Here is a 407,707-nt window from a genome sequence, read left to right on the forward strand (position 1 = left end):
ATGAATGCCGTCCTTAATATCTTCGGCAGTTTTAAACATATGCGGCTCATCCGCATCGACAATATAGATTTCATCTTCTTCAAAACTGTGGGTAAAGTTGCCGATCATAAAGGTCCCCCTACCTTTTAAAATATAGGTTAACTGGATCTCTTTATGCCGATGGTAATTGCTATAGAAGGACGGCAAGACATCCTCTTGCACACAAATAGATCCCTGATATACTACCGGAACTGTAAATTGAACAACTTTCATCGTTTTTTGAAATAACAAATATTAAACCGTTAATTCAAATATACTATTTTTTAAGACAATAATCGTTAATTTTTCACCAAAAACGCCTTGACTTTGCCAATAAACTGGGGTAAAGTAGGATCCTCACCTGTGAGCGACAAGATTTTGAAGTTCTTCGGATTGACCCATAAATAACTCGGCGAACGGTCTATACCAAAGTCATTTTCCAATGTCGCCCGATCGTTTGTATTCAAATAATAGTTATACGGTCCAAGGCTCAGCGCCTTACTGGTTTTGATCCAGGCATCCTGATCACTGTCCAGAGAAAAGTAAATCACGCGAATTCCCATTGCTTTTAACTGTGCCTCTTTTTTGTGCAATTCAGTCACATCAGATACACTGTAGGCACTTGTTGATTTCCAAAATGCAAGGATCAACATCTTAGCATCTGAAAATTCACTGAGTTTTAGGGAATCCCGCTGGATATTCATTGGTGTAATGGCAGGAAACACCGGCATGTTTTCATAAAAATCTTTCACCCGGTCTACTTTATCACGCGCAAATTTATAATAGGGATGTTTTTGCAGGGTCGCATCGAAACGTTGCAGGGCTATGTCAAATTTTTTAAAATTGTCCTGATCAACGGTAACATACTTAAAAAAATAAGGAAGCACCAAAGAGGACTGATGCGTACTGTCCAGAATAAAATCAGTATATAAATTTCGGAGGTTATACGGTTTAATGGCCGACAAACGCTGTAGCTCGTCAACAGATTTCTCATAAGACCCATCGTTACGTAAAGCCATCGCTGAAAGCTGACCGTTTAATGCCGCAATTTTTCCCAATCTCTTTTCCGCCTTCGATTTTTCTTCTTTTTCGCGCTGATGATACCGTTCCGTAAATTGGACAAAATCCCTCGCATTTGCGGAACTTGTTGTCAAAGTAAAAAGTCCTTTATTTTCTTTTAGTGCATAGTCACTTCCGCCTTCCAAAAACAAGTTATAAGGTTCTCCGCGGTTGATCTGAACCCCATAAAAGCCGGTCATTGCCAACTCACCTTCCAGGGTAAACTGACCATTGGTGACGCTTGCTTTCGTAAACTGCTGCATTTTGTTCTCTGGATCGAGCAGTGTCACCACACTTCCGTCAGCGGCACTTGTCTGTCCGGTTATTTTATAAGCGAAGGTTTTCAACAGCGCCTCTTTTTTCGCTTTGTCTGTCTTCTGGGAGCAAGCAGTTGCTCCCAAAAGAATAAACAACAAACAAAAATAACTAACGGACCTGATAGTCCTTATAAGCTCCATTTTCAAATATGCGAACATTCCCTTTTTCTCCTTTTATTTTAAGTCTGACAATTTTCCCATTCTCCCAGCTCATATCAACCGTATAATTTCCTCTGGCCTTCAAGCCTTTGACCTGCCCTTTAGACCAAGCTTTGGGCAAAGCTGGCAGTAGGTGAATATAGCCATTGTGACTTTGGATCAACATCTCCGCAATGCCAGCAGCACCGCCAAAGTTGCCATCGATCTGAAATGGTGGATGGGCACAGAATAAGTTGGGATAGGTACCAGCGCCTACGCCCTGATAGGTTGTTTCACTGGTAAAGGCTGGTTTGAGCAATTGACGAAGGATTTCCAGCGCATGATCACCATCCTGTAACCTTGCCCAGAACAATATTTTCCAGCCTCTCGACCATCCTGTCCCTTCATCTCCTCTTACAGCCAATGTCTTTCGGGCAGCGTCGGCCCAGTCCGGCGTAGTCTGTGGAGAGATAAATGCCGCAGGATATAGACCATATAAATGGGATACATGACGATGTTTAGGATCAGTCTCTTGATAATCTTCAAGCCATTCCATTACACGTCCGGATTTACTGATCACCACCGCTGGTGGAATCTCCTTTAATTTTTCTTTCAAGCTAGCCACAAAACTATCTTTGATAGCCAAAATAGAATCTGCCTGAATCAGGGCCTGATATAATTCACGTACAATCTGATTGTCAATCGTAGGGCCCATTACCACCGATGCTACCTTTCCATTGGACATCCGAAACGAATTTTCTGGTGAAACAGAGGGGGAAGTTACCCACCAGCCCGTTTTTGGATCTTGCACCAAGGTATGGTCATAAAATTCTGCAGCACCTTTAAGTATCGGGTAGATTTCTTTCAGATATCCCCGGTCAGCAGTAAAAAGATAATGCTCCCAAAGATGGTTGCATAACCAACCCGAGGCGGTACTGGATCCCCAGGAAGCCTGTTCACCCGGTGCTGAATAGCCCCAGATATTAGTCATCATATAAACAACCCATCCCGGCGCGTTGTAATACGCTTTTGCGGTTTGCTCTCCTGTTTTTGCGACCCGCTTTATCAGCTCAATAAAAGGTCGATGATACTCACTTAGGTTGTTTACCTCAACCCCCCAGTGATTCATCTGCGCATTGATATTTAGATGATAGTCCCCATTCCAAGGAGTCTGGATCTGATTGGCCCATAATCCCTGTAAGTTTGGCGGAAGCGCATTTGCATTTTTCGGCGCCGAACTTGAAATATTCAAATAACGGCCGTACTGATAATAGAGAGTTGCTAAATCTGGATCCTGTGTTGGGTTTTTATAAAAATTAGCTATCCTTTCGTTTGTCGGAATATCAGTATTTGCAGGGTTGCCGAAAAGATTAAGCTCAACCCGATTAAAAATATTTTGATAAGCTCTCACATGGTTACGGAACATTTGAGCCAAACTGGAGCCTTGTATGCCAGCAATAGCCGCTTTGGCCGTTGTCAGCGGATCGGGGCCATAATAGGATGTAGTGGCTGTCAGATAAATCGACAGATTTCCTGTGGCCGAAACTTCCAGCACCTGATCTTTGTTGTCCACGCGGAGATTTTTGCCCTGTACTTTTAACAAGGCGACAAATCTTAGATTCTTGCCTCCTTTTCCGTCCGGTAAAGACCCCTCAACCGAAATACCATCATCCAGCAGGGTGTAACGGTCTATATTTTCCTTCCGTTCGAAAGAAATACCGACCGTCTGCCTGGCATTTCCGTTTTGATTTAATTGAATAACCCCGACATTTTTGTCAAAGGAGGTATAGTAGTTACGCTGAATTTTTGTGGTTCCGGCACGAAAAGAAGTCTGAGCAGTCGCCGTAGTCAAATCCAATGACCTGGTATAGTCCTTAATGGAAGAAGACGGTAATTGATATTGCAAGAGCAGATCTCCCAGTACCTGATAACAGCCAAAAGGAACATTTGCGCCATTTCCAAAGCCAGAACCTTTGCCTTTGGTAACAAATGTTTCATTGACCAATTTTTCGGCTTCGTCATTTTTCCCTGCCTTCAATAAAGCCTGTATGGCATCAACATTTTTATGCGCCTCATAATTATTGGGATCTTCCGGACTTCCAGACCACATACTGATCTCATTCAGTACAATTTTTTCCCGTGTTGGATTGCCATCAGGCATCATACCAATTAGTCCATTGCCTAGCGGCAGGGTTTCTTCCCAGATTTGGGCAGGTTTATTATACCAAAGACTGAGCGGTTTTTGTTGTGCACACAAAAGCGTGGTCTGACAGATGCAGACCACGAAAAGGATTAAAATTTTATTTCTCATAAAGTTCAAGCTCGGCAATTGTCAGCTCATTCCCTTCAATAAATTGCTTTGGTTCAAATTTGATAAACTTGGCATTCTTATTCGTTTCAAAAAATACCTGTTGTAAAATTGGGTTTGCTTTGATATTGGAGAACTCGCCTTCTTTTGCGCTTGTCCATTTTTTACCATCTACACTGGTAGAGATCTTGTATTTCGTCGGAATACCGTCTGTCTTTTTATCTTGGCGCGGAAGAAAACCAATACCGGAGACTGTCCCATTTGTTTCAATGACCAAAACGCCTTGATCACCTACCGTTGCAAAGGTATTTGGGTTGCCATCAGTCATATGTGCTGTATTATTTGATGCTCCCGTTTTTAATTTAAAGCCAGTTTGCTTTTTAAGTTCTTTTGTATCGAAGGCAAAGGATTCATCAAATTCTTTGAATAACCCAAAGTCACTCAACGTAATTGCTACAGGAGCATAAATATGTAGGCGTAAGCCCGACGTTGTCACTGGCTGTTCTAGCTTGATCAAGCGATTGGCGCCGATACTGGTCGCTTTGGCCAATGGTTTCCAGGTATTGTCGCTCCATTGTTCCACGACAACGCTGTCAATTCGTTGTCCAAGTTTAATATTTTCACGCAATTGGATAAGATCGAATGTTGCTGTCGACTTGAGTTTAATTTCGAGTGTAGCCGAAGTTTTTGTATCATCGGTAGCCCAGTAACTGTAGCGGTCGTTATCGGTAATCAGTGCGGTTGCATATGTTTTCGAATCATTGTTACGCGTATTTGAAGCAGTAATGCGTGCACCTTTTGCCAGATTGGTACGGAAAGTTTCCTTGACCTTTTTACCAAAAGCTTGTAAAGATTTCACATCATTATCATGTAGCGTACCGGAAGGCATCGGTGCTAGACCAAGATTCATACAGGCCCCACGTCCCACAGACTTAAGATAAATTTCGAATAATTGGTTGGGTGTTTTTACACGGCTATTCTGCTCCTCGTGATAGAACCATCCCGGACGTTGAGGCACATCACATTCTGCGGGAATCCAATATTTCCCATTCCGGTCACCCGATTCGGCATTATGCGATTCGGTCGCTCCGGGGACCGCTACTTTACCATTGAGTCCTATGGGTGTAAATGTCGCCCATGAGGTTTCAGCAGCAAAACCATGTTCATTACCTACCCAGCGCATATCAGGACCAATATCGGAGAATATAACCGCGTTAGGTTGAAGCTTACGCACGATTGGCCAAGTTTTCTCATGCCACTCATAATAGGTGGTCCGGTCAATGATCCGTTTCCCTTCATGCCCGCCGTAGTAGCCATCGCCGCCATTGGCACCATCATGCCAGGAAGTGAACAAAGGACCATAATTGCTCATCAATTCGGTCAACTGTTCTCTATAAGCATTAGCATAAGCAGGTGTACCATAATGTTCATCATGACGGTCCCAAGCGGACAGGTATACTCCAAACTTCATTCCATTGCGATGTGTCGCTTCCATAAATTCCTTCACCATATCCCCTTTGCCATTCTTCCAGGGAGAGGAAGCAATGCTATAGGAGGTTGTTTTGGTTGGCCATAAACAAAATCCATCATGATGTTTGGCGACACTGATCAGACCTCTGAAACCTCCATCCGCCGCTGCTTTGGCAATCTGATTTGCATTAAATGCCGAGGGATTAAACAAAGCAGGCTGCGCATCACCATAACCCCATTCTTTATTTTGAAAAGTCGTTGGTGTATAATGGATCAAGCAGTAGGTTTCCATCTCCTGCCATTTTAATTGGCGTTCGGTAGGCAAAGCTCCATAGGGTTTTAACGTATCCGGTTTGGCTACCGTACCGCTGGAAAGTAAGATGGAAGATAACAAGATTGTGAACATATTCTTTATTAATAAGTACTAGAAAATTAGGTTGTAAAGCCCTAATATAAGAAGTTTTATAAATTTATCTATGTAACATTTGCGTACAGAAGCATGATCGAAAAACGCCAAAAATATTTTAAAAGCGGAAATTGGCCTTATTAAGCCATATCAATCGATTGATTTAAAACATTTGCTTAGAACAGCAAATGGTCTTCTGTGGTATTATGCCTGTGCATTTTTTAGTATAATCCGGCCAAAAGGAACTTATTTATTTGTTGAAGTACAAACAAAAAACACAGATCTGTTATTAATAGAGGATAAAGAAGTTAGCTGCGCTATAGCAGGTGATGTTATGCTCTTAGGACAAGATTGGCATGATAATTATAAGTTGTAGTGCAGAAAAAAGGAATGTTTATATATTATTAGAAATGATTATGAAAGTAAATTTAATGATTTTAGCAGTTGCAATGGCATTTTCAACTGTTGCATGTAACACAACAGGAAAAAAATCTGAGGCAACCGCCGCTGGTGATACCGCAACTACGGTTCAAAAGCCAAGCGTAGTGGATAACGCTTCTCTGGAAGGAACTTGGGAACTTAAATCCATTACCACACCTGAGACCGCAGGAAAAGCCCTTAAAGAATTGTATAAAGACAAAATCCCAACATTGACTTTCACAAGCAAAGATCATAAAGTAGAAGGTAACAACGGCTGTAACGGTATCGGTGGTACGTACGAAAGTGAAAAAGGCAATTCCATTAAAATCGGTGATAAATTGGTCTCTACGATGATGCACTGTGAAAACGCAGCTTACAATGAATTTATGAATGGCTTAAAATCTACAACAAACTTCGATGTTAGAGATAATGAGTTAACATTTATTTCTGGCGATATCGTCGTGATGCAGTTCGTAAAAAAATAAGGAAACACCCAATTAAATGAATAGGCCGATCTATTTATCGGCCTATTTTATTTAGGTTCGCCATTAATTGAAAAGCTTAGCATCCCATCTTCTGTCCCCAGAAGGGCTTCGAACCCCTTCCTCATCAACATATACTCTATTCATTTCCAAATAATTGTTTACCGAGAGCGCTCTTGGCAAAAATTCTTCTAACACCAAAAGGCCCATTAATTTATTTGGTTTCCGATCATAATTAGTAAATATGTCAATTATTTTAGAAGCACTATAGGGGTATTTATACACAATGCTATCTAAATTTTTGCTCGCATTAAAATAGAACGTTTTCTCAAGTGGCAATTGATCCCCTAAATAGTAATATTCTTTTTTCAAGAGGTTATTCTCATATTCATATTTATATATGCTAATTGGTTGATCTCCCCGGATGATTCTTCTTTCAGTGATCAACTTATTTTGATAGCGTAACTCATGTCTTTCATCAAATGAAACTCCCTTATCGGAGCTCTTTTTTTCCAATTTAACCCGATCCCCAGAAATACTAATAATCCAATAGATAATATCTGTAAAATCGTTACGCGTCCCATTTGCTCCGGGAATAGGCAAAAAGCCACCGGTAATTCGAGAAAGCTGGTGGTCTTTGTACGCCAGTTTTAGCGTATGATCAAGCGGATAAAAATTATAGTTAGATAGAAAATCGGGGCTCAACAAAAACACTGGTATTTCTTTGAGTCCCTGATCGGAGAGTAATTTTTCATCTTTCGAACAGGAAAAAGAAAGGAATAAAATTCCTGAGAAAAAAAATAGCCAGATTTTTTTCATAAAATGGGTCATTTCATCGGTAATTATACGAATTTAAAAATTTCATCTCGTAACTTTACACATCATGAAAAAAGATCAATCTAAAATCATACGTGAACAGGTCGATCGTTCAGCACTTCGCGAACATTCGACTCCTTTATACCTCACATCAAGTTTTATCTTCGACAGCGCTGAACAGGGTCGGGCGGTCTTTGCCGGCGAAGAAGATGCAATGATTTATTCCCGCTATGCCAATCCGAATACGTCGGAGTTCATCAACAAGGTCTGTATTATGGAGGGTGCTGAAGCCGGCTTATCTTTCGCATCGGGTATGGCTGCAGTATTCGCATCCTTTGCCGCAATTATCGAAAGTGGAGACCATATTGTTTCTTCACGTGCGATATTTGGCTCTACCCATCAGTTATTTACGGAACTTTTTCCGCGTTGGGGCGTTACCACAACCTATGTGGATGCAGCTAATCCTGAGGAGTGGGAAAAGGCCATACAACCCAATACGAAAATTATATTTTTGGAATCCCCGTCCAATCCCGGATTGGAATTGGTTGATTTAGAATGGTTGGGCAAATTCAAGGAAAAATATCCGAATATTATTCTTTCGATCGACAACTGTTTTGCAACACCATATCTTCAGAAACCGATTCAGTATGGATTTGACCTAGTCATCCATTCGGCGACCAAATATATGGATGGACAGGGACGTGTTTTGGGGGGTATTGTGGTTGGAAAACAGGAACTGATTGAAAAGTTGATGTTCTTTATCCGTCATACAGGCCCGGCATTGTCACCATTTAATGCCTGGATTATTTCCAAAAGTCTGGATACCTTGGGTATCCGTATGGATCGTCATTGTTCCAACGCATTGGCATTGGCGCAGGCATTGGAAAATCATCCGGAGATTGAAGATGTAAAATACCCTTTTCTACCGAGCCATCCACAATATGAGCTGGCTAAGAAACAGATGAAAGCAGGTGGTGGTATTGTTACATTGGTTGTCAAGGGTGGATTTGAACGGGCAAAAGCTTTTGTTGACCACTTGGAGATGATTTTATATACTTCCAACTTAGGTGACTCCAGATCTATTGCGACCCATCCAGCGTCCACGACGCACTCCAAGTTGTCCGAAGATGAGCGTCTGAACTTAGGTATACAACCGGGCAGTATCCGATTGTCGGTTGGCTTAGAGGACCAGGAAGATATTATCAACGATATCTTACAGGCTTTAGAAAAGACCAAAAACTAAAAAAGCGTGCTAAGCACGCTTTTTTAGTTTTTGGTCTTTAGCGTATTGAATATATAGATATGAGATTTTGGTTATCCCCTATTTAGTTCAATGAAGCAATAGCTGCAGCATAGTTCGGCTCATCGGCAATCTCGGCAACTTGCTCTTCGTACAAAACTTTACCATTCTCGTCCAAGGTGATCACAACACGGCTCAATAGTCCTGCTAATGGTCCATCAGCAATTGCCAATTGATAAGCATCAGAGAAATTCGAATCTTTATATTCTGATAAGGTCACCACATTGCTCAAACCTTCGGCTGCGCAAAAACGACCCTGTGCAAACGGCAAATCTTTCGATATACATAATACAACTGTATTGTCCAACTGGGACGCTTCTTTGTTAAATGCACGTACCGATGCGGCACAGGTTCCGGTGTCCACACTAGGAAAAATATTTAACACAATTTTTTTCCCTTTAAAATCCGCAAGTGACTTATCCGAAAGATCTCCTGCAGTCAATTTAAAATCAGGCGCTTGTGCACCAACTTGTGGTAAACTGCCTTTTGTATTCACTGGATTGCCCTTAAAAGTGATTGTAGCCATAATATATAATTGTTTAATTTTTAGTTTCTTTGCTTTTAAAGGTACGAGCAAAAAAAATATTACACAACATTTATTAATATTAGCCAAACATTTATTATGTTAGCATTGTATTTTAAATTAAAGAGGAACGTTAACCAACAATAAACACTAGTATGAAGAAATTATTATTCTCAATACTTTGTGCAAGTCCATCACTCCTGTTTGCACAAGGATCACAGGTGAATCTACAAAGCCCCAAAGCTGTCGGAATGGGGGGAGCAGGATCTGCTTACTTTATAGATGAATCTTCCATTTTCTACAGTCCGGGTGCTTTAGCAAAGATGGATCATAATGCGATTTCGGTTGCTGGAAATGCTGTGATGTACAAATCTGCATTTCAGGAGACTGGAAGTACGGTTGTTTACCATACCAGAAATCAGATTTCCACACCTTTTTCGTTATTTGCGGCAATTGGGCCTAAAAATTCTTGGTGGAAAGCTGGTATCGGGGTTTATACACCCTATGGTGGAGCTGTCGACTGGGGTAAAGAATGGGTCGGCAAGTTTAGTTTGGTGAGTTTAGCACTACGTGCAATCTATATTCAGCCTACTGTCAGTTTCAAACTTACCGAAAACTTTAGTGTCGGGGGTGGTTTTGTTTATAATATAGGTACAGTAGATCTGGAAAATTCCATTCCAGTCTTCTATCCAGATGGCCGCGCCGGTCTAGCAACCTTAAAAGGTACAGGTACAGGTACAGGGTATAACGTGGGTATCCACTACCACCTGGAAGACGAATTTGCGATATCCGTAAGCTATCGTTCGAAAGTAGTCACAAAACTTAAAGATGGTGATGCTATATTTGAAGTTCCAGCAGCTGTGGCCAGTAATTTCCCTGCCGGTAATACATTCAGTGCGGAGCTACCATTGCCATCTACATTCGCAGTCGGCATGGCTTTCCCACTCTCCGAGAAATTTAAAATGGCGATCGATGCAACCATGATTAACTATGACATCTATAAGGCACTGGATTTCGATTATAAAGAAAATACTCCGGTACTAAAAGATACACATTCACCTAAAAATTATGACAAAGCAGGCTCCATCAAAGCCGGTCTGGAATACATCGCTTCTGAAAAATTACAATTACGTGTAGGTGGTGGATATATCGCAACTCCGGTACAACAGAGTGCCTATGTCTATCCCGAAACTCCTGATAATACCAGATATCTTGTCTCCGGGGGTCTTACGATAAAACCTTCGCCCAAATTTGACATCACCGGTTCGTTTGCTTATCAACGTATCTTGCCGCGCAAGTCTACCAACATTGATAGCCACCTTTCAGGTACCTATTCAACAAATATTTTTGCACCCGGTATTGGCGTAAGCTATAAATGGTAATTATTAACAGCCAAATTTGATTAAGATGAAAACAAATAAATTTTATATAGGTGCGGCGTTAGTACTTCTATCTATCGCTTCCTGTAAACCAACTTTAGACGAGTATCAGGCTTCGGCAGGCTCGGTCAATTTCTCAAAATATGTTGCTATCGGTAATTCCCTGGCCGCTGGTTATGCCGATGGCGGTCTTTACCTGGAAGGACAAAAAGTAGCCTACCCCAACCTAATTGCAGAGCAATTGAAACAAGTAGGTGGCGGCGAATTTAAATCACCATTCTTTAGTGATGCGCAAGCCAATGGGTCGGGCTATATTACACTGACAGGATTAGTCAATGGGCAACCCGTAACTGCACAGGTAACGGACAAATTAGCCTATCGTTCGGCCTCGCCAAAACTATTGACAAAATATACCGATCCGATCAATAATCTAGGTGTACCTGGAATGCGGATGGATATGGCTTTTGCAGCTGGCGTGGGCTCTCAGGCAGGAAATATGTATTTTGAGCGTTTATTACCCGATGCAGACGCCATGAAGACCTATTTTGCTTATTCGACGGCACAGAGCCATACTTTCTTTAGCTTTGCGCTTGGAAATAACGATGCACTTGGTTGGGCCACAAATGGTGGAGTGGAAGACGGACCAACATCTAAGCTCACCGAAACGGCTCTCTTCAAAACTTTGTTAGGCAACTACGTAACCGCATTAACGACGGGTGACAGAAAAGGTGTTCTTGCGACTATTCCGGACGTAACAGCAACTCCATATTTTACAACGGTAACCCGTACGGCTCTACTGGCGGCAGTCAATGCGACAAAACCACCAACTCCAGTAACCAATATCTATATTGCTACAAAATCAGGCCCTCGGGCGGCAACCGATAAAGATTATTTTGTGCTTCCATTTTCTTCAACAGGATTATTAGGCAAGCCAAATGCAGCCCAAATTCCTTATGGTCTACACCCTTTGAATCCTGTGGAGGACAAATATGTACTGGATGTCAGTGAAACGGAAACAGTGGTTCAACGGATCAATGAGTATAACGAAGCGATTAAGGCAGCAGCGGCATCAAAAAACCTGGCATTAGCGGATGTGCATGCATTCTTAAATAATGTCAAAGACGGTGTCCGTATCAATGGTTTGGCGGTCAGCGCTAAATATATCACAGGAAATGCATTTTCATTGGACGGGATTCACCTCACGCCGATAGGAAATGCTTTAATGGCTAATATTTTCATCAGCGCCATTAATTCAAAATATGGTTCGAAGATTCCACAGGTAGATGTGGCCAAATATCGTGGTGTAAAAATGCCGGATACTGCTCCTGCAACAAAATAAACCAGCATCAACATACTGACAAAAGGCAGACGAATATACGTCTGCCTTTTTCGTATATTTGTACTACGTTGGCTACCGGAATAGCGCCAATGTTTAAATAAATACAAAAAGTATTATGAAAGTCAAATTAAACCGTGTCAACCAGGCTGTGCATTTCGAAGCCAGCAGCGAATTATCTTCCGTCAAAGTGAATATCGATGGTTCTGAAGCAATCGGTGGTGAAGGAAAAGGTGTTCGCCCCATGGAATTGGTATTGATGGCATTGGGTTCTTGCAGCGTTTTTGACCTGCATAGCATCTTGGTAAAACAACGTCAGCAAATTGATGATGTTCAGGTGGAAGTAGAAGGAAAGCGCCGTGAAGAAGTGCCCCAAGTGTTTACGGATATTCATATCAACTTTTTTCTCAAAGGGGAAATTGATGAAGTAAAGGCGGCAAAAGCGGCGGAGCTTGCTGTGAAAAAATATTGTTCAGTACATGACATGCTTGCAGCAGGTGGCATCAACATCACTTATTCGCTAAAAATAAACTAAGATTTTAAGCTTTCTATCGTTCAGATTTGTTTGAAATATGAACGATAGAAGGCTATATAAATAATGTGGGGCTAAAGTCTTTTTTGCTCTTCGGTTTTAGTCGGTTGATTGTTGCTCTTAACCTTCTGGTTGCCAAAATGATACCGCAACGTTACAGTTACCTTTCTTGTATCCCGATAATCGTCAAAATAATTGTTTTGATCGGCATATTTTGACGAGATTCTCATTTTTTCTGTCCTGAAAATATCCATAAATGCCAGGTTGACTTCCAGCCGTTTATTAAAAAACTTTCGATTGCTCATCACATAGGTGCTGGAATAGCCTGTAATTCGGAATGGTCCCTGAATAGTCGGTGAAGTAAACGTATTGCCGAGTTCCAGATTCCAGCCGGCGTTTTTGTCCAGGACATAGTTTGAGCTTATATTTCCATTACCGATAAAAACATCGTTCTTATGTAGCACCGCATCCGCGCCCATAAAATAATTCTCATTATACATCCCTTCCAACTGCAGATTTAATCCCCAAAGGGCGGTCAATTGAAAGTTTTTCCCAAGGTCTATCCCTGCCCCTTGTCCTTTCCGAATATTGGTATATTGAAAGATCAACTGGTGGTTGACGTTATCCTGCAAAGCAATTTCCATATTAGGCCATTTTTCAAAACGATAAAATAAATCCACATTCCAATTATCCTTTGTCCAGGTCAGGTTGAGGTTATGCACAATTGTAGCCCTCAAGCGGGGATCTCCCTGGAAATATGAAAACAGATTATAATAGGATTTCGCCGGATTAAGCCATGAATAAGCGGGGCGGCTGATGCGTTTGCCATAGGAAAGCCCGAACTGCTGCTGATCCGAGAGCGCATATTGTATATAGAAAGTGGGAAATAATACAAAATAATCCATTTTATTCATATCCTCCGGTTCGGAAACCCTCCCTTCTAAGTCGGTATACTCCCCTCTTAAGCCCGCTTTCCAGCTCCATTTTTTCCAGCTATAGTTAAACGATGTATATAAGGCGGCATTACGCTCTTTGTAATCGAATAGGCTGCTCTTGTCGGGCCGGTATTGAAGGGCACCTGATTCATCGTCCGAAAATATCAGGTCACTTGTTGTTTTTACAGTACTAAACTTGCCCCCAAACTCGAACTCTAGCCCTTTTAACTTTCCCGTCATGTCTATCTGTGTGGAAAAAAGTCGGTTTTCACTCGTGTTATTACTGATAAAACGCGTATTCGATGGCCTTTCTCCTTTAAAATTCAGTGCCGTCAAAACATCTTGATCGTTGGTCGCCTGGCTGGACGTGAAATAAGAAGCCCAATTAATACTCCATTGGGGACTGAGTTTCTTCGTCACCTGGAGATAAAGATTATTGTTTTTATTGGACCGCTCGTGATCATTTGTTGTAAAATAGCTGGATTCCTGCACACGGTCTTTGTTATAGATGGCTGTAGGTACCTCATAGACGCCGTAGGACCTCGGCCCATAATAACCGGTTAAGCCCATATTAATCAACCATGTGGTGTCCGGAGTATATTCCATCGAAAGGACATAGCTATTTTGGCTATTATTGGTATCGAAACGGTCCATTGTACCTTCCCATGAATTCTGTTCCTTTGGATAATAGACATAATTTGTTTCATACCGGGCATAGGTGCCGCGCCCAAAATTGTATGCTGCGCGTAGATTGAATTTTTCGTTTTTATAATACTGCGTCAATCCGAACATCTGTTTCCAGGTCGTGCTTTTTTCCGCCAAAGCTACTGCTGAACCCCTATACCCGTACAAGGTAGATTTGGTAAGCTTGATATTAATAACCGTACTACCTTCGGCTTCATATTTTGCAGGGGGATTGGTAATTACCTCGATGGACTGCACATCGTTGCCAGCGCTGTTCTCCAGATAGGTTTTCAGCTCTTCACCGCTGAGCAGAATCTTGCGGTCATTGATCAGCACCATAATCTTTTTGCTTCCTCTGACCATTAAGTCTGAGCCGCTTGCCATCACCAGAGGTGTGCGTTTAAGGATATCCCAGGTATTCAGTGCTGAAAGATTACTCTGCTGCACATTAAATTCAAGACGATCCAACTTGCGAATCAATCGGGGTTGTCGGCCTACAACATTCACTTCTTCAAGTTGTTTTACCTTAGGCAGCAGTGTCAGGACCAGTGGGCTATGTATGGTATCGCAATAAAAAAATAATTCCTTGGTACCAAAATTCAAATGTGATGCTTTAAGGTAGTATTTCGTATGCTCTGTTAATGCTAATGCAAACTTTCCGGAATGATCCGTCTTCATTTCGCGAATCTGTTGATAGGTACTATCCAATAACACAATAGATGCATCAGCCAGTCGCTCGTTATTTCCATTTTGAATATGTCCTCCGACCTGTTTGACCTGTGCTGTAGAAAGCAAAGGCGCTAAGAGCAAAAATAATAATCCTTTCATATTTCGGTATTTCATGTTCCAAAATTGCCCATTACCGCCGCCAAGCATGGTTAATGAAGAGTTAATGCTATGTTAAGGTGTATGATCTTTCTTGCAAGCCATTATATTTGTATATGGAATTGAAACCTAAAAATTATATTACCCTTTTCATCGTATTTTTTGCTGTCCTTATTGGCATACAAGGTTATCAATTGTACAACACTTACCAACTCAAACAACGCGAGGTCCTTGCCCTGGTCAAAAAAAAGCTAGACAACATAGATGACTCAAATCTTATTTTTGACCACAACCTATTAAGTAAGGATATCGCCAGAGATTATTACATCAAACTGGTCAAGAAAGAGATCACCGAAGATGGTCTAAAACACCTGTATCAGATACATGCACAGAAAACTTCCAACGAGCTCACTAAATATGTCGATAGTGTATTCAAACCTCTCGGTATGCATGTCATCCTTAAACAGGAAATATTGGGCATTTATTATAAAGATGCTGTAAAACCATTGGTCAGGGGACCGATCACCGTTTATACCACACAAGGAGCCTTCAACCATCCCATGGAATTATCCACAAGTAAATGGGTCACCGAAAAAACTGAAACAAATAAGATCGAAGGTCGTATTGAGAGCAAAGAAATATTATATGTATTTTCCGTTCCACGAAAAACTTCCTATGAAGTAGTCAATCTTAACTGGATTTTATTCAAGGAGCTTACCTCTTTATTTATGAGCACCATATTGATTCTGACAGCATTTATATGGCTGTTTTACCGAACCATCAAGAATCTCCGAAGGCAGGACAAACAGATCGCAGTATTACATGATGTCGTAGACAATATTTCGCATGAGCTAAAAACGCCTGTTGCGACCTTAAAAATTGCCGCTAAAACACTCCGCAAGTCTGCCGATGACAAGATCATCGCGGTTATCGAACGTCAGGTAAGCCGTCTGGAGCAAACACTAGATCCACTAAACGAGAATCAAAGCGCAATAAACTTATCCCCCATAACAGTGGATGAACTACAGACCATTTTTAGCGATTTTCAGCTATGCAATCCAACGGTCAAACTTACTGTGGAGCCAAGCTTCAACACGCAAATCTGTCTTAACCTCACTGATGCGACGACGTTATTTTACAACTTGATGAATAATGCAGTTAAATACGGCGCCAAAGCGTTGGGGCTTCGTTTTGAAGCACAGAAAAACTATTTATCCATTCAAGTTAAAGACAATGGTCAAGGCATAGCAGAGAGCGAGTTACCCTATATCTTTGAAAAATTTTACCGTATCCAAAAAGACAATATCCATGACACAAAAGGATTGGGGCTTGGTCTGTTCCTTGTTAAGAATATCATCAGGAAATACGGTGGGGAGATCAAGGTGATCAGTAAATTGCAGCAAGGGACAACTTTTATCATCCTGCTGCCCCGTTAATTTACTTCGTGATAAAATCCCCACCTTGAGGAATAAGGGTTATGTCAAAAGCGAACATTTGTGAAAGGAAAGTAAGTGCTCCACCATTAAATTTGAACAGGATCTAGAAAAGAGCAAGCTTTATGAAGATCTAGAACAAAAGCCAAATACCAGTTAGACAAAATTAAAATGAAGAATAAACTATTACTTGTAGAAGATGATCCAGATTTTGGATTTATGTTGAAGCAATACCTCGAGCTTTCAGACTTTAATGTGGATTGGATTATGCAACCGAATGACCTTACTACCGACTTTCAGAGGCTTTCAGGGTATGATTTAATTATTTTGGATGTGATGCTTCCACAGGTAAGCGGTTTTACCCTGGCAAAGGAGATCAATAGGCTTTTTCCTTTCCTTCCTTTTATCTTTTTGACGGCCAAAGAGCAGAAGATCGATAAACTAACCGGCCTGAAAATCGGTGCTGATGATTACATCACCAAACCCTGTGACCCAGAAGAATTGTTGCTTCGCATACAGAATATCTTAAAACGTCATCAAAAACATATGCTGTCAAGTTCGATTTCAATTGGCTCTTATCTGTTTTTCCCCGACCAACTGCTGTTAAGCCATGCCCAGGAAAAATATAAACTTACAGAGCGCGAAGCACACTTGCTCCTGTTCTTATGCCAGCACAATGGTCAGCTCGTGACCCGGGAAGATATTCTTGAAAAGGTCTGGGGAAATGCCGATTTTTTTACCGGCAGAAGCATGGATGTGTTTATCACACGTATACGCAAATACCTAAGCCATGATCCTGCCCTCCGTATCAGTTCGAATCGCGGTGTTGGATTTACGGTTTATTTCTGAAACTTATTATTACCTTTCAAGCTCCTCTTTTCGTCTGTTCCACAGTTTTTCTGCCCAGCGCCCAACAAACCAAAAGGAAACTGCTAGGATCAAGAAAAATACAGCTCTATTGATATTATCCCAGAGATACTCCACATAACGCGTATAGATATTCAGCACCAAAAAAACGAAGCCCACTTCGCGGGTGACATTATCTTTTGCCTTTAATCCATAAATAACAAGAAAAGCGGACACTGCCGTGGATAAAATACCCCAATAAAACATATGGTATTGACGTACCGTGGTCCATTCATAAAAATCCGAATAGTTGCCAAAAATGGACAGTGTCCATAAAGAGACCATGAGGTAAATCAATCCGATGATATAACTGACCGGCTGAAAGCTCTGCAGGCGCTGGAAACGTGGCTGCAGCCAAACAGCTGCCGCTGTGATCATTGCGCCAAAAATAGTAAAGCGCAAAGGGTAGTTCATACCCCAGAATTTAAATCCCCAATTGCTATGGTAGGCTGTCTCGGTCGCGAACCAGACGCCCAGTGCCAGTAACATAAAGGTCCAGATCAGTTTACTATCGAGCTTTACTGCAAGAATACCGTATATCGCAACGGAGAGTAAAAATAAGAGGGAATAATGCATGGTATCTTTATCCAAAACCTTGCCCATAAAACCGATACAGGCTGCTGTTCCAAACACACCGATCAACATCATGGTCTCGGTGGAAAGATTTTTATAGGGATAGCGTTTTTTGTAGCGAAAACCCAGTGTATAGAATAATACGGCGACAGCAGCAAAAAAGAAACAGAATAAAATATTGGGCGCTTCATAAAGCGTATCGACAAAGGCCAAAAAAGAGGCATCTGTAAATAGCGAAAAAACAGCAAATACCAGTGAGGCCAGGGCGATCCAAAAAGCATAACGAGCCAGTTGGCCCCAGTCAAAACTCTTCACGTCGAGACTATCCATCAGCTCAGTGGCTTTCTGTTCGTCCAATAGATTCTCCTTTTTCCAAAATTGGACAATATCTTCAATGGACTGTTTTTCCTGTTTGCTGACGTCGTATTTTCGCATTATTATTGTATTGAGTATTGGGTATTGAGTATTGGGACCTTAGTGAAACATAGCGCTGATTTACAAATTCATTTATTTTTTAAAATTAACGTTTAATTTTCGAGGCTCTTCTTGTATAAACTTACAGCTTACAAGGTTGCCCTAATCACCTTAGCCGACTACAAGATAACAATAAGCTTCGTAACTTTCCTATCTCATTGCAGCATCACAAGAGTTCCTCATCACCTGTATCTCACATTTTGTTCCAAAAGTTAGATAAGCTCGCATAATTCCTTTAAAATCTGTAATTTTGCATGTTTTGCATTTTATCCCTTTACAGGGTTTTAAGGAGTTTTCATGGCAGTAAAAAGAAGCCCAGATTTGGGCGAACAGAGTGAAGTTCAGGTATTTGGCGCACGCGCGCACAATCTTAAAAATATTGATGTTTCATTTCCAAGAAATGAATTGGTCGTTATCACTGGGTTAAGTGGCAGTGGAAAGTCTTCTTTGGCTTTTGACACCATTTATGCGGAGGGACAACGCCGGTATATGGAGACTTTTAGCGCTTATAGCCGTCAGTTTTTGGGTGGTATGGAGCGTCCGGATGTGGATAAGATATCGGGTCTGAGTCCTGTAATTTCCATTGAGCAGAAAACAACGAGCAAAAACCCAAGATCAACCGTAGGAACCATCACCGAAGTCTATGATTTTATGCGCCTTTTGTTTGCCCGTGCTGGAGAAGCGTTCTCCTATGTCACTGGCAAAAAAATGGAACGCATGTCTGACGATCAGGTGATCGACCGTATCTTGGATGAGTTTGAAGGGCAAGCCTTAAATATCCTCGCTCCTGTTGTAAAAGGACGAAAAGGACATTATCGGGAGCTATTCGAACAAATTCGTAAACAGGGTTATGTCAAAGTGCGTGTGGATGGTGAAATACTAGACCTTGTCCCCAAAATGCAAGTTGACCGCTATAAGATTCACGATATCGAGATTGTCGTGGACCGTCTGAAAATAGAACGTGAAGATAAAAAGCGACTGCAGACTTCGGTGATGCAAGCCATGAAGACAGCAAAAGGCATTATCAAAGTGTCTACCAAAGATAATCAGGAACAATTTTACAGCCGTTACCTAATGGATGCGGAATCAGGAATATCGTATGATGAACCGCAACCGAACACCTTCTCGTTCAATTCACCATATGGTGCCTGTCCGACATGTGATGGTTTAGGTTATATCTTTGAAATTGATAAAAATGCTGTCATTCCTGACAAAAAACTCAGTATTCAAAAAGGTGGCCTGGCTCCCTTGGGTCCAACACGGGAAAACTGGACTTTTGAGGTACTTAAAGCCGTAGCCAAAAAATTGGATTTTGCGGTAACAACGCCGCTGGAGAAACTAAATGACGAGCAGATCGACCAACTTTTGTTTGGTAATAAAGAAGAACCTATCGTTGTCACTGTATCGTACGGAAGCTATGGTGCCCGTGAATACCGTGTGGAATTTGAAGGTATCTTTAAAATGCTTGAGGAATTCTCCGGAAAATCTTCGGACGACGCGCCCTCATTGGATGATTTCAGAACCAAAGTGACCTGTCCTACCTGCGAAGGAGCCCGATTGAAGAAAGAATCGCTTCACTTTAAGATTGCAGACAAGAATATACACGAGCTATCGACATTAGATATTTCGGCGTTAAAAGAATGGTTCGATCAAGTGGAAAGCAAACTGGATGAACGCCAATTGGTCATTGCTACGGAAATACTCAAAGAAATAAGGGCCCGTCTGGGCTTCCTGTTGGATGTGGGTCTGAATTATCTGACACTGGATCGTACAGCCAAGACGTTATCCGGTGGGGAAGCGCAACGCATCCGTTTGGCAACCCAGATCGGTTCGCAGTTGGTCAACGTCCTTTATATTCTGGATGAACCAAGCATCGGATTACATCAGCGCGACAATGAGCGCCTCATCAATGCACTTAAAAACTTACGTGATATCGGCAATTCGGTGTTGGTTGTTGAACATGATAAGGACATGATCCTACATGCGGATTATGTGATTGATATGGGGCCAGCGGCGGGCGTTCATGGGGGGACAGTCGTTGCGGAAGGACAACCTAATGAAATCTTAAAATCGGATTCATTGACCGCAGCGTATCTTAACGGGAAAAAAGAGGTTAAGATCCCCGAGAAACGGCGTGAAGGCAATGGCAAAACGCTGACCATTCATGGTGCTACAGGCCATAATCTGAAAAACCTGACAGTAAGCTTTCCATTAGGTAAACTGATTGTTGTATCAGGTGTTTCGGGATCCGGTAAATCGAGTTTGATTACCGGCACATTGTACCCGATCTTAAATAAACATTTCTTCCGGGCAAAAGCGACTCCGCTTCCATTCAAAAAGATCGAAGGTCTGGAACATATCGATAAAGTCATTGAAATCGATCAAAGTCCTATTGGCCGTACACCACGCTCCAACCCTTCTACGTATACTGGTGTATTCTCCGATATACGTACACTTTTTGTGCAGCTTCCCGAAGCGAAAATCAGAGGCTATAAACCTGGTCGTTTTTCTTTCAATGTCAAAGGTGGCCGTTGTGAGACCTGTCAGGGTGCGGGCTTGAAGGTGATTGAAATGAACTTCCTACCTGATGTGCAGGTTCCCTGTGAAACATGCCATGGAAAACGTTATAACCGAGAAACTTTGGAAGTACGCTACAAGGGTAAATCTATCTCGGATGTACTCGACATGAGTATCAACGATGCTGTCGATTTCTTTGAAAATGTACCAAGTATTTATAGAAAAATCAAAACCTTACAGGATGTAGGTTTAGGCTATATTACCTTGGGGCAATCTTCGACAACCTTGTCGGGAGGTGAAGCTCAGCGGGTGAAACTTGCCACAGAACTTTCCAAGAAAGATACCGGAAACACATTTTACATTCTCGACGAACCGACAACAGGCCTTCATTTTGAAGACGTCAATGTGCTCATGGGTGTGATCAACCGACTGGTAGACCGTGGTAATACGGTATTAATTATCGAGCATAACCTGGATGTTGTCAAATCCGCAGATTGGGTGGTTGATATCGGTCCTGAAGGAGGGAAAGAGGGTGGTCAGGTATTATTTGAAGGCACCCCAGAAAATTTAATTAAAAACAAGAAAAGCGAAACCGCACGATTCCTAAAATTGGAGATGTAACCCGACAGATTACTGTGGGGAATGCCTGACTTTTGACCGGTTCCGGTTGAGAGCATCGGCTCGTAGGGATTTTCGTTTGTTCATCACGCTATGTTTTAAAAGCACATATCCCGCCATAGACGGTTTTAGCACCGATATGGAACATCCCGTTGATTTTCATTTGGGTTTGTGCTTTCTAAATATGGATATTTCGTAACTTTGTATTATATGTCGGATATTATTCAATTACTTCCAGATAATGTTGCTAATCAGATTGCGGCGGGAGAAGTGGTGCAGCGGCCAGCGTCTGCCATTAAAGAATTGATTGAGAATGCCATTGATGCTGGAGCTGACAAAATCAAACTTATTGTTAAGGATGCAGGTAAATCGTTGATCCAGGTCATTGACAATGGCTGTGGCATGAGTGTAACGGATGCCCGTCTTTGCTTTGAACGTCATGCGACTTCAAAAATCCGCAAAGCGGAGGATTTATTTGAGATCCGCACGATGGGTTTTCGTGGGGAAGCAATGGCCTCTATTGCTGCGATAGCGCAAGTCGAACTTAAAACACGTCGTGTCGAAGATGAACTTGGCACCGTCGTCGAAATAGAAGGATCAAAAGTTGTCAACCAATATCCAGAAGCTGTTGCTGCTGGAACCAATATTTTAGTCAAAAATCTTTTTTACAATATTCCTGCCCGCAGGAACTTTTTAAAAAGTAATTCTGTTGAAATGCGTCATATCATTGACGAATTTCAACGTATTGCCTTATCCAATCCTCAGATTTTTCTCTCCTTACATAGTGATGGGAATGAAATTTATCATCTCCCTGCTGAGACGTTGAAACAACGAATTGTCCATATTTTCGGGAACAACTATAATCAACGGTTGGTTCCTGTAGAGGAGGATACGTCCATTATTAAAGTGGATGGATTTGTCGGTAAACCTGAGTTTGCAAAGAAAACGCGTGGCGAGCAGTTTTTCTTTGTCAATAAACGATTTGTACGTGATCCTTATCTACACCATGCGGTTATGAATGCGTACGAGGATATTATGCAAGCGGAAACGTTTCCATTTTATGTCCTCTTTATTGATATCGATCCAGCCCGCATCGATATTAACGTACACCCCACCAAGACTGAAATCAAATATGAGGATGACAAAGCAATTTATGCGATCATCCGCTCGGCAGTGAAAAGGTCGTTGGGACGCTATAATATCATGCCTTCTTTGGATTTCGAACAGGAAACAAGTTTTTCCAACCTGATTACAAAGAAATCATTGGATGAAATTATAGCGCCGACGGTGACCTTTAATCCTGATTTCAACCCTTTTGACACAGACAAGTCCAAATCATCCTATTCCAGATCGGATAATTATGCCGAGGGCTTGGCGAAAAAAACGGGGGGAATACCAAGCAACTGGGATTCATTGTACGAAATCGTCGAAAAGGAGGAGTCTGTACAGCTGCCTTTGCATAGGGATTCCGAATTGGAAACGGATCGGCCCCAAGCTATGCAAGTAGAAGATAAAACTTCCGCTAAATTATTTTTTCAGCTACACAACAAGTATATCGTTTCGCAGATTCACTCTGGTTTCATTCTTATTGACCAACAAGCTGCCCACGAACGTATATTGTTTGAACAGTTTCTGACACAACTTGATCAACATAAAGGTTTAAGCCAACAGAGTTTATTCCCACAGACCATCGATCTCAACCCTGCGGATAATGAACTCATGAAGGACTTATTGGACGACATCAACGGATTGGGTTTTCAGATTCGTGAATTTGGAAAAAATTCCTATATTATTGACGGAATTCCAGCTGATTTGGGAACCGGTTTTGATGAGATCAAAATGATTGAAAAAATATTGGAAGATTATAAAAATAATCAATCCGAATACAAATTAGCTAAACGCGAGAACCTGGCGAAAAGCCTTGCCCGTAATGCTGCGATCAAACCAGGCACACAGCTTGACAATACGGCTATGGCAGAATTGGTCGACAAGCTCTTTGCCTGTCAATCACCGAATATCTCCATCTATGGCAATCCGGTTATCGTAACATTTACCCTGCAGGAATTAGCAGAAAAATTTGGCAAAAACTAGAAGATAGAACTATATGTTTCAACAATTGACACCCGTTATCAAGAATTTACTGATCGTAAATATTGTATTCTTTTTAGGATCGCAATTTGTGCCCATTGCGTATAATTATCTTCCGGTTTTCTACCCAGATTCGCCTTATTTTAAAATTTGGCAGGTTATTACACATATGTTTATGCATGCTGATCTGGGCCATATCTTCTTCAACATGTTTTCTTTGGTCATCTTTGGCCCAATGATCGAGCAAGTGCTCGGTGCAAAACGTTTTTTGAATTTCTATCTGATTTCGGGTATTGGCGCATGGCTATTGCAAATGGGTGTTCAGGGCATTGAAATATTTAATGCAACAGGAAGCTTTTTCCCATTGCACCATAGTTTGGATTTGTCTACGCTAAACACAACTAATCCAGGCTTAGTGCAAGAGGTCTATACTTCTCGTATGCTGGGTGCCTCTGGTGCCATATATGGTGTATTACTCGCTTTTGCTTACCTTTTCCCAAACATACCGCTTCAATTTTTGTTTATTCCTGTACCAATCAAAGCAAAATATATGATCGGAGGATATATTTTGATCGAGATCTATATGAGCTTATCCAGACCGGGTGATTCGGTAGCCCATCTCGCACACGTTGGTGGTGCACTGTTTGGCTATTTGCTGCTCAAACTTTGGCGGATTAGAAAGGGAATTTATTAATAGCACGCGTCATGAATAGCATTGGTTTAAAAGATTTTTGGAGACAAACGTATAAGACAGGTTCACCGATTCCGGTTGTGATCAGTATTCAGGTATGCTTATTTGTCCTCATTTATTTCTTGGACCTGCTCTTTGAGCTAAAATTCATCTCTCAAAGTTTCCTACAGCCTATTGTCAAGCATTTGAGCTTACCTAGTAATTTTTCGGCCTTCCTAGCGCAACCTTGGTCCGTGATTTCGTCCAATTTTGTCTATGTTCAGCTGTTGAATTTAATTTTTGACAGCTTATGGTTGTATTGGGTTGGCCAAATCTTCTTTACCTTCTTAAATAAAAGACAATTTTTCTTTGTCTACCTTAGCTCATGGCTCTTAGGCAGTATGCTTTATGTTGGTTTTGGCACCCTGATTCCGCCACCTACAGATCTGCACTTAATGGGTGGAGCCCACCCATTAGCCGCTGTACTTGCTGCCATTGTCGTTTTGGTCCCGAATTATGAGTTACGGCTTTTACTTTTTGGTACGGTTAAATTAAAGGTCGTAGCTATCGTGTATTTTGCGTTGGAATTCTTATTTTTTACGATTGGCAACCGACCTGCTGCAGTGTCTTACTTTGCTGTCGTTCTCTTTGGAATGGCTTTTACCTATGCCTTACGATCGGGGATAGACTGGTCTTCAGTTTTTCAGAAGAAACAAAAAAAGCCTGCAAAAATGAAAGTTGTTGTAGGCAATCATATACCGACAAATCGGAAACATCGTTATGACTTACCTAATCAGGATGAAATCGATGCCATCCTGGACAAGATTTCAGTATCTGGTTATGAAAGTCTGACACACCATGAAAAAGAGACGCTCTTTAGGGCAAGCAATAGTGGCGACAAGGTTGATGGATAGAAGGACATTTTTAAGGAGAAAACTGGGATTTATAAGCAAAACCATGTTCCTGGCAAACATGCTGGCGATCATCGCGTTGCTCATGAGTTATTCAGCGACCTTCATCAACCCGAAATCTTTTTGGCCTATTGCGTTTCTGGGCTTAGGCTACCTTCCCATTCTTTTGGTCAATATTGGTTTTATATGCTATTGGTTACTTCGTAAACGAAAGGTAGCGCTCTACTCCTTGATAGCTATTTTATTGGGCTGGCCCTTCCTAACCAAACACTGGAATATCCGAAAAGAAAACCCGCCTATTCCGCCTGAAACACGAACATTGCGTATCATGACCTTTAATGCACATCTGTTCAAAAAAGTCGATGATGAAAAAAAGAACTTTAAAGCGGACGTAGTGCGTATCATTGATAGCATCTCACCTGATGTCATCTGCTTTCAGGAGTATATCAGTAAAATCAAAGGAAAACATGTTTTTTCAGAGGAGTTTAAAGACAAATTGGGCTACGATTACTTCTTCTTTGAGCCCAGTTCCAAAAATGACTATGAGGCTTACGGTATGGCTGTTTTATCCCGTTTCCCCATTTATGATTCGGGGACTATACGAGACAATGATTACGGCATCAACAGAATATGTTATGTCGATGTCAAAAAGCAGGATACCTTGGTTCGGATCTATAATATCCACCTACGATCGTTTGCGCTACAAAATGAAGACAAAGAGTTCATTCAGAATCTGTCCAATAAGAATGAAGCTGACAACAGGGCAACCCGTCGGTTGAGCAGGAAATTAAAAAATGCCTTTGAGCTCCGTAGCGAACAGGCGCATTCGCTAAAAAAGCATATGAATGAGTGCCAATATCCTTACATTGCTGTCGGCGATTTTAATGATACACCAATGAGTTACTCGGTGAATCTAATAGGTGATGGCATGTATAATGCCTTCAAAGAAAAGGGAAATGGATGGGGCGTTACCCATCACGCACTTTTGCCGATTTTTCAGATTGACTATATCTTTGCCAGTCCAAAATTTGAGGTTATGAATTATCAGGTTGTCAAACAGAAGCTCTCAGACCATTATCCGGTATGGTCAGATCTGCGGCTTAAACCTTAGGCAGCTGATACCCTAAAGATTTGAGGCCTATTTCGATAAATTTATCTCTTCTGTTTTTTATTTTATAATAGGCTTCACGGCCAAAATAATATCTTCCGACCAGCGCTTCGATATCCGACTGAATCAGATCATGTAGATTTTTTGCCTCATTCGCAGTTACAGGAATCCGTTTTTGTGCATTCAGAAAAGAGATAAAAAGATCAAACTCTGCTGCGGGTAAATGGTATCCACTGATAAAGTTTTCAATGGAATATGCGGGGAGATGCTTGGTGAACCGATCATATACAAATTCTTCGATTGCATTTGAGTGGTAGATCTCCCGATATTTCGCACTTGTTTCGTTTGTATCAATTGGGATATTCACATCAGGCAAAATTCCGCCGCCACCAAAAACCAGTTTGCCTTTACTTGTCGTAAACATTTCCTTTTGACGAAATTCGGTATCGAGTGTCCATAGGTCAAAACCGGTCATATATTTCGCAGCATCAAAGTTTGCCCGGCTATACTTGCGTTGAATACATCTGCCAAGGGGGGTATAATAACGTGCTACGGTTAAATTCACCGCCGAACCGTCTGAGAAATCAAATTGTTCCTGAACCAAACCTTTTCCATAGGATCGTCTTCCCACGACAGTGGCCCGATCTAAGTCCTGTAAAGCGCCGCTCAAGATCTCACTTGCTGATGCTGTACTTTCGTTGATCAATACCACAACGCGGCCATCACTGAAGTCACCGGGTTTTTCGGAATAATAATCCTGACGTAATTCATTGGCTCCCTCGGTGTACATCAACAGTCTCTTTTCTTTGAAAAACTGTCCGGCCAAATCAATGGCAGTATGCACAAATCCACCACCATTATTCCGGAGGTCCAGGATAAGATCCTGGGCACCGCTTTTTCGCAAATCGATCAATGATTGTCTAAATTCATCCGCAGTCTTATGTCCAAAGCGTCGGATCTTGATATAAGCAGTTTTGGGTGCAATCATATAGGACGCATCCAGACTGCTTACATTTACCTGATCGCGGATAACTTTCAGTGGATTAACAAGTGTCTGTCCATTCCGTTGAATCGAAATAAGTACAGCAGTCCCCTTTTTTCCACGGATTAATTTTTCTATCTCTGCCTCAGGAACCTTTTTCCCTGCAAGATCTTTGTTGCCGATTTTTAGAATACGGTCACCGATTCGCATGCCGCTTTTCTCCGCTGGTCCAGCGGATACCATTCCTACCACAAGCAGCGTATCCTTCAAACGAAAATACTCTACCCCTATCCCATCAAAAGAACCTTCCAGGGTCTCCTGTTTAGCGAGCACCTGATTGGGGCGTAAAAATGTAGAGAAAGGATCGAGACGTGAAACTACGTGTTCAATGGCTTCATCCTGCACCGTGTCTACACTAATATTGTCAACATAATTTTCAGCGATCAGCTGGATGAGGTACTGCAATTTATCCGAATTACTATTGGAGCCCAAACTGGAAAAAGTTGTTTTTTGGTTGCTTCCTTGTTCTTCGGCATAATTCTGACCCAACAGCAAGCCAAGGAGCAATACCGCCGCATATGTAGCGGCTACAAAAATATTTCGTTTGATACTCTTTTGCATTGGAAAAAACCAGTGTTTATAAAATGATAAACCGAGCCTGCGCGCTCCTCAATTTACCCTTCAAAAGTAACAAGTTTATTCGGTTTAACCCGTACACAGCCGTATAATTTTACATTAAAAACAAAAAATTGTCGCTGGCTGTTTACCTGCTGAAACTCCTGTCATCGGATTTAATCAAAAATGGGAAATAGCAGCAACGAAACTTGGAAATAAGCACAAATTTATCTTAGTTTGAACTTGGAAAGGAATTTAAAATATGCACGAAATCGAACCTTACTACAATTGGCGCGACTATTACATTGCTGCCGAAGACGAACAATCACCATTTTATGGTACAGTCTACAGCGAATTCGATTTCGATAAACAGATCTATAACTTTCTGTTGCATCCGCAATGGGATGAATTTGGCTCGCTCACGCTATATTTAAAGGTATTATTTGTCGATTATGAAAAACAATACTGTATTATCGAGTTGATCGGCGAATGGAATGATGCCATATACAACGATATTATGCTGTTGAAGAGAGAGCTTATCGATGTCATGATCAGTCAGGGAATAAAATATTTTATCCTTATTGGCGAGAATGTATTGAATTTCCATACGTCAGATGATTCCTATTACGAGGAATGGTTCCAGGATATCGACGATGGCTGGATTGCGGGCGTGGGCTTCCGGGACCATGTCATTCAGGAGTTTCAACAACAGAATATTGATTATTACATCAATTTTGGCGGTGCACTCAATGAATTATCTTGGCGTGCATTAAAACCAAAGCAAGTATTTCATCATGTGAATGAATTCTTGGGTAATCGCCTTGGTTTTTGAGTAATGAGTAATGGGTATTGAGTAGTGAGTAATGGGTATATAGATTTTGGTTATACAAGTCGATGACTCATTAATTGTTTCAATTTTTGATTTTTACCTTTTAATTTTTACTTTTTACTGTATTATCCGTTAACTTTGTGATCGATGTGTTCTGTGTTATGCACAGCTACTGATTAATTTTTACGTTTTATTTATACAAAACAATATGTCATTCAGAATTGAAAAAGATACGATGGGTGAAGTTCAGGTACCTGCAGATAAATACTGGGGTGCACAAACTGAACGTTCACGCAACAACTTCAAAATCGGACCGGCAGCTTCTATGCCACATGAAATCATTGCAGGTTTTGCCTACCTAAAAAAAGCAGCAGCCTATGCAAACCACGAATTGGGTGTATTACCTGTCGAAAAACGTGATGCCATTGCAACTGTATGTGATGAGATCCTAGCGGGTAAATTGGACGATCAATTCCCATTGGTGATCTGGCAAACTGGTTCGGGAACACAGTCGAATATGAATGTGAATGAAGTGGTGGCAAACCGTGCCCACGTATTGGCTGGACATACGATTGGCGAAGGCGAACCTGTATTAAAAGCAAACGATGATGTCAACAAATCACAGTCGTCAAATGATACGTTCCCAACCGGAATGCATATTGCAGCCTATAAAGCGGTTGCCGAAGTAACTATCCCAGGTGTAGAGAAACTGCGTGATACATTGGCTAAAAAAGCGGAAGAATTCAAGAATGTTGTTAAAATCGGCCGCACACACTTGATGGATGCAACGCCGTTAACATTAGGTCAAGAAATTTCTGGCTATGTGGCACAATTAAACCATGGCCTAAAAGCATTAAGAAATACACTTTCACATCTATCTGAGGTTGCATTGGGTGGTACTGCGGTAGGAACTGGCTTAAATACACCTAAGGGTTATGATGTTGTTGTTGCCAAATACATTGCTGAATTTACAGGTCTTCCATTTGTTACTGCGGAGAACAAATTTGAAGCTTTAGCTGCGCATGATGCTATCGTCGAAACACATGGTGCGTTGAAACAATTGGCAGTTGCGTTGAATAAAATTGCGAATGACATCCGTATGTTGGCTTCGGGTCCACGCTCAGGTATTGGTGAAATCCTTATTCCAGAAAACGAACCGGGATCATCTATTATGCCGGGCAAAGTGAATCCTACACAATGTGAAGCGTTAACGATGGTAGCAGCTCAGGTGATGGGTAACGATGTTGCGATCACAATCGGTGGTACACAAGGGCATTATGAGTTGAACGTCTTCAAACCAGTGATGGCAGCGAACTTCTTGCAATCTGCACGTTTACTGGGTGACGCCTGTGTTTCTTTTGAAGAACACTGTGCTGCAGGTATCGAGCCTAACTACAAACGCATCAAAGAATTGGTTGACAACTCGTTGATGTTGGTAACTGCATTAAACACGAAAATTGGGTATTATAAAGCTGCTGAAATTGCGCAAACGGCACATAAAAACGGTACGACACTTAAAGAAGAAGCCGTGCGTCTGGGTTATGTGACTCCAGAAGATTTTGATGCTTGGGTAAAACCTGAAGAGATGGTTGGAAGTTTAAAATAAGCTGTGGCAATAATTTCAATAAAAAATATATCCTCGAAAACATACCTATTGGCTCTTGCCATAGGTATGTTTTTCTTTTTTACCGCCTGCAAATTTAATTCGGAGATGCAGGGCGAAGGTGCTCCGTTTTTACAGGGGGAGTGGGTACAGGACAGTATCCCGGGACAGCAGCAGATGATGCAATATACCTTGGCTGAATTTAAGTTTACCTGTGATTCGGTTTATGCGACAATGCATGTGAACAACAAAGTACAGACTATCCCGGATAGTTGCTATAAAAACGGTTCCTGGACAGAGCATGCCAAAGGGATTTATGTGTTACGGGGAGATTCTGTTATCGTAGACGGTATATACACCAAAGAAAATGGCAAACAGAAGATCTCAGGTTGTTACCTTTCGGGGCAATATATTCCACGTTTTAAAGTTGTTTATCGCTCCGCGGACTCCGTTGTATTGGAGAGCCGATTAGATCAACGTCCGATCATCTTGAGAAAGATCAAAGATATCACCTGCGTGCCTAAGAAAAGGTATTAGTATTGGGATGTTAGTATTTTGACTTTACCTGTTCAAGCCAGCGGCCTACGAACACGGTCCTTAATCCTTGCTCCTTAATCTTTGTTTCTAAGCCTGGGATTTAGTGGGTCTACTTCTCCCCGCTCTAGATCGATTGGCTTGACTAAAGCGATTATTACAGCGATGTAAAATCAACATGTAATAACCCAGTTTTTATTTTTACTTTTGACTATCAACTTCCAACCATCCATATGAACAAAGGAATAATTGCCTTAGCTTTTGGGGGACTTGCCATCGGGATGACTGAATTTACGATGATGGGTATTCTGCCTGATATCGCGAAGGATCTGCGTATCGAAATCCCTACCGCGGCACATCTTATTGCGCTGTATGCACTCGGTGTAGTTGTCGGCGCTCCGACATTGGTCTTATTTACGGGCAAGTATCCTCCCAAAAAGGTTTTACTCTTTTTAATGTTGCTCTTTTTTATTTTCAACGGCTTGTTCAGTATCGCACCGGGACAATTTCTGATCAGTATTTCACGTTTTATGGCCGGACTTCCACATGGCGCATTTTTTGGTGTAGGATCTGTCGTTGCAGCTAAACTTGCTCCCAAAGGAAAAGAAGCTCAGGCCATCTCGATCATGTTTACGGGCATGACCATTGCAAACCTCGCCGGAGTTCCGTTGGGAACCTATCTTGGCCATCATTATTCCTGGCGACTGACTTATGGCATTATCAGTATCCTGGGGCTAATTACCTTCGCCGCGATATATGCCTGGATGCCGAAAATCGAGGCTTCTAAAGGCAATAATATATTCAATCAGCTCAGCTTTTTCAACAAAAAGATTGCTTGGTTATTAATGGCGATTATTGCGATAGGTACAGGTGGATTGTTTGCCTGGATCAGTTATATTGCGCCCTTGGCGACTAAAGTTTCTGGCGTTCCAGCCGACCGGGTGCCCTTGATTATGATTTTAATAGGTATCGGTATGTTTTTCGGTAATCTGATCGGCGGGAAATTGGCAGACACGATATCACCCACAAAAGCAGCGATCGCTAGTTTTTCAGCGATGGCACTCTGTTTGGTTATGGTCTATTTTGTTTCGCCTCTGGGCTGGACAGCTTATCCTCTAGCGTTCATTACCGGTTTAGTATCCTTCACTATAGGTTCGCCGACTCAGTTGATGTTAATCCGGGCCTCGAAAGATGCTGCAACTTTAGCTGCGGCAGGCGGGCAGGCTGCATTTAATCTCGGTAATACACTTGGTGCATTTTTGGGAGGAATTCCCATCACCATGGGATTAGCATACAATACCCCCTCCCTGGTAGGTGTAGGTATGGCAAGTATCGGCGCTTTGTTGACCTTGTTGTATCTCAAGGTCTATGACAATAAAAGTTAACACTTAAAAAAAACGATTCTAATGGCCCGAAGTAGTTATATCAGTGTATTGCGTATCATAGCAATCTTTTTGATTATTCTAATCCACTCTTCTTCGGGCTATTTAAATAGTAACGACTTTGATTCTTTTGATTGGGATTATGCCAATTGGATCAACAGTTTTTCACGCTTTGCCGTTCCGCTCTTTGTCATCATTTCCGGTGCATTACTTTTACAACGAGACGAAGATACAGGCACATTCTACAAAAAGCGCCTGTTTAAAATTATTCCGCCATTTGTCTTCTGGACCATTGTTTACCTGATCTATTATTTTATCCGTTATATTGATTTTGAGTATGTTGGTTTTCCACAAGTTATTAACATTATGTTAATTCGCTTAAAGTCAGGAAGCAACGCCCACCTATGGTACCTCTATATGCTTATCGGACTCTATCTAGCGATACCTTTTTTGCGAAAAATGATCCGAAACTGTTCAAAAAGAGAGATTGAGATTTTCTTATGCCTGTGGTTTGCTTCACTGTTTTTCAGCAACAAATGGTTCAATGCCTATCTTCCGAATTTTGACCTAACCTTCTTTACAGGCTACATGGGTTATCTCGTCTTGGGTTACTATTTCTACAGTCATCCAATCCCCCTGTTAAGATGGTATAGCCTCCCATTCTTTATAGGCTGTTGCCTGATTACGGGTTGGGGTACTTATTATCTTAGTGTGGAAAAAGGGGAATTTGACCCTACATTGTATAATTATCTTTCACCTAATATTGCGTTAAGTGCAGGCTTACTATTTGTTTTTATCCAATGTCTAAAACTCCCAGAACGGTTGAATGCATTCTGGGAATTCATCGACATCCATAGTTTTGGCATCTATCTAAGCCATATCTTGTTTTTGAATTATATCCATCCGCTGCTACCATTAGCGACGCTTTGGAAAATACCGTTAGCAGCGATTCTCACCCTGCTCGCCAGTGCTTTACTGACGTATTGCCTGCGCAAGATCCCACTGGGGAAATACGTGAGTGGTTAATTCGATTTGATCGGCTCTTATTTTTCGCCTTCAACCTTATTGTAAATATAGCGATCCGCATTAGGCCCATCGATCTCTTTCCCTTCCTGATCCAGCCCGATCAGTCTATTTTCACCTACCTTTAATTTCATATTGGTTTCTTTGCCCGTCAGGTGCACAACAGAACCATTGTCATGCCACATGACTTTACCTGAATCTTCAACTTTGGTGTTCTTATTGATATATTCACTTACAATAGAAAAAGTATTGTCATTTTTTAAGGTAATATTTGTTTTGATACCTTCACAATCCGCACAGGGAATAGTTGCTTCATATTTACCGGGCCAGTCCAACGAATTTTGAGAAGTATGGACGGTATCTGCTGTCATCGTTGTATGATCGGAGGAATCCGCTGCTACCACATGTTGATTTTCCTTTTTTGTTTGATTACATGCACTTAAAGAAAGTGCTGTCAGGCAAATTAATAATACTGATGATTTCATAATGTGCTGTTTTAATTTAAATATACCGATACCAAGCAATTTCGACGCCAAGAAAATTATATTTATGTGATTCAAAAAATTCCCCGTCATAAAACAAGGGATGGTGCCCACAGCGTACAGCGAATTAGCTGGTTATCAAATAAGGGGAGGAAGCCAAGGCGTAATGTGTACAAAATAAAAAGGACTGCTCAAACGGGCAGTCCAGTCTATATGATATACTGTAAGGCAAAATCCGACACATACTATGCATGTTTCGGCTATGCCGACAGGATTTGAATGTCTTATTTCAGACTAGAATGGTAAGTCATCATCATCTGATGAGCCAGACAAATCCACAGGAGCAGGCATATCCGCATAACCTGGAGAAGATGGTGCCGGAGCAGCATTTCCTAATTTTGTTACACGCCATGCAACCAATGAATTGAAATATGTCGTTACGCCATCTTTATTTGTCCATGGACGACCACGAAGATTAAAAGATACCTCTACCTCTTCGCCAATCGCTAGGTTATCAAAAATTGAAGTTCTGTCTTGTGTTGACTCAAAACGGATATACTCAACAAATTGTGGGTTTTCGGCATAAGCTACAATCATATCGCGTTTTTTGAATGATTCTGTCACTTGTTGTGTCGCTCCTATCTCGTGTACTTTTCCTCTAATTTCCATAATCAAAAAAATAAATATTAAAGCGTAAAATTAAGCAATTTTTGAGGAAGAGTTTAATTAACTTTGTACAAAATATGATGGAAGTTTTCAACACCCCCAATAAAGTTATCATTACGTGCAATAAACGCTTATCGCCGTATTTGCAACAGGAAGTTAAAGAGTTAGGTTTTGACATTGTTAGAGCATTTCCTACTGGAGTCGAATTGAAAGTCAGCGTAAACGATACGATCAAGCTCAATCTGAACTTGCGTACGGCCTCGCAGATTCTATATTCTTTAAAGGAATTTTCAGCGAACAATCCTACCGAGCTGTATGAAGAGCTTAGCACGATTGCTTGGGAAGAGCTCATTCAATTCGATGGTTATTTCTCGGTGAGTTCCAATGTGGACAATGAGACAATTAGCACGCCTTTATTTGCGAATGTCAAAGTGAAAGATGCGATTGTAGATCGTATTAAAGATAAAAAAGGTATGCGTCCGAATTCAGGTCCGGAAAATAACAAAGCTGTTGTTCACCTCTACTGGAAGGATGACCGTGCTGAAATTTTCCTGGATACCTCTGGAGAAACGCTAGCGAAACATGGGTATCGTAAGATTCCGGGCAAGGCGCCCATGCTGGAGGCCTTAGCAGCCTCAACAATTATTGCGTCAAAATGGGATGGCGTATCGGCATTCATCAATCCGATGTGTGGATCAGGGACTTTAGCTATTGAAGCTGCGTTGATTGCCACCAATAGAAAACCGGGACTATTGCGCATGAATTACTCATTCATGCATTTTATAGGTTATGATGAAACTGTTTTCTTCCAGGAACGCCGCTTATTAAAGGATCAGATCAATAAGAAAGCAGCTCCCCAAATTATTGCTACGGATATATCCGAAGAAGCGATCAACGTTTCCAAGATGAATGCCCGCACTGCAGGCGTAGAACAATTAATTTCATTTGAAGTATGCGATTTTGCCGAAACTCACGTTCCTAAAGAGGGAGGAGTCATCCTATTCAATCCAGAATACGGTGAACGTTTAGGTACGCATACTAAGTTGGAAATTACCTACAAACGCATGGGTGATTTTATGAAACAGGAATGCAAAGGTTATAGAGGCTATATATTTACAGGAAATCCGGATCTCGCAAAGAAAATCGGGCTCCGTGCATCCAGACGGATAGAATTTTATAATGGCAAATTAGATTGTAGATTATTAGAATACGAATTATACGAGGGTACTCGCGAAAAAACAAAAGTATTGTATGAATAACATTATTGAACGCACAGTCGCATTTGTGCAAGATCGTTTGAAATTTGCAGAAGCAGGCCATGATTGGTCGCATATTCAACGCGTATGGAACAATACGAAGTTAATTTTAGAAGATGAAGAAGCTGATGTCATGGTCTGCGAATTAGCAGCGCTCCTGCATGACATCGCGGACAGCAAATTCCATGACGGTGACGAAACAATTGGCCCTCGCGTTGCTGGAGAGTTTTTGGCAAGTCTAGAAATTTCTCCTGAAATCATAGACCATGTTAAAAAAATCATCTTTAACATGTCTTTTAAAGCAAGTCTTGGTGAAGTTTCGTTCCATTCCAAAGAGATGGAAATTGTACAGGATGCCGACCGTTTGGATGCCATCGGTGCAATAGGAATTGCGCGGGCCTTCAGTTTTGGCGGAAATAAAGGCCGTGAAATGTACAATCCCAACGTCCCGGTACAGGAATATAAAGATAAGGAAGCCTACAAACATTCCGAAGCTCCGACCATCAACCACTTCTATGAGAAGCTGCTCCTGTTGAAAGATAAAATGAATACACAGGCCGCAAAAAAAATCGCGGAACACCGCCACCAATATATGCTTGAATTCCTGGATGAATTCATGGCAGAGTGGAATGGTAAAAAATAAATTACAGTTAACAATAACTACATATAAAAGTGGTACTTTAGATCTTGTGAATCAGGATAAAAAGTACCACTTTTTTTATGCTGCAAAATCAGCTTTCAAACTAACACATATGAAAAAACACATTTTTAGCTGTCTGACCTTGGCTATGGTCATCTCATCGGCAACAGTATTTGCTCAGACCAAAGCAATTGCACATCGTGGCGTATGGAAAAACAGTCATCTTCCTCAAAACTCCATCGCTTCTTTAAAAGCCGCACATGAACTTAAACTTTTTGGATCTGAGTTTGATGTACATCTCACCAAAGACAATATTCTTGTTGTCAACCACGACAATGATTTCTATGGAATCGACATCGCGACAGCAACATACACAGAGCTCTTAGCAAAAAAGCATCCAAACGGAGAGTCTATCCCAACATTGGAAGAGTATATCAAAGCTGGGAAAAAATTGAAAGGCCTACGCCTGATCCTGGAGTTAAAAACAAACAAACTCGGTGTAGAACGCACGCTTGAGGCTGCAACAAAAGCTGTTGAAATGGTAAAAAATCTGAAAGCAGAGAAAATAACAGATTATATCGCATTCAGTTTTGAGGCTTGTCAAAAGATTCATGAACTCGCACCTAAAGCAAATATTCAATACTTGAATGGCGATAAATCACCTGCAGATGTGAATGCTGCAGGAGTCAATGGCCTAGATTACCATTTTTCGGTCTTCAAAAAGAATGCAAGCTGGTTGCAGGAAGCGCATCAACTGAACATGAAGGTGAATGCATGGACAGTCAATACGGAAGAAGAAATGAAGAATCTAATTGGACAAAAGATCGATTTTATCACAACAGATGAACCGGAATTGTTGCTTCAGGTATTGAAAAAATAATGAACTAAATGACAAAGACGGAATACTGCGCATCTACATACTGGTGAAGTAGCTGTTCCCAAATTAGTTATTCTGATGAAACCATCATGATTTATTCGATCACACCAAAGATTGAATAATCGAGCAAAGCGAGCTCATGAACGCCGCTCAAAACATATACTCGATGACTAAATCTGATAACTTCATCACCACTGAAAAAAGAAACCGAGTGAACCAAACGATTGAGCTCACGAATACCTTAAAGTACTAATTTAATGAGTAAACGAGCTCATTTATACCGATGAGATCAACACTTATACCGCCAAAGGCAGCGTGAATGCCTTAATCTAAAAATAATTGATGAAAAATAATTAATATAGATGAAAAAATACGTTATTCTCGCAGCAGCATTATGCTTATCGTATATCTCCTATGCACAGGATTTTATTGCGGCCACATACAACATCAGACAAAGAAATACAGTAGATACAGGTAATATGTGGGTTGACCGCAAAGTGCCTTTGACCAACCTGATTAAATATCATGGTTTTGATATATTCGGTGTTCAGGAAGCGTTTCATGATCAGGTTCAGGATCTAAAAACGCTACTTCCGGGATTCGATTATGTTGGTGTGGGGCGTGATGACGGTGCACAAGAGGGGGAGCACTCAGCAATTTATTACAATGCCAATCGGTTCAAAGCCATAAAAAGTGGCACATTCTGGCTCTCTGCAACAGATACCGAACATCCGAATAAAGGTTGGGATGCGGCTTTACCACGCATCTGTACCTGGGGAATTTTCGAAGATAAAGCCAATAAAAAGCGCTTTATCTTTATGAACACACACTTTGACCATATCGGACGTACCGCAAGAACGGAAAGCGCGAAGTTGATCCTAGCCAAAGCAAAAGAATTTGCGAAGGATCTTCCGCTGATCTTAACAGGTGACTTCAATGTAGACGAAAAAGATGAGGCCTATTTTACACTTGCCAAGAGCAATGTAGTCACCGATGTACATGAAGTATCTCCGCTTAAATATGAGCCTAATTCTTCTTTTAATGGTTGGGGAAAAAGCTTAAGAGCTTCTGGGCGTATTGATCATATTTTTATTACCAAACCCTTCCAAGCGAAGAAATACGGTATTTTAACAGACACTTATATGAGTAAATTCCCTTCGGACCATTTTCCTGTTGTGACAACACTTTCATGGAAATAGTATATATCGTGTTTAAATAACAATTTCTCCATAGCGAATAAAGCTTTTTTGAACTTCACCCTAAAAGTCCTATCAACTTTTAGGGTGTTTTTATTAGCAATAATCAGGATACGAAATGAGATCAGGTTGATGTTTTTTATTTGGGATATCCTAAATAAAAAAAGCTATTGTGACAATACATCGTGCTGATCATGGTGCGGAATGTGGCGCATCTGCTACGGATTTGGACAATCTAATGGGAAGAACAGCCCACGATTTAAACTTTTAGAAAAATTAACAGTCGATATCCTTAATTTTGACAGCAAAACATATCATGATGAAATTTCCATTACTATATTGTACCGTATTTGTTTCGGGGCTTTTATGTTCCAACAAAAGTGAAGCGCAAATTTTTAAAAAGATCAACGATGCGCTGAATAAGGTAAACCAAAGTCAAACCGACAGCACAAGCAATACAAATCCGCCCGCAACCGGTACCCCAGTCTCCGGTTCAAGTTCGACCAAATCAAACGTATTGACTTCATTGTCAAGCAAGGATGCTTCATTGGGTATCAAACAGGCTTTAAGCAATGGTCTTAATATCAGTATTGAGTCGCTGGCAAAAAAAGATGGTTTCTTAGGTGATGCAGCGGTAAGGATTTTGATGCCTGCGGAGGCACAAAAAGTAGAAAAAACACTCCGCGCTGTGGGTATGGGCAAGCTTTGTGACCAATTTATTCAGAGCATGAACAGAGCCGCTGAAGGCGCTGTAAAAGAAGCCGCTCCGGTATTTGTAAACGCATTATCTAAAATGACTATCACTGATGCGACCAATATTCTATTGGGCAGTAAACAAGATGCTGCAACGACATTTTTCAAAACAAATACATCGGCCGAATTGACGAGCAAGTTCAGTCCGGTCATTCAATCTGCGATGGGTGTAAATAATGTAGACCAATATTGGACGCAATTGACTTCAGCCTATAATAATTTACCGCTAGGGAATAAGGTGGAAACAAATCTCACCGCTTATGTTACGCAAAAAGCGATCGATGGTTTGTTTATTAAGGTAGCTGATCAGGAATCAAAAATCAGAAACAATATCGGCGGAAGTAGAAATACAAATATTTTGCAAAAAGTATTTGGCTACGCAGATGAGAAAAAATAAACTAAACAAGGGTTATTAGTCCATAGAAAAGTACAGGACTTGAGCTAAACATTAGATCTTATAAACAAGACTTGTCAGTTTATTGACAAGTCTTGTTTGTTTTTGGTCGAAGCCCATTAGAATTTGTAAATTTGGTCACCCTTATCACATTAAGGCGATTAGCATGAGTACTTTTGAGATTAATAACATAAATGACTTTTCAGTTTCGGAAAGATTTCAACGTTACGTACAGATTGATACGCAATCTGATGTCAATTCACCAACATGTCCATCTACCGAAAAACAGAAAAATCTGGGCAAATTATTGGTAGAGGAACTCTTATCATTGGGCATTTCAGATGCCGCTATGGATGAAAATGGTTACATTTATGCGACCATTCCTTCAAATACTTCCAAGAAAGTTCCGGTTATCTGTTTCTGCTCGCATATGGACACGTCTCCGGATTCTTCGGGCAAAGATGTAAAACCATTGGTACACCGTAATTACCAAGGACAAGATTTGGTGCTTCCGGATGATACCAGCATAGTAATCAGGTATGCAGAACATCCTGACCTGGCCAACCAGATCGGAAATGATGTGATTACAGCCAGCGGAACAACGCTTTTAGGCGCAGATGATAAAGCTGGTATAGCTGAAATCATGGATGCAGCACGCCTATTGATGAAACATCCGGAGATTAAACATGGTGATATCAAGATTTTATTTACACCAGACGAAGAAATCGGCCGTGGTGTTGATAAAGCGGACCTAAAGCGCCTGGCAGCAGACTTTGCCTACACCATGGATGGTGAAAAAGCGGGCACAATCGAAGATGAGACATTCTCTGCAGATGGAGCAACGTTGACAATCCACGGCGTCTCAGTACATCCTGGCTTTGCGAAAGGAAAAATGCAGAGTGCGATAAAAATCGCCAGTGCGGTTATAGATGCCCTACCAAAAGACAGACTCTCTCCTGAAAGTACCAATAAAAAAGATGGATTTGTGCATCCGGTAAATATCAGTGGATCCGTGGAGAAGGCTGAAATTCAGTTCATCGTTCGCGACCACCTGACTTCTAATCTCAAAAAACACGAAGATGAACTTGAAGCGATAGCAAAATCTATCGTTGCGCGTTATCCAAATTGTAGCTATACATTCACTGTAAAAGAGCAATACCGCAACATGAAAGAAGTCCTGGATCAACATCCAGAAATTATGGAAATCGGTATGGAAGCGATTACAAGAGCAGGTATGGTCGCGGAGAGAAGAAGTATCCGAGGTGGTACCGACGGTTCACGCCTTTCATTTATGGGCCTTCCATGTCCTAATATCTTCGCAGGCGGACACGCATTTCATGGCAAACAGGAATGGGTATCTGTACAAGATATGGAAAAAGCGGTCAAAACAATTTTGCATGTTGTATCTTTATGGGAAGAAAAAGCATAAATACATTCTAAAATCAACATATTTTTAATGAAAAACGACGTTTTAAAAGCAATACACTACAGAAGATCGGTCTTTCAAGCTTCTTTTACCGAAGAAGAAGTCAGCAAAGAGGATATCCTTAGCATTTTAGAAGCAGCCAATGCTGCTCCAACACATAAACGGACACAGCCTTGGCGTTTTGTCATCTTCCGCAAAGAAGGACTTCAACGTTTGGGAGCTGAACTATCTCGCATCTATAAATCGGTTACACCTGCAGAAAAATACACGGAAGCAACTGAAATTACCATGGGCAAAAAAGCAACACAGTCAAATGTTGCGATTGCGCTGATTGTTAATTATACGGGCGAAGTACCAGAATGGGAAGAACTTGCCTGTACTGCTGCCGCTGTAGAAAATATGTGGCTTGCTGCACACTCCTTGAATTTAGGCGGTTACTGGGCTACACCGGGTCTGATCAATCATCTGGGCAGCTTCCTTAATCTGGAAGAGAATCAAAAATGTATCGGCCTATTTTACCTAGGACATCATGAGTCGGATGCGCGCGAACCGGTGCGTACCCCTATCGAAGAAAAAATCCGTTGGGAAGAGTAAATCTTCAAATGCACACAAAGCGGTTCAATATTCTCTTTGGACCGCTTTGTCTCTTTTTAACCACAGGTACTATAATCCTCGATTACACTTTAGAGAAAAAGATTAGATAGTGTGTAATCTGGTATAATATCAGGAGCCCGCAGCAGTTTTTAGGCTTCATTTATCTTAAATATAAGCACTGTTACTCCAAATGATCTTGTTATCAAAGTAATCAAGATCAGCGATGACCTAAATGAATTAATCTTTTGTCCAAACAAGTTTAGTCTTAGTTCAACAGGATACTCATTTGGACCAAACTTAAGAGCATTTGTCTTGACCTTGGTTATATTTCCCTCAAAGTAGATCTTCTTTTATAGATTTGATAGCAGCGATACTCCAACTGCATTAAGCTTTTGTCCAAACAAGTTCAGCGTTAGCTCAACAGGATACTCATTTGAACAGACAGTAAGATCATTTGGTTTATCTGTTAGGTCATTTGATGAAATGCTGAATGCGTTTGATCAAAACGTTGACCCCAACAGTAAGTGTATACTCACCTTAAAAACATAGGTTTAAAGCACTTTGAACATGATTTCATCCCATTTTCATCGAATATACATGTTAATATGCCATTAATATAAAAAGCCAAACAGCCATAACGGAACCTTATTTTGATGACCAAATTCAATATCATCTGCCGCGATATAGGCATTTTCTATCCCTTGAATTTGTTTATTGGGTTTATTCCTCCCTCCTATCTCAAATGTGTACTTTTCATCTACAATAAAATCTCCTTGATCTGTGAAGTTGACCTGGTGTTGGAATACGAGTTGATTGACAAAAAACGTTTCTCTTAGATTTCCACGGTTAACATTTTCATGTGCAAATAAAAAAGAAAGATTAGTGTTTTCAAGAAAAATCTTTGAAGGCTTTTGTAGCTGACTTATTCCTTCACCCACCTTATAAAGGTTATGTGTCAAGCCAATTTCATCCAAATAGTGTAGGTAAGACAACAAAGTCGTCCGGCTAATTCCAATTTTTTCGCTAAGCTTACTCACATTAGGAACAAAAGGGACAGATCCAGCGATGATCACGAGTAATTGCTTAATCTTCGTAACATAGGCGATATCTACATTACGTAAAAGTGGCAATTCGATCTCCAGAATCATGCTGATGACCTCCATTACGCGCATCGCATATAAATCAAGCTGCTCTTGGTAATAAGGATAATACCCATAGGTCAAATATTTTTCGAAATACTGAAAAGGTTTGACCAGATCATTGATCTCATAAGCCAGCTTATTATGTTCTTGCAGAAGTTGATCCAAACTAAACACAGGAAAAGTAGCATTTGTTTCCAATGAGAGAAATTCCCGAAAAGAAAATCCCTGCATCTTGTAAACGATTGCTCTACGACTTAGATCAGCACGTGCATTGAGTATCTCTAAAAGCGAGGACCCTGTGAAGACAATCTTCATCTCAGGGTAGTCATCATAAATATTTTTTAATAATTGTGCCCAGCCCTCATATTTATGTACTTCATCCAAAAACAGATACTTTCCTCCTTTTTGATCAAATTCATAAACTAAATCCAACAAAGATCTATTATTAAACCAAACCGCATCCAAACTGACATAAAGCACTTCGTCTAATCGATCTAACAAATTCAGCTTAATGTATTGTAGTAATAACGTTGTCTTACCGATTCCCCTCGCCCCTTTGATTCCAATTAAGCGAGCAGACCAGTTAATTTGGTACATTATATTTCGTACAAAATCCATATTAACAAACTGTATACGTCGCTGAAATTGTTGGATTAGTTCTTCCATGGCATATTGTTTATTCTTTGTTTAAAATGTTTATTTTGTTTAGTACACAATACAAAAATAGACAAAATTGTTCATCACATTAAACAAAATAAACAAATATCGTTCAGTAAAATAAACAAATTGCGATTATATTCCTTATAAAGAACTTGCTGCCGTAATACTGCTCCAATACATAAAACTGCTTTGGCGTTTCCTCACGTTACAATTGTCGCTTCTCCATTGAAGATATCTTATGATAGTATTGTTTTAACACAGCAGCTTTTTTTTAAATATTTAATAACAGGATCTTAATCATTTAACAATCTTGCAGCGATAATTTCGCAACATACTTGTGACAAACAACTGATCAACGAAAACGAAAACTTATCATGCAAAGAAACATCATTTGGTTAATGCTCTTAACCATTATTTCATTCTTTCAAATCCCAGCTAACACTTGGGCCCAAGGGACTGAAGCAACAATTACCGGCCGAATCACAGATAGCAATGGACCTGTGAAAGGTACGTCAGTGTCCGTTAAAAATGAATCGACGGGCTTTAAACAGACAACATTAACCAATCAGAATGGTGTCTACACTTTCCAACAATTACCGTTAGGCTCGCCATATACAATAGCTGTAAATCATGTTGGCTACTCGGAACAGAAAAAGACCGATTTTAAGTTGAGCTATGGCGATGAACTCAATGTAGATTTTACCTTAACTTCCGCCGAGAATAAATTGGATGAAGTAGTCGTTCAAGGGGCAGCAGGCGATTTAAAAAACAAGATCAAAACATTGGGAGCGTCTACTGCCATTACAGCCAATGATCTCAAAAAGATGCCTGTAAATGGACGAAATTTTTCCTCTTTGATTGATCTTTCTCCAGTAAGCAGTGGAACCAATCTGGCGGGACAGCGCGCCTCTTCCACAAATTTCACGGTAGACGGTATGAACTCCAGAAGTACTGTAGCTGGAGGAAACAGCGGTGGAGCCTATTCGATCTCCATGGAGGCTATTCGGGAATTCAAAGTTGTAACCAATGACTATGACGTTACTTTTGGTCGTAGCGGCGGCGGGAGTATTACCACTGTAACCAAATCAGGAACAAATACGCTAACCGGAAGTGCATTCACTTTTGCCCGTGCGGGCTGGCTTTCGAGCAAGTACAACCTGAACGGAACTCCGAGAAAACAAAAATTCTCAACTTACCAATATGGTTTCTCCCTTGGCGGGCCGATCATCAAGGATAAAGCCCATTTCTTCGTCACTTGGGACCGTCAGATGGATACCCGTCCACTTCAGATCGCTGACATTCAAACAACAGCGGATATTGCGCGTTATAAAGTAACTCAGGCTACTTTAGATGAGTTTACGCAAATTGCCGTAGGTAAATATGGTGCTAGTGCCGACCGTCTCTTTGGTTCTTTTGACAAAAAGAAAAAGACTGATGCTGCATTCGCCCGAATTGATTGGCAATTGAATGAAAAAAACTTATTGACTGTCCGTAATAACTTTGTCTACGATTCGGACAACCAACAAGAAGGGGATAATACGGGTATTAATGCTTTCGAATCGTACACCAACAGAAAGTATATAAACAATAGCCTTATGGCTTCTTTGCGTACCTCGATCAATTCTAGCGTGACCAATGATTTAAAGATCCAGCATTTTTATGAACGCTCTGAAGCACAGCATAATGTTGATGGATTTGACCAGTCACACAGTATTCCCCGTGCAATCGTCGAATCCATTCAATCAGTAGATGGCACAAATAAATACAACAATTCTATCCAACTCGGTGGTCAACGCTTTTCACCAGAATGGTTCAATGGCAATATGCTACAGTTGGTCAATAACCTATACTATAATACAGATAAGATCAAATATACTTTTGGTGCAGATATCATGTATACCAACATGGATTTTCGTTATGGAAGTGAAATGAACGGTCGCTTTTATTTTACTGGTTTACAAAACTTCAATAACCTAACTCCTTATCGTTATGCCCGTGATGTCTATATGACTGACAAGGAAAATACGTTGGTTAACAATCTGGCTATAGGAGTCTATGGGCAGATGGAGGCAAAGATTGCACGAGGTTTAGATGTTGTCGGTGGCCTACGCATGGACAACACGAAATACCTCAAGAAAGCTACATTCAATCAGACGGTCTATGACGAACTAGGTCTTTCAACCGACAATGGGATCAACACTTTTCAAATACAACCACGTGTGCAATTCAACTGGGATATCAATGAAGAGAAGAAAAATATCATCCGTTTTGGAGCTGGTATATTTGGTTCGGCACTCAACCCATATTCTATGTTAAACAATATGTTGTTTGATGGTTCTCGAATTGCAGGGGTAGACATCACGGATCCTACATTAATTCCCAAACCCAATTTCCCTGGATATCGCAAGGATCCGGATAGCGCCCCTGGGCGTGAGTTATTGGACAATCCAAAGATCGAAAAGCTTGTTACAATCAATATGAACAGTAAGGACGTTAAGGTACCGACTGTATATAAAGCCAACATTTCTGTCAATCACTTTTTCTCGCCTTCGCTACGCGTTGGTTTAAGTGCTTATGGTACTTGGGGCCGCAACAACTATATGTATGTAGATCGCAACATGGTGGAGGATCCTTATTTTAGGTTGACTGCCGAGGGCAACCGTGGGGTATATGTTCCCGCATCCAGTATCAATACAACAAACGGTGCTGCCAACTGGACCAATAGCCGTAAAACCAAACAGGTAGGCCGGGTATTGGAAATGAACAGTGATGGAAAAAATGATTCGTACACTTTTGTATTGGACGGAACCTATCGTTACTACAAGGATGGACAAATCACAATGTCCTATACCTGGAATGATACCAAAGATAACACCTCGTATAATGGTAATGTTGCCAATACCGCTACGCTCTCCCTAATGGTCAAAGACGATCCGCGCGACTTGACTACAATGGCATATTCAGATAATCAATTCCGTCATAAGGTTGTTTTCTATGGAACCATGCCTTCACTATGGGGTGTATCTATGGGATTACGCTTTAGCGGAATTGCAGGCTCCCGCTATTCCTTGGCAGTAAATGGCAATGTAAACGGTGACTTTGTAAACTCCAATGATCTTGCCTTTGTCTACGATCCTAATAGTTCGAATACACCAGAATATATCAAGAATGGTATTCAAGCAATCTTGGATGATCCAAATGCGGAACAGAGCATTAAAAACTATATCAATGGAAACCTAGGACGTATAGCTGAACGGAATGGTGGTATCAACGGTTTCTATGGTGTATTCGATCTGCATTTGGCCAAAAACGTAAAAATATACAAAAAACATGGTATTGAAGCTTCGGTGGATATCTTCAATGTAGCTAACCTGCTCAAAAAAAGCTGGGGCGTAGGGCATAACTTAGGCAAACAAAATCTATATGCTATTAAAAGCTTTGATGCTACTAATCAACAATATATTTACAACATGAGCTCAGGTGTAGGTGTATCCAATTTAAATGGTAATCCTTATCAAATACAGCTCGGCTTGCGGTACGCATTTTAAGCAATGAGAAAGTTCTTTTAAAAAAGCACGCCATTTCTATATAGAAATGGCGTACTTTTTTAAAATTATTTCTTTTCTATTCCAAAACAATGCGGTGGTTTGATAATATTCGACTGGGTGGAATTTTTCAGCTCCTTCAGAGGAAAAGAAATCTTCAGACGACCTTTTGTTCCCTGCCACTTACCGCCAGAGTGAAGAAGTCGTATAGCCTCGTCGACGAGCGCTTGCTCAGGTGTTCCTTCCGCGCGAATCTGCTCTGGCAATCCGCCTTTACCAATCTTGAAATTAACAATAATCTCCCCCCCTTTTCCAGCATCCTTTACCTGATCATTTAAATATTGCTCATAGGCTTTCCATCCACCAAGCGGTGTAGCATCTCCACCATCCAACAGTGGCTCAATAGCCACCCTATTTTCTGGTTCACTCAATGTGACATCTGTTGTCCGCTCAGCCTTACCATCAAAATGTTTAAAATATAGAAGTGCCAACAATGCAACAAACAAAACTCCGGCTGCCGCACCTACGGCCAAACGCTGCCAGGTATAATATTGCGCGTGTCTCGTCGCTATTGTATGCTCGACCCGACGGTTAAGTCTTTGTTGCAACAAACTTAACTGTCTCGCATCCACACCATTTTGCAATCGATATCCATCAATGGCATCCTGTAAAAAAGGATCTTCTAATGCTTCCTTTTCCAGTTGAAACATTTCCTCTTTACTCATCAGGCCATGGATGTAATTATGAATTCGCGATAATTGATAATTATTTTCCATTTTCTTTCCTTTCCATACAGATCTTCAAATTGCGCTTCCCATTCTGGATAGCACTCTTGACTTTATTCAGGTCATACCCCGTTAAATCTGCAATATCTTTATAGCACTTTTGTTCGAGATAAAACAAACGTACACATTCTTTCTGTTCCTGGTTTAAGGTTTCCATACAACCTTCTAATCGCTCAAAATCCCTTTCTTCCCATTTTGCCTCCTCACTGTTATTGAGCTTTTGTTCACTTTCAAACAAATTATCTTCAATATCTACTTGCGTCGTACGTTTATCTTTACGCAATTGCATCAAGCAATAATTCTTACTGTATACGTGCAACCAACTTTTAAAATTGTCAACTTCGTAATGGCGCAGCTTCTGAATGAGTTCTTCAAAAATCTGCATAACCGCATCCTGACTACGATCGGGATCTTGCAAATACTTGAAGCACACACCATAAAGCAGGGACATGTAAGGCGAATATAATTTCCCCAGCGCAGACAGGTCTCCTGTTGTTTTATAATGTTGTAATAGCTCTTTTTCGTTCATGCGCAAATCTTTCACCTTAATGATGAATTAAGATACGGTTTTCCATAAATAAAGCAAGTAGCGGGTGCAAATAATCATCAATAAAATTACCATTAACACAAATTACTTGCTTCGGGCACAAAAAAACCGTCCCTAAATAAATTAGAGACGGCCAATGAAAATATATTTATGAATTACGGATTTAATTCCCCTGTTTCCAATTGTACCGCACCGTTACGCCATAGGTTCTGGGATCAGCTACGACTCCAGCATATTGACCATAACTACCGGGGGCCGCGAGCAGCTGCTCATAATAATCTTTGTTTGTCAGATTTCTGCTCCACACAAAAACTGAAACACCATTCGATCCCCTAAAGCCCAAACGCGCATTCAGCAAAGTATAAGCATCTATATTCAGATACTTTGACGGGGATGAACTTGAAGAGAATTTGGAACGATGGAAAAGATCAGTACCTAGAAAGTAGGATCCATTGATACCAATCAATTTACCACTCTGATTGATTTCTCCGCCTAAAGACCAAGACCACTTAGAAACTCCCGGAAGAACTCCGCCTGAAATATCTTTGAAGGCCTGAGGACCACCAACTTCCTCGAGCGGAACCGGCGCATTTGTAAATTTTACGTATTTAGCATCCGTATAGGCCAGTGCACCATTCAGACGCAGAAACTGTCCAACATTAATGCTCCCATCGAGCTCCACCCCTTTGACACGTACTTTTTCAGCATTGGCCAAGTAGCCACGATTTACTCCTGGTTCAGGTGTCTGTACCTGGGTTTGATAATCTTTGATATCTGTCTGATAAACCGATAGATTCAGAATCGTGTTGCGTGTTGGGTTAGTTTTTACGCCCAATTCTTTATGGCGTACCGCCTCTGGTTTCACTTCTGCTAAATCCAGCAGCACAGCACCATTTGCCGTCGGCAATCCGCCCACATTAATTCCAATCGGCTTATAGCTGATGGAATAGGTAGCATAAGCATTGATTTTGGGATTGAAACGGTATTTCGCAGAAAGTTGTCCCGAAAAATTATCTGCATCCGCATTTACATCAAAAGTCTGATTGGTATAAACACCATTTTTGAGCGCAAGCAAAGCTGGGTCAGAGGTTTGTAACCCACCGTAGGTTTGCCGGTCATAGTTCGCTTTCTTTTTATCGTAATTATAACGTAAGCCTGGTAAGATATGAAGTTTTGACGTCACCTCCCAGTCAATCTGGGTATAGGCAGCGAGGCTCGTGCTTTTGATACCGTAAACCGTCTTAATGCCGAAATTGTCAAATAACCCTGGAGTTTCCCACAGCGCACTGGTCGAATTTTTTTGGAAACGCCAAAATGCGGAACCCGTTTCCTCAGTATGTACGGGATCAGTACCCAGATCCTGCCACAGACCAAATAAACCAACAACACCACTTACTTTTTCACTGATTTTGCCCGAATATCTAAATTCCTGAGACCATTGGTTATGGACCGAATTACCAGCAGAAAATGTGTAAACAGGAAGACCTAAATAATCCCGGTCATTGAGGGGCACCCACGTCCATTTTCGCCAGGCGGAGGTTGATGTCAATGTACCTTCACCAATCTTAATATCAGCATTCAGGGCAACACCACCTAATTTATTTTCCGCTTTGGATTGTGTATCGAGGTCGATCTTACGTTCAAAAGCACTTTTGTAAGGTAGCTCATAGCCTAAATCTTTGACAATAGCATCAAACTGCCGATAATCAGCCCGTTGGGTTTTGACAACACCGGCAACTGCCCAGCCGTAACCATCAGGCTTTTGAGAAGAGACGTCACCTGAGAGCACAAGTTTGATATTTTCCGTTGGCGTAAACAACAATTGTCCTCTGAATCCAAGATTATTGATATCATTGATTTTTCTATTGGTATGAACATTGAACAGATTGCCATCCCGCTGTGTGCCTGAAAATGAGGCACGAGCAGCAAGATTCTTGGTCAATGGCCCAGAGATGGATGTTTTTGCCTGAATAAAACCTTGGTTGCCATAACTCACTTCAACATTAGCCTCAGGTGTAAATTGGGGCAGCCGTGAAGTAATATTAAAGGCGCCGGCCGTGGTATTTTTACCAAAAAGTGTCCCTTGCGGCCCCCGCAATACTTCGATCTGATCAATATCAATAAAGTCTAACCAAGTTGCAGCGGGACGTGCAATATAAACACCATCAAGATAGAATCCGACACCTGGATCTATACCATCATTGGTAAGACCGTAAGTTGACCCGAGGCCGCGAATATTCAATGTGGTATTTCGAGCATTGGAAGAATACAATTGTACTGTGGGAACAAGCTCTTTCAACCTGTTGACGTTAAAAGCTCCGGCATCTTCCAATGCTGCTCCACGGATGATAGAAACAGGAATTGGCACATCCTGCAATTGCTCTTTGCGCCTACGGGCAGTCACTACTACCTGATCTAAGGCTTCCAAACGTGGGCTAAGTTCAATCAGGGTAGGCGATTGATCCACGACAACGCGCCGTGTTTGATAACCTACGATGGACACAATAAGTGTAAAAGGCAGTTTTTGCCCTGTAACAAACTGGAATACGCCCTTGCTATCCGTCTTCACCTGATGGGTAACCGCTTCAAGCTGCACGGTTACACCTTGTAAAGGCTCTTTTGTGACCGCATCAACGACAGTCCCTGTTAATGAAGCATTTATAATAGGTTTAGGATTTTCTACCTGTGCATAAGTCTGATAAGAAGCCGCTAAAAGCAAGCTAAAAATGACGCTAATTCGAAAAATAGCATTTTTTTTCATAAATTTATTCAGTTTAATAGTGAAAATAAACAAGTGCCAACGCCAATCGATACTTGTTTCATTGTTAAAACTTTGTTTTAAAAAGGGAAGCCTCGGCTTCCCTTTTCTAATATAAGAGAGTGTAAGAGAGAAATTTTAACAACACATTCGTTTTCCACTATTTCCGAAAGTAATAAAAGCTACTTCCAATGAAGTCTTCTGTAAGCTTGTTTTTAAAAAGTAATCTTGTTTCATTCTTTCCATAATTAAGTATATTCATTTTTCAGGTATCCCTTCATGACCCACTGTAAATCAGGATAACAGTACAAATATAGAAATATTTTTTAAAAGACTACTAATTTGATAGATTTTATAAATATTTTTTCTGTAAATCTTCTTACCAGCTAAATAACAAGCTTTTAAAGCTACTAAATAGGTTATTTACAACAAATTACTTCAACCGCCAGCCGTACATCTGACACGAAAAAGTCCGCCAAGGGTGGCAGACTTTTTCTAGAATGTTATTAGCTTCGAAAGTATTCAGCCCATATACTTACCAATTAATTATCGGAACAGCAGCAATGCGATCAACAAAGTCACTACGATATTAAAGGTCTGCGCAATTAAAAATGCATAAAGGGGTTTCTTATTATCTTGTACAAAAAGGTCTTTGAAATTTGTTTCCAGACCGATCGAAGTAAATGCTAAGGTAAACCAGAGTCCCTGCAGATTTTTCAGACTACCTTTGACAGCATCAATTTTTTCAGGAGAAATTACAAAGGAAAATAATAGTGAGGCAAATACAAATCCAAGCACAAATTTAGGGAAGCGTTCCCAGATGATCTTTAGTGTCGGTTTATCTCTTTTCGTTTCCTCATCAACGGATTTTGCATAGGTCCAATAAATGCTGATCGCAAATGCCGCTAGTCCCAGCAATACATTTTGCGAGAATTTGACAATTGTACTAATCTTGAGAGCTTCCTCCCCCACCAGAGAACCGGAAGCAACAACTGCTCCCGTTGTATCGATACTACCTCCCAACCATGCACCGGTCACCTCCTGTGATAAGCCCATCCATTCAGCCATATAGGGCATAAAAATCATCATTGGAATTGCAGTGATCAACACCAGGGAAATTACATAAGAGAGTTTTTTGCTATCACCTTTAATGGCTCCTGAAGTGGCGATAGCTGCTGAAACACCGCAAATAGAAACTGCACTGGACAACATCAGGGACATCTCCTTGTCTATCTTCAATTTTTTACAAAGCCAAAAAGCAAAATACCATACTGACAATACAACTGCCAAAGCCTGAATAAGACCCAGCGAGCCCGCTTTAAGGATATCGCCAAAGATAACGGTGGTACCTAATAGAATCAATCCAATCTTGACATACAGTTCGGTACTCAAGGCTTCCTTAAACCAGGTAGGCAGCTTAAAACAATTGCTAATGACCAAACCGATAATCAAACTAAAAATAACCGCCTCAAGATTATATTCTTTCACTGTCGAATTACCTGCTAATATCAGCGCGAATACCGTCAGAATAAACACCACCGGAAATACGATAAGCAGATGTTTAACGGATTTACCGAGCAAAAATGCACCTAGGATACCTGTCACAAAGACGAAGACAAACTGCTGAAAAATCTTGTTGAGATTGGCCGGATCAAAAATTGCGGAAACCAGTTCGGAAGAATTACCCCAGGAAAAATTAGGTACAGGCGCAAAAATACCTGAAAGTGCTAAAAAAATGGTAGCGAGCCCCAAAATGACGACTACCCAGTCTTCTGTAAATGCAAATGATCTTGACGATGTCATATAACGGTTGGTATTAAAAGGCTAAATTTAATATAATTGCAGCTACTTTTCGTTATTGTAACACAAAAATGGCCGAAGATTTCTCTTCGGCCACACAACCAAAACCAATAATCATTATCAATCAAAAACAATACTTATTTTCTTCTATTAATTTTTTTGCAATCCGCTGGCGTGCATCTTTGATATTAAATGGCTGTGCTTTGGTGAATCTGCGTAACCCAACTAGCATCATATTCAATTCATCACCTTCACCAAAGGAATACAGGGCTTCTTTACCCGCAGCATTGATTTTATCAATCGCGCCATATAAGTAGATCTTCGCCATATCGGTCGCATATGGTGCTTTTTCGGAACCGCTATGCACAAGCTTCTCTGCGCGTAACAGAACGGATTCTGCGATGTATACGTAACCGATAATATCTGCGATATTCATCAGGATCTCTTCTTCCTTTGAAAGTGACATCATCAGCTTCTGAACCGCAGCTCCGGCAATGAGTAAACCTGCTTTCTTGAGGTTGGCGATAATTTTCTTCTCAGCGGCGAATGGCACATCATCTTCTTCTCCAAAGTCAGGGATGGCCAACAGCTCGCTTGCCACCGCCTGTGCAGGTCCCATCAGATCCAGTTCACCTTTCATTGCCCGTTTTAACAGCATATCTACGACAAGCAACCTATTCACCTCATTGGTACCTTCGAAGATCCGGTTGATCCGTGAATCACGGTAAGCGCGCTCCATCGGCGCATCGGCTGAATATCCCATTCCGCCATAGATCTGCACACCTTCATCCACTACATAATCCAGCATCTCTGAACACCATACTTTGATAATAGCGCACTCGATCGCAAATTGTTCCACGGATTTCAATTTGGCCTTTGCTTCATCCATCCCGCCTGCAATCAATGCATCATACGCATCATCAATATTTTGGCCGGCACGATAGGATGCTGACTCCACAGCAAATAAACGTGTCGCCATCTCTGCCAGTTTGTATCGAATAGCACCAAACTTAGAAATCGGCAAGTTAAACTGCACACGTTCATTGGCATATTGGACGGCATGATTGATGACCATACGAGCTGAACCATTTGTCGCAGCACCTAACTTGATCCTTCCGATATTCAGGATATTTACGGCAATCTTAAATCCATTCTCACGCTCGGAAAGCATATTTTCAACCGGAACGGCACAGTCATTAAAGAAAATCTGACGTGTGGAAGATCCCTTAATCCCCAACTTGTGTTCCTCGGGGTTCATCGTGATCCCGCCGAAATCTTTTTCGACAATAAATGCGGTCAGGTTTTTGTCGTTATCGATTTTTGCAAAAACAATAAAGATATCTGCAAACCCGCCATTAGTAATCCACATTTTCTGGCCATTGATCAGATAATGGGTTCCCTCAGCATTTAGTTTTGCAGAAGTACGGCCTGAATTGGCATCTGATCCAGCATTTGGTTCTGTCAGACAATAGGAAGCCTTCCATTCGCCAGTTGCAAGCTTAGGAATATATTTTGCCTTTTGTTCCGCATTACCATAATAAAGAATAGGTAAAGTACCGATACCCGTATGTGCAGACAAAGCTACTGCAAAAGAGAATCCACCACCTACAGCATCTGCAACAAGCATCGAGGTATTGAAATTCTTGCCAAACCCACCGTATTCCTCCGGGATCGATACGCCCAGCATGCCTAATTCCCCAGCTTTATCCATCAAACTAGGCATCAATCCTTCTTCTTGTGCGTCAATACGGTCAAGCTTATTTAACACTTCCGTTTCTAGGAAATCCAAACAGGTCTGGCGAATCATTTTCGCCTCTTCATCAAATTCCTCTGGGATAAAAATAGCTGTATAGGGAGTCTCTTTGATTACGAACTCACCGCCTTTGATTGCTTTATTTTCGCTCATTGTTAATTTAGATTTGTGGTGTAATCCAACAGCTGGTTATTGACTGCTCCGATTTACACTATTTTTTAATACTTTTATTCGCTATACGACCCACGAATAATATTTTTTATCCGATTATTTTTTTAGGCCTGCTCCTTAGTCCAATAGTTCAAAAATACCAGCCGCACCCTGACCTGTCCCTACACACATCGTCACCATACCATATTTTTTACCACGACGTTTCAATTCATGCAAAACCTGCACGGTCAATTTCGCTCCTGTACAACCTAGCGGATGCCCTAAAGCAATCGCCCCGCCATTGACATTGACTTTTTCTTCGTCAAGCTCAAGTTCACGAATTACAGCCAAAGATTGGGATGCAAAAGCTTCATTCAATTCAAACAAATCAATATCTTCTTTTTTAAGTCCTGCCTGTTTCAATGCTTTAGGTATCGCATAGATTGGTCCGATTCCCATGACCCGTGGTGGCACGCCCGCAACAGCAAAACTAATCAGTTTGGCGATGGGTTTTATCCCCAGCTCCTTCACTTTAGCCTCTGACATAACCAGCACAAATGCGGCACCATCAGATGTTTGGGAGGAGTTTCCGGCTGTTACTGAACCATTAGCAGCAAAGACAGGCTTCAACTTACCCAAAGCGTCCAAGGATGTATCTGCACGAGGCCCTTCATCGGTATCCACAACATATTCACGTGTTGCGATCTTCCCATCTTTCAGATAGTTCTCCTTGACTGTGATTGGCACAATACCATCTTTTAGATGACCATTCTGAATAGCGGCTACAGCTTTTTGATTGGATTTAAGCGCAAAGGCGTCTTGATCTTCACGGGAGACATTGTAATCCTTGGCAACGGCCTCCGCAGTCAGTCCCATCCCCCAGTACCAGTCAGGATGCTCTTTGGCAACAACAGGATTCGGCACAATTTTCCAGCCGCCAAAGGGCATGCCGGACATCACTTCAACACCACCGGCAATAATAACATCTGCCATACCGGCCTTGATCTTTGCTACCGCTGTAGCAATCGTCTCCAATCCAGATGCACAATAGCGATTGACTGTAACGCCTGGCACTTTATCTGTATCTAGACCCATCAGGGAAATAAAACGTGCCATATTAAGACCCTGCTCAGCCTCAGGCATCGCATTACCCACGATGACATCATCTATATCTTCTTTATTTAAATTTGGCACAGTGGACACAAGATGTTTAATCACATCTGATGCTAAATCATCAGCCCGCATAAAGCGAAATCCTCCTCGAGGCGCTTTACCTACTGCTGTACGAAATCCTGCTACTATGTATGCTTCCATTATTTGAGATATTAGTAGTTAGATATTAGTAGTTAGATTCTTGACCTTAAGCAATAGCTTTTGTTGAAAAATATAGTTCATTTTCTGTAATTCCTCCAGCTTTTCCAAAAGACCCTCTAAATCCTCTTCTGATAAATAACCTAAATTTTTTGATATTATTAACTGTGTTTCGACTTCATATGTAGACGCATGCGCTATTGCCAAAAACTGAACAAACTCTTTATCCGAATTTCTTCCTGCTCCCTCAGCAATATTTGAAGGAATTGATACAGCAGCTCTATTTATTTGTGAAATGAGATTAAATCGTTCACGGTCTGGGAAAATAGATGTAGCTCTATATACATCAGATACCAACGTAATAGATTTTTGCCAAAGTATTAATTCCTTATAATTATGCATATCTAAATACTATGTACTAAATACTATTGTCTATCCTAATTCCGTAAAGGCTTTCCTTTTGTCAACATGTATTGAATTCTTTCAAGTGTTTTACGTTCTGCACAGAGTTCGAGGAATGTCTTGCGCTCAAGATCCAACAAGTACTGTTCGGACACTTCCGTTGGAGATGACAGATTACCACCACACATCACCCAACCCAATTTTTCCGAAATCTTCCGGTCATAGTCGGAGATATAATTTCCTTCACGCATCGAAGATGCACCTACATACACAATACCTAAACCTTGATTACCCAACACTTTGATATCGTTTCGTGGAGCTGGTTGCACATATCCTTCGTCCGCAAGTTCAAGTGCTTTCGCCTTTGCATCAGCAAGTAAACGCGCGCGGTTCATCGTAATCGCAAACTTATCTTTTTGTAGATACCCCAGTTCATAGGCCTCATAAGCAGAAGTCGAGACTTTCGCCTGGCCAATGGTCAGGAATTTGTCCTTTAAGGTATTCTGAACGATTTGGCCATCTTTAAATTCTTCTGAAGCACGCAATGCAAATTCCTTAGTTCCGCCACCACCAGGGATAACACCTACCCCCAGTTCCACTAAGCCCATATAGGTTTCGGCGTGGGCCTGCACAAAATCTGCATGCATCGAAAACTCGCAGCCTCCGCCTAAGGTCATCTGAAACGGCGCTACAACAACAGGAATGGATGAATAACGCAAGCGCATGGATGTGTTTTGAAAGGCTCGAACAGCCATATTTAACTCATCAAAATCCTGCTCCACAGCCATCATGAAAATCATTCCGATATTGGCTCCTGCAGAAAAATTCTTTCCATCATTGGAAACAACCAATCCACGGTATTCTTTTTCAGCAAGATCTATCGCTTTATTCAAGCCCTGAATTACATCACCACCGATGGTATTCATTTTGGTGTGAAACTCACAATTGATGATTCCATCACCGAGATCAATAATAGAAACTCCTGTATTTTTCCAGATGGTTTTGCTTTCACGGATATGATCCAATACGATCAAATCCTCTGTTCCAGGAATAGCTTTATACGACTTGGATGCAATATCATAATAATGGCGAACGCCATTTTCTATTTTATAGAAAGATTCATGCCCGGCATCCAACATTTCGTGTACCCAAGGCGCCACTTCACCATTCTGCCCTGGCAAACGTTTCTCTTCAGCTTTGATCCTAGCCAGGGTCTCACGCACACCTAAAGCATCCCACACTTCAAAAGGCCCTAACTCCCATCCAAATCCGGCACGCATGGCATCATCAATACGGAAGAAATCGTCTGTGATTTCAGGGACACGGCGTGAAACATATTCAAACAAGGGATAATGCATCGCACGGAACAGTTCCGCCGCTTTATCTGTTCCCTGTTCATAGACTTTCATCCGTTTACGGATATCTTCGACTGGCTTGGTCGACTCTAGCGTGGAAGATTTAACTTTTTGCTGAGAACCGAACGTTAATGTTTTAAGATTCAAGGAAAGGATTTCAGAATTACCATCGGCGGCTTTTACCTTTTCATAAAATCCTTTTTTTGTTTTTTCACCCAGCCATTTATTTTCAACCATTTTACTGATAAAGGCCGGAAGCTGGAAGACACCTTTTGCTTCATCTTCAGGCGCATTTTGAGCCAGGCCATTGGCTACATTCACCAAGGTATCGAGACCAACAACATCCGCAGTACGGAAAGTAGCCGATTTCGGATGTCCCATTGCCGGACCTGTATATTTATCCACTTCCTCCACTGTCAAACCCAAAGGTTCGACCAGATGAGTCACTGCCAACATCGAATAAACGCCAATCCGGTTACCGATAAATGCTGGGGTATCTTTACATAGCACAACTGTCTTACCCAGCATCTTATCGCCAAAATGAAGAACGAAATCGACAACCTCTGGCTTAGTATGCGGCGTCGGAATGACCTCCAATAAAGGCAGGTAGCGCGGCGGATTGAAGAAGTGTGTACCGCAGAAATGATCTTTAAAATCTTCACTACGTCCTTCTGTCATGAGATGAATAGGAATACCAGAAGTATTGGAAGTAATCAATGTCCCCGGTTTGCGGAACTGTTCAACACGGTCAAAAACAGATTTTTTAATATCCAAACGCTCTACAACGACTTCGATGATCCAGTCTACTTGCGCGATATCTTGGAGGTTATCATCAAAATTTCCTGTTTTAATACGTTTTACAAACGATTTGCTGTAAATTGGTGAAGGATTTGTCTTTAATGCAGTTTCTAACGAACTGTTAACAATCCGGTCCCGAACGGCTTTACTCTCTAACGTCAGACCCTTAGCTTCTTCTGTCGGCAACAGTTCGCGGGGAACGATATCCAACAGTAAAACCTCGACACCAATGTTAGCAAAATGACAAGCAATTCGCGAGCCCATAACACCCGAACCGAGAACTGCCACTTTTCTAATATTTCTGTTCATCATAACATATTTATCATGCACATCCGTACATTTGGTTTAATTTCTATACGATCACTTCTTCCTTATAATTGGTCGCCAGTTCATTGAGCTTAGCCAAAGAAGCTATCAATTGATCACGTTCATTTTCTGAAAAATTATCAGCGAGATACTGATTAAAATTGCGCACCACATCCTTGGCTATCCTTCTTTTCTCGCGACCCAAATCTGTCAGATACACTTTCACAGAACGTTTGTCTGTCTCACTGGTCTCCCGATAGATGAACCCCAAGGACTCTAGATTATTCAACACACGAGACAAACTCGTTGTTTTAACCCCCGTCAAATTCGCAATCTGAGAAACAGGAGTACCCTCTTTATGGATATTGATCAAAATATAACCGGCAGCTTGAGTAAAACCATACTGCGAGGCAATTTGATTATATTTATTGGCAATCGTTTGCCAACCTGTTTTTAAAAAATAGTCGATTGTCTGATTTTGGTCCATAGCGTAATCACAAGCGATTTATTATTATGCTTGCATAACAAATATAATAGATAAGAATTAGAATAGCAAGGTAGAAAATGTAATTTTTACGAATTATCGTTCACTGTGTCTTAAGAATAGTATTTCTTGCATTTTTATGACCAAAACATCAATGTGGAAAACTTTTAACAACTGAAATACAGTTAAATAAAGAAAAACACAAAGCTTTTATTAACAATCCATGTGTAATATTCAAAATTAATTGCGTTAAATTTGTCCTAAACAAACATCAACTTCGTATGGCTTTAGTAAACATACCTCGCTTGGACTTGTTGCATTATACACAAGGAACCCAAGAACAACGAAATCAATTCATTCAGGATATTGGCAAGGCTTTCAATGAAACTGGCTTTGTAACGATAGCAAACCATGGTTTATCAAAAGAATTAATTGAGGAATTATATCAGGTCGTTCCAGAATTCTTTAGTTTACCAACTGAAACAAAAGAAAAGTATGAATTTCCTGAGCTTGCGGGTCAACGTGGATATACTGCTAAGGGAAGAGAAAAAGCGAAAGATGCTAAAACACCAGATCTAAAAGAATTCTGGCAACGTGGTCAAACCATCGTTGGTGAAGAATATTCGAAAGCTGACTTCCCTGACAATCCTCAAGTGGAAGAAATACCTCGTTTTAATAGTGTGACAGCTGAAGTATATAAAAAACTAGAAGACACAGGTCGCGAATTATTAAAAGCAATTGCTACTTACTTAGATCTCGAAGAAAATTATTTTGAGCAGTTTGTTATCAATGGTAATTCTATCTTGCGTGCGATCCATTATTTTCCAATTACCGATCCGGATGCCTTGGCTCCTGATGCTGTACGCGCAGGTGCTCACGAAGACATCAATCTAATTACGTTATTAATCGGCGCTAGTGCAGATGGACTAGAAGTATTGACAAAAGATGGAGAATGGTTCCCGATCAAAGCAAAAGGAGAAGACATTGTCATCAACGTGGGAGACATGCTACAGCGTTTGACCAATAACAAACTTAAGTCAACAACTCACCGTGTAGTCAATCCTCCGCGTGAAAAAATGGGTACTTCCCGCTTTTCGATTCCTTTCTTTTTACATCCAAAATCTTCTATGAGTTTAGCTTCGTTGGACTCTTGTATCGACGCAGCTCATCCAAAGGCCTATGAAGACTATACCGCAGGTGAATATTTGGATGAAAGATTGAGAGAGATCGGATTAAAAATGTAAAAACAAAATTCATCTTAATTGCATGTTATCATAAAAAAAGCCGATCATCCGATCGGCTTTTTTTATGATAACATGCTAAATTATTTCAGTTTGTAACCAACTCCTACATTCATAAAGATATTATGCAACCCGAAACTGATACTTTCAAATCCATTCTTCATAATATTATTGAAACCATAGTCAAGTTGAGCCAATGCAAAAAATTTACGATTGACCGCATATTGAGTACCCAGACTTAGTCCAACATCAATATTCCGTACACTTTCTTTAAAATCATAATCTGCATTATCTACAATAATCTTGTCACCGGTAGGCTGCTCATGTCGTAGATATCCGTTATAAGCTTCCCCATAAAACTCTTTTTTTACTGCAAAAGAAATATATGGACCAGCTTGAACATTCCAATGGCTTGAAAACTGGTAGGTTGCCTGAATGGGTACAGAGAGATAAAGATTATGTACTTTAGTGGTTATATCTCCTGTGTAATACCCTCTCAATTCGTCTTTAGAATCATTGACGGCGTTAAAGGTTGTTTTATATCCTTTTACTGTCGCTTTAGTATCCATTCCTTTACCTTCAAAAGTAAGGCCTAGGGCAAGCCCCCATTTGGAATCAATATGATAGTTCGCTTTCGCCCCGACAAAAAACGGAACGTTCGGGCTGTAGCTTTTAATCTTCCGAATTTCTCTCGGCAAAGACAATGGAGCCGCTCCCCCTATCTTGGTCCCCAACATGACCTGAACACCTAATCTATCATCCTTACTATCTATTTCCTGTGCGTTTACAAGCGTTGAAATAGATGCCATTACGGCTAATAAAACTATATATATACTAATTTTCATTATTTCTGGGTTACAATTTTGAGATCATCTACGATCAACTTACTACCAACAGCACCGATAAAATTATCGCCATATTTACTTGACGACATCACAATAGCAATACTGTAATCCAAATTGGTAACATCAGATTCCGTCACCTTCGCCGAGTATTTAAATGGTAAAACAAACTTTACAAAGTTATTACCAGCTGTAGCTCCGCCATTTTCTAGTCGGGCAATAGCAACGATACTCGGATCTGTCAAAATATTATGTCCTGTTAAATACGATACTCTTTTTTTAGGATCCGGTTCGGAGGCCATTAATTTCTTTCGATTGTAGAATACCGCATATATATCACATGAATCTTTCATATTAACAGGTTTTAGATTTTCATCCGTTACATTCGCTCCTGCAGTATACTTATAATACCCCTCTAAAGCCAAAGGAATCTGATTGAAAGGAAGACCAAATTGCGTTGCAGACAGTGGATCCGTCAATACGGGGCCTGTATCGAAAGATCCTATAAATAGATTCCCCGCTGCGATAGGTTTTTTAAACATGGCCCCAAAAGATCCGGTGAGTTTTGTTTCTAATAAGGCCGCTTTTCCCCCAGAATGAGCATCTGCTGTGGTTTTCGTTGGATAGGATTCTGGCTCCTTTACACCTCCACCGAAACTCAAAGTAAGTGAAAAGCTTGGGTTTCCTGAGCCCCAGTTGTAAAAATCCTCACCATCTATTTTATTAAAGAAAACAGTATACTTCTCATCTTTATCAATTGAAACATCTTCAAACCCATATTCCGTAGGCACAAAACCGCCATCTGTTTTAACTAACTTAATGAGGTAATTCTTTTCAAACTGCTTATCTTGTGAAATAACTTTGTAATATACTCCGTTCTTCAATAATTGATCTATTATGACTTTATTAACATCCTGTTCACCAGCCGGCATTTGCAAAGAATCTTGTAACAGTTCAATAGAAGCACCTGGAGTTAAATCAAACTTCATATTCAACTTTGTCAAATCATGAATACTCGGTTGAAGATAAACGGTGACCTGATTATTCGTAATCACTGGGTTCAGAAGAAAAATATCTTCCTCTGCTTGAATCCCGACTATATCTGCCTCCATATTTAATGCTTCTTCCTTTATGCAACTCCCAAGACTAAAAAGTAGCATAAAACAAATTACCCAAAGGTAAATTCGTCTTTGTTTCATAAAAAATAGTATTAGTATAAATATATTCCCAATGCATTCGATTACGCATTGAAATGATCACAAAGCTACCATTCTAGCCTCCAAGAAAAGTCATTTCGATCACCTTTTCCTGCTAAGCAACTAATTCTTTACATTTCAGAAGAATATTAACTACCTTTTATTTCCTGTCTCACTTTAATCGGCAAACTTTCAACAATCAGACTATAACTGTGCAACACAAGTTCTTCTAATGCCCGATCATTCAATTCCCGATTCGCAATGACTGTATTCCAGTGTTTTTTGTTCATATGGTATCCTGGAAATACTGTCTGATCATATCTTTCCCTGAGTTCCACTGCTTTCTCTGGATCACATTTCACATTAAATTGTAGTATATCGACCTGATCTAGTCCAACCAATAAAAATATCTTGCCTCCTACTTTAAATACCAACGTATCGGGCCCAAAAGGGGTCTCTTCTGTAACGGGCCCAATGGACAGGCAATACTCTCTTAGCTCTTCAATATTCATATCTTATTAATTTAAGTACACTCACCTTCGATCATTAACAATTAGATTTATATAAATTTGACAATAATCCATATAAATCTAACAAAACAAGCGCTTAGTTTGCCCCTAAATTTGTAGTATATCAAAAGCGAATATAAAGAAACCAAAATGAACAAGAACCATCATTAAGCCATTCGTCAACATGAGAAATTTAAATATTAAGCTAATGCTACTCGTCATTATATCAACACTTTCAGTACAATGCAAAAGTATGGACAAGACAGATCAGGACAATCTCGCCCAAAACAGCATTGTTGAAGCAGTTTCCAAAGGGCAGATTAACGCGGTAAAGGAACTACTGGATAAAGGAGCTGATGCAAACCAAAAAGGTAAAGATTCAAAATCGCTGTTGTTGATCGCCACAGAAAAAAACGATCTGACTATGGCCAAATTACTTCTTCAATATGGTGCGAAGGTGAATCAGCAGAACAATATTTTAAATAGCCCCTTTCTGTACGCCGGTGCTTCAGGATTTACTGAACTAGTTAAGCTTTACCTCGACCACGGAGCCGATTTCAAAATTTTTAATCGATACAATGGCACGGCACTTATTCCTGCCTGCGAACGTGGTCATGTGGAGACGGTAAGACTATTGGCCAATACAAAAGGTTTCCCAATAGATCATATTAATAGACTGGGCTGGACCGCACTATTAGAAGCTATCATACTCGGAGACGGCAGTCAAAAATATGTGGAAATTGTCCAGATATTATTGGACGCCAACAGCGATAAAAATATAGCTGATAACGAAGGTGTAACACCCCTACAGCATGCCAGAAAAAGAGGGTTTAATAAAATTGTCACTATACTGGAAGCAAAAAGCAGCAAGTAAGCAATCTTACTTCTGCTATTGCAAGGCCAAATGTTGACGCTGTTCTTTCTATTTCTGCAAAAGCGCCTGAATCTCCTTTTGGATCTCCGCTCCCTTATCTGTGTTATACCATTTTTGAATCTCTTCTTTAATATCCGAAAAATCTTTCCCCTGCTCCTTCAAGCTCAAGAATAAGTTCTGGCAATCTTTTGGCCTTGGTCCCCAAACTGCGAGATCTACTCCATCATCATTTCGGATCACTAGAATCGGGATTGATTTCCCACCATTCGTTAAATAAGAATCTATTAAAAAAGGTGCGCTATCACGCAATTGGATATCGACAGTAATATTGGGGTTTCGGGCCGCCATCTTAGCAAGCATTGGGACAGAATGTGCCGCATCGCCACACCAAGGTTCTGTAATAATGATCCATTGTTGTCGTTCCGAAATCGTGTCAATAAACTGTTGAAAAACCTCTGTTGGTTCAAAACGTTTTAACCAACGGCCCATCCTTGTCCAGTTCATTTTAGTGTATTGATAGTACTCGTCATCCTGGTAGGTAGGGTGATTTTCAGGATGATTCAATATATCTTCGAATTGTTGCAAATAATTTTCAAACGTCATAAAATCAATTTTGTGCAAAGGTAATTTTTAGTTCCTACTTTGTCAAAATTCTATATCCCAAAGATTTTACAATCGCTGATGAGTTTTCACACTTATTAACAATTAACTCAATTATCTTTGGCACATACAACCAGTAAATGAAAAGATTAATTCAATTATTCCTAGTATTTTTTGTTATCAGCACAGCTTATTCCCAGACAATCATAAAGGGGAAAATTTTAGATAAAGCTGACAATAAGCCGTTGACAAATGCTTCTGTCATTCTACTGAACACCGATTCCGTGCTCCGCTATTTCAATAGGGCCAATGAGGAGGGAAAGTTTCAGATCAAAAATATTAAGCCTGGCAGCTATATACTTTTAGCAACTTATCCAAAGTTTGAACTCTATAGCGACACCATTGAACTCAAGGGACAAGATATCGACTTTGGCGATATCAAAATCAATTCGCAGAAAAATGTCCTTGAAGAGGTTATCATTACGCGCAGACTTCCCATTACCATCAAGGGTGATACTATCGAATATGACGCAGGAAGCTTCGAAACCGAAAAAAATGCCAAGCTCGAGGATCTTTTACGCCGATTGCCGGGCTTTACAGTGTCTGGAGATGGAAATATCACCGCTCAGGGCAAATCAGTACAGAAAGTCTTTATAGATGGCGAAGAATTTTTTGGTTATGACCCTAAAATTGCCATACGCAATGTGCGGGCCGATGCAGTCGACAAAGTGCAATTGTATGAGAAAAAATCAGAAGAGGCCGAACTTTCGGGTATAGATGACGGTGTGCGTATTCAGACCGTGAATGTAGTGTTAAAAGAAAAGGCCAGAAAGGGTATCTTCGGAAATGCAGAGCTATTAGGTGGTACCAAGGAGCTCTATGCCGGAAACTTATTTGCGGCCAAATTCAACCAGACTGAGCGCATCGGTATAACCGCCAACCACAATAATATGGGGAGCTCCAATAGCCATGAAGGATCTTTACGAATGAACAATCAGATTACCGGAGAGCCGCTAAATACATCTTTAGGGGCGAACTACGAAAACCAGTTTCTCAAAAAGGCGCTAAAAGTAAATGCCAATTATAACTATAACAGTAGCAGCAATAAAAACCGATCGGAAAATTACAACAAAAACATCCTTCCTGATAACTCGATCTTAGAACGAAATAGCAAAAATTACAACGAAAATAGTGCAAGAAGCAATGGTGTCAGATCCAATCTCTCCATGCGACTGGATTCAACGCAGCATATGGACCTACAGGCCAACGGAAATTGGTCCAATAATTTCAGTTTAAGTCAGTCGGAAAGTGCTACTAATGATGGCGCCGGTGCGGCGGTTAGCTCCTTTAATGAGAAAAATGAATCGAACACTTCGAGCCAAAGCAATAATTTTCGCCTGAATTATAGAAAAAGACTCAAAGCCGGCAGTTCATTAAATTTAATGGTCGGCAACAACTATAATGAATCAACTTCGGAAAGTAAAGTTAATTCAGAAACAATTATCCATCAGAGCAATGACACCACGCGTATTAACCAAAATAGATGGAGCAATAACAAAGGTAATACCTTTTCTACTTCATTCAATTTCAATAATAGGCTAAATGACGCCATGAATTTAGCTTTGGGCTACAGCTTCAATCAGTCAAACAACAAGAACGAACAGGTATCAACAGACATACAAACTAAAGAGAAAGATCCCTTATACTCTAAAAATCAGATCGACAATAATACCAACCAGGGAATCAATGTCCATTTGTCTTATCGGAAGGATAAATTTGAGGTCAATCTTTCCAACCGAACATTCTATAAAAATCAAAAGTTAAGCGATAGTGACCGGGATATAAACCTTTCAAGGAATTTTTGGGACAACAATTTAAACTTTGATGCCAATTACCGGATTTCAAACAGTAAGAATATCCGACTGGCCTATCAGAGTTCCAATATCATTCCTTCATTTGACCAATTACAGCCACTGCAACCGCAGACTAACCCACTGTTTCAACAGATCGGTAATCCAGACCTCAAACGGGCTGTCAACAACAACATTTCAGCTAATTATAATGCGTTCAGTTTGCTAAAGGGAACCAACATTAATATTAACGGAAATTTCTCTTTCGTCAATAACCCAATTGTCAATAAGACAACAGTCATGGAGAATTCGGCCCAGATCAGTAGCTATGAAAATTTATCGGGTAAATCAAACTGGAATGGTGGATTAAACATCAATCATATGCAACCCCTGGCCAATCGTCGCATTAACTTCAATAAAAGTGCAAATATCCGGTACAACAACAGTTACAGCTACACAAAATTTGAAAGTGGCCAATCTCAAGGGGAGTTTCTCCTGAACAATTCAAAAAACACCGCATTCGGCCTAGGATCAAGCTTAAATGAACAAGATTCAGAAGGCTTTGATTTTGATATTTCATTGAATGCCGGCATTAACGCACAGCAAAATTCGATCAACACGCAATATAACGCAACTAACTTTGAAGGTGGAGCTTCGGGATATATCAAATATTTTCTGCCGAAGAAATTCAATATCGTGACCAACGTTTACTATAGCTACACTGGCCCCACTAAACTTTACAAGAAAGCAATTAATCAATTTTATACCAATTTGGAGCTGGAAAAAAAGGTATTGAAAGATGAAAGTCTGACAGTCAGCCTTAAGGCCTTTGACCTCTTTAACACATTTAATAATACACGTCGGAATGGCAGTGATACCAATTATTCAGAATCCACCCAACAGGTATTGACACAGTATTTTTTAGTTGGTGTCAAATGGGATTTCAATAAATATTTAGGAAAAAGCAATGATTAGAACATATTTAACCATTATTATATTTTGTCTAAGCGGATTATCTCTGCAGGCACAATACGTCTATTTTGGCAATAGGGGTACCATTAGTTTTGACAAGGTGACGTATACAAAGGCCCGCATGCGACAAATGTCCAATGACATGAGCTCAAAAATGATGGGCCGGGGAATAGACTTCATGGAGCACCTGGATAAAATGCCAGACTCGCATACAGATCGATTTAACTTATATTTTGATGAGAATGCGACCGTTCTTATGCCCGAAGAAAGCCCAAATACCGAAAAGCCGAATGGAGGAGGCAAAATGCGTGCGCCAAGTATCACGGCAAGTGGCCGCGGTGGTAGAAATCAGGGTGGTTCACGAGGTGGAGGAAACCAGCGTGTTATGCTCAGAGGTGGAACCAGTAAAAATGGAAAAGTACTTTACCAAGATCTGAAAACGGGGAAGGCCGAGATTCAATTGGATATCGATGAGAAATATTTGCTTGCTGAAACATTAGATAGCATCACCTGGCGCTTTACCGAGGAATTCCGCAATATTGCTGGTATCAACTGCCGAAGGGTAAATGGTGCTACCAAAGACTCCCTTTATCTGATTGCCTATTATGCCGAAGAAATACCGGTCTCTGCAGGCCCTGCCCTGAGCCATGGTCTTCCGGGTATGATATTGGGGCTGGTCATACCAGAGATGCATATCCAATATTGGGCAACAAATATCGCCTATACCAATAATCTTGTTCCCACAGATTGGCGGGACAAAAAATCAAAACAAATGCAACTGGAAGAATTTACAGCACTCTTTGGCAGATATATGCCACGCAATCGTCAAAATGAGTCAGCTAAAAAACGGATCTTGGAGCAACTTGTCTATTGAAAATGTCAGTTTGGCAGTACCTAAGTACAAATTGATGACAAATAGTGATTTTTTTACAAAACATTCGGATTGGCATAAGGGTTGATAATAGAGTGATAGAATTTATTTAAGTAAAAAATTAAAATACAAGATATGTCTAAAATTATAGGAATTGACTTAGGTACTACAAACTCATGTGTTGCCGTAATGGAAGGTAACGAGCCTGTAGTAATTACGAATAACGAAGGTAAGCGTACCACTCCTTCCATTGTAGCTTTCGTAGAAGGTGGTGAGCGTAAAGTGGGTGATCCAGCTAAACGTCAAGCAATTACTAATCCACATAAAACTATTTATTCTATTAAACGTTTTATGGGACTTTCATATGATGAGGCCGTAAAAGAAGCTGAACACGTACCTTATAAAATCGTTAAAGGTGATAACAATACACCACGCGTGGAAATCGACGACCGTAAATATACTCCACAAGAAATCTCTGCAATGATTCTTCAAAAAATGAAGAAAACTGCTGAAGACTTCTTAGGTCAAGAAGTAACAGAAGCTGTCATCACAGTACCTGCATACTTCAACGATGCACAGCGTCAAGCAACAAAAGAAGCTGGTGAAATCGCTGGTTTATCTGTTAAACGTATCATCAACGAGCCTACTGCTGCTGCTTTAGCTTACGGTTTGGATAAAGCACACAAAGACATGAAAATTGTTGTGTTTGACTGTGGTGGTGGTACACATGACGTTTCCGTATTGGAATTAGGTGATGGCGTATTTGAAGTAAAATCTACTGACGGTGATACACACTTAGGTGGTGATGACTTCGATAATGTGATCATCAACTGGTTGAATGAAGAATTCAAAAACGAAAACAATGGCTTTGACTTGAAAAAAGACCCAATGGCCTTGCAACGTTTGAAAGAAGCTGCTGAAAAAGCGAAAATTGAATTATCAAGTGCAACTTCTACTGAAATTAACTTACCCTATATCACGGCAGATGCAACTGGTCCAAAACACTTAGTTCGTACCTTATCACGTGCTAAATTTGAGGCTTTGGCAGCTGACTTGATCAAGAGAACAATTGCTCCTTGTGAGTCTGCATTGAAAAATGCTGGTTTCAGCAAGTCAGATATCGACGAAATTATCTTAGTAGGTGGTTCTACACGTATCCCTGCAATTGTTGACGCTGTAAAAGCTTTCTTCGGAAAAGAGCCTTCTAAAGGCGTAAACCCTGACGAGGTTGTTGCTTTAGGTGCTGCAATCCAAGGTGGTGTATTGACTGGTGAAGTAAAAGACGTTTTATTATTGGATGTAACTCCACTTTCATTGGGTATCGAAACAATGGGTGGTGTAATGACTAAATTGATTGAAGCAAATACAACTATCCCGACTAAAAAATCGGAAACATTCTCAACAGCTTCAGACAATCAACCATCTGTGGAAATCCATATCTTACAAGGTGAGCGTCCAATGGCAAGCCAAAACCGTACAATCGGTCGCTTCCATTTGAACGATATCCCGCCTGCACCTCGTGGCGTGCCTCAAATTGAAGTTACTTTTGATATTGATGCCAATGGTATCATCAAAGTATCTGCAAAAGATAAAGCAACTGGTAAGGAGCAAAACATCCGTATCGAAGCATCTTCAGGTCTATCTGACGACGAAATCAAACGCATGAAAGAAGAAGCTGAAGCAAATGCTGATGCTGATAAAAAAATGAAAGAAGAAGCTGACAAAGTTAATGCAGCTGATGCCTTAATCTTCTCAACTGAAAAACAATTGAAAGAATATGGCGACAAAATTTCGGCAGATAAGAAAGCTCCTATTGAAGCTGGCTTAACGAAATTAAAAGCTGCGTACGATGCGAAAAACTTCGCAGATATTGATGCGGCTTCTGAAGAATTACAAAATGCTTGGAATGCGGCTTCTGAAGAAATGTACGCTGCTTCTCAAGGTGCTGCACAACAACCACAAGGAGATGCTGGTCAAACACAAGGTGGAAACCAAGGTGGTGATGACGTGACTGACGTAGATTACGAAGAAGTGAAATAATCACTCCTCCTGATAAATAAAAAGCTCTGGGTAGATAACCCGGAGCTTTTTTTGTTTATAAGAAACATCTCCTCTAGAAACGCGAAAGAGCTGCTTAGTATAGTGCGCAAATTGCCCAGAAGAATTTAATAAACCCAGCTATTTCCGATAATGGCTCAATATTCCTTTATCCAATGTAGCCCAGACTCCTGCTGGCATGTCTGCCTTCTTCAAAGCATTGTTTGTCCAGGTATTACAGGAATAAAACATGCTATAGGCCCCTTTGGCTTCATAAAAAGCATCAGCATCGTCGTATTGCGCATCCGTATCGACCAATATAGGTTTACCTTCACGCAAATCCAGCGAATCATAGATATACTTTACCAGTGCGCGATATTGCTCCTCATTTATTTTATATCCAAAACATAAGTCAGTCTCTCGAATGGAATTATAGTAGGTCACATGTATTGCAGACTGTCCCAACCCAAAGGCTGCCACAAAGGCCGTTGAAGCCTTAAGATCTTTCCATTCCGGTGTATCCAAATAAAAACCTTTGTCCCCCCAGCCTACACCCATATATTGATAACCGGCTTTTTTACCAACCGTGTTGGCATAAGGAAATACAGTGGACCAGTCCATATCTTTCACGATGACCGGCAAAACAATATCTGTGTGTACACCATTGGATTTAACAAATACCTGAATCGTTTGATCTGTTGTTACCAGTTTACGCGATGCTGAGAGTCTTGACAGGCTATACTCCCCAACAATATATAAGACGCAAAAACCTATAATTCCTAAAATAATATATCCTAACACCTTAAGTATCTTTTTCATTTAACCAATTCGATTTTCTATCATAATCTAACGTGTCGGTTTTTAATCTTAGCTGCCTCCAATGACTCCATCTCCGAAAACAGCACAACGCCTGTCTAGAACATCTGCATTGTTGGGCGAAAAAAAACCTGTATTGTTTGACACAATACAGGCTCAATATAAGCTATTTCTATTAGCTCTTAAAATAACTTTTCTGGATATACGCCATCAGCAACCAATTTCGAAATTGATTCTTGAACGATAGGTTTATCTTCTTTATATGTTACACCAAACCATTTCGATGATGTTGGGATGACTTTAAAATCCGCCATTTTATGTTTCACCATATAATCCGGAACTGAAGGAATAAAAAATTCAGCTTTCAAATTCTCTTTATTTTCTTCAACAAAAGCTGGGAACATCGCTTGTGCTACTTCGAAGATTTTTGGCGTGAAGCCCCAAAAGTTCATCGAAACGCGTGTTTCCGGATCCAAATCGTTTTCAACACCATTTTCCTCATAAACAATCTTGCGATCGTCCCCCTCACCTTTGTAATAGATGTTGGTACGCTCAGTAACACTTTCCATATGACCTGTAGGACTAACTTCACATACTCCACGTGATACATAGCCGTAATCAGACATTGTATTTCCGACCTGAAAACCCATCAATGACATCTGTTCGTCTGACACCTCAGTCGTTAAAAACTTCGCCATTTTGTTGAAAGAATCTGAACCATAAAAATCGTCCGCATTGATCACACAAAAAGGTTCGTTCACTTTATCCTTAGCGCTCATCACAGCGTGTGCTGTACCCCAAGGTTTCGTTCTTTCAATGACGTGATTTACGCCAAATTTAGTTAAATCAAAATTTTGAAAAGCGTAGTCTACTTCTATTTTACCTTCCAATTTTTTATCAAAAACTTCTTTCATCTTTTCTAGGAATTCTTCCCGAATAATGAATACAACTTTTCCAAATCCTGCGCGAATGGCATCATAGATTGAATAGTCAATAATTGTCTCGCCGTGTGGGCCAAAACCATCTACTTGTTTTAAAGAACCATACCGGCTAGCCATTCCTGCTGCCAAAATCAAAAGGGTTGGTTTACTCATATTTAAATTGCGTTAATAGAACTTTCTTTTCGTCCGCAAACTTAGCTAAATTTGCCCTTAAAAGCAAATGTAGCTATGTGCTGATCACTGTCTAAAAATAGTGTATCGGAACGAAAATTATCAATAAATTCGTGTTATTTCTTTTTTAAGAATGCATTCAATAGACCGGTTGCCAATTTCCCCAAGAGTTTGACCCCTTCTCTTGCGAGTGTTGTTGTCGCCGTACGCTGCGCAGCTTCTAATGGCGTCTGCCTCCTTGAAGTCGGTCGATCAGCTTTGGCAGCCTCTTTCTCCGCAGCTACACGCTGTTCTTCCTGCTGTACAACCTGCATTTTCTCATCGATCATCTCAGCGGCAGAACGATTTTCCTGTCTTTCCTGATATTTTGTCTTTAAGTCCGACTGATTAATAATCAGATTGATTGTCGCATCGTCTGCAGGGCCCATTACAGCACGGGCTGGTACTAGATGGGTTGCCACCACTTCCGTAGGAATACCCTTATCATTCAACACTGTAATTAAGGCCTGACCTGTACCCAAGGAGGTCAAAATCTGATCAATCTCATAGAAATCCGATTTGGGGTAGGTTTTCACTGTTTTTTTTAGATTTTCCGCATCATTAGGCGTAAAGGCCCGCAACGCATGTTGTACCCGGTTTCCCAGTTGTGCCAATACCGACTCCGGAACATCCGTTGGAGACTGTGTACAGAAAAACACACCAATTCCTTTGGATCGGATAAGCCGGATAATTTGATCCACCTGCGTTAGAAATGCTTTGGACGCTCCATTGAAAAGAAGATGTGCCTCATCAAAGAAAAATATCAGTTTTGGCTTGTCCAAATCTCCTACTTCAGGCATGTTTTTAAACAATTGGGCAAGCAGACTCAATAAAAATGTTGAATAAAGCACAGGTTGATCCTGCACATCGGAAATATTCAATAGGCTAATCATACCCTTTCCGTCAACTTTCTGAAATAAATCGTTGATATCAAATTCCTTTTCCCCAAAGATATGGGCTAGCCCCTGTTGTTCCAAAGCGACTATCTTACGCAAGATCGTCCCCGAACTTGCTGAACTGATCTTACCATAATCATTCTTGATCTCTTCACTTCCGGGACCGTCGGAAAGATAGGTTAATAATTTCTTTGTATCGGTAAAGTCTATCAATGGCATCTGATGATCCTGCGCATACTTAAACATGGCCGCCAAGACCCCGGTCTGTGTTTCATTCAGCTCCAGAATCCTGCCCAAAAGGACCGGTCCAAAATCATCTATTGTAATCCGCATCGGAATTCCTTTGTTGCCCGACAGTGAATACAATTCTACCGGAAAACTTGCCGGTTCAAAGGGTATTCCTACCGCATTTCCGCGATCCAGTAAAGCTTGATTAGTTACACCGGGAACGGCAAGGCCAGAAAGATCGCCTTTCACATCCAGCATAAATACAGGTACGGATGCATCTGATAATTGCTCGGCGATCAATTGTAGCGTTCTGGTTTTACCTGTCCCTGTCGCACCGGCAATCAGCCCGTGGCGATTCATCATTTTCAGTGCCAGATTGACCTTTGCATCCGCTAAAATCTCACCATTCAAAATACCCGCTCCCAAATATATAAAATCCCCCTTGGGGTTATAAGAAGCCTGAACCTTCTCGATAAATTGTTCTTTATTTGCCATAGAAAAGGCTTAATATTTATAGTTCATAAATGATATTGAAAACTCTCCAAAAAATAATCTTTTCGTCACAATTTCGTGCCAAAATTCATTTTGTATGCACTTTTAATTTGAAATTAACATAGAATTGCTATTTTTACGATGTAAAACAACACTATTAAAGGTACTAAAAAATGTTAAATAAGAGATTTAGATTTGTGGCAGCATTCCTATGTGCGATCATCTTTTTCACAAAGATGGCCATCTCTATATCGCCTATTTTTTCCAATAGTTTAGACCAGAATACCATTTTACAAATTGTTTTACAAATAGAAATCGAGAACAATAATGGCGCAAGCACGGATACGCTTGAGACAGCCTCAAAATTTTTCAATACAAAATCAGACGACCCCATTGTATTCGAGACTATCATTGTTGAGAACCAAGGAAAACAAAAGAATTACCTTAAAAACGAGAAAAGCATTTTAGCTTTCCATCCTACGGTTCCAACGCCGCCTCCTAACTGTTAATAAAGGCATCCCTATGGGATGTATCCAAATCGTCCTCATGCTGAATCCCAGTATGCGGTTTCTTATTGATTTTCTCATAAAAATGCCAATGCGCAGCAGTATTGGGTACCGTCAGTAAGTACCCATTAGCTACCGCTGTAGGCAAATTCATGAAGATTTATTATACAGTTAAACACAAATTTTATGTTTGGAACTCGTACGTCGGCTTTTCTGAAACTTTCGAAAAGAGACTTAAAATATGATTTCCCTGCTAGTGTTGTGGTGTTTTTGGTGGCACTTCCATTATGTTTGGGAATTGCAATGGCCTCAGGTGCGCCATTGTTTGCAGGATTATTGACTGGTGTTATTGGTGGAATCGTTGTTGCTTCAATCAGTAAATCACCACTCAGTGTAAGTGGGCCAGCCGCTGGCCTCACAGTTATCGTATTAGGTGCTATCCAGAGCCTAGGCGCTTATGAGACTTTTCTTCTTGCGGTAGTCATCGCAGGTGTCGTACAAGTCATTTTAGGTATTCTAAAAGCTGGTATGATTGGAAATTATTTCCCTTCAGCGGTTATTGTCGGCATGTTGGCCGCTATTGGTATTACCATTATTATGAAGCAAATTCCATTGGCATTGGGTTTGGTGGAAGCGCATGCTTTTGAACTGGACAATGGCCATGGTATCGCCGCTTATTTTGATACACTCGCTTCAGCGATCAACTTTGGTGCATTAATCATCTGTACGCTATCATTGGCGATCTTGATCTTCTGGCCAGCAATACCGAAATTGAACAAGATACCGGCACCACTGGTTGTTGTTATCCTAGGAGTAGTTTTAGCCTATCTTTTTCAAGGCTCATCCTTTCAACTGCTGGACAAACAGTTCGTCCTAGTTCCGATAGTCGGTTCATTTACTGAATTTACTGGCCTATTTACTTTTCCGGACTTTACACAGATCATTAACAAAGATGTCTGGATAGCAGCATTTACGATTGCCATTATAGCCAGTTTGGAGACCTTATTGAGCATTGAAGCCGTTGACAAGATAGATCCTTATAAACGCAATACACCGACTAACCGTGAATTAGTAGCACAAGGAATCGGGAATATGACGAGTGGTTTTTTAGGCGGCTTGCCGTTAACATCCGTCATCGTCAGATCGTCGGCGAATGTAAACGCAGGAGCGAAAACCAGACAATCAGCAATTTTGCATGGTATGTGGCTCATCGTTGCCATATTGGCCATTCCTACCTTATTAAATATGATCCCTTTGGCCTGTCTCGCTGCAATTCTACTCCACACAGGTTATAAGTTAGCCAAACCAAGCTTATTTGCCTCCATGTATCGAAAAGGATTGGACCAATTTATCCCTTTCTTTGTGACAATTGTTGCTGTAGTATTTACAGATCTATTAATGGGAGTGGGCATTGGAATCGTTGTAGCAACATTCTATATTTTAAGAGCAAATATGAAAAATGCTTTTAAGTATAATATTGAGAAGGACAACGAAGAAGATAAGGCTGTCATTGTATTAGCGGAGGAAGTTTCATTTTTGAATAAGGTTCCTATTCAGCAAAAATTGTATAGTTTACCAAAGACGGTTAGTAAGATCCGTATCGATGGGACTTTCAGCAAATTTATAGACAAGGATGTAATTGAAGTCATCAAAGATTTTGAACAGAATGCCAAAAGTAAGGGCAAGGAGATTGAGCTTTTACAGGTAGTCTATAAAAAATAAAGTTGTTTGCCGTAAACAACAAAGTTAAAAATTTGTATTATTATAAAATTGAAAAAACGCCCCCGGGCAAATAGTGAATATGGAAAATAAAGATTTAAAAGCAGGATTTGACAATATTATTAAGGGAAACCAAGAATGGATGGATTTTGTAAAAAATGATACCACAGGTCGTTTCCAACAACTTGCAAAAGGTCAGAATCCCGAAATTCTTTGGATTGGTTGTGCTGACAGCCGTGTACCTGCCAACGAATTGACCGGTACAAAACCCGGTGAGGTATTCGTGCACCGTAATATCGCTAACATGGTTATCCACTCAGACATGAGTTTATTAAGTGTACTGGATTATGCTGTCAACGTATTAAAAGTAAAACAGGTCATTGTAGCGGGGCATTATGGCTGTGGTGGTGTTGCCGCGTCTTTGAGCCGCAATCAATACGGTATCATCGATAACTGGCTAGGTCATATCAAAGATGTGTACCGTTTGCATAGCGCAGAGATTGATAATATCGAAGACAACGAAAAGAAAGTAGACCGCTTAGTTGAACTTAATGTCAAAGAACAGGTTTTTAATCTTTGTTCTACTTCGATCATCCAAAATGCCTGGAAAAATGGACAACCTCTTGCTGTACATGGTATGGTAATCAATATAGGAACAGGCCAATTGATCGATCAAAATTGTACTTTTATAAGTAACGAATCCCTTGGAAAGGTATTCGCTTTCAAATAGTAACAAATCGGTGAAAGGGACGAAGATTCGTCCCTTTTTTATTTCATGGCTTAGCCAAGCAATAATCAGGGTAACACGGGAACTTTTCACATGATTACCTGATCAAGCCAAGCCGAATATCTATCATCACCTACCTAATATCTCACTTCTAATAATTAACTTTGTATTATGAGTGAAGAAAAATCATTAAATTTTATCGAGGAAATTGTCGAAGAGGATCTTCGTACAGGAAAACATGGCGGACGTGTATTGACACGTTTTCCTCCTGAGCCAAATGGTTACCTCCACATTGGTCACGCCAAATCTATCTGCTTGAATTTTGGATTAGCACAGCAGTATAATGGCAAGACTAATCTACGTTTTGATGACACTAACCCTGTCACTGAGGATACTGAGTATGTTGAAAGTATCAAGAAAGATATTCAATGGCTTGGATTCCAGTGGGCAGAGGAATTATATACTTCGGATTACTTTGAGACTTTATATAGTTATGCAGTTGAACTCATAAAAAAAGGTTTAGCTTATGTTGACGATAGTACAGCTGAAGAAATTGCAGCAGCAAAAGGCACCCCAACAGAACCGGGAATTCCAACCGGCTATCGCGACAGGTCGATTGAAGAAAATCTAGCTCTATTCGCAGACATGCGTGCTGGTAAATACAAAGATGGCGAAAAGGTACTGCGAGCAAAAATAGATTTAGCTAGTCCGAATATGCATATGCGCGACCCTTTGTTGTACCGCATCAAACACGCTCATCATCACCGGACAGGCAATCAATGGTGCATCTACCCGATGTATGACTTTGCACATGGACAATCGGATTCTATAGAGAAGATCACACATTCGATCTGTACACTAGAATTTATTCCGCATCGTCCCCTGTATGACTGGTGTATTGAGAAATTGGAAATTTTCCCTTCCAGACAATATGAGTTTGCACGTTTAAACATGACATATACTGTCATGAGCAAGCGTAAGCTTTTACAACTAGTCAATGATAAATTTGTTGAGAACTGGGATGACCCACGGATGCCAACAATCTCGGGTTTGAGAAGAAGAGGATATACTCCGGCGAGTATTCGTAACTTCTGCGACAAGATCGGCGTTCAAAAACGGGAAAACATGATTGACGTCAGTTTACTGGAGTTTTGTATCCGTGAGGATCTGAATAAAACTGCCTGGCGCAGAATGGCTGTCCTTGATCCGATCAAATTAGTGATCACAAATTATCCAGATGGCCAAGTAGAAGATTTGGTCGGTGAAAATAACCCTGAAGTTGAAGGTGGTGAAGGCCATAGAATCATACCTTTTTCCAAAGAACTTTGGATTGAACGTGAAGATTTTATGGAAGATGCTCCAAAAAAATTCTTCCGCCTCGGTCCTGGGCTTTCGGTTCGTCTAAAACATGCCTATATCGTTACCTGTAATGATTTCGTCAAAGATGAAAATGGAAGGGTAATAGAAGTACATTGTACTTATATCCCTAATTCTAAATCAGGTGAAGATACTTCCGGACTAAAAGTTAAGGGAACGATCCATTGGATTTCTGTTCCCCATGCAAAGGAAGCTGAGGTAAGATTATATGACAGGTTGTTCAATGATGAAAATCCAGCTGCAGCCGAAAACTTCAAAGATTCTATTAATCCTGAAAGTTTACATATAATTGAACGTGCTTATATCGAACCAGATCTAGCTACTGCTACCCCAGGAAAAGGGTATCAATTCATTCGTTTAGGCTATTTTACTTTGGACACACATTCCACCCCTGAACACTTGGTCTTTAACCGTACAGTTACATTGAAAGACTCTTGGGGAAAAGAAGTAAAGAAAAATGGTTAAGTAAACCATAAAAAGTAAAAGGTCGGAATTGTTTCCGACCTTTTACTTTTCTATTCTATGCCATACCATTGCTGATACTGTTTTCTAAGCCCCTCAACACGTGCCAACCGCTTGCTATCATTGGCTGTCAATAAAATATCTCGATAACGATCCACCGAGTCTAATGCCGTCTGCATTTCGCTCCATTCAAAGCCTAGATTTTTTTGATCTAATACCAATTGGTGTAAATAGTCCATATTTTGTGAAACATAATCTAGGTTTCTGTCTACGATATTTCCGGCAAGGTGCCCTTGTCCGGAACGGTATAGGCTATCAATGATATCTACATAATTAATCGCATCCGACATCGCATATACTCGATCCGGCAATTGGTCGTAAGCTTTCTTGGCCACTTCTCCAGCTCGTTTGACCTGTCCGTTTTCCAACAGTAACCGTGCTGTCTTACCAAAAATATCCCGCGCATACATACTCGAGAAGCGAAAGGAATCGGTATCTAAATATTTTGCATTCTTGATATTCCCCCAATTGTATTTATGCATGATATTATCATATAACGCTTCCACATCGACGAAAGCTGTCATCTCGCCAGCAGACGCCTGCTGTTCATTGGTCACAGCAACGGGCATCAGCCTTGAAGCGAATCCTTCATTGACAAGATATTTATCCAGTCCCAACTTAATATCACCGGGCAGCATATTTGAAAAATAGATCGGTCGATCCCAATGATTATTTTCAAGGAGGGACAACAAAGTCAGATCCGATCGGGATAAGTGGTCAGCGGGAATTTCCCATTCCATTGTAGAAACAACTGCATGCTGTAGATAAGCCGGTACAGCGTTCTTTCTTAACACCTCAGCTTTATCGATAGCCAATCTAACCTTCTTAGTCGGGAAATAATTCTCCAAACTACCCGAATTCAGCTGAACTTTATAATCTGGATTATCGGAAGTAACAAACTGCAATAACTGTTGAATATCAACAGCAGCATTCAACTGTCGATCTATAAATGGGATATAATCGCGAATACCCTTTTTTGTTTTTTCGGCAGGGATTGCAATCGGAAGTCCATCAGCCTGATAGGTCGGTTTCTTGGCCTGCTGCATATACCAATCACCCGTTAAGTAACTCAGTACAACTATTCTGACGTCTGGACGAACACCTTCCACCTCTTGCAAATACCATAACGGAAAGGTATCATGATCGCCATAGGTAAATAAGATTGCATTTGGTGCGCAGGTTTCAAGGTAATTGCGTGCAATATCCCGTGCCAAGGATTTTTCGGAACGATTATGATCGTCCCAGTTTTGATGTAGCAGAATAATCGGCCCGCCCAAAAGTGCAAAAGATAAACCTGTAACTAACGCATAAGGGGTATGAACAAAACGCTTAAAAAAACGCACCAATGCTATTGTACCTAGCCCGATCCAAATAGCAAAAGCGTAAAAGGATCCCGCATAAGCATAATCACGTTCACGGGGTTGTAACGGAGTTTGGTTAAGATACACAACAATCGCTATACCAGTGAAAACGAATAATAAAGTCACCACCAAAGTATAGGGCTTATGGTGCGTATATAACCAAATCGCTCCTGCTATACCCAATAATAAAGGCAGGAAAAAATACGTATTTCGGCTGGGATCATTTTGCTGTGATTCTGGGAGATCATATTGTCCGCCAAGACGCCAATTGTCAAACTTTTTTAATCCTGAAAGCCAATTCCCATCGGTATATGACCCATAACCCTGCTTATCATTCTGTCTTCCCACAAAATTCCATAAGAAATAACGTGCATACATTTCCCCCAATTGAAAATGAAAGAAAAACTTAAAGTTATCAGAAAACTGCGGTCTTTCACCGTCTTTTAATTTGAGATAACTTCTATAGTAAGCTTGATGATTTGGATCCTGGCTATAGATACGCGGAAAAAATGTTTCTCGATCAAAATCATACTTATCAACCTGTGTAAATGCTGTATAATTGGACTCATCTTTCCGATAACCAGTCTTACTTTTTATGTCTATAGCTTTCGAATCGTAATATGGCCCTTTCACCAAAGGCTCCTGTGTGTACTGCTCGCGGCTCAAATAACCTAAAAACGAAAATACATTATCAGGCGCATTATTATTGAGGGATGGATTCGCTTTTCCGCGGATCAATACCATGGAATAGGAACTATAACCAAATAGAATGAAACAAAAGGCCAATAAGGCCGTATTTAACGTATACTTCCGGTTTCTATGTGAATAAAAAAGGCCATATACAATGGTACCACCGATAAGTATGCATAAGAAGAGAATTCCAGCCCCAAACCCCAGTCCGAGCGAATTCACAAACAACAGGTCTATTTTTGAAGCAAAAGCTACCAACCACTGAATGATACCCCAAAGAATTGCTGCCAGAATCAACAAACTCAATAAAAATGCAACTAAAATACCTCTCAGATTTATTTCCGAGGTCCTTTTAAAATAGACCACCATAGCTATGGCGGGAATAGCCAACAGATTTAAGAGGTGGACTCCGATCGAAAGTCCCATAACAAAAGCAATAAAAATCAACCAGCGGTCGCTTCCATACTGATCCGCCCGCACTTCCCATTTGAAAATTGCCCAGAAAACCACTGCTGTACAAAGCGAGGACATCGCGTATACTTCAGATTCCACAGCGGAATACCAAAATGTATCGCTAAAGCTGAAAGCCATTGCTCCGACTGTCCCTGCAGCGAATAGCTGTAAGTAGTAAGAGAAAGTAGGCTGCTGTGGCTTTTTCAAAATCTTCTTGACTATTGCGGTGATTGTCCAGAATAAGAATGCCACCGTCATACCACTACAAATCGCCGAACCAATATTCATCCAGTAGGCTATCTTCCCGGTGTTACCGAATGCCAGATTGGAAAAAACATTCTGAATAAGCAAAAATAGGGGTGCTCCAGGTTGATGGGCAACCTCAAGCTTGTAGGCACATGCAATAAATTCACCGCAGTCCCACCAACTCACGGTCTTTTCGACGGTAGCAATGTACACAAGCGTAGCAACGAGGCCACAGGTCAAACCGAACAGAGTATTTAATTTACTGTACGTCATAAGGTCAATTGGTCTAAATCTTTATTCCTTTTAGTACTTTAAATTAAACAGTTATCTCGATTTAAAAATGTTAATTAACACTATTTAACACCATGATCTATCTAAAAATATTTTTTCTAAAGAAACCTCTTCTATAATGAAAAGAGAAATATATTTTTTTAAAAGGGGGCTGATTTCATCTTAAGCCCCGTATATACATGAAGGCAACAATTGCATGTACAGGAATTCTTTCGCAAAGGTATAATGGTATGCCTACTATAGGTTCAATAAAAAAAGCGAGGGGCTTCCCTCGCTTTTTTTGATTTTTAGGCTAATTTTTCAACGATTTTTTTGGTTGGCCCGGGATTACTCATGGTATAAAAATGCAACACAGGCGCACCAAATTTAATCAGCTCCTGACATTGTTGCACAAGCCATTCTTCACCTACTTGCCTCACATCGGCATTGGTTTTACATGATGCAACGGCATCGCTCAATTCCTCTGGAATATCCAAGTGGAAAATTCGTGGCAATGTGACCAACTGTTTTTTTGTCGTCAAAGGTTTGAGCCCCGGAATAATAGGTACATGAATTCCGTTGTCCCGACATTTGGTAACAAATTCCTTGTATTTTTCTACATTAAAGAACATCTGTGTCACGATAAATTCGGCCCCCATGTCGACTTTTTGCTTCAGGTATTTAAAGTCTGTATTGAAATTAGGGGATTCAAAATGCTTCTCAGGATATCCGGCAACACCAATACAAAAATCAGTTTTCTCAGATGTAATAATATCTTCATGGAGATATTTCCCCTTATTCATATCTGTGACCTGCTCCAATAGATCCGTTGCAAAAGCATGGCCACCTTCAGTTGGAATAAAATCAGCATCGCCTTTGCGCGCATCACCTCGCAGCACCAACACATTGTCGATACCCAGAAAATTCAGGTCAATCAAAGCATTTTCCGTTTCCTCTTTGGTAAAGCCTCCGCATATCAGATGCGGGACTGCGTCCACCTTATATTTATTCATGATAGCAGCACATATTGCGACTGTTCCCGGTCGCTTGCGATAGGACACACGTTCCAATAACCCGCTAGCATGTTCCTTATAGATGTAATCTTCACGATGATAAGTTACATCAATAAAAGGTGGTTTAAATTCCATCAGTTCATCCATTGTTTTGAAAATACTTTGGATGCCCTGTCCTTTAGCAGGCGGCAATAGCTCAAAAGAAAACAATGTTTTTCCTTTAGCGTTCTGGATATGGTCGGTAATCTTCATTAAAAAACTGTTTTAAGTTTGGGTTGGCTTACATCGAAACGCACAAGTCGAGGATATGTCTATCTGCATGTAACTTATCTTTCCCACATGGAGCAGGGTAGAATTTAGCACCTTGAACAATACAGGTTGCTAAGGCTTCACTGGGTCTAGTCCCTCGGCCTTTCTCTATAAGCGTTGCTAATATCGTTTTAAAAAACCAAACAACAAAAATATTTTTTTGAAAATCTAAAAATTATGGCACCAAAGCTGCCTCGTGCCAATTTTTTCCCGCCCAAATTACTCCAAAGTAGAAAGAGCATTGCGTAGGTTCTTTAAATAGAATGTGATTAACAATAGACCGGAAACACTATACTTCTCCTTCTGTCCGTACTTAAACCCATCCATTAAATATTTATAGGCAACCAATGCATTTTCCTCGTTGTAAAACAGCTCCTTCCACGAGACAGGAACATCTTCCCATCTTTTTAATACTATTCCATTTCGGGCATAGGTAATCGGAGATTCGACCCCATCTATTTTATAATCATTATGAACACCGGAATTAGAGATATGCTGAAAATAGGCAATCGAATAATCCAAAAAATTCAATGCTCGGGCCTTTATCTCTCGCTCGTTCTCAGCTCTTGTTGGAATATTACGCCACAGATTGACTTCGCTATCAAATTTACTAGGCTGCTCGCGAATGGGAGTCTTGTCCAATTCGAAATTGATATATAGGCGTTCGGTATTGGGCAAATGGGCGGAATTAAATGGAGAGAAGTCACCTTTCAACTGCACAAAATCCTTGTTTATCTGGATAATATCCAAGGAAAGTTTTCCCTTGGCAGCATCTATAAGCTCAAGCTTATTTCCTTTAAATGTGTATTTACCATTCAACAGGACATCGTCTATAGCGAGGACAAAATGTGCTTTATCCCGTAGCGAGAGAAAGGAACGATGATAAAGCGGATGATCACAGGGGATATCAGGCTCAACATTTAGCGGATTATCGGCTTTAGCCTTCAAATAAGCCTCATTGGTATAGCCGCAAATAACCTGGTAATTTCCAGCGGAGAACTCCTTATCCTTTCCTAGAAAAACGCAAGAGGACAAAAATATCGTTGAAATAAGGATCAATAATGGCTTCAAAACAGATCATTTAATGTGGTCAATAAATTGATTATCTACTACCAAGATACTCAAAATCCAGCAGAGTTGAGCTACACCTGAATGTTTCAGCACATCAATACTATTAAATAAAATCGGACTTAAATTTTATGACAGAAAAAGGTCTAAATTGTTTTACGAACTTAGACCTTCTTCGTCGTATGCACGAGGATTAAAAAAACACCTTAAATTTAGATCCTTATTTTGTTATCAGAGACGAATTTCTGGGACAATCGCTCTTATTCTTTATAGAGGTCGACTAGCCCCTCAGGCAATTCTACTTCAATAATTTCCTCTTCTCCGTCTATACCCAAAATGAGATCATCGGATAACGGGAACATCAATTCTTTTCCATCCATATCAACGGTAGCAACGAACTGCTGTGGGAATTCCTGTACATCCGTAATTTCTCCTAATTCACCGTGGTTTTCATCGATCACCAAAAAGCCAATTAAATCTGTATATCTAAAATCATCCGGATCCCGTTCAGGCATTTTATCGTTGGGAAGATAAACCTTTTTTCGAACCAGCGCCTGCGCCTTGTCGATGTGATCTACGTCTTCGAATGTCACATAGGCTGTACTATTTTTCTGCAGTTTTATCGTATCGATAAAATAAGGAACAAGTTTTTTGTTGATCTCCAAAAAAACAACATCCATATCCAAGCTCTCATAGTCTTCAAATTCAAAAAACAATTGCATTTCGCCTTTAAGACCTCTCGTCTTGCTGATATAGCCTATATAAAAACTTTGATCGACAGTCATTTTGTAGTATTTTTTCTTGAGATATTTATATTGAGATGTCATCCATCAAGCTTCCGCTATATATTCCACCCCCTTTTTATTTTTTCACTTTTTGTATTGAGATGATGAGGATTTAGACTTACGGTCTATTTAAGCAGGACAGGCCTCAACAAATTTCAATACCTGCTTCTTTTATTAAAAAAGCCGGCTCAAGATTGAGCCGGCTTTCTCGAATACTTTATGAAAGAATTAACCTTCAGTTTCTTCTGATGCAGGAGCTTCAGTCTCTTCAGCAGCAGGTTCTTCCGCTACAGGAGCATTTTTAGCAGCTACAGCAGCAGCTTTTTCTTCTTTTTTCTTCGCTTCAGCAGCTAAAGCAGCTTTCTTAGCATCAGCTTTAGATTGAGCTAAACCATCTTTTTTACCAGAGATTCTAGCTTCTTGAGCTTCAGTCCAAGCAGTGAATTTAGCTTCAGCAGCAGTTTCATCAAAAGCACCTTTTTTCACACCACCTTGTAAGTGTTTTTTGTAAAGAACACCTTTGTAAGAAAGGATAGCACGAGCTGTGTCAGTAGGTTGAGCACCTTTATTCATCCAATCCAACGCTTTTTCAAAATCCAAAACGATAGTTGCAGGATTTGTGTTTGGGTTGTAAGAACCAATACGTTCGATGAATTTACCATCACGTGGAGCGCGAGAATCCGCTACGACTACGTGGTAAAAAGGACGTCCTTTTTTACCATGTCTTTGCAATCTGATTTTAGTTGCCATTTCTTAATTTTATTTTATGTATTCAACATATCCCCCGAGCTTCATACTAGAGGGGATGCAAAGATAGTTATTTTTTTTTATTCATAGACATAATTTAATAAAACTTCACTGAGAATGACATCTTTAGCATCTCCAAAATCCCCTTTAACAACATAATTGATTGCCGTAGGTTTGCCACTAGCGTCCAAGGTAATTTTTACAGCTGTTTTCTTTGTCCAATCCGGCTGCATTTCTTGATTGGTCCTTCCCGGAATCAGGGCAGAGAAAAAAGCGTTTTCTAAATTTCTGGATACCACCTGATTAATATCAATCGGATTAAACCCCATTTGTTTGTAAATAGGATAAAGTGGGTTTATTGTCGTAGAATATTGAAAAAAGGAGAATAATGTGAATTCAAGTTTAGGGTCTCCGGGATTATTGAAAAAAGGTGAGAAATATAGAAAGCTTTTCAGGTTTTGGATATTATCGCCATTATAGGCTAAAATCAACTCCTGCTCATCTCCAATTTGTTCATAAAATTTCTCCAGTTTCCGATAGACAATTTTGGAAGGTACAGACATGTTCGAAGTATAAGAATAGCTTGTTAATAATTTATCTTTAATGAGCGATTCAGCACCTACACGGTTTATTCCATCTTTAATCGTTGCGCTCTTATTATACAAACTATCAACAAATACACTCTTCAGACGATTCTGCTCGTCCCAATGATAGCTTAAACGCACGATCTTCACCTGTTCAATTCCGCCTGTTTTACCCTGTAGCGCAATACGCGAATAATTCACTCGTCCATTTGCCCCATAATGGAACTGCTGTTCATTTACTTTTGTTACCCGCCCTTGAGCATCATATTCAAGTAGATAACTAGTTTCGGCGCCATTTGAAGCTGATAAGGTTGTATTTTTAAATTCGATAAGCCTAGTATTATCCTTTTCAGATCCATCTTTTTTACACGAATAATTAAAGGCAATACATAATAATACAAGGATACCCACTGTATATTTCATAAAACAATAATTTGGTCAATAAATTAGAAGCAAATTAAGTATATTTTTCTCAGTTAAAATAATCTTCGGCATTTTTGCCAATTCACATTTTACTTTCTACCTTCATTCCATGAAATCTGTTGCGCCATTAAAAATACTTAAAGCTTCGGCCGGTTCCGGAAAAACCTTTAGTCTGACACTACATTATCTAACATTGTTGCTATCCAAGGAAAATAGCTATAAAGAGATATTGGCTGTAACATTTACCAACAAAGCCACCGCAGAGATGAAAGAACGTATTCTCTCTGTGCTCCACGGTTTAGCTATTGGAGACCTTAGTCCCAAAATTGAAGATTTCAGAAAGTTATTATTGCAGCAACAACCCGATTGGACGGCTTATTTGATCCAGGAGAAATCCTACAATGTCTATCGTCGGATCTTACACGACTACAGTCATTTTACCATCAGCACAATCGATGGTTTCTCCCAGAAAGTCATCCGTGCGTTCACCTATGAGCTCAATCTTGATGCAGCCTATAAGATTGAGATGAATGTCAACAAAGTCAAAAATGACCTGACAGTCATGCTCAATCAATTACTAGATGAGCGGCCCGACTTACTAGATTGGATTATTGCCTACGCGGAGAAGAAAATAGCCAAAAATGAGAATTGGAACTATCGCCAGCAATTAATGAATCTGGCCAACCTTATTTTTTCCGAAAATTTCCAGGAGTTTGACAGCTATATTAATTCTGCCAATCCGCGGGAAGTTTTCAACCTCCTAAATCAGGAAATCGAACAAAAAATAAATTCTTTTACAGAAGCACTTTCGCTAACGATCGAAACGTTTAGTGAGACCTTCAAGAGGTTCAATATTCCCGAAAATGAGCTTAAAGGAAAATCACGCAATAAAATTATCGCCGCGAGCAAGACCAATAAAAAAACAGACAAGTTAAGTTCCTCAGAAATTGCCAAAATATTGGACAAATATGTTCAGCTAATAGACAATGAGGAGGCATTTACAGATAGCAGCAAAAATATACGCTACGATCTCCAGTCAGCGCTTGCCCCCATCTTACAGTCTTTTCAGACACTACAAGAGAATTTAGCCGCTTACATTGCCTATCAGGCGGTACAGAACAACCTTTATTACCTACGTCTGCTCAAAGAAATGAGCGACTTATTGACCCAATGGCGAAAAGAAAACAGTGCTCAGTTAATCTCCGATTCACAGATCCTGCTAAATAAACTTGGGATCGATGAGAATAGCGATCCGACATTCATCTGGGAAAAGATCGGTAATCGCTTCAATTATTTTTTATTCGACGAATTTCAGGACACCTCGCGTATCCAATGGAAAAACTACAGCCCCCTATTGATCAATGCACTTGCAGACGCCAATGGTACATTAAGTGAACATCTCATTGTTGGGGATGTCAAACAGAGTATATATCGCTGGCGAAATGGAGATTGGCGCATATTACTCCAACAGGTCGAACAGCAAATTGGCCATGCGTTTAACCTAGATGAACGTACCAAAACCAGTTTTATTAAAAATGGTAGTCTCGACACCAATTTTCGCAGTCTTCCGAATATCATACAGCTAAACAATTATCTTTTTAGCAGTATTCCACAACATTTGCAGCGCATTCTCAATGAAAAGGTGGGTGAAAACCTGGACGAAGACGGGAAACATTGGTGGGCTGCCTCGGGGAATAATAATATGCTTATTAAAGCCTATGAAAATAGTCAACAGGAAATCCCTGTACACAAAAAGGAGAACCTCAACAAATTAGGATCCATCGAAATTTCATACATCCCTGTATCAGATGGACGCTACAGACGAAATCAGGTTATCGAGGAATCGCTTGAACTTTTATGCAAAAAGATAGGGGAATGGTTTCATACCGATCGATATCAGGCTAAACAAATAGGTATCCTCGTTAGGAGTAATGCACAAGCGAAATTGGTTATCCAAAAATTAATGGATTTCAAAAAAGAGGAGAATCTTAGTTTTGAGGTCATCTCAGGAGATGCGCTATCATTGGCTAGCAACGATGCAGTGCTCCTGCTGATAGAAACATTAAAAGCACTCGTATACAATTCGGATAAACATAGTCTACATAAAGCAAAAATGGTTTATCTCTATCAGACTATCCAGAATAATACAGTCAATCAGGCCGCCTGGCTCCTATTTGCTTCCAACGATATTCATGCACTCAAGGATTTTCTTCCCCAAGCATTGATCAGTTCCTGGGAAATTTGGCAGAAACAGCCTCTGGTTCATTTAGTAGAAAAGCTTATCGAAATCTATGGCTTCACAACAGAGCATAACATTCACCTTCCCTACCTGTTGGCGTTCAAGGATATGATTTCGGCTTTTTCAACCAATGGTGAGCGTGGAATTAATCAGTTCCTGGAATTTTGGGAAGAAGATGGCAATCGTGCAGTAATCCCCTCTAACGGAGAAATAAATGCAATCGAGGTTACAACAATACATAAATCAAAAGGACTTGCTTATGATGTTGTCATGCTTCCTTTCTGCTCTTGGGATCTGGATGGGATGATCAATAGTGATTTCTGGATCGACACTCACGATACGCCCTTTGCCCAATTAGGAAAAATCCCCATAAAATATACAACGTCAGTTGGAAAGTCTGTCTTCTTCAAACAGTATTTTGAAGAAATGCTGTTCAATTATATGGATGCACTCAACACCTTCTACGTAGCCACAACACGTGCTATTGAACACCTTTATATTACTGCTCCATCATTTAAAGAGTCTGTGGACAAAAAGACTGGCGAGATTACGGGATATGATATCAAGGATGAATATATAAGCGATATACTCTATCAAGTCTTAGATTCATCTGCTGCTCCGTTTACATTGGAAAATGCCAATATAAAGGTCGATCAAACCATACAGCGAGCTGTACATCAAATCCAACAAAACAATCTCATTTCACTCAACCACTACCCTATTTCCAAACAACTGGAGATGGCTCTGGAAAAATCCAGTACACGCACGATCAATGATATCATGATGCTGGAAAAAGCGGCTCAATATGGAATATTGGCCCATGAAATTATGTCTCAGATCTCTAGAAAAAAAGATATCTCCCGATTGGTCCATCAATTGATTCAGGAAGGTGTACTGTCTAAAGAAGATGAACCTTACTTGCTACAAGAAATCAATCAGATCTGGAACCATCCCGTCATCAATCAGTGGCTATCAGGAAAATATAAAATCTGGAATGAAGCCAGTATCATTACCGCTAAGGGTGAAACTATCCGCCCTGACAAAGTCTTTACTTCTGAAGAAGAGACAATTGTATTGGACTTTAAGTTCACGCAAACGGATTACATTGGCCACAAATATCAGGTTGACAACTATAAGAAAAATTTGGAGAACCTAGGCTACAGCAATGTCAAAGCCTACCTCTATTATGCCAAATCAAATCAATTAATTGAAGTTAAATAAACGATCACGATGCAGACAGCCTTTTTAAAATTAGTAGCAGCGGATATTCAACGGCGTTTTGGAAACGATTTGAGTGAGATTGCCATCGTGTTTAATAATAAACGCCCGATTACATACCTCAAAAAACATCTTGCCGACGTTTATGGACAGGCAATCTGGTCGCCCCAATTTTTTACCATACAGGAATTCTTCAAATTATCAACCAATCATACCGAGGCCAGCCCTTTGGGCCAGTTTTTCCTGCTTTTTAAAATACATAATGAACTTTTGGCCGCAGAGGGTAAAGAGCCTGAAACGTTAGAAGAATTTTATCCTATTGCGGAGATTGTACTGAGCGACTTTGGGCAATTGGACTATGATCTGGTTCCCATCGATCAGATCTATCTCGAACTTTATGATAACACTAAAATTGATATTGCTTTTCAACACCTTACACAAGAACAGCAGGGGTTTATCCGTCAGTTTTGGCAATCCTTTTCCATTGCCGGCCATAGCGGTGTCCAAGAGCGATTTTTACAATTATGGAAAAGACTTCCAATATTATACACGAAATTTAAAGAAACGCTTAAAGCTGGTGGACAGACCAATTACCCAACCATTTACCGTGATCTGGTCGAAGGCAGAGCTGCCCATCAGGACTTTATAGCATCCTTCCAACAGGTTTTGTTTGTTGGTTTCAATGCTTTGAATAAAGCTGAGGCCAAATTATTCCGCAAATGGCAAGAAGAAGGAAAAGCACTCTTTTACTTTGATGCAGATGCTTACTACCTGGAAGACAATATGCAAGAAGCTGGCCTGTTCATTCGTCGGAATATTTTTCAGACCGGGCTTGCTAATGCACTTGGCGACAGTCCAAATATTATCGGTAACAGAACTTCGACAGTCAACTTATATGCAAGCACAGGCAAAATAAGTCAGACAAAGTTGCTATATGACATCCTTGAAAAAAACAACAACAAGGAGCAGACCGCAGCTATTTTGCTAGCCGACGAAAACCTATTGGTTCCTTTACTCCAAAGCCTACCTGATGTTAATCCCAATATTACAACCGGCTACCCGCTAACCCAGTCCCCTATTTACGGTATATTGAACTTATGGATGGAAGTGCATTTAGAAATATCACAGTTAAAGAAAAACAAGATTTCCTATCAAACCCTTGAAACTTTTATTAATCATCCGCTAACACAGGTTTCTGTTGCAGACAAGCTCAAAATTCAGAAAGAGATTGCCGACAAGCAATTATTTGAAATTCCATTGGAACAACTCCATTTCAAAGGTGCGTTACCCCAGTTTTTTGTTCCGATCGGACACCCTTCTCAATTGATCCCGACACTTATCAAGGTTATTGAAGACCTGCTACACAGCATCTCCACACACGAACGCATCCGCCAGATTGACAATAACCTGCTGATAGAAACCAAAAAGACACTCAACCAATTGCTATTGGGTTTTGAGACAGTTTCACCTTTAACCATAAGCTTTCAGATCGGATTGATCAAAAAAGCTATATTGTCAATAAATTCGGCGATAGAAGGAAATCCACTTGAAGGTATCCAGATTATGGGACTTCTGGAAAGCCGATGTTTAAATTTTGACAACGTGTATATTTTAGGGGCAAATGAAGGCGTGCTACCCAAAACATCCAATTCTCCGACTTTTATCCCAAATAGTCTAAGAAGAGCTTACGGGCTTCCGATATTGGAAAATCAAGATGCACTATCAGCTTACTTGTTTTATAGACATTTTCAATATAGTGAAGGTATTCATATTTTCTACAACGGATTAGTAGACGAAAGTTCAACAGGAGAGGAAAGTCGGTTTATCAAACAGCTAGAGTTTGAAAGCAAGTTTAATTTTCAACGGAAAATTCAGCAGCAAACAATCCAGTTCCCCGACAAAACAACAGAGATTGTAATTCAAAAACAGGGCGAGGTTTGGTCAAAGATGTATCAGGACTTTATCCTCGATCAAAAAAGAATATCGGCAACGGCGCTAACAACATACCTACAATCGCCACTGCAATTCTTCCTTAAGCATATTGCTAATATTAAAGAACCACCTTCTATTTCACAGGAGTTTGAGATGAACAAATTGGGAACTGTGATCCACAATGTCATGGAAAAAATATTCCTACCGTTTAAGGATCAGAAAGATTTTACCCCAACGAGCGCCCTACAACAGCAATTCAATCAGATCGAATCATTTGTCATTCGGGAAATAGGCTTTCAGTATCAGGTGGAATTAAATTCTACGAGCGACCTGAATAGTCTACAGCGCATTATGTTAAAGATTGCCTGTGAATATGTCAAGATGTATCTTGAATACGATATAGCGAACTACAAGGCTTTTCGTATCATAGAACTGGAAAACGATACCGACTATACACTTCCCTTCGCGATTGAAGTCAATGGTAAAGAGGAACAGGTTACATTATACGGTATCATTGACCGTGTCGACGAAGTCATCGCACATGATGATCGTATCATCAGCCGAATTGTCGATTATAAAACTGGAGGTGATTCCGTTATATTTAGAGAGATGGATCTGGTTTTTGCCCCCAACACAGAGAACAAAGCCCTTATACAAACACTCTTCTACGCCTACGTATTTGAACAAAAGACTGGCCGGAAGCAACTGGAGCCACACCTATATGTAGCCCGAAAAATGAGAGAAGAAGGAACCCTATTCAATGGAAAAGAAGGTGTATTAACAGCAGACTTTTTGGCTTTCCAAAAAGAAAACTTCGTTAAATTTCTAAGAAGTATACTCAGTGAAATTTTTAATCCTGAAATTCCATTTAGACATAATCCGGAGGCGACAATCTACCCCAGTGACCCTTATACATTATTTTACAGAGAAGCAAGCAAATGGACCGAAGATGAAGAATCGGCTTAGCACAAGTACACCCAGTAGATCAAACAGCTATTGACGATAAAGGGGGCTAAATAGCCCCCTTTATTTTTATCGTTTATTTCTCTTTATAGCATTATTTGCGCGGCGCTTGGCTGTATTTATTTTGTAATGAAACCAATGATCCTTAAAGATCTTTCGCATCGTATTATCGAAGTGTCTTGTTATAAAAAGGTTCCGCGCGCCTTTTAATTTCTCACTGATCGAATTAGCCAATGCCCTTACTGAAATCGAATATCCTTCTGTCTCATATTGTATATAGTGCCACCATCCCGCGGGCATATATAGCGTTTCGCCCGGGTGAATCACCGCTTCATATCCATCTAAATATTCTATCCCCGGAAATTCTTCCAAATTACTATACTTCGGATTAGCGATACTATGGAAGTTATAGGGCAGCTTATACATTAGATCCGATTGATCATTCGGAAAAAGCCAGATCCTTTTAAGTCCCTGAAATTGCGAAATGAACACATGAGACATATCGATATCAAAGTGGTTTCGGGTACTAGACCCCTCACCTCCGAAAAACATAAATGGCAACCACTGCAACACTTTTCCCCCTGTCACATCATTATAAATAACATCCTGCTTCAATTCGGGACGTATCTTGAGCAGATTGAACAGAAATAATCGTAACTCGGTAGGTTCTTTCGTAATCAGATCCAAATATTCGGCAAATGTCATTTGCCCCACTGGAGCACTGGCCGCACGGTCCATTGAATCTTCTTCTTTTCCATAGACATCAATCTTAATATCCCCGGCTATTTCCTTAAAGTAATCATAACTCCATTTCTTCCATGCAGGACTATCAGCACTAATAAAATCTGTTATGACCACAGGAAACCCCGGTTTCAGATAGTTTTTTAAAAAGTCTTCTGATCGAATGCCCGAAATTTTATCAACTTGCTTTAACTTCACGACTGACTAATTTTGCTTAATTACAAACATAAAAAATATTTCTGCCAAATTTTAAAAATAACCACTATACCTTATTCTTAACTGGAGCAAATATTCCGGTACAATTTAACAGAAATATAATTAAAATCTCAATGACATCTGTCACTTTTATTACATTTCCCCTACAACAACCCAGCTCCACCTTACAAACCTGAATTTAACAAACGCAATGAATCTCCCGTTCTAACGGTTCAATTATCTACAAACTGTATGCCTTTATCAAATGCATCGCCGGTTTCTTTATCAACCGCATGGAAATGAAGTGAATATTTTTACAGCTTTGTGCTCGCAGGAATGCTCCATATTATCGTCATTCATGAAATCCTACAAGTATTGAAAGTCAATAAAAAAAGGGTTTATAAAAACCCTTTATATGCTTTAACCTTAAATAGGTTATTATTTATTCACTTTTTTGATATACTCTTCTACAGCCATAGTCATACTTGGTGCTTTTGGTGTAGGTGCAGGAATATCCAAAATCAATCCATGTTCTAAAAGAGCCTGTTGTGTCGATGCACCAAACGCAGCAATACGGGTATTGTTTTGTTTAAAGTCCGGGAAGTTGTCATATAAAGACTGAACACTAGAAGGACTAAAGAATACAATCACATCATAAAATACATCTTTAAGATCACTCAAGTCACTTACCACAGTTCTAAAAAGAACTGCTGGGGTAAACTTATAGCCATTCTGCTGTAACCAATTGCTTGTTTCTTCATTAGCAACATCCGAACAAGGGAATAAGAAGTTTTCTGCCTTATGTTTTTTCAGCACCTCTTCCAGGTCTTTAGCTGTTTGTTTACCAAAGAAAATTTTACGTTTTCTATATTGAATATATTTTTGAAGATAGAGAGCTATGGTCTCTGAGATGCAGAAATATTTCATTTCTGCAGACACTTCAAATCGCATCTCTTCACATATCCTAAAATAATGATCTACAGCATTTCTACTTGTAAATATTACGGCAGTGTGATCTGCTAAATTAACCTTATCCCTACGCACATCTTTGGCAGGAACTCCTTCTACGTGTATAAAACCTCGAAAGTCTAATTTTAACCCGTATTTCTTTGCTAAATCATAATAAGGGGACTTATCGTTTTCAGGTTTTGGTAAAGTCACCAGTACACTTTTTACCTTCTTTGCTCTTTCTACGTCTGAAGTTTGCATATTAACCAGTTTTAGCTCAATAATCTTAACAGTATTAATATTGGTGCTATTTCTAGGCAACAAAGGTACAAAATTAAATAGGAAATTGAAAATTTATACATTGACATAATATGTGCCGCCGTCTTGAGAAATCTATATAGAAAAAGTAAGATAGCCCCCGCAATAGCCATATGTAAGACTACTCCTACCGCACTTAATGGGACCAAGCTCAATATTAACAGCACGGGAAGCATCAAAAAGAGGGTATTAAAATAAATCAGATATAACACCGTCACATATTCTTTTACTAGCTTTCTAATTTCAAAAACAAAAGATAAAAATCGTATGAAACCGATTTTAAAAGCAAATAGTCCACCAACCATACCTATCGTTTTAATATAATTGGGGAAGGTTATAAAGTCGAAGCGGTTCAGTTCATAAGCATAAAATAAACTAACAAACAGCGCCATTGCTCCTGAAAACAATACAAACAGGAAAATAAATGGCCAAGAGGTCAAGATCGTATCTTCCTTACTTACTGACAATAACACGCGATCGTCAAAATAGCCCTGAAAGACCAATTTAATATCCGAAGGAAAAAACACCCGAATTAACCCAACTCCAAATATCAAAAAGAGTGCAGTAAATAATATCCAATTTTCCCGGTGTGGTTTAGGCGTCCCATATTGCCTCGTCAAGGCATTATTACGTTGTTCACCTTTAAAATACTGTTTCACATCATAGTCATACACATTATGAACAGCCAAGCCCTCAGCCCCTACAGTGACTATTCGATATTGCTGCTGAAGCGCTGGATTTAGAGATGCCAAAATTTCTTGATTAGGTGATAAAACCGAATCTTTTAGAACATCTATACTATCCGCTATGGAGAGCGTATCTGGAACAACACGTTGCAATGTCCGTCGTTGTGCACTCACCTGTACAGCCGAAAACACAAAGAGTATTACAAATACAATAAAATATTTAAAGTTATTAACTTTCATTGAAATAAACTGTTTCTTATCGGCGACGAAGAAATCACAGACTGTTTAAATTCGAAACTCTTTTATGGTCGTAAAGTTAGGATAAAAAGTTATATTGCCTTCAAAAATCTTTTATAGAACATGTCAAAAGAAATTGTACGCTGCCAATGGTGCGGATCTGATGAACAGTATGTCAACTATCACGATAAAGAATGGGGACGACAAGTCAAAGACGACAAAACATTATTTGAATTTTTAATACTGGAATCAGCCCAGGCAGGTTTAAGCTGGATTACGATCCTACGTCGGAGATCAGCCTATCAGGAGGCCTTCGCAAATTTTGATGTTGATAAAGTCGCTCTTTATACAGCTGATCATGTAGATGCACTCCTGAAAGATTCCGGTATTATTAAACATCGAAATAAGATCGAATCGACTATTACAAATGCACAGCTGTTCAAAAAAATCCAACTAGAATATGGCAGCTTTTACAATTACCTATATACATTTTTGCCCGAACAGCAACCGTTGATCAACCATTGGCCGAGTTTGCAACATGTTCCTGCAACGACCGAGATTTCTGATAAAATAGCAAAAGATATGAAAAAAAGAGGATTCAAATTTTTTGGTTCCACGATTTGTTATGCTTACATGCAAGCGGTGGGCATGGTCAATGATCACATTGAAACTTGTTCCTTTAAATATTAAACAACATTGTTATAGGATCAAGGGATAAAGATAAGAGACGAACAAGCGCGTAAGTAGATTTTATCCCAGTCCCTTGATCTATTTTTCAGCTGGCAAGTAGACCTAGTAGTACCCAAATTTCTATATCCAGTTCTACCTTTTCATATCTTAACGCAAAAATCTAAATAGGTACATTCTTATAAATATCGGGGAGATTACGGCATAGTCCGTTAAAATCCATACCATACCCCACAACAAATTCCTTACTTATCTCAAACCCAACATAAGTGAGCTCCTCAAAATGGTATTGTAGCGCTTCAGGTTTGACCAGAAGTGCGCAAGCGATAACACTTGCTGGATTTAACCGTTTCACAGCATCCAAGGTGTGCTTCAGCGAATGTCCGGAATCTACGATATCTTCCACGATAATCACATCCCTTCCTTCTAAATCAATACCCAATCCTAAAAGTTCATTCAATTCAGATTGGCCGGTACCTATATAGGAGGCTAATTTAATAAAAGACATCTCACAAGGAACTTCAATTTGTTTGAGCAGATCAGCCATAAACATAAAACAACCGTTCAACACACCTATAAAAACAGGCTGCTTGTGTTCGTATCGTAGACTGATATCTATTCCCATCAAACGAACCCTTTTCTGAATCTGTTCTTCTTCAAAAAGCGGCTCAAAAAGTAATCCGTCAATTTCTATTTTTTTCATTTATTTAAATTTGTCCTTCAATTCTGACTAAGCAATCAGGCTCATTTGCCTCATTGAATAAATCCGATACTCTCGTGCCACTAAATTATTTTCACTTCCATATACCCTGCTTCTCCGAGTTATTATTTCGTAATATCATGCCTTTGTATTTTCAGCCCAAAACATGTGCTCAATAATATGGAGGTATGATTTCTATCCGAAATCGACCGTAACCAACTATTATACTTATATACTTAGGCTACTTCTGTGTTTTTTTAGGATCTTTCGTTGCCTCGGTCTCTGTTTTTTCCTTTTCTTCTTTGTTTCTGCCCAAGATCTTATCAAAAATAGACCGTTTATGCTTCTCCGGTTCCGCGATCTCCTCAGCCTGTTTTTCAGGATGGGACATTTTTTTCATCGTTTTAGGAAGAGAAATACCTTCTAGATTGTTGTCAGCCTCTCCCCCCCCTAAATCATCAAATAGCAATGGATCATCACCCATTTCCAATGTATCTACCGAGTCTACAAAAGCAGGTCTAGCGGCACGAAGATTTGGTTGCAATACGACTTCATAAAAACCATAGGCCGCTGTGGTCGAATCGACACCTATCTGTCCCGTTTTGGTCATGATATGACCATAGATATTAAAATAGCGCAACATATTGCCTTTAAGGTGCCCCGTCCAGTCAAAAAAGTTAAGTCCTTTCTTCGGACGTGGTACGATACTGGACAGAAATATACTTTCTCCAAGACCGAGTTGCGCCGGTGTTTTCCCAAAATAGTAACGGGCGGCCTCAGTAATCCCATAGACATTATTTCCCCACTCGATCACATTGAGATAAACCTCATACATACGTTTTTTACTTACCTGTTGGGAACGCTCCATCAACCATACTAACAAGATCTCTTCCAGCTTCCGAACGACAGTCTTGTTGCGGTTAAGAAATACATTCTTAACAAGCTGCATGGATATTGTACTCGCCCCACGCTTAAACCCTTTTTCTTTGATATTTGTAACAATAGAGAGTTTGAAAGCCTTTTCTTCGAAGCCTTTATGCTTAAAGAAAAAAGGATCTTCGGTATTGATCAGACTAATCTGCATATAGCGGGAAATCTGATCCAATGGAGTAAAATTCGGGTTTTGTGGACCGACTACGATCTCACGCATAGGTTTACCATCCTCATAAGCTGTATAGGTAAAAGGTGTATTCAGCATTCCAATATTCGCTTCTCCCCATTTCACAACTTGCAGGTCCCTATCATCCATTTTAGAAGAAAAGAGAAGCTTATCAGGTCTTTTTAATTCTAAAGCGAAATTTAGATCATATTGAATGTGCCCTTCAACCTGAATACCATTCAGCCCGGGAAATAACCCGGCCGGCATGGCATCAAAAAAGTCCTGTGCTTTGATTTTATCTGTATGGACGGCAAGAAAGAGCTCTTTCTCTGGCTTATGCACATATTTTAGATAAGGAGAAAAAACAAAATCTTTTACCTGTACAGTACTCTCCTTGCCGACCTCTATAGAAGAAGCGCCAATATTCAATGCCCCCTGCATGATTGCCTCAGGAAAAATAACATCTTTACTGGAGATACGCCAATGATTTATCTTCAAGTTTTTAAAGCCCCATTGTCCATGTAATTCCAGCAACTCCTTATTGCGCCGATTGGCCTTGTCCAATCGAAAGGATATCTCATCAAAACTAACAGCGAGACCAAACTTGCGCTGCAATAGTGGAAGATTCACCTCCTTCTTATCCGAAAAAAGTCGTAGATCACATTCCTGATTATCTGAATCTATTGTCCCTGTTAAGTTCCAGGCAGCCTCATGATCATTCAGCAAAAACTTAGATTCCATATCACCGTCATCAATAACAGCAGAAGGTATGACGATACGTTGTGAAGTACTATCATCCTTATAAGAAAGCTCAAGATTTTTAAGATCTAGATCATTCGGGATTTTAAAGAATACGTTCTTTAGTAGCCGGTCCGCCAATGCTGCCAAATTCTGTTTCGGATTATCATTCTCGACTGTATCCTTCTTTTGTTTCTTAAACAGGAAATCATAATTGCTAATGGTATCTTTCTTGACCAAAGACACCGTTGCATTGTCCAGAATAACTTCTCCTAGCTTTACATCGCCAAATAAAAGCGGCCATAGTTTAACGGACACCGTCAGATCATTAATTTGTGCCAGCGGCTCCCTATTTTTAGGTAACAACTGTATATTTTTAAACTGCACCGCATTAATTCCCTGAAAAGCATAATATTGAATTTTCAAGTCCATATCATACTTTTCCAGCAGTTTAGCTTTTGCTTTATTGATGGCCCCCATGAGCATCCCGTCTCTCTTTTGGTAAGCGTAAGTGCCTACCGCGATTACTAAAATCAAGAAAACAGCAAAAGTAATGTAAAGCCATCGCCACTTGCGGGACTTCAGAGATGTTATAAATCGATTGGACATAATTACAATTTCATGCAAATCCATGCATATCAATAGTCAAACTTAGATAAATTTGCCTTTATATACAATTATAATTACCCATAAACGAACCTAAACATCCCTGATCCAAAATTCCAATTAAACTGGAGACAAAATTGTTCAGGATTTCCGAACACCAAAAAAGCAGTTATCATAAAAATGTAAGCACCTCACCTCCATTTGGCCCGTTTTAATAGGATTGACAGCGCTCATTTAACAACTTCGAAGAACTATCCTTCCTCAACACCAAGTGGATATATAACCCCGAATTCCATTAAAAACAAACAAATGACATGAAATTGGTCGGCAATGAGTAGTTTTGTATTCCATGATTTCAAATGAATAATAGATGGTTACCAAAGAACAAATATTAAATGCATTATCCTATGTTGAAGAGCCTGATCTAAAAAAGGATCTTGTAACATTGAATATGATCCAAAATATTCAGATCGAAGACCAAAAAATTGCCTTCGATGTTATATTGACTACCCCCGCTTGTCCCTTAAAGGACCATATAGAACATGCTTGCCGCAACGCCATAGCACATTTTATTGATAAGAATCTTGAAGTCCAGATCAACATGACTTCCAATGTGGTCGGTAAACAAGGGGCTCAAGTCTCAGGAATCAAAAATATCATTTTGGTTTCCTCAGGTAAGGGCGGTGTTGGAAAATCAACGGTCGCTGCAAATTTGGCCCTCGCACTCCATGCAAAAGGAGCAAAAACAGGTCTATTGGATGCCGATATCTATGGCCCATCACTACCGATGATGTTCGGATTGGAAGGAGCCAAACCCGGCTCTGTGGAGATGCCTGACGGCCAGGTTAAAATTGAACCACTTGAAAAATTTGGTTTAAAACTACTTTCAATCGGTTTCTTTACGGATCCCAATCAACCTATTCCATGGCGTGGTCCCATGACCACTTCGGCGATCAAACAACTTTTCAATGATGCCAATTGGGGTGAACTGGATTATCTAGTTGTTGATATGCCACCGGGAACCGGTGACATTCATATCACGGTATCACAGACTTTCCCAATCGCCGGAGCAGTTATTGTCACCACACCCCAGCAGGTAGCGCTGGCAGATGCTGTCAAAGGAATCGGCATGTTTTTAATGGACAGTATCAATATCCCGCTCTTGGGCGTTGTTGAAAATATGGCTTATTTTACACCGGCAGAACTGCCAGATAACAAATACTATATCTTTGGCAAGGGCGGCGGAAAACGTTTGGCTGAAGAATATAAAATACCATTCCTTGGTGAAATACCTTTGCTTAAAGGGATTTCTGATGCCGGAGACAACGGTTTCCCTGTCGCAATAGATCAAGAAGATCCAGTAACAAAATCATTTTTAACGATTGCGGAGAAGGTGGCACAACAACTCTCTATTATCCAAAGTCAGGTTTAAAGATAACAGCTATCGAAACAGACTTGGCGGATTGGTTGAACTCCATTTAAATGGATTAATCAACATGCCACTTCTATAAAAACAGGGTTATCCAAAAAAGTTCGGATAACCCTGTTTTTCTTTAATTTTATGCTCCCCTGCAGCCCTTTTTCAAATATTTGAATGCTCAGGAGTTTCCTGGTCACTTTTTAGACAGCATATTTTTTATTAGGATCATTCTTATCTACACATCCAGTTCCAGCAAAACTGGACAATGATCAGAATGGACAGCATTTGACAAAATCTGTGAAGATTTGATTTGTGCCTCTAGCGGCTTTGACACCATATTATAATCGATACGCCAGCCCAGGTTTCTGGATCGCGCACCAGCACGATAACTCCACCAAGTATAATTATGCGGTTCTGGATTCAAATGACGGAAAGAATCGATGTATCCCGAATTAATAAAATTTTCCATCCACTCCCGTTCTTCTGGCAAAAATCCCGAAGAGTTTGCATTCGATTTAGGATTATGGATATCAATCGCGCGATGACAGATATTATAGTCTCCACATACAACCAAATTAGGCCTTTCAACTAACAACTTATTGCTATATAACTGAAAATCTTCCAGAAAACGATATTTAAAATCCTGACGAATATCCCCTGTTGTCCCCGAAGGGAAATAAGTGCTCATCACCGATACTTTATCAAAATCGGCGCGAATGATCCGCCCTTCAAAATCATAGTCTTCATGACCGCATCCATATTCTACATGTGTAGGAGTAATCTTGCTGAAAATGGCCACCCCACTATAGCCCTTTTTCTGTGCTGGATACCAATAATGCTCATAACCCATTTCTTCCAACAAAACTACCTCCGGAATTTGATCAGGAGTAGCTTTAATCTCTTGAAGACATATGATATCAGCATTCACACTTTTCAGCCAACCCAACCAATCTTTCTTTAAAGCGGCCCGCAAACCGTTCACATTATAGGTTACTATTTTCATTTCTTTAGAATATGAATATTTAGATATTAGATTTTGAAATTTTGCACTTTTAATAGTCTTTGGACGAGAACAGATCACCTATTTTAGTAAAGAAACCCGTTTGGGGTTTTAAACCTTTAAGTTCGCGTTCTAGGTTGAGTGCCTCACGTCTGGTCAACACATGCATACTCATTTTTTGGTCTACTTCTGGTCGGTCGTGCTTGTCAGTCTTTACAGCTGCAATCTGGTCAATAACATCTATTCCCTGCACTAATTCACCGAATACTGTATAATTCCAGTCTAGATGTGGGGCTCCACCAACAGTTGTATACGCTTGACGTTGCCTTTCGGAAAATTTCCTCCCATTCATCCGGGTCTGTTCTAAACGGTTGAGATCTTCAGGAGTGAATACTTTACCCTGAACAAGATAAAATTGTGATCCAGAAGATGATTTCGCGGGGTTATTGTCCCTTGCGGCACCTATGGTGCCTTTCTTATGAAATAGACTGTCCTGAATTTCAGCGTGAATAGTATAACCCGGCCCTCCATTTCCTAGCTGGGCACCCCCAACCGCATTTCTTGAATCTGGGTCACCACCCTGGATCATAAAATTCTGAATAACCCGATGGAACAAGGTACCATCATAATATTTGCTTTTTGCTAATTTCACAAAGTTATCCCGGTGTTTGGGTGTCGCATTATACAAACGCAATACACAGGTTCCCTTATCCGTAATAATCTGGACATACTTATACTCCGGTTTAGCTGCAAATGCCAAGACCTGCAAAAAACAAAATATTGTTACTAAACAAATTTTTAAAAATCTCATACCTTAGATGACGTTTAACTCTTCAAAATAATCAATAATTAGGGACTTCATAATAAGTTCCTGTTCCAATAAAGTATAGTTAGGAATGGGTTTTACCAGTTCCCAGTGCGGCCAGCCCTCTTCATCCAACCCTTTTAACGTATAGAACCCCATTGCACTGAAAAGGCGGCATGTTGCGATATGCATCAGTTCTTCTTTCTGTCGCTTCGAAAAAGTCTGCGGACCTTTCCCTAACTCCTGCACACCGATAAGGAATAAACACACCTTGATGTCAGGTTTTTCCATATCAAACAAAGAAGCAATTTCCTCCTGTAAGATACTCCACTTCTTATTTACTTCTGCTACTTTCATTTTTTTCTTTTAAACGGAAAAGACAATTTACCTTTATTGACTTGTCATATCATCCCTTTATAAAATAGTATTCACCGATGCTCCTGTCGACGTTTTATACATGATGACCTTCCCAAAAGCCTTACTTTAAAGTTTTTTCACCATCGAAAATTAGGAATTAATTCACGATATTCAGATAATATCAATGTCATTTACGAGGATATCTTTTTGATCATCTCCGTACATCGCTTGTCAATCATCTGAAAGACGGGGTCAAACAAATTATCATCAAAATACGGATCAGGAACGATATCATCATCTAGAAACAATTGTACCTTATCTAAGTCATCTTTGTTCTCTGCCTGTGCACAAACATCCGTAAAATTCTGACGATCCATGACAAAAATAAGATCATATTCATTAAAAAACGTAGGCTGAAAATGTCTCGCCCGTTGTCCGGAAATATCGACCCCATACTTCTTCGCAATCGCAATTGCCCTGCGATCCGGGGCTTCACCAATATGCCAATCACCTGTCCCGGCGGACTCGACAACCCAGTTTAATTGTTTATCTTTTACTTTTTGCTTCAATACCCCATGTGCCAAAGGCGAACGACAGATATTTCCCAAACAGACCATTAAAATTTTCATCGAAATATTTTTTTTAAACCAATGTAATCAAAAGAAAAATACGATAAGTCTGCAATTTCAATTGCTATCGAAACTCCGACAGATCATACATTACTATCCTCCCAAAAGCACTTTAAGCTTCACGGATATAGTTATGCAACATTTATCTCTACATTTTTGCACAAAATAACTAAACTTAACCTATTAAAGAAAAAACCCTGATGAAATCGTACTTTCCAGTTACGATCGGAACATTCCGATGAATATTTATCACAGATATTTTTCGATTAGATTGTGCTCATTCATTCAATACAAAAGATGACAGTGCACACAATAGACGATGATAATATATAAAACAATCTCTATCACCATATCTCAGTAAGGACTATTTTTCAAAGAGAAATGCATCAAAACAATTAAAGATCTTACAATCTTCTCCAGCGAAATCCTTTAATAAAAAAGGTGGTCTAACCTTACGGTTAGAACCACCTAAACTATATTAATCAACCAATTCTTAATTCAATTTTTAATATTCAACCGGGAAGCTCAATTGAACTGCACCGCCTTGAGGAGATACACCTTTTAAGCGTACAATATTACGTTGAGTAGCACCTAATGCAGATTCTATATCATCAACACTGTTAACAGCTTTTCCATTCACCTCTGTGATTACTAAACCTCTTTCGACACCAAAGTAATCAAAGATACCGCCACGGTTTACCTGTGTTACTACAACCCCAGAGTTTACGCCCAATTCTTTTTTCTTCGCAGCAGAAGCAGGAATAAAGCTTGCTCCTAATTTGTTGTAGATTTCAGTCGCACTTTTTGATGCTTTTCCATTCGCACCAGAAGCTGATTTTAGCGATTCCTCACCTTTCAATGTCAAAGACACCTGTTTTTCCTTGCCGTCACGCTTATAGGTAATATTCACTTTATCACCTGGGCGTAGACGACCGATGGTTTCACTTAATACTGGAGAACCTGTAATCACCTTACCATTCACCTTCGTTAAGATATCTCCCTTTTTAATACCCGCAGCTTCAGCAGCACCACCAGCAACGGCCTCTTCCACATATAAACCATTGACCTCTGTAATACCTTTTTCTTTAGCCAATTCTGAGGTTATAGGCACATAACTAACACCGATATAACCACGTTTTACATTACCAAACTCAACAAAATCATCCGCAATCTTTTTCACAAGATTAACCGGAATAGCAAAACCGTAGCCAGCATATACACCCGTTGGTGACGCTATGGCTGAGTTAATGCCGATGAGTTCACCAGACGCATTGGTCAATGCACCACCACTATTCCCTTTATTGATCACCGCATCTGTTTGGATAAACGATTCAATGGCAGAGCTCGCTAATGGCTGCTCTGTACCTCCTCCAAAAGGATTACCACGTTGCTGTTGCCCCTCTCTTAAAATGCCAATATCGCGACCTGTTGCACTGACAATACCCGCAGTCACGGTAGACTGTAAGCCAAGCGGGTAACCAAACGCCAACACCCATTCGCCCACATTAACATTATCTGAATTTCCCATTTTTACAACAGGAAGTCCTTTGCCTGCGACCTTCAATAATGCGATATCAGTATTTGGATCACGACCGATCAATTTTGCCTCAAAAGTGCGTTTATCTGTCAATACCACCTCGATCTTATCCGCATCCTCTACCACGTGGTTATTGGTAACGATATATCCGTCATCCGAAATAATAACACCAGAGCCGGAAGCCTGCACCGGTTGTGCCTGCATCTGACGGCGTCCTCCACCCTGCGGCATACCAAAAAATTCTTCAAACATATCAAAAGGAGATCCCTGTGATTGTTGTGAACCTTTTCTGCTGTACGTTGTCTTAATATGCACCACCCCAGGAGCTACAGCAGCCGAGGCCTGCGTAAAATCAGGATTACCTGTTGAAGACATTACTCCTGTAGGATTATTGGCAAAATAAACTTTCTGTTTCTCTTCGAAAGACATGCCATCTAATTTCTTATTCTCAATAAGCTTGTAACCACCTAATGCTACTGCTCCACCGAAAACAGCTGTTAATAGCGTTAAACCGACTTTATTCATAAACTTATTTATATTTTATTGTCTTAATATATGCTGATAATTTTTGCTCTTAAAATTACCGATTTTATTCGGATATGTTCAAATGTAATACCATTTCAAGGCCTTCGGAAAATCCGACACGTTAAAAAATGTTAATTGCTAGACAAATGCAATAATTTTAACAAATCTTAACTTTCTACCGCTTTTTTGTAACAAAAAAACGTATTTTTGTTACTACAAATCAACATAATGGCATCGAAAGTAAGATTTTCAAAATATCAAGGAGCGGGAAATGATTTCATTTTAGTGGATAATCGCGACAATTCATTCAACCGTACCGATGAAGCACTGGTCAAAAGACTTTGTGACCGCCGATTTGGTATTGGCGCAGATGGTCTGATGCTGCTCCAGAATAAAGAAAATTACGACTTTGAGATGATCTATTATAATGCCGATGGACGTGAAGGCAGCATGTGTGGCAATGGCGGGCGTTGTATCGTAGCCTTTGCACACGATTTGGGCGTTATTACTGACAAAACTGCCTTTTTGGCAGTAGACGGCGTACATCATGCCTCTTTATCAGCTGATCTTGTCAACCTGCAGATGATTGATGTCCGCGAATTTGGACGTGATGGCGAAGCTTATATTTTACAAACGGGCTCTCCCCATTATGTTTCCTTCGTTACAAACCTGAAAGAAAAAAATGTATTTCAGGACGGCTTCGCGATCCGTAATAACGCCACATATGCCAAAGAAGGTATTAATGTTAATTTTATAGAAAAAGAAGAACAGGGCTATTTCCTACGCACATTTGAGCGTGGCGTAGAAGACGAAACGTATGCCTGTGGCACTGGGGCTACTGCCGCAGCGATGGCCGTAGCACTACAATCAGAGCTTCAAGGTGATATCAATATCCCAATTCGTGTATTAGGCGGCCAACTGTATGTCTCGTTCCATAAAGACGGCCACAATTTTACAGAAGTATTCCTAAAAGGTCCAGCTCAATTTGTTTTTGAAGGACTTTTTTAGGCTTTAATCAAGAGAATTGGATAAAAATTTAAAAATCGAACAAAAGATTTGAGCCGTTAATCTAACCTACTAGAAGATTCCTAGGAATCCTCATTTTTTACCTTTTAATTTTCACTTTTGACTATATTTTATCGTATATTAGATACCTTTATTTACAAGGTCCGCTATTTTTAATGCAACAGTCTAAGTCATTTCCAGTATATAAAATCGTTTATTCTATTTGTGAGCACCCCTATCTTGGCTATCTCATTGAGCCACACATGGTCAAACTCAATCCTAATGGGACTTACTCACTACGGTATCAACGTATATTTAGTAATACCGTAGATGCCTATGCTGCAGAGTTGGATGAGGTAGACTATAAGCTCATCCGGTTACTTGACGATATCGAACAGACAAACCTTATCAAAAAGTATTATAAAAAAGCGATCAGGCCCGTAGACTTTTTCTCCAAAGTCTTTGACAAAAAACTTTATGACTTGTTGCGCCCAAAGATTGATGAAAAGATGATTCAATTTTTTGAGGCTATCGGAGACAAACCGCTTTTTATGATGAGTAAAGACGGTTATCCAGCGGATCAGGAAATTAAACGCGCGACCTCAGCAGCCTCAATCTTATTCCATTTTCGCCGAAATGAAGAGGAAACACGCTACTTCCCAACGATAAAATACGAAAATCAGCGCTTGGAGTTTATGTTCAAAAATGCCATTGTATTGACCAATGCGCAGGCATGGCTACTTTTAAACAATACCTTATACTATTTTGATCAGGCCCTGGAAGGGAAAAAATTAAGTCCCTTTCTCAACAAACGATACATTTCTGTTGGAAGAAGCACAGAAAAGAAATATTTTGAAAGTTTTGTCTGCGGATTAATTGAACGCTACCATGTCTATGCTGAAGGTTTCGAGATACAGACACATCAGCACCAAGCCGTTCCTTTACTCCATTTGATCTACGTGGAAGATGGCACTTCAAAATTACAATTGCAATTCAAATATGGGGTCCATACCTTCACTGCTGGAGCTGAAAATAAAGTGACAGTCCGAATGGAATATAATGAGGAAAAAGACCTATATATTTTTCATCGGGTAAAACGCTCTTTACAATGGGAGGAACAACAGCAGGAGCATCTGAAAGAATTGGGCCTAGAGGAGCTAGATCGTCAGATGGGATTGCTTGCCCCGTCTATTCAATCCGGAAAAAACATCTCTGTATTTGATTGGATGAACAATCACCAGGAACAAATAAAAGCCTTGGGATTTCAGATTATACAAAACAGTGAACAAAAACGCTTTTTCATCGGGCATACCTCGTTGGACATTGCTATTGATGAGGACAATGACTGGTTCGATATCAGTGCTATCGCTAAATTCGGCCCTTATGAAATTCCCTTTATAAACTTACGAAACCATATTCTAAACAATATCAAAGAATTTACGCTTCCAAATGGTGAAATCGCTATGATTCCTGAGGAATGGTTCGCACAATACAATCATCTCTTCCAGTTTTCTACTGATAGACACGAACTTAAATTAAATAAAGTGCATATCGGTTTACTCTTTGAGATCAGCGAACACACGAAATTAGTTTTCAACCGAAAACTGCAAAACCTCGCTACTTTCGAGGAAATTGTCGATATTCCTGAACCAAAGAATTTTAAAGGAAATCTCCGACCTTATCAGAAAGCGGGCTATAACTGGTTTAACTTTCTAAAACAGTACAAGTTTGGCGGTTGCCTCGCAGATGATATGGGTTTAGGTAAAACTATACAGACTTTAGCTCTGTTACAACAACAAAAAGAGCAGCTTGCCGATCAGCAGGAAGTGCACACCTCACTTCTGGTATTGCCAACATCACTTGTTTACAATTGGCAAAAAGAAGCACAACAATTTGCTCCCCAACTCAAGATTCATCTGCATACTGGAAATAATCGTATCAAAGATGCCTCATTATTTGCAAAATATGACCTGGTCATCACTACATATGGCATAGCACGTATTGATGAAGATATATTGAGTGGCTTTTATTTCAATTACATTATCCTCGATGAAAGCCAGAACATTAAAAATCCCACATCAAAATCTTTTAAGGCTATAAAGAGTCTGAAAAGCAAAAATAAACTGGCTTTAAGCGGTACCCCTGTTGAAAACTCAGTATCCGACCTTTGGGCACAAATGCACTTTACCAACCCAGGGTTGTTGGGAAGTTACACCTACTTCCAAAAGGAATTTGTCCAACCCATTGAAAAGAAAAAGGACGAAGAAAAAGCCCAACGTCTTCAGGCGATTGTCAAACCTTTTATTTTAAGACGAACAAAAGATCAGGTCGCAACAGAACTACCGCCAAAAACTGAACAAGTGCTCTATTGTGAAATGACCGATAAACAATCAGAACTCTATGAAAAAGTTAAATCGGAATATCGCAATGCCATTCTTGATGGACAATTGGACAACAAGCCAAAATCAACGCAGATTGCACTATTACAGGGACTGACCAAACTTCGCCAGCTAGCCAATCATCCCAAAATGGTTGATGAGGACTTTTTGGGTGATTCAGGAAAATTTGATGCCGTCATTGAAACCCTTGAAATGGTAATGCAACGGGGAAATAAAGTCCTTATCTTCTCGCAGTTTGTTAAACAGCTCAATATTTTCAGGCAATATTTCGATAAGAAAGGCACTAACTATGCCTATCTGGATGGCGGCACGAAAAACCGTGATGAAGCAGTAAGCCAGTTTCGCAAAAACAACAATACCAAATTGTTCTTAATATCAATCAAAGCTGGTGGTGTAGGGCTCAACCTGATTGAAGCAGATTACGTCTTTATATTGGATCCATGGTGGAACCCTGCCGTAGAACAACAAGCCGTAGACCGCTCGCACCGTATTGGGCAGACACGGAATGTATTTATCTATAAATTCATCAGTAAAGATACGGTGGAAGAGAAAATATTGGCGTTACAAAATAAGAAGAAATCCATTGCACAGAGTCTTATCACAACAGAAGAGAGTTTTATAAAATCACTTTCTCAGGAAGATCTGCACGAGCTTTTGGCTTAATCTAAAGCTATCAATTTTTGTATTCATTAATTTTCGACATATAAACCGAAGGCCGAATACCCGTTACACGCGTAAAGATGTTACTGAAAGAAGATAATTCGCTATAGCCAATCCGCATAGCAATTTCCAGAATAGAATAGGTATTTTCAGCCATTAGCTCCAAAGCTTTTGCAATACGTATAGCTCTTAAAAACCGGATATAGCTGATACCCATGTCTTCCTTAAAAAGTCGGGAAAGGGATCTACTGCTCATTCCAAATTGCGCCGCCACTTGGTCGATAGTAAAGGTTTGATCAATATACATGTTCAAATATCGGGCAATACGTCGAAGCTTTTCGCTTTTAGGATAAGGATGTTGCATAGGGAATGCATCTATCGGCGGACTCATCTCAGGAACAATAGCCATCATCGCCCGTAGTAAACAATACTTTGAATAGCTGGTCTTTCTGCTGATTCCACCTTCCCAATCCTTCGCGAACAAGAACATCTCTCGCATCAGGTCGTTGCTCAAAAATATATTGGGATCCAAAAGAACCGGATGAACTCCCTCCAGTTCTTTGAAGTAAAAGCTATACAAGTGAATATGCGAACTGGAACTCTCCAGATGATAAGCAGTATTCGCGGGAATCCACATGTAAAACCGACCCGGCAAATACCAATGTTTGGTGACAGTAAAAACATGTATAATACCACCATCCGCATAAAGTAATCGTGCTTTCTGATGTATATATTCACGGGGATCAATCCGATCTACATGTGTATGACACACATAAAAGTCGTATTGATTGTCGTCAATAGCCCTCAATTGCTCCTGTTCCATGATTTAAAATTACATTTTTTCGCAACATGGCGCAAATGAACAAATATCCGTCCGACTATACAAAACTAAACTCCCATCGACAGCAGTATCTTTGTAAACAGTTTCACTCCTTGCTTACCGTTGTATCCTATACAGCGTATCCAGGCAATCTTGTTTTACGAACAATTTACCATCCTATTTGGAAATTGCCGATTGGAACATGGGACACAAATCATCCATACCTTACCAGGGGAATGGACGAAAAAGCATTTAAATATTCATAAAAACAATAATGGTTAAAGAAGAAAATAAAGATAAGACCAAGGGATTTAATAAAGTTTTAGTTGTATTTGCCGTGACCCTACTGCTCGTAGGGATCGGCATTTTGGGTAAACATCTGCTATTTACTAGCCAGCACGTAACGACAAACGATGCTCAGATAGAACAGTATGTTACACCAGTTGCAAGTCGGATAGCAGGCTTTGTGAAAGAAGTCAGATTTGAAGAAAATCAATATGTGCATCGCGGCGACACCTTATTACTCATCGATGCCAGCGAGTATCAAACCAAAGTAGATATGGCGAATGCCGAACTTCGAAGTAGTCAGCGGAATGCCGAAGTGATTGTCAAAAGCACAAATGTCACCGCCAATAGTATTTCTGTCCAGAAAGCAAAATTAGAAGCTGCCAAAGTGAGTGTATGGCAAACGGAACAAGATTATAGACGATTTAAAAATTTGTTTGAAGCAGATGCTGTGGCCAAACAACAATACGATAATGCCAAGGCAGCATATGAAATTTCTTTGGCGCAACTCAATGCCTTACAGGAAGAATACACCGCTGCACAATTAAATACAAGCAAAGAAAAAGCCAACGAGCTACCTGCCAAAGCAAATATCGATATTAAACAAGCAGCAAAAAACAATGCGGAGGTCTTCCTTTCCTATACGATAGTGACTGCACCATACAACGGTTTTGTTGGGAAAAGAACAATCCAACCCGGACAATTTGTTAAAGAAGGACAAACTTTGGTCAATGTTGTCAGTGAAGAAAAATGGATAAATGCGAATTTTAGAGAGACCCAACTAGCGAATCTCGCCGAAGGTACCGAAGTGAATATACAAGTAGATGCCTTTCCAAATTTACATCTCAAAGGTATCATCCACTCCTTTTCTCCAGCCTCAGGGTCTAGATTTTCGGTCATACCTCAGGATAACGCAACCGGAAACTTCGTTAAAATTGAACAGCGTATACCGATCAAAATTATCTTCTCACCAAAACAGGACTTAACAAAACTACGTGCTGGCATGAACGTCGTAGTTCATGCCGCTCATCAATCTTAATCATTCATGAGTTCAAATACATCTTTATATTATAAGTGGGTACCCGAATGGATTAAACTTCCCATGATGATTTTGGCCATGTTTCCGCATCTCATGTTGATGTCCCTTTTTCATTCCAATACAGCTTTTACAGCTTCCACATTAGCCATCGAAATGGAGGATATACAGTATTTCCTTTCATTGATGTACGGTGCTATTGTTGTAGCACTATTGATATTTAACCGGCTATTTGCATTCTTTCGGGTAAGGACATATATACTTTTGACCTGTACAGTATCCATCCTCATTCTATTAGCAATCTCCCTGACCAGAGACCCATTTGTCATTGCTGTGCTCAGAGTGATTGAAGGCATTTTCTGTGTACTTGAAGGGGCATGTTTTCTTCCCTTGCTGATGATGCAAATCAGGCATTCCAAAAGTCGAACCATTGCTTATTTCTTCTTGTACACTTTTATGCTGACAGGTGGCACCATAACAACATCCCTTCTAAAAGAAAGTATTATGGATTATGGCTGGGAAGATATGATCCATGTTGTACTCTATTGGCATTTGATGGTCATCGCGATTGCATTACTACTCTTGAATAACAACAGATTAAGCCGAAAATTCCCACTTCATCAATTGGATCTAGCCAGCTGCCTCTTCCTGTTACTTTCGTTAAGTTGTGGTGCATATGTATTAATTTATGGCCGAAAATATTATTGGTTCGAAAATGAGGCAATATCAATTAACCTCGCACTTTTCCTTATTTTTGGTGCACTGTTTATCATCAAACAACATCTCGTAAAACGACCACTATTTCATTTTGAAATTTTGAGCTATAAGAACATTATTTTTGGTGTTATCCTATTTTTCCTATTTTATTTGATCCGAAGCAGCCTCAACAATGTCTACACCGTCATGGCCAATGTATGGAAATGGCCCTGGCATTACATCGTCGATATCCAATACATTAATGTACTTGGGACCATAGTGGGAGTAGGTAGCTCAGGAGTACTCTTACTGCGTGAAGTATCACCGAAATACATTTTCGGCCTGGGGTTCCTCCTGTTGACCACATCCTGCTTTTTGTTTGTTCCCACGTTCTACCCCGATACCACAATTTGGGCCATAGGCCTGCCACTATTTATTCAGGGAATCGGACAGGGCTGGCTCTTTACACCACTTGTGATCTATATTATAACAGGGGTTGCTCCACATCATGCGGGCAATGCAGGTTTAATGGGTACGACCGTTAGATTCTGGAGTACCAATATTGGTTTTGCGCTAATTCAGAACATCAGTTACACCTTAAATCAAAAACATTTCATCCAGATCGAACAACACTTAAATATGAGCAATCCAATCACAGTCGCCTATTGGAGCGCTTTGGTCGAAAAATACTTGGGAACATCCAGCGATCAATTGGCCACTAATCTCGCCAGCAAAAGTTTACAGGCAACACTTAGTCAACAAGCATCTCTGGTCAGTAATATGGAAATATTTACTTATCTCGGGATATTGGGAGCATTCATCACACTGATCATTTTTCTATTTACCCCAGCTAAAGCAATATTCATGCGGTTGCGGATTTCATACCTATAAAAAAAGCTGTTGCAATAAGTTGCAACAGCTTTTTTTACAATATATATACTGTAGTGTTTAAGCGTCAAATTCCTGAAGTGCTTTCTTTATGCGCTCAATGACTTCACGCTGTCCAAGTAATTCAACAATCTGGAAAACATCAGGACCAAATTTTCCACCAACCAGCATAATCCGGAATGGCATCATCAACTCGCCTATCTTCATCCCCGAGTTTTGAATTGCTTCTTTAAAGAATGATTCAAGCTCCGCTGCTTTCCATTCTGTAAAGCCTTCAAATGATGTCACTATATTTTCAAAGAATGCTGTCTTTTCAGTTGACCATTTTGGTTTTACCGCATTCAGATCGTATTCGGCTGGCTGTACAAAAAAGAAAGAAGCCTGAGTCCAAAAATCCTCTACAAAAGTTAATCGCTCTTTGACGGCAGCCAAAACACGGTTCACATAAGCATCCTCTACTTTGATCTGATGTTGAGCCAATACATCATTGATCTGAGGTAATAAAGAATCACTTGAAGAACGTTTAATCCATTCGTGATTGAACCATTTTGCCTTCTCAAAATCAAACTTTGCTCCAGCTTTGCTGATACGGTCAACGCTGAATTTTTGGATCAACTCCTCCAAAGAAAATAGCTCTTGTTCTGTACCATCGTTCCAACCCAATACACCAAGCATATTGACAAAAGCTTCTGGCAGGAATCCCATTTCACGGAATCCCTTTGTTGTATCACCCGATTTTGCATCTGTCCAATTCATGGCATATACAGGAAATCCTAAACGGTCACCATCGCGTTTGCTTAATTTTCCATTTCCATCCGGCTTCAGGATTAACGGAAGATGCGCCCATTGCGGCATGCTGTCAGCCCAACCTAGGTATTCCCATAACAGCACATGAATCGGTGCTGAAGGCAACCATTCTTCGCCACGGAAAACATGTGAGATCTCCATCGCCTTATCATCCACAACCACGGCTAAGTGATAGGTTGGCATTCCATCCGCTTTAAGCAGCACCTTATCATCGACAAGATTGGTATCAAAAGCGACTTTACCACGGATCATATCGGTGAAAGACACTGTTTCATCTGTTGGGATCTTTATTCGTATAGTATGCGGTGTGCTGGAATCTAGTAATTGTTGCGTTTCGGCCTCACTCAAGCTCAAAGAATTACGCAATTGCAGCCTGTTTTCGTGGCTATAACGGAAATTAGGTTGTAGCTTACGCTGCTCTTCCAGTTCCTCCGCAGTATCAAACGCATAATAAGCATATCCGTCTGCAATCAACTGTTCAGCAAATTTGCGGTACGACGGTTTTCGTTCACTTTGACGGTAAGGGCCATATTGACCACCCTGTAATGGGCTTTCATCCGGAGACAGACCACACCACGCTAAACATTCGTTGATATATTCTTCGGCCCCAGGGACAAAACGGGTTTGGTCCGTGTCCTCGACACGTAAAATAAAATCTCCTTTATGCTGACGAGCATAGAGAAAATTAAACAATGCTGTACGTACGCCTCCAAGGTGCAAACCACCAGTAGGACTCGGTGCAAATCGCACCCTTACTCTTCTTTCTGAACTCATGCGGCAAAATTACCACAAAATTTTTGATTTGGATAACAGGATGACTCTCAAGGTCAAATAAAAGTGCAAAAAACAGACATTTATTCATTAATTTGCAATAGAGTACAACATACAGAATCATGAAATCCTCTCAGATAAGCCAACAGCGTTGGAAATTTATTTTGCTCATCTTTGCGGCAATTATTGCCATTGCATCATTGGTTTATACCAATTATCTTGTTCGTAACCTTGCCCATGCCGAACGTTCAAAGGCAGAAGTATGGGCTATGAGTACCAAAAATATCATGACTATGCCCGACGTAGACGATGAATTCATCACATTCATCTACGCGGTCAGAGATAGTTTAAATTTGCCGGCAATTATTACTGACGATAAAAACGATATTATTTTTTGGCGTAATCTGGATTCAACCAAGACTAATATTAAGCCGATTCAGAATGATAGTGTTACAAATGAACTGGATTACGACCCCGCATATTTTCAGAAACAGCTCGCCTTTATGAAAAAGAGTCATCCGCCCATTACCCTTGAATTGGAAAATGGCCAAAAATGGCATGTTTACTATAAAGATTCCTGGTTTCTGCAACAATTGCGGGTATTTCCCTATGTTCAATTGTCACTGATCGCCCTCTTCCTGATTATAGCTTATACCGTTTTCAATTCCATTAGAAAATCCGAGCAGAATCTAGTCTGGGTGGGACTGACCAAAGAGGCCGCTCACCAATTGGGGACTCCAATATCATCCTTAATGGGTTGGTTAGAGCTTATCAGGATCAAATTTGACGCGGAACAAGACGATACACTCAATGAAATGGAAAATGATATTAAAAGATTGGAAATTGTCGCTGATCGTTTTTCAAAAATAGGCTCAACACCGGTGCTGACCAATCACAATCTCTATGATGTGATCAAAAATTACATCGATTATTTCCGCATACGGACCAGTAACAAGATCATATTCGAATTATATGGCGATAAGCACGTGGAGGCCAAACTCAATATTCCGCTCTTCGATTGGATCATTGAAAATTTATTGAAAAACGGCGTAAATGCTATTGGCACAGAGGGAAAGATAACTGTTAATATTTCACAAAATATTGCGAAAGAAGAAATTTTTATAGACATTAGTGATACGGGCAAGGGAATTCCAAGATCAAATTTTGAATCTGTCTTCCAGCCAGGTTTTACAACACGCAAAAGAGGTTGGGGACTTGGTCTTAGCCTAACCAAACGAATGGTACGATATCACCAAGGACAAATCTTTGTTAAAGAATCTGAAATAGGTAAAGGAACAACATTTCGAATAATCTTAAAAAGCAACTTAAAATATGAAGCCACTCAAATCTGACGAATATCCGGCAGTCTACGCACCTTATATTGAGACTGTAGTCGATAACGTATTAGATGCATTGGAAGAACAGACGCTCTCCTTTCCTGCATTTCTGGACGCTATTCCAGAAGAAAGAGGCAATTTCAAATATGCCGAAGATAAATGGACCATCAAAGAGGTCGTCGGACATGTCATCGATAATGAACGGATCATGGCCTACCGTGCGTTACGTTTTTCGCGCAATGACCTGAAAGAGCTCGCAGGGTATGACCAAGACTACCTTATTCAATATTCCCGCTACAATGACCGGACATTGGAAAGTCTAAGTAAAGAATTTACTTATTTACGCAAGGCCAACCTGATGCTGTTCAAAAGCTTTAACGATGTAGAATTAGAACGCAAAGGCATGGCCTCAGAACGACTCACCAGTGTCAAAGCATTATTATATGTGATTGCAGGGCATCTCAATCATCACCGTATCATCATTCAGGAACGTTATTTAAATTCAGACGATGTCAAAAATTTGGTTTCAGCCTTACAGCATTGAGGAAATAAATGTCTTTTTCAATAAATACCTCTCAGGTTTATTGGAAATCAGGGCAACCGAAATAGATGATAATGGTATTACGGCAACCATGCCCGTTACAGACAATGTAAAGCAGCCGCATGGCATCCTACATGGGGGTGCATCTGTAGTACTCGCAGAATCTTTAGGGAGTATTGCTTCTAATTTGGTGGTTGACCCCGACAAATATCGTGGCGTAGGTCTCGAAGTAAACGCCAATCACATCCGACCGGTGAGCAGTGGAATCATCACCGCAAAATGTAGCCCGATACATATAGGTCGGTCAACCCATATCTGGGAGATAAAAATGTATGACCGCTTCAATAAACTGAATTGTATCTCAAGACTTACAGTAGCCATCGTGCCAAAATAAGCACCGATTTGCTAACTCGATTTATCAATCCCATGTAATTCGAAATCAACAATATTTGCAACAAAAGAAGAATAATTTTTACAATTTATTCTTCTTTTTTTTGCCAAATAATTATCAAAATACCACTTTATTTATTTCCGATATTCAAGAAAATTAAGTAGTCTTGTAAGATGGATCATTTAAAAATCATCAAAAATAGCATGCAATCGTTTGTCTAACGTTACTTTTTTGACAGATTCCAATCCATGAACGATAACTTAACTAAAATATAATTAAAAAAATGACCACTAATCCTAATTCGGGTAAAACAGCAATAGTTCCTATGCTCATTTGCTGTGCATTATTTTTTATTCTGGGGTATATCACCTGGGCTAATGGGGCGTTGATTCCATTTGTACGACTAGCATTTAATTTGGAGACAGATACACAAGCATTTTTAATCCTTTTTGCATCGTATATTGCCTATTTCTTCCTTGCATTGCCAAGTTCATGGATCCTGGGCAAAATAGGGTTTAAAAATGGTCTTGTAGCCAGCTTGGTCTTAATTATTATTGGTGCACTTATCATTATTCCGGCGGCATCCAACTTGAGCTATCAGCTCTTCCTTGTTGCGATCTTTGTTCAGGCCTCAGGTATGGCCTTATTGCAGACAGCAATTAATCCTTACCTCAGTATCATTGGGCCCATAGAAAGTGCCGCCCAACGGATTTCTATCGTAGGTATTTTCAATAAAACAGCGGGCATGATTGTACCAGTGGTTTTGGGAAGTATCCTATTAAAAGATTACGACAGTATTTCCAGCAGAATCAAAGAACTTAAAGCTGGAGCAGAGCATGATGCTTTACTCGCAGAATTATCCGAAAGGCTTCACGGTCCTTATATCGGTGTAGCTATTGGCGTAGCCATTCTTGCTATTGTCGTATTTGCGGTAAAAATGCCAGAGGTTGATGTCAATAAGGAAGAAGAAACAACAGATGAAGTGACAATTACAGGAACAAAAAAGACAAGCATCTTCCAGTTTCCGCATTTATTTTTAGGGTTTTTAGCTATTTTCTTCTGTGTAGCAGTAGAAGTGATGGCAGGTGATATCATCGGAACTTATGGCAGATTATTATCTCTTCCACCATTTTTTGTTAAGTATGGTACAACTTTCACATTGGTATGTATGTTAGTTGGTTATTTCATTGGTATTATTTCTATTCCAAAATTTGTATCGCAACAAACTGCTTTACGTATCTGTACAATTGTGGGAATTACTTTCACCGCCATTTCCGCGTTCTCTACAGGACTAACCTCTTATATCTTTGTTGCCCTATTAGGTGTAGCAAATTCATTGATGTGGCCAGCAATTTTCCCACTTGGAATAAAAGGATTAGGTCGTTTTACAAAGACAGGCTCGGGTATTATGATTATGGGTATAGCCGGGGGCGCAATCTGGCCTTTGATATATGGCTATTTAAAAGACACCTTACATGTTGATTTCCAGCATGCATTTCTCTATGCAATGGTTCCGGCATATCTATATATCCTATTCTTTGCAGCCAAAGGACATAAAATTGGCAAAGAAAACTAATATCAAAACGAATATTATTATAACAAAGGGCATCTAAAAAAATAGATGCCCTTTTGTGTGAAATTCTTCCTATTTTTAAGTGATGAATCTAGGTGCTTTTACGACAGAATTCAAGGTATGTGCCGCAATGCAAAGTGCATCATTCGAAATAAACGAGCCTTAGCCATTAATTCGCAAATTCATATTCAATTAATAATCGAGCGCTTGAGCTCACAAAGTAATTAGCTAACAAAATGAAAAAGAAATTCTTTGCCATTGCCTTTGCAGCAGCCCTAATGTTTACTGCAAATGAATCCTTTGCCCAGTTAAAACTACCGGCAGCAAGTAGTGCCCAAACAATTACCCAGGGCTTGGGAATCGAAAATGTAACTCTCAACTATAGTCGTCCGAGCATGAATGGTCGTAAGATTTTTGGTGAACTTGTCCCTTATAATGAGGTATGGCGTACCGGGGCCAATACGAACACGACTTTGACCTTCGAAGGCGATGTTAGCCTAAATGGACAGAAGCTTACTGCGGGAACCTACGCATTATTTACTATCCCTAACAAGAACGAGTGGACGGTAATTATTAGCAAAAATACCAAGCAATGGGGAGCCTATACCTATAACCAGTCCGAAGATGCGCTGCGTTTCAGCGTTAAACCACAGAATTTAAGCAATCCGGTCGAAACATTTACAATCTCTTTCGATAATGTGACAACAACAGGCGCTGTGTTAACTCTTGCATGGGATAAAACAGCCATAAAAGTTGATCTTAAAGTTAATCAACAGGCAAAAATTATTGCTTCTATTGACGAAGCTATGAAAGGGGATAAAAAACCTTATTTCGCCGCAGCACAGTACTATTTCAACAACAATCTAGACGAGAAAAAAGCGCTAGCCTGGTTTGACGAAGCAGCCAAAGCACAACCCAAGGCTGCCCATGTATTATACTGGAAAGCGAAAGCACAATTAAAAGCTGGCGATAAAAAAGGCGCGCTTGAAACAGCTACGAAAGGAGTAGAAGTCGCTACCGAAGGTAAAAATAGCGAATACATCAAATTGAATACACAAATCATCAATGCTGCAAAAAAATAAGGCATTGAAAACTGTATAACAAAAAAGAGGGATCCGCGTTTTTGGATACCCCCTTTTTTGTTCATTTCTTTCGCATGCCTCTCTCCGCTCTTATCGAATATTCAATGCGCTGGGTCTTCTGTTATTTTGAACCAACTTCATTTTTATAATTCGTCTTTCAGCAATTGTTCCAGTTCTTCAGGTGAAACATTCATATTCACATTACCGTCCTTTGCAAACGAGATTTCCCCGGTTTCTTCGGAAACAATGACCGCTATTGCATCGGAGATTTCAGTAACCCCGATTGCTGCACGGTGGCGCAGGCCAAATTGCAGTGGCAAATCCTCACTATCCGATAGCGGCAACACACAAGAAGCCGTCATAATCTTAAAATCGACAATCACTACCGCGCCATCATGTAGCGGGCTGTTTTTATGAAATATACTCTCTATTAAACGTTTTGAAATTTGTGCATCAATATATTCACCACTGCTTTGGTAATATTCCTCATCAAAATATTTTGAAAAAACCAGTAATGCTCCAGTCCGTGTACGCGACATGCTTCTGCAGGCCTCCACGACAGGTCTCAGATCCTCAGTAAGGTCTTTTTGTATGGCTTTCTTATTCCCCAAAAACGACCAGAAAACCTTCTTTCGTTTCATCGATATATTTTTACCCACATGGAGCAAAAAGCGTCTGATTTCCTGCTGGAATACCACAATCAGCGCAATGGATCCGACAGATATAAATCCGCCAAATATTTCGGTCAATAGACGCATGTGCATCTGTTTGACAACAATATAAACCCCGTAAAACAAGGCAACTCCGATCAGGATATTTACGGCGATAGTACCCCGGATCAGACTATAGATATAGTAGATAATAATCGCCACCAATATAATATCGATAACATCTAATAGGCGAAAGCCACTAAACAAACTATAATCGATTCCATCCATATATGCAAGTTAAAAAAAAATAGATATTATTTGTATTTTTACCATATAACATACAAGAAAATGACTAGACTTTCAGTAAATATCAATAAAATTGCAACGCTCAGAAACTCCAGAGGCGGTAATAATCCTAATCTTGTAGCTGCAGCATTGGCCTGTGAACGATTCGGTGCCCAGGGCATCACTGTCCACCCAAGGCCAGACGAAAGGCATATCCGTTATCAGGATGTATTTGACTTAAAAGCCGAGATCCAGACCGAGCTCAATATTGAAGGCAACTGTCAGGAACAGAAATTCATCGACCTGGTATTAGCGAACAAACCCGCCCAGGTAACCCTTGTACCTGATGCCGAAGGACAGCTCACTTCCAATCACGGCTGGGATACCATCAAAAACAAAGCGTACCTAAAAGACATGTGCCAATTGTTCAAAGATGCGGATATACGTGTATCGATCTTTGTAGATCCCCTTGAGGAGATGGTCGAAGCAGCAGCAGAAACAGGGACCGATCGCATAGAGTTATATACAGAAGGCTTTGCCAGCGCATATGGATTTGATAAAGAAAAAGCCATTCAACCCTATTTCAAAGCCGCATTAAAGGCACGCGAAGTCGGCTTAGGTTTAAATGCGGGTCATGACCTAGACCTAAATAACCTTCAGTATTTCAACCAGCATATCCCTGAGCTACTAGAAGTGAGCATCGGCCATGCCTTGATTTCAGATGCCTTGTACCTCGGGCTGGAGGAAACAATCAAACGTTATCTAGCCTGTCTAAAGTAGACAATATTGCGAAGGCTTAATGCCTGAAATAATAGATCAGTTTGGATCTATTGGCTCGCATTAGCTACTCCAAAGCCCTAAAATCCTTCTCTTTCGCGGGAAGGATTTTTTTAATAAACACCAAATCAAAAAAAATACCCAAACAAAAAATCCTTGCCAGTAAACCTGACAAGGACTCTATTTACGCTTAAATTCTGTCAACCAATTAATAGGAGCAGTTCAAAAGGTCTACAAAAGAAAATAGACGCTTCGTTATAAGTATACTTATTAATGGATTCCTTTAAATATACGGTTCCAACGGATTTTGGAAAGACCTGTACCGATTTCGTCCCAACTCATCCAGGTAAATAATGCTTTACCGACAATATGGTCTTCAGGCACAAAACCCCACCCTCTTGAATCCAGGGAATTGTGACGATTATCTCCCATCATCCAGAAATAGTCCATTTTAAAGGTATAGCTATCCGCTTTCACATCATTGATGTATATACCATCGGTGCGCTTTTCAAGTTTATTGTTTTCATAAACGCGAATAGCACGTTCATAGATAGGCAAGGTCTGCGCATTCAAAGCTACCGTCCAACCTTTTTTTGGGATCAAGATAGGGCCGAAGTTATCAAAATCCCATTTATACTGAGGGTCATACGGATAAGCTCCTTCACCCGCTGGACTTCTTCTAATTTCCTTTACATTTGACCAAGATTTCACCAGTTCGACCTCATCATCTGTCATATACAGTTCATATACGCCCGGCTGCTGATCAGATCCTCCGCCTTCGATACGTAGTTCACGTAGACGTTCCATATCCAATGGCGTGCCATCTGTCAACACATAATAATTCAACTGGCTTTCAGGTGGATCAAATCCAGGTTGATCATTGATAAAGAGCTTAGCATCTTTCATTGAAATTTTATCTCCCGGCAAGCCCACGCAACGCTTGATATAATTTTCGCGTTTATCTATCGGGCGCGCCTGAATAGTAAATTGTGAATTAACGGTCTGCCAACCGTACGCTCTGACCAGATCGTAGTAGCTCGCATTCTGATTTTCCAACGCTACTGTATCACCTGCGGGGAAATTAAAGACAACAACATCATTTCGTTCTATCTTCTGAAATCCCGGCAATCGTTTGTAAGGTAGTTCAATCAACTCAGAGTAAGCCTTTCCACCTGTTATTGGCATCGTGTGGTGCGCAAAAGGAAAAGCAATAGGCGTATTAGGTACCCGCGGGCCATAATTCAATTTACTTACAAACAAAAAATCTCCGATCAATAAAGTACGCTCCATTGATCCCGTGGGAATCATATAAGCTTCAATTAAAAATCCCCTGATCAGCGATGCTGCAACGGTTGCAAAAACGATTGCGTCAGCCCATTCACGCACCATAGACTTCTTATACGGATATTTAATTTTATATTCCTTATAGGAGGCCTGTTCTATTTCCGCAAGCTTTTCCTCGGTCAATTCCGCACCTTCCTGTGCCGCAGCCTTCAGATTCTTAGCGTATAATCCATTCAGAAAACGCACATTATTATCCTTAGCCCACATGGGCAGCACAATAAATGGCACCAAAACAGCAGCCGCATTTTCCCAAAAGCGACGTTTGCCAAAACAGTGGATGAAGTCGAGGTAAAGGTTATAGAAAACAAAAATATTGACAATAGGAATCAACAATAAGATCACCCACCATGTTGGTCTTCCTGTTAATTTCGCCTGTATATATTGACTATAAAAAGGTACGATTGCTTCCCAGCCTTTTCTGCCAGCTTTAACAAACAATTGCCACAATCCATATCCCGCTATTGCTGTTAAAACCGCAAAGATAATTAACCACATAATCTATTAATTAGTACTATTTATTAAAATCAAAAATTTCAGTAACCTGATAGAATCCTTTTTTACCATTCAACCATTCGGCGGCAACGACAGCCCCCAAAGCAAAACCATCACGGCTATGCGCAGTATGTTTAAATTCTATCTGATCCACTTCAGAACTGTACAGCACGGTATGTGTGCCAGGAACCTCTTCAATCCGATGACTCTCAATGAGAAGTTCCTGTGGCTTGGGAATAATTTCGTCCTGTTCTCCCACAACAGTATTTACCCAGTTTGTTTTCACATCACTGTGATCCAAGATACCTTCCGCAATCGTAATTGCCGTCCCACTGGGAGCATCTAATTTGTGGATATGGTGGATTTCTTCAACCTGAACATCATATTGTTTATAAGGTTGCAAAGCTTTCGCCAACATACGGTTAATATGGAAAAATACATTCACGCCGATCGAGAAATTAGAACCATATAAAATTGATCCGTTAACATCCAAGCATTTACTTTTAACACTTTCCAACTGATCGTACCAACCTGTTGTGCCCACCACAATAGGAACACCGGCTTCCAAACAGAGATTCATGTTATCCAAAGCAGCAGATGGCACACTAAAATCAATTGCCACATCAGCTCCCTTGATATCATCAGCTGTCAGGCCGGGACGATTATTTTCATCCACAATTAAAAAAATCTGATGGCCCCTTTTTAGTGCATATCGTTCGATAATCTGCCCCATTTTGCCATATCCCAAGAGAATGATGTTCATATATCTAGAAAATAAAGTATAGTTTATTTTTAAAATTAAAAAATTCCATTGAAAAACAGACACAAAACCTAGTTAAACAACGATTTTTTATTAAAGGCGTCCGTATTCAACACCGCTAAAGAATCTTGATTTGTTGACTACCGGACGCTACGTTACAGGTTTCGACATGATATTTTTAATTGAATTTCATGGACAATTTCAGCCCTACTGTAGGTTTAAAAGTAAACGAGCCTGATGCAAGACTCGCATCCATTAATGTGGGGCCGATCAAAAAAGCAGTCTTTTTGGGTTTATCATCACCGATGCTCCAGCGATATTTTAGCATAGAATCAATATAAGCTTCGGCGACGTTCAATCCATAGACCCCGAGTGTCAATAACACCATCAGGTCCCGATTTCGCCTTGCATTGTCCTTTGCCCGAATAATTGACTCATCTGGGATCCTTTCATAAAAAGGATCTACTGGCCGACCTTCAGCCCGATCCTGCAGTACCCCTAAGAGCTCCTTATAATATTTATTATTAAAGTCAAAAACAAGCACTGTGGTTGCCAGTCCACCGTAGATCACAGGCACTTTAATCCACCAAACACCACCATTGGTATACTGCCCCCAACCCGGTAAGACCAAAGAGCGCTTCCAGGCCTGTTTATTTTTTGCTTCAATAGCCAACCGGGTAGAATCTTTAAACACCACCTTTTCCTTCGCCTTGGCTTCTTCTTTTTCTCGTTTCTTACGTTCTTTCCGGGATTCCTTTTTTACAGTATCCTGTGCTGATTTAGGTTTCAAGCTGTCCGCATTGACAGTTTGAACCTGCTTTTTCGGAATAGTATCGACAGTCTGCGCCTGCACCGTCAGTACAGCAAATACGGCAATAAGCAGACTCATTAATTTGGTCATATTACCAATCTAAAAGTTCAAGAATACGGCTCAGATCATCCTCCGATTCAAAAGGAATCTCAATCGCCCCTTTACCTTTGGTACTCTTCAAATTCAATTTGACTCGGGACGAAAATTTCGACGCCAGATCATCCTCAATTTTTTGCAATTGAAACGACATCGGTGTTTTCTCTTTATTAGTTTTTTTCTTCCCGCCCTTTTGCAGTTCACGCACAAGCTCTTCGGCCTTTCGAACAGACAAGCCTTGATCGATGATCAATTTGAAAATATATAACTGTTTATCTACTTCCGAAATATTGATCAGCGCTCGGGCGTGTCCCATCGTCAAAGCGCCATCCCGTATAGCAGCCTGAATCACGGGGGGAAGTTTCAATAAACGGAGATAGTTGGTCACAGTTGAACGGTTTTTACTGACACGCTCACCCAGCTCCTCCTGCTTTAAATTACATTCCTCGATCATCCGTTGAAAGCTCAAGGCGACCTCAATAGCGTTTAAGTTCTCGCGTTGGATATTTTCGATCAATGCCATTTCCAGCATCTGCTGATCATTGGCCGTACGGATATAAGCCGGTATCTCCGTGATACCCGCCAGTCTTGAAGCACGAAGACGACGTTCCCCCGAGATCAATTGGTAGTTACCATCCGAAATCTTACGTACCGTAATCGGTTGGATTAAACCCTGTAATATAATAGATTCCGATAATTCCTGTAATGCAACCGGATCAAATTCGGTACGTGGTTGAAATGGATTTACCGATATTTCTTCTACCCGGACATGGCTGATATTGCCATTTTCTTTATTTGTATTTACTGTAGAAGAAGTCACCAAAGGCGACTCCTCAACTTGCTGATTACTTTTAGCAGGAGCTTCTACACTATCGTTTAATAGCGCACCTAAACCTCTTCCCAGTCCTGTTTTACGCTGATGTGCTGCCATATTATGCGGTTACTGTTGTATTCATTTCATTAAAATGTCCGTTTTTCTGCAATATTTCACGCGCCAAATTCAAGTAGTTGATTGCACCTTTACAGGACGCATCATGCATGATTACAGAAATACCGAAGCTAGGAGCTTCACTCAAACGGGTATTACGTTGAATAATGGTATCAAAAACTAAATCCGTAAAATGCGTCTTCACTTCTTCGACGACCTGATTGGAAAGTCTCAAACGGACATCGTACATCGTCAATAAAATACCCTCGATTTCCAAACTAGTATTTAAACGATTTTGAACGATTTTAATTGTGTTCAGCAATTTACCCAATCCTTCTAACGCAAAATACTCACACTGAACAGGGATAATGACCGAATCAGATGCAGATAACGCATTAATGGTGATCAAACCCAATGAAGGAGAACAGTCGATGATAATAAAATCATAATCATCTTTCACCTGGTCCAAGATCTTTTTCATCTTGTATTCCCTTTCGTGCATATTGATCATTTCAATCTCAGCACCCACCAAGTCGATGTGAGCAGGCAAAAGATCAAGATTTGGCGTCTCAGTTGGCTGAATAGCGTCCCTTGGATTCAAATCATTGACCAAACATTCGTATATACTTTCATTGATCGTACGGGGGTCAAAACCAATCCCAGAAGTAGAGTTTGCTTGAGGATCCGCATCTACCAACAATGTTTTATATTCTAAAACCGCCAAACTAGCCGCCAAGTTAATTGACGTTGTGGTTTTTCCGACCCCACCCTTTTGGTTTGCGATTGCGATTACTTTTCCCATCTTGAATGAAAACCTTTCTTAATTAAAATGTCATTTTACACTACATTTCACTTTTCCGAAGATCAATTTGTCCAAATAATTACGCTAAATTTAAATTAGCTTAACAAATTCAGCATATTTCGTACTTTTGATTGATCAAAAGCACATATCCTCAGGATGCTAAGATACAAAAAATCAAGATATGTATCCACTTTGAAATAGTGCTTTTTATAAGTATCAACAACACAATGATTTTAATAATATCCGGAACAAACCGTCCCAATAGTAAGACGTTAAAAATAGCAAAATGCTACCAGCAGCTTCTTAGTCGTAAATCCATTGAGAGCGAGATCTTTTCACTATCAGACCTACCATCAAACATTTTGGAAACAGATCTTTACGGAAAAAGAAGTGCAGCTTTTGAGCCGATACAGCACAAGGTCAGCCAAGCCGACATGTTTATTTTTATAGCTCCTGAATACAATGGAAGCATCCCCGGGGCGCTTAAACTTTTTATTGACTGCTGCACCTTCCCGATCAGTTTTTACCACAAAAAAGTTGCACTAGTAGGATTATCGTCGGGACGATATGGCAACCTACGCGGAATAGATCATCTTACCGGAATATGCCACTACCTCAGAATGCAGGTTCTTCCACTCAAGATATTCCTTCCTAATGTACAACAGGAACTGAATGAGAACGGGGAATTACTCAAAGAAGACACCCTTCAGTTTATCAACGAACAGATTGAGGAAATCGCAAGGTTTAGCTCTTAAGCGAGAAGACTGCCTTTAGTAAAACAACCAATGGGCCACCCACACAGATTCTACAAAAGGTTATCCTATTTTGTTGATCTGCACACAGCTACCTATTGCTAAAACAATACAGGCAAAAAAGACTGCTCAAAAAACAAGAACGCCTCGGAGAATTGAATATTTGAAAGCGAATGTCCAAGGAGGAAAAAATATAAAAAAAAGGTACTGTCCGACTGTGGACAGTACCTTTTTTATTCATGTAGTATGAGGGAATAAGATTTATAACCAAAGGCTTAAAAACTCTTCTCTGATCCCTATTTATAATACCAATATTTAAAAACTAATAGCCAAATATCTCTTTTAAGTCTAGTTTTTTGACCTCGCCCAATTTAGCAAGATCTTCTGCTTTAAGGCTATCTTCTTTCGCTACGATGCAATACACATAAGGCTTTTGACTCATCTCTTTCTTATGGAACGTATTCAAATCAGCATAAGTTAACTTAGGTGCTTGCTCATAAACTACTTTACGGATATCTGTCGTATTCCCCAAGCGTTGAGCCGCCAGATAACTGCTTAAAATAGATGCATTCAGCACACGCTCACTGGCGATGGACTTCTGCAAGCTCACTTTAGCAATATCCAGTCCTTTTGCGCTTTCTGGCAGGACATCCAATAACTCGTTCATACCTTTAATGGCCTCATTAAATTTATCAGCCTGCGTGCCGACATAAGCTCCTACTGTATAATGATTTTCTTTTTTATAAGGCTGTCCATAGAATGCATAAGTAGAGTAGGCCAATGCTTTCGATTCACGAATGGTCTGGAATACGATACTTCCCATACCGCCACCAAAATAATTATTGAACAAAGATACTGTTGGGGTTAGCGAGCTGGAGTAAGTACCTGATGATCTATACCAGAACACTTCAGCTTGTTTCATATCAAAATTGGCAAACAATACCTGATTTTTATTGGTCGGTTGCTCAGTAAATACCATACTTTTTGCCCCTTGCACATAGTCCCCCGAACCTTGTTTCAGCGGTTTTGCCTTCGCTACAAATTCACTGGCATTCAACGGTCCAAAATAAAGCAATGTATGTTTCATATTGGCCAGATTATGCAATGCTTTCACCAGATCTTCCGCTTTCAATGCATCCAGTTCCGCATCTGTAAAAACATTATTGAACGGGTTTTTAGCACCATATTTCGCATATGATTTTAAGCCCTCCATAATAGCTCCCTTATTTTCCTTTGCGTTAGCCCTTGACTTCTTAAGGCGTGCAATATACATTTTGAATGCCTCCTGGTCCGTCACACAATTACGCAACAGGTCCTGGATTAAAGACTGCGTAGCAGTAAAGTTCGAATTCAAACCCGAAATAGAAACCAACGTTTCTTCATTTCCAGCAGAAACAGAAAAATCAGATGCTAATTGATAAAAGTCTTTACTGAACTGCTCGCTGGACTTCTCTTTTGTTCCCAAAAATTCCAGGTAACCTGCAGCCAATGACAGCAACTTATTATTCCATTTACCCACATCAAAACGATAGGACAGTGAGAACAATTCATTATCATTATTCTTCACCGCAAGCACGGGCAAACCATTCGCAGTAGCTTTCTGAACGTCTTTATTGTAATCTACCCAAACCGGCTGGATCTTATCCTCCGGCATTGCTTCTACCTTTTTCAGAAAGTCAGATTGATCGTCACGGTTTACTGTGACAGGTGTAATTTCCGGTTTTACAACCTTAACAACATTATTATCAACCCCTTTACGTTTATAAACGACAACATAATTATTATCGTTCAGATATCGATTGGCGAAATCGACAATATCCTGTTTTGTAATCTTATTCAATCCATCTGAATAACTGACCACGGATGCCCAGTCCTGCCCCGAAGTGAAAGCGTCCATCAAAGCCTCAGCACGATCACCATAACTTTCATGCTGTTTGATCTCATCTTTTTTGGCATTATTAACAATTGCACCCATCAAGTCATCAGAAAATTCACCTTTGCGCAACTTATCCAGTTCTTTCAGCAGCAACTGCTGCACCTCTTCCAGGCTCTGTCCCTGACTTGGATTTCCCTGTAGAATCAATAATGAGTAATCTTTCAATACATATGGAAATGCTCCGGCACCCAATAACTTTTGGTTCTTCACTAAATCCAGATCAATCAGACCCGCCGAACCGTTCGTCAATATCTGACTCATCAGATTTAATAACTGTGCATCCTTGGTCGCTGCTCCCGGGAAACGAAATCCCATAAACATAAACTCAGCATCAGGCCCTTTTACCTCCCGAACAATTGGGCTTAAAATAGGCTTTTCCGGTTCAAAAGTATATGGCGGTATTTCTTTGGCCTGCATAAAAGCAAAACTTTGGTCCACCTTCTTCACAACCTCTGTAGGATCAAAATCACCCGACATGATTACCCCCATATTGTTGGGCACATAGTAAGTATTAAAATATTCCCTGATAGCTTTTAAGGAAGGGTTTTTCAGATGTTCTACTGTACCAATCGTAGTCTGCTTTCCGTAGTTATTATTCGGGAATGCGGCTTCGAACATCGCCTCAACAGCCTTGCGGCTATCTTTGTCCAATCCAATATTTTTTTCCTCATACACAGCCTCCAGCTCCGTATGGAAAAGACGTAGGACCGGATTCCTAAAACGCTCAGCCTGCACAGCAAGATATTTATCCATTACATTACTTGGGATCTGCTCTTGATATACCGTTTGCTCGAAAGAAGTAAACGCGTTTGTTCCCTCAGCTCCCATGGATGCCATCAGCTTGTCGTACTCATTTGCAATAGCATACTTTGCAGCCTCACCTGACACCCGGTCGATTTCCTTGTATATCGCTTTCCGTTGCACCTCATCAGTCGTAACATTATATTTTTCATAAAGTGCATCAATCTGATCCAGCAAAGGTTTTTCCTTGGCCCAGTCTTTGGATCCAAATTTATCCGTACCCTTGAAGAGCATATGCTCCAGGTAATGAGCCAAGCCTGTATGATCTTTTGGATCTGTTTTGCTTCCAGCTTTTGTAGCAATGTAAGTCTGGATACGAGGTTCTTTTTTCGTCGGGCTTAAAATAACGGTTAGACCATTTTTGAGCTTGTAAAATCTCGAATGGGTAGGGTCATTGGACACATACTTATAAGTGTACCCACCCTCAGAAGATTCTTTCCATTCAAATTTGGTGCTCTGGGCAAACAAAGTACCCCCCGCTGTTGTTAGTGCAAACGTAACAGCAGTAATTTTAAATAGGTTTTTAATCATATTTCCTTTTTCTTTTCAACTCAAACTTAGATAAATTGCTGTGGATATGCAATATAATTACACACATATAAAAAACAATTTATTTTAATCTGCTACTCATGCACTTTCTGCTTTGTAGCTGAAATACGGCAATTTGTCATCTGTATTTCCCATATGCCTAATGAATATTGTTACAATGGTTTATCATTCTTATTTTTGCAAAAATTTTAAAAAACGCTAACGTTTTATTTCATGAGATCAAGCATACTTGTTTTTGTGATCTTCGCGCTCCTTTCCTTTCGTACAAACGCGCAGGTCACCCCCAGAATAGAAAATCAGAAAGACACATTAAACAACCGCCCCCCAGCAAAAACAAGGTTAATATTTCAGCTCGAACATGAAAGTGGAGGTGAACTCAAATTTAACGATCGTACCAAGCAGACCTTAGAAGACTCCTATTACAGTGGACTTAACTTTCGGGTCGGTTTCCAGACACAATTTCAGGACTCATTAAAGAGTATCTATAATGAGCTTTACAACTACCCCATTTATGGTGTCGGCATCTACAGCAGCACTTTTGGCCAGGAACACTTGGGTCAGCCTTTTGCGCTCTATGGTTTCGTAGCCATCCCCATCAAACCCAAAGTCAACAGCAAATGGAACTTCAATTACCGGATTGCCCTGGGCCTTTCAGGCAGATTCAACCCATATAATGAAGAAGACAACCCACTTAACCTTATTATCGGAAGCAAAAACAATGTATTTATCGACTTCGGACTGCAGGCCAATTACAGATTAAGCCGGAAATTTCAGGTCGGTGCGGGAATCGCTTTTCACCATTTCAGCAATGGTGCATTGGCGCTACCAAACACTGGAATAAACCTACTTCCATTGAGCTTATCGGTTTCTTATACCCCAACAAGCAAACCATTTGATTACAGAAAACGTGCGGTTCCCGCAATGGAAGAAACAGAAGAACTACATTTTAATTATGCATTTGGATTCAAGCAGATTGACCGGGATCACGATGGCCAATATTTTAAATCGACACTGGGAGCCTACTATAGTAAGCACTTCGGATACAAATGGCGCCTAGGGGCAGGAATGGATGCTTTCTATTCGGCAAGTGGCAATGATGAGAAAATTGCAGGCAACAAAGCAGGTAGTTTTGGGGCATTGTTTTCCTACGGTCCCGCATTTTACATCGACCATGTCCTAAATTCGCGACTTTACATTAACGGAAATGTGGGGGTATACCTACACCGCAATAAATTCAATGGAGAAAGCACACCTGTATATCTAAGAGCAGGCGTACGCTATAAAGTATATAAAGATTTCTTTGCCGGCGTCTCCATTAAAGCACATGGTGGTAAAGCAGACTTTATTGAATGGACAACCGGCTATGGCTTTAAATTGGGCAAAAAACGGGCAAATCCGGCCGGCAATTAGCCCAAGCTGAGAACCCGGACTTTTTGGACAACAGAACATAAACGAAACGGACACTACACAAGTCCGTTTGTACCGCATAAAAAAAGCGTTCATTAAGAACGCTTTTTTTATTGTGGGGATTACTGGGTTCGAACCAGTGACCCCTACCTTGTCGAGGTAGTGCTCTAAACCAGCTGAGCTAAACCCCCTAACGAAAAAAAAGCACCAATTGATGATGCTTTTGTGGAGGCTACTGGATTCGAACCAGTGACCCTCTGCTTGTAAGGCAGATGCTCTGAACCAGCTGAGCTAAGCCTCCGTTTTGGATTGGTGGAGAATACTGGATTCGAACCAGTGACCCTCTGCTTGTAAGGCAGATGCTCTGAACCAGCTGAGCTAATTCTCCGACTTTGTATGGTGGAGGCTACTGGATTCGAACCAGTGACCCTCTGCTTGTAAGGCAGATGCTCTGAACCAGCTGAGCTAAGCCTCCATACTTTTTTAAAGAACGCCGTTCCCTAATTGCGTGTGCAAATATAGCTTAAAAATTCTATTCTCAAAATTATTTTCAAAGATTTTCTACATTTAAAACCGCAACAAGCTAAAAAACACCCATATAATTTTCATGACAATTAGTCGTAGAACTTCCAAGAAACACCAAATCTAAAGTTGGCCGTATTCATTGGATAACGTCGCACAGTATAATAACCTTTCGGATAAAAATTCTGATTTAGGAAATTATAACTTAAAAACATATTGACCCGCTGTATATTTGCAGTGATCCATAAATCCATAATCGGATAAGTAGAAAACTCGATCTGTTGATAGGCATTATAAAACTGCCCTGTACCTATTGAATAATTTGGATTGGCATAAGGTGTATTAAATTTAGCGTCAATACCTATACTATAATCGATAACTTTATAAAAGAGATTGCTATAGTAGAGACTGTGCCAGGTATAAACCTCAGGAATTGCCAATATATTCTGCTGGTCCGTCTTTTGATAGACCACCAGGTTGTCAAGTGTAAAATGGTTGAGTTTGAATTTCTGGCCCACGCTCACCTTCAACAAATTGGCATTATCGAGTTGTACTGGATTAATCCATCTGTCCTTCCTGCGATCGTTTTGCGGATTTGGCAGTTCTTCAAAATAGGTATAGTTGTTCAGCAAAAAATACTCAACCTTTCCATTGAACCCCAATGTAGGGTTGCGATATTGGAAAGCCAAATTTTGAATCTTGGTCTTTTTTAACCCCAAATCATTCCAATTACCATAAGTATAATTCAGGTTTTCAAAAACCATTTCAGGAGATTTGTTCTGCGAATAGGCAGAAAGAGTCACTTTTCCGATTTTATCACCCATCGAAATATCCGCTTTTGCTTCGTAGAGAAAATCGCCTATATTGTGCCCAAAGACAATCTGATTAGCTTTTAAACTGAAGTCCAAGCGATCTGAAAATTTGTAACCCAGCTCTCCTTTGACAATTCCATTTTGGTAGAAACGGTCAAATGTTGTACTATCCGGCAATTTCTTAAGTGGCTCAGGATAAGCGGCCTGATTGCTATAGTAACGTAATGACTCTACCTGACTTTGCTCCACCCAGTTCATATCATGCTGAAAAGCCAGATTCAGTTTGGCCTCGTTTTTAAAGATTGACTTGCCACGCAGAAAAAAGTTATATTCAAACTCATTGGAAACATTTGTAATACCTGTCTTATCATTATTAAGTGCAAATGTATTATTCGTGATTGGTAACGCAACAGCCCGCTCGTTCATGTTCTTGAAGAAATTGTAGGTCTGTCTTCTTATACGGGTGTTATGGGCCATACTGTTCGTTGGATAGATCTGCATGGTTGGCTTTCCCTTATCTACCGTATCAATCCGACCGACATAGAGTGACTGACGCAGGAACAACGAATTGTCCCACCATTTTGATCTGGGCACAGTCGTATTACTAGCATCCTGAAATTTCACGGGAAACCGATCCGGAGACTGTATATTTTCGGGAGCAAAAGGTCTATCCTCCACGGTAGATCCATTCTCCATTGCATCCAAGCGGTTAAAAACCGCATTGATCAATAAGTTATAACGGTTATTTTTAGATTCATACCAAGAGGCGATAGATGCTTTCAGATCAGAATAATTCTGGTTAAGATAATATCCATCAGTTTTCGTTGAATGGAAGTCAACATTCATATTCCATTGCGAATTGATATTCTGCGACACCCGGGCCCTAAAAACCTGATCATCAAAAAAGAATCCCACAGCCGATAGTTCGGAATAACGTGCACGGGCCCTAAAATATTGCACAGAGTCAGGATTCAATAAATAACGTTCCAATGCAGTGAATCCGGACTGAAATCCGATTGTCTTTTTAGGCTGAAATAATAAATCCCTTGTAGCCAAACCATATGACCCGAGGTTCACACTGGGATTCCAGGGTAGGTTTTGGGGATTATAATATTGATAATTACGATGTGAAGTATCTATCTGTCTCGTATAAGTTCCTTTTTTAAGCATATCCAATGTTGCATAACGGATATATTTTGCAGACAGGATAACTGAATCTTTTTTCCCGTCCTCTTTGGCTCTCGCCGAATCCAATGCACTGCTCCACTCTTCTTTGCTTTGCGCAATAACATTCGTGGAACAAACAAGTAAGACACACAGTGCGGCTAATACGCGTACGATCAACTTCATCTAAAAATTGTATATAGTCTAAATTTATTGCAAAGCTATCAATTCTTTCAAAATTAATGTCATCTTAGGTTCCGCTTTCTCAGCGACAGCGACGATTTCCTGCAATGACACCGGTTTTAGCTTATCGTGGAATCCCTCATCCGTAACAACAGAGATCGCGAACACCGGAAGAGCCATATGATTGGCAACAATCACCTCCGGAACTGTACTCATCCCCACCACATCCCCGCCAATAATTCGCATGAATCGGTATTCAGCTTTTGTTTCAAGATTGGGTCCAGGTGAGGAGACATACACCACTTTTCGTGCTCTAATACCATGCCTCGATGCGATTTCAAGCGCCTGCTCAATCATTGTACGATTATACGGTTCGCTCATATCCGGGAATCGGGGACCAAACTCAGCAAGGTTCTGCCCGCGCAAGGGATTATCGGGCAAAAGATTGATATGATCTTCAATAATACCTAGATCCCCATTTCGAACCTCCGGATTCAAAGATCCGGCAGCATTTGACACAAAGAGTTTTTTGACCCCCAGCACTTTCATGATCCGGATAGGAAAAGTAATCTGTTGCATATCATATCCCTCATAATAATGAAGCCTTCCTTGCATGGCAACCACATTCTTTCCATTCAATTTTCCAAAAATCAATTTACCGGAATGAAATTCAACTGTAGAGATGGGAAAATTAGGAATATTGGAATACATCAACTGATATTGGATCTCAATCTCATCTACCAGCTTACCCAGTCCAGTACCCAGGATGATACCGAATTCTGGCGTAAAATCTCCAATTTTTCTACGGATAAATTCCGTAGTCTCATTTATGCTATGATACATACGTACAAAAAAACTAAGTATCTCAAACTTAACTTAATTTTTTTGTACGTACAAATCAAATATAGCAGCTAATTATGCGAAAGCGCCTTTTCACTTGCTTTACCTGGAGAGCTGATCAAAAGCATCACAAAAGTAATAAAACCATTAATGATAATCAGGTCCAGTCCGATCACATAAGGTGTATACACCTCGATCACATAGGTCTTGAGTAAATACAATAAGGTTGGTGAAAGTACACAGATATAAGGTACGGCATTGTCCCGTACAGCAGATTTTGTAAAAATCCCAAAAACAAACAATCCCAGCAGTGGACCATAGGTATAGCTCGCCGCTGTAAATATCGCATTCACCACCGAATCATCATTGATCAGCTTAAACACGAGTATCACCAGTAACATAACGATCGAAAACCCAAAGTGTACGTAATTACGCTTTTTGACAAGAACAGGATCATTGGGATTTTCTTTTTTATTGAAATTCAGAAAATCCACACAGAATGAAGTCGTCAACGCTGTCAGTGCACTATCCGTTGTCGCAAACGTTGCTGCTGTCAGCCCCATCATAAAGATGATCGCCGGCACGATGGCAAGGTGATTCAGTGCGATCTCGGGATAGAGGTAATCGCGGGTTGCCAACTTCGATACGTCAATACCATTTTTTGCTGCATAGATATATAACAGCGCTCCTACCGCTAAAAAGAAAATATTGATCACCACAAATACACTTGTGAATGTAATCATATTCTTTTGCGCTTCTTTGATCGTCCCCATGGACAGATTCTTTTGCATCAGATCCTGATCAAGTCCTGTCATGGCAATAGTAACAAAAATCCCGCCCAGGAACTGTTTCCAAAAGTTTGCTTTACTGCCCACAAAGTCATCCCAAAAAAAGATTTTGGAATAGCTGCTTTCCTTGACTGCTTCGAATGTATCCACAATCCCGAAATCCAATCCCTTAGCCATAAAATAGATCGAAAGGATAACAGCTGTTACTAGAAAGGTGGTCTGTAGGGTATCTGTTACAATGATTGTCTTTAAGCCTCCCTTATTGGTATACATCCAGATAAGTACCAAACAGATCACAACTGTGATCGCAAAAGGCACATTCCAGGCATCAAAGATAAAGTGCTGCAGGACAATGGCGACCAGGTATAAACGAAAAGCCGAACCTATGGTACGGGAAATCAAAAAGATGGCAGCACCGGTTTTATACGTTGTATGCCCAAAACGTTCTTCCAGATAAGTGTAAATGGAAGTCAGGTTCATTCGGTAGTAAAGCGGAAGCAATACATAAGCTATAATGACGAATCCGACTGCATTTCCGAGCACAAACTGAAAATAACTGAATTCGGATGCACCCACAGCGCCTGGAACAGAGATAAAGGTCACACCAGAAAGAGCAGTACCGATCATCCCGAAGGCGACCATATACCATTTCGAATTTCGGTTAGCAACAAAGAAGGTAGAATTGTCGGAAGATCCTTTTGAGGTAAAGTGCGCCACGGCGAGCAAGACCGCAAAATAGATCACAATAAAGGATAATAATATAACTGGTGACATAGTTTGTTTTTAATAGGTGATTGTGATGCGATTGTTAATGAGTAGCCTGGTAAGCTTCGATTGCCTGCCTTACATTACCAAATTGTTCCAGCAAAGCAGCTGCGTCCTCCTCTGTCGCTCCGGTCTGGTCCATAATAATTCGTACGCCACGGCCGACCAATTTGTGATTTGACAATTGCATATCGACCATTTTGTTCCCCTTCACACGCCCCAGCTGAATCATTACTGCAGTACTGAACATATTTAATACCAGCTTCTGCGCTGTACCGGACTTCATACGGGTAGAGCCGGTCACAAATTCAGGTCCAACAATAACTTCTACAGGATATTGTGCAATTTCAGCAATCGGAGAACCGCTATTACAAACAATACAGCCGGTCACCAATCCTTTTTCGTTTGCAGTCTTCAGGCCACCAATGACATAAGGCGTTGTCCCCGAGGCAGCAATACCGATCACCACATCATTTTCATCAATATCATAAGCTTCCATATCTTTCCATGCCTGCTCCAGATCATCCTCTGCAAATTCGACTGCCTTACGGATTGCTGTATCTCCGCCGGCAATTAGACCGATAATCCACTCAAATGGCACACCGTAAGTAGGAGGCAATTCAGATGCATCTAAGACTCCAAGCCGGCCACTTGTACCGGCCCCGATATAGAAAGTCCGACCACCCGCTTTCATTCTTTCCACAGTGACCTTAACCAATGCTTCGATCTGAGGAATAGACCTTTCAACAGCTAGTGGCACAGATTTATCCTCATTATTGATATTAGTCAATAATTCATGAACAGACATCTTGTCCAAATCCTGATAATTCGAATCTTTCTCCGTTGTATTAACCATTCTTAATAATATATATTGTATTCCTTAATTCAATAAACCAGGTATATCAACGATCTGATATCCTTTCTTCTTTAATATGTTGATTATATCATCCAAATGATGATACAGCTTATCTTTTCGTCTATCATCTGTTCCCATATGGATCAATATGATGAAGCCATTTAAACCAGATTTTCTTTCATAAGACCAAAGCCCCTTTAAAATCTCTGCCGAAGATAAATAACGTTTTCCCATTTCTGGGTAAGTATAATCTGCGGCAGTCCGTATTCCCGGCGTGTAGTTGATAGAAGACAGCCCTATCTCTTCTGCCCACGCTACCGTCTCACCATTATACCATTCATAAGAAGGAATATAATAACGCAGTTGACCGATATCGACCCCCGAAAATGCCAACTCTTTCACATTAGCCTTTAAATCCAGCAGGAACGAATCCCGGCTGACCAACAGCTCATCCCTGCTGCCCCAATCACTGACCAGCAGATGTTTATCGGAATGTCCTGACACCAAATGTCCATCTTTCAACATCTGCCGGATATAAGGCTTGAAACCTCCATTCCTTAGATAATCTCCTGTTAAGAAAAAATTCCCCTTCACATGATATTGCTTCAAGCTATTCAAAACCGTAGGCGTTCCCTCCGATAAATCATGCCCCGTAAACACCAGAGCCACTTTTTTCACTGTAGAATCGCCGCGGACAATAGCCCCGAAGACATCTCGGGCTACTTTTTTCCCGCAGGCTCCTCCAAAGCCTTCCCTTCTTTAGCCGCCAGCAAGTAGATCAATGAAGCCGTTCCATCCATGGTAGGCTCATTGGTACTGTAGTCACCATAATCGTCATGATAAACGGCAAGGTCACTCTGAAAATCAGCATAGCTATCCGGATTATTCAGCTTAATACCGATCAGGTTACGATAAGTAGACGCCATGATCGGACCATCCACCAGTCCACCATCAATCGGATGTTTACCCAAATAGGTAAAAGCAGAATGTGGATCCTTAGGCGTATCACCCCAAGATGGAAGCCCATACACCATACTTGTCCCCCAGGGATTGGCACCAAAGAGCCAGTCAAAATTAGCCTGCTCCAGTTCATCAAACTGATTATCTCCTGTCAGCTCTTTATACCAAAGGCATTGTATGGCGAACGAAGCGGTCAGATTATTGCTGCACCAGATAAAAGGAACCCCTCTTAAAAATGCATTTTCGGCAGCTCGCTTATTTACCTCTTCAATACCCTGTTTATAAAATGAGACAATCTCCTCGCGATCTTGCCCTTTTAATCTTTTAGCCAATTCATAATGTCCCAAATTGATAAAGGGATACCACTGATAATGCGCAGCCGTATCGGTTATCATCCAAGGTGTTATTTTTTCCTGCCTGGCATACTGCATCGCCTCCTCGGCAAACTTATTTTTCTTTGTTACCGAAAACCCCATTGCTGCCGCCAGTTGCATATCATCCACCCAATTGTCTTCGGCATAGATATAGGGCGATTTGACCGAAACCGTCTGTGTCACCCCCGGTTTTATATTTGCAAATGCATAAGCGGTCTCAGCTTTCTGCGACAGTAATTTTGCATATTTTTTATCCTCTTTTTGAAAAAGCACAGATCCCAAACGGAAAGCACTGCTAAATTTCCCCGCTGTAGAGCTTGTCCCTGTGGTGTTATTCATAAACTTGCCCCTTTGTTGTGGCTCCCCATCTATAAAATACACCGGGCGTTCAAACCCACGGCCATAGTAAGGATCCTCCTTGGGCATGCGCATACTGGCATGATCACGATCATCCGCAATCTGATTATACATCTGATCCGCCTTTGGATGCATCTTCAACAACCAGTCGAGTCCCCATTTAGCTTCATCCAATACATCGGCACGTCCATTCTTTCCATCTAAGCCATTTGCTAGCTTTTGATCAGTAAATACCTTTGGAAAGTCCCGATAAGCAGCTAGCAGATGAAATGTCGCATTTGCCGAGGTTGTCGCATATTGCAAATAATCAGAAGCATCATGCCAGCCACCCCCCGCATCAATATGCGAACTATCCGCTATACCGACTTTACCGGCATACAATGTAAAGCCGTCGTGTGTATGACAACTGTCTTTTAAAAAAGGGTTGAATAATGTCCGTTGCTGGCGCATATACCGCAACACAAAGTCCGCTGCCCCCGCATAGACGTCCGGAGCCACCCTAAAATAAGGTGACCTAACCTCCCCCGCCTGGATAAAAAAACGGCCCGTATCCCTTAAAGCAGAAAAATCAAATCGAAAACTCTGCACAAAAGGCCCATAGCTACCATAATCTTTCCCTACGGGATGAACATACACTGTCTTACCTGTCTTTGCATCTTTAACCTCAAAAGAACGAAGCTGCCTGATTGATTTCCCGCCCCATACAGCGACCTTTTTACCTGTCGGAGTATAGCCTAATTGGTTGATTCGAATCCAAGCATTTTGCTGTGCTTCCGCAAAGTTACAAACAAAACATGCAAAAACAAGCAAAAAAGCTTGACGTAAATTTAAGAAGTTTAGACATTCTTTTATCATAATAAGGCATTTTATTTTTAATAAAATCAACTCAATCGGTTGTTTAAAATCGTAAAGAAACTATTTTCCCATCCATCGTGCTGGCAACTACCTCATTATTACCGGATACCGCTACAGGATTGACCATGCCATTTGAAATTTTATATTGCCACATAACTGCGCCTGTTTTTGCATCCACAGCAGAAAGCAAACCCGAATGACTCGGCACAAACACCAGCTTACGGTTTGTTTTTATCGCCGACGGCGTCAATTCATAGGGCAATTTTAGTTTTGCTTTCCAAATTACTTCCATTTTGTCACCTGATATAGAGATCCCCAGCAAATCGCCGTCCATTGTCTTCACATAGACCTGTTTCTTATTTACTGCCAAGCCCATCGATTCTCGCACACGTATCGTATCCTTCTTTTCCCGCCAGATTACAGCACCATTATCCGCATCCAAAGCAGTCATAAACCGATCCGGAGCAACAATAAATACACGGTTATTTACCCCCACAGGATTACAGGCGGCCGCCGAAAACATGCGATTGGCATGTCCATTGTTCCATTCCCAAGATAATTTTCCGGTTTTGGCGTCCAATGCATAAAACCCATTTCCCCAGGAGCCGAAGATGATATTGCCTAAATAATAAGTTGGCAAAGTCGACACAAATCCCCTGACCTGATCAAAACTCCATCTTAATTTACCAGTCTTTATATCCAAGGCCCTGAATTTACCATCCGAACCACCGATAAAAGCGACACCATCATGCAGCAGAGGCGAACCCAATACGGCCTTGTCCGTCTGCAGCTTCCAGAGAAGTTTCCCGTCCGCCGCATTGATAGCATATATAAAGTGATCCGAAGAACCGGCGACAACAATACCTTTCCAAACCGCTGGTGTGGAATACACCTTTCCTCCGGTCCGATAAGACCATAATTTTCTTCCCGATTTAAGATCCAGTGCAAAGATATCACCGGCCGTATTGGAGGTCACAACCTTGTCTTTATAGATTGTCAGCCCAGCGCCAATGTCACTTGCATCTTCAAAAGTCCAGTTCACGCGGACAACATTCGCATACTTCTCATTGACTGCATAACTCGGCCGCGGATAAGTTGCCGTTTCCTGTCCATAGTGGTGGTCAATCAAAGGCACCTCTAACCAAGGTTTTTCCTGTGTACCAATACCCGGATTCCGCTCCTGATAGATAGCCTTACCATCACCGATAGTAACGATATTATAGCCGCCGACAGGTTTATTTGCCCGTAGATTAGATCTTCCCATCACACCCGGAAGCCCCTCCCAGTCGTAGGCCTTATTCGCATGCCCATGGCCGCAGAGAGCCAATTGCACATTACGTGTTTTGACCCGCTTCAATGCATCAAACCAATTGTTCAGCGAGGAGTCCTGTGGATAATGGTTAATATAAATTAATGGCGTTTGTCGGTCTGGGTTCGCGGCGAAGACAGAATCCATCCATACTAGATTTTCACGCGGTATCTGCCCCGGGCTCATACGCATATTCGGTCCGGAGTTTGTCCCAACAAATTGATAACCTTTATGTCGAAAGAAAAACGTTTCGCCGCCAAAGACGGTACGAAAAGTATTCGCCCCATTTTCGGACCAATTTCCATCGTGATTGCCCGGGATTACATACCAAGGTAGCTGCAAACTATCTAAAATCTGCTTTGCCAATTTCAGCTCATGATCAGCTCCAAATTCGGTAATATCTCCCGAGAGGATAACAAAATCAATATCTTTCAAATCATTTAGATCTTTTACAGTCTGTCGCAGATCTTCCGCCCCTGTTGCACCACCGACATGTGTATCGGTGACATGGGCAAATTTAAAAGATTGCGCAACGGATAGATTGAATATGCATAATAACGCACCTAAAAAAGCAATTAACTTCGGTTTCATCGATATAGTTTTCTTAAAATTAGCGTTTTTATGCATAAATATAAAATTTAAACGCATTTTTATGCATGTTAATTCTGGCATTATAAAACACAGCTTTACTAAAAAGCCTTTCTGAAAAATCCAGAAAGGCCTTTTGGTATTTGTAATGAATGTTACCAACCTGGTGTTTGAGCCAAAATATAACCCAAATCAGCATATTGTTGGATTTGATTCAGTCCGACCGGCGACATATAGACGCGATCGGTAAAACTTACCCGGTTCGCAAATTTTGGGACCATATAGTAACCAATCATAGCATCTCCATTCGTACCATTGTAAGTAATCGTATTGCCCGCTGCATCACGGACTTTAAGAACCCCCTCATAAGCTTTTGACAGACGGTTTGGAAGTTCTTTTTTAATATTCACCCAGGGACCCAACGAATAATCTGTATTACGGGAGAAATTCATATAATCCAATTTTTTCCAGCGGCGAATATCATTCAACCTCGCATATTCATATACAAATTCCATCCTTCTTTCCCTTCTGATTTCCCACATCAATGGGGAAACATCTGCATCGCGCTGTGGATCATTTGGCAGAGCATTCAACAACAAAGGAGCTGTTTTTCTAACACCCTTTGCTATAGCGTCGGCATCCAAAGGTCTATTTCGGACCGCGTTGATTGATTTATCCAAATCAGCTTGGGTAACTGCAGCTCCACCAAAAAACTCTGCAAGAATCTGCTTCGCCTCAATCCAATTGAGCACAACCTCGCCAAGACGGGCAATAGGAGCATCATTCGTATTGGTATTGCTGCTCCATTTTGCTGGATATGTCTTGCCAATATAAGTCAGAGCTTCCCTTGCCGCAAACTTATGACCATAAGCCAAAGTTGATGAAGCTGTATTGACCACATTCATAAAAGTCGCCTCAAACCGAGGATCTCTTGTCTCAGCCAACGATTTCATGGAAAAATCAGACGCGTTTGCAATAGCCGAATTCTGCCAAACCTTACCATCATTACAGATAAAGGATTTTAGCAAGTCCAAATTAACACCTTTTTGTCCTTCAGTTCCATTACTATAAGAGCCTACCGCATGGGTTACTTTCAATGCATCATTATAGGTTCGGAAGAAGATCACTTCCGCATTGCTCGACAAGTCTTCTGATGCAAACAAGCTTTTGAAATCGCTACCAAAAGACCATTTACCACTACCCATAACTACTTCCGCTGCTTTTAGGGCAAGACCAAGGTATTTTTTTGCACGATCTTGATCCAGTCCATGGTATTTCTCCCAAGAACCTTCAAAAAGCATTAGATTAGAGATAAGTGCCGCCGCCACATATTTATTGACATACCCTTTGCCGTCATCTGCACGCATATTATCCAGCACATACTCAAAATCAAGATAAACCTTATCCATGACCTCGCCACGTTTTGTCCGCTCCTTGTACATCTCCGCCTGGTCCATCGGATCAACTTCCTTATCAAAATACGGTACATCGCCAAATACCGAAACTAACCTGGCATACTCATAACCCCTAAAAAAACGAGCCACCGCAGTCCAATGCTTATACTCTGTTTCGCTCAGGTTTGCTTTCGCCTTTGTGTCCACCCTATTGAGCATGATATTTGCCTTTCTTACCCAGTAAAAGTTCCACGTTGGGCCAGAATAAGTTGTTAATATATCCGGTGCCGGAGTTCCACCCGATGGAGTCGTTCCCCGAGTTGTTGGTACAATGGTTTCAAATCCCCCCTGGGTACCCTCTGAGGTAAAATCATCCGCATAGTTATAGCCTACCAAAGGCGCATATGCTGTACCATAAAATGTATTGTAACCAACAAAGTAGTTAAGGTAAAAATCATTCGCATATAAACGCACATCCGCTTCATTACGCCAAAAATCTTTATCAATGACCTTCGTTTTATCCGGCCTATCAAGTACATCCTTGTTACACCCAACACTCAGTAATACTGCAGTCAGGATAATAGATCCAATTTTTATTCTATTTAATTTCATCTGTCAAATTCGTTTAAAAGTTTAACTGAACACCAAATGATGCACTTTTAAAGGTTGGCGTTCCTACCCCAGTACGCCCACTGTTGTAATTCGTTTCATTAAAAATTGAATACCCTTCAACCTCCTCTGGATCGATAGGCAATCCTCTCAGCTTGTCCCAAGTAAAGAAATTCTCTAAGGAAACATACACTCTTAAATTATTTAGCTTCGCCCGTTTGATCACGTCCTGAGGGAGCGAGTACCCCAGCGTCAGGTTCTTAATTCTCAAATATGACATATCTAACAAGTAACGGGACTGCACCTGCATATTATTTACATTTGCACTTCCCCCATTATTAAACGCCGCCGGATAGAATGCGTCCTGATTATCTTTCGTCCAATAATCGTTCACGAAACTAGCTGGCATAGCACCATCTGAAATATTGAACCCTGGGATGGCAAGGAATCCTGCTCCCCAAACTTTCCGTTGTCCTACTCCTTGGAAGAAAATAGACAGATCAAAACCTTTCCAATCCGCTGCTGCCCTAAAACCATACTGATAACGCGGCGTAGAGTTACCAATGATTTTCATATCACCAGGATTATCAATCGTGCCATCACCGTTGTCAATCTCCCCGTCGCCATTTAGGTCTTTGAACTTAACATCTCCAGGACCAAAATAAAAATTCGTTGAATTTTGGAAACGCGGCTGATAGACAGGCTTTTCGCCATTCGGCCCTCCTTTTAACAGATAAGCACTCCCAGTTGCGTACTTACTCATATCCGCATTCATCTCCACCAGCTGCGGGTTACCGTTGCCGTCCAACACGAAATCATTATATTGGTACAAACGGTCTGTCTCATATCCCCAAATATCACCATACACCCTACCATCATAATTTACACCAGTGGTCCTTGAAGGCGTGTATCCACTAAATACAGATTTCGCGTCGTCAAAGTTAGCTCTAAAATTGATTCCTAAACCGTTTTCAAAACGATGGTTGAAATCTATGGCAAGCTCAAACCCCTTTGTCGTCAATGTACCAAAATTTCCAAGCGGCGCCGGCGCCCCTAAGGTATGCGTAGTGCCCTCTAACGGCGCAAACATATTTTTGGTTTTTTTCTGATACCAGTCAAACGTAAATCCTAATTTATTTTTAAAGAATCGCGCATCCGCACCAAAATCCAATGTCTCAATATTTTCCCATGAAACATCTGGCCAGTTCAATTTAGGGGAACCCACTGCATTCAATAAAGCTCCGTTCACAATATAATTGATTTGTCCCGCCGACATATTCGCAATATAGAGGTCTGAATCTACGGTTTGATTACCGATAGCTCCCCAAGATCCTCTAAATTTCAACTGGCTTAGTGCCGATCTCGACCAGTCCATAAATTTTTCTTCCGAAACTACCCAACCAGCTGAAAAAGACGGGTACCATCGCCATTTCAAATCCCCAGGGAATTTTGACGCTCCATCATACCGAAGGTTACCTTCAAACAAGTATTTATTCTTATACGCATAGTTGATCCGGCCGAAATACCCCAGCTGAGATTCCCAGTACTCACCACCACTACCTGTAATCTGTCCTACAGCCAAATCAAATTGAGGATTTTTAACATCCAATAGATCCGCACGTTGAGTCCAATGGTAAGAACCATCATTTGTCACCCGGTTCAACCCTAAAATAAATTTAAAGTTATGATCCTCGTTCAGATCAAGCTCATAAGTTGTGAATGCATTCACAGTATGCTTATGCTCGTTTTGTGACCGCATATAAATATGATCCTGCGCAGATCCATTAGCCGTATACATGTCATTAGAAAGATCATAAGCCAAACTTGCCCCTTCATCCCCTTTGTTGGCAACTGCACCTTCTCTATTTACGTAAACAGGATTTCCCTGTGCGTCAAAGCGTTGTTTGGCTGCTACCCATGAGTTTGCCGCCGTATAACGCGTTCCATTTTTGCGCCAATTATAGTCTTCATTTGTAAAGGTATAATCAATGTCTACCTTCCAATTCTTCATGATATTAACTGTAGCACCGGCATTTAGGTTAATATAATTACGCAGCATAGAAGCTTGATTTGCAGCCTCATTTTCGCTCCATGGGCTTCTTATTGGGTTGTTATTTTCATCATATCCCATTGGATAAAGCGAGCTCCATCGGTACATATACAACCAAGGATCGGCTGTGGTCGAGTTTGTCGCATAAGGATAAACCTTATTTCGTTGCGCAAACATAGCGCCCCCCCGAATAGTTACATACTTATTCAGTTCCGTATTTAAGCGTAGAGCTGCATTATATCGTTTAAATTTATCCGAATCACCCGCTTTCAACATACCGCTCTGGTTCAAAGAACCGAACGAAGCCGTATATTGCGTTTTTTTAATCGAACCATTCAAAGACAGATTATGCGTCTGAGTGGGTGCCCATTCCCGAACCATATAATCATAAGGATCGTAAGTTCTGACGCCATATTTTTTCGTTGGCGCTCCTGGGTCAACATACCAATCACGACCATATACGGTTGGATCATCTTTACCGATAGAAGAACCATATTTTTTATCCCACTCAACAGCTCTTTCGTAACTTTCTTTATTCACTTTATAGAATGCGCCAGTCTCCGTTCCTCCGATGCGATCCAACGCATCAATGGTATATTTCAACGCGTTTACGCGGCCCATCTCCAATTTTTTATATGGATTTTGAAACGAGAAATTGTTGGAGTAATTCACCGAAATTTTCTCCGAACTACCTCCTGTTTTCGTCTTGATCAATACCACACCAAATGCAGCCTTCGCACCATAAATGGACGAAGACGCCGCATCTTTCAATACGGTAATCGATTCGACATCATCAGGATTTACATACTGAATACTCGGGATTTCAACGTTATCTACTAAAATCAACGGACTACTATTTCCCTGAATAGTTGAGATCGCTCCACGGATACGCATCGTCGGGTCAGATCCCACTTCGCCACTTGGTACGGTTACACTAAAACCAGGAGTAGTACCCTGAATTGCTCTTCCGACATCAGCAATCGGACGGCTTTGCAGGTTTTCTTTTACATTAACTGTTGAAACAGCTCCGGTCAAATTCCCTTTTCGCTGGGTACCGTAACCGACGACAACAACCTCGTCCAGTGCCTGGTCATTGCTAACCAAAGTCACATTAAGCGAATTCGAGCTGACGACAATATCTTGTGAGATATAGCCCACAGATGAGAATCGCAGCTTGCTCCCCACCGCAGCTGTAATTTTGAAATGTCCCTGTGCATCTGTTTTCGTTGACACCCCTCCGCCAATAACAGATACGCTTACATCAGAGACTGGACCTTTTCCATCTGTTACAGTACCTTGTACTGTATTTTGCACCATACTTTTAGCAGAAGAGTTCAGAAGTGCACCCGTCAATTTAGTGCTATTCAAAGAACCTTCTTTCTTTGTAAAAGAATAGGATTCCGAAGGAAAACTCAATCCAAGAGCAACAGAAAATAGTACAAATTTTCTCATTGATTATAGAGTTTTAAAAATAAATGATCTAGTTAATATTGTTAGTTATTCGTTCCTACTGTTTATTATAAGCTATTCAAAATCAGCATACAGCAGATATTTTTTACGCATACTTTTATAAGCTTTTAAATCATCCGCCCAGGAAGCCCTGATTTCGGCCTCAGACATTCCGGCTATGATCTGCTTACGCAATTGATCTGTTCCGGCGAGCTTGTCAAAAAATTCCGGTCTAGCGAAAAATGTCGCCTTATCCGGCGTCTTGTTGTAAAAGTCGAGCAAATATTTTAAAGTAAATTTTTGATCATCAGGATTCAGCTCCCTTAGATCAATACCATAATTTTTAGCCCCTTTCCCCTCCACATGTTTTGACATACCATGACGTTCACCCGGCGTAAACACAAAAGAGCCATACACAGGATTTGTATACCCCAACACCTGGAAAGGCCAATCTGTACCGCGCCCTACCGAAATATCTGTTCCTTCAAACAAACATAAGGAGAGATACAAACGCACAGAAAGCTGGTTTGGCAAACTCGGCGAGGGAATGATCGGCAGGTTGTACATCTTTTTATGATCCCAATTTTGAACTTTTACGATTTGTAGATCAGCCTGACGTCCATTTTCCAGCCATTTTTCACCATTGATCATCTGTGCTAGTTCGCCAATGGTCAAACCGTGAATCATCGCGATTTTATGCCAGGAAACATCAGACTTAAATTTATCGTCATGCCGCACAGGTCCATCCACCTGATCACCATTGGGGTTGGGACGATCCAAGACAACCAGTTTTTTATTATGCTTTGCACACAATTCCATCACCCGGTGCAAAGAAGTAATATAGGTGTAGAATCGTGCTCCGACGTCCTGCAAATCAAAAATCATAACATCAATAGAATTGACAATCGAATCCTGTTTTTTATTTCCCCCGTACAGGGTAAATAAAGGCAGGCCTGTTTTTTGATCGACATCGTTACCAAATTTCTCTCCGCGCTCTACGTTACCACGAAAACCGTGCTCTGGTGCAAAGGCAAACTTCAGATCAACTTTATTTTCAAGCAAAACATCCACCAGATGCCGTTTATCACTCCCCACAATTGAAGTCTGATTGCCCATAATTCCAACTTTCTTACCTTTTAACTGTGGCAGATACAAAGACAGCTGGTCAGCCCCCGGGGCGATCGTGCTTTTCTTGCTAATTGATAGCGTATCGCTATTTTTTGTATTTAGCCGTCTTGCTTTCAGTGAATTCCCGCAAGAGAAAAAGGCGACAAGAGATAGTACACAGGCTAATTTTAGTAAGGCATATTTCATCATAAATAGACTATTTGCTCGTGCATAAATTGCATTTTTATGCATGAATAATTGAAAATCAGAATAAAAGTAAGTAGAAGTTTTCGTTTTTAAAACAAAATAACTTATAAAAACGCAAAAGAAAGTAAGTGTTTACTTACAAATAACGATAAAAACAATCACTACAACACAAACAAAATGAACAAAAAAGCGCTTGAAACCCTAATAATTACCGAAACAGCATTGAATATAGGAGAGAACCGTAAAGCCAGCAAAAAACAGAAAATAGCGATGCTATGATTTAACATCTCATTAACAATACAGCAAAACAAAGCAAACATGCAAAACGAACTTATGCCTTTTGAAGACGCAATATTGACAAGAGCATAAAGTTTTGAAAATTCAAGACAACAAAAAAGCTGGGCAGCAAGCTAATGCCACCGGTTAGCATATCAATATATACGGAACTAAGGTAGAGGTTTGAGTTTTAGTTCGACTAGATGACCTCTTAAGGAATGCATAAATTTATCTCCCGGATCATCTTTCCCTGTGATATATTTTGGATCAGTTTCCTTCCACCACGAAGTTTTTTTGAAGCGTTGATATTCATGGTGCCCGATCACATATTCAATAGCGTATTTTTTGCTAAGATAACGGATCAATTCTTCATTTGCTTTCAATTGGGCATCCGTTAAAGGGTTCTGCCGACTACCTATATTTTCAATACCGATTGCACAATAATTGAGGCCAATGGTGTGCCGTGCGAAAATTGTATCAGGCAAAAATTGATAGATCGTTCCATCACGGTCGATCACAAATTGGGACGAGACATTGAGTGCACTAGCTTTTGTTAATTCCGGCCGCCCTGGTAATTTCACTGGATTGAAAGTATTGAATGTTGCTTTTACACTATTGTTTGCGGTCCAATGCACGACAATCATCCTCGGTCGTATTGCCGGCGTAGATTGATTTAAGCCGTGCCTATTTTTCAGATAATCCAGCGATAGTTGAATACGCTCCTGATTCCAGGTGATCGGTTTTTGAACAATCTTGGGTGATTGTGCAAAAAGCGATATTGTCCAAAGGCAATTTAACAGTACAAAAAAGATAGTCTTCATACTCGAAGGTATGAAAAAAGGCCCGGTTCAAAAAAAATAAAACCGGGCCTTTAATTTATCTATATTAGAGAGCATTACTCCTTCGTATCCCACCAGACAGGGAAAGACCAAATATCATCGTTCAACGCATTTGGATGAGATGCTTTTAAGTTATCGGAATTGTAGTTGATTTCATGCGAAACCTGACGAACCCTTCTAAACTGTTTTCCTTGAGGTATTTTAGTTTGGGCCGCCGCGGTCACCGTGTATTCATAAGGGACCGACCACCCTGGATATACCGAACTGCTAAAATCATAGCGACGCATATCATTCCAGTTTTGCTGCGAGAACGAAAGTGCGATAAATTTTTGTGTCATAATTTTAGCCAATGTAATATTTCCAGCCGTACCAATGCCATTATTTAGGAAATTATCAATCTTCGCCTGCGTCATTGGCGATTTGCTCGGACTGGCATCCGCATACGAGTTTAGCTTTATATTCATTAAGTCAATATGTGCTTTGATCCCCTCTTTATAGGCATTAAAAGCGCCAGCTTTATCCCCCTTATTAAACAAAATCTCAGCTTTAATAAAGCACATCTCCGGGTAAGCAACTAGATGAGTAGGCGCATCCGGACGCGAATAAAATGTACCCGAAGCAGCAACGGTACCATCTTTCCACCTATAGGTATCTGACACATCACTGTCATAGCCCTTAGAGCTACTCTTAATGGAAACATACACCGTATCTCCCCAACGTGCCGTATTGGCGCTGTTAATATACCAGGAATGTGGGTTTACTGTACGGCCGTTACTCTGAATAGCTTCATCCTTATCGTTATAAGAGGATGCTATCGGCCCAGAGTTCATGCGGATAGTAGACTGCATATCCACCCCCTTAGACCGGATCATTTTTTTTGGATAACCATACTCTGCCCAAGGCAATAATTTATCCGCCCGCGGATCCTCTATGCCTTTATTGTCAAAATTGGTCAATAGATTTTCATACCACTTCGTAACCAATGTATTGGTATTCATACCCGCATTATTAAAAACGATGGACGTTTTTACGGGATCCGCAAATAGGATATCCCCTATATTGTCAGTCGCATCATCCATATGGGCAATTACTGTGCTTTCACCTACCGAAGTAGCCGCCTTATTTAACGCTGCCAGTACATCATCTGGCTTGTATAAAGCGCTCTTTTTCGACAGATTATTTAACCACCTCGCTTTCAATCCATAACACATTTTCAACCACTTACTTACATCCCCGCCATTCCAGCTATCACCCGCTGACAACGGCGCAGCAGTGCCAGGCTGAGTCATATTAAAATATTCAATTGCCTTATCAATATCAGCGAGACAACCTTCGAAGATTACTTTTCCACCATCAAACTTAGGTGTTATGATGGTACCCAAGGCCTCCGTATAAGGCATCTCCCCATACCAATCCGTCATTAGCATAAAACCCATGGCGCGGATAGCATGTAACGCCCCCAGATAATGGTAAGCCTTATCAGCCGTAGCCTTATCTTCCATATCTTTAAAATTGGCCCCTGCGCCAACAAAGAAAAACTGATAGGGTGTGGTAGACATACCTGCTGCGGGGTTCCAGCCAGCAATCATGCTGTTGGATGCGGTACTGTTGACAAATGTCAGTTGCTGTGTTACAAAACCCGCTCGTGTGCCCGCCGTACCTTGTGCATACATATAATAATGTTGTATCCAAGCCAGACGACTTTGAACCGAAGCAACGGTACTTGACGGCGTATTAGGATCTATATTGATATCCAACCATTTTTTACTACAGGATGAAAATAAAGTTAGAACCAACAGAAATGAGACTATTCTCTTATATTTATTCATGACTCTTCTATCTTAAAATCTAAAATTTAAACCAAACATGACACCAGCGGTACTTGGCACCCCATTGTAATCTATACCGACCGAACTAGATCCCGTGACGCCAGATCCCGCAGCGGAAGCTTCCGGATCGAGACCTTTGTAGTTGGTCAACAACCAGAGATTAGTACCAGTCAAGGTAGCTGTAAGACCTTTAACCACTTTGGAAACACCAGCGTTCTTCAGGAGACCATTCGAAAAGTTATAGGACATTGAGATATTCCTCAAGCGCAACCAGTTTGTCTTCACCATAAAGTTCGCGCTTTCCCGGGCATAGAAATCACTCCAATAATCTTGGATAATTTTCCGTCCACTTGTTGATACACCTTTAATAGTATACATCTGATCGGCCAAGAAAGTGAATGTTTTGTTTTCGTACACTGGAGCGTCATTTGTTCCGCCGTTACGGATAGCACCATCCAAAATTAACTGATCACGATCCTCGGTCCGCTTGCTCATACCATTGATTGTCATTGCGTAATCCGTACCATTATAGATATCACCACCTATACGGAAATCAAAAAGGAAAGACAGATTAAAATTTTTATAAGTCAAGCTGTTATTGAACCCACCCGTCAGCTTAGGCTCACGGTTTCCGATATTATACGTCGTCTGATTGTCACTAGTCGGCATACCTGTATTGGCATCCAAAACAACTTTTCCATCGGGCGTACGGGTCCATTGCGAACCTGAGATTCCCATAAAATTTCCTCCGTTAAAGGATGCAGCTTTCGCATTTCCCACCTGCACATCTGTGACATACAAAATGTTGACACCTGCAAGCAAGTTGTCTACTGTCCCTTTATTTCTGGACATATTTAACGTAGATTCCCAAACAAAGTCATTTTTCACGATCGGCTTACCAGTTAAGGACAACTCCATCCCTTTATTGTAGATATCTCCACCGTTGACCGAGATGAAAATATAACCTGTCGACTGTCCCAAACGCGGTGACAGGATCTGGTTATAGGAATTATTGGTGTAGTAGGCATAATCCACGCCCAATCGCCCTTTAAAGAAGCGCAGTTCAGCGCCGACTTCAAACGAACCTGTTGTTTCAGGTTTTAAGAACGGATTACCTTTCTGCCAATTATTTCCAGCACCGACAATTCCACCTAAATATTCAACAGGTTTCCAAAGGTAGGTATTGGTCACATACGGGTTTGCATCTTTACCCACTCGCGCCCAGGAAGCTCTCAACTTTCCGAAATCCAGCCAGTCTGGACGACTGTCTTTCATCAGTTCGGTAAACACAAAGCTACCGCCAACAGAAGGATAAAAATAGGACCTATTGTCTACTGGCAGAGTTGAGGTCCAATCATTTCTTCCCGTAACATTCAAAAACAACATATTTTTATAGGAAGCCCTTAACTCACCGTACAAACCAAATAGGCGTTTTTTTGTATTGTTCACTGCAAACTGTTTATTCGCCGCAGCTATATTTTCGAAACTGTAAAAATTGTCAACCTCAAAATGATAGCCCATTCGGCGGTTTGTTGTTGTCTTGGTTTGCTCAGAGAAAAATCCAACTAAAGCACCTAGATCAAAATCACCTACCTTTTTATTGAAATTGGACATGATATTGGAAGACCAATAGTTGTATTTGAAATCACTTTCCGACATCATACCTTTTTGCCAAGGTTTCTTAATTGCACCACCTTCACCGATAATCGTTGAGTTTTTAGTCAGATAGCTATCCATCCCGACACGATAGGTCAGGCTCCACCAATCAAAAATAGGCATCGTTGCATTGATACTACCCGTGATACGCTCTGTATTATCCCCTAATATATTCCGGTTAATGGTCCAATACGGATTTTCGATATCAGATTCCAGCGGCTGGCGCCCCTCAAACATCCGATATTTCGTCCCGTCATCATTGAGGTACTTTTTCATGTTATCGCTACGCGACCAGCTGTACAGGGATTCCATCGCACCCGTACCACCAGATCCCCATAGCCCAGCAGATGTCAAGGTTTTATCCGTATTTGCCAACGAATATCCGACATTGGCGCCTACCGTCAACTTACCAAATTTCTGATCGCCGTTAAAGCGGAAGGTGGTTTTGTCAAAGCTTGTATTAGGCACAATACCCTTTTGATCAAAGCGGGAACCAGACAGGTAGAATGATCCATTTTTATTTCCACCTGACAAATTAACGGTATTGTCAAATACCGTCGAATGCTGGAAGAAATCTTTCACGTTATTATAAACAACATCATTACTTCCAAACTTCTCGCCCCAGGATTGCGTAGTATAATCATCTAGTACACCAGCACTGTTGTAATAGCCGCGTTTATATTTTCCTTGTTGCTCCGGCAACCGGTTAACCCAGTTATTTGAAAACCTACTTGAAAAACCAATCTCAGTACGTCCCTCCTGTCCCTTTTTCGTCGTAATAATAATGGCTCCCGCAGCAGCTCTTGATCCGTATAAAGCAGCGGCAGCCGGGCCTTTTAATACCGATACATTATCGATATCTTCTGGGTTTATATCCATGACACGGTTGCTGTTTGAGGTTGCTGTCGCTTGTGCTCCATCGAAGGCACTATTCCCGCCTATTACCGTGGAGTTATCGTAGATCACACCATCGACAACAAATAAGGGCTGGTTATCCCGTTCAAGAGAAGTACCGCCGCGAAGAATAATCTGTGCACCGGCACCAGCCGAACCCGACGCCTGAGTCACATTAACACCGGCAATCTTACCAGCTAGAGAGTTAACCACATTAGCCGTTTTATTCTTCATCAATTCATCAGCCTTGATATCTTGAACTGCATAACCTAACGCTTTCTTCTCTTTCTTTATCCCCATCGCTGTCACAACCACCTCTTCCAACGCTTCCTCACTTCCAGAAAGTGAAATATTAACGGTAGCATCTGAACCCACAAGCTGCTGTTTTTCTTTCGATCCAACAGCCCGGAAAATTAAAATATCCCCTGGCTCGGCTTTAATCGTAAAACTTCCATCTGGATTAGTTTGCGTGCTGACAGGTTTTCCTTTGATGCTGACGGTAACATTAGCCATAGATCCACCATCCGAGGCATTCGTCACCTTACCTGTAATTGTTTTGGTCTGTGCCCATAAACTGGTAGATAGCATCACTCCTGAACAGAATAAGAGTAATTTTTTATTCATGGTATTTAGTTAGTTGTTAATAATTGATCATAACGGGAGGTTCCAGCCCGAGGTTTACATCAATTATAATACAATACTATAAAAAGGAGTTTAGTTATGCAAGTTTATGCATAAGTATTTGAAAAAGAATTAAAAATAATGGAACTACCGCATCTCCCGACAACAAAACAACCTTTGAATAAGCATCAAAAACACATAAAAACGCAAAATGTAGCAAAAAAAATACAAAACAGTATTAACAAACTGCTAAAACCCCTATATTTATATTAAACAAGGATCACAATAGTCACCCTATTGTACATAAATCTAAATTCATGACAAAACATCTACTAAACAGCAAATTACATTATCGTTGTTATGCACTTCTAGCGCTATTAAGCACAAGCTCCGTAGTGTTTGCGCAGCAAAAAAATTACACGATCAAAGGTAAAGTGACAGATTCCCGCACCGGACAATCTGTCCCCGGCACCACCATTAAGCTCAAGGGAACCAACCAATCCGTCAGCACCAATGCTAACGGTGAGTTTACCTTAACCACATCCATCAATCCCGGAAAGTACGACCTCGTATTATCCAATGTAGGTTATGCGCCGACCACCACGCCCATCGAACTCGGAAACCAGACAACGCTTACACTCACTCCAAGCCTGCAGGAAGATTTAGTGCGGATGAATGAGGTAATTGTTATCGGTAACGCGGTGGGAACAAGTCGTAAAGTCTTAGGTAATGCCGTTTCGACCGTCAATGCCAAAGATATTGCCAATAGTAACGCAACATCAATTGACCAGGCGCTAACGGGAAAAGTCGCCGGCGCCCAAATTTCCCAAAACTCCGGAAACCCTGCCGGCGGTATCAGCGTACAATTACGCGGTCCTAGTTCCATTGTTGGGAGTGGCAGTCCACTCTATATCGTGGATGGTGTTATTGTCAACAACTCTTCTGCGGAGCTATTGGACCTAGGTGGATATAGTCAGAATAGATTGGTCGATATCAACCCCGCTGACATCGAAAACTTTGAGATCATCAAAGGTGCTGCCGCGGCCGCCATCTATGGTTCCCGGGCCAGCAACGGTGTTGTGCTGATTACCACAAAAAAAGGAAAAGAGGGAAAGCCTACTTTTACCTTTAGCACAAGCTTGAAAACCTCTTCTCTACGAAAAAAACTTCCGTATAATACCTTCAACAAAACATTTGTCAATACAACGGCCACCGATCTCACGCAAACAGATGTCACAAGATACGATTACCAGGACAAAATCTTCCAGACCGGTATTGGCACTGATAATAACATTTCTATGTCGGGAGGTACGGCAGGCACAAAATACTATGTCAGCGGCAATTACCTAAACAACCAAGGTATTATCAAAAGTACCGACTTTACCCGTGCGGGACTGCGTGCACGCCTGGACCAAGATCTAAATTCCTGGCTAAAACTCGGTGCCGGAATGAATTATGTATATAGTCATTCCAACGAAATGCCCAATGGTGGCATGAATGAAGCCTATGGTGCGTTGACCGGATTTATTTTCAGCAATAATTTTATTGATCCCGAAAAAGACCAAAATGGGAAATATCCTTCCACGACACCAGTGAATGTGGTCAAAAGGACAAACCCACTTGAAGCGATCAATAATTTTAAATTCGCTCAACGCACAAGCCGCTTTATCGGAAATCTGTCCTTACAGGCCAGACCACTGGAGGGCCTAACCTTGAACTATATCTTAGGATTTGATAACAGCAATTCGCTGGGCACGGCCTATATCCCACCTGGTAATACCACCCCTTCTTATGGAACGGGTTACGCCCAACGTGCGGATATCAGCATCTTTATGCTTAATAATGATTTCAATGCCTCTTATCAGACAAAGATTGGAGATTGGCTGGAATCGACTTCCGGTGCTGGTCTAACTTTTCAAACCGAAAAAAACATGTCGACCAACATGAAAGCGACACAAATGGGATACGGCGGCGAAACAGTCAATAATGGCGTCGTTGTACCGACGGAACTCCGCTCCGATATGAATATTTTCGGTGCCTTCTTCCAACAGACATTCGGGATCAAAGAGAAATTGTATCTAACGGGTGCTATTCGCTATGATATGTCCTCTGTTTTTGGAAGCGAGAATCGTAGCCAATTCTATCCAAAGGTAAGTGGTAGCTATGTCCTATCCAATGAACAATTCTGGCAGAATTCAGCCATTAACAATGTTTTCTCTAGTTTTAAGATCCGGGCCTCGTATGGTCAGTCTGGCAACCTTACCGCGTTGAGCCCCTTCAGTAGATACACCAACTATTCGCCGCTAAACACTGGCGGCATTAATGGGATCATTCCCACAGACCTCATGGGTAATGAAGGTGTAAAACCCGAACGTCAAGAAGAGTTCGAAGTAGGTACAGACCTCAGCATGTTCCATGATCGTTTAGGACTGGAGTTTTCCTATTATCGAAAAAATGTCAAAGATCTCCTTATGAACATCAATTTGACACCTTCCACAGGTTATATGTCCCAATACGCCAACATTGGAACAATGACCAACCGAGGAATGGAATTTCTATTACGTGGGATTCCAGTATTAAAAGAAAACTTCAAATGGAATATTACGGCTGTTTACTCCCACAACAAAAACGTCGTCAATAATGTCCCAGGAGGAATATTAATGTATTCCGCTGGATTCGGCCAAGTGGCTGCAGTCAACGGATCCCCTTTAGGAGCCTTCTACGCAACTTATTTTGCACGAAACGAAGACGGATCCATTTATCACAATCCTGCTGGTCTTCCGACAACAGCCAAAGTTGGAAAAGACAACAATGGTATTCCTACTGGCGCCACACTTAAAAAAGTCATTGGCGACCCTAATCCGGATTGGACAGGGTCTTTGATTAACGAAATCAATGTCGGTTCAAAATGGACCTTCCGGGCTCAATTAGATGCCGTCGTCGGTCAGGATGTCTTTAATTTCACGAGACGTGTCGGTGACCGCGACCTATATGGCGGCCTTGCAGGATATGAGCCAGAACTGAGAGGTGAGGTTCCCAAAGGTACTTCAGCAGCATTGTTCTCCATTATGGAAAACTGGATTGAAAAGGGATCCTTCGTCAAAGTAAGAGAAGTCTCAGCATCTTACAATTGGGTACGTCCAAACGCTAAGATTAAAAATATCCGTTTTTCCCTAGCCGGCCGCAACTTATTCTCTTTCGACAATTATAGCGGCTGGGATCCTGAAGTTAATGCTGCAGGGCAGAGCAATGCCGTCCGTGGGTTTGATTTCGTCGAAGTCCCACTCCCAAGGCAGGTCATTGCAGGAGTCAATCTCACATTTTAATTTAACAATACCAGCACAACCATGATGTTTAGACAGCCACAGATCGTTAAATGGATAAAACCATTCTCCGTTGTCTGATCATCCTTAAAAAATATTCAAATGAAAAAGATTTTCAACTATAAATTCCTCCTGCTTGCGGCGATGGCATTGAGCTTCAATAGCTGTAAAATGGATGTACCCAACATAAATCAACCAAGTGGAAGTGCAGTCCCAACAACCCGGGAAGGGATCATTGCTATTAGCGCGGGTTTACAGATGTACTATTCCACCAATGGCGTAGCCGCGACCTATTTTTACCCTGCCGTAACAGCACGCGAACTTAAGGGTGTTGCTACCTTTACCAACACCTTAGAACTTGAGGCAGGGGGTACTGAATTACCGACAGCCAACGGAAACATCCTGACCCTATGGTCCAGTATGCAAAAACTTCTCGGCATGAGTGAAAGTGTGCTCAACAATGCCGCGTCCATCAGTACCTTAACCGGCGGCACACTATCCGGTACATTGGCGAATGCCCACTTATACAGGGCAATAGCGCTTGGCGCACTGGCAACAAGTTTTGAGAAAGCGAATACACATACCCAAAAAGATGGTAAAGTGACTTTCGTGGATAGACAAGCGGTTCTTGCAGAGGCTATCAAATCTTTAAACACGGCAATTGCCCTGGTTCAACAAACACCCATATCATCCGAATTTACATCAAGTGTAACTGGATCGACCATTCACCTACTGAATTGCCTACACGCCTTCAATGCTCGCTTTAACCTCATGGCCGGCAATTACCAACAGGCCTACAGCGAAGCTAACCTTGTTGATTTAACCAAAAAAAGTACATTTACCTATACAGCAATAAGTGTTAATCCCCTTTGGAATCAGACCAATATCTTGAAATATTACATCGTTAGGGAAAACCTGGGTCTCCCGACAGGCCTATTTGAAACTGGCGATAAACGTCTTGACTTCTATACCAAACTTAGCGGTACAACGCTGCAGCTTAAAGGTTTCTCCGAGACACAGACCGGAGAAGTTCCTGTTTACTTACCTGACGAAATGAAACTGATTAAAGCGGAAGCCTTATTACGCAACAACGGTTCATTGACCGAGGCGCGGGATCTGATCAATGAAGTTCGCACCCAAGCCAACGGCGATCTATTCAACGTCAATGCTAGTCTTCCCGCATATGCAGGAGCCGTCAACAAAAATGAGCTGTTGCTTGAAGTCTATAAACAGCGCTGCGCAGAGTTATTTATGTCAGGTTTACGACTGGAGGACAGCAGACGGTTCGGCCGTCCTGCCCCGCCACAAAACACAACAGAACGCAACCGGAATTTCTATCCTTATCCCGATCAGGAGCGAATAGGTAATCCGAATACACCTGCGGATCCGGCTATTTAAGAAAATAGGGGCTATCACGACAAGATAGCCCCTATTTTTTCAATGCAATCTTAACATCATAATGCGCACTGATATACGCTTGCTGCTCCATTGAGTCCCGCTCCAGGTCATGAATAGCACGGTCACGTTCTTTGTCCACCTCCATTTTTACTACACAACGGTAAAATCGAAACAGGTCTTTCTCCGTTTCCAGAATCAAGCGTGGCACACGCACCGGTTTACCGGTTTCATCCTTAGCAACCATAGTAAAATAAGAGGAGTTGCAATGTTTAGTTTCCCCTGTCTGGATGTTCATCGCTTCTACCCGGATCCCCACCTCCATCGATGAATTGCCCACATAATTAACCGAAGCAATCAATGTAACCAACTCTCCTACCTCTATAGGTTTCAAAAAATCAACCTTTCCAACAGAAGCCGTCACACAATAATGCGCCGAAAACTTAGAGGCTACCGCAAAGGCTATCTGATCCATCAGGGACAAAATATAGCCTCCATGGATCTTCCCGCCAAAATTGGCATTGGATGGTAACATCAGCTGTGAAATTCGGATCACCGAATCACTAACGGTTTTATAGATTTCTTCCATATCCCTAAATTTACCCCAGACAGATCAAAATTCAAAACAAAATCACAGTATCCCTACTCGTTTTGATCAAAAGAGACAAATAAACTCCATCAGCCGGCACACAGGCGCCTCACCTAAAAAATAGGGCAACTTAATAACAGGCAAAAAGCAAAGGGATATCCGAAATAATCAGATACCCCTTTTTCAAATAGTACAAAAGTTCTTTATTTGATTTTTTCAGCGATATAAGGGCTTTCATTGCTCAGACGGTCAACAGCCTTAACCGCAACATATTGCAGTTTTTTATTATTTAACGACGTCGGCACATCTTTCGTTGTTACACCCGGTTCCAGGATCTCATACGTCCATTGCCCACCATAGTTCAGATACAGCACCCATTTTGCAACCTGGTCTACTTGCTGATGCTGCCATTTCAAGAAAATATTATTTCCTTGTGGTGTCAGCAACAACGACGGTTTCAATAGTGGGTTCGCATTCAGCCATGGCGTTGTTGGGACCAAGGCCTTAGCTTGATAAGGTCCATCCACAAGCGCTTGGGTCATCGCTGGATTTTTTGTTAGGCCTGCCAAACTCCAATGAATAACACCCTCCCGATTATTTGGTAAAAGATCCCTTGCCGCGGCAACCTGATTGACAATTTCCTGCACATATTCTGGTCCACGTCTTCCCACCGTATTGATCCCCGGCCAAAGGTGACGGCCCATGGTATTTTCACTTTCCCACCATTTCAATAAAGCCGTATAACTTTGTCTAGCGGGTTGGATTGGCCAATAAAGCTGCGGCGCAAAATAATCAACCCAACCTTTGTTCAACCACAGCTTGGCATCAGCATATAACATATCGTATTGACTTGAACCCTGTATTCCCGCAGGATATCCCGGCTTCCAGATCCCAAAAGGACTGATCCCAAATTTCACAAAATTCTTTTCCTTTTTAATATCTTTGTAAATACGTTCAATAAAGGTATTCACACTGTTTCTCCTAAAATCACCGCGCGAAAGGGTACCACCATTACGTTTAAATTCGTTATAGCTATCCGAATCCGGGAAGTCTTGTCCGCCATTGTATTCCGCATAAGGATAGAAGTAGTCATCAAAATGTACCCCATCAATATCATAACGCTTCACAATATCCATGACCACGCGGGCTGCATGATCCTGTGTCGACTGTTTCGATGGGTCAAACCAGTAATATCCCTGCTTTAATTTCACAACAGATTCAGGCATCTTGCGTGCCATTGAAGATGATGTCACTGTTCCTCCGGCAGTATGGTGCGCACGATAAGGATTTAACCAAACATGAAGCTCGATTCCCCTTTTGTGTGCCTGCTCCACCCAAAATTCCAGTGGGTCATAATAAGGTGATGGCGCCTGACCTTCAGTTCCTGTCAAAAAATAAGACCAAGGTTCTAGATCACTCTTATAAAAAGCATCCGCCGAGGGACGGACCTGGAAGACAACCGCATTAAAATTATTGTTCTTTAAAAAATCCAAAATACCGATCGCTTCCTGCTGCTGCTCGGCAGTACTGAGGTAATTTTTGCTCGGCCAGTTGATATTGGCGACAGAGGCCACCCAGGCCGCACGGAATTCGCGTGGCACAGCCGGGAGTTCAACAACGATATCCTTCTTTTTTTCAACAGCAGGCTGTTCTTTGGTCTCTTTAGTCTCGATTGTATTTTTCATCCGCTCTCTTTTTGGAACCGAAGGCGGATCTTTTTTTACAATTTCAACATTGGTATTCGTATTTACAGGTTCTTCCTTTTTATTTTTCTTGGATGAACAAGAAGACAAAAGAAAGACTGCCGTAGCTAAAAATAATAAGGAACGTTTCATTAAGCGATAAAGTCTAGTGTTTTTTTTCAAAATAACTCCCAAAACTAAGCTAAATTTCAATAGGAAAGAAATTCAGCTTTCGTTCACCCTTCTTACAATATGTTTACATCAGATGAAAATACTCCTCATATAAGTCAATTTCTGATGATAACATAATCTTCCCAACAGGCTCATCAATAGCGCGGCTCCCCTTTAAAGAAAACCTGCTCCAAACTGAAATCATCCGTAAACACGATGACATTAGCCATGCTACCTACATTGAGATTCCCAATATCGCTTCTTTGCAACAGGTTTGCTGGATAGCTTGTGGCCATCCGGATTGCTTCGTCCAATGGGATTCCCACCTGCTCTACACAATTTCTGATTCCTTCAAACAGGGAAATGGCTGCTCCTGAAATCGTGCCATCCGGCAAAGCGTAATAACCGTCATTCAACACATGCTGATAAATCCCTTTATCACAGGCGGCAACAGCATCAGTAATCATAAATAAACGGTCGCCCATTTGCTTTTTAGCAATTTTCACGGCTTCAAAGCTGACATGATGTCCATCCACAATAATACTCGCACAGGCTTTGTGATGGTTAAAAATAGCTCCGACCAAACCCACCTCGCGATGATGCAATGGCGACATGGCGTTAAACAGATGTGTACTCGTCGGGATTCCTGCATCGTAACCATGTGTCCCTTCGACAAAAGTAGCGTCACTGTGCCCAGCACTGAGCAGCAACTGATAGGTTTGCAGATACCGCAGCAGTTGATCCGAAAAACATTCAGGAGCAATTGTCATCATCTTAACAACCTTAGTCCCTAGGAGCAGATCGTCAATCCTTTCCTTCGTCGGTTTTATAATCAGTTCTTCCGGATGAGCTCCCCGTTTTTTTGCATTCAGAAATGGACCTTCTAGGTGCAGCCCCAGAAAAGCATCATGATGGTAGCTCTCAGCGACACGGATAGCTTCTTTGAACACCGGAATAGTATTCGTTGCCAAAGTCATCATATAGGAAGTCGTCCCCTTATCAATCAATCCGTCAGAGATCCGCTCCAATGACTCCTGACTGAGCTCGGCAGAATAGAGATCCGAACCGTCACCATATAACTGCAGATCAACCAATCCGGCGCAGATATTCGCGCCTTTGACATCATGAAGATGATAATCCGCGGGGATATCTTTATCATTGACCGTACCAACAATCTTCGCTCTCTCTAAAAGCAATGTCTTTTTTTCTAAAACTTCTGTGCCGGTATAGATCTTACCGCCAGTCAATGCTATTTTCTTCATTAAAATCATTTTACATTTTTCCTTTGGGACGCTTCAACTTGCAAACATATCGGGGTCAGAATATCGACTTATTATCCGCTCGAAGAGCTTAAGACATCGCCGCAACAATTCTTCCTTAGCCCCTACCATACCTTCTTCCGGTTTCCCTGTATTTTTCAGCCGTAAAAATTTACACAGTAGGCTCCTGATCCTAAAGTTAGGATTTGTATTCGCCCTATCCCAAAGTTTTTGCGTTTTTAATTTTAACTTTTTAATTTACTGTCGTAACTTAGTTCCATGTACTTTTTCAGAAAGCGCAACGCTGACCGGCCCAGCAATGGCAGTATCAGAGCCATGCATATCATTAATGCAACGGCTATTATTGTCTTTTTATTGGGGCTGATCTATAAAATATTTTTTTCATCCTAAACAAGCATCATGTCAAAAAAAGAGATCTTAAATACAGACAAAGCTCCTGCAGCGATCGGACCCTATAATCAAGCTATCAAAGCAGGAAATACCCTTTATGTATCGGGTCAGATTCCACTTATACCAGAGACCATGGAACTGATATCTTCAGGTGTAAAAGATGAAGCACACCAAGTGTTGAAAAATGTGGAGGCCATCTTAACACATGCAGGCTATACATTTCAGGATGTTGTCAAAGCCTCAATTTTTTTAAGTGACATGGGCAATTTTAGCCTTGTTAATGATGTGTATGCCGAATATTTCAAGGAGGCACAACCGGCACGTGAGTGTGTGGCCGTGAAAACATTACCAAAAAACGTCAATGTCGAAATTTCGGTCATTGCCTGGAAAGATTAATCCGTGGAAAATAATAACGAAACTGTAAGCCGCGGAAAATATCTTTTCGCGGCTTTTTTGGCACCTTTTATCTGGGGGTTCATGTCCATTTCGGTTCGCTGGATACGGGAATATCCCGCCGAGGATATTCTATATTTCAGGATAATAACGGCTTTAGCTGTGCTCTGGCTCTACCTCTTGTTATTCCAAAGAAAGACTCTGCGTTCAGACCTCGAAAAATTCAGAAACCTCCCCCGAAACCATAAGATTCGGCAGAGCGGCCTTACTATACTCGCTTCCCTGCTGATTTTCGGCAATTGGTTTACGTATATCTATGCCGTCAATCATATCAGTATCCAATCTGCGGCACTGGCCTACCTGACCTGTCCATTGATCACTGCAGCAGCAGCCTACTTTATCTTAAAAGAAGCATTGCGCCCCATTCAGAAGGTGGCGTTACTCATCGCATTTGGCAGTGTTTGTCTATTGGCCAAGGGTTCATTGAATGATGTTTTGTGGGCCGCAACCATTGCAACCTTTTATGCCTTCTACCTTATCGTACAGCGCATCTCGACCGGCTTTAACAAACTCAACCAATTAGTTGTCCAACTGAGCATCTGCGCCCTATTTGTCATTCCCAAACTGATCTATAACCACCATGATATTCCTACCGCTCCCATCTTCTGGGGTACAATTTTACTGATCGCTGTTGTATTCACTATTATCCCGCTTTTCTTGAGCATGTATGCGCTAACCGGAATTTCCTCAACAACAGCAGGCGTATTGTTATACATCAATCCAATCATTGCCTTCACGCTGGCGGCGACCTATTTTCAGGAATCAGTCCCCTTTGTCAAGTACGTAGCTTATGGTATTATACTATTGGCGATTGTTCTATTCAACAGCAGCAATTTGCGGCAGATTAAGAAAAATTAGATTAGGATGTAGCGAAGCAGATAGGATATGCGTATTTATGGTGTAAATAACCAATAAATTAAATACAAATTATGAGACATCATGTAATATACGGCCTATTTTTTTTATGCCTAATTTTTGTTTCCTGTAAAAAAGAAAGTCTCTCATCGGATCATTGGGGGGAATTAAGGGCTAAAAAAATGGAGGAAATCCAGCTCCTAATCAATTCTAAAACAGCAACAAATATTGATGACTGGTACGTAAAAGAAGCGAACCACTACTGGTGTGGAATGAGCTATTTTCCTATGCACAAATCGATGGAACAAGATTTTAACAGGCTATGGCAAGAATACAGAGACCTCTCCAAAAATGAAATAGATGCTGGGATTAAGGAAGGTGTTATTTATGAACCTTGCGATGACAATTATTGGTATAATGATTCTCCCATTCGTATGGTTCTTGAAAACCAACACCCAAAATTGATTTACCTACAAGATATTAGTCCGACAGAGTATAAAGAAATGCTACCTGCCCTTAAAGATAAAATCGACGCTTACAAAAATAAACTGACTTGTACAGGTAATGAGCAATGGTCAGCAACCCGGATTTTCGAAGGCTGTGATGAATCCCTATTACTTTACCAAAGAGATAAAGACTATACCGAAATCAAGAAAACTGTTGGGCGCTACAATGTGTTAAAGATCGCTTTAAGCAGCTTTGAAAAACCAGATTGCAAATTCACCCCTTCTCCAGCAGTCCAATCCATTACCTGCGAGAACGGCAAACCAACGATTCATCTGAAAAAGTAAGCAGCGAAATAGTAATTTTTAAAAAACTCCTCATACTTTATTTAATACCGGAAAGCTTCAACAATAAAATGTTGAAGCTTTCCGGCATTAAATATACCCCAAAAGATACATTTTTGACATAACGCAAAAAATTACAAAACAACACACAGCTAACAATCAAGTAGTTAGCGGCACAAATCCAGCATTTGTATCAATTTTGTTTCTTAAAATTTTTGATTTTTAATCAACAGTAGTAAATTAGTATTAATTAAGGGAATTCACATGTCCCTCTCCTCCCATCATATATAGGGTATTGAATAACATCCGATAATCATTTATTTTGCTCTCCTGGCAAGTTCAATCCCATTTTCACTAACCACATGCTAAATGGAATTAGCCCATTACCAAGGCAAAAGACTGCTATTGTGAAAAGAGGTATATAAAAAACTGAATATAACTCTTATACTAGATGAATAACAAATTATACACTACATTAAGGATGTTGAGTATTGTTCCAACAATGCTTTTTTCAGCATCTTTACTCCACGCACAGAGCAACCAGGTGAAAGGAACTGTTGTTGATGCAAAAACAAAAACTCCACTCGTCGGCGCCACCATTAAAGTATTGGGTACCTCGACCGCAAGCTCCACAGACAGTAAGGGAACATTTCAGATCAATGTAGACGACAAAAATCGTGTCCTGAATATCAGTACGATTGGCTACGAAAATAAAACCGTTACACTTGGACCCGGCGAAACCACCGTGACGATAAGTCTCGATGAACAGACACAACAACTTGAGAGTGTTGTTGTCACGGCACTCGGTATCAGCCGCGCACAGAAATCGCTTACCTATTCGACACAACAGGTCAATGGAGATGAACTGAACAAGGTAAAAAGTACCAATTTGGCCAATAACCTGAACGGTAAAGTAGCCGGGGTCAATATTGCTTCCAGTTCCTCCGGTCCTGGTGGTTCCGCAAAAGTCGTTTTACGTGGTAATAAGTCCGCTTCCGGTAACAACCAGGTATTATATGTGGTCGACGGTGTCCCGATCAATAACCAAACCTTAGCCGGTCAACCAGATAATGTTTTCGGTGGCCAGCGCGATGGTGGTGACCCGATATCACTGATCAATCCGGAGGACGTAGAAAATATCTCCGTACTAAAAGGAGCTTCCGCAGCAGCATTATATGGTAGTCAGGCCGCAAACGGTGTGATTTTGATCACCACCAAATCGGGGAAGCAAGGACGTACGACCATCAACTTTTCATCCAGTGCCCAAATCGAACAAGCAGTATCGACACCGAAGTTCCAGAACCAATATGGCCAAGGCTCAAAAGGCAAAAACAGTAACACAAGCGTGTTTAGCTGGGGTGATAAAACCAATGGCGCAAACTACGACAATGTTGGCGAATTTTTCCGTACGGGAAGTAATTTTACAAATTCACTGACACTCTCCGGCGGTAATGAGAAAAATCAAACCTACTTTTCTTATGCCAATACCCTTGCAAAAGGAATACTTCCAGAAAATGACCTGATGCGGCATAACTTCAATCTCAAAGAAAGTGCAACATTCTTTGATGATAAATTAACGGTCGAAGGAAGTGCAAACTACATTACACAAAAATTGGACAATGCGCCTACATCCGGATTCTATTATAGTCCTTTAGTAGGTCTTTATCTTTTACCCCGAAGTCTGAATATTGCGGATTATAAGAACTACGAAAAATTTAATCCAAATCGCAGCCTCAACGAGCAGAATTGGTTTACGCTTTCGGATGATGAAACCACACAACAAAATCCATGGTGGATTGCAAACCGGAACTCGACACGATCAACCAGAAACCGCTTATTGTTGAACGGAAGCGCAAAATATAAAATCGCACCATGGATCAGCGTGCAGGCACGCGGTAGCGTAGACCGGACGAGTGAGGTTTGGGACCGAAAAGCTTATGCAGGTACGCAGAAAATTCTTGCCCGCGAGAATGGAGCGTACAGCTACACCAATACCACCATTACACAACAATATGGTGATGTGGTTGCCAACATGAACTTTAACGCAGGAGACAAGCTGCAGATTACAGGATTGGTCGGTACGAGTATCACAGACTGGAAAACAGAAGGTACTGATTTCACCACCGGAAAAGATGGTCTAAAGGTTCCAAATCAATTCTTTATCCAAAATACAACCACTCCTGTCACTTCCACCTTATCTGCCAACCGCAGACAATTACAATCGGTATTTGCCTCGGCCAATTTAGCATATGATAATTGGATCTATTTGGACCTGACGGCTCGTAACGACTGGTCGAGTACACTTGCATTTACAGGTACAAAATCCTTCTTCTATCCTTCTGCGGGTCTGGGAATTGTACTGAATGACAAGCTCAACCTACCTGAATTTGTCAATATGGCCAAGATTCGCGGTTCTTACGCTGTAGTGGGGAACGACCTTCCACCTTATACGAGTCTATTGACAAATACAGTGAATCCTTATGCAGTGTTAACGGTTAATGATATTGCTTTCCTGAAAACTTTAAAACCGGAAAAGACCAAATCATTGGAAATCGGTACGGAATGGCGTATGTGGGATAGTCGTTTGAATGTCGACCTGACCTACTACAAAACCAATACAACAAATCAGTTCTTTAAGGTAGCCGCTAGCCACGCTTCATTGAACAAACAATATGCGATCAACGCCGGAAATATTCAAAATCAGGGGGTCGAAGCCTTGGTTTCATTGGATGCCATCAAGAATGATAATTTTACATGGACCACAAGCGTCAACTTCACCTACAACAAAAACAAGATTATCGAACTTGCAGATGCAGTACCTGAATTTAACCTGACCGGAGAAGGTAGAAATAACTTTGCTTCTAAACTGGAAGTTGGGGGATCTTTTGGTGACATCTACGGACAGGATTTTGTCCGCGATGATCAGGGCCGTATCTTAATTTCTGAGGACGGAATTCCACAAAAAACAAACGTCTATACCAAGCTTGGAAATTCCAATCCAATTTGGCAAATGGGCTGGAACAACAGTTTTAACTACAAAAACTTCAATTTAAGTTTCCTCATCGACGGCAAGTTCAACTATGAAGTGATGTCAGTGACACAATCTTTACTCGACGGTTATGGCGTATCGAAAGTAACTGGCGATGCCCGGGCCAATGGTGGTGTGATTGTCAATGGTGTCACGCCAGATGGCAAAGCGGTCACTAAAGTGGATGCGGAGCAATGGTACACATCAACTGCTGGTATGGGACCTGTGAGCAGTCAATATATCTATGACGGAACGGTGGTGAGACTGCGTGAACTTACCTTTGGTTATGATTTTAACATTAAAGATAGCTTCTTCAAAAAACTGCGTGTCAATGCTGTGGGAAGAAACCTATTCTATATCTCGAAAAAAGCACCTTTCGATCCCGAAGTGACCATGTCTACCGGCAACGCACTAAGCGGTGTTGATATCTTTATGATGCCAGCAACACGTAATTATGGTCTAACATTAAACGCAACGTTCTAACAGAAATACAATGAAATTTACAATAAAAAATATATCCAAGTTCTCTCTTGCACTTTTGGTTGTGGGTAGCACCTTGACAAGCTGTACCAAAAACTTTGAAGAGTACAACAAAAACAACATCGGTGTTACAGATGAGGACTTAAAAGGAGACGGACAAGATCTTGTCATTTTCCTTCGCAACGCTCAAATGTCCATTTATAACTTTTCAGGTGCTGGCGATCCAAACTCATACCAGGTGCAACAGAATCTGAATGCGGATGTTTATTCAGGCTTCTTTATGTCCCCAACGCCGTTCAATAGCGGCCAGAACAACCTCAATTATGCCATGGTAAATGGTTGGAACGGCGAATCTTTCCAAGTGTTATACCTCAATGTTATCAAGGCGATAGACAAATTGAAAAAAAATGGTCTTGCAGAAACTTATCCGGCATTATGGGGATCAGCGCTGGTCATCAAAGTGGAGGCTGCAAGCCGCGTTACTGATATCTATGGCCCTATCCCTTACAGTCAGGTGGGCACATCCAATACAATTCCTTACGATAAACAGTCGGATGTGTACAACAGCTTTTTCAAAGAACTTGATGAAGCGGTAACTGTACTGAAGGCTTATAAAGCAGATAGCCCAATGGCTGCAAAAATCGACCAGATTGATTTGGTTTTCCCAAATACAGATAATCAGGTAAGATTTAAAAATTGGTTAAAAATTGCCAACTCTCTGCGTTTACGCCTGGCAATGCGCCTGGTTAAAGTTGCCCCTCAGCTCGCAAAAGCACAAGCTGAAAAGGCATTGGATCCAGCCAATGGTGGTGTTCTGGAAAGCAATTCCGATAATTTCAAAGTTACCGTACCTACCGATGGGACCTATAGCAATCCACTTTGGTTTATTGCCAAAAACTGGGCCGATACACGTATCAATGCAACACTTTCATCTTACATGGTCGGACTGAAAGATCCTCGGATCTCGAAATATATGTCTCCCGTTTCAAATGATCCGACGTTGAAAGCAGTGGCAGGTCAATACATCGGTATTCGTACCGGTGCAGAGGGTATTGAAAAAGACAAATACCAAAAACTTTCAACATTGAATACAGAAGGTACCACACCGACCTTCACCGCGAGTACAGCACCGGTCCTGATGACAGCAGCAGAAGTTTACTTTTTACGCGCCGAAGCAGCCTTAAGAGGCTGGAACAATGCCGGCGGAACAGCGCAGGCATTGTATGAGAAGGGCGTGGAGACTTCATTCGCACAGTGGGGAGTTTCCTCAGCCGCGAATACTTACTTAAACGACAATACAAGCAAAGCGGCCGACTATGTCGATCCATTCAATGCAGACAATAATGCAAAATCACCAAGTTCATTAACGATCAAGTGGAACGAAGGTGCAACCAATGAGGAAAAACTAGAACGCATCATTACACAAAAATGGCTGGCCATCTTCCCTGAAGGACAGGAGGCATGGAGTGAATTCCGCCGTACCGGATATCCACGTTTATTCCCGGTAGTTGTCAACAACAGCGGTGGGCTCATCGACACCAAAATACAGATACGTCGATTGCCGTTCCCACAAAACGAATACAATACAAACCAAGCTGAAGTACAAAACGCGATATCACTTTTAGGCGGCCCCGACAATGGCGGAACCCGTCTATGGTGGGATGTTGCTAAAGGAAATTTCTAAGTAGAATTCCCAGCTATACCACAGCGGCTTAATCATAAGGTTAAGCCGCTTTTTTTTTGCGTACCGTTCATGTTTTCACCTTCCGCCCCCTCACCATCTGTCAATAAAACCTAGTTTTAAAATATCGCAGTCCCGAGAAATTTTCAATTGTCACTGTAGCAAACAGTACAGATTGACCGTTCAATAAAACAAACCAAATGTGCAATTATGAAAAGTTTGTCAACACTAGGCTTAACAACCATGCTCGCATGCATTATGCTATTTGTTGTCTGTAAATCCGAATCCCATCTTGACAATCTCTATAAAGGAAAAACCGAAAAGGAATTGGAAGCACTTTCAGCTGAAAAGTTCAGTAAAATCGTTGCATTCGCGAGCCCAAAAAACTGTTCCGACACCTCAGAATGGGAAATGATGGATATCCAGACCGTATGTGGCACTAGTTACATTCCTTACCACCGTTCAGTAGATAAGACCAGCTTGCAGAATATGGTCCATGATTATAATAAACTGATGAAAATATACCAGCCCATGATAGCGCCAAGGATCAACTGTATGCCCTATCAGAAACCTCTTGAAGTTATCTGTAAGGAAGGGAAAGCCTCTATTCTATACCAAAACCCCTAAAATCGCAAATATCATGGCTTCAAAACTGATCCATGCATCCTCCAGAAAGCCACAAAAATTGAACCGCACCAAATTATAGACAAATGAAAAAAATAATATTTACGCTTCCTATTATAGGATTTTTATTATTCCTAGCCTGTTCAAAAGACAATTTTAAATCGTTTGAATACTGGGACGAACAAGTGATTGAAAAAACTGAGGAACTCACTACGCTGCTCCAGTCTGTTCCCTGCACAAATATTGAGGAGTTTGAAATAATACAACAGCCCTACTATACCTATTACCTAGTACATTCCTCACTGAAGAGCCAATTCGAAAAATTAAAACAGGAATTGGATCATCTTCAGGACGAGCGTTATAAAGCCGCTGAACGTGAAGGTAAGATTCCTTATGAGACACAGCTTCTGAGCATGCCGATCCCCAATCCTCCCGTAGGAAAAATCTGTGACAACGGAAAACCCAAACTCCGCTTTGCAGATAATCTTTCCCTCGAAGAAGTAAACGTGGAATTGCCCAAAAGATACAAAGAGCTTCAAGAATTCTATAAAGACATTACCTGCGATAATCCAAACGATTGGCAAAGTCATTTTTTGCGAACAGGATGTTGTATGGAAGCAATCGCAGTACACAAAACCATCCGATCAGCAGAGATGATAGAAAAAATCCAACTATACAATCGACTCACCGAAAGAAAACTCAGTTTGGAAAAAACAAGCTGTCAAGGCGACTGTCCAAATAGCGCAAGACCAGTTCAATGCAGGGATGGCAAGCCATATATAGAAGTATATAAATCGTAAAAATTAAATTTTTCGTATTTTAGCCATTCGAGAAGAATGGCTGAATTAAGTTTAATTACCCCGATAGAATACCTCAAAGGTGTAGGTCCCCAAAAGGCAGATGTACTCAAAAAAGAGTTACAGGTATTTACCATTGGAGATCTGTTGACCCAATACCCTTTCCGTTATATCGACCGTACAGAATTCCACAAGATCCGAAAGCTGCATCCCGATATGATGGCGGCGCAGGTACTGGGGCGCCTGGTTTCACTGCAACTCGTGGGTGAAAAAAGGACCAAACGCCTCGTCGGCTCATTCAAGGACGAAACAGGTTCCATGGAGCTCGTCTGGTTCCAGTCTATTCCCTGGCTCCAAAAGTCTTTGAAAGTAGGCTCGGCCTATATCATTTACGGCAAACCCAGTGAATTTAATGGACAGCTATCCATCACCCATCCTGAAATGGACCTCTACAATCCGCAGGTCAAGCAAGCGGGCAACATGAGCCTACAGCCGGTCTATTCCTCCACGGAAAAACTCAAAAAATTCAATTTGGACACCAAGGGCATCCAGCGCCTGCAGCAGACCGCATTGGAAACCGTGTTTCGGAGTATAGGTGAGACGATCCCCCAGGAAATAATCGCAAAACATCAGCTGGTTTCTCACCAGCAGGCTTTGGCCGCCATTCATTTCCCGAGCAACCAAAAGGAATTGAACCAGGCGATCAAGCGGATCAAATTTGAAGAACTGTTTTTCATCCAGCTCAAACTGCTCAACAATAAGCAGCTGAACACACAGAAATTCAGGGGGCAACGCTTCAACAAAGTAGGTGAAAAGTTCAACACTTTTTTTACCGAACGTCTTCCATTTCCATTGACCGGAGCACAGAAACGCGTTATTAAAGAAATCCGTATCGATACCAATACCGGCGCGCAGATGAACCGTCTGGTGCAGGGCGATGTAGGCTCCGGCAAAACCGTGGTTGCCCTGATGAGCATGCTGCTCGCCGTTGACAATGGTTTTCAGGCCTGTATGATGGCGCCGACAGAGATCCTGGCTACACAGCACTACCAGGGGCTCAAACAGCTCGTCGGCGATGATCTCGTCAGCATCAAGCTGCTTACCGGCTCAACCAGCACAAAAGAACGCCGGTTGATCCATCAGGCCCTCGAAGAGGGGACACTTGATATCCTGATCGGTACCCATGCACTCATTGAGGATAAGGTTCAATTTAAAAATCTCGGCTTCGCCGTGATCGATGAACAACACCGTTTTGGTGTGGAACAACGGGCCAAGCTCTGGCGCAAGAATGTTATTCCACCACATATGCTGGTGATGACAGCTACGCCCATTCCCCGAACCTTGGCGATGACCATGTATGGTGACCTCGATATTTCGGTGATCGACGAGCTTCCGGCCGGACGTAAGCCTATTAAAACCGTCCATTTCTTTGAGAGCTCCCGCCTGCGGATGTTTGGCTTCATGCGTGAAGAAATCGCCAAAGGCAGACAGGTCTATGTGGTCTATCCTTTGATCAAAGAAAGTGAAAAACTCGATCTGATCTATTTGGAGGCCGGCCTGGAGAATCTGCAGCGCGAATTCCCTCTTCCGCAGTATAAGATCAGTATTGTACACGGCAAAATGCCTGTGAAAGATAAGGATTTTGAGATGCAACGTTTTGTGAAACACGAGACGCAGATCATGGTGGCAACAACGGTAATTGAAGTTGGGGTCAATGTGCCCAATGCCTCGGTTATGGTCATTGAAAACTCCGAACGGTTTGGTCTCTCCCAGCTTCATCAATTGCGGGGACGCGTGGGCCGTGGCGCCGAACAGTCCTTTTGTATCTTGATGTCAGGAAATAAGCTCAGCAAAGAAGGGCGTCTCCGATTGGACACCATGGTGCGGACCAATGATGGTTTTGAGATTGCCGAAGTTGACTTACAGCTACGTGGCCCCGGCGACATTTCCGGTACACAACAGTCCGGCGTGCTCGACCTTAAGATGGCCAATCTGGCGACAGACCAGGCCTTATTGACCGAATGCAGAAACACCGTCATTGCCCTATTCAAAGAAGACCCTATGCTGCAAAGCGAAAAAAACTACTTGCTCCGGAGTTTTTTGGCCCGGAAATCAGATGGCATTGCCTGGGACAAAATCTCCTGATCATCGGCCAGCCGGCCATTAACAAGCTTCCCCCCCCCCTCCATCACTTGTTTTATTCAGGAGTCCATTCAATGCTGTTCGAAAACGCTTCAACAAACTAGGATAAATCAGTTCGAAGACATGCCGTTACCAGTGAAACCTGTTTATCAAAATCAAGAAAAAGATCGCCGCCGCCAGCTAATAGACTATCTATCATCAATTCGCTTGTATATAAAATCAAAATTATTTATTTTTGCATCATTATGAACATGATATAGAAAATATCCCCTTCTTTTACTAGGCAAAAGATGGCGACCGACCGCTTACTTATTTTGAGTTGCCCTGGTAAGCAAATCACAAGAGACTTATTGGTTAATGAAGAATTATGTCCTATTTAGGTGCCCATCTTGTTTGGTGTACAAACGCATAAATTCTTAAATTTACCTTTTCAAAACAATAATTAAAAGTGAACGTATAACAAGATATAGGCAATAGATCGCAGTGTGCGGCTTAGTGACCTACCTACTTCACTTAATATACTTAATAGGACAAAATGGCCAGAATTAAAATACACGATACAGCAATAAAACCCGAAACAGCCGTCTTGGTCAGTGTGATCACGCAGGGCGTGACTGAGGCAAAAGCAAAGGAATATCTGGAAGAACTTGAATTTCTTGTACAGACAGCCGGTGGCGAGACCAAAGGCATGTTTACACAGAAATTAGCTTTTCCGGATAGAGCGACATTTGTCGGCAGTGGAAAACTTGAAGAGATCAAAGCCTATGTCGAAGCTGAAGAGATTGACATTGTTGTCTTTGACGATGAGTTGTCCCCTTCCCAATTGCGCAACATCGAGAAAGAACTCAAACGCAAGATTTTGGACCGTTCCAATCTGATCCTGGATATCTTTGCCCGACATGCAAAAACTGCACAGGCAAAAACCCAGGTCGAACTGGCGCAGCTGCAATACCTGTTACCCCGATTGACCCGCCTGTGGACCCACTTGGAGCGTCAGCGTGGGGGGATCGGTATGCGTGGTCCCGGTGAATCGCAGATCGAAACCGATAGACGGATTATCCTGGACAAAATTTCATTGTTCAAGGAAAGACTGCGCGCGATCGACAAGCAGAATGAAACCCAGCGCAAAAACCGTGGCGAGATGATCCGCGTAGCGCTGGTAGGCTATACAAACGTCGGTAAATCAACGATCATGAACATGATCTCCAAATCTGACGTGTTGATCGAAAACAAGCTCTTCGCAACGCTTGACACAACAGTACGCAAGGTTGTTATCGATAATCTTCCCTTCCTGTTGTCCGACACGGTAGGATTTATCCGCAAATTACCGCATCATCTGGTGGAATGTTTCAAATCTACCTTGGATGAGGTCAGAGAGGCAGATGTGCTGATCCACGTGGTGGATATCTCACACCCTAACTTTGAAGATCACATCCAGGCCGTAAATGAGACATTGAAAGACCTGAAAGCGCTGGATAAGCCCGTGATCACCGTGTTCAACAAGATAGACTTGTACAAACCGGCAGTTGAAGAAGGACAGGACGGTGAAGAGGTGGAGGTTACATTGGACGATTTCCGCAATTCATGGATGGCGAAAAATTCCGATCCGGCGATCTTCCTATCTGCAACAAACAAGACAAATATCGAAGAGTTCAAGCAAACCCTTTACGATATCATCGTGAAGATGCATAATGAACGTTACCCGTACAACAATTTGTTGTATTAATTTGACTAACATGATGGCGGATCGTTACCGACGATCCGTCTTCTTAAAAAGATAAGCAATGAATAAAGTGGTGCAGTTCCAAGACTGGGGACTTGTAGACTATCAGGAAGCCTGGGATAGACAAGAGTCCATCTTCAAGGGCGTATTGGATATCAAACACGACAATCGGGTCAATGCGACGACGACAGACACACCAAACTACCTGATCTTCACAGCCCACCCCCATGTCTACACCTTAGGAAAAAGCGGGCACGAAGAATACCTGCTCCTGGATGAGAAAGGCCTGGAAGAAAAAGAAGCGAAGTTCTATAAGATCAACCGCGGTGGTGATATCACCTACCATGGACCGGGTCAGATTGTAGGCTATCCGATTCTGGATCTCGACAACTTCTTTACCGATATTCACCTTTATTTAAGGACATTGGAAGAAGCCATTATCCTGACCTGCGCCGATTACGGTGTTTCAGCAGGACGATATCCTGGATTTACAGGCGTCTGGATCGAACCGGACAAGCCCACGGCCCGCAAGATCTGCGCGATGGGCGTACGCGCCTCACGCTGGGTCACCATGCATGGCTTCGCCTTTAACGTCAATACAGATCTGGACTATTTCAACAATATTATCCCCTGTGGTATCGACGATAAAGACGTGACCTCATTGAAACGGGAACTTGGTCAGGAAGTCGATATGGATGACGTGAAGGAAAAACTTCGCGGACACATCGCCAGACTTTTTGAAATGGAAGTCATCTAGCAATAGAAATAATAGAAACAAACAAGGACCTGCTCAATATAGGTCCTTGTTTGTTTATGCTATCCTTAAAAATAGGAAATCCTTTAGTAATCCATTTATTTCTTTAGTCCCCTATGCTGCGATTAACAATAGTACATACAATCGTAGCTATACAGTTTACCATCTTTGAAAGTGATGATCAGTTGCCCTGCATCGCCATTCTGAAGACGGTACACATGGGGTGCCTCGATCATATTTGCGGAGACCATATCACCAAAATGATTGATAAAATCTCTTTCAGTGTAATTGGCATCCATACGTTCATGGCCTATCACCAAGATCTCACCATCCGTAAAATATAGCTTATAGACCGTTCCAACAACCTTCTTTTTGTAATTCTCTTCAAATGCCACGATCATATTCGGGGTTTTATAATAGTATCGCGGTTCCCAGCCACATTCGGGCATATTGGGTATCTCGGCAACACGTTGCATCTTTAATTGATTCATCTGCGCATCCTTGATCTCTCCGTCCATGAGCGATACCCCTTTCCAGATAAAATGCAGGTTCAACGCCCTCATCTTTTTTTCATACGCCTCAAAATCCGGCTTTTTATCCAGCTTGCTGGCCAGCAGCAATTCAAAATCAATATCGACTTTCGGATTATTCACCCCATAGGCGGCATAAGATTCCTTCCAATAGGAAAAGGCCTGTTTTAAGTTTTTCTCTTCCCGCCAGGCCAGCTCCCGCAATCTTCCCACCTGAACCAGTTCTTTTTCTTGATCCTTACCTTTTACCGCTAAATAATCCTGCAGGACTTTATCGTAAGTCAGAGCGGAACCTAAAAATTTCAATTGCACATACTCAGGGTTCTCATGAAAATGATCGCCGATATACACCCAGCCGTCGGTATATAAAGGCACATAATCAATGCACAGCAACTCATTAAGCGGTGCTCGGCGCACAGCGGCGCTAGCCGTTGTCGGCGCCTTACGGACACGCAGTTCGGATACCTGTACATAATAATGCGGACACTGATGACCTTCAACACCGCGATAAAAATACTGTGCAGGTTCGTCCGCAGATTTTTTCCCGTCCATAAATGTCTTTAGCGGCTGCCGGTCGATAAAGCCGATATCGCCATTGCTGACCTGCACCTTATACTGCCTATTGGTCGAGTCGAGCAGGTAAATCGGCGCTTCGGTGGCAAATATCCCCAAAGGATCATTGTTCTCCCCAGCCTCCCGATAGAGATAACCCCACTTGGATGTATACACCGGCCGTTCGCCCGCTGGCTGCGCCATGCTTCGGTTCACAAAACAACTGTATAGGATACAGCACAGGAATAATACTTTTCTAAACATATAGCTTCATTTCTTTTAATAGCGATCAGACATCCATCAAAGTCGGCTAAACCTATTGAAAACCATCGCAGCGAGCAGCACAGCTCAATATTTTAGCTGAATAATAGCATTTCTGATATTTAACAAAAATAGGCAAAAAGAAGGCCAAGGAAATCACTATAATCAGCTATTTCGCGAACGTAGAATTTATCCGTCCCGATTTCTATAACGAAGTGGTTTTACTAACGAAAAATAGCTTTCCTATCTTTGCATCGAAGCATAAGTTACACAATCCCAATTTTAACAAGTAAACATGATGACAACAGCAGTATTTTCATTTGAGCACGCTGCTAATTCTTCGGAAAAAAAGATAATTGTTGTTTTAAAGGCTCTTGGGGTAAAGAATATCTCCGTTGAAGAAAAAGAATGCTCATCGGAGCTAACGCAGTATCTCTCCGGTTTCTTACTTGCGATTCAGCAGTTCCACCTGTCCCTCCAACGCGGAAATGGTCTTTTCCTGCGCCTTGATTATCTGCTCCAGTGCGGAGACCAATTGTTTGGAAACTGACGAACCTTCGGAACTGCTCGCGGCCATCTGTGGTTCAGGGCTAACGGTTTCCGCAGCGCGCATCATTTTACCTTCCCCCATCAATAGCCAGGCAGGGCTAATATCCGGATGGCGGGTCAATATCGCAATCATTGCATCCGAACTGAGGGCCGTATTTTTCTGACCGCCCTTAAAATTGGCATAGGAAAGCTCCACATCTTTAAAAAATTCAGTTTTACTGATACCCTTTTTTTCAGCGATCAGCAATACACGTTCTTTTACGTTCACAATTATTCTATTTTTAAGACGCTATTATTTTAAACCAAACCGCAAACCAAACTTCCAATTTGTGAAGGGGTTTATCTCCGCAAAAGACGAGATTCACAGACGTGTATTGATCCCAAGCGATTCAACTACTTATTCCCATGAAAAACATAGCCAATGAGCTCCGCCTCCAATAAGAAAACTCAAATTTCCCGTTAGAATCTATTTATTTCCGCAGCGATTCAATCTCATGCTCCAAAGATGACAATAATCTCTCCAAAGACATAATTGTCTTCTCTTGAGATTTAATAGTGATATTTTGAGAAGCGATCAATTGTTTTAACGTATTAATCTCCCCATTCGTGATTCTCTCCAATTCAGGTGTTAGATAAGTTTCTTCATCTTCCTTCACTAAAACGGGCTTAAGCATCTCCCCCTCTCCTCTCAATAACCATTCTGATGAATATTTGGGATATTTTTCAGCAAGATTGACTAACCACTTAGCTTGAACATCAGTATTATTTGCCAGTGCGCGTGTAAAAACACCCTTACTAGCCCCGATTGATGCTTCCAAAGCGGACACACTTATCCCCTCTTTTTCTGAAACAATCTTAATTCTCTTCAAAATAGAACTCATTTCCGAAAATTTTAATATTATAAATTTGTTTTGATGAAATATAGTTCTTAAATTAGCTTAACAGATGATAATTATAAACACAATATTTAACCAAAAACATTTCCTAGCATGAAAAATACGCAAAAGAAACTAAAAGCGAAACATTTTCGCTATTTAAGCAAGGAGTATATTGCAGATCCACTGAAATATCTCAAGGAATTCTTTGAACAAGAAACATACGTTCACTATTTTGTCAAGGATATAAACCTGCTCGTCAATGCTGCTTCAAATGCAAAAATGAATAGCCCTTATTCAAATCTGGGTTACAATACAAAAAAACTGATTACGTTTGTTGAAATAGCCTATGTTATTTTTAAAAAATGCAGTTTGAAAAAGCTAAAAAATCCATTGGACTTTTTTAAATGTGATTCCGACTATTGGAATTACGTATCAGGGGAATGTCTCAGTGTAAATGACATTGAATCGCCAGAAGATGAGATCAGCCGATTTTTCTCATTCCAATCGTTAGGACAATGGTACGAAGTTTTAGACGAAATTTGGATAAATATGAGCGATAGAAATGGCGAATTTCTGGGAAATGTAGGCAAGGAAATCCTTGCGACTAGGGAATTATTACAAAGATTGGCTATATCGCTGCATAAAATATATGAGAACAAATCGCTTCCGGACAATAGTACAAACAATCAAGAAGAGATTGAAAGTGAGAAAAACCAAGACCAAACATCTTTGGAACAGACCGACAACATAAAGACAAAAGAGGGATCCTTCGATGACGCAGTAGAAAACGAAATATTTAGTCTAAAAAAGCAAGTTACCTTACCGCCCTGGTTAGCGCCTCAGCCTTTTTCAATAAAAGCAGTTCAAGACTTCTTTTCTCACGGATGCCTCGATAGATGGAAGGAACATATAAAATACTGGCATAGAGCAGCCATCACAGAAAACTGCTTTTGGTCTGTGGGCCAAGAAAGCCCTTACTACGGTGGATCAACTCTATTATTCAATTATTCCTGTATCTATTCCCTACTAGAAATGTTTCGTAATGAAGCCGATTTAAGAAAGATCGACTATGTAGCCAAAGATCCAAATCAACAAATACTCATCCGTGATACAGCGACAATTACCGTTGTAAACAACGATGATAAATTTCATCTAAGCCACACAAACACTGAACAACTCGAAGATCTATTTCTTTCCATTGCCAAGTTGATCAATCAATACACCAAAATAGAATGGGACGAAATCTTATATGACTGGTTAGAATATGGATTATCTAAAGAAGCATACGCCAATGAAGACTTTTCAAATCAAACTTTGCTTATTTACGATATTTTGATCAACATAGTTGAACTAGCTTATATACTAGCATACGAAAATGAGATTGAAATATTAGATACTGTAGCTAATTAAGAGCACTTTCACTCCGAAAGTCGACTTGCTCCTAAATTAGGACAATAGGCGATAGACTAACCAAATAACAACAATACACCAATCGATTATGAACACCGAACTCACTCCAATCATCGAAGCTATCCTTCGCGCTATTGCCGTCGATGAAATCTATCACTGGACGTATGACCACGATGGCAAGAAATATCAAATACTTCAGATTAACCGCTTGTCAAATACAGCAATTCGATGTATAGATCCTCTCGGCGCGATTAACAAGATCATCAAGAATCACCCAGACCTATACGTCAAAATACACTTCACCCATGAGATACAAAAGAAACTCGACCAAGGATTGGGCCGTACCTATCTTATTTATCAATCAGAAAATCGCATTTATCAAAATCCTGTTCAAGAAATACCACTTGTATTACCCAAATATGCTCCAGCTGAGGTTATCGAAAGAACCAGATCATATATCGATCAAGAGAAAAGTAAAATCAGATCGTTTATAGATGGACACTTTTTCTATCTGGATAGCAACAACCATGCACACGCAGCCTTTATGCTCCATCAGGCCATCGAGCTCTCTCTAAGAACCGCAGAAAAGCTTCTCTTAAACGATGAAAGGAAATCACATTCACTTAGAGGTACCATAGCCCATCTCAAAACTTTTGACTCTAAATTGGCCAAATTGATAGACAGCGAAGAGGGAAAAAAAGCACTTGAAAAGATTGATGAGGCCTATGTTGGTTATCGTTACAATCAAGATTATACGATCAACAAAAGTCTATTAGAAACAGCTTACCAAATTGCCATAAACGCTTTAAACTGGATCTACGGTTACTCCAATCTTTTATTCGAAGAAATCAGAGAAAAACTTAGCAAGAAAGAAATTCAGCACAAGGAGATTGAAAAATCCAAAAATAACATTGTTATTTACAACACAAATAAATGTAACAGTAACTACCGCGATCTAATATTAAATACGCTGGAGTTATATTGTTCCCCTTCCCTAGTTGCCTGCTTCGGTTATCATTCTGATCAACATAAGTACAATAGCCCGCTCCAAAACAATAAAGAAGACCAGATAACGCATGCTTACTACCTCTTTATTGCCTATGACAGCCTAAATACAGACCTCGCCAACCTACAACAAAAGACAATGGATCTGCTGCCGAAAAATGTGTCACTGACCTTGGTCACTGAAGAGACAGCACACTTTATCAAAAAACTTTCCAAAGGCCATCCCTTCTTCTTATCCCTCATAAAAGTCGGTGATATCTGGTTCCAAAATACAATAATCGAAAATATCAACCCTGACTCTATTGTCGCTCCTCAACTTGACCTAGATTATGCACGTCAACAATGGCGAAACCGCTACAATAACGCCCGCTGCCTTTACTATGCTTTTGAAGAGGATTGGTCTTTTGGAGTTGAAGCCGTATATCATTCGCTATCACAAGTTTTAGAACAAACCTGTCTCGGTGTTATCAATACAATCCTTCAATACAAACCTCAAACTGTTGGGCTCCCCTTTTTAATGAATCTTTGCCGATTAATTGTTCCGGAAGCACACGCGACCTTTTGCCTGAACAACAGCGACCATGTTAAACTGTTTAAAGAAATTATCAAAGCCCAACAGGAATTTAGATATAACGCGAACTATAAGGGAGATCCATTCGCCATTATAAGATTACAGGAACTTACAAAGCTGTTTATCGAAAGATGTAACGAAGAGATGGAAGATTATTTTGGGAAAATTTCAAGCGCTATTCAGGTGGAGAAAATAGAATAGATACCTATGTACGTCAAGCTACATTTAGTCAATCTCGGAATCTAAATCCTACCACCCCATTCACTGAAAGTAATGCTTTTTAGTGAATGAACTCACCAAAAAGCATTACTTTTGGTGAATAGAATGATTCTTACCAAGTTTCGCCAAGCACTAGAAGCTCGTTCAGCGAGCAATCCCAACCCAATATTATCGGTTTTCCGCTGCTGCAAAAAACAAAACATGTCAAATTATTTGCAGATAATCGGAAATATTCCGATTATCTTACCAATTTAATACATTTAAATTATGAAAGAACTTCAACTAACCCTTTCCGAGCAAGATCAACTGGATGCATTATTGTTCAGCATGTCCAAATCACCCCAAATCGTCAAAGCACGCAAAAAATCAAGATTCATGTTTATGCTGCTCATGCTGATACTATCCATTCCATTTTTCTACTATGAGCGTCCACTGGCAATTTTGATTATCATAGTTAGCGTAATCGCCTTTCTTTTCTTTCCGAAATATCTCGGGATATACTATAAGCGCTATTTCACCAAATATGTCAAAAGCCCCGAATTCCAGAATCGAATCGGTATTCTACACACAATCAGCTTTGAAGATAATTATCTCCAGATCAAAAGCAAACAAATGGAGTCCAAATATCAATACGATCAGTTTGAATATATGACCGAAACGGCTTTCGCTTTTTTTATCAAACTGAAAATGGCGGATCAACTGTTTTTCCCAAAACAGCAGATCGAAGATACCGCCGAATTTAAAGCTTTCCTGACAGCGCTCAGCCAACGCCTTCATATCGCCTATCAGGAGGAGCTGGACTGGAAATGGAAATAGGTTCGAAGATGCTGCAGCGTCCTCGCTATTGAGCCAAAGCGCTGATATCTTTGATTTCCAATATGTTTTTCACATTATCCCGCTCCACGGCATGAATCATCGCCCGTCCCACCTCATTCAGGGACAACACTGCCGAAGGGGCGAAGAATTTTGAAGGTATTCCAATAAAACACCTTCTCCGACCATCCCTGTGGCCCCTGTTATTATAACTTTCATCGTGGTTCGGCTTAAGTAACAAGCCCAAAGGGTTCCAACTATTATTATTTCCCAGACCATATTATAAATATCTTAAATGGGCCTTAAAAACCATCCATTCCCCGTCATATTTTTTTCACTTTTTCATCTGTACCCTCATTTCTATTTGATTCTGTACCTCAAATCCGACCTGTACCCTTTCTAAATTAGCAAAAAGATTTATTGCCATGTCGACTACAGCACATCAATCGTATTCCATCAGACAGGTTGCTCTCTCTGATCTCTCCCAACTGAAAAAAGCTCATCCCGAAGTGAGCAGCAAAAACCTGTTGCGCATGCCTTTTCTCTTGCTTGCACAAAACGAGGAAATAGCAGCTGTTTCTTCTGCTATAGTCTCCGAAAACAACAACCTTACTGTTGAAATTTCTTATCGAACCGAAGTTTCCGAAGACTTATCAACGGTATTTAAGCGCAAAGCGCAGGCTTATTTTGAACAGCAGCTGTTAAATATGTTTGGCGACGAAGAATCACTAAAAAGGGGAATCCGTTATTTTCACGATTGGGTAAATCCAAGCGGAAACAGTAAATTAGTGTAAACATGGAACAGCAACAATTATATAAGAAAATTGCGAACATCGTAGAGAACCAGATCAAAAATGGCTCTTTGACCTACGGAGATCGTCTACCTTCTGTCCGTAGTGCACAGAAATTGTATAATGTAAGCTTAAATACGGCAAAAAATGCCTACATGGAACTTGAGAGTAGATCCCTGATCGAGTCACGACCTAAATCGGGCTTTTTTGTCAGTCTGGCAGGACAGCGCCGGATGTCTATCCCCTCCGTTTCAACTTTTAAGACTGATGAGAAGAAACAGGATCCTGCGACATTGATTGATAAAGTTTTTCACTCCCTGGAGGATAAGGAGATCACACGATTCTCCCTCGGATTGCCCAGTTCCTCGTTACTTCCGATTCAGAAACTCAATAAATGTATTCTGGAGACGGTTCACGAGCTGCACGATTACGGCGATCAATATGGTCAGGTACAAGGGAGTCCGAATTTGCGTAAAGAGATCGCCAAATGGTCGCTCGTACTGGAAGGAAAGATCAGTGATGAAGATCTGATTATCACCTCCGGAGCCATGAATGCCATTTATAGCTGCCTGCGTGCGGTGACCAAACCGGGAGACACCATTGCCGTGGAAAGTCCCCTATATTTTGGCTTTATCCAGGCGTTCAAGTTATTGGGATTAAAAACCATTGAGATACCGACCCATCCCATTACGGGCATTGAACTCGACGCGCTGAAAAAGGTGATCCATAAAATCGATGTATGCTGCTTTGTTTCCAATTTCAGTAACCCCTTGGGTGCGCTGATGCCGGATGAACATAAAAAAGAACTTGTCAAACTGCTCGCTTTCCATCATATTCCATTGATTGAAGACGATCTCTACGGAAATATTTATTTCGGCTCTTCGCGTCCCAAACCCTGTAAATATTTTGATGAGGAAGGCCTGGTCATGTGGTGCGGATCTGTCACCAAGGTATTGGCACCAAGTTTTCGGATCGGATGGGTCGAATCCGGACAATACAAAGACAAGATTCTCAAACAACGGTTGATCCAGACCATCTCGCAACCAGCTATCTATCAGGAAGCGGTGGCCAAATTTCTAAAAATCGGTCGTTATGACCATCACCTGAATACCTTTAGAAAGAAGTTGTATAGCAATTATATCAATTTTAGAAAAAGTATCGAGGCTCATTTCCCGGAGAATACAAAAATGTCACAGCCCGAAGGCGGATTTATGCTCTGGCTGGAAATGGATCCAAAAATTGATTCTACTGTACTATATGATTACGCACTGAAACAGAAATTGAGCTTTGCGCCAGGCCGAATGTTTACACAACATGATCAGTTTAAAAACTGTATCCGGCTGAATTATGCCGTCGACTGGAACGAAAAAACCGCGCATGACCTGATGCGATTGGGTCGCTTTTTTAAAGCGGTCATCTAAACGAATCCCTGTTAGCTCGTTATCATCACTTGACAAAGATATCTATCAGACAGTCGGGAGCTATTCGGTTATGATTCGACTGTGCTTCGACGATTGGTTGATTGTTATTCGGCTACGCCTCGTATCAGCTTCGAAACAGCGAGAAGACAGAGACGGGACTGATTCGGGATTTGTCCGACAATTCTTCGACTGCTGTTCGACTGTTCTTCGACTGCGCTTCGGCAAACCTTCGACAAACCTTCGACAAAATGCCGACCAGCTGCTGAAGCTTTGCCGAATAAAGGGTTAACCTGGGGCGAATTTGTCCACTGCCTGTCTACCGCTTGTTCGGGCTAGCTCTGGCTAAACCGTCGGACCTCATTGCAACAGTGTCCGAACACATCCCAACCATTGTGCAATGCGAAAAATATATCACGGATGCCTTAGACACATCTCAGATATGCTTAGGGGCTGCTTTATTCAAGCAGCCCTAAGCATATATTTTACACGACGGAATGGATACCTTCCCAACGACAATCAATATATGACCTGAAATCAAATTTGCTCTGAGAGCTTTCGCCGCATTTACCTGCGAAAGCTTAGCGTACAAATTCGCAAAGGAGGTTAAAAAAATCGCCAAAATAATGAAGGCGTCCTAAAAGGACGCCTTCTAATTACTGAATGTTCTGAAAGAACTTTTTTGTCTTATAAAAGGCCAATAGCCCAATAATACCGATCATTAACCAAAGAAAATCGACAACAAATAGGTCGCGTTGTCCATTCACAAATGTTTTCCAAAACCAATTATGGGTGATCAGACCATTGGCTATAGGAATAATAAACGCGAGGATACTGCCGACCAATAGCGTTTCGCGGTTTGTCCTTCTTATACTCCGGCGAATGATATAGTAAAGTGACAGAACCAACCATGCATAGAAGTAGACCTTATAGATAAAATCCTGATCAACTTTGGGACTGATCTTAATGGCAATAAATGTTATCGCTGTGACCGGCAGCATCGTCAAACAGATCGCTGTAAAGACATTTGCGGCCCAAAAATTGAATTTGCGTTTCCTTGGGATGACATTGTTTTTATTCCGCGCAACCAACCAGATCAGAATTCCCGAAATTATAACCAAACAGCCCATGACGCCTAAGATAAAATAGACCATTTTGAGTGGATATCCACCAAAGTCACCATAATGCAGACGATATATAATGCTTCGCACGTAGTCACCATAGTTTGCTCCCGTCAACGGTGATTTCTCCTCAATAATTTTATTATCGGCCACCTTCACGGTCAGTATCCCGGATCCGGCAAAGCTGCTGTTATAATGCGGTTCGAGCAACATGATAACATGCATATTGGAATCCGCATAGTTTTTTACAATAATACGATGAAACTCGCTTTCCGGCCACTTGGTCTTCGCCATATCTAGAAAGGGAGCGATTTTCACATCGCCATTCAGGGGTTTATAACTATACGCATAATCCTCATTGGCGGATACACCAATATCCTGATACATTTTTTGCTGATCCCCCGCGTACAGCAATTTGCTGAAGGGGAGCGCCAGAACCGAATTGACGATCAGAAATGTTCCCGTCACAGCAAAAATAAACTGAAAGGGAAAGCCGATCACCCCCAGGGCAGTATGCATATCCGTCCAGACAGTTTTCCATTTACTGAATGGTCTAAAAACAAAAAAGTTGGATACTAATTTATCCCAATGCAATAATAGACCTGTTATCAATGCAAATAAAAAGATAAAGGCGGTAATTCCTGCGACGAGATACCCGAATGGGGCTATTCCTACGCTAATAGGTACTTGATTGAGCTGGGCCAGAAAATGTAAGCGGAATAAAAACTCGCCCATATCATAGTTCTGTGCATAGTCCCCCACTTTTTGATTGACAAAATTATAGGTAAAATTTTTCGAGTCATCATCGCCACCTCGCCGTCTCCGGCCTTTCTTTTTCTCCGCTTTCTGTTCAGGCGTTATCTTGGATAAATTTTCCTTGTTGAGTATCGTGTCGTTTGAAGCCGTGTACCCCACATAAGCAGAAGTTGCCTCCCGGTGCATATAAAAGTTAATATCACGTCCGTGTAGGTTAGTTTCTCCCTTTAGGGAATCCAAAAGCTTGTCAAAACTTTGATGATCTTCCTTGTAAGTTGCATACGAAGCATTATTTTGCCAGGCTGCAATTTCATTTCTAAAGAATGCAAAAGAGCCCGCGAAAAATATCACATACAGCAGCGCGCAGATGATAATACCGCTTATGGTATGGGTATTAAAATAGATATTGTAATTTCTGTTGTTCATGATCGATTACATCTTTAACAAATAAGGCAACGAAAACACTGCTGCGAGGAGTATATAAATTCCCCATATTTTCCATCCGCTTTTGGAAAGAAAGGCCAGGAGCATCAGCACAGCCCAAAGGAGATAACCACTGATCCCGGCGGTCATAACAACATCTTTTTTATCAAAAAAGCTGGTCAGCAATACATGAAAAGAAAGCATAACCACATAGCCACCGATAAATCCGGCGGTAATCTTCAGGAATCGTTGAAAGGGCGAACTCAGGTATTTTTTATTTGCTGGCATAAGAAATCTTTAGCATATCAAAAATTCGACACAGAGACTCAGGACGTACAATCCGAATACCCGGTAGCCTGTTAAATAACGGTAAGGGTTCAATAGAACGACCAGGCTCATCATGCACATGACGTAGGCAAAAAAAGCAAAGAATCCTGCGCCGAGCCCCTGTAGATAAAGAATAATCCCAAATGGGAGTAGCAGCAACACCATACTCAAGATGCGCACAGACTGTGTCTGCGCGCAAAGTTTTTTTAACCATTCGGGCCTATGCTGGAACTTCACTTTTTTACTGCAGTTGTAAAAAAGGTAAGCGCCAATAAGTATGATTATTAAAAGTGTGCTATACATCGTATAAATGATTTAATAAAGCCGCTCAATTAAAATTTGTAAGTTAAACCTAGACGGAAGTTGCGTCTTGCCTCGACGATGTAAGTATAGTACATAACACTGTTCTCAATTTTAGCATTTTTCGCAGTTGTTGACCCCGCAGTCATAAGCTTACGGTTGTCCAGCAGGTTGTTGACCATCAAAGAAATATTATATCGGTTTCGTTGATAGCTAATCCCCCCATCCGTACGTATGTAATTCTTAAAATTCGATTCTTTTGTTATACCAATAGCACGATCAAACATCCCCTGAACACTTCCAATAAAACCAACACCCTTTAATGGACCTTGTTGCAAACGATAGGTTACCCAGGCATTCGCGGTATGTTTTGCCGTATTAGGGGTTATATTTCCTATGTTTTCCGCTTTAGTATCTTTTGAAATTTTAGAGTCCGTCAATGCATAATTCGCATTGACATTTAATCCCTTGACTATTTCACCCGTGATATCAAACTCAATTCCTTTGGTTGTTGTCTCACCCAACTGCATCATGAAATAACCATTGCCATTGGGAAGTGGATGGTCAAAGTCTGTAGCCGTTGCGTTTTTGCGTTTGATCTGATAAGCACTTAATGTAGAGATCCATTTTCCGCCAGCCCATTCCTTCTTCACACCGGCTTCCGTGCTATTGCCACGTATTGGCTTGAAAGCATTGCCTTCCCAATCAGCTCCCGGTACAGGTACAAAGGACTGGTCAAACAGGGCATAAACACTTGTTGAAGGAGTCACCAAATAGTTTAATCCCACCCGCGGGCTCCACACCTTGTCCTTTACCGGATCTGCTCCTGTTTTTGAGACCACACTGGATGAGGTGAAACGCAGTCCCAAAGATAATTTAAGACGATCCGCAAGGAATGCCATCTCATCGTGCACATAGAAGGAAGTATATGATGAGCTTGTAATATACGTTTGGCTCTTTGCCCGTTCCTTAATGCTCAAGGTACGGTCAACCTTTGGAAAGACGGACTCAGGAATACCGTACACAGGATTATAAACATTGAGTGGAACTGAAGGAATCGAATCCGATAAGGAACTAAAATCTCCCCAAAACTTCTTGTTCCCATAGTCAACACCAGCTAAAATACGATGTCTAATATTACCTGTTCGCTCCTCACCATTAAGGGAGAGCTGTCCAAATTTATTTTCACCATGCTCATCTGCTGTACTATAGTATCGCGGCATATCCCCTGCTGCTGTCATATAGTTCAACCAGGTACTGGTTGCTTTCATGTCGAAATTAAAATAAGCGGCTTGGGCATGGAACTTCCACTTTTGACTAAGTTTTCGATCAAAATAAAGATAGGCGCTATGATCTCTAAGCTTCCCAGGCTCCATACCCGGATCCCCATAGAAAAAGTCGTTGGCAATCCCTGGGTCGGCAAAGCCCTTGGGCGAAAAGGTATAATTTCCATTGCTCAGGTAAGAAGATCCCTGAAAGGTGTATTCTGCCGTGATAGCAGTCAGCGAATCGATATTATAGGTCAATACCGGAGCGATGACAAGACGATTGCTATTATTGTATTTTGTAAAGAACTTTTTCTTCTGCCCTGCTACGTTCAGACGATAAAGCAATTTATTATTTTTGGTAATTTTTCCATCCAGATCCACAGCCCCACGGTAGAGATCAAAACTACCCGTATTAAGCGTAACAGATCCTTTGGTATGACCTGTTGGCTTTTTGGTTACGACATTGTAGAAACCTCCTGGCTCTCCGCTGGCCAGCATAAAACCAGCTGGGCCTTTAACAAACTCAATACGTTCGATCATGCTGACATCTTCAGCAGTAGGCCCCCAAGAAGCCTCGATGTTCATTCCATTACGAAAGGCAGGGATCTTGGATCCGCGCATGCGGATATTCGCATATTGATTGTCCCAGTGTCCCTGACGTGTTGCACCGCTGATATTACGCGTGATACCATCAACAATATCAAAAACCTGTTGGTCAGCCATCAAATCCGATGAGACCACCTGAATATTTTGTGGCAGTTCTAAAATCGGTGTTTTGAGACGTAACGATCCAGAGATACTGTCAAATTTATAATTTTGATAATATTTTCCATAAACGGCTACCTCATCAATAGCCTCAGACTGGTCACTGAGTTTAATTTCCCCCAGATGACTGTCTTCACCGCTGAGGACTGCTGTCATCGTCTGTTTGCTGTAACCAAAAGCTTTGATCTCGATGGTATATGTATTCGGCGCGAGTTTATAGAAAATAAAGCGCCCCTCAGCGTCTGTACTGGTTGTCACGCCTGTAGGCGATAGTTTAATTGTTGCACCCGAAATTGGTTCGGATTTTTCATTGACAAGGATACCGTCAACCTTCAATTTGCTCTGCGCCTGTGCCACAGAAAAAATTGAGCTGATCATCGGAATAGCTAGAAAGGATAAAGTTTTATTCATGTGTATTTCACTGGTAGATATGTGATAAAAATGGATTCATTTTGAATGTGAGATTTAAAATGAATCCATCTGATTTGTAGGTATCAATTTTTATTTTACTTCCAAAAAGGTTGTACTTCCCTGCCAAGATGATGCGTAGGGTTTTCCCTCATGCTCACCTGCTTTCTCAACAAATGTGCTTGCTTCGAGAACGTAAGCACCTGACCAGAGAGCATCGAAAGTAATAATACCATTAGCATCGGCTACAAATTCTTTTCCCCATCCTGTGGACGAGAAAACAGATACTTTGACATTGGGAACGACTTTCCCTTCGCTGGTTATCTTAGCTTGTAGGCTAGCTCCTTTTTTTACATTGGCTGAATTGAGCAACTCAACCTGCAAGGGATTTTTTAATGCACTATAGTCCAATTTGCTTGATTTGCCAATAACAACGGGCATTAAGGAAGAAAACTCATATTTTGTCTGGCCACCTAGATCTTTCGGTGCCTTGACGATCGATAAAAAGTAGGTTCCTTGTTCGGTCGGTTGGAATGAACCACTGAAATGGTCGCCTTTATTGGTCAATTGCACTTGAACAGGCGCTTTTCCCGGAACATATAATAACAAGGTGAAATCCTTTACGTCAGAATACCATTTTTCAATCTGATCTCTCTCATTAGTAACATATTCACCATAATAGACTTTTACCTCATGCGACTGATTTACTGTACCGCGAGGAGCGGATTCTATCCAAAGTGCGTGAGCGGAACTGCTGTTACAGTAGAACAATACTGTAAGGAACGTAAAGAGCGAAGTTAAAATTTTCATAATATGTTGATTGATGCGTCTAGTTTTTCAACTTATTATGGAGGAGCTCACAGATAAAAACAATCCGGTTAACGAATAAAACCGCAAATTTCGTTATCTTGCAAGTTCTTCCATATCCTATATCGGAAGCAACCGGAGCAGCGAGCTGCTTCAGTCGGCTAAAGGCAGTTGCCGCTGTCTTTAGCTTTTACACCATGTGATAGATTGCCGTCTATTGCATGGTGTCTGTTTTCAATCTAACCCATAAATCTCTTCTGAATAATTTAGACTGATTAAAAACAAAGCAAATATAAAAGGAATTATTTGGATATCAACTATATTTTATTTTTTTCAGTTTTGGGGTTTTCGTCGACTTTTTTGTTAAATCAAACTGTAAAACAAAAACTTACAAAATCCAAATCAACTAAATCAGTTGGGCTACATATCGGGTAGCTTCCCTAGGCTGTCCCATATCGGAGCGGTAGCAGATTGCTGAGCGTGAACAGTCTGTCATTTAGCAGCAACCATAGCAGACCGGAATCTGCAATAAAAGTGAAAATAGGGATTGTCTTTATTTAGGCTGACGGGCGCTTTAGAAACAGCGCTTAGTTTAATTATCCAGGACAGCTGTAGCTGATGAAACCACCTGTTTCTTTAAGATGTGGGTAATGTCAAACAGTTCCGTTTCCTGGTACCGCGTGGCCACATGAAGTTTGATATGCTCACAATGGGGCTCAAATGTCGCATGAACAAGATCGACCGTATTATTTTCACCGGAAAGATGCGTTAAGATCAGATGTTTGAGACGATCGGTTTTATATTGGTTGAATAGTTCAACCGCAACCCGATTCGAAAGATGCCCCCATCCGCTGCTGATCCTATTTTTCAAAAAATAGGAATATCTTCCAGTATGCAGCATATCCTCATCGTAATTGGATTCCAACAAGAGGATATCGGAATGTTGGATCACATGCTGCACATTTTCACAGGGCCGTCCGATATCGGTCAGCACACCTATATTATGAACGCCATCCGAGACAAGGAAACTACAGGGTTCTTTTGCATCATGATATTTGGGGATCCCATAAATTTTAAGTCCTCCTATTTCAACTTCCTCATTTGGGGCAATGATATTGACAAGGTGGGGCGGTAAATGTAGTCTAGATCCTTCATAACTTCCTTTCGTGATATACACGGGCAGATTGTATTTTTTGGCAAAAACGGACAATCCACGGATATGATCGGAGTGTTCGTGCGTAATAAAAATTGCTTTAATCTGGGTCGGAATGATCCCGAGATTGTACATCCTGAGATGGATATGTTTACTGTTGATGCCAGCATCAATTAAAATAGCCGAATCGTCTTTGGCGATATAATAACAGTTTCCATTACTCCCGGAGGCGATTGCACAATATTTCATTCGCGTATACTATTTATGAGTATATATTCTACTGCAGCAAAGATACAAAAAACAAGAACACTCTGTTGAACCTTAACATTCCGGCAAACTCAATGGGATATTGACCGCCAAACCTCCATCTGCTGTTTCTTTATATTTGGCATTCATATCCAAAGCGGTCTCCCACATGGTTTTGACCACGGTATCCAAACTTACTTTGGCTTTGTCGGGATTTGACTGCAAAGCTAGCTGCGCTGCCGTAATCGCTTTTATTGCTCCCATGGTATTGCGTTCGATACAAGGAATCTGTACCAGTCCTCCAATCGGATCGCAGGTCAATCCGAGGTGGTGTTCCATGGCGATCTCTGCCGCCATCAGCACCTGCCGTTGTGAGCCACCCAGTACTTCTGTCAGCGCACCGGCAGCCATTGCCGAAGAGACGCCAATTTCGGCCTGACAGCCACCCATAGCGGCTGAAATAGTTGCATTCTTTTTAAAGATGGAACCTATTTCCGAAGCGGTCAGGATAAACTGTACAATTTTATTTTCCCGCATCCCATCATGGAAAGTAATATAATATTGTAAAACTGCGGGTATAACCCCCGAAGCACCATTGGTGGGAGCGGTAACCACACGCCCGAAAGACGCATTTTCTTCGTTGACGGCAAGTGCAAAGCAGCTTACCCAGTCCAGGATATATTGAAAATTCTGTCCACCTTCACGAATGGCCATTACCCATGATTCATAATCTTGGTAGCTACGCCCCTGCATCAATTTCTTATTTAATTTTGCAGCTCTGCGTTCCACATTCAAGCCTCCTGGTAAAGTACCGCCAGTGTGACAGCCCCGATAGATACACTCATAAATCGTCTTATAGATATTCAGGACCCCAGCGACAGTCTCACTTTCCTCCCGCCATGCACATTCATTTTCAAGAACAAGTTCGGATATTTTCAAGCCGGTCTTCATGGTCCAGTGCAGCAGTTCCTGCGCGGTATCCACCGGAAAAGGGAGATCTACTTCGGACAATACGCTCTCAGTATCATTTTCCTGAACGACAAATCCACCTCCGATTGAATAATAGGTCTCCGTAATGGCTTTGCCATTTGACAGGAAAGCCTGAAAAGTGACCGCATTTGGATGGAAGGGCAAACTCTCTGTGTACAAAAACAGCAGGTCTTCCGGATAGGAAAATGGGATCGTACGCTCACCCGCAACCTCCAGTTCGCCTACCGCTTTGATATGCGCTACCTTTGGTGTCACCTGATCTACATCGAAGGTAACTGGATCATCACCGCTCAGTCCGAGCAGAACAGCGATATCTGTACCGTGTCCGGCACCGGTCTTGGCTAAAGATCCATAGAGCAAAATCTTGACCTGCTCCACCTCATGCAATACAGCTCTTGTCTTGAGAACATGGGTAAATTGCTGGGCTGCACGCCAAGGTCCTAAGGTATGCGAACTGGATGGTCCGATACCAATCTTAAACATATCAAAAACGGATATTTGTTCTTTGCTCATAATCTTTATTGTTGCGGTCAGCTCGCTTTTCCTAGCTTTTGTGAAAACCGCATCTAAATTAGCACAAATAAGTGTACAATGTTACCTGTATTTGTATTATTATCAATTTGAAAACCAAGCTGACATTCTTTTAACAAGTATCCAACAAACATCTTACATTTTTTAGGGAAAAAGTAAGAAATGCTTCCCTATCTTTGTTGGCTACTATTTATAGAATGACAGGAAAAACATATTTATATTCTTTTTTTGCCTTTTTTGTCTGTTTATTTTCGACTAGAACATATTCCCAACAAATACCCAAGCGAGAGTTTCGTGGTGTATGGGTTGCAACCATAGGTAATATAGATTGGCCTTCGGTCAGAGCGGGCAATAATGTTGCCCAGCAAAAGCAGGAATTTATAGATCTTTTGGACCAACACCGCAGTGCGGGGCTAAATGCCATTATTCTACAGGTACGCCCTGCAGCGGATGCTTTTTACGGCAAAGGCCGTGAACCCTGGAGCAGGTACCTGACTGGGAAGCAGGGACTGGCCCCGGCACCATTTTATGATCCTTTAGAATTTGCGATTGCGGAGGCGCACAAAAGAGGAATGGAATTGCACGCCTGGTTCAACCCCTATCGGGCCTCAACCACACTCAATCCCGCACATTTCTCCGATGATCATATTACCAAACGTCATCCCGAATGGTTCTTTACTTACGCCGGGAAAAAACTTTTCAATCCGGGACTGCCCGATGTCCGTAAATATATCATTGATGTCATTATGGATGTCGTCAAAAACTATGACGTAGATGGGATACACTTTGACGATTACTTTTACCCTTACCCCGATAACCGGAATACAACCGTACCGGATCAGCTGACTTTTGCCCAGTATAATAATGGCATCGAAAATATTGAAGACTGGCGACGCAATAATGTGAACATGCTTGTACGTGACCTTGGTATCGCGATCAAAAGAATAAAGCCTTATGTCAAATATGGCATCAGCCCATGTGGCGTATGGGATAATAAGGAAAACAATAGCATCGGTTCGGAAACCCGTGGACTCAGTGCTTATCGTGAACTCTATGCGGATGGTGTAAAATGGATGCAGGAGGGTTGGATTGACTATATCAATCCACAGATTTACTTCCCATTTAAAAACCGTGCAGCCGCCTATGAGGTGCTGGTATCCTGGTGGCAGCGACATACCTATGGTCGGCATTTTTATGTGGGGCATGGAGCCTACCGTGTAACCGAAAATAAAATCGGATGGACCGACAAAAGTCAGATCCCCAGACAGGTACGTCACCTCCGCGAAGAACATGATGTAGAAGGAAGTATATACTTCAGTTCCAAATCGCTCATGGACAATTTGGCCGGATTACAGGATTCCATGCGAAATGACCTGTATCGTAGCCCTGCTTTGCCCCCAACAATGCCTTGGTTGGACAGTATTCCGCCCAATGCTCCTTTCGGCTTGCTCGTCAAATCATCCGCCAACGGAAAAATGAATACACTTTTTTGGCAGAAACCGGATGTAGCCAGTGACGGTCAATCGGCCTATGGCTATGTTGTCTATCGATTTGTCGTAGGTGAGCGCGTCAATATCAAAGATCCGGGCAAAATCATCTTTATCACATACGATGCCGATAAACTCCAGTATACGGATGATGACATCAAACAGAATCAACGCTACAAATATGTAGTCACCGCAATAGACCGGATGAAAAATGAGAGTCGTCCTTCTGACAGTCGGGAGGAAGATGAGGAAAGCTAGTCTTCGTCTGAACGATTGATCGGTATTGACAAAACATAAGAAGAGTCCTCCCGGATCGCTGTGCTGATGACAGCAGCGCGATCCAGGAGGACTCTTTCTTGGTGTGATTTTAAGGCGATCTTATTTGCCCTGTCCGTATTTGAATTTTTTATTGATGGTAACAGGTAATTTTCCTTTAGGGACATTTTGTCCCAATAAGGTTTTGGCAGCAGCCTTTTGCATAAAAGCATCATTTTGATAAGCCAGCAAAATTGTCTTTGCTTTCTTGGATGCTTCTACGCCATCTAACACATATACGTTTGTAAATAGGGTCAGGATAGATTTCTTTGCAAATTTTTTCATCAGCTTCTGTACGTTTTCATTCAGCTGCATGGTCGGACGAGGACGTAATCGTGTGTCGTGGACTGCGATGATGAATTGTTTGTTTTTCTTAATTTCCTTCACCAGTCGTTTCATATCGTCCTTGCTCAAGCTGTCCGGCAAAAAATATTGTGTTTCATTGGTCAATGCAGCAGCTAGATCATTCTGGAAGGTTTGATTGGCAGAAATACCGACATTAACAATTGCTGTAGGCAGATCCTTTTTAAACGATTTCAATTTTTCCGTCGAATTAAGGGCTGTAATAGCAGCATCGGATAATTCATCAATCAGCTGAACTGCAGATGCACGATGCAAGTCAGCATACAGATTCTGCTGCGGGGTTGCTTGGTATTTGTCCAAACCTAACCATAGTTTAGCAGCCAATACTCTTTTCACACGTGCATCGATATCTGCCTGCGAGATCCGACCTGATTCAATTGCTTTCAGAATAAGGTCAATGGCGCGTTTGCTATTTTCGGATACCTCAAGCAGATCATGCCCTGCCACAATGGCCTGAACATCAGCTTCTCCATTCGGAAAGAATTTCTTGACACCCTTCATATCCATGGCATCAGTTACTGTTAAGCCCTTAAAACCAAGTTCATTCCGTAAGAGATCTGTAACGACTTTTTTAGAAATGGAAGATGGCATATTGGGTGTATCATCCAAGACAGGGATATTCATATGCGCAACCATGACTGCTGGCGCACCGGCTTTAATAAGTTCTTTGAAAGGGTACAGTTCCAACGTATCTAATCTGGTTTTATCAAACGGAAGTTTAGGTAGGTCATGGTGTGAATCGACATCTGTGTCACCGTGTCCCGGGAAGTGTTTAATGGAAGCCAAGATACCGCCATCCACCATACCGTCCATATAGGCTTTTGCTTTTTTGGTGACATTATATTTATTGTCGCCAAAAGAACGAATACCAATGACCGGATTTTTGGGGTTGTTATTGATATCCACATCTGGTGCAAAATTAAAATGCATACCGATACGGTGAAAATCCTGCGCAACCTCACGTCCCATGCGATAGATCAATTGATTGTCCTGCACAGCTCCGAGTGTCATCTGATAAGGGAAGGATAGCGTAGAATCCGGCATACGCATACCAAGTCCCCACTCGCCATCAAATGTGACCAGTAATGGCACTTTGGATGCCGACTGATACCGATTGAACATGTCCACATGGCGAACGGGACCGCCCTGAAAAACCACAAGCCCGCCCAGTTGCTCATCCTGAACAACCTGTGCAACGGAATCAATATATTTCTGACCGAGATTGGTATGCGCGCGTACAAGGAACAACTGTGCCACTTTTTCCTTTGGTGTCAAGGTATTAAATACGGCATCCACCCAATCATGCTGGGAATTGATATATTTTACAAAATCTTTCTTGTCCTGTGCTTTCGCAATGGATAACGCACCGACCAATGCCAATAGGCCCAGACTGAATTTTTTGAACATAAATTAGTTTGTATAATGTCTTAAATAGAATACTAATAACGCTATTATTTTGGATAATATGAAATTGTTTTTGCAACAATTTTATTAAAACACGCAACAAGACGCATTTCAAGCGCAACGAAAGGAAATATAATGATCCTATACCTGAGAACTACTGCCGGATATACCTGTTGTCTATTGTTGATTTTGTTAAGAGCTGGCTTCGGGACAAATCTGATTATGGACTTGATTGGTAATGAATGCCAGCTATAGCTAAGTAGCTGCAATAAGCTTAAGCAAGCCTAAAATACCCAAGAGTAAAGACAAACGAAGTATCAGCTGTAAGCTTAAACAACCAGAATCTAAATACTCATTACTAAATACTAGATACTAAATCAAATTATACTTTTTCTCGAGGAACAGCGTCAATTCCATAACATGATCCAATTCACCGATAGCCTCTTTTTTCCACAGGGTATCAATGATCAATAGCAGGAACTGTGTTTCTAATTCAGGATTTTCATACCCTAATTCTTCAAAAGCACGATGGATAATCGGCTGTACCGGTTTCATAAACTGTTCATGTTGCTGCTTGGAGAAAGGATGATGGGACAGTCTTTCCTGCAATTTCCAGAATATGGGTTCGGCACTGACCAACTTATTGGGAAGGTTGATCATGGTACGCAAAAAATCTTTGGGTTCACGATAGGTCATCATCCCACGGTGATGGGTAAGGACCTTGCGATATCCGGATTTAACCAGATAGACCAAGAGTGCATCTTTGTTACCAAAATGTTTGAATATCAAAGCCTCAGAAACGCCTGCGTTCTGTGCTATTGTTTTGGTAGACGTATTGGTATAGCCCTGGTCTGAAAAAAGCAGCAATGCTTCTTTCATAATACGCTCTTTTCTACTCAAAACACTTTCTTTCATATACTATGCCGTTCAGTTGATTTCTAATTCTACTGCAAATATATCTAATCTTTCCGTTCAGTTAGGATTATTGTAACTAAAATGATAGTAATTCGTATCAAATAGTCGCATAAATTTGACAAATAAAAAAAACAACCAATAACAAAGCCTAAAACCACGCATACATCCCCAACCAATGAAAATCAAAACCTGGACAATTGTTATCCTTTCGCTTAGTTTAATGCTATTAAAGATGAATGCTTTTGCCCAGCAATATATATCTGGGAGGCTCATGGACAGCAACGGTTCAAAACCAATTTCGGGAGCCAGTGTGACGATCATTGCCTTAAAAGACTCCAGTAAACTGCAGACACCAACGGATATCTTAGGCAAATTTGCCAGTGCAGCACTTCCCAACGGTGATTATCTGATTTCGGTACAGCCAATGGGTTATACAGCAGATATCCGAAAGATCAGATTGGTTGGTAAAACCGTCGAGGTCAATTTTAAGCTCAACAGCTCGGAGATCGTGCTGGATGAAATCAGCATCTCACCGACGAGTGTACAGGTAAGGGGGGATACCTTAGAATTTGATGCAAAAAAATATATCACACCTGAATTTGCAGATGCAGACGAGCTGGTCAAGCAGATCCCGGGTGTTGAAATTGACGAAGACGGGAATGTAAAGGCGCAGGGAGAAGCCGTAAGCAAGATTATTATTGATGGCCGTGAATTTTTTAGCACTGATCCAAAAGTCGCCCTTAAAAACTTACCTGCCGATGTGATTGCTAAAGTCCAGCTCATTGATGACAAAACCGAGCAGGCGAAATTCAGCGGATTTGACGATGGCAAACGGATGAAGGTTATCAATATTGTCACCAAGCCGGATAAAAGGAAATCTTATTTTGGCAAGATCAGCGGCGGAGCTGGCCCAGACAACAAATATGCTGTAAATACCCAAGTCACCAAAATGAATCCAAAGCGTCAGTACTCGATAGATATCAACACGAATAACGTCAACCAGCCCAATGGTTTTGCACCACGCGGCAATACGCGCGGCCGTACCGGACAGGGCATCACAACACGCTTCAATGCCGGATTTAATTATCTCGACCGCTTTTTGGCAGACCGCATGGATTTCAACGCCAATTACAGCTACAACTATACCGACAATAATACCATCAGCCAAAACAAAACTGAATATACTGCCGGCAATAGAGCCAACCAGATCAACAATCAACAGCAATCTGGTAGCACCTACACAAACAATCACGCCTTCTCCATGCGGGCAAACTGGAAAATAGATTCTATTCAAAAGTTGGACATTCAGCCCAATTTTTCCTATCAGAGCAACAATAGGCATAGCAGCTCGCTGGGCAGTACCTTATTAAACCTGAGCGAAATGCTTAACCAATCCAACAGAAACAACAGCAGTTTTGGCGAAAATTTCAACTGGGGCGGGGATCTCACCTATATGCGTAGGCTAAGCAAACCGGGGCGAACTATCAGCGTCAATGTGAATGGATCTTTCAGCACAAACAAGGCAAACGCCGCAAACTACGCTTTAAACACGTACTACAAAAATGGGGACTTCAGTCGAATGGACACCGTAAACAACCGCAATTACACCATCGGTGACAATAATGGTTTTCGCACCAAAATTGCCTATACCGAAATGTTAAGCAGATACGCCCGTTTGCAGGGGAATTATACTTTTCGGAATACAGCACGGTATTCTGATCGTAAAACCTATGAATTCCTGGCAGAAACCGAGCAGTTGGGCGAGTTGAAAAACCGTCTCTCGAACGAATTCCGCAATGACTTTGTTTACCACAGTGCGGGGGTATCTTATTTATTCAATAAAAAAGACAGTATGCGCTTTCAGGTCGGATTGGATTATCAGACCGCCAATCAGGTGAATGACAAGCTATTTCCGAACAGATTGAAAACAGAAAGTAACTTCAACAGTTTACTGCCAAACTTGAATTTCCAGTATAACTTCAACAAAGAAACACGTATCGAATTGCGCTATAATGCTAAAACAAATACACCTGCCATTGAACAGTTGCAGGATTTTATAGATAATCAGAATCCACTACGCATTACTTCGGGCAACCCGAACCTAAAACAAGAATACGACCATAACCTGGTCATGCAGTTCAGGTCTGTCAATAAGGCCTCGGGCCGAAGCTTTACATCAGATTTTACAGCGGATTTTATTCAGAACAAGATTTCAAACACCATCTTTACAACCGATTCGGCATTTACCATCGAGAACGATGTTATACTGGGACCGGGAGGGCAATATATCAAACCCGAGAATTTTGACGGCGTATACAATCTAAAATGGCATAATAGCCTTGGTTATCGCGTAGAACCTTTGAAACTGAATATCAACCTGAATAATAATCTCTATTTCAACCAGAATTACACCTTGTTGAACCTGGAAAAAGTAAATGCAAAAACCTACGGTATCAATCAACGTGTCGGCGTGAACACCGCTTTCAGCAGGGAGCTGATCATCGGATTGGATTATAATGGAAATTTAGCCTATTCAAAAAATTCGGCAACTGAAAAATCCAATTACGCTGTTTATAAACACAGCATCAGCAATTCCATCGCATTGACATTATGGCAAAGCTGGACCTTAAATTCGACGTTCAATTACTTATATAACGGAAGTATCCTAAACGCGCCCAGCACGACAAGTTTGTTGTGGAATGTTTCAGTCGGCAAGAAGCTGTTCAAAAAGAGAAATGCAGAGATCAATCTAACGGTTTTTGATATTTTTAATGACAATAAAAACGTCAATCAACAGGTCAACGATCTGTGGGTGCGTGTGTCCCAATCCAATGCAATTACCCGCTATGCCATCCTGAGTTTTACCTACCATATCCGGGGTATGGGCGGAAAGGCTAATCGAATGCGAAAACAATAAACATCCTCCACGTGGAACAAGCTTATCAATCCACAGTAAGCATATAGCCAACGCCCCGTATATTGGTGATTTTGATTCTCGGATCCTGACTCAAATACTTACGGATACGGCTAATAAATACGTCTAGGCTTCGCCCTGTAAAATACTTGTCGTGGCTCCAATAAGCACGCATAATCTCTTCTCTAGCGATCACCTTATCTTTCTGTTCGTACAGCTTGCGTAGCAGTTCGCTTTCCCGAAAGGATAATTTAAGGACTTCGTCCTGATAGGTGAGTTGATGCTTCAGGCTGTCCAGTGTATAATCACCGATCATCAGTTTCTGACCGAACAACATTTTGGGATTATTTTTCAACAAAGACTCTATGCGTACAACCAATTCTTCGATCTTAAACGGCTTTTTGACATAGTCGTCTCCGCCAAGACGAAATCCCCGAACCACATCTTCCGTCTGTACTTTGGCCGTTAAAAAGATGATGGGGAGCAAGGTGTCCATCTCCCGAATTTTAGCGGCCAAGGTGAAGCCATCCATAACCGGCATCATCACGTCCACCACCATGATATCCGGTTTTGCAATGCTGAAAGACTCGAGGGCTTCCTGTCCATTATTGCAGTGTACAACATGGAAGCCGTTAGCTTCCAGGCTATCTGCCACAATCATCGCCAGACTTGGCTCATCCTCTACGTATAAAATATTAATCATAATTCCTGTCGTTCAATAATAATGCTTTTTCTATACAAAGCTATATCGAAAATAGCTTTCGATTGGCTAATATGGTAACTTGATGATAAAGGTACTTCCTTTTCCCAATTCACTCTCGACATTGATCTTACCCTCATGACGTTTCACAACCTGCTTGACATACGCAAGCCCCAGACCAAAGCCTTTGACATCATGCAAGTTGCCCGAAGGTACTCTAAAGAACATATCGAAAACCCGCTGATGGTATTCGGGCGCAATACCCTTCCCATTATCCCGAATACGGATCTGGACATGTTCTTTGGCAGCTTTAATGTCAACTTTAATGCTGACATGTGTTCCCGAATATTTTATGGCATTCTCCAATAGATTATTGATGACATTTTTCAGATGGGATTCATCGCCTTTGATCAGGATCGACTCGGGATCGGCATGGAGCTCCACTTCTACTGTTTTTGTTTTATTGAGTTGAGCCACCTCAATCGCACTTGCCACCATGGCGACAATATCAAAATCTGACCGTTGTAGAACAATTCCCCGCGAAGCATCGATATCCATCTGCAGTACCTTCTCAATCATACCGGAAAGGTGTTCAAGTTCTTTTTTTGAAATATCAAGGTAACGGTCCATCTTTTCCTTATCGTTCCGCACGCCGTACAGTTGTATGGCTTCAATTGCTGCCATTACGGTGGATACTGGAGTTTTCAGCTCGTGGGTCATATTATCGACAAAGTTTTTTCGGAGTTCGGCCATTTTATTCTGGTTAAAAATGGTTTTCATCAGGTAAAAGAAAGTGCCCAACAAAAGACCGATCAACAGCAGCGAAATCAGCAATTGCCAGCTCAGGCTGAAAAGCAGATATTTCCAATCCTCCTGGAACTTAACGACCAGAAACTCATTCTTTACGGGATTGACCATCATCGGTCTTGTCCAGGCCAGGTTTTTTTCGCGGTATTCGCGACGTACATCCTTTACCTGCTCGCGTGGAATCGTAACGACGCTCAACTCATAGGGCACCGAGATACCTTTATTGTTCAGTGATTCTGTGAATTTCCTGTCGATCTGATCCAGGTTCGCTTTGCTCATTTCAAAATCGCGGAACAAGAAGGGCGGAATAATAGCATTCTGATGATCGCGATCTTTGGAATACATTTTTCCTTTGCGATCTGGATCGGTACGAAATGTATGTACTTTACGGGGCTGTCGGGCCCGCACCCTTTCCAAGGCCCGATCAAGTTCAGCTTCGGATAACGAGGGTAGCAGTTCATTTTTTATATCCCTGAGAAGCCGGTTTCTCTCTGTGTCGGGATCATCCAATCGTTGATCACCATTTTCTGCCTGATACACTTCCTGTACGGCATTAAAAAGCGACCGTTCGGCCGTGGACAGAAAAAGGTCCCGCCGATTGGTATAACTTCCGTAAAGCCAGACGCCAAGCACAATGGTAATTCCTGTACCTATTAAAACGATCAAGCTGATCAGCAATTTAAATCTTCTACCCATAACGAAAACAAATTTAAATTACTAGATTTGCAATCGCTGTGGTAATTAACCATATTTAACAAAATATAACACTGATTAACAGTAAGCATTGATTACTTTTGCACTATTCAAAAATTAATATGATCAAAAACTTTAAGAGACGTAGTATACAATTTTTACTTCCGCTTTTTACATTGGCAGCTTTTGTCGGTTGTAATAAGGACATTTCACTTTCTTTGGATAATTCGAGAAATGAAACGATTGGCGTAGTACCAATTGATACAGTTTCCGTCAAAGTTTCCACTTATCAATTGGATCCGCTTCCAACTTCAAATACAGGTACGGTTCTGGTAGGAAAAAATAGCAATGCGGTCACCGGTAGTGTCAAATCTACTTCTTATTTGCGTTTGGGGATCGGTACAATAAACGGCACAGCCATTCCGGAGGATGCGGTATTGGATTCGGTGTCTCTGGTATTGAGCCCGAACAAATACTATTACGGCGATACAACCAAAATTCAGAAAATTGCAGTGCATCGCGTCACGGAAGATATTACATTGACACCAATAGATCCGACGCAGCCGGCTATTGAAAGACCATTTTATGTGACTACTCCTAGCATATTCAGCAATAAAAAATTAGCTTACGAGAGCACGCCTTTAGCAGAACTTTCCTTTAACCCCCGTGTCAAATCAACGGATTCCTTGTTCTTTAAATTCAATAGCTCCATCAGTAATGAACTTTTCAGGTTGATAAAAAATGGGGATAACAGGATTCAAAATAACACGAGTTTTCAGGAGTATTTTAAGGGCTTAGCGCTGGTTCCGGATAAAAACAATACAACGCTTATTGGATTTACAGATACCGTTTTTCTACAGGTGCATTATTCTTTTGGGAACAATGAGGGGAATAAGGTAAGCAGCAAGCAATCTTTTGCTATCGACAACAAAGCATACCAATACAACCAAATTGAAGCAGATCGCTCGGCAACGAAGTTTGCAGCAATGACAATTACGAACCCACAGATTGATGTGGAAAAAACCGATGGTTATACATTCCTCGAAGGTTCGAGTGGTGTTGTAGCGAAAATCGAGTTCCCTACGTTATTATCCTTGGTAAACGATCCAACAATTTCAATCAATAAGGTGGAACTTGTCATTGAAGCAGAAAATAACCCGCTAGAGGGCTATGCGCAACCTGCAAATCTGGTTCTTATGATCGCAAATAGCGAAGGGACACCGGTGAGCGCATTATCATCATTAGAAGCTGCAAATGAATTGCAATCTGCCCCATTGATTAAAATTGGAGACGCAAATGGTAAATACACCTTTAATTTGATTGATTATTTAAATAAAATTAAAACAACAGCATATAAAAACACTTCATTATATCTATCTTTACCTCCGTTGCCAGTAACAACGAGAACTGCAAGCGGGGCTACAGTAGTGACACCTTCTCAGCTATCAAGAACAGCGGATCGGTTGATATTGGCAAAAGATGGTAATGATCCAAGAATTAAATTAAACATCCTTTATACTAAATTTCAATAATTTATGAACAAGAAAAATTGGCTACTCGTATTGTCAGCTTTTGTATTTACAGTTACAACATTCTCTTCTTGTAAAAAAAGCAATGACACTAGTGAAGAAAAATCGACCGAGTGGTTTCAAAAAGCAGCTTACAAAGGTCCACAAACATCTTCCGCAGCAAGTTTTGTAATAAAGAACATCGCATATGTAACTACTGGTCAATCAAGTAATGCAGGTAGCAAGGCTGTTCATTTAAAAAACACATATGCTTATGATCCAGCATCCAATACCTGGAGCGAAAAAGATACTTTAGCAGATAAAGATGCGCGTAGCGGTCGTCGTGGTGCAATTGCTTTTGCAATCGGTGATTTTGGCTATGTAGGTGGCGGTAATGATGGCGCAAATTTCTTGAAAGATTTCTATAAATTTGATCCTTCAGCAGAAAAAGGAAAACAATGGACTAAAGTTGCGGACTTGCCTATTGTATTAGCAAATGCAGTAGCGTTCACTATCGGCGGAAAAGCTTATGTGGGTACAGGAGAAACTACCATTGCAAATGGTACTGCCTTTACCAATCAATTTTTCAAATATGACCCAGAGTTAAATAAATGGGAAGCAATTCCTGATGCTCCATTTGCAGCGAAGAGAAAAGGTGCTTTTGTATTTGTATCAGGTAATACTGCTTATGTTGGTGGTGGAGTTTCCAATGGCGGTTACCCAACAGATTTCTACAAATTTGATGGTAGCAAATGGACACAGTTAGCTGATTTAGATAATGATCGTGGTGTGAACCGCTCTAACGCTGCAGCTTTCGTAATAGGTAGCAATGGCTTCTTAGTAGGTGGATCAAAAGGTACAGCAAGCAGTTCTGTTGTTAAATATAACATCAGTGGAGATATCTGGACATATGACAATACTTCTTTTAACGGTGGCGCTAGACAAGATGCTGTCGGTTTTGCAATCCAATCAACAGGTTATGTTGCGACAGGTCTAAATGGTACAACTCGTTTTGATGATAACTGGAGCTTCACTCCGGTTTATTAATCGCAAAATAAAATTATAAAAAAAGGGATGAACCGATGGTTCATCCCTTTTTTTATAACATTGTCTCGCATAATTATCGTTGTTTGTACGCTCGGTTTCAGACGCTCATACAGGATATAATCCTTCGAGACGGATACGATCACGCCCCCTTTGCCCATTGAATATCCAATTGATGTGCTGTACATACGTTTAAAATCGCATAAAAAAAGACTATCCAATTGGATAGCCCTGTTTATGTAAAATGTATATCGTGTGAAATACTATTTTTCTATAGCTTTGATTTCATACAAGGTATTCCATAGCTTACCCGTTACAAACAAGCGTTTTTTGGCCTGATCATAAGCAATTCCATTCAATTCGTTATCATAAGCCGAAGTATGTTCATAGATTCCAACCAGGTTGATCTTTCCTTCTACAGCACCTGTTTCGGGATTGATAATTGCGATAATATCCTTCTGATAGACATTCGCGTAAACTTTTCCATCAATATATTCCAATTCATTTAGTTGATCGACAGGACCATTCTCGTCATATACAGCAATTGAACTTAACTCTTTACCAGTAACCGCATCCAGGAAAAACAATTTATTGGAGCCATCTGACTTGATCAAACGCTTGCCATCATAGGTAATCCCCCATCCCTCCTTACTATTTTCGTATTTAAATGAACTTTCTTTTGTAAATGAATTTTTATCAAACACATATCCCTCACCCTGCTCCCAGGTCAACATAAACAATTTACTGCCAACTAATGTCATCCCCTCGGCAAAGGTTTTCTCATCAAATTTGATTTCCTTCAGTACCTTTCCAGTTGTCAGGTCAACCTTTCTGAGGTTAGACTCACCATAGCGTCCATTAGATTCATACAATACACCATCGGCAAACTGAAGTCCCTGGGTAAATGCGCTGGTATCATGCGGATATTTGTTGACTATTTCGAACCCATAGTTCTTTGCTGCCGCTGGAACAATATAAAAAGTGCTCGATACGGAGTCAGACTTGCCACCACTGTACACTGTTGCAGAAATATTGCGTGTACCATAAGCCATATCTTTGGTCTCTACGGTAATTGCAACAGTATCTGTTGAGGACCCCACATGCTTGTCGTCCACGAAATAAGCGACAGAATCCATGGTAATTGCATCAAATTTCAATTTTAATTGCACTGGGTTACCCTTTAAAACAGCTTGGTTTGCGCCGGGTGACGCAAATTCCAATGCAGATTTTTTCGACTTACAGGAAGCAAAAGCTAAAGCTGCAATCGCTACAAAATACGTGATTTTTTTCATTTATATAATCAATTTTTGAGCTGATAAAACAATCAGATTGTTATAAAACATATGTTTAATAAATCATAATCGCTTCATTTTTATAATATAAAAAGTCTAATTCAAAATCGGAAATCCGGGAAACTGATGTTGTACACGTCCGAGATTCCTATCTTTGGATCTACCTGCTAAATGCTTTTTCAACTATCCCAAAATGCATCCTTTATATGGGTAAGTTCTGAATGAGCATTATTCATTATGGCTACCACGTCGAATCTAACTTCACCTTCATATGCAAATTTTACTATATAAGCCTGTGCTGCCCGAATGAGCCGCCGTTGCTTGCGCACATCCACAAATTCGTAAGGCTCGCCAAAAGCGGTCGTCGACCGTGTTTTGACCTCCACAAATACCAGCGTATCTCCGTCCATGACGATCAAATCTACTTCTAAATTCTTAAATCGCCAATTTCTTAACACTATTTTACAGCCCATCCTGATCAGGTATTCCATGGCCAACTGCTCGCCCAGTATTCCTATTTCAAGATGTTTCGCCATATTATCCGGATCACTTTACAATCGTATTTCCCAAAAATCCGCCTAGAAGACGCTCTGCTTCTTTTAGTTTTTGATACTTAAAGAGAAGTACTTCCAAATTAGCAATATCCTGTTCCTGTTTCATTTCTTCACGGATATGATGCATTTCCGCACTGATTTTTTGCTTTTTTATCCGGTAGATAGCCTCCACAACCAATTGCTTAAGATGCTCATATTCCTGGCTGACATAGATCTTGCGTTTGTCGTCATTCCAATTTTCACTGAGCGAATACTTCGTCGCCACACAATTGATCGCCAGTTCGGAGACAGCAGCATCCGCATGGGAATAGAATAATTTTGGATCGGGAATTTCATAATTTTCAGCAGCATCCCGATAAGCTTTCAGAATAAATGCAGCGCCCTTATCTTTAAATTCGATATCGCTGATATTACCCAGTAAGACACCAGCAACCGGAATATCGCCATCACCTTCCCAAGTGGCCAGGTAATCGCCGTAGTTGATCAGGATACGGACGATCTCACGTTCCTGTAGGATCTCGGCGGTCAGCTGTGCAGGCTGTTCTGTTGCTTCCATTGCTGGCAGTCCCCCACGCTCATCATCGGTCATAAAGAAATCAGGTGGCGGGCCATCCATCCCAAAAGGCGGCATCCCTGTATTTGCCGGGGTATTTTGTGCCTTGCGGGAGGCATCTTTATCGGCTTTCTTTGCCTTATTCAGCCTTATCTTGTTGAGTTCGGCAAGCAAAATACGCTCCTCAATATCCAATAGGCTGCTACATTCCCGAATAAAAACAGAGACTTTAATCTCATCGGGGATCAAAGCGATACTTTCAACAACATCACGTATTAACTCTGCCCTTTTGATCGGATCGTTGTTGGCATCGCGAAGCAAAATATTGGTCTTATAGAAGATAAAATCCTGCTGATGGGATTTCACATACTCTTTAAAAGCTGTAGCACCGTAGGTTTGCACATAGGAATCAGGGTCATTTCCATCCGGAAAGAGCAATACCTTTACATTTAACCCTTCCTCCAGCAACATATCGGTACCACGCAAAGAGGCCTTTATTCCAGCTTCGTCGCCATCATAGAGTATGGTGACATTTTTGGTAAATCTGGAAATCAATTTAATCTGACCTGTCGTCAGCGAAGTTCCCGAAGAAGAAACCACATTCTCAACACCAGCCTGATGTACAGATAGGACATCAGCATAACCCTCGACGAGATAACAGTTGTCCTCTTCCATGATTGCCTTTTTGGCAAAATTCAGCCCATAGAGTACATCTGACTTATGATAGATCTCACTTTCGGGCGAGTTTACATATTTGGCAACCTTCTTATCCGTTTTTAGCGTACGTCCACCAAACCCGATAATACGTCCGGTTAGATTATGGATCGGGAACATGACACGCCCTCTAAAGCGATCATAGAGCGATTTATCGTCACGTTCAATAGCCAGTCCACTTGCAGCCAGGTAATCCCGATGGAAGCCGGCCTCCTGGGCCTTATCCACCAATGCCGTCCACTCTTCGGGTGAATACCCCAGTTCGAATTTCTTGATGATATCTTCACGGTATCCCCGCTCTTTGAAATAGTTGAGTCCAATGACCTGCCCCATTTCACTTTTCCAGAGCTGTTCTACGAAAAATTTACCTGCCCAGGCACTCAATACATAGAGGCTTTCTCTTTTATCTTGTGCAGCGAGCTGTGCTGGAGACCGTTCAATTTCTTCGATCTCAATGGAATATTTATCCGCCAGGTAACGAATCGCTTCGGGATAGGAGAACTTTTCCAGTTCCATCACAAATTTGAGTGAATCCCCCCCAACACCACAGCCAAAACATTTGTAGATACCTTTTGAGACCGAAACGTGGAATGAGGGTGTCTTTTCGTGGTGAAATGGGCAGTTTCCGATCAGGGAGGTACCACGCTTCTTTAGATCAACGAAGTCACCCACCACTTCCTCTATCCGTGCCGTTTCCAGTACTTTGTCAATAACCTCTTGCTTTATCAAAATCGTGCTCCTATTTTTAATGTAAAATTAGTATAAATCTGATAGATTTCAGTCTCAATCCGATTATTTATGCCCCCCGATTCCTGTGTATTCAACCCCGGCAAAAGAGATTTTTTCGTGTTGTCTACCCGGGGCCCGCCGCAACGATCATGCGGACAGGGTGACGGAGGCTCCATTCGGAGGCTATATATCCTATAAATTCGCTTTTTAAAGCTTTGCGATGAAATATTGACTTTTATCGACAAAAAACAATTTCGAATTCTTTACATTTGTTGTTCAATTTATAGCTGATTAAGATAATCAAAATGAGTAAAACTATCAAGAAAATATGCTGTATAGGAGCTGGTTACGTGGGTGGACCAACCATGTCGGTTGTTGCGAAACAATGTCCGCATATTGAGATCACCATTGTTGATATGAATGCCGAGCGTATCGCAGCCTGGAATGATGAAAACCTGGAAAACCTTCCTGTTTATGAACCGGGGCTACAGGAAATCGTTGCTGAAGCGAGGGGCCGCAATTTGTTTTTCTCAACCGATATCAACAAAGCTATTGATGAAGCCGATATGATTTTTATTTCGGTCAATACCCCAACCAAGAATTACGGAAAAGGAAAGGGAATGGCTGCGGATCTAAAATATATTGAGCTTTGTGCCCGTCAGATTGCTGCAGTTGCCAAAAATGACAAGATCGTTGTCGAAAAATCCACTCTTCCGGTACGTACTGCCGCTGCATTGAAAAGTATCCTTGACAATACCGGTAATGGTGTGAATTTCCATATTCTATCCAATCCTGAATTCCTCGCCGAAGGGACAGCAATACAGGATTTGATCAATCCGGACCGTGTACTTATCGGGGGCGAAAATGAAGAAGCAATTGCAGCATTAGTGGATATCTATGCGCATTGGGTAGATCACAACAAAATCTTGACGACCAATCTATGGTCTTCTGAGCTTTCTAAATTGACCGCCAACGCTTTTCTGGCGCAACGGGTCTCCTCCATCAACTCGATCTCCGCGCTTTGTGAGAAAACAGGAGCCAATGTCGATGAGGTATCCAAAGCAATCGGCATGGATACACGTATCGGCGCTAAATTTTTAAAAGCATCAGTTGGCTTCGGAGGTTCGTGTTTTCAGAAGGACATCCTCAACCTCGTCTATATCGCACGTAGTTATGGGCTTACAGAAGTCGCTGAATACTGGGATCAGGTCATTTTAATGAATGATTATCAAAAGCAGCGTTTTGCCGACAATATCATCCAGACATTGTACAATACGGTATCGGGAAAAAAGATGGCTTTTTTGGGCTGGGCGTTTAAAAAAGATACCAATGATACCCGTGAATCCGCAGCGATCTATGTGGCCGACTATCTCTTAAATGAGCAGGCAGAAATTACGGTGTACGATCCAAAAGTATCTGCGGAACGTATTTACGCTGACTTGGATTATCTGAACACGCGTTCATCGGAAGAAAACAGGGCCTTGGTCAAAGTTGTCAATACGCCTTATGAAGCCTGTGACGATGCACACGCCGTTGCCATATTAACAGAATGGGATGAATTCAAAAGCTACGACTGGAAGAAGATCAAGGATCAGATGAAGAAACCTGCCTTTGTATTTGATGGACGGAAACTATTGAACCGGAAACAGCTTGAAGATCTTGATTTTAAATATTATGCGATAGGTGAGTAACCTTCGCATACGATAACGAAGAACCCTCAGTAGCTATCTGTACAATCATACGGATATCTCTGAGGGTTTTGTTTGTGCCTGTTGGCAACGCATAAGGAAAGAGAGATGAAACACAAGCGAAGCAACAGGACTTTTTATCTTAATTGTTTAACATGCCATAAAATTCATTCATGTAATACGATTCTTGTAAGGCATCCCTAAAGTTTTGCCATTGCTCTTCATCAAACGAGAAAACAATGTCCGGGTAAGGCGTCTTCATAATCAAGCGGAACTCACCGTCGGGGAATGAACTGAAGAAAAGTTCGTCACCATTACTCTTAATGATGTTCAGAAAATCGAAAAACTTATTCTGTGTAAATGTCAGCACAAAACTTTGCTGCCAGATATAATATGTTTTACACTTGTGGCAAACACTAATGTGGGTATCTCCGCGTTGACTCAGAATCTTGGTATCACACATACTATCTATATTTATTTAGATTCATTATAAATAACATTCAAATGTAAGCATTGTTTTTAGAATAACAAGTATTAAAACAAAAAAAGGAGATATATTTTTATATATCTCCTTTTTTTGTTTTGTAGTGGACTAATTCAATCCTCTTTTTTTCAATAAATATTTAGGATCTGGGTCTGCACCTCTAAAGATACGGTACATTTTTGCCGGATCGTCTGTTCCTCCTTTTTCGAGGACATTCTTACGGAAGGAATCCGCTGTTGCTTTATCATACAAAGACTTTTCTTTGAATGCTGCAAAAGCATCTGAATCCAACACTTCCGACCAGATATAAGCATAGTAGCCAGCCGAATAACCTCCAGCAAAGATATGCTGAAAATAAGTGCTTCTATAGCGTGGGATAATTGCATCGATAATCCCTATTTTCTTCATGGCTGCTTTTTCGAAGCCATTGATATCTTTTGAAATTTCTTTGGTTGTTGCATGGTAATCCATATCCAGTAATGCTGCTGAAAGGTATTCCACCGTTGCAAAGCCTTGGTCAAAAGTACCTGCTTTTTCCATTTTTTGGATCAATGAATCTGGCATGGCCTCTTTGGTCTTAAAATGTTTTGCATAGGTCTTTAATACCTCTGGATCTGCTGCCCAATTTTCCATGATCTGCGATGGCAATTCGACAAAGTCACGTGGTACGGAAGTACCGGCCATTGATCTGTATCTGACATTGGAAAGTAATCCATGTAAAGCATGTCCAAATTCATGAAATAGCGTAGTCGCCTCATCAAATGTCAGCAATGCAGGGTTTTTACCAACAGGTTTTGTGAAATTACATACAATAGAGATCACCGGAGCAACGCGTTTGCCATCTTTTGTAGATTGATCGCGGTAAGATGTCATCCAAGCGCCGCCACGTTTGGATTCACGCGGAAAGAAGTCTGCATACAAAAGTCCCAGATGTGAACCATCTTTATCTTTCACTTCGTATACCTCTACTTCTTTATGATAGGTCGGCACATTGTTGAGGGCAACAAATGTCAAACCATATAGTTTGTTTGCTACTGCGAAAGCGCCTTCACGTACTGTAGGTAAGCTTAAATAAGGTTTAATCTCGTCTTCGTCCAATGCGAAACGTTTTTTACGGATAATCTCTGTGTAATATCTCCAATCGTAAGGTGCCACCGCAAAAGTACCACCTTCAGCTTTAATTTCTTTTGCGATATCAGCTTCTTCACCTTTGGCTTTTGCCAAAGCAGGTGTCCATAACTTATTCAATAAAGCATAGACATTTTCAGGTGTCTTAGCCATGGATTCTTCCAGGACATATGCGGCATGTGATTTATAGCCCAATAGTTTAGCCTTTTGAAGACGTAGATTAACAATTTTTTGAATAATTGCTTTATTATCATTCGTGTTATCATTGTTACCGCGCATTTGATAGGCTTCCCAGATCTGTTTTCTCAAATCTCGGTTTTTAGCATATTGCAAGAAAGGCATGATCGAAGGATTCTGTAAGGTAAATACCCATTTATCCTTCTTCCCTTTGGCAACAGCTTCCTCAGCAGCGGCAGTTTTTAATGATTCAGGTAGACCTTCCAATTGACTTGCCGAATCAACCACCAATTGATAGGCATTCGTCTCCGCCAATAAATTCTCTCCGATTTGGGTTGTCAATGTCGAAAGTTCAGCATTGATCTTTTTCATTTTTTCTTTATCCGCATCCTTTAGATTTGCTCCAGAACGGACAAAGCTCTTATAGGTCTCTTCGAGGAGTTTGTTGTCCTGGGCATCCAGACCGAGCGTATTACGGCTATTCCAAACTTCTTTGACTCTGTCAAATAACTTGGGGTTCATCGAAATTTCATCCGAATGGCTAGACAATATTGGGGCCAGGTCTTTTGCAATCGCCTGAATACTGTCATTGGTATTTGCGTTATTCAGATTATGAAATACAGTAGACACATTATTTAATAAACTGCCAGCATTTTCAAGGGCTACTATCGTATTCTGGAAAGTCGCCTTATCGGAGTTATTGACGATAGAGTCAATCTCCAAATTATGTACTTTTATTGCCTCTTCAAAGGCGGGCCTGAAATGTTCGTTTTTGATCTTGTCAAATGGTGGAACATTAAAGGGTGTTTCATAGGCTAACAAAAGAGGATTATCTGTCATCATTTTTTTCTCCTCACAACCAACAATCGCAGTTGCCACTAGCATTAAAAATGGCAAAAGTTGTCTTTTCTTCATATCGTCTGATTATTCCTGATTTTTTTTCAAAGATAATAAAATTAGGCAAATACGGGAGGCCCGGTTTCATTGCATAGCAAGCGAGCAAAAACCGTCATCCTATTGTAAAACAAAAACTTATTCGTAACCTTGTTAAAAATAATCTGTCAATTTGGGTAAAACTATTTAAATGAGCGCTATTAACCGTTTCTTTTGGAGATGTGCAGGTGTGCATCAAGAAACTCTTGAAAAGTATCCGGAGGAGCATAGTAAGTACACAGCCATAGGTGCTACTATTTTTTTTACGGGATTATTTGCCAGTCTTTCTGGCGGCTATGCCATGTATTTTGTGTTTAGCGGGGGAACACTGGACTGGGTGCTGGCCATCGTATTTGGCATTATTTGGGGCTTGGCGATTTTCAACATGGATCGCTATATCGTACTGAGTATCAATAAATCAAAAAGTGGCTGGATGCAACTCTTGCAGGCCCTCCCCCGTATTCTTTTGGCGATATTAATCGGTTTAGTTATTTCCAGGCCTTTGGAGCTGAAAATTTTCGACAAGGAGATCCGGGAGAATTTACGTGTACGTTACCTCGCTGACCAACGTGCAAAAATTGATACCCTGAACAGCACGTTCAACAAAAAATACAGCAATGAGGTCAATCAATTAAAGGCGACGAATGTGGAACGTGATTCGCTGGAATCTAGTATCAAGAGCGATCGCACTAAATTGAACTATGAAATATATGGTAATAAAACCACGGAAACCTCGGGCGTAATGGGCTATGGCCCTTATGCTAAAATGAAGGAAGAAGACCTCAAAAAGAAAGAAGCATATCTGGACACGCTACGTAATAAGATCGCAGCACAGCAAAACGCAATCCGTCAAAAGCAAAAATTTGAAGGAATACTGGATCAAAAGGTTCTGTCAAATGCCTCACTGGACAGCGCTGTCAACGTCGCAGGTTTTGCCGATCGCAATTCTGCACTGGGCAACCTACGCTACGATGCCAATGGAAAGGTCAATGAATCCAATGCGAATGCAGTATTCTTTATCGCGCTACTCTTTGTCTTTTTAGAATGTCTTCCCGTCATTGTCAAACTGTTGGCCGGACGTGATCCGTATGACAATGAAATCCAAAATCTAAGAACCTTACATGATTACGAATCAGATACCAATCTCGTTGCTGAAAAAGAGGCTGTTGATCGCCTAAAGGATACATATGTAGATGTGTCGATCAATAAACGCATGAAAGAACTGTAGGGAGATATTAGTATTGAGTAGTTAGTAGTGAGTAGTTAGTAGTGAGTATTGAGACTTTGGTCGGGTCAAGCCTTCGGCTGATGTCATATAGGTGAGTCTGCTTTATCTGTTAGTATTGAGATATGAGTATTTAGTAGTGAGACTTTAGTTAGTTCAAGCCTTCAGCTTACGGCCTTAGTTTGAGGATTGAAGAGCTAATCTGCAAGAAGCCTAGTGCTTTTATGATCAGCTCTTCAATGTTTTATTGTTATGCCTGCGGAACCTATCAGACAGGAGGACTTCATTATTCATCTTCGTCCAGAAATTTAGCGTCGATCTGCTTATTTGCCTTTGCGCCCAACCGCTTCAACTTCTCCACTTTTCCGATAACATTGCCTGCCCCAGTCGACAGCTTTTTGGTCGCATCTTCATGACTTTTTAATGCCCGTTCCAACTGATTCTGAACCTGCTCCATATCCGTCAGGAAGCTCACAAATTTATCGTACAGACTCCCTGCTTCTTTGGCAATTTCAATCACATTGCGCGTCTGACGTTCTTGTTTCCATATACTGGCGATGGTTCGCAAGGTGGCTAACAGGGTCGAGGGGCTAACAATAACGACCTTGCGATCCCAGGCATCACTGAATAGATCTGGTTTTTCTGCGACGGACATACTCAATGCTGATTCAATCGGCATAAACAACAGGACAAATTCCGGCGATTCTATCCCATACAACTCATGGTAGTTTTTGGCGGAGAGTTCCTTCACGTGATTTTCGACGGATTGTACATGTTGCTTCGCGAAAATCGCACGGTCTTCATCCGTCTCCGCATTTACCCACCGCTCATAAGCGATCAAAGAGACCTTAGAATCCACGATAAGGTGTTTATCTTCGGGAAGATCAATAATCGCATCGGGCTGCATTCTCCGCCCTTCTGCATCCATCAGGGAAACCTGTAGCCTAAATTCACGGTCTTTCATCAACCCCGAACGTTCCAGCACTCTTTCCAAAATCACCTCTCCCCAATTACCCTGCTTTTTCGTATCTCCTTTTAATGCTTTGGTAAGGCTATTGGCTTCATCTTTAATCTTGAGACTCTGTTCGACCAACTGTAGCACAACACCCCGCAGGGAATTTCGTTCAGCCGCTTCCTGATTATAATTTTTATCTACCTTCTCTTCAAAAAGCTTGATTTTCTCCTTTAGCGGATCTAGGATCAGTCCGAGCGAACGGTGGTTTGTTTCGGTAAATTTCTGCGTTTTCTCTTCCAATATTTTATTGGCGATAACCTGAAATTCATTGTTAAACTGTCTTTTTATTTCGGCAATTTCATTTTTTTGCTCCTGAAATTTATCCAATTGGGCCTCATAGAAAGACCGTGTGCTTTCCAGCGAACGTTCGGCAACCAATACACTCTCACGCTCCTTGTCCAATTCGTTTTTGAGCATTAAACGTTCTTCCAGCAAACTTTGCTCTCGCTGTTGTGAACGTGCCAGTTCTATTTTCAATGCTTCCACTTCTTTATTCTGGCCTACATCCACAGCAGGAGCGCCGTTTCTTTTCAACACCAATATGATCAAAATGACCAGCAACAAGACAATTCCTGCGAAGAAAAATATTTCCATGATTTATATTTTATGCGAACAGCAGCCTCTTATCCCTTCTGACAGAATACTGCGATCAAATTTCATTAATGATAAGTTTGCCTACTTACAGCGGTATACAAATGGTCTTCTTGCGCGATCACACCGCTATTGATTGATGAATGGATGTCACGCTATTGGAGCATGCTTTCCTCACCCCGGCATTAATTGGGACAGTGCATCAAGTCAGCTCCAAAATGCTGTTTTAAGCTTATTTACTGCAACTTCTGGTGCGTCTTCCACCATAGATCGGGCATCTCCCCAGAAACAGCGAGTTGATAATCTTCGTAGCGACATGGCACAAGATAGTATCGTTCATTGACAGATTTTGATCCAAAATAAGGCACCTGTATCCACCAACGGTCTGATTTTTTACTTTTTACAAAAACCAATTCATGTTCTTCATTTTCAAGTGTGGTACGGTAGATGATATAAGACGATTTGGGGTATAAAGGTGTATCTTGCTTGCGATTATAATAACCGTCGATAAAACACCAGATCATCTGTGACACCAGCATCGCGGTCTGTTCCATGGGATCAAATGTTGGGTTCAATTCGTAGAAACCGATGGAAGTACATTTATCCGACATACCTGCATAGCGTGCAAGCTGACAGGCTTCGTCCCCGTACAAGCCATTTGGAATCGCATTGGCATTGCCCGGTGCCTCAGATGCACGTATGGCACCGATATCGAAGCTGATCAAGTCAGCAGCCCGGATAAGAGGTTCAGACTGATCCATTTTACCTGCAATCATTCCCACGCGGGTTGCATTGAAAAACAATTTGTCGTACATATTGATGGACTCTTTGCTGACGAGATAGGTCTGATAAGCAATGGAATTCAGGTTAAACAAATAATCGGGCTGATGCAAAATAATGTGATTGACATAAGACCGGGAATTGAGGCTGACATTTTCAGCTTCTTCTTGATTGAGATCAAAACGGGAATCCACAATAGCCAATTCGATTTTCCTTTCCAAATTCTGGTAGCCTAGGTATTGCGCATAGGTCAGGTCCTGTCCGCCACCGATAATAATCGGAAGGATATTGGCTTTTACCAATTCTTCTACCACCGACTTCAAGGCTACATAGGTATCCTGGATGGTATTCCCTGCTTTTATATTGCCCAGATCGACAATGTTCATCTTATAATCTCCTTGATACAAAGTATAAAGGTGTTTGCGTACGGCATCCGGGGCTTTAGCTGCTCCATTATTATTGACCGATGCCCGATCCTCCTGCACACCGATAATAGCCAATTGAGGTTGTTCATTTTCCTCCCAGGTAGGAAAATCTGTTTCATAGGCCTGAATCACATTCCCTAGCTGGGAATTCAGGAAACCATGCTCAGGAGAGATACTTGCAATTGAAATCGGACTAAAGAATACGGACAATGACGACATAAGCTATAATTTGTTTAAAACATCTTGTTTTTTTGGGATGCCACTCTCACAAATATCCATTTATTAACTAACTTTTGAAAACATTATTTTTAACAGTATCTTTATCAGGTGATATTAATAACAGGAGGAACAGGTTTTTTAGGATCTACATTGATCAAACAACTGATCGATCAGGGAATTGACGTCATTGCGACCAAGAGAGCTCAATCGACTATTCCGCCCGCCCTGTTATCCTCATCATTGATTCAATGGATTGATGCGGACATCAACGATTATTTTGAGCTGGAAGACGCGCTAGAAGGCGTTACCAAGGTATATCACTGTGCAGCACTGGTTTCCTATCAGAAGAAAGATGCTAAATCACTCTTTAAAGTTAATGTAGAAGGAACAGCAAATATTGTCAACCTTTGCCTGGAGAAAAACATTCGCCTACTTCATGTTAGTTCGATCGCAGCATTGGGCAGCAACAAAGACAACTTACCCGTATCTGAAAAAGACCATTGGGAGCATAGCCCCAGCACCTCCAACTACTCGCTGTCTAAATATCAGGCTGAAATGGAGGTTTGGCGTGGTATTACGGAGGGGCTGGATGCCGTTATCGTAAACCCTTCGGTAATATTGGGAGCTGCAGCCAAAGACAAAGGATCTGGAGCCATATTTTCAATGATCAATAAGGGATTGAAGTTTTATCCGAAAGGGAGTGTCGGTATCGTTGATGTAGAAGATGTCGCGACAATTATGATCCAGTTAATGGAAAAAGGTGAAATTACCGCTGAACGCTATATTATCAATCACCTCAACATTCCCAATAAGGATCTGCTCAGTGTGGCCAGTGTCCTGATGAACAAGCCCGAACCTACGATTGAGGTCTCCGAGACACTTCTTCAGATCGCATCCACGGTTTCCAGCATGCTTGCTGTCTTCAAAAAATCTGAATCTTCGCTGACCAAAGAAACGGCAGCAGCATCGAGTGCCAAATTACAATACTCCAATGCAAAGGTACAGTCACTACTGAACCACAGTTATCGCCCATTGGAACAGACATTAAAAGAAATTGCAAATTTGTACAACAAACAGTAAAAACAATATAAAATATTAAACAACCGAACCCTGAACCCATCATGAGCTTACCAAACTACGATTAAAAATAAAGAATCCATCGCAAGCCACAGCCGCTTGCAGAGGAATTGAATAGTTTGACCAGGATAGCTTCATCACCATTAAAAACAAATAATTAAGATGAAACCATCAGGATTAACCAATTCTCAGTTCGATAGTAATAAGTACCCCTCATGATAGCTTCATCACCATTAAAAAACAAATAATTAAGATGAAAAACTATTACATCATTGATTTTGATAGTACATTTACCCAAGTAGAAGCGCTGGATGAGCTCGCCCGGATCTCTCTCGAAAATCATCCTGACCGCGAATCTATCTACAATGAAATTGAAAGATATACCAATCTTGCGATGGAGGGAAAACTCTCTTTCCGTGAAGCCTTGGCCGGTCGTGTAAAATTGCTGAATGCCAACAGAAGCCACTTGGATAAACTGGTATCTCATCTCAAGAAAAAAGTTTCAACTTCTTTCTCACGCAACCGCGAGTTTTTCAAAAAACATTCGGATACGGCATGGATTGTTTCCGGCGGGTTTAAGGAATTTATCACGCCCGTGGTGACACCTTATCATATCAAAACCGAAAATATCTATGCAAATACGTTTCGGTTCGATGAGGACGGCAATATTATCGGTTTTGATGAAGAAAATCCATTATCCAATGAAGGCGGCAAAGTACAGCTCTTAAAACAACTGAATATTGAGGGCCGACTTTTTGGTATCGGTGACGGTTATTCGGATTTCCAATTGAAAGAATCGGGTTTAATTGAAAAGTTCTTTGCCTTTACGGAGAACATCCAACGTAAAAGCGTCACTGAAAAAGCGGATTTCATCACACCAAGCTTTGATGAATTCTTATATGTAAATGATCTACCACGTGCGATCTCCTATCCTAAAAACCGTATCCTTTGCCTTATTGTCGGCGATGTTCCGGAGATTGCTGCACATATTCTGAAAAGAGATGGTTTCTCGATCCGTACGAAAGAGACTTTCGAAGAAAAATATGTAAAAGATGTGGGCATGCTTTTGCTAGGCGACAATATCGATATCACGGATGAACAGCTTCAACAGGCAGATAAATTAAAAACAATCGGTTATCTGGGCGACATCAAGGGGCATATCAATAAAGATATCTGCAATGCCAAGGGAATTGTTGTGTTTGACGATAAGAAGGGTAAAAAGAAAAATTCGGAATTTATTCCACGTCGCATGGCGGAATTTATCAACAATGGCGACACTTATCTCAGCCGTAATTTCCCGAATCTAGTATTACCAAAAGTAAAACAGGTGACAAGATTGCTGCATATCCATAAAAACGTACCGGGTATCATGGCGCAGATCAATAAGATCTATGCACAAAACAACATCAATATCGTTGCACAGTTTTTAATGACCCGCAATGATATTGGCTATGCTGTTACTGATATTCAGGGCGAATATGATAAAGATCTATTGAAGCAATTAAAGCAGATTGACAATACGATCAAATTCAGAATATTGTATTAACAATCAAGCAGCTGAGCTATAGTGCAGGATCAGGATGGTAACATCTGTCTACCTGTTTAGGTCGCTGATAAAATATAGATAAAGGAGCAAGGGTAACAGACTGTTCACTGAATAATCAGAGGTCTTTCATCTTTGCTCTTTCCTTAATAACAAGATAATTTTACGTAAACATTATGTCTCTACATCAAGATGCCGAGTTAAAGAAAGCTGTCCTTGAACTGCCGCAAAAAGAGAAAGACAAATTACTTGTCCGTCTGATCAGTAAGGACAAAATGCTGATGAAACAATTGCATTTTCAATTGTTGGAGAATGAATATGACCTGGAGGAACGTATTGATAAACTGCGTAAACAATTAGCTCAATTATTTGACCTCGGAACAAGTCAAATTGGCAATACACCGCATCACAGCAATTTTATTGGGCTGAGCAAGCTGGTCAAACAGGCAAGTGGCCTGGTGAACGAGCATGAGAAAGTGACCAAAGACAAAACCAGTGAAGCTGAATTCCGTTTTTATATCTTACAGCGGGTCATAGGCGACTATGAACGTTTATTTGATTCATCCTATCAATCGGCAGCCCATAAATTGCACAAATATATCACAGGCCGTATTAAACATGCGGTTGGTAAATATGATAAACTGCATGAAGACTTTCAGTTCGATTATCGGGAAGATTTTCAAAACACACTACATGCTTTTGGTAATACCACATTAAAAAGCTATATTAGTGAACAGCGAATTGAGCTTGACCTAAGTTAATCATGAGAAACAGCAAAAACCGTGTTAAAATTGGATCCTATCGTGTCACTGCCTATGAGCAGCATAAATTACTTTATCTAGCGATACTTTTGATCATATTGGCTTTTGCCTATACATTGCACTTAGCAAAATAGTTCATTGCGGAATCTCAATGGCTAGTATTCCGTGAGCGATAGTATAATTGGTCGGCTGCCACACTACTTCAGCCCACAATTCATAGGACATTCCCCTTTTGTTCTAACAGTAAAAATTCTTCCCTTGATCATTTTTTTACCAAAAAATTTAGCACAACATACCACATACTTAAGAGGATTTAATTAAATTCGCAATTATTCGAAATTTTTGCTCGTGGGAATTCAAGAAATACTAGAAAAATACAGCCAAAGCGAATCAGTCCAGTCGCTTACAAAGGGTATGCAATCCAAAAATCCAAAGATTCAACTCAAAGGTCTTATCGGTTCTTCGGATGCATTTATTGCCGTTTCCTCCTACAAATTGCAGGAGCGTCCAATGGTGTTTATTTTGCCAACACATGAAGATGCCTCCTACTTTTTAAGTGACCTGGAAAGCTTACTGGACAAGCAGGTGCTTTTTTTCCCCTCCTCTTACCGAAAAGCTTTTGATTTCACACAGACGGATTCGGCAAATGTACTGCAGCGAGCAGAAACTTTAAGTTCGCTCAATCATACCTCGGAATTACCAAAGATGGTGGTCACCTACCCGGAAGCAATTGCTGAAAAGGTCATCAATCGCACTGATCTGGAGAAAAACACGCTGGAGATTACTGAAAATACGGCTTTAAGTATTGATTTTATCAATGAGTTTTTGATCGAATATGATTTCGAACGTGTAGATTTTGTCTATGAACCCGGACAATTTGCAATACGGGGTGGTATCGTAGATATTTTTTCTTTCTCGAACGACCTTCCCTACCGCATCGAATTCTTTGGCGATGACATTGAAAGCATTCGGACATTTGACATTGAATCTCAGCTCTCAGTCAATAAAATCCATAAGGTTACCATTGTTCCGAATGTGCAGGCCAAGTTTCTGACCTCGCAGCACATTTCCTTATTGGAATATATCGATCAGGGCGCTTCCATCTGGATCAAAGACGCCCAGTTCACGCTTGATATTGTCAAGGACGGATTGAAAAAAGCAAAACAGCTCTGGACGAGCTTGACAGACAAACAGAAAAAAGATAATCCAGACTGGCATGATCCTGAGCACGAGTTTACGGATGAGAAAAACCTTAATGCCTTATTTTTTGATTTCCCCGTTATTGAATTTGGAAAACAGTTTTTCTATAAAGGGGAACTCACGATCAAGTTTGACATTCATCCTCAACCTTCATTTAATAAAGACTTTAATCTGCTGATCCATAATTTCAAGGAAAATGAGAGTCATCGGATCCAGAATCTGATCTTTTCGGATTCAACAAAACAGGTTGAAAGGATCTATACCATATTAGAGGATATTGACAAAGCGGCTACTTTTATTCCTATCCACAAAGCACTACGCGAAGGCTTTAGGGATGACAGCTTGAAATTAGCCTGTTATACGGATCATCAGATATTTGACCGATACTACAAATACAAACACAAAAAAGCTTACGAACGTTCGCAGGCGATTACGCTGAAAGATCTAAGGGATCTCAAACCTGGAGATTTCATCACCCATATTGATCATGGTGTGGGCAGGTATGGCGGTCTTGAAAAGGTGGATGTCAATGGCAAATCACAGGAGATGATCCGACTGATCTATGCAGACAATGATTTGCTGTATGTCAATATCAACTCGTTGAACCGGATTTCAAAATATTCCGGCAAAGAGGGTACGGTACCGAAGATGAACAAGCTCGGTACGGATACCTGGGATAAATTAAAGAAAACGACCAAGAAGAAGGTCAAGGACATCGCCCGTGACCTGATTATGCTCTATGCCAAACGGAAGGCTCAGCATGGGAATGCCTTCTCTCCGGACAGCTATTTGCAAAATGAACTAGAGGCTTCGTTTATCTATGAGGATACCCCGGATCAGGAAAAGGCTACCGCAGATGTAAAAAAAGATATGGAATCACCGCATCCAATGGACCGGTTGATCTGTGGTGATGTCGGATTTGGAAAGACAGAAGTTGCCATCCGGGCAGCCTTTAAAGCCGTAGCAGATAGCAAACAGGTCGCTGTATTGGTTCCTACAACCATCTTGGCATTGCAGCATCATCGGACATTTACAGAGCGTCTAAAAGGACTACCCTGCAATATCGACTACATCAACCGTTTTAAAACGACCAAACAGATCAAAGAAACTTTGGCGCGTCTTGCGGAAGGAAAAATAGATATCATCATCGGCACACATCGCTTGGTCAGCAAGGATGTCAAATTCAAGGATCTGGGTTTGATGATTATTGATGAAGAGCAGAAGTTTGGTGTAGCGGTGAAGGAAAAACTGAAAGTGATGCGCGCCAATGTGGACTCGCTGACCTTAACAGCGACCCCTATCCCAAGGACCTTGCATTTCTCCCTGATGGGAGCGCGGGATCTAAGTATCATCTCTACCCCACCTCCCAATCGTCAACCAGTACAGACCGAGCTTCACGTATTTAATGAATCATTGATCGGTGAAGCGGTCAGTTATGAACTCGATCGGGGTGGACAGGTTTTCTTTATCCACAACCGTGTGGCCGACCTTCCCCAGCTGGGGAATTTAATCCGCAAGCTGGTACCCGGAGCACGTGTCGGTGTTGCCCACGGTCAGCTTGAAGGAGATGAACTGGAAGATGTGATGCTTAAATTCATCAACCATGATTTTGACGTATTGATCGCAACAACGATTATTGAAGCAGGCCTGGATATCCCGAATGCCAATACCATTATCATTAACCATGCGCACATGTTTGGCCTCAGTGATCTTCACCAAATGCGGGGCCGTGTAGGTCGTTCGAACAAGAAAGCCTTCTGTTATTTATTGAGCCCGCCATTATCGACATTGACGCCGGAAGCATACAAACGGCTTTCGGCGATAGAGGAATTCTCAGAGCTGGGCTCAGGCTTTAATGTCGCCATGCGGGATTTGGATATCCGGGGGTCAGGAAATTTGCTGGGTGGTGAGCAGTCCGGCTTTATTGCTGAAATAGGATTTGAAATGTACCACAAGATCTTGGATGAAGCCATTCAGGAGCTGAAAGACGATGAGTTCTCGGAGGTATTTGCAGATGAAAAAGAACGCAAATATGTTTCCTTTACACAAATAGATACCGATCTTGAGGTATTAATCCCGGATGAATATGTAACAAATATAACGGAACGTTATAATCTATATACGGAGCTTTCCAAACTCGAGAACGAACAGCAGCTGGCGGCATTTGAAAAAGAACTCGAAGACCGCTTTGGCCCGATCCCGCACGAAGTATTCGAGCTATTCAATACCTTACGCCTGCAATGGTTTGGAAAAACAATTGGCTTCGAAAAGATATCCTATAAAAAGAATACACTAAAAGGGTATTTTGTGAATAACCCAAAATCGAGCTATTTTGAATCGGATCAATTCGGCAGGGTGCTGTCTTTTGTACAGTCCTACCCTGAAATCAGCAATCTCAAAGAGGTAAAAGGGCAACTTCGTCTTGCGCTAAGTAATGTAAATACAATAAGTTATGCCCTGAATCTGCTTAAACAGATGTTATCTTAAGTATGCTAGGCCGTCCTTTACAAATAAAATCTACTTATTGTGTAGATTTTATTTATATTTGATACACAAGAAAACCTTCCTATAGCAATTTACGCCAAGTACGGTGAGAGGATATCGAAGGTTTTGATGGCTATCATGAACAGACATATGGGATGTGTCTGTTGAAGCTAAAAGGACACTTATCAATAAAATTAGCATGGCATCCAATACCGAAACGATACTCGTCCATGAAGGACAACACTTCAATTCAACCGCTGCTGTAACGGCTCCTATCTTTCAGACATCAACTTATATTGCGGACAGTGATCCCGCGGAATACATCAAGGCAGCGACCGAACCCAAACATCCATACTTTTATCATCGGCATGGTAATCCAACAAACAGCCAGGTTGCGGCCGTAGTGGCTAAACTGGAGAAAACAGAAGATGCAATCGTATTTGCGACAGGCATGGCTGCGATCAGTACCGCCATATTAGCAATTGTGAAATCAGGTGACCATATCGTTGCACAGCTTGCCCATTATTCAGGAACAGCTATATTTTTTAAAGAATTTCTGACCGACTATGGCATCGCCGTCACTGCCGTAGATCAAACAGATACCCCAGCCTTTGCCGATGCTATTCAGGAAAACACCAAACTCATCTATATTGAAACTCCTTCCAATCCGAATTTAAATATTACGGATCTAAAGGCCGTTGGTGAAATAGCCAAACAACATAATATTTTGAGTATGGTTGACAATACCTTTGCCTCCCCTATAAACCAGACACCGCGGGACTTCGGGATTGATATCGTTGTCCATAGTGCTACGAAATATCTGGGTGGGCATAGCGATCTAACGGCTGGCATTGTCTGTGGAAGCCATGACTATATTGCAAAAGTCTGGAAACGAAGTGTTGCGCTAGGGGCGTCTCTGGCACCATTGGATTCTTGGCTGCTCCTCCGCGGATTGAAAACGCTAAATCTACGCGTCAAACAAATTAATTCAAATGCATTAGAACTCGCCAGCTTCCTCGATCGGCATCCTAAGATTAAGAACGTGAGTTATCCGGGGCTTCCAAGCCACCCTCAACATGAACTTGCAGCCCGCCAGATGCGTGGCTTTTCGGGTATGATCTGCATTGAAGTTGATGGTACTAACGAAGAGCAGGCCTTTAGAAATGCACAGGCTTTGATTAACAATCTCGAAATATTTATCAATGCAGCTAGTTTAGGCGGTGTTGAATCGCTCATTGTGCATCCAGCCAGCATGTGGGGCGGCCATCACACACAAGCGCAAAAGGAAGCTTCTGGAATCACCCTGGGCATGTTACGTATCTCTGTTGGTATTGAAAATATTGCAGATTTAATTGACGACTTAGAGCAGGCGTTGGGGAAAATTGATACTAAATAAAACAATACCCGCTGAAGTTCAACGGGTATTTATTACTAGTTCATAAAAGAAACTTTTATTCGCTCATCCGTATGAAAATATATTAAGGCTATATTAACAACTGAAAACGAGCACTTTCTAATAAAAAAAGGATTACAAAATCCTTGTACCATTCGCAATTTCTACCTGGATGACCGAAAGTTCCTTATCAAATTTTTGTTGATATTCTTTCTCCAAGGCCGGCAAAATTGATGTAACGGCACCCTCTTTAACAATATTGATTGTGCAGCCACCAAAGCCGCCGCCCATCATTCGGGCACCAATGACTTCAGGGAATTGTTTGACATAATCAACCAGATAATCCAATTCAGGACAACTCACCTCATATACTTGGCTTAAGCCCTCATGACTCTGGAAAATATATTGCCCCAACTGTGCAATATCGCCCGAACGTAATGCTTCACAAGACTTCTCTACCCGTTCATTTTCACGGACAACAAAACTTGCTTTGGCATAGATATCTGCATCTTTATCTTTAACCAGTTCATCCAGCATGTCTACTGTAACATCTCTCAGGTTTTTAACCTGAGGATATTGCGCTCTTACCCATGATGATGCCTGCTCACATTGCTCTCTACGTGTGTTGTAAGCCGTTGAAGCAAGGGAGTGTTTCACGTTTGTATTCAATAGGACCACTTCATAACCTTTAAGGTCAAGTGGCACGTATTCAAATCCCAAGGAGCGACAATCCAGCTTAATAACATTTTTCTCTTTACCAAAGGCCGACGCAAATTGATCCATAATACCACACATCACACCGGCATAGGTATGCTCGGCTTTTTGTGCAATTTGCGGGATATCAATCTGTTCTACTTTTAATTCAAACAGTTCACTAAGGGCCAAAGTAACAGCACATTCTACTGCTGCTGAAGAAGATAAGCCGGCACCCAATGGTACATCACCATCAATATAAAGGTTAAACCCACCCAACACGGCACCTCTCTTTTGGTATTGATCCACTACACCGAGGATATAATTCGGCCAATGCTTTTCTGAAATAGCGATTTCACTTAATTTGACCTCATGTCTTTCTTGATAATCTTCGGCATACAACACAATATTATCATCTGCACGTCTGCTGACAGCGACATAGATCGCCTTGTCAATAGCGGCTGGCAAGACAAACCCATCATTGTAATCGGTATGTTCACCGATAATATTAATCCGTCCAGGAGAGGAAACCACAAGGGGTTCTTCCTGATATAAGCTTTTAAATTTATTTACTATAGTTTCTTTTGCGATCATTCTTACTTCGATTTATAATGTATAGTAGCACAATTCCGCAATTGTTCGGCGGCTATTTCCGGTGTGATATCCCGTTGCGGGTTAGCGAGCATCTCATAGCCAACCATAAACTTTTTGACGGTTGCCGAGCGTAACAAGGGAGGATAGAAATGCATATGCCAATGCCATTCCGGATGGTCCCCATCATTCACTGGCGCTTGGTGCATTCCAGCAGAATATGGAAAGGATGTTTTGAAAAGATTATCGTACCGTGTGGTCAGTAACTTAAGAATCGCAGCTAAGTCTTGCTTTTCTTTTTCGTCAAATGTAACAATATTCTGTACAGGCCGTTTGCTTACGATCATTGTTTCGTAAGGCCAAGCTGCCCAAAAAGGCACCAAAGAAACAAAAGAATCGTTCTCATCGATAATACGCTCTTCTTTTCGTAGTTCAGCTTGGATATAATCGGCCAATAGGGTACGCTGATACTTGTCGAAATACTTTTTCTGCTGAACACATTCTTTCTGAATTTCTACCGGTAAATGATTTTGTGACCAGATCTGCCCATGTGGATGTGGATTGCTACAGCCCATGATAGCCCCCTTATTTTCAAAAATCTGGATATAACGGATCCATTCCACCTTGGAAAGTTCCTCAAATTCCTTTTGCCAGAGATCAACTACAGCCTTTATAGCGGATTGTTCCATTTCAGGCAAGGTGAGGTCATGGCGTGGTGTAAATGCAATAACTTTACAGATTCCTTTTTCAGTCTCTGCAATAAACAATTCGTCCTCATTAAATTCCTGTTGGCTGGTATCTTTCAATAGGGCCGAAAAATCGTTGACGAAAACAAAGCTTTCTTTATAATCTGGATTGATATCCCCATCTGCCCGTTTATTGGTTGGGCACAAATAGCATTTGGGATCATAAGCCGGTCTATCATCACCAGGCAGATCTTCTACCTGTCCTTGCCATGGCCGCTTGCTGCGATGTGGAGACACAAGTACTTTTTCCCCGGTAAGAATATTAACGCGTGTGTGAGGAGAGTCCCCAAAGTTTAAAGTTGATTGCATGTTATGTATAACTGGTGTACAGAATACACAATATTAGCTTTTTTAAGTAAAAAGTTAAAATTAAAAAGTAAAATTATCTAAAGATGAGTCCTTTAAAGCTATGCTAAAAAATATCGGAATCACTGACATCTCCCGTGACAGCTAGTCATCTCCCAAATTAAGTAAGCCAAAGATCGGAACGACCAAAGTCTCCATACAGGAGGCTAAGCCTTAAATTTTGGATCTTGTCCTTTGATCAACTCGAAGATAGTAATTTCAGGCAGGATACCTACACGACCGGGATATCCTAAGAATCCATAACCGACATTGACATATAAACGCTTGTTTTCTTGTGCACGGTAGAGTCCCGCCCATTCTTTATAAATATATTGTACCGGGCTCCATTGCAACATTTCAGCGCGTACACCGAACTGCATACCATGGGTATGTCCCGCAAACATCACGTCGACATCGGTATCCAATACCTGAGCGCGCCAATGGGATGGATCGTGTGATAATAGTAATTTAACGGACTGTTCCTCGGTTCCCGCCAAAGCCTTTTTGATATCGCCATGTTTTGGAAAACGACCTGTACCCCAGTTCTGCACCCCTACGATACAGAGCTCTTCACCATCAACTTTAATCTTGCGGTTTTCGTCCATTAACAGATCCCAGCCCATCACTTTATGGACATCAATCACATCCTTTAAATTTTTTCGCTTCTCGGGAGAATCTTCTTTTCCATAATAGTAATCCCCATAATCATGGTTCCCCAATGTTGAGAATACACCTAAATCCGATTTCACCCGTGCAAAAATATCTTGGTATTCGCGCATTTCAGAAGCTTGAGAATTCACAATATCTCCCGTAAAGAACGTTACATCAGCCTTTTCTTTCAGCAGCATATCTATTCCACCCATTACAGCGGTCTTGTTATAGAAGGATCCTGAATGCACATCTGATATCTGTGCGATGGTCATGCCGTGGAAAGCTTTCGGAAGATTAGGTAAATATAAAGGTACGCGTCTCACGCGGTAATCGTATGCGCCAGAAATAATACCCCAGCTTAATGGAATCAACGGTGAGGCCCCAATTAAAATACCTGCTTTGGTCAAAAATTCGGATCTGCTGATGCCTTTTACCGGATTCTCAGGTAATGGTTCTTCAGCATCCTCAACAGACTCTTTCTTGCTGAACAGCCGTTTTACCCAGACTCCACCGCGACGGATATCATCTAGCAATAAGATCAAAAAGAAGAATATCTTTGAAGCTGCTGTCAGAAAGAACCCAACCAAAATAACAGACCGTACAATCAATGGAATGTTATATTTGGCGGATATAAAAACACCTAATAATAATAGGGCCGAATACGACCACCATAATACGGTGAATATCTTTGTTTTGGGAAATTTAATCTTCGTAGCACGAAGGGCAAAAAAGATATAAAAATCTAGTATGAGTAAAACACAAGCATTTACTAACAACATCATTAATTCGTTTTAATTTTTGGCATTGAGTGCCAATTGCTTCAGAGATGCAATCCATTTGGGATCGTCATTGAGACTTTCGACCAAACAGACTTCTTCTCCACCTAAATCCTTGAATTCATTAGCATATTCCACGCCAATTTCATCAATCGTCTCTATACAGTCAGCTACAAATGCCGGACTGAAGACCAATAATTTTTTATAGCCTTTACTAGCGAGGTCATGCAACAGATCGGACGTATAGGGTTGAATCCACGGTTCTTTGCCCAATCGAGACTGGAAGCACAGGGAGTATTGTTCCTTTCGCAAGCCTAGTTTTTCAACAATGGTCCGCGTCGTGGCATAACACTGAGAAACATAACAATATGCGTTGACATTTGTTTTGCAGGAATCACAACCGGACTCAGGGCATTTCAGTTTGCCAGTTGGATCCACTTTACCCAGCTGTCTAACGGGAAGGCCATGGTAGCTAAACACAAAGTGGTCAAAATGTGAAAGGTCATGTTTTCGGGCATGATCTGCAAAGGTCTCAGCCATTAAATCATCTGTGCAAAAATTGCTTACAAAACTGATCTCAGGCAGATAATTCCATTTGCGGATCAGCTCCATCACACGGTCTATTACCGAGCCCGATGTGGCTGACGCGTATTGCGGGAACAATGGGATAACACGAATAGATTCGAGCAGCATTCCCTCCATCTTGCGCAGAGCCGACTCAATGGATGGATTCTGGTAACGCATGGCCAGTTCGACATGGTACTCCTCACCCAACGACTCCTGCAACAAATCACGCTGCAGTATACTATAATGCATCAAGGGTGATCCAGTTTCTTTATCCCAGATTGTTTCGTAAATTTTTGCTGATTTTGGTGCACGGGTACGAGCAATAATTCCTTTAACCAATAATGTCCGTTGGAAATAAGGAATATCGATGACGCGGGGATCCATTAAGAATTCGGTCAAATATTTTTTTACGTCTGGAGTAGTTGGACTATCGGGTGTACCTAACTGTACTAAAAGAATACCTTTTTTGGCTTTATTGCTCATAGCCTACAAAAATAAACAAAAAAGCATGTATCGCAGATTTACTTGCAATAATATGAAATATCTGTGACGGGTAAAATTGTCTAGAACGCTTCCAGAGCTGATTTTACATCTTTCATCAGCCACATAGGTGTTGAGGTCGCTCCACATATACCAATACGGTCACCGGTTCTAAAGACTGAAGCATCCAGTTCGGCAGGGTCGGAAATAAAGTAACTTTCAGGATTGGCCTTTTGGCAAACTTCAAATAGCACCTTTCCGTTGGAAGACTTCTTACCGGACACAAAAACTATTTTGTCATATTGTCTGGCAAAGGCACCAAGATCCTCATATCTATTAGATACCTGTCTACAGATGGTATCATTCGCTTTAACCTCATACCCTCTCCTGATCAGCTCCTCTTTGATGGCATAGAATTTATCCACACTTTTAGTTGTCTGACTATAGAGCGTAAATGAAGCTGGCAAATCGGCATCGTCCAGCTCAGCTATATCCTGAAATACAAGCGCTTCGTTATTTGTCTGTCCCTGTAGACCGATGACCTCCGCATGGCCATGCTTTCCAAAGATCAGGATCTTTTCCTCTTGATCAAAAGAGGTTTTGATCCGGTTCTGCAATTTGAGGACAACCGGACAAGAAGCATCAATTAGGGTAATATTGTTTTCTAATGCGATACGATAGGTTTCCGGAGCTTCGCCATGTGCGCGGATGAGCACCTTCTCGTTTTGTAGTGTAGGCAATGCAGCATGATCGATAATACGCAATCCTTTGGCTTTCAACCGCGCGACTTCTTCATCATTGTGTACGATATCACCAAGACAATAGAGGTAACCGTCCTCTTCCAAAATCTCCTCCGCCATATCGATGGCGTATACCACTCCAAAGCAAAAGCCGGAATCCTTATCGATGTCTACTGTTAGATTTAATGCCATAACATTACAAAGTTACATATTCGTATCGAATATATTTATTGAATAGATTTGTTTACAGTTGATTTTTTATTTTGGTTCATTATCAACTACCAATGAACATATTACATTTTTTAAGACAAAAAGATGCCCAATGGGTGAAGAGGACTGAAACTGTTGGTGCATCACAACCAAACTAGCCCTTTTTTTATGACCATCTGCACATTAAATTAACACACTAAGACGAATAAATTGTTCCTATATAAGTCTAATTATATTGCATATAAAAAGCAATTTATCTAAGTTTGCAAAAAAATTAAAATAATGGCAACTAACAGAACTTTTACGATGATTAAACCTGACGCAGTAGCGAATGGTCACATCGGTGCAATCTTAAACGATATTATTGCTGGTGGTTTCAAAATCATCGCGATGAAATACATTCAATTATCAAAAGAAACTGCTGGCGCATTTTATGCAGTGCACAAAGAACGTCCTTTCTACGGTGAATTGGTAGAATTCATGACTTCAGGTCCTATCGTTGCTGCAATCTTAGAAAAAGACAACGCAGTTGAAGATTTCCGCACATTAATCGGCGCTACTAATCCAGCTGATGCAGCGGAAGGTACTATCCGTAATAAATATGCTAAATCTATCGATGCTAACGCTATCCACGGATCTGATTCTGATGAAAATGCGGCTATCGAAGGTAACTTCTTCTTCTCTCAATTTGAAAGATTTTAGTCATTAGCAATGCTATAAAAAAAGCCTTGTACAGTGTACAAGGCTTTTTTTATATAGCACAACATGGACTGCTGGCAATTTAGTAACCGATCGATTTGCTATCGCCACATAAATCCCCCAATCCTAAAAAAACGGAGGAATTTATTGATCGCAGTTAGCGCCGGTTTCTTAATCTTCCACTTTAATCCACTTATGCCTGTTGGCGGAGCATCAAAATCCTGTACTGTAGCATTACCCGTTCTCATGTGTGTTGGCGGCTGCATTTTTCGTTTCTCAACCACCAATATGCTATCATAGTAATGCAAGGAGTTGACCGAGCGTGTAAATTCATTAACTTTTAGTCCACGTTGCTCAGAATGATGGGCGTTGATGTAATCGATAAAATTCTTACTGTATTCGATAAAAGTGCCATTCCGCTTATGCCCACCACCATAAAAAACTTGGTAAGAAGTATGCAGGTCTTCACATAAATAGACTCCATCTTCTTTTACATGTCCAAATAACTCTTCAAATGTAATAATCTGTTGCAACATGGTATGTCCGCCATCATCTATCAGGATATCTATTGGCGGGATTGACTCTTTCACTTTACGAAGGAATTTTCGGTCTGACTGAGATCCGATAAATATTTCGACGTTCTCCTCTTCCAGTTCCTTACAATTGGGATTGATATCTACCCCATAGATTTTTGCTTTGTCGCCAAAATATTTCTTCCACATCTGTAAGCTTCCACCCTGAAAGACCCCTATTTCCAATACAACGATCTCTTTATCTTTAAATCGACGAAAATGACGATCATATACGTCGAAATAATGCATCCATTTGTTGATCAGCTTCGCATTGTTATTCCGGAAATATTCCTCTAATTCGTTCATATGAGACACGCTATAAATGGTTTAGACAATTTGTATTTTTGAAGCTAAACAAATATAATCGAAAAGACAAGTTTTTTTAGAGGAAAACATACGGGTATACAGATCAGATATACAGGTGTGTTTCTTAAATTTAGGCTTTATTTTCCATCAGGGATCTGAGCCCAAAAAGATAAATCATTCGCATGAAAAAAATCCACAAAAAGACGGCAAAAAGAGTATTTATTCAAAGCACGGAAATGTGAATAATTCCCTACGAACAAGAAGATTAAACATAGCTATGAATAAAGAAAAACAGGGCATCCAAAGTATTGGACACCCTAATAGTGGATCTAAGAACCTAGAAATTTCTTTTCCCTAGATATTCATCTTCTTTAGCCGTCATCTTCGCTTTATCGGCTGGCTTTTTATCCGGGTATCCGCAAAGGTGCATAACACCATGAATAATGACGCGGTGCAACTCATCACGTTCAGCGACCTTAAATTTTTGCGCATTCTCCTGAATGCGTTCCACACTGATAAAAATATCGCCAGCAATGGTATCCTCATCCTCTGATGAATCAAAAGTTACAATGTCGGTATAGGTATCGTGATTCAGATATTCCTTATTGATCTCCAACAGATAGGCATCCGAACAGAGGATAAAACTCAGCTCGCCTATGCGCTTAAATCCTTCACCTTTAATCGCATCAGCGATCCATTGACGGATCTTACCTTTTTCTTTTAGTTTGAAATCTATGTCTTCTGTAAAAAATAATATGCTTTTCATCAGTAATTATTATTAAATGAGCTCGTTGGCCTCGGTTTTGATTCCATCAGCTAAATGGACTTTATGATCATAAAATCGATATTACTCCATCAATAGACGAATCATCTAAAGCGAACGGCTCATGCGATAAAATCCGTATTTAAAAGTTCCGCCCCTCCATATAGCTCTGCAGGATGATTGTCGCTGACACCGTATCGACCAGGCCTTTCTGCTGACGGTCCTTTTTCTTCTTGCCGCTTTGAGCGATGGCTGCGGAGGCCATTTTTGAAGTAAAACGTTCATCAATTTCCACAACAGGGATAGCCGGATAGGTCTTTTTCAGCTTGCGCACAAACCCTACCACATGCGAAGCTGACTCCGAATCCGATCCGTCCAGTTGTTTGGGTTTACCGACAACGAATGTTTCGATCTGTTCCGTTTGGAGGTAATCCGTCAGAAAACTCCAAATATCCTGTGGATGTACTGTTGTCAGTGCCGTGGCAATAATTTGCATTGGATCGGTGACTGCAATCCCAATTCGTTTTGTACCGTAATCAAATGCCATTAATCTCATGGAAGATCTTTTTTTTTACAAAAGTACAATTTACATTTGAGTATCGAGAGAAGCGTATTGAGAATCTGATCCTACACGCAATAGACCTATGAAGAGTCATCATTTTTTTATTTTTTACCGTGTTAAACTTCAATTCACCAAAAAAAACTATAACTTTGATAGACTATTAAAAATATAAATGAGAAAAACAGTTATTGCTGGTCTATTTGTTGCGTTTAGCTTATACGGGCATGCCCAGAGCAATTATGAGCAACAAATATTAGCACAGCGCAAGGAAAAAGCTGTGGAATTAGCCAAAGAGCAATTTGGTCCATTGAAAGCAGAACAAGTAGCGTCTTTAGATTACTTCCCAGTAAATCCAAACTATAAAATTAAAGCTAAGATTGAGGTCTTATTTGATGAACCGGTATTTCGTATGCCCACCTATGATGGTACCAGCAACGAATACAAGCGTTATGCAATTGTGACATTTACGCTGAATGGGGCAGAAAGAACATTGAATATTTATCAGAGCGTAGCTTTATTTCAAAATCCTGCCTACAAAAAACATTTATTTTTACCATTTTTAGATCAGACAAACGGCCAGGAGAGTTATAGTGGCGGACGCTATATAGACTTGTCCACAGATGACATCAAGGGCAACAGCATTGAAATAGACTTTAATAAGGCTTACAATCCTTATTGTGCCTACAGCAATGGTTATCGTTGTCCTGTTCCCCCAGTTGAAAACACTTTAGAAACAAAAATTATGGCAGGAGAGAAAGCCTTTCATAAAGCGAAGAATGAACGACCGGTCAACCTGAATGCCGGACAGGAATTTACAGAAGCTGACAAGAAGATTATTCTATCAGGGGATGAAAACACACTTCTTCGTGTATTACAAACTACCGATGAAAAAGATTTAAAGGTATTGAAAGCGACAAGCAGTGATGTTAAGTACAATGACCCATTGTTAGAAACACTTTCAAAACGGATGTTTGCAACCGTTCGGGATCCAAATCATCCAGGGGTAGGAATAGCGGCACCTCAAATTGGGATCAACAAAAACCTGATCTGGGTGCAACGGTTTGACAAACCGGAACAACCTTTCGAGTTTTATGTAAATCCAAAAATCCTGTGGCGCTCCAAGCTAAAACGGAAGGGTGCAGAAGGCTGCCTATCCATCCCCAATCGCAAAGAAGACGTTCTGCGGAGCTATGCGATCCGTTTACAGTACATCAATAAGGAGGGAAAAGTTATTGAAGAAAATATTGAAGGGTTTACCGCAGTAATCTTCCAGCATGAAACGGATCACCTCTTCGGCATATTATTTCCTGACCGACTGGAAGAGCAGGAAAAAGACAGCTATGTACCATTGAATGATAAGATTGATTTTTCCATCTTGCCAAAGACTTTGACACCATAGCAACAGATTGATCGAACCGGCTTAAAAAACGCCTATCCTCCTTGAAATCATAAATATATCTATAAAAAGAGCCCCCATGAATTACTTCATGGGGGCTCAATATGATGGAATCTACTTGAGTTAGATCAATCCTTTTTCTGCCAATAGTTCAGCAACTTGAACAGCATTTGTTGCTGCACCTTTACGCAAGTTGTCTGCTACTACCCACATATTTAGTGTATTTGGTTGTGAGTCATCACGACGGATACGTCCGACAAAAACTTCGTCTCTACCGTGCGCATCTTTTGGCATCGGGTATTGAAGATTAGCAGGATCATCGACAACGATACAACCACTTTGAGCAGCTAATGCTGCACGCACATCATTTAAATCAAAGTCATTTTCGAATTCAATATTCAATGACTCGGAGTGTCCACCCATAACAGGGATACGCACAGTTGTTGCTGTTACCTTGATTGAATCGTCACGCATGATTTTGTTTGTTTCCAAAATCATTTTCATTTCCTCTTTGGTGTAGCCATTTCCCTGGAATACATCGATATGTGGAATGACATTCAAATCAATCTGATAAGGATAAGCTTTTTCGCCTTCTTTACCTGCGCGTTCATCCATCAACTGGTTAACGGCTTTAACACCAGTACCCGTTACGGACTGATAAGTCGAAACTACGACACGCTTAATTTTATATTTATCATGTAATGGTTTTAACGCCACTACCATTTGAATAGTTGAGCAATTTGGGTTTGCAATAATTTTATCATCAGCGGATAACACATCGCCGTTTACTTCCGGAACGACCAATTTCTTTGTCGGATCCATACGCCATGCTGAAGAATTGTCAATAACTGTAATTCCAGCTTCTGCAAATTTTGGTGCAAATTCTTTAGACGTATCGCCTCCTGCGGAGAACAATGCAACATCAGGTTTCAAAGCAATAGCCTCAGATGGTGTAACCACCTTATACTTCTTTCCCTTGAATTCAATTTCCTTACCCTTGCTACGCTCTGAAGCTACTGGAATCAATTCTGTTACTGGGAAATTTCGCGCCGCCAACACGGTTAGCATCTCAGTACCTACAAGGCCTGTTGCGCCGACTACTGCCACTTTCATTTTTGTCTGTGTTTAAATTGTGTATATAAAATTTGTTATTTTGATTTTGTTTTTAGTTGATTCTTGAAGAATGAATTCTTCAAATTTAAAAAATATTCAGCAATTACACTATTAAAATAACAAAATATAGCTTATTCCGCTAAAAAAGTCACAACTGCTCCGTTTTTTTTCCACCTCAATCAAAAATTATAGCTCACGAACCACGGATTTGACCTAAAAAAATTGAAGTGCCAATAATTCAAAAAAAATAAAAATTTTCGCTGCTCGTTCAAAAAAACAGAACAAACGATTGAAACGGTTTAAAATCTCATAAAAACAGCGCCAAGAGTCTATAAATTAACATTTTTAGAAGACTGTCCTTTGCATCAAACAGTTGCTAGATACTGAAAAGCCGTTATATTTGCATCATGAAAGAAAGCATTATTATCATTGGTGCAAACGGCCAAATCGGTACTGAATTGGCAATCGCTCTGCGTAAAAAATTTGGTGCAGAAAATGTTGTCACCACAGACATCAGAGAACCACAAATAAAAAGCCCCGACGAGAATTTTGAAATTGCAAATGTGCTTGACAAAAATGGTCTCGACATATTGTTTCAAAAATATAAACCTACTCAAGTATATTTATTGGCAGCCATGCTTTCAGCAACAGGAGAAAAATATCCTGAAAAAGCATGGGAGCTTAATATGAATGGATTGCTCAACGTACTTGACCTAGCTGTTACGTATAAAGTTTCAAGAATATTCTGGCCAAGTTCCATTGCTGTATTCGGTCCGCACTCACCGAAAGTAAATACGGAGCAATACTGTGTTATGGATCCAAATACGATCTATGGAATCAGTAAGCTTGCAGGTGAGCGTCTTATCGAATGGTATCAGGAACATCGCGGATTGGATATCCGCAGCGTAAGATATCCAGGTATTATCTCCTGGAAGACAGAACCGGGAGGTGGAACGACAGATTATGCTGTTGATATATTCTATGAGGCACTGAAAACAGGTACTTACGAATGTTTCTTATCCGAGAATACAGCATTACCGATGTTATATATGGAAGATGCCATCCGCGGCACACTTGAGCTGATGGACGCGCCACAGGAAAGTCTGAGCATCCGTCACGCCTATAACCTTGGTGGTATTACTTTTACTCCAAAAGAACTCGCACAAGAAATTAAAAAAATTCTTCCTAATTTTGCAATCTCTTACGTAGCGAATGACCCAAGACAACAGATTGCCGATTCATGGCCTGCAAGTCTGGATGATTCATACGCAAGCAAAGACTGGAACTGGAAGCCAGAATTTGACATCCAGAAGATGACAGTCGATATGATTGAGAATCTTAAAAACAAAATATAACAATGGGAAGAGCTTTCGAATTCAGAAAAGAGCGGAAATTCAAACGCTGGGCTAAGATGGCCGTGCAATTTACACGTTTAGGTAAAGAGATCGCTATGGCGGTTAAAGAAAGCGGCCCGCACCCTGAAACCAACTCGAGACTTCGTACAGCAATACATAATGCTAAGGCTGTAAACATGCCTAAAGATCGTATCGAAGCGGCTATAAAACGTGCTTCAGAGAAAGATTCAAAAGGCTATGAAGAATATGTATATGAGGGTTATGGCCCTCATGGTGTTCCGGTTTTGATCGAAACAGCGACAGACAATACCAACCGTACCGTAGGAAATATCCGCAGCTATTTTACCAAAGCTGGAGGATCCTTGGGAAAAACAGGATCATTGGATTTTATTTTCAATCGCAAATCCATCTTCCGCTTTGCAGCGACAGATGAATTGGATCTTGAAGAATTGGAACTGGAGCTTATCGATGGTGGTTTGGAAGAATTATACGTTGAAGCTGATGAAGAGGGCAATGATGTTGCTGTAGTACAGACTTCTTTTGAGGATTTCGGTAATATGCAAAAACTGCTGGAAGAAAAAGGTATCGAAGTAACTTCGGCAAAATTGGAGCGTATTGCGCTATCACACGCTGAGATTACAGAGGAACAAGCGGCTGATGTATTGAAGATGATCGATAAAATCGAAGAAGACGACGATGTACAAGCTGTATACCATAACATGGCTTAAGCTGTTCATCTCACAAAATATCTAAAAAGAGCGCTTGTCGCTCTTTTTTTTATAGCAAGGCCTCTCAGCACCGTCAGAAAAATTACTACATTTGTAATAGACTATATCAAACTCATAACAGGATGACTTTTGAAGAATTTTTCGCGAAAAAGAAAATTGATTTAAAAGCTTTAAAAGCGGCGGATGAACCTCTATTTGAAGAGTTCAGAACGCACTATTCTGCCATGGGCGAGAAAAGCTTTGATCATAGCAAGAAATTTTGGTTCAACAAGCTTCGTAAGAGCTATCATCTGGCGGAAGAAGAAGTGGTGGTCGTCAAAAAAACTATCCAGACAGATCCTGTTGAGACGGCTCCGGCGGCAACGGATGCTTCTGTTACAAAACCTGCAGGTTTCAAACCTAGGTTTAAAGCGACAGCTCCAGCGGAGCCTGCTGAGCAGAAAGAGGAACCTAAAACAGAACCTTCGACAGCAGCTGCAAATTCGGTCCCAGGATTTAAGCCACGCTTTAAACCAGGGATCACCAAAAACACAGCGAATTCATCCGAGGAGCCGCCCGCAACTACAGAATTGCCGAAAGACGATGCTCCAGAGACGGCTAAACCGACAGGGTTTAAACCCCGTTTCAAGCCGGGAATCACTAAAAACACAACGAACTCATCCGAGGAGCCGTCCGTACCTGCAGAATTGCCAAAAGACGCTGCTCCAGAAACGGCTAAACCGACGGGTTTTAAACCTAGATTTAAAGCAGGCCTGACGAAAGCAGCAAGTACTGACTCGACACAGGAAGTGGCTCCGCCAACAGAGGACCTGAACGCGAAGCAGATGGCTGCTCCAGAGGCATCGCCAAAACCAACGGACAGCAACACAGTCAATCCGACGGTTGAACCGCAGCAGGAGAACATCACCGAAACTGATCCAACCACAGCAAACAAACCTACAGGTTTCAAGCCAAGATTTAAAGCTGGGATAACGAAAACAGCAAGTACTGATGACAAGCAGACTGCTGAACCTGTTCAATCTGCAAAATCTTCAATAGAGGGTGCGACGACACCATCAGCCGCTGCGGATAACGCAATTACAGCAAATACATCCTCACCTGCGGAGGCCTCGAGCAGTTCGACAACAGCGGCATCCAAGCCAACAGGCTTTAAGCCAAGATTCAAAACTGGTGTAACCAAAACAGCAAGTACGGATTCATCGCCAACAGTAGTTCCCTCGGCAAAGGATACAAACGAAGCGCAGACCGGCGCCCCTGCTCCACAAGCATCGCCGATACTAACGGACAGCGACAGTTCCAATCCGCCTATCGAACCGCAACAGAGCGATGAAACAGCGCTGGAACAGCCAACAACAAACAAACCATCAGGATTTAAACCTCGCTTCAAAGCGGGTTTAACAAAAATTGATAAAAAGGAAGAATAATTTTCACTACATTTAAACTGATTTTTTTCAACTAGTTTAAAAACTCCGATTAAAACCAAAGACCAATGTTAAAGGAAGAAAGACAAGCATTTATTATACATCAGATCAATCTACATAACAAAGTTTTATCTTCAGATCTAAGTGTGCAGCTCAATGTATCCGAAGATACCATCAGACGTGATCTGAACGAGCTTGCAGAAAACGGAAAGGTATTAAAAGTTTATGGAGGGGCACTTTCCAAATCTTTTCAGTTTCCATTCCAGGACGGGAATGTCTATGCGAAAGAGGCAAAAAAAGAAATTGCCAAGAAAGCGAGCTCTTTGATCTCTAATGGTATGACAGTATTGGTCGGCGGGGGAACAACCTTGATTGAACTGGCACGGACTATTCCAGACCATCTTCAATGTACATTTTTTACGATCAGTCCATTAGTTGCATTGGAACTGGCCGAAAAACCAAACCTCGAAGTGATCCTGGTCGGCGGAAAGCTTTCACGGAATACCAATATCGTATCTGGCGCACAGGTCGCCAATGAATTGGCAGATCTAAAAGTAGACCTCTGTCTACTGGGCACTAATTCACTTTCTGTAGAAGATGGAGTAACAGACTCCGACTGGGAAGTAGTGCAGATTAAGCGCGCGATGATTAAATGCTCAAAGAAAGTCGCCATACTCAGTATCGCAGAGAAGCTTAATTCCGTCCAGAAAATGAAAGTGGTACCGCTACGTGATATTTCTTATCTGATTACTGACATCAATCCGACTGATGTTTCCTTAAAAGAATTTGCGAATACAATAGCAATACTTTAATATTGCCGCTCATTTAATTTAGCATGTCATCGCAAACGGAAAATGACTCATTAAAATCAAAAACAACAAAAGGACTGCTGTGGGGTGGTATGGCCAGTATCATCCAGCAGTTTTTGGGATTCGGCTTCGGCATCCTACTCAATCGTAAACTGGATCCGGAGGATTACGGGTTAATTGGGCTGGTTACTATTTTTTCAGTCTTGGCCTCCGCTTTTCAGGAAAGTGGATTTGTTTATGGTATTGTCAACAAGAAGGAGGTTCAGCATAAAGATTACAATGCTGTATTTTGGACAAGTGTGGGGATAGGTACATTCATCTATATTGTACTTTTTCTCGCTGCTCCGCTCATTGCTCGGCATTATGACCAACCCGTACTTGTCGATTTGAGTCGCTTTACTTTCCTTTCTTTTTGGCTAGGTAGCTTTGGAGTGGCGCACAATGCTTTCCTCTTTAGGAACTTAAAGATCAAGGAAAGGGTAATCACAGGAACTTTGGCTCTTATTCTATCGAACACCATTGGGGTGTATTTGGCTTATCAGAATTATGCCTATTGGGCATTTGCGGTTCAAATTGTATCCTATAGCGGCTTCAATATGCTGGGCTTTTGGTATTTCTCCAAATTTAGACCTAGTTTCACATTTGATTTTCAACCTATTCGGGATATCTTTGGGTTTAGCAGTAAGATTTTGGTAACCAATATTTTTATCAATATCAATAAAAATGTCTATGCCGCTGTTTTAGGCGATCATTATACAGAAAAAGAGTTAGGTTATACAATAAATCCCAACAAGTGGAGCCAAATGGCTCAGTCCATTTTGACCAATATGGTCAATAATGTCACGCAGCCAATTCTTCGGGAAATTGAAGATGAAAAGGACCGACAGATAAGGGTATTTCGTAAATTAATATCGTTCACAGCCTTTTTGGCTTTTCCAATGCTGTTTGGCCTAACAACGGTAGCCCAAGACTTTATTATTATCACGATCACAGATAAATGGCTACAAAGCGTGATATTTCTTCAGATTTTCTGTATTGGTGCAGCCTTTGACTCAGTAAGTAATGTCTTTTCAAGCTTGATTATCAGCAAGGGCAAGTCTCAGATCTACATGCGCAATATTGTTATTTTTGGGTTACTTCAAATTGCTATTTTGGTCTTTGGCAAATCACTCGGTCTTGAAACATTAATTACGCTAACTGCTGGACTAAACGCGCTATGGATATTTGTCTGGTACGCTTCGGCCAAGCCTTATATGACTTACTCATTCAGCTACTTGATGCGGGATGTTTTTTCATATGCTATCTTAGCAGGGGTTAGCTGCCTAGCAGCACATTACGCGACCACTTCCATCGCAAACCTCTATCTTCGGTTTGCAAGTACAATTGCTATCGCTGTATGTGCATATATCATCGTTAATAGAATCTTTAAGCCAAGTATTCTACTTGAATTGTTCCACTATTTCACCACAGTTATCCGAAAAAAATAGATGGCCAAGATTCTCACCATAATCGTTTCTTATAATTTTGAGCCTTGGATCCACAAGTGCTTACCCAGCCTGCTCGCATCAAGCCATCCAACGGATATCCTTGTTATAGATAATAACTCAAAGGATCATACCACCCGCATCATCAAAGAAAATTACCCCACAGTCAGACTGATCGAAAGCCCCGAAAATCTCGGTTTTGGAAAAGCCAATAACATTGGATTGACTATCGCCCTAGAGGAAGAGTATGACTACGCATTTTTGGTCAATCAGGATGCTTGGATAGATCAGAACTGTATCGCCAACCTGATCAAGGTAGATACAACAAACATTGGAATTATTTCACCCATTCATTACGATGGAACGGAGGAAAAACTCGACCATGGGTTCTCAGTCTATACGAAGCATATCCAGCTTAAGAATTCTTATCAAACTTGTACATTCGTGAATGCTGCATTTTGGCTTATTCCCTGCGAAGTAATCAAAAAAGTTGGCGGTTTTTCTCCGATCTTTTTCCACTACGGAGAAGATAAAGACTACGCCAATCGCATCCAATATTATGGGCTGGATTTTGTGTTGGCCGAAGATGCCAAGGCCTATCACGACAGACAGCAACGCCAAGTGGATAACAAAGCTTTTCTAAAGAGCGAATTCGTCTATCATCTGACGGAGTATTGCAATATCAATTATACGTTTACAAAGGCTTTTTCGATGGCTATATTAGCAAGCCTAAAGAAAATGCTGTCTTCTTTAGGGAAAGGTCGTATTTTTGAAACAAAAAGTTATCTCAATATCGCTTTTAGACTATTGGGCAAGACCGGAGAAGTCCGGAATACCCGTCAGGCTAATAAAAAAGCTTTTAACAAAATTTTTTGATAGATGAACAGTCTTGCTCCAGTTCTACTCTTTGTGTATAATCGGCCAGCGCATACACTCAAGACACTCGCTGCACTTGAGAGAAACAAATACGCAGACCAGACCATGCTCTATATTTATTCGGATGCAGCAAAAGATGAGCGCGCGATTGAGGCTGTAGAAGAGGTACGTCGGATTATAAAAAACCCATGGTCTTTTAAACAGATCAAAATAGTCGAGCGGGACAAAAATTGGGGCCTAGCTGCCAATGTTATCGATGGTGTTACCAAAGTTGTCCATGAACATGGACAGATTATCGTGTTAGAAGACGATCTCGAAACATCGGCATTTGCACTCGATTACTTTAATAAAGCACTAGACCGCTATAAAGAGGACAAACAGGTCATGCAAATCAGTGGCTACGGCTATCCTGTAAAAAATCTGAATGAGCTTCCCGAAACATTTTTCTTTCGAGTCGCCAATAGCTGGGGCTGGGCAACGTGGGATCGTGCATGGCAACATTTCAACCCCAACATAGATGAGCTTGTTTCCGATTTTTCGGAGGAAGAGATTCATCAGTTCAGTATTGAAGGAAAAGAAAACTTCTGGAAACAGGTACAGGAACTACGTGCTGGTAAGATCAACTCTTGGGCAATACGTTGGTACGCTTCGGTATTCAAAAAAAATGGGCTAGTTTTGTATCCGAGGAATTCGATGACACAGAATATCGGTAATGATGGCACAGGCACACATACGGCTGCCGAATCTACCTATCAGGTCACGTTGGCTGATCATCCTGTGTGTTATTTTCCAACAGAAATTGTGGAGGATACACAAGCCTATGGCGCTATCAAATATTTTTATGCACATCGGAAGGGATCTTGGTTCAAACGAGGCTTCCGATTCCTCAAAAAGAAGATTAACGAATTCAATAAATAGCTATGGCCGCTCATCCAAAATTTTCAATCATCACTGTCGTTTACAATAATGTACGGGATATTGAGCACACCATCAAGTCTGTTGTTAACCAAACCTATGATAATATCGAATATATTGTCATTGACGGGGAATCATCTGATGGGACCTTAGCGGTTATTCAAAAATATCAGGATAAAATTGCGGTCTTATTATCTGAAAAAGACAAGGGAATTTACGACGCGATGAACAAAGGCCTTGCTTTGGCTACAGGTGACTATGTTCTCTTTTTGAATTCCGGTGACGAAATATACGATCTCAACAGCATCGAAAACCTAGCGAGACTCAGTGATGATGCCGATATCCTATATGGTGAAACGATATTGGTAGATGACAACAGGGCGATTATTGGGGAACGAAGACATAAGGTGCCGGCAAATTTTGACTGGAAGAGCTTTCGTTATGGTATGAATATTTGTCATCAGGCCATCTATATCAAACGGACTATTGCTGAACCGTATGATCTAAGTTATAAGCTATGTGCGGATATAGATTGGGTCATTCGCTGTGCTAAAAAAGCAAATAAGTCTGTTAATGCTCATCAATATGTAGCGCGCTACCTCGTGGGCGGGATGTCAAAACAGAAACATAAAGAGTCGCTAAAAGAACGCTTCGCCATCTTCAAACACTATTACGGTGCCATTCCCAATTTATTCAACCATGGAGTCATCGCATTAAAAGCGATCTGGTACCGCATTAATTACGGAAAACCCCAAGACTAATGCTAAATCCCGAAATCCTCACTGAACTTGTAACGGTTAAAATGCCTTTCGGCAAATATCAAGGCTATACTTTATGCAATCTTCCAGAACCTTATTTGGTCTGGTACAATCAAAAAGGATTCCCTAAAGGCAAATTAGGTCATCAACTGGCCACGCTCTATGAGATCAAGCTAAATGGTCTAGAGTACCTCCTGGAACCTTTGAAGAAAAGGTGACGAAGGTCATTTTCTTCCATTTATTATTTTTTGTAGCTTTGCAGTGAATTTATTTTTGCATTAAACGCCGTTTGCAGCGGTATCAATGAATATCATGACACAATATCAAACATTGCTGTACTATTGTTACAGCCCTATCGAAAATGCCGAACAGTTTGCGGCTGATCACCTGGAATTCTGTAAATCACTTGGCTTAGTAGGCCGTATTATTGTTGCCGACGAAGGTCTTAATGGTACCGTTTCGGGTACGACTGAGGCATGTCAACAGTATATGGATGCAGTCTACGCGGATGGCCGTTTCAACAAAACCGAATTTAAGATCGACAACGTTGAAGAGCCTTCTTTTATCAAAATGCACTGCCGCTACAAAGCTGAAATCGTGCACTCTGGATTAAGAGACCCGAAAGAAATCGATCCAAACCGTCAAACAGGTGTGCATCTGGAACCGAAGGATTTCTTGGCAATGAAAGATCAGGAAGATGTCGTTGTATTGGATGTACGTTCGAACTACGAGCATAATGTCGGCCGCTTTAAAAATGCGGTCACGTTGGACATTGATAACTTCCGCGAGTTTCCAGAAAAAATCAAAGAGCTTGAACAATATAGAGGTAAAAAAATACTGACCTACTGTACAGGTGGCATCAAATGTGAGAAAGCTTCGGCCTTACTATTAAAAGAAGGCTTTGAGGATGTCTACCAATTGCATGGTGGAATTATTAAATATGGCAAAGAAGCAGGTGGCGAAGATTTCGAAGGCCAGTGTTATGTCTTTGACAACCGTGTCACAGTAGATGTTAACTCGGTCAACCCATCTGTGGTATCAACCTGTTTCAATTGTGGTAAACAGACGACCAAGATGATCAACTGCGCCAACCCGGTATGTAATGAGCATTTCACGCAGTGTGACGAATGCGGATGGGAAATGGAAGGCTGTTGCTCTGTCGCCTGCAAAGAAAGTCCGAATAAACGGGAATATGATGGAACGGGATACTATGTTAAAGTTCCTCAACCTGTTAATGTAGACAAAATCAGCAAAAGAAAACATAAGAATTTCCCGCCTAAAGTGAAGGTCGAAGATTAATTCAATACAACATAAAAAAAGTCGGTAACTGATCAAATTACCGACTTTTTTATGTTTTAAGATTGCCTTACTTCGCAAACATTCCCGCTATAGAGTCCAGGATATTTCCTTTGGATTGACCATCGTTACTTTTGTCAAAAAAGCTGCCGGCCAAGCCGCCCAACATATCGGTCATACTAGCACCAGTGGAAGCCTGTTGTGTTTCTTGTGCAGGTTCTTCCTGTCCGCCACCCAAAAATGAACCCAGGATCCCCCCTAGCATACCACCGCCGGCACTCTGCTGTCCGCCGCCACCTAAAACAGATCCGATCAGGTCACCAATACCACCACCGCTGGATGCCTGTTTTTGTTGTCCTAGATAACTCATGACAATAGGCGCCAGTGTCGCCAAAACACCAGTTACCTGCGCTGAACTGATACCAGCTTTATCGGCAATATTCTGTGTCACCACCTCTGTATTTTGCCCAAACATATGGTTGACAATCTTGTTCCCGTCATCAGATCCGCCCTGACCAAATAAATCACCTATCTTATCGAAGATACCGCCACCACTATGTTGATCGATCGCTTTGTCAATGTTTTCTGCTTGACCTTTGTTTTTTGCATTGTAATTCAATGCCGCAATCATTAAGGGTACTGCTGCTGCCACAATCCATTTTGCCTTGGATTCACTGACACCTGTCATTTTAGAAATGGCTTCTATTGCTTTAGAGCCAACTCCGCCTGTAACTAAGTCTGTTAAGTTCATAAGTCTTCGTTTATAGTTATAATGAAGATAACAATTTTTTCTGAAGAGTTTAGAAAATATATACGAACAACAAAACGCCCTGTGGAGTGTTAACTACACAGGGCGATTACATCATCAATCGTTCAATCTAATAACTCTTATAGATCGCAATATCATCCAGGCCGAGCCTTCCATTATTAATGACATTATTGCTGGTTCCCAATCCAAGCTTGGTAATCCTGAAACGGACAGCTCCTTGGACATTCATTAAAAATACAGCCTGTTTTGAATTCATACTCTGCGAAGTTGGGTGTGCATCTGCGATAGATTCACCTGTTTGCTTCCATGTTGCGCCCTGATCCGTAGAATATTCCAGCTTAAACGTGCATGACCGATCCGTATAATATGAGCCATACCAAAGCGTCACTTTTGAAGCGCCATTCGGTACATCAAAATTCATCTGCACATGACCATCAACACTTAAATTCTGTTGCATGCGTATCGCATTTTTACCCGAAACAATACGGTCACGACCAGCAGTAGTACCCAATATTGCCTGATATAACTTCCATTGCCCAGTTGGGAAAGACACGTCGTTCTTTTCGCCCATATCGTAACTTCCTTTCACACTCGCGTCTACAGCATCAAATGTCTCCGGCCATCCAGCATATAGTTTACCACTTGCATAAGCCATGTCGGAGTAGTCCTGCATTCGGATTTGCAATTTATCCCCCTCTCTGAATGCTATTCCTCTGAAAGAGGCGCTGGGAGCAATAGACTGTCCCGCAAATGTTGCATTGTCCTCGGTATGCAAGGTAATCTCATTTTTATCTCCATCCATCAAGATCTTATCGCCTTTTAGGGCTGTTCCTGTTGCAGGCTCTGGCTCGACATCAGCAGTTACATCAATGTAAGTTGATTCAAACTCATCGAATTTCGCTTTAAGATTTGCAACCGAAACCGCTAATGGAGCAACGTTTTTATTTGACGCAAAGACATTGACCTGTTGATTTTTAACGGACGATAAAACCATTAAGCCAGATTTTTTGACCAATTTTGTACCATCGATATTGATCTGAACAGAGTCACCAAATTTGAAACTCGAGGCATCAGTAACCTCTACTAATATTCCTCTACGCTGATTGCGCCAGATATTCTGAACAGCGATTGTATTTTCGGGCAAATTCTTATTCTCAGCGCGTGAAACCACAAGTGCCTTCAAGTACTTTGCGCCAAGCGCACTTGATTCGTTGAGTTGTAGATCCGTATTTTTATAGAGGCTACGTAATGTATACAATGATATTTCAGGATTTAATTCTCCGATTGACTCATTGATATCTTCTTTACAGCCTGTTAGGAGCGTTGACATCGCCAACGCAGTCCATATTACTAACTTTAACTTTTTCATGAACTAGTTGATTGTAGGTTGCCACCACATTTTTTCATTTATTCCATCTCCGCCCATGCGACTGACCGCATCTTGGTAATTTTCCCTATTAAGCGATTGGACAATAATTGGGTAATTTAATCTGACGGGCATCTTTCCATTGTTTAATAAACCTGGCCCTTTGTACAGATCCAGCAACTGTGTTCGACGATACTCATACCACTGTTGGAAATCCGTATACATCATTGCAAAATACTTTTGCAGATGCACCTTTTTTAGCTTTTGAGTTTCGGAATCCTCAGCCGAAAAGATCACTTTTGGATTTGCCAAATAGCCCTGTGGAACAGTAGTTCCCCAATATTCCATCGCTCCATTGATTCCCTTTGTATATGCTTCAGAAGCATCAAGCTCAACATATTTCCGCAGGGCACATTCCGCTATGATAAATTGCAATTCAGCATAATTCATGATATTTCCCATGTGCGCATCTGACTTTAGTGCTGCGAGGAGTGTAGATTGACGCTCAGGAACATTTCCGCGAGCATAACCAGACTGCATACCCCCATAGACACCTAGAGTAGCCTCCGTAGCCCAAAGCTTCAAACGAGGATCGCCCAGGTCCATCAAATTATTAATAAAAAATTCAGAATACCCCCTAGTACCATTAAAATCAATATCGCGCACATTATAATTGGGATTCATATAAGGCTGTACATTGGTATAATACAATGCGGCTGTTTCAGCATTACTTTGCATAATCGGATACTCGGCAGCATTAGTCTCCAATATTTCCTTAATCTTGGCAACAGCATTCGTTTCTGTTTTATGTGCAACCCGCAATAATAATCTTAAATACAGAGAGTTACCAAATTTCCGCCATTTTGCCGGATCTGAATTATAAATTGGATCCATCGCATTATTGGCCGACTCTACCAAGACATTTTCTTTCAATAAAGCATTCGCTTCCTCCAGTTTTCGGAAAATATCCTTATAGATATCCTCCTGTTTATCAAATTTGGGGGTGAGATTACCATCGGAAAAACCTTTATTACTATCGAAATACGGCACATCACCATACATGTCCGTGATCAGCGAACTTACCCATGCATCCATGACCAAGGAAATGCCCATATAAGTCTGATAACCGACCTGTTTTGCGTCATTAGCTCTCTGATATATATCTCTAATATTCGTCAGTTGCACATACCAGCCAGACCAGCTAGACTCCGATTCTGATGGCCTAATCTCATAGCGCTGAATTTCCAGATTATCATTTATTGTGACTGTAACCTGCATCAATTCGTTATTGATTCTTAAATTACGAGATAGATTAGTACTCAACACATTTACTAAAGCCGGTGCAATCAAGCTTTGCGGTGCTACCGCAGAAACTTTATTAGGATCGGTATTCTTTTCTACAAAATCTTTAGTACAACTCTGGAATACTATACTCCCGAGAATGAGTAAAAATGTTATACGGATATATTTTTTCATAGCGTCAATAATTAAAATGAAAATGATAGATTAACACCCATTGTTCGCGTCGAAGGAAACTGAGCAATTTCAGCTCCTTTCTCAATTCCACTACCGGTCAAAGAAGCAAATTCTGGATCAAAAGCTGGCCATTTAGTAAATACAAAAAGATCGCGTCCATATAGCCCGATAGATGCCTTTTCAATTTTGTAACGGCTTAAAAAAGATTTCGGCAATGAATAATCCAATCTAACCTCCCGAAGTTTGATAAAATCAGTAGAAAACGTATTTGATTCAAGATTGTCACGATTAAAATGTCTTGCATAATAATCTCCAGCTGTTGCAACGACCGTATTTTTGCTATAACTTCCATCTGGATTCAGCACAACGCCATCGCCAATAATACCGGTATAACGCCCCGGAAGAGTCTTCTTTAATTTTCCCTCTTCCATCAGAACAGCATGCGTTAACGAATAACCTACTCCGCCAAACTGTCCGTCAAATAGGAAATTAAAGCGAAAACCTTTGTACTTGAATTCATTGCCCCAACCAAATTTCGTGGTCGGATTAGGGTTACCAATATAACGGCTCTCCTGTGCCAATACAGGTATACCATCAGCATAGATAATCTTTCCATCGGGATTTCTTTCATAACCTAATCCCCAGATATCACCAAATCTACGCCCTGGTATAGCCTCTATAGTACCACGGCTACCAAACAATGTAGAAAGAATAAGCCTCCCTTCAAGCGAAGCCGGTATAGAAACGACTTCCGAATCATAATGGGTAAAATTCCCATACATATTCCAGTTTAACTTATCTTGGCTTTTCAAGATATCTCCCGATAAAGCAATCTCAATTCCCTGAGTTTTAACTTCTCCACCATTGGTGAACTTTCGTCTATAACCACTGGAAGGATCTACAGGTGTTTCGATTAACTGCTTATCCATCAATGTACTGTATACAGTCAAATCCAATTTTATTCGGTCTTTAAACATCCGAAAGTCTGTCCCTAATTCATAAGACAAAGTATTTTCGGCTTGCAAATTTTCGTCAGGAACTGTCGAAGGATTAGATAATCCACCGTTAAATCCGATCACACTGCTATATCCATAAAAGTTATTAAAGGGTTTGGTTCCTCCCCCTCCTACTCCAGCAACAGAGGCCCGTAATTTCCAATAGTTGATTGATTTCGGCAATTCAAAGATTTGACTTAGGATAAAGCTTGTATTAACCGATGGATAAAAGAAAGGCTTAACTTCATTTCTTTTAGGTGAAGCCAATGTACTTGCCCAGTCTACGCGACCCGTAACGTCAATAAAATATCTTTCTTTATAACTATAATTTGCCAAACCATAGACACTATGAATAGCGTACTCCGCTCTATACGGATCATATAGCACCCTTTCTCTGGCATTTGCAAACTTATACTGATTCGGATAAATCAGACTATTTGCTGATGCATCATCTTTAATATATTTGTTGTTTAATAAGGCTCCCCCCGCTGAAACACCAAAACGATGGTTTTCCGAACGTTGGTTATTGTATTGTAATAAAAAATCTGAATTTCGTTCCTCGGCATAAATAGATTGTTCACGATAGTAACCAAACGCGTATTTATAAGTATCAAAAGGTCTTGACTGCTTACGTTTGTCATACCCCATATCAATCCCTGTACGGAGCATCAAACTTAGTTCATTGGTAAACTTATAATCTAACTGCACATTTCCAATCAGGTTATTTTTATTCTGTGCATTGACCATATCATAAGAAATCGTTCTCGGATTATCCAGTAAATTGGAAAATGGTGTCATTTGCTCAATGCCCTCCTTGCCCGGAAGCCAATTCTGATCCAACCAAGCCGCATCTATATTCGGAACAATCCCCCGAACGAAGTACATGTAGCTCTGGTTATTGTAGCCACTGTTTGGCAAATTGTCAGAACCTCTATTATTAAAATTAATTTTTGTGGATAAGGTCAATTTATCGGTGATCTTACTGCTAAATTGCGTTGCAATTGTGTGCCTATTATAGCCCATATTGGGAATAATCCACTTATTGGTTACATTGGTATAAGAAAAGCGCGCTGTCGTCTTATCTGTGGATCCGGAAACACTGATGGAATTTGTCGAAGTCAGCTCCGTCTGAAATAAGTCCTTGCGATTGTTTTCATAAGGTCGCCAAAGTGTACGTTCGGCAGGTGTTTGTCTATAATTAGCGGGATCATATTGGTAATAGTATTGACCATCAAATTTAGGTCCCCAAGCAGATGAGGTGCTCAACGTACTTGCACCATCTTCCGATTGACCATAGGAGTAGTACAAGTCCTGTCCTATAGCACCTTGCCCATATTCATACTGATAATCAGGCCACCGATTAATGGTACCGATTGCAGTATTTGAATTGACAGTAACCCCTATTCTATTTTGTATACTCTTCCCTTTTTTGGTGGTAATAATGACTGCACCACGAGACCCTCTATACCCATATAATGCCGCAGCCCCAGGCCCCTTAAGAACAGAAACTGACTCAATATCTTCAGGATTAATATCAGCCAAAGAAGAGCCAAAATCTACGGGTGAATCACCATCCAAATAGGCCGAATTCCCGTTCCCTGTTATTTTAGTCCCACCTCCCATGATAATCCCATCCACAATAATAAGCGCATCATTGTCACCCGTCATGGATGTTTCCCCACGCAGGATAACTTTATTCGAGCCCAATGGCCCAGCACCCGATTTCACCAAATTTAATCCAGCCACCTTACCTGTCAACGCATCTGTCCAGTTATTTGAAATCGCATTGGTCAATTCCTCCCCCTTCACGGTACTAATGGAGTAACCAAGTGCTTTCTCCTCACGCTGAATACCTAGCGCTGTAACAACTACCTCATTCAATGCCTCAGATGTAACATTTAACGCGATTTGAGCATTTGACTGTGCTGTTGTAAAGGTCTTCGTTTGCCCTTCATAGCCTATCAACTGGAAACGGATCGAAGCACCGGCTTCAACCTCTATTTCAAAATGACCTGTTCGATCAGTCGTTCCCTTGGCTACCCCACCGGCAAGGATAGATACCGATGCCAAGGGCTCCTGTGTCTTGCTATCTACAACTTTTCCTTTAATTCTAATCTTCCCCTGATTAAAAATGTGTGTGGCTCCGCTACTGTTTTCCATTGGAACAGCCGCCGCAGCTACATCCAGATTGCAGGCAACTATCAGCGCTGCAAATAGCACTTTCGAGGATGAGTGCCTTAGATTAATTTGGATAGGGTTAATACTAAACATAGATATTAGTGTAAATTGTTAATTTGCAATTTGGGACAAAAGTATATTCTTAACAAAAAGTTTGTTTTAACTTAATGTTTTCTTTCTGTTAACAATTGTTTCGAATACAATTTCCTTTAAGAAACATTTTGCCCGATTTACATCATTATAAAAATGCAGAAGAATCCATTATGGATAGGAGTTTCACGCATTAGGTTTAAAAAAATGCAAGCCTTCACCTTGGTTATTTAATATAATAGTATCGAAAATAATTAATATTCCTTAAAAAACGAAATAAATCGAAATTATTTAAAATACTTATCGCAACAAAAACACACAGAACTTTTAGCTGATTTCTACCTTTATCAGAAAACATATCCATGATTTCGATAAAGGCAGAATTCGAAGAAATGAATAAAAGTATTAAGGTTGTTTGTGTGAAGCTACAACCAATAAATAACCTTAGTATACAGCTCAGTTGATTAAACCAAAATACTTTTGTATCTTAACGATACTAACCAATTTTCCGGAAAGTATGCTGATAAACAAGAGCATAGACCTTAAGTATCCATATCATTTAGCCCAGCGCCATACCGCTCCCAAAGGGCTTTACTTTAATTTCCTCGCATCTGAAGATCCAGTTCTTTGTACCAAAAATCAATACATAGCCAGTAAAAAAATAGGAACCCATACATTTCTGGAAGTAAGCGGAAGCTTTGAAGAGGACTGGAGCTTTGCTATAAGTAATAGTCAGACTACATTTTGGCTTGCATTTCAGTTCCAGGGAACTTCATCCATCAGGGATATTGACCGGTCCACCTTAAACCCGCAGCAGTACCTGGGTTATTTTAATACCAGCGAGGAAATCACCTACCAAATAAAGGCCGGTAAAGTAACCATGATACTGATCGGTACTGAAATAGGAGATCCCGGCAATTTTGTATTAGAATGGAATACCCTGCAAAAAGACAACCAGCAGACGCACCAGGTGTTTCCACCAGAAAAAATTGGCTACCGCATTAGAAAAGTACTGGAGCTTATTCAAAAAATTAAATACTCGCCCTATTCGCTACATACAAAACTGGGGTTTCATACGAACAGCTTGATAGCTATCTATCACAGGGATCTGCTGGAACAGCAGAAGTCTGCACAACAAGAAGATATCTCGCTCTTACATCGGGCAAAAGCGTATATCTACGCCAATTTTAGGAATGGGGAGATCAATATCCAACGTATAGCAGATGCGCTGCTCACCAGTGAACGGACACTCTACCGAATATTTAAAGATCATGGACTGACCGTCAATTCAGCCATTCAGACCATACGTATCCATAAGGGGCGGGAAATGCTCCGGACATCGGATCTATCAGTCGACATGATTGCCTTTGAGCTACAGTTTTCTTCTGTCAAATATTTTATTAAAACCTATATCCGCTATTTTGGCCATACACCTGCAATGGAAAGAAAGCTTTATATTACTCTACCTGAACCGAAATATAACTTTAAGGACGAGCATTAGAAAGCGTTCCCATACAGGCATCCAAAATATCCTCGGGGAAATTTACTTTTACAGCATCGCGACAAACTTTTTTATAGGAAAGTAAAGCAATTGCCCCTGGAAATTTACCCGAACCTCCTGGGAGCAGACTTTTCCCATCATGGGGTGCAGGAACTTCCTCAGCAAATTTAATTTCCCTTCCCGGTTACGTTGTCCAAGCTATGGGGGACGCAAGAATACCTTCATAAAATTTACTTCTCCCTTAAGGTAACGGTGTTTATCCAGTTGGGATCACAAATACTACCGAAGGGACTATACTGTTCCCTCCTCATTGCGACCTCATCCGTCAAGGAGATTTGCTTTGTCCGGAAGAGTAAAGTGTTTTCCCGTTGGGAAGCTAGCCTTACTCCTGAGGAATTCTAAAAATTTCCTGGGTAATTTCACTTTTCCCAACGGGGAATTGCTTTTTCCCTTAAGGTCATCCAGACTAAACAAAAGATTCAAAAAATGCACCTATTCATTTTAAACCGATATTTTAAGAAAAATAGTATTCTAACTCAATAAATATAAGGGGTAAAATTCCGCCAAATAGAATTTTCTGCTTTTTGCATTTTGGCGGAATTTTACCCCCTCCATGGCATCCTTCCTGTCGTATGTTTGTATCGTTGCTAGCACAATAATTATTTTTTTAAACTTTTAACATTTAAAATCATGAGTCAATTAACAATTAATGAAAAAGATCAAACAGATGTACAGTTGATGCAGACTGCAGAACAGATTGCAACCAAGATGGCGAACGAAAAAACATTGTTTCCGACACCGGTACCCGCATTGACAGCTTTGGAGGCTGCCCTTGTCGCATTCCGCAATTCGGCAACCGAAGCGGCCTACAGGGATACCAGGGCAATTATGATCCGTAAGCAAAAAAGACAGGAACTGGTCTATATCCTCAAAGAGCTCGGTAAATATGTGGATACCGTTGCCAACAATGATGACACGATCGTACTTGCAGCGGGATTCAACATCAAAAAAACGAGTACGTCGTATGCGGGGCTGGTACCAAAAGCACAACGCCCCATTGCCGAACCCAGCCAGATAGGCAGTGGACGGATTACCCTAAAAACAGATGTCTGGGCCGGCGCCCGTATGTATCAATACCAGTTTAGACCGAAAGGGAGCGAACAGGAATGGACATCCCAGCTGAGCTCAAAAAGTACCTGTGTGGTGGAAGGGCTCGATACATTTAAGGAGTATGAGTTCAGGGTATCTTACATCGGAATCAATCCGACACCAAATTACAGCGACATTACCAGCAGTTTTGTCCTGTAATTCACCTCTGATAGGTTCTACAGGCTTCCACACTTGAGACATCATAGGACCGATAGCTGTGGAAGCAACATTTTCTTGGACAACAATGAACTTCCAGTGATGGAAGTGTAATTAAAATTAAACACTACGTGTCAGACGACGAACAGGACGGACACATTTGGAAAAAATACCATCATTTCCTATCTTGATGCTGGAAGATATAAAATTCTGCGACCAGCATGGAATGGAAATGATGGTTATTTCAAGATGGTTATTTCAAAAATATCCTGTAAATAAAACCGAACAATTATGAAGGCATCCATATTTTTTAGTCCAATAACGGCAATGAAAAATCTGATAGCTTCATTAACTTTAAATTATAAAGATGAAAGAGATTGTCAAAGAACATCCGCTAAGGCCGATCATCCTCCGATTTGATCTCGATAAGCCCCAGCTGGATTTTGAGAAGAAAGGGCTAGCAGCCCATTCTCTCATGCACGATCTAACCTGGGATATATTGCAGCAGCTCAAACAGCACAACCAGGCTTTGGAAGAAATTGATTTTGAGATTGCCGAACTTGAATACCTCTTATTGCCTATCGAACAGGATCTCGACATCTTGGAAGTATTTCTCAAGATCAAGGACCCTTCGGTGCTTCCATTTGATAAGCATGATGAAGGAACGGAAATAAGTATAGACCTGGAAGACTTCTATAAAGGGGTAATTTACCACAATCAGCGCATCCAGGATCTCCACGATGATGTATCCAAAGAACACCAGTGGTTCAGTGCTCACTTCGAGATGATTTATGAAAAAGAAAGCTGGATCAATGAAGAGCTGTGGAATGATATTCACCAGATCTACAGTAACTACCCGGAGGCGCAGGTTGATATTGTTTCTCTGGACCGCGATCAGGAGGAATTTAGAGAAGTATTGGCTGAGGTCAATGACCTGCAGGATAACTACAATGAATATGGAGAGGTCATTTTCAATTCTTTCAATGCTCTTCATAGCCGATCTCAAGAGTGCTATAAAAGAGCCGAAATTATCAATAAAGGATTGGACGAACTGAAATAAAGGAGGCCCTCTGCCATATTTGCATCAAGCAAATGTAGTAGAGAGCCCCTGTTTTTATAATGAAGACTTCGATATTAGCGTTGCTCAAAGCTCCATTTCACATAATTGATATTCTTATCGTCGGCCAGGTACTTTTTCTCATAGTATGTCTTGATTGATAAAACATCGTCGACTAAGTCCGAACGATATAGATCTGTTGTCTCTTTATATTTCTTCAGGTTCTGTAACTCTATTTGCTCAAGAGTATAGGCGTAGAAGCCGTCGTTATCTGTCTTTAGATTCATCATACCTTCTGGCTTCATGACAATCTTATAGCGGTCTAAAAATTTAGGACCTGTCAAACGTTTCTTTTCGCGGCTGTCCTGCGGCTGTGGATCCGGAAAGGTAATCCAAATTTCATCAATTTCATTTTCGGCAAAATGCTCAAGAATCGTTTCAATCTGTATCCGCAAGAAAGCAACATTTTTAATACCATCTTCCAAGGCAGTTTTTGCACCCCGCCAGATACGGTTGCCTTTAAAATCAATACCGATAAAGTTCTTTTCCGGGAATAGTCGCGCCAAATTAACAGTATATTCCCCTTTACCACAGGCCAATTCCAAAACAACCGGGTTTGTATTTCCAAATTGCTTCTCAGCCCATTTTCCTTTATATTCTTTGCCCGCATCGAGCTGGATGACATTCTCAAAAGTCGCTACTTCTGCAAATTTACGTAGTTTATCCTTTCCCATTTTTTTATTAATATCCCGCAAAAATAACCTTATATTTGCAGGAATCAATAACTTATCGTGGAAAAAGACGCTAAAATTTATGTAGCAGGCCATCGAGGAATGGTTGGATCGGCAATATATCGCAAATTAATAGAACTTGGATATAATAACATTGTGACCCGGACGTCCCAAGAATTAGACCTACGTAACCAACAAGCAGTTGCTGACTTTTTCAAAGAGGAAAAACCTGATTATGTCTTCTTAGCTGCTGCTAAAGTTGGTGGAATTATGGCGAACAATACTTATCGCGCCGATTTCATCTACGAAAATATGGCGATACAGAATAACGTTATTAAATCCTCTTACGACAATGAAGTTAAGAAGTTGATGTTTTTAGGTTCAAGCTGCATCTACCCGAAAATGGCTCCTCAACCGTTAAACGAAGATCTATTGCTAACAGGCACCCTCGAACCGACAAATGAGCCCTACGCCATCGCCAAGATTGCAGGCATTAAAATGACCGAAGCTTTCCGCGATCAATATGGCTGCAATTATATTTCCGTGATGCCAACCAATCTGTATGGCATCAATGATAATTATCATCCACAAAACTCACATGTTTTGCCGGCCCTAATCCGTAGATTCCATGAAGCGAAGATCAATAAACTGGACGAAGTAACTATATGGGGGACGGGTACACCGTTAAGGGAATTTCTTTTTTCAGATGATTTAGCCGATGCTTGCGTATTTTTGATGAATAACTATAATGAGAAACAGTTTGTCAATATTGGCATCGGTGAAGATTTGAGTATAAAGGACCTGGCTGAACTCATTAAAGAGGTGGTCGGATATCAGGGGAAGATCTCTTTTGACACAAGCAAGCCTGACGGAACACCACGAAAATTGATGGATGTATCCAAATTACATGCTTTAGGATGGAAACACAAAATTAATCTTCGCGAAGGCATTAAATTAGCTTATGCAGATTTTTTGAAAAAAGAAGAAGCAACTTCCTAATAGGTTTCACTATAGGAAGGAATTCCATATTCATTGACTTCATCTTTTAGAGGAGCCTCCCCTTCAATTTGTGAATTTTTCTTTTTCTTCTTTTTGGGACGGATAAAATTACTGAGTTTACCAATTAATCCACTGATTTTATCCTGATTGATCTGGCCGACGGCACGTTCAGATAATAGCAACATCAAGGCCTTTTTTAATACGCCTGAATTTTTCAAGAAGAGCTTATTCATCACAAAAGGAACACCTATACGTAAGGTTTTGGTCAACCAATCTGAATCTGGGTTACTGCTTTTTGCGAATAATTGCTGAACAAGGTTGACTCCCGGAATATTGTTTTTCAAAGAATTGAAAAATCGAATTGGGGCTTCGATCTTGTTGTTGAACAACGTAAATTGTGTTTTCAAATAAGCCTCTTGTTCGTTTTTGAGTTCCTTTAAACGAGCGATTTCAGTTTTAAGCTCCTGTAAATTGCGTATTTTTGTCTGCTTATTATTCATTTGTAGCCCCTTCTCTATCAAATTTTTCGTTTTTTCTCAACTCTTCTTCCTCTTCTTCGATCTCATCATTCCACTTGGCCAAAAAGCGACGTATGGAAAGATCCATAAACTTAGATTCCAATGCAGGTTCGAAAATCCGTATAATTACGATAATAACCATAAAAATGCCTGCTGTCGCCAGGAATCCCAATGAATAACTTCCCAATAGCTCACCTAGCCAAAATCCCAAAGCCAAACACAGGAAAAAGACAACAAACAAAGTGAATATCAATTTAGTCGCGTCCACCACCAAACTCGCGATCAACCGCGATGATCGCTCGATTGTTTTCAATTTAACGAGCTTAAACTGGGAATCTATGTACTCTTTTGTTTTTTGAAAAGTACCACTAAGTGAAAATTTTTCTTCTTCCATGCATCTTAATTTTATTTAGGCTATCTCAAAAGTCTATACCAACTTCTATAGAATATTTATATTCAGCCTTTTGAAATAGCCTATAATTCTATGTATCTCCCAAAACTGTCCTGAGGGACAATTTGCTTCTTATGCATGCTCGATGATGTCATCGTCTACAATTTCCTCTCCCTGGTTTAATTTACCTTTTAGAGTGGAGACAATTTTTTCTTTAAACTCATTCAATTGATCGAATTGTTCTTCAGCTCTCTCACGAATAGCATCACTCAAATCGCTTAATGAATCATTGATCTTATCTCTTGTATCTGATCCTTTGTCCGGAGCAAATAAAACTCCTAAAGCTGCACCTGCAGCAAGACCTGCCAACAACGCCAAAGCTACTTTACTTGTGTCATTCATTTCTTTTTCGTTTTAAAGTTCTAATTCTATTATACGATGAATCTAGTCTTCGATAATAATACAATTATTAAAGCAAATCGTTTGCCAAATACCGCATTTATCCATTATTTACTAGAATCTATATAATTACAATATAGTGATTTTCCAACAATTTTCTATCGGTTTACAATAATTCACTAAAGCTTTATTATTTATGATTTAATATTTAGTATCTTTAAATCAACCGATTATAAAACATATGTTGAACAAAACCTATTGTAGCGCCGTCTATGGTATTGAGGCATGTACCATCACAGTTGAGGTCGTAGTTTCTACGGGCCTGCATTATTATATAGTCGGACTTCCTGACAATGCTGTCAAAGAGAGCCTCCGACGTATTGAAAGTGCCATTACTTCCTGTCAACTTCACATGCCACGGCAGAAAATTGTAGTCAACTTGGCACCGGCTGACATCAGAAAGGAAGGTTCCAGCTACGATTTATCGATCGCCATCGGCATACTTGCTTCCTCAGGGCAGCTCACAACGGAATTGCTCGACTATTATCTGATCCTAGGCGAATTATCCCTAGACGGCAGTATAAAGCCTATCCGAGGCGTGTTACCGATTGCCTTACAGGCGTTAAAGGATGGCTTTAAAGGGATCATACTTCCCAAACAAAATGCACAGGAAGCCGCTATTGTTACCGGTATCGATATAATTGCTGTCGAAAATCTTACAGACGTGGTACAATTTCTCAATAATTCGAAAAAGATCCCCCCAACCACCGTTGATATCCAATCTTTTTTTCAGACCGAAGCAAATAAGTATGACGTTGATTTTGCAGATGTTGGGGGACAGGAAAATATCAAAAGAGCATTAGAAATAGCCGCTGCTGGAGGGCACAATGTCATTTTAATAGGACCTCCAGGTGCTGGTAAGACCATGTTAGCAAAAAGATTACCAACAGTTCTACCTCCGCTCAATATGACTGAATCACTCGAAACGACCAAAATTCACTCAGTTTCGGGAAATCTCAAAGCGAAAGAGGCTTTATTAACTGTCCGGCCTTTTCGCGCTCCCCATCATACCATTTCCGATGTTGCCATGGTAGGCGGAGGCTCTAATCCCCAACCCGGAGAAATTTCACTATCGCATCATGGCGTACTATTTCTGGATGAGCTTCCAGAATTTAAACGAACTGTCCTTGAGGTTATGCGACAACCGCTCGAATCGCGGAGTATCACCATATCTCGCGCAAAATTAACGATAGACTATCCGGCCAGCTTTATGTTGGTTGCCGCAATGAACCCTTGCCCTTGCGGATATTTTAATCATCCCGAAAAGGAATGCATCTGCGGCAGCAACACTGTTCAACGTTATTTAAGTAAAATATCTGGTCCATTATTAGATCGGATCGACCTACATGTTGAAGTAACACCTGTACAATTCGACGAACTGACTGCCTCTCGCCCTTCGGAAAACAGCTTGACGGTCCGAAATCGTGTCATCCAGACGAGAGAGATTCAAAAACAACGATTTGAATCCCACCCAAATGTTCATTGTAATGCGCACATGAGTAGCAAGTTGACCAGAGAGATCTGTCAGATCGGCGAACCTCAAAAGAAATTATTAAAGACAGCCATTGACCGGCTAAGCCTCTCCGCCAGGGCTTATGACCGAATATTAAAAGTTGCCCGCACCATTGCGGATATGGAAAATAGCCCTACAATCGAGAACCACCATCTCGCTGAAGCAATTCAGTACAGAAGTCTGGATCGGGAGACCTGGGGTGGGAAATTTTAGAACTGTGCCAGGCAGTGTTTTATTACCCAGGGGAAACAGATGATAGTCAAAATCAATCCGGATAATGCACCAAAAAAATGTGCATCATGGTTAATTCCGTCCTGCCCCTTTTTGGAGGCCCAAATACAATACCCCAAAAACAAAAATGCAAATAAATAAGCCGGCAAACCGATGATAAACATAACCCCTATTTTGGTTCTTGGATCAAAGAGGATATAGCTAAATAATACAGCACAGATAGCACCGGACGCTCCTAAGCTGTAATAGCCATAATTATTTTTTTGCTGAACAATCGTTGGAATGTCACTCAGCACCAGACTACCAAAATAAACGACAGCAAAGAAGAGATGTCCATATGGGCTGGCCTGTGCCAAAATCATTTCCAATCGAAAAGCGAAATAATAAAAAGTGATCATATTGAACAAGAGGTGCCCCCAGTCTTTATGGATAAAACCACTGGTCAATATTGTATATACCCGCTGTTTACGAGCGATACTGTATGGATGGAGCATCAACTTGCCATAGAGCTGTTCGTGTGAAAAAGTATAGATACTCGTGACGAGCGTAAAGAAAAATATAGCACTTGCTACAGGGGACTGTTGTAAATATAAAGTCAGCATGCCTAGAATCGGTCTTCTAAAAGTAATACATAAAGTTCTTTGGGACCATGAGCACCCAGAACCAATCTTTTCTCAATATCTGCGGTTCGTGAAGGACCTGTAATAGTTGAGATCATAGTTGGAATTTCCTGTCCATAACGCTTTTGGATGTATGTCAGAGCATCTTTCACATCCCAAACTAACTGAGAAGCTTTAGCAACAACAATGTGAATCGGAGGATAGATACTCAACCGGCGCCCGGAAGCATTGGCATTGCTGACCATAATACTCCCATTACGTGCGATCAATGCCTCACAGGAGGTAATACTCGCATTCGCAGATTCAAAGTCTTTTTCCGTTTTGAAAAAGGGGAAACCATAGGGGCTCAGGAGATTTTGGATACCCTGCTCCCATGCATAGATATTTTTTATATTGTTAACCTCAGTTAAAGCAATCAAATTCTCGATCAGGCCAATCTCACCATCACAATAAAGGAACTTGCCACCGGCAGCTGTTAGTTCACGGACAAAAACAAGATCCACCAGTTCATCCTCTTCTTTGTAAAGGGCTGTTTCTTTGAAATTAGGGTGGGGATTATCATTTTTTTGAAGTAATGCTTGGCGTATCCGTTTTAACATTACCTCCTTCGCTGTCGCGTTCTTCACATTCATGGCTCAATAGCAATATAAATACAGCGCTAGAGTTATTCTAGCGCTGCAAAATCTAAATTAGTTCAAACTATTAGACGAATTATCCAACCGTTGTTCATCTTTGGAGGTCGCCTCATCAGGGTGAACATCCAATGGTAAATCAGTCTGGGGAACACCGCCACCGTCGGCGCCATTAACAAACTCGTCGTAGGTTGTTTTGGTCTCGAAAGGACGTTTCCCCAGAATTTCTTCAAGATCAGATTGGAAAAGAATTTCTTTTTCCAACAGCTTCTCTGCAATCTTGATTAGGCCTTCACGTTTATCCAACAAAAGTTGTTTTGTACGTGCATAGACATCTGTAATCAGATTACGAACTTCGGCATCAATCAATTCTGCCGTTTTGTCAGAGTATGGTTTTTGAAAAGAAGCTTCTGAGCTGTCACGGAAAGACACATTTCCGACCTTATCGTTCATACCATAAATAGCAATCATTGCATAAGAAAGTTGCGTGATACGTTCCAAGTCATTTTGAGCACCTGTAGAAATTCTTCCGAAAGTAATATCTTCAGCGACACGTCCACCCATGGTCATACACAAACTGTCGATCAGCTGCTCAGTCGTATATAAGAACTGTTCACGAGGGAGATATTGCGCATATCCCAAAGCCGCAACTCCGCGTGGAACAATAGAAACTTTCACCAAAGGATCCGCATGTTCCAAATACCAGCCAGCGATAGCGTGCCCCGCTTCGTGGTAAGCAACGATACGTTTCTCCTCGGGAGAAATGATTTTATTTTTCTTCTCAAGACCACCGATTACACGATCCACGGCGTCCTGAAAATCTTGCATATCTATCTCAGGTTTGTTTTTACGTGCGGCAATCAATGCAGCTTCATTACAAACGTTGGCGATCTCTGCTCCCGCAAAACCTGGCGTCTGTGCAGATAACTTTTTGGCATCTACCTCCGCGGATAACTTTAACGGTTTTAAGTGCACTTTAAAAATATGCTCACGACCGATCAAATCTGGTTTATCAATAGAAATCTGACGGTCGAAACGTCCTGGACGCAACAATGCACTATCCAACACATCAATACGGTTTGTTGCAGCTAAAATAATAACACCTGAATCCGTACCAAAACCATCCATTTCCACCAATAATTGGTTCAATGTATTTTCGCGTTCATCGTTGCCACCCATCATGGAGTTTTTACCACGGGCACGACCGATTGCATCAATCTCATCAATAAAAATAATACACGGAGCTTTTTCCTTGGCTTGTTTGAACAAGTCACGCACACGCGAGGCACCAACACCGACAAACATCTCAACGAAATCTGAACCAGACAGGGAGAAGAAAGGCACCTGTGCTTCACCAGCAACAGCTTTTGCCAACAAGGTTTTACCTGTTCCCGGAGGACCTACAAGCAATGCTCCTTTAGGAATTTTACCCCCTAGATTCGTGTATTTGCGTGGGTTTTTCAAGAAATCCACAATTTCCATTACCTCTTGTTTTGCTTCCTCTAAACCTGCTACATCATTAAAGGTGATATTGATTTGTGATTCTTTATCGAATAACTGAGCTTTGGATTTGCCAATATTAAATATAGCTCCGCCGCCACCTCCAGCTCCACCGCCCATGCGGCGCATCAAGAAAATCCAGATCGCTGCCAATACCAACAATGGCAACATAAATGTCACAAACCAGCTCGCCCAAGGATTAGAGCGATCGGCATACTTTAATTGTACCTTAGGTGTTCCCGGAGCCAGTTCGGCCTGCGATGCCGCTAACTTTTTCTCCAGAACCTCTGCTGAGGCATCTTTAAAGATATACTGTGGACCTGTTTCCTCCTGACCTGCAAGGCTTGGAAGGGGATCATTACTCTTGGCTACGTCTTTAAAAGCGGGATTGTCTTTCCAGCCTTTTTTTAGATAGACTTCGACCTCAACAAGATCATTTTTCTTATATGCTTCCAGACGCTCAACAGCGCCGGTCTTTAACATGCGTGTTTCAAAATCACTATAGCTAATTTCCTTAGCCGGGTTTTCTCCAAAAACATATTGCAAGGCAAAAAAACCTAAAAACATGGCAATCATTAGCCACACAAAATTGAATTTTGGCGGTTTTGGGCTTACCTTACTACTTGGGATTTTTTTCATTATATCGTATAATTATATTTTCTGTATAAATTAATGTATTGAGGCTTAGTATTAAGCACTCTGGAAATGTTGAATCTGTGCATCACCCCACAGATCTTCGATACCATAATGTGCTCTTTTTTCGGTCTTAAAGATATGTACAACCACATCCACAAAATCCAAAATCAACCATTCTCCATTTGATTGTCCTTCTTTATATTGGGGTTCTTGACCAAAAGCCTTATAGACTTCCTCCTCAACACTTTTGGCAATTGCGTTTACCTGAATGTTGGAGTCGGCATGACAAATCACAAAATAATCAGAAACAGAACTGTGAAGATCTCTTAAATCCAAGCGAACAATCTCGTTTGCTTTCTTTTCCTGCATACCGTGAACGATAATTTCTGATAGACGTTGCGACAATTCTGAACTTTTATTTTTACTCATTAAAAAATATGATAGTTTTGACTTAATATTTATTTAATACTTTCAGTTTGCAAAATAATAATATTTCGGGACTTATCATTGGTCAAAATACAATATATCTTGACAAAGTTGCCTCTACAAATGATTATTTACGAGAATTAATGTCAAATTTCACGCCACTCGCAGAAGGCACTGCCATTTTAGCAGAAGAACAGTTTCAGGGAAAAGGGCAGCGTGGAAACGTATGGGTCAGCGAACCTGGTAAAAATCTGACCACATCCATTCTTTTAAAGCCGTATTTCTTGCCAATTGCCCAACAATTTGCACTCTCAGCAACCATTGCAATCGCGGTAGCTAAGTGGCTTCAATGCAAAACTGAGCAGGATGTTGCTGTAAAATGGCCCAATGATATTTATGCCGGCAACAAAAAAATAGCAGGTATCCTAATTGAAAATAAATTAAAGGGCAATAGTATTGAATCGTCGATTGTCGGAATTGGTATTAACATTAATCAAATCAATTTTGACACAACAACAACAATCACCTCACTAGCTGTCCTTACTGGAAAAACGAATTATGTCATAAAAGACCTAGCCATCGAACTTTTTAAAAGTATCCAACAGGAATACAATAATCTCTTTAGCCAATCCTGGTCACAGCTACTGGCCTATTATAACGAGCTACTCTTTTGGAAAGGTCAGGAGCGTCCTTTTTTAGTCGCAGGAGAGGAAAAGCAGGGGATCATCCAAGCAGTGGGGATTGATGGCCGGCTCCAAGTACTTATTGAAGACAAACTGCAACAATTCGAAATCAAAGAGATAAGCCACCTTATATCCTAATCTTTACACTAAATTCAGATAATCCATTTTGGAATATGTTAAATTTGTAACGTAGAGAAATTAAACCTTTACCAATCATAAGTATCAAAGGTGTATAACGAACTGCAATAATTATTTAGGAAAATGAAAAAATTAGTATTGTTAATAACTGCAGTGATTTTTGCAGTTACAGGAGCTTTTGCTCAGATTCACAAACCTGTAAAATGGACTGTAGCCAGCAAGAAACTTAACAGCAAAGAGGCGGTTGTCTATGTGAAAGGAACCATCCAAAACGGTTGGCACATTTATTCTCAAAATGTAAAAGACGGTGGACCTATTCCAACATCCTTTAATTTTGCAAAAGCTGCCGACTACGCATTAGTTGGTAAAACAGCTGAGCCAAAAGCAAAAGTTAAACACGAAGAAGTGTTTAAAATGGACGTTGGTTACTTTACAAATGAAGTGATCTTTCAACAAAAAGTAAAGTTGAATAAAGGTACAGCAACCGTAAAAGGTACCGTTGAATGGCAAGCTTGTGATGCATCACAATGTCTACCTCCTGACGAATATGCTTTTGCTGTGACAATCAAATAGTAAAAATGATCATACACGGATAAAATAATAAGGCGATTCTCATCGCCTTTTTTTATTTTTGAAGCTGACATCAGAAACAGATACGCATGTTAAAAAACACATTTATTCTACTCTTAGTTGCTTTCTTCAGCCTTTCGCTTACAACAGCGACTTTTGCTTTCCAACAAGATAGTCTAACAAGTACAGAGGGGCTTCAATTTGAATCTTCACCTGACACCACACCAGCAGTGGAAGCTGTACCGGACGACCTGGCTTTTTCAGAGGCTCCGGATACAACGCTGAGTCAGGATAGCAGCAAATTGGACAAAGCAACAACAACTGTTTCTTCTACGGATTCAGATACAGGAAAAAAATCGCTTTGGAGTATTTTTATTGCTGGATTAATCGGTGGTTTTGCTGCACTTTTGATGCCCTGTATCTTCCCGATGCTGCCCCTGACTGTAAGCTACTTCACCAAACAGTCGGGCACCCGTGCAAGCGGCATTAGCAAAGCACTACTCTATGGCCTTTTTATTATTGTGATATACGTGGCTTTGGGGATGATTATCACAATTGCGTTTGGTTCGGATGCGCTGAATGCATTATCGACGAATGGCATATTTAATTTCTTATTTTTTCTATTACTCGTTGTCTTTGCGGCATCTTTTTTTGGGGCTTTCGAAATCACGCTACCAAGCTCTTTTGTCAATAAGATGGATGCCAAATCAGATAAAGGAGGCCTGGTCGGTCTCTTCTTTATGGCTTTCAGCCTTTCACTGGTATCCTTTTCCTGCACAGGACCAATTATTGGCACGCTGCTCGTTGAAGCCGCGTCAAAAGGCGAGCGTTTAGGTCCGGCCATCGGTATGCTGGGTTTTTCCATTGCTTTGGCGATTCCTTTTGGTCTTTTCGCTATGTTTCCTTCGATGTTAAAGTCGTTGCCGAAATCGGGTGGATGGCTCAATTCGGTAAAAGTGGTTCTTGGATTTTTAGAGCTTGCTTTGGCTTTAAAGTTTTTGTCCAACGTAGACTTAGCTTATCACTGGAATTGGTTGGATCGTGAAGTATTCCTTTCCTTGTGGATTGCCATATTTGGTCTGATGGGCTTATATCTTATTGGGAAGATCAAGTTTTCGCATGATAGTGAACTGAAATTCCTTTCTGTACCGAGAACGCTATTGGCAGTCATTGTATTCTCTTTTGTTGTCTATATGGTTCCTGGTCTATGGGGCGCACCATTGAAATCCATTTCAGCTTTCTTACCGCCTTCTGCAACACAGGACTTTGACCTTTCGGCTGGAGTGGCAAGCACACTAGCACACAGCGACGGTAAAGTGAAAAAATATGCAGAAATCTTCCATGAGCGCGGTACCCCAAAAGGGTTTGATCCATACTACGATTATGATCAGGCTCTGGAAACGGCAAAAGAACTAAACAAGCCTGTATTAATCGATTTTACGGGATGGAATTGTGTCAATTGCCGAGAGATGGAAGCAAATGTATGGACTGATCCGGGCGTAGCCAAATTGTTAAAAGAAGAATTTGTTATGGCGGAACTCTTCGTTGATGATAAAACAGAATTACCCGCCAACGAACAGTTCATTTCCAAATATAGCGGCAAGAAAATTAAAACGATCGGCAATAAAAACAGTGATTTTCAGGCATCGACCTTCAATAGCAATTCACAGCCTTTATATGTAATCGTGGATGCCTCTGGAAAGGTATTAGTACCCCAAACAGGTGCAAACTATAATATTGAACAATACAAGGCATTTTTACAAAGCGGAATTGATGCTTTTAAAGCTAAGAAATAAGCTTGCTCGATAACAAGACACTGGTTATTACTATTGTGAAGTTTACATGAAGTTTGCTGCTCGCTTAGATTAATTGTACAACAGAAGGCTATTATTTAATTGCATTTAAGCAATTCCGAACTTTTTATAACAGAAATATAATTGTATATAAAGGTAAAAATAGCTAAGTTTGAGTACGTATGAGTAACATTAAAAAAATTGCTGTTTTGACATCTGGAGGAGATGCTCCAGGAATGAATGCCGGTATTCGCGCTGTCGTGAGAGCGGGTATCTTTAACAATCTTGAGGTATTTGGTGTACGCAGGGGCTATGATGGTTTGGTAAATGGAGAAATTTTCCCAATGGATGCCAAATCCGTGGCCAATATCATACAGCGTGGTGGCACAATCCTAAAAACTGCGCGCAGTGAGGCTTTCAAGACCATAGAAGGCCGTAAACAAGCTTATGATAATTTACGTAGCCATGAAATTGATGCGATGGTTGTCATCGGTGGTGACGGAACTTTTACAGGCGCATCAAAATTCATCGATGAGTTTGACTTTCCAATCATCGGTCTACCGGGCACGATCGACAATGATTTGGCCGGGACTGATTTTACCATTGGTTATGATACAGCAATAAATACTGTTATTCAGGCAGTAGATAAGATCCGTGACACTGCAGAATCCCATGATAGGGTTTTTGTTATCGAGGTCATGGGACGTGATTCGGGTTTGATCGCCATCCGTTCAGGAATAAGTACCGGTGCTGAAGCGGTATTGGTTCCTGAGTTTGAGGTTGATTACGATGCAATCATGAAAAGGCTGGATAAGAGCCGTAAGAATAAATCCTCACGTATTATCATCGTTGCTGAAGGTGATAAAGAAGGTGGAATGGTCGTTTCGGAAAAAATAAAAGAAAATTTCCCGCACTATGATGTACGCCTTTCTATTTTAGGTCACATTCAACGTGGTGGTAGCCCTACATGTATGGACCGTGTATTGGCAAGCAGACTTGGCGTTGCGGCAGTAGAAGCGCTTGTTGCGGGCCGTAGAGGTGAAATGGCCGGGCTGATCTGTAGTGACGTTAGATTTACTCCTTTCAAGAGCGCTATTAAACATAACGTAAAACTTAACGAAGATCTGCTTCGTATCATTGAGATATTGTCACTATAAAAGGTAGTTTTCTAGATCGCGAGTTAGGCAAACGAGGCCCGTCCAAAAAGTAAAGATACTTCCCTGGTAAAGAATATTTGAAAAAATAGCCGGGGACACGAATAATTAAAGAAGAAACGGTATGTCCAAAAGTCTGGACATACCGTTTTTGCATATATTACATTACCATACCCTTGCACGATAAATTTAATCTCTTCATTGAGATCGCTATTTCAACAAATTATTTAGATATTCTGCATTAACGACAGGCAGCTGGATCGCCTGTCCCGCCTTAGCCATTGAATCGGCAAAATGATTAGTATTTGTAATTGCTTGCTCATAGGCCGTAACAACCTGATCGGCTATATGCAGGGACTTCGGGTCTTTGATATCTACCTTATACTGATTGTCTTCTAAAGATACATGACGATAGAAACGATAGGCGGCAGCCTTTAATAGGCCTAGTTCCTGTTGCGACAATTCATCGATTCGCGCATTAGCTGGTAATGTTACATCAATAAACGCTGTCCCCTTAGCTAGCGTATCGATGGAATGATCCAAAGGAATTGCACTGAGCGCCTCCAGGTTAACCACTGGGACACCGTTTTCTTTCTTCGAATTACAGGCAGCAGCAAATACCCCCAAGGCCATCACCACAATCAGTTTCTTTCTCATTTTATTATTTTCTGAATGTATTACACTCTGTTAATTACTTATGAAAAACCGAGTATTTATACCTTAAGATCCATATAATATACAATTCGGTCACCGCTAAAAATTATGTAAATTCGATCGTCCGGGAGATATAAATCGACAATCGCCAAAAAACCATCTTTCTTGTTTCTTGCTTGATCGGATCCTTCCAAAGTATCCATACAATTCTCAACCGCTTAAAGAAGAGAAATCGGAATCAACCTCTTAAACAAAGGTAAAGAAAAGATATGTAAGCTAACAGTCAACAAAAAACACTTATTTAAAATCTCTCCTATATAAAAGATTTTAAATAAGTGTTTTTGTATAGTGCAGTCTTAGACTGCAAGATCAGACTATTTCAACAATTCCGCCAATTTAGCTTCTAACGCTTCCCCTCTTAGGTTTGAAGCGACAATTTTTCCCGAAGGATCAATTAAGAAGTTCTGTGGAATTCCGCGCACTTCGTACAATTTTACAGGAGCAGATTTCCAGCCTTGTAAATCGGATACATGTGGCCATTGCTGTAAATTATCGTCATGGATTGCTTTCATCCAAGCATCTTTTTTGCCAGGGTTATCCAAGGAAACACCAAACACCGTAAATCCTTTATCTTTAAATTTATTGAAGGCCGCGACAACGTTTGGATTTTCGTGACGACAAGGTCCACACCAGCTCGCCCAAAAATCTAACAACACATACTTTCCACGCAGTGAAGATAAAGCAACATTTTTGCCAGTCGTATCAGGTAAGGTAAAATCAGGAGCTATAGAGCCTACGGCAACCGCTTTTAACTTTTGTATGCGCTCTGCCAATTCTTTCCCTTTTTCAGAATTTTTCAATTCCGGAGACAGCTTATCAAAGGATGTTACATATTCATTCACATTTTCGCCGCTCACATTTTCCGCCAATAGATCCAATGTATACCAGCTTTTTGGATTCTTACTGATAAATTCAGTGTCAGCTTTTTCCATCTTTTCAGAAATCTCACCAGCTTGCTTTTGCAATCCTTCAATGAATTTTGGGTCTTGTTTTTGAGCATCAGAAGCACCAAAATATTGTTGATTTAATCCCTCATATGCGTCAGTATACGGTTTTACAAAAGCTTTGTATTGGGTAAAATCATCGTTGATCGCTGTACCTGTGATCGTCGCTTCTTTAAATCCTTTTGTTGCATCTACCTTGATCACACCTTTGGACAAATACAATTGTGCTGTTTCAGGTTGTTTCTGAGCTCCTCTTAGCTCTCCGAAAGAAAGTCCATCAGGAGAATAAATCATTACACCTTTAGTTGGAGAAGCTACCTGACCGTTGAATTTAAACTCACCTTTAAGGACAGCTGCTGAATCTAGCTGACGGGTACCATTGTTGGCGTATTGCATAAATACCTTGGCTTTATCAGAAGTAGCATTCACTTTTCCTGTCACTGTATAGCTTTCTTGTGCCATCAATAAGGCTGGTAAAAAGCTTAAACCCATTAATATTCCCTTTTTCATAATTATATACTTCCCATAAATGTAAAACATTTCCTTTGCACTGTCACGCTATTTAACATTATTTAGCAAAGTTGTTACCAACGCCCCGAGGCCCCACCACCGCCGAAATCACCACCGCCGAATCCACCGAATCCACCGCCGGAACCGCCACCAAAACCGTCTCCACCGCGATTACCACCACCAAGACCATTAAGCAATGTCCACCAAAAAATATCGGAAGCGCCACGACCGTTCATCACACGACCGCCACCTTTTCCGCCACCCCCTCGATTTGAAAACATCACAACAAGAAATATCACTACGATGATGACAAAAATAATTGATCCGGAGCCACCACCACTGGGCTGTTTGGGGTCAGCTTTATATTCTCCTTTTGCATACGAAATCAGGGAATTCGTTGCTTTATCAACTCCGCCATAATAATCACCCTGACGAAATGCTGGCTTGATATCATTCTCAATAATACGATAGGCTATTGCATCTGGAACAGCTCCTTCAATCCCATACCCCGTTTGAATGGTCACAGCTCGGTCACCCAATGCTGCCAATAATAAAATACCATTATTGTACTTTTTATTACCGACGCCCCACTTTTTTGCCAAACGGACCGCATAATCAGAAATATCATAACCTCCGGTAGAGTTCATGACAACGACTGCAATCTGCGTCGATGTAGAATCTTCAAATGCCAACAGCTTTTGCTCCAATTGCTGTTTTTGACTGGCGGTCAATGTATTTGTATAATCATTGACAAGCTTATCAGGGGTCTCGGGAAAATCCTGTCCTATCGCAGTCATGAAAGTCAGCGCCCACAGCACTATTGCCATAACTGGAATCCGGACCCAAGAAAATATTTTCGACATAAGTTTTATTTTTTATTGACTAGCGATCACCAAAAACAATATCATTTGGAAGTTCATTGATATCATCATGCTCTCTGGGAAAGAATTTCGCTAATTGTTTACCTGCATGTTCAATTCCCTTCACCAGCCCCTCAACAATTCTATCCATACGGAATTCTTCGACCATAAGGTCTTTGGTGCAATTCCAAAAATCACTTTCTACACGTTGATCTATTCCTTTATCGCCAATGATAGAAAATTTATGATCTTCTAAAGCAATATAAATAAGAACTCCATTCTTCAACACGGTTTTATGCATGCCCAGTTTAGAAAAATAATACGTTGCCCGGTCCTGAACTTCATCTGGACAGTGGTTTTCTATTACAACCCGAATTTCTCCAGAGGTCTCATTTTCTGCCACATTGATGGCATGAACGACTCTTTCTTGTTCTTCTGCATTTAAAGCCATAATATAATATCTTCATTAGTCCGCAAAGCTCTTTATCAGCTCCACTCCATCATGCGAACATTTGCCTATAAAATGATGTATAAAAAATGGATGAAGGGCCCATACGTAAGCCGCATCATCCATTATATCGTGTATTTCTAATAAAGGTATTATTAGAATGATACGGTCGGCGCTTTGTCTGAGCCGGGAGCGGCAGTAAATGTACCCTTGGCTTTAAATCCGAACATGCCGGCCATTAAATTATTTGGGAAGCTACGTACCGTCGTATTAAATTGTTGTACCGCCTCATTATATGCTCTGCGTTCAGTCGAGATACGGTTTTCTGTACCTTCCAATTGTGCCTGTAATTCCAGGAAGTTTTGATTTGCCTTCAAGTCTGGGTAAGCCTCTACTGAAGCTAAGAGACGGCTTAAAGAACCACTGAACTGATCTTGAACTTTTTGGAACTTCGCAATATTTTCTTCTGACAAATCATCTGCATTAATGGTAACGGATGTTGCCTTAGCTCTCGCTTCAACTACTGCAGTCAAGGTGCTTTCTTCATGTTTTGCAGCACCTTTCACCGTGTTCACCAAGTTTGGCACCAAATCCGCACGACGTTGGTAAGCATTTTCAACCTGTGCCCATTTCCCTTTGACGTTCTCATCTTGAGAAACCATCGTATTATAACCACATGAGTTTAAGGACACTAATGCAAACAAACCGCATAGGGCTACTAAAAATCTTTTCATTTTCATTGTTCAAAGAATTAAATACTATTCAAATTTTACGGTTACACTATCAAAGCATATACCAAGCTCTTACTAAGATAAGAATATTTTTATTTCCAAATCGGCAAATAGCCAATATTCTGTAACTTTGTCACGGTTTTGGGATAAAAACCCAGCCCCATATCTTATGCAGAAAGAAATTGAGATTGCTATCCTTCCTGAAAAAATCGAAGACGAGCAATATATCTTACAACAAGGTGTAAAAGCGCTACGTCTGAAACCCCAACAGGTCAAAGGTTATAAAATCCGTAAACGTTCTATCGATGCCCGGAGCAAACAGGTGGTTTATAGAGCGCGGGTCATTTACTATATCGACGAATTCCCGTTACCAGAGATTTATGAGAACAATTTTAAATCCGTTCATACAGGAAAGCCAGTCATCATTGTCGGCGCTGGTCCGGCAGGCTTATTTGCTGCAATTCGCTGTATTGAACGAGGGCTCAGACCAATTGTAATCGAAAGGGGGAAACAAGTACAGGACCGAAGACGCGACCTTGCGAAGCTGAACCGCGAAGGTATTGTTAACCCTGAATCCAACTACTGTTTTGGAGAAGGTGGTGCCGGAACTTATTCGGACGGAAAACTTTATACCCGCTCTAATAAAAGGGGGGACGTAGATAAAGTCCTCAAACTGTTTGTTTCTCATGGTGCAACAAACGACATTTTAGTGAATGCCCGCCCCCACATCGGCACGAACAAGCTGCCACATATTATTGAAGCAATGCGGGAAAGCGTAATTGAATTTGGAGGCGAATTCCTTTTCGACCAACGTGTGGATGATATACTTGAGTCTTTTGGTCAGGTCCGCGGTGTAAAATTAGCCAGTGGGGAGGAAATCAAGGCCGATCATGTTATTGTAGCGACAGGGCACTCTGCGCGGGATATTTTCGAATTATTTCATCGCAACAACTGGCTGATTGAAGCAAAGGCTTTTGCGCTGGGTGTCCGCATAGAACACCCGCAGGCTATTATTGACCAGGCACAATACCATTGTCAGGTCAGAAGTGAGTATTTACCACCAGCCTATTATAGCCTCGTTGAACAGGTGAATGATCGTGGTGTTTTCTCTTTTTGTATGTGTCCCGGAGGCGTTATCGCTCCCTGTGCAACAGACCTCGATGAAATTGTTGTCAATGGTTGGTCGCCTTCCAAACGTAATAATCCACATGCCAATTCAGGCACCGTCATTCAAATCAACCTCGAAGACGTACCTAATTCCCTAAATGACCCCTTCGCTCTACTTAATTTTCAAAGGCAGATTGAACGCAAGGCTTTCGAGGTTGGCGGTGGAAATCTTGTTGCTCCCGCACAGCGCATGGTTGACTTCGTCGAGGGACGTGTGTCCATGGATTTACCGGACAATTCGTACAAACCCGGGACGTCCTCGGCAGACCTAAGGGAAGTTTTACCAGCTTTTGTACACGAGGCGTTACGTGGTGCGCTTCCAATATTTGGTAAAAAGATGAAAGGATATTATACAAATGAAGCTATATTGGTCGGTGTAGAATCAAGGACATCTTCGCCTGTGCGTATACCTCGGAACAAAGAAAATCTGCAACACCCTCAGGTAAAAGGACTTTACCCATGCGGTGAGGGAGCCGGTTATGCCGGCGGTATTATTTCAGCCGCTATAGATGGAATTAACTGTGTCGATGCAATTGATTTAAGTTAAGATTTTTTGTTTTTTCTCTTGCAGAATAAGAAGAAATGCCTTACTTTTGTAGCATCAACGCGAAAGTAGCTCAGTTGGTAGAGCACAACCTTGCCAAGGTTGGGGTCGCGAGTTCGAATCTCGTCTTTCGCTCCAAACAAAAAACGCTTCCAAAATTTGGAAGCGTTTTTTGTTTTTGCTTACTTTTACGTGCGGCCTAAACTCATAATTGACTTATTAATAAAAGACAATAGCCCAACCAGCACAACAATAAGACCTGCAATAATAAAAGCTGTCGATACGCCGATTGCATCAGCGATAAATCCTGTAAAAAGAAGCCCTATCATACTCGGTAAAATGGCTATACTAAAATAAAGCGAGAAAACTCGCCCCAACATTTCCACTGGAACCTGCTCTTGAATAATTGTCATGAATGATGCCGAGAAAATAGACATGGAGACTCCGCCCAAACTTGTCATCATAACAAACGGAATAAACCAGGTGGAAGGAAACCATCCCGATAGTGCAAAAGTTATCCCCAATATTATGTGCATGCTGTTCACTAATACCACTTTTGTTAGGGATACTTTAGCAAGTCCCAAAAAGCTGCCTCCAATAAGCATACCTACTCCCCACACAATCTCAATAATACTCATCTCCCACTTACCGCCGCCATAATGACCGATGGTCAACAAGGGGAACATAATGGCAACAGGCATAATACAAAAAGTCGCCACCATGGCATATAGGAATAATATTCTTAGTCCTCTATTATGATAAATAGTACTCATCCCCTGTTTTAGATCATCCAAGACAGCAGCAATAGAAGGCTTCACATTAGAACGGGACAGGTGGGGTATAGTCACAAAGAGTAGTGAGGTGATCGCGACTACAGCGCCAATAACATCCAGATATAAGACAGTCGAAATAGGAAAATAGCTAATAGCCAAAGTTCCCAATGCAGGACCGGCAATGCTACTTACTGATTGTAACATTTGATTAATACCTGAAACACGTAATAATTTGTCTTCCGGAACGAGAAGTGGCGCAATTGCCTGCATGGCTGGCGAGTGAAATGCTGAACCAATCGAACGACAGGCCATTAACAGATAAATCAGAAACATATTTGTACCATCACTTTTGAGTACAAAGGTCATTCCTAATGTACAGAGCGCGATAAAGCCATCTGCAATGATCATCACTTTCTTTCGATCCCATCGATCAATATAGACACCAGCAAATGGCCCGATGATCGCTTGCGGTAATAATCCTGCGATAGCAGCAAAAGCTAACACTTCAGCAGACCTGTGCGTCAGGCTCAGCCAAATCATAATCGAAAAGTTGACTGCAGAACTGGATAATAAAGAAACAAATTGTCCAATCCATATATAACTATAGGTACGAAACCAGTTATTTTTTTCCATAAAATTTTAAATAAAAAATACAATCGGTGTATCGTCGGGGTGACTATGACTAACACATTAAAATAAAACGGTTAATGACGCACCCTAGACCAATAAATGAAAATACAAGGGATTTCTTTCTGAATATAAGGTTCACCAAAGCAAACTTGCGAACAGCACAGAAAAAATAAATTATTCATTTCTTGAACAGATTCCGTTCAATTCAGATTTTAAATCCTATTGAGCTATAAGACCCAAGGTTTATAAATGTAAGTTGTATATATTGACATGTACATAGCAAATCAAAAATAGAAGAAAAACACTAAAAACACAAATTAGCGAAATAAGTCCGTTAAAATCATGTTAAAGGACCTTAAAAATACTTTATAAAAAAAAGGCGTTTACCGACTTGGTAAACGCCTTATATGTTTATAGTTTGTGTGATTTGTTTAGTTCGTTCTTAAGCTTTCTTCAACCAATTCTTCTACATATTTCCGAACAACCTCATTTGAAAAACGGGTCGTCACATCAAAAGCAAAGGCATGTACAAGCAGGATACGTGCTGATTCTTCGCCAATTCCACGTGCTCTCAAATAAAACAACGCCTCATTGTCAAACTGGCCAATCGTACAACCGTGTGAGCATTTCACATCATCCGCAAAAATCTCCAGCTGGGGCTTGGTATAAACAGCTGAATTATCTGACATCAACATATTATTGTTCTGTTGGAAAGCATTGGTTTTTTGCGCATCCTCCCGAACAAAGATCTTTCCATTGAAAACTGCTGTAGATTTATCCTGAGTAATGTTTTTATACCACTCATAAGACTCACAATGTGGTTTAAGGTGATCCACCACAGTATGGTTATCAACCAACTGCTCTCCTGCAGTCAGGTTTATACCGTACAAATGACTTTCTACATTCTCAGCATCCAAACGCACATTAATATTATTGCGGATAAAAGATGCCCCAGGGAAATTACAGTTGTAGTTGTTATAAAGGCTATATTTCTCCTGGTATACTTCTGTATGATTAAAATAGCGGCTTACAGCCCCAGCTACTTGAAGGTAGTAATGTTGCACTTTGGCATTCTCTTTTACCACGATTTCTGAAACTTTGTTAAGCACATTGCTTGCAGTACCCTCAGCTGTGATAAAGCTCTCGATCAACTCAAGCTCAGCATTCGCCTCGACAACAACCAAATTCCGTGTTTGTGCAAAGAAATCTTCTTTTCCAGTCGCTACGTGAATAATCTGTATAGGCTTATCAAGTACAACCCCTTTTTTCAAATGGATGAATACACCATTAGTAAAAGCAGCTGTATTAAGCGCTACCATGATATTATCAGATTTATCAGCATATTTAGCAAAATGTGTTTGAAAGGCAGGCTCAGTAACAGCGTCATCCATCGGAATAACCTCAAGTCCTTTTACCTTTTCCAGCTCACTTACGGCTAATACATACTGACCATTAACCAGAATAATACGGTACGCATCCAAATTTGGGATCTCTCCCGCACTAAAATCTAAGCCCTCGATATCCACATCTACATCAAGCGCATAGGGCTTATTGACAATACTGTGGATGTTTGTATATTTCCATTCTTCATTCTTAACTGTGGGAAAGCCTGCTGCTTCGAAACGTTCGAATGCTTGTTGACGTGCCTCTGTAAAGAAAGCAGGTTCGTCTGAAACACTTTGCTCTTTAAAAGCTCCCAACACTTGTTGAAGTAATGATTCTGAAACTAATGTACTCATGTTATTTTTTAATCAAATCGCCAAAATTCTCTTCCACTCCTATTTTATCAGTGTAAAGATTAGGCGTTTTGTGTATCATATTCTTTTAACCAATCGTATCCTTTTTCTTCTAGCTCCAAAGCCAATTCTTTAGGGCCTGATTTCACGATACGACCATTGTACAATACGTGAACAAAATCTGGAACGATATAATCCAATAAACGCTGGTAGTGTGTGATAACAACGAAAGCGTTGTCTTTAGAACGTAACTGGTTCACACCATTTGCAACAATGCGAAGTGCATCGATATCCAAACCTGAATCTGTTTCATCCAAAATGGACAATTTCGGGTTCAACATCGCCAGTTGAAAAATCTCGTTACGCTTTTTCTCTCCACCAGAGAATCCTTCATTCAATGAACGGTTAGCTAAGTTCGCTGAAAATTCTACGAGCTTTTGCTTGTCTTTTACCATTTGTAAGAATTCTTTTGCTTCCATTGGAGGCAAACCTTTATATTCGCGAATATCATTTACCGCTGTTTTTAGGAAATTGATATTCGATACTCCCGGAATTTCAACAGGATATTGGAAGGCAAGGAACAAGCCTTCACGGGCACGGTCTTCCGGGGAAAGGTCCAATAAATCAACCCCATCCAACAAAGCCGAACCTTCACTGACTTCATACGATTCACGGCCAGCCAATACATTGCCTAAGGTACTTTTCCCTGCTCCATTAGGCCCCATAATAGCGTGAACTTCTCCCGCTTTAACTTCTAGGTTTAATCCTTTTAATATTTGTTTGTCTTCTACAGACGCATGTAAATTTTTAATGCTTAACATTTTATTCGTATTGAGTATTGAGCGAGATGCTAGTATTATCTGGCTTGCTCAACTATTTTATATCTATCCTACTGAACCTTCTAAAGAAATCGCCAATAATTTCTGAGCTTCTACAGCAAATTCCATTGGCAACTGATTTAACACCTCTTTGGCATAACCATTAACAATTAATCCAACTGCCTTTTCAGAATCTATACCGCGTTGGTTCAAATAAAAGACTTGATCTTCACCAATTTTTGACGTAGTTGCCTCGTGCTCTAATTTTGCGGTCTTATTGCGGTTTTCGATATATGGAAATGTATGTGCCCCACATTTATCACCGATCAACAAAGAATCACATTGTGTAAAGTTTCGGGAGTTATCCGCATTCGGACCGATTTTTACCAAACCTCTATAACTATTATGGCTTTTTCCGGCAGAAATCCCTTTGGAAACAATTTTAGATTTTGTGTTCTTGCCTAGGTGGATCATTTTCGTCCCTGTATCCGCAACCTGAAAATTACGGGTCATCGCTACAGAATAAAACTCACCGATCGAATTATCGCCTTTTAGGATTACCCCTGGATACTTCCAGGTAATTGCTGATCCGGTTTCAACCTGCGTCCAGGAGATTTTACTATTATCACCTCTACAGATTCCACGTTTTGTTACAAAGTTAAAAATCCCCCCCTTGCCATCTTTATCACCCGGATACCAGTTCTGTACGGTAGAGTACTTAATCTCAGCATCGCGTTCAGCGATCAACTCCACCACTGCAGCGTGCAGTTGATTCTCGTCACGCATAGGTGCAGTACAACCTTCCAGATAGGAAACATAAGCCCCTTCATCCGCAACAATTAATGTACGCTCAAACTGACCTGTATTCTGTGCATTAATCCGGAAGTATGTAGAAAGTTCCATTGGACATTTTACTCCTTTTGGAACATAAACAAAGGATCCATCCGAAAAAACGGCGGAGTTTAATGCTGCGTAGATATTATCTGTTTGGGGAACTACTGTTCCCAAATATTTCTTTACTAAATCGGGATGTTCCTGAACCGCCTCGCCAAACGAACAGAAAATTACGCCCTGTTCTTTCAGCTTCTCGCGAAATGTTGTTTTTACCGAAACGGAATCAAAAACAGCGTCCACCGCTACTACACCTGCCAAGATCTTTTGTTCATCCAAAGGGATACCTAACTTTTCAAAAGTGGCAATTAACTCCGGATCAACTTCATCCATGGAATTCAGCTGTGGCTTTGCTTTTGGGGCAGCATAATAAGATAGATCTTGAAAATCAATCTCTGGAGCTCTGAAATTTTGCCAAGTAGGCATCTTTAACGTCAAGAAATGACGAAAAGCTTTCAATCTCCACTCCAATAACCATTCGGGTTCATTCTTTTTTGCCGAAATAAAACGAACCGTCTCCTCAGTGAGGCCTTTGGCTGCGATTTCCATTTCGATATCTGTCGTGAACCCGTATTTATATTCTTCGAGCTCCAGCTCTTTTAATAAATCGTCGTCTTTAGTACTCATATTGCGCTCTCACGGTTTAACTAATTCGGGAGGGGTCTAGCCTCCGCAACTATCGAACTGCAAAGTTACAATTTCAAAGCCAATAAAATACATTTTATATCCGCTCTAACAGGTATTTTTAATAAAAAAATGACATTTATCACTTCATTTCGTCGAAATGAGCACATTTCAAACGATTATGACAGTCAAATGATTTTAAATCAATTAAAATTATAACACACAAAACGATATATAATCAAAATCTATTAATCGTCAATAATTTTGTATATTATTAAATTTCCAAATATAATTTTGTATATTTACAAATACTATTGATTATTAAGACTCTAAGATATGCCATTTGCACCAGACAAAACAGATTTAAAAATTCTTAAGCTATTACAAGAGAATGGCCGCATTACCAATTTGCAATTAGCATCAAGTATTGGGCTATCCCCAGCACCAACATTGGAACGTGTAAGAAAACTCGAAAATTCAGGTTTCATCAAGAGTTACCATGCTTTTGTGGACGAGGAGAAATTAGGTCTTGGGATCAAATCCTTTATACAGATTTCACTGGATTTCCATACGCACAATGCGATTCCCGAGTTTGTTGCTGCCGTGAAGATGATTCCCGAAGTAACCGAATGCCATCACGTTACCGGCAATTGTGATTTTATTCTTAAGGTCTATGTGAAAGACATAAAAGCGTATGAAGGTGTAATTATGGAAAAAATTGCTAAAATCCCCTTTGTGAAAACATTCCAGACCATGATGATCATGTCTACAAGTAAAAAGGAACCAATCATTCCTTTGGAATATTAAACCAAGAATTTATGAAAACATCATCCCAATATCAGGATCTAGCAATGATCCTTGCTTGGCCTGATGCTACAATCCGTGGTGATGAGGCATGGATGATGTTTTTCAAGAAAATAGGATTCGTTAAAAACCTGAACTTTAAGGTCGGTCATACTGGTATTATTCTGATTGAGCGCGATACAGGTGAACTTCATTTTTACGATTTTGGCCGATACATTGCTCCGAGGGGTTACGGAAGAGCTCGCTCAAAAGATTCCGACCCCAAGTTAACCATTAAAACTAAAGCACAAATTGACGACGACCACATTGTAAACCTACTCGAAATTGTCCAGTTTTTTGAAGAAATAAAAGATGCCATGCAAGGTGTGGGTGATCTTTATTTTTCTATTGTCCAGGGAATAGATTTTTATAGCGGAAAAGCTTTCGCAGACCAATGGGTCCATAGAGGTTCATACCCCTATGGTGCAGTAGCCCTCAACGCCAATAACTGCTCCCGATTTATTGCAAGACTCCTCCTCCACGCCTCAAGAAGGTTTCATTTCTGGCATTCCATCAATTTCCCCGAAACGATAAAAGCAAGCCCAATGAGCAACCTGATAAATGCCTCTCCGAATAGATCGATCTATAAATATACAGAATCAGGCGGCCTTGAAATAATAAAAATGAACAGATACGCATCGCTACTATTTTTATTAAAAAAACTACGAACAAATATCTGTTCTGATCTCGCAGGGTCCCTACCCGAAGATATCACAATCGGCGGAATGGTACTAAAGGACAAACCTGGTTCCGTCCCAACCAAAGCGCAATATCTTGGCGGTGTTGGCGAAGGAGCCTGGTTCCATATCGAACCCATTGGCACCAGTCAGGCAATAATACATCGCTTTACTCCGAAAGGAAAACTAGAATACATAGTACTCGGAAAAGCCTGCCAACCGATAGATTTTGAAAGTCCTTATCAGATTACTTATGACAGTCACTTTCTATACAGCCATATCCTACAAGCTAATAATACCGTTAGATTTGAACATATTTATGTGCTGACTATTGGTGAAAAAGGTTTTTCTAAGAATGATAGATATGCCTAGGACAAACGCCAATCTATAGGAGTTTTACCATGCTCCCCCAAATATTTATTTGCCTTTGAAAAATGTTTGCTCCCAAAGAATCCCCTATAAACAGAAAGCGGTGATGGATGCACCGATGTCAAAATAAGATGTTTTCGTGCATCAATTAATACACTCTTCTTTTGCGCATAACTCCCCCATAGCATAAAAACCACATGTTCACACTGTTGCGAAATAGCGTGTATAATACTATCGGTGAAAACTTCCCAGCCTCTTTTTTGATGGGAACCAGCCAAATGCGCCTGCACAGTTAATGTCGCATTGAGCAACAAAACCCCTTGTTTAGCCCAAGCTGTCAGATCCCCGGATCGGGGTTCCACAAATCCTTCGATATCATCTTGTAGCTCCTTAAATATATTTTTTAAGGAAGGTGGCGGAACGATTCCTTCTGGGACAGAAAAAGATAGTCCATGTGCCTGGCCATCGTTATGATAGGGATCCTGCCCCAGGATAACAACTTTAACATTTTGGAGCGGGGTAAGTCTAAAAGCGTTCATAACCAGATCAGCAGGCGGAAATACCTTTGCCTGCTGACGCTCTTGTTGCACAAAGGCAGACAATTGTTTCATATAGGGCTGACTGAACAAAGGTTTCAATATCGGAGCCCAAGAATCATCATATAGTTTTTCCATAAACCAAACATAGATAAAGTTATATGCAATGGCAAATTTATTCAATTCTGTCCATTCATAAAGTACTTATAATGGCTACGTCGGTTCTCGTCCTAAAGCGATATCTGACAACCGTCATATACGCGGAAAACATAATTTTACAAAATAACCACTTGAACAAGTTGCTTAAACGACGAAATTAACGGATATTTGCAGAATTAAATTGAACACAAATATTTTTTAAACATAGATTTATGTCAAATCTCGTTAGAATCATCATTTGCAGTGCATTGCTGATTGGAACAGTTGCTTTATTTTGGACCGGAAATTGGGGATGGGGAATTCTAGGCATCTTGATCACTATCCTAGGCTTTGTCACTGTATTTTTCCATGAATACATGCTCATCGCGCAATGGTATATGCGCAAACAAGATATGGCTAGCGCCGAAAAATGGCTGAGGAAAATCACAAATTATGAAAAACAATTGATCCCACAACAACACGGTTATTACAACATGTTGATTGGATTGATCGAATCTCAACGTGCTCCGATGCAATCGGAAAAATATTTCAAAAAAGCATTGGCACTTGGGCTTCACATGGACCACAACATTGCATTGGCAAAATTAAGCTTAGCTGGTGTTGCCATGGCAAAACGGAATAAGCGCGAAGCAGAAAAATTACTTCAAGAAGCCAAAAAAGCTGACAAGAATAAATTGTTGGCTGACCAGATCAAAATGATGAAAGATCAGATGGGTATGCTGGACAAACAACAAATCCGATACAACCGATAGGTTGAGGCAAATTGCTAAAGACTAAAAAAAGCGCTGTGATCTATGAAGATTACAACGCTTTCTTATTTTACCCTGTTCCGATCAACTATTTATTCAGCAAGATAGGGACATCCAAAAATTTACCTTCCTCCTCGCTACTCTCAAAAACAAGCTTAATGCTAACGGGTGTATCCGTCTTCTTCCAGTCTTTCACAATTACCTGGATATCTACCGGCTTATCCTCTTCGAGCAAATAATGCAAATAATTCTGTTTGTCCTCAAACTTTATCTGTACATTGCCCATCTGAATCGAAGAGAAAAAGTGAGGCTGCTTCTTTTGATCTAAGATCTGTGTGGAGAACGTATTCATTTTAAATTCGCGCGGATCTTTACTATAAGAGATTGCGAACAAATTAATAACCAGTTCATTTGTTGTCTTGTCTACATGAAACTCTTTTAAATCAAACTGAATATCATCGACAACCAGTAATGAATCTGCCGACTGGGCCCGTATGGCACCGCCTACAAAGCAAAGAAAAAGTAGGGTGGCAACGCAACGAAAAAATACTTTCATATATTATACTATTTAAAAAAGCCACGCTAACCGTGGCTTTCTATATTAAAAATCTATTTAAATAAAATTATGCGCGCAAACGATCAGCTGAGCGAATCAATTTTTCATCCCGTCGCACTCCACCTAATGCTAGCGCACAGAAAATAATTGATATCGGCAATAAAAAGAAACCTACCCCAATATTACCAGCCCCCAAAAATTGATTAACAGTTGTGAGATGTGTACTTGCCGAAGAATAAAGCCAAATCGCGAAAAAGATAATCGCAACAATCTCTACCCATATCAGCAGGAGCTGTACCTTACGCTGTTTAAATTTGAAGATCGTGAAGATCGGGAGCAATCCCAATAGGGCTGTCACGATGGTCTGCAGAATATAACCAAAACCACCTTCATGCACCGGCTGTCCGGCGGCAACACCATAAACACCGGTCACCTTTACATTCTTTCCCAAACCGACTAAATCACTGTAATTTACATAAGGGAATAAGAACAAGCCGAATATAACTAATCCTGCCACTAATAAATAAACAGTTTGGATACGTTGAATCATATTTTAATTTTTGTATATCAACAAATATAATAAGCTTTCTTTCTATTTAGAAATCAGAACAATCGAAAGAGCTATTTTGTTGCAACTTTTGGTAGATAAAACACGCCCTTTGATCTTTAAGTCACCTATAATTTACTCCAAACTCATTCTTTGTCGCAGCGGAATACTCACTATACTGTGTGCGAATCCAATACCAGTCCCGATTCACTATTCCAATATTGATGCGAGTTACCTCATGGAGTTCTTTTCTGAAAGCACTATCTTTGCACAAATTTAAAAGATCATGCTATACATATATGGAGCAACAGCACATGCAAAAACTGCGGTAGATGTTGCAGAGGATTTAGATATCGAAATCGGTGGCCTTATTGACAAATCTTTGTTGATAGAGGATGTATTTGACTATGAGGTCCAGCTCCATCATCAGGTTAAAGATGCTGCAGAAAATTTCTTTGTTGCTGTTAAAAATCCTGGGCTCCGCGAAAGAATTGTCTCTGAAAATCCAGAATGGAATTTTCAATCCTTAATCCACCCTAAAGCCTATGTTTCAAAAAGAGCTGAAATCGGCGAAGGTTGTATCATTCTTCCTGGAGCAACGATAGCCCCGGATGTACAGATTGGCAATCATTGTATCATTTCGGGTTCGGCAGTCATTGAAAGCAACACCATCATTGAGGACTTTGTGAACGTTGGACCAAATGTCTCCATTGGAGCCAATGTACTCGTAGGCCGAGGATCAGAAATCAAAGCGAATACGCATATCGAAGACGAAGAAACCATCCCCAAAGAGAGTGTCGTTTAATGACTAAATTCCTGCGGAATGGAACTGTAGATCGTATAGCTTTTTATAGTAACCATCAAAAGACAAAAGCTCTTGATGTGTTCCTATTTCCTTAATTTCACCTTTATCCAATACGATGATCTTGTCTGCCTTCTGAATGGTGGACAAGCGGTGGGCAATGACAATGGATGTCCGTCCCCGCATTAAATTGTCAATCGCACTCTGGATCATTTCCTCTGTTTCGGTATCTACAGAAGAGGTCGCTTCGTCTAACACCAGAATTCTCGGATCATGCACCAATGCCCGAATGAAGGAAATTAATTGCGCCTGTCCTGCTGACAGTGTAGCTCCCCTTTCCCTGACATCATAATCGTATCCACCCGGAAGCCGCATAATAAAATCATGTGCGCCCACTTCTTTCGCTGCCTCGATGACCTGCTCCCTAGAAATTGAAGGGTCCCCTAATGTAATATTATTGATGACAGTATCTGAAAAAAGAAATACATCTTGTAACACCGTTGCAATGGTATTTCTTAGATAATCAAGATCATAATCGCGGATATTTACACCATCTAGTAAGATTTGACCCTTATTGACTTCGTAAAATCGGCTTAGGATGTTAATAGTTGATGATTTTCCGGCCCCCGTAGCCCCAACCAAAGCCAATGTTTCACCGGGTTGTACATTGAAATTCACATCCTTTAACACCCAATTCTCATCGTTATAGGCAAACCAAACATGCTTAAAAGCAATTTCCCCTTTGATATACTCAGGCTTCAGAGTTCCCAAATTGGGCGTCATCTCGTCTGTATCCAAAACCTCAAATATACGCTCAGCACTCACCATACCCATTTGAAGTGTATTGAATTTATCGATAAGCTCACGAATAGGCCGAAAAATCATGTTGATATACATGATAAAGGCGACGACCACACCCGGCGAAATCACATCGCCCATAATCTGTTTGGCTCCAAACCAGACCAACAGGCCAAGTGAAATGGCCATGATGATTTCAAGAACAGGGAAAAAGATAGAGAAGTACCAGTTCGTACGGATATGCGCATTCCTATGCTGTGCATTGATCTCCTTAAATTTATCCATCTCCTGCTTTTCGCGTGCAAAATATTGGATAATCCCAACTCCAGTGATATGTTCCTGCAAAAACGTATTTAAATTAGACACCCATTTCCGGACATCTATAAAAGCGGCTTTCATCGCCTCTTTAAATACATAAGTTGCGGCGATCATCAAAGGCATCGGAATAAGCACGATCAGCGTTAATTTCCAATCCGAATAGAACATGACCCCCAATATCACGGCCAGTTGCAATAGGTCGCCAATAATCTGAATCAATCCCTCAGAGAAGATATTGGAAAGTGTTTCCAGATCAGATATCGTCCGTGTAATCAGCTTTCCCAAGGCTGTTCGATCAAAATACTTAAGGCGCAACTGTACGATATGATTAAAGACCTGGATACGAATATCCTTGATAACAGACTGCCCCAGGGTATTTGTCATCAAGGTATGGTAATAACGGATTAAGGTCTGCACGATGACCAGCGCCAGCATGGCAATCAGCATATACGACAATCCGCCAGTGTCAAAATTCAAGATATAATTGTCTAATGTATGTTGGATAAGCATAGGCAGTGCAGGAGCTACCGCCGCCAATAGGATCGTTAAAACGACCGATATCCAAAATGCAACATGATAGGGCCGCATATAGCGACTCATGCGTCGCAACAAATTGACATCGTATGTTTTGCCTGTTATTTTATCTTGACTCACGTTAATTTTATATAAGGGTACGCTACTTCTGTTAAATACAATCCATGTGCAGGGACAGATACACCCGCCTTGCCGCGACTTTTACTCTCAATCACTTCTTTCATAAAGGAAGCCGGTTTGCCCTTTAGTCCAATCTCCAACGAAGTTCCTACAATAGCACGGACCATATTGCGCAAAAAACGATCTGCGGTAATATGAAAAACGAGATCCTGCTCGTTATGCCATAACCATTCTGCTCTACGAATATCACAAATATTTGTAAACACTTGGGTATGAGACTTGCTAAAACATTCAAAATCTTGCCTACCCAACAAAAACCGGGCAGCTTCGTTCATTTTATCGACGTCCGGACGGTCGCGCATGAAACAGGAATAAGGATAAATAAACGGATCTTTATGGAAATGAAGGTGGTACTCATAAGATCTATGCGTCGCATCGAATCGAGCATGCGCATCGTCCGCAACTTCAATCAACCTTTTCACCGCTACATCAAAAGGCAATAGGGCATTAAGTGAATGAATAAAACGCTCCGGTTTTGCTAATATCCCAACAGGAACTGCATCAAAATGAGCATACAATTGTTTCGCATGTACCCCGGTATCCGTTCTCCCTGCTCCGGTAGTCTCAATAGGTTCACGCAACAATATCTCCAAAGCTTTATTCAGCACCTCCTGTACCGAAATTGCATTGTTTTGGACCTGCCATCCATGATATGCTTGCCCAAAGTAGGCTATTTCTAAAAAAAAACGTTTTTTATCCATTATGCAATACAAAGGTACATTTTTCCAAATGAGCTACATTTCCCCGAAAGACTATTTTGCTCATTTTCGTCAATATTTAATCCTCACATGACAAAACTTGAGCCGGCTTTAAATTCTAATCTCCCGGGAAATAAGGAAATTACTCAGGTATAATTAAAACAAGTGTGGATTTAACAGCACTTTGAGTTCGCACCAAGTCTGTATTAAGCCTAACCTTTTAAGCCCATTTAGCACGATAACATTGAAGCTATAGCCCGGATATAGTCTGCCGACTTGGTTTTACCCTAGGAAAAATAAAAAGAACCTAAAGTATGTCTATCAGATTTTCAAAGGCCATGCCACGGGAAGCTTTTAATAATACTGTAGCTCCGATAATCGGTTCTTCTTGCAATGCAGTCTTCGCTTCTACTGTCGTTTCATAAAACTCGGCATCATCATTTCTATGCTCAAAAAATGCTTTTCCAACAAAAATCTTGCGGTCAGCGAACATACTCCTTACATTATCTACGATTTTCCGATGCTCTTCAAAAGATTCTGCTCCAAGTTCAAACATATCTCCCAGGATAACCGCCTTCTTATCGGCCTCAATAATCCGAATATTATCCAAGGCAGCAGCCATACTCGTTGCATTGGCATTATAATAATCACAGATCACTGTATTTTGAGCTGTCTTCATGATCTGAGAACGATTGTTGGTTGGTGTATAACCTTCAATACCTGAATTGATTTCCTGCGGAGAGATACTGAAATGTAGCCCTACTGCAATAGCGGCTAAAAAGTTCTCTGTATTGTATGAACCTGTAAGTTGCGTATCTATCAAATAGGTCTGTGGATCTACTTTTGTCTTCCAGGAAATCTGCAACAACGGATTTGCTTTCATCAATTTACCGATGACATCATTACTCTCTGAAAATCCGTAAGTCACAATTTCAGCAATTTGACGGGCTGCAGCCATTTCGCCAAGATGTGGGTTATCCCCCTGCAAAAAAAGTGTTCCTTGGTGATCCTGAAGCCAATCGTATAGTTCCCCTTTAGTTTTCTTAACACCTTCAAAAGAACCAAATCCCTCTAGATGTGCCTTACCCACATTGGAGATCAGTCCATGTGTTGGTTCAGCGATGGCGCATAAAAAGGCTATTTCTCCGAGATGATTTGCCCCCATTTCTATAATGGCAACTTCCACAGTTGCATCAATGGCCAACAAGGTCAAAGGAACGCCAATATGATTATTTAGATTCCCTTTTGTGGCATAAGTCTTATATTTCTGAGAGACAACCGAATATAATAATTCCTTTGTTGTTGTCTTTCCATTCGTTCCTGTTACACCGATAACGGGAATATTTAGCTGTTTCCGATGATGGTTTGCCAAGCCCTGTAGTGCTGTCAACACATCTTCTACCAAGATATATTGTTCCCCTTTTTTATAAATTTCCTCATCAATGACAACATACTTCGCTCCGATTTCAAGAGCCTGCTCCGCAAAGGTATTTCCATTGAAATTTGCGCCTTTCAGTGCAAAGAATATACTATCCTTCTCAATTTTACGCGTATCTGTTGTAATATTTGGATACTGTTTATAAATCTGATATAGCGATTGAATGTCCATGTTTAGAAATTTGATGAGCAAATATAACCATTCTGCCTGATTTCAGATAAATGGAGAAGCACATCTAAAATAATTGGATCCCAAATACAATCCCCGATAACGTTTGCGCATTTATTTTAATCAATTTTCTTTAACTAAGGCTTTAATATTGGTAATTTCATTGACCAATTAAACAGTTTGAAATGCGGACGACCAAACTTTCAACTCTTTTACAATTTTTCTTTCCTTTCGCTTCAACAGCGAAAGTTTTAATTCTTGTAATCGTAAAAATGGTATTGTAGCAAATGGAGACAAGCTTATAAATTATATAATATGAAAGCTTTTTTAGACGAGAATTTTTTATTGAATACCAAAACAGCGGAAGAGCTGTACCACTATTATTCAAAAAACCTACCCATCATTGATTACCATAATCATCTGATTCCAGAGCAGATAGCCAATGACATCAAGTTTGACAACATCAGTCAGGCCTGGTTACATGGAGATCATTACAAATGGCGAGCCATGCGGGCAAATGGGGTTAACGAACGTTATATCACCGGGGATGCATCTGATGAGGAAAAATTCATCAAATGGGCAGAGACTGTCCCCTATACGTTACGGAATCCGCTTCATCATTGGACACACCTTGAGCTACAGCGCTATTTCGGCATAACAGATGTACTTTCTCCAAAAACCGCAGCCAAAATATATGCGGACACAAGTGCGCAACTGCAACAGGACAGCCATTCTGTTCGGGGACTGCTTCGAATGATGAATGTAGAAGCCGTCTGCACAACCGATGACCCTATTGATAACCTCCGATATCACCAGCAGTTTGCCCAAGAAAAGGAATCATTCAAAATGCTTCCGGCATTCCGCCCAGATAAGGCGATGAACGCTGACGACATCACTGCGCTTAATCAGTATATAGACAAACTTGAAAAAATAAGCAACCGGGAAATCAATGATTTGCAAGAATACCTGGATGCATTGAAATCTAGGCATGATTTCTTCGCTGCCAATGGTTGTAAGGTTTCCGATCATGGATTAGAGCAAATTTATGCGGAGGAATATACGGAACAGGAAATTAAAAGTATATTCAATAAGATCAGAAGCAAAAAAGAAATCAGTGCTACCGAGAATCTCAAATTCAAGTCAGCGATGTTGATTTATTTTGCCGAATGGGATTATGAAAAGGGTTGGGTACAGCAATATCATATTGGCCCATTGCGCAACAACAATGCCCGCATGCACCGTTTGATCGGCCCCGATACAGGTTGGGACTCTATTGGGGATTTCAGTCAAGGACGGACTTTGTCAAAATTTTTGAATAAATTAGATAATGGGAACAAACTGACCAAGACAATCTTATATAATCTTAATCCAGCAGACAACGAGCTCTTTGCGACGATGATAGGGAATTTCAATGATGGTTCCATAAAAGGAAAAATGCAGTTTGGTTCGGCTTGGTGGTTTTTGGATCAAAAAGATGGTATGACAAAACAGATCAATGCGCTATCAAATATGGGCTTGTTAAGTCGATTTGTTGGTATGTTGACTGATTCCAGAAGCTTCCTTTCCTTTCCACGGCACGAATATTTTAGAAGACTACTCTGCAGTATCTTCGGACAGGATATCGAAAACGGCGAAATCCCGAATGATATTGAATGGGTAGGAAAAATTGTACAGGATATCAGCTATAATAACGCAAAAGAATATTTTGAATTTTAATGAAAATGCAAGGTAAAGTATTAAATTTTGGAGAATTGTTGCTGCGGATCTGTCCAGACATCGAGCAGGATTGGATTGAACAGCACCAACTCCCTTTTTATATTGGAGGCGCAGAATTAAATGTGGCTACTGCATTGGCCCTTTGGGGCGTGCCATCATCTTATTTATCAGCAATTCCTCAAAATGCAATCTGTGAAGCAATTGATCGCTATTTAAAACGAAAAAATATAGACACCACTCCCATGCAATGGACAGGAGATAGGCTAGGGATTTATTACCTACCTAAAGGAAAAGATCTGAAAAACGCAGGGGTAATCTATGACCGGGCCAACTCCTCTTTTGCTAGCCTCAAAGTAGACAGTATAGACTGGGATAAGGCATTTTCGGATGTTCAATGGTTCCATTTCTCTGCAATCTGTCCTGCAATCAGTGCAGACATTGCCGACCTCTGCCTGCAAGCGGTTAAAGTGGCTCAAGAAAAAGGGATTTTTGTGTCTTTAGATCTTAATTACCGTTCAAAACTCTGGAAATATGGTAAGGATCCCAAAGATATTATGCCGGAGATCTCAAAACACTGTAATCTAATTATGGGCAACATCTGGGCTGCACACCAAATGCTTGGCACACAGCTCGACAGCAAGTTTATCACACAGTCTGCGGGATACGCAGAAAAGGAATTATTACGGCAAGCAGAGCAAACAAGCAAGGAGATTATAGCGAACAATCCGCTGTGTCAGTATGTGGCCAACACCTTCCGATTTGACTATGAATCCAAAGGAATAAAATATTATACAACCTTATTTGATAGGGATAATTTATTTAAATCAACGGAGTACAATGCGGTAGAGATTTTGGACAAAGTGGGCAGTGGAGACTGTTTTATGGCCGGCCTGATCTATGGCTTATATTCCAACCTTTCGCCAAAGGAGACTCTGGAGTTTGCAACGCTCGCAGCATTTGACAAACTTTTTATTCCCAGCGATGCCACAACAAGTACTGTTGAAGATATAAAAAATAGAATGATAGCATGAGTTTGAAAGAGAAAGTATTAGAAAAGATAATTGAACAGGGGATGCTTCCTTTGTTTTTCCATAATGATAAAGAAGAGAGCATTCATATTCTTCGTACGTTATATCAGGCAGGTATACGTGTCTTTGAATTTACTAACCGTGGGCCTGAAGCACTGGCTGTCTTCGAAAGCCTGCTCGCAGTAAGGGATCTTGAGATGCCAGATCTTTATCTGGGTATTGGCACCATTAAATCCGTCGAAGATGCAACGCAATTTCTCCAAATCGGCGCAGATTTTATTGTCGCCCCCTTGGTCAACCCTGCGGTTGGAGCACTGGTACATGAACAAGATAAACTTTGGATTCCGGGTTGTATGACACCGACCGAGATTTATATTGCTCAACAGCAAAAAGCCGCACTCATCAAATTGTTTCCGGCAAATATCTTGGGACCAACATTCATGTCCGCTATACGTGATCTTTTTAAAGGCCAAAAGTTTATGCCTACAGGTGGGGTCGAAATCGAAATGGAAAATTTGAAAACATGGTTCAAATCCGGCGTATGTGCTGTTGGTATGGGCAGCAAACTGATCGATCCAAAAAATACGGATCAATTAGCTGAAAACGCAAAACTCGCGCTCGAGCTTGTGTCGAAAGCACGATAAACTTAAAAAAAACAAAATTATAAACCTATTATGATGAATACGGAGAAAAAGGGAAATTACCGTTGGGTAATCTGCTCCCTACTATTTTTTGCTACTACGATCAATTATTTGGACCGTCAGGTACTTTCCTTGACCTGGAAAGATTTTATTAGCCCCGAATTCCATTGGACAAATACAGACTATGGCAATATTACAGCCTTATTTTCTATTTTTTATGCCATCAGTATGCTTTTTGCAGGTCGCTTTGTAGATTGGATGGATACAAAAAAAGGATTTTTATGGGCTATTGGGGTTTGGTCTATCGGCGCCATATTGCACGCTTTTTGTGGCATCGCGACCTCCGGCATTGTCGCCGGTGAATGGTTTGTAGGCTTTGAAGGTGCAAAAGAAGCGATTTCTCATGTTAACAATGCTGGTCTCGTCATTAGCGTCAGTGTCAACTTATTTATCTTTGCCCGTTTTATACTCGCTGTTGGAGAGGCAGGAAACTTTCCCGCGGCAATCAAAGCTACCGCCGAGTACTTCCCAAAGAAAGATCGCGCCCTAGCGACAAGTATCTTCAATTCTGGTGCAACAATAGGCGCCTTGGCAGCTCCTTTAACCATTCCTGTCATCGCTGCACATTGGGGCTGGGAAATGTCATTCATTATTATTGGGGCCCTAGGATTTGTCTGGATGGGTTTCTGGATCTTCCTCTATAAAAAGCCGCACGAAAATCCGAAAGTAAATGCAGCTGAATTGGCATACATTCATCAAGATGACCATGAACATCAAACAGAACAAACCGGAACAGTAAAACAACCAAGAACCACAATTTCCGAATGCTTGAAATACAAGCAAACATGGGCTTTTGTCTTCGGAAAATTTATGACAGACGGAGTTTGGTGGTTTTTCCTATTTTGGATGCCGGCCTATCTCTCCGCTGTATACGATATAAAATCGTCCGATACAGAAGGGCAGTTGGCGATATTTGTACTCTATGCAATTACAATGCTTTCCATTTATGGAGGCTGGTTACCGACCTATTTCGTTGAGAAAAAAGGGATGAATGCCTATGAAGGCCGTATGAAAGCCATGCTTTTATTCGCTTTTGTACCATTAGTGGTTCTCTTTGCCCAACCATTGGGACATATATCCTATTGGATACCTGTGATCCTGATCGGATTTGCAGGTGCGGCACACCAGTCATGGTCCGCTAATATTTTTTCGACAATCGGAGATGCCTTCCCAAAACGTTCCATTGCAACGGTTACCGGAATCGGTGGGCTTGCAGGTGGGGTTGGTGCTTTTATCATCAACAAAACATCGGGATGGTTATTCGATTATGCGAAGGAAACGCAAATGACCTTTATGGGTTTTAAAGGCGAAGAAGCGGGATATTTCATCATCTTCTCTTTTTGCGCGATTGCCTACTTGATTGCATGGATCGTAATGAAAACACTAGTACCTAAACTTATTTTAATAAAAAATTAACATATATTGTAAAATTTATAGTATATTAGCAATATCATTACAAATATCAATCTAAACCATTTTTTAAAAAACAATGAGCTTAAACTTAGAAGGTATCTTCTATGAGGAGAAAAACATTCCCGCAGAATTTACACTGGACGAACAGGTCGATCAAAGAGAGTTCCTTTCCAATGGAGAAATGATTTCTTGGACGGGTCAAGTAAACGAGGTATTTTCACCGATTTGTGTGAAGACCAAGGATGGCTTGAAACGTAAGCGCATCGGCAGCTTTCCTGTTTGTACAGAAAAAGAGTCCATCGAAGCCCTTGACGCTGCTGTACAAGCATACGACAACGGACGTGGAGAGTGGCCAACAATGAGTGTTGCCGATCGTATTACCTGTGTTGAAAATTTCACACAAAAGATGATTGCCAAGAAGGACATTGTTGTCAAGCTTATTATGTGGGAAATCGGCAAGTCTTATGCAGACTCTGTAAAGGAATTTGACCGCACAGTAGAATATATCTATGCGACAATCGATGCACTAAAAGATATAGACCGTGATTCATCACGTTTTCAAATTGAACAAGGTATTATTGCACAGATCAGAAGATCGCCTTTAGGTGTTGTCTTATGTATGGGGCCATTCAACTACCCGTTAAACGAAACGTTTACGACATTGATCCCCGCATTGATCATGGGGAATACGCTGCTGTTCAAACCACCTAAACACGGAACGCTATTACATTACCCTCTATTAGAAGCCTTCAGAACAAGTTTTCCAAAAGGTGTAGTTAATACCATCTATGGTCGCGGCAACAAGATCGTGCCCAGCTTGATGCAATCCGGCAAGATCAATGTCCTGACTTTGATAGGATCCAGCCGTGTAGCTGACGAACTTAAAAAGTTACATCCAAAGGTGAATAGATTGCGTGCAATATTAGGATTAGATGCCAAAAATGCAGCAATTATTACAAAAGATGCGGACTTAAACTTAGCCGTCTCGGAGACCGTATTGGGTTCACTATCTTTCAATGGACAGCGTTGTACAGCATTGAAGATAATCTATGTACACCGGAGCTTAGCACAGGAATTTTTAAAACGCCTCTCTGCCGAAGTGAGCAAACTTAAATATGGGATGCCGTGGGAAAAAGGAGTTTCCTTAACACCGCTTCCAGAAGTTAATAAGCCGGCTTATCTGACGGAATGTATCGAAGATGCGAAAGCCTATGGTGCAAAAGTAGTGAACGAGAACGGCGGCCAGGTTGCCGAATCATTTTTCTATCCGGCCATTGTCTATCCCGTGAATTCGCAGATGAAGCTTTATAGAGAAGAACAATTTGGACCTGTTATCCCTGTCGTGCCCTTTGATGACCTAGAGGAGCCTATTGAATACCTTATCGGTTCATCACATGGACAACAGGTAAGTATTTTCAGCAATAATGCTGCTGTAGTCTCCTCCTTGATTGATCCATTGGTCAATCAGGTAAGCCGTGTCAACATCAATTGCCAATGTCAGCGCGGTCCAGATACCTTCCCATTTACCGGAAGAAAAGATAGCGCCGAGGGAACATTATCTGTGGTGGATGCTTTACGCTCCTTCTCCATCCGCTCTTTGGTGGCAGCCAAGTTTACCGAGGAAAACAAAAAGCTCCTAAATGAGATTGTCAGCGAAAATGAATCGAACTTCCTGAGTACAAAGTATATTTTTTAGTAGTTAGTATAAACCAAAAGAGGGCGTCCATTTAATTGGACTGCCCTCTTTTTTGTTACCATATATTTTATTAAGCTTTCTATTGAGCCCGATCTTTCTCTTCGTTGCTCGTGTCTTTTTTACGATAATTGTTTTTAAGATTACCAAATTTATACGAGTAGGTCAATCGTACTACCCTACGATCTTGATATTGCCTGATCTTGGAATCAAATGAACCAAAAGTAGTAATCAGGTTTTGATTGCCAGTATTGAACAAGTCGCTCACAGCCAATTTCAACGAACTTCGTTGGTCCTTAAATGTTTTGGTCGCACCGACTTCCATATCCCATCGCCCTTCTAGATCGTATACACTATATTTGAAAGGTGAAAAATAGCGTAAATTGACATTGGCAGTAAGGCTCTTATTTAATTTTAGCGTATGCATAGAATTCGCCTGAAGAAGAAATGATTTTCTTTTTACCGGAATACCGGAAATCATACCATCAAAATCAAAGTAAATCCCAGTGATGTTATTATTCATGCTCCAGATTTTCGATACCGTCACAGGAATATTAAGGTTTAAATAGGAAGTCAGATTCCTTCCTAAATTTTCCCGAATAACCCAGGTTTCACCTTTGATCGAATCCTGCCCCATACTTTCTACAATTGCATCTTTCACATCATTGACACCAAGTGTAATGTTATAACGCTGCAATAGGGTGTAGTTCAACGTGAACTCATTGGAAAATTGCGGATTTAAATATGGATTTCCACGTTCAAAAGTCAACTTGTCAATATAATAATCAAATGGATTCAACTGTCGATAATTGGGACGTGTCACTTTTCGGGTATAACCTAATGACAATATATGATTTTCGTGGAGCGAATAGGTCAGGTTAGCGTTGGGAAAAAATTGAAAATAATCACGTTTCACGCGCTTGCCCTTCGTTAAAGAGTTTCCGTCCGACATGGTATACTCCCCACGTAAACCAGCTTTCAGGCTCCACTTACCGATACTGGTATTATAATCCAGATAGCCCGCCACGATTTGCTCTTTATAGATAAAATGATTTGTGCGAGTTGTATCATTTATCCAGGCGTCTTTCTGCTGAGAGTCTTTTTGTAGTTTTTCGAAAAGCAGATCATTGTCAGACTTTACATTCGAATACTTAGCGCCCATCTCCAGCTTTGACTTCTTGGATAAGGGATGTTCATAATCCAATTTAGCCACGTAGATATCAATTCCGATGGGCATTCCGCTACGTTCATTCTCCAATGGACCAATTGGCTTCATAGATGGATCAAAATATTGATTGCGATAAGTAACACGTTTACTGCTCCTAAATTTGCTCCAGTCCAGATCAACAGTCAGTTTCCGTCCATTGGAATCTATTTTAAACTCATTGCTTAGATTCGCTGAATACCGGTCAAACAGTTCTTTGAAAGAGGAAGATGACATCAATATCGTGTCATATACCGACATACTATTTCCTATATTAGTCCTACTATCATTATCATTATATTCCGTATTATTCGACCCATTGAATTGTAGCGTCATAGTGTTTCTTGGAGATGTTTTTTGTTCAACACCAAACCTGTAAGAATGATTGCGTTCGTCTTCATTCAATGTTGACTTTTGCTCGAAATATTTCTTTTTGCCATCATTCTGTATAACGCGATCAATAAAAAGCTTTCGATAAGCTTTCTCATCAGAATAGGCATACGAGCCAAACAATGTTGTATTATTCTTTTTGTAATTCAACGAAAGGGAGCTGTTTCCTCTGAATTTTTCACCGTGCCCAGCTGTCAGGTTAAAGGTTCCATTAAACCCCTCCATTCGGTTCTTCTTGAGAACAATATTGATCGTTCCCACAGCACCTTCAGCATCGTCTTTTGCTGATCTACTTGTAATGACTTCGACAGATTTAATTTGATTTCCATCTGTACTTTTCAGAAAATTAAGCAATTGCTCACCAGACATGTAGGTCTGTCGTCCATCAATAGTGACCGCTACACCCGATTGCCCCATCAGTTGCAAATTATTATTGTTGTCAAGACTAACTCCTGGCGCCCGCTGTACAATATCCAACGCGTTGTTACCTGCCGCTAATGGGGAGTTCTCCACGTTTAAGATCAGCTTTCCAGGTTTACTTTCCACCATAGGACGTTTACCTTCCACAGTAACTTCCTGCAATTTTCGGTTATCAGCATTCAGCTGAATCACCGAAAGTGAATGATCGGACTTATCGATAGCAAATGAACCGCTTCGATTTGAGGTATACCCTACCATCTTCGCTTCAACGAGATAACTTCCCGGCCCCACATCCGTAAACTGGTATTCTCCAGATTCATTCGTCACGACAGCTTTTAGGACAACAGCGGAATTAACCTTCATCAGATAGGCTGTTGCCAAGGGTAAGGGTACATTATCCGCGGATTGCACTTTCCCTGTAACCTTCACCTGTGCATGGACAAAGGAAATAAACAGCAAATTTAACAGTAAGAAGTAAAAACACTTTTTCATTGGAATAATCAATTTTATGGCAATGAAGCTCCTATGAGGCAAATTTTCATCTGACTTTGCAGATTAAATAAGCTCATGCAGGGTTCATAATGGTATTGGCTTGTATAATTTGCCTTCCGCTCCACTGGAGCGGAAGACTTTTAAAGATTTATTTCTTTTTTATCTGAACAGACACACCGTCTTTTTTCGCATTGATGATCGTATCCCTACGAATTACAATGGATGTATCAGCAATAACAATATGATTGCTATCCGAATCAACAGTTTCTTCTTCCTCAGATTCCTTTTCTGGCAAGGCACATTTCAAACCGAGCGAAGTCACCACAAATTCGACATCTCTTACATCCCTTAAATCTTTATTGTATCGGTCGCGGCAATCGTAAAATGAGATGTCACGCAACTTATCCTCCAGATTATCATTGATCACCAGTTTGGTACCTACAGGCAAAAACAACGTTACATTTACCTCTTGATCCCGATAACGCTCACCCTCACTCAACTGGAATGCATTATCAAAAATCAGTGCAGTTGAATCTTGTTTAAGAGTATAATTGATTTTGGCAGCCCTATCCGTAGCCACTTTATACGTATTTCCTTTGGCAGAATATTCATAGCGCACATAGGGAGCCTGCAAAGAATCAATACGTTCGATACGGATCCGAATATCACGCTTCAGATAAGACGAAAAGTTATCACTTTGTATTCCTAGGCCACTTTTAACACCATTTTTTAAACGGATTACCCGAATATCATTTTCACTTAAAAAGTATACAGACTGTTTTTGCAAAGGCTTTTCTTCGACAATGGTACTCGACTCTCTAAATTCTTTTGCCACTGAAGTCGAATAATAGATAATCGCTCCTATAGACGCCAACCACACTACGAAAAGCGTTGTTGTCAGATAATTATTCATTGGCTTCTTTTCAAAAAGAACACGTAAAAGCAAGTAAAATAAGCCCGCAAGAGGAATAAATATCGACAAAAAGCCTGCAATCAAAGCAAATGGCACATCACTGGGCTCCATTAAATAGAATGGACCAGAGTCATCCATTACATCAGGAATCACATTCACGATGGCTAATGCAAAGAATATTAATCCGATAATCAATCCAATAAGCGTTGCCCCGACAAGGATAACAAAAAAGACGCCGATGGCTTTTACTATGATTTGCAATAGTTTGGTCACTCCGTCTCCGGTCCGATCCAGTCCACGTGAAAAGGTATCCCGCACACCGCTCATTTCCTCATCAAAAGAACGTTTAAAATTCTGAATATTGGGTGCTTCACCACGCATTTCCATTTTATCTGCCCTAGTAATCGCTGGCGGCATCACAATCCAAAGGATTACATACACCAAAAGGCCCGATCCACCAATAATGACAAACAGTGCAAAAAGTAGTCTAACCCATTTGGCCTCAATACCGAAAAAATGTCCCAAACCGCTACATACCCCACTAAAAACCCGGTCATCAGGATCACGCATTAGTTTTTTACCGACCTTAAAACCGTCAGAATTCCTCTCACGGCGGAAAGAAGCATAATCGTCCTGATCCTCCGATTCGAAGTCACTCACCCTGCCCATCTGATCAATAACGGCATTGACATCTTCCATATTGAGAACCTCTTTACTTCCTGCCTGGATCTTCTCTGTAAACATCTCAGAAATACGGTTCTCAATATCTTCTAAAATCTCACGGCTATCTTCCGACTGACCGAAATGCTTCTGTATATCAATCATGTACGACCGCAGTACCTCATAGGCATCCTCCTCAATGTGGAAGACGATGCTATTTATATTGATAATTATTGTCTTATTCATCGCTATTGTCTTTAACTGGTTTAGTTGAATCATCGTTTCTACCTACCAATGATGTGTTTACAGCAAACACCAATTCATTCCAGGTAACATCCAATCTGGAAAGGACATCAAGCCCTTCTTGGGTAATTTCATAATATTTTCTAGGCGGACCTGAAGTCGATTCCTTCCATATATAGCTTAACAGGCCATTGTTCTTCAGACGTGTTAAAAGCGGATATAAGGTTCCTTCCACAACCAACAATTGAGCTTTCTTCAGTTCGCTGATAATATCGGAGGCATAAATTTCTCCTCGAGAAATTATGGATAGGATACAATATTCAAGTATCCCCTTCCTCATTTGGATTTGTGTATTTTCAGCTATCATAACAATACAAAGATATATGTATTTTATGGTACCATGCAATACATAGTACCATATAAAACAAAATAAATATAATAATACACTGATAATCAGTATAATAATTTTTTAAAATTATTTAAATTTCATTTCTGTCAGGAAATTTTTGGATATTTATCCTCATGATTAAAATCCTACTGGACTATAAATGGTGTTTTATTTGGGCCATCATAGTTATTGTTTTATGTACGCTCCCCGGAAATAATTTTGATACAGTGCCTAGCTACCCCGGCATGGATAAACTTGTTCATGCAGGTATGTTTTTCGTTTTCTGTACACTCCTGTATAACGGTGTTATACAACAATTTAGAGGAAAACCAACACGTTGGCTCCCGATTTTCGTTGTATCTTTCCTAGGCTTTTCATTTGCTGGTTTAACGGAATTACTTCAGCTTTATATTTTTACTTACCGTAGTGGTGATTGGTGGGATTTATTTGCTGATTCCGTGGGCATCGGTATGGCGGGATTTGCTTATCTATTGAACTACGTAAACAGAAGAGTTTAGAAGATTTTCTTCATGTACCAAGAATCATTTGTTAATTTTTTATAGCGCTAGAATCGACCATCGCTTCATCAAGGGCTGTCAAAGGAAATTATTGGGCACGAGCCAAAGTCGCCACCGATACCTTACATCCTAACGATTCCTGCAGCGTAAGTGTAGCCGAAACGATTGTCGCACCGGTTGTTAGCACATCATCAACAAGTAAAACATGTTCCCCCAGCGGCTGTGAGAGCTGTGTACAGACAAATACATCTTCTACATTTTCATAGCGTGCTAGGCGATCTTTACCTGTTTGGGTCATGGTCGCCCGTTCACGTTTCAGAACATCTTCCCGCAAAGGAATATGCATTGCTCGAGACAGACCTCGTCCAAAATATGCCGATTGGTTATATCCTCTTTTCATGAGTTTACTCTTGTGTAAGGGAATTGGAACAATCGCTGATAAACCGCGATATAGCTCCGATTCAAGCAGTTTGAGTCCATACTGGTAACCAAAATATTCGGCCAAAAAGGGTTGATTATTGTATTTAATCTGATAAATTAAATGCTCCACACGGCTTCCCTTTTGTAAGAGCATAAAAGAGCAAGCCTCTTCGATTGGGGCCTTCCCCCAAAGCTGCCTGGCAGTATCGTTATCCGGATAGGTATGAAAATTGGTGTAAGGCAAATGGAAATCACAGGCAATACAGATATATTTTTCCTGATATTTAAGCGCACAACCGCAGCACGCACATTCCTTGGGAAAGAATATGGCGACAAAATCGGCCAGAATATTTCGTAGATCAAATTGCATGCAGGTAACTCCCTCAGTTAAAGATACCAACAATCTTGTAAACTAGGCCTCCGAAGTTTCCTTGTCTTTATCTTTTATTGCCAATTGTCCACAAGCGGCATCAATATCTTTGCCCCGGCTTCTTCGTACATTGGTAATGATTCCTTGGCTTTTGAGGTAGTTGGCAAATACATCGATCTTATCAGCTTCCGCATTCAGGAAATCAGCAAGAGCAATTGGGTTGTACTCAATCAAATTTACTTTACAAGGCACATGCTTACAAAATTTAGCAAGCTCCTTTGCATCCTCCAATTCGTCATTGAAATTATTGAACACAATATATTCAAATGTTATTGGGCTCTTTGTCTTTGCATAAAAGTATTTCAGCGCTTCCGCCAATGCAGCTAAGGAATTCTGCTCATTGATCGGCATAATCTCATTCCGCTTTTTATCATTGGCTGCATGCAACGAAAGAGCAAGGTTAAAACGCACCTGATCATCTCCCAATTTTTTGATCATTTTCGCAATACCAGCAGTAGATACGGTAATTCGCTTGGCAGCCATATTAAGACCATCTGGAGCTGTAATACGTTCCACCGACTTCATCATATTGGCATAGTTCAACAATGGCTCACCCATGCCCATGTAGACAATATTCGTTAGCGGCTGATTGTAATTTTCCTCTGCCTGTTTACTGATTAGCACCACTTGATCATAAATTTCATCTGCATTGAGATTACGTTTTCGATCCATATAGCCCGTCGCACAAAATTTACAGGTCAGACTACAGCCAACCTGTGAACTAACACAGGCTGTCATACGTTCAGGTGCAGGTATAAGTACACCTTCTATGATATTGCCATCATAAAGCCTAAAGCTGCTTTTTATCGTCTTATCTGAACTGATTTGCGACTCCTTAACTTTGACAGCATTAATTGTAAAATTTTCCTTCAGCTTTTCCCGTAGGGGCTTGCTCAAATTACTCATTTGATCAAAATCAACACAGGATTTCTCCCATAGCCACTCGTAAATCTGTTTTGCACGAAAGCCTTGCTCACCCAACGCGGTCAGTTGATCCTTGATCTGACTCAAAGACAAACTCCTGATATCTATTATTTTACTTTTTTCAATCACGGTACAAAGATAAGAATAATTAAGTGACAAAAAATCCCGTTCTAAAGAAAATAGAACGGGACAACTGTTATGTATGTGTTTTAAAATAGGTAGATTCGCGATCCTTTAGCCATGTATGGCTTCCTTATTTCCGTAAGACTGGATCAATTTGCCCTCAAATTCCAGCCACTCTTTCCAACGTTTTTCTACGTCGACATCTACGGAATATTTCCTTGCAAAATTCAAAAATGTCGTATAATGATTTGCTTCGGAAACCATCAGATCATAATAGAACTTAGCTAGTTCTTCGTCCTTGATGTTTTGTGATAAAACCCGAAATCGCTCACAGCTACGTGCTTCGATCATTGCAGCAAATAATAGTCTGTCTATAAAAGCCATATTTCGGCTACCATCTTTTTTGGAGAATTTCATCAGCTGACCGACATAGTCATCTTTCCGTTCACGTCCCAATGTATAGCCCCGCTCTTTGATGATGTCGATAACCATCTTAAAATGTTCCATTTCTTCGATGGCTATGGCAGTCAATTCGTGTACCAAATCCTCATGCTCAGAGTTGTTTGTGATCAAGGATATTGCATTTGAAGCAGCCTTTTGCTCACACCAGGCATGATCTGTCAAAATCTCCTCCAAATTTCCTTCTGCGATATTTGCCCATCGCGGATCTGTCAACAACTTAAGTCCAAGCATCTTACTATCTAAAAATAATTACCTGACAAAGGTAGGTAATATCTCTGCTTAAAAAAAATGATAATGCGCTCTTTTAGCTATCTTTATTAAGTACCGCCCTAATTTTAGGCGCGATTTTTTCGCCATAGATCTCAATAGACCGCAACATTTCTTTATGTCCGGGTGCGCCAACATCCATATGTGCAGAAAAACGGGTCAGTCCAAATTTCTCGTGAATCTCCAAAATTTTATCAACGGCATATTCTGCATCACCAACGATAAGGTGCCCCCGCGAAGATCTGCCAAAGTCATATTGTGTCTTTTGATAGGGTGGCCATCCGCGACTTGCTCCGATGCGATTCATCTGTGCTGAGTAGATCGGATAATAATAGTCCGCGATCTGCGCACTGTTATCACCAAAAAAGGCATGCATGTGAACACCAACTTGAAATTTTGACATATCGTGTCCATTATCCTCATAAGCTTGGCGATACATCTCAAATAGATGGTCAAAACTTTCATACATTCCCCCAATAATTGCGAACATGACAGGTAAACCTAATTTTCCGGCACGGATAACAGATGAAGTGGTCCCCCCTACTGCAACCCAAATTGGCAAAGATCCATTCTTTGGTCGTGGAAAAATTTCCTGATTGATCAAAGGAGCTCTAAAATTTCCACGCCAAGTTACTGGATTCTGTTTATTCAACCGAAGTAGTAGTTCCAATTTCTCCTCAAACAAATCCGCATAATCCTTCAAATCATATCCAAATAGCGGAAATGACTCAATAAACGAGCCCCTACCTGCCATAAGCTCTGCCCGACCGTCGGACAACAAATCAACTGTTGCAAAATCTTGAAACAATTTGACCGGATCAGCCGAGCTCAATACCGAAACAGCACTACCCAACTTGATGTTTTGGGTCACTGTAGAAGCCGCCGCCAGTATAATTTCGGGAGCAGCAACAGCATAATCTTCCCGATGGTGCTCGCCGATACCAAAGAAATCCAACCCAACCTGATCCATCAGTTTGATTTCTTCAATAATTTCTTTCATTCTATCCTGTGCAGCCTGGATCTGACCTGTAGCGGGATCTATCCTGGAGTCACCAAACATTCCTATTCCTAATTCCATATGTCTTCTCTATTTAAAAACTAATTCAAAAATAGTAGGTCTTTTTATCAATTTATTTGATCTAGGATAAGAAATACTAAAAAAGAGACAGCGTTGTCTGAACCACTTTATCTGCATTACCACTAAAATGGTGTCCGCCTGAAAGATATTTCTTGTTAAAGTTTTTCAAGCGAATCTTCTCTACCGGAAATTCGGCCTCATCATCTCCCAGAACAATGCTCGTTTTAATCCCTTCTATCCGATTAATCTCGGCAACAACGTCAAGGCTACGTTTGGTACTACTCCGCCCCAAGATATCGGCGATATGAATCTCCAAATCTGTGGACACTGAGGGTTCCAACAGTACGATGCTTCGTACATTTTTCTTTACTAAGGGATCGATACGGTTTATGATAAAAGGCACTGCATCCGCTCCAAAAGAATAGCCCACAATAAAAAGCTGCTGGTTCTGTCTTGCCAAAATAAGGTTTTTGAGTGTATTCGAAATATCCGCGGCGATATCCTTGGCGGTCTTTTTCTTCCAAAAATAGTTCTTGGAGTCAATAGCAGCCACAGCGTACCCCGCATCAGCAATCAACTGACATACCTTATTTGAAAAAGAATTGAATCCACCATCTCCACTCAAGTAAAGCACCAGAGGTAATACTGCTTTATTATTCCAATATTTCATTTCGATCAAACGTTGTTGGGCGAGGACATGAAATGCCATGCAACCAATGATAAATAAAACGGTCAACTTCTTCATAGGATCAGTAATACTTGCTGAATAAGGCTCCAAAGTATATTAATCATTAGGTTTCATCACCTTAACTAATGCAACAGGGAGCTGTATCAGATCAAAATCATTATCAAAGATAAGATATTTGTTTTCCCAAAAGGTCGCATACTTCTCTTTAAAATCGCGCAAACTATGATAATGTTTGAAGTTTCCCAACCGTGTGGAAGCAAATTTCATAATCTTTTCTGCCGGACTATCTGTTGTTTCCAACCCCGTCATGGGAACCATTCCCATATTCAAATAGCTATAATTTTGGGCTTTTGCGTAGCTGATCATCTCAACTATTAACGCATCCATACTGCCGCCCGGTGCTTCCAGTGACTTTCGGATCATATCATAAGTACATTCATCCTTGGCATAGTCAGGAATAATATTCAGAAAGGCCACGATTTTGTCACTATCATTTTTAAGGACAATAATATCCTGTTCGACGAGCGTTTCGGCATTGAACATCCCTTGGGAAAAGACCATTTCTTTTTTATCAAATTCCTTCAACCATTCGTCAGAAATGGCCTTAAGCTCATCCAACGTCTCTAGTTGCTGCGGCGCTTTCAATACTGCTGTGGTAAACCCTTTTTTCTGAATTGCATTAAGTCCATTACGCAGTGATTTACGGTCTTTCCCCTCCAGTGTAAATCTCTCTAATTCCAAAACAGCCTCTTGGCCGATCGTTATCTTCTGTTTGCGAAGCGATGAGAAATGAACCAGACTATTTTCATCAACCCGATAATAAATAGCTTTTAATCCATTTGCATAACAATACCGATCAAACTCCTCAACCAGTTCTTCTTTATCGCCTTGTTCACAGACTGGCTCATCCAATACAATTGCAAATTCATTTGCTAGTCGATACGCTGTAAAACCCTCTGAAATCTCAGAGAAAAAAAGAACTTTGTCCTTCCCCAATTTGAAAAAATCCATCGGTGACTGCCCAAATTCCTCCAACAGCTGTTGTGCCCGTTCTAGTTCAGACTTACTTGAATCCTCGTCGGCAATCAAACGCGGGCGCGCCAGCGCATAGATAAGCAGAAACCAACAGAAAACCCCTAAAACTTGTGTAATCCGCAGGAATTCCTGTCCGAAATTGGTATGTGGCATCAGATCATCATCAGCGAATAACAGGAAACTTTTTACGGTATGATAAATAGACTGGCGCCAAGTAAACTCAACACCAAAATGTTGTTTATCAATAAAGTAAAAGCTCAATATTTCAAACAAACAGACCCCGATCAATCCGACAGCAAAGGTTACGAATCCGATTCTTACCCAGCGAATATTACTTTTAATCGGATACTGTTTATAACTAATCCCCAAAAAGATAAGGGTCAACAGGGCTACTGATGCTTCCTCATAGTCCAATGCTTTAAACACATGTCCAAATAAAGAAAGCGCACTAAACACAACAGCTATCCAAAATGCCACGCGAAAACCTTTGATCAAATATGCTGAGGTAACCAACAAGCCTACTCCCAGAACAAATACCATAAACTTTGATGCATGGATAGCTTCGAGAGGTAAATAAAACCGGTCTAGCTTCATGCGATCTGCCAATGGAGGTGTCAATACCGAAACAATGTTGACCATACCCAAAAAGAAGATCAGCAAGGCTGGTCCTACACGTGCTAATAGTTGCCTACCGCGCCAAGAGAAAGCAATCAATCCTAACAGTAAGGGCAGCCAGAATTCGAATACCCGATAAAGAATGGTTATACCCAAACCTTCGGCCTGGCCGTAACCGTATGCTTTGAAGATATATAACATGGTTAGTTCCACCGCCCCCAATCCCCGCAAAAAGGGCGATACAATCATCAAAACCACCGAAACCGTATAGGCGATAGCTGCAGCTTCAAAGGAATGATCCAAGCCCAAAGCATACATACTGACAAAAGCATGTGCTATCCCACAGCACTCCACAACGATTGAAGCCAATACCGTCCCTAAGAGATATTTCATCTTCACCTCTCCAGAGAATATCTCGTCTATATTGGAGGCAACAGCCGGAAACTTTAACTCCATCCACCGATAGATTCCTTTATGCGTACGAAAAGACCATACCAACCAAAACACAACGGCCAAAAGCACACCCAAAATCAGTAATGAAATCCAAGCATCCCCAAAATTTTTATTGTCCCAAATGGTGTATAATATTACGGGTACACCGATCAGAAAGACGGTCAATAGTCCCACATAACCATAGAGCGCACCAGCCTGATGAATCTGTGTCGTATTAAGATTCCTCTTTCGCAACTCCGTGGTGGTATAAGCGAGTGAACTAATACCGCCCGCAGGGAGGAATACACTAAGTAGGTTTCTTTTTAAGAATAGATCTATGGCAACTTTTAAACTGATCGAAAGACCAATAGCTTTGAAACTCTGCACATACATCAGGCCCTGCAATAGGACATAGAACAGGGTTATACCAATGCCGACCAACACCCAAGTCAGATCTGCCGCCTTTAACTGGGGAATAATAGACGCCAGCTCTTTTCTTTCATTTCTAAAAAAAACAAAGGCTAACAAAATGACTAAAACAGCTATTAGCTCTTTCCAATAGGTTTTTGGCGAAAAATGTCGAATGCGTTGAACAATAGTTTTGCCCATATTATCGTTTATTGTATAATAACCAACCGTATTATAAACACGAAATAAAGCTAATCGTTTGAAAATGATAAATTGTTAAGTTTTCATCAATTCTTTTGACATTAATCTGTAATTTTCGCCCATGAAAGAGAAAAGGGTTTTGTTTATCGGGCTGGTATGGCCAGAGCCAACATCATCAGCTGCTGGTTTTCGAATGATGCAACTGATCGAGACATTCCTGGATCGTTCTTATCAAATTACATTTGCTTCCGCTGCAGCAAAGTCTCCTTACAGTGCGGCATTGAAACCTCTCGGTGTTGATGAACAACCCATTGTATTAAACAGTGACAGCTTTGACGGATTTATCGCAGAACTAAAACCTGACATAGTAGTCTTTGACCGTTTTATGGTGGAGGAACAATATGGTTGGCGGGTGGCTCAGCAATGTCCTGATTCCCTTCGGATACTTGATACCGAAGATCTCCATTTCTTAAGGCAGGCACGTCAAAACTGTATCAAAAACAAGGGCAATTTTTCCTTTGAGGAATTATTTAACGACACCGCAAAAAGAGAAATTGCATCGATATTACGATGCGATTTATCCTTAATCATCTCGGAGTCTGAAATGAAAATTCTAACTGAAGTGTTCCGTATCTCACCGGATATACTCTATTACCTACCTTTTCTTGAAAATGAAATTACGGCTGCGGAAATTAATGCATGGAAGCCGTTCGAAGAGCGAAAAGACCTGCTGTTTATTGGCAACTTCATCCATGAGCCTAACTGGCATACTGTACAATATCTAAAAACTGCAATTTGGCCGGTTCTCCGAAAAATGCTTCCGAAAGTAGAATTACATATTTATGGGGCGTATCCTACGCAAAAAGTGCTTCAACTGCATAACCCCAAAGAGAACTTTCATATTAAGGGGCGAGCGGAGTCAGCCAAGGACACCATGTCCAATTACAGACTATTGATTGCTCCGATCCAATTTGGAGCAGGGGTGAAAGGCAAATTTATCGATGCCATGCATAGTGGTACACCCTCTGTTACAACGTCCATTGGTGCCGAAGCTATGAAGGGCAATCTACCCTGGAATGGCTTTATCGAAGATGACCCTGAAACATTCTGCATAAAATCAATGGAACTGTATAACGATAAAGACATCTGGAAAACAGCCCAGATCCAGGGCACTCGTATCATTAACGAGCGTTATGAAAAACGAAAATACCAAGCGGATTTCATGACTAATCTATCTTTAATTAAAGTACAGCTAGGTAAACATCGGCAGCAAAATTTTATTAGCCAGATCCTCCTGCATCACACTGTACAGAGCACAAAATATATGTCGTTATGGATTGCTGAAAAAAACAAGCAATAATTTATTCAAGCTCCCGCCACCAAGGGGAATATACAGTATCCAGTTTATTCAGATGAACAAGTTCTCCTATCTTTGGGGTAATAAGTTTACTATGTTCCCTTTGAGCCGTTTCGTAAAACTTCTCCATCGGTTCCTTCCATCCGTGCATGGCCAGGGCGAATTTTGAAGAGTGAACGGGCAGTGTGGCTTTTGCTTGCAGGTCTTTTGTTTCAAGACCCCATTCTTCGGGCAGCGAATGGATATAATGCCATGCATCATTATACTGCCCGTTCTCCAAAATAGCCAGATCAAATGGACCAAACCGTTCACCGATTGTCTTAAAGTGTTTTCCATAACCACTATCGCCCCCTAAAAATAAATTATAGTTCGCAGTCTTCAGTACAAAGGATGTCCAAAGGGTATTGTTTCGAGTGAATCTACGGCCGGAAAAATGCCTTGCAGGAGTAAAAGTTACCTTAAAATCAGGCACAAGGTATATTTGATCATACCAGTCGCCTTCGATAATCTGCTCTGGTTTATAACCCCAGGATTCGAAATGCGCACCTACCCCTAAGCCGCAGATAACCTGACCGACTTTCTCTCGCAATTTTGTTATGGTCTCATAATCAAGATGATCATAGTGATCATGGGAAATAAATAGATAATCTATTGGGGGGAAGTCTGCTGCAGTGTAATCCACAGCGATTTTAAATGCTTTGTTACTCCCCGGAACGGGCGAGGCGTTTTCGCTGAATACAGGGTCTACAAGCAATAATTTACCATCAATCTTCAGCAGGTAGGATGAATGGCCAAACCAAACCAGAATATCTTGTAACGGCAGGTTTTTTAGATCGCATTTCATGGCTGGTAATGCCCCCAATGGCTTCAGCCCCGGTTTTTTATTAAAAAGAAAGTCCCACATTAAAGACACGATGTTTACATCACTCTTTAGGGATGGAGTTACCTCAAGATTATGAAATACACCATTTCTGAAATTAGGCGATTGTTTCATCCGCTCCAATCGCGCACCTTTAAAGCTTCCGCCAAACATCGGATGGACAAAATAATAGAGCAACCCACTGACCAAGACGATCAGTAGCATCCCCAAAATAATCCATCCAACGTTTTTCATTTTAGAAACTATTCTTCCACATCATGGATTCGACAGGACGGATAGTCTTGCCATTATATTTTGCATTACCCTTTGTATTGTAAAACGTCTCTATATCGCCTTCTACAGCAAAATAAATTAATTGACCGATTGGCATACCTGCATAGACTCTGACGGGTTGTGCAACAGATATCTCCAATGTCCATGTATTGCAAAAGCCCACATCACCTTTACCTGCTGTTGCATGGATATCAATTCCCAGACGGCCAGTACTCGATTTTCCTTCCAAAAAAGGAACATGTTTGTGTGTTTCTGTATATTCCAGCGTAACGCCTAAATATAGGGTATTAGGTTCCAATACAAAACCTTCTTCTGGGATTTCAAAATGGTTAATTTCATTATGCTTTTTGGCATCCAATACGCGATCCGCATAAGTCGCCAAATATTTACCCAAATGCACATCGTAGGAATTTGTTCCTAAGCACTTACGATCAAATGGTTGAATGACAATACTACCATTTTCAATCTCTTCAAGAATTCTTTTATCCGATAAAATCATGTGTATCAAGATAGCAAGAGCATCAGGCCATGCTATATAAATTCAAAAATACGGTTCTCACACAAATTTTTATGCTATTTTTTTATTAAAAAAACAAACCCATCAATTTTTCAGATTGCTCAACATCGAGTGTACAATAATTTGCGATTTGTTTTTTAAATTTGGGTATGAGTCTAGTGTATTTACGTGAAATAGATAGCCAAACCAAATTTGCCATTTGGCGGATTGAGGAATCGGACGATGATTTATTGTCCAAACTTCAGTTGGATGAGCGTGAGAAGGCCAAATTAGGCTCATTTAACAAGGGTAAGCGACGCTTGCACTGGCTGGCTACACGTGTGTTGTTGCGGACGTTATTGAATACTTCGCGTTATATTGACTGTCCTTCCGATGCTAATGGTAAGCCTTATCTTGCCAATTTCCCGCAGAAGATATCACTTTCACACTCTTTTGACTATGCCGCAGCAATGATAAGTACGGAAGGGGAAGTAGGTATAGATATGGAAATCATCAAGACGAAAGTTGAACGTATCCAACATAAGTTTCTCAAACCCGTTGAACTTGCTTTTATTACGCAGAGCGATACGCGATATGAGCAGTTATATGCCTGCTGGTGCGCCAAAGAAGCAATCTATAAACTTCAGGGAAATTCAGGGGTTTCTTTCTTAAACAACATGACCATACAACCTTTCGAATACCAAAAACAAGGTGTCTTAAAACTTGAGCTCGACACCAATCTCGATCGGCATACTTTTGAGGTACATTATGAGAAATTCAATGAATATATGCTTGCATATGCTGTTGGCTAAGGTCACTTAAAAAAATAATTTTTCTCAATTTCAGCGAATTAGCGACATAAGCGCAGTTTTTTTTTGTGCTTATTGAAAAAGCTTCTATATTTGCAGCATCACAAAGGAAATGGCCCGTTCGTCTAGGGGTTAGGACGCAAGATTTTCATTCTTGAAACAGGGGTTCGATTCCCCTACGGGCTACTTAAAAAAAGCAAAAAATCCTGCAAATCAAAATTGCGGGATTTTTTGTTTTTAACTTCTACAGGCCTTACAAAGATGGGTAGCTGAAAAAATAATTACATAGTGTCTCATTCTTCTATCCTCGCCTCCACTTTTAAACAAGACGCATAAAAATCAATAAGGACTCAGGAACCATTTATTCAATGTAACCATACGATATTGATTAACCAATAGAGGTTATTGCTCAGCATATTCTTTCTAAAAGAAATAGGGCTGTTCGAAAAAAATCGAACAACCCTACAATAATCTACCTATTGATAATACGATAAATATCAGATATCGCTACAAACCTTTTACATATACTTCAGCAATAGCGGATGAAGGTGGACGGTTACTCTCGGTAACAATACATTTCAAATAACGAGCTTTCGTCGTCGGAATATTGGTCATAAGTGTATGTTTTGGATTATTTGTACCAAAGTCAACTTTACCAACTGGAATATAGGTCTTATTATCGGTGCTGACCTCAAATAATACCGTTTTCAGATCGTTGTTTGCTCTTCTTATAAGCTCAATTGCCATCATTTCGTGTTCTTTACCCAGGTCGATGATTAAGAAATGTGGTAGTGGCGGTTCTCCCCCCATCCAAATGTTATGCCAGTAGGTATCCACGTTGCCATCCAGAATATTTTCTTTTTCACCCCCGCCGATCCATTCCGAAGAAGCCTGAATAACCTTCCACCCTGTACGGGCAATATCTGGTGGTTGAAATGAAACAGGAACCAGTATCGTCGATGCCTCTGGATTAATACTATTTTTTGAAACAGATTTGATCCGCAAAGGCAATGCATATTCGCCAAATAAGTTTGTGGTTCCGCTAACAAGTCCCTTCCTGATAATCGTAAATTCGAAGCTTCCCTTATTTTTCTTGGCTTCAATTTTATAGGGCATCTGTGATAACTGATAGGCTGCCTTTGGGAGCAATTTCAATCGTTTTTCCTTTTCTTCCTCCTTTATCGCTGCATTATAAGCATCTAAAGCTGCTGGATATTCCTCGATTTCATAATCGAGATCCCATCGATTGGGATAATTTGTAGTAACCACCGCTTCCCCTTTTACCTGTTCGGCACCTGTCGGTGTCAATTTGACCAGATCAAGTTGTAGCCCCGGCGAAATAAACTCCAAAAAGGGATCCTTGACACTAGGTATGAGCAAAACTGCCCCCATCTCTGGTTTAAGTGGTTTTAACAAATTTCCCTCCGACACAATGCGGCAGGGAAGCGCATATTGCTCTTTATATTTTCCCTGTAAGGCCTTTATCTTGTCACTGTCGAAGACAAAATGGACATCTCGTTGTGTATCTTTTTCTCCAAATTCCAAAGCAGAATTGCCTATTGTATAACAATCCATAGGAAGCAGCTTATAATTCGTCCCCTCCTTTGCATTGTAATCTGCTAGATAAGCTTCGTCAATCTGAAAATTTACTGTTGTAGCTTTCTGTCCAATACCCGCCTTAATTATTGTCACATTGTAATCAAATTTCCCCCAATCAAATACGGTTATCTTATTCTCTTTATAGTCGCGGATATATATGGTATCGTCTACCATATTATTCATCCGGTCATCCTTCTGACACCCATTCATTAGAAGTAGTGCAAATAGAAAAACACAATAGGATATATAATTTCTCATCATTTTCGGTTTTAATAAATAACTACCATCCATAATTTTGTGTAATATGAATCATTTCACTCAGCTGCTTTTGTTGTATCGGGAAGAAATAATGCTTAGGCTGGAACGACCGTTTGCCAGGAAATACATCCTTTGTTCTTTCCCATGAAGATTCATAGTTTGTTGCAGCGACATTACGTGTATAGTAAGGTTCATTCATTTCCTGCTCCGCTGTCATCCAAGTCCTTAAGTCTAAGTAGCGATGTCCCTCAAATGCGAGCTCCACCATACGTTCTTTCCGAAGAAGAGTTCTGAGCATTTCTTTATCGCCCACTACTTCAGGGTAGGCAACCTCTAAATTATTTAAGCCACTACGCTGACGAACGAGATTGACATATTTTAAGGCCTCGGCTTCATTCCGATTTGGCTTTTCATTACATGCCTCTGCATAGTTGAGGTATATCTCTGCAAGCCGATAATAAGGCCAAGCAAATTGTCCCCAATTTCCAGCTTCAATGTCATTGGTCGGGTCGCTCATTCTCCGCCAAAGGTAGCCCGACTTTACGCAGTCTCCTGTTTTTGTATAAGATGAAGTACCGCCTTCAAAAAATGTTACCTGTCTAGGCTGAGGCTTCGGGTTTGTCCAATACATACCACTGGCTAGAATGGATGCATAGAATCTTGCATCCCGTCCAACACAGCTATTATGAGCTTTAAATGCAGCAAAATTATCCAAAGGATGAACATAATTGTCCGTGAAGCCAGCCTCTTTGTACCCTGATTTTTCATCAATAACCGGTTGTCCATTGGCTCCATACCCGATAACCGGATAACGTCCTGAACTCGCCATTGGATATGCATCAACCAGCTTAAGTGAAGGAGCATACCCTCCGTAACCTATAGTCACCACTTTTGGAGGAGCCGTGCGTACATTATAATTAAATCCATCATCTGACCAACGTCCCCATATTACTTCAGAGTTCCATTTATCAAAATAAATCCCCATATACGATTTTATTGCGTGACGAAATGGATCTTTTTCTTTGGTATCCACATATAAGGAATAAAGATTCAAATCAATGACATCCTTAGCTGCTTTTGCCGCGAGTTCCCATTTATTAGCGTCCGCTATCTGGGGGAAAAGAAATTCGCTGTCTTTATTTTTCAAGCCAACATATAGCTTTGCGCCATTAAATAAAGGTCGAGCCATGTACAATAAAAGTTCTGCCTTCGCCGCCATTACAGCGCCTTTGGTTATACGACCATACCATGCCTGATCTATAATTTCCAGTGGTAATACAGCCGTTGCCTTGTCAAATTCGGAGAGAATAAAATCTACATTGGCCTGTAACGGCATGCGATCTACAGTCTTTGGATCAATTTTATCATCTGCAGCGCGATCTCCCCAGACAAATACAGGACCATATCGTCTAAGCAATAAATAATAAAAGTATGCTCTTAGAAAACGAGCCTCAGCTTTCATTGTGCTTTTTACAGATTCGCTCAATTCTACATTTTTATCAACATTATTGATAAAAACAGTCGCCTGGTTGATCCCTTTATAGTTATGTTCCCAGGTTGCATAATCAGTTGTTGTTACACCCCAAGTGCCGTTAGCAAAATTAAGCCAGGGTACCCATGAGACCCACGAGAATAGCGCTTCATCACTAAGCGGAACATTTCCACCTTCACTATAGAACATATCATGTTCTATGGGCAGATAGCCATATACCTGAGCAAGGTACTGTTCAGTCGTCTTACGTTTGTTAAAGACTTCGTCGAGTGTCATTTGATTTTCCAAATCAACATCAAGGTATTTGCTGCAGGCACTGAAAAACACTGATAGCAAAAGGCAAGACAGGAAGTATAAATATTTTTTCATCGTTTCTTTTATTAAAGTGTTACACTTAAACCAATATTAAATACACGCATTTGAGGGTAACTACTTCCAGAAACCGTTTCCAGTTCGGGATCCCACATCTTGAACTTACTGAATGTAAACACATTCACTCCCTGCGCATAGAGTCGTACAACTGACATTTTCCATTTTTGAGTCCATTGTCTAGGCAGAGTATATCCAAATTCTAAATTCTTTAAGCGCATAAAGCTCATATTCCGTTGCCATAAAGTAGATGGTCTTGAGTTATTTGCAATATTAAATGACAATCGCGGATAAGCTGCATTTGGATTTGGATTATCGGCACTCCAGCGGTTATCTGCGACATCAGCATAAATTTGTCCATATCCCCAAATATTTCCTGTTTGTCCGTATAAAGGACCTCCAGCTATAATTCGAGTTATTTGACCCACACCATGAAAGAAAGCAGCGAGGTCAAAGCCTCTCCAGGAGACACTTGCCCCAAACCCATAATTCAGTTGTGGCATTTCAGTGTCACCGATTGCTACCATATCTTCATCTGTGATTTCTCCATCACCATTGATATCTCTATATTTCACATCACCGGGGCGTATAACGTCACCATACCGCTGAATTGGACTATGTGCAATTTCCTCTTCGGATTCAAAAAGCCCCAAAGCAATCAGGCCTCGCTGCTGTCCCCAACGTTGCCCTACCTCCGATAAATATGGCCATCTTGGAGTAGGTTTGTCGTCGAATAGTTTTTTATTTCTGTTATACGTAATATTACCCCTAGCCTGTATACCCAGTTCTCCTTGTTGATGATTAAATTCAAAAGAGCCTTCAATACCTTTATTTTCCATTTGACCGATATTGACATAAGGTTTTACATTAATACCTACAATCGAAGGGACGCTTTCCTGAACGATATAAATCCCGTCTCTTTTCTCCGCAAAATAATCCGCCTGAATCGTCAGTTTGTTGAATAGTCCTAATTCCAGACCAATATTTCGTTTTAAAGCGCTTTCCCAAGCTACAAGCGGATTCCCTGGATAACCCGTAGCGATCCCCTGAATCCAGTTTTTCCCGCCAATACCAAAAGAATAAGCTCCTTCCAACTTCATCTCGGAATTGTAAGCAAATCGACGGCTTCCCCCAATCTTATCACTACCGATCCGACCGATAGATCCCCGTAACTTCATAAAATTGACAACAGGTAATAAGGGCTGAAAGAAGTTTTCATTACTCAGAATATAACCTAAAGCCAAGGAAGGGAAAAAACCAAAACGTTTCTTTGGAGCAAAATTTTCAGATCCATTATAACCAAAGTTGCCCTCAATAAAATAAAGATCCTGATAGGAATAGGTCAGACGAGAGGCAATACCTGTATTCCGATAAGGGAAAGCGGCGATGTAATCATTACTAGGAAAGTTATTCGTCCGTTCGCGCATAGAAAAAAGAAATAGTCCGCCTACTCTATGCTTTCCACCATATAACTGATCATACATTAGCGAACTTTCGAAGTTGGTCGCTCTTTCACCCGAATGCCAATCTGCCAAACTTAAATAATCACTGCCATTGCCATTATCCTTTAAAATCAGGTTCCCCTCACTGTCTCTGGGATTGGCCTTATCAACATAATAGGTTGTCGGGCTCTTCCTTTTATCCAATGTAGAAGAATTTTTAGCGTCCCATGAAAATTTAACATTCGCTTTTAGTCCAGGTGTTATCAATTCAGAAAAGTCCTGTGTTACCCCGATCAAGGATTGCGCGTTATTCCAAAAGTCTTTTGAAAAGCCCGTTGTATTAAGGGCATAATATGGATTATTCCCGCCTTGAGGCTGAGCATAAGCACCATTAGAAAATTGGATTGGAGTAGCTACTGGCGTTGTGTGTAATACCATCTCGTACATTCGCCAAAGGTCTACCCCCAGTCTATTTTTTGTTTCGTACTGGTTTGAAAGATTTAAATTTACCTCTGTGGAACGAGAAAGTCTAATATCTACATTTGAACGAAAATTGATCCGATCAAAGTTTACCGAAGGATCATAGTTTGATGTCCTCCTAGGCTGAAAGATACCATTTTCCTTCATATAAGAGCCCGACACATAATATTTAATGAAATCACCACCTCCAGTAACATTTACATTCAATCGTTCGTTGGAAGTCCTTTTCTTGAATATCTCTTGCATCCAATCCACATTAGGATAGACATCCGGATCCACTTTGTTCACATACTTGTCAATTTCCTCCTGAGAAAGTTGAATTTTGCCCGAAGCTTCGTAGTTGATATCATTATAATAATCCAGCCACTGTGCAGCATTGGCTAATTTAGGTAAAACTCCAGGCTGCAATATACCTCGTTCGATACGTGCATTGATAAGTGGTTTATCGCTCTTCTTACCTCTCTTTGTTGTAATAAGTACGATTCCATTTGCCCCCCGCACCCCATAAACGGCCGTTGCTGTTGCATCTTTTAGAATGGAAAAGGACTCCACATCTTCGGGATCCACAAGGTCCATGGGCCGTTCGATACCATCTACTAAGATCAATGGGCCAGTGCTTTCGCCGAAGCTCGCTACTCCCCGAATCCAGAAAGATGTACCTGATCCGGGTTCTCCAGAACCCTGTACAGTGACCACCCCAGCCATCTGTCCGGCTAAAGCACTACTGATTTTTGCGACTGGGGTCTTCAATTGCTTTGGCGAGACCGAGGATATTGCGCCTATTACACTGAGTTTTCGTTGTTTTCCATAAGCGACAACTACCGCCTCCTCCAAATCACTTACCGCCGCCACTAAGGTCATGTCGATTTGGTTGGAACTACCTATTGTATGTTCAATTGACTGGTAGCCCACCAAGGAAAATATAAGTATTTTGTGCTGATCTTCTACCTCTAGGGTATATCGCCCTTGTGCATCGGTTTTTGTAGCTACATTTGTCCCCTTGACCGCAACGGTGACGCTCTCCAATGCATTTCCCTTTGCATCTGAAACGACCCCGGTAATCTTTTTTTTCTGTAACCGAGCGACATTTAATGGCAGGGTAGACGATGATGGTTTTGCAACGATCAAAACCGTATTCAGATTTAGCTCATAAGTAAGGCTTCTTTCCTTCAAAAACTCGTGCAGGACTTCCTTAAAGTTTCTATTCTTTACTTTAATGGTCACCCGCTTCTGTTTATTGACTAATTTATTATTGTACAAGAATTCGTACCCCGTTTGTTTTTGAATCTCATCCAGGACATCCACCAAATGTCCGTTTTTTATATCCAAGGTTACTTGTTGACCAAAACTAGCCGCATGGACATGCACCATGGAGATGATGAGGATTAGTATACATACTTTCATCCTGATAAATGCTTTTACAAAGAATTTCTGTTTAAAAAAGCAACTTTTGCTATTCCTTTTATACATTTGTATAGGTTTGGTGTTAAATGGTTTATAATTCAATTAGGTCTATTTAATTGCTAAGCATCGATCGGGAGTGTTGCGAGCACTTCCGATTACATTTAGCTTCTCATATCGCATTGTCACATAACAAGGACCCTCCCATCCTGAATTTTAAATTTATAATTGGATGTCTTTTCGAGCTGCTTGAGTAAATCTGAAAGCTTCTTGGTTCTTTTCATCATAGCAGTAAATGTGTCAGTTGAAGTAGATTGTATTTTGATCTCCTTGATATCATACCATTCCTTTACTTTTTGAAGCACCGTTTCTATATCATCCTCTGTAAAGCGGAAAAAACCATCACGCCAGGCCAAGATCTCTTTTAGATCAGCCTGCTTCAACACGATATGCTGCTGTTGCGGATCTGATTCCGCTTGCATACCTGGGGCTAGAATTTTATGGTTGCTGCCCAAGCTCACCTCTACTTTACCTTTAATCAAAGTCGTGAGGGTCTTGGTCTTGGTTAAATCGGATGACACATTAAACTGTGTTCCCAGAACTTTAATCCGTGTTTGCTTTGTTTCCACAATAAAGGGTTTAACAGGGTCATGCGCAACATCAAAATAGGCCTCACCATCTAGGAAAACTATTCTATTGGCTGTCTCAAAATGTAAAGGGTAAGTAAGACTGGATCCGGAATTCAAATGTACCTTTGTTCCATCAATCAGTTGTAAGGTCAAAGCATTTCCTTTGGGACTATGAAATGTCCGTTTTTCAGAACCACGCCCACTATGTTTCAGCTGATATAACAACGTTCCATCGTTGTCCTTGATAATAGTCAGATTTCCTTTTTCCAATGATTCGGGATTATCGGCGGAAATCGAATATTGTTCACCTGTAGACAATGTAACTATGGGTGCACTCCCATCAGGAAGAGCGATCTCATTCGTTAAAACCTTTTTGGGATGTGTTAGCGGCGCCGATTCACGCTTTATAAAGTATACAATTGAAAAACAAAAAAGAACAACAGCAGCGGCTAAACTACCCCACTTGACATAGTTTGTTCTATCTCTTCCACTGTATGCTGATTCTTCTTTGTCTTCGTGAATACGATGGGAAAGCTGCTTGGCCACACTATCTCTGTCAAATAGTTCTGAACGAACTGGGATCTTCTCTTCCAAGCTTTCAAACAGAGATGAAAACTGGGATTCATCCAGATCATCCAATCTATCTAACATCTCTTTTAACTCAGTCCGAGAGATTGTATTTCGGAAATAATTGGTCAGCAAATAGCGTAGTCTTTCTTCTTGCATGGTCAAATTGGTTCGTACTTTCTAAGTTTATTTTAGGCAGTACACCACAAAATCAAAAAAGGACTACATGAAATATTCTTTTTTTAAAAAAAATAAAAAAATAGGGATAATAACAGGTTTCTTCCAGATCGGGCCTGTTTCAGGGATTTCAACGCTCGGGCAAGATGATTTTTTACCGTGTTTTTAGAAAGGTTTAGTTCCTCAGCTATTTGTTGACAGGGAACTCCATCGACCCTACTCAAGGTAAATATAAGTTTTTGTTGAGCCGGTAATTGGGAAAGGTAACTCTCAATTTCCTCGGACAGCTCTTTTCGTTCGACCACCCGATCTGCGGTTTCGGATTGACTGTCGATGTGATATGCCAATAGTTCAAAAGCAGCACGCGAGCGCTTAATACCCCTTAGTTTGTTAAAGCACTCTCTTTTGGTCAAAACATATAGAAATGGCCAAAGATCAACATCTTGTCTTATGCTCATACGATTGGTCCACAGCTTAACAAACACTTCCTGCACGATATCCTCGCTCCAACCGGTATCTTTCAACAAATGAAAGGAAACATCAAAGATTCGATCTGCATACAGCTGGTAAAACTGTAGCAAAGCGGCCTCACTACCCATAGCAAGACCCTGAATCAAATTCGCTTCATTAAATTTTTTTTTCATAACCCGAGCCCCCTGCTCTTCAGTATTATTGGTCGTTTTTCTTTTCCGGTAAAAAATCAGTTTATTGAAACAATCTAGCAATGATTTCAATAGCACTTTTTTTCATTTAAAGTTTCATATTCTCATAAAAATAAATTGTATGCGCATCAGCTTGTATATTAAACTTTTGGTTTCGCCTAAGTCCTGCAACGCCTTTTTTTAATTTAACTTATTGATATACAAATTTTAACAAAATAAATCAAACTAATAAATAGCACTGGGAGCAGCTTTTTCTTGCAATTCTTTATAGTGTAAAATCTGCTGCAATACCTCAGGATTTTCGATAACTTTTGGTGCAAATTTCGAGCTCTTCATGTAAGCGAGTATGGATTGCAACATCTGATTTGCAACAGGTCGCTGGTCCAAATCAGTCGCGAGATCAAATGAGGCTACCATCAGTTTGCCATTCCCCACTGCCCCCTCAAATAGTGAAGCTAATTTTCTATTGTTTGCAAAATTATCGATCATCTCGACAAGGGTTTCGCCGCCTTTGATCTGATCCATCAACATTGTTGTCGATTTGATCTGTAAGTCCCACCATTGCCAGTCGGTATGTCCTGCTGTCGGAAAATCAGCAAATACAGGGTGTTTTGGATTACAGAGCAATCCCATTGTCCCAGCCTGCTTCGGAAAATGTACCGGGCTCCAAAATACCGGAACAAACTTGCCTTCAATACCTGTAATTTTTTTCCAGTCAGGATTTAAAAGGACCTTTTTACCTGCCTGCAACAGCCGTAAAGCTTCGTCCAGCTCCCTTGTATAACTTACATCAGCAAAATCAATTTGATTTTCTTTAGGATACACCCATATATTCCAATGATTTTCATAGCTTGTGCCTTTGAGATTAATATGAACTGTCAACTTTTTGGCTTGTTGTATCGACTGCAACGGCACTTTAAAGCGACCTACATTCCCATTGTATCCTTGGCCGACGACGGTTTGAAAGTGACCTTTTGCAACAGTTTTCGTACCATCTTTCATAGACCACTCGACCAACTGATCGCTCAATGCTGCAGCTCCATAATTGCTGATGTCTAAAATCCCGTCAAATACTTCATCATTGGTATATACGGCTTTGGAAAACTGGAGCAGGGGAACTACCGGTGCACAAAACTGTCTAAATTCAGCTGCTGAAAGAATGTTCTTACTGTCCCAAAAGGCATCCAATAGCCCCACCAAAGCCGTACCTTGGCCTGGGAAATCATGGAGATCCAATAATTGATAACCACTGATGCCCGGTGTTTTTAAGGCCCGTTCAAGCTCTTCTTTATAGAGAATTGCTGCCAACTTGCCTGACGACATGGTATATGCCTTCGCTTTATGCAATAAACCCTTGCGTTTCAGATCTTCGGCTACAGCAATAAAGTTTAACGGCTTTAAAACGCCTGTATACTTTTTGATCTCCTCTAAATTGGGATAAACAGCATATTGTCCGATCTCATGAGTAACCACAGGAATCGAAACGCCATCCAAGGAAGCGCTATAATTTTTATTAAAGACAGGAGGTTCACTATTAAAGACCCCCTGCCCTCTCACCCATCCCTTTGCCGTCCACTGCGTAATCAAAAAATCGTCAAAGGGTTCGCCGACAATTCCATGTCCTTGCTGAAAAGTAAATGATGTTGCCGTATATAGATGTCTCCTATCTTTCTCTTTTAGATTTTTTACCAGTGCGTTAAGGGCATCGAAATCGCCACTCAGCTCATTTCCCATACTCCAAAAGCAAAACGATGGATGATTGCCATATTGCCTGATCATCTTATCAGCTTCCTCATATAAAAAACCCAGCACCGCATCATCCTTACCGGCATTATTTTCCCAGATAGGCAATTCGACTTGAAGATAGAACCCCATTTCGTCAGCTACAGCAAAAGCAGCTTCCGGAGGGCACCAAGAGTGGAACCGCAAATGGTTGAGTCCCCATTGCTTTGCTGTCAAAAATACCTTCTTCCATCCAGGTTTGTCCATTGGGGGATGCCCTGTCAATGGAAAAATGCTGCATTCCAAGGTCCCCCGAAGAAACAGAGGCTGCCCATTGATTTTCATCACTGTTCCCTCCCTTGACAATTCACGCATACCAAATGATGTACTCATCACATTGACTCCCTCACCCGATTGGCACACTACTTCTGCATCATAGAGATTTGGTGAAAATTCGCTCCATGACCGGATATTTGCGCCCAGATCATAGCTTAATTGTATGGTGGAATCACCTGGGGCTAATAAAACCTCCTTTTCCATTGTCGGAAGATACTTGCTATCACTCTTAAATTTGGCTCTTATCCGGAGTGTACTATTGGTATTTCTTTGTGTTCTATTCGAAAGTACTACCTGCAGGTCTACACGTTTTGCTGTCAACACCGGAAAAGTACTTACTTGTTTGATATGAACTCGATCCATCGCTTCAATGTACATCGAACCGAGTATCCCGTTCCACATAATCTGGGTATGGTCGGTGTAAGCATGTGCCATATTATCGACGCTGATTGCCAACTTCTTGCTATTATCAATGCGAATAGTCAGACGATGTTTTTTTCCAGCCTTTAAAAAAGAGCTTAAATCAAATTCATGCGAACCTACAAGACTGTGCTGTTTTTGCGGAACTTCTATTCCGTCAACCCAGACATTGGACTCCCATATAATCCGCTCCAGTTTCAGGATCATTTCTTTACCCGCCCAGCCTTGCGGAACAAACACATCCTTGCTATACCAAGCTGCCCCCACATACCGATGTTTCCTTGTCAGATGTGAAAGTTGAGGCTTCGTGAGCGCAGGTGTCAAGCTATTTGCTATGCCTAGTCCAGCATCGTCCGTTGTCCCCGGTAATTTAATGGCTGTTGTGAAAGATCTGTTAGTCCATCCATTCTTCATGCCCGTATCCTCTGGATCAAGCTGTACGCTCCATTCTCCAGCCAGATCAAGCTGATTTTTCTCTCCGGTTGCCAAAACATAGTAGCTCTGTAGGAGAAGAAGTAATAAAATGAGATAACGATGCATAACTGTAATTAATTATTTAGGGTAACTTCCGCTATAAATGAACGCAGTATGGATAAACAGCCCTGATGGTTTGGTTCAAGCTCCCGTACCTGCATGAGGTATCCCTTAGCGAGGTCCAGGTCCCCTTTGCCTAGATAACCTAAGCCCATTACATATAGGCAATGAATCTTGTTTTTATAATCGAGATCATCCTCCCAAATATCCATATCCGGCAATGAAACCGCGAAATAATCGATTTTAAAAGATTTGTTCAGAAAGGTTTTTCCATGATCAATTAGACTTTGGAAACATTGCTCAGCTCTCTCTTCCTCTTTAAGTTCAAACCAAGCCAGTCCCTGAAAAAAGATCTTGTCGGGTTGTGGATCATTATAAAAAAGAGCCTGTTGGGGTTCCTGAGTTCCCTGCGTAGCTTTGATGAGATAGGCGGTTGCCTCCCCCTCATTTCCCAACGAACGGTGTGCAAGACCTTTGTAATAATAAATATCGTTCTCTTCCATTGTAATCAGTTTACCCTCACCAAGATTATGCGGATAGCTATCAATGGCTGTTAACAGGGCCAAGGCACCCTTTGGATCATTGGCTTTTAATCTTTCTTTTGCCAGTTCCAGATGACAGATTGTATATTGACGGGACACTTTCCCTTCTCCGCCTTCCCACGGTTTAAACTGTCGCGAAGCCAGTAATTGTCGAGCCTCTTCGTATCGCCCCAACAGATTGAAAAGTGTAATCCGTTCCAAGAAAAGATCATCTCGGCTGACAACAAGATCTGCATAGCGATCCAATAGCGTCAGTCTTTCCGTATAATTGTATCCTTGTTTCTTATAGAGCTGGTGAAGTTCCATCAACAACCGTGCATCTGTTTCATCCAATGCAAATGCTTTTTCAAGCAAAACAACAGCCTCCGCCTTTCGGTTCATTCGATTATAATAGGCCAGAGCCAGATTCCGAAAAACGGTAGGGAATTGTTGATCCAATCGTATTGCCTGTTCCCAGCAGTCAACCGCATCTTGATGTTGTCTCTTGCCGTACCATAGATTCCCCAGGTAGTAATATGCTTTTGCATCGTCATTATTGTGCAGGATTGCATCCTGAAGTATAACGATCTCTTCCAAGCGATTTGGAAAGCAATAAGTCGGGTCCATGATACGAGCTTTGTCATAATAGGCTTTTGCTTGATCATTTTGCCCGATGCAAGCGTTAAAATAGCCCAGCGCATAATAGATCATTGGATATACTGTTTGCGGGTCATCGATTGTTTTTTCCAATAACTGGATAGCTTCTTCATACAGACCTGCCTGAGCAAAATCCAACGCATATTCCACCACACTCTGCACATTGACTTGACATAAATCGAGAATAGGCGATAATATAACTTCGTCCTTTGTCTGAAGGTACCATTCAAATTGACACCCCATATTAAATGGATCTATTTCCAGCGAATCTTTAATGTAACCCAGCGCTTCATCTACCCGTCCCAATTTTCTTAAAATCGAAGCTTTTAATTGCCGGGCTTTATGATGCTTCCAGTTTCGGTTTATTGAACGGTCTATTTTTTCCAGAGCAACATCCCACTGTCCACGTGTTGCATCTATTTGTGCGAGGCCAAAATAACCGGCATCCTGCCAGGCAGCATTCCAGGTTGCCTTGTAAAAAGTGGCATAGGCAACTTCCAGTTCACCGGATAATTGTAAAGCTAGGCCTAGATTATAATAGGCCTCGCCATCGTAAGGATTTGGATTACGTTCGGTAAGTCGCACAATAGCGGTACGGAAATAGGGGATGGATTCGGCTATCTTTCCATTCCGCAATAAAAGAGCACCCATTGCATTATTACATCGTACATCATTCGGATCCCGTCGCAATGCCTCAAGATAGTAATCCATTGGGTTATAGGTAGCATGCCGGTATTGCTCAAGATGCTGCCCTGTCAGGAACAATTCCTCCATGGACTGAACGTCCTCTGGTATTGACGCAGCTTGAGCCGGTTCTGGAATATCTGTGATATCTTTTTGTTTCTCCAATTGATAATGTAGCATTTCATTTTGATCATTATCATAAACCGAAAGGATCAGTTCCAATGGATCACTCTGCAAATCGGAAACAGTTTGTTTATAAATATCACGGGGGGAACAATCAATCTTTTCCTCCAGATAAATTCGTCCTTGCTTATCTCTCAGAACAATATTAAGTCCATTAAATACAGCTGTTGCATATAGAATAATGTCGGCTCGCTGCTGATGGACCTCCATATTGAGGACAAGATCTTTCGTTGCATTCTTCACATGACCAACAGCCGCGTAGGGCATAAAATATTGCGACCATGATTTCACTTCATAGGGTTGTAACCAGGCAAAATCGGGTTGATTGTCGGTGTAAACTCCTGCCATTAATTCGATATATGGGCCATTTTCGTCCGTCAGATTCCGGTCCCAGGCTAAACCAAAATCACCGTTACCCCATGTCCATTGTTTCTTTCCCGGAGAAATGTGGTGATCCGCAACATGCAACATTCCCGCATTGGTATCTCCGGCTTCGTAACCGCCCACAAAATTATATTTTGATTGAATGGCCATATAAGATGTAGGAACAGGAATATTCTTGTATTGTGCAATATCGACTCCAGCGGAATAATCGTATTTATAATAAGTTCCTGTCGCAATCGGGAATGTTGAGACTTCTCTTTTTCCATGATCAAACACGGCGTTTACATCGGGTGGAAAAACAGAATAATAGTCATCATTGACGACAACAGCTGGATTGGCCCACCAAAGAAAGGTCTGTGGTAAAGCTGTGCGGTTGTAGACCTGCACTTTTATTTCAATAAAGGCTTTGTCGGGATAAAGTGTAAATCCCTGCATCGCCTTCATCCGAAACATCCGTTCGATTTCATTGCACCATACGGTCACACTGCCATCTGCATTATGCTCAATTAAATATTCTGTCGGCATAAAGGTCGTCGGCCGGTGATGCTGAGGCCAGTTAAATTCGATCCCGCCAGAAATCCAGGGGCCGGTAAGTCCTACCAGCGCTGGCTTTATCACCTCATTATAATAAACAAAATGCCGTTCTCTGACTTTATCATAGGCCATATGGATCCTTCCCCCGAGTTCAGGCAGAATCATCACTTTGATATATTCATTTTCAATAAATAGTGCCTGATAGATCTTATCCTGTTTCTCATCACTAATTTTTTCAATAATGGGATAAGGATATACCACACCGGAGCTACCTTGATATACACGTTTTTCAGCAAAAATCGGATTTTTTTCCATTGTACCAACCCCATAGGTCGGTATCGCCACAGGTTCTTCCCAAACTTTTACGATGCCGCTCTGATCGACTGTAGATTTAATCAGGTAACGTGTCAATTCTGTCATGTTTAAATAGCTATTAGGTTATATACTGTAAGTTGATTCATTTAATAAAAGCGAGTCCTATTTTAAAACATGAGGATGCTGTGCCTCGTTAGACAACTCCTGTTCAATTTCCTCAAGACTTTTACCTTTGGTTTCTTTCAATTGTCCCCACAAAAAGACATAGCCGATCAAGCAGACTATTCCGTACAACCAAAATGTCCCTGCCGCGCCTAAGCTTTGATTTAACATCGGAAAGGTATAGGTAAGTACGAAACATGCTATCCATAACAGCGAGGTAGCTATAGCCATAGCTTGGGCCCTAACCGCTGTAGGAAAAATTTCTGCAATGATAACCCAGGTCACCGGCGCTAATGTCATTGCATAAACCGCAATTCCGGCTAATACCAGAAGAAGTACAAAGATTCCACTGCAATTGAAATAGTAGCAAGCGCCCAAAGCTGCATAAATACCAAAAAGTCCCGCTGCACCAAACAACATTAATGCGCGACGTCCGACCCTATCGACCATATACATCCCTACGAAAGTAAATATGACATTGATAACGCCTGTTATAATAATATTGAAGAGCATCCCCGAAACCGTATACCCTGCAGCTGTAAAAATCTCTTGCGCGTAGTTAAAGATCACATTGATGCCACACCACTGTTGAAAGACGGCGATAAAGCTTCCGAGCAGCAACAACTGCAATAATTTTCCCTTAAATAGGTTCCTTTTCTTTAGTTTATCACTATTTTTATTGGTAGCATCGATAGTGGCCATACTTTCGTCTGCATAATAATCACCCCCCATCCGCGAAAAGATACGTCTGGCCGCTTCATGTTTTCCTTTGTTGTATAACCATCTGGGGCTTTCTGGGATCAGAAAAAGCAGTAATAAAAAAATAACTGCTGGAATTGCTCCTGCCCAAAACATCCATCGCCAGCCTTGCTGTCCATTCCATGTTGTAGCTATAATCTCGTCAGGTAATACAGGTTTTGCAATTAGCCAGTTGACAATTTGTGCTGCGAGAATACCTAATACAATCGTCAGTTGGTTGATCGAGACAAATTTTCCACGACTTTCCGCAGGAGCTATCTCGGCAATATACATTGGAGCCAAATTGGAAGCTACACCTATACCTATTCCTCCGAGCACTCGATAGATAATAAAAACATTGAGGTTAGCAGCCATGCCCGTTCCCACAGCGGATATAATAAATAGAATCGCGGCTGTATAAATCAGCGGCTTCCGTCCATAACGATCTGCCATTCCTCCCGAAAGCAATACGCCGATAAAACTGCCTACAATCGCCGACGACATCGCCCAGCCTTGAAGCGCTGGGTCAGATTCCAAATGAAAATATGCCTCATAGAAAGGTTTCGCCCCTCCAATGACAACCCAATCGTAGCCAAAAAGAAACCCCCCAATAGCGGCCACAAAAGTAATTAGCAGCAAATACGTCGTCGCGGTCTTTTGCATAAGAATTTACATATTTAGATTTATTGACGTAAAAGTACAGGAATACTGCATGAGAATCATGTAAGTGAGCACGATAAACATGTAAAATATTATTATTTTTACAGCATAAACCAAATTTCCTAACTTATGATTCCAAATACGGATGTAATTGCAGAAGGATTCAAAGGCGAGAAGGCTATTGTACTTCCTTATTCCGTGTGCAACTATCAAGCACAGAGTAATATCACTTCAAAATTGCACATCACACATATAGGCTACTATCCGACAGCAAAAAAGCATTACCGCGATCGACAGGAAGGTTGTACAGAATATATTTTGATCTATTGCGAGAAAGGGCGTGGCTGGATCAAACAGGATGAAATGCTATATAATCTCTCCAGAAACGACTTATATATCATTCCCAAAAATACAACACACTCCTATGGATCCAAGGCTAATGATCCCTGGAGTATTTATTGGATCCACTTTCAGGGTACCGAGGCTTCCCTTTTTGAAAACATCATCGGACAGATCATTCATATCAATGATACGGACTCAAATAAACATACTGATCGTTTTCAGCTGTTCGAAAGTATCTACAAAAATTTGGAAATGGGCTATAGTCCAGAAAATTTAGAATACACAAGCTTCTGTCTCCAATATTTTTTGGCATCTATCAAATATGCAGCTCAATACGAGGAGAGCAATCGAATTAAACATGATAATATCATTCAGGATATCATCATGTTTATGAAGGACAATCTGGAGAGCAACATTAGTTTAGATGAAATTTCAGCACATTTTAATTATTCAAAATCACACATGATTAGCCTCTTCAAGCAGAAAACATCCTATCCGCCCATGGTATACTACAATCAGTTACGCATGCAAAGGGCCTGCTCCTATTTACAATTTACGTTACTGAAAATTAAAGAGATCGCTTTCAAATTGAACTTTTATGATCCATTTCATTTTTCCAAAGCTTTTACTAAAGAGATGAAAATGTCTCCTCAAGATTACCGTAAAAAGTATCAGAAATAGATTGATTAAATTTCACAAGTCTTCCTGTTAGCGGTTGACCCCTTCACAAAAAACGACTTTCTTTGAAAGACCATATCTCATACGCAACAGGCATAACAATTTCTGATAGCATTCCATTAAAAGGAGGCCCATTTCAGATAGGTTCCTATCTAAAGTTTACGCTTCGGCGAAAGAAGACCAACTAATAATTCTTAGGGCGAACAGCTCGCCTTATCCACAGTTTAAGCTGCTTTTAAAGGGGGAATTTGGCTGTTCTTTTTTCTAGAAAAGCGGAAACTCCTTCTTTGAAGTCATCTGTTCCGAACAAATGACCAAATGCATCCATCTCTACCTTACTACCATCCCGTTTTTTATCTCCGGCCGCATTAATCGCATCGATTGCACTCGCTACCGCAACTCGTGAACGTGTAAATATCTTTTGGAGGATTTCTTCTGCCCTCCCGATTAGCTTTTCCTGTGGGACCACTTCGTTAACCAGGCCGATTTCATACGCCTTTTGCGCATCAATCATATCGCCTGTCAAAATCATTTGCATTGCAGGTCCCTTTCCTATCAAAGCTGGCAGACGCTGCGTACCTCCGTAACCCGGTATTAATCCCAATGAAACTTCGGGGAGTCCCATTTTTGCATTCTCAGAAGCGATACGCATATGACAAGCCAATGCCATTTCAAGCCCTCCTCCTAAAGCATAACCATTGATAGCGGCAATAACAGGCTTTGGAGCCCCCTCAATAAGATCTGTAAAGATAATATGACCGCGCTCGCTCAACCAACGTGCCTGAACGACAGACAGGTCGGTAAACTCCTTGATATCTGCACCGGCGACAAAAGCCTTGTGTCCAGCTCCTGTCAAAATAATACCACGTACATGACTATCCGCATTAAACTGCTTAAAAATTTCCTGTAATTCGTCGAGCGTCTGTTGATTCAGGGCATTCAATTGAGGTTCGCGATCGATTATAATATAGCCTATGCTATCTTTAACCTCATATTTTAAGTTCGAATATTGGATCATAAAGCTAAAAATTAAAATGTATGGATGCTGTGAAGGTATCCGAAGGAATCCCTTCCCCTCCTCTGTAGCTTAGTCTTTTTTTATACTCTAATCTAAGCAATTTAAAAATATTATCCACGCCCACCAAACCTTCAACGTAAGGTCTATCTCGGACTGCTTTTGTTTGAACGATACCATTTTTATCTGCTTCAAATTGTATATTCTCAGGGGTAACAAATGGATTATTCACATCGCTTAATTTTCCATAGAAAGCTTTGATTCCTGTCACCTCACGCCATTTCAGTTTTCTAAATAAAGGGATTCTATTGAAGAAAAATCCGTTCCAATTGTGATAATAGGTCAATTTTAAAAACTGATCCGATGCAAATTCCGAAGCAGCCATCAAATCAAAATTTACCAAAGGACCCGATTTATCTCTCGTAACTTCAGGAAGTTCCAAGAGAGTATATGGTAAATGTTTTCCCCAGATTCTTCCACCTGAAAACTGAAGATCGGCCTGACCAGCCGGAGATAAAAACAGTCTTTTGAACACACTAAATCGCAAAGCATCATAACTATAATCTGCTCCCCAAAAACCTTTCAAACCCTTGTTATATTGAAGTGTAAAAATTGGATATTTATTTTCGACTGTTCCACGATCGAGATTATGATAGGTGAAATCTTCATTAGGAGCCCAGCGCAAAAGAACCTGAAAATCATTGGTATTGACCGCACGGATAGTATCAGGATGAGGTAAACTATTAACATAAAATAACTCGCCCTTAGGTTGTCTACGGGTATGTGTCAATGCCGTTCCAATACTCACGTGATTACCAAATTCAATCAAATGATCGAGGCGGTATATATCGTTGAATTGCCATTTATTTGGTCTGTTCTTTCCAAAAGACCTGAAAAATCCGTCACCTTTTAAGAAGCCCAGATTGCGCCCGGGTTCCATAACGTCATGCTGGACTGTAAAGCGGAGATAGTTCGCGGGAAATTGCACAATACGCTCTCCATTTAATGTAAATGCTGTACTCAGATAATACTTTATTTCCTTATCCTTATCACCATAGGCGGTATATCCCTCCATAAAAACCTTCTCAGAAAATAATCGCGTTGTCCGACCACTCAACCGAATACGGTTGCCCTCATAATTATTCCGGCTATAGAGATACTCTAATGGGCCAAACTCCACTTTCCCAGCATTATAATACCCCTTAGCCAATAGATAGCCCAATGCAACCAATTGGTTGAAAGACCGCATTTTCTGAACAGAATCAACTTTTTGATAGGCTCCCATTTCGGCTTTACTTAATGGCGTCGGTCTGACCTGAACGATTGGAACCTTTGCACCGGATTGAAGCAAGTATCTTTTTTCAACCGGCACGCCAACAAAATTGTCATTTGAGATTGAATCTGTTCGATGCCCAAGATATCGCGTTTCCCGCCGCCCATATAAAACATCGGTTTTACTTCCTCCAAACAACATTTTCAAATCTGTAAGTACCGGAAGCATACTACCATTTTTAAATTCGCTGTAGCTCAGATCAATCTGTACATCGTTGATCCAGTTGATATTTGCAGCCTTTCCAATATTTAGGGTTGCCTGATGAACAGCATAGCGAGTATCATCTGATATGAGAAGTACACCGTAGAACAATAAATCGATCTTTGATTTGCCTTCAAAGTGAAGTTTGATATAATCTTTTCCCGCTATTTGAACAGTATCCTGTATTCGATATCTGTAAAAGGCTGTTGCACCTGTCGCTATCGGACTCAATATGCCCTTATTTGCAACCTGTATGGTATTTTCATAAAGATCGACATCACGAAGTATGGTTTGAAAACGGGTCTGCCAATTATCATTATTGAAAAAACGTGGGTTTAGTTCGGTTTGATTGTGACTGGTAATAATCTTCTTGCTTCGATTAGGATCATATGAAGAATAAACATTCGCAAAATTTTCCTCTAGATAGAATGGCGCAATCGTAAGTCCCCTAAATACTGTCGAATCTATATTTTCGAAAAGGAATCGAAACGGCTTGGGAAATTTCTTGGCCTTATCCTCTGGATTCACAAACCCAAACTGCGTCTTCTCATATTCGTCAAAACGAATCTCTGGAATACGGCTGTAATGATTTTGCGGACGATGGGCGATAACTTGTTCTATTAGCGCGATCGCAGGATCTTTGGGCTTCCTATTTTTTCGATTGATAACGACGATATCCAAGGTATTATCTTTTGCGGTCAACCGTACGGTCATCAACGAATCGCGCTCACGACGAACATCAACTGTTCTTCGTTCATAAGCTACAGACCCAAATACCAATTGCCTGTATTGCTTCTTATCCAAAATTTTAAAGTAACCCAGCGTATCACTAACGCCACCACTATCTTCCCCTACCCAGTTGATGGAAACACGACCAATCCCTTTCCCTGTCTGTGCATCGACAACCTTTCCACGTATAAATTCCTGCGCAATCACTTTCCCCCCGAACAAAAGGAATAGTAACACACTAAAAAAGCTTATTGAAAAAGATTTAACACACACTTTAAACAGCATCTTCAAACTGATAGGATTTCTTTTTTACAATATACAATTTGTATTCAAGAGTTATGTCAATAAATATAAAAAAAGCATAACGAAATCGCTATGCTTTAGTAAACAACAAGTATTTTAACAGAAACTTTATATTAACTTTAATAGACAGTCCGGATACACCCCAATAAGGATAGTCAATCCAACAGCAAGCAAAAGGACGAATGAGTAATTCCATTGCACATTTACACAGGATTCATCGCTGTCTCTAAAATACATTGCAACTACCACTTTTAAATAATAATAGACTGCAATAGCGGCATTGATAACTGCTAAAATCAATAATACGATATGATAGCTCTCCATGACCGAGGAGAACATCATAAATTTACCGATGAATCCAGCTGTCAATGGGATACCTGCCAGAGAAAGCATGGCTACGGTAATTGCGAATGCCAACATGGGATTTCGTTTTCCCAATCCATTAAACGCTTCAAAATGTTCCGATCCTGTTGTCTTCTTTACGAGGATCAATCCTGTAAATGCAACAATAGTTGCAAGTGAATAGGCAAGCCCATAAGCAAAAATACCATTTGCCGAAGTTGCCCCAACAGCTATGATGGCAAACAGCATATAACCTGCATGAGAAATACTCGAGTAAGCCAGCATGCGTTTGAAAGAAGATTGCATGACAGCGGAAATATTTCCGATAAACAATGTAATAATAGCGATGATCAGGAATACCGGTTCCCAAAAATCTTGTAAAGGAAGCAGACTGTAGCTAAATAATCGTAATAGTCCCGCGAAGGAAGCTACTTTAACGACAGTACTCATATAACTTGTAATCAGAATAGGTGCTCCATCATACACATCCGGAGTCCAAAAGTGAAATGGAGCCGCACCAACTTTAAAGGTCAGACCAACAATCAGTAATAGGATACCACCATAGAATAAAGGTGAAATTGCATGCGGATTATTTACGACATAGGCTTTTACTTCATCCAGATCAAATGAACCTGTAGCTCCATATAATAATGCGATTCCAAATAACAAAAATCCGGTAGAAAATGCACCCATCAAAAAATATTTCAGCGCCGCTTCATTTGACGCCCTATCCCGCTTACGGATACCTACCAGGATATAAAGCGCTACGGACATAATTTCTATCCCTAAAAAGAGCATGGAGAAATTGTGATAACTATTTACCAAAACAGCTCCAGTCAGTGAAAATATCAACAATGAATAATACTCTGCAACCTGTCCTCCCTCATCAAAATACCCTTTTGAAATAATAAATATGCATAAAGTAACGACGATGCATAAGACTGAAAATGCAATCGCATAATGATCGAAATGAACCATCCCGCTGAAAAGAGGCCCTTTGTCAACTGTCCAATCGTTCAGTAGAAAACCAATCGCTGCCAAGAATCCAAGGATGGAAACCGGCAAAAGCAAGGTTTTCGCTTTGAACAAGCCGAGATAAAGAACAACTAATGCTAATATTGAAAGTGTAATTATAGCTCCCATACAAATTGATATATCTATTTATCTGCCTAAAAATGTGCTTAAAACCTCCACTGAACCCGCAGAAAGATTCAATAAGAAATTCGGGAATATACCGATATAAAGAATCAAGAAGGAAATCAGACTCAATACAACGAGTTCTCCCCCTTTTACATCTTCAAACTGCATGGTTTTGTCCGTAGTTTCCCCCAACATCGTCTGCTGATAAAGGCGAAGCGTATAGACAGCCCCTAATATTAACGTTAGTCCGCCGAAAACTGCAAACCAGAATCCATATTGAAATACACCTTTCAATAACAGAAACTCACCTATAAAACCGTTGGTTAGTGGCAGTCCAACTGCCCCCATACAGATAATCATAAAAAAGATCGCTAATTTCGGAGCTTTGCTCGCAATTCCGCCAAGTTCTGAAAGACTACGTGTTTGCGTACGTTGTTGCACGATATCCAGTACATAAAAAAGTCCAATGACCGAAATACCGTGATTTAACATTTGTATTGTTGCACCACTTAGACCATTTGTATTCCAAGAGAAGACTCCTGCACTGATTAATCCAACGTGCGCAATAGAAGAGTACGCGATCAACCGTTTGGCATCGTCCTGCTTAATTGCAATGATAGAAGCATAAACAATTCCAATGACACATAAGATCATGGCAAATTGCCCATACAAAGCAACTCCCGTAGGAACCACAGGCAATAGCCAACGCATTAAACCATATACCCCCATTTTCAACATAATACCCGCCAATAACATCGTGCCAGCAGCTGGAGCATTCGTGTACGTATTCGGCTGCCAAGTGTGAAACGGAAAGATGGGAATCTTAATCGCAAAGGCGATAAAAAATGCCCAGAATAACCAACGTTGTGTGTCATCCCCCAGCTCCAAAGCGATAAAAGAAGTCCATTCAAAATCGTGATTTGGCACCTGTTGATAGAGATAAAGAATTCCGATCAACATCAAAAGACTTCCCAAAAAAGTGTAAATGAAGAACTTTAGATTAACCCGAATACGGTCACCTTCGCCCCAGAGTGCACAGATAAAATAAATCGGGATCAAAGCGATTTCCCAACCCACATAGAATGTAAAAGCATCCAATGCCATAAATACAAGCAACAATCCAGCTTGCATAAAAGCCATCAATGCATAAAAATTGCCCTTATAGTCTTTAGAAAAAGTTGTCGCAATAATGAAAGGCATCAATCCATTAGTCAACAGTATCAGCGGTAAGCTAATCCCGTCTACGCCAAGATGAAAATGAATATGCAAGGCCGAAATCCACTCCCAATTTTTTTCGAATTGCATCCCGCCATTTGGATCAAATTGACAAAGGAATGGGATCGTCAATGCGAGCGATACGATTGATAAAATCAATGCTATTGACTTGGCGGCATTGGTCTTTAATAAAGCTAAAATCAATGCGCTGATTAACGGCAATAAAATAAGTAAGAAAAGGTTATCCATCGATTATACTAAATATTAAAGACTCAAAAATCCATAAACGAAAATAGCAATCACTCCAATTACCATCATCAATAAATAAAACCCAACATTTCCATTTTGAAGCAAGCGGAGTACTTTTCCGGTATCGAATGTTGCTTTACCAGCCCCATTAACAATACCATCAATACCGCGTTGATCCACGACCTGACCAAAGAAAGTCGACAACCAGTTGATCGGGCGTACAACGACCGCATCATAAAGTTCATCCACATAAAATTTATGGTAGGAAAGATTTGCCAGAAAGCCCCGTGGAGCTTCATCTTCAACAGGCATCTGTTGGCGCTTCACATAAACGTTGTAGGCAAGGCCAACCATAATTAATACACCAACTACAGAAACCGCCATTAACATGTATTCGGTGCTATGCTCCAAATGATGTGCAGCAGGAATCAATGCCTTCCCCTCAGCAAATACCGGCGCAAGAAAATTCTCCAACCAATGGTTTCCACCTAGCACCGTAGGCAAATTGATTGCTCCACCAACAACAGAAAGCACCGCTAATACCATTAAAGGAATTGTCATACTTTTTGGTGATTCATGCAGGTGATATTTTTGCTCGTCAGTACCTCTAAATGAGCCGGAAAATGTCATGAATAACATTCTGAACATATAGAAAGCTGTCATTAACGCTCCCAAAAATCCGAGGCCCCATAAGATTGGGTTGGCAGCAAATGCATTGGCCAATATTTCATCTTTAGAGAAAAATCCAGAAAATGGAGGGATACCTGCAATTGCAATCGTTCCAATTAGCATAGTGATATAAGTAATTGGCATTGCTTTCTTTAATCCACCCATTTTTCGCATATCTTGCTCATCACTCATACCATGGATAACTGATCCTGCACCAAGAAATAATAAGGCTTTAAAGAACGCATGAGTCAATACATGAAAAAATGCACCCGTAAATGCTCCCACGCCTAGACCAAGAAACATATAACCCAATTGAGAAACTGTAGAATAAGCCAGTACTTTCTTAATATCATTTTGTGTTATTGCGATTGCAGCGGCCAACAAAGCAGTACAGATTGCTATAATGGAAATCAGCTGCAATGTGATCGGAGAGAGCACAAACAATACATTGGATCGCGCGATCATATAGATCCCCGCTGTCACCATAGTCGCCGCATGTATCAAGGCCGAAACAGGTGTAGGACCAGCCATAGCGTCCGGTAACCAGGTAAATAATGGGATTTGCGCGGACTTACCTGTTGCGGCGATAAATAGCAATATAGTGATACTCACCACAGCGATGTCACCAACAGCAAAATTCTTTGCCCCAGCAAATACCGTGGAAAATTCAAGTGATCCGAAAGTCCCCAGTATCAAAAATACGGCTAACAAAAATCCTAAATCACCTATTCTATTCATCACAAATGCCTTTTTCGCAGCATTTGCATAAGACGTGTTTTTATACCAAAATCCAATGAGTAGGTAAGAACAGAGTCCTACACCTTCCCAACCAATAAACATGACAAGGTAATTAGAACCCAACACCAAGAGCAACATGAAAAAGATAAATAGATTCAAGTAGGCGAAAAACTTACCGAATCCATTATCATGATGCATATACCCAATAGAATAAATATGGATCAAGAAACCGATACCAGTGACTATTAATAACATAATCGCACTTAATGGGTCCACTAAAAAGGACAGACTTATTTTGAGATGCCCCACTGAAATCCAGTCAAATAGATGTTGTTCGATAATTCCTGCTTGTCCTGCCTGTCTTGATTGATATACTTCAGAAAAAAGGATGCAGCTGCAGATAAAAGAAATAAGAACCACGGCACTGCCCAAAGCACCGATCATACCTTTGGAAAATGCATTTCTGCCCAATCCATTCACTATAAACCCGATTAAGGGCAAAAGGGGAATCAACCAAATTAATTCACTCATCGTATTTATTTCTTAAGTTCTACCAACGAAGTTTATTCAAGGAATCGATATCCACAGACTTCGTATTCCGATATACCATAATAATAATAGCCAGACCGACCGCTACTTCCGCGGCTGCAAGTGCCATAATAAAGAAGACAAACACCTGCCCCGATGAATCGCCATGCTGCACCGAAAAAGCCGCTAATAGCAGATTGACAGCGTTAAGCATCAATTCGATGGACATCATAATAATAATTACATTACGACGGATCAATACACCGATCACACCAATAGCAAAAATAATAGTGCAAAAAATCAAATAATGATTTATCGGTACACCCTGCAACTGTTGAACAACTGTTTCCATTAGATTTGTTTAGGTTCTTTCTTAGCTAATAAAATTGCTCCTATCATGGCCGTCAATAACAATAAAGAAGACAATTCAAACGGAAGCAAAAATTCGTTAAACAATACCTTGCCCAGGTTTTTCACCAATCCAATTTCAGGATTAACGACAGTCAAGGGGTTGGAGATCTCAAACACACGATAAACTCCAAAAAAGGTTACCAATAAGCAACAACCGGCAATTACTCCCATAAATTTGACCATATTGGATTTCATCGGTTCGGTATCCTTATTTAAATTGAGCAACATGAGTACAAATAAAAAGAGTACCATGATCGCCCCCATATAGACGATAAAATTGACCACAGCCAAAAACTGGGCATTCAATAAAATGTAATGCACTGTGAATGTGAAAAAGGTAATGACCAAGTACAATACACTATGCACAGGGTTCTTTGTAAAGATGGTCATCAGCGCAAAGAAAATAGACAAGAAGGCTACAAAATAAAATACTGTCATAATTTCTTGAATTAGCTCTTTAATTTGGTAATATCAAAGGTTGGCTCGACCAGCTTATCCTTCCCATATATAAAATCCTTACGTAGGTAATCTGCCGTCACATGTGGACCATCCAAATAAATAGCTTCTTTTGGACAAGCTTCTTCACAAAGACCGCAGAAAATACAACGCAACATATTAATTTCATAAACTGATGCGTACTTTTCTTCGCGATAAAGGTGTTCTTCACCTTTTTTACGCTCAGCAGCAGTCATAGTAATGGCCTCCGCAGGACATGACAACGCACATAATCCACATGCGGTACAGCGCTCCCTCCCCTCCTCATCACGCTTCAACGAATGCTGGCCCCTAAAATTTTTGGAATAAGGTCTTATTTCTTCGGGATATTTAACAGTGGGGATTTTCTTAAAAAAATGCCTCAATGTAATCCGCAGCCCTCTGACTATTGCTGGAAAATAGATTCTTTCCGAAAAGGTCATTGGCTTTTGTTCGATTACTTTCTTACGATTGCTTAGTTGCATAAAAATCCTTTCTTATGATGAGAAATAAGTATCTTTTATCAATGTAAATACGCCTGTAAGTACAATATTGGCAATAGCCAATGGAATCAGCATCTTCCAGCCCAGATTCATCAATTGATCATAACGGAACCGTGGTAAAGTCCAGCGTACCCACATAAAGAAAAAGATAAATCCAAATATTTTAAGGAAAAACACGACGACACCAATAATGGTGATCCAGTTTGCGGACAGCCCTAGATCATTCATAAAAGGGAAATTATACCCTCCAAAATAAAGTGATGCCATCAATGCCGAAGACACAAACATATTAATGTATTCGGAGAACATATAGAGCCCCAATTTCATGGAAGAGTACTCTGTATGATAACCGCCGACCAATTCAGTTTCACATTCGGGTAGATCAAAAGGAACACGGTTACACTCCGCAAAGGCACAGACCATGAAAATAATAAATCCAAGTGGCTGTGCCCAGATGTTCCAATTGACGAAGCCAGACTGTTGCGCTACAATTTCTTTAAGCGAGAGACTTTGTGTCACCATCAATAATGCGATAATGGAAAGGCCCATCGCTATTTCATAGCTGATACTTTGTGATGCTGCACGAATTGCGCCCATCAGCGAAAATTTATTATTGGATGCCCATCCTCCCAACATGATGCCATATACTCCCAATGCGATCACACCAAACATGTACAATATACCGACATTGACATCTGCCACCTGTAGCGATACCACACGATCTGCAATCTGCAATTCCTGTCCCCAAGGGATAACTGCCGAACTGATACAGGCGGTAATGATCGCGATGGTCGGTCCAACAATAAAGAGTACCTTATGTGCGCCAGCCGGAATAATCTCCTCCTTAAAGAAGAACTTTCCACCATCACATAAAGGCTGCAGAATCCCGAATATACCAGCCCGATCCGGACCGTATCGATCTTGCATAAAACCTGCTATTTTACGCTCGGCAAGTGTCGAATACATCGCTATCACCAAGGTAATCACGAAGATCACAGACACCAATATTAATTTTTCTATAACAAAAGACCACTCCATGATGCGTGCTTATTTCAATTTTTCTGTTCTAGCCAACTGTTCGCGATTTTGTTGTTGAAGTATCGGATTCTCCTTCACGACTTTTGGCGGATTAAATAGTTCATAATGATTGGCCGAGATAACAGATTGCGAATCAATTTCTGTCGGTTCATCCAGGATCCAATCACTTGTTTTTTTCTGATCAAAGCGACAGGTATTACAGATAAATTCTTCTACCTCACCAAATTCATCTTTCCGTGCAGTCACACGGATAACTTCTTCCCCTTTATACCATAAAGTCACTTTGCCAGAACATGTCGGACAATCACGGTGCGCATCTATCGGCTTTGTAAACCAGACCCGGTTTTTGAAACGGAAAGTTTTGTCAGTCAAAGCCCCTACTGGACAGACATCAATCACATTCCCCGAAAAATCATTGTCGATTACATTTTCGATATAAGTAGATATTTCCGAATGATCCCCACGCCCCAAAATACCATGCACGCGTTGATCCGTCAATTGATTCGCCACATAAACACAACGGTAACATAAGATACAGCGGTTCATATGCAATTGGATTTTGTCCCCCAGATCGATTCGTTCAAAGGTACGGCGGTCAAACTCATAACGTGTATCGGCACTCCCATGTTCGTATCCTAGATCCTGTAGCTTACATTCTCCAGCCTGGTCGCATATCGGACAATCCAAAGGATGATTGATCAAAAGAATCTCAACGACGCCCTTTCTAGCCTCTACTACTTCAGGTGAAGTGATATTTTGTACTTCCATGCCATCCATAACAGTAGTCCGGCAGGATGCCACTAATTTTGGCATTGGTCGAGGATCTTTCTCAGAGCCCTTTGAGACCTTCACCAAACAAGTACGACACTTTCCGCCACTCCCTTCCAGTTTTGAGTAATAGCACATTGCCGGCGGAACGATGTCGCCACCAATTTGCCGTGCTGCATTCAATATGGTTGTCCCCGGTGATACCTCCACTGGTATACCGTCGATTGTGACTTTAAACTTTACATCTTCCGCTTCTGCCATGATATTTATAATTTATCGTTACAGCTTTTATTATGATACAATTGGTTGTAAAGGATCCGCATAATGCGCTAATCCATAATTTCTTGTTTGTGACTCCTCTGGATGTAGTATATGCCATTCAAACTCATCTCTAAAGTGCCTGATTGCTGCAGCAACAGGCCAAGCAGCCGCATCGCCCAATGGACATATCGTATTACCCTCAATCTTGCGTTGTACATCCCAAAGCAAGTCAATATCGGACATAGATCCATGTCCACTTTCAATCTTATGTAACACTTTTTCCATCCAGCCAGTTCCCTCACGACAAGGCGAACATTGTCCACAGCTCTCATGATGATAGAAACGGGCGAAATTCCAGGTATTGCGAACCACACATTGATCTTCATCAAATACAATAAAGCCTCCCGAGCCAAGCATGGTACCTGTTTGAAAACCACCATCCGATAAAGACTCATAGGTCATTAAACGGCTATTTCCAGCAGCTGTTTTCAGAATAAGGTTTGCTGGCAAAATTGGCACTGACGAACCTCCTGCCACAACAGCCTTCATCCGTTTTCCATTAGCTATGCCACCACAGTATTCATCCGAATAGATAAATTCCTCTACTGGTAGCCCCAGTTCGATTTCATACACCCCAGGTTTGACGATATTACCACTGGCCGAAATCAATTTCGTTCCCGTACTACGTTCGACACCGATTTTTGCATACTCTTCCCCGCCCAGATTAATAATAGGAACGGTTGCAGCAATAGACTCTACATTATTTACGACTGTAGGGCAGTTATATAATCCCGCAATGGCAGGAAAAGGAGGCTTGATCCGTGGATTGCCACGCTTACCTTCCAAAGATTCCAGTAATGCGGTCTCCTCGCCACAGATATAGGCACCGCCTCCTGGCTGTACATAGATTTCTAAATCATAACCTGACCCTAATATATTCTTACCTAAAAATCCTTTCGCTTTTGCTTCAGCAATCGCACGCTCCAGAATTCTGATCTGTGGCATCATCTCACCACGCACATAGATATAGGATGTATTTGCGCCAAGTGCAAAACTGGACACAATCATACCTTCGATCAATGCATGCGGAATATGAGTCATCAAGTAACGGTCCTTGAATGTACCGGGCTCAGACTCATCCGCATTACAGACCAAATAACGTGGGACTCCCTCCGGCTTGGCCAAAAAGGACCATTTCATTCCTGTAGGGAAGCCAGCGCCACCTCTTCCACGTAAGCCGGATTTTTTCACCTCCTCGACCACATCCTCTGGAGACATGTTTTTTATTACTTTTTCAACAGCTACATAGCCTCCTTTTTGACGATAAACCTCAAAGGTATTGATGCCTGGGACATCGATATGTGTCAACAAAAGTTTACGTGCCATATTATTCTGTTTTAGCTTTTAAATGATCAATCAATTCGTCCACCTTAGCTTCATTCAAGTTCTCATAGAAGGTGTATTCAGGTCCGATCTGAAGGACCGGGCCAAATCCACAGGCAGCCAGACATTCAACACCTCGCCAGGAGAAGAGCCCATCTTGCGTAATTTCCCCCTCCTTTACACCCAGTTTCTGTTCCAAATGTCCCATGATTCGCTCGGCCCCAACTAGACAACAAGGACCGGTGCGACAAATTTCCAAGACATATTTTCCTTTAGGTTCCAGCAAAAACATCGTATAGAAGGTTGCGACCTCATAGACTTCAATGGGTAAAATATGGAGATAAACAGCTACCTGATCCATTGCATCCGCACTGACCCAGCCAAACTCCGCCTGAACCAAATGCAAAATGGGCAATAGCCCTGATTTCTGCTTCCCCTCGGGATAACGGCTTACTACTTCCCCAAACTTGGCCAGCAATTCGGGAGAAAACGTTACATTTTCATTATGTTGTTTTACACTAAGCATCTAATTCTCCTGCTATAACGTTAAGACTACTCATGTTAATAATTGCGTCTGAAATCAACATCCCAGCACTCATTGGCGCAAACATCTGATAATTGACAAACGAGGGACGCCTAAAATGGAGACGATAAGGCGAACGACCACCATCATGGATTAAGTAAAAACCAAGCTCACCATTTGCGCCTTCCACGGCATGATACACTTCAGCTTTAGGCGTATCCACTTCACCCATGACGATTTTAAAGTGATATATCAGCGCCTCCATATTAGTATAGACCTGCTCCTTTGGTGGCAAATAGAAATCTGGGACTTCGGCATGAAATACCCCTTTAGGTTCCTTCTCAATTTTTTCCAATGCCTGCTCAATAATGCGAAGGGACTGCCACATTTCCTCATTCCTGACCATAAACCGATCATATACATCGCCTGTTGTACCGACAGGCACTTCAAAGTCAAACTCCTCATAGGAGCAATATGGATTTTGTACCCGAACGTCATAATCTACACCAGTAGCTCTTAAAATAGGGCCAGACCAACTATAATCCAACGCCTCCTCCGGGGTAACGGCAGCAACGCCCGAAGTTCGTTCTATAAAAATCCGGTTACGCACAAACATCTCTTCAAACTCTTTCAATACGGGCGGATAACGTTTCAAAAATTCACGGATTTTCTCAAAAGCAACAGCATTAAAGTCTCGCTCAAATCCACCGATACGCCCAATATTTGTTGTCAGGCGCGCACCGCAGATCTCTTCGAAAATCTCATAGATAAACTCCCGTTCCTGCATCACGTACAAGAACCCTGAAAATGCACCTGTATCAACGCCTAGGATTCCATTACAAATGATATGATCTGCTATACGCGCAAGCTCCATCACAATAACCCGCATATATTGTACGCGCTTGGGAATTTCGATTTTTAATAATTTCTCCACGGTCATGTGCCAGCCCATGTTATTGATGGGCGCAGAACAATAATTTAGACGATCAGTCAGTGGAGTGATCTGATAAAAAGGCCTGTGTTCAGCAATTTTCTCAAAAGCACGATGGATATAGCCAATGGTCGAAACACCGCTGACGATACGCTCCCCATCGATCTGTACAACGTTTTGGAATACACCATGTGTAGCGGGATGTGTGGGGCCAATATTCAGGGTGATCAACTCATCCTGTGGGTCATTATCATCGAAAACAGGTTGATTAGATGTCATCTTGCTTATAAACTCGCTCATATCATATAAAATTAACGGCCGAAATACAAATCTTTCTTATCTACTCGGTTTGGGTCTTCCAAGGGATATTCCTTTCGCATCGGAAACACATCCATATCATCAACATTCAGGATTCTTCTCAAATCCGGATGTCCTAAAAAGTTTACCCCAAAAAAATCATAGGTCTCACGCTCCATCCAATTTGCCCCTTTCCAAACAACTGTAGCCGTTGGTATTTCCGGGTTTGGCCCATCCAAAAACACCTTTACGCGTATACGGATATTGTGGACCAGACTATGGATATGGTATATAATAGCAAATTCTTTCTCAAGATGAGGATAATGCGCAGCAGTAATATCCGTTAAATGAATAAACTGTAACTCATTACTGTCCTTCAGAAAGCGTAATATATCGATGACATCTTCTACATCCACAAGGACCGTCAAGAGATGATGTGCATCGGGAATTTCTACGATCTTATCAGGAAAATTTTCCTGGAGTTTCTCCAATAAAAAACTATTCTCCATCTCCTATTTATTAGTATGTATACCGTATTTCTCCAAAAGCGCTTTATATTCAGGTGTATTTCGTCTATTTAACGACTCGTTTTTGACAATGTCCTGCAAACGCAAAACACCATCTAGAATCGCCTCGGGACGCGGAGGGCAGCCCGGAACATACACATCCACCGGAATCACTTCATCAATACCCTGCAAAACAGAATAGGTATCGAAGATCCCCCCACTAGAAGCACAGGCACCGACCGCAATCACCCAACGCGGCTCTGCCATTTGCACATAGACCTGCCTCAGGACAGGAGCCATCTTCTTTGCTATGGTCCCCATGACCAGCAACATATCCGCCTGCCGCGGAGAAAAGCTTGGTCGCTCGGCGCCGAATCTAGCCAGGTCGTAGGTAGAACCCATCGTAGCCATAAATTCAATACCACAACAGGATGTCGCAAAAGGCAAGGGCCACAACGAATTTGCGCGCGCCAGCCCTATAGCTTTATCCAAGCTAGTCGCAAAGAATCCTGCGCCTTCTACTCCCGGAGGAGCTTCTGCCAATTTTATATCACTCATGATGAAAAGACGATTTATAAGGTTTAAGTACAATTGGCCATTACAGCCAATGTTAAAGGACTACTTAGTCCCAGTTTAATGCTTTTTTCTTAATGACATAGATAAAGCCCAACAAGAGCATCCCCATGAAAATAAACATCTCGATCAAGCCTTGAAAGCCCATTTCTCTGAAGTTGACAGCCCATGGATACATAAAAATAACCTCAACATCAAAAATGACAAACAAGATCGCTACCAGAAAATATTTAATCGAAAAAGGCTGCCGCGCATTTCCAACCACCTCTATTCCAGATTCAAATGCTCCAAGTTTATTTTCTGTCCTAACTTTAGGACCTATAAGGTGGGTAATAATTATGGTACCTACTCCGAATCCTACAGCTACAATTAGCTGTATGAATATAGGTAAATAGTCTATCGGCATACTATTGGCGTGCTCCATCTCAATCAGAATTTATATTGGTAACTGTCTCTAAATATAGAAATTCCAAGACTAAATTCAAAACAAAAAAGGCGCAGATCATACGATCTGCGCCTAATTTAGAATGATTTTAGTTAAGCTTACTTAATAGCGTCCAAATACGCTTTTGCGCCTTCGTTTGCTGGATCTATCTCAAGCACTTTTTGTAAATTTTGCTTTGCTTTCACCATATCTTGTTTCATATAATGGAAAAGACCAATATAAGTATAAGCATCCACTAAATAAGTCTTATTCTTTTCTTGACTACCACGCTGGTTGATTGTATCAATTAATTTTTGGAACATTGGCACAAAATCACCTTTTGGATTTTCCAAATTATCCGCAGTTAATGCAGAGAAAGCCTTATAATAAAGCGCATTGACCAAATACTTATCTTGTGCCTCTTTATTATCTGTGTTTTCAATAACAGTCAAGAAACCGATCGCCTTATTCAGCGTTGCAATTGCTTTATCTTTTTGCGCTTGATTAACGATAGCACCTTCTGCATTTTTACTAGCAGCTTCCTCTTTAGATCCGATTTGGAAATAAGCCTCACCTGCATAATAGTTTGCATCATATAAGTAAGTTGGATTGTCCTTATATTGACCAACTAACTCAAATAAAGAGGCTGCAGTCTGCAATTCTTGTTCTTGATATTTAGCAAATGCCAATTCAGCAACCTCACCTAACAATTCCTTATCACCATCAATTGCTTTTTTAATATCTGCAATTCCTTTTTGGATATTAGCTGTATTTTCAGGAGTCAAAACAGGAGCAGCAACAGTGGCAGTGCTATCCGCGCCTGCAGCTGGAGCAGCAGGTTTCGGACTATTAGCAGCAATTTGTGCCATTCCCAAGTACATGTAATCCAAAGGAATCACACGGTCCTTTTCCATTTTGCTGAACATTTGGTTCAAATATTCCAATGCTTTCGGATAATCTTTTGTTTTTTGGAAAGCAATATATCCTAAATAACGATAGATTTTTGGATCTACCGAAGGATTTTTAGCTAATTCTTCTGAAACAGTCTGTAATTCATCATATTGACGAGAATAAACCAAGAAGTCGGCATAGCGAATTTTTGCCTCCAACGAAGTATCTCCTGCTGTTTCTAGGTATTTCTTGTATTGCGCAACACCTTTTTTATTCAACTCTACATATTTCTCGTCACTAGTTCCAGGCATTCTTGACCATTGGTAGTATGTCTCCGCCAACTCACGATAAGTAGGTGCATATGCTGGAGTCTCGGCTGCTATCGCCTCCAATTGGGTTACAGCTTCGTCATAAGCTTGTGCTCCACGAACGATAATAGCTTGGCCAACTTTCGCCTTAACGGAATTTGCATCAATATCCATCGCGTCACCATAGCTGGTATAAGCCAATGAACCTTCTCTCAAACCACGGTAAGCATCGCCCAATGCCAAAGGAATAGCAATATCTTTGGTATTTTTTGCTTTTGCTTGAGTTAAATATTCTAGAGCTTTTGCGTAATCTGGCTCCGGTGTGTTAATATATGCACGACCGATTTCCAATAATGGCTCGTAATCCTTTTTACCTAATTTTGCAGTCGCCAAAGCAAACTTGGATTCAGCACTAGCTTTATCCTTCTTCAATAAGTCAACATAACCCAAACCTACATTGTTAATTGTCGCTTTTGGATCATTAGTCAAACCTTGGTTAAAAATCGCAGCGGCAGAATCAGCTCTGTCGTTTACCAAATAAACTTGACCCAAATAGAAATAATTATCTCCATTCTTAGGCTGCTTAGTCACTAACTGTTGAAGAATAGTTTTCGCCTTACCATAGTTTTCAGCCTCGATGGCTGCTCTAGCATCTTTCAAACTTTGCGCACTTACTGTGCCCACAGATCCAGCCAATAAAAGACTAAATAATAATTTACTGTTTGTCATAATCTATTTTTGTACTATTTATTATCTATTTAATATAACTCTCATCTCTAATAATGATCTCCCGTCCCGGCATGGTTGCAGGCACCAAACCTGCTTTTAGCACGATGCGCTGTCCGCGATCTCCCGTCAAAAATGCGCTAAACCCTAGCCCCAATCCCATATTAGGTTGGTAATTCATGATGTAAACCGGTCTTATGAACGGATACAATCCGTCGGCTATAGTTGACTGTGATGGCTTATAAAAATGTGCCTTGTCCGCCTCCTCACTAACATTTTCGATGCTCAATGTACGAATTTTATCCAATAATTGCGAATTTTTTTCAACTGCCTTCAAGTACCAGTTATAACCGATAACCCCCACGACATTAGTATTTTCGCTGATGTACTTTATCACTTCCTCGTTATCTTTCATCGCTGAAATAGCCTTCGGATCAATTTTTTGCAATTTGTAATAGTCCTTTAAAAAACGTAAAGTGCTTGAATTTGCATTGTCAAAAATCAGACGCTGGCCAGCTAAATTACCTTCCAACAAAGACTTAACGCTCTTTTGGGACATTATAGTATCGGCACTGTTACGATTATTAATTAATACCACAGCGTCAGAAGCCATTTGGAATATTTTAGGTTGGATACCGCGCTTCTTAAAATATTCATCCTCTTGGCTATTTAATTTTCTAGTCAAGACAACCACATAAGCTGAGTCTGACAATAAAGCATTAACAGCTTTGATCTCCGGTCTCGCCATGATTTCAAGACTGGAGTTCGGATATGAGCTTTCAAAAACATCAGCAGACTCTTTGATGATCGGCAGCAACGTCTGATCAACCAAGACCGGCAATTTGCCGGTAAGAATATCTTCACTCCCTTTATTGCTCTTTGCTCCATCTTTGCAGGAAACCAATGCTCCGATACAAAAACCTAGCATCACAAGAATTACACTATATTTTCTCATACGATACATCATATAATAAGACAACTAAAATAAAAGAATAGTTTAATTTTTGAAGAGAGTTGTTTGAAATTTAAAAAGCTACTGGCGGTTAATTAAAATTGTTTTGCCAAAGCCTAACAAATCGCATAAAAGAATAAAGAATCAACACAACGCCGAAAACTGTTTTGTAAGTTGGATTAATCTCTATAGGAAAATTATCCCAAAAAATAATTAGGAGGCCCAAAACAAAATAAAAACCAAACATAAATAGTCCTAAAATGGACAGAAATCGCTTTAAAGGCGATTTCTGTCTATAATTAGAATTATTATTCGAATTAAAATCTGTCATTCTATTGTGTCTGAAGATTCAAACGAATTGGTAAGGTGTAAGCTACACGAACTGGACGACCATTTTGAATACCTGGTTTCCATTTCTTCGCTTTCTTCAACAACTTAACAGCTGCATCTCCTGTACCGTATTTCAAATCACGTTTTACACTGATATCTGTCAAACTACCGTCTCTCTCCACAACGAAGGAAACTTCCACAACACCATTAACACCACTTTCCTGTGCCGCTTGCGGATAATCATAGTTAGAAGACACCCACTTCATAAAAGCTGGCATCCCGCCAATTGGCTCAGGATTAACCTCTACTGCTGTAAAGATTTTATCTCCATTTGGATCACCGTTTGGATCACCTTTTGAAACACCAGTGATTCCACCATCTTGTTTCTTAGAACCGAACTCACCACGTGCTACTGAAGTCCCTGTTGGGCTACCCTTCAAAGTGATACGTGCTGGAGTTTTATTTGGATCTTTCAACTCCTCCTGAGAAGCAACTTCCTCCACAACTTTATTCGCGGGAGCTACTTTAGGCTCAGGAAAACGAATCAAATCCTCTTTCGGCACGTCCATTGCCACTTGCTGAGGTTTTTCTTCCGGTTCTTGTGGAAGTGGCTCCTCTTCTGGCGGCTCAGGTGGCTTGATCTCTTCAAGGTCTTCCAAAGTAACCTCAGTTACCGCTGGAGGTGCTTCAACAGCTTTCTTCGGAAAAATTTTATCTCCGAAAAGACGAAGAAGACTTGCAAGAACTACCACGCCGATAACGACGAGCAATCCTCTATTAGTCGCTTTAGGGGCAAGTTTACGTAGCTCGTAAGCTCCATACTCCTTGTTTCGTCCCTGAAAAACGACCTCAAGCCATTCTTTCTTAAAAATATCTAATTTTGACCCTATCATATTTTTATACTTTATCGTGCTACCTAATAATGATTAATCATTGTAGATATTGTCACGTTTTAAAACCTCCACTTCTTCTGGACTGATCTTAGCAATCATGTAACGCTTGATATCAACGATTTTCATTTCGTCAAGAATATCAACTAAGTTACGTTGCGTGCTCTTATCACTCGGTCTAATGATAACGATCAAGTCTTTACCGCCAGCAACGCGTGGTACATAGGCTTTTTTCTCCATCAATACCTTGCGAATGCCATCAGCTCCGTAACCAACAGTTGTTGGTCCTTCGATAGGATTTTTTACTTGTCCGTAAATCACAGAGACTTTGTTATCAGATCCCAATAAAACTGTTAATGAACGGTTGTCAGCTGTCAACAAATCGGGCTGAGGCTCATCCTTAACTTTATTTTTATCTGGCATCGCCACGTCCATCGCTTGTGGTTTATTTAAAGATGTGGTCAACATGAAAAAGGTAATCAATAGGAAGGCCAAATCCACCATGGCTGTAAGGTCGACCTTACCACCATTTTTCTTGGACCGAACTTTCCCGCCTTTGCCCTTTTTACCACTATCCTGATTTAATTCTGCCATTTTTTGTTCTTATTAAATCGTCAATTATTTTTCCTCAGCACGCATGCCAGTGATGAAACTAAATTTGTTTTGCTTTTGATTACGCAATGTTTCAATCACCTGGTTTACAGAAGGATATTTCTCATTCGCATCAGCTTTGATAGCAATTTTCAAAGGCCCTGGGTGAACAAAGTTCTTATCCGCAGACTCCTTTTCTTTATTTACTTCTTCAGCAGCTAAACGTGTGTTTTGTACCCAGTAATACAACTCGTTAGAAGTATTCTCTGTACTGTCAATTGGAATACCAGTCTGTACACCTTTTTCAGTGCGCTTGCTGCCATCCAGAGCCAATAACCCTTTCAACTTAGACATTGGTACACCGAAATTTTCCATCAGTTTGAAATGATCATAGTCCTCTTGCGAAAAGCCGATGCCATATTTTGCAGACATTCTTTCTAAAGCTTTTACACGAACTTGTTGATCTGTCGTTCCGAAGAAAACTTTTCCACCATCACCGATCGTAATCATACCCACATTAGAGTCAGGTAATTTATCTTTCGTAGTTGATGCTGGGGTATCCACCGTCAATGCTTCCGGTTGGCGCGCTGTCGCCGTTAATACGAAGAACGTAAGCAGCAAGAACGATACGTCACACATCGCTGTCATGTCGATTGACGTACTGGCTCTTTTTACTTTTGCTTTACCCATTTTAAATTCTTCTTTTTAAATTAAAAACTCAATCTTCTATCCTATGATGCTTTACATTTTTGATTTCCATAAAATAAAATCAAAAATTTTCATCACAGTTCTTATTTGTGGTTTGCAGCGTATGTTTGTACGATTGAGAAACCAGCTTCGTCGATAGAGTAAGTTAATTTATCGATTTTTGCAGTAAAGATGTTATACAATACGATAGCGAATGTTGAAGTCGCGATACCTGTAGCTGTATTGATCAAGGCCTCAGAGATACCGTTCGCCAATTTAGCTGAATCTGGAGCGCCACCGGTTGCCAACGCCGAGAAAGCTTTGATCATACCTGTTACTGTACCTAATAGACCACATAATGTACCGATAGAAACTAATGTTGCGATTACGTTCAAGTTTTTCTCTAACATTGGCATTTCTAATGCTGTAGTTTCTTCGATTTCTTTTTGAATTGCGATAGTAGCTTTTTCAGTGTCAACATTCGTGTCAGCTGATACTGCTTTGTATTTCAATAAACCAGCTTTTACTACGTTTGCAACTGAACCTTTTTGTTTGTCACACTCAGCGATAGCTGAATCGATGTTTCCACCATTAATCAAAGATTGAATTTTTCTAACAAAGTTTCCTACATTTCCAGTACCAGAAGCTTTGTTGATAACGATTAAACGTTCTACTGAGAAAACCCAAACCATTAAGAATAAACCAAGCAAAACAGGTACGATAGCCCCAGCATGGTAAACCATTCCTAAGTAGTTACCTGGATTAGGAGCATTTTCAGGGTTGTTGTCAACGAAGTTAGTTGGATTACCCATCACAAATTTCCATACACAGAAACCCACGATGAAACAGATGATGATTGCAGCTTGAGCAAAGAAAGATCCTCCGTTGTTGCTCTCTTGTTTTGCAGCAGTTTTAGGTGCGTTTGCCATTTTTCTAATTTTTAGTTTTTTACTGTTGTTTAAATATATAATGTTGTTTAAATTATATGCACTCTTATTCGCTTTTGAAATCAATTTTGCAAAGCAAATTTAATATTTAATGTCAAATTTAAAATATTCATCTCAAATATATAAAAAAAATCAAATTTGTTTTTTCAAACTGAATACACCATTCTAGTGTCATTTTTCTCAGCAGTTCCCGTTATATAATCCTTATTACCATCAGCTAAATCGCTTAGTAGCAATAATTATTTTACAATGAAAACCATTTTTTTTTTGATATGCAAGAAAAACGAGGAATTTAAGCGACAAAAAGTAAGTGATTACTCATGTTTTTTACAGCCTCCCCGCCTCTATTACGGATCATATTTACCTAATAAACAATTCATTAGATTTAATACAATTCGTATAGATATAGTTGTTTAACCACCAACCAATTTCACGCGATACCCCTCTTTAAGTAACAACTCATAGATCTTTTGCTTAAATTCACCTTGGATCACAATTTCTCCATCTTTAACCGTTCCCCCTACACCACACTTTTGTTTTAATAATTTACCCAAGACTTCAAGATCTGCCGCTTGTCCCACAAAGCCAGTTACCAAAGTAACAACCTTTCCTTTCCGCATTTTGCGGTCGAGTTGTACTTTAAGATTCTGCCGATTCACGGGCAATGTCTCCATTTCCTGCAAAGAATCCGCAAGTTGATAGTTATAACTGTCATCTGTCGAATATACAACGCCTTCGTAGGACTGTTTCTTATTTTTATTCATGATTTTAACAAATAATTTTTATCGCTTTGGGCATGATGGAAATATTAAGCTTATCCCCTAGCTCAATAGGTTCGCCGTCTACATGCACCGGTGAACTTGAATCTACCTCAATTTCGATATGTTTTCCAGGTATAATTTCTACATAACTTGATTGGTCCGCAGATTTATTAAACAAATGAAAAATCATTTTAGGCAAGATATACAAGGGGAACTTATGTACAATGCAGACATCCAATATACCGTCATTGACTGAAGCTTGTGGCGCGATATAAGCATTATTTCCGTATTGCGGTGAATTGGCTACGCTGATCATAAAGGCCTGTCTTTCATACACCTGCCCATCTATCGTTAATTTATAATGTGCTGGCTGATATTTACTGAGTACATTAAAAACAGATTTCATATAACCCAGCGGTCCACGGATGTTTTCATTGGCAAAATTTTCACTTACAGAAGCATCGAAGCCCAGTCCCGCGATATTAAAAAAACGGCGGTCGTTAATGACACCACAATCCACTTCGATCGATTCAAAACGATTGATACGGCGAATAGCTGCAGCTTCATTCATTGGAATGCCTAAATAAAGTGCCAGACCATTACCTGAGCCCTCCGGAATAATCCCCAATGGTATCCCTGAACCAACCAAAGCAGAGCCCAACTCATTGATCGTCCCATCCCCCCCGACGGCGATTACCGCATCATACCCCTCCTGAATAGCTTGCAATCCGATTTCATAGGCATGGTTTGGTCTCGCTGTTTGCTGAAAAGTAGGATCAAATTTCTGCAAATCCAGCACATCCAATACCTGTTTTTTAAAGGAAGTTTTGCGTTTTCCTCCTGAAATAGGGTTAATGACAAACAATATTTGTTTACGTTCTGACATATCCAAAGATAGCGGAAATTACCAATTTCTTAAAATAATGTAATCTTTATGCCGTTTTAGCTTCGCTTTCTACGCTTTTTAAAATTAAAAGACAAATTTGATTTTAAATATCCCACAAAGTATCGTAGCTTTGTCGCAACAAAAAATAGAATGTGGACTGATTTGCGTGCTGTTGCATACACAAAGCAACGACAAGGAGATTGCAACCACAGTAAAAAAGTGCTAAAAACCCTTCGCTATCACGGCTCTTATCACTTTGCTGTAATTTCATTTCAAGCGCAAATCCAATATTAAAATTACGTAAAAGCATGGCTTATTTATTTACGTCAGAATCTGTTTCTGAAGGACATCCAGACAAAGTTGCGGATCAAATTTCAGATGCACTAATAGACAATTTCTTAGCATGGGATGAAGACTCTCGTGTTGCTATTGAGACTTTAGTAACGACTGGTCAGGTCGTTCTCGCAGGTGAGGTTAAATCAAACATATATTTAGATGTCCAGAAAATAGCCCGTTCTGTTATCCAAAAAATTGGCTATACCAAGTCCGAATATATGTTTGAAGCAAATTCCTGTGGTGTTTTATCTGCAATCCATGAGCAATCTGCTGATATTAATCAAGGTGTAGACCGCAAGACAAGACAAGAGCAAGGAGCTGGAGACCAAGGTATCATGTTTGGCTATGCTAATAATGAAACTGAAAACTTCATGCCTCTGGCATTAGATCTTTCTCATCGTCTTTTATATGAACTGGCAGAGTTGCGTAGAGAAAACAACGAAATAAAGTATCTACGACCGGATGCAAAATCACAGGTAACATTGGAATATGGTGATGATCATAAACCAAAAAGAATTGATACAATCGTAATTTCGACACAGCATGATGACTTCGACAGTGAGCCGGTCATGTTGGATAAAATCACACAGGATATAAAAACAATTTTAATTCCACGTGTTAAAGCACAATTGAAACCAGAACTTCAATTGTTATTTAATGATGAGATTAAATTCCATATTAATCCAACCGGAAAATTTGTTATTGGTGGTCCACATGGAGATACCGGGCTTACCGGCCGTAAGATCATCGTAGATACTTATGGAGGTAAGGGCGCACATGGTGGAGGGGCTTTCTCTGGGAAAGATCCATCGAAAGTGGATCGTTCCGCTGCTTATGCCACCCGTCATATTGCCAAAAACTTGGTTGCTGCGGGGGTGGCAGACGAGATCCTCGTTCAGATATCCTATGCAATTGGTGTCAAAGATCCTATGGGAATTTATGTAAATACCTATGGAACAAGCAAGGTCAACCTGACGGATGGCCAGATTGCTGATAAAATAGCGCAATTGTTTGATATGACCCCCTATGGTATTGAAACTCGTCTTGGTTTAAGAAACCCTATCTACTCTGAGACCGCTGCTTATGGTCACATGGGAAGAACACCGAGAAAAGTAACTAAAGAATTCGAAAGTTCTACTGGAGAAAAGAAACAAATCGAGGTGGAGTTATTCACTTGGGAAAAGTTAGATTACATCGAGAAGGTGAAAGAAGAATTTGGTCTGTAATGGACTCACCTACCAAAATAATGATGGGGATACAGCAAATGTATCCCTTTTTTTGTATCTTACTATCTCTAAACCGTATCATAAATGAAAAGACGCAATTTTTTACTTGCACCTATGGTGCTCGTCACCGCGCCCGCATGGGCAAATCCGGAGCAGTCAGATAATGACTTGCACCCCAACACAATTATACATGTTGTGAATTTTTGGCTGAAAGAAGATATCAGTGAAAAAGATAAAAAGGATTTTGTCGGATTTTTCGAAGAACTTAGAAAAATTGAAACAATCAAAACACTTAACTATGGTGTTCCTGCACCGACAAATAAGCGAGCAGTCGTCGATAATAGTTTTGACTATACATTGATTGTCACATTCAAAGATCTTAAAGATATTGGCATTTATGAAACACATCCAATTCATCTAAAAGCTATTGAAAAATACAAGCACTTTTGGACCAAAGTAATGGTTAAAGACACAACCATTATTAAATAAGTCCACGTGCCTTTATTTCTAGATACTTATTGATTGAATTTATTGTCAAATTTTCTGGTGCAGTGTAGATGGTCTGAAATCCGTTACGGATCAGCTCCTGCACAATAAGTTGCTTCTCGTAGATAAATTTCTCCGCAATAATTTGATTATAGATCTCAATAGTCTTTTTAGGCGAGCTTTTAGCCAAATCTTCAACTTCAACATTTTTGAAGACAATAACAACGATGATATGACTCCGGTTTAACATCGACAGATAACTCATCTGCCTTCTCAGGGAGTCCAGTGTTTCAAAATTTGTATAAAGAAAGATAAGCGAACGTTTATTGATATGTGCGTTCGCATAACTATAAAGTTTGCCATATTCAGGCTCGTCAAATTTTGTAGCCACCTGGTATAAGGCTTCCGATATTTTGAGCATCTGGTTATTTCTTTTTTCAGCTGGAATAAAAACATTCACATCTTTCGAAAAGGTCAATAATCCAGCACGATCCTGCTTTAATATTGTAGCGTTTGAAAGAACCAGGGAGGCATTGATTGCATAATCTAATAATGTCAGTCCTTCAAAAGGCATCCGCATTGCTCGTCCCAAATCAATAAATGAATAGACCGGTTGTGACTTTTCCTCCTCATACTGATTGACCATTAGCTTTTTGGATTTTGCTGTAGCCTTCCAATTCATACGACGATAATCATCGCCCTGGACATATTCCCGAACATGGTCAAACTCCATTGCAGAGCCAATACGACGGATCCGTTTTATACCCAATTCATTTAACCTATTGCTTGTTGCTAAGAGCTGATACTTTCTTAATTGAATATAAGAAGGATAACATGGAATTTCCTGAACCTGATTGGTCACAAATCTCCGTTTGAAAAATCCAAAACGCTGCACAAGTGCCATACATCGTCCAAACTGATATACCCCCCTTTGTGTTGGCCGCATCAAATAAGAAATCTCAGAACTTTGATGTGCAGATAAACGGGTAGAAAATTCATTGTTACGAATTTGAAGTTGTATCGGAAATTCCTCTAAGATTTCAATAATAGTAGGAAATGGATAGAAGGAATTGACGATTAACTTCATCGGATTTTCATCCCCATTGGATAACTTCTCAGGATATATCCTAGTGATTTCAATACGCCCTTTACCTGCAAACAATACAACGAAATCAAAAATCAGCACAGCCAACCACAACCAAAATACAATCCATGCAACACTAAACAATCCCTTAATAAAAAAAGAAACTGCAAAAAGTGTTGCTATCCCCAATAGAGAATAGAAAAACTGATTGGTTAGAAAAAGCTGCTTTAATTTCCTCATTATCTTGGAATTTCTACGGTATTAATGATTTGGTCAATAACATAAGAAGTTGTAAAACCCTCCATTTCCCGTTCAGGAGTCAGCATCACACGATGCCCCAAGACCGCGGATGCAACCCTCCTAATATCTTCAGGCGTTACAAAATCTCTTCCACTCAATGCTGCAGAAGCTTTGGCAGATTCCAATAAGGCAATAGAAGCCCGCGGTGACGCCCCTAAAGTTAAACTCGGGTTAGTACGCGTCTTTATAATCACCTGAGCAATATAGCTTAACAATTCTTCATGTACAAAAATTGATTTGATAAGCCGCTGAAATGAGAAAATTTCCTCCGCTGAAACCACACTGTTTACTTGATCCTCTTTATTCGATGCTTTCTGCGCATGATGCTCTTTCAAGATCTCCAGCTCCTGCTCAAGTTCCGGATAGTTCACATTGATCTTAAAAAGAAAACGGTCCAGCTGCGCTTCTGGCAATCGATAGGTTCCTTCGTGTTCGATTGGGTTCTGCGTAGCAAATACAATAAATGGCGTTGGCAAAATATAGGTATTTCCATCAACAGAAACTTGATGCTCAGCCATACTTTCAAATAGTGCAGCCTGTGTTTTTGCTGGAGCACGATTAATCTCGTCGATCAAAACAATATTAGCAAAAATAGGCCCTTTTCGAAATTCAAATTCATTGCTTTTTAGATCCAAAATCGATGATCCCGTCACATCGGAAGGCATCAAATCTGGGGTAAACTGAATTCGTTTAAAGTCGCTGCTAATTGTCTTGGCTATCAATTTTGCTGATAAAGTCTTTGCAACACCAGGTAAACCTTCTATTAGCGAATGTCCGGATGCTAAAATCGAAATCAGTAACAGATCAATTAATTGATCCTGTCCAACAATAACCTTTTTTACCTCCGACTTTACTTGAGCCATTTTATCATATAAAACCGATATATCGATTCGGTTTTCAAAAGATATATATTTATCGAAGTCACTCATATCATTTTTGCTTTATGTTTAAAATCTTCTATTGTTTCATTAACCTGTTTTAATCCGGCCACTTTATTTTGCTGTATCCCTTGCATTCGAATGATCAATCTGATCAGCTGCTGTGTTTCAGCCAAAGAGACACCCGATCTTTCTGCCAATTCTTCAGAAAAGCCTTCTTCTCTTAACGCTAAGGTGTCCATATGAAAACGGCTTCGTATATCGTGTAAGAAATAGTCTATTTTCTTATCAACCATATTACCTGGCGTCCCATTTTCGTAGTATAATGTTGCAATTGTCTCACAAAATTCTTTAGAAAGATTGGGTTCCGGTTTAGCAATTTCCACTGCACGTTGCTCCCTTTTACTTTTAAACACAAGCAAAAGAACAAGTCCCCCCAAAAGTACATACCACGCTTGTCTTAAACCTGCATTGGTCAACAAAACCCGTAATGGGGTACTGTACTGAGCCGTATTCGCCTTAAAATCATACCATGCAATCGGTTTGTCATTTAAATAAGATAATGATTTTGCGGCATAAGCATATTGAGAAGCTGAATTCAATAGATAATAATTTCCAAACAAGTCGGGTGTCAGGTGCAAATAAAGTTTGCCTTTGCCAATCTGCACCTCAACAAAATTAGGCAGCAAATAATCCTGATAAGTGATCCCTCCCAAAATGGTCACATTTTTGGGTAGCTTAATAAAAACAGTACTTAAATCTGATTTTGCATAATGAATTTTACTATTATCGTTAGTCAGCTTGACTCTTAAATGGTTTTTAATATCAACGCCCTTTTTATATCCGTAGAAATCAAACACCTTAATGTCCAAGGAGTCCAAAAGATAATGATCAATCGCCTCAGCGATAATCATTGCTTTTCCTCCTCGGGACACATAGTCAAGTAATTTATTTTCTGCGGCTTCGCCTAAGGAAAAATAGGAAGTATAAAATAAAAGGTTCTTATCCCTTCCTTTCATACTATCAAGATATTGATACAATGGACGCTTAATATCCTCATTATGCTGATCAATAATATGTTTTAATTCATTTCTGACCACATAAGCCCCAAAAGGGTTTTTATCTTTCGCATCGAAAGTCCGATCCCATATAATCGGTTTCTTGCTCGTCATGTCGATGATACCGATCAATAGCAGGACGATTCCCAATAATATCAATCCAAATTTTACTGACCCCTTCATTTAATTTGATTTTGATATTGATTAAACAGTTGTTCATACTGACTAAAATCTGAGGAATTTAATTCAAATTGCCCAAACCAGACATAATCAAATATCCGGGTACATTCCTCAAATCCCCCACGTAGCGCATTGTTCTGGATCTCATTAGCAAATTCAGCATTTGTTTTACTATGCTTCCACTGAATGTGGCCCGCTTGTGCCAGCTTTTGAATATTCAATAATTGCAGATAGCGAATACCCAAAGCATAATTTTTTTGTTCAATAGCATCCTTAATATATTTTCTGAGATCGCTGTTCATCAAATTTCGCTCTACATAAGCCAATGTATCTAAGGCATCTTCTTCTCTTTCATGCTTAATGAAATATTGATTTTTATTATACAGCACTTTATAGAGAATAAAAGCCAGTGCAATTAACGCTAAAAAAGCAAAGACATAACCAAATTCTTTGTTAAATTTATACGGATTATCGGGCATTATATCGCCCAACCATTCAGAAATACGGGATAAAATACGTTGCAATAGGCTTATTTTATCTTTAATATTCTCGGAATACACAAAATCGTCCTGTTCATAGCGCTTGATAATTTCTGGATAGGGATCCATCTTAAACGCTCTTTCATGACTATATCTGGGAATAGAATCAAATAATTGAGGATCCCAAAGCGTACTGTCACTATTATCAGCTTTTGCCACAGCTACGGAATCCATCGCTGCGGAGTCTAGGGCGATGCCCGCAGAATCCAACAGGGGAGCAATAGAATCAACAGCCACCGAGTCCACAGTATAAGTTTCGGATCGCTCAGTTTTTGGTTTCGGATCGCAGGCACCGAGCAATAGCATAAATACAAAAGAAACAACAATTATTATTCTATTCATCACTACCTCCAATCCGATCAATCATACCATAAATACGTTCACCAAATTTAAGATCCTTTGCCGTTTCATAAATTATACCATTGGCCAACACACCTGCCATATATAAGAAAAGAGTAAACAATGTAATAAACATCCCACCCAAAGTCATCAACAATTTGCCCCAGGATGAATCAAAAAAAGCTGCATCCAATCCTAAAAAATTATAAGATATAAGGGAAATAATTATTAAGGGAATTACAGAAATCATCATAACGGCCATTTGGAAGATAAAATTGACGATATAGGCTGCAACGCCATATTGGATCAGCTTTTTACTTAGCATAACATACGAATCAGTGAAACAGCCCCCCAGATCAGAATATCCCTCACGATAAAATAAGAATGAGCTAAATAACCAGATTCCCACAATTGACATCAATATACCAATCGCAAAACTCCCAATAAAAGGAATAAAAGCGGAGATGACCGCAACAATAGCGAGCGGTATAGAAACAACGATCAAGGCCAAAACCATCGCAAATAAGAACATAAAATACCGACCTATATTTGCTCTAAAATTTTGCAAGACCTCTTTGCCGGTAAATAATGTGTTTTTACGTTCTTTCAGAAGAATAAAATATTCAATAGAAATTCCATAGACATATAAGCCAAGTCCGATTAATGCCAGAATCAGTAACGAGGCCCAAGTAAACCCATCAATATCTTCGAATGAGCTACTGTTTGCAGAAAAGGTAACTTTTGTAGAGAGAAAATAATATACTAATGCTATGCCAGCTAACGGTAATGCAGACAGGCCAAATATTGTTGTCACAAAATGTTTATAGATCAACTTAAAAAGGTCTATAAAGTTCTGGACAAAATCGCCTATCTTTCGTTCTTTCTGAAATTCAAATTCTACTTCCATTGAAACCGTTTTGCTAATCGATAGGGGTTAATAACATAAAAGAATGAGATCGCGATCGACGATAAAAGTATGATGAATAAACTGAGCCATATCGAAATAGCATAGTATCTCGTTACAAAGCCCTCTAATGTACCCGCGACAATAAAAAATGGTATTGTACTAATCAGTACTTTCATGGCGATCTTTGCTGTCTGAACAAAAGAGGCCATCCGAGTATACGATTTGGGAAACAAAATGCTATTTCCGATCGCCAGTCCACAACCTCCTGCAACAATGATCACTGAGATCTCGATAGTTCCATGGATCCAGATCGCCGACATTGCCTTTCCCATCACGCCATATTGGAAAAACATTTGATGGAACGCCCCCAACATAATGCCATTGCTAAACAATATATAGCCAGTACCAATACTCAGAAACAATCCAAAAGCAAAAGCCATAAAAGCCACGCGAACATTATTGATCGTAATCCAGATCGCCGAGCCAAAACTACTTCCTTTTCCATAAACCGCAGCAGGATCCCCAGCTTTAATGCTCTCTATCGTCGAATCAACATAAAAATCGCCTAAAATTAATCGAATGAAATCCAAATCATACACCGCTGAAAGAAAACCTATCGCCGATGCGAACACAAAAATCAAAAGCGAATAAAGAAGTGGCCGACGGATTGACCAAATTGCCTGCGGAATCTCTTCGTTTATAAAAGATTTGAATCTATTGTTAGAGGCCTTGCGGTCTTTATAGATTTTCTGATGAGCTGTTACTGCTAGTTCATTTAAGTAACTGCGAACCTTACTATCGGGATAAAATGTCTGCGCGTAAGCCAAATCATTTGTCAACTCAATATAATTTGAAGCCAGCTCATCTGGATCAACCTGCATATTAGTTGACAAATTATTTTCAATTGACGTCCATTTTTCTTTATTTCGTTCTACAAATGATGCTTCTCTCATTAATTTTTTTAACTGGCTAAACCAAATATATGAATAAGCTTGAGATAAACACAGCACAAAATGTAAAAATCCAGTATAATCTTGCTAGCCTAGGTTCGCGGATGATCGCATTTGCAATAGACTATTTTATTATCGTGTGTTACTTCTTCTTCTGTATGTTTCTGTTGGATGCCTTAGATATCACGAGTAGGGATCCCTATCTTTTCTACGGTATTATTATGGGGATGACGTTACCTGCATTTTTTTATACCTTGATTGCCGAAACAGCCTTCGGCGGACAGACCATCGGTAAAAAGATCATGAAAATAAAAGTGGTGAAGCTCGATGGTTCTCGTGCTGACTTTTATCAGTACCTATCAAGATGGACATTATCAATAGTAGATATATGGATGACAATGGGTGGTGTTGCAATTACCGCTATTGTCTTATCCAAAAATGGTCAACGGATTGGAGACATTGCCGGAGAGACATCCGTCATCAGTTTGAAACCTAGTTTGAAACTCAGTGATACAATTTATGAAGAGACCTTTGAAAATCATCCTATTTTATTCCCGCAGGTAATTAAGTTGAGCGACAAAGATGCAAATACCATCAAAGAGGTCTATCAGACGGCTTTTGACAGGAGAGATGTAGGAATACTGACAGCCTTGGTACAACGTCTCGAAGCGGTTATGGAAGTTAAACATCCCGAAAAAATGACACCTAATGATTTCGTTTTACAGGTCATGAAAGATCATTACAGCATGTTTAAGGATAAATAGTCGGTATAGTAGATTATTAAGTTTGGCCTTTACTGGGGTAAACAATGGATACTAGCCGGAAATACAACGGATTTTACACGCTAGCAACCGAACAAGCACCGTACAATCACCGAAGAAGTACCGAACGAGCACCGTTAGAAGGCCAGATTTATCCGCCCTCAATTCGCATTTCGTAAGGAAGACACGGTAAAATTTTAAGTATAAAAAAGGGCCGAATAATCGACCCTTGATATTTTTTAGCTAGGATAACTCTTAAGCTGTTACGGAAGCTGCCGAAGTTTGTACCTGACGATCGACTTTCTTCACCAAACCTTGCAAAACATTGCCCGGCCCAACTTCCACAAATGCAGTAGCACCATCCTCCAGCATATTCTGCACCGTTTGAGTCCAACGGACAGCACCTGTCAACTGCGCAATCAAATTTTGTTTAATAATAGCAGGTTCCGTTTGTGGCTTTGCATCAATATTTTGATAAATAGGACATCTTGGAGATAAAATATCAGTCGCTTCGATGGCAGCTTGTAACTCTACTTTAGCTGATTCCATCAATGGCGAATGGAATGCACCACCAACATTTAATTTTAAAGCTCTTTTCGCTCCAGCTTCGGTCAACAAGGCACAGGCTTTATCTACACCTTCAATCGATCCCGAAATAACCAATTGTCCAGGACAATTGTAATTCGCCGCGACAACCACTTCATCCACTTTAGCGCAAATTTCTTCTACAACAGCATCTTCTAAGCCCAAAATTGCGGCCATTGTTGAAGGTTGCAGTTCACAGGCCTTTTGCATGGCATTCGCACGTTGGGATACCAATTTCAATCCATCTTCGAAACTCAAAGCTCCTGCTGCAACCAATGCTGAAAACTCACCTAAGGAGTGTCCTGCCACCATATCTGGCTGAAATGAGTCTCCCAAAGCTTTGGCTAAAATAACAGAATGCAGAAAAATTGCAGGTTGCGTTACATTAGTTTGTTTCAACTCTTCGTCCGTACCGGAAAACATAATATCCGTGATACGAAAACCTAAAATATCGTTGGCTTTCTCAAACAAAGCTTTTGTTTCTTCATTTAAATTATATAGGTCTTGACCCATCCCAACAAATTGGGCTCCTTGACCAGGAAATACATATGCTGTTTTCATTATTATATTTTTTTCTTTAATGGCGAATGAGAACTCGTAAGACCGTTTTCATAGTTAAGAATTACGTAACCGCAAATATATAGAATTCTATCAAATATTAATCTTCGGGGACAAAACTCAGTGACAGCATCTTCCGAGGGTCAAAAACATCCTGGGCAATGGCTAAAAGACTAGTGTTATCTAAATGCTGTATTTTCTCGATTACCTCATCCAATAATATAACGCGGTCATAATCCATCACATTCTTCGCCGCCGAAATAATCATACTCATCCTATTTTCCTCTGTCAGGGCAATTTGGCCAATAAATTTCTGTTTAGCTTTCTTCAATTTGATTTCGGAAAGTGGCTGTTCACACATCTTGTAAAGCTCTTTAAAAACAAGTTTTTTCGCCTTTTCAACCTTTTCCTCATCGGTCCCCAGATAGATGCTAAATAGTCCAGTATCCGAAAAGATTGTGTAATTGGATTCAATGGTATAGGCAATTCCGTATTTTTCTCGGATGGAGAGGTTCAGGACCGACCCCATTCCCATACCGCCTAGCATATTATTTAAGAGCAATAACCCTGTCTTACGCTCATCACGATAATCGTAAGCCAATGATCCGAGCATAAAGTGCACCTGATTAATGGGTTTGGGAATTTCAATATTTTCGGCGACAAGGGGTTTTACATCATTTCTGAAACGAGAAACAGTATGTTGCACGATTCCTCCAAATGTCTTCTGTAGCAACTTTTCAACCTCCTTTAGACTGTAGTTGCCCGTGATTCCTATGACCATCTCGTGTGTGTCATAGTTGGACCGCATAAAATCCGTAATATCGTTTTTCTGTAACGCCAGGAGCTGATCTTCAAGCCCCAATATATTATGTCCTAAACCCGACCCCTTAAACACAAGATCTTCGAAATCATCGACAATCGATTCTTCCGGACTATCAAGATAAGAGGCCATTTCATCAACAATTACCGATTTTTCCTTATCCATCTCCACTTCAGGAAAAGTAGAATGGAAGAAAATATCCTCAAATAGATCCAGCGCTCGATTGAGATACGGTCGCAGTACAGACGCATGGACACAGGTATATTCTTTTGTTGTATAAGCATTCAGGTCTCCGCCAACAGACTCCAGATGATCGATAATCTGTTTCGTTGAACGCGTCTCAGTTCGTTTAAATAAAAGATGTTCAATAAAATGAGCAACGCCGAACTTGCCCTCCGATTCGTCGCGGGAGCCTGCATTGATTACCATGCACACATGCGTCACTGGCAAATTTTGATATTGGAATACCGCACGGATTCCATTTGAAAGTCTGATGATTTCGTACTCCATTCAGTTTTTGAAATTTCTCTCATTGATCGCTCATCCTCATTTATTTCCCACCCCCCAGACCGACCAATCTTTTCCTGTTTATGTTAATTAGCAAAAAGATCCTATATGGGCTACAATTCGCGCATTATTGCCACAATAGTTTCCTAGTATAGTTATACTATTGGTCAAACTGACCCCTTGTTACAATTTCAGCAAAACTAGGGATTTTTAAACGCAAAACGGTCATAGCGAAATCACTATAACCGTTTTTTAGTTAGCTTTTATTCTACTTACATCCGGGGTCTTCTCATCCCACCATGAAAATCATCCCCTCCTTGCGGATTGCCCATCGCAAATTTTTGGAATTTATAGGTAAACAAGACCATAAAATAACGTCCCAAACGGTTGGTGCGGCTATCCGTCGTTAAGAAGCCATCTACAGTACGAGACAGATTCGTTTGTTGGTTTAATAAATCAAATGCTTGCAAGCGCAATGTACCGCGCTGATCTTTTAAAAATCTTTGTTCCACATAGGTATTGATAATGAACGGGTTGGAAGACAATCCTTGACCATAACCTTGATTGAAAGATTTAGAAAGATCGGCCCCAAAAATCGTATTCTTCAAAATATTGTATGAACCGATCAACGTTGGTGTCCATGTCTGAATATCGCTATTCCGCTGTAATAAACTATTTTGCGTGTGCGTAAATTGGTAACGAACACCCGGATTAATTTCCAAATTCTCGGATGGGTTGTAACGAAACATTAGTCCTTGGGTCAGGACAAAATTACGGGCAACATTTTTCTGTCCGATATTATCATTCTCATCGATAGAAGAATAGCCAATGGTTTTATTCACCGAAATTCCTCCCATCAACATGACATTAAACGTTTTTTCCTTCCACGATTTACCATAATGGTAAAATGAGTTGATCGCATACGGACGATCTTCGGTCTCATTCAGATAACGTGTCTCTGAGATTAATGCCGAGTCAATTTTTCCAGTGGTTGGATCCTTCTGGATAGGACCATAGTATGATTTGTTTAAACTAACAATTTTATTATCCGCCATTGAGCCATTGAGGAATACAAAGAAATTATTCCCCTTTTGAAAATCGTTTTTACGGAATCTTAAATTCAATTGATGATTAAATTCTGGGTTTAGATTCGCGTTTCCATAAACGATATTGGTCGAACTTGTACTCAGATTATAAGGCAATATTTGCGATACACTGGGTTCTGTAGGTGATCCAGAATAGTTCACTGTTAGATTCGATTGACGAGAGAATTTATATTCAAAACGCGCAATTGGCATCCAGTTCATATTATTACGGGAAATCGGAATAATCTCTCCCGAGTTAATCGCTGATCCATTTAAATGAGAGGGCTGCCCAGCCACACCGACTGAGTAGGTCAGCTTATCATTGCTAAATAAATAGTTGGCTCCAATCTTATGGGTTACAAAAGCATAATCATAGCTGTAGTCCAGATTTAACTTTGCGTTTTCAAATGCATTTTCAATAATATTGTTATCTCTATCATATCCCTTTTGAGTAATATTGTTATCGTATTTATTTTTGTTAAAATCATAAGTTACCTCTAGTTTTCCATTTTTGGATAGCGGTTCAGTATAATTTACCGAAGCTCCTGCATTCCAGCTCTTATTTATCGCATCCTGAACCGTACGTTGGTAAATGTTACTCATGGGTTGGTTGATATTGGACGGATCAGAAATGTACCTATCGAGTATCTGATTTACGTCTTTATCTGTTTTGGCATTATTGTAATTGAAATTGAAAAATAAATTGCGTCCATTATCGTTCAATTTACGGTTATATAAACCACTGATCCCAAACCTTGGCGCGGTGGAGTTTGTTCCAGTTGTTAGTTCTTGCTTATTATCCAAAACATTACTTAAATAAGTAATGGAATTGGTTATCGCATTATTATCTCCCTCATCATAACCAAATTGCGGCACAATCTTAATATAGTCTTTCGCAGTCGGTTTCCACTCCACGTTAGCCTCAAAACGATGGTTCCCCCCAATCGTATTGGAATTTGCATCCGCGCTGTCGGCTTGCGATCGGCCCGGTGTTGCATTCACGATATATCTTTGTGAAAGCGTCGTGTTATTGCTATGGCTATAACTATAACTTCCGTACGCGGTCAGCTTATCTGAAAAATCTTTACGAAAATTCAGTCCAATAGAGCCTATTTTTGTAAGACCATCAGAGCCACCAAACATACCACCACGACGTCCTCCACCGCCTTGACCTCGACGAGCTCCACCGCCTGTTGTGTTGAAATCAAACAGGGGTGCATTGGTATTGTTTAAATTTCCGAGCACAGAAATCTGCTCCCCTTCACGCATCCCCATCCACATTCCTGTTGCCTGATAACGGTCTTCAGTACCATAACCGGCACGAAGCGTTGTCATATGCCCCTGATTATATTTGGGGTCAATCTGAATATTCAGAACCTTTTCGGAATCTCCGTTCTTATTCCCCGTTACATTAGCCATATCACCATAATCGTCAATGATTTGCATCTTTTGGATAATATTAGCCGGGAGATTTTGCGTGGCTGTTTTTACATCGCCACCAAAAAAATCTTTTCCATTGATACGTACCCGTTTTACGGATTCCCCTTGTGCGGTAACATTCCCATCTTTATCAACTTCCACGCCCTGCAATTTTTTTAATGCATCTTCCGCAACGGATCCTTCGCGCAACTTCAGATCCTTCATCGTGTACTCCAGCGTATCACTTTTCACGACCACTGTCGGCACGCCATCCACAACGACCTCTTCAAGCATCTGAGAATTCTGCTGTAAAGTCAGGCTCGGAATAATGTATTTTGTCTCCCCCTTTGGAAAGCCAAACTCCTTTTCAAAACGTTCAAATCCCAAATTAGAAACAGTAATCTTAAACGTATCCGCCTTGATCTTATCGAATATAAAAACCCCAGCCATATTTGAACCCGCAACCATGGAATCCAGTTTTGAAGTCAACTTAACAGTCGCTCCTGCAATAACGCGGTTTTTATCATCTTTTAACATTCCTTGTACGCTTCTCGTCTGGCCATATACAGTCCATCCAGTTAACATACTCAACAAAAAAAGCATATAGCCTCTCATAACATCTATTTTTATATTTCTATAATTGACAAATTATTTGACCGAATGATCTCGTTTTCGTTTAACCCATTCCACGCTTTCACCATGTACACACGAGCACATCCTAAATCTTTACAAAAGAAGATATTATTAGTGTTAATTAATGTAAAAGGGCATTATTCACACAGAAGTTACAATGCATAACTCTAATTTTATTTGTACTTTCGTTCATTTACAGAACTAGAAGATGCTACTATCCTATTATCAAAATCGACAGGTCGAAGCTGGATGTGACGAGGCAGGCAGAGGTTGTTTGGCAGGACCAGTCTTTGCCGCAGCGGTAATTTTCCCTGCTGATTACCATCATGAGCTGCTCAACGATTCGAAAAAATTAAGCGAAAAAAAACGGATGGCATTACGCCCAATTATTGAACGAGAAGCACTTGCCTATGCGGTAGCTAGTGTCTCAGCGGAAGAAATTGACCGCATCAACATTCACAATGCCAGTTATCTTGCCATGCACAAAGCGCTGGATATGCTACAAATAAAAGCGGAATATATCATTGTGGACGGGAACAGATTTATTCCTTATCAGGCCATTCCGCATTCCTGCATTATCAAAGGGGACGGAAAATATCTATCTATTGCAGCAGCTTCCATTCTGGCAAAAACCTACCGTGACGAATATATGGACAACCTTGCTTCGGATTACCCGGCTTATGATTGGCTCAATAATAAAGGTTATCCGACTGTAAAGCATCGGACTGCAGTCCTCGAGTATGGTTCAACACCGCACCATAGAAAAAGCTTTAGAATAACTGATCCACAGCTCAAATTATTCTAAAGCTTCAACCTTTAAAATAAACAGCTTGCTATGCAGCTGTTTATTTTTTTGTCTCCCGTAGTGAGAAATACGCTGCTGCTGCTACTCCTAATCCAAGGATAATCGACGATATTAGAGTCAAAAGATTACCCATTTTATGTGATTCTGGATCAAAGATAAATTCGACTTTATGTGTTCCTGATGGCAACTGTAAGGCTCTCAACAAATAATCTGCCCGGATAATTGGAATTTCCTTTCCATCGACATAAGCCTTCCATCCTTTATCATAAAACACTTCAGAGAATACCGCAAATGCGTCATTGGTAGCTGTATATTCATACTGCATTTTATCAGGATGATACGATGTCAGTTTAATTTCCCCTGTTGTAGCCGCGCTCGAAGTTTTTGCTTTGATTTCATTCTGGTATTGTTGATTCACAAAAGCTTCTTTACGTGGATCAAAAGAGCTGATCGCTTGCATTTCCTCCGCATTTCCTTTTACAAAAGTCACCTTGTCTACAAACCAAGCATTTCCAGCTGCAGTGCTCCGTCGCATAATACGTTGCGATTGATTCTGAGGATCTGTTGTGATCAAATAACGTACATTGAACATATCCAGCACATCTTCATTGAGCGCTCCATTGAATTGGTTCTCCAAGATTTCCTGAAAACGCATTAATTTAGCCGCATGGTAGCCTCCTAACGATTTATGGAAATACGAAGGGCGGGCATCAGAAAATGGATCAGTCGTCAAATCAAGGACGCGATAACTCAGATCCTTATCCATCAAGATCAATTGATCAACTTCGCGTTGCTGAAACACCTGCTGTGCAGTCGCGCCTTTCTCCATAAAGGATTTATCATTCAAAAAGCGTTTATCTACGCTCCACAAATCGAATAAGAACAAGATAAGCAGGGTACCCAATAAAACACCTTCATTAAGCTTTTTCTTAAGGTAAAACCAAACAAGTCCGAATGTAAGCAAAATAATCACAAAGGAGCGGTAAGCATCTTTACTTGCGATATCCTTACGATCCAAAACCAATTGGTTGGCCAGCTCTGTAGCAAAAGACTTATCGCCAATCTGTTGGGTGAATGACTCTATTAAATTATTATGACCAGCATTTCTGAAGTTTAAGAACAGATCCGGCATTACGCCGATTAATAGACAGACGCCGCCCACACCTGCAAAAGTATAGAGCACTTTCTTCTCTAGATTTGGAATTTCTTTAGCCCGTGTCAACAATTCGTTTACCGTCAGAATAGCCATCATTGGAACCGTGATTGAAACAAGAACCAGGATGGATTCAACAGCCCTAAATTTATTGTACATTGGGAAATAATCAAAGAATAAATCAGAGACCAACGTGAAATTCTTTCCAAAAGACAAAAGCAATGCTAATATTGTAGTCGTTAATATCCACCATTTAAAACGGTTTTTAACAATGACAAGTCCTAATATAAACAAGAAAAAAACACCGGCCCCAAAATACCATGGCCCCGATGTAAAGCGTTTGTCTCCCCAATAGGTTGGCATGCCTTGCGCCATCTGTCCAGCCTGAATTTCAGACGCCCCTCCTTTTTCCATAAAGAATTTCGCCACATGAGACTTTTCGCCCAACTGTCCGCCACTGGCCCCGCCATAAGCATTAGGGATCATGAAGGTCATGGTCTCGCCAATACCTTGGCTCCATTCATAGGCATACTCCTTATCAAGCCCTTTTTCCTTTGTACTATTATTATCAACTTTCGTAATATTAGCATGCCCTCGGGTACTCAACTTACTGTACTCCCAGGTAGGTAATAAAATAGAGGCGTTTACCATCAAAGCAATGATAACTGCAATCACCTGTCTGCCTGACGCGACAAAAAACTCCTTTAATTGTTTTTGTTTGACTGCATCAACCAAGATAAAAATAACGTATACCATCAACGCCATTAACAAGTAATAGGTCGTTTGTAAGTGGTTGACACGAATTTCCAGGGAAAGGAATAACGCCAGTAGCACTGGCCCCCACAACCTGCTCCCCCGATAACACATGACCACCGCAGCAATAACAGGTGGTATAAAGGCGATCGCATTTGCTCTCGTGATATGTCCTGCCTCTATATAAATAAAGTTATATGAGGTAAATGCGATCGCAACCGCACCCACTGCTGCAAGCCAGGGTTTGATGCGTAATACGCTAAAAAGAAAGTAGGCGCCCAGAAGATAAAACAATACCGTATCCATCGGGCTCGGAAAAACAAATTTGACAGCTTTTAGCACATAGGTACCAATGTTATTTTCGTTCGCCTGCCAGATCTGATAGGTCGGCATTCCTCCAAACATGGAATTCGTCCATAAAGGCGCCTTGCCATCTTTGGCTTTATAATCAAATAATTCCTTTTGTCCAGCTTGCGCCTGTACTACATCCGATTGGGCAAGTGTCTTTCCCTGCCAAACAGGTGTGAAATAAAAAAATACGAGCGCAATAAATACCGCAATAACGATCAAATGTGCTGAATTCGCCTTAAACCAATTTTTCATTTATCCTCTTAGGTTGTTTAAAAGTCTTAAAAGCCAAACTTAGATAAATTTGTTTTTATATACAATTATAATTATACGCAATCTATTTCAAGGTACCACTTCTGGATCACGAGAGGAACGATCATAGAAATTTCAAGATCTAGGATATGCTCCGAATCACAAATACCTCGAATATAACCTTTGGCAAGGTCCCATACATTCTTAGCGAAAATAAAAGCCCTAAATATTTAGGGCTTTCACTTTCCGTTATTTCATTTTTACGGCAGTTCCTGTTGCACCTACCATCATCATCCCCCCGGTTCCAACGGTCTGGAAATCCAATCTCACGCCAACGACCGCATCTGCTCCCAAAGCCTTCGCCCGATCTTCTAACTCACGTAATGCTGCCTCACGAGTCTCCTGAAAGGCACGTTCATAGGAATTGGATCGACCACCAAAAAAATCTCTAAAGCCAGCCATCATATCTTTAATGGCATTCGCCCCCAAAACGACCTCTGAAGAAACAATCCCTAGATAACGATCGATCTGGTGTCCCTCGATAACACTTGTTGTTGTTAATAACATAATTTTATTCTCCTTTTTGAATTAACTTATTGATATCGGATAATTCGCCAAAAACAACTAAAATATCCCCTTCCGCCATTACTGTTTCAGATGTGGCAATACCAGATGCTTCTTTTTGTTCCTTGGTGATTCCGTCTTTTTTCGTTTCTGTAATTTTTACTGTCGTCAGTACAATAATTTTATAAAGATTCGTCAGATTAGCCTCACGCAGCGTCATACCAATATAACGCTGTGGAACCTTTGTTTCGACAATTGAATATCGATCTGAAACCTTAAAGGAGTCAACGATATCAATATTGTCCAATCGCATCGCCAAGCGCTCAGCCGCCTCTTCTTCCGGCATAATATACTCATTGATCTCCATGGCTTCCAGAACCGTTTTCTGCAAATCGGAGACAATACGACCAATTATACGCTTTACTTTTAATTGCTTTAAAAGTGCAACAGTCATAAGAGAAGCCCCCTCATCTTCCCCAATAGCAACAATGACAGCATGCGCATCTTTCAAGGGCAGTGAAGATACAGCCTCCCGATCAGTTGTATCCAAACATACGGTATGCGTGATTTTATCTTTGAGCTGTTCCACTATATTTAAACTTTTATCTGCTCCAATCACTTCATGGCCGAGTTCAGTAAGATGAACACCCAATGAACGCCCAAAATGTCCTAATCCCAAAACAATATACTTCATAACTCAAACTAAGATAAATTTATTGTATTTACAAGTATAATCACAGCGTATACTATTAAATCAACCTCTTTCTCTTCATTCCCCTATTTATGTATGAATAAAGAATACAATTAAAACAGGATCTTTTCCTCCGGGAATATAATATTCTTTCGGGTTGTATTTTTAATAAATGCAACCAACAAAGTTAACATGCCTACACGGCCGACCAGCATGGTTACTACAATGATCAATTTTCCACCCATACTTAAGGAAGGAGTTACACCTAAACTCAACCCACAGGTTGTATATGCAGATAAGGATTCAAAAAGTAAATCCTTCATACTTTTGTCTGGGTCAGTAAAAATAAGGAGGAAAAAACTTAGCCCAACCACAAAGAATGACAATAGGATTATCGCAAAAGCTTTATTAACGGATTCACTCGCAATTCTCCGCTTAAAAATTTCAATGTATTCCTTTCCCTTTGCCAAGGATATGATATTCATAAAAGTAAGCGCCACCGTTGTTACTTTTACACCGCCTCCAGTAGATCCCGGAGATGCCCCCACCCACATCAATACCATAATCAGGAAAATAGTCGGAGCGCCAACAAAACTCAGGTCAATGCTATTATAACCCGCTGAGCGTGCGGCATTGGCCATAAAAAAAGATGTAGCCCATTCACCGTCAATAACTCTTTCCAAAGAAAGTGTATTCTTCCGTTCCAAAAAATAAAAAAACAGCGTTGCTGCAACAATTATAATCGCATTACAGAGCAACACCAATTTGGAATTAAAACTAAAGCTCCACGCTTTATGCTTGTAGCTTTTCTTCGTAATCAAGCGATGATACCAAAGCAGTATAAACTCTTTTATATAAGTATAGAAGTTCAGCACAATACCGAAACCGAGCCCACCAAGAATGAATAATGAAGACAGCGCAAGCTGAAAGGAATAGTTGAATTTATAGGCTTCGTTTGTAATTCCTCCTGATAAAATGGAGAATCCGGCATTACAAAATGAAGAAATAGAGTGAAAGATTGAAAAGAAAACCATACTCCCCATATTAGGGAAATTACCTCTCTCCAACGTGCTAAAAATCAATACGGCGCCAAGAAACTCAAACAATAACGTAATGAATATCATGGTCAGCAAGGTTTTGATCACTGAGGCCACCTTATTCTCGCCCAATATTTCACCAAACATCAACTGGTTTTTAAATGAAAATCCACCAGAGAAAAAATAGCCAAAGAATCCGGTAAAGGTCATAATTCCCAATCCCCCAACCTGTATCAATACAATAATAACCGTCTGGCCAAACATACTAAAGTTGGTCGAAATATCGGCCACAGACAAGCCCGTTATACAGACTGCACTAGTCGACATAAACAAGGCATCAACAAAACTGAGCGGGGCTTCCGTTGTTGTCCGTGGCAACATCAACAGGACTGTTCCTATCAGAATAAGGACCAGAAAACTAATGACGAAAAGTATAGTTGGATTAAAATAAAAATTATCGAAAAAGAGGGTACTTTTGGATAGCTCAGCAATAAAAATAATATAGATACCCAAGTAAATCCATTGTTCGCGGGAAAAAACAGAAAGCGATTCAATTCCCGCAAAACGGGCTATCAAAATAAAAATAAAATAAATGAGAATAAGTAGACCTGAATAATGCTCAACGGCAATTTTTCTTAATGCATAGATGGAAGACGACTCCCGTAATGCAATCATAAAAAAAAGTGTAAAAAACAAGTAATGGATTGTCTTGCCAAGTAGCACACCCAAGTCCGGATCTGTTACATAACCCACATTAAATATGACGATCGCAGCACAAACCATGCTGGTGTAAAACATGATCTTATCTACTAGACCGTTTTTATATTTGAAAACAAATCGAACAAAACTTAATATAGAATCTATCATTATAAACCGCAAACTAAGATAAATTTGCCTTTATTCAAAACCTATCTACATCTTCTCCCCAATAGGCAGGTTATTTTCACGTGAAACGGACTCTACAGGTTTATATCGTCACCTCCTTACTCTCCAGGATGCTCTTTCTCCAATTCCTTTTCAGCTTTCTCCCGGTCCCTTTTTCGTTTTTCCTCTATTTTAGCAGCTGCTTTTGCCTCTTCTTCTTTCTCTTCTTTTAATAACTCTTCAGCCGTTTTATGTTTTTTAAATATTCCGGAAAATAATTTCTTCGCTTTCTCCACGCCACTTACAACCTTCTCCACGCGATCCGCGGTATTCATCAATTTAGCTTCACGCTCTGGCCCTAAACCAACACATTGTTTAATGCCCATCAGCAAACTTTGCCACATAGCCTTGAAAAATGGATGATAGGGATCCCGATGTTTGTTGATATGCCCGACAGTGTATTTGCCATACAGATCTGGGTTGCCGGGATTGAACAAAACCTGATTGACCATAAATGAAAGGAAGCCCTTCTTTTCTCTTCGTCCATCGTCACCGGTTTCAGAAAGTATATTAACTTTTAGGTCGTTATAATCCATCTTAAAGGTTCCTTTACTCCGGTAATCATTAGCCCAAATATCAAATACAATCTGTCTCAAATTGCCAGATTTAACCTCAACATTCAGCAAAGGCCGGATCATTTTATTGACCACTGTTAAATCCATCTGCCCTAGACTCCCTTTGTAGGTATAAGCCCCAACCTTGGAGGTCATATCAAAAACAAAATTTGCCAACAGCTTTCCTGAATTCATAAAATTAGTACTTAGATTAGCACGCATCAATTTTTGTTTGCTCAACTTTGTCGAATCGTTCGTTACATTTAATATCGTACCATAGGTATGGTCAAAAGTAATCGTTCCTATTTGGCTATATTTATCGCTCATCTCCGAATAAGAAATGCCGACATTATCCAAAATAAGTGAATCAATTCCCAACCTGGTCGACATCTGCATCAATTTCATGTGTGGTGCATTTCCAATCTGCCGGGTAGCAGGACTCTTATAATGCTTATCACTATAAATAGAAAGATGCCCATTTTTTAAGAATGCTTTTTGTGCATAAACTTTTTTATCTCTAGAAAGCTGTCCGAAATTAAACTCCGTCAACTGCAATGTGTCCATTTTAAAAACGACATAACTCCCGCCTTCTCCCTTCTTCTTATAATAGGTGGCTTTGTTCAAAGTCGGCTGATAGGCTACTTTAGTCAACAGGACATTTCTTTCTTTGCTATTGATCTTGAGCTTATCAAAGTTGATTTTATAAAATCCGTCTGGAGTTTTATAGGTAAAGCCTGGTACTTCGATGTCGATCATTTTGGTATGATAAAAGCGCTCTTTATCCTGTCCTGATGTCGAATCAATAAGAACATCATCAATCCGCACTTTAACTTTTTTTATTTCAAAATCCTGATGTACCCCCTTTTGTACCTGCGTATATTTAAAATCAATATCATTCAGATTGATGGCTTCAACATGAATCTTCTTTAAGTTATCTTTTATCTTTTCGTATAATGGTTTTTTAGGGCCTTGGCTCACCGTATCGTTATAACTATGCACCTCGTTTATAACATGTATTGTAGGTGTATCTACAGTAACATCGTGCAGGAAAAGCTCCTTATCCATCAGTACCTTACGGATACCAAAACTTTTAATCTTAAGCTTGTTGATGATGATAGCATAACGGTTGTCCGGAGCTTTTTTCATAAGCTTCAATTTCTTATACACTGTACTATCTGGAATTAAATGAAGGTTATCAATAGTTAGATTGCCCAGCGCCAGATTAACATGTATATCGTCATAGTGGACCTTGTAAAGACCGTCCGTAGCTTGCAAAACCAATTGTTTTATTTTAGCATCCAACATCGGCTTCCATTTATTGCTAAAATACATAATACCCCCAGTCAAGGCTAGAAGGATAAACACAACGATTCCAATGATCCACTTAAAAATAGGCTTCATAAAGTCACAATCTCTTTGTAATTTAGTCTTTATTTATTGAATAGCAAACAAGATCAATTCCCCTTTTGTTTTCAAATACGATTAAATAAAGCAAATATGCAGCTCCGAACTCGACTTCTCTTATTTCTTGTACCGTTTTGGCTACTTATATTCAATTCTTGTTCAAATTCAAAACCCGAAACAGCTTTCTATTTTTGGAAAACGGTTTTTCAACTTGACACGATAGAACAACGGGCGCTAAAAGAAGTCGCTGCACAGTCTATCTATATACGGATTATGGATATAGATTTTGACCCTTCGGGTGTTCAGGCTGTTCCCATTAGTCCAGTCACCTTTTCCCAGCAAGTCCCTAAAGAACAATCGATAATACCGGTTGTATTTATCAATCAACGCATTTTTGCGGAAATGGACAGCCTACAGATAAGAGCCTTAGCCAGTAAGATTGTTCCATTTGTCACCGCGAAAGTGAAGCAGGCTGGTAAAGAAAAATTCAACGAGTTACAACTGGATTGTGACTGGACACAGAGCTCACGGGACAAATTCTTTTATTTGCTCAATTACATACAGGAATTACCAGATTTAAAGAATGTTGTTGTCAGCTCAACATTAAGGCTACATCAAGTGAAGAATACCCTAACAAGTGGAATCCCTCCAGTAAAGAAAGTGACCTTAATGTGCTACAACATGGGCAACCTACGCCAGTTTGGGAACCAAAATTCAATTCTAAATCAACAGGATCTAAACACTTATTTAAATGGGACACTACGTAATTATCCAATGGAAATGGACATTGCACTTCCCCTATTTCAATGGTTTGTGGTTTTTAGAAACAATAGTTATATCGGCATTTCAAAATATATTAGCGAGCAGGACATCAATAATAAGGCTTTATTTACCCCTAATCCGAACAGTAGCTTATATATTTTAAAGGTTGACCTCCCTAAGGCAAACCTCAAAAGAGGAGATATCGTACGGTTTGAGAAGGTAACAAAAAACGATCTCTTACAAACGGCAAAATTTTTGAGAGGGGAATTGAAAGGAAAAAAACATCAGATTATTTTTTATCATTTAGACCAAGCTACTTTAGCAAATCATGGCAATGCCGAGTTACAGGAAATTATTAGTGCTTTCTAGCAGCACACTTGCATTTTTCTTCGGAGAAATAGCGACAAATATCGCTTGTGGTCCCGAAGTGGATCCCTATGACAACCAAACGACCTATTATCTTCCAAATCTTGAAGATAACGGGTTTTCAGCATTTCAATACATCCCCTACCAGTTTCTTTATACGGAAGAAGCTCCAGTCCAAGAAAGTCTCGTTAATAGCGAAGCATGGGCAAAACACTTAGGTTCTGGAGTAAATGCAGAAGATATCGAACAATTCATGTACAGGAGCGACTCAGCAACTACTGAGTTGGTTAGTAATCAAAAAAAATCTGCTTGGAGTAATCTTCCTGACTCCGTCAAAGGAAATACATTTGTACAAACCTTAATTGATGGTAAACACGAACCCGAGCGAGCGTACTTTGTTTTCACAAAAAAACAAGAGCCCGTTACAAATGTTCAGCACAATTACTGGGATCCGGACACGCGGAATTTTAAAGAGATTGTGCACTTTGCAGAACTCGCCGAGACGCAGATCAACAAACATAAAAAAAACAGCTTCCTTTTTGTGCGTTACGCTTATCAGGCCGCCCGCTTATATCTATTTGGTCAGGAGTATGCTAAAAGTATCGCAGTCTACGAAAAATATTTACAGCCCATTAAAGGGAGTGATGCAATTCTAAATTGGGCACTTTCCAACTATGCTGGCGCCGTCCGTAAGAATGGCGATGGCCCCAAAGCAGCATACCTTTTCTCCAAGTTATTCACCGCAAGTCCCGAGAGACGTGTTCTGGCCTACTCAAATTTCCATTATATCACGGCTTCTGATACCGAAATTTTTCAATATGCAACTAATGCTGCAGACAATTTCAACATTAACGCCATCATTGGATTCGGCACAGGAGACCGCACCATGAAATATCTAAACGCCTGTTACAAGCTTGATCCAGCCAATACTGTTAATGCTGTTTTGCTAGGAAGAGAAGTGAACAAAATAGAAGGCGACATGAATGAGTCTTTTTATATTGGTTACGGCGAAAATTATAATTATTATTCCCGTAACGAGGATAAAAACACAGTTAAACAACATTTGGATTCCCTTCGCGATTTTGCTTTAAACCTTTATCAGGACAAAAAATACGTCCAACCGCAGCTCGGCTTGATTACCGCCGCCTATTTAAGTTGGATGAATAAAGAAAATGATCTGGCAAAAAAATACATTGCCCTGGTCAAGGAAAGTGACCTGAACCCTAAGCTGGCAGATCAATATCAGATTACCGTGTTACTTACGCAGTTAACCGATTGGCAAACCAGCAAACAGATCGATCAACCAAAACTGGTCAAGACATTAGCGTGGCTGGAGGAAAAGGCCCAACAGGACGGTAAAAACTCAAGCAACAAAAGGGAATGGAGCTATAGTGCTTTTGAGTACAGCAATTACAGTTTAATTGCTAGAAATATCCTCCAGAATCTTGTCGTCAAACACTACCTCAACACCCAGGATACAGCTATGGCAAGTTTAGCCGCTGTAAAAGCAGATATTTTCTATAATTATGGTGTCGCGAAAGATTCGCTTGAAGACAATATGCAATGGTCCACCATGCATTTTTGGGAAAATAGTCTCACACCTAAAACATTGTTAAAAATAAGAGCTTTACTATCCGACAACAATCAGCAAAACACATTATCCCGTTTTTTACTGGAAGATATCAAGCATTTCAACAGAGATTATCTGACAGAGCTATTGGGTACTGCATACTTGCGGGAGCTGGATTTCCAAAAAGCGGCGATAACACTGCAAGCACTACCTAAAAACCATAAAACAAAAGAAATAAAGAATTGGTACAGTGAAGATGAAAATGATGTTATCCCTAATCCATTCATCGTTACCGTCAATGACTATCCTAAAAAATACGGAAAAGAGAATACGACCAAACTAAAATATGCCGAACGCATGGCCCGTTTGGAAAACGGCATAAAAAACGAGAAAAATAATCAGAAAAAGGCGGATTATTACTTTCAGATGGCTACAGGAATTTATCAGACCAGTACCTATGGGAACGCATGGTCATTGGTTTCCTACGACTGGGCCTCTTCGGACAGTCACGCAGCTACAACTGTCCATTGGAAACGGAACTATTTGCAGACAAAATCAGCAAAAGAATGGTATAGCAAGGCCCGTTCATTGAGCTCAGATAAAGAATTTAAAGCCAAATGTACATTCATGCTCGCAAAATGTGAACAGAAGGATTTTGTTTATACAGATGAAACACGTTGGCAATATTATGATTCTCCTTTGAAAAATCCATTCTACCGTTTTTCATTACAGAATAAGTACTTTAAGGAACTAAACACTCAATATAAGGATACACCGTTTTTCAATATAGCTTCAAAAGAATGCACCTATTTAAAGGACTACATAAATCTAACTCAAGCCATTAAATAAAAGTCGTTATTAGCGCTTAAATACAGGAAGGCTTCCGTTCGTGGAAGCCTTCCTGTATTTAAGCTCTGCTATCTTCATTATGATACATACTGAGATAACTATCATAACGGGAGGATTCAATCGCTCCCTCCTCAACGGCTTCCATAATCACGCAGCCAGGCTCATTGATATGCCGGCAGTTATTAAACCGGCATTGGTTCATCAACGCACGCATCTCAGGAAAAAAATGGGACAGTTCTTGCTTTTCGATATCCACAATCCCCAACTCACGAATACCTGGTGTATCAATCAGTTTACCACCGAAAGGTAAATCAAACATCTCCGCAAATGTTGTGGTGTGCTTACCTTTATCTGACCAATCCGAAATTTCCCCTGTCTTCAACCCATATTCAGGCACAATAGCATTAATCAAAGTGGATTTACCGACTCCCGAATGACCTGACACTAATGTAATTTTATCCTGAAGAAGCTCCTTCACAACATCAATATTCTTTCCTGTCAAGGCTGACACTTCATAGCATGGATAGCCTATCCGCTCATAAATGGTTTTATAGTCCGCCAATATTTCCAAACCTTCGTCACTGAAAAGATCGAGTTTATTAAAAATAAGTACCGCTGGTATTCCATAAGCTTCTGTCGTTACCAAAAAGCGGTCTATAAAGCCCAAAGAAGTTGGCGGAGAAGCCAAAGTAACCACCAAAAAAGCCTGATCTAAGTTTGCTCCTATAATCTGCGTTTGCTTGGACAGGTTCACCGATTTTCGGATAATATAGTTACGGCGGGGCTCAAGCTCCCGAATGACAGCACTTTCGAGATCTGGTTCCAGATCAAAATGCACCCAATCGCCCACAGCTACCGGGTTGGTCGTTTTAATTCCTTTGGTGCGAAATTTTCCTTTAATCCGGCAATCATATCTTTCGCCATCTTCGCCCAAAACCTGATACCAACTACCTGTGGACTTTGTTACCAATCCTCTCATAGAATCTGTTGCATTAAATGTGTCATAGCGCAAAAATCGGAAAAATTTATTAAACTTACCGTTTGATGAATTTCTTACCTTTGTAAGAAGACTAAAATTCAATTTTGTGAAAAAACTATTTCTTTTAGATGGAATGGCTCTGATATATAGAGCATACTTTGCATTGAGCAAGACCCCACGAATCACCTCTACAGGCTTGAATACCGGGGCAATCATGGGATTTACCAATACACTATTAGAGGTATTGAAAAATCAGCAACCTTCTCATATAGCAGTAGTGTTCGACACAGCGGCCCCCACAGCACGCCATATTGAATTTGAAGCCTATAAGGCCCATCGTGAAAAAATGCCCGAAGATCTCTCGGCCTCCATTCCCTATATCTATCGCCTGATTGAAGGATTCAATATCCCGATTATCACCATGGATGGCTATGAGGCGGATGATATCATTGGCACGTTGGCAAAAAAAGCAGAACAGGAAAACTTCCAGGTCTACTGTATGACACCGGATAAAGATTTTGGGCAGCTTGTCTCTGAAAATATTTTCATCTACAAACCCGCACGTATGGGCAATGGCGCAGAAGTACAGGGCGTCCAAGAAATTCTCGAAAAATGGGAGGTGAAAGATGTGTGCCAAGTCATTGACATTTTGGGATTATGGGGTGATGCCGTAGATAATATCCCGGGAATCCCTGGCATTGGAGAAAAGACCGCAAAGAAACTCGTTCAGGAATTTGGATCAGTCGAAGGAATTATCGCCAATGCAGCTCAGCTCAAAGGGAAAATGCGTGAAAATGTTGAAAATTTCGCCGAACAGGGACTGATCTCAAAAAAATTAGCAACAATTCTATTGGACGTGCCGATTGAGCTAGATGAAAAAGCACTTGAACTCGAGGAGCCGAATAAAAACATTCTCGAACCGCTGTTTGCAGAATTGGAATTTAGGACATTAGGGAAAAGAGTTTTTGGAGAGGATTTCTCCATTCTTGAAAAAAATGCACCTGCAGGCGGACAAATGGATTTATTTGCTGCACAAACCACGATTACAACAACGGATATTACAATCGAAATTTCCAGCGACAATACCCCTGTGAATAATATCCATAATACAACGCACGACTACAAACTAGTAGAAACAACAGACGAACAGGAAAGGCTTGCGCAAGAGCTCGCCACCAAAGAAAGCTTTTGCTTCGATACTGAAACAACGGGATTAGATGCTAATCTTGCCGATATCGTTGGACTTTCTTTTTCGTTTGAAACAGGAAAAGCATACTACATTCCTACACCGGCAGATCGGGAAGAGGCACAACGCATCGTCGATATCTTTAAACCTGTATTAGAAAATCCAACAATTGAAAAGATAGGCCAAAATATCAAGTACGATATCCTTCTTTTAGCACGATATGGTGTTAAGGTACAAGGAACCTTATTCGATACTATGCTAGCGCATTACCTCATTGACCCGGATACACGTCATGGCATGGATGTACTTGCAGAGAATTACCTGAATTACACGCCAGTCTCCATTACCGAACTCATCGGAGAAAAAGGGAAAAAACAAGGAAATATGCGGGATGTTGATTTCGAAAAAATCAAAGAATATGCAGCGGAAGATGCGGACATTACTTTGCAGCTCAAAAACATTTTTCATCCCCTTTTGGTAGAAACGGACACCTTAAAATTGGCTCAGGATGTGGAATTCCCACTTGTATACGTGCTCGCGGAAATAGAACGCAATGGCGTAAAAGTGGATGTCACTGCTCTTGCCGAATTTTCGAAAACCTTGGAACAGGACATCAAGGATCTAGAGCATGCGATATTTGAAAAAGCCGGAGTGAACTTTAATATTGCCTCCCCAAAACAGTTAGGAGAAGTCCTATTCGACAAATTACAACTGGATCCGAAAGCAAAGAAAACAAAAACAGGACAGTATAAAACCGGTGAAGATGTTTTATTGGCGCTGGCGCATAAATCAGATATTGTTCAGGATATTTTAAATTTTAGGCAATTACAGAAATTGAAATCTACTTATGTCGATTCATTGCCTGAATTGATTAATCCAGAAACCGGTCTGATCCATACATCCTACAATCAAGCTGTCGCCGCAACGGGACGTTTGAGCTCCACAAATCCCAATCTACAAAACATCCCGATCCGTACGGAAAGGGGCCGGGAAGTGCGGAAAGCGTTTATACCGCGTTCGGAGGATCATGTGATCTTATCCGCCGATTATTCACAGATCGAATTACGCTTGATCGCAGAGTTGAGCAAAGACCAAAATATGCTTGAAGCCTTTAATCAGGGGCATGATATTCATCGCGCCACAGCTGCAAAAGTTTATAATATAGCTTTTGAGGAGGTGACATCCGAACAGCGTCGCAACGCAAAAGCAGTAAACTTTGGTATTATTTATGGTCAATCCGCCTTTGGATTATCTCAAAATTTAGGTATCTCACGTAAAGAAGCTGCTGACATCATCAATGAATACTTCAACCAGTATACCGGTATAAAGAAGTATATGAGCGACGCAGTTGAATCTGCGAAGGAGAAGGGCTACGTTGAAACAATTCTAAAACGTAGACGTTATTTAAGAGATATAAATTCCGCGAACATGACCGTTCGTGGATTTGCTGAACGAAATGCGATCAATGCACCAATTCAAGGATCCGCAGCAGATCTGATTAAGATTGCCATGATTGCAATACAAAAAGAGATCGAACAACAGAAACTCCAAGGCAAGATGATTATGCAAGTTCACGATGAGCTCGTATTCGATGTTCCCAAACAAGAAATCGAAGCATTCAAAGCTATTATTCTGGACAAAATGACAAATGCCATAAAAACCACAGTCCCATTGGTTGTAGAAATCGGAGAAGGTAAAAATTGGCTTGAGGCACATTAATTTTTGTTATGACTAAAAAAATCATTTATCTATTATTGTTCTTATCCTCCTACTGCTTTACGATTAGTCAAGCACAAGAAGGTAAACCTGTATTTTACGAAAAATTAGATCAGGGATTGATTCGTTTCCATTTTGATAAATATTATTATCTGGCAGCAAAAGACTGCGAATTCAAATCAATTGAACGTGTTAGCAAATTTGATTTCACAAAACAGATTTTTGATGGGGAATTCCGTGACTTTGCGCCCAATGGTGGCCGTATGCTGGTTGGCAATTATAAGGATGGAAAAAAAGAAGGCCTTTTTCAGGCTTTTCATCCGAATGGCGTTTTGAAATGGGAGATCAATTTTAAAGATAATTATCCCATTGGCGATTGGAAATATTATTACCCAGATGGTAAACCGCTATTAACCGTTACCTATGGAGATTATGGTTATTTCATTAAAGATTATTGGGATAACCGGGGAAAACAAGAGGTTGTCAACGGTGAGGGAAACTATGAATTTGCTATTCCATTCGAAGGATTTACCGAATTTGGCTATGATTTTTACATGCGCAAAGGAAAAGTAAAAGGCGGTAGACCACAAGGAAATTGGAACACTTATTTTTACAACGTTGGACAGCAGCCAATTTACGCGATGACACAACGCTTTGTTGATGGAAAAATCGTTGCTACTTACGATGATGATGGGGAACTTCCTAGCGAAGATTTTCAGACATTAAGTGTCTTACCCTACGATTATTTTATCCGAGCCGAATTATTAAACAGCAAATCCTGCAGCTTTGATGACTTTTCAAACTTCTATGCGTTCCTTGCTAAACGATTTACCGATAGAATCAATAAAAGCGGGTTCGAAGTTGCAACTCAACTCAATTTCTCCTATGAAGTTGAAGTCAAAAAAACAGGCTTGGCCAATTTGCGAAGTCTTAAATTGAATGTAAACTCCGATAATGAGAATGATCAGGCGATTTTGAATCGCATTGCTAAAAGTATAGATTTTTATTTTCCTACCTACAAACAAGATCAACCACAGGACGATAGGATTAGAGTTTCCGGAAGTATCGCCACGGGAAGCGATGGAAAAGTTTATACGCATTCAATTAAAATCGAAAGACAAATAGACAATTCGAGTAAATAATTATCTTTGCAGAAATAAATAGATATGAAATTCCATAAAGAAGGATATACCACATTAGCGATTGCTGTACTTTTTATTTTTATCATCAATGCCGTCGCGGATTATTATGATGCGCCACAGTATGTCAAATGGTTTATTTATGCCCTTTCAGCATTCCTGTTCATTACCGTTGTCCAATTTTTTAGAAGCCCTAAGAAAGTGGTCATTCCACAAGATGGCACCATATTATGCCCCGCGGACGGAAAAGTTGTTGTGATCGAGGAAACGGAAGAAAACGAATATTTTCATGACAGAAGGATACAGGTCTCGATTTTTATGTCCCCTGTCAATGTGCATGTGAACCGAAACCCCATCAGTGGCTTGGTCACATTTTTCAAATACCATCCCGGAAAATTCTTGGTTGCCTGGCATCCGAAATCCTCTACAGATAACGAAAGAACGACAGTAGTTGTGAAAGACAAAGAAGGAAGAGAAGTTCTTTTCCGTCAGATAGCCGGTGCATTGGCTCGTCGCATCGTTTGGTACGTAAAAGAAAATGATCAGGTGGCTCAAGGCGACGAGTTCGGGTTTATCAAATTTGGTTCGCGTGTGGATCTATTCTTACCTTTAGGAACAGAAATCAACGTGAACATTGGCGACAAGGTGACCGGAGCCAAGACTATTATCGGAAAATTTTAACAATTTATTAATATCATTATAAGTAACTTAGGCCCCAATTAGGGGCCTTTTTTATTCAGCAAATGAATTTTAGACAATTATTATTGGCAAACTCAGCTGGTGTTGGCATTGCAATATCCACCATTAGCTATTATTATAAACATGATTTACAGACCGCGTTAATTATCTTTTTCGTGGCGCTGGTCATCTGTTTTCTTCTATTCAATTACCTGTTCGAGAAATACATCTATCGCCGTCTCAATACCATGTACAAATTGATTCATAACCTGAAACTTGGCAAAGATCTTAAGGATGCGATTGGCGAACATGTCAGTGAAGACCCTATTACAGACGCTGAAAACGACGTAAAAGCTTGGGCAAAAGATAAAAAAAATGAAATTGAACAATTAAAATCTCAGGAAAAGTTCCGCCGGGAGTTTCTTTCCAATATATCCCATGAATTCAAAACCCCCCTCTTTGCCACGCAGGGCTACATCGAGACATTACAAGATGGGCTAATAGAAGAAGACATGGAGATGGCAAAGAATTTCTTAGACAAAGCTGCGCGAAACCTTGATAGATTGAATTACCTCATTCAAGATTTAGATGAAATATCCAAACTGGAATCAGGTAAAATGGTATTGAACATTGAAAAATTTGACATTGTAGATCTGATCAAAGATACGGCATACTCATTGGAGGACAAAGCCAAACAACACAATATTAAGATCGAGTTCAAACCCAAAACGGGCACGCCCCATTGGGTTAAAGCAGATCGTAACAAAATACATCAGGTACTCTATAATTTGATAGACAATTCGCTCAAATACGGCAAAACCGGCGGAACAACGAAAATAAAAATTTTTCCACTTTTTGAACAGGTGCTTATAGAGATCACCGACGACGGTTACGGAATTGAAGAAAAAAACCTCAGTCGTGTATTTGAGCGATTCTTTCGAACGGATAAAAGTAGGTCAAGGGATATTGGCGGATCTGGTTTAGGTCTCGCTATTGTAAAACATATTATTGAAGCCCATCAACAAAACGTAAATGTACGCAGCACAGAGGGCATTGGGACTACTTTTGGCTTTACTTTGCAAAAAGTTCAGACCGGAGACTAAACAATTGATGACATTTTTGTGTTTAAACAAAACCAATGTTAACATTAACTTAACATTAGGGTATTATTTTTGCAAAAATAAATTTAAGATATGTCTTTAAATAGCATTTTTCAGTACTTCGTTCCAAAGGACAAAAAATTCTTCCCTTTGTTTGAACAAGCAGGCAACAATTTGATTGAAATGTCTCAATTGTTAAAAGATATTGTAAACTCAAACAATCCAGAGAAGAAGAAAGAGTTCACACGCAAGATGGAAGACCTGGAGCACAAAGGCGACAACATCACACACCAGATTCACCTGGAATTAGGTAAAAACTTCATTACACCTTTTGACCGCGAAGATATACACTCTCTAGCAAGTTCATTGGACGATGTAGCAGATTTTATTCACGGTGCTGCCAACAGAATGGATCTATATAAATTGGAGAAAGCAACAGAGCCAATGATAGAAATCGCAGATCTATTGGTAGAAGCTACAGAGCATGTCTCCAAAGCAATCCACGAACTTCGTGACTTAAAGAACATACGTAATATTACGGATTCATGTGTACGTATTAACAGTGTGGAAAACAAAGCAGACTATATTTTTGACAAAGCAGTAGCTGATCTTTTTGAGTTTGAAAAAGACGCTGTTGCATTGATCAAACATAAAGAAGTATTATCTGCAATGGAAGATGCAACAGACAAATGCGAGGATGTTGCCAATGTATTAGAAAGTATTCTAGTTAAAAACGCATAATCATTCGATCATAAGTACATAAAAATTCTACGAGATTATGATGTCAACATTACTCGTTGTTGTGATTGTCTTAGCAATTGCATTTGACTACATCAATGGATTCCATGATGCTGCCAACTCTATTGCGACAATTGTATCAACAAAAGTTCTCACACCAGCAATGGCTGTATTATGGGCTGCCATATTCAACTTTGCTGCTTATTTCTACTTTACAGATCACAAAGTAGCCAACACCATTGCCAAAACGGTATTGGAAGAATATATTACCCTCGAGGTTATCTTTGCGGGACTGCTCGCAGCCATCGGCTGGAACTTGTTCACTTGGTACTATGGAGTACCCTCAAGTTCATCACATACCTTAATCGGTGGTTTTGCGGGATCAGGAATGGCTTATGCGTTTATTCTTGGTGCGGATCCAATCCATGCCATCAATATAGATGCAACTTTAAAAATTATTGCTTTTATCGTTCTGGCGCCAATCATCGGTATGACTATTTCTATCATCATTACACTTATTGTGATTAATCTGGCGAAAAACTCTCGCCCCAGTGTAGCTGAGAAATGGTTTAAAGTATTACAGTTAGTTTCATCTGCAGGCTTAAGTTTTGCGCACGGTGGTAATGACGCACAAAAGGTAATGGGTATTATCCTAGTGGCAATGGTTGCCGGCGGTTATATGCAAAATACGGAACATATGCCAGAGTGGATTCCCTTAACTTGTTATGCAGCTATTGCAGCAGGAACAATGAGTGGAGGCTGGAAAATTGTTAAAACAATGGGAACTAAGATTACCAAAGTGACCCCATTGGAAGGTGTCTGTGCGGAATCCGCAGGTGCTGTAACTTTAGGAATTACAGAACATTTCGGAATTCCTGCATCAACAACCCATACCATTACAGGATCCATTATAGGTGTCGGCGTAGTAAAACGCGTTTCAGCAGTACGTTGGGGGGTAACTATCAGTTTATTATGGGCTTGGGTGTTGACTATACCCGTGTCCGCCATTCTTGGAGGACTATCATTAGTTATCGTACATTATTTACTTTAGAAAGAATTTCTTAATTTTTTTCTTAAAGCTATTGAAACAAAACAAAAATTTGCTACTTTCGTAGCGGATTTTTGTTTTGTTGTTTCACATTAAATACTTAATTTAGTACGAAATATCAGAAATTTAAAAATTTAACATAATTTTAAGACTTTGGCACGGCAATTGTACTGTTCCAGATATTAAATATAGATAATAACATTTGAAAACAATTAAAATTAATAATAACCTTAAAAACAAGAGTATGAACTATTCTACAATTAAAAAAACAGCTGTTGCTGCTACATTAGTTGCCGCTTTAGGTTTCGCTGATACAGCACAAGCTCAACAAGTATTCGGTGGTAGATCACAATACAGAACTTGGTCTATCGGTGTTCAAGGTGGTATCACTACGCCTAATGCTTTAATTGGTGGTAACAATAACTTTGGTCAAAAAGTAGGTTACTTCCAAAACAAAGTTGGTGAGTACTATGGTTTAACAGTACGTAAACAATTCTCTCACCTTTTCGGTTTAGAAGTTGAAGCTAACCGTGGTAAGATCAAAACTTACAACCATGATGTTTCAGGTCCTGCCGCAGAAAATGTTGGTGGTGCTAAATCTGCACAAACAGATGTTAACTGGGCTGCTAGCTTAAATGGTGTATTCCAATTGGGTACAATCGACTTCTTAAGAAGAGAAAACGCAGTTAACTTCTATGCAAAAGTGGGTATCGGTACAATGGCTTACAACCCAGTTCAATTTGCGAACAACGATTTCACTGGTAAAGAAGTTTACAACAACAAAGGTAAAGTTGGTGAAGATATCTTCGGTGACCGCGAATACAAAGGAGACAGAGATTACCGTTTAGGTATGTACGTTCCTGTAGGTGTTGGTGCTAAATTCAAATTATCTGAAGTTGTTGCCTTGAACTTAGGTTACACAATGAACTTCACTGATGAAGCATTGTTGTACGGACCAGGTAGAAATAAAAGCACTAAACAACGTTTTGCTAATGTATACGGTGGTTTAGAGTTCACTTTAGGTTCAAAAGACAAACAAAACTTGACTTTTGCTAACCCAGTTGCTACAATGTATGATGAATTGAAAGATCCTTCATTGAGAAACGAAGTTGAAGCATTAAAACAACGTGTAAGCACTTTAGAAGGTACAGTTAATACATTAAGCGCTGATGCTGATGGTGACGGTGTATCTGACAAATTTGACAAATGCCCTGGTACTCCTGCTGGTACTCCAGTAGATGGTTCAGGATGTCCTATCAAATTCCCAGAGCCAGTTGCTGAGAACCTTACTTCTAACGGTTACTACGCTCCAATTCAATTTGAATTTGATAGCTCAGTGTTGAAAACTTCTTCTTACTCAACTTTAGATAAATTGGCTAAAGAAGTACGTGACAACAACTCGACTGTTACTTTAGATGGTTATGCATCTGCAGAAGGTACAGAGGCTTACAACATGACTTTGTCTAAAGACCGTGCTAACTCTGTAAAACAATACTTGGTAAATGCTGGTGTTTCTGCATCAAGCATCACTGCTAACGGTTACGGAGAGGCTAATCCAGTTGCATCTAACTCAACTGAAGAAGGTCGTGTTCAAAACCGTCGTGTTGAGATCAAAAAATAATCGTATATAATTTATACCATTATATTAAAAGCCGGCTCTAGAGCCGGCTTTTTTATTTTGACGGTATTTATCCTTAACTTTGTGGATGATATCCAATTTGTGGAAAATTTAATCAAGCAAATTAGATAAGAAATTAGTATTTTGATTTAAAGAAAGAATACTGATTTTAATTTTTTGAGAATGGAAGAGGATTTTGAATTTGAAAACCCCGAAGAAAGAAAAATCTCGGTGGACAGATATGAGGAAATGCTTCGAAACGAGGATCAGTATTTTTTTGATTCCAAAGCTTTCGAAGGAATAATAGACTACTACGCTGAAAAAAATGATCCCGTCAAAGCTTTACAGGTAACTGAATTTGCGATAAGCCAACATCCCTTTGATATTACCTTTTTGCTGAAACAAGCTCAGTTGTTTTCAACAATTCAACAGTATCAGAACGCATTGGCGGCCTTGGACAAAGCTGAATTACTGGAAGCTTCAGAAGGTGATATATTTCTAATTAGAGGCGGTATCTTAGGAAGCATCGGACAATTTGATGAAGCCCTAGATCAATTATTCAAAGCATTACCTTTATTAGACAATAAAGATGAGGTTTATTTTCATATTGCCATGATTTTTCAGGCGCAGATGAACTACGACAAAGCCATTGTCTATTTAAAAAAAGCACTGGAGCTCAATATGGACTATCAGGAAGCACTCTATGAGCTAGCCTATTGTTATGATGTACTTGATAGACAGGAAGAAAGTATATCCTTCTATAAAAAATATATTGACTCAGACCCCTATTCGTATTACGCTTGGTATAATCTGGGTAACTCCTATCATAAAATCAGCAAATTCGAAGAGGCTTTGGATGCATATGACTATGCCATATTAATTAAAGAGGACTTCTCTTCTGCTTATTTTAACAAAGGAAACGCCTTGGTTAACTTAGACCGTTATCAGGAGGCGTTGGATGTATACAAACAAACCTTCGAATACGAACAACCCAGTGCAGATACCTATTGTGCTATCGGTGAGTGTTACGAGAAGCTTGAGCAAATGGAAGAAGCTCGAAACTACTATAAAAAAGCCGTCAAGTTAGACGCCGAACTCGCAGATGCATGGTTTGGAATCGGAGTTACCTTGGATTTTGAAGAACGGTATTTTGAGGCACTTCATTTTTATAAAAAGGCATTGGAGCTAGAAGATACAAACCCTGATTATTGGTTTGCCATCGCAGATGCCCGATACAAGCTACAGCAAATTGATCAAGCTGAAGAAGCTTATAAAAAAGTAGTTGCATTAAATCCATCCGATATCGATGCCTGGCTCGATTATTCTTCGATCTTATTTGAGCAAAGTAAAATTGATGCAGCCATCGATGTTATGTCCGATGCGATTACGCAGAACCCTGAAGCCGCAGAGCTATACTATCGTGTTGTGGCCTATCTTTTTGCAAATGGTCAATACAATGAGGCTTTAAATTTTTTGGAACTAGGCTTGGCGACGAATCCTGAAAAACACTACATTCTCTTTGATTACCTCCCTCAATTGCAGGGAAACCAGATTATCACTGAAATTGTCAAAAAATATACAAAACCCAAAAATTAAGGTTAAAAGCATTTTATCTCCTTAGGGATCGGCCTGAGGGGATAAAATACAATTCAATTAGATTAAGCATCCCTTACCGTCCAAAGAAGCATTAAACCATTCAATGAAAAAACTAGGTCTTATAGGATTTCCGCTAGGACATTCCTTTTCCAAGAAATATTATTTAGAGAAATTTCAAAAAGAAAATATTCAACACATAGATTATGATTTATATCCGATTGAACGTATCTCAGATTTTCCGTCTATATTTACGAACAAAGACTTTTATGGAGTGAATGTGACCATTCCATACAAAATAGAAGTCATGGATTATTTGAACGAACTATCAGATGAGGCTAAAGCAATACAGGCTGTAAACTGTATCCGCATTATGCATTCAGCAGAAGGCACGCCATACCTTAAAGGTTACAACACTGACGCATATGGATTTGAAGAATCACTGAAACCGCTTTTAGAAGTACATGACAAAAAGGCGCTGGTACTTGGAAATGGAGGTGCAGCAAAAGCCGTCATTTATGTTTTAGATAAATTAGGTATCCAACACACACTCGTCAGCCGAACTAAGCAAACCGACAATTTCACTTATGATGAAATAAATGCGTCGATCTTGGCAGAATACTCGGTAATTATTAATTGTTCACCTGTAGGAACATTTCCCAACATACCAGAGTCACCAGCTCTTCCCTACGAACATATCACCGCTAAGCACTTATTCTACGATCTTATCTATAATCCCGAAGAGACCACATTTTTAAAGAAAGGCAAAGAAAAAGGAGCACGAACTAAAAATGGGTACGAAATGTTACTACTCCAGGCAGAGAAGAATTGGGAAATTTGGAATAGCTAGTCTTTCTCTAGCTAGAGAGCAATTAAAAATGTAAATTTACCTTATGTTAACGATCAGAACATTCACTTTCAATCCCTACCAAGAAAACACCTATCTGTTGTATAACGAACAGGGAAATGCCTTAATTATTGATCCGGGGATGTATGGGGAAAAAGAGCAGACAGAGTTTTTAACTTTTGTCGATCTCCATAATCTTACTCCAAAATTACTATTGAATACACATTGCCACATCGATCATGTCTTGGGCAATTATTTTATTCATGAAAAGTTTGGTCTGCTTCCTCAATTTCACGAAGGAGAACTATCTACATTGGTTGCTGTTCAGAATTATGCCCCACAAATGGGGTTTCGTTATGATATCTCCCCTATTGGAGAAGTATTTCTAAAAGATGGAGATAAAATACAAATAGACAATGATGAACTGGAAGTGATATTAGCACCGGGCCATTCTCCCGCTCACATCTGTTTCTATAGTACCGCACAAAAGTTTCTAATTGGCGGCGATGTTCTCTTTCGCAATAGTATTGGCCGTACTGACCTACCAGGAGGAAATCATCAGCAGCTTTTAGATAATATTAAAAAAAGACTTTATACGCTACCCGATGATACACTTGTCTACCCCGGTCACGGCCCGTCAACAACAATAGGCTTTGAAAAGAATTCCAATCCATTTATACAAGGATAAATATGAACTTGCCTTTTCTATTTGCCAAAAGATACCTATTTTCAAAAAAATCGGTCAACGCGATTAATATTATCTCCTCAATTAGTGTGATAGGTGTTATGGTAAGCAGTGCCGCATTAATCATACTATTATCCTCCTTCAATGGTATGGAGGAGCTTATTATATCCATGTACAGCAAATTCGCTCCAGAACTTAAAATAGAGCCTCAAAAAGGGAAGTTATTCGCCGCTAATAAGCCGGTCTTTGATGAATTGAGAAGAAATCCAAATGTTATCCATTATACAGAAGTACTCGAAGAGAAGGTATTGCTTCAATATGGGAACCGACAGTATATTTCAACCATCAAAGGAATCGAGCCAGGATCATTGAATAAGAGTATGGGCGATAGTATCCTCGTAGACGGGGTATATCAACTCTTACGTGACTCAACTAATCTAACGATATTAGGTGCAAGTGTTCAGGCTAATCTCGGTATCTCGATGCAAAACGCACGCGACCTTATTCAAGTATATTCACCAAGAAAAGGCGTAAAAAATACCTCAAATCCCGCTGAGGAATTTAATATTCGATCTATCAGTCCGGGAGGGGTGCTCAGATACCAACAGGATTTCGATAATTTAGTTATTACGCCAATTTCATTTGCCAAAGAAGTTCTAGGTGAATATGATCGGGTGTCTGCTATTGAATTCTATCTTAAAGCAGGCACTGACATCAAGTTATTTGAACAGGACCTACAAAAAAAATTAGGCGCAGATTATCTAGTTAAAAATCGGGAAGAACAAAATCCGACCTTGTATAGAAACGTACGTGTAGAGAGGTGGGTTGTATTTTTTATTTTAACATTGATCAGTGTCATCGCCATTTTTAACATTGTGGGCTCATTAACGATGTTAGTATTAGATAAACAAAAAGATATGACAGTCCTAAAAAGCTTGGGCGGCAACAATAGTTTAATTCAGCGTATTTTCTTTTACGAAGGGTTAATGATTGCAATTATTGGTTGTATTTTGGGCTTATTAATAGGCGCTATATTCAATTATATTCAGTCCACCTATGGCATCATACGCGTTGAAGAGGGTGCAAATGCTATTTTGGATAGTTACCCTATGCTCAGTCGATGGAGCGACTATGTCTTGGTGTTTATCACTGTCACGGGTATTTCGGGATTAGTTTCTTATTTCTCAGCAAAACTAAGTGTAAAAGAACTTGACAAGCTCAAAACTACAGACTAATAGCGGGAACTTTTGGAACGGCTTTGACTCCCCTTTGTTATTTGTTGTATTAAACTTCCCCAGGCAAAAGGATTTAATAGCGGGTTGGCATACCTTTGGTTGATGACTTTGTTATTCATCGTATTGAAGCTTTGGGCGTTATTGATTGAACGCATTTCGTTGCCATCGCGAGGAACTACAGCAGCCATTGCAGACAAAGACTCATAGGATAATGTTTTTCTTGCCCGTACGATATGATCATCAGATACATCTAAATTCATAAATGCAATATTAAATTCCTCAATACTTGCCCAAGGATATGGTGTCACCATTGGTAACTCAGTCACCAAATTTTGCATGACGATACTCGCCGTGTATTTATCCCCTGCGACTTCGGGTACAGTTACAATAAGTGGATCGAATCCTACTGAGGAAAAACGGAGTGTGTCACCCACATGGGCTACGAAGGAAAAATAACCTTCATTATTTGCCGCGACGGACTCGTTACGAAAAGATAAATTAGTTACTGTAGCATAACCAACAGGAAGGCCCGACCCCACAGTAGTTACAATACCAGAATATTGAATGATCTTCCGTTCTTGCGCCCTTAAAGCCGAAGGATCAAAAAATACAGATAAAACTAATAATATAGGAATCAGCAACTTCATAGAACAAATTTACACAAAAGCAGCAGGAGTTGGCCGTTAAATTGTGTTAATAGATAAACTAATTTGCCGACGGCAAGGTGGCATCAGGAGAGTCTGGATCAGTAAGGTTAATTGCTTCTACCGCTGTGACCTCTGGTACCGCTTTTTTAATAGCCTGTTCCAATCCCGCTTTAAAAGTCATGATGCTCATTGAACAGGAAGCGCATGCGCCCAATAGTTTTAATCGCACGACATTATCTGCTGTAATCTCTTCAACACTCACATTTCCGCCATCAGTCTCCAAATAAGGTCTCAAGGTATCCAATGCTTGCTCCACTTTTTCTTTTAAAGTCATACTCTTTATTAAATTCAATGATTGTATATGTAAAGATAATCAAATATTTTAAAATCTATATTTTTCCACTACTTACGTCGGGGAAAAACAACAAGTCCATGACAATACTGCCCCCAGATTATATCCAACGAGTTAAAGAATGTTAATAAAAAATGTTGTTTTTGGGATCAAATAATTATTAAACTATATTGCGCAGTAAAATTTAATTGATTAGTATAACAAATTCACTTATCTTTGTAAAATGTTTTTAAATAGGCGTATAGCGGCTATCTGTGCCGGCATGATGTTTCTATTGGTGTTTACTGGCTGCAAAAGTAAATTTGAGAAATTGCGCGCAAGCAATAATATCGCTCAAAAGTATGAAGAGGCCGTAAAGCTGTATGAGAAAAAGAAATATACAAAGGCGTTAGTTTTGTTTGATGACTTGCGGACAAAATTCCGCGGACAGGCTGAAGCAGAAAATATCTACTACTATTTGGCTTTTGCCAATTACCGTCTGAAAGATTACACTTCAGCGGCATATCACTTTAAGGACTTTGCAGATGTTTATCCGAACAGTCAGCGAGCGGAAGAATGTCGTTTTATGCATGCCTACTGTTACTATTTGGATTCTCCCCGCTCCACTTTGGACCAGGCAAATACCAAGAAGGCAATCGATGCCCTACAGCTTTTTGTCAATCTCTATCCAGAATCTGAACGCTCCAAAGAAGCAGCAGACCTCATTCAGAAGTTAAGAGACAAACTAGAGCTCAAGGCTTTTGCCAATGCTAGGCTCTATTATGATATGGGTCTGAATGATGATTATAGAGCTGCAGTAATTGCTTTACAAAATGTACTGAAAGAATACCCTGACACAAAATATGCCGAGGAGATTGAATTCCTGACCTTAAAGGCGCAATACATATTTGCTTCGAAAAGTATTCTGCAAAAACAGGAAAGCAGATATGATGAGACATTGGACTATTATCGTAGCTTTGCAAGCAACTATCCCAATAGCAAACATATAAAAGAGGCGGAATCTATCCGTCGGGATTCCGAAAAAGGAATTAAGACAGCCGTTTCTCACATGAAAGAATATAACAAAGCACTTGCTGAGCAAGAAGCTTACATAAAAGAACAAAAGGCGAAAAAAGAAAAAGAAAATACCCAAAAAGATGAGTCAAAAAAATAACAATTCAATTCCAAATTCTACAGTTACACGTGACTTAAGACAATTGGACAAAGGAACTGACAATATCTATGAATCCATTGTAGTTATCTCTAAACGCGCGAATCAAATTGCAGTAGATATTAAAGAAGAACTAAATGGAAAACTTGCTGAATTCGCAAGCAATAACGATAACTTGGAAGAGGTATTCGAAAACCGCGAACAGATAGAGATTTCTAAACACTACGAACGCATGCCAAAACCTACTTTGGTAGCAATCGACGAGTTTTTACACGATAAAGTGTACTACAGAAATCCTTCGAAAGAGCAAGACTAATTCCAAAGATTAACGATGGCTTTAGCTGGGAAAAATATTGTAATTGCTGTATGCGGTAGTATCGCCGCATACAAAATTGCAAGTCTAATTCGTCTGCTTGTGAAAGCAGATGCCCATGTTCAAGTGATTATGTCAGCGGACGCCACAGCGTTCATTACCCCACTTACGCTTTCTACACTTTCTAAAAATCCTGTTTTGATTGATTATTATCAACCAGGAACAGGCGAATGGAATAACCATGTAGAAATTGCTTTAAATGCAGATTATATCCTCGTAGCTCCGGCAACAGCAAATACCATTGCCAAAATGGCAAATGGGCATTGTGATAATTTGCTGATGGCCGTATATTTATCCGCAAAATGTCCTGTTTTCTTTGCTCCAGCAATGGACTTAGATATGTGGAAACATCCATCCACCCAATCAAATATTGCTAAGCTTGCTGCTTATGGTAATATCATTATCCCACCTGAAAAAGGAGAGTTAGCCAGTGGGCTGATCGGCGAAGGACGGTTGGCCGAGCCAGAAGAGCTTTTTCGCTTCCTAGCAGATTTTTCTAGTCGGAAACTTCCCTTAACAGGGCAAAAGGCCCTCGTTTCTGCTGGCCCTACGTATGAGGCTATAGATCCCGTCCGCTTTATTGGAAATCATTCCAGTGGAAAGATGGGTTATGCTATTGCCCAACAATTAAAAGAGCTCGGTGCGGATGTTACTTTAATTTCGGGACCTACCGCATTACCGAAACCTGAGCAAATAGCTGTTGTTCCTGTCACCTCTGCTGCCGAGATGCTTCAAGCCTGCGAAAGACATTTTGCTGATGCATCCATAATTGTCATGAGTGCTGCCGTTGCGGACTATACGCCTATCGAAGTTGCCGCTCAGAAGATCAAGAAGAAAGAGAATGAATTTTCGATTGCTTTAAAGAAAACAACGGATATTCTCGCCACTTTGGGGGCAAAAAAGAAGAACGAGCAATTACTGATCGGATTTGCTTTAGAGACCAACAACGAGCTCGAAAATGCAAAAGACAAATTAGTTCGAAAGAATCTCGATTTTATCGTTCTGAACTCCATGCAGGATCAAGGCGCCGGGTTTGCTACTGATACCAATAAAGTTACAATTATCAATCGTTCAGGCGAAAGTACGGTGTTCCCCTTGAAATCGAAGGAAGATGTCGCAAAAGATATCTGTTCGATCATTTTACAACATATCCCCTCGAAGAAATAACGTACTCCGGGAATCCGAAGAAGTATATCATGTCTCCAACCTCTTAGAGATTTACGATTCTTAGCTCCTTAGGATAATAATTATTGATCCTATTGGGTAAGACCTTTATCCAGCCTAATGACAAGCCTTTATATTTCGCCAGTGTCCAACCTTTCATGTCAACAGGAATATTCTCTAGTATTACATTTTCTTTTCTAAGATAGTTTTGAGCTTCCTCAAGGGAAAGTTCCACATTTTGAAAATCAGGATCCAGAACATTACTTAAAGCCAAAGCATGGCTTGGAATAAGTTCTTTTCGATTAAGTTTCCCTATATTGATTCCCGCATTCTTAAGATAGAGTACATTCTGCAGGTACTTCAAATCATTTTCATATACATTTGGAAATATATAGACATCTTCGTGGTGGATAAATGGGAAAAATCCCTCGTGGTTTACTATCCAAGCATCCAGAATTCCCTTCGGCACATCCGATTTCTCGGGCTTTATCCGCTTTCTATTAAATGTGGATTGTTCAGTTATTTTTTTTAAAACAGTGATAAAAAAACCTTCTCCACTTAATTTATGCGGATAAAATCGGTATCCATGTGCAACATGCTCCACAGATTTTGTATACTCAATGCCCCAGCTATCATCAATGGCAATTTCTATAGATTCAAAATCTCCAGTACCTATCAACCAATCTGCTATATCCTCATTTTCTTCTTCAGAATAGGAACAGGTTGAGTAAAGAAGGTATCCCCCTTTTTTCAATGTAGCGATACTTTCTGCCAATATTCGTTGTTGCCTTTCGCTACAAAGTTTAACATTAGCTTCCGACCACTCATCTATTGCATCTGCATCCTTTCTAAACATTCCTGATCCAGAGCAGGGTGCGTCCACGACCATAACATCAAAATACCCTGGTAATCGGTGAAACGCTGAGGGATCGTTATTTGTGACCACTGTATTTGCATTACCCCATTTGGTTAGATTATCCTGTAGGATATTTACACGCGTCTTGATGATCTCATTGGCGACAAGTAGACTTTCGGGATGCAAGCTACTATTTAACAAAGTAGACTTGCCTCCAGGAGCTGCACACAGATCCAAAGCATAAACTGGCTTAGTGTCTAATTCCAATTTACGGATAATGTGATCTATAAACATCGAAGACGCGTCCTGCGAATAATAGCCCCCCCCGTGAAATAGGGGATCGAGCGTGAATATCGGACGTTCGTTGAGATAAAAGGCACCTTCACACCAGGGGACCAATCTGTTATCCGAAAACGGACATTCTTTTAATTTTCGCGGGTTTAACCGTATAGCCGTTGCCCGCTTAGCCTCTTCATGTACACTTATAAATGCAGCGGTATCGAATAGAGGGTTTACACCCAGTTTTTTCACTAATGAATTTGGCAGAAAATTACTCATGTGTCCTATAGTTTGTGCTAAAATTAATACAAATAAAAATGAAGTCAAAATAAGTCGTAAATTACAGGAAAGAGTAAATTTGTATTATGAAAGATCTCAAGAAATACGCTATTATCCCGGCGACACCGGAACAACTCTATCTCGCCCTAACAACCGAAATTACGGCCCGTCTGTGGACCGGCGATGTTGTATCGATAGATGCATCAGTTAACGGTGAATTTTCCTTGTGGGATGGAGCAATTACAGGTCGATTCTTGGAACTAGTGCCTTCTTCAAAAATTGTACAGGAGTGGTATTTCGGTGAAACTGACAAGCCTTCAATTGTTACACTAAAGTTGCATGAGCATAAAAAAGGGACTTCATTAGAGGTTAGGCAAACCAATATCCCGGATGAAGATTACGAAAATATTGCCGAAGGCTGGGAAGATCCCTATATTTCTTCTTTAATTGATTTCTATACAGATGAAGATTAATCTTTAGATACCAGCAGTGAGCCCGTTTTTTAAGCCGGGCTCTTTTTCGTTAGCCTATTAATGAAATTATCGTCTTTGCCCGAAGGGTTTATTCGGATCGCCCGCAAAAAATGTTACTTTCAATAAGACTCTTCCCCTCACTATTAATCCCTTATAAGCTATCCGCTAAAGGGCTCATAAGCTCAAAAAACAATTCTATTTTATTGTATTCTAATATATTCCTATCTACAATTTATTTGAGCGAGGTCACATTCTTAGGTTAGTAAGCACGGATAAGATGGCAGTAATTACAGCAGAATAAAAAAGTTAGGAATAGTAATACCCGCCATGAGCAGCGCGCTATCCCCAACAGCAAGGTATTGGCAAGGGATAGACCATCTGCAATATCCTATAGCCATCTGCAAAGATCGTCAAACCCTGTTATACCATCAAAACTCCGGAGGGACCGCTGTTGCTGATGCGACTGCTGGTGTCCTTGCTGTTACCCTTGCTGCTACATCCATTGCTTCTACAGCTATTGCCGCTACCGTTTTGTTGGCTTTACGACTGCTATCACCCTTGCTGCTATAACTATTACTTTTACAGTTATTGCCGCTACGGTTTTGTTGGTTTTACGGCTCCTGTTGCCCTTGCTCCTAAACGATTGTCTAATAATCCTGTTGCAGGAATAATGTGACTGTGGGGGACGCCCCATCCAGCCCTGTTGGCTGCCCGCAGAGAAGCAGCAGCAAAAGTATGTAAACGAAAGAAGCCCTTGACTGTTTCCAGCAAGGGCTTCCGTGTAAAAAAAGGCACCGACCTA

At 40.6% G+C, this 407,707-nt stretch carries 325 protein-coding genes, 6 tRNA genes, 1 pseudogene and 1 riboswitch (1 of these 333 cut by a window edge); of the genes and pseudogenes, 139 read left to right on the forward strand and 193 right to left on the reverse strand.

What is annotated here, in order from left to right; all coding sequences use genetic code 11:
* The 4 genes from ACK8HY_RS11965 to ACK8HY_RS11980 all read right to left on the reverse strand — a co-directional run.
* On the reverse strand, nt 1-252 hold the 5' end (the start) of the coding sequence (locus ACK8HY_RS11965) for a helix-turn-helix domain-containing protein (protein ID WP_077437076.1). The gene continues 609 nt to the left of window position 1, outside the view; 252 of the gene's 861 nt are visible here — the first part of the coding sequence; its start codon is at nt 250-252; its stop codon lies off the left edge, out of view.
* A gap of 65 nt (nt 253-317) precedes the next feature.
* Complete coding sequence (locus ACK8HY_RS11970; protein WP_416133759.1) at nt 318-1,424, reverse strand: thioredoxin-like domain-containing protein; 1,107 nt, start codon at nt 1,422-1,424, stop codon at nt 318-320.
* A 79-nt stretch (nt 1,425-1,503) separates the two neighbouring features.
* Nucleotides 1,504-3,843: a glycosyl hydrolase family 95 catalytic domain-containing protein gene (locus tag ACK8HY_RS11975; protein ID WP_077437078.1), complete on the reverse strand. Its 2,340-nt coding sequence runs from the start codon at nt 3,841-3,843 to the stop codon at nt 1,504-1,506.
* On the reverse strand, nt 3,833-5,716 hold the full coding sequence (locus ACK8HY_RS11980) for an alpha-L-fucosidase (protein WP_077437079.1): 1,884 nt from the start codon (nt 5,714-5,716) through the stop codon (nt 3,833-3,835). Before ACK8HY_RS11980 ends, ACK8HY_RS11975 begins: the two co-directional genes overlap by 11 nt.
* 431 nt (nt 5,717-6,147) lie before the next feature.
* Between ACK8HY_RS11980 and ACK8HY_RS11985 the strand changes: the two genes are divergently transcribed.
* Complete coding sequence (locus tag ACK8HY_RS11985) at nt 6,148-6,621, forward strand: META domain-containing protein (protein ID WP_416133760.1); 474 nt, start codon at nt 6,148-6,150, stop codon at nt 6,619-6,621.
* 63 nt (nt 6,622-6,684) lie between these two features.
* Here the strand turns inward: ACK8HY_RS11985 and ACK8HY_RS11990 are convergent, their stop codons facing one another.
* Nucleotides 6,685-7,437 (reverse strand): hypothetical protein, encoded by a 753-nt coding sequence (locus tag ACK8HY_RS11990; protein WP_416133761.1) that lies wholly within the window; start codon nt 7,435-7,437, stop codon nt 6,685-6,687.
* A 64-nt stretch (nt 7,438-7,501) separates the two neighbouring features.
* On the opposite strand from ACK8HY_RS11990, the gene ACK8HY_RS11995 reads away from it, so the two are divergent.
* Nucleotides 7,502-8,677 carry a trans-sulfuration enzyme family protein gene (locus ACK8HY_RS11995; RefSeq protein ID WP_077437083.1) on the forward strand — a complete coding sequence of 392 codons (1,176 nt, stop codon included), beginning with the start codon at nt 7,502-7,504 and terminating at the stop codon, nt 8,675-8,677.
* Between the two features lie 82 nt (nt 8,678-8,759).
* Here ACK8HY_RS11995 and tpx read toward each other — a convergent pair whose 3' ends face one another.
* Entirely contained in the window at nt 8,760-9,260 is a 501-nt protein-coding gene (gene tpx / locus ACK8HY_RS12000) for a thiol peroxidase (protein ID WP_077437084.1), read from the reverse strand.
* A 152-nt stretch (nt 9,261-9,412) separates the two neighbouring features.
* Here tpx and ACK8HY_RS12005 point away from each other — a divergent pair, with 152 nt between their 5' ends.
* From ACK8HY_RS12005 to ACK8HY_RS12015, 3 genes are all read left to right on the forward strand, one after another.
* On the forward strand, nt 9,413-10,639 hold the full coding sequence (locus ACK8HY_RS12005) for an OmpP1/FadL family transporter (protein WP_077437085.1): 1,227 nt from the start codon (nt 9,413-9,415) through the stop codon (nt 10,637-10,639).
* Nucleotides 10,640-10,664: 25 nt separating this feature from the next.
* Nucleotides 10,665-11,975 (forward strand): SGNH/GDSL hydrolase family protein, encoded by a 1,311-nt coding sequence (locus ACK8HY_RS12010; protein ID WP_077437086.1) that lies wholly within the window; start codon nt 10,665-10,667, stop codon nt 11,973-11,975.
* A 115-nt stretch (nt 11,976-12,090) separates the two neighbouring features.
* Nucleotides 12,091-12,507: an OsmC family protein gene (locus ACK8HY_RS12015; protein WP_077437087.1), complete on the forward strand. Its 417-nt coding sequence runs from the start codon at nt 12,091-12,093 to the stop codon at nt 12,505-12,507.
* 71 nt (nt 12,508-12,578) lie between these two features.
* Here ACK8HY_RS12015 and ACK8HY_RS12020 read toward each other — a convergent pair whose 3' ends face one another.
* Nucleotides 12,579-14,951, reverse strand: a complete 2,373-nt coding sequence (locus tag ACK8HY_RS12020) for an outer membrane beta-barrel family protein (protein WP_416133762.1) — start codon at nt 14,949-14,951, stop codon at nt 12,579-12,581.
* 113 nt (nt 14,952-15,064) lie between these two features.
* On the opposite strand from ACK8HY_RS12020, the gene ACK8HY_RS12025 reads away from it, so the two are divergent.
* Both ACK8HY_RS12025 and ACK8HY_RS12030 read left to right on the forward strand, forming a co-directional pair.
* Nucleotides 15,065-16,384, forward strand: coding sequence for a sensor histidine kinase (locus tag ACK8HY_RS12025; RefSeq protein ID WP_416133763.1), 1,320 nt, complete (start codon nt 15,065-15,067; stop codon nt 16,382-16,384).
* A 168-nt stretch (nt 16,385-16,552) separates the two neighbouring features.
* Nucleotides 16,553-17,230: a response regulator transcription factor gene (locus ACK8HY_RS12030; protein ID WP_077437089.1), complete on the forward strand. Its 678-nt coding sequence runs from the start codon at nt 16,553-16,555 to the stop codon at nt 17,228-17,230.
* A 9-nt stretch (nt 17,231-17,239) separates the two neighbouring features.
* Here the strand turns inward: ACK8HY_RS12030 and ACK8HY_RS12035 are convergent, their stop codons facing one another.
* Nucleotides 17,240-18,295, reverse strand: coding sequence for a DUF2157 domain-containing protein (locus ACK8HY_RS12035; protein ID WP_077437090.1), 1,056 nt, complete (start codon nt 18,293-18,295; stop codon nt 17,240-17,242).
* Between the two features lie 336 nt (nt 18,296-18,631).
* On the opposite strand from ACK8HY_RS12035, the gene uvrA reads away from it, so the two are divergent.
* The 5 genes from uvrA to ACK8HY_RS12060 all read left to right on the forward strand — a co-directional run bounded on the left by uvrA (nt 18,632) and on the right by ACK8HY_RS12060 (nt 26,249).
* On the forward strand, nt 18,632-21,472 hold the full coding sequence (gene uvrA / locus ACK8HY_RS12040) for an excinuclease ABC subunit UvrA (protein ID WP_077437091.1): 2,841 nt from the start codon (nt 18,632-18,634) through the stop codon (nt 21,470-21,472).
* Between the two features lie 207 nt (nt 21,473-21,679).
* Nucleotides 21,680-23,560 (forward strand): DNA mismatch repair endonuclease MutL, encoded by a 1,881-nt coding sequence (gene mutL, locus ACK8HY_RS12045; protein ID WP_416133764.1) that lies wholly within the window; start codon nt 21,680-21,682, stop codon nt 23,558-23,560.
* Between the two features lie 13 nt (nt 23,561-23,573).
* A complete protein-coding gene (locus ACK8HY_RS12050) occupies nt 23,574-24,251 on the forward strand; it encodes a rhomboid family intramembrane serine protease (RefSeq protein ID WP_416133765.1) in 678 nt (225 codons plus the stop codon).
* Between the two features lie 11 nt (nt 24,252-24,262).
* Complete coding sequence (locus ACK8HY_RS12055; RefSeq protein ID WP_416133766.1) at nt 24,263-25,141, forward strand: rhomboid family intramembrane serine protease; 879 nt, start codon at nt 24,263-24,265, stop codon at nt 25,139-25,141.
* The gene (locus tag ACK8HY_RS12060; protein ID WP_254846240.1) at nt 25,086-26,249 is read left to right on the forward strand and encodes an endonuclease/exonuclease/phosphatase family protein; all 1,164 of its coding nucleotides are present in this window, start codon (nt 25,086-25,088) and stop codon (nt 26,247-26,249) included. Before ACK8HY_RS12055 ends, ACK8HY_RS12060 begins: the two co-directional genes overlap by 56 nt.
* On the opposite strand, the gene ACK8HY_RS12065 is transcribed toward ACK8HY_RS12060, so the two are convergent.
* Nucleotides 26,239-27,849, reverse strand: coding sequence for a S41 family peptidase (locus tag ACK8HY_RS12065; protein ID WP_077437096.1), 1,611 nt, complete (start codon nt 27,847-27,849; stop codon nt 26,239-26,241). The two genes, ACK8HY_RS12060 and ACK8HY_RS12065, sit on opposite strands and share 11 nt — an antisense overlap.
* Nucleotides 27,850-28,105: 256 nt before the next feature.
* On the opposite strand from ACK8HY_RS12065, the gene ACK8HY_RS12070 reads away from it, so the two are divergent.
* The 5 genes from ACK8HY_RS12070 (at nt 28,106) to ACK8HY_RS12090 (ending at nt 33,217) form a co-directional block, all read left to right on the forward strand.
* Nucleotides 28,106-28,675 (forward strand): hypothetical protein, encoded by a 570-nt coding sequence (locus tag ACK8HY_RS12070; RefSeq protein ID WP_416133767.1) that lies wholly within the window; start codon nt 28,106-28,108, stop codon nt 28,673-28,675.
* Between the two features lie 205 nt (nt 28,676-28,880).
* Nucleotides 28,881-30,278 (forward strand): class II fumarate hydratase, encoded by a 1,398-nt coding sequence (gene fumC / locus ACK8HY_RS12075; RefSeq protein ID WP_416133768.1) that lies wholly within the window; start codon nt 28,881-28,883, stop codon nt 30,276-30,278.
* 3 nt (nt 30,279-30,281) lie between these two features.
* Nucleotides 30,282-30,812: a fumarate hydratase gene (locus tag ACK8HY_RS12080; RefSeq protein WP_416133769.1), complete on the forward strand. Its 531-nt coding sequence runs from the start codon at nt 30,282-30,284 to the stop codon at nt 30,810-30,812.
* Nucleotides 30,813-31,042: 230 nt separating this feature from the next.
* Nucleotides 31,043-32,194, forward strand: coding sequence for an MFS transporter (locus ACK8HY_RS12085; protein ID WP_416133770.1), 1,152 nt, complete (start codon nt 31,043-31,045; stop codon nt 32,192-32,194).
* Nucleotides 32,195-32,215: 21 nt separating this feature from the next.
* Nucleotides 32,216-33,217, forward strand: a complete 1,002-nt coding sequence (locus ACK8HY_RS12090; protein WP_416133771.1) for an acyltransferase — start codon at nt 32,216-32,218, stop codon at nt 33,215-33,217.
* A gap of 17 nt (nt 33,218-33,234) precedes the next feature.
* On the opposite strand, the gene ACK8HY_RS12095 is transcribed toward ACK8HY_RS12090, so the two are convergent.
* Both ACK8HY_RS12095 and ACK8HY_RS12100 read right to left on the reverse strand, forming a co-directional pair.
* Nucleotides 33,235-33,699 carry a copper resistance protein NlpE gene (locus tag ACK8HY_RS12095; RefSeq protein WP_416133772.1) on the reverse strand — a complete coding sequence of 155 codons (465 nt, stop codon included), beginning with the start codon at nt 33,697-33,699 and terminating at the stop codon, nt 33,235-33,237.
* A gap of 291 nt (nt 33,700-33,990) precedes the next feature.
* Nucleotides 33,991-34,365, reverse strand: coding sequence for a DUF3127 domain-containing protein (locus ACK8HY_RS12100; protein WP_077437102.1), 375 nt, complete (start codon nt 34,363-34,365; stop codon nt 33,991-33,993).
* Nucleotides 34,366-34,442: 77 nt separating this feature from the next.
* On the opposite strand from ACK8HY_RS12100, the gene ACK8HY_RS12105 reads away from it, so the two are divergent.
* From ACK8HY_RS12105 to ACK8HY_RS12135, 7 genes are all read left to right on the forward strand, one after another.
* On the forward strand, nt 34,443-35,621 hold the full coding sequence (locus tag ACK8HY_RS12105) for a THUMP domain-containing class I SAM-dependent RNA methyltransferase (RefSeq protein ID WP_343562644.1): 1,179 nt from the start codon (nt 34,443-34,445) through the stop codon (nt 35,619-35,621).
* Nucleotides 35,614-36,261 carry an HD domain-containing protein gene (locus tag ACK8HY_RS12110; RefSeq protein ID WP_077437103.1) on the forward strand — a complete coding sequence of 216 codons (648 nt, stop codon included), beginning with the start codon at nt 35,614-35,616 and terminating at the stop codon, nt 36,259-36,261. The genes ACK8HY_RS12105 and ACK8HY_RS12110 overlap by 8 nt, the downstream gene beginning before the upstream one ends.
* Nucleotides 36,262-36,370: 109 nt before the next feature.
* A complete protein-coding gene (locus ACK8HY_RS12115; protein ID WP_416133773.1) occupies nt 36,371-37,138 on the forward strand; it encodes a glycerophosphodiester phosphodiesterase in 768 nt (255 codons plus the stop codon).
* Between the two features lie 359 nt (nt 37,139-37,497).
* On the forward strand, nt 37,498-38,334 hold the full coding sequence (locus ACK8HY_RS12120) for an endonuclease/exonuclease/phosphatase family protein (RefSeq protein ID WP_416133774.1): 837 nt from the start codon (nt 37,498-37,500) through the stop codon (nt 38,332-38,334).
* Nucleotides 38,335-38,647: 313 nt separating this feature from the next.
* The gene (locus ACK8HY_RS12125; protein WP_416133775.1) at nt 38,648-39,481 is read left to right on the forward strand and encodes a DUF4197 domain-containing protein; all 834 of its coding nucleotides are present in this window, start codon (nt 38,648-38,650) and stop codon (nt 39,479-39,481) included.
* A 163-nt stretch (nt 39,482-39,644) separates the two neighbouring features.
* Nucleotides 39,645-40,907 carry a peptidase T gene (gene pepT, locus ACK8HY_RS12130; RefSeq protein WP_416133776.1) on the forward strand — a complete coding sequence of 421 codons (1,263 nt, stop codon included), beginning with the start codon at nt 39,645-39,647 and terminating at the stop codon, nt 40,905-40,907.
* A gap of 27 nt (nt 40,908-40,934) precedes the next feature.
* Nucleotides 40,935-41,498 (forward strand): nitroreductase, encoded by a 564-nt coding sequence (locus tag ACK8HY_RS12135; protein ID WP_077437107.1) that lies wholly within the window; start codon nt 40,935-40,937, stop codon nt 41,496-41,498.
* Between the two features lie 611 nt (nt 41,499-42,109).
* On the opposite strand, the gene ACK8HY_RS12140 is transcribed toward ACK8HY_RS12135, so the two are convergent.
* Nucleotides 42,110-43,306: an ATP-binding protein gene (locus ACK8HY_RS12140; protein WP_416133777.1), complete on the reverse strand. Its 1,197-nt coding sequence runs from the start codon at nt 43,304-43,306 to the stop codon at nt 42,110-42,112.
* A 368-nt stretch (nt 43,307-43,674) separates the two neighbouring features.
* Between ACK8HY_RS12140 and ACK8HY_RS12145 the strand changes: the two genes are divergently transcribed.
* Nucleotides 43,675-46,848, forward strand: a complete 3,174-nt coding sequence (locus ACK8HY_RS12145; RefSeq protein ID WP_416133778.1) for a carboxypeptidase regulatory-like domain-containing protein — start codon at nt 43,675-43,677, stop codon at nt 46,846-46,848.
* Nucleotides 46,849-46,913: 65 nt separating this feature from the next.
* Here the strand turns inward: ACK8HY_RS12145 and ACK8HY_RS12150 are convergent, their stop codons facing one another.
* The 9 genes from ACK8HY_RS12150 to ACK8HY_RS12190 all read right to left on the reverse strand — a co-directional run bounded on the left by ACK8HY_RS12150 (nt 46,914) and on the right by ACK8HY_RS12190 (nt 59,297).
* Complete coding sequence (locus tag ACK8HY_RS12150) at nt 46,914-47,621, reverse strand: hypothetical protein (RefSeq protein ID WP_416133779.1); 708 nt, start codon at nt 47,619-47,621, stop codon at nt 46,914-46,916.
* Nucleotides 47,611-48,159 carry an RNA polymerase sigma factor gene (locus ACK8HY_RS12155; protein ID WP_077437110.1) on the reverse strand — a complete coding sequence of 183 codons (549 nt, stop codon included), beginning with the start codon at nt 48,157-48,159 and terminating at the stop codon, nt 47,611-47,613. The genes ACK8HY_RS12150 and ACK8HY_RS12155 overlap by 11 nt, the downstream gene beginning before the upstream one ends.
* Before the next feature lie 181 nt (nt 48,160-48,340).
* Nucleotides 48,341-50,938, reverse strand: a complete 2,598-nt coding sequence (locus ACK8HY_RS12160) for a TonB-dependent receptor (protein ID WP_416133780.1) — start codon at nt 50,936-50,938, stop codon at nt 48,341-48,343.
* Nucleotides 50,939-51,481: 543 nt separating this feature from the next.
* Complete coding sequence (locus tag ACK8HY_RS12165; protein ID WP_077437112.1) at nt 51,482-52,738, reverse strand: YeiH family protein; 1,257 nt, start codon at nt 52,736-52,738, stop codon at nt 51,482-51,484.
* Nucleotides 52,739-52,859: 121 nt separating this feature from the next.
* Complete coding sequence (locus ACK8HY_RS12170; protein ID WP_077437113.1) at nt 52,860-54,641, reverse strand: acyl-CoA dehydrogenase family protein; 1,782 nt, start codon at nt 54,639-54,641, stop codon at nt 52,860-52,862.
* Nucleotides 54,642-54,776: 135 nt separating this feature from the next.
* Nucleotides 54,777-55,952, reverse strand: a complete 1,176-nt coding sequence (locus ACK8HY_RS12175; protein ID WP_077437114.1) for an acetyl-CoA C-acyltransferase — start codon at nt 55,950-55,952, stop codon at nt 54,777-54,779.
* An 18-nt stretch (nt 55,953-55,970) separates the two neighbouring features.
* On the reverse strand, nt 55,971-56,351 hold the full coding sequence (locus tag ACK8HY_RS12180) for a four helix bundle protein (RefSeq protein ID WP_077437115.1): 381 nt from the start codon (nt 56,349-56,351) through the stop codon (nt 55,971-55,973).
* Between the two features lie 35 nt (nt 56,352-56,386).
* Nucleotides 56,387-58,816 carry a 3-hydroxyacyl-CoA dehydrogenase NAD-binding domain-containing protein gene (locus tag ACK8HY_RS12185; protein ID WP_416133781.1) on the reverse strand — a complete coding sequence of 810 codons (2,430 nt, stop codon included), beginning with the start codon at nt 58,814-58,816 and terminating at the stop codon, nt 56,387-56,389.
* Nucleotides 58,817-58,856: 40 nt separating this feature from the next.
* On the reverse strand, nt 58,857-59,297 hold the full coding sequence (locus ACK8HY_RS12190; protein ID WP_077437117.1) for a MarR family winged helix-turn-helix transcriptional regulator: 441 nt from the start codon (nt 59,295-59,297) through the stop codon (nt 58,857-58,859).
* Nucleotides 59,298-59,575: 278 nt separating this feature from the next.
* Here ACK8HY_RS12190 and ACK8HY_RS12195 point away from each other — a divergent pair, with 278 nt between their 5' ends.
* A complete protein-coding gene (locus ACK8HY_RS12195) occupies nt 59,576-60,538 on the forward strand; it encodes an isopenicillin N synthase family dioxygenase (protein ID WP_077437118.1) in 963 nt (320 codons plus the stop codon).
* A gap of 80 nt (nt 60,539-60,618) precedes the next feature.
* On the opposite strand, the gene ACK8HY_RS12200 is transcribed toward ACK8HY_RS12195, so the two are convergent.
* The 3 genes from ACK8HY_RS12200 to ACK8HY_RS12210 all read right to left on the reverse strand — a co-directional run bounded on the left by ACK8HY_RS12200 (nt 60,619) and on the right by ACK8HY_RS12210 (nt 63,085).
* Nucleotides 60,619-61,380 carry a porin family protein gene (locus ACK8HY_RS12200; protein WP_077437119.1) on the reverse strand — a complete coding sequence of 254 codons (762 nt, stop codon included), beginning with the start codon at nt 61,378-61,380 and terminating at the stop codon, nt 60,619-60,621.
* Entirely contained in the window at nt 61,380-62,576 is a 1,197-nt protein-coding gene (locus ACK8HY_RS12205; protein WP_077437120.1) for a PCMD domain-containing protein, read from the reverse strand. The genes ACK8HY_RS12200 and ACK8HY_RS12205 overlap by 1 nt, the downstream gene beginning before the upstream one ends.
* A gap of 146 nt (nt 62,577-62,722) precedes the next feature.
* The gene (locus tag ACK8HY_RS12210; protein ID WP_077437121.1) at nt 62,723-63,085 is read right to left on the reverse strand and encodes an MmcQ/YjbR family DNA-binding protein; all 363 of its coding nucleotides are present in this window, start codon (nt 63,083-63,085) and stop codon (nt 62,723-62,725) included.
* A gap of 250 nt (nt 63,086-63,335) precedes the next feature.
* Between ACK8HY_RS12210 and ACK8HY_RS12215 the strand changes: the two genes are divergently transcribed.
* Nucleotides 63,336-63,956, forward strand: coding sequence for an ankyrin repeat domain-containing protein (locus ACK8HY_RS12215; protein ID WP_254846242.1), 621 nt, complete (start codon nt 63,336-63,338; stop codon nt 63,954-63,956).
* Between the two features lie 48 nt (nt 63,957-64,004).
* Here the strand turns inward: ACK8HY_RS12215 and ACK8HY_RS12220 are convergent, their stop codons facing one another.
* Entirely contained in the window at nt 64,005-64,559 is a 555-nt protein-coding gene (locus ACK8HY_RS12220) for a thioredoxin family protein (protein WP_077437123.1), read from the reverse strand.
* A 137-nt stretch (nt 64,560-64,696) separates the two neighbouring features.
* On the opposite strand from ACK8HY_RS12220, the gene ACK8HY_RS12225 reads away from it, so the two are divergent.
* The 3 genes from ACK8HY_RS12225 to dnaK all read left to right on the forward strand — a co-directional run bounded on the left by ACK8HY_RS12225 (nt 64,697) and on the right by dnaK (nt 70,289).
* Nucleotides 64,697-67,381: a TonB-dependent receptor gene (locus ACK8HY_RS12225; protein ID WP_077437124.1), complete on the forward strand. Its 2,685-nt coding sequence runs from the start codon at nt 64,697-64,699 to the stop codon at nt 67,379-67,381.
* The gene (locus ACK8HY_RS12230) at nt 67,374-68,252 is read left to right on the forward strand and encodes a GLPGLI family protein (protein WP_077437125.1); all 879 of its coding nucleotides are present in this window, start codon (nt 67,374-67,376) and stop codon (nt 68,250-68,252) included. Before ACK8HY_RS12225 ends, ACK8HY_RS12230 begins: the two co-directional genes overlap by 8 nt.
* A 132-nt stretch (nt 68,253-68,384) precedes the next feature.
* Nucleotides 68,385-70,289: a molecular chaperone DnaK gene (gene dnaK / locus ACK8HY_RS12235; protein ID WP_077437126.1), complete on the forward strand. Its 1,905-nt coding sequence runs from the start codon at nt 68,385-68,387 to the stop codon at nt 70,287-70,289.
* A 138-nt stretch (nt 70,290-70,427) separates the two neighbouring features.
* Here the strand turns inward: dnaK and ACK8HY_RS12240 are convergent, their stop codons facing one another.
* The 3 genes from ACK8HY_RS12240 to ACK8HY_RS12250 form a co-directional block, all read right to left on the reverse strand.
* Nucleotides 70,428-71,105 (reverse strand): TIGR02117 family protein, encoded by a 678-nt coding sequence (locus tag ACK8HY_RS12240; protein WP_139351169.1) that lies wholly within the window; start codon nt 71,103-71,105, stop codon nt 70,428-70,430.
* A 179-nt stretch (nt 71,106-71,284) separates the two neighbouring features.
* Complete coding sequence (locus tag ACK8HY_RS12245) at nt 71,285-72,196, reverse strand: sugar phosphate nucleotidyltransferase (RefSeq protein ID WP_077437127.1); 912 nt, start codon at nt 72,194-72,196, stop codon at nt 71,285-71,287.
* Between the two features lie 134 nt (nt 72,197-72,330).
* Nucleotides 72,331-73,872 carry a helicase HerA-like domain-containing protein gene (locus ACK8HY_RS12250; protein WP_077437128.1) on the reverse strand — a complete coding sequence of 514 codons (1,542 nt, stop codon included), beginning with the start codon at nt 73,870-73,872 and terminating at the stop codon, nt 72,331-72,333.
* 170 nt (nt 73,873-74,042) lie between these two features.
* On the opposite strand from ACK8HY_RS12250, the gene ACK8HY_RS12255 reads away from it, so the two are divergent.
* On the forward strand, nt 74,043-74,378 hold the full coding sequence (locus ACK8HY_RS12255; protein WP_254846243.1) for a hypothetical protein: 336 nt from the start codon (nt 74,043-74,045) through the stop codon (nt 74,376-74,378).
* On the opposite strand, the gene ACK8HY_RS12260 is transcribed toward ACK8HY_RS12255, so the two are convergent.
* Nucleotides 74,368-74,529, reverse strand: coding sequence for a hypothetical protein (locus ACK8HY_RS12260; RefSeq protein WP_175992069.1), 162 nt, complete (start codon nt 74,527-74,529; stop codon nt 74,368-74,370). The two genes, ACK8HY_RS12255 and ACK8HY_RS12260, sit on opposite strands and share 11 nt — an antisense overlap.
* Nucleotides 74,530-74,561: 32 nt before the next feature.
* Between ACK8HY_RS12260 and ACK8HY_RS12265 the strand changes: the two genes are divergently transcribed.
* The 3 genes from ACK8HY_RS12265 to ACK8HY_RS12275 all read left to right on the forward strand — a co-directional run bounded on the left by ACK8HY_RS12265 (nt 74,562) and on the right by ACK8HY_RS12275 (nt 78,663).
* A complete protein-coding gene (locus tag ACK8HY_RS12265; protein ID WP_077437129.1) occupies nt 74,562-76,097 on the forward strand; it encodes a SulP family inorganic anion transporter in 1,536 nt (511 codons plus the stop codon).
* A gap of 79 nt (nt 76,098-76,176) precedes the next feature.
* A complete protein-coding gene (locus tag ACK8HY_RS12270; RefSeq protein ID WP_077437130.1) occupies nt 76,177-76,824 on the forward strand; it encodes a carbonic anhydrase in 648 nt (215 codons plus the stop codon).
* Nucleotides 76,825-76,992: 168 nt separating this feature from the next.
* Entirely contained in the window at nt 76,993-78,663 is a 1,671-nt protein-coding gene (locus ACK8HY_RS12275; RefSeq protein WP_416133782.1) for a glutamine--tRNA ligase/YqeY domain fusion protein, read from the forward strand.
* 50 nt (nt 78,664-78,713) lie between these two features.
* On the opposite strand, the gene ACK8HY_RS12280 is transcribed toward ACK8HY_RS12275, so the two are convergent.
* The 6 genes from ACK8HY_RS12280 to ACK8HY_RS12305 all read right to left on the reverse strand — a co-directional run bounded on the left by ACK8HY_RS12280 (nt 78,714) and on the right by ACK8HY_RS12305 (nt 86,669).
* Nucleotides 78,714-81,743: a DUF2723 domain-containing protein gene (locus tag ACK8HY_RS12280; protein WP_416133783.1), complete on the reverse strand. Its 3,030-nt coding sequence runs from the start codon at nt 81,741-81,743 to the stop codon at nt 78,714-78,716.
* Nucleotides 81,744-82,048: 305 nt separating this feature from the next.
* Complete coding sequence (gene metF / locus ACK8HY_RS12285) at nt 82,049-83,005, reverse strand: methylenetetrahydrofolate reductase [NAD(P)H] (protein WP_077437133.1); 957 nt, start codon at nt 83,003-83,005, stop codon at nt 82,049-82,051.
* Between the two features lie 71 nt (nt 83,006-83,076).
* Nucleotides 83,077-83,179, reverse strand: a riboswitch (SAM riboswitch).
* Between the two features lie 102 nt (nt 83,180-83,281).
* Nucleotides 83,282-84,133 (reverse strand): hypothetical protein, encoded by an 852-nt coding sequence (locus ACK8HY_RS12290; RefSeq protein ID WP_343562177.1) that lies wholly within the window; start codon nt 84,131-84,133, stop codon nt 83,282-83,284.
* 257 nt (nt 84,134-84,390) lie between these two features.
* Nucleotides 84,391-84,915 (reverse strand): ribosome maturation factor RimM, encoded by a 525-nt coding sequence (gene rimM / locus ACK8HY_RS12295; RefSeq protein WP_077437371.1) that lies wholly within the window; start codon nt 84,913-84,915, stop codon nt 84,391-84,393.
* Nucleotides 84,916-85,143: 228 nt separating this feature from the next.
* Nucleotides 85,144-85,665 carry a 30S ribosomal protein S16 gene (locus ACK8HY_RS12300; protein ID WP_077437135.1) on the reverse strand — a complete coding sequence of 174 codons (522 nt, stop codon included), beginning with the start codon at nt 85,663-85,665 and terminating at the stop codon, nt 85,144-85,146.
* Nucleotides 85,666-85,742: 77 nt separating this feature from the next.
* Nucleotides 85,743-86,669 carry a hypothetical protein gene (locus tag ACK8HY_RS12305; protein WP_416133784.1) on the reverse strand — a complete coding sequence of 309 codons (927 nt, stop codon included), beginning with the start codon at nt 86,667-86,669 and terminating at the stop codon, nt 85,743-85,745.
* Between the two features lie 109 nt (nt 86,670-86,778).
* Between ACK8HY_RS12305 and ACK8HY_RS12310 the strand changes: the two genes are divergently transcribed.
* Entirely contained in the window at nt 86,779-90,129 is a 3,351-nt protein-coding gene (locus ACK8HY_RS12310; RefSeq protein ID WP_416133785.1) for a UvrD-helicase domain-containing protein, read from the forward strand.
* A gap of 9 nt (nt 90,130-90,138) precedes the next feature.
* Nucleotides 90,139-93,024, forward strand: coding sequence for a PD-(D/E)XK nuclease family protein (locus tag ACK8HY_RS12315; RefSeq protein WP_077437138.1), 2,886 nt, complete (start codon nt 90,139-90,141; stop codon nt 93,022-93,024).
* A 66-nt stretch (nt 93,025-93,090) separates the two neighbouring features.
* Here the strand turns inward: ACK8HY_RS12315 and ACK8HY_RS12320 are convergent, their stop codons facing one another.
* From ACK8HY_RS12320 to ACK8HY_RS12330, 3 genes are all read right to left on the reverse strand, one after another.
* Nucleotides 93,091-93,960, reverse strand: coding sequence for a cupin-like domain-containing protein (locus ACK8HY_RS12320; RefSeq protein ID WP_077437139.1), 870 nt, complete (start codon nt 93,958-93,960; stop codon nt 93,091-93,093).
* 435 nt (nt 93,961-94,395) lie between these two features.
* Nucleotides 94,396-95,166: a uroporphyrinogen-III synthase gene (locus tag ACK8HY_RS12325; RefSeq protein ID WP_077437140.1), complete on the reverse strand. Its 771-nt coding sequence runs from the start codon at nt 95,164-95,166 to the stop codon at nt 94,396-94,398.
* A gap of 11 nt (nt 95,167-95,177) precedes the next feature.
* Nucleotides 95,178-96,149 (reverse strand): DUF4271 domain-containing protein, encoded by a 972-nt coding sequence (locus ACK8HY_RS12330; protein ID WP_077437141.1) that lies wholly within the window; start codon nt 96,147-96,149, stop codon nt 95,178-95,180.
* A 120-nt stretch (nt 96,150-96,269) separates the two neighbouring features.
* On the opposite strand from ACK8HY_RS12330, the gene ACK8HY_RS12335 reads away from it, so the two are divergent.
* On the forward strand, nt 96,270-96,836 hold the full coding sequence (locus ACK8HY_RS12335; RefSeq protein ID WP_077437142.1) for a DNA-3-methyladenine glycosylase I: 567 nt from the start codon (nt 96,270-96,272) through the stop codon (nt 96,834-96,836).
* A gap of 160 nt (nt 96,837-96,996) precedes the next feature.
* On the opposite strand, the gene ACK8HY_RS12340 is transcribed toward ACK8HY_RS12335, so the two are convergent.
* Both ACK8HY_RS12340 and ACK8HY_RS12345 read right to left on the reverse strand, forming a co-directional pair.
* On the reverse strand, nt 96,997-97,536 hold the full coding sequence (locus tag ACK8HY_RS12340; RefSeq protein ID WP_077437143.1) for a phosphoribosyltransferase: 540 nt from the start codon (nt 97,534-97,536) through the stop codon (nt 96,997-96,999).
* Nucleotides 97,537-97,774: 238 nt separating this feature from the next.
* A complete protein-coding gene (locus tag ACK8HY_RS12345; RefSeq protein WP_077437372.1) occupies nt 97,775-99,979 on the reverse strand; it encodes a transglycosylase domain-containing protein in 2,205 nt (734 codons plus the stop codon).
* Between the two features lie 367 nt (nt 99,980-100,346).
* Here ACK8HY_RS12345 and ACK8HY_RS12350 point away from each other — a divergent pair, with 367 nt between their 5' ends.
* On the forward strand, nt 100,347-101,408 hold the full coding sequence (locus ACK8HY_RS12350; RefSeq protein WP_077437144.1) for an Mrp/NBP35 family ATP-binding protein: 1,062 nt from the start codon (nt 100,347-100,349) through the stop codon (nt 101,406-101,408).
* A 223-nt stretch (nt 101,409-101,631) separates the two neighbouring features.
* On the opposite strand, the gene ACK8HY_RS12355 is transcribed toward ACK8HY_RS12350, so the two are convergent.
* The 5 genes from ACK8HY_RS12355 to ACK8HY_RS12375 all read right to left on the reverse strand — a co-directional run bounded on the left by ACK8HY_RS12355 (nt 101,632) and on the right by ACK8HY_RS12375 (nt 106,249).
* Nucleotides 101,632-102,399 (reverse strand): exodeoxyribonuclease III, encoded by a 768-nt coding sequence (locus ACK8HY_RS12355; RefSeq protein WP_077437145.1) that lies wholly within the window; start codon nt 102,397-102,399, stop codon nt 101,632-101,634.
* 49 nt (nt 102,400-102,448) lie between these two features.
* Nucleotides 102,449-103,207 carry a peptidylprolyl isomerase gene (locus ACK8HY_RS12360; protein ID WP_416133786.1) on the reverse strand — a complete coding sequence of 253 codons (759 nt, stop codon included), beginning with the start codon at nt 103,205-103,207 and terminating at the stop codon, nt 102,449-102,451.
* A gap of 3 nt (nt 103,208-103,210) precedes the next feature.
* On the reverse strand, nt 103,211-103,558 hold the full coding sequence (locus ACK8HY_RS12365; RefSeq protein WP_077437147.1) for a hypothetical protein: 348 nt from the start codon (nt 103,556-103,558) through the stop codon (nt 103,211-103,213).
* Between the two features lie 191 nt (nt 103,559-103,749).
* Nucleotides 103,750-104,187 (reverse strand): low molecular weight protein-tyrosine-phosphatase, encoded by a 438-nt coding sequence (locus ACK8HY_RS12370; RefSeq protein WP_077437148.1) that lies wholly within the window; start codon nt 104,185-104,187, stop codon nt 103,750-103,752.
* Between the two features lie 505 nt (nt 104,188-104,692).
* Complete coding sequence (locus tag ACK8HY_RS12375) at nt 104,693-106,249, reverse strand: Do family serine endopeptidase (RefSeq protein ID WP_077437149.1); 1,557 nt, start codon at nt 106,247-106,249, stop codon at nt 104,693-104,695.
* 228 nt (nt 106,250-106,477) lie between these two features.
* Between ACK8HY_RS12375 and dapF the strand changes: the two genes are divergently transcribed.
* Both dapF and ACK8HY_RS12385 read left to right on the forward strand, forming a co-directional pair.
* Nucleotides 106,478-107,257: a diaminopimelate epimerase gene (gene dapF, locus ACK8HY_RS12380; RefSeq protein ID WP_077437150.1), complete on the forward strand. Its 780-nt coding sequence runs from the start codon at nt 106,478-106,480 to the stop codon at nt 107,255-107,257.
* A gap of 173 nt (nt 107,258-107,430) precedes the next feature.
* The gene (locus tag ACK8HY_RS12385; protein ID WP_077437151.1) at nt 107,431-110,316 is read left to right on the forward strand and encodes a DEAD/DEAH box helicase; all 2,886 of its coding nucleotides are present in this window, start codon (nt 107,431-107,433) and stop codon (nt 110,314-110,316) included.
* 10 nt (nt 110,317-110,326) lie between these two features.
* Here ACK8HY_RS12385 and ACK8HY_RS12390 read toward each other — a convergent pair whose 3' ends face one another.
* Complete coding sequence (locus tag ACK8HY_RS12390; RefSeq protein ID WP_077437152.1) at nt 110,327-111,136, reverse strand: helix-turn-helix transcriptional regulator; 810 nt, start codon at nt 111,134-111,136, stop codon at nt 110,327-110,329.
* A gap of 271 nt (nt 111,137-111,407) precedes the next feature.
* On the opposite strand from ACK8HY_RS12390, the gene ACK8HY_RS12395 reads away from it, so the two are divergent.
* Both ACK8HY_RS12395 and ACK8HY_RS12400 read left to right on the forward strand, forming a co-directional pair.
* On the forward strand, nt 111,408-112,457 hold the full coding sequence (locus tag ACK8HY_RS12395; RefSeq protein WP_416133787.1) for an HlyD family secretion protein: 1,050 nt from the start codon (nt 111,408-111,410) through the stop codon (nt 112,455-112,457).
* A 6-nt stretch (nt 112,458-112,463) separates the two neighbouring features.
* Complete coding sequence (locus ACK8HY_RS12400) at nt 112,464-114,041, forward strand: MFS transporter (protein ID WP_139351171.1); 1,578 nt, start codon at nt 112,464-112,466, stop codon at nt 114,039-114,041.
* A 57-nt stretch (nt 114,042-114,098) separates the two neighbouring features.
* On the opposite strand, the gene gltX is transcribed toward ACK8HY_RS12400, so the two are convergent.
* On the reverse strand, nt 114,099-115,619 hold the full coding sequence (gene gltX / locus ACK8HY_RS12405; RefSeq protein WP_077437155.1) for a glutamate--tRNA ligase: 1,521 nt from the start codon (nt 115,617-115,619) through the stop codon (nt 114,099-114,101).
* Between the two features lie 119 nt (nt 115,620-115,738).
* Here gltX and ACK8HY_RS12410 point away from each other — a divergent pair, with 119 nt between their 5' ends.
* The 5 genes from ACK8HY_RS12410 to ACK8HY_RS12430 all read left to right on the forward strand — a co-directional run bounded on the left by ACK8HY_RS12410 (nt 115,739) and on the right by ACK8HY_RS12430 (nt 120,540).
* A complete protein-coding gene (locus ACK8HY_RS12410; RefSeq protein ID WP_077437156.1) occupies nt 115,739-116,968 on the forward strand; it encodes a sensor histidine kinase in 1,230 nt (409 codons plus the stop codon).
* Entirely contained in the window at nt 116,949-117,497 is a 549-nt protein-coding gene (locus tag ACK8HY_RS12415; protein ID WP_077437157.1) for a DinB family protein, read from the forward strand. The genes ACK8HY_RS12410 and ACK8HY_RS12415 overlap by 20 nt, the downstream gene beginning before the upstream one ends.
* Complete coding sequence (locus ACK8HY_RS12420; RefSeq protein WP_077437158.1) at nt 117,463-117,888, forward strand: hotdog fold thioesterase; 426 nt, start codon at nt 117,463-117,465, stop codon at nt 117,886-117,888. Before ACK8HY_RS12415 ends, ACK8HY_RS12420 begins: the two co-directional genes overlap by 35 nt.
* A 280-nt stretch (nt 117,889-118,168) precedes the next feature.
* A complete protein-coding gene (gene gluP / locus ACK8HY_RS12425) occupies nt 118,169-119,461 on the forward strand; it encodes a glucose/galactose MFS transporter (protein ID WP_077437159.1) in 1,293 nt (430 codons plus the stop codon).
* Nucleotides 119,462-119,694: 233 nt separating this feature from the next.
* Nucleotides 119,695-120,540: a DUF2911 domain-containing protein gene (locus tag ACK8HY_RS12430; RefSeq protein WP_077437160.1), complete on the forward strand. Its 846-nt coding sequence runs from the start codon at nt 119,695-119,697 to the stop codon at nt 120,538-120,540.
* A gap of 143 nt (nt 120,541-120,683) precedes the next feature.
* Here ACK8HY_RS12430 and cdaA read toward each other — a convergent pair whose 3' ends face one another.
* Entirely contained in the window at nt 120,684-121,478 is a 795-nt protein-coding gene (cdaA, locus tag ACK8HY_RS12435; RefSeq protein WP_175992071.1) for a diadenylate cyclase CdaA, read from the reverse strand.
* A 60-nt stretch (nt 121,479-121,538) separates the two neighbouring features.
* Between cdaA and ACK8HY_RS12440 the strand changes: the two genes are divergently transcribed.
* Nucleotides 121,539-122,255, forward strand: a complete 717-nt coding sequence (locus ACK8HY_RS12440) for a pyridoxine 5'-phosphate synthase (RefSeq protein ID WP_416133788.1) — start codon at nt 121,539-121,541, stop codon at nt 122,253-122,255.
* A 267-nt stretch (nt 122,256-122,522) separates the two neighbouring features.
* Here the strand turns inward: ACK8HY_RS12440 and lepB are convergent, their stop codons facing one another.
* The 5 genes from lepB to ACK8HY_RS12465 form a co-directional block, all read right to left on the reverse strand.
* Nucleotides 122,523-124,091, reverse strand: coding sequence for a signal peptidase I (lepB, locus tag ACK8HY_RS12445; RefSeq protein WP_416133789.1), 1,569 nt, complete (start codon nt 124,089-124,091; stop codon nt 122,523-122,525).
* Between the two features lie 16 nt (nt 124,092-124,107).
* A complete protein-coding gene (gene dapB, locus ACK8HY_RS12450) occupies nt 124,108-124,851 on the reverse strand; it encodes a 4-hydroxy-tetrahydrodipicolinate reductase (RefSeq protein WP_077437163.1) in 744 nt (247 codons plus the stop codon).
* 175 nt (nt 124,852-125,026) lie between these two features.
* The gene (locus tag ACK8HY_RS12455) at nt 125,027-125,749 is read right to left on the reverse strand and encodes a DUF5683 domain-containing protein (protein WP_077437164.1); all 723 of its coding nucleotides are present in this window, start codon (nt 125,747-125,749) and stop codon (nt 125,027-125,029) included.
* A 1-nt stretch (nt 125,750) separates the two neighbouring features.
* The gene (locus ACK8HY_RS12460) at nt 125,751-126,686 is read right to left on the reverse strand and encodes a ParB/RepB/Spo0J family partition protein (protein ID WP_077437165.1); all 936 of its coding nucleotides are present in this window, start codon (nt 126,684-126,686) and stop codon (nt 125,751-125,753) included.
* A gap of 1 nt (nt 126,687) precedes the next feature.
* Nucleotides 126,688-127,485 (reverse strand): ParA family protein, encoded by a 798-nt coding sequence (locus ACK8HY_RS12465; RefSeq protein ID WP_077437166.1) that lies wholly within the window; start codon nt 127,483-127,485, stop codon nt 126,688-126,690.
* 227 nt (nt 127,486-127,712) lie between these two features.
* Here ACK8HY_RS12465 and ACK8HY_RS12470 point away from each other — a divergent pair, with 227 nt between their 5' ends.
* Complete coding sequence (locus tag ACK8HY_RS12470) at nt 127,713-128,240, forward strand: NADPH-dependent FMN reductase (protein WP_416133790.1); 528 nt, start codon at nt 127,713-127,715, stop codon at nt 128,238-128,240.
* Nucleotides 128,241-128,559: 319 nt separating this feature from the next.
* Here ACK8HY_RS12470 and ACK8HY_RS12475 read toward each other — a convergent pair whose 3' ends face one another.
* The gene (locus ACK8HY_RS12475; RefSeq protein WP_077437168.1) at nt 128,560-131,505 is read right to left on the reverse strand and encodes a M16 family metallopeptidase; all 2,946 of its coding nucleotides are present in this window, start codon (nt 131,503-131,505) and stop codon (nt 128,560-128,562) included.
* Nucleotides 131,506-131,736: 231 nt separating this feature from the next.
* Here ACK8HY_RS12475 and ACK8HY_RS12480 point away from each other — a divergent pair, with 231 nt between their 5' ends.
* Nucleotides 131,737-132,933, forward strand: coding sequence for an acyloxyacyl hydrolase (locus ACK8HY_RS12480; protein ID WP_077437169.1), 1,197 nt, complete (start codon nt 131,737-131,739; stop codon nt 132,931-132,933).
* A 113-nt stretch (nt 132,934-133,046) separates the two neighbouring features.
* On the opposite strand, the gene ACK8HY_RS12485 is transcribed toward ACK8HY_RS12480, so the two are convergent.
* The 17 genes from ACK8HY_RS12485 to ACK8HY_RS12565 form a co-directional block, all read right to left on the reverse strand.
* A tRNA-Val gene (locus tag ACK8HY_RS12485) sits at nt 133,047-133,121 on the reverse strand.
* A gap of 35 nt (nt 133,122-133,156) precedes the next feature.
* A tRNA-Val gene (locus ACK8HY_RS12490) sits at nt 133,157-133,231 on the reverse strand.
* 9 nt (nt 133,232-133,240) lie between these two features.
* Nucleotides 133,241-133,318, reverse strand: a tRNA-Val gene (locus ACK8HY_RS12495).
* Nucleotides 133,319-133,327: 9 nt separating this feature from the next.
* A tRNA-Val gene (locus tag ACK8HY_RS12500) sits at nt 133,328-133,405 on the reverse strand.
* A gap of 139 nt (nt 133,406-133,544) precedes the next feature.
* Entirely contained in the window at nt 133,545-135,614 is a 2,070-nt protein-coding gene (locus ACK8HY_RS12505) for a putative porin (protein WP_416133791.1), read from the reverse strand.
* A gap of 24 nt (nt 135,615-135,638) precedes the next feature.
* Nucleotides 135,639-136,454 carry a purine-nucleoside phosphorylase gene (locus ACK8HY_RS12510; RefSeq protein ID WP_077437171.1) on the reverse strand — a complete coding sequence of 272 codons (816 nt, stop codon included), beginning with the start codon at nt 136,452-136,454 and terminating at the stop codon, nt 135,639-135,641.
* 68 nt (nt 136,455-136,522) lie between these two features.
* Nucleotides 136,523-138,013 carry a sodium:solute symporter gene (locus tag ACK8HY_RS12515; protein ID WP_077437172.1) on the reverse strand — a complete coding sequence of 497 codons (1,491 nt, stop codon included), beginning with the start codon at nt 138,011-138,013 and terminating at the stop codon, nt 136,523-136,525.
* Between the two features lie 34 nt (nt 138,014-138,047).
* Entirely contained in the window at nt 138,048-138,860 is an 813-nt protein-coding gene (murQ, locus tag ACK8HY_RS12520; protein ID WP_077437173.1) for an N-acetylmuramic acid 6-phosphate etherase, read from the reverse strand.
* A 24-nt stretch (nt 138,861-138,884) separates the two neighbouring features.
* Complete coding sequence (locus ACK8HY_RS12525) at nt 138,885-139,538, reverse strand: polysaccharide deacetylase family protein (protein WP_254846244.1); 654 nt, start codon at nt 139,536-139,538, stop codon at nt 138,885-138,887.
* A 41-nt stretch (nt 139,539-139,579) separates the two neighbouring features.
* Nucleotides 139,580-141,406, reverse strand: coding sequence for a glycoside hydrolase family 9 protein (locus ACK8HY_RS12530; protein WP_254846245.1), 1,827 nt, complete (start codon nt 141,404-141,406; stop codon nt 139,580-139,582).
* A gap of 43 nt (nt 141,407-141,449) precedes the next feature.
* Complete coding sequence (locus ACK8HY_RS12535; protein ID WP_077437374.1) at nt 141,450-143,306, reverse strand: PQQ-binding-like beta-propeller repeat protein; 1,857 nt, start codon at nt 143,304-143,306, stop codon at nt 141,450-141,452.
* Between the two features lie 152 nt (nt 143,307-143,458).
* Nucleotides 143,459-145,309 (reverse strand): RagB/SusD family nutrient uptake outer membrane protein, encoded by a 1,851-nt coding sequence (locus ACK8HY_RS12540; protein ID WP_077437174.1) that lies wholly within the window; start codon nt 145,307-145,309, stop codon nt 143,459-143,461.
* 13 nt (nt 145,310-145,322) lie between these two features.
* On the reverse strand, nt 145,323-148,808 hold the full coding sequence (locus ACK8HY_RS12545; protein WP_416133792.1) for a SusC/RagA family TonB-linked outer membrane protein: 3,486 nt from the start codon (nt 148,806-148,808) through the stop codon (nt 145,323-145,325).
* 72 nt (nt 148,809-148,880) lie between these two features.
* Nucleotides 148,881-150,122, reverse strand: coding sequence for an exo-beta-N-acetylmuramidase NamZ domain-containing protein (locus tag ACK8HY_RS12550; protein ID WP_254846246.1), 1,242 nt, complete (start codon nt 150,120-150,122; stop codon nt 148,881-148,883).
* A 443-nt stretch (nt 150,123-150,565) separates the two neighbouring features.
* Complete coding sequence (locus ACK8HY_RS12555) at nt 150,566-151,216, reverse strand: N-acetylmuramoyl-L-alanine amidase (protein ID WP_077437176.1); 651 nt, start codon at nt 151,214-151,216, stop codon at nt 150,566-150,568.
* A 74-nt stretch (nt 151,217-151,290) separates the two neighbouring features.
* On the reverse strand, nt 151,291-153,063 hold the full coding sequence (locus ACK8HY_RS12560; protein ID WP_077437177.1) for a SusD/RagB family nutrient-binding outer membrane lipoprotein: 1,773 nt from the start codon (nt 153,061-153,063) through the stop codon (nt 151,291-151,293).
* Between the two features lie 12 nt (nt 153,064-153,075).
* On the reverse strand, nt 153,076-156,237 hold the full coding sequence (locus ACK8HY_RS12565; RefSeq protein ID WP_077437178.1) for a SusC/RagA family TonB-linked outer membrane protein: 3,162 nt from the start codon (nt 156,235-156,237) through the stop codon (nt 153,076-153,078).
* A 314-nt stretch (nt 156,238-156,551) separates the two neighbouring features.
* Between ACK8HY_RS12565 and ACK8HY_RS12570 the strand changes: the two genes are divergently transcribed.
* Together ACK8HY_RS12570 and ACK8HY_RS12575 are read left to right on the forward strand one after the other, a co-directional pair.
* The gene (locus tag ACK8HY_RS12570; protein ID WP_077437179.1) at nt 156,552-159,560 is read left to right on the forward strand and encodes a SusC/RagA family TonB-linked outer membrane protein; all 3,009 of its coding nucleotides are present in this window, start codon (nt 156,552-156,554) and stop codon (nt 159,558-159,560) included.
* A gap of 99 nt (nt 159,561-159,659) precedes the next feature.
* Nucleotides 159,660-160,955 (forward strand): RagB/SusD family nutrient uptake outer membrane protein, encoded by a 1,296-nt coding sequence (locus ACK8HY_RS12575; RefSeq protein WP_077437180.1) that lies wholly within the window; start codon nt 159,660-159,662, stop codon nt 160,953-160,955.
* A gap of 31 nt (nt 160,956-160,986) precedes the next feature.
* Here ACK8HY_RS12575 and ACK8HY_RS12580 read toward each other — a convergent pair whose 3' ends face one another.
* The 3 genes from ACK8HY_RS12580 to nagA form a co-directional block, all read right to left on the reverse strand.
* The gene (locus tag ACK8HY_RS12580) at nt 160,987-161,541 is read right to left on the reverse strand and encodes an acyl-CoA thioesterase (RefSeq protein WP_077437181.1); all 555 of its coding nucleotides are present in this window, start codon (nt 161,539-161,541) and stop codon (nt 160,987-160,989) included.
* A gap of 203 nt (nt 161,542-161,744) precedes the next feature.
* Complete coding sequence (locus ACK8HY_RS12585; protein WP_077437182.1) at nt 161,745-163,376, reverse strand: glycoside hydrolase family 10 protein; 1,632 nt, start codon at nt 163,374-163,376, stop codon at nt 161,745-161,747.
* A gap of 173 nt (nt 163,377-163,549) precedes the next feature.
* Nucleotides 163,550-164,656, reverse strand: a complete 1,107-nt coding sequence (gene nagA, locus ACK8HY_RS12590) for an N-acetylglucosamine-6-phosphate deacetylase (RefSeq protein ID WP_077437376.1) — start codon at nt 164,654-164,656, stop codon at nt 163,550-163,552.
* Nucleotides 164,657-164,932: 276 nt separating this feature from the next.
* Here nagA and ACK8HY_RS12595 point away from each other — a divergent pair, with 276 nt between their 5' ends.
* From ACK8HY_RS12595 to lipB, 11 genes are all read left to right on the forward strand, one after another.
* Nucleotides 164,933-165,064: a DUF6728 family protein gene (locus ACK8HY_RS12595; protein WP_317041807.1), complete on the forward strand. Its 132-nt coding sequence runs from the start codon at nt 164,933-164,935 to the stop codon at nt 165,062-165,064.
* A 9-nt stretch (nt 165,065-165,073) separates the two neighbouring features.
* A complete protein-coding gene (locus tag ACK8HY_RS12600; protein ID WP_077437183.1) occupies nt 165,074-165,460 on the forward strand; it encodes a RidA family protein in 387 nt (128 codons plus the stop codon).
* Between the two features lie 3 nt (nt 165,461-165,463).
* Nucleotides 165,464-166,375 carry an EamA family transporter gene (locus ACK8HY_RS12605; RefSeq protein ID WP_254846247.1) on the forward strand — a complete coding sequence of 304 codons (912 nt, stop codon included), beginning with the start codon at nt 165,464-165,466 and terminating at the stop codon, nt 166,373-166,375.
* 179 nt (nt 166,376-166,554) lie between these two features.
* On the forward strand, nt 166,555-167,163 hold the full coding sequence (locus ACK8HY_RS12610) for a hypothetical protein (RefSeq protein WP_077437184.1): 609 nt from the start codon (nt 166,555-166,557) through the stop codon (nt 167,161-167,163).
* 448 nt (nt 167,164-167,611) lie between these two features.
* Complete coding sequence (locus ACK8HY_RS12615; protein ID WP_077437185.1) at nt 167,612-170,671, forward strand: SusC/RagA family TonB-linked outer membrane protein; 3,060 nt, start codon at nt 167,612-167,614, stop codon at nt 170,669-170,671.
* Between the two features lie 10 nt (nt 170,672-170,681).
* Complete coding sequence (locus ACK8HY_RS12620; protein WP_077437186.1) at nt 170,682-172,352, forward strand: RagB/SusD family nutrient uptake outer membrane protein; 1,671 nt, start codon at nt 170,682-170,684, stop codon at nt 172,350-172,352.
* 207 nt (nt 172,353-172,559) lie between these two features.
* The gene (locus ACK8HY_RS12625; RefSeq protein WP_139351172.1) at nt 172,560-172,976 is read left to right on the forward strand and encodes a hypothetical protein; all 417 of its coding nucleotides are present in this window, start codon (nt 172,560-172,562) and stop codon (nt 172,974-172,976) included.
* Nucleotides 172,977-173,059: 83 nt separating this feature from the next.
* A complete protein-coding gene (locus ACK8HY_RS12630; protein WP_077437188.1) occupies nt 173,060-173,773 on the forward strand; it encodes a hypothetical protein in 714 nt (237 codons plus the stop codon).
* Between the two features lie 36 nt (nt 173,774-173,809).
* Nucleotides 173,810-175,915 (forward strand): ATP-dependent DNA helicase RecG, encoded by a 2,106-nt coding sequence (gene recG / locus ACK8HY_RS12635; RefSeq protein ID WP_416133793.1) that lies wholly within the window; start codon nt 173,810-173,812, stop codon nt 175,913-175,915.
* A gap of 532 nt (nt 175,916-176,447) precedes the next feature.
* Nucleotides 176,448-177,638: a GTPase HflX gene (gene hflX, locus ACK8HY_RS12640; RefSeq protein WP_077437190.1), complete on the forward strand. Its 1,191-nt coding sequence runs from the start codon at nt 176,448-176,450 to the stop codon at nt 177,636-177,638.
* Between the two features lie 58 nt (nt 177,639-177,696).
* Nucleotides 177,697-178,392, forward strand: coding sequence for a lipoyl(octanoyl) transferase LipB (gene lipB, locus ACK8HY_RS12645; RefSeq protein WP_077437191.1), 696 nt, complete (start codon nt 177,697-177,699; stop codon nt 178,390-178,392).
* Between the two features lie 122 nt (nt 178,393-178,514).
* On the opposite strand, the gene ACK8HY_RS12650 is transcribed toward lipB, so the two are convergent.
* From ACK8HY_RS12650 to ACK8HY_RS12660, 3 genes are all read right to left on the reverse strand, one after another.
* Complete coding sequence (locus ACK8HY_RS12650; protein ID WP_139351173.1) at nt 178,515-179,735, reverse strand: hypothetical protein; 1,221 nt, start codon at nt 179,733-179,735, stop codon at nt 178,515-178,517.
* A 442-nt stretch (nt 179,736-180,177) separates the two neighbouring features.
* On the reverse strand, nt 180,178-180,549 hold the full coding sequence (locus ACK8HY_RS12655; protein ID WP_077437193.1) for a hypothetical protein: 372 nt from the start codon (nt 180,547-180,549) through the stop codon (nt 180,178-180,180).
* Nucleotides 180,550-180,751: 202 nt separating this feature from the next.
* Complete coding sequence (locus tag ACK8HY_RS12660; protein WP_077437194.1) at nt 180,752-181,162, reverse strand: hypothetical protein; 411 nt, start codon at nt 181,160-181,162, stop codon at nt 180,752-180,754.
* Nucleotides 181,163-181,270: 108 nt separating this feature from the next.
* On the opposite strand from ACK8HY_RS12660, the gene ACK8HY_RS12665 reads away from it, so the two are divergent.
* The 5 genes from ACK8HY_RS12665 (at nt 181,271) to ACK8HY_RS12685 (ending at nt 187,389) form a co-directional block, all read left to right on the forward strand.
* Nucleotides 181,271-182,569: a hypothetical protein gene (locus ACK8HY_RS12665; RefSeq protein ID WP_077437195.1), complete on the forward strand. Its 1,299-nt coding sequence runs from the start codon at nt 181,271-181,273 to the stop codon at nt 182,567-182,569.
* 88 nt (nt 182,570-182,657) lie between these two features.
* Nucleotides 182,658-184,346, forward strand: coding sequence for a HEPN domain-containing protein (locus ACK8HY_RS12670; RefSeq protein ID WP_416133794.1), 1,689 nt, complete (start codon nt 182,658-182,660; stop codon nt 184,344-184,346).
* Between the two features lie 285 nt (nt 184,347-184,631).
* The gene (locus tag ACK8HY_RS12675; protein ID WP_077437197.1) at nt 184,632-185,180 is read left to right on the forward strand and encodes a YcxB family protein; all 549 of its coding nucleotides are present in this window, start codon (nt 184,632-184,634) and stop codon (nt 185,178-185,180) included.
* 422 nt (nt 185,181-185,602) lie between these two features.
* Complete coding sequence (locus ACK8HY_RS12680; RefSeq protein WP_077437198.1) at nt 185,603-185,971, forward strand: hypothetical protein; 369 nt, start codon at nt 185,603-185,605, stop codon at nt 185,969-185,971.
* 2 nt (nt 185,972-185,973) lie between these two features.
* Complete coding sequence (locus ACK8HY_RS12685) at nt 185,974-187,389, forward strand: PLP-dependent aminotransferase family protein (protein ID WP_416133795.1); 1,416 nt, start codon at nt 185,974-185,976, stop codon at nt 187,387-187,389.
* Between the two features lie 653 nt (nt 187,390-188,042).
* On the opposite strand, the gene ACK8HY_RS12690 is transcribed toward ACK8HY_RS12685, so the two are convergent.
* The 7 genes from ACK8HY_RS12690 to ACK8HY_RS12720 all read right to left on the reverse strand — a co-directional run bounded on the left by ACK8HY_RS12690 (nt 188,043) and on the right by ACK8HY_RS12720 (nt 196,463).
* On the reverse strand, nt 188,043-189,689 hold the full coding sequence (locus tag ACK8HY_RS12690; protein ID WP_416133796.1) for a PepSY-associated TM helix domain-containing protein: 1,647 nt from the start codon (nt 189,687-189,689) through the stop codon (nt 188,043-188,045).
* 6 nt (nt 189,690-189,695) lie between these two features.
* Nucleotides 189,696-189,974 (reverse strand): hypothetical protein, encoded by a 279-nt coding sequence (locus ACK8HY_RS12695; protein ID WP_077437201.1) that lies wholly within the window; start codon nt 189,972-189,974, stop codon nt 189,696-189,698.
* A 9-nt stretch (nt 189,975-189,983) separates the two neighbouring features.
* Nucleotides 189,984-190,316: a hypothetical protein gene (locus ACK8HY_RS12700; RefSeq protein ID WP_416133797.1), complete on the reverse strand. Its 333-nt coding sequence runs from the start codon at nt 190,314-190,316 to the stop codon at nt 189,984-189,986.
* Between the two features lie 29 nt (nt 190,317-190,345).
* Nucleotides 190,346-192,757, reverse strand: coding sequence for a TonB-dependent siderophore receptor (locus tag ACK8HY_RS12705; RefSeq protein WP_416133798.1), 2,412 nt, complete (start codon nt 192,755-192,757; stop codon nt 190,346-190,348).
* A gap of 90 nt (nt 192,758-192,847) precedes the next feature.
* Nucleotides 192,848-193,564, reverse strand: a complete 717-nt coding sequence (locus tag ACK8HY_RS12710) for a DUF4198 domain-containing protein (protein WP_416133799.1) — start codon at nt 193,562-193,564, stop codon at nt 192,848-192,850.
* Nucleotides 193,565-194,153: 589 nt separating this feature from the next.
* Nucleotides 194,154-194,963 carry an MBL fold metallo-hydrolase gene (locus ACK8HY_RS12715; RefSeq protein ID WP_416133800.1) on the reverse strand — a complete coding sequence of 270 codons (810 nt, stop codon included), beginning with the start codon at nt 194,961-194,963 and terminating at the stop codon, nt 194,154-194,156.
* 72 nt (nt 194,964-195,035) lie between these two features.
* Entirely contained in the window at nt 195,036-196,463 is a 1,428-nt protein-coding gene (locus ACK8HY_RS12720; RefSeq protein ID WP_077437205.1) for an L-serine ammonia-lyase, read from the reverse strand.
* Between the two features lie 215 nt (nt 196,464-196,678).
* Between ACK8HY_RS12720 and ACK8HY_RS12725 the strand changes: the two genes are divergently transcribed.
* Entirely contained in the window at nt 196,679-198,226 is a 1,548-nt protein-coding gene (locus ACK8HY_RS12725) for a glycoside hydrolase family 10 protein (protein WP_416133801.1), read from the forward strand.
* Nucleotides 198,227-198,346: 120 nt separating this feature from the next.
* Here the strand turns inward: ACK8HY_RS12725 and ACK8HY_RS12730 are convergent, their stop codons facing one another.
* Together ACK8HY_RS12730 and ACK8HY_RS12735 are read right to left on the reverse strand one after the other, a co-directional pair.
* Nucleotides 198,347-200,053 (reverse strand): glycoside hydrolase family 3 N-terminal domain-containing protein, encoded by a 1,707-nt coding sequence (locus tag ACK8HY_RS12730; protein WP_416133802.1) that lies wholly within the window; start codon nt 200,051-200,053, stop codon nt 198,347-198,349.
* Between the two features lie 369 nt (nt 200,054-200,422).
* On the reverse strand, nt 200,423-200,965 hold the full coding sequence (locus ACK8HY_RS12735; RefSeq protein ID WP_077437208.1) for a TetR/AcrR family transcriptional regulator: 543 nt from the start codon (nt 200,963-200,965) through the stop codon (nt 200,423-200,425).
* 175 nt (nt 200,966-201,140) lie between these two features.
* Between ACK8HY_RS12735 and ACK8HY_RS12740 the strand changes: the two genes are divergently transcribed.
* Complete coding sequence (locus ACK8HY_RS12740) at nt 201,141-203,882, forward strand: outer membrane beta-barrel protein (protein ID WP_416133803.1); 2,742 nt, start codon at nt 201,141-201,143, stop codon at nt 203,880-203,882.
* Nucleotides 203,883-203,907: 25 nt separating this feature from the next.
* Here the strand turns inward: ACK8HY_RS12740 and ACK8HY_RS12745 are convergent, their stop codons facing one another.
* Both ACK8HY_RS12745 and ACK8HY_RS12750 read right to left on the reverse strand, forming a co-directional pair.
* Nucleotides 203,908-204,582, reverse strand: a complete 675-nt coding sequence (locus ACK8HY_RS12745; protein WP_416133804.1) for a response regulator transcription factor — start codon at nt 204,580-204,582, stop codon at nt 203,908-203,910.
* A gap of 66 nt (nt 204,583-204,648) precedes the next feature.
* Complete coding sequence (locus ACK8HY_RS12750; protein WP_416133805.1) at nt 204,649-206,082, reverse strand: sensor histidine kinase; 1,434 nt, start codon at nt 206,080-206,082, stop codon at nt 204,649-204,651.
* Nucleotides 206,083-206,201: 119 nt separating this feature from the next.
* Between ACK8HY_RS12750 and ACK8HY_RS12755 the strand changes: the two genes are divergently transcribed.
* Both ACK8HY_RS12755 and ACK8HY_RS12760 read left to right on the forward strand, forming a co-directional pair.
* Nucleotides 206,202-207,611: a DUF4270 family protein gene (locus ACK8HY_RS12755; RefSeq protein WP_416133806.1), complete on the forward strand. Its 1,410-nt coding sequence runs from the start codon at nt 206,202-206,204 to the stop codon at nt 207,609-207,611.
* A gap of 3 nt (nt 207,612-207,614) precedes the next feature.
* Nucleotides 207,615-208,634: a Kelch repeat-containing protein gene (locus ACK8HY_RS12760; protein WP_416133807.1), complete on the forward strand. Its 1,020-nt coding sequence runs from the start codon at nt 207,615-207,617 to the stop codon at nt 208,632-208,634.
* A gap of 260 nt (nt 208,635-208,894) precedes the next feature.
* Here ACK8HY_RS12760 and ACK8HY_RS12765 read toward each other — a convergent pair whose 3' ends face one another.
* The 3 genes from ACK8HY_RS12765 to dnaG form a co-directional block, all read right to left on the reverse strand.
* Nucleotides 208,895-209,923: a glutaminyl-peptide cyclotransferase gene (locus ACK8HY_RS12765; RefSeq protein ID WP_416133808.1), complete on the reverse strand. Its 1,029-nt coding sequence runs from the start codon at nt 209,921-209,923 to the stop codon at nt 208,895-208,897.
* 179 nt (nt 209,924-210,102) lie between these two features.
* Nucleotides 210,103-210,459 (reverse strand): YraN family protein, encoded by a 357-nt coding sequence (locus ACK8HY_RS12770; protein WP_416133809.1) that lies wholly within the window; start codon nt 210,457-210,459, stop codon nt 210,103-210,105.
* A gap of 10 nt (nt 210,460-210,469) precedes the next feature.
* Nucleotides 210,470-212,473, reverse strand: coding sequence for a DNA primase (gene dnaG, locus ACK8HY_RS12775; protein ID WP_416133810.1), 2,004 nt, complete (start codon nt 212,471-212,473; stop codon nt 210,470-210,472).
* A gap of 305 nt (nt 212,474-212,778) precedes the next feature.
* Here dnaG and ACK8HY_RS12780 point away from each other — a divergent pair, with 305 nt between their 5' ends.
* Nucleotides 212,779-214,164: a nucleotide sugar dehydrogenase gene (locus tag ACK8HY_RS12780; protein ID WP_416133811.1), complete on the forward strand. Its 1,386-nt coding sequence runs from the start codon at nt 212,779-212,781 to the stop codon at nt 214,162-214,164.
* Between the two features lie 139 nt (nt 214,165-214,303).
* On the opposite strand, the gene ACK8HY_RS12785 is transcribed toward ACK8HY_RS12780, so the two are convergent.
* Together ACK8HY_RS12785 and ACK8HY_RS12790 are read right to left on the reverse strand one after the other, a co-directional pair.
* On the reverse strand, nt 214,304-214,624 hold the full coding sequence (locus ACK8HY_RS12785; RefSeq protein ID WP_077437219.1) for a hypothetical protein: 321 nt from the start codon (nt 214,622-214,624) through the stop codon (nt 214,304-214,306).
* Between the two features lie 129 nt (nt 214,625-214,753).
* Entirely contained in the window at nt 214,754-216,865 is a 2,112-nt protein-coding gene (locus ACK8HY_RS12790; protein WP_416133812.1) for a M3 family metallopeptidase, read from the reverse strand.
* 169 nt (nt 216,866-217,034) lie between these two features.
* Here ACK8HY_RS12790 and ACK8HY_RS12795 point away from each other — a divergent pair, with 169 nt between their 5' ends.
* Nucleotides 217,035-218,111, forward strand: a complete 1,077-nt coding sequence (locus ACK8HY_RS12795) for a DUF4407 domain-containing protein (RefSeq protein WP_416133813.1) — start codon at nt 217,035-217,037, stop codon at nt 218,109-218,111.
* A 283-nt stretch (nt 218,112-218,394) separates the two neighbouring features.
* Here the strand turns inward: ACK8HY_RS12795 and rmuC are convergent, their stop codons facing one another.
* Nucleotides 218,395-219,717 (reverse strand): DNA recombination protein RmuC, encoded by a 1,323-nt coding sequence (rmuC, locus tag ACK8HY_RS12800; protein WP_416133814.1) that lies wholly within the window; start codon nt 219,715-219,717, stop codon nt 218,395-218,397.
* Between the two features lie 233 nt (nt 219,718-219,950).
* Nucleotides 219,951-221,138, reverse strand: coding sequence for a formimidoylglutamase (locus ACK8HY_RS12805; RefSeq protein ID WP_416133815.1), 1,188 nt, complete (start codon nt 221,136-221,138; stop codon nt 219,951-219,953).
* Nucleotides 221,139-221,246: 108 nt separating this feature from the next.
* Here ACK8HY_RS12805 and ACK8HY_RS12810 point away from each other — a divergent pair, with 108 nt between their 5' ends.
* The 6 genes from ACK8HY_RS12810 (at nt 221,247) to ACK8HY_RS12835 (ending at nt 229,599) form a co-directional block, all read left to right on the forward strand.
* Nucleotides 221,247-222,218 carry an NAD-dependent epimerase/dehydratase family protein gene (locus ACK8HY_RS12810; protein WP_416133816.1) on the forward strand — a complete coding sequence of 324 codons (972 nt, stop codon included), beginning with the start codon at nt 221,247-221,249 and terminating at the stop codon, nt 222,216-222,218.
* Between the two features lie 250 nt (nt 222,219-222,468).
* Nucleotides 222,469-223,761 (forward strand): HAD-IB family phosphatase, encoded by a 1,293-nt coding sequence (locus ACK8HY_RS12815; RefSeq protein WP_077437225.1) that lies wholly within the window; start codon nt 222,469-222,471, stop codon nt 223,759-223,761.
* Between the two features lie 173 nt (nt 223,762-223,934).
* Complete coding sequence (locus tag ACK8HY_RS12820; protein WP_077437226.1) at nt 223,935-224,519, forward strand: hypothetical protein; 585 nt, start codon at nt 223,935-223,937, stop codon at nt 224,517-224,519.
* Between the two features lie 2 nt (nt 224,520-224,521).
* Nucleotides 224,522-224,653, forward strand: coding sequence for a hypothetical protein (locus tag ACK8HY_RS12825; RefSeq protein WP_262507843.1), 132 nt, complete (start codon nt 224,522-224,524; stop codon nt 224,651-224,653).
* 214 nt (nt 224,654-224,867) lie between these two features.
* Nucleotides 224,868-228,206, forward strand: coding sequence for a transcription-repair coupling factor (gene mfd, locus ACK8HY_RS12830; protein WP_416133817.1), 3,339 nt, complete (start codon nt 224,868-224,870; stop codon nt 228,204-228,206).
* Between the two features lie 196 nt (nt 228,207-228,402).
* Complete coding sequence (locus ACK8HY_RS12835; protein WP_077437378.1) at nt 228,403-229,599, forward strand: trans-sulfuration enzyme family protein; 1,197 nt, start codon at nt 228,403-228,405, stop codon at nt 229,597-229,599.
* Between the two features lie 132 nt (nt 229,600-229,731).
* Here ACK8HY_RS12835 and galK read toward each other — a convergent pair whose 3' ends face one another.
* The 5 genes from galK to ACK8HY_RS12860 all read right to left on the reverse strand — a co-directional run bounded on the left by galK (nt 229,732) and on the right by ACK8HY_RS12860 (nt 235,377).
* Complete coding sequence (galK, locus tag ACK8HY_RS12840; protein ID WP_077437228.1) at nt 229,732-230,883, reverse strand: galactokinase; 1,152 nt, start codon at nt 230,881-230,883, stop codon at nt 229,732-229,734.
* Nucleotides 230,884-230,885: 2 nt separating this feature from the next.
* Nucleotides 230,886-231,935 (reverse strand): UDP-glucose--hexose-1-phosphate uridylyltransferase, encoded by a 1,050-nt coding sequence (locus ACK8HY_RS12845; RefSeq protein WP_077437229.1) that lies wholly within the window; start codon nt 231,933-231,935, stop codon nt 230,886-230,888.
* A 203-nt stretch (nt 231,936-232,138) separates the two neighbouring features.
* Nucleotides 232,139-233,401, reverse strand: a complete 1,263-nt coding sequence (locus ACK8HY_RS12850) for a metallophosphoesterase (protein WP_077437230.1) — start codon at nt 233,399-233,401, stop codon at nt 232,139-232,141.
* Between the two features lie 12 nt (nt 233,402-233,413).
* Nucleotides 233,414-234,448, reverse strand: coding sequence for a ferrochelatase (gene hemH / locus ACK8HY_RS12855; protein WP_077437231.1), 1,035 nt, complete (start codon nt 234,446-234,448; stop codon nt 233,414-233,416).
* A gap of 80 nt (nt 234,449-234,528) precedes the next feature.
* A complete protein-coding gene (locus ACK8HY_RS12860) occupies nt 234,529-235,377 on the reverse strand; it encodes a 4-hydroxy-3-methylbut-2-enyl diphosphate reductase (protein ID WP_077437232.1) in 849 nt (282 codons plus the stop codon).
* Between the two features lie 300 nt (nt 235,378-235,677).
* Here ACK8HY_RS12860 and ACK8HY_RS12865 point away from each other — a divergent pair, with 300 nt between their 5' ends.
* Complete coding sequence (locus ACK8HY_RS12865; RefSeq protein WP_077437233.1) at nt 235,678-236,097, forward strand: nucleoside-diphosphate kinase; 420 nt, start codon at nt 235,678-235,680, stop codon at nt 236,095-236,097.
* A 536-nt stretch (nt 236,098-236,633) separates the two neighbouring features.
* On the opposite strand, the pseudogene ACK8HY_RS12870 reads toward ACK8HY_RS12865, so the two are convergent.
* From ACK8HY_RS12870 to ruvX, 3 genes and pseudogenes are all read right to left on the reverse strand, one after another.
* A pseudogene (locus tag ACK8HY_RS12870) lies at nt 236,634-236,972 on the reverse strand (SAM-dependent methyltransferase); the annotation flags it as partial.
* 337 nt (nt 236,973-237,309) lie between these two features.
* Nucleotides 237,310-237,738: an rRNA maturation RNase YbeY gene (gene ybeY / locus ACK8HY_RS12875; RefSeq protein ID WP_077437234.1), complete on the reverse strand. Its 429-nt coding sequence runs from the start codon at nt 237,736-237,738 to the stop codon at nt 237,310-237,312.
* Nucleotides 237,739-237,877: 139 nt separating this feature from the next.
* Nucleotides 237,878-238,291, reverse strand: coding sequence for a Holliday junction resolvase RuvX (ruvX, locus tag ACK8HY_RS12880; RefSeq protein WP_077437235.1), 414 nt, complete (start codon nt 238,289-238,291; stop codon nt 237,878-237,880).
* 178 nt (nt 238,292-238,469) lie between these two features.
* Between ruvX and def the strand changes: the two genes are divergently transcribed.
* On the forward strand, nt 238,470-239,696 hold the full coding sequence (gene def / locus ACK8HY_RS12885; RefSeq protein ID WP_416133818.1) for a peptide deformylase: 1,227 nt from the start codon (nt 238,470-238,472) through the stop codon (nt 239,694-239,696).
* A gap of 120 nt (nt 239,697-239,816) precedes the next feature.
* Here the strand turns inward: def and ACK8HY_RS12890 are convergent, their stop codons facing one another.
* Nucleotides 239,817-240,806 (reverse strand): aspartate-semialdehyde dehydrogenase, encoded by a 990-nt coding sequence (locus ACK8HY_RS12890; RefSeq protein ID WP_077437237.1) that lies wholly within the window; start codon nt 240,804-240,806, stop codon nt 239,817-239,819.
* 407 nt (nt 240,807-241,213) lie between these two features.
* Here ACK8HY_RS12890 and ACK8HY_RS12895 point away from each other — a divergent pair, with 407 nt between their 5' ends.
* The 10 genes from ACK8HY_RS12895 (at nt 241,214) to ACK8HY_RS12940 (ending at nt 250,451) form a co-directional block, all read left to right on the forward strand.
* Nucleotides 241,214-242,161 carry an NAD-dependent epimerase/dehydratase family protein gene (locus tag ACK8HY_RS12895; protein ID WP_077437238.1) on the forward strand — a complete coding sequence of 316 codons (948 nt, stop codon included), beginning with the start codon at nt 241,214-241,216 and terminating at the stop codon, nt 242,159-242,161.
* A 2-nt stretch (nt 242,162-242,163) separates the two neighbouring features.
* Nucleotides 242,164-242,889 carry a YebC/PmpR family DNA-binding transcriptional regulator gene (locus ACK8HY_RS12900; protein WP_077437239.1) on the forward strand — a complete coding sequence of 242 codons (726 nt, stop codon included), beginning with the start codon at nt 242,164-242,166 and terminating at the stop codon, nt 242,887-242,889.
* Between the two features lie 122 nt (nt 242,890-243,011).
* On the forward strand, nt 243,012-244,313 hold the full coding sequence (locus tag ACK8HY_RS12905) for a hypothetical protein (protein WP_416133819.1): 1,302 nt from the start codon (nt 243,012-243,014) through the stop codon (nt 244,311-244,313).
* Between the two features lie 65 nt (nt 244,314-244,378).
* Nucleotides 244,379-245,122, forward strand: a complete 744-nt coding sequence (locus ACK8HY_RS12910) for a DeoR/GlpR family DNA-binding transcription regulator (protein WP_120260408.1) — start codon at nt 244,379-244,381, stop codon at nt 245,120-245,122.
* Between the two features lie 23 nt (nt 245,123-245,145).
* Complete coding sequence (locus ACK8HY_RS12915) at nt 245,146-246,606, forward strand: lipopolysaccharide biosynthesis protein (RefSeq protein WP_416133820.1); 1,461 nt, start codon at nt 245,146-245,148, stop codon at nt 246,604-246,606.
* A complete protein-coding gene (locus ACK8HY_RS12920; protein WP_416133821.1) occupies nt 246,607-247,479 on the forward strand; it encodes a glycosyltransferase family 2 protein in 873 nt (290 codons plus the stop codon).
* A 3-nt stretch (nt 247,480-247,482) separates the two neighbouring features.
* On the forward strand, nt 247,483-248,397 hold the full coding sequence (locus ACK8HY_RS12925) for a glycosyltransferase (RefSeq protein WP_416133822.1): 915 nt from the start codon (nt 247,483-247,485) through the stop codon (nt 248,395-248,397).
* Nucleotides 248,398-248,399: 2 nt separating this feature from the next.
* Nucleotides 248,400-249,155: a glycosyltransferase family 2 protein gene (locus tag ACK8HY_RS12930; RefSeq protein WP_416133823.1), complete on the forward strand. Its 756-nt coding sequence runs from the start codon at nt 248,400-248,402 to the stop codon at nt 249,153-249,155.
* Nucleotides 249,155-249,370, forward strand: coding sequence for a DUF3820 family protein (locus tag ACK8HY_RS12935; RefSeq protein ID WP_416133824.1), 216 nt, complete (start codon nt 249,155-249,157; stop codon nt 249,368-249,370). The genes ACK8HY_RS12930 and ACK8HY_RS12935 overlap by 1 nt, the downstream gene beginning before the upstream one ends.
* Before the next feature lie 94 nt (nt 249,371-249,464).
* A complete protein-coding gene (locus tag ACK8HY_RS12940) occupies nt 249,465-250,451 on the forward strand; it encodes a rhodanese-related sulfurtransferase (protein ID WP_416133825.1) in 987 nt (328 codons plus the stop codon).
* Nucleotides 250,452-250,518: 67 nt separating this feature from the next.
* On the opposite strand, the gene ACK8HY_RS12945 is transcribed toward ACK8HY_RS12940, so the two are convergent.
* The 4 genes from ACK8HY_RS12945 to ACK8HY_RS12960 form a co-directional block, all read right to left on the reverse strand.
* Nucleotides 250,519-251,199, reverse strand: coding sequence for a DUF937 domain-containing protein (locus ACK8HY_RS12945; protein ID WP_416133826.1), 681 nt, complete (start codon nt 251,197-251,199; stop codon nt 250,519-250,521).
* Between the two features lie 127 nt (nt 251,200-251,326).
* Complete coding sequence (locus tag ACK8HY_RS12950; RefSeq protein ID WP_139351176.1) at nt 251,327-252,586, reverse strand: DUF5689 domain-containing protein; 1,260 nt, start codon at nt 252,584-252,586, stop codon at nt 251,327-251,329.
* Nucleotides 252,587-252,589: 3 nt separating this feature from the next.
* On the reverse strand, nt 252,590-254,059 hold the full coding sequence (locus ACK8HY_RS12955; RefSeq protein WP_416133827.1) for a SusD/RagB family nutrient-binding outer membrane lipoprotein: 1,470 nt from the start codon (nt 254,057-254,059) through the stop codon (nt 252,590-252,592).
* Between the two features lie 11 nt (nt 254,060-254,070).
* Nucleotides 254,071-257,325 (reverse strand): SusC/RagA family TonB-linked outer membrane protein, encoded by a 3,255-nt coding sequence (locus ACK8HY_RS12960; RefSeq protein WP_416133828.1) that lies wholly within the window; start codon nt 257,323-257,325, stop codon nt 254,071-254,073.
* Between the two features lie 514 nt (nt 257,326-257,839).
* On the opposite strand from ACK8HY_RS12960, the gene ACK8HY_RS12965 reads away from it, so the two are divergent.
* The 3 genes from ACK8HY_RS12965 to ACK8HY_RS12975 all read left to right on the forward strand — a co-directional run bounded on the left by ACK8HY_RS12965 (nt 257,840) and on the right by ACK8HY_RS12975 (nt 261,188).
* A complete protein-coding gene (locus ACK8HY_RS12965; protein WP_416133829.1) occupies nt 257,840-258,823 on the forward strand; it encodes a helix-turn-helix domain-containing protein in 984 nt (327 codons plus the stop codon).
* A 690-nt stretch (nt 258,824-259,513) separates the two neighbouring features.
* Entirely contained in the window at nt 259,514-260,131 is a 618-nt protein-coding gene (locus ACK8HY_RS12970) for a fibronectin type III domain-containing protein (protein WP_416133830.1), read from the forward strand.
* A 364-nt stretch (nt 260,132-260,495) separates the two neighbouring features.
* Entirely contained in the window at nt 260,496-261,188 is a 693-nt protein-coding gene (locus tag ACK8HY_RS12975) for a hypothetical protein (RefSeq protein WP_416133831.1), read from the forward strand.
* A 74-nt stretch (nt 261,189-261,262) separates the two neighbouring features.
* Here the strand turns inward: ACK8HY_RS12975 and trmB are convergent, their stop codons facing one another.
* Nucleotides 261,263-261,919: a tRNA (guanosine(46)-N7)-methyltransferase TrmB gene (trmB, locus tag ACK8HY_RS12980; RefSeq protein ID WP_416133832.1), complete on the reverse strand. Its 657-nt coding sequence runs from the start codon at nt 261,917-261,919 to the stop codon at nt 261,263-261,265.
* A gap of 57 nt (nt 261,920-261,976) precedes the next feature.
* Here trmB and fcl point away from each other — a divergent pair, with 57 nt between their 5' ends.
* Nucleotides 261,977-262,915 carry a GDP-L-fucose synthase gene (gene fcl / locus ACK8HY_RS12985; RefSeq protein WP_416133833.1) on the forward strand — a complete coding sequence of 313 codons (939 nt, stop codon included), beginning with the start codon at nt 261,977-261,979 and terminating at the stop codon, nt 262,913-262,915.
* On the opposite strand, the gene ACK8HY_RS12990 is transcribed toward fcl, so the two are convergent.
* From ACK8HY_RS12990 to ACK8HY_RS13000, 3 genes are all read right to left on the reverse strand, one after another.
* Nucleotides 262,912-263,415: a hypothetical protein gene (locus tag ACK8HY_RS12990; protein WP_343562433.1), complete on the reverse strand. Its 504-nt coding sequence runs from the start codon at nt 263,413-263,415 to the stop codon at nt 262,912-262,914. The genes fcl and ACK8HY_RS12990 overlap by 4 nt on opposite strands.
* Entirely contained in the window at nt 263,408-263,827 is a 420-nt protein-coding gene (locus ACK8HY_RS12995; protein WP_077437253.1) for a hypothetical protein, read from the reverse strand. Before ACK8HY_RS12995 ends, ACK8HY_RS12990 begins: the two co-directional genes overlap by 8 nt.
* A 129-nt stretch (nt 263,828-263,956) precedes the next feature.
* Entirely contained in the window at nt 263,957-264,226 is a 270-nt protein-coding gene (locus ACK8HY_RS13000) for a YtxH domain-containing protein (RefSeq protein WP_077437254.1), read from the reverse strand.
* 238 nt (nt 264,227-264,464) lie between these two features.
* Between ACK8HY_RS13000 and ACK8HY_RS13005 the strand changes: the two genes are divergently transcribed.
* Entirely contained in the window at nt 264,465-266,009 is a 1,545-nt protein-coding gene (locus tag ACK8HY_RS13005; RefSeq protein WP_077437255.1) for a YifB family Mg chelatase-like AAA ATPase, read from the forward strand.
* Here ACK8HY_RS13005 and ACK8HY_RS13010 read toward each other — a convergent pair.
* From ACK8HY_RS13010 to rsfS, 4 genes are read right to left on the reverse strand one after another with little or no spacing between them, the layout of a single operon-like run.
* Nucleotides 266,006-266,629, reverse strand: coding sequence for a rhomboid family intramembrane serine protease (locus ACK8HY_RS13010; RefSeq protein ID WP_416133834.1), 624 nt, complete (start codon nt 266,627-266,629; stop codon nt 266,006-266,008). The two genes, ACK8HY_RS13005 and ACK8HY_RS13010, sit on opposite strands and share 4 nt — an antisense overlap.
* A gap of 2 nt (nt 266,630-266,631) precedes the next feature.
* Nucleotides 266,632-267,279 (reverse strand): LutC/YkgG family protein, encoded by a 648-nt coding sequence (locus ACK8HY_RS13015; RefSeq protein WP_416133835.1) that lies wholly within the window; start codon nt 267,277-267,279, stop codon nt 266,632-266,634.
* 57 nt (nt 267,280-267,336) lie between these two features.
* The gene (gene ftsH, locus ACK8HY_RS13020) at nt 267,337-269,418 is read right to left on the reverse strand and encodes an ATP-dependent zinc metalloprotease FtsH (protein WP_416133836.1); all 2,082 of its coding nucleotides are present in this window, start codon (nt 269,416-269,418) and stop codon (nt 267,337-267,339) included.
* 51 nt (nt 269,419-269,469) lie between these two features.
* Nucleotides 269,470-269,844 carry a ribosome silencing factor gene (rsfS, locus tag ACK8HY_RS13025; protein WP_077437259.1) on the reverse strand — a complete coding sequence of 125 codons (375 nt, stop codon included), beginning with the start codon at nt 269,842-269,844 and terminating at the stop codon, nt 269,470-269,472.
* Nucleotides 269,845-269,891: 47 nt separating this feature from the next.
* Here rsfS and ACK8HY_RS13030 point away from each other — a divergent pair, with 47 nt between their 5' ends.
* The 4 genes from ACK8HY_RS13030 (at nt 269,892) to pfkA (ending at nt 274,182) form a co-directional block, all read left to right on the forward strand.
* Nucleotides 269,892-270,662 carry a biotin--[acetyl-CoA-carboxylase] ligase gene (locus ACK8HY_RS13030; RefSeq protein WP_416133837.1) on the forward strand — a complete coding sequence of 257 codons (771 nt, stop codon included), beginning with the start codon at nt 269,892-269,894 and terminating at the stop codon, nt 270,660-270,662.
* Between the two features lie 123 nt (nt 270,663-270,785).
* Nucleotides 270,786-271,235 (forward strand): protein-disulfide reductase DsbD domain-containing protein, encoded by a 450-nt coding sequence (locus ACK8HY_RS13035; RefSeq protein ID WP_077437260.1) that lies wholly within the window; start codon nt 270,786-270,788, stop codon nt 271,233-271,235.
* An 86-nt stretch (nt 271,236-271,321) separates the two neighbouring features.
* On the forward strand, nt 271,322-273,028 hold the full coding sequence (locus ACK8HY_RS13040; protein WP_416133838.1) for a protein-disulfide reductase DsbD family protein: 1,707 nt from the start codon (nt 271,322-271,324) through the stop codon (nt 273,026-273,028).
* A gap of 179 nt (nt 273,029-273,207) precedes the next feature.
* On the forward strand, nt 273,208-274,182 hold the full coding sequence (gene pfkA, locus ACK8HY_RS13045) for a 6-phosphofructokinase (protein WP_077437262.1): 975 nt from the start codon (nt 273,208-273,210) through the stop codon (nt 274,180-274,182).
* Between the two features lie 207 nt (nt 274,183-274,389).
* Here the strand turns inward: pfkA and ACK8HY_RS13050 are convergent, their stop codons facing one another.
* The 5 genes from ACK8HY_RS13050 to ACK8HY_RS13070 all read right to left on the reverse strand — a co-directional run bounded on the left by ACK8HY_RS13050 (nt 274,390) and on the right by ACK8HY_RS13070 (nt 278,389).
* Nucleotides 274,390-274,836: a hypothetical protein gene (locus ACK8HY_RS13050; RefSeq protein ID WP_416133839.1), complete on the reverse strand. Its 447-nt coding sequence runs from the start codon at nt 274,834-274,836 to the stop codon at nt 274,390-274,392.
* A 371-nt stretch (nt 274,837-275,207) separates the two neighbouring features.
* Nucleotides 275,208-276,347 carry a redoxin domain-containing protein gene (locus tag ACK8HY_RS13055; protein ID WP_416133840.1) on the reverse strand — a complete coding sequence of 380 codons (1,140 nt, stop codon included), beginning with the start codon at nt 276,345-276,347 and terminating at the stop codon, nt 275,208-275,210.
* A 74-nt stretch (nt 276,348-276,421) separates the two neighbouring features.
* A complete protein-coding gene (locus ACK8HY_RS13060; protein ID WP_416133841.1) occupies nt 276,422-277,210 on the reverse strand; it encodes a TPM domain-containing protein in 789 nt (262 codons plus the stop codon).
* A 19-nt stretch (nt 277,211-277,229) separates the two neighbouring features.
* Nucleotides 277,230-277,658, reverse strand: a complete 429-nt coding sequence (locus tag ACK8HY_RS13065; protein ID WP_077437263.1) for a TPM domain-containing protein — start codon at nt 277,656-277,658, stop codon at nt 277,230-277,232.
* 152 nt (nt 277,659-277,810) lie between these two features.
* Nucleotides 277,811-278,389 (reverse strand): LemA family protein, encoded by a 579-nt coding sequence (locus ACK8HY_RS13070; RefSeq protein ID WP_077437384.1) that lies wholly within the window; start codon nt 278,387-278,389, stop codon nt 277,811-277,813.
* Between the two features lie 166 nt (nt 278,390-278,555).
* Here ACK8HY_RS13070 and ACK8HY_RS13075 point away from each other — a divergent pair, with 166 nt between their 5' ends.
* Nucleotides 278,556-280,100 carry an FAD-dependent protein gene (locus ACK8HY_RS13075; protein WP_416133842.1) on the forward strand — a complete coding sequence of 515 codons (1,545 nt, stop codon included), beginning with the start codon at nt 278,556-278,558 and terminating at the stop codon, nt 280,098-280,100.
* Nucleotides 280,101-280,159: 59 nt separating this feature from the next.
* Nucleotides 280,160-280,235 (forward strand) — tRNA-Gly (locus tag ACK8HY_RS13080).
* Between the two features lie 50 nt (nt 280,236-280,285).
* Here the strand turns inward: ACK8HY_RS13080 and ACK8HY_RS13085 are convergent.
* From ACK8HY_RS13085 to sufB, 4 genes are all read right to left on the reverse strand, one after another.
* Nucleotides 280,286-281,503 carry an MFS transporter gene (locus tag ACK8HY_RS13085; protein ID WP_416133843.1) on the reverse strand — a complete coding sequence of 406 codons (1,218 nt, stop codon included), beginning with the start codon at nt 281,501-281,503 and terminating at the stop codon, nt 280,286-280,288.
* Between the two features lie 428 nt (nt 281,504-281,931).
* The gene (sufD, locus tag ACK8HY_RS13090; RefSeq protein WP_077437266.1) at nt 281,932-283,239 is read right to left on the reverse strand and encodes a Fe-S cluster assembly protein SufD; all 1,308 of its coding nucleotides are present in this window, start codon (nt 283,237-283,239) and stop codon (nt 281,932-281,934) included.
* Nucleotides 283,240-283,298: 59 nt separating this feature from the next.
* Nucleotides 283,299-284,057, reverse strand: a complete 759-nt coding sequence (sufC, locus tag ACK8HY_RS13095; protein WP_077437267.1) for a Fe-S cluster assembly ATPase SufC — start codon at nt 284,055-284,057, stop codon at nt 283,299-283,301.
* 63 nt (nt 284,058-284,120) lie between these two features.
* Complete coding sequence (sufB, locus tag ACK8HY_RS13100) at nt 284,121-285,572, reverse strand: Fe-S cluster assembly protein SufB (RefSeq protein ID WP_077437268.1); 1,452 nt, start codon at nt 285,570-285,572, stop codon at nt 284,121-284,123.
* 333 nt (nt 285,573-285,905) lie between these two features.
* Between sufB and ACK8HY_RS13105 the strand changes: the two genes are divergently transcribed.
* Together ACK8HY_RS13105 and ACK8HY_RS13110 are read left to right on the forward strand one after the other, a co-directional pair.
* Nucleotides 285,906-286,376 carry an Lrp/AsnC family transcriptional regulator gene (locus tag ACK8HY_RS13105; RefSeq protein ID WP_028071042.1) on the forward strand — a complete coding sequence of 157 codons (471 nt, stop codon included), beginning with the start codon at nt 285,906-285,908 and terminating at the stop codon, nt 286,374-286,376.
* Nucleotides 286,377-286,387: 11 nt separating this feature from the next.
* The gene (locus tag ACK8HY_RS13110) at nt 286,388-287,461 is read left to right on the forward strand and encodes a DUF6695 family protein (RefSeq protein WP_416133844.1); all 1,074 of its coding nucleotides are present in this window, start codon (nt 286,388-286,390) and stop codon (nt 287,459-287,461) included.
* Here ACK8HY_RS13110 and ung read toward each other — a convergent pair.
* A complete protein-coding gene (gene ung, locus ACK8HY_RS13115; RefSeq protein ID WP_416133845.1) occupies nt 287,458-288,132 on the reverse strand; it encodes a uracil-DNA glycosylase in 675 nt (224 codons plus the stop codon). The genes ACK8HY_RS13110 and ung overlap by 4 nt on opposite strands.
* Before the next feature lie 233 nt (nt 288,133-288,365).
* On the opposite strand from ung, the gene ACK8HY_RS13120 reads away from it, so the two are divergent.
* Nucleotides 288,366-288,905 carry a tetratricopeptide repeat protein gene (locus ACK8HY_RS13120; protein ID WP_077437270.1) on the forward strand — a complete coding sequence of 180 codons (540 nt, stop codon included), beginning with the start codon at nt 288,366-288,368 and terminating at the stop codon, nt 288,903-288,905.
* A gap of 85 nt (nt 288,906-288,990) precedes the next feature.
* Here the strand turns inward: ACK8HY_RS13120 and ACK8HY_RS13125 are convergent, their stop codons facing one another.
* Nucleotides 288,991-289,458 (reverse strand): hypothetical protein, encoded by a 468-nt coding sequence (locus ACK8HY_RS13125; protein ID WP_416133846.1) that lies wholly within the window; start codon nt 289,456-289,458, stop codon nt 288,991-288,993.
* 67 nt (nt 289,459-289,525) lie between these two features.
* Nucleotides 289,526-290,008 carry a DUF4293 domain-containing protein gene (locus ACK8HY_RS13130; RefSeq protein WP_120260439.1) on the reverse strand — a complete coding sequence of 161 codons (483 nt, stop codon included), beginning with the start codon at nt 290,006-290,008 and terminating at the stop codon, nt 289,526-289,528.
* Between the two features lie 283 nt (nt 290,009-290,291).
* On the opposite strand from ACK8HY_RS13130, the gene ACK8HY_RS13135 reads away from it, so the two are divergent.
* Nucleotides 290,292-290,810 carry a hypothetical protein gene (locus ACK8HY_RS13135; protein ID WP_077437273.1) on the forward strand — a complete coding sequence of 173 codons (519 nt, stop codon included), beginning with the start codon at nt 290,292-290,294 and terminating at the stop codon, nt 290,808-290,810.
* A 3-nt stretch (nt 290,811-290,813) separates the two neighbouring features.
* Here ACK8HY_RS13135 and ACK8HY_RS13140 read toward each other — a convergent pair whose 3' ends face one another.
* The 3 genes from ACK8HY_RS13140 to ACK8HY_RS13150 form a co-directional block, all read right to left on the reverse strand.
* The gene (locus ACK8HY_RS13140) at nt 290,814-292,577 is read right to left on the reverse strand and encodes an ABC transporter ATP-binding protein (RefSeq protein WP_416133847.1); all 1,764 of its coding nucleotides are present in this window, start codon (nt 292,575-292,577) and stop codon (nt 290,814-290,816) included.
* Nucleotides 292,574-293,338, reverse strand: coding sequence for a tRNA pseudouridine(38-40) synthase TruA (gene truA / locus ACK8HY_RS13145; RefSeq protein ID WP_416133848.1), 765 nt, complete (start codon nt 293,336-293,338; stop codon nt 292,574-292,576). Before truA ends, ACK8HY_RS13140 begins: the two co-directional genes overlap by 4 nt.
* A 304-nt stretch (nt 293,339-293,642) precedes the next feature.
* On the reverse strand, nt 293,643-294,944 hold the full coding sequence (locus tag ACK8HY_RS13150; protein WP_416133849.1) for a UDP-N-acetylmuramoyl-tripeptide--D-alanyl-D-alanine ligase: 1,302 nt from the start codon (nt 294,942-294,944) through the stop codon (nt 293,643-293,645).
* A gap of 312 nt (nt 294,945-295,256) precedes the next feature.
* On the opposite strand from ACK8HY_RS13150, the gene uxaC reads away from it, so the two are divergent.
* From uxaC to ACK8HY_RS13175, 5 genes are all read left to right on the forward strand, one after another.
* The gene (gene uxaC / locus ACK8HY_RS13155; protein WP_077437277.1) at nt 295,257-296,657 is read left to right on the forward strand and encodes a glucuronate isomerase; all 1,401 of its coding nucleotides are present in this window, start codon (nt 295,257-295,259) and stop codon (nt 296,655-296,657) included.
* A 5-nt stretch (nt 296,658-296,662) separates the two neighbouring features.
* Complete coding sequence (locus ACK8HY_RS13160; RefSeq protein ID WP_416133850.1) at nt 296,663-297,688, forward strand: PfkB family carbohydrate kinase; 1,026 nt, start codon at nt 296,663-296,665, stop codon at nt 297,686-297,688.
* Nucleotides 297,685-298,329 carry a bifunctional 4-hydroxy-2-oxoglutarate aldolase/2-dehydro-3-deoxy-phosphogluconate aldolase gene (locus ACK8HY_RS13165; protein WP_077437279.1) on the forward strand — a complete coding sequence of 215 codons (645 nt, stop codon included), beginning with the start codon at nt 297,685-297,687 and terminating at the stop codon, nt 298,327-298,329. The genes ACK8HY_RS13160 and ACK8HY_RS13165 overlap by 4 nt, the downstream gene beginning before the upstream one ends.
* A gap of 33 nt (nt 298,330-298,362) precedes the next feature.
* Nucleotides 298,363-299,802, forward strand: a complete 1,440-nt coding sequence (locus ACK8HY_RS13170) for an MFS transporter (RefSeq protein WP_077437280.1) — start codon at nt 298,363-298,365, stop codon at nt 299,800-299,802.
* A gap of 73 nt (nt 299,803-299,875) precedes the next feature.
* Complete coding sequence (locus ACK8HY_RS13175; protein WP_416133851.1) at nt 299,876-301,495, forward strand: NADP-dependent glyceraldehyde-3-phosphate dehydrogenase; 1,620 nt, start codon at nt 299,876-299,878, stop codon at nt 301,493-301,495.
* Between the two features lie 79 nt (nt 301,496-301,574).
* Here ACK8HY_RS13175 and ACK8HY_RS13180 read toward each other — a convergent pair whose 3' ends face one another.
* From ACK8HY_RS13180 to ACK8HY_RS13190, 3 genes are all read right to left on the reverse strand, one after another.
* Nucleotides 301,575-303,998, reverse strand: a complete 2,424-nt coding sequence (locus ACK8HY_RS13180; RefSeq protein WP_077437282.1) for a TonB-dependent receptor domain-containing protein — start codon at nt 303,996-303,998, stop codon at nt 301,575-301,577.
* Nucleotides 303,999-304,146: 148 nt separating this feature from the next.
* The gene (locus ACK8HY_RS13185; RefSeq protein ID WP_416133852.1) at nt 304,147-305,817 is read right to left on the reverse strand and encodes a PspC domain-containing protein; all 1,671 of its coding nucleotides are present in this window, start codon (nt 305,815-305,817) and stop codon (nt 304,147-304,149) included.
* Entirely contained in the window at nt 305,810-306,181 is a 372-nt protein-coding gene (locus ACK8HY_RS13190) for a PadR family transcriptional regulator (RefSeq protein WP_077437283.1), read from the reverse strand. The genes ACK8HY_RS13185 and ACK8HY_RS13190 overlap by 8 nt, the downstream gene beginning before the upstream one ends.
* A gap of 155 nt (nt 306,182-306,336) precedes the next feature.
* Here ACK8HY_RS13190 and ACK8HY_RS13195 point away from each other — a divergent pair, with 155 nt between their 5' ends.
* Complete coding sequence (locus ACK8HY_RS13195) at nt 306,337-306,720, forward strand: VanZ family protein (protein WP_077437284.1); 384 nt, start codon at nt 306,337-306,339, stop codon at nt 306,718-306,720.
* Between the two features lie 88 nt (nt 306,721-306,808).
* Here ACK8HY_RS13195 and ACK8HY_RS13200 read toward each other — a convergent pair whose 3' ends face one another.
* From ACK8HY_RS13200 to ACK8HY_RS13225, 6 genes are all read right to left on the reverse strand, one after another.
* A complete protein-coding gene (locus tag ACK8HY_RS13200) occupies nt 306,809-307,510 on the reverse strand; it encodes a ComF family protein (RefSeq protein WP_416133853.1) in 702 nt (233 codons plus the stop codon).
* Between the two features lie 42 nt (nt 307,511-307,552).
* Entirely contained in the window at nt 307,553-308,620 is a 1,068-nt protein-coding gene (gene rlmN, locus ACK8HY_RS13205; protein WP_077437387.1) for a 23S rRNA (adenine(2503)-C(2))-methyltransferase RlmN, read from the reverse strand.
* A gap of 108 nt (nt 308,621-308,728) precedes the next feature.
* Nucleotides 308,729-309,310, reverse strand: coding sequence for a tRNA-(ms[2]io[6]A)-hydroxylase (locus ACK8HY_RS13210; RefSeq protein ID WP_077437286.1), 582 nt, complete (start codon nt 309,308-309,310; stop codon nt 308,729-308,731).
* Nucleotides 309,311-309,383: 73 nt separating this feature from the next.
* Nucleotides 309,384-310,424, reverse strand: a complete 1,041-nt coding sequence (locus tag ACK8HY_RS13215; RefSeq protein WP_077437287.1) for an Atu2307/SP_0267 family LLM class monooxygenase — start codon at nt 310,422-310,424, stop codon at nt 309,384-309,386.
* 76 nt (nt 310,425-310,500) lie between these two features.
* Nucleotides 310,501-311,169, reverse strand: a complete 669-nt coding sequence (locus tag ACK8HY_RS13220) for an AcvB/VirJ family lysyl-phosphatidylglycerol hydrolase (protein ID WP_077437288.1) — start codon at nt 311,167-311,169, stop codon at nt 310,501-310,503.
* 39 nt (nt 311,170-311,208) lie between these two features.
* Nucleotides 311,209-313,803 (reverse strand): flippase-like domain-containing protein, encoded by a 2,595-nt coding sequence (locus tag ACK8HY_RS13225; protein WP_416133854.1) that lies wholly within the window; start codon nt 313,801-313,803, stop codon nt 311,209-311,211.
* 121 nt (nt 313,804-313,924) lie between these two features.
* Here ACK8HY_RS13225 and ACK8HY_RS13230 point away from each other — a divergent pair, with 121 nt between their 5' ends.
* A complete protein-coding gene (locus tag ACK8HY_RS13230; protein WP_416133855.1) occupies nt 313,925-315,163 on the forward strand; it encodes a glycosyltransferase in 1,239 nt (412 codons plus the stop codon).
* A 1-nt stretch (nt 315,164) separates the two neighbouring features.
* Here the strand turns inward: ACK8HY_RS13230 and ACK8HY_RS13235 are convergent, their stop codons facing one another.
* Both ACK8HY_RS13235 and dcd read right to left on the reverse strand, forming a co-directional pair.
* The gene (locus ACK8HY_RS13235) at nt 315,165-316,274 is read right to left on the reverse strand and encodes an MBL fold metallo-hydrolase (protein WP_416133856.1); all 1,110 of its coding nucleotides are present in this window, start codon (nt 316,272-316,274) and stop codon (nt 315,165-315,167) included.
* A 1-nt stretch (nt 316,275) separates the two neighbouring features.
* Nucleotides 316,276-316,812, reverse strand: coding sequence for a dCTP deaminase (gene dcd, locus ACK8HY_RS13240; protein ID WP_077437292.1), 537 nt, complete (start codon nt 316,810-316,812; stop codon nt 316,276-316,278).
* Between the two features lie 167 nt (nt 316,813-316,979).
* Between dcd and ACK8HY_RS13245 the strand changes: the two genes are divergently transcribed.
* Entirely contained in the window at nt 316,980-317,621 is a 642-nt protein-coding gene (locus ACK8HY_RS13245; protein ID WP_416133857.1) for a 4'-phosphopantetheinyl transferase family protein, read from the forward strand.
* 111 nt (nt 317,622-317,732) lie between these two features.
* A tRNA-Glu gene (locus ACK8HY_RS13250) sits at nt 317,733-317,804 on the forward strand.
* Nucleotides 317,805-318,125: 321 nt separating this feature from the next.
* Here the strand turns inward: ACK8HY_RS13250 and ACK8HY_RS13255 are convergent.
* From ACK8HY_RS13255 to ACK8HY_RS13290, 8 genes are all read right to left on the reverse strand, one after another.
* Entirely contained in the window at nt 318,126-319,478 is a 1,353-nt protein-coding gene (locus tag ACK8HY_RS13255) for a BT_3987 domain-containing protein (protein ID WP_416133858.1), read from the reverse strand.
* A 19-nt stretch (nt 319,479-319,497) separates the two neighbouring features.
* On the reverse strand, nt 319,498-321,336 hold the full coding sequence (locus ACK8HY_RS13260) for a RagB/SusD family nutrient uptake outer membrane protein (RefSeq protein WP_416133859.1): 1,839 nt from the start codon (nt 321,334-321,336) through the stop codon (nt 319,498-319,500).
* An 11-nt stretch (nt 321,337-321,347) separates the two neighbouring features.
* Nucleotides 321,348-324,662: a TonB-dependent receptor gene (locus ACK8HY_RS13265; RefSeq protein WP_416133860.1), complete on the reverse strand. Its 3,315-nt coding sequence runs from the start codon at nt 324,660-324,662 to the stop codon at nt 321,348-321,350.
* Between the two features lie 182 nt (nt 324,663-324,844).
* Complete coding sequence (locus ACK8HY_RS13270) at nt 324,845-326,014, reverse strand: FecR family protein (RefSeq protein WP_416133861.1); 1,170 nt, start codon at nt 326,012-326,014, stop codon at nt 324,845-324,847.
* Nucleotides 326,015-326,097: 83 nt separating this feature from the next.
* A complete protein-coding gene (locus ACK8HY_RS13275) occupies nt 326,098-326,676 on the reverse strand; it encodes an RNA polymerase sigma factor (protein WP_416133862.1) in 579 nt (192 codons plus the stop codon).
* A 243-nt stretch (nt 326,677-326,919) separates the two neighbouring features.
* Nucleotides 326,920-329,712: a sugar-binding domain-containing protein gene (locus ACK8HY_RS13280; protein ID WP_416133863.1), complete on the reverse strand. Its 2,793-nt coding sequence runs from the start codon at nt 329,710-329,712 to the stop codon at nt 326,920-326,922.
* 8 nt (nt 329,713-329,720) lie between these two features.
* Entirely contained in the window at nt 329,721-333,089 is a 3,369-nt protein-coding gene (locus ACK8HY_RS13285) for a DUF5107 domain-containing protein (protein ID WP_416133864.1), read from the reverse strand.
* 57 nt (nt 333,090-333,146) lie between these two features.
* Nucleotides 333,147-334,547 carry a sugar porter family MFS transporter gene (locus ACK8HY_RS13290; protein WP_416133865.1) on the reverse strand — a complete coding sequence of 467 codons (1,401 nt, stop codon included), beginning with the start codon at nt 334,545-334,547 and terminating at the stop codon, nt 333,147-333,149.
* Between the two features lie 126 nt (nt 334,548-334,673).
* On the opposite strand from ACK8HY_RS13290, the gene ACK8HY_RS13295 reads away from it, so the two are divergent.
* Nucleotides 334,674-335,567 (forward strand): AraC family transcriptional regulator, encoded by an 894-nt coding sequence (locus ACK8HY_RS13295; protein WP_077437301.1) that lies wholly within the window; start codon nt 334,674-334,676, stop codon nt 335,565-335,567.
* Between the two features lie 232 nt (nt 335,568-335,799).
* On the opposite strand, the gene ACK8HY_RS13300 is transcribed toward ACK8HY_RS13295, so the two are convergent.
* From ACK8HY_RS13300 to ACK8HY_RS13415, 24 genes are all read right to left on the reverse strand, one after another.
* Nucleotides 335,800-336,582, reverse strand: a complete 783-nt coding sequence (locus tag ACK8HY_RS13300; protein ID WP_416133866.1) for an enoyl-CoA hydratase/isomerase family protein — start codon at nt 336,580-336,582, stop codon at nt 335,800-335,802.
* Between the two features lie 4 nt (nt 336,583-336,586).
* Nucleotides 336,587-339,079 carry a DUF5686 family protein gene (locus ACK8HY_RS13305; RefSeq protein WP_416133867.1) on the reverse strand — a complete coding sequence of 831 codons (2,493 nt, stop codon included), beginning with the start codon at nt 339,077-339,079 and terminating at the stop codon, nt 336,587-336,589.
* 174 nt (nt 339,080-339,253) lie between these two features.
* Complete coding sequence (locus tag ACK8HY_RS13310) at nt 339,254-340,630, reverse strand: NADH-quinone oxidoreductase subunit N (RefSeq protein ID WP_416133868.1); 1,377 nt, start codon at nt 340,628-340,630, stop codon at nt 339,254-339,256.
* A gap of 18 nt (nt 340,631-340,648) precedes the next feature.
* Complete coding sequence (locus ACK8HY_RS13315; RefSeq protein WP_416133869.1) at nt 340,649-342,091, reverse strand: complex I subunit 4 family protein; 1,443 nt, start codon at nt 342,089-342,091, stop codon at nt 340,649-340,651.
* 15 nt (nt 342,092-342,106) lie between these two features.
* Nucleotides 342,107-344,029 carry an NADH-quinone oxidoreductase subunit L gene (nuoL, locus tag ACK8HY_RS13320; RefSeq protein ID WP_416133870.1) on the reverse strand — a complete coding sequence of 641 codons (1,923 nt, stop codon included), beginning with the start codon at nt 344,027-344,029 and terminating at the stop codon, nt 342,107-342,109.
* Nucleotides 344,030-344,048: 19 nt separating this feature from the next.
* Nucleotides 344,049-344,378, reverse strand: coding sequence for an NADH-quinone oxidoreductase subunit NuoK (gene nuoK, locus ACK8HY_RS13325; RefSeq protein WP_077437306.1), 330 nt, complete (start codon nt 344,376-344,378; stop codon nt 344,049-344,051).
* Nucleotides 344,378-344,875, reverse strand: a complete 498-nt coding sequence (locus ACK8HY_RS13330; RefSeq protein WP_077437307.1) for an NADH-quinone oxidoreductase subunit J — start codon at nt 344,873-344,875, stop codon at nt 344,378-344,380. Before ACK8HY_RS13330 ends, nuoK begins: the two co-directional genes overlap by 1 nt.
* An 11-nt stretch (nt 344,876-344,886) precedes the next feature.
* Nucleotides 344,887-345,396, reverse strand: coding sequence for a NuoI/complex I 23 kDa subunit family protein (locus ACK8HY_RS13335; protein WP_077437308.1), 510 nt, complete (start codon nt 345,394-345,396; stop codon nt 344,887-344,889).
* A gap of 12 nt (nt 345,397-345,408) precedes the next feature.
* Nucleotides 345,409-346,452: an NADH-quinone oxidoreductase subunit NuoH gene (gene nuoH, locus ACK8HY_RS13340; protein ID WP_416133871.1), complete on the reverse strand. Its 1,044-nt coding sequence runs from the start codon at nt 346,450-346,452 to the stop codon at nt 345,409-345,411.
* 9 nt (nt 346,453-346,461) lie between these two features.
* The gene (locus ACK8HY_RS13345; RefSeq protein WP_416133872.1) at nt 346,462-347,481 is read right to left on the reverse strand and encodes a 2Fe-2S iron-sulfur cluster-binding protein; all 1,020 of its coding nucleotides are present in this window, start codon (nt 347,479-347,481) and stop codon (nt 346,462-346,464) included.
* Between the two features lie 30 nt (nt 347,482-347,511).
* Nucleotides 347,512-348,867, reverse strand: a complete 1,356-nt coding sequence (nuoF, locus tag ACK8HY_RS13350) for an NADH-quinone oxidoreductase subunit NuoF (protein ID WP_416133873.1) — start codon at nt 348,865-348,867, stop codon at nt 347,512-347,514.
* A 1-nt stretch (nt 348,868) separates the two neighbouring features.
* Nucleotides 348,869-349,390, reverse strand: a complete 522-nt coding sequence (nuoE, locus tag ACK8HY_RS13355; protein ID WP_416133874.1) for an NADH-quinone oxidoreductase subunit NuoE — start codon at nt 349,388-349,390, stop codon at nt 348,869-348,871.
* A complete protein-coding gene (locus tag ACK8HY_RS13360; protein WP_416133875.1) occupies nt 349,383-350,618 on the reverse strand; it encodes an NADH-quinone oxidoreductase subunit D in 1,236 nt (411 codons plus the stop codon). Before ACK8HY_RS13360 ends, nuoE begins: the two co-directional genes overlap by 8 nt.
* An 11-nt stretch (nt 350,619-350,629) precedes the next feature.
* A complete protein-coding gene (locus ACK8HY_RS13365) occupies nt 350,630-351,124 on the reverse strand; it encodes an NADH-quinone oxidoreductase subunit C (RefSeq protein ID WP_416133876.1) in 495 nt (164 codons plus the stop codon).
* Nucleotides 351,125-351,127: 3 nt separating this feature from the next.
* Nucleotides 351,128-351,679, reverse strand: coding sequence for an NADH-quinone oxidoreductase subunit B (locus ACK8HY_RS13370; protein ID WP_077437314.1), 552 nt, complete (start codon nt 351,677-351,679; stop codon nt 351,128-351,130).
* A gap of 64 nt (nt 351,680-351,743) precedes the next feature.
* The gene (locus tag ACK8HY_RS13375; protein WP_077437315.1) at nt 351,744-352,118 is read right to left on the reverse strand and encodes an NADH-quinone oxidoreductase subunit A; all 375 of its coding nucleotides are present in this window, start codon (nt 352,116-352,118) and stop codon (nt 351,744-351,746) included.
* A gap of 119 nt (nt 352,119-352,237) precedes the next feature.
* Nucleotides 352,238-354,046 (reverse strand): tetratricopeptide repeat protein, encoded by a 1,809-nt coding sequence (locus ACK8HY_RS13380; RefSeq protein ID WP_416133877.1) that lies wholly within the window; start codon nt 354,044-354,046, stop codon nt 352,238-352,240.
* 25 nt (nt 354,047-354,071) lie between these two features.
* Nucleotides 354,072-354,998 carry a PstS family phosphate ABC transporter substrate-binding protein gene (locus ACK8HY_RS13385; RefSeq protein WP_416133878.1) on the reverse strand — a complete coding sequence of 309 codons (927 nt, stop codon included), beginning with the start codon at nt 354,996-354,998 and terminating at the stop codon, nt 354,072-354,074.
* Between the two features lie 329 nt (nt 354,999-355,327).
* Nucleotides 355,328-356,218 carry an energy transducer TonB gene (locus tag ACK8HY_RS13390; RefSeq protein WP_416133879.1) on the reverse strand — a complete coding sequence of 297 codons (891 nt, stop codon included), beginning with the start codon at nt 356,216-356,218 and terminating at the stop codon, nt 355,328-355,330.
* 33 nt (nt 356,219-356,251) lie between these two features.
* Nucleotides 356,252-356,809 carry an ExbD/TolR family protein gene (locus ACK8HY_RS13395; protein ID WP_077437320.1) on the reverse strand — a complete coding sequence of 186 codons (558 nt, stop codon included), beginning with the start codon at nt 356,807-356,809 and terminating at the stop codon, nt 356,252-356,254.
* A gap of 24 nt (nt 356,810-356,833) precedes the next feature.
* On the reverse strand, nt 356,834-357,496 hold the full coding sequence (locus tag ACK8HY_RS13400) for an ExbD/TolR family protein (protein WP_077437321.1): 663 nt from the start codon (nt 357,494-357,496) through the stop codon (nt 356,834-356,836).
* A gap of 101 nt (nt 357,497-357,597) precedes the next feature.
* Nucleotides 357,598-358,422, reverse strand: coding sequence for a MotA/TolQ/ExbB proton channel family protein (locus ACK8HY_RS13405; protein ID WP_077437322.1), 825 nt, complete (start codon nt 358,420-358,422; stop codon nt 357,598-357,600).
* Between the two features lie 431 nt (nt 358,423-358,853).
* Nucleotides 358,854-359,204 (reverse strand): translation initiation factor, encoded by a 351-nt coding sequence (locus tag ACK8HY_RS13410; RefSeq protein ID WP_416133880.1) that lies wholly within the window; start codon nt 359,202-359,204, stop codon nt 358,854-358,856.
* Between the two features lie 4 nt (nt 359,205-359,208).
* Nucleotides 359,209-360,087 carry a diacylglycerol/lipid kinase family protein gene (locus tag ACK8HY_RS13415; protein WP_077437324.1) on the reverse strand — a complete coding sequence of 293 codons (879 nt, stop codon included), beginning with the start codon at nt 360,085-360,087 and terminating at the stop codon, nt 359,209-359,211.
* A gap of 308 nt (nt 360,088-360,395) precedes the next feature.
* Here ACK8HY_RS13415 and metK point away from each other — a divergent pair, with 308 nt between their 5' ends.
* Both metK and ACK8HY_RS13425 read left to right on the forward strand, forming a co-directional pair.
* Nucleotides 360,396-361,649: a methionine adenosyltransferase gene (gene metK / locus ACK8HY_RS13420; RefSeq protein ID WP_077437326.1), complete on the forward strand. Its 1,254-nt coding sequence runs from the start codon at nt 360,396-360,398 to the stop codon at nt 361,647-361,649.
* 84 nt (nt 361,650-361,733) lie between these two features.
* A complete protein-coding gene (locus ACK8HY_RS13425; protein WP_416133881.1) occupies nt 361,734-362,138 on the forward strand; it encodes a Dabb family protein in 405 nt (134 codons plus the stop codon).
* Here the strand turns inward: ACK8HY_RS13425 and ACK8HY_RS13430 are convergent.
* The 6 genes from ACK8HY_RS13430 to ACK8HY_RS13455 are packed head-to-tail and all read right to left on the reverse strand — an operon-like array spanning nt 362,131 to nt 368,373.
* Entirely contained in the window at nt 362,131-363,459 is a 1,329-nt protein-coding gene (locus ACK8HY_RS13430; RefSeq protein WP_416133882.1) for a DUF58 domain-containing protein, read from the reverse strand. The genes ACK8HY_RS13425 and ACK8HY_RS13430 overlap by 8 nt on opposite strands.
* Nucleotides 363,459-364,448: an AAA family ATPase gene (locus tag ACK8HY_RS13435; protein ID WP_077437328.1), complete on the reverse strand. Its 990-nt coding sequence runs from the start codon at nt 364,446-364,448 to the stop codon at nt 363,459-363,461. The genes ACK8HY_RS13430 and ACK8HY_RS13435 overlap by 1 nt, the downstream gene beginning before the upstream one ends.
* A complete protein-coding gene (locus ACK8HY_RS13440; RefSeq protein ID WP_416133883.1) occupies nt 364,445-365,638 on the reverse strand; it encodes a DUF4350 domain-containing protein in 1,194 nt (397 codons plus the stop codon). Before ACK8HY_RS13440 ends, ACK8HY_RS13435 begins: the two co-directional genes overlap by 4 nt.
* Complete coding sequence (locus ACK8HY_RS13445; RefSeq protein ID WP_416133884.1) at nt 365,635-366,516, reverse strand: DUF4129 domain-containing protein; 882 nt, start codon at nt 366,514-366,516, stop codon at nt 365,635-365,637. Before ACK8HY_RS13445 ends, ACK8HY_RS13440 begins: the two co-directional genes overlap by 4 nt.
* Nucleotides 366,509-367,420: an ABC transporter permease gene (locus tag ACK8HY_RS13450; protein ID WP_416133885.1), complete on the reverse strand. Its 912-nt coding sequence runs from the start codon at nt 367,418-367,420 to the stop codon at nt 366,509-366,511. Before ACK8HY_RS13450 ends, ACK8HY_RS13445 begins: the two co-directional genes overlap by 8 nt.
* On the reverse strand, nt 367,411-368,373 hold the full coding sequence (locus ACK8HY_RS13455; protein WP_416133886.1) for a stage II sporulation protein M: 963 nt from the start codon (nt 368,371-368,373) through the stop codon (nt 367,411-367,413). The genes ACK8HY_RS13450 and ACK8HY_RS13455 overlap by 10 nt, the downstream gene beginning before the upstream one ends.
* Nucleotides 368,374-368,402: 29 nt before the next feature.
* On the opposite strand from ACK8HY_RS13455, the gene ACK8HY_RS13460 reads away from it, so the two are divergent.
* Nucleotides 368,403-369,134, forward strand: a complete 732-nt coding sequence (locus tag ACK8HY_RS13460; RefSeq protein ID WP_416133887.1) for an RDD family protein — start codon at nt 368,403-368,405, stop codon at nt 369,132-369,134.
* Between the two features lie 252 nt (nt 369,135-369,386).
* Here ACK8HY_RS13460 and fabD read toward each other — a convergent pair whose 3' ends face one another.
* The 3 genes from fabD to ACK8HY_RS13475 all read right to left on the reverse strand — a co-directional run bounded on the left by fabD (nt 369,387) and on the right by ACK8HY_RS13475 (nt 374,720).
* The gene (gene fabD / locus ACK8HY_RS13465) at nt 369,387-370,277 is read right to left on the reverse strand and encodes an ACP S-malonyltransferase (RefSeq protein WP_416133888.1); all 891 of its coding nucleotides are present in this window, start codon (nt 370,275-370,277) and stop codon (nt 369,387-369,389) included.
* A gap of 97 nt (nt 370,278-370,374) precedes the next feature.
* Complete coding sequence (locus ACK8HY_RS13470; RefSeq protein WP_416133889.1) at nt 370,375-371,604, reverse strand: M16 family metallopeptidase; 1,230 nt, start codon at nt 371,602-371,604, stop codon at nt 370,375-370,377.
* Between the two features lie 269 nt (nt 371,605-371,873).
* Nucleotides 371,874-374,720, reverse strand: coding sequence for a TonB-dependent receptor (locus ACK8HY_RS13475; RefSeq protein WP_416133890.1), 2,847 nt, complete (start codon nt 374,718-374,720; stop codon nt 371,874-371,876).
* Nucleotides 374,721-374,946: 226 nt separating this feature from the next.
* Between ACK8HY_RS13475 and ACK8HY_RS13480 the strand changes: the two genes are divergently transcribed.
* Nucleotides 374,947-375,543: a ribonuclease HII gene (locus ACK8HY_RS13480; RefSeq protein ID WP_077437337.1), complete on the forward strand. Its 597-nt coding sequence runs from the start codon at nt 374,947-374,949 to the stop codon at nt 375,541-375,543.
* Between the two features lie 40 nt (nt 375,544-375,583).
* Here ACK8HY_RS13480 and ACK8HY_RS13485 read toward each other — a convergent pair whose 3' ends face one another.
* From ACK8HY_RS13485 to ACK8HY_RS13505, 5 genes are all read right to left on the reverse strand, one after another.
* Nucleotides 375,584-378,052: a YfhO family protein gene (locus ACK8HY_RS13485; protein WP_416133891.1), complete on the reverse strand. Its 2,469-nt coding sequence runs from the start codon at nt 378,050-378,052 to the stop codon at nt 375,584-375,586.
* Nucleotides 378,053-378,298: 246 nt separating this feature from the next.
* Nucleotides 378,299-378,616 carry a YbjQ family protein gene (locus ACK8HY_RS13490; RefSeq protein WP_077437339.1) on the reverse strand — a complete coding sequence of 106 codons (318 nt, stop codon included), beginning with the start codon at nt 378,614-378,616 and terminating at the stop codon, nt 378,299-378,301.
* Between the two features lie 4 nt (nt 378,617-378,620).
* Entirely contained in the window at nt 378,621-379,307 is a 687-nt protein-coding gene (locus ACK8HY_RS13495; protein ID WP_416133892.1) for a potassium channel family protein, read from the reverse strand.
* A gap of 110 nt (nt 379,308-379,417) precedes the next feature.
* Entirely contained in the window at nt 379,418-381,139 is a 1,722-nt protein-coding gene (locus ACK8HY_RS13500; RefSeq protein WP_416133893.1) for a TrkH family potassium uptake protein, read from the reverse strand.
* A gap of 185 nt (nt 381,140-381,324) precedes the next feature.
* Nucleotides 381,325-383,220 carry a hypothetical protein gene (locus tag ACK8HY_RS13505; protein ID WP_416133894.1) on the reverse strand — a complete coding sequence of 632 codons (1,896 nt, stop codon included), beginning with the start codon at nt 383,218-383,220 and terminating at the stop codon, nt 381,325-381,327.
* 96 nt (nt 383,221-383,316) lie between these two features.
* On the opposite strand from ACK8HY_RS13505, the gene ACK8HY_RS13510 reads away from it, so the two are divergent.
* Both ACK8HY_RS13510 and ACK8HY_RS13515 read left to right on the forward strand, forming a co-directional pair.
* Complete coding sequence (locus ACK8HY_RS13510) at nt 383,317-384,354, forward strand: hypothetical protein (protein WP_416133895.1); 1,038 nt, start codon at nt 383,317-383,319, stop codon at nt 384,352-384,354.
* Entirely contained in the window at nt 384,314-386,770 is a 2,457-nt protein-coding gene (locus tag ACK8HY_RS13515; protein ID WP_416133896.1) for a hypothetical protein, read from the forward strand. The genes ACK8HY_RS13510 and ACK8HY_RS13515 overlap by 41 nt, the downstream gene beginning before the upstream one ends.
* 58 nt (nt 386,771-386,828) lie before the next feature.
* Here ACK8HY_RS13515 and rsgA read toward each other — a convergent pair whose 3' ends face one another.
* A complete protein-coding gene (rsgA, locus tag ACK8HY_RS13520) occupies nt 386,829-387,749 on the reverse strand; it encodes a ribosome small subunit-dependent GTPase A (RefSeq protein ID WP_416133897.1) in 921 nt (306 codons plus the stop codon).
* 106 nt (nt 387,750-387,855) lie between these two features.
* On the opposite strand from rsgA, the gene polA reads away from it, so the two are divergent.
* The 11 genes from polA (at nt 387,856) to ACK8HY_RS13575 (ending at nt 401,332) form a co-directional block, all read left to right on the forward strand.
* Nucleotides 387,856-390,654, forward strand: a complete 2,799-nt coding sequence (polA, locus tag ACK8HY_RS13525) for a DNA polymerase I (protein ID WP_416133898.1) — start codon at nt 387,856-387,858, stop codon at nt 390,652-390,654.
* Between the two features lie 8 nt (nt 390,655-390,662).
* A complete protein-coding gene (locus ACK8HY_RS13530; RefSeq protein WP_416133899.1) occupies nt 390,663-391,793 on the forward strand; it encodes a toxin-antitoxin system YwqK family antitoxin in 1,131 nt (376 codons plus the stop codon).
* A gap of 24 nt (nt 391,794-391,817) precedes the next feature.
* Nucleotides 391,818-392,471, forward strand: a complete 654-nt coding sequence (locus ACK8HY_RS13535; protein WP_077437346.1) for a phosphatidylserine decarboxylase family protein — start codon at nt 391,818-391,820, stop codon at nt 392,469-392,471.
* Nucleotides 392,472-392,533: 62 nt separating this feature from the next.
* Entirely contained in the window at nt 392,534-393,571 is a 1,038-nt protein-coding gene (locus ACK8HY_RS13540; RefSeq protein WP_077437347.1) for a sensor histidine kinase, read from the forward strand.
* Nucleotides 393,572-393,661: 90 nt separating this feature from the next.
* Nucleotides 393,662-394,309 (forward strand): DUF47 domain-containing protein, encoded by a 648-nt coding sequence (locus ACK8HY_RS13545; protein WP_077437348.1) that lies wholly within the window; start codon nt 393,662-393,664, stop codon nt 394,307-394,309.
* A 37-nt stretch (nt 394,310-394,346) separates the two neighbouring features.
* Nucleotides 394,347-395,357, forward strand: coding sequence for an inorganic phosphate transporter (locus ACK8HY_RS13550; RefSeq protein WP_077437349.1), 1,011 nt, complete (start codon nt 394,347-394,349; stop codon nt 395,355-395,357).
* 241 nt (nt 395,358-395,598) lie between these two features.
* Nucleotides 395,599-396,975 (forward strand): OmpA family protein, encoded by a 1,377-nt coding sequence (locus ACK8HY_RS13555; RefSeq protein WP_416133911.1) that lies wholly within the window; start codon nt 395,599-395,601, stop codon nt 396,973-396,975.
* Nucleotides 396,976-397,155: 180 nt separating this feature from the next.
* The gene (locus ACK8HY_RS13560; RefSeq protein ID WP_416133900.1) at nt 397,156-398,568 is read left to right on the forward strand and encodes a tetratricopeptide repeat protein; all 1,413 of its coding nucleotides are present in this window, start codon (nt 397,156-397,158) and stop codon (nt 398,566-398,568) included.
* 103 nt (nt 398,569-398,671) lie between these two features.
* Nucleotides 398,672-399,415, forward strand: a complete 744-nt coding sequence (locus tag ACK8HY_RS13565; protein WP_416133901.1) for a shikimate dehydrogenase family protein — start codon at nt 398,672-398,674, stop codon at nt 399,413-399,415.
* Between the two features lie 43 nt (nt 399,416-399,458).
* Nucleotides 399,459-400,100, forward strand: a complete 642-nt coding sequence (locus tag ACK8HY_RS13570) for an MBL fold metallo-hydrolase (RefSeq protein ID WP_416133902.1) — start codon at nt 399,459-399,461, stop codon at nt 400,098-400,100.
* A gap of 2 nt (nt 400,101-400,102) precedes the next feature.
* Complete coding sequence (locus ACK8HY_RS13575; protein ID WP_416133903.1) at nt 400,103-401,332, forward strand: FtsX-like permease family protein; 1,230 nt, start codon at nt 400,103-400,105, stop codon at nt 401,330-401,332.
* Here the strand turns inward: ACK8HY_RS13575 and ACK8HY_RS13580 are convergent.
* Complete coding sequence (locus ACK8HY_RS13580) at nt 401,329-401,979, reverse strand: hypothetical protein (protein ID WP_416133904.1); 651 nt, start codon at nt 401,977-401,979, stop codon at nt 401,329-401,331. The two genes, ACK8HY_RS13575 and ACK8HY_RS13580, sit on opposite strands and share 4 nt — an antisense overlap.
* A 58-nt stretch (nt 401,980-402,037) precedes the next feature.
* Nucleotides 402,038-402,313: a NifU family protein gene (locus ACK8HY_RS13585; RefSeq protein WP_028070934.1), complete on the reverse strand. Its 276-nt coding sequence runs from the start codon at nt 402,311-402,313 to the stop codon at nt 402,038-402,040.
* Between the two features lie 241 nt (nt 402,314-402,554).
* Between ACK8HY_RS13585 and ACK8HY_RS13590 the strand changes: the two genes are divergently transcribed.
* Genes ACK8HY_RS13590 through coaBC form a run of 3 tightly spaced genes read left to right on the forward strand, consistent with a single transcriptional unit; the run spans nt 402,555 to nt 405,021 of the window.
* Complete coding sequence (locus tag ACK8HY_RS13590; protein ID WP_077437356.1) at nt 402,555-403,484, forward strand: outer membrane protein assembly factor BamD; 930 nt, start codon at nt 402,555-402,557, stop codon at nt 403,482-403,484.
* Nucleotides 403,468-403,797, forward strand: a complete 330-nt coding sequence (locus ACK8HY_RS13595) for a DNA-directed RNA polymerase subunit omega (RefSeq protein ID WP_028070932.1) — start codon at nt 403,468-403,470, stop codon at nt 403,795-403,797. The genes ACK8HY_RS13590 and ACK8HY_RS13595 overlap by 17 nt, the downstream gene beginning before the upstream one ends.
* A 15-nt stretch (nt 403,798-403,812) precedes the next feature.
* Nucleotides 403,813-405,021: a bifunctional phosphopantothenoylcysteine decarboxylase/phosphopantothenate--cysteine ligase CoaBC gene (coaBC, locus tag ACK8HY_RS13600; protein ID WP_416133905.1), complete on the forward strand. Its 1,209-nt coding sequence runs from the start codon at nt 403,813-403,815 to the stop codon at nt 405,019-405,021.
* Between the two features lie 43 nt (nt 405,022-405,064).
* Here the strand turns inward: coaBC and ACK8HY_RS13605 are convergent, their stop codons facing one another.
* Nucleotides 405,065-406,432: a methyltransferase RsmF C-terminal domain-like protein gene (locus tag ACK8HY_RS13605; RefSeq protein ID WP_416133906.1), complete on the reverse strand. Its 1,368-nt coding sequence runs from the start codon at nt 406,430-406,432 to the stop codon at nt 405,065-405,067.
* Between the two features lie 86 nt (nt 406,433-406,518).
* Here ACK8HY_RS13605 and ACK8HY_RS13610 point away from each other — a divergent pair, with 86 nt between their 5' ends.
* Complete coding sequence (locus tag ACK8HY_RS13610; protein WP_416133907.1) at nt 406,519-406,905, forward strand: SRPBCC domain-containing protein; 387 nt, start codon at nt 406,519-406,521, stop codon at nt 406,903-406,905.
* 327 nt (nt 406,906-407,232) lie between these two features.
* Nucleotides 407,233-407,475, forward strand: coding sequence for a hypothetical protein (locus tag ACK8HY_RS13615; RefSeq protein ID WP_416133908.1), 243 nt, complete (start codon nt 407,233-407,235; stop codon nt 407,473-407,475).
* 24 nt (nt 407,476-407,499) lie between these two features.
* Here ACK8HY_RS13615 and ACK8HY_RS13620 read toward each other — a convergent pair.
* Nucleotides 407,500-407,707, reverse strand: a 208-nt coding sequence (locus tag ACK8HY_RS13620) for a hypothetical protein (RefSeq protein ID WP_416133909.1), incomplete at its 5' end; no start/stop codon positions are given.

The organism is Sphingobacterium sp. NGMCC 1.201703 (assembly GCF_047784615.1).
GTDB lineage: Bacteria > Bacteroidota > Bacteroidia > Sphingobacteriales > Sphingobacteriaceae > Sphingobacterium.

Coding starts and splice junctions, on each gene's coding strand:
- ACK8HY_RS12460 (WP_077437165.1), bottom strand. CDS start 126,686: ATGGCAGCACATCAGCGTAAAACAGGACTGGGAAGAGGTTTAGGTGCG.
- lipB (WP_077437191.1), top strand. CDS start 177,697: ATGAATAAAGTGGTGCAGTTCCAAGACTGGGGACTTGTAGACTATCAG.
- ACK8HY_RS12085 (WP_416133770.1), top strand. CDS start 31,043: ATGAACAAAGGAATAATTGCCTTAGCTTTTGGGGGACTTGCCATCGGG.
- ACK8HY_RS12690 (WP_416133796.1), bottom strand. CDS start 189,689: ATGAACAACAGAAATTACAATATCTATTTTAATACCCATACCATAAGC.
- nuoE (WP_416133874.1), bottom strand. CDS start 349,390: ATGCTTAGTGTAAAACAACATAATGAAAATGTAACGTTTTCTCCCGAA.
- ACK8HY_RS11995 (WP_077437083.1), top strand. CDS start 7,502: ATGAAAAAAGATCAATCTAAAATCATACGTGAACAGGTCGATCGTTCA.
- ACK8HY_RS13170 (WP_077437280.1), top strand. CDS start 298,363: ATGAATACGGAGAAAAAGGGAAATTACCGTTGGGTAATCTGCTCCCTA.
- fumC (WP_416133768.1), top strand. CDS start 28,881: ATGTCATTCAGAATTGAAAAAGATACGATGGGTGAAGTTCAGGTACCT.
- ACK8HY_RS12020 (WP_416133762.1), bottom strand. CDS start 14,951: ATGAAAGGATTATTATTTTTGCTCTTAGCGCCTTTGCTTTCTACAGCA.
- ACK8HY_RS11985 (WP_416133760.1), top strand. CDS start 6,148: ATGATTTTAGCAGTTGCAATGGCATTTTCAACTGTTGCATGTAACACA.
- ACK8HY_RS13265 (WP_416133860.1), bottom strand. CDS start 324,662: ATGAAAGTATGTATACTAATCCTCATCATCTCCATGGTGCATGTCCAT.
- ACK8HY_RS12345 (WP_077437372.1), bottom strand. CDS start 99,979: ATGTCCAATCGATTTATAACATCTCTGAAGTCCCGCAAGTGGCGATGG.
- ACK8HY_RS13130 (WP_120260439.1), bottom strand. CDS start 290,008: ATGATTCAACGTATCCAAACTGTTTATTTATTAGTGGCAGGATTAGTT.
- ACK8HY_RS12275 (WP_416133782.1), top strand. CDS start 76,993: ATGAGTGAAGAAAAATCATTAAATTTTATCGAGGAAATTGTCGAAGAG.
- ACK8HY_RS13270 (WP_416133861.1), bottom strand. CDS start 326,014: ATGCAAGAAGAAAGACTACGCTATTTGCTGACCAATTATTTCCGAAAT.
- ACK8HY_RS12215 (WP_254846242.1), top strand. CDS start 63,336: ATGGACAAGACAGATCAGGACAATCTCGCCCAAAACAGCATTGTTGAA.
- ACK8HY_RS12375 (WP_077437149.1), bottom strand. CDS start 106,249: ATGAATAAAGTCGGTTTAACGCTATTAACAGCTGTTTTCGGTGGAGCA.
- ACK8HY_RS12540 (WP_077437174.1), bottom strand. CDS start 145,309: ATGAAATTAAATAGAATAAAAATTGGATCTATTATCCTGACTGCAGTA.
- pfkA (WP_077437262.1), top strand. CDS start 273,208: ATGAGTAACATTAAAAAAATTGCTGTTTTGACATCTGGAGGAGATGCT.
- ACK8HY_RS13425 (WP_416133881.1), top strand. CDS start 361,734: ATGAAAAGACGCAATTTTTTACTTGCACCTATGGTGCTCGTCACCGCG.
- ACK8HY_RS12050 (WP_416133765.1), top strand. CDS start 23,574: ATGTTTCAACAATTGACACCCGTTATCAAGAATTTACTGATCGTAAAT.
- ACK8HY_RS12185 (WP_416133781.1), bottom strand. CDS start 58,816: ATGATGAACAGAAATATTAGAAAAGTGGCAGTTCTCGGTTCGGGTGTT.
- ACK8HY_RS11980 (WP_077437079.1), bottom strand. CDS start 5,716: ATGTTCACAATCTTGTTATCTTCCATCTTACTTTCCAGCGGTACGGTA.
- dapF (WP_077437150.1), top strand. CDS start 106,478: ATGGCATCGAAAGTAAGATTTTCAAAATATCAAGGAGCGGGAAATGAT.
- ACK8HY_RS13605 (WP_416133906.1), bottom strand. CDS start 406,432: ATGAGTAATTTTCTGCCAAATTCATTAGTGAAAAAACTGGGTGTAAAC.
- ACK8HY_RS13540 (WP_077437347.1), top strand. CDS start 392,534: ATGAATTTTAGACAATTATTATTGGCAAACTCAGCTGGTGTTGGCATT.
- ACK8HY_RS12835 (WP_077437378.1), top strand. CDS start 228,403: ATGGCATCCAATACCGAAACGATACTCGTCCATGAAGGACAACACTTC.
- ACK8HY_RS12015 (WP_077437087.1), top strand. CDS start 12,091: ATGAAAGTCAAATTAAACCGTGTCAACCAGGCTGTGCATTTCGAAGCC.
- ACK8HY_RS13405 (WP_077437322.1), bottom strand. CDS start 358,422: ATGGCAAACGCACCTAAAACTGCTGCAAAACAAGAGAGCAACAACGGA.
- ACK8HY_RS12615 (WP_077437185.1), top strand. CDS start 167,612: ATGAATAACAAATTATACACTACATTAAGGATGTTGAGTATTGTTCCA.
- uxaC (WP_077437277.1), top strand. CDS start 295,257: ATGAAAGCTTTTTTAGACGAGAATTTTTTATTGAATACCAAAACAGCG.
- ACK8HY_RS11975 (WP_077437078.1), bottom strand. CDS start 3,843: ATGAGAAATAAAATTTTAATCCTTTTCGTGGTCTGCATCTGTCAGACC.
- ACK8HY_RS13445 (WP_416133884.1), bottom strand. CDS start 366,516: ATGAATAGAATAATAATTGTTGTTTCTTTTGTATTTATGCTATTGCTC.
- ACK8HY_RS12200 (WP_077437119.1), bottom strand. CDS start 61,380: ATGAAAATTAGTATATATATAGTTTTATTAGCCGTAATGGCATCTATT.
- gltX (WP_077437155.1), bottom strand. CDS start 115,619: ATGAGTTCAGAAAGAAGAGTAAGGGTGCGATTTGCACCGAGTCCTACT.
- ACK8HY_RS12860 (WP_077437232.1), bottom strand. CDS start 235,377: ATGGCATTAAATCTAACAGTAGACATCGATAAGGATTCCGGCTTTTGC.
- ACK8HY_RS13050 (WP_416133839.1), bottom strand. CDS start 274,836: ATGAGAAAGAAACTGATTGTGGTGATGGCCTTGGGGGTATTTGCTGCT.
- ACK8HY_RS13010 (WP_416133834.1), bottom strand. CDS start 266,629: ATGCTGACTTTATATTTACAACAGTCCCCTGTAGCAAGTGCTATATTT.
- ACK8HY_RS12315 (WP_077437138.1), top strand. CDS start 90,139: ATGCAGACAGCCTTTTTAAAATTAGTAGCAGCGGATATTCAACGGCGT.
- ACK8HY_RS12720 (WP_077437205.1), bottom strand. CDS start 196,463: ATGAGCAAAGAACAAATATCCGTTTTTGATATGTTTAAGATTGGTATC.
- galK (WP_077437228.1), bottom strand. CDS start 230,883: ATGATCGCAAAAGAAACTATAGTAAATAAATTTAAAAGCTTATATCAG.
- ACK8HY_RS13245 (WP_416133857.1), top strand. CDS start 316,980: ATGAGTCTAGTGTATTTACGTGAAATAGATAGCCAAACCAAATTTGCC.
- ACK8HY_RS12355 (WP_077437145.1), bottom strand. CDS start 102,399: ATGAAAATAGTAACCTATAATGTGAACGGTTTGCGGGCCGCTTTAAAG.
- ACK8HY_RS13380 (WP_416133877.1), bottom strand. CDS start 354,046: ATGACAAACAGTAAATTATTATTTAGTCTTTTATTGGCTGGATCTGTG.
- ACK8HY_RS12795 (WP_416133813.1), top strand. CDS start 217,035: ATGAGCGCTATTAACCGTTTCTTTTGGAGATGTGCAGGTGTGCATCAA.
- ACK8HY_RS13615 (WP_416133908.1), top strand. CDS start 407,233: ATGAGCAGCGCGCTATCCCCAACAGCAAGGTATTGGCAAGGGATAGAC.
- ACK8HY_RS12110 (WP_077437103.1), top strand. CDS start 35,614: ATGAATAACATTATTGAACGCACAGTCGCATTTGTGCAAGATCGTTTG.
- nuoK (WP_077437306.1), bottom strand. CDS start 344,378: ATGGAAACAGTTGTTCAACAGTTGCAGGGTGTACCGATAAATCATTAT.
- ACK8HY_RS12650 (WP_139351173.1), bottom strand. CDS start 179,735: ATGTTTAGAAAAGTATTATTCCTGTGCTGTATCCTATACAGTTGTTTT.
- trmB (WP_416133832.1), bottom strand. CDS start 261,919: ATGGGAAAGGATAAACTACGTAAATTTGCAGAAGTAGCGACTTTTGAG.
- metK (WP_077437326.1), top strand. CDS start 360,396: ATGGCTTATTTATTTACGTCAGAATCTGTTTCTGAAGGACATCCAGAC.
- ACK8HY_RS13500 (WP_416133893.1), bottom strand. CDS start 381,139: ATGTTTTACACCAGCATGGTTTGTGCTGCGATCGTCATATTTAATGTG.
- ACK8HY_RS12335 (WP_077437142.1), top strand. CDS start 96,270: ATGTCAAAAGAAATTGTACGCTGCCAATGGTGCGGATCTGATGAACAG.
- nuoL (WP_416133870.1), bottom strand. CDS start 344,029: ATGAGTGAATTAATTTGGTTGATTCCCCTTTTGCCCTTAATCGGGTTT.
- ACK8HY_RS13295 (WP_077437301.1), top strand. CDS start 334,674: ATGATTCCAAATACGGATGTAATTGCAGAAGGATTCAAAGGCGAGAAG.
- sufD (WP_077437266.1), bottom strand. CDS start 283,239: ATGAGTACATTAGTTTCAGAATCATTACTTCAACAAGTGTTGGGAGCT.
- ACK8HY_RS12420 (WP_077437158.1), top strand. CDS start 117,463: ATGTCAAAAATTTGGTTTCAGCCTTACAGCATTGAGGAAATAAATGTC.
- ACK8HY_RS12710 (WP_416133799.1), bottom strand. CDS start 193,564: ATGAAAATTTTAACTTCGCTCTTTACGTTCCTTACAGTATTGTTCTAC.
- ACK8HY_RS13435 (WP_077437328.1), bottom strand. CDS start 364,448: ATGAGTGACTTCGATAAATATATATCTTTTGAAAACCGAATCGATATA.
- truA (WP_416133848.1), bottom strand. CDS start 293,338: ATGGATAAAAAACGTTTTTTTTTAGAAATAGCCTACTTTGGGCAAGCA.
- ung (WP_416133845.1), bottom strand. CDS start 288,132: ATGGAAAAACTATATGATGATTCTTGGGCTCCGATATTGAAACCTTTG.
- rsgA (WP_416133897.1), bottom strand. CDS start 387,749: ATGAGAGGATTGGTAACAAAGTCCACAGGTAGTTGGTATCAGGTTTTG.
- ACK8HY_RS12300 (WP_077437135.1), bottom strand. CDS start 85,665: ATGGCAACTAAAATCAGATTGCAAAGACATGGTAAAAAAGGACGTCCT.
- ACK8HY_RS12480 (WP_077437169.1), top strand. CDS start 131,737: ATGAGATCAAGCATACTTGTTTTTGTGATCTTCGCGCTCCTTTCCTTT.
- ACK8HY_RS13560 (WP_416133900.1), top strand. CDS start 397,156: ATGGAAGAGGATTTTGAATTTGAAAACCCCGAAGAAAGAAAAATCTCG.
- ACK8HY_RS12210 (WP_077437121.1), bottom strand. CDS start 63,085: ATGAATATTGAAGAGCTAAGAGAGTATTGCCTGTCCATTGGGCCCGTT.
- ACK8HY_RS13260 (WP_416133859.1), bottom strand. CDS start 321,336: ATGAAAAAATATTTATACTTCCTGTCTTGCCTTTTGCTATCAGTGTTT.
- rsfS (WP_077437259.1), bottom strand. CDS start 269,844: ATGAGTAAAAATAAAAGTTCAGAATTGTCGCAACGTCTATCAGAAATT.
- ACK8HY_RS13470 (WP_416133889.1), bottom strand. CDS start 371,604: ATGGAGTACGAAATCATCAGACTTTCAAATGGAATCCGTGCGGTATTC.
- ACK8HY_RS12575 (WP_077437180.1), top strand. CDS start 159,660: ATGAAAAAGATTTTCAACTATAAATTCCTCCTGCTTGCGGCGATGGCA.
- ACK8HY_RS13310 (WP_416133868.1), bottom strand. CDS start 340,630: ATGGGAGCTATAATTACACTTTCAATATTAGCATTAGTTGTTCTTTAT.
- ACK8HY_RS12430 (WP_077437160.1), top strand. CDS start 119,695: ATGAAAAAGAAATTCTTTGCCATTGCCTTTGCAGCAGCCCTAATGTTT.
- ACK8HY_RS13455 (WP_416133886.1), bottom strand. CDS start 368,373: ATGAGAGAAGCATCATTTGTAGAACGAAATAAAGAAAAATGGACGTCA.
- ACK8HY_RS12825 (WP_262507843.1), top strand. CDS start 224,522: ATGAGAAACAGCAAAAACCGTGTTAAAATTGGATCCTATCGTGTCACT.
- ACK8HY_RS12100 (WP_077437102.1), bottom strand. CDS start 34,365: ATGGAAATTAGAGGAAAAGTACACGAGATAGGAGCGACACAACAAGTG.
- dcd (WP_077437292.1), bottom strand. CDS start 316,812: ATGATTTTATCGGATAAAAGAATTCTTGAAGAGATTGAAAATGGTAGT.
- ACK8HY_RS13430 (WP_416133882.1), bottom strand. CDS start 363,459: ATGAGGAAATTAAAGCAGCTTTTTCTAACCAATCAGTTTTTCTATTCT.
- ACK8HY_RS13120 (WP_077437270.1), top strand. CDS start 288,366: ATGTCAAATCTCGTTAGAATCATCATTTGCAGTGCATTGCTGATTGGA.
- ACK8HY_RS12155 (WP_077437110.1), bottom strand. CDS start 48,159: ATGAACGAAAAAGAGCTATTACAACATTATAAAACAACAGGAGACCTG.
- dnaK (WP_077437126.1), top strand. CDS start 68,385: ATGTCTAAAATTATAGGAATTGACTTAGGTACTACAAACTCATGTGTT.
- ACK8HY_RS13585 (WP_028070934.1), bottom strand. CDS start 402,313: ATGACTTTAAAAGAAAAAGTGGAGCAAGCATTGGATACCTTGAGACCT.
- ACK8HY_RS13015 (WP_416133835.1), bottom strand. CDS start 267,279: ATGAATGTGAAGAACGCGACAGCGAAGGAGGTAATGTTAAAACGGATA.
- ACK8HY_RS12245 (WP_077437127.1), bottom strand. CDS start 72,196: ATGAGTAAACCAACCCTTTTGATTTTGGCAGCAGGAATGGCTAGCCGG.
- ACK8HY_RS13515 (WP_416133896.1), top strand. CDS start 384,314: ATGGCAATGCCGAGTTACAGGAAATTATTAGTGCTTTCTAGCAGCACA.
- ACK8HY_RS12625 (WP_139351172.1), top strand. CDS start 172,560: ATGAAAAGTTTGTCAACACTAGGCTTAACAACCATGCTCGCATGCATT.
- rimM (WP_077437371.1), bottom strand. CDS start 84,915: ATGACTGTCGATCAAAGTTTTTATATAGGCTATATCAGCAAGACGAGA.
- ACK8HY_RS12060 (WP_254846240.1), top strand. CDS start 25,086: ATGAAAAAGAGACGCTCTTTAGGGCAAGCAATAGTGGCGACAAGGTTG.
- ACK8HY_RS12025 (WP_416133763.1), top strand. CDS start 15,065: ATGGAATTGAAACCTAAAAATTATATTACCCTTTTCATCGTATTTTTT.
- ACK8HY_RS13375 (WP_077437315.1), bottom strand. CDS start 352,118: ATGGAGCACGCCAATAGTATGCCGATAGACTATTTACCTATATTCATA.
- ACK8HY_RS12195 (WP_077437118.1), top strand. CDS start 59,576: ATGGCTTTAGTAAACATACCTCGCTTGGACTTGTTGCATTATACACAA.
- ACK8HY_RS12530 (WP_254846245.1), bottom strand. CDS start 141,406: ATGATAAAAGAATGTCTAAACTTCTTAAATTTACGTCAAGCTTTTTTG.
- nuoH (WP_416133871.1), bottom strand. CDS start 346,452: ATGGAGTGGTCTTTTGTTATAGAAAAATTAATATTGGTGTCTGTGATC.
- ACK8HY_RS13280 (WP_416133863.1), bottom strand. CDS start 329,712: ATGCATCGTTATCTCATTTTATTACTTCTTCTCCTACAGAGCTACTAT.
- ACK8HY_RS13220 (WP_077437288.1), bottom strand. CDS start 311,169: ATGAAGAAGTTGACCGTTTTATTTATCATTGGTTGCATGGCATTTCAT.
- ACK8HY_RS12395 (WP_416133787.1), top strand. CDS start 111,408: ATGGTTAAAGAAGAAAATAAAGATAAGACCAAGGGATTTAATAAAGTT.
- ACK8HY_RS13590 (WP_077437356.1), top strand. CDS start 402,555: ATGTTTTTAAATAGGCGTATAGCGGCTATCTGTGCCGGCATGATGTTT.
- ACK8HY_RS12955 (WP_416133827.1), bottom strand. CDS start 254,059: ATGAAAAAATATATCCGTATAACATTTTTACTCATTCTCGGGAGTATA.
- hflX (WP_077437190.1), top strand. CDS start 176,448: ATGGCCAGAATTAAAATACACGATACAGCAATAAAACCCGAAACAGCC.
- ACK8HY_RS12695 (WP_077437201.1), bottom strand. CDS start 189,974: ATGCCAGCAAATAAAAAATACCTGAGTTCGCCCTTTCAACGATTCCTG.
- ACK8HY_RS12230 (WP_077437125.1), top strand. CDS start 67,374: ATGATTAGAACATATTTAACCATTATTATATTTTGTCTAAGCGGATTA.
- ACK8HY_RS13415 (WP_077437324.1), bottom strand. CDS start 360,087: ATGTCAGAACGTAAACAAATATTGTTTGTCATTAACCCTATTTCAGGA.
- ACK8HY_RS12595 (WP_317041807.1), top strand. CDS start 164,933: ATGTACTTTTTCAGAAAGCGCAACGCTGACCGGCCCAGCAATGGCAGT.
- ACK8HY_RS12005 (WP_077437085.1), top strand. CDS start 9,413: ATGAAGAAATTATTATTCTCAATACTTTGTGCAAGTCCATCACTCCTG.
- ACK8HY_RS12125 (WP_416133775.1), top strand. CDS start 38,648: ATGATGAAATTTCCATTACTATATTGTACCGTATTTGTTTCGGGGCTT.
- ACK8HY_RS13060 (WP_416133841.1), bottom strand. CDS start 277,210: ATGTCGAAAATATTTTCTTGGGTCCGGATTCCAGTTATGGCAATAGTG.
- ACK8HY_RS13530 (WP_416133899.1), top strand. CDS start 390,663: ATGACTAAAAAAATCATTTATCTATTATTGTTCTTATCCTCCTACTGC.
- ACK8HY_RS12505 (WP_416133791.1), bottom strand. CDS start 135,614: ATGAAGTTGATCGTACGCGTATTAGCCGCACTGTGTGTCTTACTTGTT.
- ACK8HY_RS13330 (WP_077437307.1), bottom strand. CDS start 344,875: ATGACAGTATTTTATTTTGTAGCCTTCTTGTCTATTTTCTTTGCGCTG.
- ACK8HY_RS12735 (WP_077437208.1), bottom strand. CDS start 200,965: ATGAAAGAAAGTGTTTTGAGTAGAAAAGAGCGTATTATGAAAGAAGCA.
- coaBC (WP_416133905.1), top strand. CDS start 403,813: ATGGCTTTAGCTGGGAAAAATATTGTAATTGCTGTATGCGGTAGTATC.
- ACK8HY_RS12135 (WP_077437107.1), top strand. CDS start 40,935: ATGAAAAACGACGTTTTAAAAGCAATACACTACAGAAGATCGGTCTTT.
- ACK8HY_RS13400 (WP_077437321.1), bottom strand. CDS start 357,496: ATGGGTAAAGCAAAAGTAAAAAGAGCCAGTACGTCAATCGACATGACA.
- ACK8HY_RS13395 (WP_077437320.1), bottom strand. CDS start 356,809: ATGGCAGAATTAAATCAGGATAGTGGTAAAAAGGGCAAAGGCGGGAAA.
- ACK8HY_RS13595 (WP_028070932.1), top strand. CDS start 403,468: ATGAGTCAAAAAAATAACAATTCAATTCCAAATTCTACAGTTACACGT.
- nuoF (WP_416133873.1), bottom strand. CDS start 348,867: ATGGCACGTAAACTTTTGTTGACACATATCGATGTCCCAGGCATCAAT.
- ACK8HY_RS13110 (WP_416133844.1), top strand. CDS start 286,388: ATGAAAACATCATCCCAATATCAGGATCTAGCAATGATCCTTGCTTGG.
- ACK8HY_RS12165 (WP_077437112.1), bottom strand. CDS start 52,738: ATGACATCGTCAAGATCATTTGCATTTACAGAAGACTGGGTAGTCGTC.
- ACK8HY_RS13485 (WP_416133891.1), bottom strand. CDS start 378,052: ATGAAAAATTGGTTTAAGGCGAATTCAGCACATTTGATCGTTATTGCG.
- ACK8HY_RS13160 (WP_416133850.1), top strand. CDS start 296,663: ATGCAAGGTAAAGTATTAAATTTTGGAGAATTGTTGCTGCGGATCTGT.
- pepT (WP_416133776.1), top strand. CDS start 39,645: ATGAGTACTTTTGAGATTAATAACATAAATGACTTTTCAGTTTCGGAA.
- ACK8HY_RS13150 (WP_416133849.1), bottom strand. CDS start 294,944: ATGGACATTCAATCGCTATATCAGATTTATAAACAGTATCCAAATATT.
- ACK8HY_RS13300 (WP_416133866.1), bottom strand. CDS start 336,582: ATGATCCAATATTCGAACTTAAAATATGAGGTTAAAGATAGCATAGGC.
- ACK8HY_RS12385 (WP_077437151.1), top strand. CDS start 107,431: ATGCAACAGTCTAAGTCATTTCCAGTATATAAAATCGTTTATTCTATT.
- ACK8HY_RS13225 (WP_416133854.1), bottom strand. CDS start 313,803: ATGGGCAAAACTATTGTTCAACGCATTCGACATTTTTCGCCAAAAACC.
- ACK8HY_RS11990 (WP_416133761.1), bottom strand. CDS start 7,437: ATGAAAAAAATCTGGCTATTTTTTTTCTCAGGAATTTTATTCCTTTCT.
- lepB (WP_416133789.1), bottom strand. CDS start 124,091: ATGTGGTTAATTATCTTTGCGGTTTTAACAGCAATAGCGGGATATGGA.
- ACK8HY_RS12780 (WP_416133811.1), top strand. CDS start 212,779: ATGAGTAAAACTATCAAGAAAATATGCTGTATAGGAGCTGGTTACGTG.
- ACK8HY_RS12265 (WP_077437129.1), top strand. CDS start 74,562: ATGTTTGGAACTCGTACGTCGGCTTTTCTGAAACTTTCGAAAAGAGAC.
- ACK8HY_RS12205 (WP_077437120.1), bottom strand. CDS start 62,576: ATGAAACAAAGACGAATTTACCTTTGGGTAATTTGTTTTATGCTACTT.
- ACK8HY_RS13510 (WP_416133895.1), top strand. CDS start 383,317: ATGCAGCTCCGAACTCGACTTCTCTTATTTCTTGTACCGTTTTGGCTA.
- ACK8HY_RS13545 (WP_077437348.1), top strand. CDS start 393,662: ATGTCTTTAAATAGCATTTTTCAGTACTTCGTTCCAAAGGACAAAAAA.
- ACK8HY_RS12475 (WP_077437168.1), bottom strand. CDS start 131,505: ATGATTAAAAACCTATTTAAAATTACTGCTGTTACGTTTGCACTAACA.
- ACK8HY_RS12360 (WP_416133786.1), bottom strand. CDS start 103,207: ATGAGATTTTTAAAAATTTGTTTAGTAACAATATTTTGTTTTTTGCAG.
- ACK8HY_RS13005 (WP_077437255.1), top strand. CDS start 264,465: ATGTTGAACAAAACCTATTGTAGCGCCGTCTATGGTATTGAGGCATGT.
- ACK8HY_RS12035 (WP_077437090.1), bottom strand. CDS start 18,295: ATGCGAAAATACGACGTCAGCAAACAGGAAAAACAGTCCATTGAAGAT.
- uvrA (WP_077437091.1), top strand. CDS start 18,632: ATGGCAGTAAAAAGAAGCCCAGATTTGGGCGAACAGAGTGAAGTTCAG.
- ACK8HY_RS12965 (WP_416133829.1), top strand. CDS start 257,840: ATGCTGATAAACAAGAGCATAGACCTTAAGTATCCATATCATTTAGCC.
- ACK8HY_RS13450 (WP_416133885.1), bottom strand. CDS start 367,420: ATGGAAGTAGAATTTGAATTTCAGAAAGAACGAAAGATAGGCGATTTT.
- ACK8HY_RS12260 (WP_175992069.1), bottom strand. CDS start 74,529: ATGAATTTGCCTACAGCGGTAGCTAATGGGTACTTACTGACGGTACCC.
- ACK8HY_RS13255 (WP_416133858.1), bottom strand. CDS start 319,478: ATGATGAGAAATTATATATCCTATTGTGTTTTTCTATTTGCACTACTT.
- ACK8HY_RS13580 (WP_416133904.1), bottom strand. CDS start 401,979: ATGAAGTTGCTGATTCCTATATTATTAGTTTTATCTGTATTTTTTGAT.
- ACK8HY_RS12365 (WP_077437147.1), bottom strand. CDS start 103,558: ATGAAAGTAGCAGAAGTAAATAAGAAGTGGAGTATCTTACAGGAGGAA.
- ACK8HY_RS12785 (WP_077437219.1), bottom strand. CDS start 214,624: ATGTGTGATACCAAGATTCTGAGTCAACGCGGAGATACCCACATTAGT.
- ACK8HY_RS13180 (WP_077437282.1), bottom strand. CDS start 303,998: ATGAAAAAGTGTTTTTACTTCTTACTGTTAAATTTGCTGTTTATTTCC.
- ACK8HY_RS13040 (WP_416133838.1), top strand. CDS start 271,322: ATGTTAAAAAACACATTTATTCTACTCTTAGTTGCTTTCTTCAGCCTT.
- ACK8HY_RS12805 (WP_416133815.1), bottom strand. CDS start 221,138: ATGTCGTCATTGTCCGTATTCTTTAGTCCGATTTCAATTGCAAGTATC.
- ACK8HY_RS13200 (WP_416133853.1), bottom strand. CDS start 307,510: ATGCAATTTGATCTACGAAATATTCTGGCCGATTTTGTCGCCATATTC.
- hemH (WP_077437231.1), bottom strand. CDS start 234,448: ATGAGCAATAAAGCCAAAAAAGGTATTCTTTTAGTACAGTTAGGTACA.
- ACK8HY_RS12280 (WP_416133783.1), bottom strand. CDS start 81,743: ATGACGTACAGTAAATTAAATACTCTGTTCGGTTTGACCTGTGGCCTC.
- ACK8HY_RS12170 (WP_077437113.1), bottom strand. CDS start 54,641: ATGAGCGAAAATAAAGCAATCAAAGGCGGTGAGTTCGTAATCAAAGAG.
- ACK8HY_RS12250 (WP_077437128.1), bottom strand. CDS start 73,872: ATGGCAAATAAAGAACAATTTATCGAGAAGGTTCAGGCTTCTTATAAC.
- ACK8HY_RS12745 (WP_416133804.1), bottom strand. CDS start 204,582: ATGATTAATATTTTATACGTAGAGGATGAGCCAAGTCTGGCGATGATT.
- ACK8HY_RS13535 (WP_077437346.1), top strand. CDS start 391,818: ATGAAATTCCATAAAGAAGGATATACCACATTAGCGATTGCTGTACTT.
- ACK8HY_RS13550 (WP_077437349.1), top strand. CDS start 394,347: ATGATGTCAACATTACTCGTTGTTGTGATTGTCTTAGCAATTGCATTT.
- ACK8HY_RS13505 (WP_416133894.1), bottom strand. CDS start 383,220: ATGAAGCCTATTTTTAAGTGGATCATTGGAATCGTTGTGTTTATCCTT.
- ACK8HY_RS12975 (WP_416133831.1), top strand. CDS start 260,496: ATGAAAGAGATTGTCAAAGAACATCCGCTAAGGCCGATCATCCTCCGA.
- ftsH (WP_416133836.1), bottom strand. CDS start 269,418: ATGAAAAAAATCCCAAGTAGTAAGGTAAGCCCAAAACCGCCAAAATTC.
- ACK8HY_RS12610 (WP_077437184.1), top strand. CDS start 166,555: ATGGAGGAAATCCAGCTCCTAATCAATTCTAAAACAGCAACAAATATT.
- ACK8HY_RS13215 (WP_077437287.1), bottom strand. CDS start 310,424: ATGGAATTAGGAATAGGAATGTTTGGTGACTCCAGGATAGATCCCGCT.
- ACK8HY_RS13460 (WP_416133887.1), top strand. CDS start 368,403: ATGAATAAGCTTGAGATAAACACAGCACAAAATGTAAAAATCCAGTAT.
- ACK8HY_RS12095 (WP_416133772.1), bottom strand. CDS start 33,699: ATGAAATCATCAGTATTATTAATTTGCCTGACAGCACTTTCTTTAAGT.
- ACK8HY_RS12535 (WP_077437374.1), bottom strand. CDS start 143,306: ATGAAACCGAAGTTAATTGCTTTTTTAGGTGCGTTATTATGCATATTC.
- ACK8HY_RS13230 (WP_416133855.1), top strand. CDS start 313,925: ATGAAAGAGAAAAGGGTTTTGTTTATCGGGCTGGTATGGCCAGAGCCA.
- ACK8HY_RS12675 (WP_077437197.1), top strand. CDS start 184,632: ATGAAAGAACTTCAACTAACCCTTTCCGAGCAAGATCAACTGGATGCA.
- ACK8HY_RS12580 (WP_077437181.1), bottom strand. CDS start 161,541: ATGGAAGAAATCTATAAAACCGTTAGTGATTCGGTGATCCGAATTTCA.
- ACK8HY_RS12270 (WP_077437130.1), top strand. CDS start 76,177: ATGGAAAATAAAGATTTAAAAGCAGGATTTGACAATATTATTAAGGGA.
- ACK8HY_RS12940 (WP_416133825.1), top strand. CDS start 249,465: ATGACACAATATCAAACATTGCTGTACTATTGTTACAGCCCTATCGAA.
- ACK8HY_RS12515 (WP_077437172.1), bottom strand. CDS start 138,013: ATGTCACCAGTTATATTATTATCCTTTATTGTGATCTATTTTGCGGTC.
- ACK8HY_RS13440 (WP_416133883.1), bottom strand. CDS start 365,638: ATGAAGGGGTCAGTAAAATTTGGATTGATATTATTGGGAATCGTCCTG.
- ACK8HY_RS13480 (WP_077437337.1), top strand. CDS start 374,947: ATGCTACTATCCTATTATCAAAATCGACAGGTCGAAGCTGGATGTGAC.
- ACK8HY_RS12565 (WP_077437178.1), bottom strand. CDS start 156,237: ATGAATAAAAAATTACTCTTATTCTGTTCAGGAGTGATGCTATCTACC.
- ACK8HY_RS12415 (WP_077437157.1), top strand. CDS start 116,949: ATGAAGCCACTCAAATCTGACGAATATCCGGCAGTCTACGCACCTTAT.
- sufB (WP_077437268.1), bottom strand. CDS start 285,572: ATGAGTACTAAAGACGACGATTTATTAAAAGAGCTGGAGCTCGAAGAA.
- def (WP_416133818.1), top strand. CDS start 238,470: ATGAGAAAAACAGTTATTGCTGGTCTATTTGTTGCGTTTAGCTTATAC.
- ACK8HY_RS12915 (WP_416133820.1), top strand. CDS start 245,146: ATGTCATCGCAAACGGAAAATGACTCATTAAAATCAAAAACAACAAAA.
- nagA (WP_077437376.1), bottom strand. CDS start 164,656: ATGAAGAAAATAGCATTGACTGGCGGTAAGATCTATACCGGCACAGAA.
- ACK8HY_RS12990 (WP_343562433.1), bottom strand. CDS start 263,415: ATGAATAATAAGCAGACAAAAATACGCAATTTACAGGAGCTTAAAACT.
- ACK8HY_RS13495 (WP_416133892.1), bottom strand. CDS start 379,307: ATGAAGTATATTGTTTTGGGATTAGGACATTTTGGGCGTTCATTGGGT.
- ACK8HY_RS12770 (WP_416133809.1), bottom strand. CDS start 210,459: ATGGCGAAACATCTTGAAATAGGAATACTGGGCGAGCAGTTGGCCATG.
- ACK8HY_RS12850 (WP_077437230.1), bottom strand. CDS start 233,401: ATGTTGTTAGTAAATGCTTGTGTTTTACTCATACTAGATTTTTATATC.
- ACK8HY_RS12700 (WP_416133797.1), bottom strand. CDS start 190,316: ATGTATAGCACACTTTTAATAATCATACTTATTGGCGCTTACCTTTTT.
- ACK8HY_RS13390 (WP_416133879.1), bottom strand. CDS start 356,218: ATGATAGGGTCAAAATTAGATATTTTTAAGAAAGAATGGCTTGAGGTC.
- ACK8HY_RS12545 (WP_416133792.1), bottom strand. CDS start 148,808: ATGAGAAAATTTGTACTATTTTCTGTTGCTCTTGGATTGAGTTTTCCT.
- ACK8HY_RS12105 (WP_343562644.1), top strand. CDS start 34,443: ATGGAAGTTTTCAACACCCCCAATAAAGTTATCATTACGTGCAATAAA.
- ACK8HY_RS12630 (WP_077437188.1), top strand. CDS start 173,060: ATGAAAAAAATAATATTTACGCTTCCTATTATAGGATTTTTATTATTC.
- ACK8HY_RS12705 (WP_416133798.1), bottom strand. CDS start 192,757: ATGAATAAAACTTTATCCTTTCTAGCTATTCCGATGATCAGCTCAATT.
- ACK8HY_RS12970 (WP_416133830.1), top strand. CDS start 259,514: ATGAGTCAATTAACAATTAATGAAAAAGATCAAACAGATGTACAGTTG.
- ACK8HY_RS13345 (WP_416133872.1), bottom strand. CDS start 347,481: ATGGCAGAAGCGGAAGATGTAAAGTTTAAAGTCACAATCGACGGTATA.
- ybeY (WP_077437234.1), bottom strand. CDS start 237,738: ATGAAAAGCATATTATTTTTTACAGAAGACATAGATTTCAAACTAAAA.
- ACK8HY_RS12890 (WP_077437237.1), bottom strand. CDS start 240,806: ATGAAAGTGGCAGTAGTCGGCGCAACAGGCCTTGTAGGTACTGAGATG.
- ACK8HY_RS13070 (WP_077437384.1), bottom strand. CDS start 278,389: ATGAAAAGATTTTTAGTAGCCCTATGCGGTTTGTTTGCATTAGTGTCC.
- ACK8HY_RS12895 (WP_077437238.1), top strand. CDS start 241,214: ATGAAAGAAAGCATTATTATCATTGGTGCAAACGGCCAAATCGGTACT.
- ACK8HY_RS12145 (WP_416133778.1), top strand. CDS start 43,675: ATGCAAAGAAACATCATTTGGTTAATGCTCTTAACCATTATTTCATTC.
- ACK8HY_RS12760 (WP_416133807.1), top strand. CDS start 207,615: ATGAACAAGAAAAATTGGCTACTCGTATTGTCAGCTTTTGTATTTACA.
- ACK8HY_RS12570 (WP_077437179.1), top strand. CDS start 156,552: ATGACAAAACATCTACTAAACAGCAAATTACATTATCGTTGTTATGCA.
- metF (WP_077437133.1), bottom strand. CDS start 83,005: ATGAAGATTACCGACCATATCCAGAACGCTAAAGGAAAAACATTGTTT.
- ACK8HY_RS12070 (WP_416133767.1), top strand. CDS start 28,106: ATGCACGAAATCGAACCTTACTACAATTGGCGCGACTATTACATTGCT.
- ACK8HY_RS12910 (WP_120260408.1), top strand. CDS start 244,379: ATGTTAAAGGAAGAAAGACAAGCATTTATTATACATCAGATCAATCTA.
- ACK8HY_RS12995 (WP_077437253.1), bottom strand. CDS start 263,827: ATGGAAGAAGAAAAATTTTCACTTAGTGGTACTTTTCAAAAAACAAAA.
- ACK8HY_RS12220 (WP_077437123.1), bottom strand. CDS start 64,559: ATGACGTTTGAAAATTATTTGCAACAATTCGAAGATATATTGAATCAT.
- ACK8HY_RS12440 (WP_416133788.1), top strand. CDS start 121,539: ATGACTAGACTTTCAGTAAATATCAATAAAATTGCAACGCTCAGAAAC.
- ACK8HY_RS12340 (WP_077437143.1), bottom strand. CDS start 97,536: ATGAAAAAAATAGAAATTGACGGATTACTTTTTGAGCCGCTTTTTGAA.
- ACK8HY_RS12225 (WP_077437124.1), top strand. CDS start 64,697: ATGAAAAGATTAATTCAATTATTCCTAGTATTTTTTGTTATCAGCACA.
- ACK8HY_RS12055 (WP_416133766.1), top strand. CDS start 24,263: ATGAATAGCATTGGTTTAAAAGATTTTTGGAGACAAACGTATAAGACA.
- mutL (WP_416133764.1), top strand. CDS start 21,680: ATGTCGGATATTATTCAATTACTTCCAGATAATGTTGCTAATCAGATT.
- ACK8HY_RS13000 (WP_077437254.1), bottom strand. CDS start 264,226: ATGAATGACACAAGTAAAGTAGCTTTGGCGTTGTTGGCAGGTCTTGCT.
- ACK8HY_RS13575 (WP_416133903.1), top strand. CDS start 400,103: ATGAACTTGCCTTTTCTATTTGCCAAAAGATACCTATTTTCAAAAAAA.
- ACK8HY_RS13125 (WP_416133846.1), bottom strand. CDS start 289,458: ATGAAAGTATTTTTTCGTTGCGTTGCCACCCTACTTTTTCTTTGCTTT.
- ACK8HY_RS12455 (WP_077437164.1), bottom strand. CDS start 125,749: ATGACCAAATTAATGAGTCTGCTTATTGCCGTATTTGCTGTACTGACG.
- ACK8HY_RS13135 (WP_077437273.1), top strand. CDS start 290,292: ATGCTATACATATATGGAGCAACAGCACATGCAAAAACTGCGGTAGAT.
- ACK8HY_RS12510 (WP_077437171.1), bottom strand. CDS start 136,454: ATGTATCATAGCATAAATGAGACTACGGAATTTATCCGTAGAAAAATT.
- recG (WP_416133793.1), top strand. CDS start 173,810: ATGGCTGAATTAAGTTTAATTACCCCGATAGAATACCTCAAAGGTGTA.
- ACK8HY_RS13335 (WP_077437308.1), bottom strand. CDS start 345,396: ATGCAACTAAGCAATCGTAAGAAAGTAATCGAACAAAAGCCAATGACC.
- ACK8HY_RS12090 (WP_416133771.1), top strand. CDS start 32,216: ATGGCCCGAAGTAGTTATATCAGTGTATTGCGTATCATAGCAATCTTT.
- ACK8HY_RS12555 (WP_077437176.1), bottom strand. CDS start 151,216: ATGAAGACTATCTTTTTTGTACTGTTAAATTGCCTTTGGACAATATCG.
- ACK8HY_RS13290 (WP_416133865.1), bottom strand. CDS start 334,547: ATGCAAAAGACCGCGACGACGTATTTGCTGCTAATTACTTTTGTGGCC.
- ACK8HY_RS12140 (WP_416133777.1), bottom strand. CDS start 43,306: ATGGAAGAACTAATCCAACAATTTCAGCGACGTATACAGTTTGTTAAT.
- ACK8HY_RS12935 (WP_416133824.1), top strand. CDS start 249,155: ATGCTAAATCCCGAAATCCTCACTGAACTTGTAACGGTTAAAATGCCT.
- ACK8HY_RS12325 (WP_077437140.1), bottom strand. CDS start 95,166: ATGCAAACTTCAGACGTAGAAAGAGCAAAGAAGGTAAAAAGTGTACTG.
- ACK8HY_RS13075 (WP_416133842.1), top strand. CDS start 278,556: ATGCAGAAAGAAATTGAGATTGCTATCCTTCCTGAAAAAATCGAAGAC.
- ACK8HY_RS12190 (WP_077437117.1), bottom strand. CDS start 59,297: ATGGACCAAAATCAGACAATCGACTATTTTTTAAAAACAGGTTGGCAA.
- ACK8HY_RS13410 (WP_416133880.1), bottom strand. CDS start 359,204: ATGAATAAAAATAAGAAACAGTCCTACGAAGGCGTTGTATATTCGACA.
- ACK8HY_RS13565 (WP_416133901.1), top strand. CDS start 398,672: ATGAAAAAACTAGGTCTTATAGGATTTCCGCTAGGACATTCCTTTTCC.
- ACK8HY_RS12030 (WP_077437089.1), top strand. CDS start 16,553: ATGAAGAATAAACTATTACTTGTAGAAGATGATCCAGATTTTGGATTT.
- cdaA (WP_175992071.1), bottom strand. CDS start 121,478: ATGGATGGAATCGATTATAGTTTGTTTAGTGGCTTTCGCCTATTAGAT.
- ACK8HY_RS13195 (WP_077437284.1), top strand. CDS start 306,337: ATGATTAAAATCCTACTGGACTATAAATGGTGTTTTATTTGGGCCATC.
- gluP (WP_077437159.1), top strand. CDS start 118,169: ATGACCACTAATCCTAATTCGGGTAAAACAGCAATAGTTCCTATGCTC.
- ACK8HY_RS12950 (WP_139351176.1), bottom strand. CDS start 252,586: ATGAAAAAGTTAAAGTTAGTAATATGGACTGCGTTGGCGATGTCAACG.
- ACK8HY_RS13165 (WP_077437279.1), top strand. CDS start 297,685: ATGAGTTTGAAAGAGAAAGTATTAGAAAAGATAATTGAACAGGGGATG.
- ACK8HY_RS12755 (WP_416133806.1), top strand. CDS start 206,202: ATGATCAAAAACTTTAAGAGACGTAGTATACAATTTTTACTTCCGCTT.
- ACK8HY_RS12330 (WP_077437141.1), bottom strand. CDS start 96,149: ATGAAAGTTAATAACTTTAAATATTTTATTGTATTTGTAATACTCTTT.
- ACK8HY_RS12820 (WP_077437226.1), top strand. CDS start 223,935: ATGTCTCTACATCAAGATGCCGAGTTAAAGAAAGCTGTCCTTGAACTG.
- ACK8HY_RS13065 (WP_077437263.1), bottom strand. CDS start 277,658: ATGGCTTTAAATGCAGAAGAACAAGAAAGAGTCGTTCATGCCATCAAT.
- ACK8HY_RS13610 (WP_416133907.1), top strand. CDS start 406,519: ATGAAAGATCTCAAGAAATACGCTATTATCCCGGCGACACCGGAACAA.
- ACK8HY_RS12370 (WP_077437148.1), bottom strand. CDS start 104,187: ATGAAAATTTTAATGGTCTGTTTGGGAAATATCTGTCGTTCGCCTTTG.
- ACK8HY_RS12845 (WP_077437229.1), bottom strand. CDS start 231,935: ATGCAATCAACTTTAAACTTTGGGGACTCTCCTCACACACGCGTTAAT.
- ACK8HY_RS13235 (WP_416133856.1), bottom strand. CDS start 316,274: ATGAAAAACGTTGGATGGATTATTTTGGGGATGCTACTGATCGTCTTG.
- ACK8HY_RS12665 (WP_077437195.1), top strand. CDS start 181,271: ATGAAAAATACGCAAAAGAAACTAAAAGCGAAACATTTTCGCTATTTA.
- ACK8HY_RS12175 (WP_077437114.1), bottom strand. CDS start 55,952: ATGGAAGCATACATAGTAGCAGGATTTCGTACAGCAGTAGGTAAAGCG.
- ACK8HY_RS12585 (WP_077437182.1), bottom strand. CDS start 163,376: ATGAAACGTTCCTTATTATTTTTAGCTACGGCAGTCTTTCTTTTGTCT.
- ACK8HY_RS12410 (WP_077437156.1), top strand. CDS start 115,739: ATGAAATCCTCTCAGATAAGCCAACAGCGTTGGAAATTTATTTTGCTC.
- ACK8HY_RS12765 (WP_416133808.1), bottom strand. CDS start 209,923: ATGAAAAAAATCACGTATTTTGTAGCGATTGCAGCTTTAGCTTTTGCT.
- ACK8HY_RS12750 (WP_416133805.1), bottom strand. CDS start 206,082: ATGGGTAGAAGATTTAAATTGCTGATCAGCTTGATCGTTTTAATAGGT.
- ACK8HY_RS12350 (WP_077437144.1), top strand. CDS start 100,347: ATGGTTACCAAAGAACAAATATTAAATGCATTATCCTATGTTGAAGAG.
- ACK8HY_RS12680 (WP_077437198.1), top strand. CDS start 185,603: ATGTCGACTACAGCACATCAATCGTATTCCATCAGACAGGTTGCTCTC.
- ACK8HY_RS13360 (WP_416133875.1), bottom strand. CDS start 350,618: ATGAGCGAGTTTATAAGCAAGATGACATCTAATCAACCTGTTTTCGAT.
- ACK8HY_RS13105 (WP_028071042.1), top strand. CDS start 285,906: ATGCCATTTGCACCAGACAAAACAGATTTAAAAATTCTTAAGCTATTA.
- ACK8HY_RS12180 (WP_077437115.1), bottom strand. CDS start 56,351: ATGCATAATTATAAGGAATTAATACTTTGGCAAAAATCTATTACGTTG.
- dapB (WP_077437163.1), bottom strand. CDS start 124,851: ATGAACATCATTCTCTTGGGATATGGCAAAATGGGGCAGATTATCGAA.
- ACK8HY_RS12255 (WP_254846243.1), top strand. CDS start 74,043: ATGTTAAATAAGAGATTTAGATTTGTGGCAGCATTCCTATGTGCGATC.
- ACK8HY_RS12010 (WP_077437086.1), top strand. CDS start 10,665: ATGAAAACAAATAAATTTTATATAGGTGCGGCGTTAGTACTTCTATCT.
- ACK8HY_RS12470 (WP_416133790.1), top strand. CDS start 127,713: ATGATTTTAATAATATCCGGAACAAACCGTCCCAATAGTAAGACGTTA.
- ACK8HY_RS12670 (WP_416133794.1), top strand. CDS start 182,658: ATGAACACCGAACTCACTCCAATCATCGAAGCTATCCTTCGCGCTATT.
- ACK8HY_RS13190 (WP_077437283.1), bottom strand. CDS start 306,181: ATGATAGCTGAAAATACACAAATCCAAATGAGGAAGGGGATACTTGAA.
- ACK8HY_RS12115 (WP_416133773.1), top strand. CDS start 36,371: ATGAAAAAACACATTTTTAGCTGTCTGACCTTGGCTATGGTCATCTCA.
- ACK8HY_RS12730 (WP_416133802.1), bottom strand. CDS start 200,053: ATGTTCAAAAAATTCAGTCTGGGCCTATTGGCATTGGTCGGTGCGTTA.
- ACK8HY_RS13385 (WP_416133878.1), bottom strand. CDS start 354,998: ATGAGAAAATATAGTGTAATTCTTGTGATGCTAGGTTTTTGTATCGGA.
- ACK8HY_RS12240 (WP_139351169.1), bottom strand. CDS start 71,105: ATGAAAAAGATACTTAAGGTGTTAGGATATATTATTTTAGGAATTATA.
- ACK8HY_RS12740 (WP_416133803.1), top strand. CDS start 201,141: ATGAAAATCAAAACCTGGACAATTGTTATCCTTTCGCTTAGTTTAATG.
- ACK8HY_RS13370 (WP_077437314.1), bottom strand. CDS start 351,679: ATGAGTGATATAAAATTGGCAGAAGCTCCTCCGGGAGTAGAAGGCGCA.
- ACK8HY_RS12815 (WP_077437225.1), top strand. CDS start 222,469: ATGAAAAACTATTACATCATTGATTTTGATAGTACATTTACCCAAGTA.
- ACK8HY_RS12400 (WP_139351171.1), top strand. CDS start 112,464: ATGAGTTCAAATACATCTTTATATTATAAGTGGGTACCCGAATGGATT.
- ACK8HY_RS12930 (WP_416133823.1), top strand. CDS start 248,400: ATGGCCGCTCATCCAAAATTTTCAATCATCACTGTCGTTTACAATAAT.
- ACK8HY_RS13055 (WP_416133840.1), bottom strand. CDS start 276,347: ATGAAAAAGGGAATATTAATGGGTTTAAGCTTTTTACCAGCCTTATTG.
- ACK8HY_RS12150 (WP_416133779.1), bottom strand. CDS start 47,621: ATGGAAAATAATTATCAATTATCGCGAATTCATAATTACATCCATGGC.
- ACK8HY_RS13475 (WP_416133890.1), bottom strand. CDS start 374,720: ATGAGAGGCTATATGCTTTTTTTGTTGAGTATGTTAACTGGATGGACT.
- ACK8HY_RS12120 (WP_416133774.1), top strand. CDS start 37,498: ATGAAAAAATACGTTATTCTCGCAGCAGCATTATGCTTATCGTATATC.
- ACK8HY_RS12790 (WP_416133812.1), bottom strand. CDS start 216,865: ATGAAGAAAAGACAACTTTTGCCATTTTTAATGCTAGTGGCAACTGCG.
- ACK8HY_RS13285 (WP_416133864.1), bottom strand. CDS start 333,089: ATGACAGAATTGACACGTTACCTGATTAAATCTACAGTCGATCAGAGC.
- ACK8HY_RS12305 (WP_416133784.1), bottom strand. CDS start 86,669: ATGAAATATACAGTGGGTATCCTTGTATTATTATGTATTGCCTTTAAT.
- ACK8HY_RS12310 (WP_416133785.1), top strand. CDS start 86,779: ATGAAATCTGTTGCGCCATTAAAAATACTTAAAGCTTCGGCCGGTTCC.
- ACK8HY_RS12660 (WP_077437194.1), bottom strand. CDS start 181,162: ATGAGTTCTATTTTGAAGAGAATTAAGATTGTTTCAGAAAAAGAGGGG.
- ACK8HY_RS12560 (WP_077437177.1), bottom strand. CDS start 153,063: ATGAATAAATATAAGAGAATAGTCTCATTTCTGTTGGTTCTAACTTTA.
- ACK8HY_RS13275 (WP_416133862.1), bottom strand. CDS start 326,676: ATGAAAAAAAAATTTAATGAAGCGAATTTGATTCAGGGTCTTGCTATG.
- ACK8HY_RS13185 (WP_416133852.1), bottom strand. CDS start 305,817: ATGAATAAGACAATAATTATCAATATAAATAGCATCGTCTTCCACATT.
- ACK8HY_RS12065 (WP_077437096.1), bottom strand. CDS start 27,849: ATGCAAAAGAGTATCAAACGAAATATTTTTGTAGCCGCTACATATGCG.
- ACK8HY_RS12715 (WP_416133800.1), bottom strand. CDS start 194,963: ATGAAATATTGTGCAATCGCCTCCGGGAGTAATGGAAACTGTTATTAT.
- ACK8HY_RS12685 (WP_416133795.1), top strand. CDS start 185,974: ATGGAACAGCAACAATTATATAAGAAAATTGCGAACATCGTAGAGAAC.
- ruvX (WP_077437235.1), bottom strand. CDS start 238,291: ATGAGATTAATGGCATTTGATTACGGTACAAAACGAATTGGGATTGCA.
- ACK8HY_RS12550 (WP_254846246.1), bottom strand. CDS start 150,122: ATGATGAAATATGCCTTACTAAAATTAGCCTGTGTACTATCTCTTGTC.
- ACK8HY_RS13365 (WP_416133876.1), bottom strand. CDS start 351,124: ATGGAGAATAGTTTTTTATTGGAGAAACTCCAGGAAAATTTTCCTGAT.
- ACK8HY_RS13085 (WP_416133843.1), bottom strand. CDS start 281,503: ATGGAAAAAAATAACTGGTTTCGTACCTATAGTTATATATGGATTGGA.
- fabD (WP_416133888.1), bottom strand. CDS start 370,277: ATGAAAACAGCATATGTATTTCCTGGTCAAGGAGCCCAATTTGTTGGG.
- rmuC (WP_416133814.1), bottom strand. CDS start 219,717: ATGGAAATATTTTTCTTCGCAGGAATTGTCTTGTTGCTGGTCATTTTG.
- ACK8HY_RS13315 (WP_416133869.1), bottom strand. CDS start 342,091: ATGGATAACCTTTTCTTACTTATTTTATTGCCGTTAATCAGCGCATTG.
- ACK8HY_RS13555 (WP_416133911.1), top strand. CDS start 395,599: ATGAACTATTCTACAATTAAAAAAACAGCTGTTGCTGCTACATTAGTT.
- tpx (WP_077437084.1), bottom strand. CDS start 9,260: ATGGCTACAATCACTTTTAAGGGCAATCCAGTGAATACAAAAGGCAGT.
- ACK8HY_RS13490 (WP_077437339.1), bottom strand. CDS start 378,616: ATGTTATTAACAACAACAAGTGTTATCGAGGGACACCAGATCGATCGT.
- ACK8HY_RS12900 (WP_077437239.1), top strand. CDS start 242,164: ATGGGAAGAGCTTTCGAATTCAGAAAAGAGCGGAAATTCAAACGCTGG.
- ACK8HY_RS12945 (WP_416133826.1), bottom strand. CDS start 251,199: ATGAACTTAACAGACTTAGTTACAGGCGGAGTTGGCTCTAAAGCAATA.
- ACK8HY_RS13570 (WP_416133902.1), top strand. CDS start 399,459: ATGTTAACGATCAGAACATTCACTTTCAATCCCTACCAAGAAAACACC.
- ACK8HY_RS13035 (WP_077437260.1), top strand. CDS start 270,786: ATGAAAAAATTAGTATTGTTAATAACTGCAGTGATTTTTGCAGTTACA.
- ACK8HY_RS12390 (WP_077437152.1), bottom strand. CDS start 111,136: ATGGAACAGGAGCAATTGAGGGCTATTGACGACAATCAATACGACTTT.
- ACK8HY_RS12865 (WP_077437233.1), top strand. CDS start 235,678: ATGGCAACTAACAGAACTTTTACGATGATTAAACCTGACGCAGTAGCG.
- ACK8HY_RS12925 (WP_416133822.1), top strand. CDS start 247,483: ATGAACAGTCTTGCTCCAGTTCTACTCTTTGTGTATAATCGGCCAGCG.
- ACK8HY_RS13210 (WP_077437286.1), bottom strand. CDS start 309,310: ATGCTTGGACTTAAGTTGTTGACAGATCCGCGATGGGCAAATATCGCA.
- ACK8HY_RS12465 (WP_077437166.1), bottom strand. CDS start 127,485: ATGGGAAAAGTAATCGCAATCGCAAACCAAAAGGGTGGGGTCGGAAAA.
- ACK8HY_RS12920 (WP_416133821.1), top strand. CDS start 246,607: ATGGCCAAGATTCTCACCATAATCGTTTCTTATAATTTTGAGCCTTGG.
- ACK8HY_RS12620 (WP_077437186.1), top strand. CDS start 170,682: ATGAAATTTACAATAAAAAATATATCCAAGTTCTCTCTTGCACTTTTG.
- ACK8HY_RS13175 (WP_416133851.1), top strand. CDS start 299,876: ATGAGCTTAAACTTAGAAGGTATCTTCTATGAGGAGAAAAACATTCCC.
- ACK8HY_RS12960 (WP_416133828.1), bottom strand. CDS start 257,325: ATGTTTAGTATTAACCCTATCCAAATTAATCTAAGGCACTCATCCTCG.
- ACK8HY_RS12160 (WP_416133780.1), bottom strand. CDS start 50,938: ATGAAAAAAAATGCTATTTTTCGAATTAGCGTCATTTTTAGCTTGCTT.
- sufC (WP_077437267.1), bottom strand. CDS start 284,057: ATGTTAAGCATTAAAAATTTACATGCGTCTGTAGAAGACAAACAAATA.
- murQ (WP_077437173.1), bottom strand. CDS start 138,860: ATGGTTAATACAACGGAGAAAGATTCGAATTATCAGGATTTGGACAAG.
- ACK8HY_RS12600 (WP_077437183.1), top strand. CDS start 165,074: ATGTCAAAAAAAGAGATCTTAAATACAGACAAAGCTCCTGCAGCGATC.
- ACK8HY_RS12725 (WP_416133801.1), top strand. CDS start 196,679: ATGACAGGAAAAACATATTTATATTCTTTTTTTGCCTTTTTTGTCTGT.
- ACK8HY_RS12905 (WP_416133819.1), top strand. CDS start 243,012: ATGACTTTTGAAGAATTTTTCGCGAAAAAGAAAATTGATTTAAAAGCT.